This is a genomic window from Flavobacterium sp. HBTb2-11-1 (genome assembly GCF_009826975.1).
Taxonomy (GTDB): Bacteria; Bacteroidota; Bacteroidia; order Flavobacteriales; family Flavobacteriaceae; genus Flavobacterium.
Genome location: NZ_WUMO01000006.1, coordinates 1 through 384,370, shown reverse-complemented (window position 1 = coordinate 384,370; position 384,370 = coordinate 1). Strand labels below are relative to the sequence as shown.

The 384,370-nt window shown below is 33.0% G+C and carries 376 protein-coding genes, 8 tRNA genes, 1 pseudogene and 1 riboswitch; of the genes and pseudogenes, 177 read left to right on the top strand and 208 right to left on the bottom strand.

What is annotated here, in order from left to right; translation table 11 throughout:
• Nucleotides 1–319: 319 nt before the first annotated feature.
• The 12 genes from thrS to GR162_RS15810 all read left to right on the top strand — a co-directional run bounded on the left by thrS (nt 320) and on the right by GR162_RS15810 (nt 12,238).
• Nucleotides 320–2,266 carry a threonine--tRNA ligase gene (gene thrS / locus GR162_RS15865; RefSeq protein WP_160782930.1) on the top strand — a complete coding sequence of 649 codons (1,947 nt, stop codon included), beginning with the start codon at nt 320–322 and terminating at the stop codon, nt 2,264–2,266.
• Between the two features lie 16 nt (nt 2,267–2,282).
• Nucleotides 2,283–2,837: a translation initiation factor IF-3 gene (gene infC / locus GR162_RS15860; RefSeq protein ID WP_083219836.1), complete on the top strand. Its 555-nt coding sequence runs from the start codon at nt 2,283–2,285 to the stop codon at nt 2,835–2,837.
• 114 nt (nt 2,838–2,951) lie between these two features.
• Nucleotides 2,952–3,149: a 50S ribosomal protein L35 gene (gene rpmI, locus GR162_RS15855; protein ID WP_008464950.1), complete on the top strand. Its 198-nt coding sequence runs from the start codon at nt 2,952–2,954 to the stop codon at nt 3,147–3,149.
• A gap of 173 nt (nt 3,150–3,322) precedes the next feature.
• The gene (rplT, locus tag GR162_RS15850) at nt 3,323–3,667 is read left to right on the top strand and encodes a 50S ribosomal protein L20 (protein WP_008464948.1); all 345 of its coding nucleotides are present in this window, start codon (nt 3,323–3,325) and stop codon (nt 3,665–3,667) included.
• A gap of 142 nt (nt 3,668–3,809) precedes the next feature.
• A complete protein-coding gene (locus GR162_RS15845; RefSeq protein WP_160782929.1) occupies nt 3,810–4,382 on the top strand; it encodes a Crp/Fnr family transcriptional regulator in 573 nt (190 codons plus the stop codon).
• Between the two features lie 79 nt (nt 4,383–4,461).
• Nucleotides 4,462–4,896 (top strand): carboxymuconolactone decarboxylase family protein, encoded by a 435-nt coding sequence (locus GR162_RS15840; protein ID WP_160782928.1) that lies wholly within the window; start codon nt 4,462–4,464, stop codon nt 4,894–4,896.
• Nucleotides 4,897–5,064: 168 nt separating this feature from the next.
• Entirely contained in the window at nt 5,065–6,792 is a 1,728-nt protein-coding gene (locus GR162_RS15835) for an ATP-binding protein (RefSeq protein WP_202393952.1), read from the top strand.
• A 27-nt stretch (nt 6,793–6,819) separates the two neighbouring features.
• Nucleotides 6,820–8,571 carry a tetratricopeptide repeat protein gene (locus GR162_RS15830; protein WP_160782927.1) on the top strand — a complete coding sequence of 584 codons (1,752 nt, stop codon included), beginning with the start codon at nt 6,820–6,822 and terminating at the stop codon, nt 8,569–8,571.
• Complete coding sequence (locus GR162_RS15825) at nt 8,571–10,376, top strand: tetratricopeptide repeat-containing sensor histidine kinase (RefSeq protein WP_160782926.1); 1,806 nt, start codon at nt 8,571–8,573, stop codon at nt 10,374–10,376. The genes GR162_RS15830 and GR162_RS15825 overlap by 1 nt, the downstream gene beginning before the upstream one ends.
• A 9-nt stretch (nt 10,377–10,385) precedes the next feature.
• Entirely contained in the window at nt 10,386–11,054 is a 669-nt protein-coding gene (locus tag GR162_RS15820) for a response regulator (protein ID WP_008464938.1), read from the top strand.
• A gap of 145 nt (nt 11,055–11,199) precedes the next feature.
• Nucleotides 11,200–11,367 carry a hypothetical protein gene (locus GR162_RS15815; RefSeq protein ID WP_160782925.1) on the top strand — a complete coding sequence of 56 codons (168 nt, stop codon included), beginning with the start codon at nt 11,200–11,202 and terminating at the stop codon, nt 11,365–11,367.
• 67 nt (nt 11,368–11,434) lie between these two features.
• On the top strand, nt 11,435–12,238 hold the full coding sequence (locus GR162_RS15810; RefSeq protein WP_160782924.1) for an endonuclease/exonuclease/phosphatase family protein: 804 nt from the start codon (nt 11,435–11,437) through the stop codon (nt 12,236–12,238).
• A gap of 1 nt (nt 12,239) precedes the next feature.
• Here the strand turns inward: GR162_RS15810 and GR162_RS15805 are convergent, their stop codons facing one another.
• The 10 genes from GR162_RS15805 to tgt form a co-directional block, all read right to left on the bottom strand.
• Nucleotides 12,240–13,499, bottom strand: coding sequence for an asparagine synthetase B (locus GR162_RS15805; protein ID WP_160782923.1), 1,260 nt, complete (start codon nt 13,497–13,499; stop codon nt 12,240–12,242).
• A gap of 342 nt (nt 13,500–13,841) precedes the next feature.
• Complete coding sequence (locus GR162_RS15800) at nt 13,842–14,507, bottom strand: response regulator transcription factor (protein WP_160782922.1); 666 nt, start codon at nt 14,505–14,507, stop codon at nt 13,842–13,844.
• Nucleotides 14,508–14,622: 115 nt separating this feature from the next.
• Nucleotides 14,623–15,414, bottom strand: a complete 792-nt coding sequence (locus GR162_RS15795; RefSeq protein WP_160782921.1) for a sensor histidine kinase — start codon at nt 15,412–15,414, stop codon at nt 14,623–14,625.
• Between the two features lie 30 nt (nt 15,415–15,444).
• On the bottom strand, nt 15,445–16,077 hold the full coding sequence (locus GR162_RS15790; RefSeq protein WP_160782920.1) for a hypothetical protein: 633 nt from the start codon (nt 16,075–16,077) through the stop codon (nt 15,445–15,447).
• A gap of 17 nt (nt 16,078–16,094) precedes the next feature.
• Complete coding sequence (locus tag GR162_RS15785; RefSeq protein WP_160782919.1) at nt 16,095–16,445, bottom strand: hypothetical protein; 351 nt, start codon at nt 16,443–16,445, stop codon at nt 16,095–16,097.
• 130 nt (nt 16,446–16,575) lie between these two features.
• Nucleotides 16,576–18,120 carry a replicative DNA helicase gene (dnaB, locus tag GR162_RS15780; RefSeq protein ID WP_008464924.1) on the bottom strand — a complete coding sequence of 515 codons (1,545 nt, stop codon included), beginning with the start codon at nt 18,118–18,120 and terminating at the stop codon, nt 16,576–16,578.
• A 141-nt stretch (nt 18,121–18,261) separates the two neighbouring features.
• On the bottom strand, nt 18,262–19,215 hold the full coding sequence (locus tag GR162_RS15775) for an acetyl-CoA carboxylase carboxyltransferase subunit alpha (RefSeq protein ID WP_008464922.1): 954 nt from the start codon (nt 19,213–19,215) through the stop codon (nt 18,262–18,264).
• Between the two features lie 112 nt (nt 19,216–19,327).
• Nucleotides 19,328–20,218 carry a DMT family transporter gene (locus GR162_RS15770; protein ID WP_160782918.1) on the bottom strand — a complete coding sequence of 297 codons (891 nt, stop codon included), beginning with the start codon at nt 20,216–20,218 and terminating at the stop codon, nt 19,328–19,330.
• Nucleotides 20,205–21,293 (bottom strand): LptF/LptG family permease, encoded by a 1,089-nt coding sequence (locus GR162_RS15765; protein ID WP_160782917.1) that lies wholly within the window; start codon nt 21,291–21,293, stop codon nt 20,205–20,207. The genes GR162_RS15770 and GR162_RS15765 overlap by 14 nt, the downstream gene beginning before the upstream one ends.
• Nucleotides 21,294–21,378: 85 nt before the next feature.
• Nucleotides 21,379–22,509, bottom strand: coding sequence for a tRNA guanosine(34) transglycosylase Tgt (gene tgt / locus GR162_RS15760; RefSeq protein WP_091134862.1), 1,131 nt, complete (start codon nt 22,507–22,509; stop codon nt 21,379–21,381).
• A 348-nt stretch (nt 22,510–22,857) separates the two neighbouring features.
• Between tgt and GR162_RS15755 the strand changes: the two genes are divergently transcribed.
• From GR162_RS15755 to GR162_RS15745, 3 genes are all read left to right on the top strand, one after another.
• The gene (locus GR162_RS15755) at nt 22,858–23,160 is read left to right on the top strand and encodes a hypothetical protein (RefSeq protein WP_160782916.1); all 303 of its coding nucleotides are present in this window, start codon (nt 22,858–22,860) and stop codon (nt 23,158–23,160) included.
• A 246-nt stretch (nt 23,161–23,406) separates the two neighbouring features.
• The gene (locus tag GR162_RS15750) at nt 23,407–24,258 is read left to right on the top strand and encodes a transketolase (RefSeq protein WP_008464913.1); all 852 of its coding nucleotides are present in this window, start codon (nt 23,407–23,409) and stop codon (nt 24,256–24,258) included.
• Between the two features lie 72 nt (nt 24,259–24,330).
• Nucleotides 24,331–25,284 carry a transketolase family protein gene (locus GR162_RS15745; protein ID WP_160782915.1) on the top strand — a complete coding sequence of 318 codons (954 nt, stop codon included), beginning with the start codon at nt 24,331–24,333 and terminating at the stop codon, nt 25,282–25,284.
• Between the two features lie 198 nt (nt 25,285–25,482).
• Here the strand turns inward: GR162_RS15745 and GR162_RS15740 are convergent, their stop codons facing one another.
• A complete protein-coding gene (locus tag GR162_RS15740; protein WP_237421377.1) occupies nt 25,483–26,664 on the bottom strand; it encodes an FKBP-type peptidyl-prolyl cis-trans isomerase in 1,182 nt (393 codons plus the stop codon).
• Between the two features lie 70 nt (nt 26,665–26,734).
• Here GR162_RS15740 and GR162_RS15735 point away from each other — a divergent pair, with 70 nt between their 5' ends.
• On the top strand, nt 26,735–27,133 hold the full coding sequence (locus tag GR162_RS15735) for an RNA-binding S4 domain-containing protein (RefSeq protein WP_160782914.1): 399 nt from the start codon (nt 26,735–26,737) through the stop codon (nt 27,131–27,133).
• A 134-nt stretch (nt 27,134–27,267) separates the two neighbouring features.
• Nucleotides 27,268–27,768, top strand: coding sequence for a phosphoribosyltransferase domain-containing protein (locus tag GR162_RS15730; RefSeq protein ID WP_091134903.1), 501 nt, complete (start codon nt 27,268–27,270; stop codon nt 27,766–27,768).
• Here the strand turns inward: GR162_RS15730 and GR162_RS15725 are convergent.
• Nucleotides 27,760–28,278 (bottom strand): shikimate kinase, encoded by a 519-nt coding sequence (locus tag GR162_RS15725; RefSeq protein ID WP_160782913.1) that lies wholly within the window; start codon nt 28,276–28,278, stop codon nt 27,760–27,762. The two genes, GR162_RS15730 and GR162_RS15725, sit on opposite strands and share 9 nt — an antisense overlap.
• A 126-nt stretch (nt 28,279–28,404) precedes the next feature.
• On the opposite strand from GR162_RS15725, the gene GR162_RS15720 reads away from it, so the two are divergent.
• The 11 genes from GR162_RS15720 (at nt 28,405) to GR162_RS15670 (ending at nt 35,662) form a co-directional block, all read left to right on the top strand.
• A tRNA-Lys gene (locus GR162_RS15720) sits at nt 28,405–28,477 on the top strand.
• Between the two features lie 40 nt (nt 28,478–28,517).
• Nucleotides 28,518–28,590: transfer RNA gene (locus GR162_RS15715), tRNA-Lys, on the top strand.
• Between the two features lie 43 nt (nt 28,591–28,633).
• Nucleotides 28,634–28,716: transfer RNA gene (locus tag GR162_RS15710), tRNA-Leu, on the top strand.
• Nucleotides 28,717–28,847: 131 nt separating this feature from the next.
• Nucleotides 28,848–28,920: transfer RNA gene (locus tag GR162_RS15705), tRNA-Lys, on the top strand.
• Between the two features lie 199 nt (nt 28,921–29,119).
• On the top strand, nt 29,120–29,620 hold the full coding sequence (locus GR162_RS15700; protein ID WP_119792711.1) for a tetratricopeptide repeat protein: 501 nt from the start codon (nt 29,120–29,122) through the stop codon (nt 29,618–29,620).
• Nucleotides 29,621–29,829: 209 nt separating this feature from the next.
• On the top strand, nt 29,830–30,729 hold the full coding sequence (locus tag GR162_RS15695) for a MerR family transcriptional regulator (RefSeq protein WP_160782912.1): 900 nt from the start codon (nt 29,830–29,832) through the stop codon (nt 30,727–30,729).
• 39 nt (nt 30,730–30,768) lie between these two features.
• The gene (locus GR162_RS15690; protein WP_160782911.1) at nt 30,769–32,235 is read left to right on the top strand and encodes an NAD(P)/FAD-dependent oxidoreductase; all 1,467 of its coding nucleotides are present in this window, start codon (nt 30,769–30,771) and stop codon (nt 32,233–32,235) included.
• A 3-nt stretch (nt 32,236–32,238) separates the two neighbouring features.
• Complete coding sequence (locus GR162_RS15685; RefSeq protein ID WP_008464902.1) at nt 32,239–33,078, top strand: phytoene/squalene synthase family protein; 840 nt, start codon at nt 32,239–32,241, stop codon at nt 33,076–33,078.
• A 188-nt stretch (nt 33,079–33,266) separates the two neighbouring features.
• Nucleotides 33,267–33,707, top strand: a complete 441-nt coding sequence (locus GR162_RS15680) for a sterol desaturase family protein (protein WP_008464900.1) — start codon at nt 33,267–33,269, stop codon at nt 33,705–33,707.
• Between the two features lie 42 nt (nt 33,708–33,749).
• Nucleotides 33,750–34,217 carry an SRPBCC family protein gene (locus GR162_RS15675; protein ID WP_160782910.1) on the top strand — a complete coding sequence of 156 codons (468 nt, stop codon included), beginning with the start codon at nt 33,750–33,752 and terminating at the stop codon, nt 34,215–34,217.
• A 149-nt stretch (nt 34,218–34,366) separates the two neighbouring features.
• Nucleotides 34,367–35,662: a deoxyribodipyrimidine photo-lyase gene (locus GR162_RS15670; protein WP_160782909.1), complete on the top strand. Its 1,296-nt coding sequence runs from the start codon at nt 34,367–34,369 to the stop codon at nt 35,660–35,662.
• A 215-nt stretch (nt 35,663–35,877) separates the two neighbouring features.
• Here GR162_RS15670 and GR162_RS15665 read toward each other — a convergent pair whose 3' ends face one another.
• A complete protein-coding gene (locus GR162_RS15665; protein ID WP_160782908.1) occupies nt 35,878–37,182 on the bottom strand; it encodes an AarF/ABC1/UbiB kinase family protein in 1,305 nt (434 codons plus the stop codon).
• On the bottom strand, nt 37,182–37,841 hold the full coding sequence (locus GR162_RS15660; protein WP_160782907.1) for a TetR family transcriptional regulator C-terminal domain-containing protein: 660 nt from the start codon (nt 37,839–37,841) through the stop codon (nt 37,182–37,184). The genes GR162_RS15665 and GR162_RS15660 overlap by 1 nt, the downstream gene beginning before the upstream one ends.
• 98 nt (nt 37,842–37,939) lie before the next feature.
• Here GR162_RS15660 and GR162_RS15655 point away from each other — a divergent pair, with 98 nt between their 5' ends.
• Nucleotides 37,940–38,851, top strand: coding sequence for a TIGR01777 family oxidoreductase (locus tag GR162_RS15655; protein WP_160782906.1), 912 nt, complete (start codon nt 37,940–37,942; stop codon nt 38,849–38,851).
• A gap of 2 nt (nt 38,852–38,853) precedes the next feature.
• Here the strand turns inward: GR162_RS15655 and GR162_RS15650 are convergent, their stop codons facing one another.
• The 4 genes from GR162_RS15650 to rmuC all read right to left on the bottom strand — a co-directional run bounded on the left by GR162_RS15650 (nt 38,854) and on the right by rmuC (nt 42,107).
• Complete coding sequence (locus tag GR162_RS15650; RefSeq protein WP_202393951.1) at nt 38,854–39,420, bottom strand: YceI family protein; 567 nt, start codon at nt 39,418–39,420, stop codon at nt 38,854–38,856.
• A gap of 238 nt (nt 39,421–39,658) precedes the next feature.
• Nucleotides 39,659–40,054 carry a VOC family protein gene (locus GR162_RS15645; protein WP_160782904.1) on the bottom strand — a complete coding sequence of 132 codons (396 nt, stop codon included), beginning with the start codon at nt 40,052–40,054 and terminating at the stop codon, nt 39,659–39,661.
• A 42-nt stretch (nt 40,055–40,096) separates the two neighbouring features.
• A complete protein-coding gene (locus tag GR162_RS15640; protein ID WP_129748084.1) occupies nt 40,097–40,645 on the bottom strand; it encodes an acyl-CoA thioesterase in 549 nt (182 codons plus the stop codon).
• Between the two features lie 88 nt (nt 40,646–40,733).
• Nucleotides 40,734–42,107 carry a DNA recombination protein RmuC gene (gene rmuC / locus GR162_RS15635; RefSeq protein ID WP_160782903.1) on the bottom strand — a complete coding sequence of 458 codons (1,374 nt, stop codon included), beginning with the start codon at nt 42,105–42,107 and terminating at the stop codon, nt 40,734–40,736.
• 186 nt (nt 42,108–42,293) lie between these two features.
• Here rmuC and GR162_RS15630 point away from each other — a divergent pair, with 186 nt between their 5' ends.
• The 5 genes from GR162_RS15630 to GR162_RS15610 are packed head-to-tail and all read left to right on the top strand — an operon-like array spanning nt 42,294 to nt 46,467.
• A complete protein-coding gene (locus GR162_RS15630; RefSeq protein WP_160782902.1) occupies nt 42,294–43,169 on the top strand; it encodes a protease complex subunit PrcB family protein in 876 nt (291 codons plus the stop codon).
• 7 nt (nt 43,170–43,176) lie between these two features.
• Nucleotides 43,177–43,575 carry a hypothetical protein gene (locus GR162_RS15625; RefSeq protein WP_160782901.1) on the top strand — a complete coding sequence of 133 codons (399 nt, stop codon included), beginning with the start codon at nt 43,177–43,179 and terminating at the stop codon, nt 43,573–43,575.
• A 51-nt stretch (nt 43,576–43,626) separates the two neighbouring features.
• Nucleotides 43,627–44,178: an RNA polymerase sigma factor gene (locus tag GR162_RS15620; RefSeq protein WP_008464886.1), complete on the top strand. Its 552-nt coding sequence runs from the start codon at nt 43,627–43,629 to the stop codon at nt 44,176–44,178.
• On the top strand, nt 44,175–45,932 hold the full coding sequence (locus GR162_RS15615) for a hypothetical protein (protein ID WP_160782900.1): 1,758 nt from the start codon (nt 44,175–44,177) through the stop codon (nt 45,930–45,932). The genes GR162_RS15620 and GR162_RS15615 overlap by 4 nt, the downstream gene beginning before the upstream one ends.
• A gap of 25 nt (nt 45,933–45,957) precedes the next feature.
• Nucleotides 45,958–46,467, top strand: a complete 510-nt coding sequence (locus GR162_RS15610) for a MepB family protein (protein WP_160782899.1) — start codon at nt 45,958–45,960, stop codon at nt 46,465–46,467.
• A gap of 148 nt (nt 46,468–46,615) precedes the next feature.
• On the opposite strand, the gene GR162_RS15605 is transcribed toward GR162_RS15610, so the two are convergent.
• The 3 genes from GR162_RS15605 to GR162_RS15595 all read right to left on the bottom strand — a co-directional run bounded on the left by GR162_RS15605 (nt 46,616) and on the right by GR162_RS15595 (nt 51,663).
• Nucleotides 46,616–50,068, bottom strand: a complete 3,453-nt coding sequence (locus GR162_RS15605) for a T9SS-dependent choice-of-anchor J family protein (protein ID WP_160782898.1) — start codon at nt 50,066–50,068, stop codon at nt 46,616–46,618.
• Between the two features lie 309 nt (nt 50,069–50,377).
• Nucleotides 50,378–51,130, bottom strand: a complete 753-nt coding sequence (locus GR162_RS15600; RefSeq protein ID WP_160782897.1) for an SDR family NAD(P)-dependent oxidoreductase — start codon at nt 51,128–51,130, stop codon at nt 50,378–50,380.
• A 155-nt stretch (nt 51,131–51,285) separates the two neighbouring features.
• Entirely contained in the window at nt 51,286–51,663 is a 378-nt protein-coding gene (locus GR162_RS15595) for a hypothetical protein (RefSeq protein ID WP_160782896.1), read from the bottom strand.
• Between the two features lie 148 nt (nt 51,664–51,811).
• Between GR162_RS15595 and GR162_RS15590 the strand changes: the two genes are divergently transcribed.
• Genes GR162_RS15590 through GR162_RS15580 form a run of 3 tightly spaced genes read left to right on the top strand, consistent with a single transcriptional unit; the run spans nt 51,812 to nt 53,154 of the window.
• On the top strand, nt 51,812–52,021 hold the full coding sequence (locus tag GR162_RS15590; protein ID WP_160782895.1) for a hypothetical protein: 210 nt from the start codon (nt 51,812–51,814) through the stop codon (nt 52,019–52,021).
• 42 nt (nt 52,022–52,063) lie between these two features.
• On the top strand, nt 52,064–52,636 hold the full coding sequence (locus GR162_RS15585) for a pseudouridine synthase (RefSeq protein WP_160782894.1): 573 nt from the start codon (nt 52,064–52,066) through the stop codon (nt 52,634–52,636).
• Nucleotides 52,637–52,695: 59 nt separating this feature from the next.
• On the top strand, nt 52,696–53,154 hold the full coding sequence (locus GR162_RS15580; protein ID WP_119792744.1) for a tRNA (cytidine(34)-2'-O)-methyltransferase: 459 nt from the start codon (nt 52,696–52,698) through the stop codon (nt 53,152–53,154).
• A 133-nt stretch (nt 53,155–53,287) separates the two neighbouring features.
• On the opposite strand, the gene GR162_RS15575 is transcribed toward GR162_RS15580, so the two are convergent.
• Genes GR162_RS15575 through GR162_RS15565 form a run of 3 tightly spaced genes read right to left on the bottom strand, consistent with a single transcriptional unit; the run spans nt 53,288 to nt 56,280 of the window.
• Nucleotides 53,288–54,064, bottom strand: a complete 777-nt coding sequence (locus tag GR162_RS15575; protein ID WP_160782893.1) for an ABC transporter ATP-binding protein — start codon at nt 54,062–54,064, stop codon at nt 53,288–53,290.
• A 43-nt stretch (nt 54,065–54,107) separates the two neighbouring features.
• Nucleotides 54,108–55,136 (bottom strand): FecCD family ABC transporter permease, encoded by a 1,029-nt coding sequence (locus GR162_RS15570; protein WP_370516254.1) that lies wholly within the window; start codon nt 55,134–55,136, stop codon nt 54,108–54,110.
• Nucleotide 55,137: 1 nt separating this feature from the next.
• Nucleotides 55,138–56,280 (bottom strand): ABC transporter substrate-binding protein, encoded by a 1,143-nt coding sequence (locus GR162_RS15565; protein ID WP_160782892.1) that lies wholly within the window; start codon nt 56,278–56,280, stop codon nt 55,138–55,140.
• Nucleotides 56,281–56,374: 94 nt separating this feature from the next.
• Between GR162_RS15565 and GR162_RS15560 the strand changes: the two genes are divergently transcribed.
• The 7 genes from GR162_RS15560 (at nt 56,375) to GR162_RS15530 (ending at nt 63,751) form a co-directional block, all read left to right on the top strand.
• Entirely contained in the window at nt 56,375–56,737 is a 363-nt protein-coding gene (locus tag GR162_RS15560; protein WP_008464871.1) for a DUF5522 domain-containing protein, read from the top strand.
• A 96-nt stretch (nt 56,738–56,833) separates the two neighbouring features.
• Nucleotides 56,834–57,343 carry a bifunctional adenosylcobinamide kinase/adenosylcobinamide-phosphate guanylyltransferase gene (cobU, locus tag GR162_RS15555; RefSeq protein ID WP_119792755.1) on the top strand — a complete coding sequence of 170 codons (510 nt, stop codon included), beginning with the start codon at nt 56,834–56,836 and terminating at the stop codon, nt 57,341–57,343.
• 169 nt (nt 57,344–57,512) lie between these two features.
• Nucleotides 57,513–59,192, top strand: coding sequence for a nicotinate-nucleotide--dimethylbenzimidazole phosphoribosyltransferase (gene cobT / locus GR162_RS15550; protein WP_160782891.1), 1,680 nt, complete (start codon nt 57,513–57,515; stop codon nt 59,190–59,192).
• Between the two features lie 55 nt (nt 59,193–59,247).
• Nucleotides 59,248–60,045 (top strand): adenosylcobinamide-GDP ribazoletransferase, encoded by a 798-nt coding sequence (locus GR162_RS15545; protein ID WP_160782890.1) that lies wholly within the window; start codon nt 59,248–59,250, stop codon nt 60,043–60,045.
• Nucleotides 60,030–60,563, top strand: a complete 534-nt coding sequence (gene cobC, locus GR162_RS15540) for an alpha-ribazole phosphatase (RefSeq protein WP_160782889.1) — start codon at nt 60,030–60,032, stop codon at nt 60,561–60,563. Before GR162_RS15545 ends, cobC begins: the two co-directional genes overlap by 16 nt.
• A gap of 65 nt (nt 60,564–60,628) precedes the next feature.
• Nucleotides 60,629–60,833, top strand: a riboswitch (cobalamin riboswitch).
• 26 nt (nt 60,834–60,859) lie between these two features.
• Nucleotides 60,860–62,713 (top strand): TonB-dependent siderophore receptor, encoded by a 1,854-nt coding sequence (locus tag GR162_RS15535; protein WP_160782888.1) that lies wholly within the window; start codon nt 60,860–60,862, stop codon nt 62,711–62,713.
• Between the two features lie 3 nt (nt 62,714–62,716).
• A complete protein-coding gene (locus GR162_RS15530) occupies nt 62,717–63,751 on the top strand; it encodes a YncE family protein (RefSeq protein ID WP_008464860.1) in 1,035 nt (344 codons plus the stop codon).
• An 84-nt stretch (nt 63,752–63,835) separates the two neighbouring features.
• On the opposite strand, the gene GR162_RS15525 is transcribed toward GR162_RS15530, so the two are convergent.
• Nucleotides 63,836–65,296 carry a S41 family peptidase gene (locus tag GR162_RS15525; RefSeq protein WP_160782887.1) on the bottom strand — a complete coding sequence of 487 codons (1,461 nt, stop codon included), beginning with the start codon at nt 65,294–65,296 and terminating at the stop codon, nt 63,836–63,838.
• Between the two features lie 169 nt (nt 65,297–65,465).
• Here GR162_RS15525 and GR162_RS15520 point away from each other — a divergent pair, with 169 nt between their 5' ends.
• From GR162_RS15520 to GR162_RS22170, 7 genes are all read left to right on the top strand, one after another.
• Entirely contained in the window at nt 65,466–65,975 is a 510-nt protein-coding gene (locus GR162_RS15520; protein WP_008464858.1) for an RNA polymerase sigma factor, read from the top strand.
• A complete protein-coding gene (locus tag GR162_RS15515) occupies nt 65,962–66,423 on the top strand; it encodes a hypothetical protein (protein WP_160782886.1) in 462 nt (153 codons plus the stop codon). Before GR162_RS15520 ends, GR162_RS15515 begins: the two co-directional genes overlap by 14 nt.
• A 16-nt stretch (nt 66,424–66,439) precedes the next feature.
• Complete coding sequence (locus tag GR162_RS15510) at nt 66,440–66,967, top strand: DUF4252 domain-containing protein (RefSeq protein ID WP_008464855.1); 528 nt, start codon at nt 66,440–66,442, stop codon at nt 66,965–66,967.
• 2 nt (nt 66,968–66,969) lie between these two features.
• Nucleotides 66,970–67,509 (top strand): DUF4252 domain-containing protein, encoded by a 540-nt coding sequence (locus GR162_RS15505; RefSeq protein ID WP_066033706.1) that lies wholly within the window; start codon nt 66,970–66,972, stop codon nt 67,507–67,509.
• Between the two features lie 149 nt (nt 67,510–67,658).
• Nucleotides 67,659–68,057: an inner membrane protein YiaA gene (gene yiaA, locus GR162_RS15500; RefSeq protein WP_066033705.1), complete on the top strand. Its 399-nt coding sequence runs from the start codon at nt 67,659–67,661 to the stop codon at nt 68,055–68,057.
• 192 nt (nt 68,058–68,249) lie between these two features.
• The gene (locus tag GR162_RS15495) at nt 68,250–68,834 is read left to right on the top strand and encodes a zeta toxin family protein (protein WP_160782885.1); all 585 of its coding nucleotides are present in this window, start codon (nt 68,250–68,252) and stop codon (nt 68,832–68,834) included.
• Entirely contained in the window at nt 68,821–68,967 is a 147-nt protein-coding gene (locus tag GR162_RS22170) for a hypothetical protein (RefSeq protein ID WP_202393950.1), read from the top strand. The genes GR162_RS15495 and GR162_RS22170 overlap by 14 nt, the downstream gene beginning before the upstream one ends.
• Nucleotides 68,968–69,019: 52 nt before the next feature.
• On the opposite strand, the gene carB is transcribed toward GR162_RS22170, so the two are convergent.
• A complete protein-coding gene (gene carB / locus GR162_RS15490) occupies nt 69,020–71,875 on the bottom strand; it encodes a carbamoyl-phosphate synthase large subunit (protein ID WP_160782884.1) in 2,856 nt (951 codons plus the stop codon).
• Nucleotides 71,876–72,018: 143 nt separating this feature from the next.
• Nucleotides 72,019–72,180 (bottom strand): 50S ribosomal protein L34, encoded by a 162-nt coding sequence (rpmH, locus tag GR162_RS15485; RefSeq protein WP_008464848.1) that lies wholly within the window; start codon nt 72,178–72,180, stop codon nt 72,019–72,021.
• A gap of 168 nt (nt 72,181–72,348) precedes the next feature.
• On the opposite strand from rpmH, the gene GR162_RS15480 reads away from it, so the two are divergent.
• Nucleotides 72,349–72,864, top strand: a complete 516-nt coding sequence (locus GR162_RS15480) for a hypothetical protein (protein WP_011921618.1) — start codon at nt 72,349–72,351, stop codon at nt 72,862–72,864.
• Nucleotides 72,865–73,121: 257 nt separating this feature from the next.
• Here the strand turns inward: GR162_RS15480 and GR162_RS15475 are convergent, their stop codons facing one another.
• A complete protein-coding gene (locus GR162_RS15475) occupies nt 73,122–73,778 on the bottom strand; it encodes a YqiA/YcfP family alpha/beta fold hydrolase (protein WP_160782883.1) in 657 nt (218 codons plus the stop codon).
• Nucleotides 73,779–74,069: 291 nt separating this feature from the next.
• Between GR162_RS15475 and GR162_RS15470 the strand changes: the two genes are divergently transcribed.
• A complete protein-coding gene (locus GR162_RS15470; RefSeq protein ID WP_237421376.1) occupies nt 74,070–74,372 on the top strand; it encodes a GNAT family N-acetyltransferase in 303 nt (100 codons plus the stop codon).
• Here the strand turns inward: GR162_RS15470 and GR162_RS15465 are convergent.
• The 3 genes from GR162_RS15465 to GR162_RS15455 all read right to left on the bottom strand — a co-directional run bounded on the left by GR162_RS15465 (nt 74,369) and on the right by GR162_RS15455 (nt 78,844).
• Entirely contained in the window at nt 74,369–75,799 is a 1,431-nt protein-coding gene (locus tag GR162_RS15465) for an anion permease (RefSeq protein WP_160782882.1), read from the bottom strand. The two genes, GR162_RS15470 and GR162_RS15465, sit on opposite strands and share 4 nt — an antisense overlap.
• Before the next feature lie 20 nt (nt 75,800–75,819).
• A complete protein-coding gene (locus tag GR162_RS15460; protein WP_160782881.1) occupies nt 75,820–76,965 on the bottom strand; it encodes a porin in 1,146 nt (381 codons plus the stop codon).
• A 244-nt stretch (nt 76,966–77,209) separates the two neighbouring features.
• Nucleotides 77,210–78,844, bottom strand: coding sequence for an ABC-F family ATP-binding cassette domain-containing protein (locus GR162_RS15455; RefSeq protein ID WP_066033702.1), 1,635 nt, complete (start codon nt 78,842–78,844; stop codon nt 77,210–77,212).
• 278 nt (nt 78,845–79,122) lie between these two features.
• Between GR162_RS15455 and GR162_RS15450 the strand changes: the two genes are divergently transcribed.
• Nucleotides 79,123–79,566, top strand: a complete 444-nt coding sequence (locus tag GR162_RS15450) for a PepSY-like domain-containing protein (RefSeq protein ID WP_160782880.1) — start codon at nt 79,123–79,125, stop codon at nt 79,564–79,566.
• Nucleotides 79,567–79,698: 132 nt separating this feature from the next.
• Here the strand turns inward: GR162_RS15450 and GR162_RS15445 are convergent, their stop codons facing one another.
• A complete protein-coding gene (locus tag GR162_RS15445; protein ID WP_160782879.1) occupies nt 79,699–80,874 on the bottom strand; it encodes a GlmU family protein in 1,176 nt (391 codons plus the stop codon).
• Nucleotides 80,875–81,034: 160 nt separating this feature from the next.
• Complete coding sequence (locus tag GR162_RS15440; RefSeq protein WP_008464817.1) at nt 81,035–81,289, bottom strand: type B 50S ribosomal protein L31; 255 nt, start codon at nt 81,287–81,289, stop codon at nt 81,035–81,037.
• A gap of 248 nt (nt 81,290–81,537) precedes the next feature.
• Between GR162_RS15440 and GR162_RS15435 the strand changes: the two genes are divergently transcribed.
• The 5 genes from GR162_RS15435 to GR162_RS15415 all read left to right on the top strand — a co-directional run bounded on the left by GR162_RS15435 (nt 81,538) and on the right by GR162_RS15415 (nt 87,805).
• Entirely contained in the window at nt 81,538–82,068 is a 531-nt protein-coding gene (locus tag GR162_RS15435; protein ID WP_008464815.1) for a DUF4199 domain-containing protein, read from the top strand.
• Between the two features lie 8 nt (nt 82,069–82,076).
• Nucleotides 82,077–83,033 carry a glycosyltransferase family 2 protein gene (locus GR162_RS15430; RefSeq protein ID WP_066033699.1) on the top strand — a complete coding sequence of 319 codons (957 nt, stop codon included), beginning with the start codon at nt 82,077–82,079 and terminating at the stop codon, nt 83,031–83,033.
• Between the two features lie 122 nt (nt 83,034–83,155).
• Complete coding sequence (locus tag GR162_RS15425) at nt 83,156–84,883, top strand: phospho-sugar mutase (RefSeq protein ID WP_008464813.1); 1,728 nt, start codon at nt 83,156–83,158, stop codon at nt 84,881–84,883.
• Between the two features lie 264 nt (nt 84,884–85,147).
• On the top strand, nt 85,148–86,977 hold the full coding sequence (locus GR162_RS15420; protein WP_160782878.1) for an ABC transporter ATP-binding protein: 1,830 nt from the start codon (nt 85,148–85,150) through the stop codon (nt 86,975–86,977).
• Between the two features lie 126 nt (nt 86,978–87,103).
• Nucleotides 87,104–87,805, top strand: a complete 702-nt coding sequence (locus GR162_RS15415; protein WP_160782877.1) for a DUF2971 domain-containing protein — start codon at nt 87,104–87,106, stop codon at nt 87,803–87,805.
• A gap of 199 nt (nt 87,806–88,004) precedes the next feature.
• Here the strand turns inward: GR162_RS15415 and GR162_RS15410 are convergent, their stop codons facing one another.
• Genes GR162_RS15410 through GR162_RS15395 form a run of 4 tightly spaced genes read right to left on the bottom strand, consistent with a single transcriptional unit; the run spans nt 88,005 to nt 93,578 of the window.
• Nucleotides 88,005–88,724: a hypothetical protein gene (locus tag GR162_RS15410; protein ID WP_160782876.1), complete on the bottom strand. Its 720-nt coding sequence runs from the start codon at nt 88,722–88,724 to the stop codon at nt 88,005–88,007.
• A gap of 31 nt (nt 88,725–88,755) precedes the next feature.
• Nucleotides 88,756–89,421, bottom strand: a complete 666-nt coding sequence (locus GR162_RS15405) for a hypothetical protein (RefSeq protein ID WP_160782875.1) — start codon at nt 89,419–89,421, stop codon at nt 88,756–88,758.
• Nucleotides 89,418–91,883 carry a carboxypeptidase-like regulatory domain-containing protein gene (locus GR162_RS15400; RefSeq protein ID WP_160782874.1) on the bottom strand — a complete coding sequence of 822 codons (2,466 nt, stop codon included), beginning with the start codon at nt 91,881–91,883 and terminating at the stop codon, nt 89,418–89,420. The genes GR162_RS15405 and GR162_RS15400 overlap by 4 nt, the downstream gene beginning before the upstream one ends.
• Nucleotides 91,884–91,895: 12 nt before the next feature.
• Entirely contained in the window at nt 91,896–93,578 is a 1,683-nt protein-coding gene (locus GR162_RS15395) for a M23 family metallopeptidase (protein WP_160782873.1), read from the bottom strand.
• A gap of 181 nt (nt 93,579–93,759) precedes the next feature.
• Here GR162_RS15395 and GR162_RS15390 point away from each other — a divergent pair, with 181 nt between their 5' ends.
• The 3 genes from GR162_RS15390 (at nt 93,760) to rny (ending at nt 96,117) form a co-directional block, all read left to right on the top strand.
• Nucleotides 93,760–94,050 (top strand): hypothetical protein, encoded by a 291-nt coding sequence (locus GR162_RS15390; protein WP_160782872.1) that lies wholly within the window; start codon nt 93,760–93,762, stop codon nt 94,048–94,050.
• A gap of 4 nt (nt 94,051–94,054) precedes the next feature.
• Nucleotides 94,055–94,348, top strand: coding sequence for a cell division protein ZapA (locus tag GR162_RS15385; RefSeq protein WP_160782871.1), 294 nt, complete (start codon nt 94,055–94,057; stop codon nt 94,346–94,348).
• A gap of 209 nt (nt 94,349–94,557) precedes the next feature.
• A complete protein-coding gene (gene rny / locus GR162_RS15380) occupies nt 94,558–96,117 on the top strand; it encodes a ribonuclease Y (protein ID WP_008464800.1) in 1,560 nt (519 codons plus the stop codon).
• Between the two features lie 73 nt (nt 96,118–96,190).
• Here rny and GR162_RS15375 read toward each other — a convergent pair whose 3' ends face one another.
• From GR162_RS15375 to GR162_RS15360, 4 genes are all read right to left on the bottom strand, one after another.
• Nucleotides 96,191–97,711 carry a PAS domain-containing protein gene (locus tag GR162_RS15375; RefSeq protein ID WP_160782870.1) on the bottom strand — a complete coding sequence of 507 codons (1,521 nt, stop codon included), beginning with the start codon at nt 97,709–97,711 and terminating at the stop codon, nt 96,191–96,193.
• A 151-nt stretch (nt 97,712–97,862) separates the two neighbouring features.
• A complete protein-coding gene (gene xerD, locus GR162_RS15370) occupies nt 97,863–98,759 on the bottom strand; it encodes a site-specific tyrosine recombinase XerD (protein WP_160782869.1) in 897 nt (298 codons plus the stop codon).
• A 76-nt stretch (nt 98,760–98,835) separates the two neighbouring features.
• A complete protein-coding gene (locus GR162_RS15365) occupies nt 98,836–99,420 on the bottom strand; it encodes a porin family protein (protein ID WP_160782868.1) in 585 nt (194 codons plus the stop codon).
• Between the two features lie 207 nt (nt 99,421–99,627).
• Nucleotides 99,628–100,188 (bottom strand): outer membrane beta-barrel protein, encoded by a 561-nt coding sequence (locus GR162_RS15360; RefSeq protein ID WP_160782867.1) that lies wholly within the window; start codon nt 100,186–100,188, stop codon nt 99,628–99,630.
• A 290-nt stretch (nt 100,189–100,478) separates the two neighbouring features.
• Between GR162_RS15360 and GR162_RS15355 the strand changes: the two genes are divergently transcribed.
• The 3 genes from GR162_RS15355 (at nt 100,479) to GR162_RS15345 (ending at nt 104,197) form a co-directional block, all read left to right on the top strand.
• Nucleotides 100,479–101,036: a porin family protein gene (locus GR162_RS15355; protein WP_160782866.1), complete on the top strand. Its 558-nt coding sequence runs from the start codon at nt 100,479–100,481 to the stop codon at nt 101,034–101,036.
• Between the two features lie 133 nt (nt 101,037–101,169).
• The gene (gene aroQ / locus GR162_RS15350) at nt 101,170–101,583 is read left to right on the top strand and encodes a type II 3-dehydroquinate dehydratase (RefSeq protein ID WP_066035150.1); all 414 of its coding nucleotides are present in this window, start codon (nt 101,170–101,172) and stop codon (nt 101,581–101,583) included.
• Nucleotides 101,584–101,707: 124 nt separating this feature from the next.
• Complete coding sequence (locus GR162_RS15345) at nt 101,708–104,197, top strand: DUF5686 and carboxypeptidase regulatory-like domain-containing protein (RefSeq protein ID WP_160782865.1); 2,490 nt, start codon at nt 101,708–101,710, stop codon at nt 104,195–104,197.
• Nucleotides 104,198–104,425: 228 nt separating this feature from the next.
• Here GR162_RS15345 and GR162_RS15340 read toward each other — a convergent pair whose 3' ends face one another.
• From GR162_RS15340 to GR162_RS15325, 4 genes are all read right to left on the bottom strand, one after another.
• Nucleotides 104,426–105,301: a cation diffusion facilitator family transporter gene (locus GR162_RS15340; RefSeq protein WP_160782864.1), complete on the bottom strand. Its 876-nt coding sequence runs from the start codon at nt 105,299–105,301 to the stop codon at nt 104,426–104,428.
• Between the two features lie 86 nt (nt 105,302–105,387).
• Entirely contained in the window at nt 105,388–106,701 is a 1,314-nt protein-coding gene (murA, locus tag GR162_RS15335) for a UDP-N-acetylglucosamine 1-carboxyvinyltransferase (protein WP_160782863.1), read from the bottom strand.
• 187 nt (nt 106,702–106,888) lie between these two features.
• A complete protein-coding gene (locus tag GR162_RS15330) occupies nt 106,889–107,608 on the bottom strand; it encodes a DUF4290 domain-containing protein (protein WP_066033684.1) in 720 nt (239 codons plus the stop codon).
• A gap of 4 nt (nt 107,609–107,612) precedes the next feature.
• On the bottom strand, nt 107,613–107,909 hold the full coding sequence (locus GR162_RS15325; RefSeq protein WP_066033683.1) for a DUF493 family protein: 297 nt from the start codon (nt 107,907–107,909) through the stop codon (nt 107,613–107,615).
• A gap of 218 nt (nt 107,910–108,127) precedes the next feature.
• Here GR162_RS15325 and GR162_RS15320 point away from each other — a divergent pair, with 218 nt between their 5' ends.
• The 6 genes from GR162_RS15320 to GR162_RS15295 all read left to right on the top strand — a co-directional run bounded on the left by GR162_RS15320 (nt 108,128) and on the right by GR162_RS15295 (nt 114,079).
• Nucleotides 108,128–109,042 (top strand): S9 family peptidase, encoded by a 915-nt coding sequence (locus tag GR162_RS15320; protein WP_160782862.1) that lies wholly within the window; start codon nt 108,128–108,130, stop codon nt 109,040–109,042.
• Between the two features lie 452 nt (nt 109,043–109,494).
• Nucleotides 109,495–110,028 carry an ATP-binding protein gene (locus tag GR162_RS15315; protein ID WP_160782861.1) on the top strand — a complete coding sequence of 178 codons (534 nt, stop codon included), beginning with the start codon at nt 109,495–109,497 and terminating at the stop codon, nt 110,026–110,028.
• A gap of 66 nt (nt 110,029–110,094) precedes the next feature.
• Complete coding sequence (locus GR162_RS15310) at nt 110,095–111,990, top strand: ATP-dependent DNA helicase RecQ (protein ID WP_160782860.1); 1,896 nt, start codon at nt 110,095–110,097, stop codon at nt 111,988–111,990.
• Nucleotides 111,990–112,937, top strand: a complete 948-nt coding sequence (gene fmt / locus GR162_RS15305) for a methionyl-tRNA formyltransferase (RefSeq protein WP_160782859.1) — start codon at nt 111,990–111,992, stop codon at nt 112,935–112,937. The genes GR162_RS15310 and fmt overlap by 1 nt, the downstream gene beginning before the upstream one ends.
• A gap of 180 nt (nt 112,938–113,117) precedes the next feature.
• Nucleotides 113,118–113,390 (top strand): HU family DNA-binding protein, encoded by a 273-nt coding sequence (locus GR162_RS15300; protein ID WP_008464760.1) that lies wholly within the window; start codon nt 113,118–113,120, stop codon nt 113,388–113,390.
• A 128-nt stretch (nt 113,391–113,518) separates the two neighbouring features.
• Entirely contained in the window at nt 113,519–114,079 is a 561-nt protein-coding gene (locus tag GR162_RS15295; protein WP_008464759.1) for a YqgE/AlgH family protein, read from the top strand.
• Here GR162_RS15295 and GR162_RS15290 read toward each other — a convergent pair.
• Both GR162_RS15290 and GR162_RS15285 read right to left on the bottom strand, forming a co-directional pair.
• Entirely contained in the window at nt 114,076–114,912 is an 837-nt protein-coding gene (locus tag GR162_RS15290; protein ID WP_160782858.1) for an aminotransferase class IV, read from the bottom strand. The two genes, GR162_RS15295 and GR162_RS15290, sit on opposite strands and share 4 nt — an antisense overlap.
• A gap of 54 nt (nt 114,913–114,966) precedes the next feature.
• Nucleotides 114,967–115,359, bottom strand: a complete 393-nt coding sequence (locus GR162_RS15285; protein WP_111363668.1) for an START-like domain-containing protein — start codon at nt 115,357–115,359, stop codon at nt 114,967–114,969.
• A 150-nt stretch (nt 115,360–115,509) separates the two neighbouring features.
• On the opposite strand from GR162_RS15285, the gene GR162_RS15280 reads away from it, so the two are divergent.
• The 4 genes from GR162_RS15280 (at nt 115,510) to GR162_RS15265 (ending at nt 118,760) form a co-directional block, all read left to right on the top strand.
• Nucleotides 115,510–115,583: transfer RNA gene (locus GR162_RS15280), tRNA-Met, on the top strand.
• An 852-nt stretch (nt 115,584–116,435) separates the two neighbouring features.
• Entirely contained in the window at nt 116,436–117,281 is an 846-nt protein-coding gene (locus GR162_RS15275) for a hypothetical protein (RefSeq protein ID WP_160782857.1), read from the top strand.
• A gap of 18 nt (nt 117,282–117,299) precedes the next feature.
• Entirely contained in the window at nt 117,300–117,704 is a 405-nt protein-coding gene (locus GR162_RS15270) for a hypothetical protein (RefSeq protein ID WP_160782856.1), read from the top strand.
• Between the two features lie 18 nt (nt 117,705–117,722).
• A complete protein-coding gene (locus GR162_RS15265) occupies nt 117,723–118,760 on the top strand; it encodes a hypothetical protein (protein ID WP_160782855.1) in 1,038 nt (345 codons plus the stop codon).
• Between the two features lie 527 nt (nt 118,761–119,287).
• Here the strand turns inward: GR162_RS15265 and GR162_RS15260 are convergent.
• The 4 genes from GR162_RS15260 to GR162_RS15245 all read right to left on the bottom strand — a co-directional run bounded on the left by GR162_RS15260 (nt 119,288) and on the right by GR162_RS15245 (nt 123,222).
• Nucleotides 119,288–120,220 (bottom strand): hypothetical protein, encoded by a 933-nt coding sequence (locus GR162_RS15260; RefSeq protein ID WP_160782854.1) that lies wholly within the window; start codon nt 120,218–120,220, stop codon nt 119,288–119,290.
• Between the two features lie 124 nt (nt 120,221–120,344).
• On the bottom strand, nt 120,345–120,644 hold the full coding sequence (locus GR162_RS15255) for an AlpA family transcriptional regulator (protein ID WP_160782853.1): 300 nt from the start codon (nt 120,642–120,644) through the stop codon (nt 120,345–120,347).
• Nucleotides 120,645–120,817: 173 nt separating this feature from the next.
• A complete protein-coding gene (locus tag GR162_RS15250) occupies nt 120,818–121,807 on the bottom strand; it encodes a hypothetical protein (RefSeq protein WP_160782852.1) in 990 nt (329 codons plus the stop codon).
• 131 nt (nt 121,808–121,938) lie between these two features.
• Nucleotides 121,939–123,222: a phage integrase SAM-like domain-containing protein gene (locus GR162_RS15245; RefSeq protein WP_160782851.1), complete on the bottom strand. Its 1,284-nt coding sequence runs from the start codon at nt 123,220–123,222 to the stop codon at nt 121,939–121,941.
• A gap of 310 nt (nt 123,223–123,532) precedes the next feature.
• Here GR162_RS15245 and GR162_RS15240 point away from each other — a divergent pair, with 310 nt between their 5' ends.
• The 7 genes from GR162_RS15240 (at nt 123,533) to GR162_RS15210 (ending at nt 129,791) form a co-directional block, all read left to right on the top strand.
• Nucleotides 123,533–123,790 carry a hypothetical protein gene (locus GR162_RS15240; protein WP_160782850.1) on the top strand — a complete coding sequence of 86 codons (258 nt, stop codon included), beginning with the start codon at nt 123,533–123,535 and terminating at the stop codon, nt 123,788–123,790.
• Between the two features lie 174 nt (nt 123,791–123,964).
• Complete coding sequence (locus GR162_RS15235; protein ID WP_237421375.1) at nt 123,965–124,369, top strand: GNAT family N-acetyltransferase; 405 nt, start codon at nt 123,965–123,967, stop codon at nt 124,367–124,369.
• 226 nt (nt 124,370–124,595) lie between these two features.
• On the top strand, nt 124,596–125,117 hold the full coding sequence (locus tag GR162_RS15230) for an RNA polymerase sigma factor (RefSeq protein ID WP_160782849.1): 522 nt from the start codon (nt 124,596–124,598) through the stop codon (nt 125,115–125,117).
• A gap of 46 nt (nt 125,118–125,163) precedes the next feature.
• Nucleotides 125,164–125,373 (top strand): hypothetical protein, encoded by a 210-nt coding sequence (locus GR162_RS15225; protein WP_008464748.1) that lies wholly within the window; start codon nt 125,164–125,166, stop codon nt 125,371–125,373.
• A 12-nt stretch (nt 125,374–125,385) separates the two neighbouring features.
• The gene (locus GR162_RS15220) at nt 125,386–126,228 is read left to right on the top strand and encodes a FecR family protein (protein WP_160782848.1); all 843 of its coding nucleotides are present in this window, start codon (nt 125,386–125,388) and stop codon (nt 126,226–126,228) included.
• A gap of 100 nt (nt 126,229–126,328) precedes the next feature.
• Nucleotides 126,329–128,947, top strand: coding sequence for a TonB-dependent receptor (locus GR162_RS15215; protein WP_160782847.1), 2,619 nt, complete (start codon nt 126,329–126,331; stop codon nt 128,945–128,947).
• A gap of 4 nt (nt 128,948–128,951) precedes the next feature.
• Entirely contained in the window at nt 128,952–129,791 is an 840-nt protein-coding gene (locus GR162_RS15210; RefSeq protein WP_202393948.1) for a DUF4249 domain-containing protein, read from the top strand.
• Between the two features lie 41 nt (nt 129,792–129,832).
• Here GR162_RS15210 and GR162_RS15205 read toward each other — a convergent pair whose 3' ends face one another.
• From GR162_RS15205 to GR162_RS15195, 3 genes are all read right to left on the bottom strand, one after another.
• Complete coding sequence (locus GR162_RS15205; RefSeq protein ID WP_160782845.1) at nt 129,833–130,372, bottom strand: GNAT family N-acetyltransferase; 540 nt, start codon at nt 130,370–130,372, stop codon at nt 129,833–129,835.
• Nucleotides 130,373–130,383: 11 nt separating this feature from the next.
• The gene (locus tag GR162_RS15200; protein WP_160782844.1) at nt 130,384–131,013 is read right to left on the bottom strand and encodes an MgtC/SapB family protein; all 630 of its coding nucleotides are present in this window, start codon (nt 131,011–131,013) and stop codon (nt 130,384–130,386) included.
• A gap of 92 nt (nt 131,014–131,105) precedes the next feature.
• Nucleotides 131,106–132,908: a glycoside hydrolase family 2 protein gene (locus GR162_RS15195; protein WP_160782843.1), complete on the bottom strand. Its 1,803-nt coding sequence runs from the start codon at nt 132,906–132,908 to the stop codon at nt 131,106–131,108.
• A gap of 356 nt (nt 132,909–133,264) precedes the next feature.
• Here GR162_RS15195 and GR162_RS15190 point away from each other — a divergent pair, with 356 nt between their 5' ends.
• Nucleotides 133,265–134,092, top strand: coding sequence for a Sir2 family NAD-dependent protein deacetylase (locus GR162_RS15190; RefSeq protein ID WP_160782842.1), 828 nt, complete (start codon nt 133,265–133,267; stop codon nt 134,090–134,092).
• A gap of 31 nt (nt 134,093–134,123) precedes the next feature.
• On the opposite strand, the gene GR162_RS15185 is transcribed toward GR162_RS15190, so the two are convergent.
• Nucleotides 134,124–134,726 (bottom strand): 5'-methylthioadenosine/S-adenosylhomocysteine nucleosidase, encoded by a 603-nt coding sequence (locus GR162_RS15185; RefSeq protein ID WP_160782841.1) that lies wholly within the window; start codon nt 134,724–134,726, stop codon nt 134,124–134,126.
• A gap of 169 nt (nt 134,727–134,895) precedes the next feature.
• Between GR162_RS15185 and GR162_RS15180 the strand changes: the two genes are divergently transcribed.
• The 3 genes from GR162_RS15180 (at nt 134,896) to GR162_RS15170 (ending at nt 136,652) form a co-directional block, all read left to right on the top strand.
• Complete coding sequence (locus GR162_RS15180) at nt 134,896–135,459, top strand: DUF6642 family protein (RefSeq protein ID WP_008464718.1); 564 nt, start codon at nt 134,896–134,898, stop codon at nt 135,457–135,459.
• A gap of 1 nt (nt 135,460) precedes the next feature.
• A complete protein-coding gene (locus GR162_RS15175; RefSeq protein WP_237421374.1) occupies nt 135,461–136,381 on the top strand; it encodes an AraC family transcriptional regulator in 921 nt (306 codons plus the stop codon).
• 70 nt (nt 136,382–136,451) lie between these two features.
• The gene (locus GR162_RS15170) at nt 136,452–136,652 is read left to right on the top strand and encodes a hypothetical protein (RefSeq protein WP_160782839.1); all 201 of its coding nucleotides are present in this window, start codon (nt 136,452–136,454) and stop codon (nt 136,650–136,652) included.
• Nucleotides 136,653–136,775: 123 nt separating this feature from the next.
• Here the strand turns inward: GR162_RS15170 and GR162_RS15165 are convergent, their stop codons facing one another.
• The 4 genes from GR162_RS15165 to GR162_RS15150 all read right to left on the bottom strand — a co-directional run bounded on the left by GR162_RS15165 (nt 136,776) and on the right by GR162_RS15150 (nt 145,254).
• Nucleotides 136,776–138,353 carry a DUF5123 domain-containing protein gene (locus tag GR162_RS15165; protein WP_160782838.1) on the bottom strand — a complete coding sequence of 526 codons (1,578 nt, stop codon included), beginning with the start codon at nt 138,351–138,353 and terminating at the stop codon, nt 136,776–136,778.
• Between the two features lie 26 nt (nt 138,354–138,379).
• Nucleotides 138,380–140,194 carry a RagB/SusD family nutrient uptake outer membrane protein gene (locus tag GR162_RS15160; RefSeq protein WP_160782837.1) on the bottom strand — a complete coding sequence of 605 codons (1,815 nt, stop codon included), beginning with the start codon at nt 140,192–140,194 and terminating at the stop codon, nt 138,380–138,382.
• 17 nt (nt 140,195–140,211) lie between these two features.
• The gene (locus GR162_RS15155) at nt 140,212–143,457 is read right to left on the bottom strand and encodes a TonB-dependent receptor (protein WP_160782836.1); all 3,246 of its coding nucleotides are present in this window, start codon (nt 143,455–143,457) and stop codon (nt 140,212–140,214) included.
• 630 nt (nt 143,458–144,087) lie between these two features.
• Nucleotides 144,088–145,254, bottom strand: coding sequence for an MFS transporter (locus GR162_RS15150; RefSeq protein ID WP_160782835.1), 1,167 nt, complete (start codon nt 145,252–145,254; stop codon nt 144,088–144,090).
• A gap of 104 nt (nt 145,255–145,358) precedes the next feature.
• Between GR162_RS15150 and GR162_RS15145 the strand changes: the two genes are divergently transcribed.
• The 7 genes from GR162_RS15145 (at nt 145,359) to GR162_RS15115 (ending at nt 153,599) form a co-directional block, all read left to right on the top strand.
• Entirely contained in the window at nt 145,359–146,192 is an 834-nt protein-coding gene (locus GR162_RS15145; protein ID WP_160782834.1) for an AraC family transcriptional regulator, read from the top strand.
• A gap of 70 nt (nt 146,193–146,262) precedes the next feature.
• Nucleotides 146,263–146,619 (top strand): hypothetical protein, encoded by a 357-nt coding sequence (locus GR162_RS15140; protein ID WP_237421373.1) that lies wholly within the window; start codon nt 146,263–146,265, stop codon nt 146,617–146,619.
• Nucleotides 146,620–146,717: 98 nt separating this feature from the next.
• Nucleotides 146,718–147,245: a DUF3347 domain-containing protein gene (locus GR162_RS15135; RefSeq protein ID WP_160782833.1), complete on the top strand. Its 528-nt coding sequence runs from the start codon at nt 146,718–146,720 to the stop codon at nt 147,243–147,245.
• 44 nt (nt 147,246–147,289) lie between these two features.
• Nucleotides 147,290–147,808: an AraC family transcriptional regulator gene (locus tag GR162_RS15130; protein WP_237421372.1), complete on the top strand. Its 519-nt coding sequence runs from the start codon at nt 147,290–147,292 to the stop codon at nt 147,806–147,808.
• A gap of 515 nt (nt 147,809–148,323) precedes the next feature.
• Nucleotides 148,324–150,870: a heavy metal translocating P-type ATPase gene (locus GR162_RS15125; protein WP_160782831.1), complete on the top strand. Its 2,547-nt coding sequence runs from the start codon at nt 148,324–148,326 to the stop codon at nt 150,868–150,870.
• Nucleotides 150,871–151,060: 190 nt separating this feature from the next.
• Complete coding sequence (locus GR162_RS15120) at nt 151,061–153,304, top strand: multicopper oxidase family protein (protein ID WP_202393947.1); 2,244 nt, start codon at nt 151,061–151,063, stop codon at nt 153,302–153,304.
• A 133-nt stretch (nt 153,305–153,437) separates the two neighbouring features.
• Complete coding sequence (locus GR162_RS15115; protein WP_160782830.1) at nt 153,438–153,599, top strand: hypothetical protein; 162 nt, start codon at nt 153,438–153,440, stop codon at nt 153,597–153,599.
• Between the two features lie 135 nt (nt 153,600–153,734).
• Here the strand turns inward: GR162_RS15115 and GR162_RS15110 are convergent, their stop codons facing one another.
• Entirely contained in the window at nt 153,735–154,187 is a 453-nt protein-coding gene (locus tag GR162_RS15110; RefSeq protein ID WP_160782829.1) for a DUF4442 domain-containing protein, read from the bottom strand.
• A gap of 255 nt (nt 154,188–154,442) precedes the next feature.
• Here GR162_RS15110 and GR162_RS15105 point away from each other — a divergent pair, with 255 nt between their 5' ends.
• From GR162_RS15105 to GR162_RS15085, 5 genes are all read left to right on the top strand, one after another.
• The gene (locus GR162_RS15105; RefSeq protein ID WP_160782828.1) at nt 154,443–154,898 is read left to right on the top strand and encodes a DUF4870 domain-containing protein; all 456 of its coding nucleotides are present in this window, start codon (nt 154,443–154,445) and stop codon (nt 154,896–154,898) included.
• A 126-nt stretch (nt 154,899–155,024) separates the two neighbouring features.
• Complete coding sequence (locus tag GR162_RS15100) at nt 155,025–155,357, top strand: PadR family transcriptional regulator (protein WP_008464689.1); 333 nt, start codon at nt 155,025–155,027, stop codon at nt 155,355–155,357.
• A gap of 3 nt (nt 155,358–155,360) precedes the next feature.
• Entirely contained in the window at nt 155,361–157,109 is a 1,749-nt protein-coding gene (locus GR162_RS15095; RefSeq protein ID WP_160782827.1) for a PspC domain-containing protein, read from the top strand.
• Between the two features lie 3 nt (nt 157,110–157,112).
• Nucleotides 157,113–157,847, top strand: coding sequence for a head GIN domain-containing protein (locus GR162_RS15090; RefSeq protein ID WP_160782826.1), 735 nt, complete (start codon nt 157,113–157,115; stop codon nt 157,845–157,847).
• 83 nt (nt 157,848–157,930) lie between these two features.
• A complete protein-coding gene (locus tag GR162_RS15085; RefSeq protein ID WP_237421371.1) occupies nt 157,931–158,791 on the top strand; it encodes a GIN domain-containing protein in 861 nt (286 codons plus the stop codon).
• 109 nt (nt 158,792–158,900) lie between these two features.
• On the opposite strand, the gene trxB is transcribed toward GR162_RS15085, so the two are convergent.
• Complete coding sequence (gene trxB, locus GR162_RS15080) at nt 158,901–159,848, bottom strand: thioredoxin-disulfide reductase (protein ID WP_160782824.1); 948 nt, start codon at nt 159,846–159,848, stop codon at nt 158,901–158,903.
• 177 nt (nt 159,849–160,025) lie between these two features.
• Between trxB and GR162_RS15075 the strand changes: the two genes are divergently transcribed.
• Nucleotides 160,026–160,100: transfer RNA gene (locus GR162_RS15075), tRNA-Pro, on the top strand.
• A 364-nt stretch (nt 160,101–160,464) separates the two neighbouring features.
• Here the strand turns inward: GR162_RS15075 and GR162_RS15070 are convergent.
• Nucleotides 160,465–162,636 (bottom strand): hypothetical protein, encoded by a 2,172-nt coding sequence (locus GR162_RS15070; protein ID WP_160782823.1) that lies wholly within the window; start codon nt 162,634–162,636, stop codon nt 160,465–160,467.
• A gap of 229 nt (nt 162,637–162,865) precedes the next feature.
• Here GR162_RS15070 and GR162_RS15065 point away from each other — a divergent pair, with 229 nt between their 5' ends.
• From GR162_RS15065 to GR162_RS15035, 7 genes are all read left to right on the top strand, one after another.
• The gene (locus GR162_RS15065) at nt 162,866–163,270 is read left to right on the top strand and encodes a septal ring lytic transglycosylase RlpA family protein (protein WP_160782822.1); all 405 of its coding nucleotides are present in this window, start codon (nt 162,866–162,868) and stop codon (nt 163,268–163,270) included.
• Between the two features lie 220 nt (nt 163,271–163,490).
• Entirely contained in the window at nt 163,491–164,258 is a 768-nt protein-coding gene (locus tag GR162_RS15060) for a ParA family protein (protein ID WP_008464569.1), read from the top strand.
• Between the two features lie 5 nt (nt 164,259–164,263).
• Nucleotides 164,264–165,166, top strand: coding sequence for a ParB/RepB/Spo0J family partition protein (locus GR162_RS15055; RefSeq protein ID WP_008464568.1), 903 nt, complete (start codon nt 164,264–164,266; stop codon nt 165,164–165,166).
• Nucleotides 165,166–165,726 (top strand): DUF5683 domain-containing protein, encoded by a 561-nt coding sequence (locus GR162_RS15050; RefSeq protein ID WP_160782821.1) that lies wholly within the window; start codon nt 165,166–165,168, stop codon nt 165,724–165,726. Before GR162_RS15055 ends, GR162_RS15050 begins: the two co-directional genes overlap by 1 nt.
• A 39-nt stretch (nt 165,727–165,765) precedes the next feature.
• A complete protein-coding gene (gene dapB / locus GR162_RS15045) occupies nt 165,766–166,467 on the top strand; it encodes a 4-hydroxy-tetrahydrodipicolinate reductase (RefSeq protein ID WP_160782820.1) in 702 nt (233 codons plus the stop codon).
• Nucleotides 166,468–166,522: 55 nt separating this feature from the next.
• Nucleotides 166,523–168,076 (top strand): signal peptidase I, encoded by a 1,554-nt coding sequence (gene lepB, locus GR162_RS15040; RefSeq protein ID WP_160782819.1) that lies wholly within the window; start codon nt 166,523–166,525, stop codon nt 168,074–168,076.
• A gap of 91 nt (nt 168,077–168,167) precedes the next feature.
• On the top strand, nt 168,168–168,782 hold the full coding sequence (locus tag GR162_RS15035) for a WbqC family protein (RefSeq protein ID WP_129748907.1): 615 nt from the start codon (nt 168,168–168,170) through the stop codon (nt 168,780–168,782).
• A gap of 56 nt (nt 168,783–168,838) precedes the next feature.
• Here the strand turns inward: GR162_RS15035 and GR162_RS15030 are convergent, their stop codons facing one another.
• The 6 genes from GR162_RS15030 to GR162_RS15005 all read right to left on the bottom strand — a co-directional run bounded on the left by GR162_RS15030 (nt 168,839) and on the right by GR162_RS15005 (nt 175,158).
• Nucleotides 168,839–169,885, bottom strand: a complete 1,047-nt coding sequence (locus GR162_RS15030; RefSeq protein ID WP_160782818.1) for an endonuclease/exonuclease/phosphatase family protein — start codon at nt 169,883–169,885, stop codon at nt 168,839–168,841.
• A 17-nt stretch (nt 169,886–169,902) separates the two neighbouring features.
• On the bottom strand, nt 169,903–170,766 hold the full coding sequence (locus GR162_RS15025; protein ID WP_160782817.1) for a rhomboid family intramembrane serine protease: 864 nt from the start codon (nt 170,764–170,766) through the stop codon (nt 169,903–169,905).
• Nucleotides 170,767–170,808: 42 nt separating this feature from the next.
• Nucleotides 170,809–171,621, bottom strand: coding sequence for a rhomboid family intramembrane serine protease (locus GR162_RS15020; protein ID WP_083219832.1), 813 nt, complete (start codon nt 171,619–171,621; stop codon nt 170,809–170,811).
• Entirely contained in the window at nt 171,618–173,555 is a 1,938-nt protein-coding gene (mutL, locus tag GR162_RS15015; protein ID WP_119792894.1) for a DNA mismatch repair endonuclease MutL, read from the bottom strand. The genes GR162_RS15020 and mutL overlap by 4 nt, the downstream gene beginning before the upstream one ends.
• A 166-nt stretch (nt 173,556–173,721) precedes the next feature.
• On the bottom strand, nt 173,722–174,294 hold the full coding sequence (gene ribH, locus GR162_RS15010; RefSeq protein WP_008464553.1) for a 6,7-dimethyl-8-ribityllumazine synthase: 573 nt from the start codon (nt 174,292–174,294) through the stop codon (nt 173,722–173,724).
• Nucleotides 174,295–174,375: 81 nt separating this feature from the next.
• Nucleotides 174,376–175,158: a tetratricopeptide repeat protein gene (locus tag GR162_RS15005; RefSeq protein WP_160782816.1), complete on the bottom strand. Its 783-nt coding sequence runs from the start codon at nt 175,156–175,158 to the stop codon at nt 174,376–174,378.
• A gap of 243 nt (nt 175,159–175,401) precedes the next feature.
• Here GR162_RS15005 and GR162_RS15000 point away from each other — a divergent pair, with 243 nt between their 5' ends.
• From GR162_RS15000 to GR162_RS14990, 3 genes are all read left to right on the top strand, one after another.
• A complete protein-coding gene (locus GR162_RS15000; protein WP_160782815.1) occupies nt 175,402–176,481 on the top strand; it encodes a DNA replication/repair protein RecF in 1,080 nt (359 codons plus the stop codon).
• Between the two features lie 114 nt (nt 176,482–176,595).
• The gene (locus tag GR162_RS14995; protein WP_008464550.1) at nt 176,596–177,273 is read left to right on the top strand and encodes a DUF2461 domain-containing protein; all 678 of its coding nucleotides are present in this window, start codon (nt 176,596–176,598) and stop codon (nt 177,271–177,273) included.
• 74 nt (nt 177,274–177,347) lie between these two features.
• The gene (locus tag GR162_RS14990; protein WP_160782814.1) at nt 177,348–178,397 is read left to right on the top strand and encodes a glycosyltransferase; all 1,050 of its coding nucleotides are present in this window, start codon (nt 177,348–177,350) and stop codon (nt 178,395–178,397) included.
• Between the two features lie 59 nt (nt 178,398–178,456).
• On the opposite strand, the gene GR162_RS14985 is transcribed toward GR162_RS14990, so the two are convergent.
• On the bottom strand, nt 178,457–178,930 hold the full coding sequence (locus GR162_RS14985; RefSeq protein ID WP_119792901.1) for a hypothetical protein: 474 nt from the start codon (nt 178,928–178,930) through the stop codon (nt 178,457–178,459).
• A gap of 133 nt (nt 178,931–179,063) precedes the next feature.
• Between GR162_RS14985 and murB the strand changes: the two genes are divergently transcribed.
• The 7 genes and pseudogenes from murB to GR162_RS14950 all read left to right on the top strand — a co-directional run bounded on the left by murB (nt 179,064) and on the right by GR162_RS14950 (nt 184,800).
• Entirely contained in the window at nt 179,064–180,077 is a 1,014-nt protein-coding gene (gene murB / locus GR162_RS14980) for a UDP-N-acetylmuramate dehydrogenase (RefSeq protein WP_160782813.1), read from the top strand.
• A gap of 119 nt (nt 180,078–180,196) precedes the next feature.
• A complete protein-coding gene (locus GR162_RS14975; RefSeq protein WP_160782812.1) occupies nt 180,197–180,811 on the top strand; it encodes an FMN-binding negative transcriptional regulator in 615 nt (204 codons plus the stop codon).
• An 84-nt stretch (nt 180,812–180,895) separates the two neighbouring features.
• Nucleotides 180,896–182,002: a glycosyltransferase gene (locus GR162_RS14970; protein WP_160782811.1), complete on the top strand. Its 1,107-nt coding sequence runs from the start codon at nt 180,896–180,898 to the stop codon at nt 182,000–182,002.
• The gene (locus tag GR162_RS14965; RefSeq protein ID WP_160782810.1) at nt 181,993–182,544 is read left to right on the top strand and encodes an RNA polymerase sigma factor; all 552 of its coding nucleotides are present in this window, start codon (nt 181,993–181,995) and stop codon (nt 182,542–182,544) included. Before GR162_RS14970 ends, GR162_RS14965 begins: the two co-directional genes overlap by 10 nt.
• Before the next feature lie 156 nt (nt 182,545–182,700).
• Nucleotides 182,701–183,531 carry an energy transducer TonB gene (locus GR162_RS14960; protein WP_160782809.1) on the top strand — a complete coding sequence of 277 codons (831 nt, stop codon included), beginning with the start codon at nt 182,701–182,703 and terminating at the stop codon, nt 183,529–183,531.
• Nucleotides 183,532–183,620: 89 nt separating this feature from the next.
• A pseudogene (locus GR162_RS14955) lies at nt 183,621–184,357 on the top strand (DUF4184 family protein).
• Nucleotides 184,358–184,419: 62 nt separating this feature from the next.
• Nucleotides 184,420–184,800, top strand: coding sequence for a PH domain-containing protein (locus GR162_RS14950; protein WP_160782808.1), 381 nt, complete (start codon nt 184,420–184,422; stop codon nt 184,798–184,800).
• 54 nt (nt 184,801–184,854) lie between these two features.
• Here the strand turns inward: GR162_RS14950 and GR162_RS14945 are convergent, their stop codons facing one another.
• Nucleotides 184,855–185,718 (bottom strand): M48 family metalloprotease, encoded by an 864-nt coding sequence (locus GR162_RS14945; RefSeq protein WP_160782807.1) that lies wholly within the window; start codon nt 185,716–185,718, stop codon nt 184,855–184,857.
• Between the two features lie 197 nt (nt 185,719–185,915).
• On the bottom strand, nt 185,916–186,788 hold the full coding sequence (locus tag GR162_RS14940) for a M48 family metalloprotease (protein WP_160782806.1): 873 nt from the start codon (nt 186,786–186,788) through the stop codon (nt 185,916–185,918).
• Between the two features lie 299 nt (nt 186,789–187,087).
• Here GR162_RS14940 and lipA point away from each other — a divergent pair, with 299 nt between their 5' ends.
• From lipA to GR162_RS14925, 3 genes are all read left to right on the top strand, one after another.
• The gene (gene lipA, locus GR162_RS14935) at nt 187,088–187,954 is read left to right on the top strand and encodes a lipoyl synthase (RefSeq protein WP_008464530.1); all 867 of its coding nucleotides are present in this window, start codon (nt 187,088–187,090) and stop codon (nt 187,952–187,954) included.
• Nucleotides 187,955–188,029: 75 nt separating this feature from the next.
• Complete coding sequence (gene gap / locus GR162_RS14930; protein WP_160782805.1) at nt 188,030–189,025, top strand: type I glyceraldehyde-3-phosphate dehydrogenase; 996 nt, start codon at nt 188,030–188,032, stop codon at nt 189,023–189,025.
• Nucleotides 189,026–189,054: 29 nt separating this feature from the next.
• Nucleotides 189,055–191,226, top strand: coding sequence for an ATP-binding protein (locus GR162_RS14925; RefSeq protein WP_160782804.1), 2,172 nt, complete (start codon nt 189,055–189,057; stop codon nt 191,224–191,226).
• Here the strand turns inward: GR162_RS14925 and lpxK are convergent.
• The 3 genes from lpxK to GR162_RS14910 are packed head-to-tail and all read right to left on the bottom strand — an operon-like array spanning nt 191,219 to nt 192,766.
• Entirely contained in the window at nt 191,219–192,253 is a 1,035-nt protein-coding gene (gene lpxK / locus GR162_RS14920) for a tetraacyldisaccharide 4'-kinase (RefSeq protein WP_160782803.1), read from the bottom strand. The two genes, GR162_RS14925 and lpxK, sit on opposite strands and share 8 nt — an antisense overlap.
• Nucleotides 192,254–192,257: 4 nt before the next feature.
• A complete protein-coding gene (locus tag GR162_RS14915; RefSeq protein ID WP_160782802.1) occupies nt 192,258–192,539 on the bottom strand; it encodes a Txe/YoeB family addiction module toxin in 282 nt (93 codons plus the stop codon).
• A complete protein-coding gene (locus tag GR162_RS14910; protein ID WP_160782801.1) occupies nt 192,515–192,766 on the bottom strand; it encodes a DUF2683 family protein in 252 nt (83 codons plus the stop codon). Before GR162_RS14910 ends, GR162_RS14915 begins: the two co-directional genes overlap by 25 nt.
• Nucleotides 192,767–192,874: 108 nt before the next feature.
• On the opposite strand from GR162_RS14910, the gene GR162_RS14905 reads away from it, so the two are divergent.
• The 3 genes from GR162_RS14905 to GR162_RS14895 all read left to right on the top strand — a co-directional run bounded on the left by GR162_RS14905 (nt 192,875) and on the right by GR162_RS14895 (nt 195,776).
• Complete coding sequence (locus GR162_RS14905; RefSeq protein ID WP_160782800.1) at nt 192,875–193,969, top strand: Nif3-like dinuclear metal center hexameric protein; 1,095 nt, start codon at nt 192,875–192,877, stop codon at nt 193,967–193,969.
• 3 nt (nt 193,970–193,972) lie between these two features.
• On the top strand, nt 193,973–194,752 hold the full coding sequence (locus GR162_RS14900) for a zinc ribbon domain-containing protein (protein WP_160782799.1): 780 nt from the start codon (nt 193,973–193,975) through the stop codon (nt 194,750–194,752).
• Between the two features lie 166 nt (nt 194,753–194,918).
• Nucleotides 194,919–195,776: an alpha/beta fold hydrolase gene (locus GR162_RS14895; protein WP_160782798.1), complete on the top strand. Its 858-nt coding sequence runs from the start codon at nt 194,919–194,921 to the stop codon at nt 195,774–195,776.
• Nucleotides 195,777–195,841: 65 nt separating this feature from the next.
• Here GR162_RS14895 and GR162_RS14890 read toward each other — a convergent pair whose 3' ends face one another.
• The gene (locus GR162_RS14890; RefSeq protein ID WP_160782797.1) at nt 195,842–196,522 is read right to left on the bottom strand and encodes a helix-turn-helix transcriptional regulator; all 681 of its coding nucleotides are present in this window, start codon (nt 196,520–196,522) and stop codon (nt 195,842–195,844) included.
• Nucleotides 196,523–196,596: 74 nt separating this feature from the next.
• On the opposite strand from GR162_RS14890, the gene GR162_RS14885 reads away from it, so the two are divergent.
• The 3 genes from GR162_RS14885 to rluF all read left to right on the top strand — a co-directional run bounded on the left by GR162_RS14885 (nt 196,597) and on the right by rluF (nt 199,049).
• Nucleotides 196,597–197,748, top strand: coding sequence for a cytochrome P450 (locus tag GR162_RS14885; protein WP_160782796.1), 1,152 nt, complete (start codon nt 196,597–196,599; stop codon nt 197,746–197,748).
• A gap of 12 nt (nt 197,749–197,760) precedes the next feature.
• Nucleotides 197,761–198,108 (top strand): antibiotic biosynthesis monooxygenase, encoded by a 348-nt coding sequence (locus GR162_RS14880; RefSeq protein WP_160782795.1) that lies wholly within the window; start codon nt 197,761–197,763, stop codon nt 198,106–198,108.
• A gap of 107 nt (nt 198,109–198,215) precedes the next feature.
• Complete coding sequence (rluF, locus tag GR162_RS14875; RefSeq protein ID WP_160782794.1) at nt 198,216–199,049, top strand: 23S rRNA pseudouridine(2604) synthase RluF; 834 nt, start codon at nt 198,216–198,218, stop codon at nt 199,047–199,049.
• A 40-nt stretch (nt 199,050–199,089) separates the two neighbouring features.
• On the opposite strand, the gene GR162_RS14870 is transcribed toward rluF, so the two are convergent.
• The 11 genes from GR162_RS14870 to GR162_RS14820 form a co-directional block, all read right to left on the bottom strand.
• Nucleotides 199,090–200,481, bottom strand: coding sequence for a DUF4173 domain-containing protein (locus tag GR162_RS14870; protein WP_160782793.1), 1,392 nt, complete (start codon nt 200,479–200,481; stop codon nt 199,090–199,092).
• A 59-nt stretch (nt 200,482–200,540) separates the two neighbouring features.
• Complete coding sequence (locus GR162_RS14865; protein WP_008464519.1) at nt 200,541–200,831, bottom strand: transcriptional regulator; 291 nt, start codon at nt 200,829–200,831, stop codon at nt 200,541–200,543.
• A 4-nt stretch (nt 200,832–200,835) separates the two neighbouring features.
• Entirely contained in the window at nt 200,836–201,450 is a 615-nt protein-coding gene (locus tag GR162_RS14860; RefSeq protein ID WP_066033633.1) for a hypothetical protein, read from the bottom strand.
• A 593-nt stretch (nt 201,451–202,043) separates the two neighbouring features.
• A complete protein-coding gene (locus tag GR162_RS14855) occupies nt 202,044–202,970 on the bottom strand; it encodes a magnesium transporter CorA family protein (protein ID WP_160782792.1) in 927 nt (308 codons plus the stop codon).
• Nucleotides 202,971–203,192: 222 nt separating this feature from the next.
• Nucleotides 203,193–204,080 (bottom strand): bifunctional 5,10-methylenetetrahydrofolate dehydrogenase/5,10-methenyltetrahydrofolate cyclohydrolase, encoded by an 888-nt coding sequence (locus GR162_RS14850; RefSeq protein ID WP_119792934.1) that lies wholly within the window; start codon nt 204,078–204,080, stop codon nt 203,193–203,195.
• A gap of 128 nt (nt 204,081–204,208) precedes the next feature.
• On the bottom strand, nt 204,209–205,573 hold the full coding sequence (gene ffh / locus GR162_RS14845) for a signal recognition particle protein (RefSeq protein ID WP_066033631.1): 1,365 nt from the start codon (nt 205,571–205,573) through the stop codon (nt 204,209–204,211).
• A gap of 238 nt (nt 205,574–205,811) precedes the next feature.
• Nucleotides 205,812–207,494 (bottom strand): MBOAT family protein, encoded by a 1,683-nt coding sequence (locus tag GR162_RS14840; RefSeq protein ID WP_160782791.1) that lies wholly within the window; start codon nt 207,492–207,494, stop codon nt 205,812–205,814.
• A 1-nt stretch (nt 207,495) separates the two neighbouring features.
• On the bottom strand, nt 207,496–208,917 hold the full coding sequence (locus GR162_RS14835) for a GDSL-type esterase/lipase family protein (protein ID WP_160782790.1): 1,422 nt from the start codon (nt 208,915–208,917) through the stop codon (nt 207,496–207,498).
• Nucleotides 208,914–210,392, bottom strand: coding sequence for an SGNH/GDSL hydrolase family protein (locus GR162_RS14830; protein ID WP_160782789.1), 1,479 nt, complete (start codon nt 210,390–210,392; stop codon nt 208,914–208,916). The genes GR162_RS14835 and GR162_RS14830 overlap by 4 nt, the downstream gene beginning before the upstream one ends.
• A 272-nt stretch (nt 210,393–210,664) precedes the next feature.
• Entirely contained in the window at nt 210,665–211,285 is a 621-nt protein-coding gene (locus tag GR162_RS14825) for an HmuY family protein (protein ID WP_160782788.1), read from the bottom strand.
• Between the two features lie 27 nt (nt 211,286–211,312).
• The gene (locus GR162_RS14820) at nt 211,313–213,379 is read right to left on the bottom strand and encodes a TonB-dependent siderophore receptor (RefSeq protein WP_160782787.1); all 2,067 of its coding nucleotides are present in this window, start codon (nt 213,377–213,379) and stop codon (nt 211,313–211,315) included.
• A gap of 102 nt (nt 213,380–213,481) precedes the next feature.
• Here GR162_RS14820 and GR162_RS14815 point away from each other — a divergent pair, with 102 nt between their 5' ends.
• Nucleotides 213,482–214,384: a DUF6607 family protein gene (locus GR162_RS14815; protein WP_008464503.1), complete on the top strand. Its 903-nt coding sequence runs from the start codon at nt 213,482–213,484 to the stop codon at nt 214,382–214,384.
• A 67-nt stretch (nt 214,385–214,451) separates the two neighbouring features.
• Here GR162_RS14815 and GR162_RS14810 read toward each other — a convergent pair whose 3' ends face one another.
• From GR162_RS14810 to argS, 3 genes are all read right to left on the bottom strand, one after another.
• Nucleotides 214,452–215,894, bottom strand: coding sequence for a RagB/SusD family nutrient uptake outer membrane protein (locus GR162_RS14810; protein ID WP_160782786.1), 1,443 nt, complete (start codon nt 215,892–215,894; stop codon nt 214,452–214,454).
• 3 nt (nt 215,895–215,897) lie between these two features.
• Nucleotides 215,898–219,089: a SusC/RagA family TonB-linked outer membrane protein gene (locus GR162_RS14805; RefSeq protein ID WP_160782785.1), complete on the bottom strand. Its 3,192-nt coding sequence runs from the start codon at nt 219,087–219,089 to the stop codon at nt 215,898–215,900.
• Between the two features lie 457 nt (nt 219,090–219,546).
• Nucleotides 219,547–221,325: an arginine--tRNA ligase gene (gene argS, locus GR162_RS14800; protein WP_008464497.1), complete on the bottom strand. Its 1,779-nt coding sequence runs from the start codon at nt 221,323–221,325 to the stop codon at nt 219,547–219,549.
• Nucleotides 221,326–221,656: 331 nt separating this feature from the next.
• On the opposite strand from argS, the gene GR162_RS14795 reads away from it, so the two are divergent.
• Complete coding sequence (locus GR162_RS14795; protein WP_160782784.1) at nt 221,657–224,077, top strand: TonB-dependent receptor domain-containing protein; 2,421 nt, start codon at nt 221,657–221,659, stop codon at nt 224,075–224,077.
• A 207-nt stretch (nt 224,078–224,284) separates the two neighbouring features.
• On the opposite strand, the gene GR162_RS14790 is transcribed toward GR162_RS14795, so the two are convergent.
• Together GR162_RS14790 and GR162_RS14785 are read right to left on the bottom strand one after the other, a co-directional pair.
• Entirely contained in the window at nt 224,285–224,956 is a 672-nt protein-coding gene (locus GR162_RS14790; RefSeq protein ID WP_008464494.1) for a copper homeostasis protein CutC, read from the bottom strand.
• A 136-nt stretch (nt 224,957–225,092) separates the two neighbouring features.
• Nucleotides 225,093–226,100 (bottom strand): 3-oxoacyl-ACP synthase III family protein, encoded by a 1,008-nt coding sequence (locus tag GR162_RS14785; RefSeq protein WP_008464493.1) that lies wholly within the window; start codon nt 226,098–226,100, stop codon nt 225,093–225,095.
• Nucleotides 226,101–226,361: 261 nt separating this feature from the next.
• Here GR162_RS14785 and GR162_RS14780 point away from each other — a divergent pair, with 261 nt between their 5' ends.
• The gene (locus GR162_RS14780; protein ID WP_160782783.1) at nt 226,362–228,773 is read left to right on the top strand and encodes a S9 family peptidase; all 2,412 of its coding nucleotides are present in this window, start codon (nt 226,362–226,364) and stop codon (nt 228,771–228,773) included.
• Nucleotides 228,774–228,880: 107 nt separating this feature from the next.
• Here GR162_RS14780 and GR162_RS14775 read toward each other — a convergent pair whose 3' ends face one another.
• Complete coding sequence (locus tag GR162_RS14775) at nt 228,881–229,831, bottom strand: ABC transporter ATP-binding protein (protein ID WP_008464491.1); 951 nt, start codon at nt 229,829–229,831, stop codon at nt 228,881–228,883.
• Nucleotides 229,832–230,010: 179 nt separating this feature from the next.
• Between GR162_RS14775 and GR162_RS14770 the strand changes: the two genes are divergently transcribed.
• The 5 genes from GR162_RS14770 to GR162_RS14750 all read left to right on the top strand — a co-directional run bounded on the left by GR162_RS14770 (nt 230,011) and on the right by GR162_RS14750 (nt 234,127).
• The gene (locus GR162_RS14770; RefSeq protein WP_160782782.1) at nt 230,011–230,856 is read left to right on the top strand and encodes a thioredoxin family protein; all 846 of its coding nucleotides are present in this window, start codon (nt 230,011–230,013) and stop codon (nt 230,854–230,856) included.
• Nucleotides 230,857–230,894: 38 nt separating this feature from the next.
• Nucleotides 230,895–231,041: a hypothetical protein gene (locus GR162_RS14765; protein ID WP_160782781.1), complete on the top strand. Its 147-nt coding sequence runs from the start codon at nt 230,895–230,897 to the stop codon at nt 231,039–231,041.
• Between the two features lie 17 nt (nt 231,042–231,058).
• The gene (locus GR162_RS14760; RefSeq protein ID WP_160782780.1) at nt 231,059–232,552 is read left to right on the top strand and encodes a hypothetical protein; all 1,494 of its coding nucleotides are present in this window, start codon (nt 231,059–231,061) and stop codon (nt 232,550–232,552) included.
• Between the two features lie 2 nt (nt 232,553–232,554).
• Nucleotides 232,555–233,028, top strand: a complete 474-nt coding sequence (locus GR162_RS14755) for a hypothetical protein (RefSeq protein WP_160782779.1) — start codon at nt 232,555–232,557, stop codon at nt 233,026–233,028.
• A 67-nt stretch (nt 233,029–233,095) separates the two neighbouring features.
• On the top strand, nt 233,096–234,127 hold the full coding sequence (locus tag GR162_RS14750) for a hypothetical protein (protein ID WP_160782778.1): 1,032 nt from the start codon (nt 233,096–233,098) through the stop codon (nt 234,125–234,127).
• A gap of 118 nt (nt 234,128–234,245) precedes the next feature.
• Here the strand turns inward: GR162_RS14750 and GR162_RS14745 are convergent, their stop codons facing one another.
• The gene (locus GR162_RS14745) at nt 234,246–234,941 is read right to left on the bottom strand and encodes an OmpA family protein (protein WP_008464490.1); all 696 of its coding nucleotides are present in this window, start codon (nt 234,939–234,941) and stop codon (nt 234,246–234,248) included.
• 18 nt (nt 234,942–234,959) lie between these two features.
• On the bottom strand, nt 234,960–235,466 hold the full coding sequence (locus GR162_RS14740) for a lipocalin family protein (protein WP_035691207.1): 507 nt from the start codon (nt 235,464–235,466) through the stop codon (nt 234,960–234,962).
• A 203-nt stretch (nt 235,467–235,669) separates the two neighbouring features.
• On the opposite strand from GR162_RS14740, the gene htpG reads away from it, so the two are divergent.
• From htpG to GR162_RS14715, 5 genes are all read left to right on the top strand, one after another.
• On the top strand, nt 235,670–237,550 hold the full coding sequence (htpG, locus tag GR162_RS14735; protein ID WP_160782777.1) for a molecular chaperone HtpG: 1,881 nt from the start codon (nt 235,670–235,672) through the stop codon (nt 237,548–237,550).
• 169 nt (nt 237,551–237,719) lie between these two features.
• Nucleotides 237,720–238,985, top strand: coding sequence for a patatin-like phospholipase family protein (locus GR162_RS14730; protein ID WP_160782776.1), 1,266 nt, complete (start codon nt 237,720–237,722; stop codon nt 238,983–238,985).
• Between the two features lie 151 nt (nt 238,986–239,136).
• Nucleotides 239,137–239,967, top strand: coding sequence for a hypothetical protein (locus GR162_RS14725; protein ID WP_160782775.1), 831 nt, complete (start codon nt 239,137–239,139; stop codon nt 239,965–239,967).
• 132 nt (nt 239,968–240,099) lie between these two features.
• The gene (locus GR162_RS14720; RefSeq protein ID WP_160782774.1) at nt 240,100–240,864 is read left to right on the top strand and encodes a DUF4369 domain-containing protein; all 765 of its coding nucleotides are present in this window, start codon (nt 240,100–240,102) and stop codon (nt 240,862–240,864) included.
• Between the two features lie 415 nt (nt 240,865–241,279).
• Nucleotides 241,280–242,536: a hydroxymethylglutaryl-CoA reductase gene (locus GR162_RS14715; RefSeq protein WP_160782773.1), complete on the top strand. Its 1,257-nt coding sequence runs from the start codon at nt 241,280–241,282 to the stop codon at nt 242,534–242,536.
• 371 nt (nt 242,537–242,907) lie between these two features.
• On the opposite strand, the gene GR162_RS14710 is transcribed toward GR162_RS14715, so the two are convergent.
• The 7 genes from GR162_RS14710 to idi form a co-directional block, all read right to left on the bottom strand.
• Nucleotides 242,908–242,981: transfer RNA gene (locus GR162_RS14710), tRNA-Thr, on the bottom strand.
• Nucleotides 242,982–243,092: 111 nt separating this feature from the next.
• Nucleotides 243,093–243,166, bottom strand: a tRNA-Thr gene (locus tag GR162_RS14705).
• Nucleotides 243,167–243,242: 76 nt separating this feature from the next.
• Complete coding sequence (locus GR162_RS14700) at nt 243,243–243,509, bottom strand: hypothetical protein (protein ID WP_008464481.1); 267 nt, start codon at nt 243,507–243,509, stop codon at nt 243,243–243,245.
• 57 nt (nt 243,510–243,566) lie between these two features.
• Nucleotides 243,567–244,535, bottom strand: coding sequence for a type I phosphomannose isomerase catalytic subunit (locus GR162_RS14695; RefSeq protein ID WP_160782772.1), 969 nt, complete (start codon nt 244,533–244,535; stop codon nt 243,567–243,569).
• A gap of 57 nt (nt 244,536–244,592) precedes the next feature.
• On the bottom strand, nt 244,593–245,051 hold the full coding sequence (locus GR162_RS14690) for a peroxiredoxin (RefSeq protein ID WP_066033611.1): 459 nt from the start codon (nt 245,049–245,051) through the stop codon (nt 244,593–244,595).
• Between the two features lie 4 nt (nt 245,052–245,055).
• Nucleotides 245,056–245,466: a 6-carboxytetrahydropterin synthase gene (locus GR162_RS14685; RefSeq protein WP_160782771.1), complete on the bottom strand. Its 411-nt coding sequence runs from the start codon at nt 245,464–245,466 to the stop codon at nt 245,056–245,058.
• Between the two features lie 20 nt (nt 245,467–245,486).
• On the bottom strand, nt 245,487–246,014 hold the full coding sequence (idi, locus tag GR162_RS14680; protein WP_008464471.1) for an isopentenyl-diphosphate Delta-isomerase: 528 nt from the start codon (nt 246,012–246,014) through the stop codon (nt 245,487–245,489).
• A 293-nt stretch (nt 246,015–246,307) separates the two neighbouring features.
• Between idi and msrB the strand changes: the two genes are divergently transcribed.
• The 5 genes from msrB to GR162_RS14655 all read left to right on the top strand — a co-directional run bounded on the left by msrB (nt 246,308) and on the right by GR162_RS14655 (nt 249,826).
• Nucleotides 246,308–246,862: a peptide-methionine (R)-S-oxide reductase MsrB gene (msrB, locus tag GR162_RS14675; RefSeq protein WP_160782770.1), complete on the top strand. Its 555-nt coding sequence runs from the start codon at nt 246,308–246,310 to the stop codon at nt 246,860–246,862.
• Nucleotides 246,863–246,870: 8 nt separating this feature from the next.
• Complete coding sequence (gene msrA / locus GR162_RS14670; protein WP_202393946.1) at nt 246,871–247,476, top strand: peptide-methionine (S)-S-oxide reductase MsrA; 606 nt, start codon at nt 246,871–246,873, stop codon at nt 247,474–247,476.
• Nucleotides 247,477–247,658: 182 nt separating this feature from the next.
• Complete coding sequence (locus tag GR162_RS14665) at nt 247,659–248,111, top strand: carboxymuconolactone decarboxylase family protein (protein WP_095929380.1); 453 nt, start codon at nt 247,659–247,661, stop codon at nt 248,109–248,111.
• Nucleotides 248,112–248,192: 81 nt separating this feature from the next.
• On the top strand, nt 248,193–248,531 hold the full coding sequence (locus GR162_RS14660; RefSeq protein WP_129749013.1) for a YciI family protein: 339 nt from the start codon (nt 248,193–248,195) through the stop codon (nt 248,529–248,531).
• A 62-nt stretch (nt 248,532–248,593) separates the two neighbouring features.
• Nucleotides 248,594–249,826, top strand: a complete 1,233-nt coding sequence (locus GR162_RS14655; RefSeq protein ID WP_160782769.1) for an RNA polymerase sigma factor — start codon at nt 248,594–248,596, stop codon at nt 249,824–249,826.
• A gap of 71 nt (nt 249,827–249,897) precedes the next feature.
• On the opposite strand, the gene GR162_RS14650 is transcribed toward GR162_RS14655, so the two are convergent.
• Nucleotides 249,898–250,335: an META domain-containing protein gene (locus tag GR162_RS14650; protein WP_160782768.1), complete on the bottom strand. Its 438-nt coding sequence runs from the start codon at nt 250,333–250,335 to the stop codon at nt 249,898–249,900.
• A gap of 259 nt (nt 250,336–250,594) precedes the next feature.
• On the opposite strand from GR162_RS14650, the gene GR162_RS14645 reads away from it, so the two are divergent.
• The 3 genes from GR162_RS14645 to GR162_RS14635 all read left to right on the top strand — a co-directional run bounded on the left by GR162_RS14645 (nt 250,595) and on the right by GR162_RS14635 (nt 254,012).
• Nucleotides 250,595–251,998, top strand: coding sequence for an aminopeptidase P N-terminal domain-containing protein (locus tag GR162_RS14645; RefSeq protein WP_160782767.1), 1,404 nt, complete (start codon nt 250,595–250,597; stop codon nt 251,996–251,998).
• Between the two features lie 530 nt (nt 251,999–252,528).
• Nucleotides 252,529–252,912, top strand: a complete 384-nt coding sequence (locus GR162_RS14640) for a cupin domain-containing protein (protein WP_160782766.1) — start codon at nt 252,529–252,531, stop codon at nt 252,910–252,912.
• A gap of 140 nt (nt 252,913–253,052) precedes the next feature.
• Complete coding sequence (locus GR162_RS14635; protein ID WP_160782765.1) at nt 253,053–254,012, top strand: quinone oxidoreductase; 960 nt, start codon at nt 253,053–253,055, stop codon at nt 254,010–254,012.
• An 86-nt stretch (nt 254,013–254,098) separates the two neighbouring features.
• On the opposite strand, the gene GR162_RS14630 is transcribed toward GR162_RS14635, so the two are convergent.
• The 3 genes from GR162_RS14630 to GR162_RS14620 all read right to left on the bottom strand — a co-directional run bounded on the left by GR162_RS14630 (nt 254,099) and on the right by GR162_RS14620 (nt 257,543).
• A complete protein-coding gene (locus GR162_RS14630) occupies nt 254,099–255,184 on the bottom strand; it encodes a hypothetical protein (protein WP_160782764.1) in 1,086 nt (361 codons plus the stop codon).
• Nucleotides 255,185–255,206: 22 nt separating this feature from the next.
• Nucleotides 255,207–255,908, bottom strand: coding sequence for an SMI1/KNR4 family protein (locus tag GR162_RS14625; protein ID WP_160782763.1), 702 nt, complete (start codon nt 255,906–255,908; stop codon nt 255,207–255,209).
• Nucleotides 255,909–255,983: 75 nt separating this feature from the next.
• Nucleotides 255,984–257,543 (bottom strand): NAD(P)/FAD-dependent oxidoreductase, encoded by a 1,560-nt coding sequence (locus GR162_RS14620; RefSeq protein ID WP_160782762.1) that lies wholly within the window; start codon nt 257,541–257,543, stop codon nt 255,984–255,986.
• Nucleotides 257,544–257,800: 257 nt separating this feature from the next.
• On the opposite strand from GR162_RS14620, the gene GR162_RS14615 reads away from it, so the two are divergent.
• Nucleotides 257,801–258,040, top strand: coding sequence for a hypothetical protein (locus GR162_RS14615; protein ID WP_160782761.1), 240 nt, complete (start codon nt 257,801–257,803; stop codon nt 258,038–258,040).
• A gap of 115 nt (nt 258,041–258,155) precedes the next feature.
• Here the strand turns inward: GR162_RS14615 and recQ are convergent, their stop codons facing one another.
• Nucleotides 258,156–260,351, bottom strand: a complete 2,196-nt coding sequence (gene recQ, locus GR162_RS14610) for a DNA helicase RecQ (RefSeq protein WP_160782760.1) — start codon at nt 260,349–260,351, stop codon at nt 258,156–258,158.
• Between the two features lie 86 nt (nt 260,352–260,437).
• Between recQ and GR162_RS14605 the strand changes: the two genes are divergently transcribed.
• From GR162_RS14605 to GR162_RS14585, 5 genes are all read left to right on the top strand, one after another.
• On the top strand, nt 260,438–261,403 hold the full coding sequence (locus GR162_RS14605) for an SIS domain-containing protein (RefSeq protein ID WP_160782759.1): 966 nt from the start codon (nt 260,438–260,440) through the stop codon (nt 261,401–261,403).
• Nucleotides 261,403–262,218, top strand: coding sequence for a twin-arginine translocase subunit TatC (gene tatC / locus GR162_RS14600; protein ID WP_160782758.1), 816 nt, complete (start codon nt 261,403–261,405; stop codon nt 262,216–262,218). The genes GR162_RS14605 and tatC overlap by 1 nt, the downstream gene beginning before the upstream one ends.
• Entirely contained in the window at nt 262,211–262,561 is a 351-nt protein-coding gene (locus tag GR162_RS14595) for a carboxymuconolactone decarboxylase family protein (protein ID WP_008464444.1), read from the top strand. Before tatC ends, GR162_RS14595 begins: the two co-directional genes overlap by 8 nt.
• 199 nt (nt 262,562–262,760) lie before the next feature.
• The gene (lptB, locus tag GR162_RS14590) at nt 262,761–263,501 is read left to right on the top strand and encodes an LPS export ABC transporter ATP-binding protein (protein WP_008464443.1); all 741 of its coding nucleotides are present in this window, start codon (nt 262,761–262,763) and stop codon (nt 263,499–263,501) included.
• 80 nt (nt 263,502–263,581) lie between these two features.
• Nucleotides 263,582–263,809 carry a DUF5808 domain-containing protein gene (locus GR162_RS14585; protein WP_008464442.1) on the top strand — a complete coding sequence of 76 codons (228 nt, stop codon included), beginning with the start codon at nt 263,582–263,584 and terminating at the stop codon, nt 263,807–263,809.
• Between the two features lie 13 nt (nt 263,810–263,822).
• Here the strand turns inward: GR162_RS14585 and GR162_RS14580 are convergent, their stop codons facing one another.
• Together GR162_RS14580 and GR162_RS14575 are read right to left on the bottom strand one after the other, a co-directional pair.
• A complete protein-coding gene (locus GR162_RS14580) occupies nt 263,823–264,677 on the bottom strand; it encodes a glycoside hydrolase family 25 protein (RefSeq protein WP_160782757.1) in 855 nt (284 codons plus the stop codon).
• 9 nt (nt 264,678–264,686) lie between these two features.
• Nucleotides 264,687–265,397, bottom strand: a complete 711-nt coding sequence (locus GR162_RS14575; protein WP_160782756.1) for a phosphatidylcholine/phosphatidylserine synthase — start codon at nt 265,395–265,397, stop codon at nt 264,687–264,689.
• Between the two features lie 275 nt (nt 265,398–265,672).
• Between GR162_RS14575 and GR162_RS14570 the strand changes: the two genes are divergently transcribed.
• Together GR162_RS14570 and GR162_RS14565 are read left to right on the top strand one after the other, a co-directional pair.
• Complete coding sequence (locus GR162_RS14570) at nt 265,673–266,656, top strand: PorV/PorQ family protein (protein WP_160782934.1); 984 nt, start codon at nt 265,673–265,675, stop codon at nt 266,654–266,656.
• A 34-nt stretch (nt 266,657–266,690) separates the two neighbouring features.
• Nucleotides 266,691–267,827, top strand: coding sequence for a DUF4105 domain-containing protein (locus tag GR162_RS14565; RefSeq protein ID WP_160782755.1), 1,137 nt, complete (start codon nt 266,691–266,693; stop codon nt 267,825–267,827).
• 6 nt (nt 267,828–267,833) lie between these two features.
• Here GR162_RS14565 and GR162_RS14560 read toward each other — a convergent pair whose 3' ends face one another.
• The 50 genes from GR162_RS14560 to GR162_RS14315 form a co-directional block, all read right to left on the bottom strand.
• Nucleotides 267,834–269,228, bottom strand: a complete 1,395-nt coding sequence (locus GR162_RS14560; RefSeq protein ID WP_160782754.1) for a sugar transferase — start codon at nt 269,226–269,228, stop codon at nt 267,834–267,836.
• 64 nt (nt 269,229–269,292) lie between these two features.
• Nucleotides 269,293–270,633 (bottom strand): O-antigen ligase, encoded by a 1,341-nt coding sequence (locus GR162_RS14555; RefSeq protein WP_160782753.1) that lies wholly within the window; start codon nt 270,631–270,633, stop codon nt 269,293–269,295.
• A complete protein-coding gene (locus GR162_RS14550; protein ID WP_160782752.1) occupies nt 270,630–271,700 on the bottom strand; it encodes a glycosyltransferase in 1,071 nt (356 codons plus the stop codon). The genes GR162_RS14555 and GR162_RS14550 overlap by 4 nt, the downstream gene beginning before the upstream one ends.
• Nucleotides 271,697–272,815 (bottom strand): glycosyltransferase family 4 protein, encoded by a 1,119-nt coding sequence (locus GR162_RS14545; protein WP_160782751.1) that lies wholly within the window; start codon nt 272,813–272,815, stop codon nt 271,697–271,699. Before GR162_RS14545 ends, GR162_RS14550 begins: the two co-directional genes overlap by 4 nt.
• Nucleotides 272,815–273,369 carry a serine O-acetyltransferase gene (locus GR162_RS14540; RefSeq protein ID WP_160782750.1) on the bottom strand — a complete coding sequence of 185 codons (555 nt, stop codon included), beginning with the start codon at nt 273,367–273,369 and terminating at the stop codon, nt 272,815–272,817. Before GR162_RS14540 ends, GR162_RS14545 begins: the two co-directional genes overlap by 1 nt.
• A 16-nt stretch (nt 273,370–273,385) precedes the next feature.
• Entirely contained in the window at nt 273,386–274,546 is a 1,161-nt protein-coding gene (locus GR162_RS14535) for a glycosyltransferase family 4 protein (RefSeq protein WP_160782749.1), read from the bottom strand.
• Nucleotides 274,528–275,928 (bottom strand): UDP-glycosyltransferase, encoded by a 1,401-nt coding sequence (locus GR162_RS14530; RefSeq protein WP_160782748.1) that lies wholly within the window; start codon nt 275,926–275,928, stop codon nt 274,528–274,530. Before GR162_RS14530 ends, GR162_RS14535 begins: the two co-directional genes overlap by 19 nt.
• 1 nt (nt 275,929) lies before the next feature.
• On the bottom strand, nt 275,930–276,814 hold the full coding sequence (locus GR162_RS14525) for a hypothetical protein (protein WP_160782747.1): 885 nt from the start codon (nt 276,812–276,814) through the stop codon (nt 275,930–275,932).
• On the bottom strand, nt 276,814–278,247 hold the full coding sequence (locus GR162_RS14520) for an MBOAT family protein (RefSeq protein ID WP_160782746.1): 1,434 nt from the start codon (nt 278,245–278,247) through the stop codon (nt 276,814–276,816). Before GR162_RS14520 ends, GR162_RS14525 begins: the two co-directional genes overlap by 1 nt.
• Nucleotides 278,248–278,348: 101 nt before the next feature.
• Nucleotides 278,349–279,317 carry a D-isomer specific 2-hydroxyacid dehydrogenase family protein gene (locus GR162_RS14515; protein WP_160782745.1) on the bottom strand — a complete coding sequence of 323 codons (969 nt, stop codon included), beginning with the start codon at nt 279,315–279,317 and terminating at the stop codon, nt 278,349–278,351.
• Nucleotides 279,283–279,981 (bottom strand): cytidylyltransferase domain-containing protein, encoded by a 699-nt coding sequence (locus tag GR162_RS14510; RefSeq protein ID WP_160782744.1) that lies wholly within the window; start codon nt 279,979–279,981, stop codon nt 279,283–279,285. Before GR162_RS14510 ends, GR162_RS14515 begins: the two co-directional genes overlap by 35 nt.
• Nucleotide 279,982: 1 nt before the next feature.
• Entirely contained in the window at nt 279,983–281,140 is a 1,158-nt protein-coding gene (gene neuC / locus GR162_RS14505; protein ID WP_160782743.1) for a UDP-N-acetylglucosamine 2-epimerase, read from the bottom strand.
• 47 nt (nt 281,141–281,187) lie between these two features.
• Nucleotides 281,188–282,201, bottom strand: a complete 1,014-nt coding sequence (locus GR162_RS14500) for an N-acetylneuraminate synthase family protein (protein ID WP_160782742.1) — start codon at nt 282,199–282,201, stop codon at nt 281,188–281,190.
• Nucleotides 282,202–282,361: 160 nt separating this feature from the next.
• Nucleotides 282,362–283,387 (bottom strand): glycosyltransferase family 2 protein, encoded by a 1,026-nt coding sequence (locus GR162_RS14495; protein WP_160782741.1) that lies wholly within the window; start codon nt 283,385–283,387, stop codon nt 282,362–282,364.
• Nucleotides 283,371–284,300: an NAD-dependent epimerase/dehydratase family protein gene (locus GR162_RS14490; protein WP_160782740.1), complete on the bottom strand. Its 930-nt coding sequence runs from the start codon at nt 284,298–284,300 to the stop codon at nt 283,371–283,373. Before GR162_RS14490 ends, GR162_RS14495 begins: the two co-directional genes overlap by 17 nt.
• A gap of 130 nt (nt 284,301–284,430) precedes the next feature.
• Nucleotides 284,431–285,573, bottom strand: coding sequence for a glycosyltransferase (locus GR162_RS14485; protein ID WP_160782739.1), 1,143 nt, complete (start codon nt 285,571–285,573; stop codon nt 284,431–284,433).
• Between the two features lie 124 nt (nt 285,574–285,697).
• Complete coding sequence (locus GR162_RS14480) at nt 285,698–286,543, bottom strand: glycosyltransferase family 2 protein (protein WP_160782738.1); 846 nt, start codon at nt 286,541–286,543, stop codon at nt 285,698–285,700.
• Nucleotides 286,544–286,594: 51 nt separating this feature from the next.
• Complete coding sequence (locus GR162_RS14475) at nt 286,595–287,566, bottom strand: glycosyltransferase family 2 protein (RefSeq protein WP_160782737.1); 972 nt, start codon at nt 287,564–287,566, stop codon at nt 286,595–286,597.
• Between the two features lie 4 nt (nt 287,567–287,570).
• Nucleotides 287,571–288,497, bottom strand: a complete 927-nt coding sequence (locus GR162_RS14470; RefSeq protein ID WP_160782736.1) for a glycosyltransferase family 2 protein — start codon at nt 288,495–288,497, stop codon at nt 287,571–287,573.
• Complete coding sequence (locus GR162_RS14465; protein ID WP_160782735.1) at nt 288,494–289,381, bottom strand: GT-D fold domain-containing glycosyltransferase; 888 nt, start codon at nt 289,379–289,381, stop codon at nt 288,494–288,496. The genes GR162_RS14470 and GR162_RS14465 overlap by 4 nt, the downstream gene beginning before the upstream one ends.
• Nucleotides 289,382–289,387: 6 nt before the next feature.
• Nucleotides 289,388–290,668, bottom strand: coding sequence for an ABC transporter ATP-binding protein (locus tag GR162_RS14460; RefSeq protein ID WP_160782734.1), 1,281 nt, complete (start codon nt 290,666–290,668; stop codon nt 289,388–289,390).
• Nucleotides 290,669–291,532 (bottom strand): ABC transporter permease, encoded by an 864-nt coding sequence (locus tag GR162_RS14455; RefSeq protein WP_160782733.1) that lies wholly within the window; start codon nt 291,530–291,532, stop codon nt 290,669–290,671.
• A gap of 137 nt (nt 291,533–291,669) precedes the next feature.
• The gene (locus tag GR162_RS14450) at nt 291,670–293,637 is read right to left on the bottom strand and encodes a nucleoside-diphosphate sugar epimerase/dehydratase (protein WP_160782732.1); all 1,968 of its coding nucleotides are present in this window, start codon (nt 293,635–293,637) and stop codon (nt 291,670–291,672) included.
• Nucleotides 293,638–293,721: 84 nt separating this feature from the next.
• Complete coding sequence (gene rfbA / locus GR162_RS14445; protein ID WP_160782731.1) at nt 293,722–294,606, bottom strand: glucose-1-phosphate thymidylyltransferase RfbA; 885 nt, start codon at nt 294,604–294,606, stop codon at nt 293,722–293,724.
• 64 nt (nt 294,607–294,670) lie between these two features.
• The gene (gene rfbD / locus GR162_RS14440; protein ID WP_160782730.1) at nt 294,671–295,516 is read right to left on the bottom strand and encodes a dTDP-4-dehydrorhamnose reductase; all 846 of its coding nucleotides are present in this window, start codon (nt 295,514–295,516) and stop codon (nt 294,671–294,673) included.
• Nucleotides 295,516–296,064 (bottom strand): dTDP-4-dehydrorhamnose 3,5-epimerase, encoded by a 549-nt coding sequence (gene rfbC, locus GR162_RS14435; RefSeq protein ID WP_160782729.1) that lies wholly within the window; start codon nt 296,062–296,064, stop codon nt 295,516–295,518. The genes rfbD and rfbC overlap by 1 nt, the downstream gene beginning before the upstream one ends.
• A 15-nt stretch (nt 296,065–296,079) precedes the next feature.
• Nucleotides 296,080–297,207, bottom strand: coding sequence for a DegT/DnrJ/EryC1/StrS aminotransferase family protein (locus GR162_RS14430; protein WP_160782728.1), 1,128 nt, complete (start codon nt 297,205–297,207; stop codon nt 296,080–296,082).
• On the bottom strand, nt 297,207–297,629 hold the full coding sequence (locus tag GR162_RS14425; RefSeq protein ID WP_160782727.1) for a WxcM-like domain-containing protein: 423 nt from the start codon (nt 297,627–297,629) through the stop codon (nt 297,207–297,209). The genes GR162_RS14430 and GR162_RS14425 overlap by 1 nt, the downstream gene beginning before the upstream one ends.
• Complete coding sequence (locus tag GR162_RS14420; protein WP_160782726.1) at nt 297,619–298,590, bottom strand: glycosyltransferase family 4 protein; 972 nt, start codon at nt 298,588–298,590, stop codon at nt 297,619–297,621. The genes GR162_RS14425 and GR162_RS14420 overlap by 11 nt, the downstream gene beginning before the upstream one ends.
• Entirely contained in the window at nt 298,590–299,489 is a 900-nt protein-coding gene (locus GR162_RS14415; RefSeq protein ID WP_160782725.1) for an NAD-dependent epimerase/dehydratase family protein, read from the bottom strand. Before GR162_RS14415 ends, GR162_RS14420 begins: the two co-directional genes overlap by 1 nt.
• Nucleotides 299,486–300,307, bottom strand: coding sequence for a glycosyltransferase (locus GR162_RS14410; RefSeq protein WP_160782724.1), 822 nt, complete (start codon nt 300,305–300,307; stop codon nt 299,486–299,488). Before GR162_RS14410 ends, GR162_RS14415 begins: the two co-directional genes overlap by 4 nt.
• A gap of 95 nt (nt 300,308–300,402) precedes the next feature.
• Entirely contained in the window at nt 300,403–301,302 is a 900-nt protein-coding gene (locus GR162_RS14405; protein ID WP_160782723.1) for a hypothetical protein, read from the bottom strand.
• A gap of 44 nt (nt 301,303–301,346) precedes the next feature.
• The gene (locus tag GR162_RS14400) at nt 301,347–302,396 is read right to left on the bottom strand and encodes a glycosyltransferase family 4 protein (RefSeq protein WP_160782722.1); all 1,050 of its coding nucleotides are present in this window, start codon (nt 302,394–302,396) and stop codon (nt 301,347–301,349) included.
• Between the two features lie 8 nt (nt 302,397–302,404).
• Nucleotides 302,405–303,295, bottom strand: coding sequence for a glycosyltransferase family 2 protein (locus GR162_RS14395; RefSeq protein WP_202393945.1), 891 nt, complete (start codon nt 303,293–303,295; stop codon nt 302,405–302,407).
• Nucleotides 303,296–304,111: a glycosyltransferase family 2 protein gene (locus GR162_RS14390; protein ID WP_160782721.1), complete on the bottom strand. Its 816-nt coding sequence runs from the start codon at nt 304,109–304,111 to the stop codon at nt 303,296–303,298.
• Between the two features lie 8 nt (nt 304,112–304,119).
• Nucleotides 304,120–305,253 (bottom strand): EpsG family protein, encoded by a 1,134-nt coding sequence (locus GR162_RS14385; RefSeq protein WP_160782720.1) that lies wholly within the window; start codon nt 305,251–305,253, stop codon nt 304,120–304,122.
• A complete protein-coding gene (locus tag GR162_RS14380) occupies nt 305,247–306,242 on the bottom strand; it encodes a glycosyltransferase family 92 protein (RefSeq protein ID WP_160782719.1) in 996 nt (331 codons plus the stop codon). Before GR162_RS14380 ends, GR162_RS14385 begins: the two co-directional genes overlap by 7 nt.
• 4 nt (nt 306,243–306,246) lie before the next feature.
• Nucleotides 306,247–307,788, bottom strand: coding sequence for a lipopolysaccharide biosynthesis protein (locus tag GR162_RS14375; RefSeq protein ID WP_160782718.1), 1,542 nt, complete (start codon nt 307,786–307,788; stop codon nt 306,247–306,249).
• 112 nt (nt 307,789–307,900) lie between these two features.
• The gene (locus GR162_RS14370; RefSeq protein ID WP_160782717.1) at nt 307,901–308,965 is read right to left on the bottom strand and encodes a Wzz/FepE/Etk N-terminal domain-containing protein; all 1,065 of its coding nucleotides are present in this window, start codon (nt 308,963–308,965) and stop codon (nt 307,901–307,903) included.
• A 7-nt stretch (nt 308,966–308,972) separates the two neighbouring features.
• Nucleotides 308,973–311,468: an SLBB domain-containing protein gene (locus GR162_RS14365; RefSeq protein ID WP_160782716.1), complete on the bottom strand. Its 2,496-nt coding sequence runs from the start codon at nt 311,466–311,468 to the stop codon at nt 308,973–308,975.
• Nucleotides 311,469–311,499: 31 nt separating this feature from the next.
• Nucleotides 311,500–312,546 (bottom strand): dTDP-glucose 4,6-dehydratase, encoded by a 1,047-nt coding sequence (gene rfbB / locus GR162_RS14360; RefSeq protein WP_160782715.1) that lies wholly within the window; start codon nt 312,544–312,546, stop codon nt 311,500–311,502.
• 15 nt (nt 312,547–312,561) lie between these two features.
• On the bottom strand, nt 312,562–313,569 hold the full coding sequence (locus GR162_RS14355; RefSeq protein WP_160782714.1) for a mannose-1-phosphate guanylyltransferase: 1,008 nt from the start codon (nt 313,567–313,569) through the stop codon (nt 312,562–312,564).
• A 30-nt stretch (nt 313,570–313,599) separates the two neighbouring features.
• Nucleotides 313,600–314,889, bottom strand: a complete 1,290-nt coding sequence (locus GR162_RS14350) for a nucleotide sugar dehydrogenase (RefSeq protein WP_160782713.1) — start codon at nt 314,887–314,889, stop codon at nt 313,600–313,602.
• Between the two features lie 282 nt (nt 314,890–315,171).
• The gene (locus GR162_RS14345) at nt 315,172–315,636 is read right to left on the bottom strand and encodes a UpxY family transcription antiterminator (RefSeq protein WP_160782712.1); all 465 of its coding nucleotides are present in this window, start codon (nt 315,634–315,636) and stop codon (nt 315,172–315,174) included.
• A 74-nt stretch (nt 315,637–315,710) separates the two neighbouring features.
• Nucleotides 315,711–317,102, bottom strand: coding sequence for a UDP-glucose 6-dehydrogenase (locus GR162_RS14340; RefSeq protein ID WP_160782711.1), 1,392 nt, complete (start codon nt 317,100–317,102; stop codon nt 315,711–315,713).
• 27 nt (nt 317,103–317,129) lie between these two features.
• Nucleotides 317,130–318,113: an SDR family oxidoreductase gene (locus GR162_RS14335; RefSeq protein WP_160782710.1), complete on the bottom strand. Its 984-nt coding sequence runs from the start codon at nt 318,111–318,113 to the stop codon at nt 317,130–317,132.
• An 11-nt stretch (nt 318,114–318,124) separates the two neighbouring features.
• Nucleotides 318,125–320,572, bottom strand: coding sequence for a polysaccharide biosynthesis tyrosine autokinase (locus GR162_RS14330; protein ID WP_160782709.1), 2,448 nt, complete (start codon nt 320,570–320,572; stop codon nt 318,125–318,127).
• 15 nt (nt 320,573–320,587) lie between these two features.
• Nucleotides 320,588–321,379 (bottom strand): polysaccharide biosynthesis/export family protein, encoded by a 792-nt coding sequence (locus GR162_RS14325; RefSeq protein ID WP_160782708.1) that lies wholly within the window; start codon nt 321,377–321,379, stop codon nt 320,588–320,590.
• 65 nt (nt 321,380–321,444) lie between these two features.
• Nucleotides 321,445–322,065: a recombination mediator RecR gene (gene recR / locus GR162_RS14320; protein ID WP_160782707.1), complete on the bottom strand. Its 621-nt coding sequence runs from the start codon at nt 322,063–322,065 to the stop codon at nt 321,445–321,447.
• A gap of 178 nt (nt 322,066–322,243) precedes the next feature.
• Complete coding sequence (locus GR162_RS14315; protein WP_160782706.1) at nt 322,244–322,609, bottom strand: CoA-binding protein; 366 nt, start codon at nt 322,607–322,609, stop codon at nt 322,244–322,246.
• A gap of 152 nt (nt 322,610–322,761) precedes the next feature.
• On the opposite strand from GR162_RS14315, the gene GR162_RS14310 reads away from it, so the two are divergent.
• Nucleotides 322,762–323,388, top strand: coding sequence for a MarC family NAAT transporter (locus GR162_RS14310; protein WP_008464345.1), 627 nt, complete (start codon nt 322,762–322,764; stop codon nt 323,386–323,388).
• Nucleotides 323,389–323,460: 72 nt separating this feature from the next.
• On the opposite strand, the gene ctlX is transcribed toward GR162_RS14310, so the two are convergent.
• From ctlX to rpsL, 37 genes are all read right to left on the bottom strand, one after another.
• Nucleotides 323,461–324,396 carry a citrulline utilization hydrolase CtlX gene (gene ctlX / locus GR162_RS14305; RefSeq protein WP_160782705.1) on the bottom strand — a complete coding sequence of 312 codons (936 nt, stop codon included), beginning with the start codon at nt 324,394–324,396 and terminating at the stop codon, nt 323,461–323,463.
• 86 nt (nt 324,397–324,482) lie between these two features.
• Nucleotides 324,483–325,397 (bottom strand): dimethylarginine dimethylaminohydrolase family protein, encoded by a 915-nt coding sequence (locus tag GR162_RS14300; RefSeq protein ID WP_160782704.1) that lies wholly within the window; start codon nt 325,395–325,397, stop codon nt 324,483–324,485.
• Between the two features lie 62 nt (nt 325,398–325,459).
• The gene (locus GR162_RS14295) at nt 325,460–326,737 is read right to left on the bottom strand and encodes a citrate synthase (RefSeq protein ID WP_160782703.1); all 1,278 of its coding nucleotides are present in this window, start codon (nt 326,735–326,737) and stop codon (nt 325,460–325,462) included.
• 153 nt (nt 326,738–326,890) lie between these two features.
• Nucleotides 326,891–328,183 (bottom strand): phosphopyruvate hydratase, encoded by a 1,293-nt coding sequence (gene eno / locus GR162_RS14290; RefSeq protein WP_008464336.1) that lies wholly within the window; start codon nt 328,181–328,183, stop codon nt 326,891–326,893.
• Nucleotides 328,184–328,294: 111 nt separating this feature from the next.
• Complete coding sequence (carA, locus tag GR162_RS14285; RefSeq protein ID WP_091134514.1) at nt 328,295–329,404, bottom strand: glutamine-hydrolyzing carbamoyl-phosphate synthase small subunit; 1,110 nt, start codon at nt 329,402–329,404, stop codon at nt 328,295–328,297.
• Between the two features lie 245 nt (nt 329,405–329,649).
• Nucleotides 329,650–330,141, bottom strand: coding sequence for a 50S ribosomal protein L17 (rplQ, locus tag GR162_RS14280; RefSeq protein WP_008464331.1), 492 nt, complete (start codon nt 330,139–330,141; stop codon nt 329,650–329,652).
• 62 nt (nt 330,142–330,203) lie between these two features.
• Nucleotides 330,204–331,196: a DNA-directed RNA polymerase subunit alpha gene (locus tag GR162_RS14275; protein WP_008464329.1), complete on the bottom strand. Its 993-nt coding sequence runs from the start codon at nt 331,194–331,196 to the stop codon at nt 330,204–330,206.
• 21 nt (nt 331,197–331,217) lie between these two features.
• Nucleotides 331,218–331,823 carry a 30S ribosomal protein S4 gene (gene rpsD, locus GR162_RS14270; RefSeq protein ID WP_008464326.1) on the bottom strand — a complete coding sequence of 202 codons (606 nt, stop codon included), beginning with the start codon at nt 331,821–331,823 and terminating at the stop codon, nt 331,218–331,220.
• Nucleotides 331,824–331,915: 92 nt separating this feature from the next.
• Entirely contained in the window at nt 331,916–332,299 is a 384-nt protein-coding gene (rpsK, locus tag GR162_RS14265; protein ID WP_008464324.1) for a 30S ribosomal protein S11, read from the bottom strand.
• Nucleotides 332,300–332,307: 8 nt separating this feature from the next.
• The gene (rpsM, locus tag GR162_RS14260; protein WP_008464322.1) at nt 332,308–332,682 is read right to left on the bottom strand and encodes a 30S ribosomal protein S13; all 375 of its coding nucleotides are present in this window, start codon (nt 332,680–332,682) and stop codon (nt 332,308–332,310) included.
• 2 nt (nt 332,683–332,684) lie between these two features.
• Nucleotides 332,685–332,801, bottom strand: coding sequence for a type B 50S ribosomal protein L36 (gene ykgO, locus GR162_RS14255; protein WP_002987490.1), 117 nt, complete (start codon nt 332,799–332,801; stop codon nt 332,685–332,687).
• A gap of 12 nt (nt 332,802–332,813) precedes the next feature.
• Nucleotides 332,814–333,029, bottom strand: coding sequence for a translation initiation factor IF-1 (gene infA, locus GR162_RS14250; RefSeq protein WP_007136545.1), 216 nt, complete (start codon nt 333,027–333,029; stop codon nt 332,814–332,816).
• Nucleotides 333,030–333,036: 7 nt separating this feature from the next.
• Nucleotides 333,037–334,383, bottom strand: coding sequence for a preprotein translocase subunit SecY (gene secY, locus GR162_RS14245; protein ID WP_008464318.1), 1,347 nt, complete (start codon nt 334,381–334,383; stop codon nt 333,037–333,039).
• A gap of 13 nt (nt 334,384–334,396) precedes the next feature.
• Nucleotides 334,397–334,849, bottom strand: a complete 453-nt coding sequence (gene rplO, locus GR162_RS14240) for a 50S ribosomal protein L15 (RefSeq protein ID WP_008464317.1) — start codon at nt 334,847–334,849, stop codon at nt 334,397–334,399.
• Nucleotides 334,850–334,860: 11 nt separating this feature from the next.
• Nucleotides 334,861–335,043, bottom strand: a complete 183-nt coding sequence (rpmD, locus tag GR162_RS14235) for a 50S ribosomal protein L30 (RefSeq protein ID WP_008464315.1) — start codon at nt 335,041–335,043, stop codon at nt 334,861–334,863.
• A 12-nt stretch (nt 335,044–335,055) separates the two neighbouring features.
• Complete coding sequence (gene rpsE / locus GR162_RS14230; protein WP_085949269.1) at nt 335,056–335,580, bottom strand: 30S ribosomal protein S5; 525 nt, start codon at nt 335,578–335,580, stop codon at nt 335,056–335,058.
• A 3-nt stretch (nt 335,581–335,583) separates the two neighbouring features.
• Entirely contained in the window at nt 335,584–335,934 is a 351-nt protein-coding gene (gene rplR / locus GR162_RS14225) for a 50S ribosomal protein L18 (RefSeq protein ID WP_008464310.1), read from the bottom strand.
• A gap of 11 nt (nt 335,935–335,945) precedes the next feature.
• Complete coding sequence (gene rplF, locus GR162_RS14220) at nt 335,946–336,488, bottom strand: 50S ribosomal protein L6 (protein WP_129747959.1); 543 nt, start codon at nt 336,486–336,488, stop codon at nt 335,946–335,948.
• Nucleotides 336,489–336,507: 19 nt separating this feature from the next.
• Nucleotides 336,508–336,906 (bottom strand): 30S ribosomal protein S8, encoded by a 399-nt coding sequence (gene rpsH, locus GR162_RS14215; protein ID WP_008464306.1) that lies wholly within the window; start codon nt 336,904–336,906, stop codon nt 336,508–336,510.
• Nucleotides 336,907–336,984: 78 nt separating this feature from the next.
• Complete coding sequence (gene rpsN / locus GR162_RS14210; protein WP_008464305.1) at nt 336,985–337,254, bottom strand: 30S ribosomal protein S14; 270 nt, start codon at nt 337,252–337,254, stop codon at nt 336,985–336,987.
• A 3-nt stretch (nt 337,255–337,257) separates the two neighbouring features.
• Nucleotides 337,258–337,809: a 50S ribosomal protein L5 gene (rplE, locus tag GR162_RS14205; RefSeq protein WP_008464302.1), complete on the bottom strand. Its 552-nt coding sequence runs from the start codon at nt 337,807–337,809 to the stop codon at nt 337,258–337,260.
• A gap of 2 nt (nt 337,810–337,811) precedes the next feature.
• On the bottom strand, nt 337,812–338,126 hold the full coding sequence (gene rplX / locus GR162_RS14200; protein ID WP_008464300.1) for a 50S ribosomal protein L24: 315 nt from the start codon (nt 338,124–338,126) through the stop codon (nt 337,812–337,814).
• A gap of 11 nt (nt 338,127–338,137) precedes the next feature.
• The gene (gene rplN / locus GR162_RS14195; protein ID WP_007803649.1) at nt 338,138–338,506 is read right to left on the bottom strand and encodes a 50S ribosomal protein L14; all 369 of its coding nucleotides are present in this window, start codon (nt 338,504–338,506) and stop codon (nt 338,138–338,140) included.
• 2 nt (nt 338,507–338,508) lie between these two features.
• Complete coding sequence (gene rpsQ, locus GR162_RS14190; protein ID WP_008464298.1) at nt 338,509–338,769, bottom strand: 30S ribosomal protein S17; 261 nt, start codon at nt 338,767–338,769, stop codon at nt 338,509–338,511.
• A 17-nt stretch (nt 338,770–338,786) separates the two neighbouring features.
• Entirely contained in the window at nt 338,787–338,978 is a 192-nt protein-coding gene (rpmC, locus tag GR162_RS14185; RefSeq protein ID WP_008464297.1) for a 50S ribosomal protein L29, read from the bottom strand.
• A 12-nt stretch (nt 338,979–338,990) separates the two neighbouring features.
• Nucleotides 338,991–339,416, bottom strand: coding sequence for a 50S ribosomal protein L16 (rplP, locus tag GR162_RS14180; protein ID WP_008464295.1), 426 nt, complete (start codon nt 339,414–339,416; stop codon nt 338,991–338,993).
• Between the two features lie 18 nt (nt 339,417–339,434).
• Nucleotides 339,435–340,193 carry a 30S ribosomal protein S3 gene (rpsC, locus tag GR162_RS14175; protein WP_008464292.1) on the bottom strand — a complete coding sequence of 253 codons (759 nt, stop codon included), beginning with the start codon at nt 340,191–340,193 and terminating at the stop codon, nt 339,435–339,437.
• A 5-nt stretch (nt 340,194–340,198) separates the two neighbouring features.
• Entirely contained in the window at nt 340,199–340,612 is a 414-nt protein-coding gene (gene rplV / locus GR162_RS14170; RefSeq protein ID WP_007803631.1) for a 50S ribosomal protein L22, read from the bottom strand.
• Nucleotides 340,613–340,620: 8 nt separating this feature from the next.
• The gene (rpsS, locus tag GR162_RS14165; RefSeq protein WP_008464288.1) at nt 340,621–340,899 is read right to left on the bottom strand and encodes a 30S ribosomal protein S19; all 279 of its coding nucleotides are present in this window, start codon (nt 340,897–340,899) and stop codon (nt 340,621–340,623) included.
• A 6-nt stretch (nt 340,900–340,905) separates the two neighbouring features.
• Nucleotides 340,906–341,730, bottom strand: coding sequence for a 50S ribosomal protein L2 (gene rplB, locus GR162_RS14160; protein ID WP_008464287.1), 825 nt, complete (start codon nt 341,728–341,730; stop codon nt 340,906–340,908).
• Nucleotides 341,731–341,739: 9 nt separating this feature from the next.
• A complete protein-coding gene (gene rplW / locus GR162_RS14155) occupies nt 341,740–342,030 on the bottom strand; it encodes a 50S ribosomal protein L23 (RefSeq protein ID WP_008464286.1) in 291 nt (96 codons plus the stop codon).
• Between the two features lie 7 nt (nt 342,031–342,037).
• On the bottom strand, nt 342,038–342,667 hold the full coding sequence (gene rplD, locus GR162_RS14150; RefSeq protein ID WP_008464285.1) for a 50S ribosomal protein L4: 630 nt from the start codon (nt 342,665–342,667) through the stop codon (nt 342,038–342,040).
• Nucleotides 342,667–343,284 carry a 50S ribosomal protein L3 gene (gene rplC, locus GR162_RS14145; protein ID WP_008464284.1) on the bottom strand — a complete coding sequence of 206 codons (618 nt, stop codon included), beginning with the start codon at nt 343,282–343,284 and terminating at the stop codon, nt 342,667–342,669. The genes rplD and rplC overlap by 1 nt, the downstream gene beginning before the upstream one ends.
• A 404-nt stretch (nt 343,285–343,688) precedes the next feature.
• Entirely contained in the window at nt 343,689–343,994 is a 306-nt protein-coding gene (gene rpsJ / locus GR162_RS14140) for a 30S ribosomal protein S10 (RefSeq protein WP_007803605.1), read from the bottom strand.
• Between the two features lie 10 nt (nt 343,995–344,004).
• Nucleotides 344,005–346,161 (bottom strand): elongation factor G, encoded by a 2,157-nt coding sequence (fusA, locus tag GR162_RS14135; protein ID WP_160782702.1) that lies wholly within the window; start codon nt 346,159–346,161, stop codon nt 344,005–344,007.
• An 11-nt stretch (nt 346,162–346,172) separates the two neighbouring features.
• Complete coding sequence (gene rpsG / locus GR162_RS14130) at nt 346,173–346,649, bottom strand: 30S ribosomal protein S7 (protein ID WP_008464282.1); 477 nt, start codon at nt 346,647–346,649, stop codon at nt 346,173–346,175.
• Between the two features lie 24 nt (nt 346,650–346,673).
• Nucleotides 346,674–347,057, bottom strand: a complete 384-nt coding sequence (gene rpsL / locus GR162_RS14125; protein WP_007136570.1) for a 30S ribosomal protein S12 — start codon at nt 347,055–347,057, stop codon at nt 346,674–346,676.
• 182 nt (nt 347,058–347,239) lie between these two features.
• Between rpsL and GR162_RS14120 the strand changes: the two genes are divergently transcribed.
• The 7 genes from GR162_RS14120 to GR162_RS14090 all read left to right on the top strand — a co-directional run bounded on the left by GR162_RS14120 (nt 347,240) and on the right by GR162_RS14090 (nt 356,620).
• Complete coding sequence (locus GR162_RS14120; RefSeq protein ID WP_202393944.1) at nt 347,240–348,940, top strand: hypothetical protein; 1,701 nt, start codon at nt 347,240–347,242, stop codon at nt 348,938–348,940.
• Nucleotides 348,941–349,024: 84 nt separating this feature from the next.
• On the top strand, nt 349,025–352,207 hold the full coding sequence (locus GR162_RS14115) for a SusC/RagA family TonB-linked outer membrane protein (protein WP_160782701.1): 3,183 nt from the start codon (nt 349,025–349,027) through the stop codon (nt 352,205–352,207).
• A 16-nt stretch (nt 352,208–352,223) separates the two neighbouring features.
• A complete protein-coding gene (locus tag GR162_RS14110; RefSeq protein ID WP_160782700.1) occupies nt 352,224–353,651 on the top strand; it encodes a SusD/RagB family nutrient-binding outer membrane lipoprotein in 1,428 nt (475 codons plus the stop codon).
• Between the two features lie 13 nt (nt 353,652–353,664).
• The gene (locus GR162_RS14105; RefSeq protein WP_160782699.1) at nt 353,665–354,426 is read left to right on the top strand and encodes an immunoglobulin-like domain-containing protein; all 762 of its coding nucleotides are present in this window, start codon (nt 353,665–353,667) and stop codon (nt 354,424–354,426) included.
• 10 nt (nt 354,427–354,436) lie between these two features.
• Complete coding sequence (locus GR162_RS14100; protein WP_160782698.1) at nt 354,437–354,943, top strand: lipid-binding protein; 507 nt, start codon at nt 354,437–354,439, stop codon at nt 354,941–354,943.
• 86 nt (nt 354,944–355,029) lie between these two features.
• A complete protein-coding gene (rlmB, locus tag GR162_RS14095) occupies nt 355,030–355,764 on the top strand; it encodes a 23S rRNA (guanosine(2251)-2'-O)-methyltransferase RlmB (RefSeq protein WP_160782697.1) in 735 nt (244 codons plus the stop codon).
• Nucleotides 355,765–355,816: 52 nt separating this feature from the next.
• Entirely contained in the window at nt 355,817–356,620 is an 804-nt protein-coding gene (locus GR162_RS14090; RefSeq protein WP_160782696.1) for a DUF2490 domain-containing protein, read from the top strand.
• A 1-nt stretch (nt 356,621) separates the two neighbouring features.
• Here GR162_RS14090 and GR162_RS14085 read toward each other — a convergent pair whose 3' ends face one another.
• Together GR162_RS14085 and GR162_RS14080 are read right to left on the bottom strand one after the other, a co-directional pair.
• On the bottom strand, nt 356,622–357,128 hold the full coding sequence (locus GR162_RS14085; protein ID WP_237421367.1) for a hypothetical protein: 507 nt from the start codon (nt 357,126–357,128) through the stop codon (nt 356,622–356,624).
• 77 nt (nt 357,129–357,205) lie between these two features.
• A complete protein-coding gene (locus GR162_RS14080) occupies nt 357,206–357,958 on the bottom strand; it encodes a rhomboid family intramembrane serine protease (RefSeq protein ID WP_160782695.1) in 753 nt (250 codons plus the stop codon).
• 173 nt (nt 357,959–358,131) lie between these two features.
• On the opposite strand from GR162_RS14080, the gene GR162_RS14075 reads away from it, so the two are divergent.
• Nucleotides 358,132–359,409, top strand: a complete 1,278-nt coding sequence (locus tag GR162_RS14075) for a replication-associated recombination protein A (RefSeq protein WP_160782694.1) — start codon at nt 358,132–358,134, stop codon at nt 359,407–359,409.
• Between the two features lie 15 nt (nt 359,410–359,424).
• Here GR162_RS14075 and GR162_RS14070 read toward each other — a convergent pair whose 3' ends face one another.
• From GR162_RS14070 to hpt, 10 genes are all read right to left on the bottom strand, one after another.
• Nucleotides 359,425–360,207, bottom strand: a complete 783-nt coding sequence (locus tag GR162_RS14070; RefSeq protein ID WP_160782693.1) for a hypothetical protein — start codon at nt 360,205–360,207, stop codon at nt 359,425–359,427.
• Nucleotides 360,207–360,893, bottom strand: coding sequence for a YjjG family noncanonical pyrimidine nucleotidase (locus tag GR162_RS14065; protein ID WP_160782692.1), 687 nt, complete (start codon nt 360,891–360,893; stop codon nt 360,207–360,209). Before GR162_RS14065 ends, GR162_RS14070 begins: the two co-directional genes overlap by 1 nt.
• 3 nt (nt 360,894–360,896) lie before the next feature.
• Nucleotides 360,897–361,586, bottom strand: coding sequence for a DNA repair protein RadC (radC, locus tag GR162_RS14060; RefSeq protein WP_160782691.1), 690 nt, complete (start codon nt 361,584–361,586; stop codon nt 360,897–360,899).
• A gap of 156 nt (nt 361,587–361,742) precedes the next feature.
• Nucleotides 361,743–363,098: a UDP-N-acetylmuramate--L-alanine ligase gene (gene murC, locus GR162_RS14055; RefSeq protein WP_160782690.1), complete on the bottom strand. Its 1,356-nt coding sequence runs from the start codon at nt 363,096–363,098 to the stop codon at nt 361,743–361,745.
• Between the two features lie 55 nt (nt 363,099–363,153).
• A complete protein-coding gene (locus tag GR162_RS14050; protein WP_160782689.1) occupies nt 363,154–363,840 on the bottom strand; it encodes a lipopolysaccharide assembly protein LapB in 687 nt (228 codons plus the stop codon).
• 83 nt (nt 363,841–363,923) lie between these two features.
• Nucleotides 363,924–366,068 carry a S46 family peptidase gene (locus tag GR162_RS14045; protein WP_160782688.1) on the bottom strand — a complete coding sequence of 715 codons (2,145 nt, stop codon included), beginning with the start codon at nt 366,066–366,068 and terminating at the stop codon, nt 363,924–363,926.
• Nucleotides 366,069–366,392: 324 nt separating this feature from the next.
• Nucleotides 366,393–367,394: a GTPase ObgE gene (obgE, locus tag GR162_RS14040; RefSeq protein WP_008464249.1), complete on the bottom strand. Its 1,002-nt coding sequence runs from the start codon at nt 367,392–367,394 to the stop codon at nt 366,393–366,395.
• Between the two features lie 149 nt (nt 367,395–367,543).
• Nucleotides 367,544–368,818, bottom strand: a complete 1,275-nt coding sequence (locus GR162_RS14035) for a hemolysin family protein (RefSeq protein ID WP_160782687.1) — start codon at nt 368,816–368,818, stop codon at nt 367,544–367,546.
• A gap of 204 nt (nt 368,819–369,022) precedes the next feature.
• Nucleotides 369,023–369,595 carry an adenylate kinase gene (locus tag GR162_RS14030; protein ID WP_008464247.1) on the bottom strand — a complete coding sequence of 191 codons (573 nt, stop codon included), beginning with the start codon at nt 369,593–369,595 and terminating at the stop codon, nt 369,023–369,025.
• 66 nt (nt 369,596–369,661) lie between these two features.
• Nucleotides 369,662–370,192: a hypoxanthine phosphoribosyltransferase gene (gene hpt / locus GR162_RS14025; RefSeq protein ID WP_160782686.1), complete on the bottom strand. Its 531-nt coding sequence runs from the start codon at nt 370,190–370,192 to the stop codon at nt 369,662–369,664.
• Nucleotides 370,193–370,378: 186 nt separating this feature from the next.
• On the opposite strand from hpt, the gene GR162_RS14020 reads away from it, so the two are divergent.
• The 9 genes from GR162_RS14020 (at nt 370,379) to GR162_RS13980 (ending at nt 380,125) form a co-directional block, all read left to right on the top strand.
• Entirely contained in the window at nt 370,379–371,650 is a 1,272-nt protein-coding gene (locus GR162_RS14020; RefSeq protein WP_160782685.1) for a sorbosone dehydrogenase family protein, read from the top strand.
• Nucleotides 371,651–371,920: 270 nt separating this feature from the next.
• Nucleotides 371,921–374,023 carry a TonB-dependent receptor gene (locus GR162_RS14015; protein WP_160782684.1) on the top strand — a complete coding sequence of 701 codons (2,103 nt, stop codon included), beginning with the start codon at nt 371,921–371,923 and terminating at the stop codon, nt 374,021–374,023.
• 23 nt (nt 374,024–374,046) lie between these two features.
• Entirely contained in the window at nt 374,047–374,598 is a 552-nt protein-coding gene (locus tag GR162_RS14010; protein WP_008464243.1) for a hypothetical protein, read from the top strand.
• 152 nt (nt 374,599–374,750) lie between these two features.
• On the top strand, nt 374,751–374,999 hold the full coding sequence (locus GR162_RS14005; protein WP_008464242.1) for a DUF6364 family protein: 249 nt from the start codon (nt 374,751–374,753) through the stop codon (nt 374,997–374,999).
• Complete coding sequence (locus tag GR162_RS14000; protein ID WP_160782683.1) at nt 374,989–375,408, top strand: PIN domain-containing protein; 420 nt, start codon at nt 374,989–374,991, stop codon at nt 375,406–375,408. The genes GR162_RS14005 and GR162_RS14000 overlap by 11 nt, the downstream gene beginning before the upstream one ends.
• Before the next feature lie 4 nt (nt 375,409–375,412).
• The gene (locus tag GR162_RS13995) at nt 375,413–376,567 is read left to right on the top strand and encodes a 5-(carboxyamino)imidazole ribonucleotide synthase (protein WP_160782682.1); all 1,155 of its coding nucleotides are present in this window, start codon (nt 375,413–375,415) and stop codon (nt 376,565–376,567) included.
• Between the two features lie 115 nt (nt 376,568–376,682).
• Nucleotides 376,683–377,165: a 5-(carboxyamino)imidazole ribonucleotide mutase gene (purE, locus tag GR162_RS13990; protein WP_008464237.1), complete on the top strand. Its 483-nt coding sequence runs from the start codon at nt 376,683–376,685 to the stop codon at nt 377,163–377,165.
• A 126-nt stretch (nt 377,166–377,291) separates the two neighbouring features.
• On the top strand, nt 377,292–379,319 hold the full coding sequence (locus tag GR162_RS13985) for a M3 family metallopeptidase (RefSeq protein WP_160782681.1): 2,028 nt from the start codon (nt 377,292–377,294) through the stop codon (nt 379,317–379,319).
• Between the two features lie 146 nt (nt 379,320–379,465).
• Nucleotides 379,466–380,125 (top strand): ElyC/SanA/YdcF family protein, encoded by a 660-nt coding sequence (locus tag GR162_RS13980; RefSeq protein WP_160782680.1) that lies wholly within the window; start codon nt 379,466–379,468, stop codon nt 380,123–380,125.
• Between the two features lie 152 nt (nt 380,126–380,277).
• On the opposite strand, the gene GR162_RS13975 is transcribed toward GR162_RS13980, so the two are convergent.
• The gene (locus GR162_RS13975; protein ID WP_160782679.1) at nt 380,278–381,540 is read right to left on the bottom strand and encodes a sodium:proton antiporter; all 1,263 of its coding nucleotides are present in this window, start codon (nt 381,538–381,540) and stop codon (nt 380,278–380,280) included.
• A 138-nt stretch (nt 381,541–381,678) separates the two neighbouring features.
• Between GR162_RS13975 and GR162_RS13970 the strand changes: the two genes are divergently transcribed.
• The 5 genes from GR162_RS13970 to GR162_RS13950 all read left to right on the top strand — a co-directional run bounded on the left by GR162_RS13970 (nt 381,679) and on the right by GR162_RS13950 (nt 384,341).
• Nucleotides 381,679–382,182 (top strand): GbsR/MarR family transcriptional regulator, encoded by a 504-nt coding sequence (locus tag GR162_RS13970; protein ID WP_160782678.1) that lies wholly within the window; start codon nt 381,679–381,681, stop codon nt 382,180–382,182.
• 55 nt (nt 382,183–382,237) lie between these two features.
• Complete coding sequence (locus GR162_RS13965; protein ID WP_160782677.1) at nt 382,238–382,585, top strand: hypothetical protein; 348 nt, start codon at nt 382,238–382,240, stop codon at nt 382,583–382,585.
• On the top strand, nt 382,582–382,941 hold the full coding sequence (locus GR162_RS13960) for a hypothetical protein (RefSeq protein WP_160782676.1): 360 nt from the start codon (nt 382,582–382,584) through the stop codon (nt 382,939–382,941). Before GR162_RS13965 ends, GR162_RS13960 begins: the two co-directional genes overlap by 4 nt.
• A 5-nt stretch (nt 382,942–382,946) precedes the next feature.
• Nucleotides 382,947–383,333 (top strand): hypothetical protein, encoded by a 387-nt coding sequence (locus tag GR162_RS13955; protein WP_160782675.1) that lies wholly within the window; start codon nt 382,947–382,949, stop codon nt 383,331–383,333.
• Nucleotides 383,334–383,435: 102 nt separating this feature from the next.
• On the top strand, nt 383,436–384,341 hold the full coding sequence (locus GR162_RS13950) for a TIGR01777 family oxidoreductase (RefSeq protein WP_160782674.1): 906 nt from the start codon (nt 383,436–383,438) through the stop codon (nt 384,339–384,341).
• Nucleotides 384,342–384,370 lie beyond the last annotated feature (29 nt).

Here is a 384,370-nt window from a genome sequence, read left to right as displayed (position 1 = left end):
GGGTTCGCCATAAAAAGACTGCAGCGGATAGCGGGATTAAGCTCCTAAAAAAAAAAAAAAAAAAATCCCAATCTTTTAAATTCCAAATTCCAAAACTTTAAAGGGCTTCGGCTAAACTAAGCATGACTGTCGAGGGTTTCTCCTTATATATATGCATAAAAACAAAACTGGCAGGTTTAAAAAACCGACGGTTCGGAAATAAGAGATAGTCGTATGTAACACAATAAAACTATACTTATATATAATAGAGTAAACTTCTACATATATATTGTATGTATTTTTGTAATCATGTATATTTGCATTCACAAAATTATAAACAATGATCAAGATTACTTTACCCGATGGGTCAATTAGAGAGTTCGCTCAAGGCGTAACTCCAATGGAGGTCGCTAAAAACATTAGCGAAGGTTTTGCAAGAAATGTTATTTCTGCATCTTTTAATGGTACAACTATTGAAACCGAGACTCCATTAACGACCGACGGTAATCTTATTTTATATACCTGGAATGATGCTGAGGGAAAAAAAGCTTTCTGGCACTCAACTTCGCACGTAATGGCTCAAGCTCTTGAGGAATTGTATCCTGGAATAAAACTAACTCTAGGACCTGCAATTGCTAATGGTTTTTATTATGATGTGGATTTTGAAGACCAAAAAATCTCTGAGGCTGATTTTAAAAAGATTGAAGATCGTATTCTTGAAATCGCAAGAGGAAAGTTTGATTTTAAAATGCGTCCGGTAAGTAAAGCGGAAGCATTAGAAATGTATAAAGACAACGTTTACAAGACCGAATTGATTTCAAACCTTGAAGATGGAACCATTACTTTTTGCGACCACTCTACTTTTACTGATTTATGCCGTGGTGGACATATTCCGAATACCGGAATTATCAAAGCTGTAAAAATCATGAGCGTTGCCGGCGCATACTGGAGAGGTGATGAGAAAAACAAACAGTTGACTCGTGTATATGGAACTTCTTTCCCAAAACAAAAAGATTTAACTGAATATCTTGAACTTCTTGAGGAAGCAAAACGTCGTGACCACCGTAAATTAGGAAAAGAACTAGAATTGTTTGCTTTCTCTCAAAAAGTAGGTCAAGGTTTGCCTTTATGGCTACCAAAAGGAGCTGCTTTAAGAGACCGTTTGGAACAGTTCTTAAAAAGAGCTCAGAAGAAAGCCGGATACGAGCAAGTAGTTAGTCCACATATTGGACAGAAAGAACTTTATGTTACTTCTGGTCACTATGCAAAATATGGAGCTGACAGCTTCCAACCGATTCATACTCCAGCTGAAGGCGAAGAGTTCTTATTGAAACCAATGAACTGTCCTCACCACTGTGAAATTTACAATGTAAGACCTTGGTCATATAAAGATTTGCCAAAGCGTTATGCTGAATTTGGTACTGTTTACAGATACGAGCAATCTGGAGAATTACACGGTTTAACTCGCGTAAGAGGATTTACTCAAGACGATGCACATATCTTCTGTACCCCAGAGCAATTGGACGAGGAGTTTAAAAAAGTAATTGACCTTGTATTATATGTATTCGGTTCTTTAGGTTTTGAAAACTTTACCGCTCAGATTTCACTTAGAGATCAGGAGGACAAGGAAAAATACATTGGTACAGATGAAAACTGGGAAAAGGCTGAAAATGCAATCATTAATGCAGCAAAAGACAAAGGCCTAAATACTGTTGTAGAATATGGCGAAGCAGCATTTTACGGTCCGAAACTGGATTTCATGGTAAAAGACGCTTTAGGAAGACAATGGCAGTTAGGAACTATTCAAGTAGATTATAATTTACCTGAGCGTTTTGAATTAACCTATAAAGGTGCTGATAATGAATTACATCGCCCTGTCATGATTCATAGAGCTCCTTTTGGATCTATGGAGCGTTTTATAGCAATTTTACTTGAGCATACAGCAGGAAATTTCCCACTTTGGCTAATGCCTGAACAAGCTATTATCTTGTCTTTGAGCGAGAAATACGAAAATTATGCTAAAAAAGTTTTAGATTTGCTAGAAAATCACGAAATTCGCGCCCTAATTGACAACCGAAATGAAACTATCGGTAAGAAAATTAGAGATGCAGAAATGCAAAAAATTCCATTTATGCTTATCGTTGGTGAGGAAGAAGAGAAAAACGGAACGATTTCTATTCGTCGTCATGGACAAGAAGGAAAAGGTAACATCACAGTTTCAATCGACGAATTTGCTTCGATTGTTGACGAAGAAATAAAAAAGACATTAAAAGTATTTACAGTTTAACTTAAATTAGAAAGTCATAGCAATAAAAAGTAACAGAGGTTTTCAACCTCGAGTAGAAAAAAAAGACACACACAGAATAAACAATCTTATTCGTGTTCCAGAAGTACGTCTTGTAGGTGAGAACATCGAACCTGGCGTTTTTAAAATAGCTGATGCATTGCGTTTAGCAGATCAGCTTGAGTTGGATTTGGTTGAAATTTCTCCAAATGCTGAGCCGCCAGTTTGTAAAATCATGGACTACAAGAAATTTGTTTATGAACAAAAGAAACGTGATAAAGCATTAAAGGCTAAATCTTCTCAGGTTGTTGTAAAAGAAATTCGTTTTGGTCCTCAGACAGATGAGCACGATTATGAGTTTAAAAGAAAGAATGCTGAAAAATTCTTAAAAGAAGGAGCTAAATTAAAAGCTTTCGTTTTCTTTAAAGGACGTTCAATCATTTACAAAGATCAGGGTCAGATTCTATTATTACGTCTTGCTCAAGACTTAGAGGAACACGGAAAAGTTGAGGCAATGCCTGTTCTGGAAGGAAAGAGAATGATTATGTTCATTGCTCCGAAGAAAAAGAAATAAGTCGAAAGCTTAAAGTCTTAAAGTCGAAAGTCATAAACTGACTTTTGACTTTTGACTTTTGAACTTTTTACTAAAGATATAAGTAAGTAAGAATAAATTAAAACACTAGGAAAAATGCCTAAAATGAAAACAAAATCTAGCGCTAAGAAACGTTTCAAAGTTACTGGCTCTGGAAAGATTAAAAGAAAGCATGCTTTTAAAAGTCACATCTTGACTAAAAAATCTAAAAAACGTAAATTAGCTTTGACTCACTCAGCGCTAGTTCACCAAACAGATATGAGAAGCATTAAACAACAGTTAAGAATTATCTAATAAGTCTAAAGTTAGAAAGTCTTAAAGTCAAAAGTAATTTTCTTTTGACGTTTGACATTCGACATTTGACTAAGATTTCTTTAGGTTAAAAAATTATTTATATAACCTTGGAGTATGGCTTTAAGTTCCTTTGATTCAATTCAGGACGCCTGCTACAAAAAAACATTAAAATTATGCCAAGATCGGTAAATTCAGTTGCTAAAAGAGCAAGAAGAAAAAAAATAATGAAGCAAGCCAAAGGTTTCTTTGGTAGACGTAAAAACGTTTGGACAGTTGCTAAGAACGCGGTAGAGAAAGCGATGAGCTACGCTTACCGTGACAGAAAACAGAATAAAAGAAATTTCCGTTCATTATGGATTCAACGTATTAACGCTGGAGCTAGATTAGAAGGAATGTCTTATTCTCAATTCATGGGGAAAGTTAAAGCTAACGGAATCGAATTGAACAGAAAAGTTCTTGCAGATTTAGCTATGAACCACCCAGAAGCTTTCAAAGCTATTCTTAATAAAGTAAAATAAAACGTTTTATAAACTCAATTTAAGATTACTTACTTATTATATAAAAACCATTCGTTAACGCGAATGGTTTTTTGTTTTTTGACCACTTATTATAATATGACTAAATAATAAATTAAATTTACTTAAAGTAATTTTCTACAAAATGCAAGACGCACTTATCCATCATATTCAAAAGTTTGTACAACTTGAATCTCATGAGATCGATATACTCGAGAGTTGTCTTGGTCTCTGGCAGATTAAGAAAAAAGAACATGTTCTACAAGAAGGACAAATATGCAATACAATGTATTTTGTTGTAAAAGGCTGTATGCGTCAATACATAATTAACTCTAAAGGTACTGAACAGACTCTTCAATTTGGAATAGAAAATTGGTGGATTACCGACTATTTAAGTTATCATAACCATGTTCCGTCTCATTTTTATATACAAGCTGTTGAAACTACTGATGTAATTGCTATTGAAAAATCTGTTTTAGATTCTTTATTAATTCAAATCCCTAAACTCGAAAAATACTTTAGAATAGTAGCACAAAAAGCTTTTGGGGCTGCACAAATGCGTATTAAATTCTTGTTTACCATGTCTGCCGAAGAACGTTATAATCATTTTAAAAATCTGCAACCAGACTTCGTTCAACGTGTTCCTCAATACATGCTTGCCTCCTACTTAGATTTTTCGGCCGAATTTATGAGTAAAATAAGAGGCGGAAAAGTGTGATTTGAATTTCTTGAAGTAGTTCAAGTTTTTACGAGTATACATTACTGACCTTTGTAATGAACTTTTAAAACACATAAAAATGAAACCAAGAATTGTTATTCCGAATGTAGCTCCAGAGGCTTATCAAGCATTGATGAATTTAGAAAAATATATTTCATCAACTTCATTAACACCTGTACACAAAGAATTAATTAAAATCCGTGCTTCGCAAATTAATGGCTGTGCATTTTGTATTAACATGCATACTGCAGACGCTAGAAAGCATGGTATTTCTGAACAAAGAATTTATCTAATTAGCGCTTGGCGCGAAGCCGATTTTTATACTGAAGATGAAAAAGCAATCTTAGCATTAACAGAACAGGTCACATTAATTGGCAATCATGTTTCAGATGAAGTTTACGAAAATGCCGCTAAATTATTTGACGAAAAATATCTTGCAGAGATACTTTTAGCCATCATTACAATTAACTCTTGGAATAGATTAGCCATTACAACTGGAATGCGTGCATCATAATTTTATAAGGATAATATTTACATCATTTTCAAACTTTAACAACCCTCTCTGTGAGGGTTTGTTTGTATATAATTGTAAATGAACAGGCAAAAAATAGCGAATTCATCTTTTTACAAAAACAGGTATTTATACTCTTTCACAGGAACTGAGATTTTTTATTTTTGGCGCATGATACCAAAAAGAATACAATTAGTTACCCCAATTATCGCTCTTTTATTAGTTCTTTTTTCTTGTCATAAAGACATTAACGATAATTTAAAAGAACTAAATAACAAGTTAGAAATTCAAAAAAACATAGACAAAGCTGCGGTTTTTTATCATAACTATAATGATACTGATAGCTCCTTTTTTTACTACAACAAGGCAAAGTTGCTTTGCGATCCAAAAAAAGATCCAGATAGTTATGTAAGTATTCTAAACTGCATGGCAGATATCCAACTCAACCATGGAGACCATATTGGGAGTGAAACTACAATAACCGATGCAATTCCTTATTTAAAGTCAATAAAAGACCAAACAAATGTTTGGAATACCTACACAACTTTAGGCACAAACTATCTTCGCACTTATAATCTTAATGATGCTTTGCTATATTATAATAAAGCATTGGGTCTTAAAGTAGATGAATCTAGAAAATCATTAACTAAAAGTGATATTGCATCTGTTTTGTTAGAACAGCAAAAATATAATGAGGCATTACAAATCTTTTTACGTCTTTCTACTAAAAAAGAACTACAGCAGAAACCGGAATACAATGCAAAAAACATAGACAACATTGGTATCTGCTATAACAAAATGAGTGACCCAAGAGGAATTCAATATCTAAACCAGGCTTTACAAATTAGAGAAGAAATTAAAAATAAATCAGGGGTTGGAATTAGCAACTTGCATATTGCTTCGTATTATGATGAGAACAAGGCTCGTACTTTAGCAAAAAAACATGCCTTAGAAGCTTACAAGAAATTCAGCGAAATTGACAACATTGACAATAAACTAAGTTCTTTAAAATTATTAATTAAGAACAATTCAGATCAAGAGCTTAAAAAATATTCTATATTATACATTGATTTAGTAGACAGTATTTTTGAAGTAAGACAAAAAGCCAAAAATCAGTTTGCAAGAATTAAATATGATTCTAAAAGAGAAAAAGAAGAGAACTTAAAATTAAAAACTCATAAAGCTGAAAACGAACTAAAACTGGAGCGCCAAAAAAGCAGAAATATTATATCTTATATTATCATTATTCTGAGTTTATGCCTTATTCTGATTCTGTATTATTATCTAACGTCTAAAGCGAATCGAGAAAAAATAGAAGCTGCTTACAATAGTGAAACCAGAATTTCGAAAAAATTACATGACGAGTTAGCTAACGACATTTATCATACTATGGCATTTGCTGAGAACAGAAACTTATCTTTAGCTGAAAATAGGGAACAATTACTGCATAATCTCGATACCATTTATGCCCGTACAAGAGATATCTCAAAAGAAAATGCTATCATATTAACTGATGAAAATTATATTTCTTCTTTAAAAGAAATGATTTCCAGATTTAATACTCCCAACATAAATCTTTTGATAAATGGACTAGATACAATTTCTTGGGATGAAGTTGATAAAGTAAAAAAAACAGCTATTTACAGGGCAATACAAGAACTTCTGGTAAACATGAAGAAACATAGCGATGCCAGTCTAGTAGCTATTATTTTTAAAGAATCTAAGAGAGATATCATTATCAATTATACTGATAATGGAAAAGGAATTGATTTAAATAAAATGATCCTGAAAAATGGCCTGCATAATATTGAAAATAGAATTCTTGCTATAAAAGGTGCAATTGACATTGATTCTGGTTTAGGAAAAGGCTTTAAGCTATTTATCAAACTGCCAATCTAAATCGAATCTTAACTCCAAAGTCTCCAAATGAAAACCTTCACTCTAGTTAAAGTTTTAATCTCCACTTTATTTCTACTTGTTGTTCCGATTTCTTGTGAAAAGGGAAAACAAGTTATTGAAAAAAAGACTGATAATACGGCGGAGGTTAGAAGGCTAACCATAATTGGTGATGCTTATTTTGATAAATCCGAATTTTCAAATGCCTTACAAGTTTATGAAAAAGTAATAACCATATCCGATTCTGTAAAAGATAGAGTTGATTATGTTGATGCATTAATATCGATAGCGCTCATAAAAGAATTCGAAGGCAATTATTTAGAAAGTGAAGCTACAGCTACAAAAGTATTACCACATCTTAAATACCTTAAAAAACCAAGATTTGCTTGGGAGACATATAAAATTTTTGTTGAGAATTATTTAGCAGCAAACGACTATGACAATGCACTAATATATGCTAAAAAAGCTTATAATCTAAAAACAAGTGCGAGAAGAAAAACAAATGCATTAGCTAATATAGCACTAGTTTATATGCGTCAAAAGCATTATAAAAAAGCCATCAAAGTCTATAAAAAATTAACCACTTATGGATATTATGGAAATAAGAAAAAAACAAATACATTCAAAGATTTTGAATTGCAAGATTATGCAATAATGAAAAACAATATTGGTATTTGTTATGCTGATTTAGGAGATTCTAGAGCACTACTATACTACCAAGAAGCTCTTAAAATTAGACTAAAATTAAATGATCTATCAAATTTATCGCACAGCTATTCAGGTCTTTCTCAATTTTATTTAAAATCTAATCTTTCTTTGGCAAAAAAATATGCTAAAATAGCTTACAAATACTCTTGTAAAATAAATGCTTATTCGCAAAAAAAAAATGCTTTAAAAATTTTAATAAAGAGTAGTAGAGGAAATGAGTTGAAGAAATATTCTGAGATTTATATTCAATTTACAGATAGCGTTAATAAAAGTCAATTAACACAGAAAGAGCAATCTGCTAACATAAAATATAATTTCAAAAAAGATCGAGAAGAAAACTTAGAGCTAAAAGCTCAAAAAGCAGAAGATGAACTGGAGATGCAAAGACAAAAAAACAGAAGTATTGTATCCTATATTATAATCACTGTTAGTGCTTTAAGTTTATTGTTTGTAGTTTTTTATATAACTAAAAAAGGAAAAAGAGACAGAGCCAATGAAATCTTTAAGAATGAAATGCGGATTTCTGAAAAATTGCAGTTTGAGCTTGAAAAGGATATTGACAAAATTTTATTGTTTACAGAAAAGAGCGATTTGGAGAAAGAAGAAAACAAAGAACAGTTTTTATCCCATTTAAATAATATTTATTCAAAAACCAGAAATATATCTCGAGAAAATAGTGAAATACTTACCGATGAAAACTTTGAAAAGGTTTTAAAAGAAATGATTTCTGGTTATGCAACTCCAAATTTGAACATCTTAATAAATGGTTTAAATGCGTTTTCTTGGTCAAAAATTGATCGAGTAAAAAAAATTACTGTTTTTCGTGTTGTACAGGAAATTTTCAATCAAGTAAAAAATCACAAAAATTCCTCTCTTGCAAGTATAACATTTAAAATGGATCAAGAAGAAATTATAATAACGTACGCAGATAATAGCAGCGTAACACACGATCAAAATAATTTAAACGAAAGATTTGCTAATATTGAAAACCGTCTAAAATTGATAAAAGGCACTTTTAATGTTTTTTTAAACCAAAATCAAGGTTTTAAGGTTTCAATTAAATTTCCAATATAATGATTAGAGACTTACTTTATTTTTTTCAAAAAAAACACATTCTTTTTTGTTTGCTAATCTGTTGCGCAATTTTAATTGCCCTTTTTTCTATGCAATTTTCGGACACTAAAAAACTACCTTTAAGTAATATCAAAACCGACCGTTTGCCAGAAATAAAACAAACATTGGAAAAGGCACATGCTTTTTGGGATAATGGAAAAGGTGACAGTGCTTATTTTTATTTTAATAAAACTCGATTGCTATGTGAACCAAAAAAGAATTACGCCGATTATTATGTGGAATCTATAAACTATATGGCAGAAATCTTGCAAAGACATGGTGATTATTATGAAGTAGAAAATACACTCGTAAAAGCTTTTCCATACTTAGACAAGACAACTAATGTAAAGTATGCCGTTAATGCTTATACATTTATGGCTTATAATTATCATTCTACTTATGACTATGAAAAAGCATTATATTATCATAAAAAAGCATTAAAAAAAGCCTTCTCTACATTTAGAAGATCACGTATAATATCTGAAATTGCGTTTGTTTACATGCAACAAGGAAAATATCAGGAGGCTGTAGATCTATTAGGACCGATAGCGTGGCTGAATATCGAGGATAAAATTACTCCTTCAAATACTGGTTATCAACGTACCGCCAAATTATACAATTTGGGACTTTCCTATCTCTATCTTGGAGGCCATAAGCAGGAAGCTTTTGACTGCTTTACTGAAAGTCTAAAAGTCGCTCTTACTTTAAATGACGACTACGAACTAATTACCTGCTATTATGGACTTTATAAATATTACAAAATATACAATAATCCTGAACTCAAAAAAATAAATATTGAGAAAGCTTATTATTATGCTAAAAAGTCAAATTCTAAACCCTACGAAATTAGCATGTTAGGCTGTTTGATCAAAGCAGAAAATGATGAAAATATTGACAATACGGAAAGTTTAAAAAAACATTTGAAAATTTATATAAGAAAAACGGATAGTCTAATGACTGCCAGAGAAAAAGCAAAAAATCAATTTGCTGATATTATTTACAATTCAAAGAAAGATAAAGAAGAAAACTTAGAGCTTAAAAATCAAAAAGCAGAACATGAATTACAGCTCCAAAGACAGAAAAATAGAAGTTTTATCTCCTATATTGTAATTTCTATTTGCGGCATAAGTGTAGTCTTTATAGTTTTTTATATAACTAAAAAAGGAAAAAGAGACAGAATAAATGAAGTCTTTAAAAATGAAAAGCGCATTTCCGAAAAATTAGAGCTTGAACTGGAAAAAGACATCGATAAGATTTTACTTTTTACGGCAAAGAGCGATTTAGAAAAAGAAGAAAACAAAGAAAAACTGCTATCCCATTTAAACAACATTTATTTAACAACAAGAAATATATCTAGAGAAAATAGTGAAATACTTACTGATGAAAATTTTGAAAAGGCTTTAAAAGAAATGATTTCAGAATATATTTCTCCAAATTTAAACATTATAGTAAATGGTTTAAATACTTTCTCATGGACTAAATCTGATCGAGCAAAAAAAATTGTTGTTTTTCGTGCTATCCAGGAAATTCTCAATCAAATGAAAACATTGAACGATGCTTCGCTAATAAGTCTAATATTTAAAAAAGAAGAAGAAAATATTGTAGTACTGTACGCTGATAACGGACATAAAATCAGGCAAAAATACGGTATTTTACAAAAAAGACTACAAAATGTGGAAAACCGTATTGAAACAATAAAAGGAACAATTAATTTTGATGCAAATTCAGAAAGTGGTTTTAAAATAAGTATCAAATTTCCTATATAATACAATTATATGTTTAAAAAAGTTTTAGTTGCCGAAGATTTAGATAGTATCAGCCTTGCAGTAGTTCAAGTACTTGAAGAGTTACAAGTTCCTGTAATCCATCATGTGAAATATTGTGACGAAGGTTTGCTTAAAATAAAAAAAGCATTGGCTGATAACGAACCTTACGATTTGCTGATTACTGATTTATCATTTAAATCTGATCATAGAAAAGTAACTTTAAATAGTGGCGATGAACTTATTGATGCCATAAACAAGGTACAGCCTAATATAAAAAAGATTGTTTTTTCTATAGAAGATAAAAGCTATAGAATTAAAACTCTTTTTAACGAATTAGGTATCAATGCATACGTTTCTAAAGGAAGGAATAGTATTGCTGAATTAAGAAATGCTATTGAAAGCACCTTTAATAATGAAGAAAAAATACTTTCTTCTGATTTGTCTTTTAATTTTAATGACAAAGCCTTAATCGAAATTGAATCTTATGATATTTCTATTTTGAAGCTTTTATCGCAAGGGTACATCTTGGAAAGCATTTCTAAAGAATTTAAAGATCTATCTATAACACCTAACGGAACAAGCAGTATTGAAAAAAGAATCAATAAACTCAAGATCTACTTTAAGGCTAACAATAATGTGCATTTAATTGCAATCGCAAAAGATTTCGGACTGGTGTAATTTTTTATGGCGCTTTACGGGTTTCCGTAAGGATTACACTTTTCATACCGTTAAATTTGTAATAACCTATTAACCTACCATGAAACCGAAAAGTAAAGCGAGTATTATATTCTCCAAAATTAATACTACACAAAATAAAATTATTATGAAAACAATGTTACTCTGCCTTTTTTTATCAATTAGTTTTGCCTTTGTTTCTGAAAAAACGGGCTGGCTAGAAATTGATTGGAAAATAATATTTATTCCAGCATTATTAGTTTTGCAAATTATAATTATCGGAACTGCGCTAAAAAACCGATACAAAAAACATTAATTAATTTTAAGAAAGGCTTGATTATTGCTGAAAAAGAAGGTTCATATCTTTTTCTATAAATTTTTACATGAAAAAAACTCTCAGCCTCGTCTTATTATTTTTTACCTTTTTATCTTTAGCGCAGACCAAAGTGGTATCTTGGAATTTAGAAAATTTTGGAAAATCTAAATCTGACATCCATTTAAATTATATTGCCAAAACGATTTCTAATTACGATATTATTGCAATTCAAGAAGTTGTTGCTGGAAATGGTGGGGCCCAAACTGTTGCAAAATTGGCATCATTACTTAATGAAAAAGGAAATAAATGGGATTATAAAATAAGCGATCCTACTTCTAGCAGCAGTTACAAAACTGAACGCTATGCTTTCATTTGGAAAACCAACAAAGCCAAATTAAAAAGCAGACCTTGGCTTGAGAAAAAATTTAGTGTAGAAATTGATCGGGAGCCCTATTTCGCCACATTCGAAATCAACAAAAAGACAATTACACTAGTTAATTTTCATGCCATAACGAAAAAAAAGCAACCCGAAACCGAAATCAAATATTTCAAATTTTTACCAAACGAATACCCCGATTTAAACCTTGTTTTCTTAGGCGATTTCAATTGCCCTGAAAAACATTCTGTTTTTAACCCATTAAAGAAAATGGGATATACATCTGTATTAAAAAATCAAAAAACGACTCTTAAGCATCAATGCAAAAGCAATATCTGTCTGGCTTCTGAGTTTGACAATATCTTTTATAAGACATCTAGTTTAAAAGTTATTAATTCTGGAATCATTAAATTTTACGAAGATTTTGATTCACTTCAGAATGCAAGAAAAGTGTCTGATCATATTCCGATTTGGTTGGAATTTTCTTTAAACTAATTTATGTTTTAAGCTTCTTTTTTCTAGCAGCTGGAAACAAAACGTTGTTCAAAATCAATCTATAACCTGGAGAATTAGGATGCAAATCTAAAACCGTCGGCGGATCTCCAACCTGATGTTGGAAATCTTCTGGGTCATGTCCTCCAAAAAAAGTAAACATCCCCTTGCCTTTTTCTCCATGAATATATCTTGACTCACCGTTTAATTCGCAGGTCCCCATGATCAAGATATTCGATTTTATCAATGAAGTGTCAAATGAAGTGGTCTGTCCCATGAAACCTTTTACCAATTGTGTGTGATTTTGACATAGCATACTTGGAATTGGATCCCATTTAGCTGAAAATTCCATTAAAGTAAAATAATCTTTCTCCATCAATATTCTCCTTTTCGTTGTCATATCGATATCTGAAAATTCATAAACTTCTGGCCTTCTTTCAAGAGTAAAATTCTTGAAAGCAAACGAATTATCATAATTTAGTTTTGATTGATAATTAGATTCACTCGGATCTCCGTCAAACATAGTTTCGCAAATATCCACACCATCAGCTGCAAGTGCGATATCAAAACTATCTGTCGCAGAACACATAGCAAACATAAAACCTCCGCCAATTACAAAATCTCTAATCTTTTTAGCAACTGCTCCTTTTTCCTGAGACACTTTTGTATATCCTAGTTTTGCTGCCAAGGCTTCTGCATCCTTTTTTTGATCAATATACCAAGGCGTATTTTTGTAAGCTGCATAAAATTTTCCGTATTGCCCAGTAAAATCTTCATGATGCAAATGCAGCCAATCATACATTAATAATTGGTCACTTAAAACTTCTTCATCATAAATTGGAGTAAACGGAATTTCTGCATAAGTCAAAACCAAAGTCACCGCATCATCCCATGGCTGCTTTCCTTTTGGTGTATAAACCGCTATTTTAGGAGCTTTTTCTAAAATCACCGATTCCATGTTTTGTGAAGGACTTGAAATTTCATTCAGAATAGAAGCTTGTTCACTATCTGAAATCACCTCAAAACTAACTCCTCTTATTTTACATTCTTTTCTAATTTCATCAGCATCAGGAAGTAAAAAAGAACCTCCGCGGTAATTTAAAAGCCAACTTGCTTTATAATCCCTGCTCAAACACCAATAAGTAATTCCGTATGCCTTTAGATGATTTTGCTGCGTTGTCTCGTCCATCGGAAGCAAAATAAATGAAGCTCTTGCATTAAATGTCGCTAATAGTATAAAAATATAGAGTAAACTCTTATTCATCAGAAAATTATTTTAGTAAAGATATAAAAGGCTGCAACAAAAAAAGAATGCTTACTGCTTTTTATGCCATAATGGAATGTTAAAAAAAAGATTGTGAAGAAAATTTTAAACAACTTAAAAACAGGTAAAAACACCTATACTTAGGCAGAATATTCTTTCTACATTTGCTATCCCAGGTTCATCAAACTAATCGCCGTAAAAATAACCACATTATGAAGCTTAATGATAGTAAAAACCAACAAAAGGGCCTGAATATAATTCAGAAAATAGGATTGTGTGTTCTTGTGATAACAATCATATTATATTATGTACTGTCTATACAGTTTTTGACAGCATAATTTTCTAAATTGTCAAAACTGCCAATTCATTTTGGATAGCATAAACAACCAAACCAGCAATATTTCGCGATTCTGTTTTAAGCAACAAATTATTTCTATGTCCTTCTATTGTTCTCGGACTTAAAAAAAGACGTTCTGCAATTTCTGCAGTAGTTTTCTGCTGACAGATTAATTGCAGAATTTCGATTTCACGCGGAGAAAGGAAATTCGTTTCTAAACCGCCTCTTGCATTTTTAGGAGAAACTATGGTTTCTTGAATTGTTTTTAAAACATTTTCGTTGTAATAGAAGCCTTTTTTTGCTACTTCGTTGATTGTATGAATTAAATCTTTTGGAGTGGTATTTTTTATTAAGTAAGCTACTGCACCAACTTGAATCATATTTGCAATAAAAGATTTGGTATCATAACTGGTCAATGCGATAATCTTAATATCGGGGAAGAGTTTTCTAATAATTTTAGTGGCTTCGACACCGTTCAAGACCGGCATTTTTAAATCCATTATTATTATATCAGGTTTTATTTCCCTTTCATTTAAATGCGAAATAAGCTCATCGCCGTTTGAAGCTTCAAAAATAACATCTATATTTTCTTCTCTCTGTAATAAAAAAGAAATTCCTTTTCGAAACAAAATTTCATCATCGACTAGGGCAATTTTTATAGCAGCATTCATCTTATTTGTTTTTGGTCGTTTAATTTGGTTTATCGAAATTACAAAATATGATTTAGAAAAAGTCTAAATACCCCACTTTATTGACTAAAAACCTTAATAAAACACATAATTTCAGCTAAAAAGTAAAATTTACAACAATACCATTATTAATTTCAGAGTTAATTTCTATTGTTCCCTCTAAAAATGATATTCGGCTGTCAATGTTTTTCATTCCTAGACCTTTCTGGTTTTCAGCATTTGAACTATCAAAACCAACACCATTATCTTTGTAGTTGCAAGTATTTATTCCGTTTACATTAGCAAACGAAATCCATATTTCTGAAGCTTTTCCGTGACGTATAGAATTATTCATAAGCTCCTGTAGAATTCTAAAAACATGCAGATGCCTGTCTATGTCTTTCTCATCAAAATCAATTTCGTTTTTATAATGTATTTTGACCGATTTACTGCTTTCAAACTCTTCACATAACTCTTCTATGCCTGCATGTAAACCAAATTTTTCAAAAACAGGCGGCAACAAATTATGCGCAATTTTTCTAGAATTATCTAATGCTTTTGTTGTCAAAGCGATTATGTTTTCTGTAATTTCTGCAGTTTCCGCTTCAGTCAGATTTGGCGCTGTAAGCAAATGGCTGTTTAGGGAAACAATATTTAATTTGGAACTAATATCGTCATGAAGATCCTGTGCAATCCTTTTACGTTCTTCCTCTTGGGTTACAATAACAGCGTGTAATTGTTCTTTTTGATATCGAAGTATTAAATCTATTTTTTCTAGTTCTTTCTGAATGATCTTTTTTCTAGAAAAGTAAAAGAATATAATCAATGCCACTGCAACAATTATAAAAAACAAAGAGATGTATAATATTATGGCTACGAGTTCTTTCTCAGGAATATGACCTGCATTCATATCTGTTCATTTTATATTATACAATAGAATCTAGTTCTGTAAACTTTTTTTCGAAAAACTTTTTAACCATTCAAATAAAATAATCAAATAATAAACTATTAATAAAAAAGCGTTTAATTGCCAGCTCAAATATTTTAAGTCGGCACTTAATCCTGTTGAAAGATTGCCAATTAAAAATAAGACCGTGCTAGCCAACAAATAAAAAACTATGCCCATGCTTATATAATAATACTTTTTGTTTTCTGTAAGCATATTATAAAAATGAAGTAATGCAAAAACAACTATAAGCAGGGAAGTTAAAGTAATTTCGAATAAATTAAACTTTAAGAATTGACTTGAATCTATTACAAATTGTATTAATAAGATTAATAAAGCAATTATTAACGAAGTCTTGACGAATATTTTTTGAGCTTTATTATAAAATAGCGAATTATAAAAAAGCCCCAGAATAATCATTTGCCCTATAAAAAAAATATTTACAAGAAATAAATTACTCATCCCTAAATGGTATACCAATTCCATTGAAAACTGCAACACAGTTGAAAACGCCAAATAAGAGACAAAAAAAACATTAGCTTTTTCCTTTTGGAAAAAGCTAAATGTATATAGAACAAGATTAATCAATAAAATCAAATAACTTGAATATATTAAAAAATCATCCATTCTTGAAATTCAATTAATTAATATGGAGGACTTGGTCTTGCACCATCATATACCACCTCTTCGGCTCCTTCACCACCTTCTACACCATCTCCAGTACCGTATACATTAACCCATTTACCAGTTTCTTTATCGTATTGGGCACCAACAAAAAGCAATGTTTTTTCTTCTTGGTCGTTTATGCCTAGATAAGCCCAAACTGCTTCTGTTTCAAGCTTTAAAACTTTTTCTAAACTCTCTCTTGGTATCAAGAAAGCTTTTACTTTGTTTTTAGAGTCTTCGATTGTGGTATCATTCTGGTATCTTCTTTCCCACTCATTTGCAGTTGCTAACGGAATCTGGATAGGTCCCGGAAAAGTTTCTTCATTCATAATTTAAATTTGTTAATTGGTTAATAAAAAACTTGATAGTTTATAATTGGTTTCGCTAAACTACTGATTTTTATTAAAAAATTAACATCAAAGCATAAAAAAAGCCTTAGAAACAAGGCTTTTTTGTTTTTTAAAACGGAACGTCGCTATCGTCATCGTCATCATTTAAATTGCTTCCGAAAGCTTCATTAGCAGATGGTAAATTTTTTGTTAGGAAAGGATTATCATCATGATTCATTTTAGAAGGTAAATCATCGTAACCTCCTGTAAATTCTTCTAAGTTGTCAAATTTACCCAAATGTCCTAAGAATTTTAGACGAATATTTTCCAATCCACCGTTACGGTGCTTGGCTATAATAAACTCAGCCTGCCCTTGCGTAGAAGATGCCTCATCATCATCCCATTCTTCAATTTTATAATATTCAGGACGATAAATAAACGATACGATATCGGCATCCTGCTCAATTGCTCCAGATTCACGAAGATCCGAAAGTAAAGGTCGTTTACTAGATCCACGGGTTTCAACGGCACGAGATAACTGAGAAAGTGCAATTACAGGAACGTTTAGCTCTTTTGCCAAGGCCTTTAAGTTTCGAGAAATTGTTGAGATCTCCTGCTCACGGTTTCCGCCTCCTTTACCGCTTCCACCTGCAGTCATCAGCTGCAAGTAGTCGATAATAATTAATTTAATTCCGTGCTGAGAGGCCAAACGACGACATTTTGCACGTAAATCGAATATTGAAAGCGAAGGTGTATCATCAATAAACAACGGTGCTTTTTCTAAATCTTTTACCTTAGTACTCAGCTGTTCCCATTCGTGTTTTTCTAATTTACCGGTTCTTAGTTTTTCTGAAGAAAGTCCTGTTTCAGAAGAAATAAGCCTTGTAATTAACTGAACTGAAGCCATCTCCAGAGAGAAAATAGCAACCGCATGTCCGAATTGGATACTTACGTTTCTCGCCATTGAAAGGACAAAAGCTGTTTTACCCATACCAGGACGAGCCGCAATAATAATCAAATCTGAAGGTTGCCATCCAGAAGTCACTTCATCTAGTTTCTCAAATCCAGTCGCCACACCACTCAAACCTTCTTTACCAGCAATTTCTTCAATACGTTTTTTCGCCTGAAGAACTAAACTCTGAGCCGTTTCAGAACTACGCTTAATATTTCCTTGCGTTACTTCATACAATTTAGATTCTGCTTTGTCCAGCAAATCAAAAACGTCTGTGGTTTCGTCATAAGATTCTTCGATAATCTCAGATGAAATTCGAATCAAACTTCTTTGAATAAATTTTTGAAGAATAATACGCGAGTGAAACTCGATGTGCGCAGAAGAGGCAATTTTTTGCGTAAGCTGAATCAGATAGAAATCTCCACCAGCCAATTCAAGCTTGCCATTTTTCTTCAATTGCGTAGAAACTGTCAGCAAATCGATAGGCTGAGTTTCTGTAAAAAGCTGCAAAATTGCTTCAAAAATATGTTTGTGCGCGTCTTTATAAAAAGCGTCTGGCTGTAAAATATCAATTACATCATCTACCCCTTTTTTGTCGATCATCATCGCACCAAGCACAGCCTCTTCCAAGTCAATTACTTGTGGAGGAAGCTTACCTTTTTCTAGATTGATAATAGTGGTTTTGTCGACCTTAACTGGGTTTACATTTTTGAAATTTTCCATATAGCGAAAGTAGCAAAATTTAAAAAAAATCTGCTATCGAGTTATAACAATTCTGTTGTTTATAAATATGTTTTTTGTGTTGATAACCAAAAAAAAATCCGAAACCGCAGGGCTTCGGATTTTTAATTCTATTTTATGAATTTACTCTTTGAACTCGCCCATATTGCTGTATTTGTCCATTCTCTGGGCAATTAAATCAGCTGTTGATAAGTCTTTCAATTCGTTATATCCTTTTGTAATATATTCCGCAACTGTTTTAAAAGTAGTTTCTCTGTCATAATGTGCTCCGCCAAGTGGTTCTGGAATCACATCATCAACAAGTTTTTGTTTTTTCATATCAGAAGAAGTCAGTTTTAAAGCTTCTGCTGCACGTTCTTTATACTCCCAGCTTTTCCATAAAATAGAAGAGCAAGATTCTGGAGAAATTACAGAGTACCAAGTATTTTCTAACATATAAACGCGGTCTCCAACACCAATTCCTAAAGCTCCACCAGAAGCACCTTCACCAACAATAATCGTGATGATTGGTACTTGTAGACGAACCATTTCAAAGATATTTCTAGCAATAGCTTCTCCTTGTCCTCTTTCTTCAGCTTCAAGTCCTGGATATGCACCTGGAGTATCTACTAAAGTTAACACCGGAATTCCAAATTTCTCCGCCATTTTCATCAAACGCAAAGCTTTACGGTATCCTTCTGGGTTAGCCATACCAAAATTACGGTATTGACGTGTTTTGGTATTAAAACCTTTTTGCTGACCGATAATCATAAACGATTGTCCGTTTATTTTACCAAGACCACCAACCATAGCTTTATCATCTTTAAAACCTCTGTCTCCATGAAGTTCCAAGAAAGTATCTCCGCAAATTGCTTTGATATAGTCTAAAGTATAAGGTCTATTTGGGTGTCTTGACAATTGTACCCTCTGCCAAGCCGTAAGGTTTTTGTATATATCTTTCTTAGTCTGCTCTAATTTCTTGTTGATTTCCTTGCACGTTGGCGTTACGTCAACGTCAGATTCTTTCCCAATAATAACGCACTTTTCTAACTGTTCTTCAAGTTCTTTAATTGGAAGCTCAAAATCTAAATATTCCATGGATTTTTGAATTTTGTTTGTAAATCGAACCGCAAATATAAAAATATTATATCATTGGCGAAGTTAATTGTTATTTAAAGTATAAAAATGCATTTTAAAAATAAGGAAACTATTACAAGTTTTCTTTCTTGTTCTGATAATGCTTAAAAACACCGTTTAGAATAACTGTTATAATAATTATTACCGCTCCTATGTAAAACTCAACACTCATTTTTTCTTTTCCTCCTAATATGAAATAAGCCAAAACTATTCCGTAAACTGGCTCTAAATTAGTCGTTAACATTACAGTATAAGGCGTCAATCTTTGCATTACTTTTACAGAAGCTGTAAAGGCGTAAGCTGTACAGATGGAAGCCAAAATCAATAATAAAACCCAGTTATTCAAAGACATTTCGAAGAAATCTGCTTTAAATTTTCCTTGAAACAAAAAATAAATCGTAATAAAGAAAACTCCTGCACCAAACTCATAAAAAGTAATTACAGAAGGTTCATGATCTGAAATCAATTTTCCATTCATTAAAGTAAATAAAACACCTAAAATAATTGCGGCCAAGGCATAATAAACGCCTTCAAGGTACTTTATCTCAACTTGAAGAATCAATCCTAGACCAGCAATTATGATAAGTCCGAAAAGAACTTCATACCAAAGCACCTTTCTTCCATAAAATAATGGTTCCAATAAAGAAGCAAAAAATGCTCCTAATGAAAATATAGAAAGCGTAATAGAAACGTTTGAAACGTGAATTGCCCTAAAAAAGAAAATCCAATGAAGAGCAATCAGTAATCCGACAAAAATCAATTTAAAAAATTCCTTCACAGGAACCTGAAAAGACTGTTTTTTGAAGGCAATAAATCCACCCAAAAAAATCATCGCAATCAGCATTCTGTACCAAACCAGATTTTCGGCATCAATAGTAATTAAAGCACCCAAAATGGCGGTAAAACCCCAGATAAAAACAATTAAATGAAGATTTAAATAACTTTTTAAATTATCGTTTCGCATTACGTAACAGGTAAACTGCTAAGATTCCAAAAACAATATTCGGAAACCAGACAGCCAATAAAGGTGAGAATGTAGATTTTTCGGCAAGTGTACCAAAGATTTTATCAAAGAATACAAATGAAAACGCGATTGCAATTCCGATGGCAAGGTTCATTCCCATTCCACCGCGACGTTTCATAGAAGAAACCGAAACTGCAATAATAGTTAAAATGAATGCTGAAACTGGGATACTGTATTTTTTATAAAGAACAACCAAATAGGTATTAATATTTCCAGAACCTCTTTTTCTTTCTTTTTCAATAAAATCAATTAATTTACCCAAAGTCAGCGTTTCAGCAATATAGACTACGGGCGTTAAATCTGATAATTCAAATTTGAATGCAACATTTTTTTCGGGAGATTTTTCAATTACATCATTTAAATCTCCAACCGTCCTTTTTGTATAATCGTATAAAACATAAATCTTCTTTTTAGGATCCCATTTAATACGGCTTGCAGTAATTTTATATGTTAGTTTCTCTTTTTCGAAATGTTCTAACGAAAAATTGAAAGCTGTTTTTGATTCTTCATTAAAGCTATTTACAAATATAAAATCATGATCGTTAATCTGTCTGAAAACATTGGTGTTTTCACCACGCATGAGTTCTTTTCCGTTTCCTTTAAGATATGTATACCTAAAATTATTGTAACCTTCACTGGCTGCAGGAACAATAAAAAATCCCATTAGCAATACGAAAATCGACACAATTGTTGCCCCTATAATATAAGGACGCAGGAAACGTGTAAATGAAATTCCAGAACTCAAAATAGCAATAATCTCTGTATTATTCGCCAATTTGGATGTGAACCAAATTACCGATAAGAACAAGAATATCGGAAATAGTGAGTTAATAAAGTAAATCGTAAAATTGTAATAATAGAAAGCAATATCTCCAAACGGAATCTTGTTTTCAAGCATTTTATTTACCTTTTCCGAAACGTCAATTACGATTCCGATTGGCGCAAATAAAAGAAGCATCACAGAAAAAGTTCCGAGGTATCTTTTTAAAATGTATTTATCTATTATTGAAAGCATATATATATTGTTTGTTTGGTTCCAAGTTTCAAGTTTCACGCTCTGTAGAGAACTTGAAACTTGAGATCTGAAACTTAAAACTCTTTTAAAGTCTTTGGCTCATATTTTTAACCATCATTTCTTTCCATGGTCTAAAATCGCCTGCTAAGATATGTTTTCTAGCTTCACGAACCAACCACATGTAGAAACCAAGATTATGAATCGTTGCAATTTGCTTTCCTAAATATTCATTAGCAGCAAACAAGTGTCTCAAATAGGCTTTTGTATATTCTGTATCAACAAAAGTGTGCCCCATTTCATCAATTGGAGAAAAATCAGCTTCCCATTTTTTGTTTTTGATATTGATTGTTCCGTTTGCTGTAAACAACATTCCGTTTCTTGCGTTACGCGTTGGCATAACGCAGTCGAACATATCAATTCCTAATGCAATATTTTCCAAAATATTAATTGGAGTTCCAACCCCCATTAAGTAACGGGGTTTATCTTCTGGAAGAATTTCGCAAACTACTTCAGTCATAGCGTACATTTCTTCAGCTGGTTCACCAACAGAAAGTCCGCCAATTGCATTTCCTTGCTGACCAGCATTTGCAATATATTCAGCCGACTGGCGACGAAGATCTTTATAAGTACTTCCTTGAACAATCGGGAAAAACGTTTGTTCATAACCATATTTATAAGGCACTTTTTCCAAATGTGCTATACAGCGGTCTAACCAGCGATGCGTCATATGCATAGAACGTTGCGCATAACGATAATCGCACGGGTAAGGTGTACACTCATCAAAGGCCATGATAATATCTGCACCAATTGTACGCTGAATTTCCATTACATTCTCTGGCGTAAAAAAGTGGTAAGAACCATCAATATGCGATTTAAACTTTACCCCTTCCTCTTTAATTTTTCTATTTGAAGAAAGAGAATATACCTGATATCCTCCAGAATCAGTCAAAATATTACGATCCCAGTTCATGAACTTATGCAATCCGCCAGCTTTTTCAAGAATTTCTGTCTGAGGACGCAGATATAAATGATAGGTGTTTCCAAGAATAATATCCGGATTAATCTCTTCTTTAAGCTCGCGCTGATGCACTCCTTTTACAGAAGCAACAGTTCCAACAGGCATAAAAATAGGCGTTTCAATTACGCCATGATCAGTAGTAATACTTCCCGCTCTCGCTTTAGACTGCGGATCTTTTTGTAATAAATCAAACTTCATCTGTTTCTTTTTTCAGAGCGCAAAGATAGTTTAATTTCAGGGAAAATTTATGAATTGGAAATTTTGTCAATTAGAAAATTAGCTAATATTTTCTTAATTTCAGATTCTACGTTTTGGAATTTGGATTTTCTCATTTTGAAATTTGATTCATTTGGGCGTTTCCTAAGTCGGACTATCCGCTACAGGTAAGCATTTTTTTTCTAAATCGGGGAGACACTGCTACTATCCCTAATGCAAACAGGTTTTCAAAGAGAAATGCAAAAACTATAACGCTAACATTATTAAAGTATAACAGTTTCAACGATTCTTTTTTGTAATTTTAATATTCAACTAAAAAACTTTAGAATCATGATAAGCGCAGATGAGAAATTAGACCAAATCAAGGATGACCAAATTGAAAAAAACCTTGAAAACATGAATTATGATGCAAATGAAGATATCTACAATCAGGAAGAAAGACTAGAAGACATCGACCCGCAAGATATCTCTGGAGAAAGAATAATTAATAATGACATTCACGAATGGAAACAAAATAGTGATAAAATCGGAAATGATCTTGATGTTCCAGGCTCTGAACTTGATGACAAGCAAGAAGACCTTGGTTCAGAAGACGAAGAAAATAATTATTACAGCGAAGGAGATACTGAATAACTACATCTTTTTTATTATACCCATTACAAAAGTCTTGCAGAAATGCAAGGCTTTTTTATTGTTTCTCTTTTAAAAATGTGGACACACTCTTATAAAGAATTAAAAGCAAAACATTCGTTACATTTATTTTCATAATGTAAAAAAAATAGTAAAATTTAACAATTGCTATACAACTAAAGCAAAAAATCATTTGTCTCCCCGCAAAATAACGATTACTTTTGCTCCAGTTTAACTTTTACATATAAAATGAAGCCTAACACACAACAATTAAGCGATTTAACGATCCAAGTAAGAAGAGATATTCTTAGAATGGTACATGCTGTAAACTCTGGACACCCAGGTGGTTCTTTAGGTTGTACTGAATTTTTGGTAACATTATATCAAAATATAATGGACCGCAAAGAAGGTTTTGATATGGACGGAATTGGAGAAGACATCTTTTTCCTTTCAAATGGTCATATTTCCCCAGTATTCTATAGCGTTTTAGCGCGCAGCGGTTACTTTCCAATTTCAGAGCTTGCTACTTTTAGATTATTAAACTCTCGTTTACAAGGACATCCAACAACTCATGAAGGTTTACCTGGAGTTCGTATGGCTTCTGGTTCATTAGGACAAGGTTTATCTGTAGCTTTGGGAGCAGCTCAAGCTAAAAAATTAAACAAAGACAATCATTTAGTTTACACTTTACACGGAGACGGAGAATTGCAAGAAGGTCAAAACTGGGAAGCTATCATGTATGCTTCTGCTAAAAAAGTAGACAACATTATTGCTACAATTGACGTTAACGGAAAACAAATTGACGGAACAACTGACGAAGTTTTAGCAATGGGAAGCCTTCGCGCAAAATTTGAAGCTTTTGACTGGGATGTTTTAGAAATCACAGAAGGAAACAATATTGATGCTATCATCGCTGGTTTAACTGATGCTAAATCAAGAACAGGAAAAGGAAAACCAGTTTGTATTTTATTGCATACAGAAATGGGTAATGGTGTTGATTTCATGATGCACACGCACGCTTGGCACGGTAAAGCTCCAAATGACGAGCAATTAAAAAATGCATTAGCTCAAAACTACTCTAAAGATCAAGTTGATTACTAAAACAGCTTTAAGCTTTAAGCCATAAGCTTCACGCTTATTGCCTACTGCCTATTGCATACAGCAAAAAATAAAATGAAAAAATACGAAAATACAGGAAGCAAAGATACTCGTTCTGGTTTTGGAGCGGGAATGACTGAATTAGGTCAAAAAAACGAGAATGTTGTAGCATTATGTGCTGACTTAATTGGATCATTAAAATTTGATGAATTCAAAAAAAATCACCCAGAGCGCTTTTTCCAAATCGGAATCGCAGAAGCAAATATGATTGGAATCGCTGCAGGCTTAACGATTGGAGGAAAAATTCCATTCACAGGAACTTTTGCTAACTTCTCTACAGGAAGAGTTTACGATCAAATTCGTCAATCTGTGGCTTACTCAGACAAAAATGTAAAAATCTGCGCTTCTCACGCAGGTTTAACTTTAGGAGAAGACGGAGCTACACACCAAATCTTAGAAGATATCGGTTTAATGAAAATGTTGCCTGGCATGACTGTAATAAACACTTGCGATTACAACCAAACTAAAGCAGCAACTATTGCACTAGCAGACCACCACGGCCCTGCATACCTACGTTTCGGACGTCCAGTTGTACCTAACTTTACTCCTGCTGACGAACCATTCGTAATCGGAAAAGCTATTCTTTTAAACGAAGGAACTGATGTAACAATTATCGCAACAGGACACCTAGTTTGGGAAGCCCTTATCGCAGCTGAAAAATTAGAAGAAAAAGGAATTTCTGCTGAAGTAATCAACATCCACACTATCAAGCCTCTTGACAAAGAAGCAATTCTTAAATCAGTTGCTAAAACGAGATGCGTAGTTACTGCAGAAGAGCACAACTACCTTGGAGGTCTTGGAGAAAGCGTTTCAGGAGTATTAGCATTAAACAATCCAACTCCACAAGAATTTGTAGCAGTACAAGATAGTTTTGGAGAATCTGGAACTCCAGAGCAATTAATGGAAAAATACAAATTAAACAATCAAGCCATTGTTGAAGCTGCAGAAAGAGTAATCAAAAGAAAGTAATTTTAAACTTTTTTAATTTCATAAAAAAACCTCGGAATGCAAATTCCGAGGTTTTTTATTGCCTTTTCTTAAAACAAGTTTTACAAACTATTGCCTTGCATTTTTTCCACTGAGGAAATTCATACAGGGCAAATTATTTATTTTATAAAAAAAGCCTCGAAATGTAAATTCCGAGGCCTCAATATTTGGTATAATTTTTTAATTCTTTTGATAAGGATATGTTTTATCAACATGAATTCTTAATCGTCCTGGTGCTGTATAATCTTCTGGAACAAATTTACGAGGATTTGTTATTGATTCCGATTTAGTAGGATCAGTAAGTTCTCCTGTTGGTCTTCTTGGAATTCCTCTCGGTTCCGTTTCATCAACATTTGGTGTACTAGTATCATCAGTCATTGGATCCCAAGGATAATAGTTTCTTATTCCAAAATAAAAAGGTCCCCCATCTAATGTTCCCCAACCTACCTGATCACTAGGCTTTGTAAGTTCAAATCTGGTCGTATATCCATCCCCATCATCATCCAAATCTAAAAAGTCAGGAATTCCATCTTTATCAGTATCATCTATTAACTCATCTGGCAATTTAGGATATCTTGCGGCATCTCCTTGATTATACACATACCCATCACCATTAACATCCTCTAAATAGGTTGGCACACCATCACCTACAATTGCTTGCGCTGAAGCGCTATATTCAAGATCAGAACGCTTTAAAGCAAATAATTTAAAACTAAACACTAAAGGTGAATATGCTGGTATATCCGATGTAGAACTGCCATAATACCCTAATCCTGAAGGTAAAAACATGACTCCAGCACCATAATCGTTATAAGTAATAGTCCCATCATCACCTGTAGGGTTACGAGTGCCTACTTTAAATTGTGGCATAATCTCTCCCCAACCCTCAATTACACCATTTGAAGCATAAATATTCAAATTGAAGTCACGCGCCAATCCATAAGAGGTATCAAACTGAGTGCCATTTAAAAGCGTTCCTGTATAAGAAACCGTAACCTCATCGAAATTACATGGTGCGTCACCAACACCTTTATTTAAAATTAAATAATAAACTTTATAATTTACATCACGGCTATAAACAGGCCTAACTTTCAAAGGATACTCTTGCTGATCCCAAATAGAAACTTGAGTTCCTCCGGCAGGAATTTTTTCTATTTTAACATCAAAAGTCGTGTTATCTACAACAATATAATTAGTCTTTAAAAATTTTTCAATAGAATCATTATCTGCTTTATACTGCTCTGCATAATCCCTTACCGGAACTACCACTGAATCATCATCATCACTTTTATTACAAGAAACGATAGCGAAACCAGCAAGTAATAAAACAAAATAATATTTAAATTTATTCATTATTATCATTTTTTTAGGTGCGCAAGATACAATATTGATTTATTTTTGTAAAGAATTTAACTTGGATTTTAGAAAAATTATGAGAATAGATAAATACTTGTGGTGCGTTCGTTATTACAAGACCAGAAACATGGTTACTGAAGCTTGCAAAAAGAATCAGATCACTGTAAATGGGCAGATTGCAAAACCTTCAAAAGAAGTTTTTCCTACAGACCGAATTACGTTTAGAAAAGATCAAATTACACAGATTATAACAGTTTTAGATATTCCGCAAAATCGTGTCGGCGCAAAATTGGTTGATTTATATCAAAAAAACGAAACTCCGCCAGAAGCGTATGCGCATTTAGAGTTATTAAAACTATCCAAAGAACACTATAGAAGGAGTGGCACGGGGCGTCCAACCAAAAAAGACAGAAGAGACATCGATGATTACGGTGACGAAATTTACGATGATGAAGAAGATCATGATGAAAATTAATACCGAAAGTTAAATCCCAGATTCCAAATACAGCAACTTTAAAATTCACAATTCTATCCTTGCCTACAAAGCTTGGAATTTGGAATTTTTAAAATTGGATTTTAAATTAATTATCTTAGCAAAAAAAATAGACCATGAGCAGCAATATTATCCTAACCCATCAGGAAATCGAACATAAAATAAAACGTATCGCTTATCAAATTTACGAGACTTTTGTTGACGAAGAAGAAGTTGTTATTGCAGGAATTGCTTCTAACGGATTTGTTTTTGCCGAAAAAATTGCTTCGGCACTTAGCAGCATTTCTACCTTAAAGGTTTCTATCTGCGAAGTAAAAGTAAACAAACAAAATCCGCAAGAAGCTATACAAACTTCATTAAGCCCTGAGGAATACAAAAACAAAGGACTTGTTTTGGTTGACGATGTATTAAATTCAGGCACTACATTAATATATGCTGTTCGTCATTTCTTAGACGTTCCGCTTAAAAAATTCAAAACAGCAGTACTTGTTGACCGAAACCACAAAAAATATCCCGTAAAGGCCGATTTTAAAGGAATTTCACTTTCAACATCTTTATTAGAGCATGTTCAAGTAGTTTTCAATTCAGAAAACGGCGATTATGCTTCCCTAAGCTAAGATTTCTAAAATATCTTGAACCGTTTCTTCGACAGATTTATTATCTACCGAAACCTTATGTTTTGCCTGATTGTAGTAGAAACTTCTGTCGAATAAATGTTTCGCGATGAACTCTTTCATTTCTTCTTCATTCATATTAGCAATTAAAGGACGTTTGCTTTTATTATGCACCAATCTATTATATAAGGTATCAATTGATGCCTTTAAATATATAGAGGTAACACCTTCCCCTTTTAACAATTCATGATTATTGGCATAACATGGAGTTCCTCCTCCTAGTCCTATAATATTATTTTCAGAAGATTGCAGCAATTCAACAAACATTTCATGTTCAAGTTTTCGAAAATAGACTTCACCATGCTTCTCAAAAATCTCATTTATGGATAAATTTGCTCTTTCTTCGATGCATTTATCCAAATCCAAGAACGGAATATTTGTAATTTTTGACAAATTTTGGGCGATTGTTGACTTTCCGCAACCCATGTAACCTAACAGTACAATTTTTTTCATATTAATAAAACCTTATAAACTAAGCAATTGGAGATTTTTCCAAAAAAAAGACAAATTTATGATAAAATAGCTTGGAAACTTCAAAAAAAACTCCTTATATTTGCACCCGCATTCAAGAAATTAAATGACTCGATAGCTCAGTCGGTAGAGCACATCACTTTTAATGATGGGGTCCTGGGTTCGAGCCCCAGTCGGGTCACAAATTTTGTGATTAACAAATTAAATTTCTTGAAAGTAATGACTCGATAGCTCAGTCGGTAGAGCACATCACTTTTAATGATGGGGTCCTGGGTTCGAGCCCCAGTCGGGTCACAAAGGTCGGGTAATTTATTTTACTCGACCTTTTTTCTTTTTAGGCCATGTGGAGAAACGGTAGACTCGCCATCTTGAGGGGGTGGTGCTCGCAAGGGCGTGAGGGTTCAAATCCCTCCATGGTCACAACAGAAAACCTATTTTACTGTAAAATAATGATTTACATTTTTTATTGAAATTAATTTAAAATTCGTTTCAAAAAACAGCTAATAAGCTAAAATAAGTCCTTATATTTGCACCCTCATTGAAGAAATGAAGACTCGATAGCTCAGTCGGTAGAGCACATCACTTTTAATGATGGGGTCCTGGGTTCGAGCCCCAGTCGGGTCACAAAAGGTCAAGTAATTATTTTACTTGGCTTTTTTTTGTTTTAGGGATAATCAACCAAAACACATCTTCGTAATTCCTCACCTCTCCTTAAATACCTCTTCATTTACACAAATATTATTTAAAAAGAAATTCCTTTCAGAATAAAAACTTTCCTAAATTCGTTGACAAATAATTAAATCACTAATCCCAAATTAGTATTATGAAAAACCTACTATTAGCATCATTTATAATGATGACTTGCTCTATCTGGGCACAATCTGCAACGGGCTATTTTGACAAAGCCATGAAAAAAGCTGAAGCTGGCAACACCAAAGGCGCAATCGCCGATTACACAAAAGCCATCAGCATGAATTCTAAATTCGTTGAAGCCTATCAGAATCGCGGTGTCGCAAAATTCAAGCTAAACGACTTAAAAGGAGCTCAAGCCGACTTTAGCAAAACAATCGAGCTGGACAGCATGAATGCTGATGCTTTTACAGGCAGAGCCAATGTCAACTACAAACTACAGAATTATCAAGGCACAATTGAGGACTGCACCTCTTCCTTAGGCTTAAATCCAAAAGATTATATAGCTTACAACTTAAGAGGTTTGGCTTACAACAAAATTGGAGACAAGAAAAACTCTTGCAAAGATTTCACTAAAGCAATTGAGCTTGGAAGCCAGAGCGCTATAAAAAATAAAGCTACTTTTTGCAAATAGCAAAACTAGAAACCCAAAAAAGGCCTGCATACTAAAAATATGCAAGCCTTCTTTTTTACCAAAGTAATATATTTCTTAAGAATTATATACCTGATTTTAGGTAAAAAATATATTTTAAATACGTAAACCTCTAATCCTCTATCTTTTTAATGTAGTTTTAAGGCCGAATCTAAGATTTTATTTTACATTTGTTGACTTAATCTCGAAAAATGATAAACAATATAAAAACTGTTTTCAGCATTAAAGATCTTGAGAACTTATCTGGAATAAAAGCGCATACCATACGCATCTGGGAAAAGAGATACAACATCCTTGAACCTATGCGAACTGATACTAATATCAGATTTTACAATCTTCACAATTTGCAGAAACTTTTAAACATTACGTTACTGCACGAATACGGGTACAAGATTTCCAAAATCGCTACATATCCTGAAGAAAAGATACCGCAACTGGTACGCGAAATAATTTCAAAGAAAAATTCTCAAAACTATGCCATTACTTCTTTTAAAATGGCGATGATGAACTTTGACCAAGAATTATTCTTTAATACATTCGATTGGCTTATTACTGAAAAAACGTTTAAAGAAGTTTTTAAAGAACATTTTTTACCTCTTCTAAAAGAGTTAGGATTATTGTGGCAATCTGAAACCATTACTCCTGCTAATGAACATTTTATGAGTCATTTAATTAAGCAGAAAATATTGATTTACACAGAAAGCCTTCAGATTAGAAAACCAACCAAAACTGATCGAATCTTTGTTTTATCACTTCCGCTAAACGAAATCCATCAAATTGGATTATTATATCTGCAATATGAAATCCTTGACAAAGGCTACAAAACCATTTATCTTGGAGAAAGTATGCCCATCGAAAACTTACAGGACTTAACAAAGCATTTTGAGAATATCACATTTGTTTCTTTCATGACTGTTCAGCCAGATCGAAGCGTAATCAATCAATATGTGAAATCTATGGGACAGAAATTGCTGCAGGAAAACAACGAAATCTGGCTTATGGGCAAAATGGTGGAACACATCGATCAGAAGGTCCTTACTGACAGAATTCGAGTTTTTGATTCAATGGAAGAAACTATTAACATGCTTTAATTTATTTTTGTTTAAGTTTTTCTTATATTTGTTAAACAAATGAGAAAAACAATTCAAATAATAGGTTCAGGCTTCTCTTCTTTAGCAGCCGCTTGTTACCTTGCCCAGCAAGGAAATAAGGTTACTGTTTACGAAAAAAACAGTACAATTGGCGGGCGCGCAAGACAGTTTAAGGCAAACGGTTTCACTTTTGATATGGGACCAAGCTGGTATTGGATGCCAGATGTCTTTGAACGCTTTTTTCAGGATTTCAATAAAAGACCTTCTGATTATTACGAACTGATAAAATTAAATCCAGCCTATAGGGTTTATTTCGGAATCAATGATTTTATCAGCATCTATGATAATTTGGAAGAAATAAAATATACTTTTGAAACCATAGAAAAAGGAAGCGGCGAAAAGCTGCAAAATTTTATTGATCAAGCCAAAAGCAATTATGACATTGCTATAAAGGATTTAGTTTATCGTCCAGGAATTTCTCCGCTTGAATTAATTACAAAAGAAACCGCATTAAAACTGAATCAGTTTTTCAAGAATGTAAGCGCCGATATTCGAAAAACTTTCAAAAATGAAAGATTAATTCAGATTCTCGAATTTCCCGTTTTATTTCTTGGAGCAAAACCGAGTAAAACGCCTTCGTTTTACAATTTTATGAATTATGCCGATTTCGGCTTAGGGACGTGGCACCCCAAAACGGGAATGTTTGATGTTATTCGAGGAATCGAAAAACTCGCTTTGGAACTTGGCGTTACCATTCAAACCAATTCATCAATTGAAAAAATAATCGTTGAGAATAAAACAGCGACTGGAATCGTCATTGATGGTAAAGTCATAAAATCTGATGTTGTTCTTAGCGGAGCTGATTATCATCATTCTGAAACATTACTCGAAAAGGAACACAGAATGTATTCCGAAAAATATTGGGAAAACAGAGTTTTTGCTCCATCCTCACTCCTATTTTTTGTAGGTTTCGATAAAAAAATAGAAAACATTTCGCATCATGCTTTATTTTTTGATGTAGATTTCAATCAGCATGCAGCAGATATTTACGATCAGCCAAAGTGGCCAGAACAACCTTTATTCTACGCTAACTTTCCATCAAAAACAGATAAAACTGCAGCGCCAGATGGAATGGAATCTGGATTTTTTTTAATTCCGCTTGCACCTGGAATTGAAGATAACGAAGCACTACGGGAAGAATATTTTGAGAGAATAATTACTCGTTTTGAGGAACTTACCCAGCAAAAAATTAAAAATAACATTATCTTTAAGAAATCATTCTGCAAAAATGACTTTGTAAACGACTATAACGCTTATAAAGGAAATGCTTACGGAATGGCCAATACTCTATTACAAACTGCTTTTCTAAGACCAAAATTAAAAAGCAAAAAAGTCAAGAATCTATATTTTACAGGACAGTTAACTGTTCCTGGTCCAGGTGTTCCGCCTGCTTTAATTTCAGGAAAACTAGCAGCTGAATTAATTCAAAAATCTTTTAGATCTTAAAAAATGAAATCACTATTTGACGCCGTTTCTTTCAAATGCAGCAAATTGGTTACCAAAAATTACAGCACCTCCTTTTCGCTTGCTGTTAAAATGCTTTCGCCAAGCATTCGTGATGCTATTTACAGTATTTACGGATTTGTTCGTTTTGCTGACGAAATTGTAGATTCTTTTCATGATTATGAAAAAGAATATCTCATTGAAGATTTTGAAAAAGAATATTATAAAGCAATGCAATTAGGCATCAGTTTAAATCCTATTTTAAATTCGTTTCAGCAGACTGTAAAAGAATATAATATTACTGATGATTTGGTTCAGGCGTTTTTAAAAAGCATGAAAATGGATTTAATCAAATCCAATTATCAAACACAAGCTGAATATATAGATTATATTTACGGCTCTGCAGATGTCGTTGGACTCATGTGCTTGAAAGTTTTTGTTTCTGGAAAAGAGCACAAATACGAACAATTGAAAAATGAAGCTATGCGTTTAGGTTCGGCTTTTCAGAAAGTAAATTTCCTGAGAGATTTAAAAGATGACAATACCATCCTGAATAGAACTTATTTCCCAGGCGTAAATCTGAATAATTTCACAGAAGACTCTAAAACACAAATCATTAAAGAAATTGAAGAAGATTTCAGAATTGCTTATCAGGGAATTGTAAAACTGCCTATTGAAGCAAAATTCGGTGTTTATACGGCTTATGTTTATTATAAAAAATTATTGAAAAAGCTAAAAAATACACCTTATTACGAAATTGGAAATTCTAGAATTCGAGTTTCTAATTATACAAAAGCAGGACTTTTAGCGCAGTCTTTTGTGACGTATAAATTGAAACTTGTGTAATCTTATTCAGTTATCGAGTTCTCAATAAAAGCCAACAGTTTGTCATTTCGACTAGGAGAAATGACAAGATTGAGAGAATCGCAGACTTAAAACCAAAATAGTCAATCTTTTTGAGTCAATCTTTTATAATTCAAAGCTAAACTCAAAAACAATAAAACGATAATTTTAAAACATCAACATTAATAAAAATGATTTCTTTTTTAATCTTTTTAAGCGTTTTTCTGTTCATGGAATGTGTTACTTGGCTAACTCATAAATATGTGATGCATGGTTTTATGTGGTATTTTCATGCCGATCATCATCAGCCGAAATATGAAGATACTTTTGAACGCAACGATATTTTCTTTGTCATATTTGCCATTCCGAGCATTGTCTTATTTTATTTTGGAGTTCAGGGCGGATTCAATTATTTGTTTTTTATCGCCTGCGGAATCACACTTTATGGAGTCTGTTATTTTCTAATTCATGATGTATTAATCCATCAACGTTTTAAATGGTTTAAAAACACTAAAAACAAATATCTCATCGGACTTAGAAAAGCGCATAAAATACACCACAAACATTTAGGCAAAGAAAAAGGAGAATGTTTTGGAATGCTATTCGTTCCCTTTAAATATTATAAAATGTAGCATTATTTGAACACGTTAGTGTTTCAACAAAGATTTGTGATTATGAAATTACACAAGATAGTAACCGTACAGCATATCAATACAAGTGTAGAAAACTGTTGGGATTTTTTTTCCGATCCAAAAAACTTGCAAACCATTACGCTTGATAATATGAATTTCCAAATTCAGGATTATGACGGCAAACGCATGTATCATGGACAAATTATCACTTACACCTTAAAACCCCTTTTCGGAATCACAATGTCTTGGGTTACCGAAATTACGGCTTGCAAAGAAAACGAGTATTTCGTAGACATTCAGCAATTTGGGCCTTACAAATTGTGGCATCATAAACATTTCTTTGAACCAACACCAGATGGCGGAACAAAAATGACTGACATAGTACATTATGCTCTCCCACTTGGAATTCTAGGCAGAATCATGAATCAATTAGTTGTAAAAAACAAACTGAAAAGGATTTTCGATTATAGATTTAATAAAATCGAAGAATTATTTAATTCTAAAAAATAAATCGCATTTTTTTTAGTCTCGCAAAGACGCTAAGTCGCAATTTTTTTTCACAAAGGCTTAAGAGAAAAATTGCTTTGTGACTTAGCGCCTTTCGGAGCTATTTGATTCGAAATAAAAACCTTTAAAATTATTTTTATTAAGACAAACCAATGACAAAACAAAAAGTTACTTTATTTTGGTTTAGACGTGATTTGCGTTTAGAAGACAACACAGGATTATTTCATGCTTTACAGTCTAATTTTCCTGTCGTTCCTCTTTTTATCTTTGACGATGATATTTTGGACCGTCTGCCGAAAAATGACGCTCGAGTGACTTTTATTTATGATTCACTCCAAAAAGTAAATTCAGAATTAAATAAACTCGATTCTTCTATCTTAATAAAAAAAGGGAAAACAAAAGACATTTGGAAATCACTTATGGAAGAATTTGATATTCAATCGGTTTTCTTTAACAAAGATTACGAACCTTTTGCCATCAAACGCGACACAGCGATAACTGCTTTATTAAAAGAAAACAACATTAAAACTTTCTTTTATAAAGATCATGTTATTTTTGAGGAAAAAGAAATCACAAAAGCAGATGGAAAACCATATACGGTTTACACTCCATATAAGAATAAATGGCTAGAGAAATACCATTTTTTAGGATCGGCTACGGAATATGACTCTGTTCCGTTTCACAGCAATTTCGCGAAAAATAAATTTACTTTTCCTGATTTAGCCGAAATTGGTTTTGAAAGAAGCGATATAAAAGTCAAGCCGCACAACTTAACACAAATTGCCCAGTATAAAGAAACAAGAGATTTTCCCGCTTTAGACAGCACTTCTTATCTTTCTCCGCATTTACGTTTTGGAACTGTGAGTATTCGCAAATTGGTAAACTGGGCAAACCGAAAAAATCAGACTTTTTTAAGCGAACTCATCTGGAGAGAATTCTTTATTCAGATTTTGTTTAGCTTTCCGAATTGCGTAAATCATAATTTCAAATCCAATTACGACGGAATTCAATGGCGAAATAACGAAGATGATTTCAAACGTTGGTGTGCTGGAGAAACAGGTTATCCAATGGTTGATGCTGGAATGCGTCAGTTAAACGAAACGGGCTATATGCATAATCGCGTTCGAATGGTTGTAGCGAGCTTTTTATGCAAACATTTGCTTATCGATTGGCGATGGGGAGAAGCTTATTTTGCCGAAAAACTTTTAGATTTTGAACTGGCTTCAAACGTAGGAAACTGGCAATGGGCTGCAGGAACTGGTTGTGATGCTGCTCCTTATTTCCGAGTTTTTAATCCCGAAATTCAGCAGCAAAAATTTGACCCAAAAGGAGAATATATCCGTAAATGGATTCCAGAATTTGATTTCGGATATAATGAACCAATGATTGATCATGCCTTTGCTAGAGATCGTGCGATTGAGACTTACAAGGCTGGGATTTTGAAGTAAAGTTTTTGTTTTAGGTTTTAGATTTATACTCATTTTTGTCATCCTGAGGAACGAAGGATCACACTAGAAACTCCGCACAGAATGTCGCCAACTTTTGTCGATTTGCAAGTGTGATCCTTCGTTCCTCAGGATGACAAACTAAACTAAAAAAACCTTTGTCAAAGCTTGAAACTTTAACAAAGGCCTATGCATATAAAATTGGAATTTCTAAACTTCTAGTATTTCAAATAGTTATCAACCACAATCTTGGCTTTCAAATCAAACATTAAATTGTACAAACCAAAGAAAGTACGGTTCATGTAAATAAAGTGTTTTGAGCCTCGATTCCCATTCATTTTTTTCAAGTTTGTATCTTCTGAGAAACGTTTTCCTAATTGGGCAATCGCGTAGAAGAATTCCTCATCGGCAAAATCGAAAGTTTCGTTTTGAAAAGGCTTTGTAAAAAGCGACAGCAAATCATGAAACATTTCGGTGAAATATTCAATTTCTGCTGGTGTATCATCTGGTCGAAGAATCTCTAATTCGAATAATTTTTGATTGAAAAGCTTTTCGTCTGTAATTACATTTTTATTAATCAATTCAAAATACGGCGTATAGAAATCTTCTGGAATCTGTTTCATACAACCAAAATCCAAAGCAATCAATTTATTTTGATCATCTACCAAAAAATTTCCCGGATGTGGATCTGCATGCACTTTCCTCAAAACATGAATCTGATACATATAGAAATCCCAAAGTGCTTGACCTAATTTGTCGCCAGCTTCTTGATCTTTATTTATAGCTGTAAATTCAGAAAGATGAATTCCCGTCATCCAATCCATTGTGATGATTTTCTCTGACGAAAACTCAGGATAGTAATTCGGAAAAAGAATATTTTCAATTTTACTGCAGGCGTCGACTACTTCTTGGCTTTGTTTTAACTCCAACAAATAGTTAGTTTCTTCAATCAGTTTATCTTCAACTTCTTTAAAATATTTGTCAGAATCTTTTCCCTGTAGATTAAACATTCTGATAGCAATTGGTTTTACCAAAGCCAAATCTGACGAAATGCTATTGGCAACACCTGGATATTGAATTTTAACGGCTAGCTTTTTATCTCCTTTCTTTGCCAAATGCACCTGACCAATACTTGCTGCGTTTACAGAATTTGGATTGAACTCGTCAAAAATCTCATATGGCGTTTTTCCAAAATTGCATTTGAAAGTTTTTAAAACTAACGGAGCAGAAAGTGGCGGAACAGAAAACTGAGATAGAGAGAACTTTTCTACATAAGCTTGCGGAAGAAAGTTTTTATCCATGCTTAACATCTGTGCTACTTTTAGTGCACTTCCTTTTAAGCTTTTTAGTCCGTCATAAATATCTTCTGCATTATTTTCGTTTAGTTTATCTCTGGTCAAATCGGGATTTACTATTTTTTCGGCATAATGTTTTACGTAGTTTACACCAATTTTAGCCCCAGTTTGAACCAATTTTCCTGCTCTCTCTATTTTTGAGGTCGGAATATAATCGATTGTTTTCATTATCTGCTATATACTTTTTCTTTGAACAAAAATTTTCCGAAATCTATCAGATGGTTCATTGGCGCCACATTCATCAACTCAAATGAGGCATTAACTGACTTCTCGATAAAAATATCGGTTTTCTCAAACGCAGGAGATTCGTCTTCCATCCAGAATTTAATCGTCAGCATTAATTGCAGCCAAGACGATTCTTGAATGGCTTTTTCCTGAAACTTCTGAAACTTTTCCTGTTCTAATCTGTAATCATCTGTCAAGATTTCAGAAACATATTCTTTAAAACTATTTCGTAGCGTAGTTAACTGCACTAAATTTTTAAGCGGATTTCTGTCAATCTTAAGCGATTGCAAAACATAACTTCTATTGGCAGTGAGGATTTCAAAGAAAGTAAAATAAAAACTCAGCATTTTATTCTTCATATCATATCCCTGATATTCTTCATTCTTGTGAAGAAGATTGACTGTATTTTCAAAAAACAGTCTGAATATTTCTTTTTCTAAACCTTCTAATGTTCCAAAAAAAGCATAAAATTCAGCTTCAGTAAAATCATTTTCTTTGGCAAAATGATAAACCGATTTAGGCTTTTGTCCTTTTTCCAGAACTTCTTCCATATATTTTGAAACGATATCATCTTTGGTAATTACCTTTTTTTTAGTCGCCATCTTATTAAAATTTAGAATTTGCCATAAAGGTAAACATTGTTTAATTATCTTTACTAATCCTTAAACAAGTTAGACTGTTAAATATATTATAAACTATTATGGCTCAAAATGTTCTATTAACAGGTGGAAGTGGTTTCATTGGAAAACATTTGACAGATGTCCTGATCGAAGCAGGTTTTTCTGTGTCTGTCCTGAGCCGATCTGATAGAGAAGATACTCCAAGAGTTACGTATTACAAATGGGACATCAAAAAAAACTATATTGACAAAAATGCAATTCTAAATGCCGATTACATTATTCATCTTGCCGGCGAAGGAATCGTCGAAAAGAGGTGGACTAAAAGACGTAAAAGAGCCATTATCGAGAGTCGTGTTAGACCTGTTGAAATGATTTATTCAATTTTAGAGAAAAACAATAAAAAACTAGAAGCCTTTGTTTCTGCTTCAGGAATCGGAATTTATGGCGCTATAACCAGTCATAATATTTGTACTGAAACCACTGCCCCAGCCGATGATTTTTTAGGCATTACTTGCCAAAAATGGGAAAATGCCGCAGATAAAATCGCTTCTTTAAATATTCGAACAGTCAAAATTAGAACTGGTATCGTTTTAGGCAAAAACGAAGGTTTTCTAAAAAAGATGATTCCCACATTTAAATCTGGTTTTGGCGCCGTTTTGGGTTCTGGCAAACAATATCTCCCTTGGATTCATATTGAAGATTTATGCCAGATTTATTTAAAAAGCATTGAAGATACCAAACTGGAAGGCCCATACAACGCCTGCATAACAGACAATACAACAAATGCCCGATTTTCTAAAACTCTGGCCAAGCTGTACGATTATAGCATATGGTTGCCCAAAGTTCCGCCTTTTGTATTAAAGATTATGTTGGGAGAAATGAGCATAGCGGTATTAACCGGACAGCGAGTTTCATCAGAAAAAATTCAAAAAACTGGTTTCGAGTTTCAATTTACGGATTTAGAAAAGACGCTTATCAATTGCATAAAATAACTTTATTTCAAAGTCAGCATAGTCTCATCGCTGCGAATAATGCCCGTTAGTTCTGTATTGGCCGTTTGTGCAATTTTCGAAGCTATAGGAGTTGGAATATGAATATTAAAATCGGATACTGCAATAGGGAAATCTGAAATAATCTGGATTCCTTCTGGAACTCTTTTAATCAAGGCGTTCACCACAATCTCTTTTGATTTTCCGCGTAAATTAAGTTTTCCTTTAATCTCATATTGTTTTGCGACTTCAGTAATATCTTTTAACTCAAATTTCTGAATTTTCCCTTTGAATATGGCTTTAGGATAGCGATTGCTTTCCATGTAGTTTTCATTGAAATGCTCTTGCATGAGATTCAATTTAAAGCGAAAATCTTTGATGACAACAGTACAGATAAGAGTACTTGTTTTAGGTTCTAAAAGTATGGCAACTTGTCTATTTACTGCTTTCACTTCCTCGTACAAAGGAACAGAGGCTTCAAAATTTATAGTGCCTGTATTAGTGAAAAATTTGTCTTGGGCAATGACAGAAAAGGCGGTAAAAAGTAAAAATAATAAAGTAGTTGTTTTCATAATCGTCTGCATTTAAACAATTATGTCATTCAATTTATTCTGATTAAGAGAAAATGAAAAATCAGATTTTAATAATCTGAAAATTGAACGGCAATACTCAGTGAAAAAATTCCGTAACCCAATAATTACACTTAAAGTTACGAAATTTCCCTATTAAAAGTTCTGAGAGTAATGCTAAAAATTTGTGAATATTTTTAATGTAAGATTAACATTGTGAGATATCAAATGTTAGTAAAAATTATATTTTAACCTCTGTACAAATCTCAATTAAAAAACCGTTCAAGTCTCTTGCATAAGCTACAATTTGCCCCCAAGGTTTTTCTACAGGTTCTGAAACTATAACAGCGCCAAAAGAAGTTACTTTCTGCAAAACTTCGGGAACATTCTCTGTTATAAATCCAATTTCTATAGCAAAAGGTTTGTCTTCCAAACTGCTTTCAATAAACCCGTCAGGCAAACTTTTTGAAGCTAATTTCTTCGAAGCAAACGAAAGTGTTGTTTCTCCTGTAATTAATTCGCCATAATCGCCTTCTGGCGTGACGAATTTTCTCGAAAAACCAAAAGCATTTTCATAAAACGCGATAGATTCTTCGACATTTTCTACGTATAAAATTGTATATCCAAACTTGATCATAATTTCTAATATTTAATATGTAATAACTAAATATAAGAAAATTTAGCTGATTTCTAGAAGCACATTATATTTTTCTAGACTTGCTAAATCTTCAATAGAATTTATATTGGCCAATTTTTCGTGTTCTTCTACTTCTTTTCTAACTTCGATATGTTTTATTGCTTTTCTAAAACGGCGCACTTCTTCTAAATTCGACAAAATTAATCCTGGAACCTGAACGCTTTTGCCTTCTTTATCTTTGGCAACCATTGTAAAATAAGACGAATTGCAATGTTTGACAACTCCTGTCTGAATATTTTCTGCTTCTACACGAATGCCGACAATCATAGAGCTTCTTCCAACATAATTTACAGAAGCCTTCATAGTTACCAATTCTCCAACTTCAATTGGCTTAAGAAAGTTTACAGTATCTACAGAAGCCGTTACGCAATAATTGCCGCTGAATTTTGATGCCGAAGCAAAAGCAATCTGATCTAGTAATTGTAAAATATATCCTCCGTGAATCTTTCCGCTAAAGTTAGTATGCGATGGCAGCATTAATTCTGATATACTAACTTTTGATGATGAAACGGGCTTAAAATCTGTACTCATGTTTTTGTTTTTGGTATTTTTTTGATTAGTTGTATTCTATATTAGGTTGGTCTTTTTTCTTGTGTCTTTTCTCTATTTACTTTCTCTTCTAATTCAATATTTCATTTTCATCTGAACTCGCTGCTCTTGCAATAATATTTTCTGGAAGCGATTTTTTTGCCTTTGCTCCCATTTTCTTTAATCTTTCTACGCTCGAAATCAGGTTTCCTTTTCCATCAACCAATTTATTCATCGCGCTTTCATATTCTGTTTTGGTATCTTTTATTTTGTTTCCAATTCGCACTAAATCGGTTACAAAGCCTTCAAATTTGTCATACAAAGCTCCTGCTTGTCTGGCAATTTCCAAAGCATTTTCCTGCTGTTTCTGATTGGTCCACATACTGTCAATAGTTCGCAGAGTAGCCAAGAGCGTGCTTGGCGTTACAATAACAATATTTCGGTCAAAAGCTTTGGTATATAATGTTGGATCTTCGTTTAAGGCAATGGCAAAAGCAGGTTCCATTGGAATAAAGAGCAGAACAAAATCTGGACTTTCCATTTGATATAAATCGTGATAATTTTTACTGCCCAACTGCTCGACATGTCTCTTTATAGAAATAACGTGTTCTTTAAGAAACTCTATTTTCAAAAGTTCCGATTCTTCGTTTACCCATTTTTCGTAAGCGGCAAGTGAAACTTTAGAATCGACAATCATTTTTTTACCGTCAGGAAGATTGATTACCACGTCTGGAAAAACGCGATTTCCTTCACTATTGGTAAAACTCTGCTGCACTTCGTATTCTCTTCCTTTTTCTAATCCAGACTTTTCTAAAACACGTTCCAGCACCAATTCGCCCCAATTTCCTTGCATTTTGCTGTCTCCTTTTAATGCTTTAGTAAGATTTAAGGTTTCTTTGCTCATTTGCGCGTTCATTTCGCTCAAACCAATAATCTGCTGACGAAGCGCCGCGTGATAATCGATGCTTTCTTTATGAGTCTGCTCTACTTTCTGCTCGAAAACTTGAATTTTATCCTGCAAAGGCGTCAGGATATTTTTCATGTTTACAGTATTTTGTTCGGTAAACTTTGCCGATTTTTCTTCAAGAATTTTATTGGCCAGGTTTTCAAATTCTTTTGTAAATTTTTCCTGAAGCTCATTAATTTCGCTTTTTTGTTCTTTATGGCGTTCCCATAAATTTTCAAAATCCACTTCTTTTTTAGAAAGCTGAATTGCTAAACTGTCTTTTTCTGTACGAATGTTTTCTTTTTCAGAAATACTGAACTGCAATTGTTTCTGAAAATTATTTTTTTCATTTTCAAATTGCTCTTTTAGCATTTGCAATTGGCCATTTAATGCATTTAATCGCTCCTCAGAAATAGCTTTTTCTGACTGAAACTTTGATGCAGAAAGCATTTTGCCTACGTAAATGCCCACAAAAAGTGCCACAACGAATCCTAATAAAAACGGTAAATAATCGGACATAACTAAGTTTGTTTTACGTAAAAGTACGCAATAATACGTAGTACTTAATTTTTAAAATGGAAATTTCACTAATTCATTTTCAAAACCAACTAAACCAACATTTTATTTTTCAAAAAAAAAATCAAACCTCAACGCAACCTTTTTTTAAATGGGCTATCTACAAGATATAAACCTATTAAAATAATTATGAAAAAATTAATACTTGGCTTATTTGTAGCCTTTGGATTCAGTGCCTGTTCTCTTAATGATGGAAATAACTATGTAGATTGTGGAGCCAATACAGTTCTAAATTTTACTGGTTTTCCTTTCTTATGCAATTATAGTGTAAAATCTCAGCCTAATAATCCTGCCGCAGTTATTATTGCTTCTCAAGAAAAAATGGATGAGTATTTTACAAAACACGCGAACAGCTGTCCAGTTGCCAGTGATCCAAATATTGATTTTACAAAAGAATATTTAGTTGGACTTTTCGCCGGCGCTAAACCTACAAGCGGTTACGACATCGTGATTAGCTCTATTGTAGAAAACAATTGCGAAATTGTTGTCAACTACTACGAAAAAGCTCCTGCAACAGGTGAAAATGTAACTCAAACTCCTACTTATCCTTCAGAATTTATTTTGATTCCGAAGACAACAAAAGGAATGATTTTTAATAAAACAGTTGAAAGTGCAGACAATATGATTATTGGAAGCTTCTACAATCAATGTACTGGTGCAGACTGCCAAAAATTCTATCAGATTAACGATTACAATACTTTAAAATTCTTAAACGTTGGTGCCGGCCAATATGATTTTGGACAATACAAATATACCCCAACCATTAAAAGAGGCGAATATACATTATTCTTAAAAAGTGTTCCTGCTGAAATCTTGGCTTTAAAAGGACAGACGAAAACCTACGGTTCTCCAGATGCTGCTGATCAAGGCGGAATTTATTTTGAACTTCGTCAAGGTGCAAGCGTTACAAAAGTTTATATTGACAATAATGATACTGCAGATCAAAGTGCAGAAATAAAACTGTTCAAAAAAGCGATTCAGGAAAAAATTGCAAGTTTAAAATAATATGATTATGAAGAAACTCTTTTTATCTTTTATTATCTGCTTTCTTTTTACATCAATGATTTCTGTAAATGATTCTAAAGACGCTGCAGGATCAATAGTAAACACTTGGATATGGGAAAAATCTATCGGTGGTTCTGATAATCCTTATGTTGCAACACCAAAAACAATCGGATTTACTAAGAAAATTATCTTTACCGAAAACGGAAGGGTTATTACTTATAAAAACAATGTGGAGATTAGAAATAGTGCTTATCAGATAGAAAAAGGAAAGGGATATTTTGATCAGTCAGAACATGATCTAATTACGTTTGAAGGCAAAACTTACATCATAGAAAACCTTGACAATCAAAACCTAACCATTATAAGCAATAGTCAAGACGGCACTCGAACTATTTTTAAAAGATAGTTTTGTAAGCTATTTAGAACTATTTTTGCAAAATCAAATTTAAACCATTTCTTGAAAGACGAGTTAGAAAAATATATCAAACTGTGCATTAAAAATGACAGGGAGGGACAACTGAAAATTTATCAGTTGTTCTCTCCTGTTTTATATGGTATTTGTTTGAAATATATGAAGAACGAAGATGACGCGAAAGACGTTTTTCAGGAAGCATTTGTAATTGCCTTTCAGAAAATAAGCCAGTATAAATTTGAAGGAAGTTTTGAAGGCTGGCTCAAACGGATTTTTATTAATAAACTCATCGAAACTTTAAACAAAAAGAAAAAAGAGAGTTTCTTTTTAGATGTTTTTGATCCCGATACCGATTTTATAGAAGAAGAGGAACTTGAAGCTATTCCGATAGAACAGGAAAAACTGCTAGAATATATTCGAGATTTACCCGATCAATACCGGACGGTTTTTAACTTGTATGTTTTCGAAAAAATGAAACACAAAGAAATCGCCGAACTATTAAAAATCTCCGAAGGAACATCAAAATCAAATTTAAATCGCGCCAAACACATATTACAAAAGCGAATTTTGAGCATAAAAAATTTTAAGATAGCATGAAGAAGCAAAAAATAGAAGATATTTTTTCATCAATGGAAGACTTTTCGAGTGTTCCGCCTCCAGAATTATGGAGTCAGATTGAAGAAAAATTAGACAAACCTAAAAAGAAAAAAAGAGTTGTTCTTTGGTGGTCGGCTGCTGCATGCTTATTATTAGGGTTGCTTCTGCCTTCAATTTTACATTTTACCGATTCATCTGAAAATACAAACCTAAACAATGTCAATTTAGAAAACAGCAGAAATAGTGTTGTTATTGGCAAAGAAAAAAATCATAACTCTGACAACAAAAATTTAGATCAAAATAAAAATATTGGTAAAGCAATAGATTCTTTAAATGGAAATGCTACAGAGAATCAATTCAATAATGAATCAGGAATTCAAGTTCAAGAGACTTCTGTCGCAGAAACAGACTCTAAGAACAAAACCAGCAAAAAAGATTCTAAATACAGTGTGCCAAAATCGGTAAACACTCCGAACCAATCTGTTGCGTTTCAGAATTATAATTCATCAGCAGAGAAATCGAATCTCAAATCTTCGAAAAAATCTAGTAAAGGTTCTCCGGCAAATGTTCCGAACCAGTCTCTCGCTTATCAAAACTCTGGTTCATCTGAAGAAAAATCAGTTTCAAAATCTTCTGATAAATCTATTTTAGGAAATAATTCAAAAACTTCTAATAAAGGAATTTCTGAAGAAAGAGTTGCATTTGGCAAACAAAGCAAGTTTAATTCGACAGCAAAAAAACAGCTTTCAAATTCTATTTTTGAAGAACAGCTTACAGCCAAAAACAATAAAAGCTATGCATTCAATAATCAGAATTCTTCTGTAAATAACAGATCTTTTATAAATAGCAATCCATATAATTCAAACAATGCCATTTCGGGTAAAAATGAGACTAAGCGAACTGACAAAGCAGTTATTATAAAAGACGATTTAAAAATTACTAACAGTCTGAGCAAAACAGACTCTATGCAGCTGGCAGAACTTCAGAATTTAGAAAAAGGAATTTTATCTCCTGAAAAGGAAAAAGAAGAAAAAGAGAAAAAAGACAATCTGATCAATAAAAAAGAAAAATGGGCCGTTGCGGTTTTTGCAGGTGTTGCAAGTTCTGAAAATACTAAAAACGAGAAAACTTTAGGCAACGTCAACGATTCTAAACAATCTAATTCTTACGGTGTCAAAACGAAATATAGCATTAATAAAAAATGGGCTGTAGGCTCTGGGTTAAAAATCAGTGAATTGGGACAAAGCGTTGCTAATGTATCTTACGTGAGTGCCAAAAACAATGCTTTTTTTGCTCCTGCCGCTTCCTATGCCGACAGCAGTCCAGTTGCATCATCAGATCCAGCAAAACAAGAATATTTTTTTGTTTCAAATAGCACAAAAGAAGCTATGAAAAATGAAAACGTTCAGACAGGTAAATTGGATCAAAATTTAAGATATGTAGAGATGCCACTTGAAGTCTCTTATTCTGTTTTTAATAAAAATAAAGCCAGCATAAACTTAAATACTGGAGGTTTTGTAGGTAAATTAATTTCAAACAATGTGGCTCTTGACGGGCATTCCATTGGAGAAAACGTGAATGCCAATGATTACGTTTATGGTTCTACTTTTAGCAGTACAGTCCAATATCGAGTGTATAAAAAGACCAATGTTTTTGTTGAACCCGCTGTAAATTATTACATCAATCCGCTAAACAGCCAGTCTTTCAACCAGTTCCAATGGGGATTAAATTTTGGATTGAATGTTTCTTTCTAAATCGAATTTGCAGTAATTTTCGCAAATGAATTTTAGCATTGCATCTCCTGATTTAGTATTCTGCAAAGAAAGCATTTTTGACAAAGCTGATTTGCAAATAGCCTCTTTACAAAAGGAAAACGAAAGCGAAGAATATAGCGCATTTCGTTTTCAATTAAATAATAGAAACATTTGCTATAGAGAAGCAAAAATTACCCCAACCAAAACGGGGCAGTTTGTTACTTTATGGAAACGAAATCAATCAGGAATAATTGAACCTTTTGATTATTCGGACGATATTGATTTTGTAATTGTCACGGTTCGAAAAGATCAGAATTGGGGACAGTTTATTTTTCCGAAAAAGACATTATTGGAAAAAGGCATTTTTTCTACCCAAAATAAAGAAGGAATTAGAGCTACAAGAGTTTATCCGCCTTGGGATGAAACCACAAGCAAACAGGCACAGAAAACACAAAAATGGCAATTGGATTATTTTTTTAACTTTACCAATCAAAATAATGTCGATTTAAACGAGCTTAGAAAAATTTTTAAATAACAAAACCCGTGTCCTTACAGGACACAATTCTAAAAATCAATTTATTTTTTTCTACCGATCAAATATTCCTACGGAATATCAAATGTTTGATAAAAAACAATGGGCTATCTCTTTCGAGACAGCCCGTTTTCTTTTTCTAAAAAAACCTTTATTTCTTAATGACTTTATCTTTAAAAATCACTTTATTGTTTTCTGTAACGGTATAGAAATAAACCCCTGAAACTAGATTGCCAACCGCAACAACTGCTGTGCTAACTTCAGATTCATTTTTAACGCTAATTGGATTTCCAATAGCGCGACCATTAAAATCGTACAATCTGATTTTTAGATCTCTTCCTTGCGTTGTTTTCACATCAAAATTCAACACGTCTGCTGCAGGATTTGGATACGCTTTTACGAAATATTGGTTCTTTCCAAAATCTGGTGTAGAAAGCACATCTTGCTTTAATTCGAAACGAGCAATTACTGGTCCATGATCTGATGTTGTTGTCGTGTAATTTGCGATATCATTTCTTGGATCGTAAACTGCAATCGACTTATCGATATAATCATCATTCAATTCATTTGAAATTAAGATGTGATCTAAAAATCCTTGTGAACTTAAAAAACTATAAGCTCCAGCTTGACTAATATCCCATGTTAAAGCGTTATAATTAGTAGTATCATCTACAAATTTCTTATAAGACGAAGCTGTACTAGCATTTCCAACCCAAGCTTTTACATCATCATTAAAATCTCCTAAAAGAATTAAATTTGCATCTGGATACTCAGCATCTAACGCATCTTTCAGATAATCAATATCATATTTGCGCTGATTGTATTTTGAAATATCAGTTCCGCTGTTTGCACGTGCGTGAAGATCAATTAAGTTAATTTCTTTTTTAATTCCGCCAATATTAGCCTCAACTTGCACCAGATAAGGAAGACGTCCTGATGAGAAAAAACTATCATCATTGATTTCTGGCGTTTCTGAACCTGGATAACCTGGCAACACCACTGTGTTAAAACGAATTTGATCATACAAATCTTTGAATAATACTTTTGTACTTTTTACCGTAGTCGTTTGAGTATTATAAAGCACCACTAATTTTTGAGGCGGAAAATTGGGATCTAAATCCTTAAATGAGTAAGACCAAGAAGTTGAGATTGTCTTATCGAATGTTTTTCCATTAATGCTAATTTTTTGAATCAACGCATCTAATGCTTGCTCATCAGAAACTTCTTGAACTACATAAACATCTGCGTTTAATTTGTTCATTACTTTGGCTACATTTTCGATTTGCAACACATCATTTGTTGGTCCAAATTCTTTACCTGTTTTATCTTTAACATCCGTTCCAAAAAACTCTAGATTATATGTCACGACATCATAAGTATCAGCTTTTAATATAGAAGTCCCTGTAAATGATCCAATTTCTTTGTTTAAAGATGTTCCTGTAACCTTTAAAACACCAGAAACTGTTGGTTCTTTTGTTGTTGGTGCAAATCTTGCATAAATTGTTTTTCCTGTTAATGCATCTGCAGAAGAAACAACAATATTTGATGCAAATGAAATATTATCCAATGAGAGTTCGTAAGAAGCTGGAGCTTCAATAGTGATATCGCCGTAACCCGCTGCTGCAAAAACAAAAGTTTGACTAGCAGAAACCGAATTTGGGCTTACATCCGCAAAATCTAAACGTGGGTTAGAATCCACATATTTTGATTCATCAATAATAGCAAAATCATCAAAAGACCATTCCGCAGCATTACCATTTCCACCAGAAGTGGTTTCGTAAACCCAAGCCAAATACGTATGATCTGTCTTATAAGCTGATAAATTTATATATTCAGATTTTACATAACTTCCTGTCTCTTGCGGAAATCTTCCGTTTATCGGTGTCCAAGTTGCAGTATTTGGGTCACTGACTCCATCATAATTGGTTGAAACCATTAATTTTAAAGATGGACCATCGTAAAATTGACGAGAATAAAAAGATAATAATGGAATTTGAGTAAAACCATCTAAACGTAATCTTGGAGAAATTAACCAATCTTTACTAGCGCCGCTGTCTGAAAATCCGTTCATTAAAACAGCTCCAGTTCCGGAGTTAACATTACGCGGCTGATTCGTGTAAGCCCATTTGTTTATTGGACCTGCTTCATTATATTGAGACCATTTGCTATTTGCAAAAACATTTGCATCGTCAAAATTCTGTACAAAAGGATTTACTCCAAGAGCTGTTAAATTAACTGTTTTGGTTGTACCTCCAGTTGTTTCATGAGTTATTGTACCTGTAAAGCTTCCAACAGAAGTTGGGGTGAATTTTACATAAACTGTTGGCGTTGCATTAGAATCAAAATCAGCTGGAACAAATGATAAAATTGATGAGAATGAAGTATTATCTTTTGAAATAGTAAAATTTCCCGACGCTGTAACTACTACATTTGCAGTAAGATCTGAAGCTCCAATCTGGTAGCTTTTTATTAAAGGATCATAATTAGGTTCAGTACCGCCCAAATTCAATATAGCAACAGATGGCGATATGGCAGGTGGCATTACATTTAATGTAGTAACATCTGTTTTACTAACTGAGGTTTGTAAATTATTATAAGGATCTTCAGAAATCGAGAAAACAGAATAAGTAGTATTTAAAGTTAATCCCGCAAAACTTTTTATATATTCCTGAGTCGGGTTTGTTACATCAAAAACTCCTGATTGCAAAGCTAAAGTACCATTTGAATCTTGGCCTGCTTTTATTTGTGCAACTGTTGGTTCTGCGCTACCACCTGGCAGTAATACATAATATGTTTTTCCAACTTCATCTATTTTATTAATAAAATCAAAGCTTACTCCTAAAACATTAGCTGTTTTTGGGTAACCTAAAACATTAGCTGGAGCATAAATATCTTTTTCGATTTCTATATTATCAATTGCAAAAGAAGGGCGAGATCCACTACCTGATAACTGTCTAGAGATCCATCTTATTTGAACGACAGGCTGGTTATCACATTCTGCAGGCAATGTTACTTTTATTATTTTATTATCTTGAGAAGAAACATCGCCTGCATCGATTTTTTGTTGCGCTAATGTATTTTCGTAAGCAGTAGATGATAATGTGTTAAAAGCTCCACTCGTCCCTACTCTATACTGTAAAGCAAATTGATTAATACGGCTAGAAGGCGGGCTTCCAATACCAACGGGATTACGTATAACCATTGCATCATATTTAACCTGTATATTAGTATTACCTGTTGTATTTAAAGCTAGTACGATTGCTTGGTCTAGAAATGACCCTGCATTTAGAAATCCAATCTTTCCGCTAAAGTTATAAACATTCCCTCCCGTGGAGCCAGCAGAACCACCTGCTGTTAATGCTTTGTCAGATGTAACAGTAGTAGTGAAATTTGAAGGAGTTCCTAAGCTAGAGCTAGAAGGTGTACTTGCGTTCCAACCCTGAAAACCAGCTGGGTAAGTAGTAGAATTTGCCGCTAATCCGCTAAAGTTCTGAAAATAAGGTATACTTTGTGGCGTTGGATTTGTCTGGGCAAAAAGATCTCCAGAAATGCAACTAAAAAAACATAAAAGAGCCAAGAGGCGCGAAAAGTAGAGTTTTTTCATACGTTAAAAAATAGAGTTTTTAGAGTTCAAATTTATAGTGTTTAAAGTTAAGGGAATATTACAAAACCATAAACTTAATGTTTATATTTTTATAAATATTTTTCATCAAAACCTAACACAACTCTAAATATAATAAAATAAAACCAACAAAAAAGCCTCAAAACAAAACATTATTCAAATCACACAATATTTTAAAAAGCCCTGAAAACGCTACGTTTCTTACAAATAATACGGGGTTTAAAACAAAAAAAGCAGTAAACTTTCGCTTACTGCTTTTACTAATTCAAAATAGTATTCTCTAAAAAATTATTAAACCGCGGTATAACCTCCATCGGCAATAATATAACTTCCTGTTGTGAATGATGATTTATCAGAATTTAGAAAAACCACCAGTTCAGCCACTTCTTCTGCGGTTCCTAATCGGTTCATTGCAGATTTTGCTGCAACGGCCTGCATCATTTCTTTATTAAGATTATCTTTTAAAAGTGCTGTTTCAATATACCCTGGTCCAACAGCGTTGCATCGAATATTTTTTTGTGCATATTCTACTGCAATATTTTTAGTCAGACCAACCACACCGTGTTTACTTGCAGTATATGCAACACTATTTGGCGCAGCAACTTGTCCGTGGATTGAGGCAATATTTACAATGCTTCCTCCGCCATTTTTCTCCATTTGCTCCAATTGGTAACGGCAGGCATAAAAAACACCGCTTAAATTCAGTGCAATAACTTTATCCCAAGCTTCTGGCTCGTATTCGCCAGTTGGTTTTGCCGGTCCTCCCATTCCCGCATTGTTGCAGGCAATGTCCAATCGGCCATATTTAGAAACTGTCACCTCAACCATATGTTTATTGTCAGCTGCACTCGACGAATCTCCTTTTATGAAAAAAGCTTCTCCACCCTTTTCCTTTATCATTTTTACGGTTTCTTCACCGTGTTCTACATTTATATCAGCTACAACTACTTTTGCTCCTTCTCGAGCGTAGGCTTCTGCCACTGCGCGTCCAATCCCTGAACCACCGCCAGATACAAAAGCTACTTTGTTTTCTAAAAGTGCCATTTTATATATGTTTTTAAATTGATTCCTCTAATTTACGAAGATATCAACCGACATAAAAGCTTTGAAAAGAGTTTAAAATAACATTAACGCGAACCGCTAATGTTATGTTATTTGACATTAAATTGTCTCAATTTTGTTGAAAATTTCGTATTGTCTTATTCTTCCTCGTCCAATTTCATGTTCCCGCGGTCCCTATGATTGTCTGGGTGTGAGTTCGAATATCGATTTGGCGTTATATCAGAATTACGATCTTTGTTCTCAACCGTTTTATTTGCCTCTTCTTCCGTTTCAACTCCGCGGTTTGCATTTGGGTTATCTGGATTTATTTGATGAAGAGCTTTATTAATATCTTCATTCTCGTTTCTAGCTCTTTCAACGATTTTTTTATCGCCATCTTTATCTGTTACCAATTCTTTATTCAATTTGGCATCTTTTAAATTATCATCGTGAGAAACGTTTTTCCCTTTAGATTCATCTATATTCTTTTGCATTCCGTTTATCTTTTTTGTTCCTAGATTATCATTTGTTTCCATGGCATTATTATTTTTTACATTCAACTTTATAATATTACAAATTCTAAGCGCGAAAAAATTATTACTTCATATTGCTTTTCTTTTATAATTGCCATCTTTTTTTTATTTATTACCTTTATTCAAAGCAACTTAACAACCTTAAACAATTATGAATTTCTTCAAAATTAAAACCAGCTGGTCCAATTCTGAATTTATCTTGATCAAACTTTGCATGGCTTCTGCTTATATTTTAATTGGCAGTTATTTTCATGAATTCTTCAAAAACTACTATACCATTTTAATTGTCGTTTTTACAATTACTGTAATTTGGTTTGTCTACCAATGGCTAAAAAAAATGAAATCGCAAAAACAGCAGTAGGATTTAATTTTAGGAAAGAACTATCTTTGCAAAAAATTAAAAATGCACCGACACTTCATTCTTTTTAAACCTTACGGCTACTTAAGCCAATTTATTTATGAATTAAAAAGAAAGAAAAAGCTCTTGGGGGAATTGCATGATTTTCCCGAAGGAACAATGGCAATTGGAAGACTCGACGAAGATTCTGAAGGTCTGCTTCTTTTGACTACTGATGGAAATATGAGCGAACTCGTTCGAAGCAGAAAGGTTGAAAAAGAATATTATGTTCAGGTTGACGGATTAATTACGCCAGAAGCAATTGAACAATTGCAAAATGGGGTAGAAATTGGGCTTGATGGTGGAAAATATAAAACGAAACGCTGCAAAGCATCTATCGTTACAGAAATTCCAGATTTTGGAGCGAGAGCCAAAAAAATAAGAGACGAGCGTCATGGTCCAACTTCTTGGGCATCGATCACGGTAAGAGAAGGAAAATTTCGTCAAGTTAGAAAAATGACTGCTGCAGTTGGTTTTCCAACGTTGCGCCTTGTTCGCGTTCGAATAGGAAATGTATATTTGCAAAACCTAAAAGCAGGTGAAGTTTTAGAAGTTTCCGATTTTCAATTAGATAATTAGAAAATGTGTCAATTAGATAATTTTAGAAACTCATAATTTATAATTCATAACTCAAAAAGATGTTAAACGTTGTTCTTGTAGAACCAGAAATACCTAATAATACTGGAAATATTGGAAGATTGTGCGTAGGCACAGAAAGCCGTCTTCATTTAATTCATCCTTTTGGATTTGTGATTAATGACAAAAATCTGAAACGTTCCGGATTGGATTATTGGGTTCATCTTGATGTAACAGAATATCAAAACGTAGAAGAATGGATTGCACAGATTCCAGATCATTCTCGTGTATTTTTAATGAGTTCGCATTCTGAAAAATCCTATTTAGAAAATGAATTTCAAGATGGTGACTGGCTGGTTTTCGGAAAAGAAAGCGTTGGTTTGAGCGCAGCATTTATGGCAAGATTCGAAAATCATTTGACGATTCCGATGTCACCCCTTATTCGCAGTTTTAATATTGCTAATTCGGTTGCTTTTGTGGTTGGAGAAGCGAAGAGACAAATTGGATTGAAGAAAGTTTAATCGTTTAACTGTTTAATAGAAAAAGCTTCTTCTGAAAACGATACTTCTAGCCCTGATGGAAGCGGCATCCTTTTGTGGCGGGGTTCGCCACAAAAGATATAGCGAACAGCAGGATTAGCTCCTGAAAAAAAAACTAACTCACGATAAACTTCCCTTTTTCAGCATCAAAAATAATATGTTCATCTTTGAACAAATTGCTGAAACTTCCATTCGAAATTAAATTACACGGCTGATCTTGCACTATACTTTCTGGCATCATCATGATCATTTCGTCGCTTAATTGAATGGCAAGATCGATATCGTGTGTGGAAAACAAAATGCTTTTTTGAGTTTCTTGCGTCAATTTCTTTAATAATTTGAATAATGAAACTTTATGTAATAAATCAAGATGCGTTGTTGGTTCGTCTAGAATGATTAATGGCGTATCTTGTGCCAAAGCTCGTGCAATTAAGACTTTCTGTAATTGTCCATCGCTAATCTGAAAATGTTTTTTTGAAGCTAAATGTTCGATTTGCGTCAAATTCATTGCTTCATGAACTTTTAGAACATCTTCGTCAGATAATTTATCAACCCAATCGGTATAAGGCTGGCGACCCAAAGCGACTAACTCAAAAACAGAAAGATTACTTGGCGGCAGTTTTTCGGTTAAAACTAAACTTAGATTTTGCGCCAATTCTAAAGGCTGATAGTCTGAAATATTCCTTTCGTTCAAATAAACATTTCCCGATAAAGGTTTCTGAATTCCAGTAAGCGTTCGTAATAAGGTAGATTTTCCAATTCCGTTTGCTCCTATTAAAGTGATTAATTTACCAGTTTCAAGATTTAAATTAAGATTCTCAGCAATGGTCGTAACTCCTTTCTTGGATTTGTATCCAATATTTAAGTTTATGGTTGATAGAATAGTTCTCATTTTTAAAGGTTCTAAGATGCTAAGTTTTTTCTAGGGCTAAATATTACTGAAAATTCCTTTTTCTAACTAAAAGCCAAATAACAACCGGCGCTCCAATAATAGAAGTTACGGCATTTATTGGAAGCGTGACATCAAAACCTGGCATTTGCGAAACAATATCGCAAAACAGCATTATTATGGATCCAAAAAATAAAGTGCTCCAAAACAAAATAGTATGATTACTCGTCTGAAAAGTCAATTTTGCAATATGAGGAACTGCTAAGCCGACGAATGCAATGGGTCCGGCAAAAGCTGTAATAGCTCCTGATAATATACTAGTTGCAAAAATGATGACTAATCTTGCTTGTTTAAAATTCAGCCCCATACTTTTTGCATAGTTTTCTCCAAGAAGCAAGGCGTTTAATGGTTTGATGCTTTTGGCGCTCAAAAGCAATCCTATTCCAATACAGAATATTAATATTACAATAGTTGTCCAAGAAAGATTTCCAAGATTTCCCATTGACCAGAAAGTAAATTTCTGAAGCTGTTCTGCCGTGCTAAAATAAGTTAAAACACTTACAATTGCTGTGGTGAAACTTCCAAACATTAAACCCACAATCAAGATGGCCATGGTATCTCGCAATCGCTGCGAAACTACTAAAACTAGAAATAAAACCAACGTGCTTCCTAAAGTAGATGCCAAAACAATTCCGTAAGAAGACAATGCAATTACACTCAGAAAAGAAGGCAGAAATCCTGCGCCCAAAATAACAAATGCAACGCCAAGACTTGCTCCGGAGCTTAATCCTAAAACATAAGGTCCAGCAAGCGGATTTCTAAATAAAGTCTGCATCAAAAGTCCGCTCATAGAGAGTCCTGTTCCGACTAAAACTGCCGTAATCGCTTTTGGCAAACGATAATTAATGATAATATATTCCCAAGTCGATTTTGCTGCCTCGCCACCAGTTAAACTCGCAAAAACATCTTTTAACGGAATTGTAACCGATCCTAAACTAATGCTCGCAAAAAACATTAGAAAAAGTCCTAAAGTCAATACGACAAATAAAATGGTATTTCGTTTTTTATTCGCCAATTTAATTCAGTTTTGATGCAAAAGTAAATTCGTAGCCCGCCAATAAATCGGGATGAAAAATCTTGATATAATCTTTCAACACCAAATCAGGACGGCTTGGCGCCAATTCGTAGTAAACTGTTCCGCCTGTTGCCCCTAGCTTTCCTTCAAAATTGTATATTGTTTTATTTTTAAAAGCGTCAAATTCTGCGTAATGTGGATTTGCTTTTTGCAATTCATCCAAAGTTTTAAAAGATCCAGAAGCAATCCAAACATTAGCCGTTTTCGCTTTATCTAAAACTTTTTCAAAAGACAAACCTTCACTTCCAGTTCCTTCTAAATCGGCCCACAAATAATTAGATTTCGCATCTTGCATGAACTGTGCCACCCAGCTGTTTCCTTTGGCAACGTACCAAACATCTTCGTACATAGATCCATATAAAACTTTTGAAGTTGCAGGTTTATCGACAACGAGTTTTTTTGCCTGATTATAGCTTTCAACAATTTTATCAAAAAGTTCTTTTGCTTTATCTTCTTTTCCAAACAGAGCGCCGTAAAGCTTAATCCATTCTGCTTTTCCAAGCGGAGACTGTTCCATCCAATCGCCTTGAATAAGCACTTTCAAACCGCTTTTTTTCAAATTATCCAACATCGGATTATTATTATCAACACCAAAAGTAACAATCAAATCTGGTGACAATTCTATTAATTGTTCGATGTTCAGTTTTTCATTTTGTCCAACGTTTTTCACAGAACCTTTATCAATTAATGCTCGTGTTTTTTCTGAAGAAATGTAATCGGTATGTGGAAATCCGACCAATTTATTCTCAACTTCGAGCATTTCTAGAAAAGGAATATTTGTTGTTGAAGTCACCACAACACTTTCTAAAGGAACTTTTATCGCAGGATATTTTTTTAAACTGTCTGGAATTTGTACTCCTTTTTCTTCCAAAATGTAAGTAAATTTTTCCTTAGCATTTGGCCACGGATTCATCACATTTACAATTGAATAGCCTTCTTTTTTAACAATTGAAAGTCCAGATGCAAATTCGATGCTTTCTTTGGCAACGATAGATTTTACTGCCTCTTGCGCTTCATTCTTTTTACAACTAATTACTACAAAAAGTAAAAAAACGACTGGTAATTTATGGAAAAAATATTTCATATTTTGTGTTTTGTGTGGGCGCAAAGGTAAATCAATTTCTATTTTTTTTGTTTACCTTTATTCGTACAAATTTAAACAAATAGCCTTTTATTTGATGAATGTACCAAAAACAAAAATCTGCTCCAGCTGTGAAACCGCTTTTTCTTGCGGCGACGTTTCACCTGAAAATAAGTGCTGGTGTAATGACTACCCTCCTATTTTTAATCTTGCCGACGGAGGTGATTGCCTTTGTCCTGAGTGTTTTAAGGAAGCTTGCGAAGATAAAATTGATGCTTATATTGAAACCATAACTCCAGAAAAGGCGCTTAAGAATAAAGCTATGCTATTGCCAAAAACCAATCATTTGATTGAAGGCATCGATTATTATATCGAAAATGGCAATTATGTTTTTAAAGCTTGGTTTCACCTAAAAAGAGGAACCTGTTGTGGAAATAACTGCCGACATTGCCCGTATTAGGAGTTATGAGTGATAAATTATGAGTTAGTCTTCATAATTATTTTATAACTTGCCCAAACTCATAATTCATAATTCAAAACTCATAATTAATAAAAAATGATTTACTTGATAACTGGCGGCGAGCGCTCTGGAAAAAGCGGTTATGCACAGAAATTGGCTTTAGAACTTTCCAACTCTCCTTTGTATGTAGCAACTGCCAGAAAATGGGATGATGATTTCCAAAATCGAATTGACCGTCATCAAAAGGAAAGAGACGAACATTGGACGAATATTGAAAAGGAAAAATATTTAAGTGAAATTGATTTTTCTGGAAAAACTGCTTTAATTGATTGTGTAACGCTCTGGCTAACTAATTTTTTTATTGATACTAAAAATGACGTAGAGTTAAGTTTGGAAGAAGCAAAAAAAGAATTTCTTGCTATCGCTAAACACAAAAATGCGAATATCATTATTGTGACAAATGAAATTGGCATGGGAGTCCATGCAGAAACTCATATCGGAAGAAAATTCGTTGAACTCCAAGGTTGGATGAATCAGTTTCTTGCTACAAACGCAGATCAAGTTGTATTGATGGTTTCTGGAATTCCAGTTAAAATAAAAGGATAGCAAACTTCAATATCAATAACAATTTCAAAAATCAATATTCTCATTGATTTTAAAATAAATTCTAAATATTACGTCCTAATTGCAAAACGAATATTTTAACTTTACAAAAAATAAAGATTTCAGGATTCACATTGCCATTGATTTTTGAAATTGTCATTGATTTTTAAAAATGAGCAATTTAGACGATATATTAAAATCACGCCGCGACACACGACATTTTACAGCCGATGAAGTTCCAGATGAAGTAATTCAGAAAGCTTTACAGGCTGGACATTGGGCACCATCTGTTGGACTAACCGATGCGACAAGATATTATATCATTAAATCAGATGAAGTTAAAACGTCTATTAAAAAGCTTTTTTTAGACTACAATAAAAAAGCCGAGGAACTAACCGACAATCCCAAACAGAAAGAACTTTACAGATCACTTAAACTAGAAGCTATCGAAGAAGCGCCAATCGGACTAATCATTGCTTATGACCGTTCTGTTTTAAATCAGTTTACGATTGGAACTATTGGCAGTAATGAAGCGGTGAAATTCAGCACAGTTTGTGCGGCGCAAAATATCTGGCTTTCACTAACAGAACAAGGTTTCGGAATGGGCTGGGTTTCGATTCTCAATTATTATCAGTTTAAAAAAATCCTTGATTTACCCGAAAATATAGAACCGCTTGGTTATTTCTGCATTGGAAAACCAGCTACCAATTATAACAATCAGCCAATGCTGCAGCAATTGCATTGGAAACAAAAACTGGAAGCTCCTATTTGCACAGAAATCAATGAAATTCATCAAATAAATGTTCCTGCTTTTGATTTGAAATCGGAAAACAAATTCCAAAACAATTCTGACTTCTACACTCTTTTACAAGACAAAATAGATTCTAAAACAAAACCTGTCGGTTCTTTGGGAACTTTGGAAGCATTGGCTTTTCAAATGGCAACCGTTTTCGAAACTTTGAATCCAAAAATCTTAAAACCTAATATTGTAGTTTTTGCAGCCGATCACGGAATCGCAAATCATGGTGTAAGTGACTATCCACAAGATGTTACGCGACAAATGGTCAATAATTTTCTCGATGGTGGCGCAGCAATAAACGTGTTTTGCAATCAGAATAATATCGAATTATCAATTGTAGATTCGGGCGTTAATTATGATTTCCCAACCAATGCAAAGTTAATAGATGCAAAAATTGCCAAAGGAACTCAGTCATTTCTTCATGTTCCGGCAATGAGCGAATCTGAAGTTCAGTTATGTTTTGAGAAAGGAAAATCGATTGTTGAAAATATCGCAAAATCTGGTTCAAATTGTATTGGTTTTGGTGAAATGGGAATTGGAAATACCTCGACAGCTTCTGTTTTAATGAGTCTTTTAACCGATTTTCCTATTGAAGATTGTGTTGGAAAGGGGACTGGAGTTGAAAAAGAGAAACTACTTTTAAAACAAAATCTACTCAAAAAAGCAATTGAAAGTTATTCCGGTCAAGCCGAAATACTATCGCAACTCTCCTATTTTGGAGGTTTTGAAATTATTCAAATGGCAGGCGGAATGCTGAGTGCTTTTGAAAATAAAATGCTAATTCTGGTGGACGGTTTTATTTGTACTGTTGCCTATTTGATTGCTTTTAAAATAAATCCGAATATCAAACAAAATGCTGTTTTCTGCCATTGTTCTGCCGAAAAAGCACATTCAGAATTATTGAATTATCTGGAAGCAAAACCTATTTTAAATCTCGATTTACGTTTGGGAGAAGGAACGGGCTGTGCTGTTGCGTTTCCTATTTTAAAATCGGCTGAGGCTTTTTTGAATGAAATGGCTAGTTTTGAAAGTGCGGGAGTGAGTAGGAAATAGTTTTCAGTCTCGGTCTCAGTTTACAGTCATAAAATTACAATTACCAATTTTATAAATGAAAAAAGAACTACACATTTTCTTCACGTGCTTAATGTTTTACACCAGAATTCCATGTCCAAAAAACATTACGCATCATCCAGATTATTTAAATAAAGCGACGAGATATTTTCCTTTTATCGGATGGATTGTTGGGACTATTTCATTTTTGGCCTATTCTATATTTGCCCAATTTCTTTCATCAGAAATTGCTGTTATACTAGCGATTATTGCTTCTATTTTAACTACCGGTGCATTTCATGAAGACGGATTCGCTGATGTCTGTGATGGATTTGGTGGAGGCTGGACCAAAGAAAAAATCTTGATGATTATGAAAGATAGTGCGATTGGCGCCTATGGAGCAATTGGATTGGTTTTGCTATTTTTATTAAAATTCAGATTGCTTTCAGAATCTATTATAATATTTCAAGTTTATGATGACATGGCAGTTTTTAAAATTTTTCTCTTATTTATTTCTGCGCATTCTATAAGTCGCTTGGCAGCAATCAGCATTATTTTCACGCATGAATATTCTCGTGATGATGCTTCGAGCAAAAGCAAACCGATTGCAAAACAATATACTTGGAAAGAAGTTTTTGGCTCTTTCTTTTTTGGATTAATTCCGTTAATTGTATTTTCTCGTTTCGATTTAAAACTTCTTCTTGCCATAATTCCTGTTTTTATAACGCGATATTTTTTAGCTCGCTATTTCCAGAAATGGATTGATGGCTATACTGGAGATTGTCTCGGAGCAACACAACAGGTATGCGAAGTGGTCTTTTATTTAAGCATTTTATTTTTATGGAAATTTATCTAGTTCGTCATACCGAAACCATCTGCGAAAAAGGAATCTGTTACGGACAATCAGACGTTGATATTGCAGTTCCGTTTGATGAAATTTTCGGCAGAATTATTTCTGAACTTCCTTCGAAGGCAATTATTTTCTCTAGTCCGTTAAAGCGTTGCGTTATTTTAGCCAAACACATTCAAGAAAATATTAAAACCGTTTCTTATAAGGAAGACGAGCGTTTAAAAGAAATGAATTTTGGCGATTGGGAATTAAAAAGCTGGAACGAAATTCCGTCAGAAGAACTTAATCCGTGGATGGAGGATTTTGTAAATATTAAAGTTTTAAACGGAGAATCTTTTGCAGAACTCCATGAAAGAGTTGGTCAATTTTTATCTGAAGCCATTTCTACAACAAATCAGCCAATTATAATTGTTGCTCACGCCGGAATCATCAGAAGCATTTTATGCCATCAGAGTTCACTGCCTTTAAGGGATGCTTTCAGCAACAAAGTTGATTTCGGGCAAGTTATAAAAATCGATTTTTAATAAAAATTGTTTATATTTTTTAATGAAACGTAAAACAAATTTGAATATTCAATATTTTTAACTTTATCTTTGCAGCAAATTAAGGTTGTGTTTTTATTTTAAAAAACACATTAAAAGGGAATCAAGTAAATTCTTGAGCTGTACCCGCAACTGTAAGCTAAGTTCAAATGAATGCTTGCTGTTAACTACAAACCACTGTTCGTCACGGCGAATGGGAAGGTAAACAGCAAGACGCGAGCCAGGAGACCTGCCTTTGTAACAATTATCGAGCTCTCGGGAAAAAGAGTGAAGAAATTATGACTATAAAACGATTTTTTACTTTTTGCTTATTTGTGATGTGTCAGATTATTTTGGCGCAAAACGATTCTATTACCAGTCTTAAAGAAGTTTTTGTTTCAGACAAAAATTTAAGGACTTACTCGGCTTCACAATCCGTTTTAAAACTGAATGATTCTATAATCAATAAAAACGAAGCGCTCTTAACCGATTTATTAAACTTCAATTCGACTCTATATTTTAAAGAATACGGACGCGGAATGCTTTCTACAGTTTCGTTCAGAGGGACAACTTCTTCTCAAACGGCAGTAATTTGGAATGGAATAAACATCAATTCTCAAATGAATGGAAGCACGGATTTTAATACTATTTCAGGTTCCGATTATAATTCTGTAAGCGTAAAGGCTGGTGGCGGAAGCGTTATTTACGGAAGCGGTGCTGTTGGAGGAACCGTACACTTAAATAACGATCTGTTATTTTATAATCGTTTTGAGAATAATTTAAGACTAGATTACGGCAGTTTTAATACGATTGGAATTAATTATAAAACTGCTATTTCCAACAAAAAGTGGAGTACTCAAATCGGATTTTCTAAAAACAGCTCGACAAACGATTATAAATATTTAAATCGATATACCTGGAGAGGCGAACAGCGATGGAATCAAAATGGCCAATACGATATTATTACACTTAGTGCCAATGTTGGCTATAAATTCAACAAAAACCATATTTTAAAACTGTACAGCCAGACTTCAAATACTGATCGAAACACCTCGTTGATTACAGAAACTGAAACAAAAAGCAAATATATAAACGGTTTCAATAGAAATCTTTTGGAATATGATGGAACTTATGGTAAACTAAAAACCAATTTCAAAACGGCTTATATTTTCGAAAACTATCAGTATTTTGCCAATAACGCTTTAAAAAATTATACATACGGAAAAACCGAGAACTTAATTACAAAGCTTGATGTCGATTATCATTTATTTAAATCAACTCACATAAACGGAATTGCAGACTATAGCAGAACAAACGGTTACGGAACAAGTTTTGGAAGCCATATTCGCGAAATCAGTTCTGCCGCTTTATTAGTCAGACAAGATTTTGGCGCAAATTGGAAAAACGAATTGGGCATTAGAAAAGAATTTACAAATAATTACAAATCGCCTGTTTTATTCAATTTAGGATCTTCTTATAAATTTAATGATTGGTATAATCTGAAATTGAATGTTTCTCGAAACTTCAGAATTCCAACCTATAATGATTTGTATTGGGATGAAGGAGGAAATCCAAACTTAAAGCCTGAAAGCTCTTATCAGGGAGAAATTGGCAATGTGTTTACATTCAAAAATCTGACTTGGACGCAGAATTTTTATTATATGAAAATTACCGATATGTTGCAATGGGTTCCAGGTACAAACGGAATTTGGACTCCCCAAAACCAAGATAAGGTAATTAGTTATGGAACCGAAACCCTATTGGGCTGGAAGAAAAGCTATGGCAAAAATATTTTTGCTGTAAACGCTACCTATGCTTATACGGTTTCGCAAGATGAAAAAACTAAAAATCAGATCTTTTTTGTTCCATTCAATAAAGCTACAGGAGCTGTTTCGTATTCTCGAGATAAAATAAGCGCATATTACCAAATCCTTTATAACGGATTTGTTTACACGAGAGCCGATAACGATCCTGATGAAATCATTAACGATTATACGGTTTCAAATATCGGAATCGATTACGATCTAAAATTTTTAGATTCTTTCAAAGTAGGTTTTCAAGTTTTAAATCTTTTCAATAAAGATTACGAAAGTCTAGAAAACAGACCAATGCCTGGTCGCAATTTCAATATGTATTTAACCTTAAAATTTTAATATATGAAGTTTAGTAAATTACTTTTAATAGCGTTAAGCATTTCATTATTCGCTTCTTGTTCAAGTGATGACAACGATGATCCTAAAGGTGCTTACGACAATGGTTTTTTTATTTTAAATGAAGGAAGTTCAGATGTCGGAAGCGTTTCTTTCTCAAGCGATGATTTCACCTCTTTTACCAAAGATGTTTATGCTTCTGCCAACGGTTCTGATTTAATTGGCGGATATCTGCAAAATATCTTTTTTGATGGAGATCGCGCATACATCATTTCAGGAGGATCAAATGTAATCAATGTTGTAAACCGTTATACTTTTAAATTGATCGCAAAGATTGATTCTGGTCTTGCAAACCCAAGATACGGAGTTGTGAAAGACGGAAAAGCGTATGTAACAAATGCAAATACATATTCTTATATCAATCCAGCAACTGGAGACACTGACGATTATGTTGCTGTAATTAATCTGGCTACTAATACCGTCGAATCAAAAATCGAATTAAATGCCACTGCAAACAGATTAATTTTAGAAAATGGCAAATTATACATTACAGAACCTAACAGCAGCACTAAATTATTAATTGTAAATATTGCAACAAAGGCCATAGAAACAGTAGAAATTGGCTCTAGCGGAGATTCTATTGAAGAAGAAAACGGAACTTTATTTATTTTGAGAGCTCCTTATTCTGGATCAGGTGAAATTGTAAAAGTAAAACTGTCTGATAAATCTATATCTAGAATTGCATTTCCAGAGAGCTTAGCTGGTCTAGGTTTTATGGATATTGAAGACAACAAAATCTATTATACTGCTGGAAGCTCTGTTTATGCTATGGATATCAATGCAACAACACCTTCTACTACGGCAATTGTAAACTCGCCAGCGAGCTACGTTTACGGTTTTGCTGTAGAAAACAACCGCATTTATATTGCCGATGCAAAATTTGATAAAGATAGTAAAGCTTTTATCTATAATTTATCTGGAGTTTTACAAAAAGAATTAGCTGTTGGTGTAGGTTCAAACGGATTCTACTTTAATAATTAATATTATACTTTAAAATTAGTTTTTGTTTTTTATGGAAAAGGCTTTCATTTCTGAAAGCCTTTTCTATTTTTATATCCTATTAGATTAATGTCCTTTCGGAATATCTTGAAAATACATTCCGTGTCTTAATCCGTTTATGATTTTTGAATCTGTCAGATAAGGGGTATTTGGTGCAGAATCATCAAAAATTCTTTTGGCTGTTGTTCCTGTAATTTTTGAAATCGCCAAATTAAGCAGAGGTTCAGAAGGATCTCCTAAAACTCCATAGGTACTTACTCTTTCGTACTGCTGATACGTTGGCTGCAAACCTTGCGTGTAATCTCCAAAACCGGCAGAATTAGAAATTTTAAAAACTAGAGGCTGCATCGCATATTTATGATTTGGATTAATTCCTTTTTTAGTAAATAAAGTTTCGGAATCATAAATCGTATACGAACCAACATTTTTACCCGTTGTAGTTTCTCCAAGCTGAACTACGTTGATATAAGGCTTTAAACCATTTATAACCAATTCGCTGGCAGATGCTGTACTTGCAGTTGTAATAATATAGACTGTAGTTAAATTTAAGCTGTTTAATGCTTTTCCGTCAATATTATTCACAAATCTATAATTCAAACTTTCCAAATCTTCAGCAGTCATATCTTTCATCCACTTACTGTTAAATTGCGTTTTTGCAAAAATCTGAGTATCGAACTGTCCTGTAAGCATACTAGAAAGTCTTATTGAAGAGGTAACAGATCCTCCTCCATTGTATCGAAGATCTAAAACTAAATCTGTAATCCCTTGCGATTTCAATTCGCCAAAAGCCTGATTCAATTTATCATCATATCCAGGATAAAAACCATTATACATTAAATAACCAATTTTATGGCTTCCAGAAGTAATTACTTTATTGATTAAAATAGGATTCTCTTCTAAAACAGTTTTAGTCAAGGAAACTGACTTTCCATTCAAAACATAACTCGATCCATTGTAATCTGCCAGATTTAAAGTGTAACTATCCTGATTTAATAATAATTCCTGATAATTAGAAACCGTAAGTTTTGTTCCGTTCACACTCGTAAATAAATCACCGCGTTTAATAGCTTTTGTAGAAGCGTCAGAGTTTGGAATAATATATCGCACAAAACCTACTACATCATTAGACCCTGAAGCCACACGGCTCAATCTAAAATCGACACCGTTATTTTTTGTAACACCGCTTAATTCCTGCTCTAGAACAGTATAATCGTCAACAATCCAGCTGAAACGATCAATGGCATCTCCGTTTGGATATTTGCTTACAGGTTTGTTCAATAAATCTTCGAACAAATCTTCTGGTTTAGAATATCCTCTTAAAAACTGATCGAAATCTGGTTGCAAATTACGGCCATCAGCTAGATTTGGAACATCCTGTTGCCACAAATAAACCTCATTTAATCCTCTCCATATAAAATTATTAATCTGCAAGTCTGCCGGAGCAGCTACATCATCCTGATCTTCACAAGACTGTAAAGAAAAAGCGAATAAAAAGAGAAAAAGTATACTCTTTAAAGTTGTTTTCATATCGTGTAGTTATCTATATTCTGAATAAACGTAAAAGTAGTATCTTTAGTTTTAGCTTCGTCACAAAAGCAGTATTTTTTTACATAAAAAAATATTTTATTTTTTGTTGTAACAAATATAATTGTGCCTCGTCTTGAATATATAAGCTAACGATTAACCATCATTATTAATGAACCAAGTTGTATTTATAGAATTAATAAATCCTTTCAAAGACAAAGTTTTTCGTCTGGCAAAAAGATTGCTTACCAGCACTGAAGAAGCAGAAGATGCCACTCAGGAAGTAATGGTAAAATTATGGAACAAAAAAGATAATCTGCAAAGCTACAATAGCGTCGAAGCATTGGCGATGACCATGACCAAAAATTATTGTCTCGATCAGCTGAAATCTAAAAGAGCCAGCAATCTGCAGATTGTGCATAATAATTTTACCGATCGGCAACCTCAATTGGATAAGAAATTAGAAGACCAAGATAGTTTAGAATGGGTCGAAAAAATTATAAACGAAATGCCCGAACAAATGCAGCTATTAATTCAGCTTCGGGATGTTGAACAATATGAATTTGAAGAAATAGCCAAAATCGTAAATATGAACGAAACAGCAATACGAGTGGCACTTTCTAGAGCGAGAAAAAAAATTAGAGAATCAATGACAAATACACACCTTTATGGAACTAAATAAAATAGAAGATATATTAGAAAAATACTTTCAGGGAGAAACTTCTATTGCTGAAGAAAATCAATTAAAAGAATATTTTTCTTCATCAAATGTTGCGCAGCATTTGGAGCAATACAAACCTATGTTTGGCTATTTCTCTCAAGCAAGAGAACAGAAATCGACGTATGAGATTCCACTACAAACTAAGAAACGAAACGTGGCGTGGTTATCGATTGCAGCTTCTGCTGTTGTTTTGCTCGGAATCGGAACTTACTTTTTTGTTAGCAAAAAAAATGAAACTACTGCAGTAGCTTCGCAAGCAGAATTAGGAACTTACGATGATCCCGAAGAAGCCTTAAAAGCAACTCAAAAAGCTTTGGCTTTATTATCAAACAATGTTAATGTAGGTATTGAAAGTGTACACTACATTAAGGAATATGAACAATCAAAAAACAAAATTTTTAAACAGTAATTAAACAAAAATAATCATGAGAAATTTCATTATAACTTTAGTCTTCGCATTCGTTTCAACCACATTTTATGCACAAAGTGCTTTTGACAAATTTGATGGTCAGGATGATGTAACCTCAGTAATTGTAAACAAAAAAATGTTTGATTTAATGAGCAAAGTAAAAACTGATGCTTCTGATAAAGAGACTCAGCAATATATTGCTCTAATCAAAAAACTAGATTACTTAAAAGTATTTACTACTAAAAATCCAAAAATCGAAGCCGACATGAAAGCTACTGCCGATAAATATGTAAAAACTGCCGGTTTAGAAGAATTAATGCGAGTAAATGATGGCGGAAAAAACGTTAGAATAATGGTAAAATCTGGCGCTACAGACACGCAGATAAGAGAACTTTTAATGTATGTTGACGGTGCAAAAAATGATGAAACTGTTTTACTATCTTTAACTGGTAATTTTGACTTAAACGAGATTTCGGTATTAACAGATAAAATGCAACTTCCTGGCGGTACAGACCTAAAGAAAGCTTCTAAAGGCAAAAAATAAAAATGAAAAACAACATCTTCATACTAGCACTTACAGCTCTTCTAACTTTGGGGAGCTGTAATTCTGAACCATCTCTGCAAAAATATTTCGTTGAGAATTCAGAGAAAAAAGATTTTATTGCTTTAGATATTTCACCAAACATTTTGAATGTTGATAAAACCAAATTATCAGCTGAGCAAAACGAGGCTTTGAATTCGTTTGACAAAATGAATATTCTGGCTTTTAAAGCAGATCAAAACAATCAAACAGAATTTGAGGCAGAAAGAAACAAAGTAAAAGCCATATTAAAAGATCCTAAATATCAAGAATTAATGAAGTTCGGCTCTGGTAAAGAAGGCGCTTCTATAAGCTACGTCGGAAGTGACGACAACATTAAAGAGTTTGTCATTTTTGCCAACAGAAAAGAAAATGGTTTTGCAGTAGTTCGTGTGTTAGGCGAAGATATGAATCCGAATAATATTATGACCTTAATGTCTGTTTTACAAAACTCTAAAATAGACATGGAGCAATTAAAACCTTTAGAACAATTGCTTAAAAAATAAAAAAACATCTTACTTTTTAAAACAAGAAAAGCTCCAATTACGGAGCTTTTCCTTTTACATTTGAAAGATTTTACTGAATAAAAAATCGTGTTTTTATTTTGGCATGAATCTAATTTAATTATATTTGTGGCTTACCAAAATAATAAATTATGATACAAAAAACATCAAATGCCTTTATCGCTGCATCTTGGGTTGCACTTGGAGCCGGGACAATCGGTTTTATTGTTGGACTTGCCAGAGCCGAAATGCTTTTAAACGAAAAAGGATATTATTTCACCGTTCTAATGTTCGGACTTTTTGCTGTTGTTTCGCTGCAAAAAAGCGTAAGAGACCGATTAGAAAAACTTCCTGTTACTGATATTTACTACGGAATCTGCTGGTTTGGAACATTATTATCAATCGTTCTTTTAGTTGTTGGACTTTGGAATGCAACGATTCTTCCAAGCGAAAAAGGATTCTATGCTTTTGCTTTTCTATTGGCATTGTTTGGTGCTATTTCAGTTCAAAAAAACACTAGAGATAATATGAACTTTAATCAAGGCGAATAAAGTTTCAAACAATTTCAGAAATAAAAAGCTCCAATTTTCATTGGAGCTTTTCTTTTATAATAGAACCTGAGATTATTTAATTATTTACTCAAATACATTTTTCTTCTAGAGTACAATTCGAAGAATTGGTCGTCATTTGAGCGGGCAAATAAAAATTGATAATTATAATAGGTATTTCTTACCTTTGTATTAATGAGCAAAAATCTTTATATTATTTCAGGATGCAATGGAGCGGGGAAAACAACTGCTTCCTTTACCATTTTGCCAGAAATTTTAAATTGTAAAGAATTTGTAAATGCTGATGAAATAGCAAAAGGACTATCTCCTTTTCAGCCTGAAAAAGTATCTTTTGAAGCAGGAAGAATAATGCTTAATCGAATTAATGAACTCTTGGACGGAAATATAACCTTTGCTTTTGAAACCACATTAGCAACTAAAAGCTATAAATCTAAAATTATTCAAGCAAAAAAAGAAAAATACAATACTACTCTTTTATTTTTTTGGCTAGAAACAGTTGATTTAGCAATTGAAAGAGTTAAAACTAGAGTTCTTGAAGGAGGACATAACATTGAAATAGATGTTATAAAACGTAGATACGTAAACGGAATTAAAAATCTCTTCGAAATTTATCTCGAAATTGTTGACGAAGTACTTATTTTTGATAATTCATTTGGAATACCTGAATTAATAGCAGAAAAGTCTTTTGAAACTGAAATGAAAATTTTAAATGAAACTAAATTCTATAATTTAAAAAAATATTGGAATGAAAGAATATAAAAGATCTGTAAATCAGCAAAAAATAGTCGATGGAATGAACAAAGTTTACGAAAAGCTGATCGAATTCAAAAAAAAATCTAATAGTGAATTAGTCATCATTAAAGACAATAAAATAGTAAAAATCAAACCCTAATAAAAAAGCTCCAATTTTCATTGGAGCTTTTCTTTTATAATAGAACCTGAGATTATTTACTCAAATACATTTTTCTTCTAGAGTACAATTCGTAGAATTGGTCGTCTTTTAAGTCATCAATAAACAAGATACTTTCTCCTGTTGACTTCATTTCTGGTCCTAGCGCTTTGTTAACGTTCGGGAATTTGCTGAAAGAGAAAACAGGTTGTTTGATTGCAAAACCGTTTAATTGTGGGTTGAAATCAAAATCAGTTACTTTATTGTGGCCTAACATTACTTTAGTAGCGTAATTTACGTAAGGCTCTCCATAAGCTTTTGCAATGAACGGAACTGTTCTTGAAGCTCTTGGGTTTGCCTCGATAATATAAACTGTATCGTCTTTAATCGCAAACTGGATGTTGATTAATCCAACTGTTTTTAAAGCTCTAGCAATTTTATGTGTGTGATCTTTAATTTGCTGCATTACGAATTCTCCTAAGTTGAAAGGAGGCAATGTTGCGTTACTATCTCCAGAGTGAACACCGCAAGGCTCAATGTGCTCCATAATTCCGATGATGTACACATTTCCATCAGCATCGCAGATGGCATCAGCTTCAGCTTCGATTGCTCCAGCTAAATAATGATCTAAAAGCAATTTGTTTCCTGGAATTGCTTTCAGCAAATCAATTACGTGCTCTTCAAGCTCTTTTTTGTTGATTACAATCTTCATTCCCTGACCTCCTAATACATAAGAAGGACGGATTAAAAGTGGGAAATCTAAAGTATCAGCTAATTTCGAAGCTTCATCAGCCGTTTCAGCGATTCCGAATCTTGGGAAAGGAATGTTTAACTCAGTCAATAAGTCTGAGAAACGTCCTCTATCTTCTGCCAAGTCAAGTGCATCAAAACTAGTTCCGATGATTTTTACACCATATTTAGAAAGTTTGTCAGCCAATTTAAGAGCTGTCTGACCTCCAAGCTGAACGATCACACCTTCTGGTTTTTCGTGCTGGATAATGTCATAAATGTGCTCCCAGAAAACTGGCTCGAAGTATAACTTATCAGCCGTATCAAAGTCTGTAGAAACTGTTTCAGGATTACAGTTAATCATGATCGTTTCGTAACCGCATTCTTTAGCCGCTAAAACTCCGTGTACACAAGAGTAATCAAATTCAATTCCTTGTCCAATTCTGTTTGGTCCAGAACCTAAAACGATCACTTTCTTTCTATCTGTTACGATGCTTTCGTTATCAACAAAACGCTCACCATTTGGTTTTTCGATTTCTGCCTCAAAAGTTGAGTAGTAATAAGGCGTCTGCGCTTTAAACTCAGCCGCGCAAGTATCAACCAATTTAAACACACGGTTGATTTTCTGTTCCATACGTAAAGTATGCACTTCACTTTCGAGACAACTCATCATGTGCGCTAATTGTCTGTCTGCAAAACCTTTTTGTTTCGCTTCAAGCAATAATTCTTTTGGAAGATTCGAAACTTTGTAGTTTGAGATTTCTTTTTCTAAAGTATAAAGCTCTTCGTATTGTTTCAAGAACCACATATCGATTCTTGTAATTTCGTGGATTGTGCTCAACGGAATTCCCATTGCGATTGCATCATAAATTACGAATACACGATCCCAGCTTGCATAAGTTAGTTTCTCGATAATTTGTTCGTAATTTTTATATCCTTTTCCGTCAGCACCTAAACCGTTTCTCTTAATTTCTAGAGATTGAGTTGCTTTGTGAAGCGCTTCTTGGAAAGAACGTCCGATTCCCATAACCTCACCTACAGATTTCATCTGAAGACCTAAAGTTCTGTCTGAACCTTCAAATTTATCAAAGTTCCAACGTGGTATTTTTACGATTACATAATCTAAAGTTGGTTCGAAAAGAGCCGAAGTAGATTTTGTAATTTGGTTTTGCAATTCATCTAAGTTGTATCCTAAAGCTAGTTTAGAAGCGATTTTGGCAATTGGATATCCAGTTGCTTTTGATGCTAAAGCAGAAGAACGAGATACACGAGGGTTGATTTCAATCGCTACGATATCTTCTTTTTCGTCTGGCGAAACTGCGAATTGTACATTACATCCTCCCGCAAAATTTCCGATACTTCTCATCATTAAGATAGCGTAGTCACGTAATTTTTGGAAAGTGGTATCCGATAAAGTCATCGCTGGCGCTACTGTAATCGAATCTCCAGTGTGGATTCCCATTGGGTCCATGTTTTCGATAGAACAGATAATTACAACGTTGTCATTTTTATCTCTTAAAAGCTCTAGCTCGTACTCTTTCCATCCCATTAAAGCTTTGTCGATCAAAACTTCGTGGATTGGAGAAGCTTCAAGTCCGCGAGTTAAAAGCTCATCAAAATCTTCTTTTTTGTACACCACAGCTGCTCCTGTTCCTCCAAGTGTGAACGAAGGACGGATTACAAGCGGGAAACCAAACTCCTGAGCAATTTCTTTTCCTTCTAAGTAAGATGTAGCTGTTTTTGCTGGCGCTGTTGGTACATTGATTTTTTCTAAAAGCTGTTTAAACTGCTCTCTGTCTTCAGTAATATTAATTGCGTTTACATCAACACCGATTAATCTTACTCCGAAATCCTGCCAGATTCCTTTTTCTTCAGCCTCCAAACACAAGTTCAAAGCAGTTTGTCCTCCCATTGTTGGAAGAACTGCATCAATTTGCGGATGTTCCTTAAGAATCTCAATAATCGATTTTGTCGTTAAAGGTTTCAAATAAATATGATCAGCCATAGATGGGTCGGTCATAATTGTCGCTGGATTCGAGTTAATCAAGATAACCTCAATTCCTTCTTCACGAATCGAACGTGCAGATTGAGATCCCGCATAATCGAATTCGCAAGCTTGGCCAATAACAATAGGTCCTGAACCTATTATTAAAACTGATTTTATTGATGTGTCTTTAGGCATTTTGTATGTATTGTGTAGTTATTTACGATTTAAAAACCTCTCTAGTGCGTTATAAACTAGAAAGTTGAAAAAATTTGTACCGAAAAGGTATAAAAAAAGGCGATACTAAAAAAGTAATCGCCTTATGTATGTTTATACAAACATTATTTTTTGTGTCTAGGCTCGCTAGAAACAGTTAATTTATGTCTTCCTTTTGCTCTTCTACGCGCTAGAACTTTTCTTCCATTCGCAGAAGCCATTCTGTCCATAAATCCGTGCTTATTTCTTCTTTTTCTTTTCGATGGTTGAAATGTTCTTTTGCTCATTGCTTTGTATCTTTAAAAATGGTATCTATTAACTTATTAATTTGTTTTTGATATCGTTATTCAAAAACCGAGTGCAAATATACAAAGACTTTTTTTTCTAGCAAGTACTTTTATAAAAATATTTTTAATTCCTTTTACTATCTTTGCAATCACAAATTTACATTAATTATGTTTCACAAGAATATTAAACTTATTTTGGCCGGACTTCTTGTAGTGGCGGGCATTTGGCAATTTACAGAAAGTAATATCGGGAACGGAATATTCCTTATCTTATTGACTGCAATTCCGATTTTTCTTTATTTCAAAAACGAATTTATCCTTTTAGCCTTCCTTAAATTAAGAAAACAAGACTTTGAAGGGGCTAATAAATGGTTATCATATATCAAAAACCCTGAAGGAGCATTAGTAAGAAAACAACAAGGATACTTAAACTATTTGCAAGGTATCATGCTGTCTCAAACCAATATCAACCAAGCAGAGAAACACTTCAAAAAAGCAATCGAACTTGGACTATCAATGGATATGGATTTGGCTGTAGCTAAATTAAACCTTGCAGGAGTTGCCATGTCACGCAGAAGAAAGTTGGAAGCGACTAATTTATTAAATGAAGCTAAAAAATTAGACAAACAAGGAATGCTGAAAGAGCAAATCTCTATGATGAAAGAACAAATGAAGAAAATTTAAATTTTCTTTAAATTCCAATATTGAAATCCTAAATTCCAAAAGAGTTTGGGATTTTTTATTTTAGATTGTTGAGTTTAGATTTTTCTTAACTGCTATTTTACGCATAGTTTGTCATCCTGAGGAACGAAGGATCACACTAGAAATTCCACACAGGATATCGCCAATCTTTATCGAGCTACGAGTGTGATCCTTCGTTCCTCAGGATGACAAAATTGCATGCATAAAGATTTGTAATTTGGAATTTTAAAATTGAAGTTTTACTCCAGTATTATCGAAGGCAAATTCTCATTTAGCCATTTATACTTATTGAGAATCATAATATGAGTTCCTCCTTTAACTAAAATGCATTTATTGATATACTTAATCGGAAAAACTTCGTCTTGATCTCCGTGAATATGAACCACATTTTCATCAATTTGATCGCGATCCCAAAGAATTACACTTTCTACAGCCCATTGCAGATAACCTAAATCGCGCACAGATAAAAACTTCTCATATAATTTTATTCTTTTATTGACTTTTTCGCCAAAAGAAAACTTAGCCAATTTCTCAATATTGAGAATCAACTGCATGGGGATTAGCTTATAAGCTTTTGTTCGCTTTCCTATTTTCATCCGTCTAGGAAATTCATGATTGCTTCTTACGCTTGATATAATAATGACTTTTCGCGCTTTAATATGCTTTGAGATTTCCTGCACTAAGATTCCGCCGAAAGAAACTCCGATTAAAACCGGATTTTCTTCTTTAATATTTTTACTTATTCGAAGCGCATAATCTGATAAAGATTCTTTTGGATTTGGAATTTCCCACTCGAGAAGATGCGTTTCAAAAATATCTTCATCCAATTTTATTCTTTCAAAAATAGACGAACTCGCTGCCAGACCGGGCATAAAATAAACTGGAATTTTACTCATAACATTAAAATGAAATTACCATTAAGATATTTATTCTAAAGAATAAAGTTACTTTTTTTAATATCATGACAATCAAATTTCAGACCTATTTTAAAACGATTTAAAAAAAATTGAGCTTCGAAACAATTACTTAAAGTTTATAGCCGCAAAAAATAATTTAATATTGAAAATCAAATGATTACCTTTGCATTTCGAAATATTTTTTGAAATCAAAACTTATAAAGAATTTTCTTTCAATAAAATTTCGAGTCCCAAATTCACTATTTACCAATAACCTAACAAGAAATTACTATGGAAACTTCTGTAACTATGGAAATCAAAGACAACACTTTTGCACGCCAATTCGAAACTGTCATCCCTGAAGGTATGTTAGCAGTTGAGTATCAATTTCAAGAAAAAAAAATCTTCTTAACTAAAATCAACAAACCTGATTCATACGAGAACGAAGAAACAATCAACACTTTACTTAAAAATATATTAGATTTAAGTGCTGAAAAAAATTACAGAGTAGTTCCTATTCATCCAAAAATTGTTTCTTTTTTCAAAAAAAATCCAAGATATAAAGAACTACTTCCTCCTGGAATTAGAATCTAAAAATATCCAATTACTCGGAGCCATAATCCTCCAATTACCATATAAATCAAGAGCATAACCAAACCGGTTATAAGTCCTTTAACCCACCAGCTCTTTAGGTCAACGTAACCGCTCCCGAAAAATACGGGTGCCGGACCATGACCATAGTGCGTTAAAGTTCCGTAAAGAGATCCGACAAAGCCAAGCATAAAAGCTAGCAATAATCCCGGAATTCCAAGCGAAACACCAACACCAAGTAAAGCCGCATACATTGCCGCAACGTGTGCGGTTGCACTTGCAAAAAGATAATGGCTAAAGAAATACACCAAAACAATTATCGGAAAAGCCATTTGCCAGCTTAATCCGCCAATTTCTGCTTTTACGAGATCACTAAACCATGCAATAAAACCTAATTCATTAAGCGAACTGGCCATCATCACCAAAACAGAGAACCAAACAATGGTATCCCAAGCTCCTTTTTCGGCTTTTACATCATCCCAAGTCAAAACTGAAGTTAAAAGCAAAATCACCAATCCGATAAAGGCGGTTGTTGTTGCATCGATAGAGAACAAATCTCCTGTCATCCAAAGAAAAAGCAGAATGAAAAATGTTAGCAGCATCATCCATTCATCTCTTGTAATGGCGCCCATTTCTTTTAATTTCTGCGTAGCAATCTGCGGAGCATCACCAGTTTTTTTTAATTCTGGAGGATAAATTTTATACAACACAAACGGAATTACAAGAAAAGCACATAAACCAGGAACAATCGCTGCAGCAGCCCAAGACATCCAACTTATTTTTATTCCCAAATTAAGCGCAAACTTCTGACACATGGGATTACTAGCCGTCCCTGTTAAAAACATAGAAGAAGCAATCAAATTCATGTTATAACTATTCAAAGTCAAATAAGCACCTAATTTTCTATGCGTTTCGGGTTTGTCTGGCATTGAGCCAAAACTCATCGACATTGATTTCATTATCGGATAAACAATTCCCCCTCCTCTAGCGGTATTACTTGGAACGGCTGGCGCCAAAACCAAATCTGCCAATCCTAAACCATAAGCTAGCCCTAAAGAACTTTTTCCGAATATTTTTATGAATAGGAAAGCAATTCTATTTCCTAAACCTGTTTTTATAAATCCTCTCGCGATGAAAAACGAAATTCCGATCAGCCAAATTACTTTATCGCCAAATCCTTTTAATGCTAATGTGATCGATTTTCCAGGATCTCCTGGGGCCAATACCTGAGACATTGCCGTGAGCGCAATCGCAATCATACACATTGTGCCCATAGGAGCTGCTTTTAAGATGATTCCTAAAATGGTAGCTACGAAAATGGCAAATAAATGCCATGCTTCTGACACAACGCCCTCTGGAGCTGGAATAAACCAAATGGCAACTAAAACTGCCAGCGTAATTAGGGTCTGTGGAATTTTTACTTCTTTCATAAAAACAAAAATTAAGTGAATTAAATCCTGAGCTGCAATTGAATTAAAAATAAATTATTGTCATAGGTTGTCGTATCTGGAATGCTTTTGTCGAACCTGTCGATTTCAAACCCCATCTCTATACGGCCTGTATATGATTTTCCGAATTCTAAACTTATCATTGGCGTGTAAGTAGTCCGCACGTTTGAATTGATTTTATAACTAGGGTCGAAAGTTTCGTAACGACACGATAATTCAAGCGCTGTGAGTTTTTGATAATTTACGGTATATCTAAAGTTCGGCAAGAAATAAATTCCTCGCATTTGATAATCGGCAACATTGTCTGTTCGGCTTTCAACTGGCAAGGAATAATATAAATTATGGTTTGTTCCCTGTTTATATTCGACCTGCAGATCAAAACTAAGTTTATCGGTTAGTTTAAAATCGCCTGTAATATCTGCTCCTAGCGCAAATACATCTTCTTTAAAAACCTTTCCGAAACCTCCGTTTAAACCTAAATTAATTTTATGGTCTTTTGACAATCCTAAAACCCATCTCGAAGAAAATTGCTTTCCGTTGTCTTTATCCATTTCCTGATTTTTGCCGTTTCCATTTAAAACCGAAACCGCATAATTGATTGGAATTTTCCCAACATCAAAAGCTCCCGTTGCCGATGCTCCAATCTGGAAACTTGTCCATCCGTTTTTTCCGAATTCATAATACTGGTTCGAAAAGTCAAAAGACTTAATAATATCCACCGGAACAAGCTCTTCAATACCAAAAGCTGGACGAAACTGACCTCCTGTTAAAGCTATATATTTATTAAAAGCATATTTCCCGTAAGCATTTTCAAGAACTTTACCTTTTGGATCTGATTTAAAATCGGCTAAATTGACCAGAATTACAATTTCTGTATTTTCGCTCAATTTGGTATTCAAGCCTACACGCATTCTTTTGATATCGAAAGAACTTTGAACTGCATCTCCTGTCGAATGATGAGTTCCCAAAACATCTACATTATCCCCAAAACTTTCTAAATATCTCGCCTGAATGAGTCCTTTTAATTTAAACTGCGGATATTTTACTTCGCCATTCTCTTTTTGATCGGTTTTATCAGCTCCTTGATTCAAATCGCCTTGGGCATGTAAAAAAGTTGGCGTAATAAAAAAAAGAAAAAAAATTGGCATTAATAGACTTTTACTCATAGGCTTAAAATAAATTGAAACATTAATGCTTGTATAGCGATTTAAAAATCAGCTCTTTATTTTTGAGTTCAAAAGTTAACTGCATATAGTCAACAGGAAAATGGAAGTACTAAAATAACAAAAAAAGATATTTTATGTAAAAAAAATTGCATTAAAATACTGTTATAAAAACAAAAAAAGGCATAAGATTAAAACTTATGCCCTTTTTGAAGTTATAATGAAAATATTATTTCTCGATCTCTCTCATAGAATCCATTTTCTTATGTGCTAAGAAACCTGCCACATCTTCAAAATGTTCTTTTACTCGTTTATTTCCAAATTCAAAAACCTTAGTTGCCAATCCGTCAAGGAAATCACGATCGTGAGAAACTAGGATCAAAGTTCCGTCAAAATCACGCAAAGCATCTTTAATAATATCTTTGGTTTTCATATCAAGGTGGTTTGAAGGCTCATCTAGAATTAATAAGTTTACTGGCTCCAACAATAATTTAATCATTGCCAAACGCGTTTTTTCTCCTCCAGAAAGTACTTTAACTTTTTTAGTGATATCATCACCTTGAAACATGAAAGCTCCTAAAATATTTTTAATCTGTGTTCTAATATCTCCAACAGCAATATTATCTATGGTTTCAAAAATAGTTGCATTTTCATCCAACAGAGAAGCTTGGTTTTGTGCAAAATATCCAATTTGCGCATTATGTCCGATTTCAACACTTCCAGAATCAACGCCGATTTCCTTCATGATCGCTTTAATCATTGTCGATTTACCTTCACCGTTTTTTCCAACAAAAGCCACTTTCTGTCCGCGTTCGATAACAATATTGGCATCTTTAAAAACAACATGATCTCCATACGATTTAGACATTTCCTTTACAATAACTGGATATTGTCCTGAACGTGGTGCTGGCGGGAATTTTAATCGCAATGCCGAAGTATCTACTTCATCAACCTGAACGATTTCTAATTTTTCCAACATTTTTACACGAGACTGAACAGCATCTGTTTTAGAAAACGTTCCTTTAAAACGCTCAATAAAAGCACGATTTTCAGCAATCATTTTTTGCTGCTCATCGTAAGCTTTCTGCTGGTGAATTCTACGATCTTTTCTTAATTCTAAGTAATGAGAATATTTTGCTTTGTAATCGTAAATTCTTCCCATTGTAACTTCGATAGTTCTGTTGGTGATATTATCTACGAATGCTCTATCGTGCGAAATTACCACAACTGCTTTTGCCTGAGTCAACAAGAAGTCTTCTAACCATTGAATGCTCTCAATATCCATGTGGTTGGTAGGCTCATCCAGCAAAATCAAATCTGGTTTTCTTAGAAGGATTTTAGCCAATTCGATACGCATTCTCCATCCTCCAGAAAATTCAGAAGTCTGACGTGTAAAATCTTCGCGTTCGAATCCAAGACCTGATAATACTTTTTCAACTTCAGCTTCATAATTTACTTCTTCGATAGCATAAAATTTCTCACTTAAGTCAGAAACTCTTTCGATCAATTTCATGTATTCGTCACTTTCATAATCGGTACGAACGGTCAATTGCTCATTGATATCGTCGATTTCAGCTTTCATTTTAAAAACCTCACTGAAAGCTTTTGACGCTTCTTCCATAACAGTTGCGCCATCTTCAGTAAGCAAATGCTGAGGCAAATAGGCAATTACAGCTTCTTTTGGAGCAGAAATATTTCCTGTAGAAGGTTTATTTACACCTGCAATTATCTTTAAAAGTGTCGATTTTCCCGCACCATTTTTACCCATAAGGGCAATTTTATCATTTTCATTAATAGCAAAAGAAACGTCGCTAAAAAGTGTAGTTCCGCCAAACTGAACCGAAATATCGTTAACTGTAATCATTTGTGTTTGTGAATTTTGTTTAATCGGTTAATCGTTTATTTGACTACCCATTTTTTTCGTGCTGCAAAGATAGATTTAATTAGATAATGTCCCAATTTGATAATTAGATAATTTTGAAAATGTGATAATTAGATAATTTGCCAATGAGACAATTTGATAATGCAAAAATTTAAAGAATTAAACAAAGCCTAAATTGCAAAGAATCAAACCAAATCGATTTGTTTCTATTTTTAAAATTTAAATCTTACCTTGTATAAGAATTTAAAAATCAGCAAAATATGAGAACGAAATTAAAACTGGCTGTTTACGTAATTGCAGGACTGATGCTTGGTTTTTCTGCAAATGCACAAAAAACCGTAATTAAAAAAGAAGCTTTACCAGCAAATGCCCAAACATTCTTAAAAACACATTTTGGATCTAAAAAACCGAGCTATATCCTAGAAGACAAAGAAATTCTTTCTACAGAATACAAAGTTCAGTTTGACAATAAAATTGAAATTGAATTTGACAAGAAAGGAAATTGGAAAGAAGTGGACGCCAAAACTGGCAAAGTCCCAAAATCTATCATCCCGAAAAAAATTGCTTCTTATATAAAAGCTAATTTCCCTAAAGAAGATGTAACCAAAATAGAAATTGAGACTTCTGGTTATGAAACAAAACTTACCAACGGTTTAGAATTAAAATTCAATATGAAAGGAGATTTTATTAAAATTGACAAATAAGTAAAATTAGAAAATGTGTCAATTAGAAAATTAGAAAATTCTCTAAAACCCTAAAATAACAAAACCCGACAGGTTATTAAAACCTGTCGGGTTTGCAAAAAATTATCTAATTGACTAATTATCTCATTAAAATCAGTCTTTTCTCCATTTTTTAGTTTCCTCGAAAATATGTTCCATAATTGCAGCTTCAGTTGCATCAAATTCTATATTTCTTCTACTCATCACTAATCTTGCTGTTTCAAAAGCTTTTTTAGTTAAATAAGTCGTAAATCCGGCAGCACCGCCCCAAGAAAAACTTGGAACAAAGTTGCGAGGAAATCCGCTTCCGAAAATATTAGCGCTTACCCCAACCACAGTTCCTGTATTAAACATCGTGTTGATTCCGCATTTACTGTGATCTCCCATCATTAAACCGCAAAACTGAAGTCCTGTCTTAGCAAAACCTTCTGTTTCATAGCTCCATAATTTCACTTCTTCATAATTGTTCTTTAGGTTCGAGTTATTAGAATCTGCTCCGATATTGCACCATTCTCCTAAAACTGAATCTCCTAAAAATCCTTCATGCCCTTTATTTGAATTAGCAAAAAGAACCGAGTTTTTAACCTCGCCTCCTATTCGGCTTCCAGGCCCAACAGTTGTTGCTCCATAAACCTTAGCCGACATTTTTACCATTGCATTTTCGCATAAAGCGAATGGTCCTCGAATTACGGTTCCTTCCATAATTTCGGTATTCTTACCTATATATATAGGACCAGTCGATGCATTTAAAGTTACAAACTCTAGTTTTGCTCCTTCTTCAATAAAAATATTCTCTGGCGAAATTACATTTACACTTTTAGGAATTGGCTGAGAAGTGCGGTCTTCTGTCAGATATTTAAAATCCTGACGAATCGCCGCGTCATTTTTAGAAAAAATATCCCAAGTATGTTCAATGGTGATACAATCTTCATTGTACTGAATGATTTCGTAAGAATCAAAATCGACTTCTTCCTGATTTTCGTTCGCAAAAAATGCAATTACATCTTCACCTTTAAAGATTGCCTGATTTTCTGTCAAATTAGAAACCATCTCCGCAAGAGTATCATTTGGCAAATACGCTGCGTTGATCATTACATTTTCCTCCATTTCAACCATTGGAAATTTTTCAGACAAATATTCTTCGGTTATCGTAGTGATTGTCGAACCAAGATATTTTTCCCATTTCTGGCGAATCGTCATAATTCCTACCAAAATATCAGCTACCGGCCGTGTAAAAGTAAAGGGTAATAAAGCATTCCGAACGGGACCGTCGAAAAGAATGTAGTTCATAAATAATTGAGTGTTTGTTAAAATTTGATTTGGTTACCTGGCTTCAAAGTTACGAATATTTTACCGGTTTACTAAAAAACCATTTTAACGAAAAGTAATATTTAACGCATAAAAAAAGCCTCCCAGAATTGGAAGGCTTTTGTATAATTTAAAACAGCTATTATTTTTTAGCGTGTTTAGCATATTTAGTTTTGAATTTATCAATACGTCCTGCAGTATCGATAAGTTTAGATTTACCAGTATAGAAAGGGTGAGATGTTCTAGAAATCTCCATTTTTACAACTGGATACTCAACTCCGTCAACTTCAATTGTTTCTTTTGTATCTGCAGTAGATTTAGTGATAAAAACCTCATCATTCGACATGTCTTTAAATGCAACTAATCTGTAATTTTCTGGGTGAATTCCTTTTTTCATCTTTTCTTTTATTTATTGTTTGGAGCACCTTTATTTTGAAGCTTTTTCATGGTTAGAAAAAGGTGTAAACAAATAATACTCTTTTTTGTTTAAAAATTTAATTATTTTTGAGTGTGCAAATTTACAATTCTTTTTTAATAAACAAACAGTTAGCTTACTTTTTTTTAGTTTATTTCGAAAAGCTTTTTTTATATCCGATTATAGTGGGAATTACTATATTTGTGGATTAATTTTAAACATATCGAAATATGATTAATGAAGTTATAAAAAAGAATGGAGTTACGTATGGTGTAATGATCGGAATTGCATCTGCTTTGGTTACAGCTACAATCTATGCTATTGATTTAAATCTGTTTACAGCTTGGTGGATGGGAATACTAGGAATCGTAATAAGCCTTACAATTAGTATCATTTTACTTTCTAAAACTAAGAAAGATTTAAACGGTGTTTTTCCTTTTAAAGATGCTTTTACTACTTATTTTATAGCTGCAGTAATTGGTATTTTAATATCAACAACTTTCAACATCGTATTATTTAATGTAATTGATCCAGGCGCAAAAGACACTTTGAGCGAAATTATGATCAAATATACTATTGGTATGATGCAGAAATTTGGCACGCCAGCTTCAGCAATTAATGAAGCTGTTGCTAAAATGAAAGAAAGCAATCCGTATTCTACTTTTGAATTATTAAAAGGATCTGTTTTTGCTATGGTTATAAGCGCAATTTTCGGATTAATTTTCGCAGCATTTTTTAAAAGCAAATCTACACAAGAATAAAAATATAAATGAATTTATCTATACTTATACCGCTTCTAAACGAGGAGGAATCACTTAAAGAACTCTACACTTGGATCATTAAAGTGATGCAGTCTAACAATTACTCTTATGAAATCATTTTTGTAGATGATGGTAGTACAGATAATTCTTGGCAGATTATTGAAGGTTTTTCTAACGAAAATCCTAATGTAAAAGGAATTCGTTTCATGAAAAACTTCGGAAAATCTCAGGCTTTACATGCTGGTTTTGCAAAAGCAAAAGGCGATGTTATTATTACAATGGATGCTGACTTGCAAGATAGTCCAGATGAAATTCCTGAATTGTACGAAATGATTGTGAATCAGAAATACGATTTGGTTTCAGGTTGGAAAAAGAAACGTTACGATTCTGTTGTGGCAAAAAATCTTCCGTCAAAATTATTCAACTGGGCCGCTAGAAAAACTTCTGGCGTTGATCTGAATGATTTTAATTGCGGATTGAAAGCTTATAAAAATGTTGTGGTAAAAAACATTGAAGTTTCTGGCGAAATGCACCGCTACATTCCTGTTTTGGCTAAAAATGCCGGATTCGGAAAAATTGGCGAAAAAGTGGTAATTCACCAAGCTAGAAAGTATGGTGAAACTAAATTTGGAATGGAACGTTTTATAAACGGATTCCTAGATTTGATTACCATTTGGTTTTTATCTAGATTCGGAAAAAGACCCATGCACTTATTTGGCGCAATAGGTTCTTTAATGTTTATTATCGGATTTTTAGCAGCTGGGTACATCGGAATTTCCAAACTATATCACATGTATACTGGAATGAAATATAGCTTAGTTACCAACAATCCATGGTTTTATATTGCTTTAACTACCATGATTTTAGGAACTCAGTTATTTTTAGCAGGATTCTTGGGCGAAATTATTTTAAGAACAAAAAATAACGAGGCAAGATATAAAGTAGCACGAGAGGTTAATTTTTAAAAAACTTTTTTAAGGTATATTTTTAAATCTATGTTTAATTAAGATATAAAAATATTTCATAAAGCACCTTAAACTCTCAATAACAAACTATTTTTAAACAAACATAAAAACGAAATCATATAATGAATATAGCACCAAATATATTAAATGCTGTAAACGAATGGCTGACGCCAACATTCGATCAAGAAACTCAGGCTGCAGTTAAGGAATTAATGACCACTTCACCAAAAGAACTTGAAGAGAGTTTTTACAAAAACCTAGAGTTTGGAACTGGAGGAATGCGCGGTGTAATGGGTATTGGAAATAACAGAATCAACAAATACACACTTGGAAAAAATACTCAAGGATTATCTGATTATCTGCATAAAGTTTTTCCAAACGAACCTTTAAAAGTAGTTATTGCTTACGATTGTCGTCACAATAGCAACACGTTGGCTAAAGTGGTAGCTGATGTTTTCTCGGCAAACGGAATTCAGGTTTATTTGTTTTCTGATTTGAGACCAACTCCAGAATTATCTTTTGCTCTTAAATATTTAAAATGCCAATGCGGAATTGTTTTAACAGCTTCTCACAATCCACCGGAGTACAACGGATATAAAGTATATTGGCAAGATGGAGGGCAAATTGTTCCTCCTCAGGACAAAGAAATTGTAAATGTGATTGAAAGCTTAGGTTATGACAAAATCAAATTTAACGCAAACGAAAGTTTGATTCAGTACATTGATACCGAAATAGACAAAGCATTTATAAAATCATCTATCGAAAACGCAAGTTTTAATACGCCTGCCGAAGCCAAAGACAATCTTCATATTGTTTTTACTTCATTGCACGGAACTTCTATAAAATCAATTCCAGATGTTTTATCGCAAGCTGGATATAAGAATGTTCATATCGTTCCGGAACAAGCTATTCCAGATGGAGATTTCCCAACGGTAAAATCTCCAAACCCAGAAGAACCAGAAGCTTTAACTATGGCTTTGGCTCTAGCAGATAAAACAAATTCTGACATTGTAGTGGGAACAGATCCTGACTGCGACCGTTTAGGAGTTGCTGTTCGTAACAATGACGGTAAAATGATTTTATTAAACGGAAACCAAACGATGGTTTTGATGACTTCTTTCTTACTGAAACAATGGAAAAAAGCAGGTAAACTTAACGGAAAACAATTCGTTGGCTCAACAATCGTTTCAACTCCAATGATGATGGAATTGGCAACAAGCTATGGCGTTGAGTGTAAAGTTGGCTTGACTGGATTTAAGTGGATCGCAAAAATGATCAAAGATTTTCCTGAACTAGAATTTATCGGAGGTGGTGAAGAAAGTTTCGGATTTATGGTTGGCGATGCTGTTAGAGATAAAGATGCAGTTGCCGCTACTTTATTGATATGCGAAGTTGCCGCTCAGGCAAAAGCTGCGGGAAGCTCTGTTTATAAAGAACTTTTACAGCTTTATGTTGAAAATGGTTTTTATAAAGAATTCTTAGTTTCTTTAACCAAAAAAGGAATGGAAGGCTTACAGGAAATCAATCAAATGATGATCGATTTACGTGAAAATCCTTTGAAAGAAATTAACGGACAAAGAGTTATTATGGTTGAAGATTATCAATCGTCTATCGCTTTAAATTTATTAGACGGTTCAGAATCAACAATGGATATTCCGAAATCGAATGTATTGATTTATTATACTGAGGATGGCTCTAAAATTTGCGCAAGACCAAGCGGAACTGAACCTAAAATTAAATTCTACATTAGTGTGAATGCTGAAATCGAATCGGTTTCTGATTTTGATGAAGCAGAAAGTTTCTTAGATCAAAAGATTCAAAACATTATAGCAGATATGCAGTTGAATTAAATAATTCTTTTTTTTTGAAAATATTGCCATTTGCAAATAGTCTTTAAAAACAAGGAGTCCAATATTTAAAACTCTGATTTGCATTCTTAAAGATGCAAATCAGAGTTTTTTTTATAAAAAAAACCTAAAAGAAATTGAAAACAATCCAATTGGATTAATTTTGTGCAGTAAAAATTCGTTAACGCGAATTCTTTCAACAAAAAACATAATGCTAGAACTCAAGCAAGCATAACCAAGCAAAAAAAAAATAACATCCAAAAATAAATGAGTAATTTTAAAAAAATAGTTCCTTTTATATACCCATATAAAAAATACGCTTTCTTAAATATTTTCTTTAATGTACTGTATGCGCTATTTAGCACTTTATCTTTTGTATCATTAATTCCAATGATTCAAGTCTTATTTGACCAAACCAAAAGAAACACTATAAAACCAGTATATACAGAAATAAGCAAAATCAAGGAATACGCCCAAGACTCTTTGAGCTATTTCATAACAACAACAACAGATACATACGGAGCTGGCCATACTTTAGCCATAATGGTGGCTGTTATTATTGCCATTTTCTTATTAAAAAACTTATGTGATTATCTTGCAATGTTTTTTATCAATTTCTTACGCAACGGAATACTAAGAGATATGCGTAATGCAATGTATAAAAAAACACTTGAACTGCCTTTGGCTTTTTATTCTGAAAAAAGAAAAGGAGATGTAATTTCAAGAATATCTGGTGATGTCAATGAAGTACAAACCTCGTTTCTGGCTATTCTTGAACTTATTGTAAAAGAGCCATTAACCATAATTTTCACCATTTTTGCAATGCTATACATTAGTGTTAAACTAACTGTATTTGTTTTTGTTTTCATCCCAATTTCAGGATACTTAATTTCTTTAATTGGAAAACAGCTTAAAAAACAATCAACAAAAGCTCAGCAGGAACAAGGCACATTTTTATCTACAATTGAAGAAACAATTGGCGGTTTAAAAGTTGTAAAAGGATACAACGCTGAAAATTATTTTAATACAGTATTCCAAAATTCTACTGACCGATTTTTTAAATTATCTAACAGTATTGGAAATCGACAAAACCTTGCCTCTCCTGCGAGTGAATTCATGGGAATTTTAGTTATTACAATATTATTATGGTTTGGAGGCCAAATGGTTTTAATCGATAAAACATTAGACGCCGCATCTTTTATTGGATACATGAGCTTAGCTTACAACATTTTGACACCTGCAAAAGCAATTTCTAAAGCCTCTTATGGAGTAAAAAGAGGAAATGCTGCCGCAGAACGTGTTCTTGAAGTTCTAAATCAGGAAAATATTATTGTTTCCAAAGAAAACGCAATCGAAAAAACAACGTTTGACAACAACATCAGCGTTCAGAATATCAACTTTAAATATGAAAATGAAAATGTTTTAAAAGACTTTTCTCTTGAAATTAAAAAAGGACAAACTGTTGCACTTGTTGGACAATCTGGAAGCGGGAAAAGTACTATTGCAAACCTGCTTACTCGTTTTTATGATGTAAACGAAGGTTCTATAGCTATAGACGGAATCAACATTAAAGACATGAATCTGCATTCACTTCGCAGTTTGATGGGATTGGTAACGCAAGACAGCATTTTGTTTAATGATACGATAAAAGCCAATATTTCTTTAGGGAAATTAGACGCTACTGATGATGAAATTATCGAAGCTTTAAAAATCGCAAATGCTTACGAGTTCGTTAAAGATCTTCCAAAAGGCATTTACACCAATATCGGAGACAGCGGAAATAAACTTTCAGGAGGTCAAAAACAGCGTCTATCTATTGCTCGTGCTGTATTGAAAAATCCACCGATTATGATTTTGGACGAAGCAACATCTGCATTGGATACAGAAAGCGAAAAATTTGTTCAGGTTGCACTAGAAAACATGATGCAAAACAGAACATCGATTGTAATTGCACACCGTCTTTCTACAATTCAAAAAGCAGATGTGATAGTGGTAATGCAAAAAGGAAAAATCGTTGAGCAAGGAACACACGATGAATTAATTGCAAAAAATGGAACTTACAATAAGCTGGTAACAATGCAGTCTTTCGAATCGTAAGTTTTTCACATAAAAATAATCTAACACAGATTAAGGAAATATTAAAACTCAGTTTAATTTCTTTAATCTGTGTTTATTTTTATAACTTTAGGATAGTTAAAGATTGAAATTTAATTCTTTCAGAAAATGTATCTTAACAACCCCAACATAAAACTTCCTGACGATCCCGATACTATTGTTTGGAAATATCTGGACTTATCTAAATTTCTTGACTTACTGCTTTCGAAAAAACTATTCATGTCACGGTCGGATAAATTTGAAGACCAATACGAAGGCACTTTTAGCGAACCAACTTACGAGGAAATTAAAAAACTTGCAGTAGATAATCCTGAATTTTTAAATTACTACAAAACGCATCGCGAAAAAGTAGCGATTAGCAGTTGGCATATTAACGAATATGAATCTTTTGCCATGTGGCAGATTTTCACCAAAAACAATGAAGGTTTAGCTATTCAATCTACTATCGGCAGACTTCAAAAAGCAGTAAAGCCTGAAAACAATTTTGATCAGTATATTGGCGAAGTAAACTACATTGACTACAAAAAAGAATACATTCCGTTTGAAGATTTATTCTTCCCGTTTTTGTTTAAAAGAAAAAGTTTTCAATACGAAAGAGAAGTCCGTATCCTGAGCGACACTTCAAAAAGCGGCATCAAATTAAATGACGGATTAAAAATAAATGTCGACATCAATCAATTGATCGAAAAAATATACATTCATCCAAAATCTGAAAATTGGTACAAAAAGCTCGTAATTGAATTGGTAGAACGCTTAGGTTTTGGTTTCGAAATTGAAAAATCTGATCTGGAGAGTGATATTTTAATTTAAGATGCTAAGATACTGAGGCGCTGATTTTTTTCTCTTGCCACAGATTAAAAAGATTAAATTGATTTCTTTCTGCACCTAAATAAGAAAGGCGTAAAGAAAAATTAAATTTTTCTATACGCCTTCTATATTTTATAAAAGAATTTAAAAAATCTTTATAATCCTTTTAATCTGTGGCAAAACCTTAGAACCTTAGCACCTTTTAAATAGGCTTATAAGACTTCACTTCCCATTTTTTAGAAGCCAAATCTATATAATTGTAATGCAAAACATCATTTTTATCAAACTGGCCATTTTGGTTGGTATCTTCAATTGTTCTAAAATACAGACGGTTTTTAGACTCAATTAAACTCCAATCTACCAACTCTTGCAAATCAGCTGAAACTTTGGTGAAGTTTTCTCCGCTTATATCGCTTAAGTATAACGTTTTAATATCACTAGTATCAATTTTCCCATCTTTGTTGGTATCTGAATCTGTCAGCGTGTAAACCATAACATTATTATGCGTTTTATCGGCAACCGTTTTCAAATACGTAGCCGTTAAAATCAAAATTGGTTTATCAGATAAAGGTCGGATAGAATCTGAATCTACTTTTTGGAATTTTAAATTCTGCAGATACCCTGTAATTTCATATTCGCCTAAATTAGAAATTGTAAAGCTCACGTCATTTACGCTCGAAGTACCAAATCTTGCTTTAGATCCTCTTTCAAAAACCCTTAAATCTCCAACTGGATGTATTAAATAACTAGTTCCTTCCAGTTGAATTGGCAAATCTGCAATTTCAATTTGAGTTGTATCGGCTTTAGTAACACTTACTTTGTTTGAAGCGCCATAACTTACTTTTGGTTTCTGAACTTCCTCTCGACAGCTTATGACTGTTCCGACAAGTATTAGCGCGATATATTTAAAATACTTTTTCATCTACAATGATTATATACGATTATCAAATATACTATTTTTGATTGTATTTTTGAGTTTTATTGAATTTTACTAGTGCAAAGATATTGAGAAGAACAAGAGGAAAATATCCACAAAAGATTAATTGCCATTTTTGAGCAAAAAAAGAAATTTGAAAAGTTCGCGCTTCTTCTTCTTTTTTATTTTTTTGCTCAAAGTAAGCCTGCTGCCTCATTAATTCCCCTGTACCACAATTCATGACATGATGCTCAATGGTATCTTTAACTTTTTTATAAGTATTACTACTCCCTAAAACATAAATATCATCTTTATTTGTTATCCAAGTAGGAGCTTCTTCTTCAAACAAAATATCCAAAGTGGTAATAAATGTTTGATATTGAGATCCTGAACCAAAATGCATTCTAATCCCATTTATAGTATCTTTTTCAGTTCGTAACTTCCTAAGATAAAGCCTCATTTCTTCCAATTTCTTATTCTCCAATTGGCCTCCATCAAAATTAAATACTTTATACTTACGTAGAGTAGCAAATTTGTACTCTTCGAATTCATTACCATGGGGAATATACAATTCTATCCCATGACAAACCTTAAAAGCATCAACTTTGTAAAAATGATACAAACAAAACAACGGAATCAAAACCAAAGAAATCATTCCTGGAACGTAAAAAATCTTTTTTCTTTTTTCACGTTGTTTTATCATAACCTCGCATTTATCTTAACGTTAAAAACCCTCGAAGTCATATAAGTTGGAATCGCATATTGATTTTTTGAATATACATCACGAACCCAAGTATTTGTAATCGCATTTTGATTATTGAAAAGATTGAAAATTTCCAATCCAACAGCCAATTCTTTAAAGTTTTTCAGCCAGCCTTTTTTTGTATTCTGCGTACTAGCGTCTACAAAAACCTTTGCAAAACCAATATCCGCTCTTCTGTAATCGTTCAATCTATTTTGATATAAATACGGATCTGAATAGGCTGGCGCACCGCCTGGCAAACCGGTATTATAAACCAAATTCAAATACACTTTTATACTTGGAATATTCGGCATATAATCTTGAAACAGCATCGCAAATTTCAAACGCTGATCTGTCGGACGAGCAATATAACCTTTGTTTTCGTAATTCTCCTCCGTTTTCATATACCCAAAACTTACCCAAGATTCTGTTCCTGGCACAAATTCTCCATTTAATCTAAAATCAAGACCTTGTGCATAAGCTTTTGCATTGTTATTGGCAACATAACGAATTCGGACATTGTCAATTGAATACACATTTACATCAGAAAGCGATTTATAATACAGTTCGGTCACCCATTTAAAAGGACGATTCCACATTCTAAAATTATAATCATTTCCTAAAACTATATGAATTGCTTCTTGAGCTTTCACATTCGGATTTACGACTCCTCCTAAATCTCGCAATTCCCTATAAAACGGCGGCTGATGATACAATCCGCCCGAAATTCTAAAAACCATATCGCGATCCCAATCTGGCTTTATGGCAAATTGCGCGCGCGGACTTACTACAAATTGTGTTTTTCCTTCTTCTATAGCTCCAGAAACATTCCATCCTTGAAAACGTGCTCCCAAATGATACCAAATCTGGCTTGAACCAATTTCCGATTGTTTGTTCCATTGCGCATAACCCGAAAATCTATTTATGGTATTAAAGTTTGTTGCACGGATATTTTGGTATGGCAAAAGCGGACCTGTATAAGGCGAATATGGTTCGTTGTTTTTAGGCAGAATTACCAAAGGCGGATTGATAGAAAACCCAGCAGAATCGATTACTTCCCACTCCACTACTCGATCTCGGATAGATTCTCTGGTATATTTTATACCAAATTCCAACTGGCTTTCTTTCCAGTTTTTAATTCCTTTCAATTCAATATTGGCAATTAAGGCATCAAGATCATTCCGGGCATGGTTTAACTGAGAGCCTATTCCGCGAGTAAAATCAACTGCAGATGCATTTTCTGGATCTTCAGCGTCTACATTTCCTAAACGATATTGCGCCAAAATATCAAAATGTTCTTGTTCCGTCGTATGAAATAAAGAGCCAATTAATTTTAGAGTAAGCGTATGTGATGCTTTATAAGTCGTTTTTAAAGCTCCAAAATAAGTATCATATTGATCTTTTTCCTGCCCGTCGTAATAAACTGCGAGTGCCATTGGCTGATCTGCAGTTCCAAAATTAGTTTGACGCACTAACGGTTCATACGAATATTTATTCTGAGAAATGTTTCCTAAAAAACTCATTTGCCACTTTTCAGAAATATCATAATTCACATTGGTTTGAATATCGGCAAAAGTGGGTTTGTAATTAGTTTCTGTGTCTTGACTATTTACTAAAAGGCTATTATTTCTGTAACGGACTCCAGTTACGGCAGACCATTTTTTATTTTTAGAAACCAAATCGACCGCAGCGCTTCCTCCTAAAAAACTGGCTTCAAAAGCAGCTCCAAATTCTTTTGGCTTGCGGTATGTGATATCTAAAACAGAAGACAATTTATCTCCAAACTTGGCTTGAAATCCGCCTGCAGAAAATTCAACGTTTTGAACCAAGTCCGTATTTGTAAAACTTAAACCTTCCTGTTGTCCTGAACGGATTAAAAACGGACGATACACTTCTACTTCATTTACATAAACAAGATTTTCATCGTAATTTCCTCCACGAACCATATATTGCGAACTCAATTCGTTATTTGAATTAACGCCAGGAAGTGTTTTTAGAATATTTTCGATTCCGGCATTTGCACCTGGAATCTTTTTTATAGTTTCAGTATCAACCGACATAATCCCTTGAACGCGCTTTCTGTTTCCAGAAGAAACAAAGACTTCCCCCATTTGTTCCTCAGAATTACTCATAATCGGATTAAAAACAAAAACTTCATTTGTTTTCAAATTCACTGTCAAGCTCATCATTTTTAAAGAAACATGAGTAAAAATCAAAGAGACTTTTTTGTTTGATGGAATTACAATTTCATAAAAACCATTTGAATCAGACTGCGCAGTATTATCTTGCGAAGAAATATTTACACCCGAAACTGGATTTTTTTCTGCATCTAAAATCAGCCCTTTAATACGAGCGTTTTGAGCCAATGCGATACAGCTGATAAATAAAAAAAGAAAAACGAATGTAAACCTGTTGTAACTCAAAGATTTTGGGTTTTATTTTTGTTGACTTCTAAAAAAACGAGTTTCAAAGATAGTAGTATTTCCTACATTATCAACAACTTCAACTTTTAATACGTTTTCACCTTCTGCCAAATATTGATCATCAAAAACATGGGTAATTCTTCTGGCCTTATTTTCATATTCAAATAAAACCCAACTTCCGTTCAAATAACCGTTATAAGATTTTATTCCAGATAAGGAATCGCTTATTGTAAAATCTATTTTCTTTTGATCGCTAATCCATTTTCCTTCAATTGGTTTAGCAATTTTAACCACTGGCGGTATCGTATCCAGAACTAAACCATAAGTTCCCAATATTTTTGCCTTCGCAGTAAAAACATCACCTTTTCTGATTGTTCCATTATAGCTTGTTCCCTTTCCGATATAAAGTTTATCTCGCAAGGATTCTTGATAAGTATCGTCTTTTATCGTGATGGTAAAATTAGAATGCACTGGAACGGTATCGTCATGAATAAAAATTTTATTATTTCTGACATCAAAATCCATATTGAAATCATCATAAAAAGTTCCAGCTGGAAAGAAAACCGACATATTATCTTTTTCAAAATTAGCATCTCTATTATATTTTATAAAATACTGTCCGTTTGCTGGTCCCGCTTCTACAAGCGGTGTTGCACCATCAAACTCAATTGGGACTGTAACCGAGTTCATGTTTCCAAAATAATCCGAAACCTCAATCTTGTAATTTGTAGTTACATTAGGTTCTGCTTTTAAAATACCTCGTAAAGAATCTGTTTTGATAATACTTAAAGCAAAAGGCGTTTTCATAAAAAGTTTCTGTACGCGCTGCCCTGTTTTTTTATATCGAGCATAATCAATAAAAGCATTGATATAGCGCATCTCGTCAAACGAATAGGTATTAAATTGATAGTTATAATTTGGATCGCCATTTACGAAAGATGTAACATTAAAAACACCATTTCTATTGTGTGAAACATCATCAGTATCAATAGCATTTATCCCAAATCCGATTTTTCCATTTGCTTTAATTTTAGACGCTAAATAAGTCCCATCTTTTTGGAGCGCCATGCTTACCAGCAAAGGCTGTTTTGACTGATTGACCGTAGCATTATCTAACGGATAAACATACAAACTAGACAAAGTTGGCTTCTTGGTGTCTTTTAAATTTTGGTCAAAGCCAAAGAAAATCGGATTGATAACAAACTCCGTTTTTGTGTCTCTTATTTCAAAATGAAGATGCGGTCCTTCTGATGAACCCGTATTCCCCGAAAGCCCAATTATATCTCCTTTTTTTACGGGAAGCTCGTCTGGCTTTGGAAACATTTCAATCTCATAGGCTTTTTCTTTGTAATGCGTTTTTTTTACGTAATCTAAAATTGCCCCAGTTGGCGTTTGCAAATGTCCGTAGACAGAAGTATATCCATTTGGATGTGTAATGTAAATGCATTTTCCGTTTCCAAAAGTCGAAATTTTTATTCTCGAAACATAGCCATCTGCGATCGCATGTACAGTCAAACCTTCTCTCTGGTTGGTTTTTAAATCAAAACCCGCATGAAAGTGATTAGGTCTTAATTCTCCAAAATTGCCAGAAAGCTGCATTGGAATATCTAATGGGGGACGGAAATAATCTTTAGGATATTGTGTTTGAGCAAACACAGAATTACAAATTAAAAGGGCAAGTACATATAATCTCATAAACAACATTTTTGCTAAGATAAGCAAAAATAAGCCAATAAAAGCAAGAAAAAAGCTTCAAAAACCCAATTGATTGAATTACAATATATTTATCTAAAATAATGCAAAAAAATCGATAAAAAATTGCATTAATAAAAAGGAATATTAACTTTGTAGGATTAAGTAATGAATAGGATGTATAATGAGTGTAATTGCAGAAATAATTGATACTCTTGAATATAAAGTTGAAAAGCTTTTTGAGAAATCAAAAGTTTTGGAACAAAACAATCAAGTATTACGATTAGAATTAGCCAAAGCTGCGCAAATTATCCAGAAACAATCTGAGGAAATGGAAGCTTTGAAAAAGCAAAATGAAACACTTAAGATAGCCAATTCGTTGCTCGGCAGCGACAATAACAAGAGAGAGACAAAGCTTAAAATAAATTCATTAATTCGCGAAATCGATTACTGCATAGCGCAACTATCAGATTAATAACATGGACGGAAAGCTTAGAATTAAAATATCAATTGCCGACCGCGTTTACCCACTTACGGTTGAACCCACTCAGGAAGAAGGACTTAGAAGTGCTTCTAAAAAAATTGATGCCATGATTAAGCAGTTCGAAGAAAATTACGCGGTTCGTGACAAACAAGATGTTCTAGCTATGTGTGCATTGCAATTTGCATCACAGGTAGAACAAAAACAGATTGATAATGCAATCGATGGAGAAGAGACTATCGAAAGAATTAAAAGATTAAATACGCTTTTAGATCAATATCTCGAAAATTAAACGTTCTTTACAGAAACTAAGATACTGCCTACATTAGTTCACATTTGGTAAACTCAACACTAACAATTTAGAATGAGCAAATCGTCGCTACTATAGTATGCCCTCCTTTTGGCTGGGAAACTTGAACAGTGAGTTAGCTCAAAACTTGTCTTTACGAGTTTATACAAGCAATTAATGTAGGCTTTTTTTATATATAAACCCTAACAAACATGGACATCATAACGATCATTATTGGTATTGTAGGTATTGCGGCAGGATTTGCAATAGCTAAAATTATCGAGAAAAGTAATATTTCAAACCTAATTAAAAACGCTAAAAAAGAAGCTGCTTCTATCTTAAAAGACGCTAATTTAGAAGCAGAAAATATCAAAAAAGATAAAATTCTTCAGGCAAAAGAGCGTTTTATCGAACTTAAATCAGAACACGAACAAGTTATTTTAGCACGCGATAAAAAAGTTGCTGAAGTAGAAAAACGCGTTCGCGATAAAGAATCTCAAGTTTCTAATGAACTTTCTAAAGCTAAAAAAATAAACGAAGATTTTGAAGCTAAAACAGCTGAATACAACAATAAAATCGAGCTTCTAGACAAAAAACAAGCTGAAGTTGACAAACTTCACAAAAGCCAGCTACAGCAGCTAGAGGTAATTTCTGGCCTTTCTGCTGAAGAAGCTAAAGAACAATTGGTAGAAGGCTTAAAAGCTGAAGCTAAAACCAAAGCAATGTCTCATATTCAAGAAACGATTGAAGAGGCAAAATTGACTGCACAGCAAGAAGCTAAAAAAATCATCATTAATACTATTCAAAGAGTTGGAACGGAAGAAGCAGTTGAAAACTGTGTATCTGTTTTCAATATTGAATCTGATGATGTTAAAGGTAGAATTATTGGACGTGAAGGACGTAACATTAGAGCGCTTGAAGCTGCAACTGGAGTGGAAATCATTGTTGACGATACGCCAGAAGCAATTATCCTTTCTTGTTTTGATCCTGTTCGTAGAGAAATTGCTCGTTTATCTTTACACAAATTAGTAACTGACGGACGTATTCACCCAGCAAGAATTGAAGAAGTTGTGGCTAAAACTGCCAAACAAATCGATGACGAAATTATCGAAGTTGGAAAACGTACTGTAATCGACTTAGGAATTCACGGTTTACACCCAGAATTAATTAAAGTTGTGGGTAGAATGAAATATCGTTCTTCTTACGGACAAAACTTATTACAGCACTCAAGAGAAGTTTCTAAACTTTGCGGTATCATGGCGGCAGAATTAGGACTGAACGTAAAACTCGCAAAAAGAGCTGGTTTATTACACGATATTGGAAAAGTGCCAGATACAGAAAGCGATTTGCCACACGCACTTTTAGGTATGCAATGGGCTGAGAAATATGGTGAAAAAGAAGAAGTATGCAATGCGATTGGAGCTCACCACGACGAGATTGAAATGAAGTCTTTATTATCTCCAATTATTCAGGTTTGTGATGCTATTTCTGGAGCTAGACCAGGCGCTAGACGTCAGGTTCTTGACTCTTACATCCAGCGACTAAAAGATCTTGAAGACGTGGCATACGGATTCAGTGGAGTTAAAAATGCTTATGCGATCCAAGCTGGTAGAGAGCTTCGTGTAATTGTAGAAAGCGAAAAAGTTTCTGATGATAACGCAGCAAATCTATCTTTCGAAATTTCACAAAAAATCCAAACAGAGATGACTTATCCTGGACAGGTAAAAGTTACAGTTATTAGAGAAACTAGAGCTGTAAACATTGCTAAATAATCTTGGAAAAAATAATAGAAAAAATAAAGGCTGTCAATTGACAGCCTTTATTTTTATTTAGCTCTTTGCAAGCTTACATATCATTAAAAATGATTTTAAAACTTGTCCCTACTCCCACTTCACTTTCTACTTCAACAGTTCCTTTCATTGCTTCAATTTGATTTCTTGTAATGTATAATCCAATACCTCGCGCTTCTTCATGTTTATGAAAGGTTTTATACATACCAAACAGCAAATCGCCATAGACTTTCAAATCGATTCCGAGACCATTATCTGTTATTTTAAGGGATTTAAAACCTTCAGGCTCAATAGCAAAATCAAAAGTAATTACAGGATCACGATCTGGATGCGCATATTTAATTGCGTTTGTCGTAAAATTCAGCAAAACGCTTTCCATGTAAGCCGGATTAAAATTAACCGTCAAATACTTCGGTACGTTATTGATGATCGTAACTTTTCGTTCTTTATGATACCCTTTAATCGTTGAAATAGTTTTCTCGATATATTCGCAAAGTTTTAGCGGCACTACCGCAATATTAATATTACTCTGCGTTTTTACAATTTGGGTGAGATTCGAAATAGTTTCATTCAGATCGTTAGAAACAGTGCGTAAATATTCCAGCATTTCTGTCACGGTCTGTTTACTGACATCTGCATCAATAAGATCTAAAATCGATTTTATATTTCCAGCCTGAGTATTTAGGTTATGAGAAACAATATGTGAGAAGTTCAATAAACGGCTATTTTGATCGCTATACAACTTCATTGTTTTCATAAGCTCCAGCTCTTTTTCTTTCTGAGCCGAAACATCGGTATGCGTCCCAATTACGCGCAAAGGTTTTCCGTTTTCATCGCGTTTAATTACTTTGCCGCGGTCTAAAATCCATTTGTAATTACCGCTGGAAGTCATTACACGATGATAATTTTCATAAAACGGAATCTTATTGTCAAAATGTTCATGAATATCCGAATAATATTTTGGAAGATCATCTGGATGCACAATTTTATCCCATCGTTCAGGATCATCAAAAATATCAGTCGATTCTAATTCTAAAATTTTAAGAGACAAAGAAGAGTAAAAAACCCTGTTAGTAACCATATCCCAATCCCAAATTCCGGCAGTAGAAGCATCTAAAGCAAATTGAAAACGTTCTTCTGAAATCCTAAGCTTTTCTTCTTTATCTTTCAAGTCGGTAATATCCGAAACATGGCCATAAAAAATCACATTTCCGTTTGTCGCAGATTCTGTTTTTGCCACAATTTTAAACCAGCGAATTCCTTTTTTAGGAAGAGTAGCTCTAAATTCTATTTCCCAAGGTTTTATTTCTTTTCTGGCTTTGATTAAAGACTGAAAAAAAAGTTCACGATCCTGAGGTAAGATTCGATCGTAAACTATAAACTTTATATCATTATTAAAATCAATCGCAGAAAGTTCAAATATTTCATCTGCCGATTTGCTCACAAGCGGGAATGAGTAATTATTATCAGTATCAATAACAAACTGAAAAAGCAGGTCGGGCATTTCGGCCAACAATTTTTTATAAAAATTATTTACCTCTAAGCAATCTTCGTTTCCATATAAATCAAAAACCATATGTTACTCTTTTATGTAAATAAGATATTCAAACTTATTCAGAAAAGCAAAAAACGAAACTCACCTGTCAATGCTTTTACTTTAATTAAAATAATATTTTAACACAATATATGAATTTTCCCAACAAAAACACAGACTATTATAAAAATAATTATTTTCTAGGATGAAAGCTATGCATCACTTCCTTTAAAAAACTGCGATCCAAATGCACATAGATTTCAGTTGTTGTAATAGATTCGTGCCCCAGCATTAATTGAATTGATCTCAAGTCAGCGCCGTTTTCAAGCAAATGAGTCGCAAAAGAATGCCTCAGGGTATGCGGACTAATACTTTTTTTAAGCCCCATTTTCTGAGCAAGATCTTTGATAATAGTAAACACCATGGCACGCGTTAACTGATTTCCACGTCTATTTAAAAATAAAGTATCTTCGGCACCTTTTTTTATATTGAGATTTGAACGAACTGCATTTTTGTAAATGTCTATATATTTCTGAGTTAAGGATCCAATTGGAACAAATCTTTCCTTATTTCCTTTACCAGTAATTTTAATAAAACCTTCATCAAAAAAAAGATCCGAAATTTTAAGTGTAATCAATTCAGAAACACGTAACCCGCAACCGTACAAAGTTTCGAGCATAGCTCTGTTTCTCTCGCCTTCATTTGTACTTAAATCAATTGTTTCGATCAATGCATCAATTTCCTGAAGCGATAAAGTATCAGGCAATTTACGGCCTGTTTTAGGCGCTTCAATTAATTCTAAAGGATTGTCGTTTCGATAATCTTCAAAAACCAGATAATTAAAAAAACTTTTAAGGCCGGAAATAATTCTTGCCTGCGATCTTGGATTCACCTCCTTAGCTACTGAATAAATAAACTGCTGTAAAGTTTCATCGGAAATTTTTTTTGGTGAAACATCAATTTGATTGCTTTCCAAAAAAAGACACAAACGTTCAATGTCAAAACCATAATTTTCGATCGTATTTTTAGACAAACCTCTCTCTATCCTCAAATACGACTGATAATCTTTTATATATCTGCTCCAATTCATACTCACAAAGTAAGTGATTTTTTGGCATAAAAAAACCTTCCTCAAAAAGGAAGGTTCTTAAAATATTTTAATTTCTTTAATTAAATTTATAAGCTGCAGAAATCTGGAAATTACCATTTTTTGCACTGTCATACAAATCTCCTGAGTCATCAATATTATCATCCCAAATAGGAGATAATCCCACAGTATAACGAAGACCGACTGAAAAATTATCAGTAAAACTATAACCTGCTCCAAAGTTAAAACCAAAATCTACTGATTTCGCATCACCATCAAAATCAGAATTATCCCATTTTTCTGACAACAAAAAACCAAGTTGCGGACCAGCTTCTACGCTAAATTTTTTGTCAACGATATAATATTTTGCCAGAACAGGAATATTTAAATAGTTTAATTTTATATCTAAATCATTTCCAAAACCATTATCAAATTTCGCTCCTTGTGTGGAAAACAAAAGCTCTGGTTGAATATAAAACTTTTCTACTAAGTGGATTTCAGCTAAACCACCAATGTGAAATCCTACTAATGCATTAGCATCTCTCACATCGCCACCAACGATACTTGAAATATTAAGACCTCCTTTTACTCCAAATCTTGTTTCCTGAGCATTTGTGAATGCAAAAGCCATAATAGCAATGGCAGATAAGATAATTTTTTTCATTCTAATTTGTTTTGGGTTAAATTAATCGAGTCAAATATAAAAATATTCTTCATAATTCTACATTAGGAATTTAACAAATAAAATAGTAACTATTACGCTAATTGTTAATTTTAGATTAACTCAAGTTAAAATTAGAATTCTCCAACAACAAAAAAGCCTTCCCTAAAATGAGAAGGCCTTTTAAAATTAACTAACTGTTTCTTTAACTTAGAATTTATAAACAACTCCGAAGCTTACATCTCTTAAGTCTGTTCCAAAACCAAACTTATTAGTTTTGTCAGCTCCATGTCCTCCATTGTTGTTTACGCTGTATCCTAAACCAAGCCAAGTTGCTTCGATTGCAAAATGGTTAGATAAGAAATAACTTAAACCTAAACCAAGGTTAGCTCCAATTTCATTCGATTTAAAATCTCCTGGCTTATGTTTGTAATTTGTAAAATCTAGACCTGCTTGTCCGTAGATTGAAAATTGTGAAGCAGGTGTAAAATAGTATCTACCAAAAGCCCCAGCAGTAAATGAATTTGTTTTATCATCCCCTACTTTATCTGAACCAAATCCTAATTTTGCTCCGATTGCAATATTTTCAGTGACAAAGTACCCAACCTTTGGCTCAATTGTAAAACCGCTGCTTTTTGCATCTCCCGTTTTCTCAGAATTTACATTCAAAGCTCCAGAAATAAATGTATCTCCTTTTGCAAATCCTCCCGTTTGTGCATTAGCAAATGTAAAGCCTAATACTGCAATAGCAGCCAAAACAATTTTTTTCATAATTTTTAAAATATTATTTGATTAATATTCGACAAAACTAAGATTAGACTTACAAAACACACTCCGCAATAAGTTTAAAAAGTATTAAAATAAGACAAAAATAAAATCAATATGTACTAATTGAAAATCAAAGAATTGAGTGCAGAAAAGGTGATTTTTAGATAAGAAAAAGCAATTTGAATGGGAATTTTAGTAATTATTTAATCCAAATTATAAGGCAATAAAATGCTAAATATGTAGTTTTGATCTATAAATAACATTTTAAAACACCAATTTTTAAAAACCTTTTTATGAAGAAAATACTTTTAGCAGCTGTCATGTTCATTGCAACATCAGCGGCAGTAAACGCACAATTACTAAAGCTCGGGGTAAAAGCAGGGGTTAACTTTGCTAGCCAAACTGGAGACTTTCCAGACCAAATTAATAAAGATGGAATTACTAGTTACCATGCAGGTTTGGTAGCTGAAGTAAAATTATTAGACAAATTCTCTATTCAGCCAGAGCTTTTATACTCTACTGTTGGTGCATCTTATAAATTTAGTGATGTAAGTGAAGATATCAAAAATGAACTAGGATATATCTCTATACCAGTAATGGCTAAATTCTATTTAAATAATACTTTCAGCTTAGAAGTTGGCCCACAGGCTTCTTTCTTAGTAAGTGAAAGAAATGATTTTGACGTTAAGAATGGTGAAACTTTTGAATTTGGTCTTAACGCAGGGTTAGGAGTTAAACTTACTGAAAATATCTTTTTACAAGGTCGTTATGGCTTAGGTTTAACAGAAGCATCTAAAAATGCAGATATTAAAAACTCAGTATTCCAGATTTCAGCTGGGTTCATGTTCTAAAAGAATATCACATACTTTTATAAAAACCGCTCTAATTATTAGTGCGGTTTTTTTATTTTTACACTTATGTGTGAAATGTTTATTGTGAAAAGTAAAATGCATCACATCAACCTAATTAAAACAAAATTACTTTATGAAAATCTGCATTATCAACGGACCGAATTTGAATCTTTTAGGAAAACGCGAACCAGAAGTTTATGGAAGCCAGACTTTTGAAGATTATTTTGAAACGTTGAAACAAAAATTCCCAAACATCGAACTTTCATATTACCAAAGCAATATTGAAGGCGAATTGATTGGCAAAATTCAAGAAGTTGGTTTTTCATTTGATGGCATTATTCTAAATGCTGGAGCTTACACACACACTTCTATCGGTTTGGGCGATGCTATGAAAGCCGTTACCACACCAGTAATTGAGGTTCATATTTCAAATACATATGCGCGCGAAAGCTTTAGACATCAATCGTATTTATCTGGAAATGCAAAAGGTGTTATTTTAGGCTTCGGACTAAAAAGTTACGAATTGGCTATTCAATCCTTTTTATAGCACAATATCATTCTGAGCGAAAATTTCGACTTCTCTCAGGATGATATATTCTCATTCAATTTAACAAATTATTAATAAGCTCAGATTTAACTTATTATATTTTTGTAAGATATACCACATTTGCATGAGAAACTATACTTTATTTGCCTTTCTATTTTTTTCACTTTCCAATTTTGCTCAAATAAGAGGAACTGTAACTGATGACAAAGGAAATCCGTTGCCTTTTGTATCGGTTTTTGAAGAAAACACCTATGCTGGAACCACTACAAATGAACAGGGAAAATATCAGCTGAATGTAAAAAAAATTGGCGGAAACATCATTACCTTCCAATATTTAGGTTATAAAACTAAAAAAGTAACTATTCTTGCCGCAACAAGAATGGTCAATGTAGATGTTAGCCTTCAAGAAGAAAGCTTTGCTTTAAACGAAGTAATCATTGATCCTAAAAACAATCCTGCAAACGCAATTATAAAAAGCGCCATAGCAAATAAAAAAGAAAACTCAGATAAAACAGGAAGATATACAGCCGATTTTTATTCGAAAGGAATGTTTAAAGTTAAAGATCTTCCTAAAAAAATTCTAGGCAAAAAAGTAGAATTGGGCGATGACATGGCTTCGAATCTCGATTCTACTGGAACGGGAATTTTGTATTTATCTGAAACCATTTCGAAAGTGACTTTTGAAAAACCAGATAAACTAAAAGAAAAAATTATTGCTTCAAAAATTTCAGGAAACAATCGCGGATATAGCTATAACACAGCCGCCTTATCGACTTATGATTTTTACGACAACACTTTAGATTTTGATGTAAAACTCATCTCTCCTATTGCCGACAATGCTTTCAACTATTACAAATACAAGCTGGAAAGCACTTTTTATGACGACAATAACCAGCAAATTAATAAAATCAAAGTTATTCCAAAACGAGATAAAGAACCAGTTTTTGAAGGTTACATTTATATTGTAGATGACAGTTTTGCGATTTATGCCATTGATCTCGACATCAAAGGGTATCGAATGAAAAATGAATTTACAGAAATCATGACCTTAAAACAGAGTTTTAGCTACAATACTAAAAATAAAATCTGGTCTAAGAATGCTCAGACTCTTTCTTTTAATGCGGGTATTTTTGGTGTGAAATTTTCTGGAAACTTCAATTACGTCTATTCAAATTATGAATTTCCTGATTCTTTTGACAAGAAAACATTTGGAAACGAAATCGTGGCGTTTGAGCTTAATGCCAACAAAAAAGATAATGATTTCTGGAATGAAATTCGCCCAATACCGCTAACTCTTGAAGAAAGTTCAGATTATGCCAAGAAAGACAGTCTGCAGACCATTAGAAAATCAAAAAAATATACCGATTCTATTGATGCCAGAAACAACAAATTTAAGGTTTGGGATATTTTAATGGGCTATGACTACAAAAACACATTCAAAAAATATTCTTTTGATTATAAAGGCTTACTGAATATAGCTTCTTTGAGTTTCAATACTGTTCAGGGTTTTAATCTGGATTCTGGCTTTTCTTTTACAAAATGGGATGAAGAAAAAGGAACAAACACTTCAATAAGCACGACTTTCAATTATGGCTTTTCTGACGAACGTTTTCGTGCTATAGGTCAATTTAGCCATCGTTTCAATACTATAAATTATGCCACAATATGGGGTTCTGGAGGTGTAAAAACCGCTCAGTTCAATAGTGCTGAGCCCATCAGTAAGTTTATCAATTCTATCAGCTCTTTGTTTTTTAAAGACAATTATATGAAGCTGTACAACTTGGAATTTGTTGAAATCAATTACGGACAAGATATTGCAAATGGGATAAATCTTACTGGAAAAATAGGTTACGAACAGCGTAAACCGCTTTTCAACACTACTGATTATTCTTTCTTTAAAAAAGATGATATTTATTCTTCAAATAACCCTTTAGCGCCAAACGATTTTACCACTCCTGCATTCGATCAGCATCATTTGTTTAAATCTCTAGTGACAACGAGAATCAACTTTGGCAATAAATACATATCAAGACCTGACGGAAGATTTAATTTTAAAAACGATAAATATCCTACAGTTTATCTGGCTTTTGAAAAAGCATTCGCGGCAAGCGAAAAAAAGTACGAATATGAACGAATTGGAGCTTCTGTACAATATGATTTATCGCTTGGAAACAAAGGCCTTTTAGGAACCAATTTTAGAGCTGGCAAATTCTTTAATGCCGAGAATATTTCGTTTATCGATTATAGACATTTTAATGGAAACCAGACTCATATCGGAACAAGTGATCGCTATTTGAATGTCTTTAACATGATGCCATATTATGCGAACAGCACAAACGATAGTTATTTTGAAATGCACACTGAATATAATGACACTGGCTTCATCATGAATAAAATTCCGTTGTTAAATCTTTTAAAGTCAACAATGAATATTGGTTTTCATGCTTTAGCTATTCCCGACCGAAAACCATACTCTGAATTTACTGTTGGTTTAGACAATCTAGGTTTTGGAAAATTCAAATTATTCCGAATCGATTATGTGCATTCTTACCAAGGCGGAATCCAACAAAACGGTGTTGTGTTTGGATTGAAGATTTTGAATGTGTTGGATTAAGGTGCAGAGGAACAAAGGCTCAAAGGGACAAAGTTATCTTACGATCTTATAAAAAATCCGCTTAAATCTTTATGTCTGGTTTCACGCAGATTTTACAGATTTATGCGGATTTTTTTATTTTGATTCTCTTTACGTGGGCTTCGACTTCGCTCAGCCTGACAAAAAAATATTGATTCTAATAAAAAAACCTTTGTCCCTTTGTCCCTTTGAGCCTTTACAACTTAAAAACTAACTATAATCATCTGGTTCAACATGAATCAATACATGTCCTAATTCGGGATTTTTTTCTCTGAGTGTATCTTTCAGTTTATGTGCCAAATCGTGCCCTTCTTTAACCGAAATTTTTGCCGAAACAATAGCATGCAGATCAACATGGTATTTCATTCCAGCTTTACGGATAAAACATTTTTCAGTCCCTAAAATACCGGGAACTGTAAGCGCTACAACACGGATTTCTTCAACCAAATCTTCATTTAGATTTTCGTCCATAATTTCGCCAAGCGCAGGTCTGAAAATTTTATAACTATTGTAAAGAATAAAAAACGCTGCAAAAAGTGCTGCCCAGTCATCTGCAGATTCGTAGCCTTTTCCCATAATTAAAGCAATCGAAATTCCGATAAAAGCCGCTACAGAAGTTATAGCATCGCTTCTATGGTGCCAGGCGTCGGCTGCTAAAGACGTGCTATTGGTTTGTTTGCTTCTTTTCATAACCAAACGGAAAGAGTATTCTTTCCAAATAATAATGGCGCCTAAAACATACAAAGTCCAAGATTTAGGCAAATCGTGCGAAGTGCCAATATTAGCAATACTTTCGTAACCAATGACAGTTGCCGAAGTAATCAAAAAACCTACAACCAAAAACGTAATCAGAGGTTCTGCACGACCATGCCCGTAAGGATGGTTTTCATCTGCAGGCTTATTCGAATATTTGATTCCAAACAACACCAAAAAAGACGCAAATATATCCGTCGTTGATTCAATAGCGTCTGCAATTAAGGCATAAGAATTGCCAAAAAAACCTGCTAAGCCTTTTATAAGGGCCAAGCAGGTGTTTCCTATTATACTAAAAATAGTAGCTTTAACAGCTTTTTGTTCGTTTGTCATTTAGACTATTTTTTTCGCCACGAATTCGCGAATTATTTTTTATAATCTTTGAAAATAAAAATTCGTTAATTCGTGGCTATAACTTTTTAAGCTCTCACAATTTTTGCGCCAATTGCTCTTAAACGCTCATCGATACGCTCATATCCACGGTCGATTTGCTCGATATTTTGGATTGTGCTTGTTCCTTTTGCAGAAAGCGCCGCAATTAATAATGAAATTCCCGCACGAATATCAGGAGAAGACATTGTAGTTGCTTTCAATTGAGATTCGAAATTATGCCCCATAACCACAGCTCTGTGCGGATCACACAACATAATTTTTGCTCCCATATCGATCAATTTATCCACGAAGAATAAACGGCTTTCGAACATTTTTTGGTGAATTAAAACATCTCCTTTTGCTTGAGTTGCGACAACTAAAACAATACTTAACAAGTCAGGCGTAAATCCTGGCCATGGTGCATCGGCAATAGTCAAGATAGAACCGTCGATATCTGTTTTTACTTCGTACCCATTTGTGTGAGCAGGAATATAAATATCATCATTGCGTTTTTCAACTGTAATTCCAAGTTTTCTAAAAGTATTTGGAATCAACCCTAAGTTTTCCCAACTTACATTTTTGATTGTGATTTCGCTTTTTGTCATAGCTGCAAGACCAATCCAAGAACCAATTTCAATCATATCAGGAAGAATTGTATGCTCGCATCCTCCAAGGCTTTCAACACCTTCAATAGTCAATAAGTTAGATCCAACTCCAGTGATTTTAGCTCCCATAGAGTTTAGCATTTTACACAATTGCTGCAAGTAAGGTTCACAAGCAGCGTTGTAAACTGTAGTTCTTCCTTTTGCTAAAACAGCAGCCATTACAATGTTTGCAGTTCCAGTTACAGAAGCTTCATCAAGAAGCATATCTGTTCCTTTTAGACCTTCTTCAGGAGTTTCTACTCCGTAAAAATGATCTTCTCTATTGTATCTGAATTTTGCTCCAAGGTTAATGAAACCTTCAAAGTGTGTATCTAATCTACGGCGACCAATTTTATCTCCTCCTGGTTTTGGAATATATCCTTTTCCGAAACGAGCCAAAAGCGGACCAACAATCATAATAGAACCACGAAGCGCTCCACCTTCTTTCTTGAAAGCTTCAGTTTCTAAGTATCCAACATTAACTTCATCAGCTTGAAAAGTAATTGAACCTGGTTCGTTACGTTGAATTTTCACCCCTAAATTCCCCAACAAAGTGATTAATTTATTGATGTCTATAATATCAGGAATGTTATTAATTTTTACTTTCTCTCCTGTTAGAAGCACGGCACATAAAATTTGTAATGCCTCATTCTTTGCTCCTTGCGGAGTGATTTCTCCTTTTAAAGGAGTTCCTCCTTCGATTTTAAAAATTCCCATAGATTTCTTTTAGGTTCTTTCAAAGTTTCTAAGATTCTGAGATTCTAAGATTCTAAGTAAAAAAACTCAGCAACTTAGTAGCTTAGCAGCTTAGCAGCTTTTTTTATTTTTGTTTTTGTTTGTTTTTTTAAAGTGTCAAAGTAAAAAAACTTAGCAACTTAGAAGCTTAGCCTCTTAGCACCTTTTTTTACTTCTGATTATTATTTTTTTGAAAATTCTTTTTTTGACCGCCTTTGTTGTTTTTGTTATTCTGGATTTTTGGCTGTGTTCCAGAAGCTGTTTTATTAGACATGCGTTTATTGGTACGCATTAAATCTGTTGTGTTTAAAAGCTCTTCTGTACTGTGCAATAAATTGATTTTACCGCCAGATAATTCATATAAATGCTCAAAAATAACGTCGTCTTTTACGGTGTCTTTGTTCCAGCTTAAGAAAGATTTTTTCATGTGATTGGCAATTACCATTACCAAAGCATTTTTCATCTCTCCTTCTTCCCATTTATTGGCAACTTCTATCATGTATTTGATATTATTGCCATAAAATCTGTATTTCGGGAAATTTTGCGGATACTGCAATATCTCTGGCTTAAGCTGCAAAACATCTCTTGACGGAATCGGGTAAGGAGACTCAACATTCAATTTAAAATCAGACATTATAAAAAGCTGATCCCAAAGTTTATGCTGAAAATCGGGCACATCACGCAAATGCGGATTTAGACTTCCCATAACCTGAATGATGTATTTTGCGGCTTTATTGCGCGTTTCATCATCTTCAATAGCCGTTGCCTGATCAATCAGTTTTTGTAAATGGCGGCCATATTCCGGAATAATCAAACGCTGTCTCTCAGAATTGTATTCCAAATTGTAGACAACATCTTTTGCGGCTTCTCTTTTATATTTTTCGATCATAAGTTTATAATGAAACTATACCTTCTATTGTAGAAACTTCTTTGTATTTACTAATCACATCATCTGAGCTGTGCATCGTAACATCTACAGAAACACTGGTAAATTTACCTGTTTTAGATTTTGTTGTTTTGATAACTGCTCCCATTCGATCAAAAGCTTTTTCAACACGCTCTACATTGTCTGCTACAGAAGGCACAATAAATTTGTATAAATATTCTGCTGGCCAAGTATTTGCGTTATCTAGCTCAACTTTTAATCTTTCGTAAAATTCGGCTGTATTTTTTTCTTTATCGTTCTCCATTCGTAATTAAAAATAAACGCAAATATACGCTTTTTGAATTTAGATTTCTGAGTTTAGATTTTAGATTTTTTTTGAGCTTGAAACTTTGTTTTAAAGGAACAAAGTTATAAAGGCGCAAAGGTGCAGAGAAAAATGCAATCGAAGATTATTTCTTTGTAAATTTTACGCTTATATTTGAGAAAATAATCTGCCGAAATCTTTCGCAAAGTTACATTACAATGAAAAAAATCATCTTCTTACTTTTTACATTTTTCACTTTTTACAACAGCAACGCACAAGAAGTTAAAACTCTTACTTATTTCCAAAACGACACTTTAAAACTCGATTTAGACTTATATCTGCCAAAGAAAAAATCTAATGAAAAAATTCCCTTGATCATGTTTGCTTTTGGTGGAGGCTTTTCTGGCGGAGAGCGCACGAGCGAAAAAGAATTTGCAATGTTCATGTCACAAAATGGCTATGCCGTTGCGAGCATTTCGTATAGTTTATACATGAAGGGAAAAGATTTTGGCTGTAAAGGAACTTTAACCGAAAAAATAAAAGCGATTCAAATTGGCGTGAGCGATATGTGGCAAGCAACAGCTTTCATGATTGAGAATGCAGACAAATACAATCTTGATACTTCAAAAATTTTTATTTCTGGAATTAGTGCCGGAGCCGAAATTGGTTTCCATGCTTCGTTTTGGGATTATAAATTGATGAATTTATATAAAAGGAATCTGCCTGAAAACTTCAAATACAAAGGATTCATTGGAGGTTCGGGAGCAATTCAGGACATTAATTTGATTACAAAAGAAAAAGCGATTCCTATGTTACTGGCGCATGGAAGTAATGATGACACCGTTCCATACGCGGCTGGTTCGCATCGTTCTTGCCCAACAAATGCTTCTGGCTGGCTGATTCTTTTTGGTTCTTATGCGGTTTACAATCAAATAAACGACCTACATAAAGACATCGAACTGATTACTTTTTGCGGTGGCGGACATGAATTTTCGGGCTATCTTTTTCACCAAGGACAGCAATATGTTTTAGATTTTGTGAATGATGTTTTGAATGGTAAAAAATTCCAATCGCATTTGATTATTCCTTCTAAAAATGGAAAAAGTTCTGGGAAGTATTTGTTTTGTGAATAGTTTATTAGGCTAAAGCCGAGATTTAAAAGAAATCATTTAGCCTATTGGTTAAAACCAAGGCAATTCAAATAAAAACTGCTCCAACGGATCAAAACATTTATATTAAGTCGATTTCCTGCAAGGTTTTCAAAACCTTGTAGGTATTATTTTTTTCTCTTTTACTACTAATAATTCACGTTTAGAGACCTACAAGGTTTTGAAAACCTTGCAGGACAAAAAAAATACAAAATAATTCCAAAAACAAAACCATCTCTTCCTCTTAATTCTGATAATCCCGAAATTTCGGAAGGAAATTCTTTTGCTTTTTTCTTTAAAAAGCAAAAGATTGAAGCGGACAGCAGTCCCAAATTTTCGGGACACAATTACTAAAAATGCCAAATCTTTCGTTTCTGATAAATATTCTTTTTAATTATAAATAAGTTTAGGTAAATTTGCGCTTTATTTTTAGAATAGTGCAAAAAGAAATTATTGTCTTGCTTGGCGGACCTGGTACTGGAAAATCAACACTTATTAACGAATTGGTAGCTCGTGGCTTTTGCTGCTATCCTGAGATTTCAAGACAGGTTACCATGAAAGCACAGCAGGAAGGCATTGAACAGTTGTTTTTAGAACAGCCGCTTTTGTTTAGCGAAATGTTATTGGAAGGACGTATTGAACAATATAAAAGTGCTCTTGAAGAACCTGATAATGTGGTTTTTATTGACCGCGGAATTCCAGATGTGGTAGCTTATATGGATTATATTGGCGACGAATATCCAGAGCATTTTACAAAAGCTTGCGAAGATTTCAAATATTCTAAAACTTTTATTTTACCGCCTTGGGAAGAAATTTACCAAAGTGATTCTGAGCGTTACGAAAATTTTGATCAGGCAGTAAAAATTCAAGATCATCTTGTTGAAACTTATAAAAAATATGGTTACGAACTGATTGAAGTTCCTAAAGATACAGTTGAAAACAGAATTCTTTATATCTTAGACAAAATTTAGCGGCATAGTTTAAAGTTGCAAAACTAGAAACTGTTTTTCTAAATTTTTAACTTTAAAACAAACGCAATGCTCGGAGCGCAGGATATTCTTCTAAAATACTGGAAACACGACAGTTTTAGACCGTTGCAAAAAGAAATTATTGATTCTGTTCTTGAAGGACAGGATACTTTTGCGGTACTTCCGACAGGCGGAGGAAAATCGATTTGTTTTCAGGTCCCCGCGATGATGCAGGAAGGAATCTGCCTTGTTATTTCTCCTTTGATTGCCTTAATGAAAGATCAGGTGATGAATCTGCAGAAAAGAGACATTAAAGCGATTGCTCTTACTGGCGGAATTCACACGGAAGAACTGATTGATCTTTTGGACAATTGCCAATATGGAAATTACAAATTCTTATACCTTTCGCCAGAAAGATTACAGTCGGACTGGATTTTAGAGCGCATTAAAAACTTACCCATAAATTTAATTGCTATCGATGAAGCGCATTGCGTTTCGCAATGGGGCCATGATTTTAGACCAGCTTATCTTAAAATTTCAGAACTGAGAAAGTTCTTTCCAAAAGTTCCATTTTTGGCTTTGACTGCGACGGCAACTCCGAGAGTAATTGAAGATATCAGAACCCAATTAGAATTAAAAAATCCGAACCATTTTCAGCAGTCGTTTGAGCGAAAAAATATCGCTTATATGGTTTTTGAAGTTGAAGACAAATTATACAGAACTGAACAAATTCTAAAAAAAAATCCGCAGCCTTCTATTATATATGTACGAAATCGCAAAGCGTGTTTGAACATGTCTTCGCAATTGCAGTCACTGGGTTTTACGGCAACGTATTATCACGGAGGACTTTCAGCAAAAGAAAAAGATAAAAATATGCAGTTGTGGATGTCAGAACAGGCACAGGTTATCGTAGCCACGAATGCTTTCGGAATGGGAATTGACAAAGACAATGTAAAAACTGTCATTCACACACAGCTTCCAGAAAACTTAGAAAATTATTATCAGGAATCTGGACGTGCGGGACGAAATGGCGCTAAGGCTTTTTCGATTTTGCTATATAACAATTCAGATTCTATCCAGACAGAACAGCAGTTTTTGAGTATTCTTCCTGATAAAAAGTTTCTCAAAACCATGTACAACAAACTCTGCAATTACTTTCAGATTGCTTACGGCGAAGGCCTAGATGAATCTTTTTCGTTCAAACTGAATCATTTCTGCAACAAATACGAATTCCCTACTCTTAAAACATACAATGCCTTACAGTTTTTAAATCAGCAGGGAATTATTACGATGTCTCAGGAATTCTCAGAAAAAATTAGTATTCAATTTTTGCTTGAATCTAAAGAAGTGATTCGATACATGAGCCTGAACCCAAATGACGAAGAAATCATTTTGGCAATTTTAAGAACTTATCCCGGCGTCTATGAAGTAAAATCTAATTTAAATCTGGGATTAATTGCCAAAAAATCAAATCGATCTGAGGAACAGGTTATCGCGCTTTTAGAAAAATTAAAAGAAAAGGAAATCATCGAATATAAGTCTAAAAATAATGATGCTACTATCTTATTTAATGAAGTCCGCGAAGACGATCTTACTATAAATAGGATTTCTAAATATTTAGATAAACAAAACGAAGTTAAAAAAGAACAGCTTTTATCGGTCCTTCACTATATAAAAGACAACAAAACTTGCAAAAACAGATTGGTTTTGGATTATTTCGGCGAAGAAACAACTGAAAATTGCGGCATTTGTTCGTATTGCATTACACAAAAAGGAAAAATTACAGAAGCTGACTCGATTGCAGATAAGATTTTGTCTCTACTTAGAACAGCATCTCTGACTTCGAGAGAAATTGAAAATCAGATCAAAATGGATGCAAAAGATATTTTATCGGTTCTTCAGGAATTGCTCGAAAACAATCATATCACTATACAAGCGAATAATAAATACACTTTAAAATCATAATGGAGAAATTGAGAATTATATTTATGGGAACTCCAGAATTTGCCGTTGGCATTTTGGACACCATTATTAAACATAACTACGAAGTTGTTGGAGTAATTACTGCTGCAGATAAACCAGCGGGACGCGGACAAAAAATAAAATATTCGGCTGTAAAAGAATATGCGCTTGCTAACAATCTTACTTTATTGCAGCCTACCAATTTAAAAGACGAAAATTTCTTAGCAGAATTAAAAGCTTTAAATGCCAATTTACAAATCGTAGTTGCTTTTAGAATGCTTCCGAAAGTGGTTTGGGAAATGCCAAGTTTAGGAACTTTTAATCTTCATGCGTCTTTATTACCTAATTATCGTGGTGCGGCTCCAATTAACTGGGCCATTATCAACGGAGAAACTAAAACGGGAGTTACCACTTTCTTTATTGATGACAAAATTGATACTGGTGCGATGATTTTAAATTCTGAAATCAATATTGAACCAGAAGAAACCGCAGGACAATTGCACGATCGTTTGATGCATTTAGGAAGCACAACTGTTCTCGACACTTTGAAAGTTATTGAAAACGGAAATGTCGTAACAACCATTCAAGAAGATAACGACGATATAAAAACGGCTTATAAATTAAATAAAGAAAACTGTAAAATTGACTGGACAAAATCTGGAGCAGAAATCAATAATTTAATTCGCGGTTTAAGTCCGTATCCAGCTTCTTGGTGTTATTTAAAAGACCAAAACGAAGAACTTAATATCAAGATTTATGAGTCAAAACTAATCTCAGAATCACATTCTTACGAGGTTGGAAAGTTAATCAGCAGTAAAAAAGAAATCAAGATTGCAATAAAAGACGGCTTTATTCAGTTATTAAGTCTACAATTTCCAGGAAAAAAGAGAATGCTTGCTTCAGAATTGTTAAATGGAGTAAGTTTTTCAGAAGCGGCAAAAGTGTATTAAGGTCAGTAAAACAGGGGTTTGTACCTGTTTTTTATCGATAAACAACACTCTTTATGAACAAAAAAAGCAAGTTATCAACAATTTTTGCTAAAAATAAAGAAAACACTTGCACGCAACGGATTTCCTACTAAATTTGTGTATTAACAATTTTTTTTAACCAACAATTAATAACTAATTATTATGAACAAATCAGAATTAATCGATGCTATCGCTGCTGATGCAGGAATTACAAAAGCTGCGGCGAAATTAGCTTTAGAGTCTTTTTTAGGTAATGTAGGAACTACTTTGAAAAAAGGTGGAAGAGTTTCATTAGTAGGTTTTGGATCATGGTCAGTTTCTTCAAGAGCTGCTAGAGACGGTAGAAACCCTCAAACAGGAAAAACTATCAAAATCGCAGCTAAAAACGTTGTAAAATTCAAAGCAGGAGCTGAATTAGAAGGTGCAGTGAACTAAGTAAGAAAGTTCTCTAAACTTATAATATAATTAAAACCTTCCATCTGGAAGGTTTTTTTATGCGGTTTAACGATTTTTTTTGTGATTTTAATTTTTTTATGACTAAATTTAATAAAAATTGTAACCGTATGATTTCAGAAAAATTAAAAAAAGGACACCTGCTTATTGCCGAGCCTTCAATAATTGGAGATTTATCTTTTAACAGATCGGTAATTTTATTAGCAGACCATAACAAGGAAGGATCAATAGGTTTTATAATTAATAAGCCATTAAAATATACTATTAATGACTTAATACCTGAGATTGATGCTAACTTTAAGATATATAACGGAGGCCCTGTAGAACAAGACAACCTTTATTTTATTCACAATATTCCAGAGTTAATCCCAAATAGTGTTGAGATTTCAAATGGAATTTATTGGGGAGGCGATTTTGAGTCCACCAAAGACCTAATAAACAACGGATCTATCAGTAAAAATAACATTCGTTTTTTCTTAGGCTACACCGGCTGGGAAGAAAATCAGCTTGAGAATGAAATGCAAGGCAACTCTTGGATTATTGCTGATAATAATTATAAAAATAAAATTATCGGAAAATCCACTACTCACTTTTGGAAAGAGCAGATTATTGAGCTTGGCGGTGATTATCTTATTTGGTCTAATGCACCTGAAAATCCATATCTGAATTAATTTTCAGAAATGGATTCATTTAGCCGCTGCACTAATAAATGAGCCAGATTTGTTGTAAACTCCTTTTTTCGATACTTAGTTATAGGCTGTATCCCCGTGATTACATTAGTCAGAAATAATTCATCTGCTTTTTGAAGATCAAAAGGCGAAATTACTTCTTCTAAAACCTCTATGCCTTCTACTTTTTTAGCTAGAGCTAAAATCTGTTTACGCATAATACCGTTTAATGCACCTTCTGAAATTGGAGGTGTAATAAGCTTTTTATCCGTTACCATAAAAATATTTCCCTGAAGTGCCTCTACAACATTTTTGCTGTCATTCAGCAAAATGCAATTGGCAAGGCCATTTTCATTCGCATAAATACTTCCCGTAATATTAATCATCTTATTAGTCGTTTTAAGAGACGACAATAATTGTTTTGTCACGTAGAAGTCTTTATACAAATCTACTTCGTATTCGCTTGTATTTATAGTGTAAGCTTTATTTCCAAGAGAAATGGCATTGATTAAGAATGAAATATCATTGCTTTTTGGAAGATATAAACCGCCATCATTTCTAAAAACGGTAATTCTTGCACGTGCCGAAACTGCGATTCCTTGTTCGTTTACCAGATTAAGGATCTGCTCCTCAAAATATTCCATTGTAAAATCCATCGGAATCATCATTCTCACCACACGCATCGAAGCCATTAGTCTAAAATAATGATCCTCAAGAAACAAGATTTTTCCGTTGACAATTTTTACTGTTTCAAATATTCCATCACCATACAAAAAAGCGCGGTTTAGAGTTAGTATATTATCTTCCTGCCCAATGTTTCCGTTAAAATTAATCATAAAAAAACCCTGAATTTTGTTCAGGGCAAATATAAGGTATAAAATAGACTTTTACTAAACAGATCCTATAAGATGTTTTAGATCTGAGATCTGATTCTCCCACAATTGTTTAGCTTCGCCTAATTCTTCTTTTTCAGCAAAATCTACCACCATAAGCGATACATCTTTAGTTAATTCATCAACTAAAATATGGAGTTCGAAAAAATACTCAGTATCCTTACTGCTGTCGTCAACCCATTTGAATTTTACTTTTTCGCCAGATTTTTTTGAAGCTAGACGAGCTCTTTCTTGTGAATCATTCCAGATAAAAGTAAAAAATTCACCTCTCGAATTAACATTGTCGGCAAACCATTCTTGTAAACCTGACGGAGTTGATATATATTGATACAATAATTGCGGCGAAGAATTGATCGGAAACTCTATTTCGTAACGTATTTTTGAATCCATGTGCTACTTTAATTTTTTTCGAAATATAAGAATATATGTCCAAAAACAATGCATTTTTAAAAATATTTTTTTTTCTTCATTTTATGCTTGTATGCTTTAATATTATTTCTATCTTTGCACCCGCAATCAGGAATTCATGATAGCAGTCCAGGCGAGGTAGCTCAGTTGGTTAGAGCGCAGGATTCATAACCCTGAGGTCACGGGTTCAACTCCCGTCCTCGCTACAAAAAAACACCCTAATTACTTCAAAAACAAGTGGTTAGGGTTTTTTATTCACGGATAATTCACGGATATTTTTCATCCCCCTTTTTTTAATCTGTTGGAATATGATGAAATCCAAACTAATTGTAATTATTACCAAATTTTTAAAAGAGGGTTCAATTTCAAAAAAGCCAAATTTATTCTGCCTATATTATATATCAAAACAACTGTTACACGACATATAATCAAATCTCTTTAATTGCAGTATTTTTATCTAACATCTTTCAGAAACTTATAATCCTTTTATTTTTTATTCTGTCCTGCCATTACCTTCTTTCCTTAAACTAATATAAATATTCTAATTTCACTTATCCAATTACCCCATAACTGATTTCACTTTTTAAAGGACATCCCGCGTATGGGGATAAAAGACCATTTCAAGCTAACCCTGACAAGGAAGGACATTAGTAAAATATATCCATAAGCAGTTTTAAACCATACAATATAAAAGTACAGAACTAAACACTCTTAATCCCATTATGTCAATTCTATTTTTAATTTACTTGTAAAATTTAAAATTCCACTAATCTTTTAAATAACGTGACATACATTCCTTTTATGTCGATTTTTTTTGCAATATTTGTGCCTTAACATATCGAAAATAATATAGCGTTAGCTTATATCGTGGTATTCGGAATCTGGACAATTCATTTATACGCCACAAGATTTAAGACTATGCTCATGCTATGGCGTGGGCGTAACTTATCTTGGCGTAGGGTTTGTCCAGAACCTCGAAAACAGGTATGGTTACTAACCCGCGCTTGTTTTTTTACAATAACTTCACTTTGGGTTTGGGTGAAAATAATACCATCCTTATGAAAAACATTTTCCTTTACGCACTTTTATTCTGCTCTGTTTTTTGCTTTTCACAGAATTACACTGAACGTTACAATGAGGGTTTGGAAAGATATGAATATTTCAATAATGGCGTTATGATTGGTTATAAAACATATCAATCTTACAATCAAACTTGGAAGTATACTGACTTAACAGCACAGCCTAATCCTTATACAAATAAATCATTAGATTACGGAAAAACAATAAATACTCAGGATGTTGATTTGCAAGGCAGGACAGCAACACTTAAACAGCAGAAATATAATACAAATAAAGAAAAAATCCAGAATTATATGGATCATATATATGATGGCTTACAGGATAAATTGCCTCGCGAAACATTAAATACAATGAAATCTCGTTTGTATAATGAAGTATGTCTAAAGCTTCCGAGATTAGATTTTTCTATTGATTCGAATACAAACTATGCCTGCCAAATGATATTAGACGGCGCTTATAAAATTAGAAATGAAGAAATTGACAAACTAGCTTCTTTAATAAACGATCCAAAAGAAACCATAGCAATAGATTATATTGTAGAATACAGTTTTATAAATAATGATTGGAAAACAGTGAATTATGACACGACTGGCGGTGAAGTAACTTTTGAAGATAATCATATTCTTTTCAAAAGAGGTTCTGCATGGAAAGATAGAAAGTTAACTTTAAAATACTTCAATACAAAAGAAAAAATGTACATTTATGACTCAGAATTTGGCGAAGTCCATACAGATGAGACGGTAATTTCAGGCAGTAACATCTCAAAAATCATTTTCTACGATAAAGATAAAAGCAATAAATACTGCTATTTTTTAAAACATTAATCTTCAAACAAATATATTATGAGAAAAATCACTTGTATTTTAGCTGTTTTTTTTGTTCTAATTTCTTGCTCTAGCACTGAGGATTCTCAAACAGCGCAGAATCAAATAAGCCCCCCGTCTTGGATTCAAGGAACTTGGATGCAAACTTCTGGCAATGCGTCTTCAGGGATAGGCTACAAATTTTCCTCAGACAATATTTGTAGTATCCTTTTGACAACTCAAAATTGTTATAAAGAGATGATGGAAACTTATAAAAATACGGGAGCGAAAACAAGTACAAGCGAAAGTGTTAAAACAGATACTGAATATAAATTTTCACTTACTGTTCAAGGAACCACAACCGAACTTCATTTTAAAAAAGTTGACAGCAAAACGATATATTTGGTAGCTGGCAATATAAATACTCCATTAACAAAACAGTAATTAAAAAAAATAATTTTTATGACAATAGTAATAATTATAGTAGTGATAATTATAATCCTCTATTTTACTCATCAAAAAGAAAAAAATATAACTGCGAATTACAATATCAACAAAGGGGGATATAGAAAATCATTTGAAACGTTAACACATATTTTAGAAAACTATTATGAGATGACTTTTATAAACGATACAGGAACAAGTTTTAATTATGGTAAAGATGTTATTAACAAAAACGGTTTTAAAGGGAGATTAATAATTGGAGTGAAAATATCATTTGACAAACCTCTTTTATATTCAAAGTATGTTGATAATACAAATATGGAGTATTTTGGTACAAATATTTCAATCCTCAATTACAGCAATGCGGAACAAATAAAAGAGTGTGTAGAAATTTCATTAAAACAAATTAAAAACCTAATAGCTACGGTTGAAAACAATCCTATAAGTAAACAAACAATAGGTGATTTTGTGTTTGGCAGTAAATTTGAAATCGAAAACAATCAAGTAAAAATAATCAAATGTGAACCATCCAAAACAACTTTGACACATAAAAAATTCGCAGATAAAGAAGAAATAGAAATACACTATCATAAGACAGATACTAAATCTGAATATTTGCTTTTGAAGCCCTTAAAAATGACAATCGGAAATGATGAAGACTATATAGTCGAATTATTTGATAAAGTTCACAAGATAAATATGACAATTATTATCAATAGTAATTATTCTGCATTCGATTTGCGAACTTCATTGAACAGTAAAGAAGGATGGACTTTTAGCAATATGGATATGAGATATTTTATAAATAAAAACAATTTAGAAGATATTGTTGCAAGGCATTTTATCGAATATACCAAACATAAAAATAGAATTGGATATTATCCACAAGGATTAAATTGGGAGTCCCTTACGTCAATAGAAATAAATAGTTGGGCGCGTTGTGCAAATCTAGAAATAAAAAAACTGTTAATAGCTAAACAATACCCTTTACAACAGATAAGAGAAGTTGTAGGGAATCACCGCAACAAACTTCTTGAAAAATATAATAACAGATAAAAAACACAATGGAAAAAACTGAAAGAAATTTATAAAGCCGAACAAGAAAATAATGAAAAAGCAAAACAGAAAAGATTAAACCAAGTAAAAGATGTGATCTAACCCTATTTTTATGGAAAATTAAGATTTATTATATCAAAAATTCCATTTAAAGTACCACGTGTTTTTAACTGAACTGGACATTACAGATTATTCCCCAAACATCTCTAAATACACATTGCCATCTCAATTACTTGTCGAAAAAGGAAAACAAAGCAAATATTTAGAATCCCTTTTAAGCCAAATTGGGATAAAATTAAATCCAAATTATTTTTGAGATTTTCTTAGATATATTTTCCAACAATCTGATCTTATTAAAAAGCTTCTACGTTACGATTAATCGATAATATATTAAAGAGTCGAGGGGAAAAAGAAAATTTTCAATTAAGAATCTTTTCAAAATCCCCCTTTTAGGATGTCACTATACACTTTTTTAGATAAATAAAAGGGTTGGATTGTTACAACTATAATATCTTACATTCATTCCCTTAATCAGATTTAGACTTAAATAATTCTGATTCATTTTGATTTATTAATTCCCAAAACTTGGAAGATAATTTGTTTTCTAAATTTACTTTTAGATTATCTAATTGATGTTTTTTAAGAAATAAATTAAAATCTTTTTTTAGTCTAGCTTGAACCTTATACGATTTATTTTGAGTTTTTAATGCATTCCAATAATTAGGGTTAGTATATTTATTCAGTTTGTCTAAATCTTTTTGTGGAAATTTTTCAAAATCAACATTATCAACTATCGTCAGTTTTTGAAATTCCTTTTGTAAAAACTGGAACACTTTGTAAATTCTATCTTTATCCAATAAATCCTCCAAACAGTTGATACCAAAACTTTGTATTTTCCGTTTGCTGGTTAGTTTTAATTCTATCCTTAAAATATGATCTTTAACATCAAATTTCTTTTTGTACTGCCTTGATTTATTGTAAATTTTCAGACTGTAATCACTTTTGAAAAATTCTTTAAAATCTCCATTAAGAACCTTATTTCTATTGTGGTTTTTGTAGTCGTACATTAGGAGATTGTTGTCTATAATTTTTTGCGGGTCAAAATCAACTTTAATATTGAATCCCAATTCTAATTTTGTCAGGTGATTATTGTTTTCTAAATCGAACTTATCAATAAAATATGGCAATAAAGAAGACAGTTCTTCATAAGTGAAATCATTGTAGTTTTGGTCTTCATTACGAAACATTATATTGTTTAGTTTATGCAAACTGCCTACTAGTTTTGAAAACAGTTTGTTAATTCTGATATTGATATTGTGAAATGAACCTTTTTTTGGGTATTCTAGTATTTCTCCAGTAATTGTATTGATACTATTTGTTAAATCTATGAAAGTGCTATTTTCAAGATAATTTTCAAATTTTTTACGATCTTTTACATTTGTATTTATCAAATCAAACATATTATTTCTTTTTTAATTATTAATTATTTTTTTGGATAATAGAAGTTCAGGCGAGGTTTTTTCATCGCAATAAGATTTCGGTATTGATTATTGGAATTTGCGTGTTAGAACGCCTAGAATTGCTTTAAGAAGCTTGGTTTAGTTTACTCATCACATCGCTTTTAAGATAATAAACACGACTGCCTATTTTCTTAGCTTTAAGGATTCCTTTTTTGTTCCAATGGTATAAAGAACAGTAAGAAATTTTAAGAAGCTTGGAAACTTCTTCTCTACTGATAATATTAGATTCGTTTTCAGAATCTTTAGATATTGGCTTAATTAGATTTTTAAGATTTTCTAATTCGTTTTTAACAGCTTCTTGGATTAACTGTTGTAAATCGTTTACATTTAATTGTACTAGCAGACTTGTTTTATTTTCTATCATATAATTTAGAAAGTGGTTTTAATTTTATTTTGTTTAACTTTCTGCGAAGATTTGGCTTTTTTTTCGATTCATAATAAAAAAAGGACTTCGAAGACTTTTAAAAATCTCTGAAATCCTTATCATAATTGGCGAAAAAAAATGAAAAAAAAATTAAGTCTCGGACTAAAAAAAGACTAATCGAAGTCTAAAAAGTCAAATTCATTTCTTTCTTTTTTTGTTAATTGTTTTTCTCTTTTTGCTTTTGAATCTATACTTCTCCCTTTTTCAAAACCATACAATTGTCTTAACAAATCCATCCCCCTAGTCCCTTCAATAAAATGAGAAGGAATAACTTTCTCATTTGTGCAATGAATAAAAAATCGGGCTAGGTTAGCAGCTCCTTTTTTCCATTCGTAGTCAATTGATAAATAATTGTTTTTTTTTAGTTTTTGCTCATATTTTTCAAAAAGAGTAAGTTTTTTATTGTCCCCAATAAGTTTTTTTAAAATTTCTTCTCTAGTTAGTTTCGTGTTGATAGTTTTAACATTCGCAAATTCTTGTTCTATCTCGGGATATATGAATTTGTAAATGTTGATTATTTTATTTTGTGTATTTAAGTAACTTTCAGAATAATGGTTAATTACAACTTCTTGAATCTTATTAATCCCCACTGAATAGACAGTGTTTTTATTTTTTAATAAATAATTTAATTCAGTATATAATTCATTTAATCCATCAATCACATTCTTTAAAAACATTTTTGCCTGCCCTTCAAATTTCAATTCAAAAAAAGTATCCTTTACGCAAGAAATGAAATCTAATTGTTCGTTTGGTTCTGCATATCCGAATAAAGCTTCTTCAAATGTGTCAAACCAAAATTTATCTAAAAAATCACTGTAATTTAATTCTGTTCTATAATCAATTTCAGTATTATCATCGTCTTTGTGTGCCTCAAATTCTTCCTTAGTTGTGTCTAATATTTCAAACTGTTCTTCTCCACCGATAAATTCAATACAATAATATCGTCTTATTATTTTATAATCTTCATTATTTGGACAGCCTCCTAGTCGTCTGACTATTTCATCTACATCAAACAAATCTTGAACTAAATAGTTTTTTACGGCTTCTTTTTTCCAAAACTCTCTCATACCTTTTGAATAAGTTGTTGTTTTTGTAATTCCCACAATGCTTTTAGTTTTTCAGCATATTCTTTTGATGTGTTTTAATACAAGAAAGAATCTGTTTTTACACGGGGTATTCAGTTATTATCGTTATGCTAAGATGTCTAATTTGCATATAGATTTTTCAAAAATCCTCAAACGATTTTCAGATTACTCTTCAAACCTTCCTTTGTTGTCCAATACTCTTCTAATTTACTTGCATGTTCTTTTAAGGTAGTTTTAACGTATCGTAGAAATTGTGAATGGCTTTTATGGGTAGAAATAGCCATAATCGTTTTATCGTCTAACTTTCCATAATGATTGGAAACGAAGCTCCTTCTACATGTATGGGTTGAAATTAATTTATACTTTTCATAGAAGTCTACTTTTTTTCTATTTGTTTTTGGGTCTTTTATATTACCTAAAATTACCTCATTAATTTTAGCCTCTTCACAAACTTTTTTGATATTTTTATTAAAATTTTGCTCCGTCAATTCAGGCAAAATATTATTTCTTTTTTCTAGAACGTATTTTAACTGCGGATGAATTGGTATCTCAACTATGGCATTATTCTTTTCCGTACCTGCAATGCTAATTCTATTTTCAGAAATATTAAAACTATTAATCCTTTTTAAATCTGAAACCCGTAGCCCTGTCCAAACCCCTACGATCAATAAATCTCTAGCATCATCTAAACTCTTATTCTTTGATAAATCTAAATTAAATATTATATCAATTTCGTTTTCATTCAAATAAGTATCGATTGGTTCATCCCTAACGAAAGTAAATTTAGAACTTTCAATTTCTGCACTTGTTTCGTACCCTTCTATTTTAGCTTCTTTTACAAAATACTTAATTTGACTAATATACTTCTCGATTAAAGTGTTGGAGTATTTTTTATCAAGCTTCAGATAACTTGTAAAACCAGCATGAAATTTTAAATCAATCTCTTTTGTCTTTAACTTCATTCCTTTCAAAACTTCATATTCTTTTAGCCTTGTCAAAGTAGTCGTATAGTTCTGAATTGTTTTATCAGATATTTGCTTTCCGTTCTGAGGATTCAATCTTGTTTTTGATTCTTCTATGAATTTTTTGACAAATGGCGCAAAATAATACCGATAGTCATCAAAATCATTCGGCTTTCCATGAAACAAATCAACTTGTCTAACCAACCAATCCGAATCTATTTGCTCACCCTTGGGAAAATCTAATTTAAAACTATTCAATACAAACTTAGAAAGTGAATCTATGGTTTCATTGACATATTTTTTAGTATCGTCAGGAGCTGTTTGCTTTACTTTATAAGTCTTATTACTCCAATCCTTATTATCTACAAATACATTAGACTTTGCATAACAGTTAATTTTATTATGAAAAAACCTCATATTTAAATTTACAGGATCTTTTTTAGCTAATGATTTAAATTGAATAGTCGCCATAGATACTAATTTTATTGATGACAAAAATATAAATTTATTCACGGATAATTCACGAATATTTAGTTTTTTTAATAAAATTTATTGAAATTAAAAGAAATTAAATTTTGCAATAAACTCAACTAATTCAGTACTTAATAAATAAAATACTATTCAATAAATTAAGATAAGTTAACTTTGTTACTCCCGTCCTCGCTACTAGAAGGTAAAACCCTTAAACAGAAATGTTTAAGGGTTTTTTATTTAAATTAGCCCTTCTTTAAGTACAGATTTTATTAAATTAGTATCTTGCAACAAGTAATTTACACACAACATGGACATAGTAAAATTTAAGATCACATCTAAAACAATCAAAGTAGAAGTACGTAATTCAAATAATTATGTTTTTAATTTTAATTCTGCTTTAGATATTAAAAAAGAAGACAAAGATGTTTTATTAAAGCTTTACAATGCACTAGACCTTCTTTTTAAGAAAGAACAGGTTGCTGAAAACAAAAATTACATTTCACCAAATCAGACCAATATATTAGACCAGATTTCTGCTGCGAACTTGGAGCAAGAAAATCAATAATAGAACTTTACAGTCTTTAAAATAAATGTCCTTGAATAAAATGTTCAAGGATTTTCTTTTTTAAGACGGCGTAATAAAACAGTATTTAAAATGTGTTATGAAAAATAAAGAGCTAGTAGAAATAGTAACTTATAATACGAAGTATCAAAAAAGTTTTAAGGATTTAAATATCGAATGGATTCAAATTATTTTGTAGTTGAACCTAATGATGTGAAAGCGCTAGATCATGCCGAAGAATATATAATAAATAAAGGCGGAGAAATTTTTGCCGCAGTTTTAAACGATGAAGTTTTAGGAGTTTGTGCTTTAATTAAAAGTGACGGGGAAGAGTATGATTATGAATTGGCAAAAATGGCCGTGAGTCCCAAAGCACAAGGAAAAGGCATTGGATTGTTATTGGCAGAATCGGCAATACAATGGGCAACGGAAAAAGGCGCTTCTAAAATTTACCTAGAAAGCAACACTAAGCTAAAACCTGCTATTAAACTGTATGAGAAATTAGGCTTTAAAGAAATAACTGGCATCTCTTCTTCTTATGACAGAGTAGACATTCAAATGATGCTAAACATTAATTTTTAGATTAATAGAATCAAAAACAAAAAAAGTAAAACCCTTAACATTTCTGTTTAAGGGTTTTTATTTGAAATAAATTGTAACATTTAATCTACAAAAGCGTCAAATCTTGGATTAAATTACGGTTCTTTGTAACTTATTACATTCCTGATTTAGATTACTCAATTTCTGAATACAATAATATTGAAACCAAAGAGTTTAGAACTAGGAAGCTAGTCGCTATATTTTCGTTATGGACAATAAAAAATTTATTTTAAGTTTAAAAAAAGGTAATGAAGTAGCTTTCAAAGAAGTTTACTTCAGCTATTACGATAAACTTATAAATATTGCCAAACGATTCAATTCTTCTGTATTTACTCCCGAAGATTTTGTTCAGGAAACTTTCATAAGATTATATAATAAAAAAGAATTGCTAAACGAAGAGGTGCTGTTTGACAAACAGATTTTTGTTATCTGCAAGAACATTATTATCAATCACATTAACAGAGAAAACAAAATAGTACAACTTGATCCTTCTCAAGTTGAGACGCCAGATGAAGAAGCTTATTCAGGAATTTTTGAAGAAAGGCAAGAAAAACTTCAAAATTTCATTAATCAGCTTCCAGAACAGCAGCAAAAAATATTCACTTTACACAAACTGGAAAACCTTAGCTATAAGGAGATTGCAGAAATAACCGATCTTTCAGAAAAGACGATAGCCAATCATATTTATCTCGCCAGTAAATTTATTCGAAAAAAAATCGAAAACCATTAGGAACTTTTTAGTTCTCGTTTGTTATACTAAAAAACAAGAACTAAAAATGCATATCGAAGCGTATAAAACTAATGTAAAATCAAAAAAAGATGCAAGTTTACTTGTAGCTCATTTACAGTTTATCATTTCTGACTGTATCATAAATTTTGATCGCCAAGGACGCGAAAACATCCTTAAAATTAAAACCAACCGTGATATTAAAGAAATGGTTTACGGTGTTTTTAATAAACAGGGATTTCATTGTCAAATTATTTAATATCTAGAAAAAATGGATAAGGAGAAATTTGACGAGCAGTTTAAAAAGTTATGGGAACAATCTCCCCTTTCTCATTCTGACAGCGAAAAAGAAGCTTCATGGGAAGAATTTCATGCTAAAACATTTTCTGAGAAAAAAAGAAATTTTAAGCCTTGGCAACTTTATGCTGCAGCTTCGGTTTTACTTTTTACGCTTATTGGAGTTGGATTTTATTTTAACCAAAACCCTACTGCTGAAAATATAGTTTTGGCTGAAAATGTAATTGAAAACACAACCTCAGCCATAAAATATGTAGTCTTGCCAGACAGTTCAAAAGTTGAATTGGGTCCAAATTCTAAAATTTCTTTTGGGAACAATTTTGCTTTAAACAGAAAAATTGAAATTGACGGCGAAGCTTATTTTAATGTAAAAAAAGACAAACAGCATCCTTTTCAAGTTTTTTGCGACGAAACTACAACTACTGTTTTAGGAACTTCTTTTACAGTTAAAGAATCTGAAAACAAACAAGTAACCGTTGAGCTTTTTGAAGGAAGTGTTCAAATGAATGTAAAAGGCCAAAACCAAAAATGGATTTTGAAACCGGGAGAAAAATTTACATACGGAAACCAAACTGCTTCAGTATCAGAGTTCAGCCGTTTTATAGATTTTGATAACGAAAAACTATCAGTTATCAGTCAATATATCCAGGAAAACTATGGTTACAAAGTCAATATTCCTAAAGAAAATCACAATCAGAAAATTACAATCCGAATCAATAAAAGAGAAGATTTAAAAACAATTGTACAATTACTATCCGAAATGTATAACCTAAACTTTGAAATAAATGAAGATTTAAAACAGATCACTTTTCAATAAAAAACAAGAAAGGATGTAAGCCGCGAAACTACACATCCTCCTAATTTTCAGGATAACACGAGGTTATTCCATTTAATAATATTCAAAAATACAAAATTTCATGAAGCATATAATTTCAGCGTGCTTTTTTTTATTCAGTTTATGTATGTCTGCCCAGAGTGTTACAGTGACTGTAGATCAAAATGTAACTTTAAAAGAATTCTTCAAACAGATTGAAAGTCAAACCGATTTTAAATTTGCTTTTACAGATCAGATTGATACCAATAAAAAGTATTTTACACAGAAAAACACTTATAAAAATATCGAAATCAGCAAGTTTATTACGGAATTAAACCAAACTTCGATTGTACAATTTTCTATAGTGGGGAGCAATATTTTTGTCAAACAGAAATCTCAGACTCCGAAACCAGCCAAAAAAAAAAGCAAGCTGACCGGCCACGTTTATGATGACGAAAGACAGCCTGTCATTGGCGCCAATATTTTTATTAAAGAACTGGAAACTGGCGTTGTAACAGATGCTAACGGAAAATACAGTATTGATGTCCCAAACGGAAATTATACCGTACAGGTGAGCTATGTTGGATTTAAAAATGAAGAAAAACGTGTTTCTGTTTCAGACGATACAAAAGTGAACTTCAACGTAGATTCAGACAGCCAGCAATTGGGAGAAGTTATTGTGATGAACAATAAAGCGGTTGATGTTAAAAATACTCAAATGAGTGTCAACAAGCTTTCAATGCAGGAAATCAAAAAAATTCCTGTTGCAATGGGAGAACCAGATCCGTTAAAATCAATTTTGACTCTGCCTGGAGTTACCAATGCAGGAGAAGCTTCTTCGGGCTTTAACGTTCGTGGTGGTGCTGCAGACCAGAATCTGATTCTTTTGGATGGCGCTCCAGTTTACGCCGATTCGCACATGTTTGGGTTCTTTTCTATTTTTAATGCCGATATCGTTAATGGTTTAGATTTGTATAAAGGAGGAATCCCGTCAAAATTTGGAGGACGTGTTTCCTCTGTTTTAGATGTTACGCAACAAACGGGAGATTTTGAAGAATATAAAGTAAACGGAGGAATCGGGATTATCTCAAGCCGACTTTTAGTTCAAGGTCCGTTACAAAAAGAAAAAGGTTCGTTTATCCTTTCCGGACGAGCTTCGTACGCGCATTTGTTCATGAAACTGGCAGATAATAACAACTCTGCCATGTTTTATGATTTGAATGCTAAATTAAATTATCGTTTTAATGCCAAAAATTCATTGTCTTTTTCTGGTTATTTCGGAAATGACGTATTTGATATTAACGATCGTTTTGCAAGTACTTACGGAAGCACAATGGGTATCTTGAGCTGGAAACATAAATTTTCTGATCGCTTAAACAGCAATTTATCTACTTTCTACAGCGATTATAGATTTAATCTAGAAATCCCGATTGAAAGTTTTAAATGGGATAGCAATATTGCGAGTTATGGATTGAAATACAATTGGAATTTCCAGCAGTCTGAGAAGTTTAAAATCAATTATGGGATTGATGGTTTGTATTACAATTTTAATCCTGGCGTTGTAAAGCCTACTTCGCCAGATTCGCAGTTTAATTACATGCAACTGGATAAAAAATACGCTTTAGAAACTTCTGCTTTTGTCGATTTTGAAAATCAGATTACAGAGAAACTTACTTTTCGTTATGGACTTCGTTACAGCATGTTCTATCGTTTAGGTGACGAGACCATCAGCACTTACGAAAACGGTCAAGCGGTGGTATATAATCCGCTGTATAAAATTTATGAAGAAGGAACGCCAAACGGAAGCATTTCGTATGGAAAAGGAAAAACCATCAGCAAGTTTAATAATTTTGAACCTCGAGCTGCATTGTCTTATGCTTTTAACGACGAAACTTCTATAAAAGCAAGTTACAACAGAATGGCGCAATACATTCATATTTTATCAAACACTCAATCTCCTCTGCCAATGAGCATCTGGACGCCAAGCGGACCTTTTACAAAACCTCAGCTTTTGGATCAGTATGCGATGGGGTATTTCAGAAACTTTAAAGACGGTGATTACTCTTTAGAAACCGAATTATTTTATAAAAATGTTCAAAATCGTATTGATTATATTGACGGTGCTGATGTTTTGGCTAACAACAACATTGAGCAGGTTATTTTAAACGGAAAAGCCAGATCTTACGGAATGGAATTGTTATTCAGAAAGAACACTGGCGTTTTTACTGGATGGATTTCGTATACTTTATCTAGAGCCGAACAAAAAACTCCTGGAAGAACTCCCGAAGAACCTGGAATTGCCAACGGCGACTGGTATTTATCTGGTTATGACAAACTGCATAATCTAAGCATTGTAGGAAGTTATGAACTGAATCCGAAATGGTCTTTTAATGGTAATTTTACTTTACAATCTGGTCAGCCGGTAACGTACGCAAATGGCTATTATGAAATGGGAGGCATTCATGTGCCAAATTATTCTTTGCGAAATGAAAACCGTTTACCGCTTTTCCACCACTTAGATGTGGCGGCAACGTACACGCCAAAACCAGACAAAAAGAAAGGTTGGCAAAGCTATTGGGTATTTAGCCTTTACAACATTTACAACAGAAAAAATGCGGCTTCAATGAGCTTTACAACCAATGAAGATACAGGTGCAAATGAAACCAGAAGACTTTCTATTTTCGGAATTGTTCCTGGGGTTTCTTATAATTTTAAATTTTAATGCTATGAATAAATTGAAAAAATATACGATAATGAATAGAGCACTGGCATTAATAAGTCTTCTTTTTGTTTTTTCTTTTGCGTCATGCGAAGATGTGGTCAATCTGGATCTGGAAGCTGGCGAAACCAAGTTGGTTATCGATGCCGAAATTATCTGGAAAAAAGGAACTGACGGAAAGGAACAAACCATAAAAATTAGTAAAACTGCTCCTTATTACAGCGGTACAACTCCAAAAGTTTCAGGCGCGCAAGTACGAGTTGAAAACAGTAACGGAGATGTTTTTACCTTTAATGAAACCGAAGCAGGAGTTTATAAATGCACCAATTTTCTCCCTGTAGTTGACATGGAATACAAGTTATTTATTACTGCCGAGGGACAAAGTTATACTGCGGTTGAAAAACTGAGTTCTGCCACTCCAATCAATAAAATTGAACAAAAAATAGTTCCTGATTTTGGTGGAGAAGATGTTATTGAATTGACATTCTATTACAATGATCCTGCAGATCAAGTTAATTTTTACGTAACCGATTACCAAAGTGAATTCTTGATTTATCCGGAATACGAAATTACCAATGACGAATTTTTCAATGGAAACGAAATCAGTACCAGATATTCTCATGAAGACATGAAATCTGGAAACACTGTCAAAATAACGCACAGAGGCGTTTCTAAAAATTTCTACAACTACTGGAAATTAATCTTGGAAGCTTCAAGCGCAAATCCGTTTCTTGTTCCTCCAGGAAACATTAGAGGAAACATTGTAAACACTTCTGACACCAATAATTTCGCATTTGGCTATTTTAGACTTTGCGAAGCAGATCAGGTTGATTATTTGGTGAAATAGAAAATCAATTTTATAAAAGACAAAAGCCTTAAACGAAATGTTTAAGGCTTTTGTCTTTTCCACTCTTCTTTATTTATTTGATACACAAAATTCAATTTTGGCTTTTCTCCGAAGTAAGCCACTTCTTCTTCAGCAACTTTTTTGGCTCCTACTCTCGAAATTGCAATTTGCGATCGAATATTTTCTGAACCAATATGAAATTTCACTTTCGAAACATATTGAAAAAGATAATCCAGCATGGTCTTTTTTACACTTTGGTTCACGCCTTTTCCCCAGCACGAAACCGCATAAAAAGTATATCCAATAAAAATACTATCATCTTCTTGATTAAAATCATAAAAACGTGTACTTCCGATAACTTCTCCTGTTTCTTTACTTATAATTTTAAAGGCGCCTTTACTTTTCATGGCTCCTTCAAAAAAGTTTTCGAAAACTTCTTTTTTCCATCGGTCTTTGTTTGGATGCTGTTCCCAAATTTTAGGATCGGAAGCTACTTTGTACAGTGCTTCAAAATCGTTTTCTTCTAAAGGAGACAAAATGCAAAGATCATTTTCTAAAATGGGTTGTAAACTAAAATTCATATTTTTTGCTATTATAATACTAATTCTTCAAAAACAGATTCTTGCAAAAGTGTTGCATACAAAGATTCTATATTTTTTTTAGGTCCGTGTATCTGCCATTCTAAAACTACATGATCCAAATTACGGCGCTGCGTAATCAGTTTTGATTTTACGCCACTAGCAGAAAAAAGTTCTTTGCATTTTTCGAGACCATTGTCTGAACGTTTAAAAGTTATTCGAAGCGTTTTATGTTCGTTGATGAGGTCAATTTTATCCTGAAGAAATGTAAGCACCGTAAGAATAGAAAGAATCATTAAGGCCGCGCAAGCCGATGCAAAATAATATCCTGCTCCTACTCCCATGCTTACAGCTGCAACCGACCAGATTGTTGCTGCTGTTGTAATACCGGTAACATGGCTATCGGATCTAAAAATAACTCCTGCACAAAGAAATCCTAAACCGGTTACAATATTAGAAGCTATTCTATCTGGATTTCCTGCTCCGCCAATCCATTCGGACATAAAAGTGAAGAAACAAGCTCCGACTGAAATCATTATTGTGGTGCGAAGACCTGCCGCTTTTCCGCTATATTCTCTTTCGGCACCAATTAAAGCTCCCCAAAATGCTGCTAAAAGCAATCTTATGACAATTTCTAGTTCCATTAAAAGTCTTCTGTTTTTTCAAATAAAATTAAGGAAAAAACATAAAAAACTCCAAAATCAAAATGACTTTGGAGGTTTTCTACTTGCTTTACTTACTTATACTCTTCTTCTTTTTGCTTGTACCAATCTTTCATCACATAAAAAGCTTTCTTTTTAATTCCTTGATCTGAAATTAATCCTTTACGGTTGAAGAAATCCTGAATATTTGGCAACTGCCTTCTTGGAGATCTGAAGTCAACCAAAATCCAAGGAGAAACTCCTGCCAAGCCTTCAATGCGATTGAACATATGTGTGTTTTGAATGTATAATTCTTCTTGATATTCTTCGTTCCATCGTTCTTTTTTATCTCCATGACGACCTTGTAAGGCTTCGCCTCCGAATTCGCTAATGATAACCGGTTTGTTATACGGAATTACCCATTGCATGTCTTTGCAAGATTCGTTAGTTCCTCTGTACCAGCCCAAATATTGGTTGAAACTTACAATGTCGACATATTCATTCATATTGTCATGAAGCGTATTGATGTTATTTGAACTCGAGGTAACTTCCATCGCCATACTAATCAGACGAGAATTATCCTGTGTGCGTGCATATTTTGCCAATTTGCTCAAGAAAGCATCTCGGTCATCGCCGTGTGGTGTTTCATTGGCAATGGACCAAATCACGATTCCGCAACGGTTTTTATCTCTATAAATCATATCGTGCAATTGACGTTCGGCATTGGCATACGTATCTGGATTTGTCCAAGAAATGGTCCAATACACCGGAACTTCAGACCAAATCATTAATCCCATTTTTTCGGCTTGTTTTACCATATTTTCATTGTGCGGATAATGCGCCAGACGAACATAATTACAACCTAATTCCTTTGCCCAAGTCAATAACGTAATCGCGTCTTCCTGAGACCAAGCTCTTCCAGATCTAAAAGGCGCTTCTTCGTGAATGCTGATACCGCGTAAAAAGACTTTTTTTCCGTTTAATAGAATTTCTTTGCCTTTGGTTTCAATAATTCTAAAACCAATTTGATCGACAATGTTTTCATCTGCTTTGCTAATGGTTACATCATACAATTTCGGTTTTTCAGGCGTCCATAAGATTGGATTGGCTTTTATTTCAAAATATGCCATTCCTTTAGCATCGGTCGTAACGTTCTTTTTGATTTTTAATTCCGGAATTGAAACTGAAACAGACTGATTTTCGGATTCGCTATTTAGCTTTATCCAACCAGAAATTTTTCCTTTTTCTTTTTTATCCAATTGAACCAGATAATCTTCGATATACGTATTCGGAACTTGAGCTAAAGTCACATCTCTGGTGATTCCGCCATAATTCCACCAATCCATGTTTACCGTTGGCACATTGTCTTTATGGCGTTTATTGTCGACTTTTACTACTACGAAATTATTTCCATCGGCTAATAAATCGGTTACATCAAAATTGAAAGGTGTATAACCGCCAATATGTGTTCCCGCCAGTTTTCCGTTTACATAAACTTTTGCGTCATAATTGACCGCTCCGAAATGAAGAATTCCTTTCGTTTTGGAATCTTTTTTATAATTGAAATCTTTCTGAAACCAAACTGTTCCTTCATAAAAAAACAATCTTTGATCTTTCGAATTCCAATCTGACGGAATATCCATAACCGCTGAGGTGGCAAAATTATATTCGCTGAGTTCTGTGGTGTTCCATTTTTTATTTTCGAAAAATCCGTTGTTTTTAAAAGGCTCTAAACGATAATTGTAATATCCGTTTTCGAGAGGATCTACAATATATCTCCATTTTCCGTTTAATGTAATATTGTTTCTGGCTGAAATATTAGTAACTAATGGGATTTCCTGCGCTATTGTTTTTCCAATTATCAGAAAAGTACAGCACAGCATTATTATTCTTTTCATAGCTAAAATCATTTTGGTTTTTGAAGGTCTTTAGTTAGTAAAATATGAAGGTTATAAAGTTAAAAAGTTTCTCAAATTCAGTAGTAAGCAAATGTTCCATATAAGTTAAAAATAACCCATCAAATACTTATCAGTTTTGTGTTATGAGGCTTATTTAGTCGTTTTTCATTCTTTATTTATACTAAAATCAGATATTCTCAATATGTCGCTCCGCTGGAGCTTTTTGACTTTGAGGGTCTAAATTATGCTACAAATATTTTGCTCCGCTGGAGCAATTCATAAAAAACTTAGAACTTCTAGATATTAATTTTTAGCTTATATTTAACAAAAAAATTCTATCCCTTTTTTCATTAAACATGGAGCAATTAGAAAATATAATTAAACAAGTTTCAACTAAAAATAAAAGAAACCTTTTTACTTTTTTAACGGGTGCCGGAATTTCTTCTGAAAGTGGAATTCCGACCTATAGAGGTGTAGATGGTATTTGGATTAAGGGAACAAAATTTCATAAACCAGAAGAGTTTGGAACTTTTAAATACTTCAAAGAAAATCCCGAGGAAGTTTGGCAATATTCATTGTTTAGAAAAAAAATGTTTGAAGATGCAAAGCCAAATGCAAGCCATTACGAATTGGTCGAAATTGAAAATATTTTAAAAGATAGATTTCATCTGATTACTCAAAATATAGACAACTTACACCGATTAAGCGGAACAGAAAGGATTTTTGAAATTCATGGAAATAATAGACAAATAAAGTGCTCAAATGGTTGCAAAGAAATTATAAATCTGCCCGAAGAAATAAAAGGAAAAGAGATTGATGAAGATTTAACCGAAAAAGAGATTGAACTTTTAAAATGCAAAAGTTGCGGAAGTTGGATGAGACCAAATATTTTATGGTTTGACGAATATTATGATGAACAAACCAATAAAAAATTCAGTTCCTTGAAAATTGCTAAAAACTCTGGAATACTTTTTATTCTAGGAACTTCTGGTGCAACAAATTTACCAGTTGCAATTGCAGAAACCACTTTAAAATATGGCGGAACTATAGTTGACATCAATATAGAAGACAATCAGTTTACGGCTTTGATAAAAGATAAAAAGAATAAAATCATTATTCGAAAAACATCAACTGAAGCTTTAAAATTGATTAAAGAAATGATTAGAAGCATTTATTTGACTTAATAAAATTATCAACAAATAAAAGCCATTTCAATTAAGAAATGGCTTCTGATTCTTTTATCAATCCTAAAATTTTACCGTAAGCAATCGCCGCTTTATGAACCTGAACTGTCCAATCTTCTGCTGCATTATCATCGGCTCCGTCAGAAATATATTTTAAGCTTAAAAACGGAATATTTTCTTTCATGGCAATCATGGCTAGAGCATACGCTTCCATATCGACCACATTATAAACATCCGATTTATGTTCCATTTCGAAGTTATCGCCTGTTCCGCAGATTCCTTCTTGAAGATTATCCATTAACAAACCATATTCTAAAACTGGCGGTAAACCAGAAAGCGGTGTTTCGTATAATGCAAAACCTAAACCGCGAACGTCCATATCTCTTTGAACAAATTTGGTACAGCAGATTACGTCGCCCTTTTGAAAACAGCTGCCTGCCGAACCCAGATTAATAATTACAGAGGGCTTTTTCTTTTGAATGGCTTTTGTCAGTTCATAAGCTGCATTTACTTTTCCTATTCCTGTAAATAAGACATTGTGTCCTTTAAAAACTTCTGCTGCTTCAGATTCGAGAGCAAAACAGAATAATATATCTTCAACAGCAAAAGATGCTGTTTGGTTAATTTGTATCATGCGTAATTTATTTTCGGTTTACAAAAATACGCTTAAAAATTTACGCAGCTCTAACTTAAATTTAAAATCCAAAAAAGACGTTAAAGTCTGTTTTCTCTATTGTATTTTATGATATAAAAAATACATTTGCTAAAACCACTAAAAAAGTTTAAATCCAAAGTATAACTGCATGGATAATGAAAAATTTATTTTCTGCCTAGAAGGCGTTCGAGATATAGACGATCATAGCCCAACCCATGTGGTAAAATGTCTGGAAGAACTGGCAATTGACCAGGGCATTTCTAGCATTCATAAAACTTGCGATACGATTGAAGGTTTAGAAGAAAGTTTGAATATTTTACTTTACGAAGATCATAATTTCAAAGATTACGAAATTATTTATTTGGCAATGCCAGGTCAGGAAAACAACATCTGCCTTCACGATTATTATTACAGCATAGAAGAAATTGCCGAATTGTTTGAAGGAAAAATGAAAGGGAAAATCATTCATTTTGCCAATCTTAAAGTTTTAGATTTAAACGAAGAAGAAGCGCAATATTTCCTAGATATTACTGGCGCTAGAGCTATTTCTGGCTATGGTTCTACGTATAATAAAATTGCCAGTTGCAGTACTATTGACAAAGCATTTTTTAGTCTGTATCAAGAAAACGACAATTTGTTTGAGGTTGTTGAGGATCTTTATACGAAACATTACAATTTATGCAAACTGCTTGATTTTAGATTATATTATTAAAATGAAAAAAAAGCAGGCTGAAAAAATCAAAACGTACAATCCAAAAGGCTTTCGGGAGAAATTTCTGGGAGAAGACAATCCTATTCATTTGCTTTTCAAGTCAAATTCGGATCATTTTTTCTGTCTTGAAATCGAAGAAATGATGCAAATGCAGCATCCTGTTCCGCCTTCTAAACATTCTTGCCATACTCTAATTTTTATTTCTTCTGGTCAGCATGTTATGAAATTAGGCTATCAGGAATATGTCACAACAGACAACGAAATGATAATGGTTCCGGCTGGTCAGATTTTTTCCCTCGATAATGTCAACAATATTCATAAAGGTTATATCTGCCAATTTCATCCCGACATTTTAATTAGAAAATACGGCAGCCGTGAATTGCTGAATGATTTTGATTTTTTAAAGATTTCAGGAAATCCAAAGATCAAACTAACTGCTGAAGATATAGCCCCAATTACAAACATTTTAGAAAGATTGAAAAAGGAATATTCTGAGACTACAATTACAGATCTAAATATCGTTCAATCATACCTGATTACTTTGTTTTATGAAATGAATAAAAATGCTGTGAAAACCGTCAAAAATATTTCGGCGGCAGAAGTGTTAACAGCAAAATTTAAAGAACTGATTCACGATCATATAAAAACCCAGCATCAGGTCAATTACTATTCTTCTTTATTAAATGTTACTCCAAACCACTTGAATAAGTGTGTAAAGAATGTTACAGGAAAATCTGCTGTAAAATGGATTGACGAAAACATATTGCTTGAGGCAAAATATTTACTCTTTCAAACTACTCTTTCTGTAGGTGAAGTGGCAACGCAAGTAGGCTTTGAAGACCAATCTTACTTTAGCCGTTTCTTTAAAAAAACAGAAGGAATTTCTCCTATTCGATATCGAAAATTGATTGATAAGTCCTAATCATTGATTAAAGAATCCTAACAAATATGTAGACTTTTTTCAGAAATTTGCTTCCTCAAAAATGCAAATTATGATTTATGTTTTTAAAACTTCCGTTGATAGTGAAGCCAAATTTGAATCGGCTTCTGTACTCTTAAATGAATTACTGCCTAATTCGCTGTGGAATTTTGATCTCGAAGATTGTGACAATATCTTGAGAGTTGACAGTGAATTGAATGTTGTAACATTACTGCAAGACAATCCTGTTTTTGATTGCATCGAATTGGAATAAAATTTATAGGTCTTTATTTGTAATCAAATTATATCAAAGCAGATAAAGATCAAATTAAAAACTAAAAAGCGGGATTACAAAAAAAATTGTATCCCGCTTTTTCTATTTAATCAACCACGATTTTTATTTTAACCAACGAGGATCTCCAATATTATTATCAATCATTGTTTGGTTTTGAACTTTAAAGTTACCTGTTGCAGCATCAACAAACTGTGGATTTGCTGTTACTCCAGTTGCGTCTACTTTATTCAAAGCAATACTAGCATCCATAAAACTTGCCGCTGTGTAGTAATAATTTTTACTAAATGTAGGAGCTTCTGTCGCTGCCTGATTCGTATAAATAGCCGATGTTGCTACAATCAAAGTATTCATTACTGTCGAACTATTATCTAAAAATCTTACGTACAAAATTCTTTTTGGCGCTACCGTATTTGAAACATTATACAACGTACAGTTTTGTATTAAAGTTGTAGTTTTTAATCCTGTACCTGAATAACCTCCTCCAGTTGGAAGAACCGCATCTACTCTAACAAAATCACGTCCTGTAGAACAAGAATCAAATGTGCTATTTTTAAGTACTATACTTCCAACATATGTATTTCTAAAGTCAATAAAATCAGCTCCTGCATTTGTATTTACTAACTTAACAATACTGTTATCAACTGTAAATGAAGCTACTTTTGAATTTGACACACTCGCCGCAATTAATGCACGTGTATAATCATGTATGTAACATTTATTAATTAAAATATTTCCATAACCAGTAGAAGCTCCAGAAACAGTTAAGACTGCACCATTAGTCAATCCAGCTCCAGTTAATTCTAAATCAACCAATGACAGGTTAACAAGAGCTGCGTTTATAGTAAATTTCACATTCAGTTTTGGTTTATTTTCTGGCCTTACACCTCTAATGATAAGTGTTTTATTTAAAATAACCTCGCCCGTTGTCTGATAAACACCTGGCATAAGCAATAATCTAGATCCTGCTGTTACCTGACCTATTTTAGCATTTAAATCATCTCCCGGATTTACCACAATACCATTTGTAAGATCAACACCGCTTGTGAAATTTAGTACACCTCTTGTTTTAGTTCCATTTTTTAAAGTAGCTGTATAGCTTGTTTCAGGGGTTAAACCTGTAACAATTGCCACTCCAGCCGTTTTTTCTTCTGCTGTTATGGTGTGAGTTAGATCACCTGGTTGCAACGAAATATGAGTTACATTACTGTTAGGTGGCCATCTCAGAGTAATAGATGTAGCTTGAATTTCTTCATCCTTAATTGGATAGAAAATTTGTTCAGATAATGTTGTTGCTGTTGTAACAGACCATTTAGAATCCTCAAGACCAGCTGCACTAACCGATTTTACTCTAATAGAATAAGTAGTTTCTCCTTCTAAAGCTACTTGTATTGGTAGTTGGCTAGCTGAAACATTCATTGTCTTAAAAATAGTCTTGAATTCTGGATCATCTGGGCTAAATTCTACCACGTAATGATCTGGATTTTCATCTGCTTTAACGCCCCAATTTAATTCAACTGTAGTTGAATTTCTAATTTTGGCTGTGAGCCCGATAGGCGAAAATTCTCTTGTGTTTCCTATGCCGTCTAACAACTCTTCATTATAACTCTCGCAACCCGAAATAGTAATTGCAAGCAATAATATGGTTATTAGTCCTCTAAATATATTTTTTGTGTTCATCATAATAACTTATTAATTTATTAAAGAATTTAATAACCAAAATCATTTTTTAACTGGCCATTACTTCCATCAAGGAATACTTGCCATATTGGCCAAAATTGTCTGTTATCAGGGTTCACTCCTACTTTATACAACGAGGCTATCTTAGCATCAGCAGCTGTTCCTGTCCAAGTCCATGCAAAAGACATATATGCAGCTCCCGGATTTGTAGTTTCTCCTCTATTTAATCCATAAATATCTAAGCTTACATTATCAGATTTATATTTATAGTATAAAGTTGCAGGCACATCAGCATATTCACCAGTACGAGCTGATAAGTCTGCCATTTTTTGTTTTGCTTTGTCTAAATTGGTTTTAAGCAAATTCCAACGAATAAGCGCTTGTTTACGCTCCATTTCTCCCGTAAATTCAAATTTATTTTCTTCAACAAGAGCATTAAACATTGCTTCTTTACTAGTTAAATTATTTACATAGTTCTCAACTTTCACAGCCTGATCAGCTGAAGAAAATGATCTTCTTCTAATTTCTTTTAAATAAGGCATAGCTGCACCAGGGCCTTCTAATTCATTTGCTGTTTCAGCTGCAATAAGAAGGACTTCAGCATAACGCATGTACATTTTATTAACACCATCATCATTATCAGAAGTAACCCTACGTGTCATCCACTCATAACGATATTTACCAAAACACCAAGTATCTAATCCTGTTAACTCTTGCTTAGCAATTGGATAAGGAGTTGCAGCTACAGCAGTACCCCATTTGTAAGGCACGCAGGTAACATCTCTACGCAAATCTGTCTGATCATAATCATAGAACACAAATGGCAAGGGACCTGCTACACCTCCACGGTTTGCTCCGTTTTGCTGAAATTGATCACTTGGAGAGGTATGTTTTACTGCAAACGTAAACAACATACGGCCGCGACCATCTGCAAAAGGAAGCTCCCAAAGTGATTCACCCCCTGCAGTAGTAATTTCTTGATTATATTTTCTCCATAACCCTTCAAAAGTAGATTCTAAATGAGCAGAACCACTTTGGATTACTTCACGAGATTCTTTTAATGCCAATGCATACATGTTAGCAACTGAAAGTTCTGGATCATTACTCCTTCTTACTCCATCAGGATATTGCTGATAGCCACTTGCTACCAAAGCCAAACGCGCTCTAAATGCTTTTACAAAAGCTTTATTTACATGTTCTACTGTACTTGTATAAGAAGTTTCATTAGGCCATGCCACCAATGTCGCTGCCTCTCCTAAATCTGCAAGTAATTGTTTGTAAATAACATCTCTACTTGTTTTAGGCAAATATAAAGTTGCGGTAGTAATAGGTTCAAAACGAGCAGGGACATCTCCCCATGCTTTTAGCAAATCAGCATAGTAAATTGCTCTTAGCGTTAAAGCTTCTCCTAATAGCTGTCCCATTTGTGTCCCTGGTTTAGGATCTCCATATTGACGCATTCCTGTAATACAAACATTTGCACGTTCAATACCAGAAAACATCATTGAATAAGCATTATTTGTTGTATTCATCTCTGTATTACTTGGCTTAGCATCATAAACACACAAATCTGCTTTATCTCCTGCGGTCTGAGAAGTATTATACCATTCTGTATCTGTATTTAATCCATAATATGGTAAAAATCTTCCTCTATAAGAGTTAGTCTCAGCGAAAGGCACTTTTATTCCGTCAACAGCTCCTTTGGCAAGGTCTGGTTCAGAAAAAATTAAGGCTGGATCTAATGTCGATGGCGCATCTGTATCTAAATAGTCATCTTCAAACTGTTGGCAAGAACTAAATAAACTCGAAATAATCAGTCCCGCTATTATTAATTTATGTTTCATTTTGTGATAATTTAAAATTAGAAATTAAGATTCATTCCAAAAATCATTTGTCTGCTTCTTGGATAAGGACTTGAATCAACCCCTGGTGTAAGTGGGTTTTTTCTTCTTGTTGAAACTTCAGGATCTGAGCCTGAGTAGTTAGTCCAAACAAAAACATTGCTTGCCGTCAAGTAGAATCTTAATTTAGAAATTCCAAGTTTAGATGTAAACATTTCTGGAGTTGTATATCCTAATGTTAAAGTATTTAATCTTAAAAATGATGCATCTTCAACTGCCCAATCTGTAAAAATTGCAGATCTCATATATGGTGACCACATAGTAGTATTAGCATTAAGGGCGGCTAAAGCTTCAGGATTATCGGTTACTAATTGGCCAGTTGCTGGATCTAGATTAGTCCATCTTTTTCCATCGGCCATAGTAGAATTTAAGTTTTTATATTTTCCTGAAGCAGTTGCTGTAGAAAATTCAATTTTATCAGCATTATATATTTCATTACCTATGCTCCAGTTAAACGCTGCCATTAAATCAAATCCATAAGCATTTCCGTTGATTATAAAACCTCCTGAACTTTTTGGATTAACATTTCCAATAACTGTTTTATCATTTATATCTACTTTACCATCTCCATTAACATCTTTTAATTTCATGTCTCCAGGTTTAAGAGAACTTCCGTCTCCCACTAAAGTAGTAGCAGTAGCAATTACGTCACTTTTTAAAACGTATTTCCCTCCAACATAATCAAAATCAGAAACTTCGTATCTTCCGTCATTTTTATAACCATACATAGCACCTAAAGAAGAGCCAACTGCTATTAGATAATCATCTCCAATTTGTGAAGAAGCCCAACCAGTAGCTTGTCCAAAATTATTCATAACACCCAATGAGTTTATACGATTTTTGTTTACTGACATATTGAAAGAAAAATTCAAACCATATTTAGCTTTTTCAATTGCCACAACATTTAAAGTAGCTTCGAAACCTGTATTTTGTGTTTCTCCCATGTTGCGGTATTGATAATCATATCCAGATCCTGGAACTGGGAAATTGATTAACAAATCGCTTGTAATATTTTTATAGATATCAAAATTCCCGCTTAAACGGTTTTTAAAAAATCCAAAATCTAAACCAAAGTTCTGAGTCACTGTTGTTTCCCATTTCAAATCTGGATTAGGCATTGTTTTTGAAGGTGCCCAAACACTAGTAACACCGTTTATCCATGTTGTTGGTGTAGATTGGAAAATTTGAATTTGCTGTCCAACAGGGATATTATTATTTCCTGCTTCACCATAACTTGCTCTAACCTTTAAAAGACTAAGCCAGTTTTTATTTTTCAAGAAATTCTCTTCTGAGATTTTCCATCCTGCTGCAAAAGCTGGGAAATATCCCCAACGATTTCCTTCTAAGAATTTACTTGAACCATCTGCACGAAAAGTAGCTGAGAATATGTAACGATTTTTGTAATCATAATTAGCACGTCCAAAGAATGACAATAATTTATCATCTGGATTATAGTAGTTATCTACTGCTTGCGGCGTTCCTTGACTTGTAAGTGTCTTTGCTTTCTCAAAATCAAAAAACGTAGGGTATCCATGAATTGTAGTCGTTACAGTATTTGAAGTGTATGTAATACTTTCTTCTCCAACAAGAGCAGTCAAATGATGATCTTCTCCCATTATTTTTTTGAAATCGTAATTCAGTGTATTAGCATTTCTGAAACGCTTATCTTTAGTATCAGCCATGATCATTGCAGGCATATCTTGAAGAGTTGCCGCTGGAGAATTGGCTACGTAATAAGTAGTTAGTCCATAAAAACGATAGTCTTGGTTATAAAAATTATCTAAACCTAAATCTACGTTCAACTTTAAATTATCTACAATCTGCCATCCAAAACTTCCTAGCATATTAAAATTTTTACGAAGCTGCTGACGATCATTATCAGAAACAGATTTAAAAGGATTTATTAGCATATCTGACCCGTCCCCATTTACATCTTCTGATGTTAGACCTGCTACTGGAAGCGGTGCATACCCAACAATAGTACGCATACGAGAATCTGATGAAGATTTTTCATTTTGTTCATTTACACCACCACCGTCAATCTCTGTATCTGAATAACGCATTGTAAAACCAACATCAATCTTATCATTTAATTTACTTTTTAAAGCTAATGACAAGTTGTTTCTTTTATAGTTTGAACCTATCATAATTGCTTTTTCATCATAATGAGCATAATTAAAATTGTAGTTCAACTTTTCTGTACCACCTCTAATTCCTAAATCACGGCTTTGAACCTCACCTGTACGCCCAAAAATCTGTTTTTGCCAATCATCTCCCTTTAAGCCATTGTACATATCATGATCTTCCCAATTTCCAAAATATTTAGTATAAGAATCTGGATTAGAAGGTACTTTTGTTCCAGTTTGAGAAAGCAAAGCATATTCGTATTGCCATTTAGTATAATCTTCAGGCGACAAAACATCAATCTCTTTTGCCATCGTTTTCATACCATAGAACATATTGAAGTTCACTGCCATTTTTCCATCTTTACCTTTTTTTGTTGTAATAAGAATTACCCCATTTGCACCACGTGATCCGTAGATAGCAGTTGAGGCGGCATCTTTTAAAACAGTCATCGTATCAATGTCAGATGAAGAAATATCATTCATGTTATTGACTGGAAAACCATCCACAATAATTAAGGGCGAAGCATCTTGTGTAAGCGAACCACCACCACGAACTCTAATTCTAATATCTGCATCTGGAGAACCTTCGGCAGCAGTTACTTGCACACCCGCAATTCTACCAGTTAAAGCTTCGGCAACATTTGCTACCGGCACTTTTTTCAAGTCAGCTCCTGAGATAGTAGAAACTGCACCAGTCAAATCAGATTTCTTAGAAGTTCCATATCCAATTACAACAACTTCATTTAAGTTATTAGCATCTTCAATCAAAGTTGCATTTACTTTAGTTTTTCCTTCTGTAGAAACATTAATGCTTTGAAACCCTATAAAAGAAAAAATTAATACAGCTTTCGGATTGGTTAGTTTTATTTTGTAATGCCCATCAAAATCAGTAGAAGTTCCGTTCTTAGTTCCTTTTTCTAAGACGTTTACCCCAGGAAGAGAAAGTCCCGCGGCATCCTTCACGGTTCCCTCTATCGTTGTGCCTTGCGCGTGTACTTGACTACCGATCAATAAGCACAGTAAGAAAACAAGTTTAAAGCAAAAGTTTGCTCCTTTGTTTAATAGTTCTTTAAAGTTCATGGTTGATTGTTTAAGTTATTAATGTTTTTCTTGTTGGTTTAAGTGGTTTTTTGTGGTTACTTTCAATTCATTTTTTACTTAATATTTGTGGTTTTTTATTTAACAGCAATTTATTTATCTCTTCACTAAATCTTTATTCTAACTTCCTTTTTCATCATCTAACTTAATCGATTGCGAATATTGTCAAAAAAAAAATTTGTAATCGATTACACAAACATAAATATTTTTTTTAAACGAAAAATAAAATTTCCCAAAAAAATCCTAAAATAAATTATATAATAAAATTTTTACCGTCTTTTTATATGACATATATAATTTATCTCACTTTTAAATATTAAAAATATTATTATCAATCGTTCATTTGATTCTATTATTTCAAAAAAAACAATCGATTACATGAATATTAATTACGAAATTATCAGGTGTTATTTTTACACTTAAAAAGTTAAAATCTAGCTAAAAAAAGATGGGAAACTTCACTAATATTTTAAAATTTACAATGATTTTACTTATAAATGGAATCAATAGAATGAGTGAAAAAGTAGTTTTGACCATAAGTTTACATCTTTACTAGCACAAAAAAAGCCCTTAATCAAAAGTTAAGGGCTTAAAATTTTATTATTTCTAGAGTTATATTGGCTGAACTTGAACCTGTTTTTGATGTAATCTCATTAATATGAATGTAATGATCATTCCGATAATCGACATCACTACTCCAATAAGATTGGGAGAAGAATAGCTAAATCCTGCTGCTAAAGGCAATCCGCCTAGAAAAGCGCCTAGAGCATTCCCAATATTGAAACTTCCTTGAAGAGAAGCTGAAGCAATCATCTCTGCTCCTTTTGCAGTACGAATCATCAGCATTTGAATTGGAGCAATTACAGAGAACGAAATAGCCCCCGTTAAGAAAGTCAGAAATAAGGACATATATTGATTGAAAGAGAAAAAGTAAACTAAGACTAAATCGGTAGACATTACTAATAATAAAGCCAAAGTCGTTGGTGCAGGTGAAAAACGATCCGCCAACTTTCCTCCTACGAAATTCCCCACCACCATTCCTAATCCAGCAAGAATTAAGATGGATGAAACATCTTCTGGTGAAAATTTCGATACATTAATTAATAATGGCGCAATATAACTGATCCAAGCAAAAAGACCACCAAAACCAATTGCTGTGATCCCGATAATTAACCATGCTTCTGTTTTCTTAAAAAATTGAAGTTGTACTTTCATATTGACACTTTCACCTTTTTCAAGATTTGGCATCCATAAATAAATTGCCAAAAAAGTCAACAGACCAACAATTGCAATTAATACAAAGGTATAACGCCAAATAAAATGATGCCCAATATAAGTTCCAATTGGCACACCTATTAAGTTTGCGATGGTTAAACCAGCAAACATAATTGAGATTGCCTGCGCTTCTTTTCCTTTATCTGCCAAACGGCTTGCAACTACCGCTCCCACTCCAAAGAATGCTCCGTGAGGCAGTCCAGAAAGAAAACGAGATGCAAATAAAACATTATAATCTGGAGCAATAATTGACAAAGCGTTAAAAACAGCCAGCATTAAAGCTAAAATTAAAAGCATTTTTTTAGGCGCATAATTTCTTCCTGCGATTACTAATAAAGGTGCTCCAATAACAACTCCAAGTGCATAAGCCGAAATTAAATATCCTGCAACCGGAATTGTAACTTTCATATCTGAAGCAATATCTGGGAGTAATCCCATCATTACAAATTCTGTAATTCCAATAGTTAACCCTCCTAAAGAGAGTGCAATAAGACTTTTTTTCATTTTGATTCAATGTAAATAAGGAATAGATTTCTACGACGCAAAATTAACACTGTTAGCCCAGAAATAAATTGTAAATTTGTGACATAAAATTGTATATTTAAGTTATGCCGAAATTAAATCAATTCAAAACGCTTGTCCTTGACGAATTTGAAGAAGAAAAATTTCACCTTCCTCCACATACACATACGTATTACGAAATCATATACATTAAGAAAGGAAGCGGGATTCATCATCTAAATAATAATCTTCTGCCTTACAAAGCGGGCGACTTATTTGTCATTTCGCCAGACGATGAACATTATTTTGACATAAAAAAAAGCACAAGATTCATTTTCATCAAATTCACTGATAATTATTTCAACTCCAAACAAAATCTTACCTGCGATGAGTTTCTAGTTAATACTCCTGAAAGTTTCATGCGGGATAAAATCTTAAAAGAAACGGTTTTGAAGTTTGATGAACCTTGCAGAACAATTTTAAAAAATACAGTCGAAAATATTGTAACCTATGATAAGTATATCGATGTTACTTCTTCACCAATTGTATTTTATCAGATTCTTTCCATTTTTGGTTTAATTAAAGAAACCATACGCTGTATGAATTTGCAAATGCAATCGACACATTTGGATACAGAACAAATAGCCAATTATATTCATCAGAATATTTATCAGCCAAAATTGGTTCAGGTAAAGGTAATCGCAGAACATTTTAATATTGCCCAAACTTATTTTAGCGCTTATTTCAAAAGAACATTCAGCATCAGCTATCGCGAATACATTCATAATTTAAGATTGACTTTAATCGAAAAAAGATTTCACAACAATCAGCTTCCAATTAAACAGATTGCATACGAATTTGGTTTTAGCGATGAAAGTCATTTGACCAATTATTTCAAGAAACGTAAAAACATGAAACCGACAGATTTTAAAAAACTCTAGTTATCGAAATCTTAAAAAGTTATTTCCTCAAACATTTTTAGCTAAATTTGTGCTACTAAAAACAATTTCTTTGAGCAAGAAAATCCACATAATAATGCTTTTTATAACACTTAGCTTCTTTTTGAACCCGAGTTATACTTACGCATGCCATACTGGAAACTCTAAAGAAATTACCGCTAAAGAAGAAAACAGCTGTTCTAAAAAATGCTGCGAAAATAAAACTTCAAAACAAGAAAAACATAATTGTGATGGAAAATGCCGTCATGCCGGCTGTAATACCTCAACATTAAACATCTTTCTCACTTCAAATGATTTTGATTTACAGAATGATGTTTTCAATTTTTCTTTAAAAAACAATATTTCATCTTATAGTAATTCTACCATTTCTTCTGGATTTACTTCTATTTGGCTGAAGCCGAAAATATAATTATTGTATTTGTGACAGCCCATATTGGGTCTTTTTGAAATCAAATTTTTTTAATTAATTTTAAAGGATATTAAATCCTTTACCAAATATAATATACAATGAAAAAATCAATTATAGCTTTAGCAACAGCGCTTACAGTAGTATTTAGTGCAAATACAGTTCAAGCAAAAACAAATAATACCGAATTAGCAGCAATAGAAACTGCAGATTCTCAACTGCAATCTGTTTACGATGCTTATTTTACTGTAAAAGATGCACTTATTAAAAGTGACAGCAAATTGACTTCGGCGAAAGCCAAAGATTTATTGACAGCGATTACTGCAGTAAAAATGGACAAACTAAAAAACAACGAACATACTGTGTGGATGAAAGTGGTAAAAAAATTAACTGCCGATGCTAAAAGTATTTCAGCTACAACAGATCTTAAAAAACAGCGTGAGACTTTTAAATCGTTGTCTAAAAGCACTTACGATCTTATAAAAGTTTCAAGTCCAGAACAACCAATCTATAAACAATATTGTCCAATGGCAGACGCTGATTGGTTAAGCAAAGAAAAAGCAGTTAAGAATCCGTACTACGGTTCATCTATGCTGACTTGCGGAAATGTGGTAGAAACGATCAAATAAATATGAAGCTTTACATCAAAAATATGGTGTGTAGCCGATGCAAAATGGCAGTGAAGTCTGAGTTCGAAAAACTCGGACTTCAACCTACTGCTGTAGAATTAGGAGAAGTTGAACTGAATGAAGAAATCAGCGATTCGCAAAAAGAAGTTTTATTAGAAAATCTTCTAGCTTTAGGTTTTGATCTAATTGACGATAAAAAAACAAAAACGGTTGAAAGAATAAAAAACCTGATTGTAGATTTGGTGCATCATAAAAACAATGATCTTAAAATCAACTTATCTGAATATCTAGCCGAAAATCTGAATCAGGATTATAATTCGCTCAGCAATTTGTTTTCGGAAATTGAAAACACCACGATTGAAAAGTATTTCATTAGTCAGAAAATTGAAAAAGTAAAAGAATTATTGGTGTATAATGAACTTTCGTTAAGCGAAATTGCTGATATTTTAAACTATAGCAATGTGGCTCATTTGAGTAATCAATTCAAGAAAATCACAGGCTTTACTCCAACTTCTTTCAAACAATCAAAAGATAAAAAGCGTATTCAGATCGAGAATATATAATTTCTTGTAAAAACGAAGAATTATTCTCTCGCAGATTTAAACAGATTTGGCAGATATTTTTTTAAGATTTCTAAAAATTAAATCTGCTCAATCTGCAGAATCTGCGACAGACTTAACCACAAAGATTGTAAGATTATATTTAGCCACAGGTTATAAGGATTAAAAAGGATTTTAAAATCTGTGTTAATCTTTTTAATCTGTGGCTAACTTTTTTACATAATCATTCGTAATTTATTCAGAACATAGCCCAAGGTTTCAACTGTGGGTACAAAATTGAAATGCGATACGTCCCAAGGTTGAAACCTTAAGCTATGTTTTATATAGGATTCGCAAAGATACTTTACGACAATGCTTTGCGAACTTTGCGTTTTTACAAAGTCTGGCAAATCAAAAAAACCTTGCGTCCTTTGCGGTTAAATAAAATTTCGTAAATCTTACAAATCATTCCCAAAATTCTACAAACCGAACTCGCAGATACTTCGGAAATTTGCATTGTAACATTAAAAACCAATACAATGACTCATCAATATATAATTTCAGGAATGTCATGCAACGGATGCCGAACCAAAGTCGAAAAAACTTTAAATGAAGTAGAAGGTGTTCAGGCAGAAGTAACTTTGGATCCGCCAATGGCTACGATTACAATGGAAAAACATGTTCCGACAGAAAAATTTCAGGAAGTTTTATCTGCTACGGGAAATTATACTATTGAAATGGATTCTCCTAAAAATCATGGAGAAACTACCTTTAAATCTTGCTGTTCTAGTCATAAAAAAGATCATCACAGCCACAATCACAATCATCATAAAACAGAAACTAAAAAAGTGCACCAGCACAGTGCAAATGGCGTTTATTATTGCCCAATGCATTGCGAAGGCGACAAAACATACAATAAACCTGGAGATTGCCCAGTTTGCGGAATGGATTTAGTACCGCAAGTTGCCGTAACTGCAACACAATTTACTTGTCCAATGCATCCAGAAATCGTTTCAAACGAACCGGGCGATTGTCCAATCTGCGGAATGGATTTGGTTCCTATGCAGGCTTCAGAAAGTGAAGAAAACAAAACTTATACGGATTTGCTGAAGAAAATGAAAATTGCGATTTTATTTACGCTCCCTATTTTCATTATTTCAATGTCTGAAATGATTCCGAATAATCCATTATATAATGTAATGTCGATTGAAAAGTGGAATTGGGTTCAGCTTTTATTTTCAATTCCCGTTTTGTTTTATGCTGGATGGATGTTTTTCGTTCGTGCATACAAATCAATTGTGACTTGGAATTTAAACATGTTTACACTAATCGGAATTGGAACTAGTGTTGCTTTCCTATTTAGCATTATCGGAATGTTTTTTCCAGATATTTTCCCATCTGAATTCAAATCACATCACGGAACGATTCATTTGTATTTTGAAGCGGCAACGGTAATTATCACCTTAGTTTTATTGGGACAATTATTAGAAGCTAAAGCACACGGGCAAACCAACGGAGCAATAAAAGAGTTATTGAAATTAGCTCCAACAGAAGCGACTTTGGTTGAAAACGGTGTAGATAAAGTAATCTCTATTCACAATATCAAAAAAGGCGATTTGCTTCGTGTGAAGCCAGGAGAAAAAATTCCTGTAGACGGAAAAATAACTACTGGAGAAAGCAGTATCGACGAATCTATGATTACTGGCGAACCAATTCCTGTAGACAAAAAAACTGGTGATGCTGTAATTTCAGGAACTATAAACGGTACAAAATCATTTGTGATGATTGCCGAAAAAGTAGGTTCAGAAACCATGCTTTCGCAGATTATCCAAATGGTAAATGACGCCAGCAGATCACGCGCTCCAATTCAGAAATTAGCCGATCGCGTTTCTAAATATTTCGTTCCAACGGTTGTAATCATTTCGGTTTTAACCTTTTTTGCTTGGGCGAAATTCGGTCCAGAACCTGCTTATGTCTACGGATTGATTAATGCAATTGCTGTCTTGATTATTGCTTGCCCTTGCGCACTTGGACTCGCAACTCCAATGTCGGTTATGGTTGGCGTTGGAAAAGGCGCTCAGCATGGAATTTTAATCAAAAATGCCGAAGCTCTGGAAAACATGAATAAAATTGATGTTTTAATTACCGATAAAACTGGAACCATTACGGAAGGAAAACCATCTGTAGAAAAAATTTATGCGGTTAATAATGATGAAGATTTTCTGCTTCAAAACATTGCTTCTTTGAATCAGCATAGCGAACATCCTTTGGCGCAAGCCGTAGTCAATTTCGCGAAAGCTAAAAATAGTTTGCTGAAAGAAGTTCAAGGTTTTGAAACCATTGCAGGAAAAGGTGTCTTTGGAAGTATCGAAGGCAAAAAAGTCGCTTTAGGAAATAAAAAATTAATGGATGAAATTGGAGTTTCTGTTTCTTCAGATTTAGAAAGTAAAGTAACTGCCGAACAAAATCTTGGAAAAACTATTTCGTATATTTCTATTGAGAAAGAAGTTTTAGGTTTTGTAGCGATTACCGATGCCATCAAAGAAAACAGCGCAAAAGCCATTAAAGAACTAATCGCTCAAGGTGTTGAGGTAATCATGATGACGGGCGATAATCATAATACTGCAAAAGCGGTTGCCGATCATTTACATTTGAGTTCTTTCAAAGCAGATTGTCTTCCGGAAGATAAATTAAAAGAAATCGAACGTCTTCAAGCGCAAGGAAAAATCGTTGCCATGGCTGGAGACGGAATCAACGATGCGCCTGCTTTGGCTCAATCCAACATTGGAATCGCAATGGGAACAGGAACTGATGTTGCCATCGAAAGTGCTAAAATAACTTTGGTAAAAGGTGATTTAAACGGAATTGTAAAAGCAAAAAACCTCAGCCATGCTGTAATGTCAAATATCAAGCAGAATTTATTCTTTGCTTTTATATATAACACTTTAGGAGTGCCAATTGCAGCAGGAATTTTATATCCGTTTTTAGGAATATTGCTTTCGCCGATGTTGGCTGCGGTTGCAATGAGTTTGAGTTCTGTCTCAGTAATTGTAAATGCTTTACGATTGAGAAATTTAAAATTGTAATTTGTAGTGTAATTATTTTAAACACATAGAAACATAGTTCTGCTTTGCGGTTAGAGGCGTTTCACTTATTTCAATACACATAGCTATGTGTGGAAACTAGTTTCTTCTCTTCTCTTTTTATAGACACAAAAATCTATGTTTCTATGTGTTAAAATTCAATTATGTTCAATTGATTTAAAATTATAAGCTAATGATTAAAATTAAATATATCCTGATCCTTTTTTTAATTGCTTTTCAACTAAAAGCTCAGAAAGTCGTGCGTTACGATTTGCATGTTCGCGATACGATTGTCAATTTTTCGGGTAAAGAAAAACGTGCTATTTCGGTTAATGGACAAATTCCGATGCCAACTCTAACTTTTACCGAAGGAGATATTGCAGAAATTTATGTGCACAACGAATTAAAAAAGGAAACCACTTCCATGCACTGGCACGGATTGTTTCTGCCAAATAAAGAAGACGGCGTTCCGTATTTAACCCAAATGCCAATTGAACCTGGAACGACTCATAAATATACATTTCCAATCATTCAAAACGGAACGTATTGGTATCACAGTCATTCGGGTTTGCAGGAACAAATTGGTTTATATGGACTTTTTATCATCAATAAGAAAAAAGACGATTCAACGATTAGAAAAGGTATTGACGATTTGCCGACAATTCCAGTTATTTTAAGCGAATGGTCAGATTTGAAACCAGAGAACATTCAGCGCATGCTGCACAATGCCAACGATTGGTTTGCCATAAAAAAAGGAACAACACAAAGCTATTTTGAAGCTTTAAAACAAGGACATTTTTCGACCAAAGTGACCAACGAATGGAAACGAATGAATGCAATGGATGTCAGCGATGTGTATTATGAAAAGTTCCTGATTAATGGTAAAAACGAACAGCAATTTTCAGATCTTAAACCTGGCTCAAAAGTAAGATTGCGAATTGCAAATGGCGGCGCTTCGAGTTATTTCTGGCTTACTTACGGCGGAGGAAAAATTACCGTTGTAGCCAGCGACGGAAACGATGTTGAACCAGTAGAGGTTGATCGTTTGATTATTGCCGTTTCTGAAACGTATGATGTTGTGGTTACGATTCCAGAGGATAATAAATCTTTTGCCTTTTTGGCTACAGCCGAAGACAGAACGGGATCTGCGTCTTTGTTTTTAGGAAGTGGAGAAAAACAGCCGGCTCACCATCTTTCGAAATTAAAATATTTTGAAGGGATGAAAATGATGAACGACATGATGAAAATGAACGGCGAAATGAACGATATGGACATGAATATGTCTCTGAATAAAATGGACATGAATGCTGTAATGTATCCTGAAATTTCAGGTGAAGATGAAAATGCAAAACCTGCGATGGATCATTCGAATCATAATATGGAAGAAATGAAAATGGAAAGCGACAGCGCCGAAACTTCAGAAATTGTGACTTTAAATTATGGCATGCTGAAATCTCCTTTTAAAACTAATCTTCCGAAAGATGCACCTGTAAAAGAATTGCGCTTTACGCTTTCTGGAAATATGAACCGTTACGTTTGGAGTTTGGATAATAAAGTGGTTTCTGAGACGGATAAAATTTTAATCAAAAAAGGAGAAAATGTTCGTATCGTTTTATACAACGGTTCGATGATGCGTCATCCAATGCATTTGCACGGACATGATTTTAGAATTCTAAACGAACACGGCGATTATTCTCCGTTAAAAAATGTGATTGATATTATGCCAATGGAAACCGATACAATCGAGTTTCAGGCAAATGCTGATGGCGACTGGTTTTTTCATTGTCATATTTTATACCACATGATGGCTGGAATGGGACGTATTTTTAGTTATGAAAATTCCGCTCCAAATCCGTTGATTCATCATCCTGAAATGGCTTTTAAAATGCTAAAAATGGACGATAGAATGTTTCATTTTATGGCCGAAAATGATTTTGCTACCAACGGAAATGATGGTGAAGCGATGTTCAGCAACACACGTTGGAGCATCGGAACGGAATGGAGATTGGGTTACAACGACAAACATGGTTATGAAACTGAAACTCATATTGGTCGCTACATTGGAAAAAATCAATGGTTAATGCCTTTTATTGGTTTTGACTGGCGTTACCGCAAAATGGGAATGGACGAACAGGAACAAAATCTTTGGGGACAAAAAAATACCAAAGACAATCGTTCGGTTTTCAGTTTAGGAGCCGAATATACTTTACCAATGCTCATAAAAGCGCAAGTTGAAGTTTATACCGATGGAAATGTAAGAGTACAATTTGAGCGAAAAGATATTCCGCTTTCGCAAAGACTTCGTATGAATTTAATGTGGAATACCGATAAAGAATATATGGCGGGATTGAAATATATTGTTGCCCGAAACTTCGGAATCACAACACATTATGACAGCGATATGGGAATTGGTTTTGGGGTTAATCTTAACTACTAAATACAATGGTGGAGTTTACAACTCATTAACAGATTTTACAAAAACATTAACAATTTGTAAGAATCAGCTATAAGAATTCGAATTATATTTGATTCACCAATTATAACTCTAACACAAAAAACATTTAATGAAAATGACAAAAGTAATCACGATAGCAACAGCTGCTTTATTTTCGATCGGTGTAATGGCTCAGGAAACAAAACCGGTAACAAAAGATAAAGAGAAAAAAGAATCTTGCTGTAAAAAAACATCAACTGATAAAAAAGATAAAAAATCTTGTTGCGTTAAAAAATAATTGAAACTTGGATTTCAACAAAAAAAGACCTCGCCAAAAACGAGGTCTTTTTTATATACTGTTTCGAAGCTTTGTCAAAGTTTTAAACTTTGACAAAGCTCTAAAAATTTAATTCGTGAATTCGTGGCTAAAAAACTATTTCACACGGATACTCCATTCAAAATCCATTTCAGAAACCTGAACACCTTCTTCATTTGTTCCAATAGATTTCATCCAGAACGTCTGCCCTTCTCCCGTTTCTATTGTTTTCTTTATGGCATCGGCAATCAAATGCCCATCGTTGCAGACAAAAGTAATTCGTCCTGTTGCTTTTTTAGTGAAGTTTCCTTTGTTATTGGCTACTAACATAGAAATTTTCTTTCCGCTTTGCTGTATCTGAGAAATCACCAAAGCCCCTGTTGTCAATTCTGCCGCCATAGCCTGAACAGCAAAATACATCGAGTTAAATGGATTCTGATTGATCCATCTGTGTTTTACTGTAACTGTACAACTGCTATCGTTAATGTCTTTTACACGCACTCCGCAAAAGTATGCAGAAGGGAGTTTGAACAAGACGAATTTATTAAGTTTTGATACCGAAAGTGCCATAGGATTATTTTTTTTATGTAAAAATACAAAAAAACTATGCGCGCACAATAAATTATTGACATATCAGAAAGAAGTCAACAAACACAAGGGTTCCAAATGATTTTCAACAATTTAAAGCTAATTTCATAATTTTAAATTTGTTAAATTTTTGTTAATAATTAGTACTATGCAAAACAAGATACTGTTTTTTAGACATATATTTGCATAAGAAATTACTATATACTTTTAATCATGGAAACAACAACACCACTCATCATGGAAAAAACATCAGAAAAGAATACAGCAACATTTACTCATTTAAGTACTTTAAGCCAATACATCATTCCGTTTGGGAACTATATTTTTCCGCTAATCATTTGGACAAATTATAAAGACAAGTCTGAATTTGCAGATCATCATGGAAAACAGGCTTTGAACTTTCAATTAAGCATTTTGCTTTATTCTTTGATTTTAGCGCTTATTGCGATACCGATTTTCGTTACTGTTTTCTTGCAGAATCTTCCATTAGAAGCCGTTTTTAATGACGATGATTTTGTAATTAGAAACTTTAACATTCAGGCAAACATTGGAATTTTAAGTGTGGGCATAACAGCTGTTATACTTTTCGGGTTATTAAAGTTTGTTGAATTCTTTTTAGTAATCTACGCTTCGATAAAAGCTTCAAACGGAGAGTTATACAAATATCCGCTTACGATTCCTTTTATAAAGTGACATTAAAAAATTAAAAGTTATAGTCGAAACATCAATCAAATCATATAAGTTTCGAAATCAATCATCAATCAAATCACCATCAATCAAAAAACGAATTGTTCAATCAAAAAAAAACAAAATGAAATTATGAACATTGAAAACACAAAAGCACAGATGCGCAAAGGTGTTCTTGAGTTTTGCATCTTATCAGTTCTAAAAGAAAAAGATGCCTATACCTCTGAGATATTAGACACTTTAAAAAACGCAAAATTACTAGTTGTAGAAGGAACCGTTTACCCGTTGTTAACTAGATTGAAAAATGACGGTTTACTAAATTATCGCTGGGAAGAATCGACCTCTGGGCCACCGCGAAAATATTATGGATTAACTGAGATAGGACAAACATTTTTAAACGAACTTAGCGGCACTTGGACAGAATTATCCGATGCTGTAAATCTAATCACCAATCAAAATCAATAAGTCATGAACAAAACAGTAAATATTAACTTAGGCGGGATGTTTTTTCACATCGATGAAGATGCATACTTAAAATTGACACGCTACTTTGACGCTATAAAACGATCACTTAACAACTCATCTGGTCAGGATGAAATCATTAAAGACATCGAAATGCGTGTTTCTGAATTATTGACAGAAAAACAAAAAAGCGAAAAACATGTTGTTGGACTGAAAGATGTTGATGAAGTGATTGCGGTAATGGGACAACCAGAAGACTACCGAATTGAAGACGAAGAAAATCCGAATCAGTCTTATAATAATTATGGTCCTAGAAAACACAAAAAATTATATCGCGATAAAGAAAAAGGTATGATCGGAGGTGTGGCTACAGGTTTAGGACATTACTTTGGAATTGATGCTGTATGGATTAAAATCATATTCTTAATCTTCGTTTTCGCAGGTTTTGGAACTGGAATTTTAGCTTATTTCGTTCTTTGGATCGTAACTCCTGAAGCAGTTACCACTTCAGAAAAATTGGAAATGACTGGAGAACCTGTAACAATTTCGAACATCGAAAAAAAAGTTCGCGAAGAAATTGATTCACTTTCTGAGAAATTCAAAAATGCAGATTATGACAAAATGGGAAACCAAGTAAAGTCGGGAGCTGAGAGAATAAGTAGTTCATTTGGAGACTTTATCATGACGATTTTTAAAATCTTTGCAAAATTCTTAGGAGTAATTTTAATTATATCAGGGATTTCAACCTTAATCATGTTATTGATTGGCGTTTTTACTTTGGGAACTAACATTTTTATCGATTTCCCTTGGCAGAATTTTATCGAAGCTGGAAACTTTACAGAATATCCGCTTTGGTCATTCGGATTGTTGATGTTCTTTGCTGTTGGAATTCCGTTTTTCTTCTTAACACTTTTAGGATTTAAACTGTTATCTCCAAACTTAAAATCAATCGGAAATATTACAAAATATACGCTTTTAGCTCTTTGGATTATTTCTATTGCCATTCTAACTAGTATCGGAATCAAACAGGCAACTGAAATTTCATACGATAACAAAGTAGTCGAGAAAAAAGTTTTGGCAATCAAACCAACAGATACTTTATATATTAAGTTCAAATACAATGATTATTATACAAAAAGTTTGAACCACTATAGAGAGTTTGAATTTGTACAGGATTCTGCAAACAATGATTTGATTTATTCTAATGATGTACGTTTACATGTATTACACACAGACGAATCGGCTCCGTTTATGCAGATAGAAAAAAGCGCAAGAGGAAACTCATTTACAAATGCTAAAAAAAGAGCAGAAAAAATTACCTATAAGTTTCAAGTTAGCGGAAATCATTTAATTTTGGATAATTATTTTCTGACAGATGTAAAAAACAAATTCAGAGGACAAGAAGTTGATATTTACCTGTATGTACCAGAAGGGCAATTAATCAAACCTGATTCTTCTGTAAGAGATTATTATAATTCAGACGACAATTTCTTCGAATTGAATTATAACGGAGATTACAATTACAAAGTTATCGGGACTAAAGTAAAATGTTTAAACTGCCCTGCTGATGAGGACAATGACAACAATTACGAAAGTGATTATGAGAATGATCAAAATGATTCTGATGCAAATACCACTAACGACACTATAAAAGAAGTTTCGGTTAAAATTAATGGAAAAGAAGTTTTAAACGGAAAAACAACTAAGGGAAAACTAACTACTGATAAAAACGGAGTGATAATCAAAATTAACTAAACCATGATAAAAATAATCATTCATATTACGAAATTTATAATTGCAACTGTTACTGCTTTATTGTTTGCTTCATGTAATTTTAACATGAATGCAATTGAAGGAAGCGGGAATGTTACCACAGAAAAAAGAACTGTTCAAGGAGAGTTTAAAAATATCTCTGTAAGCAATGCCATCGATGTGGTTATTGTACAGTCAGATGCTACAGAAATTACGGTTGAGGCTGATGACAATCTGCAAAAAGAAATTGTTACGAAAGTAGAAAACGGAACACTTATTATTGAGTGCAAGTACAATTCTTTCCGCAACATTACATCAAAAAAAGTAACCGTAAAAATGCCAGTTGTTCATAAAATAGAAGCTTCAAGTGCTTCAACGGTTGAAACTGATGGACTTGTTCAAGGTGAAGATATTACTTTAGAAGCTTCGAGCGCAGCATCAATGGATGTTAAAATCGAATCGGACAGAATCGCAGTAGATGCAGGAAGCGGAAGTTCTGTAGAAATTGAAGGTAAAGCATTAAGTCTTACTACTTCGGTTTCTAGTGGAGGAAGTATTGATGCCGAAAAATTAATGGCAAATGATGTTCGTGCAGATGCTTCTAGCGGAGGAACCGTTTCTGTACGTCCAATCTTAAGTCTAAAAGCAGATGCTTCTAGCGGAGGAAATATTAACTACAGCGGTAATCCAAAAACAGTTGAAAAATCTGCAAGCTCTGGAGGAAACGTAAACAAAAGCTAAAAAAACAACTGTTAAATATAAACGAAATCATTCACCAAAAGTGGATGATTTTTTTATATTTGTCAAAATCAAATCTAGAATTAATGAAAAAAAGTACCGCCCTACTCCTATTATTACTTGTTACAACTCTGACTTTCGCTCAAAAAAGAGAAAAAATTAAAGGTTCTAAAATTGTAACTACCTCAATAAAAGAAGTTGGAAGTTTTGATGCCCTTGAAGTTGATGATAATCTGGAAGTTTATCTAGAACAAGGAGAAAAAAACGAAATTAAAATTGAAGCCGATGACAACCTGCACGATATTGTAGGTATGGATTTAAGAGAAAAAACACTTCGCTTATACACCAATAAAGAATCTACTATTTTCAAGAAACTATCTGTTAAGGTTACTTATACTAAATCATTGAATAAAGTAATCACAAAAAATGAGGCAATAGTTTACGCTATTCAAGAACTGCAATTGGATGACATCACAATGAATTGTCTTGATTTTTCCAAATTGTATTTGAATGTAAACTCAAAAAAATTCACTTTAATCGCTGATGATAAATCCAGAACAGAATTAAACTTAAAAGCTGAAGACGGAAGTTTACAATTGAGCAAATATGCTGGCGTAAAAACATTGGTTTCTGCCATAAAATTCAAATGCGATTTGTACCAAAAAGCAACCGCTGCAATTGAAGGTATTGCAGAAAAAGCTACTATTCGATTAGACAACAATTCAGTTTTTACAGGAACAAAATTTACTTTGAAAGATGCAAATGTTACAGCTGAAGGTTCTGCCGTTGCTACCATTTTAGCAGAAAACACTGTCGCAATTGCAGCTGGAGACAAGTCTGAAATTTCATTATATGGCGATCCAAAAATAGACCTTACACGCTTTAGCGAAGAAGCTAAGCTGATAAAAAAACCAGGTGCACCAAAACCAAAAGCAACGACATTGTAAAACTTTCAAAACTTTTTAGGGTTTAAGATATAATGAAAAAGTCCCAATCATACGATTGGGACTTTTATTTTATAGTCCGTAAACTGTGACTGAGACCGTAAACTAAAAATTACTCTTTTGAAGCCAAATATCTTTCAGCATCCAATGCAGCCATACATCCTGTACCTGCAGCAGTAATTGCCTGACGGTATACATGATCTGCAGCATCTCCCGCTACAAAAACACCTTCAACATTTGTTTTAGAAGTTCCTGGTGTATTTACTATATATCCTGTTTCGTCAAGAGTAATGTAATCTTTAAAAATATCTGTGTTTGGTTTGTGACCAATTGCTACGAAGAAACCAGTTGCAGGAATTTCGATTGTTTCGCCAGTTGTTTTGTTTAAAGCTTTAATGGCATGAACAACATTACTATCTCCTAAAACTTCAACAGTATCGTGATTCATTAAAATCTCGATGTTTTCAGTTTTACGAACACGCTCTTCCATAATTTTAGAAGCTCTGAATTTATCGCTTCTTACTAACATGGTTACTTTTTTACAAAGTTTAGACAAATAATGTGCTTCTTCACAAGCAGAATCTCCTGCTCCAACAATAACAACGTCTTGGTTTCTATAGAAGAATCCGTCGCAAACAGCACACGCAGAAACCCCACCACCCATATTCAAATAGTGTTGTTCTGATGGTAATCCTAAATATTTAGCTGAAGCACCTGTAGAAATAATTACAGTTTCACAGTGCAATTCGATTGTATCGTTAATCCAAACTTTATGAATATCTCCAGAAAAATCAACTTTTGTAGCCCAACCGTCACGAATATCTGCACCAAAGCGTTTTGCTTGTTCTTGTAGCTGAATCATCATTTCTGGTCCTGTAACTCCATCAACATAACCCGGAAAGTTTTCAACCTCGTTAGTAGTAGTCAATTGACCACCAGGTTGCATTCCTTGATATAGTACCGGATTCATATTAGCTCTGGCTGCATAAATCGCCGCAGTATAACCTGCAGGGCCAGAACCTATAATAAGGCATTTAATTTTTTCGATTGTATTTGACATAGTAATAGTTTTTTTGAGTTGCAAATGTAAACTTTATTATAAAAAATATCGCCGAAAATAAATCTGAAATAGCTATGTCCAAATAAGTTTTATTTATTTTCATTTTTTCCTTTTGTAAACGAAATTTATTTATATCTTTGCATCCGCTTTCGGGCACTACAACAAAAATTACATCTTCGGGGTGTAGCGTAGCCCGGTTATCGCGCCTGCTTTGGGAGCAGGAGGCCGCAGGTTCGAATCCTGCCACCCCGACAAAAGTCTTTTCATTTATTTGGAAAGACTTTTTTTTTGCAATAAACTCAAAATAAAAATGTTGGAAAGTGGTTATCGCGTCCGATTCTGATCGGAAAAGCCAAAGGTTCTCCCGAAAGCTTTCGGGACTGCCACGCCGACAAAGCCGAACAGAAATGTTCTGCTTTTTTATTTTCATACATTGTGTTTCAATAGTTGAAACCATTGGCTATTTACCTCAAACAAGCCGAAAAATAAATAGCCACAAATTCACGAATTTTCTTTTTAAATATTTCATCTAATATTATTCGAATTAATTCGAAAAAATAACAGTAAAGATTTGAGAAAAATAATTCGTGAATTCGTGGCAAAAAAAACTCCCTAGTTATTTCTCCATACTTATGTAAGCAGGATAAGATTCACGATTTGGCAATGTAAATTCTTCATCAAAAGGCTGTGTACCTTCTCCATTACTATATACTGCTACACGTTTTACACCAGTTGCTGTGCTTCCACCTGTACCATTTATAACGTTTTGAATATTTCCAGAACCTGCAAAACGGGTAATGCACATTTTTTCGAGTTTCACATTCGGATTGTTTGGAATTTCAAAACCATTCTTTTTATTTACATTCCCATCTGTTCCTGTAAAAACGGCATAAGACCCCATTCCTATTGTATGATGTTCTTTTACGGAATTGGCTACTTTAAAAGCCGCATACCCATCAACCCTTCCCCCTTGACTACTCCAACTTGCTTGGTTTGGTGCGTCATAAGGCGGTTCATTTTGAAAGAAAAATGTTCTGCCACGTTCTCCCAACCACAACACTTCATATTCCTGAAAGTGCTCTACAAATAAAGCGTAAAGCGTAACATCATTTCCTGCCACAATAAGTCCGTTCTTACACCTGTCTCTTGTCCAGCGCGCGTCGCCGCCTTTTTGCGAACCGTGATCCGCACGCCACAACCAAAAATGATCGCCCACAACATTATTACTATTTATTTGCATAGAAGCTTGAATCTGAATATTTTTTGATTGAACTCCGCCTACTCTACAAGTAATATCGCTAAGCAAAATAGGATCTGCGATGTGATCTGCATTTGCTCTTTCATTGCCAATTCTAACTTGATACGTCGTACTATTAAATGAATCCATTAAAAGGCCAGCAATGATAATTCCGTCTTTATCATCAGCATAAATACATCCCCAAGTATTTTTTTCTGTAGGCTCTAGCGTTACAGAAGCAATACCAGCCCCCAGAAGTATAGCGTCTTTTCTATTTACCTGAATGGGAGCGTTCAAAGCATAATGTCCAGGAGTAAAAAATATGTTTTTGCCAGCTTTCAATGCAGCGTTAACCTCTACATCGGTATCTCCTTCTTTAGCCACGTACCATTTTGTATCCAAATCTTGAATTTCACCTTTCCCCATATCTGTTGCAGACCAAGAAACTCCTACTCTATCTTTTTGCCAAGCAGGAACAAACACTTTATACTCTCCATCGTTATCGATAAAAAGAAAAGGTTTTTCTCTAATAATTGGCGTTGTAGAAATTGGGGAATTAGCTTCATCTGCTTGTGGAGAATTTACACATCCCTGCCAAACCATATTGTACGAACCTCCCATCGCTCCAGAACCTGACGGAAAAACTGTATTTCTAGTATACCATTGCTGCTGTCCGCCCCAATTTGGCCTAGATGTTGTATAATGAGCATCAGCAATGAAACCGCCACTGCCCCAGAAATTTGTATTTCCAATATCTGAAATATATTTAGAAGTGCTTTCAATCAATAATCTTCGTGCGCTTGTTGACTGAGAAACAGTCCACGAAAAATCACGCATTACTTCTACATTTTCTACAGAACGCCAAAATGTACAAGTCGCATTTGCTCCTCCCGAAAGATGAGGTTTTGTAAAAATCGCACCTAATTTAACATCAGAAGGCACCTTTCCCAAACCTCCAATATGAGAGTAAAACCCTAACTCTATAGCGTTTGCCTCTGCTGAAGATGCAGAACCTGATCCGCCAACATCATAAGTTTGTCCATTTACATTAGGCTTAAAATAGTATGCTTGACGTTTTGTTGTCCACTCGCCATTTGCACCGCCTAAACCTATCCTGCTAAACTGCGAATTAATTTCATTTCGCGCCGTTTCAGCTTTTTCATATTTTCTGTCGTAGAAATACATATTGTCTCCAAAAATCTGATTTTCAAGCGAAATGATAATCGTGATATCATTTCGGCTTACTTTATAATAGTTCTCATATTTGCTAGTATTAGGCTTATTATCGATAAATGTCAATTTAGAAGTTGATCCTACCGACACAAAATCAGATGCCAGACGACTGCCTCCTCTTGTAATGGCATAATTTCCAGAAGTACCAAAAGCCGACCATGTTAAGGTGAGACTGTGTTTCTTTTTGTTGTAAACAATTTTGCGGTGGATTTTTTTATTTCCTTCTATTTTCTCGCTAGCAGAATAAGGCGAAACAAAACTGCATAAAAGCATCATAAACGTAAATACTGCAAATAATGAGATTATTTTTTTACTCATAACAATTTTCATTTTGTGGTTTGATAGATTGTAATACTTGTAGTTTTAAGAACGCCCAAAATAGCAATAATCTCTAATCTTTCTGTCCGTTTCTGAGCTCAATTTTCTCATCAAAAACACTACAAAATCTGAAAATTTTGTCTTTTTCTAACATAAATAAAGCTTATCGAATACATCTGTTTTTCTTTAATAATCTTTTTTTGCCCATAAAATAGAAAGAGAAAATAATATGAGAAGGATTATACTATTTATTGCCTTATTTTTTTCTGCCGTTGCAATCGCACAACAAAAAAACATCACTCGTATTGATTCATGTGCTTCAGTCAGAGAAAGTATACCATACAAGAAAAACGCCCATGCTTCTTATTATCATGACAAATTTAACGGACGAAAAACAGCAAGCGGGAGAAGATTTAACAACAATGATCTTACTGCAGCACACAAAAAATTCCCTTTTGGCACCCTATTAAAAGTAACGAACGAAGCAAATAAGAAATTTGTTATTGTAGAAATTACAGATCGCGGACCTTTTGTAAAAGGACGAGAAATTGATCTCAGCAAAAGGGCTTTTATGGAAATTGCTTCTAACAAAAAAAGCGGGGTAGCTTATGTCACTATCGAAGTTTTAAAATAGATCTTTTGATCTAATCAAAATTTAGGCCTTCGTCATTTTGCAGCAAGAATATCGCCTAAATTATTCAAAAAACTTATTAATAATTTTATTCATAACTAAAATTATTTTCTGTCAAACTCCTATAAAACCCCGATTAGACACACTTTCACAAATGTTAACAAAATAGATTTTCAGAAACCATAAATAATTGTATTTTTACGGTTCAAAATTCAGAAAATAAATGGGCAAAATCATTGCTATTGCTAATCAAAAAGGAGGCGTTGGAAAGACTACTACATCAGTAAATCTTGCTGCCTCATTAGGTGTTTTAGAAAAAAAAGTATTGTTGATCGACGCTGATCCACAGGCCAATGCTACATCTGGTCTTGGAATTGACGTAGAAACAGTTGAAACTGGAACTTACCAAATACTTGAGCATACTGTAACACCAAAAGAAGCCGTTTTAAAATGTACAGCTCCAAACGTTGACGTGATACCAGCTCACATTGACCTTGTTGCTATCGAAATTGAATTGGTTGACAAAGAAAACCGTGAATACATGCTTAAAAAAGCATTAGAAGAAGCAAAAGAAGAATATGATTATATCATTATCGATTGCGCACCTTCTCTAGGTTTGTTAACCTTGAATGCTTTAACAGCTGCAGATTCTGTAGTTATTCCTATTCAGTGTGAATATTTTGCACTTGAAGGATTAGGTAAACTATTGAACACTATTAAGAGTATTCAAAAAATACACAACCCAGATCTTGACATTGAAGGATTATTGCTTACAATGTATGATTCAAGATTACGTTTATCTAATCAGGTTGTAGAAGAAGTTCAAAAACACTTTAACGATATGGTTTTTGATACTGTAATTCAGCGAAATGTAAAATTAAGTGAGGCTCCGAGTTTTGGAGAAAGTATCATCAACTATGATGCTACAAGTAAAGGTGCCGTAAACTATATTCATTTAGCACAAGAAATTATAAAGAAAAACAGTAAATAGTTTTTATGACAAAAGTAATTAAAAAACAAGCCTTAGGAAGAGGATTATCTGCCTTATTAAAAGATCCGGAAAACGACATTAAATCAGTAGAAGACAAAAATGCTGATAAGGTTGTTGGAAATATCATTGAACTTGAAATAAGCGCGATTGAAATAAATCCGTTTCAGCCTAGAAGCAATTTTAATGAAGAATCATTACGCGAATTAGCCACTTCTATCAAAGAACTTGGTGTAATTCAACCTATTACTGTTCGTAAATTAGATTTTAATAAATACCAGTTAATCTCTGGAGAGCGTCGTCTTCGTGCGTCTAAATTAGTAGGGCTTACTCATGTTCCTGCATATATTCGTATTGCAAATGACAACGAATCATTGGTTATGGCTTTGGTTGAAAATATCCAACGACATGACTTAGACCCAATCGAGATTGCTTTATCATACCAGCGTTTGATTGACGAAATTCAATTAACTCAAGAACAAATGAGTGAAAGAGTGGGTAAAAAACGTTCGACAATTGCCAATTACTTGCGTCTTTTAAAATTAGATCCGATTATCCAAACCGGTATTCGCGATGGTTTTATCAGCATGGGACACGGTAGAGCCATTATCAACATTGAAGATTTAGACGTTCAGACTGATATTTATCAAAAAATCGTTAGTCAAAATTTATCTGTACGTGAGACAGAAGCTTTAGTTAAAAATTACCACGAAGGTCAACAGCCTAAAGCTGATGGAAAACCTAAAGCTGATGCCGCTTTTATAGTCAGAGAAACACAAAAAAACACTTTCAACGATTATTTTGGCTCAAAAGTTGATATAAAAGTCGCTGGTAACGGAAAAGGAAAAATTACAATTCCATTTAATTCTGAAGCTGACTTTAACAGAATTATAAAATTAATAAACGGATAGTGAATAAAATTGTCCCCATTGGTCTATTGTTCTTTCTAACAGGAACCGTTTCTCTTTTTGCCCAGGTAAAAAAAGACACGGTTTTGGTCGTAAAAGACACTACTGCATTACAAGAAATAGACCCGCTTACACCAGCAAAAGCAGCTTTTTATTCTGCTATTTTACCAGGTTTAGGCCAAGCATACAACAAAAAATATTGGAAAATTCCATTGGTCTACGGAGCAATCGGAACTAGTTTATATTTTTATATAGACAACAATAAAAAATACCACGATTATCGTGACGCCTACAAACGAAGATTAGAAGGCTACAACGATGATAAATATCAATTTTTGGATGACAGCCGTCTTGTTGATGGACAAAAATTCTACCAAAGAAACAGAGATCTCTCTGCATTGTTTGTTGTCGGATTCTATGTCTTAAACATTATCGATGCCAATGTTGATGCCGCGTTGATACAGTTTAACGTAAACGAAAGGCTTTCAATGCGTCCAGAAATTTATCCCGACGATGTAACATTTAGACCAAATGTCGGACTAACCTTTAATTATAAGTTTTAATAGATCATATTCTATTTAAAAAATCAAAAACAAATCATAATGAAAATTGCGCTTTTAGGATACGGAAAAATGGGTAAAGTAATTGAAAGAATTGCTTTAGAAAGAGGTCATGAAATAGTTTTAAAGAAAGACGAATTTAACACCTATGACGGACTTTCAACAGCCGATGTTGCCATTGATTTTAGCGTGCCATCAGCAGCAGTTAGCAATATCTCAGCATCTTTTAATGCTAATGTGCCTGTAGTATCAGGAACAACAGGATGGCTTGAACATTATGATGAAATGATTGCGCTTTGCAACGAGAAAAAAGGAGGATTTATTTCTAGCTCAAATTTTAGTTTAGGAGTAAATATTTTCTTCGGACTAAATGAATATTTAGCTAAAATCATGAATCAATTTGATTCTTACAAAGTTTCGATGGAAGAAATCCACCACATCCACAAACTTGACGCTCCAAGCGGAACAGCTATTTCTTTAGCACAAGGTGTTATCCAAAACAGCAATTATGCCAATTGGACTTTAGAAGAAGCAAAAGCAAATGAAATTCATATTGAAGCAAAAAGAATTGGAGAAGTGCCTGGAACACACACCGTAACTTACGATTCGCCAATAGACAGCATCGAGATTAAACACACCGCTCATAATCGTGAAGGTTTTGCATTAGGCGCTGTTATTGCAGCCGAATGGCTAGCAGGAAAACAGGGAATTTTCTCTATGAAAGATGTACTAAACTTAAAATAATTGAATAAAATTTGGACTTAATTTAATCTGGATTTAAATTTTAAAATACAATATTATGACATTTTACTCTTGGTTCGTATTTTTCCTAGGTGTTCAAATTATTCACTTTCTTGGAACATGGAAATTATATCAGGCGGCAGGAAGAAAAAGCTGGGAAGCTGCAATTCCGGTATACAATTCTATCGTTTTAATGAAGATTATCGGACGCCCAACATGGTGGACATTACTACTTTTCATCCCAATCATCAACTTGATTATGTTTCCAGTTGTGTGGGTAGAAACATTAAGAACATTTGGTAAAAAATCAACTTTAGATACTATTTTAGGCCTTGTTACTTTAGGTTTTTATATCTATGTAGTCAATTATACTCAAAAATTAGAGTATCATAAAGATCGCAAACTAACTCCTGACAACAAAGCAGCAGATACCGTTAGCTCTTTATTATTTGCCATTATTGTAGCAACATTAGTACACACTTATGTTGTACAGCCTTATACGATTCCAACATCGTCTTTAGAAAAATCTTTATTGATTGGCGATTTCTTATTTGTAAGCAAATTAAACTACGGTCCTAGAGTTCCCATGACAACGGTAGCCTTGCCAATGGTTCACGACTCTATTCCTATGACAAAAAGCAAATCATATTTAAGCTGGCCACAATTACCATATTTAAGACTACCAGCTATCCAGAAAATAAACCGATGCGATATTGTCGTCTTTAACTGGCCTGTCGATACGGTTCATTATTTCTTCGAACCAAAAGGAAGACCTGGTGTAATTAAGCCAATTGACAAAAAATCAAACTACGTAAAAAGATGTGTTGGTATTCCTGGGGACAGTTTATCAATAAAAGATGGCTATGTTTTTATTAATGGAAAAAAATTAGTTTTACCAGAAAGAGCTAAACCACAATACTCATACGCTGTAGCATTAGACGGGAAAACACCTATTGATTTTGAAACCATTTTCAAAGAATTGGACATTACAGATCCTGCAGGCTTTAGAACAGAAAAAAGAGATACACTTTATTTAGGAGCCTTAACAGAAGCTGGAGCAGAAAGATTTAAAAACACTCCTGGCGTTACTGCCGTTATCCGAAAAGTTGATCATGGAGATGACAATGCTATTTTTCCTCATATCAACAAATGGAACCAAGACAACATGGGACCAATTTACATCCCTGAGGCAGGAAAAACGGTTGCTCTAACAAATGAATCTCTTCCTTTCTATAAAGAGATTATCACAAATTACGAAGGAAACACATTAGAATTGCAAGGTTCAAAATTCTTAATTAACGGAAAACCTGCGACAACGTACACTTTCAAACAGAACTACTACTGGATGATGGGAGACAACCGTCATAACTCTGAAGACAGCCGCTATTGGGGTTACGTACCTGAAAATCATATCGTAGGAAAACCAGTATTCATTTGGATGAGCTGGGATACCAACGGAAAAGGCATCAATAAAATTCGTTGGAACAGAGTATTTACAACTGTAGACGGCGAAGGTCAGCCTCATTCTTACTTTAAATATTTCTTAATAGTTCTTGCCATCTACTTCGTTGGAGATTTTATCTGGAAAAAAAGAAGAGAGAATAAAGCATAATTAAAAAATAAGTTATTTTTGTGTCAGGTTTCAAGTTTTGCGTTTTTAACGTCAGCTTGAAACCTGAAACATTTAAACAAGAATTAAAACCATGAATTCCTTAATACTTCCAACTTATTTCCCATCTATCAGTCATTTTGCCGTAATAGCACAATCAGACAGCATTACTTTTGAAATGGAAGACAATTTTCAGAAACAGACCAATAGAAATAGAACTTATATCTATAGTCCGAACGGAATTCAATTATTAAACATTCCTGTTAAGCACTCTAAAGCAACGCATCAGAAGACAAAAGATATTTTGATCGAAAACGAATTTGATTGGCAGAAACAGCATTTTAAATCGCTTGAGGCCGCATATAGAAGCTCTCCTTTCTTCGAATATTTCGAAGATGATATCACACCTATTTTCGAGAAAAAACACCAATTTTTGATGGATTTAAACTTCGAAGTATTAGACGTTGTGACAAAATGCCTTCGAATGAAACTGGAATTCGGAAAAACTACAGAATACTTTCATGAAGTTGCTGATTTTGCCGATTTCAGATATCTAGCGAATGGTAAAAAGGATGCTAATTCTTTTGAAAAATACACTCAGGTATTTGATGACAAACATGGTTTCATCAACAATTTAAGTGTTCTGGATTTGCTTTTTAACGAAGGTAAATTTGCAATGGATTATTTAAAAACACAAAAGATCATATAAGTTATGAGTTATGAATTTTCATATCACCTTAACTTTTGACTTTCGACTAAAAAAAATCATTCCATAGAAAGTCTTGTCATAATCGGATAATGGTCTGAATTTTCGAAGTCAGAAAAGCTTTCAAATTGTTTTACTTTCATTTTATTATCTGTAAAAATATAATCAATTCTAGCAGGATAATATTTGAATTTATAGGTAGCTCCAAAACCTTCGCCAGCTTCTTCAAAAGCATCTTTTAATTTCCCTTTTATATTTCGGTACACATAAGAAAACGGACTATTATTCATATCTCCACAGATAATAATTGGGTAGTTGCATTTTTTAATATGCTCTTTAAAAATTTCTGCCTGCTCTTGCTGTTGCGTAAATCCTTTACTGATTCTAGCATAAATGCGTTGTGATTTTTTCTGATTCACATTATCAATATCATCCGAAATCTCGCTTACATCGGGAGAAATTTTAATAGATTGCAAATGCATATTGTAAACACGAATAATATCTTTTCCGCGCTTAATATCGGCATAAACTACATTGTTATCTGACTTTGGAAAAATGATATTTCCTTCGTCAATAATAGGAAACTTAGAAAAAATAGCCTGACCGGTCTTGATTTTTTTGCCATCGATAAAAATATAACGGTGCGGATACACCTTTAAATCCAAATGTGCCGAATTTGAATATTCCTGAATGCATAAAATATCAGGATCTTTTTCATCTATAAAAGCTTTAATATTTGACGGAATATCATCACGATCCAGCCATTTAAAAACATTAAAAAGACGAACGTTATAACTCATTACAGAAAAATCCTTTTCATCTTTCACATACTCTTTTCCAGAAAACTTATAAAATTTACTGATGAATGTAATTCCGGTCAGCAAAACCAAACCCGATAAAATAAGGCGTTTTTTAAACTGAATTCCCCAATAGATAAAGAACAATCCATTGGCCACAAAAAAAGCAGGCATAAACAAAGTAAGCACCGATAAAAGCGGAAAACTTTTAGGTGCTAAAAAAGGCAAAACATAGATGCTAAATGTAAGCACAGTCAGCACTATGTTCAAAAAGAACATTATTTTATTAAACCAAGAAAGGTTTTTCATATTTATCTCCTACAAGTTTATTTTCCAGCTTTAAATAAAAACTCTTTTTCTTCCTTTGTCAGACAATCGTATCCTGACTGGCTAATTTTGTCTAAAATTTCATCAATCTGCTGTTGCGTTTTATCTTTCGTAACAATTCTTGATGTCGTTTTTTCTGTAGGTCTTTTGTAATTTTTATGAACTTTTGTAAATGGGGTCGTAGGAGATTTTCTAAAAAGATCTGCAAAGAAATCTAAAGTTTTAGAAACAACGATACTTAAATCAGTACCGTTTTGAAGCAATTTAATATAAGCAAATCCGAAGAAAGCACCAGCAAGATGCGAAATATGTCCGCCCATATTCCCTAAACGGAACTGCATTAAATCTAAAATTAGAATAACAGCCGTAATATGCCAAAGTTTCACATTTCCGAATAGAAACAAACGAACATTCATTAAAGGAGAATAGGTCGTTGCGGCCACCAAAATAGCCATAATTGCCGCAGAAGCACCAACAATAGAGCCGCTGATATTAGAAAAATAAAAACTCAGTGCAAAAGCCACTCCTGCAAAAAGAGCGCTTAAAAGATACAATCCTAAATATTGTTTTTGAGTAAAATAAGTCAAAAACAAAGTGCTCGCAAAATTAAGCACCATCATATTGAACAACAGATGAAAAAATCCATCGTGAAAAAAAGCATAGGTTAAAAAAGTCCAAGGCTTAAACATAAAAACCTGAGGATCTGACGATAAAGCCAACCAACTTGGAAAAGCAAATTGACCTATTGAAAATTGATAGAAGAAGATAAGTGATACAATAAAACATGCTATATTCCAATACATAACACGCATAGCAATACCACCCAATCTATATTGTAATTTTAAATCGTCTAGAATATTCATAGAAACTCTTTTGTTTTAGAATTTGTACTTTAAAGTTAAAAATTAATTCCAACGGTTGTTATTAAACTGATTTTTTTTCCAGTACAACATCATTAAAAAACCAGCAATTGCACCGCCAACGTGAGCAAAATGCGCAATACCAGTTCCTCCGCTTCCAAATAAAGAACTTCCTTTAAAACCTAAAAATAAGTCAATTGCTAAAATTCCAGGCACAAAATATTTTGCTTTGATAGGAACAGGAATAAAGATCAATGCCAGCTGAGCATTTGGAAACATAAATGCAAAGGCAGTTAATAAACCGTAAATTGCTCCAGAAGCGCCCAAAACTGGCGACTGAACTATACCGCTAGCCTGTGCCAAAGCATTAAATTGTTCTTGCGTGCAATGTGCTTTATTTAAAATTGTAGCGATTTCTCCTTGTACCATTCGGCCACTGGCATCGAATAAAGAAGAATAATTTGCATTCAAAATCAAGTGTAATTCTGATTTAGATAAATTCAATTCAGAAACAGAACTTAAAAGAGATTGCAGCTGAAGGTAGTTTACTCCAGTATGAAGCAATGCCGCACCTAATCCGCAAGAAATGTAGAAAAACAAAAACTTTTTTCCTCCCCAGAAATGTTCCAACGCAGACCCGAAGCTGTATAAGGCAAACATATTAAATAAAATATGCGCAAAATTTGGCCATGGTGCATGCATAAACATGTGCGTAATGATTTGCCAAGCTCTGAAACTTTCGCTTTCTGGATAGAACAATGACAAATATTCATAAGAAACTGGCACTAATTGAGCACCAATAAAGAATATTATATTAATAATTAGCAGTTGTTTAACTACTGGCGTGATATTCATCATAAAGCAAACTTTTTATCTATATCTTCTACACGCATAGTGATGAAGGTAGGTTTTTGAAAAGGTGAAATATTTGGATCTTTACAGGCAAACAAACCATTTACCAAATTATCTTGTTCTTTTTCGGTCAAATAAGATCCTGTTTTAACCGCTAAACTTTTGGCCATCGACTTGGCAATTGTATCATTTTGACTGTAACTGTTTGCTGGAATTCCGTCTTGCAAGTCGCTCAATAATTGTTCTATTACCTGCGAAACTTCGCTTTCTGTAATATTTACAGGAATTCCGGAAATTACAATGTGATCTGTCTTACTTTCATCAAAAACAAATCCGGTAGTTTCCAAAGAAGGTTTCAATTCTTCGATCAACTTCATTTCTGAAGCCGAATAAAACAAATCTAAAGGAAAAAGCAATTGTTGGCTCGCCGCTTGATTGACAGTCATGTTCAGCAAAAACTGCTCATACAAAATTCGCTGATGTGCACGCTGTTGGTCAACAATAATCATTCCTGATTTTATTGGAGATACAATATATTTTTTATGAATTTGATACGTTTTCTGCGTTGCCTGTTCCACTTCTTCATCATCAAACAAAGAAGAGGTTACTTCTTCATTTTCAAATGTAAAAGGCGAACTTTCTATACTTTCAGGATTTTCGACATCCAAACCAACATACAAACTTTCCCAGCTTGCCGTTGGCTCAACTCTTTTAGAATAACCTGAATACGATGACCCAGAATATGACGATCCTGACGATGATGATGATGAACCTGAACTATATCCAGAAGATCCTGAGGCAGCTTTACTATAATGCTGATTGGTTTTATCATCAGTAAAAGGATTAAAAGTGCCATCAACCTGAATTGTCGGAATTTCTGCTTCTACATCTTTATAATGATATGGTGTATCTAAATTGGCATCTCGATCAAAATCTAAAACTGGAGCGACATTAAACTGTCCTAAACTGTGTTTGATGGACGCTCTTAAAATAGCATATAATGCTTGCTCGTCATCAAACTTAATTTCTGTTTTAGTCGGATGAATATTGATATCAATTGTGTTTGGCGGAACCTGTAGATACAAGAAATAACTAGGTTGAGAACCATCTTTCAGCAATCCGTCGTATGCAGACATAACCGCATGGTGTAGGTAACTGCTTTTTATAAATCGATCATTTACAAAAAAGAACTGTTCTCCTCTATTTTTCTTTGCAAACTCCGGTTTACAAACAAATCCTTGAATGCTTATAATATCAGTTTCTTCATTTACTGGAACCAACTTTTCATTTGTTTTACCAGACATGATACCCACAATTCTCTGGCGATATCCCGCTGCTGGAAGATTGTACATTTCGCTTCCGTTATGATAAAAGCTAAAATGAATATTTGGATGCGCCAGTGCCACACGCTGGAATTCATCCATGACGTGACGAAACTCAACTGTATCTGACTTTAAGAAATTACGGCGAGCAGGAATATTAAAAAACAAGTTTTTAACCGCAAACGAAGTTCCCTTTGGCAAAACGGCCACTTCCTGCGAAATAAATTTACTTCCTTCAATTATGATATGCGTTCCCAATTCGTCTTGATCTTGCTTGGTTTTCATTTCCATATGCGCAATCGCTGCAATAGAAGCCAAAGCTTCTCCACGGAAACCTTTTGTCCCAAGCGAAAACAAATCTTCTGCCTGACGGATTTTGGATGTTGCATGACGGGCAAAACACAAGCGTGCATCGGTAACGGTCATTCCGACTCCATTATCGATAACTTGCACCAGCGATTTACCGGCATCTTTTATAATTAATTTAATATCAGTTGCTTTGGCATCAACAGCATTTTCTAACAACTCTTTTACGACTGAAGCAGGTCTTTGAACCACTTCTCCGGCAGCAATTTGGTTAGCAACGTGATCAGGAAGCAATTGAATAATACTCGACATTAAGCAAAAATAGGTTTTAAAGTTAGATTAGGTTTTTACAAACCAAGAAGTACAAATTTAATGAATTTTGGTTGGCTTTTAGAATAAGAATAATCATAAAAAAAACAAAAAAACCTATACCGTTATTACACAGTATAGGTTTTAATATTTTTAAAACAAATGTGCTTTATTCGTTCTCAATTTTTTTCGGAGAATCTTCAATTTGAAGTGCTCCCGAAGTCAATAAAGGCTGATTGTAAGCATGAGCTATTGAAGCTTGCTGACGTATGTAAGCCATTTTTATGGCCGCGATTGCAGCTTCGGTTCCTTTGTTTCCGTGCACTCCTCCGCTTCTATCAATTGACTGTTGCATATTATTATCTGTTAAAACGCAGAAAATAACTGGAATATCAGTCTGAACATTCAAGTCTTTAATTCCTTGTGTAACACCTTCACAAACAAAATCAAAATGTTTTGTTTCTCCTTGAATTACGCATCCAATTACGATAACCGCATCAACATTTTGAGTCTGAAGCATTTTTTTTGCTCCGTAAATCAACTCAAAACTTCCTGGAACATTCCAACGGATAATTTGCTGAGCCGGAACATCGCAATCAACTAGAGCGTCAAAAGCACCATTATAAAGTCCTTCAGTTATAGTATCATTCCATTCAGAAACAACAATCCCAAACCGAAAGTCTTTCGCGTTTGGGATTGTGTTTTTATCGTATTCTGATAGATTTTTATTTTGAGTAGCCATCTTATATATTTTAGATTTTTTATTTTAGAATTTAGATTCTTAATTACAAATCTACAATCTAAAATCTAAAGTCTAAAATTTTTATTGCGCTAATCCGATCAAAGCATCAACAGACGCTGCTTCTGGAGTACTATCGTAATTATCTTTAATGTCATTAAAATATTTCAACGCATCCTCTTTCTGTCCTAAAGCTAAAGCCGTTTTTCCAGCTTTTAACAAGAAACGAGGCGTTGTAAAATCGTTTTTATTAGACTCAGCAGCTTTTACATAAAAATCTAAAGCTTCTTTTTGCTGATTTTTTTGAGAATAAGCATCTCCTGTAGCACCTTTTGCCAAAGCACTTAAGATTGCATCTTCTGATTTGAATTCACCTAAATATTTAATTGCCTCATCAAATTTGCCAGTGTTTAAGTAAGCGATACCAGCATAGTAATTTGCTAGGTTCCCTGCATCTGTTCCAGAATATTCTTCAGCGATTTTGACAAATCCGAATTTACCTTCTGAACCGTTTAATGATAATTTGAATAATGAATCGCTAGAAACACCATTTACAGCTTTTTCAAAGTTTTGCTGCGCAACAAACATTTCACTTGCAGCTTCTTCTTGCTTAGGAGTTGCAATAAATTTTTGATAAGCCAAATATCCAATTGTAGCAACTGCAATACCAGCAACTAAACCAATAATGATTTTTTGATTTTTAGCCACCCAATCCTCAGTTTTTGAAGCAGTTTCATCTAATTTTGAGAAAACTCCAGCTGTAGTACTGTCTTTTTCGTCAATAATTACTTGTTGCTCTTCAGTAACCACCTCTTTTACTTCCTTTTCTTTTGGTGTCTTATATCCTCTTTTATTGTAAGTTGCCATTTAAAATTTATTTAGTGAACGGCAAAAATAAAATTTTTCTTGAAACTGAGGTAAAAAATTTCAATTTTATCACTATTTTAAAAAAAATATTTTCCTTATTCGCTTATCCTTTCGCGGAAGCGGCAAAATAAATCTGTCCACAAAAGCGCCAAAGCCAATTATATCAATAATTTTCGGTAATTTGCAGCCTCAAATTTTTACTGTTCAAAAAGGGTAAATTTTACACGTGGAAGTCCCGAAAAAATGCATTTAAACAAAATCTCATTATTTAATTATAAAAACTTTTCAGAAGCAAGTTTTGATTTTGACATCAAAATCAACTGTTTTGTTGGAAAAAATGGCATTGGAAAAACCAATGTGCTCGATGCTATTTATCATTTGGCTTACGGAAAAAGTTATTTTAATCCGTTGGCGGTTCAAAATATCAAACACGGCGAAGAATTTTTTGTTATTGATGCCGAACTGGATAAGAACGAAAGAACCGAACAGATTGTCTGCAGTTTAAAAAAAGGGCAGAAAAAGGTTTTAAAACGAAATGGAAAACCTTACGATAAATTTTCAGATCATATCGGGTTTATTCCGCTAGTAATTATTTCGCCAGCAGATCGTGATTTAATTATTGAAGGAAGCGAAACGCGCCGCAAATTTATGGACAGTGTGATTTCGCAGTTGGATGCCACATATCTCCACGAATTAATACAATATCAAAAAGTAATTACACAGCGAAATGCCCTTTTAAAGTATTTTGCCCTGAATCATGTTTTTGATAACGATACCTTATCTATATATAATGAGCAATTGCAAGGTTACGGAAAATCGATTTTTGAAAAGCGAAAAGATTTTCTTGAACAATTTATACCTATATTTAATAAACACCATCAGGTAATAACGGGATCTGAGGAAAGTGTACAACTGGTTTATGAAAGCCATTTATTTGAAAAAGATCTTTTAACGCTTTTACAGGAAAATATAAATAAAGACCGTGCACTTCAATACACAAGTGTAGGAATTCATAAAGATGATTTGTCTTTTGAAATCGACTCACATCCGATAAAAAAATTCGGATCGCAAGGACAACAGAAATCTTTTCTAATTGCTTTGAAATTGGCTCAGTTTGAATTTCTAAAAAAACAAAGCGGCGTAAAACCCATTCTTTTGTTTGATGATATTTTTGACAAACTGGACGAAACCCGCGTTGCCAAAATCGTTGAAATGGTAAACAGCGAAACGTTTGGACAGCTTTTTATTTCAGACACACATCCCGAAAGAACCGAAGCAATTGTAAAATCCACACATCAGACATATAAGATATTCAATTTGTGACTTGTGAAATTTGGTATAATTTGTATCAGTTTTTAGAAGTAATCACAAAATAGAAATCAGTAAATTTGCCTGAGTAAAAAACTTAAAAACAACTGCAATAAAATATAAAGGACCATGCTAACGAAAGAATCATTGCAATTTTTAGACGATTTAAAAAAGAACAATAACAGAGAATGGTTTCAAGACAATAAAAAACGATACGAAGTTTTTAAGAAAGACTACCATCAGTTGGTTAGTGATTTTCTAGATATAATGAAACCACTTGATCCGTCGTTGGAACTTCTTGAGATAAAAGACTGCACTTTTAGAATCAATCGTGACATACGATTTTCTAAAGACAAATCTCCTTACAAATCTCATTTGGGCGTTTGGATGTCAGCAGGAGCAAAAGGTGCAAATCGTTCTGGCTATTACGTTCATATTGAAAAAGGAGGAAGTTTTATTGCAGGCGGATTTTATTCTCCTGATGCAGAAGAACTAAAGAAAGTCCGTAAAGAAATCGCTTTTTTCTATGATGATTTACAGGAAATCTTAAATGATAAAAACTTTAAAAAAGAATTTGGAAGTTTGGACGTAAACGAAAACAATTCATTAAAAAGCATGCCACGCGGTTACGAAAAAGACCATCCTGCAATTGAGTTTTTAAAATTAAAAAGTTTTACAGCAAGCCAAACCTACGATATTTCTGAGGTTACAAAAAAGGATTTTGTAAAAAAAATGAGCGAAAAACTCATTGCTTTAAAACCGCTAAACGATTTTATAAATCGCGCTTTAGATACTGAAGAATTTTAGACAAAAAAAAATCGCCACGAATTCACGAATTATTCAAAATTAATTCGTGAATTCGTGGCGAAAAAACTTTTATAATGCAAAGGAAAATACTTTTTCTTGGAGAATCTTATCGCGCTGATGCCATCACTTGGATGAAAGGCCTTAAAGAATTTGGCGATTTTGAAATCATTACTTGGGAACTTCAAACATCAAACAATCGCAGATCTAAACGCATTTTAGAATATTTCTTCGCTCCAATTTCTATTCGAAAAATAATTAAAAAAGAAAAGCCAGACATGGTAATTGCAGAAAGAACTACCAGTTATGGTTTTCTTGCAGCATTATCTGGATCCAAAACCATTGCGATCGCACAACAAGGCCGAACTGATTTATGGCCGGAAGAGTCTAAATTATATCCTTTTAAAAAATTCATTCAGAAATATGCTTTCAAAAAAGCGCATTTAATTCATGCTTGGGGTCCTGTAATGGCAATTCACATGAAAGCAACTGGAGTTGACATGAACAAAGTTTTGGTTCTCCCAAAAGGAATTGACCTATCACTTTTTACACCTTCAACCAATAATTCAAATAAAATTGAAGCGATTGTTACACGTTCGCTACAGCCAGAATACCGACATGATTTCATTTTAAAAGCTTTCGGAATTTTAAACCAAAAAGGAATTGATTTTTCTTTGACCATTGTTGGCGACGGAAACAGATTGCAATTTTTAAAAGATCTTGCAAAAGAACTCCAAATAGAAAACAAAGTAATTTTTACAGGAAGAATCCCGAATACAGAACTTCCAAAATTACTGCAGCATTCTAATATTTACATTAGTATGCCAACCACCGAAGGCGTTTCTGCCTCTTTATTTGAAGCAATGGCTTGCAATTGTTATCCTATTGTTTCTGATATTCCCGGAAATCAAAGCTGGATTACGCATCGAGAAAACGGGCAATTGATTGAAGTTGACAATATCGAAATGCTGGCCAATGAGTTAATTTGGTCTTTTGAAAATGCTGAATTACGAAACGAGACGATTATTCGAAATAGAAAATTTGTGGAAGAAAATGCGAATTACGATATTAATATGATGATTATTTCAAAGAAATATCATGAGTTGTTGAATTCTATAAATATTTAACCGCAAAGTTCGCAAGAGTTTACGCTATGAACGTGAAGCTTGGGTCTTTGCAATAAAAATTATTGGGGATAAACCATAGAAAGCTTTTCAGCATCCTTCAAAACCTTATTATTTGGAATCAATCGAATTGTTTCTCCTTCTTTATTAATGTAAAAAAAACCTAAATCTCTAATAATATCTTCTTTATTTAGATTTTTCATCTTGCAAGTTAAACCAATAAAATGAGCATCTTTTACAATCAATTGTATATGATCACTATCAACTTGCTTATAAGTTCCAGAAGTTAAAACGAAGCAATCATTAAGACATTTCACTGGCGCATCACAAAAAAATGTGCCATCTTGCTTGAATGTTACACTTCGTCCATTATTCTGTTGTTTGTCTTTTACTAAAGAATATTCAAGAACATCAGAATACCCAATTATATCTCTAGTCTCCCATTTCCCAACAATATCTGATTGAGCAAAAGAAGACACTGAAATAAACAGACCTAAAAAGAGTAAAATCTTATTCTTAAGAAAAAAAAGCTTCATAATTATAATATTACAATTCTTTCAAATTTACAAAAGAAATTGATTTAGTTTTCGAAACCTGATATTTATTTAAAACCCCTTCCGAATAAATTATAATCCTTACTTTTGACTCAGATTAAAAAGCCTTTTATTTATGGAAATCCAATCCAATTTTTCTTTAAAAAAATATAACACTTTCGGCATTGAAGCTAGTGCTAAACAATTTGTTGCCGTTCATTCTATTACTGAATTGAAAACCATTTTGTCAGCAAACAAAAACGAGAAAAAATTCATTCTTGGCGGCGGAAGCAATATGCTTTTAACCAAAGATATTGACGCATTGGTTATTCATATTGATTTAAAAGGCAAAAAAATCAAAAAAGAAGACGACGATTTTGTTTGGGTTGAAAGTCAGGCAGGCGAAACTTGGCACGATTTCGTTCTTTGGACCATCGACAACAATTTTGGCGGATTAGAAAATATGTCTCTGATTCCTGGAAATGTTGGTACAACTCCAGTTCAAAATATCGGTGCTTATGGAACCGAAATTAAAGACACTTTTGTTTCTTGCGAAGCGATGAATATTGCAACTCAGGAAATGAAAACTTTCAATAACGCTGAATGCAACTTTGGCTATCGCGAAAGCATCTTCAAAAATGAAGTAAAAGACCAATATATTATTACTTCGGTTATTTTTAAACTGACTAAACGCAATCATAAAATTAATACGTCTTACGGAGATATTTTAGCTGAATTGGCTAAAAACAATATTACTGAACCCACTTTAAAAGATGTGAGTAATGCTGTAATTGCCATAAGACAAAGCAAACTTCCAGATCCAAAAGAATTAGGAAATAGCGGAAGCTTCTTCAAAAATCCGATTTTATTGAAATCTGATTTTGAGAAAATCCATCAGAAATTCCCAGAAATGAAATTCTACGAAGTTTCAGAAACCGAAGTAAAAGTTCCAGCGGGATGGCTGATTGAACAAGCAGGTTTTAAAGGAAAGCGTTTTGGCGATGCGGGAGTTCACAAAAATCAAGCTTTAGTTTTGGTAAATTACGGAAACGCAACAGGACAGGAAATTTTAGCTGTTTCGAAAGAAGTTCAGAAAACTGTTTTTGAAAAATTCGGCATTCAGATTGAAGCGGAAGTAAATGTGATTTAAAACACAAATTTCACTAATTGTCACGAATTTAACCTATTGTCAGCTGAGCGGAGTCGAAGTCTTTGCTATAAAGCATTTCGACTCCGCTCAATGTGACAAATTGTATAAACAACAAGATCATGTATACACCAGATTTATACAAAAACGAAAATCAGGAAGAAATAAGAGCTTTTTTGAAAGAAAACAGTTTTGGAATCCTGATTAATCAGACTAACGGAAAATTATGTGCAACACATATTCCGATTGAATTGGAATTGAATGCTGATGGAAAAGAGATTCTTCAAGGTCATATTTCAAAACTAAATCCGCAAGCTGAAGGTTTTAGAGAAAATGATCAAGTTTTGGCTGTATTTACGGGTCCGCATAGTTATATTTCTTCTTCTTGGTATGATCACGAAAATGTTCCGACTTGGAATTATATAGCCGTACATGTTTACGGAAGAATCAAAATTGTAGATTATGAAACTTCGGTAGGGCAATTGAAAAAACTTGTAGACAAATACGAAGCTAATTCTGAAAACCCTATTAGAGTTGAAGATTTGTCTGAAAAAACAATGCGCGAAGCAAGAGGAATCTTTGGTTTTGAAATCGAAATTGAAGAAATTCAAGCTACAAAAAAACTCTCCCAAAATCGTGACGATCACAATTATAAAAACATAATTTCGGAATTAGAAAAAACCGAAAACCCTCAGTCTATTGCTGTTGCAAAAGAAATGTCAAAATGCCGAAAGTAAATCGGCTTTGGCTATTGAATTTAGCGAATTGATAAGTACATTTGCAGTCGCAGAACGTGAAATTAATAGAACCTAATAAATCAGATGCTTATATACATATTTTACTTTTTTATTGCTATTGTCGTAGTTCAATTATTTTATTATTTAGGAGTTTTTGGCAAATTTGCTTTTGCCAAACCACAGCATGTGAAACCTAAAAATCTTCCGGTTTCTGTAATTGTATGTGCTAAAAATGAGGAAGAGAATGTAAAAAAATACGTTCCGCTTTTGGCACAGCAAGATTATCCAGATTTTGAAATTGTATTAATTGACGACGCATCTAGCGATGAAACTCTTGAAGTTTTTGAAGAATTTGAAAAAGAATTCTCTAATATCCGTCTAGTAAAAGTTGAAAACAATGAAGCTTTTTGGGGAAATAAAAAATACGCTTTAACGCTTGGGATAAAAGCGGCAAAGAAAGATTATTTACTTTTTACAGATGCAGATTGTTTTCCAAACTCTAAAGATTGGATCACTTCTATGACTTCGCAGTTTACGATGAACAAAACAATCGTTTTAGGTTACGGAGGTTATGAAAAAGTAGAGCGTTCGTTTTTAAACAAAATTATTCGTTTTGAAACTGTTCTAACAGCAATTCAATATTTTTCATGGGCAAAAATAGGGCTTCCTTATATGGGAGTCGGAAGAAATCTTGCCTATAAAAAAGAAGAGTTTTTTAATGTAAATGGTTTTATCGATCATATTCAGATTCGCTCTGGCGATGATGATTTATTCATTAATCAGGCAGCAAATAAAACTAACACTACGATTTCTTATACACCTGAAAGTTTTACCTATTCAGAACCTAAGAAAACCTATAAAGAATGGTTTACTCAGAAAAGAAGGCATATTTCTACTGCAGAACATTACAAGTTTTTTGATAAAATGCAGTTAGGATTATTCTTCCTCTCACAATTATTTTTCTTTATTTTAGTTATTACACTGTTAGCATTTCAATTCCAATGGATCGCCGTACTAGCAATTTTAGCTACACGCTATACTATTGTATGGACAGTCGTTGGATGTTCAGCAGGAAAATTAAAAGAAAAAGATATTAAAATTTGGTTTCCGGTTGTTGAGATAGCGCTTATATTAACGCAAATTAATATCTTTATAACTAATATCTTTTCAAAACCGGTATATTGGAAATAAATTCTAAAATAGAAAAAGCAAAAAAAGGCGATCAGATCGCCTTTACTTTTTTATTAGATCATTATTGGAATGAGGTATATTCGTTTATGCTCAAACGTACCGAAAATGAAACCACCGCAGAAGATATTACGATAGAAACTTTCTCCAAAGCTTTTGACAAAATTGCGTCTTATAATCCAGAATTTAAATTTAATACCTGGCTTATCGCAATTGCAAAAAACGTCTATATTGATTTGCTGCGAAAAAAGAAAACCAATCTTTTTATAGAAATCACAGACAACGAAGACCAACAGGCATACAATATTGCCGACCCTACTCCATCTGCAGAAGACGCATTAATTAAAGAACAGAATCTTTCCCGTCTGCTCTTATGCATCAAAGAACTCAAACCGCACTATCAAGAAGTAATTCAGCTTCGTTATTTTCAAGAAATGTCTTATCAGGAAATTGCTGCTAAGATTGATGAACCATTAAGCAGTGTTAAGGTAAAACTTTTACGCGCTAAAAAATTATTGGCTGAAATTATCGAACGTAATAGATAATTTATTATCTTTAATCAAAGAATAAATTATTCTCATATTTATTCTTAAAATAAAAACATTTCTACAACATTAAAACTACAACTTTTCGTTGCTAGCTCAAACCTAAACCTTTTCTGCGTATGATTTAAAGTTACTTAACCTTAAAACCCAAAAATTATGTCTAAATTAAGCATTTATGAAAACAAGTGGACCGATCTTGTTTTCGAGAACAAAAACAAAGAATACGGCGCGTACCAATTACGCCAGGAGAACTCCAAAAATTCTGTTACAGCTCTCTTTATGGGTTTATTGTTATTAACGGCTTTAGGGAGTGCATCTGCACTTATTAGCAAATTTAATTCTTCAGTAGTTCCAACTGAACCAGAACCAATGATTTACGACCCGATAACGCCCGTAAACATTGATCCTACTGTTGTGCCACCGCCGCCAGCACCACCTGCACCAATTGTAGAACAAACTGCAGTAAGTCAAACAGATGCGGTTCAATTAACCAATCCTATTGTTACAAGGACTCAAGACGCTGTACAGGAAATTGCGTCTAATACAGAAAATGTACCAGTTGTTGAAAACACTACCGGAACAGGAACTGCTGTAAATGTAATGCCAACAACGGGAAGCGGAGGAGGAAATGGTGACGCTGCTTCAGTTGCACCACCAAGCAATGAACCTGTTTCAACAGCTATATTGGATAAACTTCCTGAATTTCCGGGCGGAATTGCTCAGTTCTACAAGTATGTTGGAAACAATTTCCGCAGACCAGAACTTGACGTAGAAAAAACACTAAGAGTGTATGTTTCTTTTGTGGTTGAAAAAGATGGATCACTTACAGACATTATTGTAAAGAATGATCCTGGTTATGGAATGGGGAAAGAAGCCATTAGAGTTTTAAAATCATTAAAAACAAAATGGGCTCCTGGAATTCTAGACGGAAAACCAGTTAGAACTGCATACAATCTTCCTATCACAATAAAAACAGAAGTCGAATAATATAAATATTTTGAAAAGTGAGAAAAGCAGAACTTAGGTTCTGCTTTTTTGTTACATTTAATTCCTAAATCAAAACTAAAACCAACATAATGCCTTTCACTTTTTCGCATCCTGCAATAATTCTTCCTTTGAGATATTTACCAAAGTCGTGGTTCTCTATAACTGCTTTAACAATTGGAAGCTTAACACCAGATTTTGAATATTTTCTGCGAATGAAAGTCAAAAGCGATTACAGTCACACTTTAGACGGTATTTTTTGGTTCGATTTACCTCTTGCTCTTTTATTGACTTTTCTTTTCACAATCTTACTAGAAATCTATTATTTCAAAATCTTCCTTCATTTATCAGAAGTCGAATTTTGATTTTTACAGATTTCAACTGGAATGTTTATTTTAAAAGAAATTGGCTTATCATATTAATGTCTTTGCTTATCGGAATATTTTCTCATATTTTGTGGGATGCCTTTACGCATAAACGCGGCTATTTTGTCAATCAAATTGTTGCTTTACAAAATACAACAGCAATCTTCGGAACAGAAATTCCGCTGTGGAAAACAACACAGCATTTAAGCACAGCTATTGGAGCTATAATCATATTAATAGCTTTCTTTAAACTTCCGATAAATTTTACTTCTCCAATTCCGATTAACAAATTCTATTGGGTTTCTGTAATTTTATTTACAACTGCAATTTTATTGATGAGATTTATAATAAATCCAAAAGCTTTAAACATTGGAAATTTAATTGTGACTTTTATAGCATCTCTTTTAATTTCAATAACAATAGTCCCATTAATAATTAAATTCAAGTCAGCCCAAAAAAAATAACAAAATCCACTACATTTACTCCTTCAAAACGGAAATCATTTTAACTAAATTAAAACAGAGTAATGGGAATATTTTCAGCTATTCTTGGCAATGCAGGTTCTGTAAGTCAAGAAGATTTAATTAAAAAATACGGGCAGCTTTTAACAGCAAATGAAGAAATCGAAATGGGTTTTAAACTTATTCGCGACACTTTCATTTTTACGAACAAAAGATTAATCTTAGTAGATGTGCAAGGAATTACGGGAAGTAAAACTGAATACAAATCTATTGCTTACAAAAACATCACAAGATTCAGTGTTGAAACTGCAGGAACATTTGATCTAGATGCAGAATTAAAAATCTGGATTTCTAGCGAACAGCAGCCAAGCATTGTAAAACAATTCAATAAATCGGTTAATGTTTATGAAGTGCAAAAGGTTCTTGCCTTTCACGTACTAGGATAAAAAAACAAACCCAGCAATTTTTATTTGCTGGGTTTTATTTTTAAGAAACAACTCTTACTTCTTTTTTGTCGTAGTTGTTTTCTTTGTGGTTGTCTTTTTAGCAACTGGAGCTGTATTTACAATTTTTTGCTGTACATACGGTTTGTACAAACCATCTTTTTCTGCTCTTTTCTTAGCATCATCAGCTCTTTTCTTAGAATCTGGATGCGAACTCATCATTTGGTCAATAAATGAAGCTTCAGATCCTTCACTCATTTTCGCTAAAATTCTAAACGCAGATTCTTCAGCATTTACGTTATAACCGTTTTTCTTCATGAAGTTGTAAGCAAATAAATCTGCTTCCGATTCTTGTTTACGGCTGTATTTGCTGTCAATAATTGCGCTCCCTATTTTTCCAAGCTGGCTGTCAGTAACCGTTGCCACTGTTGCCGACTGAGAAGCGGCACCATCCATTAATGCCTCTTTTTGGTAAGCTGCACGAATTGCATCTCTAGAATCATTATTAGCAACGTGTCCAATTTCATGTCCGATTACAGCAATTAATTCATTATCGTCCATGATATCCATTAATCCTGAATACACACGAACACTCCCGTCTGCAGTTGCAAAAGCATTTACTTCTTTTAGCTTATATACTTTATAGTTTAAAGTAAATCCTTCGCCAGAAGTATGTTTTCCAAAAACGCGATTCAACCTTAAAGTATATCCATCAGTTGGTCCAGCAATTTCATGCTCTGCATCCAATTTATCGACAGCTTCTTTAGATAATTTTGCCGCATCGGCATTACTAAAAGTAAAACCAGTAACTCCTTTCTGAACTGCCCCAATTGCTTTATCTCCAAAATTAATCTGTGCAGTCATTTTAGTTAAACCAAATGCTGTAAATAAAAGTCCTACTATTATAAATTTCTTTTTCATATTTATTATAATTACAATTTAACAACAAATGTAGCATAACAAAATGCTATTTTAAATTCACACAAAACTTGTTTTTCAACAAATAAAGATATAACATTTTTATGAGCTGATAATCAACCACAACCGATTTTGATTCTATACTAAAAAAGAAAAAACCGGCAAATTATTAGATTTACTGGTTTTGTATTATGTATCGCTTATTTCTTCTTTGCCGTACTTGTTTTCTTTGTCGTTGTTGTTGTTTTCTTCGCTGCTGTTACAGGAGCCGTATTTACAATTTTCTGTTGCTCATACTCATGATACAATCCATCTTTTGTTGCTCTTTTTTTGGCCGCGTCAGCTCTTTTTCCAGAATCAGGATGAGAACTCATCATCTTAGTCATAAAAGATGCCTCCGCTCCTTCGCTTAAATTTTGAAGAATTCGAAAAGCAGATTCTACTGCATTCACATCATAACCATTTCTTTTCATGAAATCATAAGAGAAATTATCTGCCTCAGATTCTTGTTTACGGCTGTGCTTACTATCAACCATGGCACTTCCTAATTGTCCCAATTGAGATTTGGTAAGAGTTTCTACTTTTCCTGATTGTGACGAAGCCGCATCCAATAAAGCTTCTTTTTTATAAGCTGCTTTTATGGCGTCTCTAGTATCATGATTAACAACATGTCCGATTTCGTGACCAATAACAGCAAGCAGTTGGTTATCATCCATAATATCCATTAAACCTGCAAACACGCGAACACTTCCGTCTGCACAAGCAAAAGCATTAATATCTTTCACTAAATACACTTTATAATTTAAAGTAATTCCTTCGCTTGTAGTATGTTTTCCAAATAAACGGTCTAAACGAATTGAATATCCATTTTTCGGATCTGCAACGGGATTGTTTGCATCCAATTCTGCTATAGATTGTTTTGCTAAAGCCGCGGCGTCTGCATCACTAAAAGTAAATCCTGAAACGCCTTTTCCTAAAGCTCCCATAGTTTTATCTGAAAGTATTTGCGCATTTGTTTTGGTAAGGCTTAAAATTGCAAATAAAGCTCCTAATACAATAATTCTCTTTTTCATGGTTTTAAAACTGTTAAATTAACAGCAAAATTAGTATTGCATGAATTTTACGAGATCTCGAGAAGCCAAATTTGTAATAGATTAAGACCGAACTTTTATATTCCACAAAAACCAAACGAAACATCAAAATATCAGACAGAAATCAAAAAAAGCAACCTCAAAATATGCTTACAACAATTTATTAACATTTGTTTTCAGTTATCCTCAATATCTTCTACAAATATGATATGTAAAGGAAAAGCAAATAAACGTCTCAAAATAAACTACATTCCGTATCTTTGTACTTTGAACATTGATATATGGAAACAGTCGCTGAAAATACACAAACCACAAAACCAAAGTGGTTAAAAGTAAAATTACCTATCGGACAAAAATATACTGAACTTAGAGGTTTAGTTGATAAATATAGTTTAAATACCATTTGTACTTCTGGAAGCTGCCCAAATATGGGAGAATGCTGGGGTGAAGGAACAGCGACTTTTATGATTTTAGGAAATGTCTGCACGCGTTCTTGCGGTTTCTGCGGGGTAAAAACCGGAAGACCTGAAACGGTAGATTGGGACGAACCTGAAAAAGTAGCACGTTCTATTAAAATTATGAACATTAAACATGCTGTAATTACTAGCGTTGACAGAGATGATTTGAAAGATGGAGGTTCTATCATCTGGATGGAAACCGTTAGAGCAATCCGCAGAATGAATCCTCAAACTACGCTTGAAACTTTAATCCCAGATTTTCAAGGAATTGAAAGAAACATAGACCGTATTGTAGAAGCAAACCCTGAAGTGGTTTCTCATAACATGGAAACAGTACGACGTTTAACTCGCGAAGTTCGTATTCAGGCAAAATATGACAGAAGTTTAGAAGTGCTTCGTTATCTGAAAGAAAAAGGAATCAACAGAACAAAATCTGGAATTATGCTTGGTCTTGGAGAAACTGAAGAAGAAGTCTTCCAGACGATGAGAGATTTAAAAAATGCAAATGTTGATGTGGTAACCATTGGACAGTATTTACAGCCAAGTAAAAAACATCTTCCTGTAAAAGAATTTATTACGCCTGAACAATTTGCCAGATATGAACAATTTGGTCTTGAATTAGGTTTCAGACATGTCGAAAGCGGCCCTCTTGTTCGTTCTTCATACAAAGCACAAAAACATATTTTATAAAAAAAGTTAAATCGTTTAATCGTTTAATTGTAAAATCGATTAAACGATTAAACAGTTAAACGAATAAACAAAAAATTGAAAACAAGAATTGCTATTAATGGATTTGGAAGAATTGGGAGAAATTTATTCCGATTGCTTTTAAATAACCCTGAAATTGAAGTCGTTGCTATAAATGACATTGCTGACAACAAAACCATGTCGCATTTAATTAAATATGACAGTATTCATGGAGTTTTGCCTTATGAAGTAAGTCATGACGAAAATAGCATTATTGTAGACGGAAGGCATTTTTTCTTTTTTCACGAAAAAAGCATTTCAAATTTAGATTGGAAATCGCACTCGATTGATATTGTTATCGAATCGACTGGAAAGTATAAAACGCATGAAGAACTAAATGCGCATCTTGAAGCTGGAGCAAAAAAAGTGATTCTTTCTGCTCCATCAGAAGTGGATACTATAAAAACCGTAGTTCTTGGAGTAAACGAACATATTTTGGATGGAAGCGAAAATATAGTTTCAAATGCAAGCTGCACTACAAACAATGCTGCTCCAATGATTAAAATCATTGAAGAATTGTGCGGAATTGAGCAAGCTTACATTACCACTATACACTCTTTCACGACAGATCAAAGCCTTCACGACCAGCCACATAAGGATTTACGCCGTGCGAGAGGTGCTAGCCAATCGATTGTTCCAACAACTACAGGTGCAGCTAAGGCATTAACAAAAATTTTTCCTAAATTGCATAATAAAATGGGTGGCTGCGGTATTAGGGTCCCAGTTCCAGATGGTTCATTAACAGACATAACCTTCAATGTAAAACGCGCTGTTAGCATTGAAGAAATAAATAAAGCATTTAAACAAGCCTCAAAAACAAATTTAAAAGGAATATTAGATTACACCGAAGACCCAATTGTTTCGGTTGATGTAATTGGCAACACACATTCTTGTTTATTTGATGCTCAGCTAACTTCGGTTATCGACAAAATGGTAAAAGTTGTAGGCTGGTACGATAATGAGATTGGCTATTCATCAAGATTGATTGATTTAATTTTACTGATAAGAAAATAATAAGATTCATTGTAAAAGCATTGCCATACATGAAATACTGTCTTTTTATTGCTGTTTGTTTTTTTAACTCGCTTTTGTATTCTCAAGCCAAAAAGAATACGGATAGCTTGACCTATTATAACAAGCTGGCCAATTCTAATCTGAACAATAAAAAGTATAATCAGGCTATTTTTTACACAGAAAAGTCAATTAATTTTTGTGAAGAAAATGGCAAAAAAGAAAATCTTGCCAATCAGACTTTTAAGCTTGGAAAAATTTACTACAATCAGGGAAAATTTGAAGATGCGTTAAAAAATTTCCATAAAACAGTTTCTTTATTTGATACCATAAAACCTAGCTGTACAAAAGTTTTAGCTCTACATTATATTGGTTTCGCCAATACTGCCAAAGGCGATTATAAAACAGCTGCTGAATATTATACAAAAGCTACAGATCTACTAAAAGAACTGAATATCAATGACAATGCCGAGGTTTTAAATTACCAGAAAGCTTTGGCATTTAAGACCAATAACGATCTTAAATCGGCAGCAAAAACTCTTGAGGCTATCGTTAAAAAGCTAGACAATAATGCCAATATAAAAACCAAAGTAGATGCGTACTATCAGCTTGGCTTAATTGAAAGCCAGCTTAAAAGAAATGATTTGGCTATAATATATTTCAACAAAGCCTTAGATTATAACGCTAAAATCAATGATCTTCCGAAAAAAGCGAAAATAGTTTTAGCGATAAGCCAATATTACAAACAGAATAAAAATTATGATTTGGCGTATTCTTATCTAGAGGAACACTATCAGCTGGAAAATTATCTTTTAAAACTAAAAAATGCCAAAATTGATTTGGACGAATATGAAAAGTTCAAAAAAAATCAATCTTTAAACAATACCATCAAAAAAGAAAGCGAAGAAAAATTTCAGCTTAAAACCTATCGCTATTCTAAGTTAGTGAGCATCTTGGCAATTGCTTTGATTTCGATTTTATCTCTATTGAGTTTAGCTTTGTACAAAAACAATATCATACGAAATCAGAACAATTTACTGCTTCGCGAGAAAAACAAAGAATTGATTTTAGCCAAAAATAAAGCAGAAAAAGCATCAAAAGCCAGATCTGAGTTTTTGTCTACAGTAAGCCACGAACTCCGGACACCGTTGAATGCCATTAACGGAATTACGCATATACTTCTTGAAGACAAGCCAAAGAAAAGACAATTAAAATACTTAGAATCTTTAAAGTTCTCTGGCCACTATTTGACCACTTTTATCAATGAAATTTTAGAAATTAATAAAATTGATTCAACTAAAGCTGAAGTTGAAAATATCAGCTTTAACTTGAAAGAATTGCTTTTCAATATCCAAAGTTCGCTGAAAGAACTGGCGACAGCAAACAAAAACTACTTCAACTTAGAAATAGACAAAGCGATTCCTGATAATTTAATTGGAGACCCTACAAAACTATCTCAGATTATACTTAACTTAATCAACAATGCTTTAAAATTTACCCAAAACGGACATGTAAATGTAATTGCTAAATTATATTCGCAAGAAGATGATAATGCAACAGTCTATTTCGAAATTGTTGATACTGGGATTGGAATTCCTGAAGACAAGCTTCAATCTGTCTTTGAAAGCTTTTCTCAAGGTTCTATAGAAGTAAACAGAAAATACGGAGGAACAGGTCTTGGCCTTACTATCGTAAAAAAATTAATAGAACTTTTAGGAGGTGAGATAAAACTAAAAAGTGAAGTGGGCAAAGGCTCTACATTTACCTTCAAATTAAATTTCAAAATTAACAACGAACCATTGGAAGTAATCGAAGAAGTAAAACCTTATAACGATAAACAATTGAAAAACAAATCTATTTTATTGATTGAGGACAACAAAATCAATCAGATGATCACTCGTAAAATGCTCGAAAACAAAAACATTACCTGTGAAATTGTTGACAATGGAGAAGATGCTGTCGAGCTTTTAAAAATTAAGCGTTTTGATATGATTTTAATGGATGTCCATCTTCCAGGCATTAACGGAACCACAGCAACCAAATTGATTCGTGAGTTTGACAAAACGACTCCAATTATAGCTTTAACTGCAATTTCGCTTGACGAAAACCGCGATATGCTTCTTTCTTTTGGAATGGATGATGTAATTACAAAACCTTTTGTCCCAGACGATTTCTATAGCACTATTGCTAAGTTTTTCAACTAATTCTCTGAGATTCTGAATGCTTTTTGATATACTCTAAAATTGCAGCATCAAAATCTTGCTGATGATTTATAAATGAGCTTTTTATTGGTAAGTAATACAACTGATCAACAAGCTCTGAATCTTTCAAACGCACATAATCTTTCTCGGTTGTGATTATTTTTCTTCCGCTTGCTTTGATTTGAATTGATCCTAAATCTGCGTCAGAAAAATGATGGTGATCTGGAAAAGTGAGACATTCGTCATTCTCATTTTTTAAATAATCAAAAAATGGTTTTGGTTTTGCGATTCCTGCCAGCAGCAATTTTGATTCTGATTTAATTTCGCTGACGGCAATTTTTTCATTTTTACTATAAATGACCATATCATAATCTATAAAAGTAAAAAAGACTTGCTGACTGCTTTTCAACTTCAACTTTAATCTAATCTCAGCTTGCTCTTCTTTACTTAAAATTTTAGGGCATTTTGTAACAACCACTATACTGGCTCTTTCTGCTCCACTTCTACTCTCTCTCAAATTTCCAGTTGGAAGCATAAAATCATCTGAGTATAAATCTCCATAAGAAGTCAGCAGAATATAAAAACCAGCCTTTACTTTTCTATGCTGATAGGCGTCGTCCAACAAAATAATTTCAGGTTTTTCATCTTGCGAAAGCAATTGCTGAATTCCGTTTGTACGATTAGCATCAACAGCCACCATTACATTTGAAAATTTTTGATGAAACTGAAAAGGTTCATCACCCAGAATTTCAGCATTCGAATTTTCGTCAGCCAAAACAAAACCTTCCGATTTTCTTTTATAGCCACGGCTCAAAGTTGCAACTTTATATTTATCCGACAATAATCGAATTAAGTATTCGATCTGTGGTGTTTTTCCAGTTCCACCAACGCTCAAATTTCCAACAGCAATAATAGGAAGATCAAAAGAAGTCGATTTTAAAACCCCTTTATCAAAAAGGAAATTACGGATTGAAGTGATGAACCCGTATAAAATGGCAAATGGAAAAAGTAATTTTCGAAGTAAGTTCATAGAGTTATTTATCTGAATAATGACCCATTGCAGAGATTACAAACACAGTAACTATATCTTCTTGTACTCTGTATATCAATCTATCTTTTTGATTAATTCTTCTTGGCCAAAATCCTGAATATTCATATTTTAAAGGTTCAGGGTTTCCAAAACCCTCATAAGGATTTTCAGTAAGATCGATTAAAATTTTAGCAATGTTTTTAATAGAGATTTTATTACCTGATTTTTTATGTTTTTCAATGTCTTGAGCCGCTACTTTGGTTACTTCAACCCTAAACTTCCCCATATATCGTCTGGATTTAGTGTTGTGGTTTCTCCTTTTTTAATATTCTCTTCCGCTTTTTTTACTTTCTCAACAAATTCAGCACTATAAATACTTGGCTCTTCATTTACCTGTCCATAACTATCAGTTTCGACAATTTCAATACCATCAAGACCTTTAAAAAAAGCTTCGAACATTTCCATAAATGCTTTGCCTGTCTTTGTGTGTTCGTTAATTTTTATAGTTGTCATGACTTATAAATTTTATACTACAAATGTACTAAATTTGTACTTTTAGTGTAAATTATTTATATCATTAGTAGAAATAGTTTACACTCATAAAAATTTGAAAAACTCAAAATGAAAATCAAAAATATTATATCGGTTCTCGAAGAAATGACCCCTTTGGCTTATGCTGAAGATTTTGACAATGTCGGTCTTTTAGTGGGAGATTCCGAAACTGAATGCACGGGCGTTTTAGTCTGTCACGATGCGCTAGAAAATGTAATTGATGAAGCTGTTGCCAAAAACTGTAATCTTGTGGTTTGTTTTCATCCGATTCTATTTTCTGGAATTAAAAAAATTACGGGCAAAAATTATGTAGAACGTGCCATTTTAAAAGCGATCAAAAATGATATTGCCATTTTTGCCGTTCACACCGCTCTTGACAATCATTCGCAAGGAGTAAATAAAATTTTCTGCGATGCTTTAGGATTGACAAATACTAAAATATTAGTTCCAAAAAATAATTTCATTCAAAAACTAGTCACTTATACCGTTCCAGAAAATGCAGATAAGGTTAGAAATGCAATGTTTGAAGCCGGGGCAGGAACAATTGGCAATTACGACAACTGCAGTTTTAATACGCGAGGTTTTTTTACCTTTCAAGGAAACGAAGAAAGCAATCCTGTAATTGGAGAAAAAGGAAAATTGCACACAGGAGAAGAAATTAAAATTGAAGTTATTTTTGAAAAACATATGCAATCCCGCATTTTAAAAGCACTTTTTGCCAATCATATTTACGAAGAAGTAGCTTATGAAATTTATAATCTCGAAAATTCACACCAAAATATTGGTTTGGGAATGGTTGGAGAATTTGAAAATGAAATGGACGAGAAAGACTTTCTTCATTTTGTTAAAGATAAAATGATTGCCGACGGAATTCGTCATTCTACTTTTTTAGGCAAAAAAATCAAAAAAGTTGCTGTTTTAGGGGGTTCGGGAAGTTTTGCCATAAGAAATGCTATTCAAGCCGGAGCCGATGCTTTTCTAACTGCCGATTTGAAATATCACCAATTTTATGAAGCCGAAAACCAGTTGCTTTTAGCAGATATTGGTCATTTTGAGAGCGAACGCTATACAAAAAATTATATTGTTGATTATCTTCGAAAAAAAATTCTTAATTTTGCAATCATTTTATCGGAAGAAAATACAAATCCAGTTAAGTACTTATAAAATATGACGAATACGAAAGAATTAAGTGTTGAGGACAAGTTAAGAGCAATATACGATTTACAGCTTATTGACTCTAGAATTGACGAAATCAGAAACGTTAGAGGAGAACTTCCTTTAGAGGTTGAAGATTTAGAAGATGAAGTTGCAGGTTTGAGCACTCGTTCAGAGAAACTGAAAGGTGAACTTGAAGTGATTGAGGAGCAAATCAAAGCAAAGAAAATTGCTATTGAGGAGCATAAAGAGGTTATTAAAAAGTACACTAAACAACAAGAATCAGTACGTAACAACAGAGAATTTAATTCTTTGACAAAAGAAGTTGAATTTCAAGAATTAGAAATTCAATTGGCCGAAAAGCAAATCAAAGAAATGAAAGCTTCTATCGAGCACAAAAAAGAAGTTATTTCTAACTTAAAAGAAAAACTTGATGCTAAGAGCTCTCATTTAAAACATAAAAAATCTGAATTAGATGCCATCATGGCTGAAACTCAGAAAGAAGAAGCTTTCTTAACAGAGAAATCTGCTGAGTTTGCTGCACAAATCGAAGACAGATTATTAGCAGCTTATAACAGAATCAGAAGCAGTGTTCGTAACGGATTGGCTGTAGTTTCTATCGAAAGAGGAGCTTCTGCTGGATCTTTCTTTACAATTCCACCTCAAACTCAGGTTGAAATTGCTTCAAGAAAGAAAATCATCACTGATGAGCACTCTGGAAGAATCTTAGTTGATACGCAATTAGCTGAAGAAGAAAAAGAAAAAATGGAACAATTGTTCGCAAAATTCTAAATATCAGGTCCCGATTTAATCGGGACTTTTTTTGTCTTTTTTTTGCCACCAATTTCACGAATTTCCACTAATTATTTTTTTGTCTATAATAATGAGAATAAAAAATTCGTGTTAATTCGTGTAATTCGTGGCAGACCTTTTTTTACCTTTAGAAAAAATTTAAGTTTTGGGAATTAAAAAGGGAATTCGTTTTATCACATTAAAATCAGTTGGATCTTATATTAACTTTTTGAGTTATGTGCGTCCGCAAAAGGCTATGGAACTTTCTTATGCTCTTTTTAGCCAGCCTCGAATTGGACGATTAAAAAAAGAAGAGCTTCCAAAAGTTTTGAGAAATACTGAAACTGAAATATTTCATCATAACGAACATCATTTTCAAACTTATGTTTGGAAAGGAAATGAAACTAAGATTCTTTTAGTCCACGGTTGGGAAAGCAATGCTGCACGTTGGAAAAAAACTTTGCCACATCTACAAAAATCAGGAAGTACAATAATTGCCATTGATGCTCCTGCACACGGACAAAGTAGTGGAAAAGAATTTAACGTTCCGCTTTATGCTGAGTTCATTAATAAAGCTGTAGAAAAATATCAGCCAGAAATTATTATTGGACATTCTATTGGTGGCGCGGCTTGCGTTTACCATCAATATTTGTTTCCTAATACAAGCATTAACAAAATGGTTATTCTTGGTGCTCCTTCAGATTTAAAAACTTTGATCGACAATTATATTTCAATGCTTAGTTTGAATAGAAGAATGCTGCCGCTTCTGGAAAGCAAATTCATAAATCGATTCAATTTTAAGCTCGAAGATTTTTCGGGACAAAAATTCGCATCAGAAATTACTATTCCTGGTTTCATTGCTCATGATACTTCAGACAAAATTGTTGCTTTCGCAGAAGGAAAAAAAATAGCGCAAGGTTGGAAAAATAGTCAATTTATTGAAACCAGTGGTTTAGGTCACGGTATGCATGATGATGAATTGTATGATAAAGTGATTGAGTTTTTGTTTGAAGGTACAAAGTAACAGAGTCACAAAGTGACTGAGGTTTTTCTAATATTTTGATCTTCTTACTTTTGACTTTTGACAAATTAAACAACGATCTTAAAATACTTCAACAGCTCTTTTTCTCCTTTGCTGGTGACTGTAATCGCGCGTGAGTTTTTATTTTTTCTCAACCAGTCTTCGGCAATCATTTTATTTAATAATAATGCTCCTATGGAGCCAGCAATATGATTTCTTCGTTCGCTCCAATCTAAACATGGTTTTAAGAAAATTCGTTTTTGTTTCTGAGCTTCTTCTAAATTAATTCCAAAATCAGAAAACCATTTTTCCCCTTCTGAACTTATTTCAAAAGAGTTATTCTTATCTACAATTATTTTTTGTTCCAATAAACTATCCGTCAACGCAACACCAATTTTTCCAGCTAAATGATCATAGCAAGTTCGGCAGAATTTTATTGGCGGATAATTTTCTGTTTTACTTTTTGAAAAAACTTTTGGTTTCGGAACTAAACTTGCCATCGCTTCAAGTGCATATGCGACTTCTTTATTTGAAAATCGGTAATATTTATGACGGCCTTGTTTTTCTACACAAAGCAAATCGGCATCAAGAAGTTTTCCTAAATGCATGCTTATGTTTTGTGGCGAAGTATTGGCAGAAACCGCTAATTCTGTAGCTGTAAAAGCTCTTCCGTCAAGCAAAGTCCACAAAATTGAGGCGCGTGTTGGATCGCCAATTAAAGAGGCCATTTTTATAAATTGATCTTCCATTTAGGTATTCATAGTTAAGTGCAGAATGAAGTATCGCCTTGTAAAGTTAAATAACTTTGCTAAAAACATTCCAAATGACTTCGACTTTATTCCTTCAATCTGATATCCAAAACCCTTATTTGACTTATAAGACCATGTTGCAAAACAATCCCGTTTATTGGGATGAAACAAATAAAATCTGGGCAATATATTCTTATGAAGATTGTGTTTCTATTTTGAAAAATCCTAAAGCAGAGATTCCAGCAGTAAATCCAAACAACGAACAAAAACTGAATAAACATGCTCTAGAAATTCTAACCAATTTAACCCGATTGTCAAACGGAATACAGCATGAAATTTCAAAAGAAATTGCAATATTGCTGTTTTCAAAAATGAAATCTGTCGATATTAATTCTATTATTTCTCAATTAATAAAAGATGATTTGACTGAATATAAAATGGATTGGGTAAATTCGGTTTGTAAAAAATTGCCGGTTTTGGTTGTTTTGAAAAGCTTTGGTTTTGATGAAAAAGATTGTGAGTTTATTGCAAACCAAATAGGATCTTTGGTTAAAATAATGCTTCCGCAGAAAACAGAAGAACAAGTAAAATCTATCAATGAAATTTCAGAACAAATCTTTTCAATCGTAGAAAAACAGCTTTTTCAATTAAACTTTTACGAGTCTTTACCATCAAAATTTTCGGGAACAAATTCGTTTTCGTTTGACGAAATCAAAACAATAAGCATTAGCAATTTAATTGGATTATTTATTCAGAGTTTTGATGCTGGAAGAGGAATTTTGAGTAATTCGCTTTTGCACATTCTAAAAAATAAAACTTTTTCCAGTAAAACAGAAATAGAAAAATCGGTTATCGAAACTTTACGCTTTGATCCGTCCATTCATAATACAAGACGAATTGCAACCGAAGACATTTCTATTGGCGAAAGCCTAATTAGAAAAAATGATTCAATTTTAGTTGTGCTTGCATCGGCAAATCGAGATCCGAAGAAATTTGAAAATGAATCAAAATTTGATATTGAAAGAAATACTAATGCTAAAAATCTAACTTTCGGAATTGGCGGCCATATGTGTCTCGCCAAACATTTCTCAATTCATTTGGCGACTGAAGCTTTATGGTTTCTATTTAATAAATTTAAAACCGCTACAATTTTAGAAAATAATATTCAACACGAACCCATGATCAACGCCAGATTGCCCAAAACAATCTGGATTTCATTACAATAAAAAAATAAAAATATGATAGCTGTAATTTTTGAAGTGATTCCTAATGAAGGAAAAAAAGAAGAATATCTGGATATCGCCGCGAATCTGCGTCCGGAATTAGATAATATTGAAGGATTTATTTCGATAGAACGATTTCAAAGTTTTTCCGATCCTTCAAAAGTTTTGTCTTTGTCTTTTTGGCGAGATGAAGAAAGTATTCAGCAATGGCGAAATATTGAAATGCATCGTGCCGCACAAGTAAAAGGCAGAAATGAAGTCTTTAAAGACTATCATTTAAGAATTGCAACTGTAATTCGCGATTATGGAATGTTTGAAAGAAAAGAAACTCCAGAGGATAGTTCCATTTTTCATGATTCGTAAAAAAGATGCTGAGATTCTAAGTTGCTATCCTGATAGCTATCGGGACTAAGTTTTTTTTCTGAAATCTAAAATTCTAAGAAGTCTAAACTTTTAGCTACTTTTGCAGTATGGAAGAAAATTTAAAACGTCTTAATAAATTTATTGCCGAAACGGGCTTTTGTTCTCGTCGTGAAGCTGATAAATTAATTGAAGAAGGACGCGTTACAATAAATGGTACTGTACCGGAAATGGGAACGAAAGTTTCGCCAGAGGATGAAGTGCGCGTAGATGGAAAATTAATCGTTGAGAAAAACGAAAAAATGATTTATTTGGCGTTCAATAAACCTGTCGGAATTGAATGCACAACCAATCTTGAAGTAAAAAACAATATTGTTGATTATATTAATTATCCAAAAAGAATTTTCCCTATTGGAAGATTGGATAAAGCCAGTGAAGGTTTGATTTTTATGACCAATGACGGTGATATTGTAAACAAGATTCTTCGCGCGAGAAATAATCACGAAAAAGAATATACGGTTACAGTAAACAAACCGATTACTGAACGTTTTATTCAGAGAATGGGAAATGGCGTTCCGATTTTAGATACGGTTACTAAAAAGTGTAAAGTCGAGCAAATCAGCAAATATACTTTTAAGATTATTTTGACTCAGGGATTAAACCGCCAAATTAGAAGAATGTCTGAATATTTGGGTTACGAGGTTACTGCTCTTAAACGTATTAGAATTATCAATATTTCATTGGATGTCCCTGTAGGAAGATATAGAGAGCTAACTGATGACGAAATCAAAGAATTAAATCAGTTAATTGAACCTTCTAGCAAAACCGAAGAAGCCAGTTTTCCTAAAGTTGAAAGTTTGGCTTCAAGTGCAACTCCAACTAGAAGAAAAGCATTTATTTCAAAACATGATCCTCGATTTAAAAAAAGAGGGGATAATAAATAAAAAGAAATCCCACTCGTTTAAAATGAATGGGATTTTTTCATTACTTCTTTTCTTTATCTAAAAACTCGTAATACAACGCCTTAGACAAAAAGTTTGCATTCTGATAATTCAAAATCAATTCTTCTCTTACAGCTTCTGTATATTGCCCATCTAAATTATTCTTTTGCAAATATTCGCGACGAGCGTCATCGTTGAAATTCAAACCACTTAAAAAAACAGGTTCCACTCCTTTGTTTACAGAGATATTGTAATTTGTAATAAGACTTCCCCAATTGATATAACTGCACAAAAGAATTGTTCCGTAGAAATACCAAACCATCTGATTGAAAAGATACGCATTAGTTTTTTGTTTTCTGATTTTCTGAAATGAAACCACCAATCCGATAATAGCCAGAATTAAAAAAGCGTATACTCCTAGCCTTTTATATGTAAGTCCGTAAAAAGAAACGTATTCTGTATTCTTAATCATAGCACTTACAATTAAAACCGCATTCAAAACAAGCCAGATTTTTGCAAGATTTTTTAAAGTTTTGGCTTTTTTATCAAAATTGAATCCGCCTTTAAAGTAAAACAAGATTACTCCAACTGCCATAAGAATTGAAAAAATTACAGCATTTACACGTTCGTGTGTATCTGCACTTAAATTTGTTTTTTCTACTGCTTCAAAAAACTGTTCATAGTTATAAGTTCCAATAAAAACCAAAAGCATGATATTTAGGAAAAACAATGTAATTTCTCCACTTTTCCTTTCGAAGTCCAAATCAAGAAATGAAAATGTGTTTTGGTTTGTAACTTCAGAAACATTTGTGAAATCATTATTCAATTTTGGATTGAATTCATAACAAGCATCTGGAACCCAATAATTCCAAAAACTGAAAGAGATATAAAACCCTAAAATACACATTGCAATTAATTGCGGCAGATTGATATCTAATTCATAGTCCGTAAATAGTGAAGAGAAATGATCACTTCCGAAAGAGTAAACGATAAAAAACAATCCAAGAAAAATGATTGGAATAACAACAAAAGCCACTAATTTTTTAGCAAAATCGTTATGAATTTTTCTTTCTGGAAGCCATTGCTTAAAAATAAAAATGCGTCCTAGTGATGTCATCCCATTTAAAATTATCAATGGAAAGATTTGTATGATTTTGAGCTCGTCATCCTGTGTTTTAAACTGTAAAAATAGAATTGACAATGCTAAAGCAAAAAAGGATGCCGCATCTCCATACCAAGCAAAGGCAAAACAAGACAAAATAGAAGTCATTACCAAAACAAGGTGTGATCTGTCTACAAGCTTTTCCTGAAAGAAATAACTAATTAGAAGCTTCAGCAAAACGCCAAAAATAGAAATATTGATACCGACAGATTCATTGTAAAAAAGCAGTATGAAAACCGCTGTACATGCGAAGATAATTTGATGTTTTTTCATGATTTTAGTTTTTAAAAGTACTTTGCGATTCAAAGTTTTTAGATAAAAAATTTTAGTTTCTAAGATTTCATTAGTTTTTCGAGGTAAGAAAGGTGCTCTTTGAACGCCGCGCGGCCAAGCGGTGTTACCTGATAAGATGTCTTTGGCTTTTTGCCCACAAATTCTTTCTTAATCTCAATATATTCAGATTTCTCCAATGCAGAAGAATGACTCGCTAAATTACCATCGGTGATATTCAAAAGCGTTTTCATCTCGGTAAAATCTACCCAGTCATTGACCATCAGAACGGACATTATACCCAGTCTGACACGGCTTTCGAAATCTTTATTTAGTTTGTCAATAATTCCCATTCAATTATTTATATTTTTTGAACATTACCAATCCGTATAAGATATGAAGAATTCCGAATCCAAGAATCCAGAAAATCAATCCATAACCAATATAGAAAAGAGCAATTAATCCTAAACAAAGTTCGCAGAAACCTAAATATTTTACATCAGAAAAAGTATATTTTTCTGCATTAATAAGTGCCAAACCATAAAACAGCAAAGTAGATGGCGCAACCAATCCGAAGTATCCGTGATACATCAAAGCCAGGCAGAAAACCCCTCCTGCAAAAAGTGGAACCGTTAAATTGAACAGCATTTTCTTCGTTGCAGATGTCCAAATCGGCAGATTGTATTTTCGGCTTTTTCTAATGGTGAAAAAGATTCCGAATGCAAATGCGCAAACTAAAATTCCAATTCCGATCCAGAATAATTCTGAAACTAAATTGGCAGAATACAATCTATGCTCGTCGGTTAAATAATCCATTCCATTTGCTTTGAACAACTGGTATACATAGATTCCACCAATTAAAGCCGAAAGACCTGCGAAAACTCCTGAAAGTCCGCTTAATGATATAAATCTTGAAGAGCGCTCCATCATGGAACGAATATGTGCTAAATCTTCTTGGTGCTTTTGATTCATAATTAAAGTACTTTGCACTACAAAGTTATTATTTATTTTGAATTGGCAAGTAAAAAATGTGAAAAAATAATTGTTTTATATCTTAATTTATCTTCTGCTCCTTTAAATGTATAATCCCTACGGGATATTTTATACGGGTTTTAATAATTTTGGGCTACCGATATTTAACTCCTAGCGGAGTTATCTCGAATAGATTAAATATTGGTTTAGAAATTAATTTAACTTTTGCTTTTCTATCTGCCAAAGCTACCGATATTTAACTTCTAGCAGAGTTATCTCGAATAGATTTAAATATTGGCTTGGAAATTAATTTAACTTTTGCTTTTCTGTCTGCCAAAGCCACCGATATTTAACTCCTAGCAGAGTTATCTCGGAGAGATTAAATTTTGGTAGAAGAAATAATTTACCTACCGGTTTTTGTCCCGTAGGGACTAAATTTTTTAAAAGATATTCAATAAGATCTAACAGGTTTTGAAAACCTGTTAGATCTCTTCCTGATCGTACGATGGATAGAAGCTGTGCGCCGCCGCGGCTTAAATTATAAAACGAAAAAACCCATTCTTAACGAATAGGCTTTGTATTATTTTTAAGTTTTAGAACCATCTTCTGCGTTTGAACAAAAAGACTCCAAAAGTGGATAGAATTATCGAAATTAAAAGTAAAATCCAAATGCCATATTTGCTTTCTTCTAATCCGTTTGGGACGTTCATTCCATACAAACTGGCAATGAGAGTTGGAATCATAAGAATGATTGAAATTGACGTCATTTGCTTCATGATATTGTTCATGTTGTTGGAAATTACCGAGGCGTAAGCATCCATCATTCCGGTTAGGATGTTATTATAAATATTGGCTGTGTCTTGCGCCTGATTCAACTCGATTTCGACATCTTCTAACAATTCCGGATCGTAACTAGCTTTGTGTGCTTTCAGATTTTTGATTCTTTGGAATAAAACGTCATTTGCTTTTAGAGAAGTAATGAAGAATACAAAACATTTTTCGATTTGAAGCAGAGCTTGCAATTCTTCGTTTTTGATTGATTTCTCTAAATTATCTTCTGCAAGTTTTATTTTCTGATTGATTTGTTTTAGGTATTTCAAATACCAAACGCTTGATGACAAAAGCAATCTTAAAACTAAATTGAAGTTATCTTCTATTTCGATGTTTTTGCGCTGTGAATAAGCCACAAAGTCTTTTATGATTTCTGTTTTATAAAAACTGATAGTAACGCAGATATCGTCTTTGAAAATGATTCCAAGCGGAACGGTGTGAAAAGGAATTTTGACATCTCCGCTTTTTATCGGAATACGCATAATGATCAGTGTCCAACCGTCTTCGATTTCTATACGAGGTCTTTCGTCAATATCCTCAATATCATTGTAAAAAGCTTCGGGAATTTGAAGTTCTTCTAATAAATAGTTTTTATCTGATTCTGTTGGAGATTCGATGTGAATCCAGCAATTTGAAGTCCATTTTTGGATTTCTACTAATCCGTTGTTGTTTGTGTAAAAGGCTTTCATTTCAAAATACAGGTTTTTAGCGCAGCATTTTGAAATTTCAAAAGCTGCTTAATTTAATACTAACGAATAATAATAATCGTCCATTTGGAGAAGTGTTATTTTTTAAAGTGCTGCAAAAGTATCCTTTATTTTTAAGAACCGAAATTTTAAACTATTAATTATATATTAAAAACAACAAAACCCGTTCGTTTGAACGGGTTTTGAATATTATTCGGGAAGAAATTATTGATTTCTTGCGCTTCTCATTTTTCTTGCTAAAAGCGTATTTTTAAGTAACATTGCAATTGTCATTGGTCCTACTCCACCTGGAACTGGTGTAATGAACGATGCTTTTTTGCTTACGCCGTCAAAATCAACGTCACCTTTAATAACGTATCCTTTTGGGTTTGAAGCGTCGTCTACGCGAGTAATTCCAACGTCAATAACGGTTACTCCTTCTTTTACCATATCTGCTTTTAAAAATTCTGGAACTCCTAAAGCTGTAATGATAATATCTGCGTTTTTAGTGAATTCTGCCAAGTCTTTAGTACGACTGTGCGTTAATGTAACTGTAGAATCACCAGGATTTCCTTTACGGCTCATCAAAATACTCATCGGACGTCCTACGATGTGGCTTCTTCCAATTACAACTGTATGTTTTCCCGAAGTTTCTACTTTGTAACGCTCTAACAATTCCATAATCCCGAATGGTGTAGCCGGAATAAAGCTCTCCATTTCAAGCGCCATTCTTCCAAAGTTTGTTGGGTGGAATCCATCAACATCTTTATCTGGATCGATTGCTAATAAGATTTTTTGCTCGTCGATATGTTTTGGCAAAGGCAACTGAACAATATATCCGTCAAGATTATCATCTTCGTTTAATTCTTTAATTTTTGCTAAAAGTTCGTCTTCTGTAATGGTTTCTGGTAAAGCAACTAAAGTTGAATCAAAACCGATTTCTTGGCATGATTTTACTTTACTTCCTACGTAAGTTAAACTTGCTCCATTGTTTCCCACTAAAACTGCCGCTAAATGAGGCACTTTTCCTCCCGCTGCTTTTATAGATTGAACTTCGATTGCAATTTCGTTTTTAATGTCGTTAGATGTTTTTTTACCGTCTAGTAGCTGCATGTGTTGTGTTTATTTTGTTTCAAGTTTAAAGTTTCACGTTACTGGCGAAACTAATAGTTATGTAATTAAAAAAGTTTCAAGTTTTGGCCCCTTAATTTGAAACCTTAAACTTGAAACTTTTTCTTATTTTATCTCGGCATTCCTCCTGGCATACCACCCGGCATCCCTTTCATACCTCCCATCATTTTCATCAGATTTTTTCCGCCTGGCCCTTGCATCATCTTCATCATTTTGCTCATTTGGTCAAACTGCTTCATCAGCTGATTTACTTGCTCGACTTTAGTTCCCGAACCTTTTGCGATTCTGGCTTTTCTTTTCACATCGATAATCGCTGGCTTGCTTCTTTCAGCTGGAGTCATCGAATAAATAATCGCTTCGATATGTTTGAAGGCGTCATCTTCGATTTCAACATCTTTCATGGCTTTTGAAGCTCCTGGTATCATTCCAACCAAGTCTTTCATGTTACCCATTTTCTTCACTTGCTGAATCTGCGTTAAGAAATCATCAAAACCAAATTCGTTTTTAGCGATTTTCTTTTGAAGTTTTCTTGCTTCTTCTTCGTCAAATTGTTCTTGAGCTCTTTCAACAAGAGATACAACGTCTCCCATTCCTAAGATACGCTCAGCCATACGATCTGGGTAGAAAATGTCAATTGCTTCCATTTTCTCTCCTGTACCTACAAACTTGATTGGTTTGTTTACAACCGATTTGATTGAAAGTGCCGCTCCACCTCGAGTATCACCATCTAATTTCGTTAAGATAACTCCATCAAAATTCAAGATATCGTTGAAAGCTTTTGCTGTATTTACAGCGTCTTGTCCTGTCATAGAATCGACAACGAACAATGTTTCTTGAGGCTGAATTGCTTTGTGTACGCGAGCAATTTCGTCCATCATTTCCTGATCTACCGCTAAACGACCTGCTGTATCGACGATAACAACATTAAATCCGTTTGCTTTAGCATGTTTAATTGCATTTTGAGCAATTTCTACAGGATTTTTATTCTCTGGTTCTGAGTAAACCTCAACACCTATTTGATCTCCCACAACATGCAACTGATTGATCGCCGCAGGACGGTAGATATCACACGCTACAAGAAGTGGCTTCTTGTTTTTCTTTGTTTTTAAGAAATTAGCTAATTTTCCTGAGAAAGTAGTTTTACCAGAACCTTGAAGTCCTGACATTAAAATAACAGTTGGATTTCCTGATAAGTTTACACCAGCAACATCTCCACCCATCAATTCTGTCAACTCATCTTTTACCAGTTTTACTAATAATTGTCCTGGCTGTAATGTTGTCAATACATCTTGACCAATTGCTTTATCTTTTACTCTTGCTGTAAAATCTTTAGCAATTTTAAAGTTAACATCGGCATCAAGTAATGCACGACGAACTTCTTTTAAGGTATCAGCAACGTTTACTTCTGTAATTTTACCGTGCCCTTTTAATATATGGAACGCTTTATCTAACTTATCACTTAAATTATCAAACATATCATTTTCTTTATATGAAGTGCAAAGATAATCTAATTAGATATTTCAGGCAATTTTTATTTATACGCAATTTTTTGCCACAAAGGCTCAAAGGCTCAAAGTTTTTGTTTCTCGCAGATTTAAAAAGATTTTAGCAGATTTTAAAAAATCTTTTCAATCCTTTTAATCTGTGGCTATAAATATAAAAGACGCAAAGAATAAAACCTTTGCGCCTTTGTGCCTTTGCGGCTATATCTTTTTAGAATTGGAAGTAAATAAACGGTTGCGAACCTGCTACCGCAGTTGCGTATACAATCCAATAAACAAATCCTAAGATTATAGCTTTTACTAATAATGGCGTTTTGTCGAAAACAGATTTCATTCCGTTTGTGAAAGTTTCTGGCAAGAAATGCCAAACATAACCAAACAGCATTAATCCGAAAACATTTTTATATCCAAGAACAATTGTTTTCCAAAGTTCTGGTTCGAAAGTCAATTGTCCGATATTATTAATTACTTGTAATGCTGTTTCAAAATCTCTTGCTCTGAAGAAAATCCAACAGAAAACTACAAAATGAAATGTAATTACGATTGAGAAAAATCTCCATAAGAAATTCGGGCTTTTATCTTTTTTAGAAGGAAAGAATTCCATGAAAATTTTATGAACCGCTAAAGCTAATCCGTGAAGTGCTCCCCAAACAATAAACTGCGCTCCCGCTCCGTGCCACAATCCTCCTAAAAGCATTGTAGTAAACAAGTTGAAATTGGTTACTAAAGTCTGTTTTATTTTGCTTGACAGTAAAAACGACAAAGCGAAAATCAAAATACTGATTCCTGCAATGACAAGTGGAATTACACTTTCATTATAACAAGACATTCCCCAAAGCAATAATCCGAAGAAGAATAAACTTGGAAATAAATATCCTGCAAAAGATCCATTACGATTTCCTCCAATAGAAATATATAAAAAGTCTTTTAACCAAGTCGAAAGCGAAATATGCCATCTTCTCCAGAAATCGGTAATCGAAGTTGATTTATACGGTGTTCTAAAGTTGACTGGCAATTTAAATCCAAGCAATAATGCAATACCAATTGCCATATCTGAATATCCTGAGAAATCGCAGTAAATCTGAATCGCATATCCATACGATGCCATTAAGTTTTCGAAAGAAGTATAACTCATTGGCGTATCAAAAACACGATCAACAAAGTTTACCGATATGTAATTTGATATTACCGTTTTCTTGATTAAACCTCCAATAATCAAAAATAAAGCATTGTTTACATCTTGTTTTGTCAAATTTAATTTTTGATAAATCTGTGGAAGAAAATCTTTTGCGCGCACAATTGGCCCGGCAACTAACTGCGGAAAAAACGAAACGAAAAATAAATATTCGATGTAGTTTTTTGTAGGTTTGATTTCTTCTCTATAAATCTCAATAATATAACTCATCGATTGGAACGTATAAAACGAAATTCCAACAGGAAGAAAAACATTATGCAGTTCAAAATTACCATGAAACATATCGTTGTATGTCACAATCAAAAAGTTCATATATTTGAAATAGCCCAAAAGCGCCAAATTCAGAATAACACTTATCACCAAGTAAAATTTCTTAACGCTGTCTCTGCTTTCTCTGTAAATAATTTGGCTCAAACCATAATCTACAACCGATGAAAGCAATAAAAGAAGGAAGTAAATTCCACTTGATTTATAGTAAAAGAATAATGAGAAGAGGATAACATACGTTAATCTCAAATAAAATGTTTTGCGTAAAAAACCATACACAAAATAGAAAACCAGAAATAAACCTAAGAATAAACCGGTATTGAATAAAAGTTTTTCGTCTTCATTATAAACGAACCAACTTTTAACTTGTTCTATTGTAATTGCACCAAAATTTTGAATGAACCAATTATTAATGCTCTCTATTGTCGTCAACTTACTTCTTTAATTTAAAATTATCGTATGATCTTAAAATCGCTTGAGTAAACAAATCTCCTTGTTTCTCGTATCCTTTTTTTGAATAATGAACCCAATCTGGCCCAATTAATCCTTGCACTTTTAATTGTCTGATTCCGCTCATGCCTCCAAATTCGTCGTACAAATCCCAAACCGCAAGACCATCTTTCTGAGCTATATCTATAATTTGTCTCGCATAATTATCAATATAAGTATTGGGCTTTCTTCTTAGCAATGATGGCGGAGGTGTCATTACAATTATCGGTGCATCTATTTTTTGTGCTCTGATATTATTAATAAATTCTCGTAATTCTTTAATATAATTTTCCGAATCCAGATGATCATAGCTTTCATTTGTTCCCAGTGAAAAAACCAGCAGATCGGGATGCAACGATTTCAATTGTTCAAAGAATAATGGATATTTATTGTAATCTGAATATTTAGCTCCGTTTACTCCAATTCCGCTATAAATAATCCCTGGTGCATCTTTTTCCAAAACGATTCCGTTTAACTCATAATCCTTTGCTTCTTTGTTCGGAATCAAGAATATTCGGCTTAAAGCATTTTCCGAGTTGTAATAATGCGAAAAAGAATCTGATTCGATTGCTAACGGAACAAACTCTGACATTGAAATGGTCTTTGCTCTTGTTTCGTTGGTTGCAATTTTTAATGTTCTTCCTGCACGAATATTATTCCCTTTTAAACGATTGTCTCTTTTAATTTCAGCAATTGAAACATTGTATTTGTCTGCAATGGTCCCAAGTACTTCGCCTTTTTTAATCTTATGGGTAATAACTCTTCGCTCGGTTGTCTGAATAGAATTGATTTTAGACGAAATTGCCAAATCGAACATATTCTGATTCTGGGGCGTAATAATTTTTATTGTATTGAATTTATACGCTGGATCTTTAACATTCATTTCCAGAACAAATCCGCCGGAATCTCTCCAAAGTCCAATTCCGCTTATTCCAATCGGGCATTGTTTAAATGGGTGAATATTTCTATAGCTTTCCCAAGTTCTGTTAGATCGAAAACGTTCGTTATAAGATCCGTTTGTTTTGGCCAATTGATATGGAAATACTAAACCACGCCCAGCATTACCAAACCTCTGCTGCAATTTTTTTCTGATTTCATTGGTCATCAAATCGCCTTGAATATGCGAATCGCCAATATGCACAATATTGATTTTTTGATTCTTCTGATCTTCGTTTTTTTCTAGTTTTTCAAAAAAATCGCTTATCACTTTTGCGTTATAAATCTGGCCATCAGAAGGAGCATCAATTGCTGCTGTATCCACTTTTTGAATCATACTTTTGGGTGTTGGCTGTACGTCTGTTTTAGGAGTTTTATCATTTGTTGTAAAAAAAAGACAACAAAAGAAAACCATAAGTTTATTTATCATACACTATCTTTTGTTACTGAAATAGAATCGGGTCTGGCTCTTTTTACTGGTTTTGGCTTAGTCCCTTCAGCATCTCTTTTTTGTCTGAGTACTTTATATTCTTCGTATCCTTTATTCAATTGTCCGTAAAGCAAATTACCAATTGCTTTTGCGCCACGCTGGTTAAAGTGCGTATAATCTTTATTTGCTTTTGCCGGAGTTTCGTCAACCCACTTTATCATAGAGCCGTCTCCACCCATCAAAGTATATAAGTTTACAAACCCTGCATGAGTTTCTAAAGCATAATGTTTTTGTGCTTTCATTAAAGGAACTACCGCTGAATCGGTTTTCATCTCCAAATCATATTTTGTCGATTTATCAGCAGTTGAAACGATTAAAATTGAAACACCGGGGAAAGATTCTTTAATTTTATTAACGGTCTTTGTCATTCCTCTTTCATACCAAGAATAATTTTTGGTTCCGTAATTTAAAACGTTGGTTCCGTAATGAAGGATAACCAAATCATATTTCAAACTATTGTTAAAAGCTCTCATTACATCGGCATTAAACATCGAAATCGGAAGTCCTGAATTTCCTCTCTGAGAGAAATTATCTACGTGAACTCCGCTTCCGTTATCAAAATTAAATCCGTAAATCGGAATTGAATCTGCTTGAATAAAGTTTGCCTTGAAAGCTTTTAGACTTCCTGATGAAACTTTTAATGTGTTTACTAAACTATTTGGAGAAAGGCTTTTCTTGATTGTATCTTTTCCGATAATGAAATTCACTTTTCCTGTTTTAGACGAACGTCCATAAAATAATGTTGCATTATCCAAAGAAGTACAATACTTGTTCAATCCTGCTTCGTACTGAACCCAAGTCGGATTAGATTTATCATTTGCAAAAAACACATGTCCGTTAACTCCGAAAGGGCTTGTAGGCCTTTTTACATTTAAATAAGACTGTGTTTTCCAGTTTTTAGAATAACTTGATTTTACAGAACCTCTCGAAGCGGCAGATTCTGAAGTAATAGGAACAAAACCAACACCATTTCCTCCAAAACGTTCCTGATAATTGGCACGAACGTCCTGAACGATCAAATCGCCATCGGTCATAGAATCTCCGTAATAAGCAATTCGAACATGGTTCTGAGGATTTTTCTCTAGCTGATACAATTTCTCATAAAAAGAAATCAGGTATTGATATCCTTTATAATTTTCGAATGTTTCAGCAGGAAATTCAATTCCTTCGGTTTCATCAAAAACAATTTTCTGCTGGTTCAGTTCTTTTTCACTTTCAGCTATACTGTCTTTGTCTAGAGAAAGAGAATCTTCAGCAACAGATTCTAAAAGCAGACTGTCTATTAATATATTTTTAGAATCTAACTTACTCTCAGAAAATATCTTGTCTGGAAGGATTTGTTTGAATCCAATAAAAGCAACCAATGCCAAAGCAACAATCGCAAAAGACTGAAAAAAATAAGATTTTGTGTTCACTTAATAATTATAAAAAATATGAAGAACTGCATTCAAAAATTAAACCAATTCAATAATGTTTAATCTACGGCAGAAAAAATTTGTGCAAAGATAGAATAACATTTTGTTTCTATTTCATTTTAACAAGAAAGTAGAGCAAAAAAAAGAGGTTAGAAAATTCTAACCTCCTTATCAAAAAAAAATAAAAAAAACAAAGCTAATGATTGACTAGATTTTTGATGTTTTTAAAAGTACCCTATATAAAATAATCTATTCGAGATTATTAGTTTTTATTAGAATGTAGTAGTGCTGTTTGCCTGGTAAGCGAAATTAAAAGTGTAGTATGGCGACTCAGAAGTTAATGTTGGACTTGCAGGCGCATCTTTATAATAACTTAATATTTCAAACTTTGCATATTTACCATCGTGTGTTTTTACTACAAATACTTTTCCTGCAATAGGAGAAATAATATGAGTTTCTGCATTATAAGAATACCAACCTTTTCCGCTTCCTGTCGGAATTGAATAAACTGTTGATGCATCTTGAGCAAAAGTACTAGCCGCAGGAAATGTAGTAATACTAGCAAATGTTCCAGATACAATACTTACTGCGCCAGACCCTGTTCTTTCTGGTTCATCTGTAAGACCAATTTTAGCTCCTCCATTTACAATGATTGTAGTCCCACGGAAAGCAATATCCCAGCTATTATCTGTTACCAACTTATTTTGAGAAAAACTAAATTTTGCAAATGCGCCACCTGCTGGTTGTCCCTGCCCGCCTGTCTGCGGCGCAGCAATATTAGAAACTTTTGTAGTTACTACTGGTACTACTTCATTTTTATCGTCATCGCTACTACAAGATGCTGTAAAAATAAATAATGCTAAAAGCGAAAGCTGTAAGAATTTTGTTTTCATTTTGAAAAGGTGTTAAATAAATATTGATTAAAAATTATATTGAATTCGTGCAAAAAACTGTCGACCTGCCAAATTGCTAATTTGGCTAGGATCTGTAAAATCAAATAAATTATTAGCTCCCGCTTGAAGCATAAATTTATCTCCGATATATTTTGAAATTGATAAGTTTGTCAAAAAGTAACCATCTACAAATGTGTCATATTTGTCCAGTATCTGATTACCATTGGTGTCAAACATCCCATATTTGCTTCTGTAAAAAACGCGTAAGTTGATGTCGGTCTTAATTTTAGGAATAGTGTAAGCAAACTTAACATTGGCCGTATGTTTTGACCTGTTAAACAATCCAAAATAATCAGATTTTTTAATTTGAATAGTTTGTAAATCTGAGTTACGGATATATTGGTAATCTTCGAAATTATCCAGAACCGATTTGTCTTTTGCTGTTAAAAACTGATAACCAAATGATACTGATAATTGTTTTGTAAAATCATACGTTGAATTAAACTCTAAACCGTAGGTGAAAATTTTACTGATATTAAAATAACTGAAGACATTCTGACCATTATTTTTTTGAGCAACAACACGAGTATCAATTAAATTCTCTATTGAATTATAGAAAGCATTGACGTCCAATCTTAATTTATTTTTCTTATAAAAAGTTCCAAAATTGACATTAATTGAGCTTTCTGGCTTCAACGGCTCACCAAAACTTACCCCGTCAACTCTTGACAAAAGCTGTCCTTGTTCTTCAAGTTGATCTAAGCGATCTTCAGCAACGTTGTATCCTAAAACCGTATATCCAACTGATGGATTTGTAAAGTCAAAATACAATTGGCGAAAATCTGGCGCTTTATATCCATAGCCTACGGAAGACTTAAGAGAAAAGTTTTCATTAACCTTATAGTTGACTGCTAGTTTCGGGCTAAACTGTGAAGCATATTCACTATGATTATCATATCTAAATCCAGCAAGAACATTCCATTTTTCTGTCGGATTGTAATCGTATTGAATATAAACATATTGCGAATTAAAATTGACTTGTTTCTCAAAATAAGTCCTGTCTAGCGTCTCATAATTTAATCCAACTCCACCAGTTAGTTTATCATTTTTCAGAGAAATTGTTGTTCGAAGTTCTGGTCGAATTAACCATTGATTGTAATAGGCACTTTCAAAAACGATATTATTCTGGTCTTTTAAAAATGAATCATTTTGATAGTTTGTAGCATAAAATTCATATTCAGAATATACTTTCGAACTCCATTTATGTTCAAATTTTAATTGCGAATTCCATTCTTTCTCTTTGGCGTCCCCCTTATAGTTTTCAGAATCTATAATTGCTCTATTATCCATTTTCATATCATAAAAACGGTTATTCACAATTAATTTTAGATTCTCCGAAAAGTCGTAATATATCTTAGGCTGAATAGTAAAATTGTAAAATGGTTCTAGATTCTTTAACGGTGTACTTTTATCTAAATCATAACCTTCTGTAGAATAAAAATTAGCAAAAAGATTAGCTGAGAATTTCTTCTTTTTCCACAGCAAATTTGTATTGGCATCACTGGTGTTAAAAGTTGCATATCGATAAGAAAGACTACCTGTAAACATATCTTTTTTTGGTCTTTTTGTAATTACATTTATCACTCCTCCCATTGCTTCAGAACCATATAATGCAGAAGAAGCGCCTTTAACAATTTCGATTCTTTCTATATTCCCTACTGAAACCCTTGATAAATCTAAAACACCAGAACTTCTCCCTACTAATGGTACACCGTCAATTAAAATCATGGTATAAGCGGCATCCAATCCCTGCATTTGAATTCCTTCAAAACCACTTTCGTCTGGAATTAAAATAATACCGGTCTGTTCGCTTAAAATTTCATTTAATCTTGTAACGCCTGACTTCATGATAGCTTCAGATGTAATAATTGTCATTGGTAAAGGCAATGACGAAAGCACTCTTTCCGTTCTAGTTGCAGTAGTAACTTTAACTTCTGATAATTCATTTGTTTCGACACTATCTTTTTGAACCTCTTGAGAAACAGAAATTTGACAAAAAAGCACAACAGTAAAAAGAGTTATTTTAAAATTCATTATTTTTATTCAGTCTTAATAATCGATGCAAATATATAACTATTTTTAATTGTTCTAAATAAAATTTATATATTTGCGAAAATTTAAACAAAACAATAAGTTATGATTTCAAAAAGCCTTTTTTTGTCAGCCGCTATGGCTTTAACATGTGGTCTTGGTTTTAGTCAGGACAAAAAACAACAAGACATAAAATCTATTAAATCAATGTGTGGTTGTTATGAGGTAAAGTTTAACTTCACAGAAACTTTCTCATATCCAAAAGATTCTCTTACTTATAAACCTTCTGAAACGAAACACGAATCTGCCTTAGAATGGGTAGAGTTATTAGAAGACACTCCTAACAAAATTGTAATGCAGCACTTATTGATTGTAAGCGACGATATGATTATCAAACACTGGAGACAAGATTGGCTATACGAAAACACAGACTTATATACTTTTGATAAAGGCAATTCTTGGAAATACAAGAAATTAGACAAAAAAGCCGTTAAAGGTCAGTGGACTCAAAAAGTATATCAGGTAGATGATAGCCCAAGATATGAGGGATCTTCAACTTGGGTACATGTTGACGGACAAGATTATTGGGCAAACGTTGCTGATGCTCCACTTCCAAGAAGAGAGCAAACAAAACGTAACGATTATAATGTTTTGAAAAGAAGAAACATACACGAAATCACTGCTACGGGATGGAATCACGAACAAGACAATGATAAATTAGTTCGCGACGATACTGGGAAAGATGTTTTACTAGCTCAAGAAAAAGGATTTGATGTTTACACTAAAGTTCCAGATGTAAAATGCATTGCTGCTCAAAAATGGTGGAAAGAAAATAATGCATTATGGAAAAACGTTCGCGATAAATGGCAAACTCTTTTTGACAGACATCAAGACTTAAACTTAGAAGCTAAAGTGGACAGAAAAGCTCTTTATTCTCTTCTATTTGATTTAAAGCCAGATACTGCAAAAGCGGAAACCGATAAAATCATTGACAAATTTGTTAAGTAATTAGAATTAGTTGTTGTAAAAAAGCCTGAAGTTTTGAAACTTCAGGCTTTTTTTACTTTCAATTTTATTATAATGGGTTTTGAACTATTAGTGGGTTTGCATCTATTTCTGCTTGAGGAATTTGAAAAATAAATTTATTATCACCAACTGGAATGTTAAACTTACCAAAAGCAGGATGATTGGAACCTATATAATCTCTTGTAAGACCAACACCCAAACGTTTCATATCATACCAGGCGTAACCTTCTCCCCATAATTCTATTCTTTTCTGAACTATTATTTCTTGAATTAAAGCCGATCCTGAATTTGTAGATAATACATATGAAGGATCTCGAGTTATAGTTATTTCATATAAAACTTCTTTTGCAGACGCTTCTTTCCCAGATCTCGCAAGTGCTTCTGCCTCTATGTAATACAACTGGGAAGATCTCAAGTAAATATAACTTCCCGCATCAATGGTCGGATCTCTAAATTTGATATTTGCATAAGCTGGCAGAGATGGATAAATTGAATTGCCAGATGGAGGAACAAAAGCTTTTTTTCTAAAATCAGTATCCGAAATACTGTTATACAAATTCTTGTCTATATTTTTATAAACACCCATTCCTCCAGCATAACCCGACGGATTTGTATTATCAAAATGTCCAAAGAAATTCGCAACAAAAGTACTGATAGAAGAATTTAATGTTGCTCCCCACATGGTTTCATTAGATTTTGTTATGTAAAATCCATTCATCCATTCCGCCTCATTTAGTAAAGTATAATTCTGTCTTGCATCGTGAGCCATATTTGCAGCTTCTGGATACTTGCCCATTTCTAAGTAAACATCTGCTAAAAAAGCTTCAGCAACACTTTTATCCACAGAATCATTATTTTGACGTTTATAAGTAGACAAAAGCTCGATAGCTTCCTTTAAATCGGCTTCAATTAAGGCATAAACTTCACTCACGGTAGATCTTGCTTTTCCTTCCAATGTCAGTTCCTGATAAATCGGAACACAGAGTTTCGTTTCATTTCCTACATAAGTCGGTCCATAAGTTCGTGCTAGCATAAAATAAAAATAGCCTCGGAGCGCTAATGCCTGTCCTCTAATTGCTTTCAACTCTTGATCTGTTGTCGTTGACGGAATTCCGCCTAAAACAATATTTGTAGATTTAATTTGAGGGTAATAAGTATTCCAAACTAATCTAGATCTTGAATTGGTTTGCTGTCTGCCTACATAGGTATAAAAAGATTGGTACCAACTTGATTTTGTCATTAACATATCATTAGACATCATATCCATTGCAGCAAGAACAGACTTATGCCCATAATCTTCGTGGTTACTTCCAATTGCCAGTCCGTAAGATCTTAAGGCAGAATAAATTCCACTCACAATAGCTTGATTAGCAGATGCCGATGTTGCTAATTGGTCTTTATTAATTGTTGATTCAGGAACTGTGTCTAGAAAGTCTTTATCACAACTTGTAAGAGCCAGTAAAAATGCAAATGCTATTACTGTTTTTTTCATATTTTAAAAATTAACTGTTAAACCAAATGAAATACTTTTCATCACTCCATAGACATTTAAAGATTGTCCATTATTAGTTCTAGAGCCTAAGTTATTCAACCTCGGATCCATTCCTTTTCTTTTAGACCATAAAGCTAAATTTGACCCCATTAAGGTAAATTTTGTAGATTGTATGCCTAAATTTTTAAGCCATAGTTCATCATAATCATATCCAATTGAGATATCTTGTAAGCTTATATAATCAGATTTTATTAAGAAATAATCCGACGTTGACATTTGAAAAGTAGAAACATGGTCAATTCTTGGTATATCTGAATTAGGATTATCAACTGTCCATGCTTTTGTTACATCTTTATGATAATTTTGACCTATGTTATCAGATCCAGAGTACATCGCTGATTGATAAACACCGTCATACATGTAACCGCCAAATTGATAAGCAAAACTCGCTTGGAATGTAATATCTTTAAATCTAAACATTGTTCCAAAACCTCCATATACATCTGGATTAGCATTCTTTTTACTTAAATATGTTGTAGCATCTCCATACACACTTGTTGTTACTTTGCTTCCGGTTAAATTTCCTGCCGAATCCTTTTCATCTTTATACCACAATGCATTTCCATTTGTTTTATCAACTCCAGCAAATTGTCTTAAAAAATAAGAATAAGCAGGTGCACCTACCTCAAAACGATAAATACCGTCTGTGAATGCTTTTGGCAGCGATGTAATTTTATTTTTATAACTTGTTGCATTACCCCAAATATTAAAATCAATATTTTTATTTTTAACAATATCAATTCCCAAGTTAACCTCAATACCCTTATTCCCCATATCTCCAATGTTTTTTGAAACAAATGAAGTTCCTGTAGATAATGCAATAGGAAAATTATATATCAAATCGCTTACATTTCTTTCGAAATACTCTGCTTCTAAAGAAATTCGATCAAATAATGTAATATCAAATCCAACATTTAAATTCTTGGACTTCTCCCACTTAACACTATTGTCTGCTTCAAAAACATTTAAAACACTTGCATTACCGTCTGAATCGGGAACAATTTCGTACTGCGTTTCATAAGCGTAATAATTTCTTAAACTGCCAAAATAATTGCGGTGACTAATTTGTGAGGTAACAGGATAAAGTATATTATCATTTCCTTGTTCACCATAACTGCCTTTTACTCGAAGATCTGTAATCCATTTTGTTTTAGGGAAGAATGATTCTTTCATTACAGACCATGCCCCTCCAAAACCATAAAAATTACCCCATCTATTGTTTGGAGCAAATACTGATGATCCATCTCTTCTAAAACTTCCGTTAACAAAATATTTGTTTTTGTAATTATAATTTATTCTAGAAAAATAACCTTCTACTTTGTATAAATCATTATAGCCATCTAAATAACCATATTTAGTTGCATTACTAATAATTGGCAAATTTGGTATTACAACATTACTTTTTTGTCCAGCCAACATTTTAGATTTAAAATCTGAAGACTCATGACCTAACAATACATCAATTGAATGTTCCCCAAACACCTTTTTCCAAGACAACAGTTGTTGATTTGTTAAGGTATATTCATTTTTTGTAGCTGTTCCAATTCTTCCGTTAACTCCCATATCATCTCCACCTTCGCCTGTTGTGGTAGTTAGATAGTAACCAGACAATAAATCATAGCCAATATTATATCTAAAATTAAAATCTTTTAAGAAGTCAATGGATACATAGGCTCTGGCTCCAAATTTATTTTCCTCGTTTGTCTTTTTATTTAATAATGTCGTAGCATAAGGATTCAAATTTGAACCATATGGTCTATTTCCAGACTGATTAAAATCGTACGATTTTGATCCATCTTCATTATAAATTGTATTACCATTTTGATCTCTTTTCCAAATAGTATAGATTGGCGCTATATTTCTAGCCCAGCTAAATAAATTACTGTATGTTGAAGATGATACTTTTGAGATTGGAGCATTTTGATTTGAATGAGCATAATTTACATTTGTTCCTATTTTAACTTTGCTAGAAACATTGTAATCTACATTTGCTCTTAAAGATACGCGCTCAAAGTTTGAATTAATTGTATATCCTCCATCAGATAAATACCCAAGAGACAAATAGGAACTAAGATTATCTGAACTACTAGACAAACTTAAATACTGTTCTTGTCTTATTGCATCCCTAAACAAAGCTTTTGACCAATTATCATGATATAATAATTTCGCATCCGAATTCACTTCTCCGGTTGCTGGATTGATAACTTGATTATTGGGCACATTGTAATTGTTGTATCCCAGAGAATAAGTATCTCCACTAATTAAATTTTGAGCAGCTATATTGGATGCGTTCGCAACTGTTTGCCCTTGAAAAATTAAACCATTTTTAATTCTATTATATACAGCCTTATAGTAGTCTGCTGGACTAGTAAACACATCATATTCAGGTACCGCTCTTGAATTCACTCCAATTTTAGTTTCATAAATAATGGTAAGCTGTCCCTTCTTTCCTTTTTTTGTGGTCACAATAATTACCCCGTTAGCACCTCTGCTTCCGTACAATGCATTTGATGATGCATCTTTTAAAAAGCTAATTGATTCAATATCTTGAGTCGCTATCGAATTAATATCGCCGTTAAATGGTATGCCATCCACAACATATAATGGAGCATTTGAAGATGAAATAGAACCAATACCTCTAAATCTAACTTGAGGCGGATCTCCTGGCTGTCCTGAGTTTGCACTAATTTGAACACCAGCAACTTTCCCTGTTAAGGATTGAACTGCATTAGATGCCTGCGAAGTTTCTAACATTTTTGCGTCAATTTTAGATACAGCTCCTGTAATTTCTTGTTTCTTTTGGGTTCCAAATGCAACTACTACAACCTCATCCAACTCTTTTCCGTCTTCTTGCATCTTAGCATTTAGAACAGAACCAGATCCAACAGTCAAATTAACATCTTTGAATCCCATGTATGAAAAAGTCAAAATATCTCCAGTTTTAGCATTTATTACATACTTCCCATCAAAATCTGATTGTACTCCAGTTTTTGTGCCTTTGACCATTACATTTACTCCTGGAATTGGACCATTTGCATCCGAAACCACTCCTGTAATTTTTTTCTCCTGAGCAATGCTTGACTGCAGAATCAGAATGAAAAAAAGCATCATAAGTCCTTTTAATTTTTGTTTCATTATTTTGTTTTTTTAATTAGAGAGGGCGAACTTAAAAAATTAAAATAATTTTAACAAGAATCAATTTACTTTTAACATTATAATTTGAAATATTAATACTACAAATTACGTACTAAATAGCTTATGCGATATTAAAAAAGTTTTTTATGATAGCTTATTGGAGGAGGAAATTAATTACTGAACTTTAATTAAGAATAAAAACCATCCAGTATATAGATGGTTTTTTCATTCTTTTCATCTCAACTAAAAGCGTACTAATTCAAAATAGCTAAAAATGAATATTTGAAGAATATAAATTGACTTGGAATTTATCACTTGCATTGTAACACTTACAAAGCCAGTGCAAAATTATCTAAGAATGAAACTACAGAAATGCCGGTAAAGCCAAAAAAGCAATAAAAAAAGCCAATAGTTTAAAACTATTGGCTTTTCTTCCTTAACTAGGTCTATATTTTTTTTACATTCTCTCTGGAACTTCAATTCCTAGCAAATGAAATGCCGATTTAATTACTTCGGCTACTTTTTGAGACAGCTGTACTCTGAATATTTTTTTCGTTAAATCTACTTCTCCTAATATATGCACTGATTGATAAAAAGAATTGTATTCTTTTACTAAATCGTAAGTATAATTCGCAATTAATGCCGGACTATGATTTTGAGCCGCATTCTGAATTACTTCTGGGAAAAGCTCGATTTGTTTTACCAATTCTTTTTCCTTCTCGTGCAATTCTTCAATTTCAATTTTATTAGAAAAATCAAAATCGGCTTTACGGATTATGGACTGAATTCTCGCGTATGTGTATTGGATAAATGGACCTGTATTTCCAGCAAAATCTACAGATTCTTCTGGGTTGAACAAAATACGTTTTTTAGGGTCTACTTTTAAAATGTAATATTTCAAAGCTCCTAAACCAATTGTTTTATATAGTTTAGCTTTTTCCTCATCAGAATAGCTGTCTAGTTTTCCTAAATCTTCTGAAATCTGTTTTGCTGTATCGGTCATATCTTGCATCAAATCATCAGCATCTACAACAGTTCCTTCACGGCTTTTCATTTTTCCAGAAGGCAAATCTACCATTCCGTATGATAAGTGATATAAACTGGAAGCCCAGTCAAATCCTAATTTTTTAAGAATTAAGAATAACACTTTAAAGTGATAATCCTGCTCATTTCCAACAGTGTAAACCATTCCTCCAACATCTGGCATATCTTTTACACGCTGAATTGCTGTTCCGATATCTTGCGTCATGTAAACCGCTGTTCCGTCAGAACGCAAAACAATTTTACGGTCAAGTCCTTCATCTGTCAGATCAATCCAAACAGAGCCATCTGGATCTTTTTCAAAAACTCCTTTATCTAAACCTACCTGAACAACATCTTTCCCTAATAGATATGTATTGCTTTCGTAGTAATATTTATCAAAATCAACTCCAAGATTCGTATAAGTTGTAGCAAAACCATCATAAACCCATTCGTTCATTTTTTTCCAAAGTGCAATCACTTTTTCGTCGCCAGCTTCCCATTTCTTAAGCATATCTTGCGCTTCGATAATAATTGGAGCTTGCTTTTTGGCTTCCTCTTCTGTTTTTCCAGTTTCGATTAAACCGTTAATTTCGTTTTTGTATGCTTTATCAAACTCTACATAATATTTACCAACCAATTTATCTCCTTTTAAACCAGAAGTCTCAGGAGTTTCTCCGTTTCCGAATTTCTCCCAAGCCAACATCGATTTACAGATATGGATTCCTCTATCGTTGATAATTTGCGTTTTGTATACTTTTTTACCTGAGGCTTTTAAAATCTCTGCAACAGAATATCCTAACAAATTGTTACGAACGTGTCCTAAGTGCAAAGGTTTGTTAGTGTTTGGAGAAGAATATTCTACCATAACTGCTTTTTCATCTGGATTTGGAGCCACAAATCCGAATTGTTTTTGGTCTTTTATTCCGTTAAAGAAATTCACATAATAACTGTCTGAAATCACAATATTCAAAAAACCAGAAACTACATTAAAACGGGCAACTTCAGAAACATTTTCAACTAGATAATTTCCAATTTTATTTCCCAATTCAGCTGGATTGCTTTTAATCACTTTCAGTAAAGGAAAAATTACCATTGTAATATCTCCTTCAAACTCTTTTCTAGTCGTTTGAAATTCGATTTTATCAACAGTAACATCAAATAATGCTTGTATTGCTTTTTGTATAGAAGGTGTAAGAATTTGTTGTAATGACATGTAAACTTATTTTAAAGTGAGCAAAGATACTGCTTATTCATCAATTAGAGAAAATCAAAAACATATTAAATTAAAGAAAAGAGTTGCAATTTGACAAAAAAGAGCATTTTTTAATTGTTAAAATTATCAAAAAACCAAAACCCTAATCTCTTACAAAACAGCCAATGAGAAAAAAAATATATTTTTTTCTAGAATTTCTTGTAACATATCAACCGCAAAAGAGTCTTAATAGAGACTTTAATTTTTTGAAGTCAGGAGAAAACAAAAAAAAGAAAAACTAACAAAACGAAATCATCATCAATCAAATCAAAAAATAATCAGTAAAAAAATCATGAAATTAAAATTCTTTCTGTTTGCGTTATTAGGAATAATCGCAACTGCACAGGCCCAGAATACTGGAAGTGTTTCTGGAAAAATTACAGAAAAGTCAAACAACGCACCCATTTCTTATGCAACAGTTTCACTAAAAGAAAATGGAAAAGTAGTTTCTGGCGTAAACACAGACGATAACGGGGACTTTTCATTTAAAAATATTGCTTTAAAAAGTTATACGATCGAAATTCAATATATAGGATTTAGAAAATATATCGGTTCTGTGCTTTTGAGCGAAAACAAAAAAACGGCAACTATAAATGTTGCTCTTGAAGAAGAAGCAACACAACTTAAAGGTGTAAATATCGTTGCTGAACGTTCGACTATTGAACAAAAAATCGATAGAAAAGTGGTGAATGTTGGTAAAGATCTAACTACCGCTGGAGCTTCCGCATCAGATATTATGAATAATATTCCTTCTGTGAATGTAGATCAGGATGGAAAACTTTCGCTTCGCGGAAATGATAATGTTCGTGTATTAATTGACGGACGTCCAACGAATATTGATCCTGCTCAATTATTGAAACAAATTCCTTCAACTTCTATCAAGAAAATTGAATTAATCACTAACCCAAGCGCCAAGTATAATCCAGAAGGAATGTCTGGAATCATTAATATTATTTTGCATAAAAATGCAAACACTGGTTTTAACGGAAGCTACAGTGGCGGTATTACTTTTGGTGAAACGGCAAAATACAATCAGTCTTTAGATTTAAACTATAAAACTGGAAAAGTAAACTTCTTCGGAAACGTGGGACAAAACTTTGGAAAATATCATAATAAAGGTTTTATCCAAAGATTTGATCAAGATATTACTCAAAATATAGATGTACTAAATGATAATGATTCCTACTTATACAAAATTGGAATGGATTATTTAATCGATGATCACAATACTTTATCTATCTATACTAATCAGAATAAATCTACAGGAAAAGGTTATGTAGATACTGATATTGATTACAATAATGTAACTGGTTCTGATATTTCGAATATCTTTCAAAAATCAAGATATTGGGGGCCAGATCAGGTTGGGACATACAATTTAGCATACAAACACATTTTCAAAAAAGAAGGTCACACTTTAGATTTTGAAGCCAACTACAGTGACAATAAAGAAACTCAAAATGCTTCTTTTGATACTGAAACGACAAAAACAGACAATACTGCAGGGAATGTCTTCTATGAAGATTATTTGAAAGGAACCAGAAAATTAAGCACAATAAACGTAGATTATGTTAATCCGTTAAACGAAAAAACAACGCTTGAAGCTGGTGCGGAAGCAAGAATTACAAGAACAGAAAATGATTATATTACTGGAAATCCTTTGCTACCTGTTGCAAATCAAATGTCTCACTATACTTATGACACAGATATTTATTCTGCTTATGTAACATTTGGGCAAAAATTCAAAAAACTAAGCTATCAAGTAGGTGCACGTTTTGAAAGCTATAAAGTTCAAGCCAATTTAAATTATGGTAAAGACAAATTTGATGATGATTACATCACTTTGTATCCATCAGCTTATTTAACATACAATATCACTGAGAAAAACACTTTGCAGTTAAGCTACAGCCGTCGTGTTGACCGTCCGAGTTTAGAGCAGACAAAACCTATTCGTGAATTTGCTACTCCGTTAGTAACTTCATTAGGAAATCCAGAATTAAGACCTCAGTTTACCAATTCTGTAGAAGTAAATTACACTAAAACTCTTGAAAAAGGAAGTTTTACAGCGGGTGTTTTTGTGAGAAGCATTAATGATCAAATTAGCAGAATTTTATATCCAGACCCTGCAGATCCAAGCAATGAAAAGCAAATTATGTCTTTTACTAACTATGATCATAATACTGCTTACGGATTTGAAATGTCATTCAATTATAAAATCACAAAATGGTGGGACATTCAGCCATCTATTGATTTCTCAAGCATCAACCAACAAGGTATTGTATTCCAATATGATCCAGCAACTAATACAAGTAACCCAATTGATAGAAAAATTACAGTTGCCGCTTTCAACGGACGTATGAACTCTAACTTTAAAGTAAACAAGCGTTTAAGCTTCTTAGCTTTCGGATTCTACAGAGGTGCTACTGACGGACTTCAGAATAACAGCCACGAAATGTACAAAATGGATATTGGTACGCGCTACACATTGTTAGACAACAAAATGAATTTAAGTGTTCGTTTCAATGACGTGTTCAATACTATGAAATATGCTTTTGACACCATGTATCCTTATCCTCAAGCGGGGCAGTTTAAATGGGAAAGCCAAACGGTTTACTTTGGTCTGACTTACAACTTTGGTGGTGGAAAAATCAAAAATTTACAGCGTAAACAAAGAGATGACAATACTAACAAAGGCGGGGGCGGAATGTTCTAACCTTGTCTGAGAAGATTTTTTAAATAATTTTTGAATAATTTCTTGTAGAAAAAAAGTCTGGAGCTTGCCAACTCCAGACTTTTTTTGTTTTTTAATTCTGCTAAAAATACTTTTGAAAATAATTTTTCACGCAGATTTAAAAAGATTAAAGCAGATTTACACAGAGTAAATTAAGTATCTTGGTAATATCACCCAACAAATTTTAATCTATAAAAAATTGCGTAATTCTTTTATTTCTTCGGGATTGGCAATTTCAGAATTATCTGTGATCGCAGAAGAATGATAAAAAGTTAAATCTAATTTTTCTTGGAGTAATTTTATATTTGAAGATCGCAAGCCGCCACCAGGCATAATTTCTATTCTATCTCCTGCCAATTCCTGAAGTCTAGCCAAAGCCTGAATGCCTTCTTCGACATTTACACCTTGCCCAGAAGTTAAAATTGTTTTGAAACCACAGTCAATGATAGATTCAAGCGATTTTTCGGGATTTTTTACCACATCAAAAGCACGGTGAAAAGTACAAGATAATGGGTGCGCCAAATGCACTAATTCTTTATTTTGCTTTTTATTTATTTTTCCGTTTTCTTTTAAGATTCCAAAAACAAAACCGTCAACCCCCAGCTTTTTATAGTGCTTAATATCTTGCTTCATTTCGGTAAGCTCTTCATCCGAATAAACGAAATCTCCTCCGCGAGGTCTTATAATGACATGCATTTTTATATTTAAACTTTCACGGACTTTCACTACCAAAATAGAATTTGGAGTAGTTCCGCCCAGTTTCATGTTTTCACATAGCTCAATTCTGTCCGCGCCATTTGCTTGAGCAATTAATGCTGATTCATAATTAAAACAAGCTATTTCCAGTTGATTTTTTTTCATTTTGATTTAAATAGTTTTTCTCCAAATGAAACCTAACAGGTTTTTAAAACCTGTTAGGTTTGAGTACGCAATTTATAAAAAAACCTGCTCCCAATAAGAAGCAGGTTTTAAAAAATATAAATGTAAGATGATTATTTTACCATTTAATAATAGCACTAGCCCAAGTAAATCCACTACCGAAAGCTGCTAAAACTACAGTATCTCCAGATTTGATTTTTCCTTGTTCCCAAGCTTCTGTCAGAGCAATCGGAATAGATGCTGCTGTTGTATTTCCGTATTTCTGAATGTTGTTGTGAACTTGGTCGTCTGTTAATTTAAATTTGTTTTGAATGAATTGTGAAATTCTCAAATTTGCTTGATGTGGAATCAGCATATCAATGTCTGAAACTTGCAGCCCATTTGCTTCTAATCCTTCATTGATTACTTCTGCAAAACGAACTACTGCATTTTTGAACACAAACTGTCCATTCATATATGGATAATAACTTTCGTCATTTGGATCATTGTCTGCAATAATATCTGTTACCCAACGCGCACCCATTCCTGGCGCTTGCAAAGCTAACTCTTCAGCATGTTCTCCTTCTGAATGTAAATGAGTTGATAAAATTCCTTTTGTTAAGTCTTCTTCACGGCTCAAAACTGCCGCTCCTGCTCCATCTCCAAAAATTACCGAAACACCGCGTCCGCGAGTAGTCATGTCTAATCCTGTAGAGTGAACCTCAGAACCAATTACCAAAATATTTTTATACATTCCGGTTTTAATATATTGGTCTGCAACAGAAAGTGCATAAACAAAACCAGAACATTGGTTTCTAACATCTAATGCTCCAACTGTTCTTAAACCTAAATCTCTTTGAACCAAAACACCTGGTCCTGGAAAATAATAATCTGGACTTAATGTAGCAAAAACTACAAAATCAATATCTTCTTTGGCAACACCAGAACGCTCTATTGCAATTTTAGCTGCTTTTACTCCCATTGAAGTCGTGGTGTCTTCTCCACGAATGATGTGTCTTCTTTCTTGAATTCCAGTTCTTTCCTGAATCCATTCATCATTGGTATCCATTATCTTAGACAAATCATCGTTAGTCACCACATTGGAAGGAACATAATATCCTAAACCAGCTATTTTTGAATGATACATAATCAATTATTATTTATTAAAAATTTGGATTGCAAATTTACGCATACTTTAAAATATACGTATACAAAATACTATTTTTTTCGTTATTAGCAATTTAATATATTCTAATTATACAACCACTTATAATCATTTACTTCTTGAAAAGACAGCATTCAGACGCAAACATTGAAAAAAATTAAAAATCACGCATTAGATGTAACAACATAAAAGTATTTTAGACAAACATTTTGAATACTATTACAAACTCCTAAAATTTAAACTATGAAATTAAAGATTACGCTGTTTTTATTTCTAAATATAAGTTTTTTCTCTTTTGCTCAAGAGAATCTAACTTATCAAAAACCTTCTAAATCTATTTTAGATTTGGCAGATTACCAAAGAGCGCCTTCTGTATCTATGGATACCAAAAAAGAAAACATGCTTTTAATGTATCGCAGTACCTATAAAACACTAGACGACCTCAATCAAGATGAAGTTCGTTTAGCAGGCTTAAGAATTAATCCCGTTACTAATATCTCAAGTACTGTAACTTATCTAAATAACTTAAAACTAAGAAAAATAAGCGGTAAGGAAGAAATTCAGGTAAAAGGCCTGCCTGAAAATCCAAAAATAACAAACATTCTTTGGTCGCCAAACGACAAAAAAATCCTATTCTCCCATACTACAAATTCTGGGGTTGAACTTTGGGTTTTGGATGTGGCAACAGCACAAGCTACAAAACTTACAGAGGCTAGAGTAAATGCAAATCTTGGAAATCCGTTTAGCTGGTTTTTGGATAGTGAAACTATATTAGTAAAAATGCTTCCTAAAAATAGACAGCCACTTTTGGATTCTAAAAAAGATCTCCCAACAGGTCCGATTATTTCTAACACTTCAGGAGAAAAATCACAAAACAGAACCTATCCTGATATGTTGAAAAACAAAAATGACGAGGCTAATTTTGAAAACTGCATCACTTCTGAATTATATAAAATAAAACTAAATGGCGACGCTGTTTTATATAAAGAAGCGGCTATGTTTGCCGGAGAAAGAATCTCGCCAGATGGCAATTACATCATGCTGACAACCATTCAAAAACCATTTTCTTATGTAGTTCCATTAAATAGATTTCCATCCAAAACCATTGTTTATGATTTAAGCGGAAGAGAAATTAAAACGGTAAATGAGGTTTCTTTAAATGAAATTATGCCTAAAGGTTTTATGGCTGTCCGAAAAGGAAAAAGAGAAATGGCTTGGAGAAACGACAAACCTGCAACTTTATCTTATGTTGTGGCTCTAGATGAAGGTGATCCAGCAAATAAAGTTGATTTTAGAGATGAAGTTTTTCTTTGGGATGCACCTTTCGACAAAGAAGCTTATTCATTAGCAAAAACACCGCAGCGTTTTAGCGACATTATTTGGGGAGATGATAATCTAGCCGTTCTTTCAGAAGAATGGTACGACACGAGAAACACCAAAACATTTTTGATAAATCCATCAAATCCAAGTCAGCAGCCAAAATTGATTACCGATAGAAATTCTCAGGATGTTTATTCAGATCCAGGAGTTTTCGAAACAAGAAAAAATGCCTACAATAAATATGTTTTAGCTATCGAAAAAAATAATCTGTACAGAATTGGTGAAGGTTATACTAAAGACGGACAATTCCCTTTTGTTGACGAATTCAATCTGGAAACTTTAAAATCAAAACGTATTTATACTTCTCCATACAAAGACAAAAAAGAAGATATTTTAGAAATTGAAGATTTTAAATCTGGAAAAATATTAGTTCAAATTCAGTCAAAGACAGAATATCCTAATTATTATTTCAGAAATATTAAAAAACAAAACAGCTTAACACAAGTTACTGATTTCAAAAATCCGTTTGAAAGCATTAAAAATGTTAGCAAAGAAGTAATTAAGTACAAACGTAAAGACGGTTTGGAACTTTCAGGAACCTTATATCTTCCTGCTGGTTACGATAAAGCTAAAAAAGAAAAATTGCCGCTACTGATTTGGGCTTATCCTGCAGAATATAAAGATCGAAACAGCGCTTCGCAATCGACTCAAAATTCTAACGAATTCACATTCCCTTATTATGGATCGTTTGTATACTGGGTTACAAAAGGATATGTTGTTTTAGACGATGCCGCTTTCCCAATTATTGGCGAAGGAACAACAGAACCAAACGACAACTTTATTTCGCAATTGGTAGATAATGCAGCGGCGGCTATTGACGCGGTTGACGCTTTGGGTTATATTAATCGTAAAAAAGTAGCTGTTGGCGGACACTCTTACGGAGCATTTATGACAGCAAATTTATTGACGCATTCCAATCTTTTTGCCTGCGGAATTGCGAGAAGTGGGGCTTACAATAGAACTTTAACCCCATTCGGATTCCAATCTGAGCAAAGAAACTACTGGGAGGCTCCAGAAGTTTACAATGCAATGTCTCCATTTATGAATGCAGAAAAAATGAAAACTCCAATTTTATTGGTGCACGGAGAAGCTGATAATAACCCTGGAACTTTTACTTTGCAGACGGAACGTTATTTTCAAGCATTAAAAGGTTTAGGAGCGCCTGCAAGAATGGTTATTCTTCCAAAAGAATCTCATGGCTATGTTGCTAAAGAAAATATTCTTCATTTGCTTTGGGAGCAAGATCAGTTTTTAGAAAAGTATCTGAAAAACTAAATTCCTAATTAATTCCAAAAGTAAACCCGACAGGTTTCAGAAAGCTGTCGGGTTTATTATTTTAACAATTAGAAATTATCTAATTTTCTAATTGAGACATTCCCAAGTTATAAATAATTTAAAGCTAAAAACACTTCTTGTTCGAGCGGTAAATCTATTTCGCTTTCAAAGAAAATCAATTGCCTCTTATAAACCGTTTCAATCAAATAATGGCTTCCTCTAAAATAAGTTCTCCTAATTTTCACCATCAATTTTGACTCTGAAACCATTTTAAATTGGTGTGGATAAACTAATGTTTTATGAGTTTCGTCTTCATATGACAATAATAAATGAGTCGGAATTTCATTCACTTCACCAAACAAAGAAGCGACATATTTAATTTTCGGGTCTTCATATATTTTTGCGGGATCATCCTTAACTAGCACTTCTCCGTTTCGCATCACTATGGCCTGATCTGCAAAAGACAAAGCATCGGTACTGTCATGCGTTGCAATAATGCAGGTAATTCCTTTTTGCTTTAAGTAACGAAATAAGTTACGGCGTAAAGCATTTTTTCTAAAAGCATCAATCTGACTGAATGGTTCATCCAGTAAAATCACTTCTGGTTCTAAAGCCAAAACTCTTACCAAAGCCACTCTTTGCTGCTGTCCTCCACTCAAGAATTTTGTTTTCACATTGGAAAACTGCTCCATTTCTACCATTTCCAATAATTCTTGAACACGAAGTTTTTTCATGTTTGCAAAACCATTTGATAGAAACTTACCGACGTTTTCTGCAACAGTCTCGTATGGAGACAAATCAAAATCCTGAGCCAGATATTTCATGTAAGGCATTCCCGGAATCAAATTAAACTTTGGTCCCAAAACTGGTTTATCCCCATAAAAAATCTTTCCCTCGTCTAGATCATAAAGTCCATATATAAGCTTGAGCAGCGTACTTTTTCCGCAGCCACTCTCACCAATAATGGCAATATTCTGGCCTTTTTCAATAGAAAAAGAAATGTTTTTTATAACGGGACTTTCGGTGTACGAAAAAGATATATTTTGTATGTCGAGCATGAGTTGTAATATGAGACGTCAAATTTACAATGTTTAATTTCTAAAGTCAAAAAAAAGCTGCTTCAATTATGAAACTGCACTTAAGATAGTTTATTGTGAGAAAATAAATCAAAAATTAACGCTATTCTTTTGCTTGTAATCCTTTTTTTACTTTATTTACTTTAAATTAATAATTGCAAATGCGAAATTTTTTACTCATAATATTACTTGTTTTTACCTCAAATTCCATTAAAGCAACTTGGCTTACTTCTTTCACAGAAGCTCAGCAGGAGGCTTTAGCAACAAATAAATTAATTATTGTTGATTTTACTGCAAGATGGTGTGGTCCATGTAGAGAAATGGATTTGACATCTTGGAATGATACTCAGGTTCAAAATGTGATTCAAAATTATGTTCAACTTAAAATTGATGTCGATCGAAATAATGATTTTGCGCTCAAATATCAAATTAGAGAGCTTCCTAGTATGATGGTTATAGATGCAAACGGCAAAGTCTTACATCGATTTTCAGGTTATCAAACACCTGCTAAACTCAAAATAGAGTTGATACAGTTTAGCTTATCTACAGAATATCTTTCAACAGAACTTTCTAATTACTATACATCAAAAAAATATACTACGGCCATACGCGCTGCTCAAAAATATTACACTTACTCTTTATTGGTTGATAAAAATATAAAAGGGAAAATAATTCAAGTTGGATCCGATTATTTAAAAGAAGCAAAAGATGAATTAAAAAAAAACGAAGAGGATTATAATGAAAAAAAACAAAAACTGGAGCTTATTTCATTATACGAACTTGCCTATCATTTTGATTTTGACAAACTGAACAAAAAGATTTCAAAAATAAACCCAGAATTCATCGCACAATCTAATACTTATCAATATTGGTTCTTAAAATACCTATCCGTTAAAAGCAATTTAGAAGATGCAGCCATTGTAGAACAATTTTTAAGAGAAAATGATTTAGAAAATGTTATTGAAAACTGCAATCAGCTTTATGCTTTTTATGAAAAATCAAAATAAAACCTAATATATATTTACTACTAAAGCCAAACAAAAAAATGAAACGCCTAAAAATTTATTTCTTAATCACCATTACATTGATAATTAATTCTTGCGGAATTAATGAAGAAATAGGAAACCAGTCCAATCCTAAAAGCTCAACTTATTCTGAAAAAGTAACCTTAAATGAATTACTTGAAAATTAAAAAATAGAGATCCAGAATTGGCTCTGTTTATAGAAAACAATCCTGTTTCTAATCTTAAGACAAACTCTGGAAGTACAGATTATTATTTTGATCATAAAAATATAACCGCTATCAAAAATGACAAAAATGAAGCCGCTTATAGTATTCCGTTATACATAACTTCTGAAAAGCGCTCTAATATTTTAAATAATTTATCTGTAGAAATAACTGATACAAATGTTGATATAAAATTAGTAACGATTGAAGGAATGGATAATGGGACTATAAGATATTCTGCCTCTCCATTTCATGGACATCAAGCTAATTACACTCCAAGCAAAACAGCTAGAATTGACTGTTACTGCGTAACTGTATATAGTGATTGCAGTTGTCATTCTACACATGCTACTGGTGGTTGTGATTACCCAAATGTTTTTACAAGTTGCGGCTGCTCTGGAGATGGATATAGTGATCCTGAGCCTAGCCCAACAACACCTGCAACTAAATCTAGCTGGACAGGAGGTTCCGGTGGCGGAACATCTTATGGTAATACAGGCGAAGGAATCTATATTGCACTGCAAAAAATGTTTAAGCCTGATTATCAATTTTCAGCTTTAGAAAAATATACTATAATAAACAATTATCAATATAGCAAAGCATTGATAGATTTTTTGAACAATGAAGGTTTTACACCTGCAAATAAAGCTTTTACATTACAAATGTTGTACAACATTGAGGACGGACAATTTACTATAGTAAAACAGCTTAATAATTCTATACAAAATTTTATATATTCACAGAAGTCTCCAGTGAATGTAGATTTGACAGCTATTTATGACAATATCAATTTACCAGAGAATCAAAAATTTAAAGAAATTTATGATGGTTTATCAAAATCTAATGAATTTCAAAAATTATTTATTGATCTATTTGGAAATAACTCTAGGTTTAATGTGAAATTTGAGCTTGTTGACGCAGTTTATGACTCTAAAGATCCAACTAAAGAAATAAACGCCAATACAATTTATGATCCAAATTTGCCATATACTTTAATTCAAATTAACAAAAAGAAATTAAACGATAGTAGTATAAAACAAACTAGAATTGAAAATGCTCGAACTATTATTCATGAATTTATTCATGCTTATTTATTTACTATCTCTAACAATCCTATTGTAGGAGAGAAAGATATCGTAAGTTTACTAAACAAAAAATATCCTACTGCGGAAGAACAACATGATTTTATGTACAATAATATGATTCCAACTATAACAAAGATATTAACCGAATCTAGGGATTTTTTAACTTTTCCGATAGGAAGAAGTGAGGTAGAATCTTTAACTGTTTATACGACGAAAGACCAATCATCATCTGAAATTTGGAATTGGAAAAATTATTTTGAATCCATAAGTTTACAAGGATTAGACGAGACTATCTCTTATAAAAAAGATTTTCCTAAAGATTCAGATGCCTTGTTCAAAATGCAATTATACATTCAACATGGTCGTACATGGCTTGATAAAAAAAATTAGAAATGAAAAACATTTTTTATTTAATTATGGCATTCATTATTTCACTAAATGTGTTTAGCCAGAATTTAGAGTATTTAAAAAAATTAGACACAATATATATCCCTTATTACGGAAAAGAAAATGAAAAAAAACACAATATTCAAACAAGAATAAATCCAACTGATTTTAAAGAAAAATCTTTTAATTTTCAACTCAAAAATATTTTTTTATCATTTTTTCATGTAGAATTTAAAGGATGGGAAAAGAAAGATACCAACATTAAATCTCAAAGAAAAATATTAAATAAAGCATTCTTGAAAAGGATTAGAAATAAAATAATCATGCCTGAGTTAATAAACCAATATAATAATGAAGAGATAAACTGCGAAATTTTAGCACAAAACAAAGTATTTTACATTCTTGATTTTACAGAAAAAAAAAGAAAGATAATACTGTATGAAGTAGTTTATATGGGACATTGCCCTGAAATCGAATAATCGTTTTTACTAATTAATAAGTAACCCGATTTGACAAATATCTGCCAAGATTAAAAACTAAAACGTTATGAAAAAACTATTCTATCTTTTCTTTCTGTTATATACTGAGTTACTTTTATCTCAAATCAACACAATAAATAAACTAGAAATAATTCCTAAAGAAATTGATTTTAAAGGCTCTGTGAAAAAAATTACAATCAAAAATTTTTATTTAAATGACAAAGATACCGTCAAAGCTATTTCAGAAATTGATTTTTCTAAAAAAGGAAAAATAAAATCATTAAAGAAGAATAATGATTTACATTATAATTACTGGCAAATAATTGAATTTGATAATTTGGAAAGGATAAAAAGCATTTCCAAGAATGACGGTTCAAAAATAGTTGATATTACCAATCAATATTTTAGTAAAAAAAGAGAACTTCCTGATTCCACAATCATAAATCCTAATAAAAAGTACAGAGAAAAATTTATCAATATATTCAGTAATGATCAAGTTGTCAAACATGAACATTATATAAATGACACTTTACAAGAATATAGACTTTATAAATACAACAATGACAATAAAATCAGTGAAGACTTATATTTTGCTCAAAACAACGATTCTGCCGAAACTATGACGTCCGATAAATCAAATAATTCTTTTCAATTATCTTTTTACCCAGAAGGAAAAACTTTGTACGAGTATAAAACTATTCTAGACACTACTATCATCATAAAAATTCTAAGTGAATATTCACGTAAAGAAGTTTTAAAACAAATAAAAAATAAGTTTTCCGACGTGAAAATCACTGAAATATATAATAACAATAAATTAGATCAATTAGAAATACTAAGTATTGTAAAAGATTCCATATCAAAATTACATTATAGATATAATGATAAAAAAGAGATTGAAAGTTATTATAATACGTTCACAAACCCTAAAACCATTATCACAAAATGGACAACTCATAAAAATGAAAAGGAAAGTATACTCACCACAAATATCGAAACTACAAATGATAGGTTTAATAATTGGATAAGAAAAACATACAGTATGCACAATATTATAAATCACATAATAGAGCGAAAAATTGAATACTATGATGATTAAAAGAATATATTTCGATATTAAAAAATAGTTTATTCTGATTGTTATACGATCAATTATTAAAAAAAAAGCTGCTTCAATTATTTGAAACAGCTTTTCTGATAATTTATTTTATTAGAAACTATTTTCCAGCTTCTGCTTTAGCATCGTTAACCATTTTGTCATTTGCTGTAATGGCAAATTCAACACGACGGTTTTGAGCTCTTCCTTCTGGAGTATCGTTTGTTGCAATCGGATCAGCGATTCCTAAACCTGAAGTTTTGAAACGGCTTGCTTTTAATCCTTTAGAAACTAAATAAGCCTGAACAGAAGCTGCTCTTTGACCTGAAAGCGTTAAGTTATATTCTGGTTTTCCTGTATTATCAGTATATCCAAAAATTTCAATATTAGTATCTCCGTAATCAGTAAATACTGGAACTAATTTGTCTAAGTTAGCTTTTGCTTGAGCTGTCAAAGTTGATTTGTTAGTATCAAAACGAACCGCATTTTCATTTAATGTCAAGTGGATTCCCTCACCAACTCTTTCAACATTAGCACCTGGTAAAGCTTGATCAATTTCACGGGCTTGTTTATCCATTTTGTTTCCGATCAAAGCTCCAGTTCCACCCCCTACAGCAGCTCCAATTGCAGCTCCTAAAGCAGCGTTTCCGCCTTTACCTAAATTATTTCCTAAAATACCACCAATAACACCACCTGCTACGGCACCAATTCCAGCTCCTTTTTGTGTATTATTTGCATTTTTTACTGAATCGCAGCTTGTAAAAAAGCTAGCTAATACTAGTAAACTACTTAATCCTAAAACCGTTATCTTTCTCATTTTTTATACTTTAAAATATTAATTAGCTCTTTGAAATTGGTAAGTCACATCTTTTACTTGACCTCCAACATTAATGTTATCGATTAACTGAAAAGAGTTATCAGTCACACCAGCTACTTTTAGCAGATATCCTTCTTTAACGTTTTTAGATTTTGTTCCTGGATTTACAATTTTAAGAACAAAAAGCCCTTGATTGTTGATACTCCAAACAATTGGCGAATTAAAAGCTGTACAACTAGGAGAATTTAAAGCCATTGTACCTTTATTGTTGTTAGAAATAAAACTCCAAGAACTTCCGATAAAACACTTAGAATCAGCCAAATCAAAAGAAGTTACTTTGATATAATCTGAACCAGGATAAGACACATTGGTAAGCACCCAATTTCCTTTTAACGCTACTTGAGTTGGTCTGTCTAGTTTTGTTGAAAGTGTAGTAGCCTCAGAGGACGAAGCTGTTGTCGACGAAGATGATTTACACGCAAAAAACAAAGCGGCAATCATACATATAAAAATACTCTTCTTCATTTTGTACAATTTTTTTAGATTAATAACTTGCCTTTTTAACAATTATTGTACCACAAATATACGATTCGTTGAGATAATTTTCGTTTTAGAATCTATTTATTTTCTTTCAAAATTAACATTTCCGACATTTTGTCACCCAAAAAACAATTGGTATCCTATTTGAATAAATGAAAATCATCAAATTAAATCAAAAAATAAAAAATATGGCAACAGGTAAAATTAATGTTTCAGTAGAAAACATTTTTCCTTTAATTAAAAAGTTCTTGTACAGCGACCATGAAATTTTCTTGCGCGAGCTTGTTTCTAATGGTACTGATGCTACTTTAAAATTAAAACACCTTATCAGCATTGGCGAAGCTAAAGTTGAATATGGAAACCCGATTATCGAAGTAAAAGTGGATAAAGAAGGCAAAAAAATCCACATTATCGATCAAGGTTTAGGTATGACTGCTGATGAAGTTGAAAAATACATTAATCAAGTAGCGTTTTCTGGTGCTGAGGAATTTTTGGACAAATACAAAGATTCTGCTAAAGATTCTGGAATTATCGGACATTTTGGTCTTGGTTTCTATTCAGCGTTTATGGTGGCTGAAAAAGTTGAAATCATTACAAAATCGTACAAAGATGAGCCAGCTGCACACTGGACATGTGACGGAAGTCCTGAGTTTACTTTAGGGCCTGCTGACAAAACTTCACGCGGAACTGAAATCATTCTTCACATTGCTGAAGATTCTCTTGAGTTCTTAGACGATTCTAAAATCAGCGGTTTATTAAACAAATACAACAAATTCATGCCTATTCCGATTAAATTCGGAACAAGAACTGAAACGCTTCCAAAACCAGAAGATGCTCCAGAAGATTACATTAATGAAACTGTTGAAACTGACAACATCATTAACAACCCTAATCCAGCTTGGACAAAACAGCCTTCTGAATTATCTGATGAAGATTACAAAAACTTCTACAGAGAATTGTATCCAATGCAGTTTGAAGAGCCGTTATTCAACATTCACTTAAATGTAGATTATCCGTTTAACTTAACTGGTATTTTGTATTTCCCTAAATTGGGTACAGATATGCAGATCCAGAAAGATAAAATTCAGTTATACCAAAACCAAGTTTACGTTACAGATAACGTAGAAGGAATTGTTCCTGAATTCTTGACAATGTTAAAAGGTGTAATCGATTCTCCAGATATCCCACTAAACGTTTCTCGTTCTGGCTTACAGGCAGATGGAGCAGTTAAGAAAATCTCTAACTACATCACTCGTAAAGTTGCAGATAAATTAAAGGCCTTATTTAACGAAAACCGTGCTGATTTCGAGCAAAAATGGAATGACATTAAAATCGTTTTAGAATACGGAATGCTTTCTGAAGAGAAATTCTACGAAAAAGCAGGCGCATTTGTTTTGTACCCAACAGTAGATGACACTTACTTTACTTTGGATGAATTAAAAGAAAAACTAAAAGAAAACCAAACTGACAAGGAAGGCAAATTGGTTATCCTTTATGCAGGAAACAAAGATGCACAGCATTCTTATATTCAGGCAGCAAAAGATAAAGGTTACGAAGTATTGCTTTTAGATTCTCCGATTATCTCACACTTAATTCAGAAAATCGAAAACGATAACAAAGACCTGACTTTTGTTCGTGTTGACTCTGACCACATCGATAACTTGATCAAAAAAGAAGAAAATGCTATTTCTAAGTTATCTGATGACGAAAAAGCAGCTTTAAAAACTTCTTTAGAAGCATACATTCCAAAAGCATACAGTGTGCAATTGGAAGCTATGGATTCTCAAGCTGCTCCGTTTATCATCACGCAGCCCGAATTTATGCGAAGAATGAAAGAAATGAGCCAAACTGGCGGCGGAATGTTCGGAATGGGTAATATGCCAGAAATGTACAATTTGGTTGTAAATACAAATTCTGACTTGGCTTCAAGTATCTTAAATACAGAAGACAAAACACACCAAGAACATTTAGTCAAACAAGCTTTAGATTTAGCTAAATTATCTCAAAACCTTTTAAAAGGTGAAGCGCTTACTGCGTTCGTTAAGAGAAGTTTTGAAATGATTAAATAATCATTAGAAAAATAATATTTAGAAATCCTGCAAAAACTAATTTGCAGGATTTTTTTTGTTTTAAAATTACTCTTTTAAAAAGGGTCATTTTCCCCTTTTCTTAAAAAACAATATCACATATATTTGATAACCAGAATATTAAATTCAAAAATCTAAAATTCTAGAAATCATGGACAAGAGAAAGTTTACAGAAAACGGAGAAGTTCTAGCAATTATAAAAGATTTAAAAGAACAGATTAAAGGCAAAAAATTCTCTGATATTATAGATGATAATAACTGCCAATATGTTGATCTTGTACAAGAAGGAGGAGGCGTCCTCGGGATCGCATTGGTCGGCTATGTATATGTTTTGGAACAAATGGGAATTCGGTTCTTAAGTTTGGCAGGGACCTCGGCAGGAAGCATCAATACCATGCTGATGGCTGCAGCAGGAACATGTGACATTGCAAAATCAGAATGGATTCTGGAATGTTTATGCAACAAAAATTTATATGATTTTGTTGATGGCGATCATGATGCTCGAGAATTTATTGATGCTTTACTAAGTGATGCCGGAAATCTGAAATTGATAATGAAAGGCTGTGAGGTTGTGGATAATTTTAAAGATGATTTAGGATTAAATCCCGGAAAAAATTTTCATCAATGGATGACCAATCTTCTTTCGCAAAAAGGAATAAAAAAATATGCCGATTTGAGAGCATTAAGAGAAAAAGGAGTTTCAGACAAAAACAAATTATACCGAATAAATCTGCCAAATCACGGAGATAAAATAGAATATACCCGAGTGGACCATTGGAGCCAAATGGCAATAATAACTGCTGACATTACCACTGAAAGCAAAATTATTTTCCCAAAAATGATTGATTTATTTTATTCGAATCCAGATGTTCAGAATCCAGCCGATTTCGTCCGCGCTTCTATGTCTATTCCTTTATTTTTCACTCCTTTTAAAATTACAAATATTCCAAGCGGAATCGATGCGTGGAACAAGTGGAACGATGCAACATGCCTCAGAACATCGGTTCCCTCAGAAGTTATGTTTATGGATGGCGGTATTATTTCAAATTTCCCAATTGACATTTTTCACGAAAATATGAATGTGCCCGCTTCTCCAACTTTTGGAATTAAATTGGGTTACGACAAAAATGAAATCAATAAAAATGAAAAATTTTCCAGCTTAATAAGCTCAATGTTTGACACTGCACGCTATGGTTATGATTATGAGTTCCTGCAAAAAAATCCAGATTTTAAAAACCTAATCGGATACATTGACACCGGAAGCCACAATTGGCTAAACTTCAATCTGACTGACGATGCAAAAATCGACCTTTTTATAAGAGGAGCTCAAAATGCGGCCGTTTTTCTAAACCGCTTTAATTGGGAGGAATACAAAAAAATCAGAAAGGCCAAAAGCAATTACTATAGATCCGTTTAAAATTACTTCCAACCACACCCCAAACATAATTTTTTCTTCAAAAAGACGTTGTAAAGTCCTGTAAATAACCATTACAGGATTTTTTAATTGTAATTTATTTTTTTGTTACATTTGAGTGCCTTATTAATCTAATCCAAAAACAAATACCACTATGAAAAAAACTATCATTTTACTAACAGCTCTTTGTGCTACAGCATTCTTATATGTTTCTTGTTCTAGCGATAATAACGAACAAACATCTTCAACAGACCTAGTACCTATTGGAGCTTCCGTTGCAGTAGACACTTCAAACGAAATGGATGTTAACACTGGTCTTTTAATTACCACAAGCACTTCAACAACTGGAAAGACTGCCGAAACAACTCCTGGAATTTGCGCAACAATTACGGTTACAACAAATGGAGGAAATTATCCTAAAGTTTTTTTAGCTGATTTCGGAACAGCTGGATGCGAAGACGGAAACAAATTTACAAGAAAAGGAAAACTAAGAGTAACGCTCTCTGGTCCAATCACTGAAACTGGAAGCAAAATGACCATTGAAAGAATTGATTATTCTATAAACGGAATCAAATTAGAAGGAACTATTGAATATACCAATACTACAACTACTCCTACCGTACCACAATGGACAAGAAAAGTAACAAACGGTAAATTGACAGATAAACAAGGAGCCGTTTACACCAATTCTGGAACTTATACTACCAAACAAACTGCAGGTGTAGATACGCCTTTAGTTCTGTCTGACAATGTTTACGAAATCACGGAAGGCACGCATACCGTAACATCATCAAATGGCGTAACACTTACTTTGACTGTAAAAGAACCGCTTATTAAAAAATACTCATGCTTATTTATCTCTAAAGGACAACTAAAAGTTCAAGGAGGTATTTTAAACGGTGTTATTGATTATGGAAATAATGACTGTGATGCGCTTTACACTTATACGCACGAGAATGGCTCTTCATTCAACCTTTCGATGTAAGACCTTTCCCTACACGACTTTAAAATCCCAATTTAGAAATAGATTGGGATTTATTTTTTTTATAAAAATAAAACGGCTGCCTCTTTACATTTAAACTATTTTCTTTATTTTGCACCAAAATCTCAAAAACCAATGAAAAAAACATTAATTGCTTTTGTTACTCTTGCAGTATTAGCATCTTGCAGCAAAAAAGAAACTGCTGCCGATAACCTACACATTACAGGAAACATTAAAGGTTTAAAAACCGGAACTTTATATATCCAAAGAATTGTTGACACTTCTCTTGTTGCCATTGACAGCATCAAAATTGACGGAAACTCGGCTTTTGAAAGAGACATTAAATTAGAATCTCCAGAAATGTTATACCTATATTTAGATCGTGGTGTAACAAACTCATTAGACAACAACATTTTATTCTTTGCTGAACCAGGAAATATCAATATTGACACCAACTTAGATAATTTCATCGCTGGCGCAAAAATTACTGGATCTAAAAACCAAGAATTATACGAAGAATATCAAAAAATAAATTCTCGTTTTAGAGATGAGAATTTATCTATGGTTGAAGCAAAGTTCAAAGCTTTAAAAAGAAAAGACCAAAAAGCTCTTGACAGTCTTGACGCAAAACAGCAATCAAATATCAAAAGAAAATATTTGTATGCTACAAACTTTGCCATCAACAATAAAGATCACGAAGTAGCTCCATATATTGCTTTGGCAGAGATTTACGATATCAACCTTAAGTTTCTTGATACGATTCAAAAATCGATGACTCCAAAAGTTGCCCAATCGCTTTATGGAAAGAAACTGACAAAATATGTAGCTGATATTAAAAAAGAAGAACAAAAAACTCCAGCCGCTAACACTGAAGCTGCAACAACCGAAACACAAAAGTAATTCGTTGTATAACAACAAAAATGCCCTGAAAAATTCAGGGTATTTTTTGTTTATCATATACAGTAGGTTTACTTACTTTAAAGTTCAAAATGCAATTCAAAATGCAATTCAAAATTAATGACTCCAAAACAACATCGCCTACAAAAAAACGCACTGCCGAAATTATAAAAATGACAAACACAATAACTTAATAAAATAAAAATCAACAAATTACACACTAAAATCAACACTTTTTGATCTTCTCAAAAATCCTGTTTTTTAAAAGAACAGGATTTTTTTATGCCTTTTTTTTTGGCATCCATTTTTATTTTTATAAATAATTGACAATCAAACAATTAAAATCTAAATTGTCAGAATTTACATAGATATAAATTTAATTTGTAATAACTTAGCTTCAAATTAAAAAACTACATTTATGGAAAATTTAACCAGCAACATCAGTCGACCTAAGTATGATTACATAGATTCGTCCGTTTTTCACAAATTAGAATCTTATAATCCAAAACATTCTCAAGCAGAAAAAATCCCTGATCAAGATCCTTACACATTAAATGGTCAAAAATTGCGTCTCAATTTTATTCGCAGCCAATTAAATTTAGATTTAGATTTTCTGTCTGGAGAAAAAGTTTTCACCAACAATGAAAGCTTAAAAGGCAATATCGAAAATTACATCGGAATGAGCCAGATTCCTACCGGAATTATTGGCCCATTGGTAATAAACGGAAGCGTTGCCCAAGGACCTTTCTATGTTCCTCTCGCTACAACCGAAGGCGCATTGCTTGCCTCTTACAATAGAGGGGCAAAAGCCTGTAGAGAATCTGGACCAATAACCGTAATTACGCTTCAAGAAGGCGTACAAAGAACCCCAACTTTTAAATTTAAAACCGTAATCGAATTAGGCAAATTTGTCTCATGGGTTTTAGACCATACTGAAACCTTTTCTATACTAACAAGACAAAGTAGCAATTATGCCATCTTAAATGATATCGGCATCAACATAGAAGGAAATATTCTGATCTTAAAATTTGAATTTTCTACTGGTGATGCGTCAGGACAAAATATGGTTACTATTTGCTCAGATAGAATATGTCAGTACATTATAGAAAACTGCCCCATAAAACCTGTGTTTTGGACTATTGAAGGTAATTTTTCGGGAGATAAAAAAATAAGCCCCTTAAACACTCGAGTTCGCGGAAAAAAACTTACTGCAGAAATCGAAATAAAAAAAGAGGTCGTTAAATCGGTTTTAAAGACCACTCCGGAGTTATTGTTCGAACAATGGAAAGCATGTGTTACCGGAGCCCAAAAAGCAGGCGTAGTAGGCAGCGGAATGCACCCATCGAATGCGCTTGCCGCGTTGTTTATTGCTTGCGGGCAAGATGTAGCCTGTACAGGTGAAGCTGCTCTTTCATTTACCAGAATGGAAATTACAGAAGACGGTGATATTTATTATGCCATCACAATGCCCAACATGATCGTGGGAACTGTTGGTGGAGGAACATCATTTCCAACCCAAAGAGAATGCCTTGAGCTTTTAGGCTGTTACGGAGTAGGAAAGAGTGGTAAATTTGCTGAAATAGCAATTGCATTATGCCTAACAGGCGAACTTTCTATTTTGGCCGCAATGTCTTCAGGACAATTTACATCAGCACACCAAAAATGGGGGAGATAATTTTTTTTAAATTCAAATTATTTAAAATTCAAATTCCAATAACTAAGTTTTAAATTGCTTCGCCCGCTCGCTATCGCTCGGGACCAAGTTTTAAATTCCAAATTCCAATTCTTAACACGAACTGGAATTTGGATTTTTTATTTTACCTAGCAAGCCTTTATCAAAGTTTAAAACTTTGACAAAGGTATTAGTTTAGAACTTGCACACCAGCGATAGCTAACAGCGAAGCAATTTGCAATTTGGAATTTTAGATTTGGAATTTTAAATATTGGAATTTTAAATATTGGAATTTTAAATATTGGAATTTTAAATATTGGAATTTATTTTTTTTGGAACAAAAAAAAACCACCACATTTCTGTGATGGTTTTTGAGCCGATAGAGGGACTCGAACCCACGACCTGCTGATTACAAATCAGCTGCTCTAGCCAGCTGAGCTACATCGGCCTATTTTGCGAGTGCAAAGATAGAAATGTTTTTTAATATTCCAAAAAAATTTCACACCTCTCTCTATAATTAAAAAAACCACCACATTTCTGTGATGGTTTCCGTTTTTTGAGCCGATAGAGGGACTCGAACCCACGACCTGCTGATTACAAATCAGCTGCTCTAGCCAGCTGAGCTACATCGGCGTCATTACGGGTGCAAATATAAAGCGGTTTTTCAATTTCCCAAAATAAATTTGCACTTTTTTACACTTTTTTTTGCTTATAATGCGTTGATTTTTTCAATCAATTGATTAGCAGCTTGTTCTAATTCAACATTAATTTGTTTGAAGTGTGCTTTTTTATTTTCAACGTTCTTAGCGTTCACTTTTGTAATCAAAGTATCAAATACAGCAATAGCTTCATCAACCAAAGCATTCGTTTCTGGAGTAGGATTTCCTGTTGTTGACATCTCAAACAAGTAAACCGCCTCAATAATATCTCCTAATACGAAGTTGATGTCTTTCTTTAAATTCTTAACGTTTGCCATTTTTCTTTTTATTTTAATTTGCGTCTGCAAAAGTACATATTATCTTTAAATTTAATACTAAGAAATGTAAATTTCTAAAATTGAAGCTTTTCCGCTCAAATTAAATGCATTTATAGCAGCTGGAATCAAAACAGTATCTCCTTTTTTGTAAGCCTGCTTAAATCCGTCATATTCAATTTCGAAATTACCATCGATACACATATATACCGTAAATGTTTCGCCATTTTTAGCAACTTCCAATTTATTTTCTAACGGAAGAAAATTGGTTGTAAAATAAGGACAGTCTACAACCGTATTCGAAGTATTAACTTTTGTCTCGTATTTTTTCTGTGTGTCAACTTTTTTATAGTTAATGGCATCTAAAGCAAGATCTACGTGCAGTTCTCTTTTGTTTCCTTGCGCATCAACACGATCAAAATCGTATAATCTATATGTAATATCAGATGTCTGCTGAATTTCTGCAACAACCAATCCTGCACCAATTGCATGAACTGTTCCTGTTTCTAAGAAGAAAACATCTCCCGATTTCGCTTTCACATCATCTAGAATAGAAACTAGAGTATTATCGTGCAAATGTTTTAAATATTCTTCTTTGCTAGAATCTTCTTTAAAACCAACAATAATTCTAGCGTCTTGATCGGCTTGCATTACGTACCACATTTCTGTTTTTCCGAATGAATTGTGACGCTCTTTTGCCAATTTATCGTTTGGATGCACTTGGATAGAAAGATCTTCTCTTGCATCTAGGTATTTAAAAAGAAGCGGAAATTGTTTTCCAAATCTTTCATAAACTTTAGTTCCTAAGATAGCGTCTGGTGTTTCATCGATCAAATCCATTAAAGATTTTCCTTTTAAAACTCCATTTGCAACCACACTTACATCTCCTTGCACAGTAGATAATTCCCAGCTTTCACCTGTAATTTTAGAAACGATTGGTTTGTTTAAAATTGTTTTTAGCTTTTCTCCTCCCCAGATTCTTTCTTTCAAAATCGGTTCAAATTGCAAAGGGTATAAATTTTGGCTCATGTTTTTTAGGCTAATATATTTGTTTAATTAATTTTATTCTGATACTATTTTGGTATTCTATGATACTAATTCCTGTACGGCTTCTAAAGCTTTAGGTATATGTTTGGCTGCGTTTGCGCTATCAAATATCGAAATTACCAAACCATTTTTATCAATGATATAGGTAACACGTCCTGGCAGAAGTCCGAACAGATTATTGCGGACACCAAAAAGTTTTCTTAATCTCTTATCTTGATCTGAAAGCAAAATAAAAGGCAATTTATGTTTAGCGGCAAATTTATGGTGAGATTTTACACTATCGCTGCTAATACCAATTACCTCAGCACCCAAATCTTTAAAATCTTCATATTGATCCCGAAAACTGCAGGCTTCAGTAGTACATCCTGGTGTATTATCTTTTGGATAAAAATAAATTACCAGCGGCTTTCTTCCTAAAACGCTTTGGCTTTCAAAAAGGTCACCATTGTTGTCTTTCGCAGTAAAATTCGGAACTATATCTCCTATTTTTAATGACATTTTTTTATTCTCCTTTATAAGTTACAAAATTGCGTTCCGTTTCGTTCAGCACAACTTCAAGATCAAAGTCGTGATGAATTCGTTGTCTAATTTTATTCCATATCACAACAGCTATATTCTCTGCGGTCGGATTCAAATCTGCAAACTCTGGGACATCCAGATTGAGATTTTTGTGATCAAACGGAATTTCTACTTCTTCTCGTATAATATCCGCTAATACTTTCACATCGAGAACAAAACCAGTTTCCGGGTCAATTTTTCCTGTAACACTTACTGTTAAACCATAATTATGACCATGAAAGTTAGGATTGTTGCATTTTCCAAAAACAGCATCGTTTTTTTCAAATGACCAATCCTTTCGATGCAGTCGATGTGCAGCATTAAAATGTGCTTTTCTTGATATGGTTACTCTCATTTATGTTTCTGGTTAGTTGGCTATAATTTATGGTCTTCAAGATAATGATCAAATTCATCAAAAATTATCTTAAACCATACGGTATAAATTTCGGGCTGTTTTTCAATATCTGCTTTCACATCTTCAATACTCATCCATTTCCAGTCTTCCACTTCATCTGGATTTATGTTTGGTTCTTCATTATAATAACCAATCATAACATGATCCAGTTCGTGTTCTGTCAAACCATTGTCAAAAGGTGCTTTGTAGATAAAATGAAATAATTCTTTCAATTCAGCTTTAAACCCCATTTCTTCAAACAATCTTCGGCTTCCCGCTTCAATATTGGTTTCGCCTTCTCTCTGATGACTGCAGCAAGTGTTTGTCCACAGCAAAGGAGAATGGTATTTATGATGAGCACGCTGTTGCAGCATAATTTCGTTTTTACTATTCAAAATAAAAACCGAAAAGGCACGGTGCAAAAGCGCTTTTTCATGTGCTTCTAATTTTGGCATTAAGCCAATCTGTTCATCGTTCTGATTAACTAGTATTACGTTTTCTTCTATCATAAGGCTTCTTAAGCAAACAAAAATACGAAAAAAGAAATGGCTTAAAAATGCTAATTCAGCTTGGCAAAAATTAAGGTTTTGACTCAATTCCTATTTCATTGATTTACAACGCTGTAATTTACACTAAATTTTAAAAGCAGTTAAAATTAAGACATAAAAACTACATTGCGTTGTTTTACGTAACTAATAAAAAGTTAAAACACACTTAAAAAAATCTCAATAATAACACTCCTTGTATTTTAAAGCTAATTCCCAACGTATCTTTGATGTACAGATTAATTCACCCAAGAACTATGAAATCTAAAAATCTAATTTTCAGCCTCTGTTTTTTACTCCCGCTCTTTGTTTTACAAGCCTGTGGACAAAACACAAAAAAACAATCAGCAAACCCAGCTGTCATGGAAAATAAAATCAGCAAACCCGGAAATCCTTATTATTCTAATACCGACACGAAGAAATTAAACGTGAGCAATGCCGAATGGAAAAAGGTTTTGCCTGAAGATGTTTATGCCGTAATGCGCGAAGCTGACACCGAAAGACCTTTTACCGGAAAATATTGGAATACCGATGAAAAAGGAACGTATTATTGCGCTTCTTGTGGCAACTTGCTTTTTAGATCTACAGCAAAATTCTCAAGCAGTTGCGGATGGCCAAGTTTTTTTGAACAAGAAAACAAAAAAAGCATTGTTTTTAAAGAAGATAATTCGCTCGGAATGGAAAGAATTGAAGCGCTTTGCGGACGCTGTGGCGGACATTTAGGCCACATATTTGATGATGGTCCTCCTCCTACAGGAAAACGCTACTGCATGAACTCAATTGCTCTTGATTTTATTCCCGACAACAAATAATCTACAAAATGAAAAATATACTTTTAATATGTCTTTTTGCGCTTTCGCTAAATGGCATTTCTCAAAATAAAAAAGCGAATCTAGAAACCATCACACTTGGTGGAGGCTGTTACTGGTGTGTTGAAGCCGTTTACGAAAATCTCGACGGCGTAAAATCTGTTGTTTCTGGATTTTCTGGCGGAAAAACCGTAAACCCAACTTACGAAGAAGTTTGCACGGGAGAAACTGGCCATGCCGAAGTGGTTCAGATCACTTACGACAAAACAGTAACTGATATTAACGAAATCTTTAAAGTGTTTTTTACCGTTCACGATCCCACAACTTTAAACCGCCAGGGAGCAGATGTCGGAACACAATATCGCTCTGTTATTTTCTATAAAAATGAAGAACAGAAAAAAGCGGCACAAAGCATTATTGCCGAACTAAACAAAGCGAAAGTTTACGACAGTCCGATAGTAACAAAAGTGGAACCTTTCAAAGTTTTTTATAAAGCCGAAGATTATCATCAAAACTATTATGCAAACAACAAAAATCAGCCGTATTGCAAAATGGTAATTCAGCCTAAAATAGAAAAGTTTGAAAAGGTTTTTAAAGACAAACTAAAAAAGAAATAACGATTATATAGATATTATTCTAAAACCGTCCACCTAAATGGACGGTTTTTTTATTTTGAAAACCCTTATAAATACTGGGGTTTTCTGTTAATTGAAAAAATATTTTACTTTTTTTCTATTTTTTTGTCCAATACTAAAAGTTCGATTGTTATTAGGATATAAACAATTAAAAATTATACATCATGGAAACTAGACTTAATTTATTCGAACAAGGTCAAAAAGCAGTTAGCACATTATTTGGAATTAGCGGTTACTTAAAAAAAGGAGCAATTGAAGCTTCTCTAATGGAGTTAATAAATTTCAGAATCTCTCAAATCAACAACTGCGGTTATTGTTTAGATATGCATTCAAAAGAAGCTTTAGCTGCTGGAGAAACAACACAACGACTATTTGGATTAAGTGTTTGGAGAGAAGCTCCTTATTACACAAAAAGAGAAAGAGTCGCCCTTGCTTTGGCAGAAGCAGTAAATGCTTGCGATGTTCCAGACGAAATCTACGAAATTGCAAAAGCTGAATTTACAGAACAAGAATTAATAGATCTTACCCTTGCCGTTGCAGCAATTAATGCTTGGAATCGTCTGAATATTACTTTTGCTAATACACCAGGAACTTACAGAGTGGGACAGTTTGGATAAACAATAATTGATTTTATTTTCTAAAAACAATTAACTTTATACAACTTAAAGCAGATTATTCAATTGTAAAAACATAAAAAAATGAACGAGTTTTTATTGATTTTCAGAAGAGATTTTAAAACAAAAGAAGCACAGCCTTCACCAGAAGAATTGCAACAGCATTTACAGCAATGGCAAAACTGGTTTGGAAGTCTTGCGGCTCAAGATAAACTGGCAAGACCATTGCAACGTTGGGATGGTCAAGGAAAACTTGTAAATTCGAATAAAGGAATTACCGACGGACCTTTTGTTGAAATCAAAGAATCTATTGGCGGATTAATAATCATAAAAGCCAAAGATTATGATGAAGCAGCCGAAATTGCGCAAGGATGCCCAGTTTTAAATTTTGGCGGAAATGTCGAAATTAGAATGGCGGTTTAAATTTTGAACTAACTTATATAAAAATGCCTTTGTATCTTTACTTAGGCATTTTTCTTTAAAATATGGAGCACAAAGAACTTTTACCCAATTTATTCAGAACCGAATATCAAAAAATAGTTTCAGTTCTCTGCAGCTTATTTGGAATTCAGCATATCGAAATCGCCGAAGATATTGTAAGTGATACTTTTTTGACCGCTTCAGAAACTTGGGCTATTAAAGGAATTCCCGAAAACCCTTCAGCTTGGCTTTATACCGTTGCAAAAAATAAAACCAAAAACCACCTGAAAAGAAATAACGTTTTTGAAACCAAAATTGTTACCGAAATAAAACACAACACTCCATTAAACAATCCTGAAATCGACATTGATTTATCAGATCAGAATATTGCAGATAGTCAGCTGGCGATGATATTTACGGTTTGTAATCCTTGTAATTCTGAAGAAGCACAAATTGCCCTTGCTTTAAATTTATTGTGCGGTTTTGGAGTAAATGAAATCTCAGATGCATTTTTATCCAACAGAGAAGTTATTTACAAAAGGATTAATCGCGCAAAAGAAAAACTCAAAGAAGAAAATATAAAAATTCAGCATCCCAGCAATTCTGAAATAAAAGACAGAATTCAAACCGTTCTAAAAACGATTTATCTGCTTTATTCTGAAGGCTACTACTCTATTTCGCAAAATACCACTTTGCGAAAAGACCTTTGTACTGAAGCCATGCGTCTGACTTATTTATTAATTCAAAACGAAAGCACAAATCTGCCTCAGACTAATGCTTTAATGGCTTTAATGTGTTTTCATTCTTCAAGGTTTGATGCTCGAACTGGCTTAAATGGTGAAATTATCTTATATGAAGATCAGGACCAATCGCTTTGGAATCAAGAATTGATTGATAGAGGAACTTACTTTTTAAGCCAATCTTCAACAGGAAATACACTTTCGAAATACCACTTGGAAGCTGGAATTGCTTATTGGCATACTATAAAAAAAGAAACCATCGAAAAATGGGAAAATATCCTAGAACTCTACAATAATCTGATTATTTTAGAATATTCGCCAATTGTGGCTTTAAACAGAACTTACGCTTTGTCTAAAGTAAAAGGTAAAGAAGAAGCAATCAAAGAAGCTGAAAAACTAAATTTAACCGATAATCACTTTTATTATTCATTACTCGGAAATCTCTATTCTGAAATTGATACAAAAAAGGCTTTAAACCATTTTGAAACCGCAATGAATCTAGCCAAAACTTCTACCGACAAAGCTATCATCAGTAAAAATATGAAGCAGTTAAACTAAACTGTTTTGCCATAAAAACAAAAAAGTGAAATGATTGATTTCATTTCACTTTCTTCTGTATTTATTTTAGACTATTGTTTAGCCACCTTTTTAAATCTCATTACTGGAATGTCGCCCTGAATTAAATTTAGCTTGCCGTCTTTATCAATAGAATAACTTGTAATTTGTTTAATTTGCTTTAAAAACGTTTGTTCTCCCCCGCCTTCACAAAACATCATTGTTGTTGGTCCAGGTTCTCCAAAAGTCAAAGACTTTCCTTTTAAAGTATAAGATGCACTATAACCGTTGCATCCGTTATTGCCATAAACTTTTGTTTCTTTTTGATCAAAAGTAAGCTGTGGTTTTTTATTTGGGTATAACCCTTCAAAAGCAATTCTTGGTCCCGAGATATATTCTAATTCCCAAGTTGTACCAAATAAATCGCCTGTATTAGAAGCAGATTTTGATGCTGAACATGAAGCAAATAATAAAGTTAAAACTGAAAGGACTGCAAATGTGTATTTTTTCATAAAAGTGGATTTTAAAGATTTATAATTTGTTTTTTGAAGTCTAAAATAATTCTATAAAAATTCTTTTCTCAATATTCATGCCCAGTTACAGGTTTATAGAAGTTTTATTTTGAGGATAACCCGTAATTTTCTGTCTCTAAGTTACTACAATTTATTTAAAGTTTTATCGCTCAAATGTTTAAAATAAAACAAGTGACACTATTTTTTTTGTAATTTGCATTGATCAAAAAACGAAAAATCATCAATAAAAAACCAAAAAATGAAACAATTTCTATTCTTGTTTGTATTCGCCTTGACTGCGCCATTTGCTCATTCGCAAGAAAACCTTCCAACAGATTACCTCACAAAAGAATTTCATCAAGGACGCCGTGAAGCTTTTAGAGCTTTAATGCCTGCTAATTCAGTTGCTGTTGTTTTTTCTTATCCTGAAAGAGTTTTTTCAAAAGATATTAATTACAACTATCACGGAAATCCTGATTTATATTATCTGGCGGGATATAAAGAACCTGACGCCATTTTATTGCTTTTTAAAGAACCACAAGGAACAGAAAAATATACTGAAGTGCTTTTTGTACGAGAAAGAAATGCTGCGCGAGAAATGTGGACAGGAAGACGTTTAGGAATTGAAGGCGCAAAATCTAAATTAGGTTTTACAACCGTTTACAACGGAAAAGATTTCAATGCGTTTGCAATTGACTTCTCAAAATTTGACAAAATCATTTATGATAAATTCCCAACAGATGTTAAAGAAAGCAGTCAACCAGACAATTTATTTGCATTGCTGAAATCATTTAAATCTAAAGCTGGAATTACAATAGAAAATGAAGCTTCGATAGATTTGTTTAACAATATCACAAATTCTCTTCGCGAAATTAAAACACCAGAAGAACTTGTCTTGATGCGCAAAACAGTAAAACTTTCCTGCGTTGCCCACAACGAAGTGATGAAAGCTGTAGGTCCTGACATGAGCGAAAATGAAGCTGATGGAATTCATGCTTACATTCACAGACACTATGGCGCCGAAGGCGAAGGTTATCCTCCAATTGTTGGTGCTGGTGCAAACGGATGTATTTTGCACTATGGAGAAAACAATGCTACAAAAATTGACAATCAATTATTATTAATGGATGTTGGCTCTGAATATCATGGTTATTCTGCAGACGTTACAAGAACAATTCCTGCTAACGGGAAATTTACTGAAGAACAAAAAGCGATTTATCAAATTGTTTATGATGCTCAAGAAGAAGTTTTTAAACTTTGTAAAGAAGGAACTCCAATTCAGGATTTGAACAAAAAAGCAAAAGAAGTTATTGCCGCTGGATTAATTAAATTAGGAATTATTACAGATCCAAAAGATGCCCGAATATATTATCCGCACGGCTGCTCACACTTTCTTGGTTTAGATGTTCATGATAAAGGAAACTATATGGGAACTCTAAAAGAAAACATGATTCTTACTGTTGAACCTGGAATTTATATTCCTGCAAACAGCAAGTGTGATAAAAAATGGTGGAATATTGGCGTTCGTATCGAAGATGATATTTTAATGCTTAAAGATTCGTATGAAAAACTTTCTGCAGATTCTCCAAGAAAATGGCAAGACATTGAAGCTTTAGCCAAACAAAAAAGCACTTTTAACGAAATGAAATTCCCGAAAATATAAAACCGAAAAGTTTTAAAAAGTAACCCAAAAATAAAACCATTAGTAAATAAAAAGTATTTGCTAATGGTTTTGTTTTATAATTTCATGAATATTCGGATTAAAACAAACACAAACAACTAAATACAAGTGTGTTACAAGCAATAAAATGGCTAATAATTTAATTTTAAAACATTCCACATCTCTTTTTTTTGTAAATTAGTAGTCCCAAAATAGACATTATTTATCGCACTTCAATTTCCCAAACCAGTGAAGATAAGCCGAAAAAAAACGACGGATTCAAACAGACGACATGGAGATCTGCATTACCTAAATCCGAGGATCTCACATCTGCAAAATGAAATCCAATTTTCTAGCTAAATATCCTAAACGTAATTTTTCGAATTAGGAAAAAATCTGCCTCTTCGCATTACTTAAAAAAATGCACTGCAAGAGAACTTTGTCTTTTTCATAAAACGCAACCCTGACAAGTTCTCAAAAAGAACACGCAATAAACAATTCTGGGAAAATTTAACCAATAAAAAAGAAATGAAATGAAAGCAATTGAAAAGAATTTAATGTCTCTGTTCATACTATTACTTTTGGTATTTAGTGTGAATATCTATGCGCAAGACCCCTTAAAAGTAGCGCCTAACGCGTACAAAAAAGTACTTCTTGACAATGAAAGAGTAAGAATTATGCAAGTTGAAATTAATCCGGGAGAAACAATTCCATGGCATCAGCATCCTGACCACACCATCTATGCATTGGCTGATGGGAAAATTGAAATAACCGATAAAGGCAAAGCTCCCATTATTATGGATATTAAAGCCGGAGATGCCATGTACATACCTGCTGTTACACATATGGCAAAAAATTTAGGAGATACAACTGTGAATTTGATCGTAACAGAAATAAAACCTAAAGCTAAAAAATAAACCATTACCGGTATCCCAACCTTTTTAATTTAACTCAAAGTAACAACCTGAATTCAAGTTGTTACTTTTTTTATTTTCAAGATTATCTTTAGAAGGGAGCCAATATATTTTCCGTTCTTTGTAAACTAAAAAAACTAAAAATGAAAGCACTTACCTTTTCTTCTTTTGGAGAATCAGATGTTTTAGAATATATAGAAATCCCTAATCCACAATTAAACCAAGACGAAATTTTAGTCGAGATGAAAGCCATCGGATTAAATTTTGCTGATGTTTACCGTCGAAAAGGAAATTATCATTTAAAAGGAAATCCGCCATTTATCGCTGGTTATGAAGGCGCCGGAATTGTGGTTGATGCCAACAATCATCCAGAATACAAAGTTGGCGATCGCGTAGCTTTTGCCGACGCACCATTTGCCAATGCAGAGTTAGTTGCCGTAAATGTAAATCACATTATCCCATTATCTGAAAATATTTCTTTTGAAACTGCAGCTTCTGTTTTGCTTCAGGGTTTAACAGCACATTATCTTGCAACAGACAGCCATAAAACCATTCAAGGAGAAACAGTTTTAATACATGCCGTTGCAGGCGGAGTTGGGCAGATTTTGACACAAATCAGCAAACTTTTGGGCGCTACTGTTATTGGTTTGACCTCATCTCCCGAAAAAGCAAAAGTTGGCTTTGAACAAGGTGCAGATCATGTTTTTCTTTATAATGAAGATTGGAAATCGCAAGTTTTTAAAGTGGTTCCAAACGGTGTCGATGCTGTTTATGACAGCATAGGGAGCACTTTAATGGAAAGTTTTGAAGTCACCAAAGAATGTGGACAAGTCGTTTTCTTCGGAATGGCAGGCGGCGACCCAGCACCAGTAGACCCGAGAATACTTATGGACGGTTCTAAAACTTTAACAGGAGGCGATTTGTGGAGTTATTTAAATTCTAAAGAAGAACGAATTAAAAGAGCTACCCAATTATTCAGCTGGATTACCGAAGGAAAAATCAAACTTTCTGAACCAACATCATTTAAATTATCTGAAGGAAAACTGGCGCATGATTTCTTAGAAAGCAGAAAAAGCACAGGAAAAATTATATTGATTCCGTAAAAAAGTTTCCGCCACGAATTCACGAATTTATCTAAAACTTTACACATAGATTTTAAAAATAAAATTTGTGAATTCTTGGCGATTAATTACAACTGATCAATCTCAATTTTAGTAATTTCAGATAATTCTAAAATTCTATCTACATCTTCTTTATTGGCAACAAAAAACAAATAATTATCACCATAAGTATTGTAACTCATTAATTCATAACCGCGTTTTTCTAAAGCTGTCTGTATGTACGGAAACAAGTCATGGCTATAGGTTTCTTCAGGATATTCAAAGTTCAAATCTTCGCCAATCATTTCAGAAATAAAATATTCAGCATCTTCAGGGTCAAATTTCCAGTCGCTGTTCCAGGCATTAATGCTTTCAAAAAAATCAAAATGGCCAAAAACAATTGCATGATATTCACTATCATCTTTTTGGTAATTTTCGAAAAGTATTTTTGAATGATTTTTTAGTTCGTCCTCCTCAATATTTCCTCGAGTAACTAATCTTATGAATTCTTCAAAATCTTCCACAGCTGCTTTGTCATCTAACAGCAGATTTTCTGAAGATGGAAGCTCAACATCCGAAGGAATTTCGATATTAGAATACTGACAGATGGCTTGTAAAACTTTTTTTAAATCATTAGTTCCTATTTCCTGAGTTTCGTTCTGAGGATTCTTAAAATCAAGATATTCTGAATCTAGCAAACCTTTTACATAATCAGAAAAATGACTGCTAGAATATAACATCCTAAAATCGTTTATTTCTAAACTATTGGTACAGCAAAAGAATATCATGAAATTATTAATAACACTTGTAAAATGTTTTTTCATTTCCTGACTCGGTCGAGAATAAAACTGAATATGAATAAAATCATATTGCAAATCATCCTGCATCGCTTCTTCTGACAAACCTCCAATATTCAGTTTTTTATAAAGTTCGTTCAGAACTTCATAAGCATTATTAAATCCCGCTTTTTTAATTTCTGCCCTTCCTTCTTCGTGATCCAATGAAGAAGGAACAGAATATAAATTTACAGTAACCGTGTCATGAATTCCTTTTACTTTGAATTCAAGACTAGGTTCTTGATTATATAAATAGGAATAAATAGAATTAATAACATCAAAAGAAATTATCGATTTTGGATCATCATTTCTATTAAACAAATTGGAGAAAAAGCCCATGGAAAATATTTTATATTAAAAATTAATCGTTTGAATACCTAAAACTCTGATTCATTTTATCAAAAGGAATTACTTCGTTCACAATAGATTCCAATTCGAAATCAGTCAGTAATCCTCTTGCCGATTCTACTATTTTTGGTGAAACATGTATTTCATAGTCGATAATGTCTCGTTTTAAAATGGATGACAGAATATCGTTTTGCTCCTCAGTAAGATATTTTTTGTGCGATTTAAATACTGATTCTATATCTTCTCTAAATTCCTTGTCAGTAAGTCCATTATAAACATCTTGTTTTGACATATCGATCAATAAAACTTTGAAGATGAAATCCTGAAGGTTTTTTGCCAGGTAATTGACTTCGTTAGAATCATGCCAGACAAAAACTATAGGGACATCGCCATTGTTTTCTTCGTTTAAAAAGAAACAATAATGATCTCCTCCGCCACTTTTGGCAAACGGAATAAATTTAAATTCTGGATTGATATTTCGATAATCCTCTGGATCTCTAAGTTCTTCTATTTCTTCTGCAACCGATTTCAAATTCAGCGATTCAAAATCATAAGAATGCAAAAGCAGAGGCGGATTATCTTTTAAGGTTGGATAAATTTCTGTATACCAATTTGGACCATATTCTCCGACGTCCAACATTCCGTCGGCGTCTAATTGCTTGTATAAAAGCGGAAAATTAAATCCGTATTTTTTTTCTATTTCTTGTATTGTCATCTTTGGGGCAAATTCTATTACAATCAAACCACTAAGATAACAATCTTTTTACTACACCAAAAAACCTGAAGTCAATTATTTCAAGGATTCTGCAATCATCAAGGCACATTTTTCCCCATCAATTGCTGCAGAAATGATTCCTCCAGCGTAACCCGCACCTTCTCCGCACGGATATAATCCTTTGATTTGCAAATGCTCTAAAGTCATAGGATCTCTCGGAATTCTTACTGGCGATGAAGTTCTACTTTCTGGTGCATGCAAAATAGCTTCATTAGTTAAATATCCGCGCATTGATTTTCCGAACTCCTGAAATCCCTGACGCATAATCTGAGTCAAAAATCCTGGAAAAACCTGCCCCAGTTCTACCGAAGTAGTTCCTGGCACATAAGAAGTTTTCGGAATATCTGCAGAAACTTTACTTTTTGTAAAATCAATCATTCTTTGCGCCGGAACTTTTTGAGTCTCACCAGCCAAATGCCAAGCTCTTTGTTCGATGCTTTTTTGAAATTCCATTCCCGCCAAAGCTCCGAATTTTGCAAAAGGCTTGAAATCTTCCAATTTCAATTCGACCACAATTCCAGAATTTGCTGTTGCCTGATCACGTTTAGATGGCGACCAACCATTTGTAACAACCTCACCTGGACTTGTAGCGCATGGCGCAATTACACCACCTGGACACATACAGAATGAGTACATTCCGCGTCCGTTAACTTGTTTTACGATCGAATACGGCGCTGGTGGCAAATGCTTTCCACGGAAATCACAGCTGTATTGAATACTGTCAATTAATTCCTGTGAATGTTCTGCACGAACTCCCAAAGCAAAAGGTTTTGCTTCAATTAAAATTTTCTTTTTATCTAATAATTCAAAAATATCACGGGCTGAATGCCCTGTTGCCAAGATTAATTTATTAGCGTGAATTTTATCTCCGTTATGCGTTACGATCCCTTCAACTTCATTATTCTTCACCAAAATATCATCGACACGAGTTTCAAACAAAACTTGTCCACCGAATTCTCTGATTTTATTTCTTATATCTTCAATAATTTTAGGAAGCTTATTGGTTCCAATGTGCGGATGCGCTTCTACCAAAATATCTTCAGAAGCGCCAAAAGCCACTAAAAGTTCTAGTATTCGGGTTACATCTCCACGCTTTTTAGAACGGGTATATAATTTTCCATCAGAATATGTTCCTGCTCCACCTTCTCCAAAACAGTAATTAGAATCTTCGTTTACGATATGCTCGCGGTTTATCGCTTTTAAGTCACGACGACGGCCTCGAACATCTTTTCCGCGTTCCAACACGATTGGTTTTAAACCTAATTCAATTAATTGCAAAGCAGCAAAAAGTCCGGCTGGGCCTGCTCCAACTACAATAACTTCTTGTGCATTGGAAACATCTTTATATATAGGAAGTTCAATTTTCGTTTCCTGAAAAGGTTCGCCTTTTAAATAAATAAGAACTTTCAAATTGATTTTAATCGCTTTCTGACGTGCATCAATAGAGCGTTTTAAAATGGAAATGTGCTGAATTTCTTGAGCAGAAACTTTAATCTGCTTAGACAAATAGTCTTTTAGCAATGATTCGTTTGCAGCAATTTCGGGTGTAACTTGAAGTAAAAGTTCTTTAGGCATTTTGTCTTATTTATTCTATTAGCTTTTCTTTCTATGAAAAGAACATGCAAAAGTACTATTTTGAAATGAGATTTTATCTGTACTATAAAATTTGCACGCAGATTTTCAACACAAGGAATATCGTAGAGACGCACTGCAGTGCGTCTAACATATTACGAACACACGTTGCGTAGACGCACTGCAGTGCGTCTCTACAATGAACCTTAAAAAAAACCTTTGTACCTTTGTTCCTCAGAACCTTTGCACCTTATAAAAAAATGTCTAGAAAAATAAAACTAATCTGGGATTTCCGAGGGCCTGCATCAGCTAAGACTGCTGAACACCACGAAATTCATTTAAAAGAATATATTGCAATCGAAAAATTACCTTTAAATATTACAGGATACAAAATCATAGACGAAATGTATGCCATAGCTTTTATGGTAGTAACTGACGAAAATATGATTCAAGTAAGAGATGCTTTGAAACCACATCGAGGGGAATTATATACTGAATAAAATTCCAATATTTTAAATTCCAAATTCCAAAACTTTGGAAATTTCAATAAAAAAATTCCAAATTCCAAGTTGATGAAACAACTGGAATTTGGAATTTATATTTTGGAATTTAACTTTAGTTCGCGACCTCGCTAATAAACTTAATACGCATTAAACGCAATTCGTCAATATCGTAATCGCCGTCAAATTCTTTTAGTGCGTCTTCGATTTTATCAGATTCCGATTCCATGAAATAATCGTGAATTTCTTCCTGCTGATCGTCATCTAAAATATCGTCTAACCAATATTTGATGTTCAGTTTTGTTCCAGAATAAACAATCTGTTCCATTTCTTTGATCAAAGCATCCATCGTTAAACCTTTCGCGGAAGCAATATCACTTAATGGAAGTTTTCTATCAATATTCTGTATGATGTATAATTTGTTGGCAGAATTTACCCCTGTAGATTTTACGACTAAATCGTCTGGGCGAATAATATCGTTGTCCTCAACATAACGACTGATTAGGGCAACAAATTCGCTTCCGTATTTTTTTGCTTTTCCTTCACCAACACCATGAATGTTGTATAATTCCTGAATTGTTATCGGATATTTTAAAGCCATATCTTCGATCGAAGGATCTTGGAAAACTACGAATGGAGGAACTCCCAATTTCTTAGCCACTTTTTTACGAAGCTCACGAAGCATTCCTGTTAAAACTTCATCTGCTGTTCCAGAAGATTTACCTCCTGTTACAATAGTTTCATCATCGGCTTCGGTGTATTCATGATCTTCAGACATCATAAACGAAACTGGCTTTTTAATAAAATCTAAACCTTCCTTTGTAATTTTTATTACGCCATAAGTCTCAATGTCTTTTGATAAAAGTCCTGTTACCAAAACTTGTCTCAACAATGCCATCCAATATTTTTCGTCGTGGTCTGAACCAGAACCAAAATAAGGCTGTGTATCTGTTTTATGCGCTTTAATAACCGCATTGATACGGCCAATTAGAGTAAATACAATTTCTTTTGATTTATAAATATGCTTGGTATCGCGAACAATTTCCAACAATTTAACCACTTGATCTTTGGCCTCGACTTTATGTTTCGGATTACGAACGTTATCATCCATGTCAGCTCCCTCACCTGTTTCGCTGTCAAATTCTTCACCGAAATAATGAAGAAGGAATTTTCTGCGCGACATCGAAGTTTCGGCGTAAGCCACAACTTCCTGTAAAAGTGCAAAACCAATTTCTTGTTCGGCAACTGGTTTTCCAGACATAAATTTCTCGAGCTTTTCTACATCCTTATAAGAGTAGTACGCTAAACAATGTCCTTCTCCACCGTCACGTCCTGCGCGACCGGTTTCTTGGTAATAACTTTCAAGAGATTTCGGAATATCATGGTGAATTACAAAACGAACGTCTGGTTTATCGATTCCCATTCCGAAAGCTATTGTTGCTACAACGACATCAACATCTTCCATCAAAAACATATCTTGATGTTTGGCCCGCGTTTTGGCATCTAAACCTGCATGATAAGGAACAGCACTGATTCCGTTTACTTGTAAAACTTCGGCAATCGATTCTACTTTTTTACGGCTTAAGCAGTAAATAATCCCAGATTTGCCTTTATGCTGTTTGATAAATCGAATAATATCCGACTCAATATTTTTTGTTTTGGTACGAACTTCATAATACAAGTTCGGTCTGTTGAACGATGCTTTAAAAGTATTGGCATCGGCCATGTCAAGGTTTTTCAGAATATCTTCCTGAACCTTTGGTGTTGCGGTTGCGGTAAGTCCAATAATTGGCACTTTACCCAGCTGCTTAATTATATTTCGCAGATTTCTATACTCTGGTCTAAAATCATGCCCCCATTCTGAGATACAGTGTGCCTCATCAATGGCTACAAAAGAAATAGGCACGCTTTGCAAAAAGGCAACATATTCTTCTTTTGTTAGTGATTCTGGGGCTACATACAAAAGTTTGGTCAATCCAGATGTAATGTCTTTTTTGACTTGAGCAATTTCTGTTTTGGTTAGAGAGGAGTTTAATACATGTGCAATTCCATTTTCAGACGAAAGACTTCGAATTGCGTCAACCTGATTTTTCATCAAAGCAATTAAAGGAGAAACAACAATTGCTGTTCCTTCTTGAATTAAAGCTGGCAGTTGATAACAAAGAGATTTCCCTCCACCAGTCGGCATTATTACGAACGTATTCTTCTCGTCTAAAATACTCGTAATGACTTGCTCCTGCAAGCCTTTAAATTGGCTAAAGCCGAAATACTTCTTTAATTCTTTATGTATTTCAATTTCATTTGAATTCATTCTCTATATTAATGGTATTTTGTATAAATTTGCAACACATAAAGATACAACTTTCTTTTATACATACAAATTTTAAATATTCTGTTTTGATCACAAAAGAAAATATATTGGCGATAGCCAAGAAAACAATACTCTCTGAAAGTGAAGCAATTACAAAACTAATTGATTTTTTGGACGAAAATTTTTACGAAGCTGTCCAACGCATATACGAATCTAAAGGCCGTCTAATCGTTACAGGAATTGGAAAAAGCGCAATCATTGCTCAAAAAATGGTGGCTACTTTTAACTCAACTGGAACTCCTTCTATGTTTTTGCATGCAGCAGAAGCTATTCACGGTGATTTAGGAATGATCCAAAATGACGATGTCATTATCTGCATTTCTAAAAGCGGAAATAGTCCTGAAATTAAAGTCCTTGTTCCTTTATTAAAAAGATTTGGAAATACTTTAATTGCCATTACAGGAAACACAACTTCATTTTTAGCAAAAGGCTCTGATCTAGTTTTAAATACAACTGTCGACACAGAAGCCTGTCCTATCAATTTAGCTCCTACAAATAGTACAACAGCACAGCTTGTAATGGGTGACGCTTTAGCTGTTTGCCTAATGGAAATGCGTGATTTTAAACCAGAAGATTTTGCGGTTTATCATCCAGGAGGCGCTTTAGGGAAAAAATTACTACTTCGTGTAAAAGACATGATCGAGCATTCATTAAAACCAGCTGTCACTCCTGATACTTCTATCAAAAAAGCGATTTTTGAAATCTCTGAAAAAAGATTAGGTGTTACTGCAGTAATTGAAGACAATAAAATTGTTGGAATTATTACCGATGGAGACATCCGAAGAATGCTAAACGACGTAGATACTATAGCAGATTTAACAGCAAAAGATATTATGTCTAGAAATCCTAAAGTAGTTTCGTCTGAAACTATGGCAGTTGATGCTTTAAATATTTTAGAAGACTTTTCGATCACACAATTGATCGTTGCGGATAACGGAGAATATAAAGGAGTTTTACATTTACATGACATTTTAAAAGAAGGAATCGTATAATGGCAAAGAAAAATCTTGGCGAAATGTCATTTTTAGATCATCTTGAAGAACTAAGATGGTTATTGGTTAGAAGTACACTTGCAACAATCATAATGGCAATTGTAACTTATTTTATTAGTGATTATTTATTTGATCAAATTATTTTAGGTCCGATTAGACCAACATTTTTTACGTATGTTTGGTTTTGCGATTTATCTCATTCATTAGGATTTGCAGATAGTATTTGTATTACCGAACTGAATTTCATTATTCAGAATACCGAAATGGAAGGCCAAGTCAATATTTTTGTATGGATGTGTCTTCTGGCAGGTTTTATTTTGAGTTTCCCTTATATATTGTGGGAAATTTGGAAGTTTATCAGCCCGGCACTTTATGAAAAAGAAAGAAAAAACGCGAAATTGTTCATCTTCGTTTCTTCTTTACTTTTCTTTTTGGGAGTTTTGTTCGGCTATTTTGTCGTAATTCCGATGTCGGTAAACTTCGTTGCAACATTCTCTATCAGTGATATCGTAAAAAACCAATTCACGCTGGAATCTTATATGGGAATGGTAAAAACAAGTATTTTGGGAAGTGCCATCTTTTTTGAACTCCCAATTGCCATTTATTTCTTAACCAAACTAGGATTAGTTACTCCTGAATTCTTAAGAAAATATTGGAAATACGCTGTAATATTGATTTTGATCATCGCTGCTATTGTAACACCACCTGATGTTGTGAGCCAGACTATTGTTGCAATTCCAATGTTAATTATTTACGAGGTTAGTATCCTAATTTCGAAGATTGTCTATAAAAATAAATTAAAAGAAAATGTCTGATATAGTTCAAGAATTTAACGACTACCGTTCTAGAATGAACGAAAAACTGCTTGCTGACAACAACAAAATTGTAAAGCGAATTTTTAATCTTGACACTAATGCATATGCAGAAGGTGCTCTTGATGTAAAAACAAAAGAACTTTTAGGTTTGGTAGCCTCTACAGTTTTAAGATGTGACGACTGTGTAAAATACCATTTGGAAACCAGCTATAAAGAAGGCGTTTCTAAAGAAGAAATGATGGAAGCTATGGGAATTGCCACTCTTGTTGGAGGAACAATTGTTATTCCTCATTTAAGAAGAGCTTACGAATTCTGGGAAGCACTTGAAGAACAGGGAAAATAATTAGAAATGTGTCAATTAGAAAATTAGATAATTACCTTGAAAACGTAAATATCTAATTTTGAAAATGCAATAATTTGTTAATTCATTTATCTGATTGATTATTTTACTTTTAATTTGCCTCTTCGAATAAATTTTAAAATTGAATTTGAGCTAGTACAATTATCTCATTTTCAAATTATCTAATTATCTAATTGAACAAATGAAGCTAAGAGCCGATAATTTAATCAAAACCTATAAAGGGCGAAGTGTTGTAAAAGGAATTTCTGTTGAAGTAAATCAAGGAGAAATTGTAGGGCTTTTGGGGCCAAATGGAGCTGGAAAAACAACATCATTCTATATGATTGTAGGATTGGTAAAACCAAATCAAGGGAATATTTTTCTTGATGATTTAAATATTACCGACTATCCGATGTACAAACGTGCTCAGCAGGGAATTGGTTATTTGGCACAAGAAGCTTCTGTTTTTAGAAAATTAAGTATTGAAGACAATATCTTGAGCGTTTTACAATTGACAAAACTTTCTAAAGAAGCTCAAATTGCTAAAATGGAAAGTCTAATTGAAGAATTCAGTTTAGAACATATTCGCACCAACCGAGGCGATTTACTTTCTGGAGGTGAGCGTCGTCGTACCGAAATTGCCCGCGCATTAGCAACCGATCCTAAATTTATTTTATTAGACGAACCTTTTGCCGGAGTTGACCCAGTTGCGGTTGAAGATATTCAGCGAATTGTGGCGCAATTGAAAAACAAAAACATCGGAATCTTAATTACCGATCACAACGTTCAAGAAACTTTAGCGATTACCGATAAAACATACTTAATGTTTGAAGGAGGAATTCTAAAAGCTGGAGTTCCAGAAGAGCTTGTAGAAGACGAAATGGTTCGTAGAGTATATCTGGGACAAAACTTCGAGCTTCGTAAAAAGAAACTTGAATTTTAAGAAAGTTATACATGAATGGTAAAAAGTAAATTGCTTTTTACCATTTTTTTTTAATCTAAGATTCTTAAAAAAAGCTGCAAATGAAATCAGAAAAACCAACTCAGGAAGATTACGACAATTGGCATAAAGATCCAAAGAATTGGTATTTCTTCAATACCTGTTATTATAACCCTAAAGACAAAAGATTGCTTCCTCCTAAAAAGATTCAATGGATGGGTTATACTATAAATTTTGCCAATCCGTATTCTGTAATGCTTCTTTTGCCTTTTATAATAATTGTTATTTTGGTTTTATCAAATACTCTCTGAAAACTGAAGGCTTTTATTCCACTGTAATAAAATGCAATTGCTCTAAATCGCCATTGTAGATATTAACATCAACTCGATGTTTGATTCCTGGCAAAGAAGCTTTTTCTGTAAACTGCCAAAACAGCCAATCATCTTCGATTTTTTCTCTGTAGAAATTATAATTGGCAATCCAAAACAAATAATCTCCGAATTCTTCTTTTAAAAAATCAGAATAATATCGTTCTCCTGAATAAATTATTGGACGAACTTGGTAATGTTTCTCCACTTTATTCAACCAACGTTTCAAACCTTTTTTTAAACTGTCTAAAGGCTGATTTTTTGGCAATTTTTCGATATCTAAAACTGGAGGAAGATCTCCTTTCTGCAATTTTACTGTTTTAATGAAAAGATCTGCCTGTTCAATAGAATTTTCGTTGGGGCGATAATAATGATAAGCGCCACGCATGATTTTGTTTTCTTTTGCACCTTCCCAATTTCTTTTAAATTGTCTATCAACACGGTCATTTCCTGCTGTTGCACGGATAAAAACAAACTGAACGGGATATTTTTCATCTAAGATTTCAACTTCTTCCCAGTCTACTTTTCCTTGAAATTCAGAAACGTCAATCCCAATTACTTTTCCTTTATGATTTTCTAGAACTCGAATATTTCGAACATCAGAAAGATGCTTGTCAACCTCATCTTCTTCTAAAACTTTTTCAGTTTTAAAACCTAAATAATAAGCAAGCCCTTGGCGATAATGATAAACTATCCCAATGAATAAAAGTCCGAAAAAAATCAATAAAAGTCCTCGAAAAAGTCTGCTCAGAAAAGATCTTCCAGCTGGTTTTCTTGAATATGTTTTACGATAAGTCGTTTTTCTTGCCATTAAACAGAATTACTTTTTCAAAAAAAGATTATTAATGATCGACAGCAATACATAAAAAGCAATAATCAATGGAATTGCGATATATTGAAGGAAAACAATCATTAATACAGAAATAATCAAAAATACGATTTGAAGTGCATTTTCTTTCAAACTGAATTTTTTAATTTTTAAAGCAAACAACGGAATTTCAGCATTTAAAATATAAGCGCTACACAATGTTATCACTAATAAAACCCATTGATTAGTTAAGATTTCTAAAATCATCAAAGAATCTGAAAATGAAATTACCAAAGGAAGACTTAAAATAAACAAAGCATTTGCAGGTGTTGGTAACCCGATAAAAGAATCCGTCTGGCGTGTATCGATATTAAAATTAGCCAAACGATTGCAAGATCCTAAAGTAATGATAAATCCTAAAAACGAAATTGCAGGATGCGTACCTAACTCGTGCGCGCTGTTAGTAAACATGCTATACATCACATATCCTGGCGTTACTCCGCTTGTTACCATATCTGCAAGAGAATCCAACTGTAATCCAAGCGGACTTGAAACTTTAAATAATCTGGCAAAAAAACCATCGAAGAAATCAAAAAAGATTCCTAAGCAAACTATATAAAAAGCCATTAAATAATTGTTCTGAGAAACATAAACAATTGCGATACAGCCGCAGAAAAGATTAATTAATGTAATTAGATTTGGGATATGCTTTTTAATATTCATAGCTTAAAAATTTGATAATGGCAGAGAACAAATTTAGCATAATAACTGGATGCAAAACGAGTTTTTTCGAGAGTTTTTTATTTCGAAATGCGACTTTGGGAATATTTAAGCAAAGGAACTTATTAGATGAGTAAAATATTATATTTTTGATAAAAATTTAAAACAGGCCTCGATCTGCAAAAACATATACGTTGAAGAAATATTTAGTGTTTTTATTCTTTTGGAGTTGTACTTTTCAGTATGCGCAAACCGTTCGAAAATATTCGAATGAATTTATGAATATTGGGGTCGATGCCGCAGCTCTTGGAATGGCAAGTGCCGTAACGGCCTCTTCAAATGATGTAAATGCCGTTTACTGGAATCCAGCAGGTTTGATACATCTTAAAGACCACCAGATTTCTTTAATGCACGCCAGCTACTTTGCCAATATCGCGCAATACGATTACATTGGTTACGCAAGTCCAATTGACGACAGAAGCGCGTGGGGAATTTCGATGATTCGTTTTGGAGTAGACGATATTATGGATACCACGCAATTAATCGACAATCAAGGAAATATCGATTATAACAGAATTAGCCTTTTCTCTACGGCAGATTACGGTTTTACTTTTTCTTATGCCCGGAAACTGCCTGTAGACGGATTTCAATATGGCGTAAATGCAAAAGTAATTCGAAGAGTGATTGGAAAATTTGCCAATTCTTGGGGTTTTGGATTTGATATTGGACTTCAATTTGAAAGAAATGATTGGAAGTTTGGTTTAATGCTTCGCGACATCACCACAACTTACAATGTGTGGAATATTGACGAACAAGAATATGAAAAAATCGCCAATGCTATTCCGGGAGAAAATAACACTTTGCCAGAAAGCACCGAAATTACATTGCCAAAGGCGCAATTGGGCGTTTCTAAAAGATTTGATTTTCATAACGAATGCAGTCTCGTTACCTCAGCAAATTTAAATATGCGATTTGAACAGACAAACGATATTATCTCTTCAAAACCTATAAGTATAGACCCAGCTCTAGGGTTTGAGTTTGGCTATACCGACTTAGTATTTGTACGAGCTGGCGTAGGAAACTTTCAGAATGTAACGCAGCTGGATAATACAGAAAAAGTAAATTTTCAGCCTAATATTGGTTTAGGATTTAGGTATAAAGGCATACAAATTGATTACGCTTTGACCGATTTAGGAAACCAAAGCACCGCATTATATTCTAATATTTTTTCGCTAAAAGTAGATTTGGGTATCTTTAGATAATTAGAAACCATAAAACATTTAAAATTTTAAAATCATGAAAACTGTCCTATCCAAAAAAGCATTTTTTATTGTATTATTCTTATCCAGTTTTATTGGTTTCAGCCAAAGTTTAACTTTATCTAAAGACGCTAAGATAAGTGTTCTGACTTGTGGACTTGGAAACGAAACGTATTCTTATTTTGGACATACAGCCGTTCGTGTCGCCGATCCTGCAAATAATATTGATATTGTTTACAATTATGGCGCTTTTGATTTTAGAACACCAAATTTCGTAGCCAAATTTGCAAAAGGCGATTTACAATATTTTATTATTACTCATCCTTTTTCTGATTTTATAAACGAATATAGTAATGACAAACGAAGTGTTTATGAACAGGAACTTCTAGTTTCTCTTCCTTTAAAACAAAAAATATTTGACAATCTGAATCATTCTTTATTTTCTGAAGAAAGATATTATACTTATAAGTTTATTGATAAAAATTGCACCTCGATGGTTGTTGATGTTATTAATAAATCACTAAATCAAAATGCAATAACTAAAAAAGAGGACACAGATAAAACCTACCGTTCTATCCTATTTCCTTATTTTGACGGGCATTTTTATGATCAATTAGGAACTAGCATTATTTTCGGAACTAAAGTGGACCAAATGGGAACCAGAATTTTTCTTCCTTTCGAATTAAAAAACAGTTTAGATAAAACCACTTTCCAGAATAAACCTCTTTCTGCCAAAAGCAAAACGCTACTAGAGTTTACAAAAGAAACACCAAGCTCTTGGTGGAATAATATTTATACTTATCTGTTTATCTTACTTTTCGTAATATTCGCCAGAAACAAAACGGTTGATAAAATCTATTTTTTGATTTTATCTTTAATGGGAATATTTTTTGTCGCGATGGGATTTTATTCTTTTCACCAAGAACTGGCTATGAATTACAACGTATTGCTTTTTAGCCCGCTTTTATTGCTTTTAGTTTTGTTTTCAATTTTCAAAAACAAACTATGGACGTATAGATTTTCGTTAATCAACTTTGTGCTTTTAGTGATTTACTTTTTGTTTTTAATAAACAAAGCACATTTCTTTATCACTTTACCATTGATCATTACAAACGGAGTGGTTTTAGTGCGAACCGCAATTCGCAACAAAAAACCAATTCCGATTATAATCTAAAAACTTTTATTGACCTCTATAGAATAAAACCGTCGTAATGGTTTTAAAAGTAATACTTAGGTCGAGAAATATACTTCTGTGTTTGATATAATACAAATCATACTGAAGTTTAACCAAACTTTCGTCAATTGATTCTCCATAAGAATAATTAACCTGTGCCCATCCAGTAAGTCCAGGTTTAATTACATGACGCGTTTCATAAAAAGGCATTACAGCGGCAATTTCTTCAACAAAAAAAGGACGTTCAGGCCTCGGGCCAATTACGCCCATATCACCTTTTAAGACATTAATAAATTGAGGAAGTTCATCAATTCTAGACTTTCTCATAAATTTACCAAATGGAGTAACTCTTTTGTCATTATGGGTTGCAAAAACAGCTCCATTTGCCTCTGAATTCTCGGTCATTGTTCTAAACTTGTAAATCTCGAAGACTACTCCATTTTTCCCTACTCTTTCTTGAGTGTAAAAAAGGCTTCCTTTATTGGCAAATAGATTGCAGAGGAAAATTATCGGAATAAAAAACAGACTGATTAAAAGCCCCAGAATAGAAAACATGAGTTCGATAAGACGAACCAAAGACAAGTACAGTTTATTACTATTACTTCTGCTAAAGGGGAAAAATCTATAAAAATCTCTTTCTATGTGATGAACAGGAATTCGCTGTGTTTTGCTTTCGTAAACTTGTGTGTATTCGCGTATGATATATCCTTTTTCTAATAAATGAAGGAGCTGCTGATATAGATCGGAAGTTATACCATCTGTTTTCTGAGAAGCAATTACAATTTCTGAGACATAATGTGTAGAGACGAAACGTTCTAAATCTTCTTTCTTTATTTCGTTTACATAATGAAAATCTAAATTTTCATCTGCAACAGAATCGGAATTAACGAAACCAATAATTTTGTAATGCGGATCAACGCTTTCCAATCCTAAGACTAATTTTTCAACTTCACTTTGATCACAAATCAAAACAACATTTTGCGAAAAACGATGAGAGGCTAGAAAATAGCAATAGAACAAACGCCAAAGCAATAATGTAATTAGTATTGTAAAATAAAATATTACAATTACTAATCTTTGTTTGGGCAGTACCGGAGAAAGAACAGGCGTAAACAAATAAGCTAAAACAGTGGCTGTTGCGGTAAAAACGACATTTTGCAGAATCTGCAGATGATTGCTTGCTACCTGTAGATTATAGATTTCAAATATTACACCAAAGACAAAAAGATAGCTGACTATTAAAAGTATGCTAAGCGAGCTACTTAAATCAAAGGCGAAATAATGATAATCAAAGATTGCGCTTAATAAATATAAAGCAAATAGAATAAAAACAGCATCGAAAGAAAGGAGTAAGATCTTCCTCTCCGAGATTTCGAAATGCATTTTCTTTTTTGATAACATCTCTTGTAGGTTTTAATTTGGTTAGGGCAAAGCAAATGTATCGCAAAAAAATATAACTAATCTATTAATTTTCTGTTTCTTCGGGAATTTTTATTTGCACTGAAAGTAGGCATAGTGCGTATACGAATGCTGGTGCGGCTATTCTTAAAGCCGCATGATTTATAGTTAGGAGCCAAAAGAGAAAAAAAGAGAAAAAATAGATATGTTGCCTATTATTTATGTAAAGAGCAAAAGGAACAAAAAGTAAAATAAGAAAACTAAAAATACCGAACAAACCATGTTCGCTAAGCAAACGCGAAATTTCATTATGAGCAGCTACAGCTTGCCCTAAAGATTCTTTTCTCTCTTCTTTTCCTATTCCTACTCCAGCACCCAAAATAGGATTATCAAGAAACAATTTTAAATCTGTATCAATAACAGCCTCTCTTCCTCCTAATCTATCTTTTTTTATTCTTCCTTTAGCATCTTGATTAGCATATCTTTTTTCAATAAGCCCATAAGTTTGTAACGAGGTATATGACCATATTCCAACTCCTAAAATTCCTGCTAATAGAAAAACTAAAGCAATTTTTCTTCTTCCTCTTTCATTTGAAAAAGAAAAAAAAACTAGTAGTATGCAAAGAATCATAACAACCCCTGTAATTACTCCGCCTCTAGAAAAGGTTGCAATTGCTCGGTAGCTGATAAATATTAATAAAACAATATTTAAAATGATTTCCCTCTTTGATTTTGAAAATAAAACTAATTGTGAAAAAAAAATAAACATTCCCAATCCTAAAATTGTTGATACTTGGTTAGGACCAAATCCCCCTGAGGTTTCAAAATTAGATTGAGTTCCTCTTACTACGTCTTTTACACTAGGATTGTATAAAAACAAATAAACAACAGTTGAGATAATCGGTAATCCTAGAGTAATTAATATGTTCTGTAGCTCTGAAAATAACAACCTTTTTTTAAACATATACATGGAGGCAATTGCCAAACAAAACAAACCTGACAAGTTAAAAATTATCGCTTTTTTCACATCAAAATTAAGGTCCTCAACAGAAGCTGCCATGAGAATTCCTGGAATTAATAAAAGCAGAAAAACAATATATAAAAATGATCTTATGGAGAAGTTACTATAAAACATTCCAATTATCATAAAAAAAATGACGAGAAATTTTATATATTCATTATTAAAATTCCCTCCTGTCATTCTCAAAAAAACCTCAACACCAACAAGATATGCTGCCACATAAATCACTTCGTTATTTTGATTCTGATTTCGAATAACAATCGAAAGTCCTACGATTGGGATTACGAGTGCGTAAATTTTAGATAAAAACGGCAATATAAAAATAACCAATCCTATGATTATATGAATCAAAACAAAAAATGTATATGATAATGATTTCTTTTTCATATTTTATATTCTGCCAACAGATTTTCGATGACTTTTTCTTTTGAATAATTTTTAACGACAGTTTGTCTAAAATTTTCAGCGAGTTTGTTTCTAAAAGATTCGCTGTCAATAATTTTTTCTAACTTATTTTTCACTTGCAATTCATTCAATGGATCGAATAGCAGTCCATTTACTTCGTCATCAATAATTTCTGAGCAATAACCTACATTTGTTGAAATAACAGGTAGACTTGCCAAAGCATATTCTAATAGAGTTACTGGAAATCCTTCATCTGTAGAGGCTAAAACTCCAACTGAAGCTTGAGATAATATATATTGAATATCACTCTTTGTTCCGTACAAATGTATATGATTTTCCAAAGAATTTGATTTTATGAAATCTTTCAAAACTTGTGAATAAGTATCTTCGTAGTCTTTCCCTATCAAATGCAAGGTCCAATTTAAATCTTTTAATCTCAAATCATGAAAAGCTTTTAAAATAACAATATGATTTTTAGGGTTTTTAAGATTGGCCAAAAAAATAATACGTTTATTTTCTATTCCTTTTAAGTTTGTAATTTTCTGAGATTCACCTTGCATTAATGCAAAATTAGGAATGAAAGTTATTTTTTTACAAAACAAATTGTTTTTACTCCATTCTTTCAATTGTAAATTGACAACTAAAATTGAAGAAAAGAAGAATGAACAAAAAATTAAAACTTGATTTTTCTGTCTTGATTCCTTAAATCTGGCTCCGTAATGGTCATGCCAAATAATCTTAATTTTCGGCAAAATCAATTTTGTTAAAACTGCAGTAAAAAAAGAAGATCCATGAGCATGAACAATAGACACTTGATTTTTTACTATAAATTTTCTTAATCTAAAAATAGCACCAAAATCAATTTTCTTTTTTTTATTTAAAAATGAATAAGAAACATTCTTATTCAATTGACCAAACAACTGACCTTCTTTTCTGGTTGCTATCAAACCAGAAAACTCTATTTTATCTGTTAGAGCATTTGCATAATTTACTGCAATTCTTTCAGCTCCCCCAGCATCTAAAGAATCTATTAATTGTAAAACTCTCATTTTACAAGCAATTTTTCAATTTCGCTTTCAAATCTTTCAACTGTATAATTTTGAGACCAATTAAAGGCTAATGTACTCATTTCTTCAAACCTATCTTGATCGGATATAATTGCTTGTACTTGGGTAATATCTTCTTCTATGTTCATCTCTAATAAAACTCCTCTTTTCCCGTAATCAATCATAAAAGGTACACAAGAGACATTTGTTGCTAGTGGTACGCAACCCCAAAACATTCCTTCAGCAATTGCTTTTGGCCAGCCTTCACTTTTAGAAGGTAATATCATAAAATGACTTTTTTTATAAAAATGCTTAAGAGTTTCCTTATTTTGATTTCCATGCAAAAAAACAAATTTTTCAAGCTGATTCTTTTTTATATAATTTTCTAAACGAGCTCTTTCGATTCCTTCTCCAAAAATATGGAGTATCGCCCTGTTATCATTTTTAATTAATTCCTCAATTAGTTTCACAGCATACATTGGATTTTTGCCATGAGCAAGAGTCCCAACAAAAATAAAAGTCTTTTCTGCACTTTTCTTATCTTTCAATACAACTTCTTTTTCCAAATCAGAATAAGTAGCGGTAAAAAAGGACTTAATATTTTTTGACTGATTTTCCCATTCTCCATAAACTAAAACCTGCATATTTCTAGTTAAAAATGTATTGTTTAAAATCCATTTTTGCATTCTGTAGGTTAAAGGTTGTTTGCTCTTGGGATCCCAATTTCCAGCATATTTTGCTGTCTTTTTTTTCGAAGGAAAAAGTATTTGAATGATACAGCCAAGCAATCCCATATTTCCTGGACATCTTAAATGAATGTGATCGGCATCATTCATGGCTTTCATAATAATCAACATATTAAAAAAAGCTGAAAAAAAACTTTTAACAATATTCAGAAAGCTACTTAAATTAAAATCAATTAATTTATAATGTTTTCGAAATTGAAATGGAATTTCTTCTATTAGAAGTCCATTTTCATTTTTCCAAACTGGACAACAAAAAGAAATATCTTTAACGTGTTTTTCCCAAACGACTAATTCTTTTACATAAGGACTGTAGGCAAAGCTTTTTTCTCCCTTAAAGATAAACGGAGCCCCAGAAATAACTAATAGCTTCATTAAATATAACCTTTAGAACCATTTTTAGATATGACTATAGCTGGAACACCCAGCACTACGGAGTTTTCTTCTAACGAAGTATTTACAAGTGAACAAGCTCCTATTACTACCTGATTTCCTACAATAATACTTCCAGAGATAACCGCATTTACGCCAATATATACTTCGTCACCAATTACAGGTACTCCTCTATTCGATCCTCGTCCCGAAACTCCTATTGTAACACCTTGTGAAATATTACAATTATTCCCAATTATTGCGTTGGCATTAATAATAATTCCACCAAAATGTCCTATATAAAAAGAATGTCCAATTTTTGCAGAAGCTGGAATAGAGATTCCCGTTACAATTTCAATTATTTTTTGACTTGCTAATCCCATAAAAATGAGTAAAAATCTAAATGGTTGCCATTTTACATTTGAAAAAATACAATGAGCAATTCTATATTGAAAAACAGCCCAAAAACCTTGTGTGAAAAATACAATCGTAAAAAAATTACCTCCGTATTTTTTATGTTTTTTATAATCTGAAGCGATTAATTCAAATAGATTCATTGTATTATTCGTTTTTCTAATTACGACTGTTATTTAAAATTATTCTTTTATAGAAATCTATATTTTGAAGCACAATACTTTTTAATGAATATTTTTGAAGTACAAATTCTCTTGCCTTTTTCCCAATCGTTTCAGATTCTTTTTTGTTTGAGAAAACCCAAATAATTTTTTCTGCAATATTTTCAGGATTGTGAGGATCACATAATAATCCTGTTTGATAATCCGTAATTGCTTCTGGACCTGGACCTAGTTTTGTAAAAACAACTGTTTTTTCCATTGCCATTGCCTCTGGAGCAACAAGACCTTGGGTTTCCATATGAGAAGGAAAAACGCAGACCTCAGCCTGTGAGTAAGCAATAGGAATATCCAAATAGGAGACAGCACCTTTAAAATGTATATCTTTTTTAATAGCTCCCAATTGAGGCAGTTCTTTATCTTTTAACATTTGCATATAAGAACTCCCATCTGAAAAAAACCACTCCCTACCATAAATTTCCAGAATAGCATTAGGAAATTCATTTTTAACAAAAGGAAAAGCTTGTATTAATTGTCGTATTCCTTTTTTCTCGCATACAGTTCCAGCAAAAACAATTTTATTTTCTACTTTATTTTCTTGAATTGGCTTAAAAAAATCGGTATTGATTGGATTACTAATGTAACCAACGGGTTTATTATCTAAACTCAAGTATTTTTCTGTATGTAATTTTACATATTTAGAAACAGTAATAAACGCATCACATTTTTTAAACGATTTTTTTTCCTGAAATCCTTTCCATTTATTAATGCCCCTATTTTCGCTTTCAGCAAAAAAATGATGTCCGCCGTGAAGTCTAATAATATATTTTACAGATTTTATTTTGTAAATAAATGCAAGGCCAAGTTCAGAAGATTCAACAACCTGAATAGGACTCTCTGTATGAATTTCTCGCAGTTTTGAATTGATTGCTTTAGAATTGAAGTACCAAGACAATCCTTTTGTTTTATTTGGTTTTAACCTATAAACGTCAACTCCATCAATATTTTGAGTTTCAGTTTTTAAAGTATAATTGGTTCCAACAACAGAAACTTTAATTCCTTTTTTTACCAATGCAATAGCTAAAGTCTTAACAAAACTACCAATTCCACCATGAGGAAATCCTTCTTTAGGATATTCGTTAGTTAAGAAACAGATGTGCATTGTGGACTCGTTTTAATTATCTTTTGTAGTTTATCAGAAGAATTATTATAATCTTCTAGAACAATATCTTTCCATCTTAGCATACTTTCAGTGCATCTTTTAGGAAATGTAAGCTTATCAACTATTTCCTCTTTGCTGTTTAACCAAATAACTGCATCAGAATCTGGCATACTTCTGAAATGTTGATAGTTGTAAATTGTTTTTACGGACCAATCATTTACGATTTTATTATCTTGATCGTAATTAATAAATACACAAGGTTTATTAAACATAGCAAAATCAAAACCCATTGTCGAACCAACATTAACAACTATATCTGAATAAAAAGCTGTACTTACTAATAATTTTACATCTTCGACTGAAGGATACACTACATTCCATTCTTTTGATTTGGTAAAATACCATAAAGGAGCAGCTTCCTTAATTAAATCTTTGTACTGATCTAAAATTTTATCAAATCTACCCGACAAATCTACAGGACATCTCCTTAACAATATCTGATATTCATTTTGCAGATTAGCTTTAGTAATTTCTTCTGCAACATCATTTAAGTAAGATGGATCATCTGGGGATGTTTTTGTGTCATCGCCCGAGAAACAAATAATTTTCTTATTAGGATCTAGATTATACTTTTCATAAAAGACTTCTTTATCAATTATATTGTCTGAATCACGATAAAATTCAAATTGAGGAGTTCCTGTGACATGAGTTTGCTCTGGTTTTATTTCTGGATAATACAAATTCAGTTCTTTTTTCATGTAATCTGACCAAACTAAATAATTATCAGCTCGTAATGCCAAACGTGCCTTTGGTAAATTATCCCAAGAATATATAACTGTTGCTGTGGGAATATTTAAGTCTGCCGCCGCACTAAATATTGTAGCCGCTTTTAATGCTCTTTGATGAGAGCAAAAAACAACTGAAGGTTTGGCTTCTTCTAAAATATCTTTAACCTCTTTATAAAACTTATTTTTGCGGATAGCTTGCTGATATTTTTTTTCAAGCTTTAAAATTCTATGGTAATTTTTACAATATGGAGCTATAACCTGAATTAATTTGTAAAAAATCTTTTTAGAAAATGTTTTTTGGTTCCACTTCCAGTTTGCTAACAATGTTGAATTATTAACCTTTGATTGATTATAATATAATCTTGAAAGACATATCAATTCGCGAAGAAACTTTTCTTTGACAGACTCCTTATAATTTGGGATTACAATATCTTCATTTATTGAAGTGTTTTTTTCAATTGCTTTTATAGTTTCTGAATCGAAGTTATGGAAGAGGACTAAATCTCCTTGAAAATCTTTAAATACATTCGAATAAAGATAATTCCTTACTCCAACACCGTCTGGAAACAATAATAAAACCTTATCTTTTTTCATTTTATTTTTTTTTGAAAAAATCTTTTAATATCCTTGCTGTAAAAATCTGCGCCCCTGCATCGTTCATGTGTCCACAAGTTGAAAAATATTTATCTTCTACAACTACATTTTCATAGTTATGAATCTCTGGATAGACTCTTTTTACCTTTTCAAAATAATTCATCCCAGCAGTATTTTCACAAATAGGAGTCATTACTGGAATAAATTTTATATGATGTTCTTTGCAAATTTTTCTAATCTCTTCATAATATTTGTTCCGATTTAACGGGTTCAAATTGACAATATTATTTTTCATATTGCCATTTTTATGTTTTTCAAGAGGATAATAACCTAAATTATCTTGTGCATTTGTTTTTTTACCAATAGAAATGAAAAAAAATTCTCTAAATCCGATCTTACTGTCGTATTTGATATATCTATAAAAAGGAAGATAATATAGCTCATTAAAATCTGATTCTTTAGAGAAATGATCTTTTATGATTTCTGAGTTATGAATGTATGGCAAGAATCTCGCTGAAATTCCTTCAGCTTGATGATCGTTAGAAAGATTTAAGTCAGCCTCAAGGATAACATTCTTGATTTCATATTTTCTTTCAATCATTAATTTTAGCATTAAAGAGGCTTCAAATAAATGTCCTCCACTCATTCCGTAATTAAATGTTTCTAGCCCTTTATCTTTAAACATTTGAGCTACAAAATGATTGTTTGCTCTTGAAGAGCCTAGAATCACAACATCGTACTTTTTAGCGTCAGAATTGAAAACTTTCTCAATTTTTCCTCTTTTATTAGATTGCATAAAGGCATAGGTATAGATTCCGTCTAATAGAAATGCTATTAACACAGTCATTAAAACAATTGTAGCTGTATAAATTAAAAATTTCTTCATTAAAACTGAAAATATATAAATTCTTTATAATCTGAGAAAGTTCCAAAAGCCATTATCGCTAAAATGGCTAAAGCTGTTTTTAAGAGGCTCATTTTTCCTGAAAGCGGTTCTATTTTTGAACGATTATTCCATTCGATTAAAACAAACACCCCAATCATCAATAACAGTTCATAACTATAACGTTCATTATCGAGATACTGAAAACTAAAATCTTTACTAGTTATAATGCGTTTTAGATATGAAACCGCATCTGTTATCGTTCTTGCCCTAAAAAAGACCCATGCTATACAAGTTAATATGAATGTATAAAATATGCTGGCAAATACCTTTACAGAATCAAAATTGAATTTCAATTGAATTGTATCCATATTGTTTCGATTGCTGTTTGATAAAAGTAAGAGTAGAAAGTAGACTGCATTTATAAATCCCCAAGCAATGTATGTCCAATTTGCTCCATGCCAAAAGCCACTGACTACAAAAATTATAAAAGTGTTTCTAATTTTCATCCAGAGCCCACCTTTGCTCCCTCCCAATGGTATATATAAATAATCTCGAAACCATGATGAAAGTGAAATATGCCAGCGGCGCCAAAATTCTGCAATGTCTCTCGAAAAATAGGGATAATTAAAATTCCTTAACAGATCTAAACCGAATAATTTCGAAACTCCTAAAGCAATATCTGAATATCCTGAGAAATCTCCATAAATCTGAAAAGCGAAATAAATAGCTCCAACTATAAGTGAGAAAGAATTCATTGAAGTATAATTATCAAAAATGGCATTTGCATAAGGTGCACATGTATCTGCAATAACTACTTTTTTAACTAGTCCCCAAATGATTTGATAAACACCTTCTTTAGCTATCTGAAAATCGAATTCTCTTTTTACTTTAACCTGAGGCAATAAATGAGTTGCTCTTTCTATAGGCCCAGCAACGAGAAGTGGAAAGTAACTTACAAACAAAGAATAATCCACAAAATTGTATTCAGCTTTTATTCTTTTAAAATAAATATCTATTACATACGAAAGTCCGTGAAATGTATAAAATGAAATTCCAACAGGAAGAATAACATTCAGCAAAAGAGGGTTTGCTTTAAATCCAGCTAAAGTCAGTAATTCTGCGAAAGAAGAAGCGAAGAAATTATAATATTTAAATAACCCTAAAAAACCAAGATTTACTGTGATGCTGAGCCAAAACCAAAAATTTCGGCTTTTCTGAGATCTTCCTTTTTCAATTTGAATTCCAGTATAATAATCTAGAAAAGTTGAAAAAACTAATAAGAATAAAAATCTCCAATCCCAGCAAGAGTAGAAGTAATAGCTCGCAACAATTAACAATGCATTTTGCGTGCTTTTGTTTTTATTAAAAACAAACCAATATAAGAAGAAAACAATTGGCAGAAAAAGAGCAAAAGCTATAGAGTTAAAAAACATAAATATTCTTAAAATTGGATTGTATTTTTAATGTGCTAAAATATCTATAAATGCGCGCAAAGCTAATGATTAATTTTTTATAATTTTATTAGCTATAAAAACTATAAATCAGAAAAAATATTCTCTTTTAAAAGGAGCTTTTTTACGACAAACTCTTCTGTCATTTCCATAGATTCTTTAGTTGCTCCCGCTATGTGAGGCGTAATAAGAACATTAAAATTTTGTTTGGCTAAATCAACCAACGGATTCACTATTAATTTTTCTCCTTTTAATTCATCTTCCAAAACGTCTGATGCGACACCACCAATATTACCATGCTCAATTAATCTTGCAATTTCGTTTTCATCCCAAATGCCTCCTCTAGAAGTATTGATTAATAATGCTTCTTTTTTTACAAAAGACAATAATTCTTTATTAATAAATTTTTCGTTTTCTACAGAAAATGGAATGTGTATCGAAATAATATCAGCCCAACTAAACAGTTCTTTAGGTGTAGTAAATTTCAGAAATTCACTCTCTACATTTTTAACATCAAAATAGCCAATCTTCATTCCAAAAGCTTTAGCAAAATCAGCAACTTGTACGCCAACTCGCCCTAGGCCTAAAATCCCTATTTTTTTCTCTTTTAGATTCGTATTAATAAACAAATTTCTATTCCATCCTCCATTTTTCACATGTTCAAAAGAACTTGGGATTTTTTTTATTAATGCAAGTAGTAATGCCCATGTATGTTCTGCTGTCGATGGTATACTTTTTAAGAAATCTATTTCACCTTTTAGTGAAATTACCACACCTCCCAAATTTTCAAAATAATCTACATCTACGTGATCGAGCCCCGTTGTGGCAGTTAATATATATTTTAAGTTACCTGCTTTATCTAAAATTTCTTTATCAATTACAAATCCAAGCCTTATAAAAACAGCATCAACACTAGAAATCTCAAGTTTCAATTCCGCTCGATCCTTTATTTTTATAGATCTTACTTCAAAGACTTGGTTTAAAATTGCTAATGCCTTTTTACTAAAGTTATCAGGTTCAGTTATTAATAGTTTCTTTTTTCCAGTCTTCATATAAAAGTGTTGCTAATTTGAAATCTCTCATTGTATCTATATTAACTAACCAATCTGGGTTCATTGCATAAGCTAATTTTTTTTCGACCATAAAAGTTTTTTGTGACACAAAAGCTTTAGTTCTTACTGCATAAAAACACCCATTCCTATAGAATACAGGTTTCAAATCTTGTCTTCTCATATTTTCTCCAATGCCAATTAATGGAGTTAATTCATCATTCTCCATTAGATTGTACATTCTTGCCGGATGTATATCATTCATTGGTACTACGCTAATTATACCGTCAATTTCTGTTCTATCAATTAACAGATTAACAATATTATTCAAATCTGAATAGGTTCGTAATGGTGATGTTGGCTGTAATAAAACTATAAGATCAAAATCTTCATCATATTCTTGAAGCATGTATTCTACAGTTTCTACAACATTACTATTATCTTCAGCTAAATAAGCTGGTCTTTTCATTACATCAATATCATATTGCCTCCCTATAGCAGCAATTTTTTCATCATCAGTTGATAATACAATTTTAGACACACAGTTAGACTGAATAGCACATTCTATTGCGTGTGCAACTAATGGTTTTCCTCCAAGTTCTTTAATATTTTTTCCTGGTACTCCCTTCGAACCTCCTCGGGCTGGAATCACTGCTAGAACCTTCATATTAATACATTATTGTTTTGTGAAATTGCAGAGGAACTTTTGTTAATAATTCTGCTATTTTGATGCCTGCTTTTCCATCTCCATATATAGATGATGAAACAATTTTTCCTTTCTCGACAGAATCTACAATTGCTTTTTCTATCTCTTCCTGCGAATAATCAACATCTACACTATTTCCTCCTCGATCTCTTCTATTCTGACGAGAACCAATATTTACTACCGGAACTCCTAAATAAGCGCATTCACGTATTCCCACGCTAGAATTTCCTATCAGACAATCGCTATGCATTAACAACTGCAAAAAATCTTTACCTTCCATATTCTTAAAAAAATGAACATTTGGCAAGTGACGCTGTTCCCTAAAAGCACGAATTCCTGTTGATGTCCCATCTGCTCCTGCATCTACATTTGGCCAAAACCATAATGTAGGTTTATTTAATTTATACACTGCTTCAAGTGTAGCTTCTACATGTTTTCTAGAATCCTTATATTCGGTTGTTACAGGATGCTGCATGACCACCAAATAACCTTCAGATAAATCAGGCTTTGCTCCGACACCACCATATTTTTCATAAGGATCAAATGGGAGTTTTTTGCTATTTATTATTTCTGAGGCTAAGTCAATTGAAGGACACCCTGTATTGAAAACCATTTCAGAATCTTCACCCAATTTTATAACTCTTTCTCTAGCACTTTCAGAAGCTACAAAATGATAATCAGCTAATTTTGTAATAGCATGACGTACTTTTTCATCAATATTCCCTGTGACTTCTCCTCCTTGAATATGTGCTAAAGGAATATTCATATAAGAAGCTGCAACAGCAGTTGCCATAGTTTCAAATCTATCAGCAACAGTTACAACAATATCCGGTTTTAGATTATCAAAAACAGTAGAAAGCTCCAAAATTCCGATTCCTGTAGTCTTAGCCGCCGCGGTTAGATTTTCTCCTTCTAAAACATTAAAAACTTTAGCCGCAATCACAAAACCATCCTTTTCGATATAATTTACTGCGCTACCATAACGATCTAATAGGGCCGATGCGGCGATGATTAATTGCAATTCTAAATTTGGATGTTCTTGAATTGCAGACAATACTGTTTTTACTCGACTGTAAGATGGACGTGCCGTAATCACAACAGCTATTTTTCTTTTTTGCATTTTGAATAATTATATTTTAACAAACCGAGATAAAAAAGAATCTAATTTTAGAAAAGATCCGTTTCATTTAAGAAATCCCATTGTTTCAAATCTTTGTTTAAAGTTTTTCCTACTACATCTTGAAAACGTAAAGCATCTATTCCAAAACCTTTTGGTTTTTTTGACTCTAAATCATCAAAAGTCAAAACATGATTTTTAGGGAGATTTTTATTTATGGCCAATGATTTCTCAAAAATTTGTTTTAATGAAGAAAAATTTTGATTATCGTTTTTATCAATAGGACTAGACAATGCACTCGCAATATTTCTTACTGCCGACACTAATTCTTTTGTTTCTGAAATAGTTAATGACGATTTTGAATCTGGCCCGAAGATTGCCCGATCAAAAACAACATGAAATTCCAAAATACTTGCTCCTAAAGAAGTCGCCGCTATACATGTTTCTATTTTTGCTGAATGATCAGAAAAACCAATGGGCACATTATAACGATTTTTCAATTCTTCGATTACGTTTAACCCATATTCTTCAGGTTTGGTTGGATATGAGGTAGTGCATTGGAGAATGGAAAACTCAACATTTCTTTCTTTTAAAAATTCAACTGTTTTATCTAGTTCTTCATAAGAACTCATACCTGATGATAAAATTAGAGGTTTTCCTGTACGGGCAATTTTTTCTAAAATCAGAAAATTATTAACCTCGCCAGAACCAATTTTGTATTGTTCCACTCGTAGTTTTTCCAACCAATCAACTGCCAAATTACTAAAAGGTGAACAAATAAATTGTAAACCTACCTCATCACAATGTTTTTTTATTCCCTTCCATTGTTCTAAGGAAAACCCCATTCGTTTCCAATAATCGAATCTTGATTGATCCTCTAATGAAAATTTTACACGAAAAGGTTCATGTTCACTACTTTCAGCTTCCGCAATATGCATTTGAAATTTCACAGCATCAATACCTGTCTGAGCTAGAACATCTATATATGAATGCAGAATTCCAAGACTACCTTCATGTGCCTGACCTATTTCTGCAATAATAAATGGTTTCGAATTTGATTTCACCTTATTGTTTTCTGTTTTTTATGGATGGATTCATTATCTACAATCTACTTTTGGGTTACTCACAAACAATATAATCAATTTGGTTATATGTGAATCAAAAAGGAGGCTGTGAGATATTAGAGTTACTCTACGACCAAGAAAAATATTTTTCACTTTTGCGTTAATAATTTAAAGGATTTGGCAAGCCTAATCTTTTTAAAATAAAAGGTCTTGTTTTTTTATTATAAGCTAAACGCAAAATAAACAAACCAATTTTTCTTGAAAAAAAGCCAATTTTTCTATCTTTAATTTCATTAATATCAATTCCATTAGAAGTTTCTTCAGTTAAATTAGAAAAAAGATCACTCATCCACTGTTCTTTTTTATTACCCATATGGAAAGCATAATTTTTTCTTGTCGCAAGCCTTAAATAACCAAGATTATCATTTGGTGCATCTATAAATTTTGATTCGACACCGCCTACTATTTTTATGAAAGCTGGTTCATTTGTGCCTTTATCAAAAACATCTCTTTTGATAGTGGCTACAAAATGTCCGCATCCAACAACTGCTTCTCCAGATTTTTTTTTATTGTTCAGAACTAAATATTTCTCCAAATGAACAGATTTATATATCAATTCTTTATTACCTAAACTCACATCGAATTTATGCATTGCTTCTGGGTCAAGTACTTTTTGAAATCTTAATTTTCCATTAAACATCCCATAAAACCATGTGCTTGAAGTAAAATTTGTTAGTGCCCTGCTATTTGGCACAGGACCAACCATACCTGCTTCTGGAAAATGAACAAACACATCTTCGACGGCAGCCTGCCAACCCTGTTCAAATAAAACATCTGCATCTGTGATCGTAATCAATGGCTCCAAATTACCTTTAGAGCCTGCCAAAATAGCGTTAATTTTCCCTAAATTTTCTTTCGAATGAAAAACTTGGTCAATGTAAATTGACCTTTCAAATTCTGCATCAATAAAATCCTTTACAGCTGGATGACAATTATTATTATAAATTGTAATTCGTGTTTTTGTATGCACTGTTTTTAAGAGAGATTGCAAACATAGCTTGAAGATCTCAAATGCTTCTTCAAAATATCCTTCGAAATGAGGAATGTAAACAGGAATTATTATTCTATGATAATTTTCAATCGTAAGATTCTTGTTCTCTTTTTCAGGATTAATTCCTATTCTCATAATACTCTACTAATTTTTTAATTCCATTTTCTAAAGAAATTAATTCTCTTCCTAAAAGAGCTTTCATTTTTGTCGTATCAGGACATCTTCTTAGCATATCTCCCTCTTCTAGAGCAGGTAAGTAAATAATTTCTGATTTAGAATTTGTGATAGTAATAATTTTTTGCGCTAAATCTAAAATAGCTATTTCAATGTCACTTCCAACATTCAAAACATCATTTACACATTTATCTTCCATCAATGCTTTTATGCATGTATCAATATTATCTTCTACATAACAAAAAGATCGTGTTTGCAAACCGTCACCGTATAAATAAATAGGTTCATTTTTAAGAGCGGCTTTAACAAAACGAGGCACTACAAAATCCTCACTTTGATTTGGTCCATATGTGTTAAAAAAACGAAAAATAGTATATTCCAAACCATATTCTTGATAATAAGATCTAAAAAAAGCTTCTCCAATATTTTTTACGATTGCATATGGCAAACGAGAGTTTAAAGGAGTGGTTTTTTCATTTTGAGGAATTTCGAACGGTTCACCATAAACTTCTGATGAACTCGAATAAAAAACTCTTTTTACTCCAGAGTTTTTTGAAAGAGAAAGTATATTTTTTATCCCTTCTATATCATTTAAAACTAAAATAGGATTTTCTAAAGTTCTTTTAACGCCAACAACAGCTGCATAATGAAAAACAAAATCAAAATTGTATCTTCCAAAAATTGGCACAATATCATTATAATTATTAGCATCAGCCTTAATAAAAACAATATTTTCTCGTTTGGGAATTTTATTGACATTACCTGTCGACAGGTTATCTATTATTACAATTTGACAGCTTGCATCTTCCGCTAATTTGCTTGCCATTGCACTTCCTACATTTCCGGCACCGCCAGTTATAAGTATTGTTTTCATTATTTTTATTCGATATAAAAAGTTTAGATTTGAGTATTGATTTTTCTGTAAGAATAGATAATACTAATGATTAATAAAATATTTTGCTAGCAATAGAAGGATCTCAAATTTGGATTAATCTAACTCGCATTTATAAACTCGCTTGAAGATTTCGATACATATTTATTACTTTCTGTTGATTATCCCTATATTCTAATTTTTCTTGAGCTATTTTTTCATTTATCGTATATGCATTCCTCAACATTTCTTTATTCACAATGGCCTGATTTATTAGTCCAGAAATTAAATCAACATTTTCAGGGTCTTCGATCAAAAGTCCATTAATGCCATTTTCTATAATTTCAGCCGAAACATTTCCTGGATTTGATTGAATAGGAAAAGCCCCCATTGCGATTGCTTCTAATAAGGTGTTTGCCATTCCATCTGAAATGCTATTCCCAATATACAAAAGTGATTTGCCCATTAATTGCATTACTTGATTTTGCGACAAATCATTCCTACCAAATGTTACGAATGGAAGATTATTTTGCTTTACATAGTCTACAACCTGTTGGTGTGCTCCGAAAAGAACCACTTCACATTCTGATAACACAGGAAGACATTGCTGTAAAGCTTTTACGACATTAATTGATCTTCCAAATCGATGCTGATAGCCTTTTACAAGAATTATTTTCCTTTTTGAAAAATCAAGTTTCAAATTTTCCAGATCTTTTAATTTATAACCTGTTCCTCCTGGGATTATTCCTACATGTTTTCCCTTAAAACCTAAATCTTTAGCGATTTGATAATCTCTTAAACAATCTGTGTGAATAAAATTTATTCTTGAGAGAGCTTTTTTAATTTTTATATTATGTCTTTTTATATTTTGATAATAAAACAAATCACTACCCCAGCAAGAGTATATCCACTTGATTTCTGGAAACTTATACATTGTTTTAATTATTGGATAAGAACAAGACTGCATTTCAAAACTATGAATAATATCTGGATTAATTTCTTTTATAATCTTTTCTAAAACTTCATTTTCTGTAGTTGCGAGATAAGGATAAATTAAGCGATAAAAATTGGGCAGTTTTTTTGACATCCAAAATTCTCCCTTAATGTATGGTAATTTTCTTTTTGAAGTGTTCAAAATCTGGTTAACTGTGCCTTTTGTCTCAATCTGTCCTCTCCCTAATATATCATACCAATAAAGGTCGTGTTCAGATTCTTCTAAATTTTCTATCCAGCGCGCAGCATGAATTGAGTTTAGTGAGATAAGTAAGATTTTCATACAAAATTGTTTTTCTATTTTTTTTAACACATCCATTTTCAAATCGAGAAATAGCGCATACATTATTGTCTTCTGTGAGTGCAACACATTACAAGGCATTAATTTATTTGTATTGCTCTAAATTTCACTTTGTTTTCTTAATGAATATATGTTTAATAAATCGGAACGGAGCTAAGATTAATTTTCCAATTTTATAATTAATGGATTTTCGAAGATTGTGTGTTGCCTTCTCTAAAATTTCTATTTTCAGAAAAGTTTCATTTATCATTAACTCATGATTCGCAATCCATAAATCTTGATGCTTTAAATAAATATATTTCCATAATTCATATCTATGAAATTTATTTGCTTCAGAATTTCTTGACACCTTTTTTATTCTGTAATTAAACAGAAATTCTTCTATAACAATAATTTCCCAGCCAGCTTTAGCAACAGACAAATTAAATTCCCAGTCTTCATATCCCGTTCTCATTTGTACATCATATCCCCCTGTATCCTGCCAGCATTTTTTTCTAAAAAGTGTATTTCCTGACACATTATTTTGCACCAAAAAATCTTCAACACGACCACCTTTCGGCCTATATGTTTCTACAACTTTTTTATCAATAAAAGCTTTAATCCAGCAACCAACCAAACCAACTTTCTCACTTTTCTCAAGTAATTTTAAAGCTTTAGCAATAAATACAGACTCAAAATAATCATCAGCATCTAGAGTTAAAATAAAATCTCCTTTAGCGCGCTCTATGCCATTATTTCTTGCAACACTAGGACCTGCATTTTCTTGATAAATTATAGTTACATTTTCCTGAATAATGTTTTTTAGAACTTCTTTCGTTTGTATATCAGATCCATCATCAATAATAATAATCTCAACATTTTTATATGTTTGATTATTAATTGACCTTATAGCTTCATTTATATATTTGTAATCATTGTAACATGGTATAATTACTGAAACAAGTACGTCCATATTATTGAGCTAAATATTTTTTGTCTACTTCGCTGCTTTGCAAAGAACTTATCATAATGCTTTTTTTATCGATTTTTTAAAATATTTTTCAACTTTATAACTACCTCTATTAATTAAAATAAAGAGACATGAGCTTAAAAAAAATTCAATTCCTATTTTTTTGTTTATTATAAAGAATGACATACTAGCTTTTCGTAAAATAAAAAAACTTTTTTTTAAATGTTTTTGCTCTAACCCTCTATAAAATGAATGTACTATAATCAAACAATATTGGCCAATTAACTCTAAATCATTCAATTGAATACTTTTTTTCAAATTCTCAACTGCAATTATCGTTCTAGATTCCTCAAATAGTTTTACATAACTAAAGTTTGCAGCACTTTTTGTTTTAATGTGCTGGCGATACAAAAACAATGGTTTATTTAAGATTTTAAACTTTTCTGGGCTCAAATTATAGAATAATCTTGAAAAAAGTTCTGTTTCTTGGCCTCTTGTAATAGTAACGTTAAACAATTCTTTATTATTTAAGAAGCTTCTTCTAAAAAGAATCGACGGAGTAAGTATTTGAAGTTTCCATAAAACATAGTCTTTAAATAAGTAAGATTTTATTTTTAAATCTATATTTTCCAATGCGTTCAGGTTTTGATCGGTATAAATTCCTGAGCAGATAACTAGATCAATCTCTTCAGAAAACAGTTCGAGCTTTTCGCTAAGAAAAGTATCGATCATTATGTCATCATCATCAAACCAGTTAACAAACTCACCTTTGCCTAATTCAAATCCATAATTTCTAGAAGCGTTCCCACCAGGTTTTCTATCGGAGGGGCGATCATGAAATTGAAAACGACTATCTTTTTTTACATATCTATTAACTACTTCTACAGTACTATCCGTTGAACCATCATCAACAATAATGCATTCCCAATTTTGATAATTTTGTTTTAGTACACTATCTAGTGTCTCACCTATTAAATGTGCACGGTTGAAAGTTGGGATTATTATTGAGATTAATGGATTATTCATTTAACTATAGAAAAGATGGTTTTATTTTTTTACTTTCATTTTTGTTTTTTAAGATATTCTCCTTATCTAATTGGTTTAAAATCCTGATTTTCAAAATATTCTTTTTAATAGCTCTTGTATTCAAAAAAACAATAGACCTTGCAAATGCAAGAAAATTTATTTTATATTCACTTTGAAAACCATAATTATTAGATGGATCAGAAAATTTTAAAACTAATGATCTTTGATAAAGTACCTCTTCATCTTGAAAATATATATTGCTATGTAAAGCAGTATCTCTATCATGAAAAATAGTAGAAGTAGGTAATACACCTAACTTAAAAGAATGGAATTTAATTCTTTGTATGTAGTTATCGTCTTCTCCGTAATGGAAAAAAGAAGGATTAAACCCGCCAACTTTTTCTATACATTCTCTTGAAATCAGCCAAGCAGCGGCATTAACAAAATCAGCTTCGTAAATAGTCGTTTTTATACTCTTTAAATAAATGTCCGAGTATATATTTTTACACCTTGAAGGGTTTATATATAATGAAAATTTATAGTCTAAAGCATCTCCTCTACCATTTAAATGCATTGGGCTAACAATTCCATATTGCGGTTCTTTCTGATACGCAACAATAAGATTTAGTATAGTATCTCGCTCGATCCAAGCATCTTGATTTAATAAAAAAACAAAATCAACATTCTGTCTTAGCGCGTAACTTATCCCTAGGTTATTTGCTTTTCCAAATCCTAGATTTTTAGTTTGTTCGAATAGAAGTACATTATTGAAATTATTTTTTATAAATGAAACAGTATCATCAGTACTATTATTGTCTACTACAATTATGGATAGCGGAATAGTACTATCCATTAAGCTAGCCAGACATTTCTCAATCCATTTCATTCCATTGAATGTAACTATTACAACTCCAACTCTTTTATCTTTCATTCGATTGCGTCTAATCCTCGTAATAATAAATTAAGATCTAGATTATTTATTTCTAGCCATTTCCTAGAATTTTTCCCTGAGATTCCATCTAATAAACTACCAAAATCAAATAAAAAAACATTTTGATTTTGGTCCCAAATTCTTTTCATCAATGGCCTACCTGAGCACCCCATTGCAATAGTTATTACAAAAAAGCCATCATTTGCTGAAATTAAGTTCAGTACCTCATTTTCAATTCTATCAATTTCTGCATAAGCATCTTTTTCAGGAGTTCTTACATGCACTGTTTTACATCCAAAAAGCAATTCTTTTAGATCCATATCCACTGATTGATTTCCAACAAATATTTTAGTATATTTTTTTAAAGTTTTTAAAAATGAATTTGCTCTTAAAACATTATTCGTAGAACTAAAATGTAAAGCGACTGGACTATATATTCTACAACCTACAAAATATATAAAGCAATCAGTAAATAATTTTAATGCAAGTTTATCTTCATTTTTGTGATTTCCCTTTGACATTCCTTTTTCGTACCCAAATCTATCCGAATGTATTGCTAGACATTTGTAAATATGCGAACCTTGCATCAAAAAGACTTCTTTCATTTCTTCTGAAAGCTTTTTATTATTTGTTTGATAAGAGTCCTTTCCTCCGTTCATCAGAAAAACATCTCCGTCTCCAAATCTTAAATAAGCGCCTCTTTGATTATTTATTATTGAGGATTCAACTTCATCCAAAGTCTCTTTTGTAGATACAATTGAGATAGTATGAGATAAAGACTGTGAAATATCTTGTACAAATAAAGAATAAAATGGAGCTCTAATTATTTCAAAAACTAAAAAACGGAAAGAACTTAAACTTCTTAAAAAAAATCTCTTAATCATCTTTAGTTATTCAGATATGTGCCAATTAGAATGCAAATACATTTTTGCATGTTGTGGTAAAGCTTTGGTTCTTTTTGAATAATTACTTTGTTCCAACACGAAAGAAAAAAAATTCTTAATTTCATACAAACCTTGTGTTTGAGCTATTCCTACCCAAAGATTTATAGAATAATACCCCGGTATAAATAGTAATTCTGCTGTTTCAATTTCAATGTTTAAAAAATCACCAGTTCCTAATTTATAAATATAGAACCCATCGTCTTCATTTGTTAAGTGGGAAACCAATTCTCCATTTCTGTTAATCACATCAAAAGCAATCGATACATCGTCTAAATTATCTTTTATTAGAAACTGTAATTTCATTTTAATTTTTTGTCCTAAAAATAATGCAGCTCCACTATTGATAAGCTTGCCATTAACTTCAAAGTTTGAAGCTCTAACTTCAATTTTATTTGCATAATCTTTATGGGCAGCCTCATCTTTAAATGTTTCTGAGAAAACTTCAGAATAATAATTTATGCTATCTTCAATACCACCCTCAAAGATTACTTTTCCAAATTGCATCACTATGCCTTTAGTACACAAGCTTTTAACTGCAGCCATATTATGACTAACAAATAAAACAGTTCTACCCTGTCCTTTAGAGATATCTTGCATTTTCCCAATTGCCTTTTTCTGAAATTCAGCGTCACCAACCGCCAAAACCTCATCTACTACCAAAATTTCAGGTTCAAGAAAAGCAGCAACAGCAAATGCCAAACGAACAGTCATTCCAGAGCTATATCTTTTTACAGGAGTATCAATATAACGTTCACATCCTGAGAATTCAATAATCTCGTCTAGTTTTGAGGTAATTTCTTTTTTGGTCATCCCTAAAATGGCTCCATTGAGAAAAACATTTTCTCTTCCAGTCATTTCACCATTAAAACCTGTACCTACTTCTAACAAAGATGCTATTCTTCCGCGGGATTTTATACTACCAGTAGTTGGAGCGGTTACTTTTGAAAGAATTTTTAAAAGTGTAGATTTTCCTGCTCCATTTTTTCCTATAATTCCTATGACCTCACCTCTTTGAACTTCAAAATTAATATCTTGTAGAGCCCAAACATAATCTGAAGTTCCTTTTGTAGAGCGATCGTTAGTATCGCCAATTTTTAAATATGGATTTTCTTTTCCGCGAATTTTATGCCACCATCTATTCAAATCGTGACTTAAAGTTCCAGTTCCAACTTCTCCCAAACGATATTGTTTCGAAATATTTTCGGCCTTTAAAATAATATCTTTCATTTATACGGTATCAATAAAGCTTTTTTCTGTTCTATTAAAAACTAACAATCCAGCAAAAAAGACAACTAACGTAACTGCCATTGTATATACTAACCCTAAAATTGATATCCTCCCAATGTTTAAAAGCATATATCGCGACGTTTCTATTACATAAGCCAATGGGTTATATTCTACAATCCAACCAAATTTTGGAAGCTTTTCTTTTATTAATTCCATTGGATACATTACAGCAGATATATACATTAGTAATTGCACGCCAAAACTAACTAAATTATTTAAATCCCTATATTTTGTAACCATTGAAGAGATCATCATTCCCAAACCTAATCCTAAAATTCCCATAAATGAAATTAAAATTGGGAAAAATAATATTGATATATTAAGGCTTAGGTCAGCTCCTCGAAAATAAAACAAAATGTAAAAGAAAATAAATATTCCAAATTGAATTCCAAATTTGATCAAGTTTGAGATAACTATTGATAAGGGTGTTATAATTCTTGGGAAATATACTTTTCCAAATATACTAGCATTAGATTTAAATGTATCTGAAGTCCCATTCAAACAGGCAGTAAAATAATTCCAAACCATGATTCCTCCCAGATTAAATAAAAATGGCGGAATGGATCCTGTCTTAATTCCAGCAACATTATTAAATATTATCGTAAAAGTTATAGAAGTAAACAAAGGCTGGATAAGATACCAAAGTGGTCCTAAAACCGTCTGCTTATAAACTGTAATTATGTCTCTTTTTACAAAGAGCATTAATAAATCTCGGTATTGCCAAATCTCTTTAAAATTTAGCGAAAAGAATTTATTTTTGGGTGTTATTTCAAACAGCCAATCATTTGTGTTTTTAGAATCCATTTAAAAGAACAGAAGATCTTATTTTTAAAAAATTAACAAGATTTTTAACATTTTAAAATTTGTTTAAAAATGTCAAAAGGCGTTTTAAAAAAAAACACCTTTTGCTTATATTGAAATTATTATTTTGCTTTAATATATTATTTGTCTAAAACTTCAAAAGTAGAATTCATACTTTTAAATTCTGGAACAATTTTTTTCATCTTTGCTACTATATCATCATTTTCGTAAAAATCAGCAATGCCAATTAATTCATCAACATCATTATGAAGGGTTTCGTACTCATCTTGAATCTCTTGTGCAATCATGATCTTATTGTGATATGTTGGAAGAGTTTTAGAAGTATCATTCAATAATTCTTCATAAAGTTTTTCTCCAGGTCTTAGACCAACAATTTTAATTTTAATTTCTTTATCTGGTATAAAACCGGCCAATTTAATCATTTTTCGTGCTAAATCAATAATTCTAACGGGTTTACCCATATCAAAAATATAGATTTCTCCACCATTACCCATCGCACCTGCTTCTAATACCAATTGGCAAGCTTCTGGGATTGTCATGAAATAACGAATAATATCTTGATGCGTAATAGTTACAGGCCCTCCTTCTGCAATTTGTTTCGTAAATAAAGGAACAACGGATCCATTTGATCCTAGAACATTTCCAAAACGAGTCGTAATAAATTTAGTACCTCCTTCAACATTTTCTCTTTGATTTTTTAAGAACAAAGATTGAACATATTTTTCAGCGATACGCTTACTTGCGCCCATTACGTTACTTGGATTTACAGCTTTATCTGTAGAAACCATTACAAATTTCTTCACTCGATATTTACAAGCTAAATCCGCAAGGTTTTTAGTTCCTTTTATGTTAGTCTGAATTGCCTGAGCAGGGTTTTCTTCCATCAAAGGAACGTGCTTATATGCTGCAGCATGAAAAACAACATGGGGATTATAGTTTTTAAAAACTTTATCCAATGCTTTTTTGCTTCTAACGTCTGCAATTACAGCAACAATTTTAGTGGTAAAATTCATGGCTTGCGTTTCTAAACATAAATTATGTAAAGGCGTCTCAGCATGATCTAAAACAATAACATTTTTCGGATTGAAATTCAGAACCTGTCTTACAATCTCGCTTCCAATTGAACCAGCAGCTCCAGTAATTAAAATTGTTTTATCTTTTAATTGTTTAGAGATTGATTTGCTATCTAAAACTATAGGTTTTCTTTCTAATAGATCTTCGATCTGTATATTTTTTACTTTCTGAGAAATCTCTTTTTGGTTTTCCCAATCAGATATTAGTGGAACGGTATATACTCTGTAGTTAAACTCTAAACACTGATCAACAATAATTAACTGTTCATCTTTTGTTAAACTTTTGTCAGCAATAATAACTCCCTCAGCTGCAACGGAACGCATAAGGGCTGGAAGTTTTTTTCTTAAAATTAAAATAGGAAGATCCAGCATACGTTTAGACGCATTCTGATTATTCTTATCTACAAATCCAACAATTTTAAATCGTGAAGGAGTTTCAAATTTTAAAGCATTAGCTACTGAAATTGCATTTGCATCTGTACCATAAATAACTGTTCGCACGAGCTTTGTTGTAGCTTTTTCCGAAAAATACATTTCAAAAGTCTGCTTTACAATTACACGATATAAAAACAAACCACAAAAAGACAAAACTAAATTAATAAAAAGAGCAGTATTTAGAAAAGCTTTATGCCCTGTGTATAATTCAAATACTAAATTCACAAATAAGAAAAACACTAAAACTGACATTTGAGAAAAAAGCAGTTTTATGGCGTCAATATATGATGAATGCCTAATAATACCAGAGTAGGTTCTAAAAAGCCAAAAGAAAAATATATTTACTGTTATTAAACTAGCTACAAAATAAAAATCATGGGATGTTATAATATATCCAATCGCCGTTCCATCAAAGAGCAAATAAGTGAATGAAAATGAAAAGAACAAAACCATTACGTCAATTGCAACAATAATCCATCTCGGCAAATAACTCAAATTATTGATATTTGCCCTAAGATTTCTTGGGGAAAAGGTTTTATACAATAAAGACGTTATACTATGTGGTTTTTCTGTATTCAATTTAGCTTTTTTTAAGTCAGTAAAATTTGAACTTTATACAAAAATACAAATTAAAGGTTTTAAATAATTACTTATTTATGCAAATTAAACTTTAACACCTTTTTTCTTTTGTCTTAAAAACTCTAAAAGATACGTTCCGTAACCTGATTTAAGTAGTGGTTGAGCCAGTTCTTCAAGTCTTGCATCATCAATAAAACCTTGTCTCCAAGCAATTTCTTCAATGCATCCTACTTTTAGGCCTTGTCTTTCTTCTAAAACTTGCACAAATTGTCCTGCTTGCATTAAACTATTAAAAGTTCCTGTATCTAACCAAGCAGTCCCTCTGCTTAAAATTCCAACTTTTAATTTTCCTTTTTCAAGATATACTTTATTCACATCTGTAATTTCATATTCACCACGAGCACTTGGCTTAATATTTTTTGCTATCTCTACAACAGAATTATCATAAAAATACAGCCCTGGAACAGCATAATTTGATTTTGGCTCTAAAGGTTTTTCTTCTATCGAAATGGCATTTTTATTTTCGTCAAATTCAACTACTCCGTATCGTTCTGGGTCTGAAACATGGTATGCAAAAACAACTCCTCCTTCTGGATCAGCATTATCTTTTAAAAGTTGTTGCATATTAGTTCCAAAGAAGATATTGTCACCAAGTACTAAAGCCACCTTATCTTTCCCGATAAATTCTTCGCCTATTACAAAGGCTTGAGCTAAACCGTTAGGATTAGGCTGTTCTGCATAACTAAATTTACAGCCAATTGTGCTACCGTCTCCCAGCAATTTTTTAAAATGTGGTAAATCATGTGGTGTGGATATAATTAAAATCTCATTGATTCCAGCCATCATCAAAGTTGACAATGGATAGTAGATCATTGGTTTGTCATAAACGGGCATTAGTTGTTTACTTACCGCTAATGTTAAAGGGTGCAATCTTGTGCCAGAACCTCCAGCTAATATAATACCTTTCATAAAATTAATTTTAGATTTTAGATTTTAGATTTCTCAAGTTTTCTAAAATTCTGATTTTAGGTTTTTAAACAAATATCTTTTTTAAACTTTCTATGTAGTGCGGAACATTAACATTATAAACTTTTTTTATTTTTTCCTTATTTAATAATGAATAACTTGGTCTTTTTGCTGGAGTTGGGTAAGATGAAGATGGAATCCCTCCAACTTTACAATTATACCCTCCAAGCTCTTTAATGCTTAACGCAAATTCATACCAGCTGATTTCTCCTTCATTCGAATAATTATAAATTCCTGGAATCCATTTTGCAGATCCGATAATATCAATCATTGCTTGCGCAAGATCGGCAGCATAAGTTGGAGAACCAATCTGGTCATTTACCACATTAATTTCATCTCTTTCCTGCATTAATCTTTGCATGGTTTTAACAAAGTTATTTCCAAACTTACTGTAAACCCATGAAGTTCTAATTATAATCGATTCAGGATTTTCTTTTAAGCAAGTTATTTCACCAGCCAATTTACTTTCTCCGTAAACATTTATAGGACTAGTCTTAGCTTCTTCAGTTAAAGCAATGGACGAAGAACCATCAAATACATAATCTGTCGAAACATGAATTAATCTAGCATTATTTTCTCTAGCATATTTTGCAATTAACGCTACTGCTAAATGATTTACTTTAAAAGCTAAGTCTTTTTCTGATTCAGCTTTGTCAACAGCTGTATAAGCACCGCAATTTAATATAATATTTGGGTTAATTACTTCTAATTGAGATTGAAGTATTTCTAAATTATCTAATGTAATTTGAGTTCTATCTGCAAATACCCATTCATATTGAGTATGCAAAGGCGCTAAAACTGAAAGTTCAGATCCTAATTGTCCTGTTGCACCAGTTACTAGAATTTTTTTCATTAAAATAAACTATTACAGTTTTCAATAAATGGCAAAATTTGATCTTTTTCCGAAACAATAGCCTCCTCAAGATTCATTCCCCAATCAATCCTTAAAGATGGGTCATCATATTTAATTCCTCCTTCAGAAGCTTTATTATAAAATTGATCACATTTATACATTACTGATGCTGTTTCACTAATCACAGAAAATCCATGTGCAAACCCTTGAGGAACTAACAATTGTTTTTTATTCTCTGCTGATAGTAAAATGCTAAATGATTTTCCATAAGTTGGAGAATCTTTTCGTAGATCTACTGCAACATCAATAATTTCTCCTTCTAAAACACGAACTAATTTTGTCTGTGCAAAAGGAGGATTTTGGTAATGCATTCCTCTTAAAGTTCCTTTCTTTGAAAATGACTGATTATCTTGAACAAATTCAATATCAATGCCTAAATCTTCAAATTTGGTTTTACTATAAGATTCAAAAAAGTAGCCTCTTTCGTCTCCAAATACTGTTGGTTCTACAATTACCAAGTCTTTTATAAATGTTTCTTCGATTTTCATTTTCTAATTTTATTTTCATTTAAAGAAATCAATAATCACTTCTTTTATTCTACTTTTATCTGTAATAGTTAAATTTGATCCTGATGGCAAACATAATCCTTTTTTGAATAACTCTTCAGAAATCTTATTGCCATAATATGGATATCCTCTAAAAATTGGTTGCAGATGCATTGGTTTCCATAATGGGCGACTCTCAATATTAACTTTTTCAAAAGCTAGTCTTAACCTTTCTTTTACTTCTTCTGTTTCAAGTAATATTGCATTTAGCCAATAATTGGAGAAAAAATCATCTCTTATGTTATCAAATAGCTTTACATTTTTTACCTCTTTAAAAATATTTTTATAAAACATATGATTCTCTTGTCTTAAACTAATATTCTTTTCTAAGATTTTCATTTGTCCAAGACCAATCCCAGCGCAAATATTACTCATTCTATAATTGTAACCTATTTCACTATGCTGATAATGTACAGCTTTATCTTTTGATTGGGTAGCATAAAAAATTGCTTTCTCCTTGATCTCTTTAGACTTAGTTATTAATGCTCCCCCGCTAGAAGTGGTGATAATTTTATTCCCATTAAACGACAAAACACCAAATGTTCCAAAACTACCACATTTTTTTCCTTTATAACTACTTCCAAGCGCTTCAGCGCTATCCTCAATAATTGGTATTTCATATTTATCAGCAATTGAATGTATTTCATCCACTTTATAAGGCATACCGTATAAATGAACCGCTATAATTGCTTTCGGTTTTTTTCCTTTCTCGATTCTATCTTTTATAGCGCTCTCAAGATTTTCGGGACAAATATTCCAAGTGTCTATTTCACTATCTACAAATATCGGAATTGCATTTTGATATAAAATTGGATTTACCGAAGCTGCAAAAGTCATACTCTGACAAATTACTTCGTCTCTATTTTTAACACCTAAGAGAATTAATGCTAAATGTATGGCAGACGTTCCTGAATTTGATGCTGCTACAAAATTTCCATTATTAAAATAATTCTGAAGTTCATCCTCAAATTCGTCAACATTTGGTCCTCCAGAAGTAATCCAATTCGATTTTAGAGCTCTATCTATATATTCTTGCTCATAACCGCTTTCTTGAGATAATGACAAGTAAATTCTATTATCTTCCATTATTTGAATAACCAATAATCTAGCGGAAAGCGAACATCATCATCACTTACATTTGCTAAAGGCAATGTAGAAAAGGATATTAATTTTGAATTTTCTTCTAGAGATTCTACTGCATTTGCATAACCGGCTGGTATGTGAACAATTTTGCTATCAGATTCTGTAACTAAAACAGTCTCAATAGCCAAATCTTTTGAAGGATTCTCCCAATTGTCAATTTTTATAAAATGAATTTTAAAAGAACCTGAAAGACAATAAAAATTTTTAGTATCTAATTTATGACCTTGCCAAGCCCGAATCGGATTTTCCTTAGAATTACTTATAATATAAAACCTTTCAATATTTGTAAAGCTAAAATCATTCACATATAAGATACTTCCCCGATGATCTGAAAATTTTCCTCCCTCAATTATTTTAGGCTCCATGATTCAATCGTAAATTACTTTTGTTTAATAAATAAAATTTTGAGGAGTACAGAAAAATTAATGGTAAAATTACAATTAAAAATATAATTGCATCTTGAACTTTTTGATAAAGAAAAATCACTAAAAAAGAAATTCCTGTCTGAACTAACGCATAAAAAAGAGATACTAATCGATGTTGGATTTTATATTCATTACTTAACACTTGATACAAGTGCAATCTATGCGCTTCAAAAATATTTTGTTTAAGATAAAGTCTATGCAAGATTGTGCAAACTGCATCAACTCCATAAACTGCTAAAAACAATAACCAAATAAGTGATTCTGTTACTAGAATAAGTTTTGCAACCAAATAAATTATCCAAAAAGCTATAGCAATACTTCCAACATCACCAGCAAAACATTTTGCTTTCTTTCTATAATTAAAAAAAAGAAAAACCAAACTCGCTAACATTGCATATTTTATTAACGCACCATCAATAAAAAGTTGTTTTTTTGTATTGATATACAACAAAGATCCCATTACTACTAAAGTATAAAACCCAGTAATACCATTAATACCATCCATAAAATTATAGGCATTAATGAGTCCGATAGCTAAAACATATGCAATTACAACAACCCAAATTGGCATTAAATGAAACAAGTCTAGATCATAAAAAATTAATGTGATTGCTAGAAAATGAATAGAGATTCGGATTTTATTCGATAAACTTTGAACGTCGTCCCAAAAACTGACTAAACTAACTAAAGTTATACCTGTAAAGAAAAAATAATTATTTTGAATATGTTGCGCAAAATAAAGCAGAGCTGAAAACCAAAAAATTATTCCGCCACCACGTAAAGTAATTTCTGTATGAGAACTTCTTTGATTTGGTTTGTCAATGATATTAAAATGATCTGCTACTTTAAAATAAAGTAGCATAATAATCATTAAAACAATTCCTAAAATTGTGTATTCCATTATTTTTCTATGAAGCTTTTGATAGTTTTTTCTAATCCTTGTTTGGCTGTATATGGAAGTTTTTCAATTCCAATAGCTGATTTTATCTTTCTGTTAGAAACACGATAATTTTCTGTTAGTTTTTGAATGGTTTCAGAATTTAAGGGAAATTTTATAAAATCTCCTATTTTAGCCATTCCAATTATAAGCCCTTTTGGAATTTTAATCAATCTGTCTTTTTTATTCAAAACAGAAGATATTATTCTTACGACATCATTTGTGGATAAAAATTCGTCGTCCGAAAAATTATAAATCCCAGAAGGAATTTCTTTGTTTTCAAGAATTTCTTTAATCAAAAAATTAAGATTATCAATACCTAAAAATGATCTTTCATTATGAAAAGCTGCCAAAGGATAAGGCATTCCTTTCTTCACTACATTAAAAAGTAAATTTAGATTTCCTTTGTTTCCGGGACCATGTATCATACAAGGTCTTATAATAAAAACTCTCTTTCCTTGTGAGATTTTTTTTGATAAAATATAATTTTCAGCATTTAATTTAGATTGACCATAAGGTGATTTTGGATCAGGATTCTCGTCTTCAAACAAAACATCTTGAACACTATCTGCAACAGATTTTACGCTACTAAAGTAAATAAAATCAAAACTTTCACTATCTAAAAAGGCATCAAACAATTGTTTCGTTAACTCATAATTAGCATCAAAATACTCTTTCGGTTCTGATACTTTTTTCAAATCATGAGCTTTGCCGGCTAGATGGATTAATGCATCTGCACTAATTTCAAATTTCTGATCTAATTCATAACGTGCACTGATAGAAACTATTTTGTAGGTTGTTTCTAAATATTTTTGCAGATTTTTACCAACGAAACCTCTTATTCCTGTTATCGCTATTTTCATTGATTGAATTGTGACAGTGCTTCATTATTTATTTTTTTTCTTTCAGCATCAAAAAACCAACCCCACTTATTGAAGTATTTAAAAGCCGAAGTAACAAATATCTTAAACAGTCTTTTATTTTTATTTGCTCCAGATTCATACTCATGCACTACCGACACTTTCGGGAAGTAAATTGTTTTATAATGCTGATGTATTCTTCTCGAAAGATCCCAATCTTCAAAGTACATAAAAAAAGCATCATCATACATTCCTAATTTTTTAATAGCTTCTATTTTCAACAGCGTAAAACAACCTGAAAGTATAGGTGTATTATAAATAAAATCCTTTGGAACTTCTCTAAGTTCATATTTATTTATAAATTTTTGATATGCTTTTACAGGTTTTTTAAACTTTCTCCAAAATATACTAAAAGGTGTAGGCAACAATTTAGGTAAATTCTGAATACTTCCATCCACATTTAAAACCTGAGGCATCATCATTCCTATTTTTGAATCACTATCTATATATTTAATCATTGGCGTAATTATATCATTTTTTATGTAAATATCAGGATTAACAATAAAATGATATTGTGCTCCCAATTCTATCGCTTTTTTTATTGCAACATTATGAGAAGCTCCAAATCCAGGATTCGAAGGATTATGTATGTAATCTATTCTTAAGTCTGAAGACAAAACTCTTAATGCATCATTTGGAGAATTATCTATTAAATATATTTTTAGATTCAAATCTGTATCTAAAAAAGATTTTATTATACCTTCTAACAGCGTGGCATCACTGTTATACAAAACAATAGAAGCAGTTATTTTTTTATTCATTTTAAAAAAATTTACGAATCAAAAATATAAAGACTTTAAAAACATAAGTTAGCTTTAATTATTTTGAAATAAATTATGCAAATTGCAATTAGAAATTAAGCTTTCTTTATATTTAATTGATGTATCGAATTAGGTTCCTCCAAATATAATCGATAATCTCCAAAGAAATTTCTCCATGAATTTCTTCCATTATCACGAAAACAACTTTTGTTGAAAAAATAAGGAGTTCCGTCTTTTAAGACACAGACCAATTCATACCCAAGATCCATCACAATCCTTGACAATTTTATCTCTCCTTCTCTTATCAATGCTAATTTAAAATCAACACCCTTTCCCGGAAAACTCTTGTTTTTTTCCACTAGCTCTTTTAACACTTCTGTTGTAGTTAGTAAAAAAAAACTTTGCAAATGCGGATTAAAATTATTCCTAATAAGACTTTGATACATTTTCGAATTAAAAGAAACCCCCATCATTCCAACTGATCTGTTGGCCTTAAAAAAGTCCAAATAGTCATCGATAAATTCAACCTGCTTCTTATTAACTGATGTATTTGTCAATAAAACATACTTATTTTTAGCATTTTTTATGTTTTCAAAAAATGTTTCATATCCAGAGAAATCCATTCCCACATTAGGAACGTTAATTATTTTAACATCCTCGATTTTTCTTTCAAACAGATGTGAATCAGAAATTGTAACTGTAAGATCGACATCATATTTACCATTATAATTTTGAAACCTTAATAATTGATAATCAAGACCACAATCAAACCCTGCTATGTTTTTAATTTTTTTAGATCTTTTTCCTTTATAACCACCCCATTCATGAATGCATACAGATAACTTATCTTCATCCACGGGAACTCTTGTTCTGCTTTTTTCAACGCTTAATTCTGGTTTCTGAATGCTCCACTTTATAAAGTTCTTAGTGTATAAATATGGGCTTAGAATTAATTCAAATAATAGATTTAAAAAAAATTTATTTCTGCTTGACATTAATATTTTTTTTAATTTGCTAACTGCAAATATATATTATTAGATCATTTCTTATTAACAATTTCTTCATAATGAGCAAAATGATTCTCAGCCATTATCTCTGATGTGAAAAATTTATTTGCTCTTAGACTTGCATTTTTACTTTTTTCTACTTTTTCTGAATATGCCTGATTAATAGCTTGAAGTAAAGACTTTTTATTATCTAATTCAAAAAAGGACACTTCATTTTCAGAAAATATTTCATGGAAGGATGGAATATTAGAACATACTATCGACTTATTTGCTAACGCAGCTTCAACCATTGCTAAACCAAAACCTTCAGAATATGATGGCATCATATATATATCTATAAACTTCAAATATGAATATGGAGCTTTAACATATGGTAAGAAAAGAACTCTTTCTTTTACTTTATACTTGACAACTTCACTTTTAAGTGTATTTAAATATGGGCCTTCGCCAAAAATAACATAAATATAATCCGGAAGCTGTTCAAGAACTTCAATTACCTGAGAAATGCCTTTCCTTTTACTAATATAGGCATACGTCCCAAGAATTCTATATCCTTTTTCTTTATAACTTAATATAGCTTTCGCTATCACTTCGTCAACATTTTCATTGTCATTAATATTACATCCATTATATATTGTTTTTATATTTGGAAATATTTTACTATACTGATTTTTTAACTGATCTGATATAGCTATTACAGAATTAAAATGTCGTTGAATATAACACCAAATATTACCTAAGAAGAAGGAAGCAAATCTATTAAATTGAATTGTAAAACTCATAAAAGTATCTTGGTGTATTGTACTGATTATTTTTGCCTTTTTAATTTTTTTTCGATTTTTATATACATAAACATCTGCCCACAAAGTATGACTATGAATTACGTCATATTTATCAAAATCAATTACATCAGACTTAGTAATATGGATTACGTTACAGTCAAAATTCAAAGTCTCGCGTGTTTCATTAAAATAATAAACGTCAATTAAATCAACCTTATATTTTAAATGTTTTATTACATTATTAACCACAACAATAGGACCTGTATTTACCAAGGAAGGCAAAATATAAGCAATTTTCATAAATTATATTATTTAAAAATTTCTTTAATTAAAGTTAAGTTTTGATTTATTGTATAGTTGACTTTTAATAAATCCTTTAATAATATCAAAAATGAAAGAGCTACAATTTGAGACTTTAGAATTCCTTTAAAATGTTTATTAATGTATAATTTTAAACTTTTTGTCATTAGAATTTTTCTTCTGAAAGGCACACTATCATCAAAACTTCCACCTTCTAAGTGAATAATATCCCTAACATTGATTATATATCTTTTAAAACCTGCATCTGCCATTCGTTTTTCTAGATCTGTTTCTTCATAGTACATAAAAAAATCTGGGTCGAAGCTATTAATTTTACTAAATACAGATTTTGGAATAAACAAATCCGCTCCAGAAATAAAATCGACTTCAACGAACCCTTTTACATTAAGTTCTTGGTAAACTTTTTCTTCGAATGTATTTTTATGCAATTTTAAATTTTCCAACAATCTATGATAAATTCTTTTGGAAGTAATAAATTGTCCGAAAGAGAGCAAATCCTGTTTTTCATAATTTATTAGACATGTCCCAACGGCTCCTAAGCTATTGTCGTTATTTTTTTCTGCAAAATTAAAAAGCTTACTAACAACATCGTCCAAAATAATAGTATCTGAATTTAACATGAAAATGTATTTTCCCAATGCAGATTCAATACCTATATTATTTGCTCTTCCAAAACCTAAATTTTCTTCCGAATATATATACTTTATGCGCTTATCATTTTCATATAAATCCTTACTTCCATCGGTTGATGCATTATCAACTAATATAATTTCAATCTTGTTACATTTTGTGCAATTTATGAGACTTTCAATACAATCATTGGTCATCTGTTTTGTATTGTAATTAACAATAATTACGGACACGTCTATTTTTTCCATCTATAAACTTTTTAAATAGAATCTAATTCTAAGCATTAAGTATTGAAAAAAATTCATACTATATTTATGTTTAATCATATTATACAAATCTATAGAGTATCTGAAATCTGGTACGTGAAAATATCTGACTAAAGTAGGAAATCTATGGCTTTTAGATGCGCCGATTACATTATTACTATGTTGTCTATAATATATAGTTGGTATAGGTAATGTAATAATGATACCTTTCACTGAATCAACGCAGACACCGACCCAAAAATCATGCATAATAATATTTTTGCTATCTAAAATTGCTAGATCTCTCGTAATACGATTAAATAACATTGTACAACCTGTAATATAATTTACAAATTTTAAATATTTTCGAGTTATTATATAAGGGTTTGTATTATTGTTTTTCCATAAAGATTTAGAAATAACATTCAAATTATTATCGGTAACGATCAAATCAGTATGTACAAGAATTGGCATATCTTTAGACCTTAGTTCTTCCGCCTGTATAGCATTTAAACTGGTTTGAATCTTAGAAGAAAACCAAATATCATCTTGATCACAAAACATATAATAATCTGCCTCAACTTTTTCAAGCAAACACATAAAACTACCAGATGCGCCCTTTCTTTTTTGATTATCATTAATTATTGCAAAATTAGCATGTTCTTTTTCGTACTCATAAAGAATATTCACCGTATTATCAAGTGATCCGTCATCTCGAACATAAAGAATAAAATCTTTAAATGTTTGAGAAAATATACTGTCTAATTGTTCTCTTAAATAATTTTCTCCATTGTAGGTAGATAGTAATATCGCAAGCATAGATTGAATTAGTAGTTTCTATCAATAAATTTATCATTTTCAGCTTCATAACTAAAAATAGAATAATAGGGTACCCATTTCACATAATATCTTTCAGGCCAATAGAATGAAGCGTAGCCATATGTAAATAGCATAATTACAAAAGTTACTGTCGTAATTAATTTACCTGGTGTAAAGATTTTTAATCTAAAAAAAGGAATTAAAATATCCGCTAATACAATACAATAAAAAGGCATTATATAATTTGTAAACCTAGTAAATATTATAGTATTGAAAATTGAACATATACCTAATATGCCAAAAACACATATTAAAAATTCATACTTAATTGCTATATTGAACTTAGTTTTCGCCCATAGAAGTAACCCCACAGGAATTAATGTTCTGGTAACAAAAAATAAGACTGTAGACTTCCATCCATACGAAGCTTCAGAATAATCATTAACTTTTTTATTAATTTTCTCAACATTCTCAAAAAAAACAAAAAGATAATTTAGTTGATTTAATGCAAGTAGAGCGATAAATAACACAATAATGTAAGTTATATTCAATTTTAAAAACTTTAAAAAAGGTAAAAAAATTAAAAATATTGCAGACAAATGAAACATCACAGCTATAAAAACACCAATATAGTATTTTAACCATTTATTATTTTCTAGATTTTTATAATTAAATAAAAAAACCATTACAGCTAAAGATTCTCTTAAAATCTCTACTGTAAAATTTATATAAAACATTAATAAAAACAGAAACAAAACACTAAAACGATATTCTGACCTTTGACTAATAAAATAGAATAGACAAGTATTAATAATTAGTATATGTAATATTTGAAAAAAAATAAAGCTTGGATAAATCGTCTTAGCAAATGAGAATAAAAAAGCGAAAAAAGGCTGAAATCCACCATCACCGTCACCGTCCCAAGAAATATCAAACATTCCGTTATTGGATATACTATTAAAGTAAGACATATAAACAAAACTATCCCCCCCAACCATGTATCTAAACCCTATTAAACATGTTAGATACAAGTATAATCCTATAAATATTAAGATTTCTGCACTCTTATCATTGTGCTTGCAAACGTCGTAGACGATAGATGATAAAAAAGTGACAAAAAATGGAATAATATAAACTAACATTTATTATTATTGATCATTAGTTTAGTATACAATAAAAAACGCTGTATCGAATTATTACGAACAGTACACATTGACTCATGTGATTTCAAAAGTTTTTTACGTGATTGTGCCATTTCATCATCATTTTGATGATAAACATCACTTCTATTTATTTTACTTTCCAAAAAAGAATCATAAGCTTTGCCCCAGTAGTGATTTATTTGAATGGCTGAATTAGATGAGTTGGACAATCTATTTATACCAAAACTTATAATTTTTTTGTATTGGTTAATTGCTGGTATCTTAAAGCCAAATATTCTCGAACCTAAGTGATGCGGATTTGTAAATTCGGCAATTGGAAAATTCATATTGCAAAACATTTTTGTAAATACACTAGGCTTAGGCCAGCACTGATCATATTGCTCAATAACCAATTGACTATAATCATGATTTAACTTACCATTTGACCCAAACTGCTTCCAATAAACAGCAACACCAGGATAATCTTGAAAAGGAATCAACCAAGATGTAATACTAGTGTGAGATAGTGGACATAAGAATTCATCCACATCAATAAATGCTAACCAGTTTGTATCACTTCTATGTTTATTATAACAATCTTCGTAGGCTTTCATTTGGGAGTGATTAAAGGGCCAGTCAATTAATTCTACAATTCCCTTATCAATAAACGGGCTAAGAACTTTTAAATAATTGTCATCAGAATTATTATTGTAAAAATAAAAATGATCAACACCAACTACGAGATGATAATTAATCCATTCTTCGAGATATTTTTCTTCATTTTTAAAAATACAACAAATGCTAAATTTATACTTATAGTGCTTTGTATCTTTAAAAAAAACTTTTTTTAACATTAGTAACAATTTAACCCAAAATGTCAATAAGAAATATGCTAGATAACGAGTAAAGTCGTTTTTAATTACCCCCTGTTTTAAACGTTCTCGGGTGATAAAATCACCATCTACATAATAGTCTTGAATCTCCTCCATAAAATTATTTTGTCAAGTATAATTTACATCTTAAGTACAATTGGCGCATACCATTATCAATACTCAGGAAGCCAATTAGAAGTAATATAAAAAAAATAAAAATGATAATAAAACTATAAATAATAAAGTTGTACAATGAAAGATAAGGGTCTATTTTAATTTTCGAAATTAAATATTCCGTCAAGCAAAAAGTAAAAGCAGTAGTAGTTAAAAGTTTTGAATACATTATAAAATACTGTATAAAGTCAAACTTAAATCCGCTTTTAAATAAGAAAAAAGGCTTCCAAAATAGTACAATTAAACATAAACTACATAATACTCCCACCAAAATTCCATTTATACCAAAAAAATATCCTAAAAGAATCGATAATCCAATATTTAAAAAAGTTTCGATTATAGGTGCAGCAATATCATTGAATAGTCCATATGCATTAATAAATGAGTCAACCGTTAATCTTGTTACGTTAATAAACATAATTAAGACGAGTAAAATCAAATTAGATTTTTCTAATAAATATTGCTTACCAACCCAATGCACTACAAAGACAGGCGTCAATTTATAAACGCCATAACAAGCAATACAAGATAAAAAAAATCTTAATGCAAATAGCTCCTTAAAAACAGAAATTATTTTGTCGAGATTACCTTCAGACACGAGATTACCAACTCCAGCATTTGTGCTATTAAAAACGGCACCTAAAAGAGCTGTAATTCCAAGGATAATAAGTAAATAATTTCCATAACTGGCAACAAATGACAGACTGGTAAATGCAAATATGATTAAAGGACTGCTTTCATTTAAGGCAAATCCAGCAATTTTGTGAGTAATCAGTTGCTTCGTTTTATGTGTAATATCAGGGTATTTGATCATCAACTTTTTACCAAGGTGAATATTTGTATCTAGCCATGGATATTCAATATCTAATATATATTTTATTCCAAAAACAGTCACAAAAATCGCCATAAGTTCCCAAAAAAGCCACCAAATGTATCCATTATCTAAAAAATAGATTGTAAGAATTTGCAATACCACCTTTATAATTTTAGTTCCCTGAATGGCATAATTCAATTTATATTCTTTTTGATCAGAAACAAGAACTATCTGTTGATAATTAAGAAAGTATCCTATTAGTGCAGATACTAATAATACACCGAAAGTGGTGTATGCATACCATAAAGAAATTTTAATATCAGAAAAAAAAAATGGAAAAAAAAGCATTAGAATAATTGCTGCAATTAAAACAACCATTCCAATTCTACTATATAAATAACCTTGAATAGAAACAATCTCATTTACCTGTTTTTGATTATTATTGTTTAAAGGCTTATACAATGAATAACTAACAGCTGCGCCTACACCGAGTTCTGCTAAATTTAGAAATTGTAATAAATTCATCGCTGTAGTATTCAATCCAAGAATGTCTGAACCTAAAACATCGAGAAATACCTTTCTGTAAAAAAACTGAAGTACTATATTTATAACAAAAAAAGTCAAAGCAAACTTTACATTTACGACACTTTTTTTTATTCTGGAATAATTTTTCATTAAATTGATTTGAATTATAATCTACCCTAATTAGAAAGAACAAAATCTAGAAATCAAAGTTAAAATTTAAAAATAGTATTAAAATTAGAACTAAATTTATTATAAACAGTAATTAATTAAGTTGATCTAAAAAACGTTTAAAAAGTAAGAAAATAATTCCTAAAAAAGCACATAAGCTTCCCCCAAAAATGAACCCTTTTAATTTCCCTAATCGCTCTTTTGCCAATGGTAATATTGGCCTATCAATAACTTGTATCAATGGAGTTTCTTTTCTTAAAGTAACTTTTGCTAACTCAGATTGCTTAATCAATTCTGTTAAAATAGCTGTATTTGCCTGTACATCTACTTGTCTTCTTGCTGAAGGCGCTCTTCGAACATTAAGTGCTGGATTCAAATTAAACGTATTATCATTTGCAATAGCTACGCCAGTAATTGCACCGTTTAACTCTCTTCGTATTGAATCCACCTGATGCTCCAAAATATCCATATTCAGTCTAGCCTTCTTACTTTTGGTCTCTACATAAAATTTCCCTACTTGTCTTGCTAAAGCTTCGCAGAAAAATTTTGCAAATAATTCATTAGTAGAACTAACATCAATAGTAATAATAGAAACTTTTTTATCTTTTTGTAAAACAGACAAACCAGTTTTAGATAAATTATAATACATTACACCCAAAATACTATCTTGAATTCTTGTAAATTTCTCGCGATTTTCATTAGGTAAAAATTGAATATTACTTAAAAATGGCTTTTCAATCCAATCTTTACGCCATTCATTATTCTGAATATACATTTCAGCCAAGGAAATTTCTTTTCCATTCAACTTAACAGGCGACAATAACGTTTTCTCAACCATTCTCCGCGACTTAAACAGCTCTGTTAAATTTGAACCAGTAAATATTCCGCCACCACTTCCTCCCAAATCTAAACCGAAAGAACTAGCTAAGCCTAAAGCACCTCCCAAACCTCCTCCTGACTTATCATCCTCTAAGGCAAAAGATAATGTCGCAGTATAAACTGGTTTTTTAAATATTGAATATGTTAGGCCAATAATTGCTCCAATCATTCCAGCAAACATAATAATTTTCCACTTGGAAAGTAAATAACTAAACCATTCTTTTCCCTTTAATAACAAATCTTTTAACGATATTTCGTCTTTTTCAATTTCTGTTCCCATTAAAAAATTATTTGAAAGCGGTAACAATTAATAATGCTAAACTAGCAAATGCAGTTCCAAGACCAGCCCATTCTCCAGCACTCATTTTCTTTTTCTCAGGTTTTTCAGGCACAACAATTTGTGAATCAGGCTCTACCTTAGGATAAGATCTAAAGAACAAAAATGAGGTTGTTACAGCTGCTTTTCCATTAGGGTAGATAATATAAGCTTTTCTTTTCCAACCTTTATTATCCACACCTCCTACAGAATTAATATAATACTTAAATCCTTTTCCGCTTCTGTACGGTATCTCGGATGTCAATAACACATTACCCGTAACTTTTACGCCTTCGTTATATACGGCAACTTCAATTTCATCACCTGGAAATAAGGTAACATTTGAATAGTGATTTTTATCTTTCACAATTTTCTCCCAATTAACTGGAATAGTTGTATATTTTAATTCGTCTCTTAATTTTTTTGATAATTTGGATTTAAGAGTATCATTAGTTTTAAGATTTGACTCATCTAAAGTTCCTTCCTTTTTTTCTAATGTTTCCTTTTTCTCCAAGTTAAGATTTATACTTTCCAATTGCTCAATCTGCTCTTCCTTGATTGGTCGTTTAATTTTCATCCCATCTAAATTCGCAATAGAGGTTAACCCGCCTGCTCTCATTACAATATTATAAACTCTTTCTTTCTTATTTGCTAATACATATTTGCCCGGATAAGTTACAGCTCCACTTACTTTAACCATTTCTGGTTTCTCATAAACTGCCATTCTACGTATATTTACAACATCAAAAGGTTTTAAAACAAAATTTTTAATTTGTTCATTATTGTCTGCGGTAATTTCTAGCTCGACTAATTCAATGCGTTTAGGATCAGCATCATCAATAGCATCAGATTTTATCATTCTAGCAATTTCGACCCTTTTAGAAGCAGAACCTGTTAACCCACCAACTTGAATAACTAAATCATTTAAAGTTAAATTTTCAAAATATTCATATTCACCTGGATTTTTTACTTCACCATCAATTGTAACTTTATATTCTTCTCTGAAATCTAGAATAGAATATACTGTAACTATATCTTCTCTTTTTAGTTCAATATCTGCATTCAGATCTCCTGATAAAGCAGCACCTAAGTCTACATTAACAATTTCTGTTGTCAAATCTGTCTTTAAACGAATAATTCGTGCTCTTTTACTATATGCATCTTCTTTTAATCCTTCTGCTCTTGTTACAAGATCAGAAATTTTCATTCCTTCTGTAAAAGAATAATAATCTGGTCTAAAAACAGCTCCTTCAATCTTAATACGATTTTCGAATCTATTTAAAATTTTCGTAACTCTAAAAACATCTCCTGACTGAGGTTGATAAGAATTATATTCACCTTCATTAATATCGTGAACTTTAAATTCTTTTCCAGTCTTTTGCAAGACGTTTACAGATGCTGTATAAGCAAACTCATTAAAACCTGAAGCAAAACTCAATAAATCTGAAAACTTTTCTCCTTTTTTCATTTCAAAAATACCTGGTCTTTTCACTTCTCCTTCAACAGTAACTCTTTGGCTGTAAGCTGGGATCCGAATTACGTCATTTTCTTTTAAAGCAACATTGTCAGATTGATCTCCTTTAACTAAGAATCTATAAATATCAATATTCTTGTAAACTTTATTGTTTCTTATCAATTCGATGTTTCTATAACTCCCATTTTTTCCAGGTCCACCTGCTAAATGCAAAGCATTATAAACAGTGGCTAACGAAGAGATTGAATAGTTACCTGGTTGTTTACCCCCAACTATTGTTACTTTTATAGTACGTATTTTTCCTAAACTAATGCTAACTTGAGATTGGCCAGAACGAACTGTACTGTAAACTCTAGCAATTGCCGCTTTTATTTTTTGTGTTGCGGCCTCAATAGACATTCCAGAAACAGAGATTTGCCCTACATAGTCTATACTTACCTTTCCTTCTACACTTACGGGTATATTAGCATTATATTCTTGAACACCATAAACGCTTACTTGTAATTCATCACCAGGGCCAAGAATATAATTCATTGGAGTAGCCAAGTTTAAATCTGGTTCAAAATTTAAAGTAGGATTATCAAATAGCTCTGATCCAAAAATTAATGCATTTAAAGAATCTTTTACTTTCTCATTTTTTATTTCTCCTTGTTTCCTCCCAAACTCTGAAGTTTTTTCTCCCGTTTTTGATTTACTATCCTTGTTTTTATCTTTAGCACCATCCTTAACATTCTTCTTTTCATACTCGTTAAGTTTGACTCTAAGTTTATTAAACTCTGTTTGACTCATACCTTTTGATAAAGCCATAGATTCAACTTGATCGATAGTTGCATTGTTGCTTTTTAACTGAGTACTAATTTTTGCTAAATCATCATCAGATAAATAATCTACTTTTACGGTACTTAGATCTTTAGATCTCATTATATCCTGTGCAGTTGCATTAAAAGTAATCAATACAAAAAATAATGTAAGAACGTATAATATTTTTTTCATGTTAAAGGAAAAATTATTTTAAAGATATTTTTTATGAGTATTGTTTTTGATAATAATCTTTGTAAGCTCCCGAAGTAACATTTTTAAGCCACTCTTGATTATTTAAATACCAATTGATAGTTTTTTCTAATCCTTCTTCAAAAGTAACTGAAGGCTTCCAGCCTAGCTCTTTATTAATTTTTGAAGCATCTATGGCATAACGCAAATCATGGCCTGGTCTATCTTTAACATAGGTAATTAGTTCTTCAGAAGTACCTTCTGCTCGTCCTAATTTTCCATCCATTATTTTACATAGCAACTTAACCAGATCTATGTTTTTCCATTCATTAAATCCACCAATATTATAGGTTTCATGATTCTTTCCTTCATGAAAAACCAAATCTATTGCAATTGCATGATCTTCAACAAAAAGCCAATCACGCGTATAATTTCCATCACCATACACTGGTAAAGGCTTGTTGTTTATAATATTATTTATAAAAAGTGGAATTAGTTTTTCTGGGAAATGGTATGATCCATAATTGTTAGAACAATTAGTTAAGATATATGGCAATCCATAAGTCTCACCATAAGCTCTCACAAAATGATCTGAACTGGCTTTTGACGCAGAATAAGGAGAGTTAGGATCATATGGTGTTTCTTCAGTAAATAATCCAGTAGAGCTTAGTGAACCATAAACTTCATCTGTACTAATATGATAGAACCTTTTTCCTTCAAAATTTCCTTTCCATTGATTCTTAGCCGCATTTAGCAAATTCATAGTACCAATAACATTGGTCTTAACAAAAGCAAGAGGATCTTCAATTGAACGATCCACATGAGATTCTGCTGCTAAATGTAGAACTCCATCAAAATTATGAAGTTCAAAAAGTTCATTAATAAAATTTTCATCAACAATATCTCCTTTAACGAAAGTGTAATTTGGTTTATCTTCAATATCTTTTATATTTTCAAGATTTCCAGCATAAGTTAACGCATCTAAATTAAAAATCTGATATTTTGGATATTTATTTACAAAACGTCTTACTACATGAGACCCAATAAAACCAGCACCGCCAGTTATTAGAATTTTTTCCATTCTTAAATGCTTTTATTAATTTAATAAATCTGATTTTTGTCTTTCTAATTCGTTATATATATCTTTTACATCCTGCGAATTCTCTTTTTGTAAAATCAAATTGGCAGTGTCAGTATGCACAAAAATAGTATTTCGTAAGCCTAAAAAAGTTGTGTGGCTTTCACATCCTATTACCATATTTCCATTAGAATCTACAGGATGTCCTTTTGAAACTAAATATTCGTAAACTGATTCAAAAGAACCAAGATCTGACCATGAAAAAGATGCGGGGACTACTTTGATTTTTTTACTTCTTTCCATCACAGCATAATCAATACTAATTGATGGAATTTGCATTGATAATTCTAAATCTAAAAACCCTTGTTCAGAAGATTCCCAAACTGCTTTAGATTTTTCATAAATATCTGGCTGAAATTGCTTTAATTCATCCAATAAAACACCAGCTTTAAAGCAAAACATACCACTATTCCATAAAAAGTTTCCTCTTGCAATAAACTCTTTAGCTGTAGTTTCGTTAGGTTTTTCTCTAAATGACAAGACTTTGTCACCCTTAGATTCGATATATCCATAACCAGTTTCTGGTTTAGTTGGAATAATTCCAAAAGTAACTATAAAACCATCTTTTGCTTTAGAGATTGCTTCGTGAATTGCCTTATTGTAATCTTCTATTTTATCAATTATATGATCAGAAGGTGTAATTATTAGTATATCTTCTGGCTTTGAAGCAAAAGCAGCAAAGGCAATTGCTGCTGCAGTATTCCTAGGTGTTGCTTCTACAATATTCACGTAAACAGTATTGGTTTTATCCATAACTAATCCACTCAAATGATGATTGTCAACATTTCCTACCACCATAACTTTATCGGCCAAATAACTATTACGTTCTACCGTCATTTCGAATAATGATTTCCCTTCAAATATCTCTAAATATTGTTTTGGTCTACTTTTGCGAGAAAGAGGCCATAATCTACTACCTACTCCGCCAGTTAAAATAACATGTATTATTGATTGTTTTGTTTCCATTTTTCTCTAAATAAAAAAAGGATTTTTAGTCTATAATCTATTATCAGCTATAGCACCTAAAACTCCTTTTACGTCATACAATAAACTATTTGATTTTTGCAATTCAGCAAAGTTTAATTCTAAAAACTCCGCATGCGAAACTCCTAGAACTATTGCATCAAATTTATTATTGGGAATAGAATTTAATGTTACTAAATTATACTCTTTTTTTACATCCTGCACATCTGCAAGTGGATCGAATATCATCACAACAATTCCATAATCTTTTAATGCTTTAACAACATCGACTATCTTAGTATTTCGTACATCTGGACAATTTTCTTTGAAAGTAATTCCAAGCATTAGTAACTCGGCTCCATTTACAGAAATTCCTTTTTTAATCATTAGTTTCACTATTTGTGAAGCTACGTATTCTCCCATGCTATCGTTCAAACGTCTACCAGCTAAAATTATTTCAGGATGATAACCGAACTCTTGGGCTCTTTGTGCTAAATAATAGGGATCAACACCGATACAATGTCCACCGACAAGGCCTGGCTTAAATGGCAAAAAATTCCATTTTGTTGCCGCTGCCGTTAGTACTTCTTGTGTATCAATATTCATTAGATTGAAAATCTTCGCCAATTCATTAACAAAAGCGATATTAATATCTCTTTGAGAATTTTCAATAACCTTAGCCGCTTCGGCAACTTTTATAGTTGGTGCTAAATGTGTTCCAGCAGTAATTACAGACTTATATAAAGCATCAACTTTTAACCCAATTTCCGGCGTTGACCCAGAAGTAACTTTCAGAATTTTTTCAACTGTATGTTCCTTATCTCCTGGATTTATTCTTTCTGGCGAATATCCTGCAAAAAAGTCTTCATTAAATTTTAATCCAGAAACCTGCTCTAGAACTGGCACACATTGCTCTTCTGTTACTCCAGGATAAACAGTTGATTCGTAAATAACGATATCTCCTTTTTTTAGAACTTTACCAACGGTTTCGCTAGACTTATAAAGAGGTGTTAAATCTGGTCTATTATTTCTATCAACTGGAGTAGGAACTGTAACTATATAATAATTGCAATTCTTAATATCATCTATCGAAGTAGTACAATACAGACCTGCATCTTCATCAGGATTGGTAATTAATACTTTTTGTAAAACATCATCTTCAACTTCTAAAGTTGTATCAGTTCCCGATTTCAAAGAATTGACTCTAGACTCATTTATATCAAAACCAACAACAGAATATTTTGTTGCAAATAATCGAGCTAATGGTAATCCTACATACCCTAAACCAATAACTGCAATTTTAATATTTTTATCTAATTCCATTTTCTTAATTTCTTTAGGCTATCAAAAATTCACGGCTTCGCCATTCCAAGTCACAATATCTGACTCAGATGCCTAAATTAATCATTTTCGCGCAAATATAGTATAATAAGTCTAGTTATTCAATACGGTTTCACGTAATACTCGAAAACAAATTGTTAATTTAAAAACACTTAATGACAACACATTATTAATCAGGCCGTAAATAATTCCTTCATAAAAAAAACAGAAGAAAAAATCTAAAAAAAAGACTTCTCTTCTGTTAATTTTTATTTGATAACGTCGTTATTTATATTTTATTTTTAGAATACATCCTAAAGTTTCCAAGATTAAAGTATAATAATTATTAGAAACTTCTTGAACAATTGCATTTTGATTAATAAATGCTCCCGATTCTAATTTAATTTTATCTCCCACTTGAAGCGCGGAAACAGTAACTTCACTAATATTTGTTGCTTTAAGACTGTTTTTTATCGCTTCGATTTCCCAGTCTTTTACGATTGCGGGTTTCCCTAACCAAAACAAATATCTAACAACTCCGGCAACCTGAAAAACTAAATTCCTGTCTGAATCTTCCAATTGAACAAAAACATAAGAATTAAAAAGTGGCACTTCTATCCTTTTCTTTCTGTCTGACCATTGCTTAACTTGAGTAATAAGGGGACAATAGCATTCAATCCCTAATTGATTAAGCTTATCGGCAACTTTTTTCTCCCATTTAGGTTTTGTATAAACTACGAACCAATTCATCTTTATATTTATATCGAAGCAAACTTATTACACTTCATATTTCTGCATCATTTTCACTTCGCGACAAAAGTTCTTTAGGAACCTATTCCATTATAAACAAATCCAATTGACTCTAATTCTTTAGCATTCAAAATATTTCTTCCATCAAAAACAAAAGCGGGCTTATGCATAGAATCGTATATTTTTTTCCAGTCATAAGTAGTAAATTCATCCCATTCGGTTAAGATTGCAATTGCATGAGCGTCCTTGCAAGCTTCATAAGCATTGTCAAACACATTCAACGCTTTTACATTTTCTTCACTTGATCTTGTTTCTAAATAGTTAAGATCGCTTAACATCTTATTTTCTGAAACTTTCGGATCATAAACTGAAATTTTAGCTTGTTCATTTACTAAATCATCAGCTACATAAATTGCGGCAGATTCTCTTGTATCGTTTGTATCTTTTTTGAAAGCCCATCCCAAAAAAGTAATTTTCTTATCGGCTACTGTATTGTATAATGTTTGAACAATTTTATTTGAGAATCTTCTTTTTTGATGATCGTTCATAATAATGACTTGTTCCCAGTAATCGGCAACTTCATTTAATCCGTATGACTTTGCTATATAAACTAAATTCAGAATATCTTTTTGAAAACAAGAACCTCCAAATCCAACAGAAGCTTTTAAGAATTTAGGACCGATTCTGCTATCCATTCCAATTGCCCTCGCCACCTCGTTGACATCTGCACCTGTTTTTTCACACAATTCAGACATCGCATTAATAGATGAAATTCGTTGAGCTAAAAATGCATTTGCAGTCAATTTAGACAACTCTGATGACCAAACATTTGTTGTTAAAATCTTTTCTTTGCTTATCCAATTTGCATAAACGTCTACTAAAGCGTTAATCGCTTCCTCGCCTTCAGGAGTTGTATCCCCACCGATCAAAATTCGATCTGGATTTAACAAATCTGTAACCGCAGTTCCTTCCGCCAAAAATTCTGGATTAGACAAAATTTGAAACTGAACACCGTTTCCAGTATTATCTAATATGCTTTTAATAGCTTCAGCAGTTCTAACTGGCAAAGTTGATTTCTCTACAACTATTTTATTTTGTTTTGCTACTCTTGCTATTTGTCTTGCACATAACTCAATATATTTTAAATCGGCTGCCATTCCTTTGCCTTTACCATAAGTTTTGGTTGGCGTATTTACCGAGATAAATATCATTTGTGCCTCATCTATTGCCTTATCAACATCTGTAGAAAAAAATAGATTTCTACCTCTAGCTTCTGCTACAATTTCAGAAAGACCTGGCTCATATATTGGAATATTTTCAGGATTTGGATCGTTCCAATCTGCTATTCTTTGTTCGTTTAAATCAACAACCGTAACTTGAATGTGTGGGCATTTTTGCGCTATAACTGCCATTGTTGGCCCTCCAACATATCCTGCACCAATGCAGCAAATTTTTGTAATTTTCATTTGATCTATTTTATCTTGATCGTAAATTTATTTTAAATTATTCCAATACCATCCTACAGCTTCTTTCAATCCGTCTTGCAAAGAATATTTCGGATTATATCCCAGTATTTTTTTTGCTTTTTCAATACTCGCCAAAGAATGCGGAATATCTCCTGCTCTATTTTCTCCATAAACGACTGGGACATCTTTTATTTTTGGATCAAACTCGGATAAATATTCTTTTAAATATTTAACCAAATCATTTAATGTATTTCTATCTCCAAATGCAGTATTGTAAACAGTATTAATGGCTTCCGGATTTTTAGAAGTCATTGCCAGTTCATTCATCTGAATAACATTATCGATGTAGGTAAAATCACGAGAGTAATTCCCATCTCCGTTAATCACAGGACTTTCATGATTCATAAATTGTTTTACAAATTTTGGAATTACTGCTGCATAAGCACCGTTAGGATCTTGCTTTCTTCCAAAAACATTAAAATACCTAAGTCCGATTGTTTGTAAGCCATAAGTTTTACTAAAGATTTCCGCATATAACTCATTTACATACTTAGTAATGGCATAAGGAGACAATGGTTTTCCGATAACATCTTCTACTTTTGGCAATCCTTGAGAATCTCCATAGGTTGATGAACTCGCTGCAAATACAAATCGTTTTACTTTAGCATCACGAGCTGCTGTAAGCATATTTAAAAATCCAGAAACATTTACTTCATTGGTCGTAATTGGGTCCTTTATTGACCTTGGAACAGAACCTAAAGCAGCTTGATGTAAAATATAATCTGCTCCTTCAACTGCTAAATTACAATCTGCTAAATTTCGAATATCACCTTCGATTAATTTAAAATCAGGATTGCTTAAAAAATCTTTCAAATTATGACGATGTCCTGTGGAAAAATTATCCAAACAGACAACTTTATAGCCTAAACCTAAAAAATACTCGGTCAAATTTGAGCCTATAAATCCAGCCCCTCCTGTAATTAAAATTGTATCTTTTGTTTTACTTTCCATTTATCAAAAGTTTAGCTTTTTCTAATTCGATTCATGAATGCTTTCCAAAATCCAACTTTTGCTTCTTCTTCGTGATAACCATTTGAATAAGCTCCGTAACCATAGCCATAACCGTAACCAGTCCCATATTTAGCTTTATTTTCATAGCCATTCAACACAATACTAACATTACTTAACTCACCACGTTTAAGTCTGGTATTTAACAACGTTATCATATCTTTCTTAGTATAATTTTGCCTTACGATATACAATGTTACATCTGCAAACTGAACTAATTCTAATGAATCTGCTACTAAACCAACTGGCGGAGTATCCAAAACTATATAATCATATTTTTGCTTCAATTCATCAATCAATTCCTTCATAGCATCGCTTAAAATTAGCTCTGAAGGATTTGGCGGAATTGGTCCAGACAAAATTACATCTAAATTTGGAATTGACGTTGAATTAGTAATTTCCTCTAAATTATTTTGTTTTATCAAATAATTGACAACACCTAAAGATGATTTTATTTGAAATTCATCTGCTAATCTAGGCTTTCGTAAATCTAGACCAACAATTACGGTTTTCTTTTCGCTTAAAGCAAAAACTGTAGCAATATTTATAGAACAAAATGTCTTTCCTTCACCACTAATTGAAGAAGTAATCATTAATGTTTTTGATCCTTTGACTTGCTGTTTTTTATACAAGAACTGAAGGGAAGAACGAATGCCTCTAAAAGCTTCTGAAAGTGCTGATTTTGGCTTATCAAAAACTGCTAAAGTACCTGAATCCTTATTTAGCCCGATAATCCCAAGTAACGGAATCTGTGTTAGTCTAGTAATATCTTCACTATTCTGGATTGAATTATTAATGAAAAAAATCACTAAAACAAATAATAAAGGAATCAAAGCCCCTAAAAACAAAGCCATTACATAATTTACAGAAGTTTTAGGCCCTATTAGCCCTTCTCCGATATCTTTTGCTGGATCAATAAAATGAATGTCAGATAAATTAGATGCCCTTACAATCTCTGCCTCATTTCTTTTTTGAAGAAATTCTGTATAAATATTATCATTTAAATCATATTTCCTTTTGATCTTCAATAATTCTTGTTGTTCAGCAGGAAGCCTTCTCACAGTACTTTCTGCTTGACCAATTTTCGCATTTACCAGAGACAAATCAGATAATAAAGATGCTTTTGCAGTAGCAATATTCTCTTGAAGAACATTCTTCACTGCCTGCATTTGATTATCAAAATCTTTAAATATTTTTTCGCTCTTCACAGCATAAGCCATTTCAGATCTTTGCGTAGAAAGCGCTATAAGTTTGGAAACATTTGCAACAATATTAGGATCTTCAATTCCTGCAACAGAAGGTGCTGGTAATCTAGAATAATCATCGCTACTATTTAAATATGATTTTAACGAATTATAATACGCTATTTTTCTAGTAACTTGATCTTTTTCTACATCAAAATCCATTATTTTCTCTGAAACTTTAGAGCCACCTCCTTCAATTTCATAAATATTCTTATCTTTTTGGAAAGTTTTTAATTCATTGCCCGTTTGTTTCAGTTGAGATTCCATTGCCACCAAAGTACTATCAATAAAACGAATAGTGTTTGTAGCAAATTGATTTTTTCCATCCAACTGCATTTTTATAAGCATTTTTACAGTAGAATTCAAATAATCTACCATTCGTGCCTTATTTGTCCCCTGCATTGACAACGTTAATATAGACCCGCCGCTTTTCCCAGCATCTACATTTATCCCTTTATATCGAGATACCGTTCCGTCAAAATCATTAAATCTTAAAAAGTATTCTTTACCTTTATAAAAACCCGGATTATCTGTTATTTGAAGTTTCCAATTTAAGAATGGAAGATTAACTCGTTCTCCAACTTTATACTTTTTAATAAAAGTTACAGGTTGTACTGACGTACTACTATAAGAGTTATTGCTATAAGTAATTAGTGAAACCGAGTTATTTTCAAATGGAACCTGGATTTGGTATTCGTTTTCACTCAAAAATTTTACACCAATTAACGTATTTACAAGCTGTCCTTTTGTCTTATCAATATCGATATAAAATGGAACAGCGCCGTAAGAGTCTATTAAATTGTATTTTCCTTGCTCTAAATAGTCAATATAAAACTGAAGCTTATCTACAACCAATTCATTATGGGATCTTGACTGAAGAATTGTAGAAATCCCATTTACCTGATCTGAAATTCCTCCCCAATTGAACACCAAACTTGTATTAGCGGTAAAAAAAGGATTATTCTCTTCTTTTATGGAAACTAATGTCTGCATTTCGTAAATTTTCTCTTTACGAATGTTTATCTGATAAGCAATTGTAAAAGTAATAATCAAACTGGCAAGAAACCATTTCCAGTAACTGGCAATTTTCAACAGAAACCCTTTAAAATCAAAATGAGAATGATTTTCAAAAATGGCAAAGTCTTTAATGTCTAACATTTTAAAAATCTATTTTTATTTTATAATTAGGTAAACTGTTGTAGCTAAAGATAACAATGTAATTATTGTTCCAATAGACTGTATTCCTGTTTGACCTGTTCCCCAAGTTTTTTGCCTCAATGGTTTTACGTAGATATAATCATTTGGCTGTAAATAATAATAAGGTGATTTCATTACATTCACATCTGTAAGGTCAATATCATGCATTTGAACACCTGTTGGAGTCTGACGAATTACTGTTACTTCTTTTCTATTACCCACTGTTGTTATATCTCCTGCATTTGCAACAGCTTCCAAAATAGTCACATTATCTTTAAACAAGGTTTTTGTTCCTGTGCTTCCCACTTCTCCGTTAATCGTATATCTAAAGCCTGCCAATTTAACTGTAACAAATATATTAGCTTCACTTTTAAAATACTCCTCTAGTAATTTCTTTTCAATTTTTACGCGAACTTCTTCAAGAGTATAACCAATCACATTTATTTCTCCGAGAATTGGCATTCTAATATTTCCATGATCATCAACTGTAAAACCGTCAAAATATAAACCGGATTCACTTTTTCCTGCTTGTCCACTTTGATCTTCCGTTGTATTAAAAATAGAAACCAATTTAGGATCAATAGCTTTTATATTGATTTTTAAAATATCATTTACCTGCAATCTATACGGTTTTGACTCTACTTCTGCAATCGCTCTCTGTTCGTCTGAACCATTTTTATCTTGAAGATAAACCAGATCTTTAATCGGAATACATGAAGTGAATAATGTGGAAATTAATAAGAATAGAAAAAAACTTTTTTTTGTCATTCGTTCAGTTTATTGCAACTATAATTTCCCTTCATCATTCAGGAAACATAGCTAGTATTTGGGGGTTAATTATTTTTAAATGTTTTTTCAAAAGGGACTCTGTGCAAAATACTTCGTCCTAATGTTATTTCGTCTGCATATTCCAATTCATCTCCAACCGATATTCCTCTTGCAATTGTTGAAATTATAATATCGGAATCTGCAATTTGTTTATAGATATAGAAATTTGTTGTGTCACCTTCCATTGTTGAGCTTAATGCAAAAATAATCTCTTTTACATTTCCAGATTTCACTTTTGTCACCAAACTAACAATATTCAACTGATTAGGCCCGACTCCTTCAATCGGAGAAATTTTCCCGCCAAGCACATGATATATTCCTTTAAATTGTCCCGTATTTTCTATCGCCATTACGTCTCTGATATCTTCTACAACACATATTGTCTCATGATTTCTAATTGGATTAGAACAGATTTCACAAACTTTAGTATCAGAAATATTATAGCAACTTTCACAAAATTTAATATCCTCGCGCATATTTAACAATGCCTGAGACAAAAAAGCAGTCTGTTCTTTAGGCTGTTTTAGCAAATGAAGAACTAATCGAAGTGCTGTGCGTTTGCCAATACCTGGCAATTGCGACATTTCGTTTACTGCTTTTTCAATTAATTTTGATGAAAATTCCATGACGACAAAAGTAATACTTTTAATGGTTTTGCCTACACTACAGCCATTAAATTCAAAAGCTCAACAATATTGGAAAATTAGAATAAAAAAGTTTATTCTCAACACTTAATCAGCTTGCATTTAATGTTTTAATAAATTATCATTAAAATTTATTTCTAAAGGTATTTATGCAATCTTCCTAATATTGATTTGTAGCCAATAAAACTAATGTACAAGCAACTTCAACTTGAATATCATTTAGCTCTAACAATTGATATAATTCTGGGTTTTCGGTTCCTGGATTAAATATTACTCGTTTTGGATGAGCTTCAATAATATAATTATAATAATCTCTCTGGCGAACAGGATTTAAATACAAAGTAATGGTGTCAATGTTTTTTACTGGTAATGTTTTCGTTTGAATTTTTACTCCAGCCACTTCACCTGTTTTTTGGCCAATTGCCAATACTGAATGGCCTTTTCCAACCAACATATTTACAGCTCTGAACGAATAACGTTCTGGATTTGTTGATGCTCCTATAACTAATGTTTTTTTACTTTTCATCGCATTTATTTAGACTGCAAAAGTAATCAAAAAGAACGATTAAACTTTATGTCTTTGATTTAGAATAGATAACAATAAAAAACATTATCATAACATAATTTCATGCAAAAGCATCAAAAAATAACTACATTTACTTCACTAACCAATATAATATGGAATTATTTATTTACTTATTTGCCGCTTTATTTTCAGTATTAAACCCAATAGGAACTGTGCCCATTTTTGTTGGATTAACCCAACACGACTCTCAAAAAGAAAGATCTAGAATCTCTCTCTGGACCGCAATTAATGTTTTTATTATATTATTGGTTTCTTACTTCATTGGCCAATATGTTCTAACTTTCTTCGGAATTAGCATAGATGCTTTAAGAATTGCTGGTGGAATCGTAATTGTAAATTCTGGTTTTTCTCTACTTTCGGGCAAATTCAACAAGAAACGAGGAATCAATAAAAAAATTGAAAATGAGGCACAGCACAGAAATGATATTGCACTTACACCATTAGCAATACCAATGCTTGCGGGTCCTGGATCAATGTCTCTTTTAATTGCTTTTTATCAGGAACATCACCAAATAAATGAAATCATAATTTCTTCATTAGCCATTTTTGCTATTGCCGTAGCTATTTTTGCCATTTTAAAGAGTGCGCATTATTTAGCCAGGATTTTAGGAGCTTCTGGAATTGTCGCCATTTCAAGAATTGTTGGTTTTATTGTAATTTCAATAGGAATCCAATATATCGTTAGCGCAATTGTTAATATTATTAAAGGAAATTTTTAATCAAGAGTATTCAAAAGAAAAAGGGATGAGATTTTATTGAAAATCTCATCCCTTTTTCTTTGATGCCATATTTTAATTTCTTGGTAAAAAGACTTCTGCCATCATACATCTGGCACTTCCTCCCCCACAAGCTTCGATTGTATCTAAACTTGAGCTTAAAATTTCTGCATGATTTTCTAATTGAGCAATTTGTTTCGGAGTCAAGCTTTGATGTGCAGAAGCACTCATTACAATATATCTCTTATCATCTTTCCCGCGAACTTCAAGCATATTTCCAGCAAAATTATTTACTTGATCTTCTGTGATTAAAATAATCTCTTTCTTATCTTCTTTCAGATTATCCAAAACCATTTTGCGCTCTTTTTTATCATCAATAGAATCTGCACAAATAACCGCAAAAGTTTCTCCCAAGCACATCATCACATTGGTATGATAAATTAATTTACGCTCACCATCAACAGTTTGAAAAGCCTCAAAAATCACAGGAGCATAATCAAAATCTTCACAGAATTCTATAAACAATTCTTCATCTGCTCTTGGTGATAAAGCGCAATATGCTTTTCCATTAGCTCTATCCAAAAGCAAACTTCCTGTTCCTTCTAAGAAAATACCATCTTCTTCTGCAGAAGTATAATCCATAACATTAGCAATTTCGAATCCTTTTTCTTCCAAAGTATCTAAGATATCTTCTCGACGTTCTTGACGACGATTTTCTGCAAACATAGGATAAAGCGCAACATCTCCATTTTCATGAAATGAAACCCAATTGTTTGGAAAAATACTATCTGGAGTATCGGTTTCTATAGTATCATCGACAACAGTTACATCAACACCAATAGCTCTTAGCTTTTCTACAAAAGCATCAAATTCCTGTTGCGCTTTAGCATTAACCGTACTAGGCAAAAGCCCATCCAATACTTTTTGATAATAGTTATTTACAGCCGTTTGCTCATTCATTCTGAACGCAACTGGCCTAATCATCACGATAGCATTAGTAGTTTGTTTCATTTTTATATTTTTTTTGTTCAGGTTTCAAGTTTCAGATTTCATGTCTTATAAAAACTTGAAACCTGAAACTTAAAACAAAACTATTTTTAGTCTCTAATTAATGGCAAAGTTGAACATCTCAACAGACCTTCTTGCTTTGAAATTTCAGCATACGGAATTTCCTCAACCGTAAAACCATTTTCGCGAAGCCAGTTATTCAATCTCGTAAAATTCTTTTCAGAAACCACTACATTTTCATCAATTGAAAATACGTTTGAAAACATATTATACATTTCTTCCCTTTCGATATGAAATAAGTTTTCTTTTCCGAAAAGTTTCACTAAATAAAGATAATCTGCTTCTTCGCGAAAGCCTCTTTTATAGATAATACCTTTATTTTTACCAACAGGTTGAAAACAGCAGTCTAAATGCAAAGCATTGTCTCTCGCTTCTAACTTAGATTTTACTAAATCAAACTCTTTTACAATCTTGTTAGGAAACAGAGATTTGATATAATTTACACCCTGCATATTGGTTCTTGCCGTAATGTAATCTTTATAATCGCTTCCTTTATAAGTTCCTATAAAAATATGGTCATTCCAAAGCATAACATCTCCACCTTCTATATGAACTTCTTCTGGAGGACGAACTACTTTTAAGGGATCAATTTGATTAATTACATATTGAATCGCATCCAATTCGCGTTCTCTATCCGGCAGAATGTTAGATTTTACAAAAACATCGTCAATTACAAATCCAATATCACGAGCAAAAATCTGATTGTAATTTTCAATCATTTCTGGACGATAAACAGTTACATCATATTTCTGAAAAACAGCAATAAAAGCTTCCATTTCAGCAACCATATCTTTTTCCACAGGATAAGTTCCTGCTTTAATATGTTCCAATGATTTAGGGTCATAAGCCTCTTCTATAGTTGGAGTTGGACCATTATGAACAGCAGAACCCAGAACTACAACACGAAGCCGAGACGTTTCGTTCTTTACATTTAATTGCAACATAACCTTATTATATTTTGAGCAAATATAAAAAAAGCTTCACAGTAAAGTGAAGCTTTCGTTTTTTATTTATTAGACTTAAATTCTCTTAAAGGATGTCCTGTATAAATTTGTCTTGGTCTTCCAATTGGCTCTTTATTTTCACGCATTTCTTTCCATTGCGCAATCCAACCTGGCAATCTTCCAATAGCAAACATTACAGTAAACATATCAGTTGGAATTCCTAAAGCTCTGTAAATAATTCCAGAATAGAAGTCAACATTTGGATATAAGTTTCTTGATTTGAAGTACTCGTCTTCAAGAGCGGCTTTTTCTAATTTTCTTGCAATATCTAAAATTGGATCTTCCACACCTAAAGTTTCTAATACTTCTGTTGCTGCTTTTTTGATGATTTTAGCTCTCGGATCAAAGTTTTTATAAACTCTATGTCCGAATCCCATTAAACGGAATGGATCATTTTTATCTTTCGCTTTCGCTAAAAACTTATCTGTATCTCCACCGTCTTTGTTAATTTCTTCAAGCATTTCAAGTACCGCTTGGTTTGCTCCACCGTGAAGTGGTCCCCAAAGTGCAGAAACTCCTGCCGAAACTGAAGCAAATAAACCAGCATGAGAAGAACCCACCATTCTAACTGTAGATGTAGAACAGTTTTGCTCGTGATCTGCGTGAAGAATAAATAATTTATCTAAAGCGTTTACGATTACTGGATTTGCAGCATAAGGTCCTGTAGGCAATTTAAACATTAATTGCATAAAACTTTCTACATAACCTTTTGTATTATCATAGTAATTTAAAGGATAACCCATAGATTTTCTGTAAGTCCATGTAGCAATCACTAAAAATTTTGCCATTGTTTTACAAATAGCCTCGTACATTTCTTTTTCGTTATCAACATTAACCGCTTTCGGGTTAAAAGCTGTTAAAGCGCTTGTTAAAGCAGATAACACTCCCATTGGATGAGCTGTTTTAGGGAAACCGTCAATAATATTTTTCATTTCTTCGTTTACCAAAGAATGTTTTTTAATACCATTTTCAAAATCTTCTAATTGTGCAGCCGTAGGTAATTCACCAAAAATCAAAAGATATGAAACCTCTAGGAAGCTTGCTTTTTCAGCAAGATCTTCGATAGAATATCCTCTGTAACGTAAAATTCCTTCTTCTCCATCTAGGAAAGTGATTTCACTTGTACAAGATCCCGAATTCTTATAACCTGGATCTAGTGTAATATAACCTGTTAAATCACGTAATTTGTTAATATCGATAGCTGATTCGTTTTCACTCCCTGTGATTACTGGAAGCTCAATCTTTTTACCATCTATTTCTAATGTAGCTATTTTTGACATAATATACTGGAAATAATTCTTTAAATAATAATTTATCAAATCTAATGAATTTAAGACTAATTAAAAAAAGAATACTGCTATGAATTTGTTAAAAGTCCAAAAAAAAACCATCCGCTGCGGCGGATGGTTTTTTCCAATATATAATTTGTAGAATTATTTGATTTTAAAAGCATTTAAACCAGGGAAGTAGGCTGTACTTCCTAGTTCTTCTTCAATTCTCAATAATTGGTTGTATTTAGCCATACGATCTGAACGAGAAGCAGAACCTGTTTTAATTTGACCACAGTTTAAAGCTACCGCTAAGTCTGCAATTGTATTATCTTCAGTTTCTCCAGAACGGTGAGACATTACAGATGTATATCCAGCGTTTTTCGCCATGTTTACAGCAGCAATTGTTTCAGTTAAAGTACCAATTTGGTTTACTTTTACTAAAATTGAATTTGCAATTCCTTTTTCAATACCAGTTGATAAACGAGCAACATTAGTAACAAATAAATCATCACCTACTAACTGTACTTTATCTCCAATCTTTTCAGTTAAAGCTTTCCATCCATCCCAGTCATCTTCGTACATACCGTCTTCGATAGAGATAATTGGATATTTAGCAGCAAGTTCAGCTAAGTATTCAGCTTGTTCAGCAGAAGTTCTGATTTTTCCAGTTTCACCTTCAAATTTAGTGTAATCGTATTTACCATTTACATAAAACTCAGAAGCAGCACAGTCAAGAGCAATCATAATTTCGTCACCGAAAGAATATCCTGCTTTTTCAACTGCAAGTTTAATAGTATCTAAAGCATCTTCAGTTCCTCCAGCCAAATTTGGAGCAAAACCTCCTTCGTCACCTACTGCAGTACTTAAACCTCTGTCGTGTAGTACTTTTTTCAAGTTGTGGAAAATTTCAGTTCCCATTTGCATAGCATGTGTAAAAGAAGTTGCTTTTACTGGGAAAATCATAAATTCTTGGAATGCGATCGGCGCATCAGAGTGAGAACCTCCGTTGATGATGTTCATCATTGGAACTGGTAATGTATTAGCAGAAACACCACCTACGTATCTGTATAACGGCAATCCAAGCTCGTTAGCAGCAGCTTTTGCAGCAGCTAAAGAAACACCTAAAATAGCGTTTGCACCTAATTTAGATTTGTTTGGAGTACCATCTAAATCAATCATTAATTGGTCAATTGTGTTTTGTTCGAAAACAGAAGTTCCAACTAATTCTTCAGCAATAATAGTATTTACATTATTCACTGCATTCAAAACACCTTTACCCAGATAAGCTTTACCTCCATCACGTAATTCAACAGCTTCGTGCTCTCCAGTTGATGCTCCAGATGGAACAGCAGCTCTACCTAAAACTCCATTTTCAGTTACTACATCAACTTCAATAGTAGGATTACCTCTAGAATCAAGAATTTGTCTTGCGTGAACTTTAATTATAATACTCATTATTTTTGTTTTTTATTAATAAATTATATTTTTTTTTCGAAATTATAAAAATATTTAATACTATAAACGAGCTTTAGTCATTAAACCCGTTTATTTATTAACTACATCGTTTTAGACTTTGCTAGTTTTGATATTCTCCACAAATTGATCAAATAAATAAGAAGAATCATGTGGTCCTGGACTTGCTTCTGGGTGATATTGAACTGAAAAACAATTCTTATTTTTCATTCTCATTCCAGCAACAGTATCATCATTTAGGTGTATATGTGTAAGCTCCAATTCCGGGTGACCTTCTAAAGCTTCTCTTTTTACAGCAAATCCATGATTTTGAGAAGTAATCTCTCCTTTACCAGTAAGAAGATTTTTTACAGGATGATTAATACCTCGGTGCCCACCAAACATTTTGTAAGTCTGAACTCCATTTGCTAAGGCAATAATCTGATGTCCTAAGCAAATTCCAAACAAAGGCTTATCATCTGCAATAATTTTTTTAGCAACATCTATTACTCCATGTAACGGATCTGGGTCACCAGGTCCATTTGATAAGAAATAGCCATCTGGATTAAATGCGCTCAATTCTTCATAAGTTGTGTCATACGGAAAAACCTTAATATAACAATCTCTCTTTGCAAAGTTTCTTAGAATATTCTTTTTAATTCCCAAATCAAGCGCTGAGATTTTATATGTCGCATTTTCATCTCCAACAAAATAAGGCTCTTTCGTAGACACTTTTGATGCCAACTCAAGACCTTCCATATTTGGAACATTTGCTAATTCTTTTTTAAGATCTTCAATTGAAGTTCCATCTGTACAAATAACAGCATTCATTGCACCATTATCGCGAATGTAACTTACAAGAGCTCGAGTATCAACATCAGAAATACAAATAAGATTTTGTTTTGTAAAATAATCCTCCAGACTTCCTGAAGCACCTTCCCTAGAATAATTAAAACTAAAGTTTTTACAAACTAAACCAGCAATTTTCACGCTGTCTGATTCAACTTCTAAATCATTTATACCGTAATTCCCGATATGCGGATTAGTAGTAACCATAATTTGACCAAAATACGAAGGATCTGTAAAAATCTCTTGATATCCTGTCATTCCAGTATTAAAACAAACTTCACCAAAAGTTTTACCGCTAATACCGATAGACTTTCCGTGAAAAATTGTTCCATCACTTAGTAATAAAATGGCGCTTTGTCGTGTTGTGTATTTCATTATTTAATTTGTATTGTTTTTTTAATCAAGTTATAAAACCTAATCAAGATTTTAAGTGTAATTAGAATTTTGCAAATTTACTTCTTTAAAATAGCCCTTCCAAGATTTTTTAAAACTTTCACTCATAAAAATAAAACCTATCATTTTAAATAAGTTAGATTTTTGCAGTTTCAAAAAAATCAAAAAAAAAGGATAAACTAAAAATTAGTTTATCCTTTATCTTTATAGAATGATTACTTTCATAATTATTCAGAAGCTTCAGTAGTCGTTTCTGATTCAGCAGCAGGGGCTTCAGGAGCAGCAGTTTCAGCTTTTTTAGCTTTACCACCACGACGGCTTTTCGCTTTTTTAACTTCTTTTTTACCTCCGTTGTAAAGTTCATTGAAGTCAACAAGTTCGATCATCGCCATATCAGCGTTATCTCCCAAACGATTTCCAACTTTAATGATACGTGTGTATCCACCTGGACGGTCACCTACTTTAGCAGCAACATCTCTGAACAAATCAGTTACAGCGTATTTGTTACGTAAGTAAGCAAAAACAATACGACGATTGTGAGTCGTATCCTCTTTTGATTTTGTGATTAAAGGCTCAACAAATTGTTTAAGCGCTTTAGCTTTAGCAACAGTAGTGTTAATACGTTTGTGCTCAATAAGAGAACAAGCCATATTAGCTAACATAGCTTTTCTATGTCCAGTCTGTCTGCTTAAGTGGTTGAATTTTTTTCCGTGTCTCATGACGTGTTTTTTTTATCTTCATCTTGCTACAATCCACCATGGAGAGCAAAATATGAAGTAAATTATTCTTTATCTAATTTGTATTTAGCTAAATCCATTCCGAAAGTTAAATTCTTCACTGCAACAAGTTCATCAAGTTCAGTTAAAGATTTTTTACCAAAATTACGGAATTTCATTAGGTCATTTTTATTGAACGATACTAAATCACCAAGTGTATCAACTTCAGCCGCTTTCAAGCAATTTAATGCTCTCACAGATAAATCCATATCAACAAGCTTAGTTTTAAGCAATTGTCTCATATGCAATGACTCTTCATCATACGATTCTGTTTGTGCAATTTCGTCAGCCTCAAGTGTAATTCTTTCGTCAGAGAATAACATGAAATGGTGAATTAAAACTTTAGCAGCTTCAGTAAGAGCATCTTTAGGATTAATAGATCCATCAGTTTTGATTTCAAAAACTAATTTTTCGTAATCTGTTTTTTGCTCTACACGGAAATTTTCGATTGCATATTTTACATTTTTTACCGGAGTAAAAATAGAATCTGTAAAAATCGTTCCAATTGCAGCATTCTGTTTTTTGTTCTCTTCAGCAGGCACGTATCCTCTACCTTTTTCGATAGTTAAATCGAAATTCAATTTGATTTTAGAATCTAAGTTACAGATAACAAGGTCTGGATTTAGAACTTGGAAACCTGAAATAAATTTCTGAAAATCACCTGCTGTTAATTGATCTTTACCAGAAACAGAAATAGTAACTGATTCATTATCGATATCTTCGATCTGACGTTTGAAACGTACTTGTTTTAGATTAAGGATAATTTCGGTAACATCTTCAACAACACCTGAAATAGTAGAAAACTCATGATCTACACCTTCGATACGAACAGATGTAATTGCATAACCTTCTAATGCTGAAAGCAAAACTCTTCTAAGTGCATTACCAACTGTCAATCCGTAACCAGGTTCCAAAGGTCTAAATTCAAATTTACCTTCAAAATCGGTTGAATCGATCATGATAACTTTATCGGGCTTTTGAAAATTAAATATTGCCATAAATTTCGACTAAGTCAATTATTATTTGTTGTACAACTCTACGATTAATTGTTCTTTAATGTTTTCTGGAATTTGAAGTCTCGCAGGTACAGAAACGAAAGTTCCTTCTTTAAGATCATTGTTCCAAGTAATCCATTCATAAACATGACTTGAATTTGATAAAGAACGCTCGATAGCTTCTAAAGATTTAGATTTTTCACGAACTGCAACTTTATCACCAGGCTTAAGGTGGTAAGAAGGAATATTAACAACCTCTCCATTTACAGTAATGTGTCTGTGAGAAACGATTTGACGCGCACCTCTTCTAGATGGAGCAATTCCCATTCTAAAAACAACATTATCTAATCTTGCTTCGCATAATTGTAATAGAACTTCACCAGTTACTCCTTTAGTCGCTGATGCTTTTTCGAATAAATTTCTGAATTGTTTTTCTAAAATTCCATAAGAATATTTAGCTTTTTGCTTTTCCATTAACTGAACAGCGTACTCAGATTTTTTTCCTCTTTTTTTAGCCATCCCGTGTTGTCCAGGTGGGTAATTTCTTTTTTCGAAAGATTTATCATCTCCGAAGATTGCCTCGCCAAATTTACGAGCGATTTTGGTTTTAGGACCAGTATATCTTGCCATTTTAAAAAAAATTTTAAGGTAGAAATTATGAATTCAGGTCTAATCCTTCGATAATTTATGTTCTACCTTGATTATACTATAAAAATAAAAAATTAAACTCTACGTCTTTTTGGAGGACGACATCCGTTGTGTGGCATTGGAGTAACATCAATAATTTCAGTAACTTCGATTCCACCGTTATGAATAGAACGGATAGCAGACTCACGTCCGTTACCTGGTCCTTTTACATAAACTTTCACTTTTTTAAGTCCTGCCTCAAGTGCTACTTTAGTGCAATCTTCTGCTGCCATTTGAGCTGCATAAGGAGTGTTCTTTTTAGAACCTCTGAAACCCATTTTACCAGCTGAAGACCAAGAGATAACTTCACCTTTCTTATTAGTCAAAGAAATAATAATGTTATTAAAAGTGGCAGAAATATGAGCCTCACCCGTTGATTCAACGATAACTTTACGTTTTTTTGCAGTTGCTTTAGCCATATTACTTATTATTTAGTTGCTTTTTTCTTGTTAGCAACAGTTTTTCTTTTACCTTTTCTTGTTCTTGAGTTGTTTTTAGTTCTTTGTCCTCTTAATGGAAGACCAGATCTGTGACGAATTCCTCTGTAACATCCAATATCCATTAAACGTTTAATGTTTAAAGAAATTTCAGAACGTAATTCTCCTTCAATTTTGTAAAATGAAACAGCTTCACGAATTGCTCCGATTTCATCATCATTCCAATCTTGAACTTTTTTATCTTGGCTAACTTGAGCTTTTTCTAAAATCTCAATAGCTCTACTTTTTCCTAATCCGAAGATATAGGTAAGTGCAATAACACCTCTTTTGTTTTTTGGGATATCTACCCCTGCTATTCTTGCCATAATTATCCTTGTCTTTGTTTAAATCTAGGATTCTTTTTGTTTATTACGTACAGTCTCCCTTTTCTACGCACGATAATGCACTCGGCACTTCTCTTTTTTACTGATGCTCTAACTTTCATAGTGAATATCCTTTAATATCGATAAGTAATTCTTGCTTTTGACAAATCGTAAGGACTCATTTCTAGTTTCACTTTATCACCAGGTAATAATTTGATGTAATGCATTCGCATTTTACCAGAAATATGAGCAATTACAATATGTCCATTTTCTAACTCTACACGGAACATAGCATTTGACAATGCTTCTATAATTGATCCGTCTTGTTCTATTGCTGATTGTTTTGCCATAAATATATTAAGCTACCGCTTTTCTATTTTTACCAGTCTTCATTAAACCATCATAATGTTTGTTTAACAAGTATGAATTGATCTGTTGAATAGTATCTATTGCAACACCAACCATAATTATTAATGAGGTACCTCCAAAAAACATTGCCCAAGATTGTTGTACATCCATAATACTTACAACAATAGCTGGGAACACAGCAATCAAAGCAAGGAATAAAGATCCTGGGAAAGTTATTAAAGACATCACTTTATCAAGGAAATCAGAAGTTTCTGCTCCTGGACGTACGCCTGGGATAAAACCACCGCTTCTTTTTAAATCATCAGCCATTTTGTTAGTAGGAACGGTGATTGCAGTATAAAAGAATGTAAATACAATAATTAAAGTTGCAAAAACAAAATTATACCAGAAACCAAACATATTACTAAATGCACCAACAATAGATTGTGATGTATCTGATTTAGACAATCCAGCCACAGCTGCAGGGATAAACATAATTGCCTGAGCAAAAATGATTGGCATAACTCCAGAAGCATTAAGCTTTAGAGGAATCCACTGTCTATTACCTCCTGCCAAATCTTGTTCGTAATCTCCAGTTGTAGTACGACGAGCATACTGTACTGGGATTTTACGTACTGCCATTGTAAGCAATACACAAGAAATGATAACTAACAGCCACACAATAATTTCAATAACTAATAACATTGGACCTCCATTGTTATTGGTAACACGAGTTGTAAACTCTTGGATAAAAGCTTGTGGTAAACGAGCTAAAATACCAACCATAATTAACAATGAAATACCATTTCCAATACCTTTGTCTGTAATTTTTTCTCCAAGCCACATAGCAAAAATTGTACCAGTAACTAAGATAATAACAGACGAGAACAAAAATTCAGGTGAATTAAAGCCTAGCAAAAATGCATTACTAGGCAATGTTCTGTATAAATTATAGATATAAGTTGGACCTTGAACCAATGTGATAGCGATTGTCAACCAACGAGTGATTTGATTAATCTTTTTTCTACCACTTTCCCCATCATTTTGAAGTTTTTGTAAATATGGAATCGCAATTCCCATCAACTGAACAACAATAGACGCAGAAATATAAGGCATGATACCTAAAGCAAAAACTGAAGCTTTAGAGAAAGCACCCCCGGTGAACATGTCTAGAATAGATCCTAGACCATTTTTAGTTTGTCCCGCTAAACCAGTCAATTGCGTTGCGTCAATTCCAGGAAGCGTAACGTGTGCTCCAAAACGATATACTAAAAGTAATCCTAAAGTAATTAAGATTCTATTCTTTAGTTCTTCGATTTTCCAAACATTACTTATTGATTCAATAAATTTCTTCATCTTAATAGATAAGTTATATAGTTACAGCTTCTCCACCAGCAGCTTCAATAGCAGCTTTTGCAGTAGCAGTAAATTTGTGGGCAGTTACTTTTAATTTTGCTTTCAATTCTCCTCTACCTAAAATCTTAACGATTTCATTTTTAGAAGCCAGACGATTTGCTACGAAATCTGCCATTGAAACAGAATCAGTAATTACACCGTTATCAACTAATAATTGAAGAGTATCTAAATTAACACCTTCGTATTCTTTACGATTGATGTTTTTGAAACCAAACTTAGGTACACGTCTTTGAAGTGGCATTTGACCTCCTTCGAAACCAATCTTTTTAGAATAACCAGAACGAGATTTTGCTCCTTTGTGTCCACGTGCAGCAGTACCACCTTTTCCAGAACCTTCTCCTCTACCTAATCTTTTATTTTGATTGTGTGTAGATCCTTCAGCAGGTTGTAAGTTACTTAAATTCATAACAGTATTTGTTATTTAGCTTCTTCAACAGAAACTAAGTGTTTAACTTTGTTTATCATCCCAAGGATAGCAGGATTTGACTCATGCTCCACAACTTGTCCAATTTTTCGTAGACCTAAAGCCTCCAACCCTCTCTTCTGAGAAAGAGGACAGTTGATTTTGCTTCTTACTTGTTTTACTAATAATTTAGCCATAATTTCCTTGAATTAACCTTTAAAAACTTTCTCTAAAGAAACCCCTCTTTGTTTTGCAACAGTGTGAGCGCTTCTCATTTGCAATAAAGCATCAAAAGTTGCTTTTACTACGTTATGTGGATTTGACGATCCTTGAGATTTAGACAATACATCGTGAATACCTACTGACTCAAGAACTGAACGAACAGCTCCACCAGCAATAACTCCAGTACCATGAGACGCTGGAATTAAGAATACACGTGCACCACCAAATTTACCTTTTTGTTCGTGAGGAACAGATTGACCATTCAAAGGAATTCTCACTAAGTTTTTCTTAGCATCTTCTACTGCTTTCGCAATTGCTTCAGAAACGTCTTTAGATTTTCCTAATCCGTGACCAACCACTCCATTTTCATCACCTACAACTACAATAGCAGAAAAACCAAAAGCTCTACCACCTTTTGTAACTTTAGTAACACGATTAACACTAACTAGACGATCTTTTAATTCAAGACCACTAGGTTTTACCAATTCTACATTTTTGTATTTAGACATAATATATTAGAATTTAAGTCCAGCGGCTCTTGCGCCTTCTGCTAATGATTTAATACGACCGTGATATAAATACCCACCTCTATCGAAAGTGATAGTATCAATCCCAGCTTTTAACGCTTTTTCTGCAACTAGTTTTCCAACAGCAGCAGCTACTTCAACGTTAGTACCTTTTCCTATTTCTTTTTCTCTAGAAGATGCAGCTAAGATAGTAACTCCATTTACATCATCAATGATTTGAGCGTAAATTTCTTTATTACTTCTAAAAACAGAAAGTCTAGGTCTTGCAGCAGTACCACTAACCGATTTTCTAATTCTGAATTTAATTCTCTGTCTTCTTTCAGATTTTGTTAATGACATAATCTTATATTTTAAGCTGATTTACCTGCTTTTCTTCTTAATACTTCACCCACAAATTTAACACCTTTTCCTTTGTATGGCTCAGGCTTACGGAAACTTCTGATTTTCGCAGCAACTTGACCTAAAAGTTGTTTATCAAATGACGTTAATTTTACGATAGGGTTCTTACCTTTTTCAGATATTGTTTCTAAAGATACTTCTGGAGCAATTTCTAAAACAATATTGTGAGAATATCCAAGAGCTAAATCTAATTTTTGACCTTGGTTTGAAGCTCTATAACCAACTCCAACTAATTCAAGTTCTTTTGTAAAACCTTCAGATACACCTAAAATCATGTTATTGATTAAAGCTCTGTATAATCCGTGTTTTGCTCTTTGGTCTTTATAATCAGACGATCTTTCAACTGAAATCTGATCGCCTTCAACTTTTACAGTTACGTCCGAGAACTCCTGAGTTAGTTGACCTTTCTTTCCTTTTACTGTAACAACACCTTCGTTAACTTCAACAGTTACACCAGCAGGGATTACAATTGGACTTTTACCTATTCTTGACATCTTATTTAGTCTTTAAAAATTAGTATACGTAACAAATTACTTCACCACCTACATTTAATTGCTTCGCTTGTTTTCCAGTCATCAAACCTTTTGATGTAGAAACGATAGCAATTCCTAATCCGTTAAGGATTCTTGGTAATTTGGCAGCACCTGCATATTTACGTAAACCAGGTTTACTAATTCTTTGGATATCTTTAATTACAGGCTCTTTAGTATCTTTATCATACTTTAAAGCAATTTTGATAGAACCTTGAACTGTGTTCTGCTCAAATTTGTAACTTAAGATGTAACCTTGATCAAATAAGATCTTAGTTATCTCTTTTTTAAGATTAGAAGCTGGAATTTCAACAACTTTGTGGTTTGCAGCCACAGCGTTACGAACTCTAGTCAAATAATCTGCAATAGGATCTGTATACATATGTATTTGATTGCGATTACGGTTTTCAGGAAGCACCCCGCTTCCTGAACCTTTAATCAATTTATAAACTTTTTTAAATTACCAGCTTGCTTTTTTCACACCTGGAATTAATCCATTGTTAGCCATTTCACGGAAAGTTACACGTGAAATACCGAATTGACGGATGTAACCTCTTGGTCTTCCAGTCAATTTACAACGGTTATGCAAACGAACAGGTGAAGCGTTTTTTGGCAATCTTTGTAAACCTTCATAGTCTCCAGCTTCTAATAAAGCTTTTCTCTTTTCAGCATACTTAGCTACCGTTTTCTCTCTTTTCACCTCGCGGGCTTTCATTGATTCTTTAGCCATGTCTTAATTCTTTTTAAAAGGTAATCCTAATTCAGCCAATAATGACTTCGCTTCCTTGTCTGTTTTTGCAGTAGTAACAAATGTAATATCCATTCCTGAAATTTTGTTTACTTTGTCAATATCAATTTCTGGGAAAATGATTTGCTCTAAAACTCCAAGATTGTAGTTACCTCTTCCGTCAAAACCAGTAGCTTTAATACCATTGAAATCTCTTACACGTGGTAAAGCAGAAGTAATAAGTCTATCTAAAAACTCATACATTCTTTCTCCACGTAAAGTTACTTTTGCTCCAATAGGCATCCCTTTTCTTAATTTGAAAGACGCAACGTCTTTCTTAGAAATTGTAGATACTGCTTTTTGTCCAGTGATCTTTGTTAACTCATCAACTGCATAGTCAATAAGTTTTTTATCAGATACAGCTGCACCAACTCCACGGCTCAAAACGATTTTTTCAAGTTTAGGAACTTGCATTACGTTTGTATATCCGAACTCTTCTTTAAGAGCAGAGATTACTCTACTCTTATATTCTTCTTTTAGTCTAGGTGTATATGCCATTACTATAGTACTTGATTAGATTTTTTTGAAAATCTTACTTTCTTATCTCCTTCTACTCTAATACCTACTCTAGTTGTTTCCTTAGTTTTAGGATCAATTAAAGCAATGTTAGAAATTTGAATAGAAGCCTCTTTCTTAACGATACCACCTTGAGGGTTTTTAGCACTTGGTTTAGTGTGTTTTGAAACCAAGTTCACACCTTCAACTATCGCTTTGTTTTTTTCACGGTAAACACGTAAAACTTTACCTTCAGCACCTTTATGGTCTCCAGCAATAACTCTTACGATGTCTCCTGATTTTATTTTTAGCTTTATCATCTTAAAACGAATTAAAGCACTTCTGGTGCTAATGATACAATTTTCATGAATTGTTTTTCACGAAGTTCTCTTGCTACCGGACCAAAAACACGAGTTCCTCTCATTTCCCCTGCAGCATTCAAAAGAACACATGCATTGTCATCGAAACGGATATAAGAACCATCAGCTCTTCTCACTTCTTTTTTAGTACGCACAACAACTGCAGTTGAAACAGCTCCTTTTTTCACGTTTCCGTTTGGAGTTGCATCTTTGATAGAAACTACAATTTTGTCACCAACAGAGGCATATCTTCTTTTAGTACCTCCTAAAACACGAATAGTTAAAACTTCTTTAGCTCCCGTGTTATCTGCTACTTTTAGTCTTGATTCTTGTTGTACCATAATTATTTAGCTCTTTCTAAGATTTCAACTAATCTCCAACATTTTGTCTTACTTAAAGGACGCGTTTCGCTAATTCTTACAGTATCACCAATGTTACAGTCGTTTTTTTCGTCGTGTGCAACGTATTTTTTAGTTTTCAACACGAACTTACCGTATAATGGGTGTTTTACTTTTCTTACTTCAGAAATAACGATAGATTTATCCATCTTATTTGAAGTAACAACACCTATTCTTTCTTTTCTTAAATTTCTTTTTTCTTCCATCTTTCAGCAGAATACAATTATTGTAACTCTCTTTTAGTTAACTCTGTAGCTAGTCTTGCAACTGTTCTTCTAACGCTTCTGATTTGAAGTGGGTTAGCAATTGGAGAAATAGCGTGAGCCATTTTTAGGTCAGCATATACTTTCTTAGTTTGACTAAGCTTTTCTTGCAACTCCGCTGCAGAAAGATCTTTTATTTCTGATTGTTTCATAATAAATATAAATTATGCTTCGAAATCTCTAGCAACGACGAACTTAGTTTTTACTGGAAGTTTTTGAGCTGCAAGACGTAAAGCCTCTTTTGCAACTGACAATGGAACCCCTCCAACTTCAAACATAATTCTTCCTGGTTTAACAACAGCAGCCCAATACTCAACTGCTCCTTTACCTTTACCCATACGTACTTCAAGAGGTTTCTTAGTGATAGGTTTGTCTGGGAAAATTTTAATCCATAATTGTCCTTCTCTCTTCATGTAACGAGTTGCAGCGATACGCGCAGCTTCGATTTGACGAGATGTTAAGAACATTCCATCTTCATGTACAGATTTAATACCAAACATTCCATTTGAAAGTTCATGCCCTCTTTGAGAGTTACCCTTCATTCTACCTTTTTGTACCTTACGGTATTTTGTTCTTTTAGGCTGTAACATTTTTCTTTAGTTTAAAAATTACTTTCTTTTACGAGCGTCTGGTTTTCCACCTTTGTTAAAGTTAGATTTGCCTCTAGGAGCATCTCCACCTTTTCCACCACCTGTACCAGATTGTTTTTTGTCCATTCCAGCAAGTGGAGAAAGTTCTCTCTTACCGTAAACTTCACCTTTCATGATCCATACTTTGATACCCATTCTACCATAAGTAGTGTGAGCTTCAGCCAAAGCATAATCAATGTCAGCTCTGAAAGTTGATAGAGGAATTCTACCTTCTTTGAAACCTTCTGAACGCGCCATCTCAGCACCATTTAAACGACCAGAAATCAAAACTTTGATACCTTCAGCGTTCATACGCATAGAAGCAGCAATAGCCATTTTGATTGCACGTCTGTAAGAAATACGGCTCTCGATTTGACGAGCGATGCTTGTAGCCACAAGATAAGCATCTAACTCAGGTCTTTTAATTTCAAAGATGTTAATTTGAACCTCTTTGTCAGTAACTTTCTTAAGTTCTTCTTTTAACTTGTCTACCTCTTGTCCGCCTTTTCCGATAATAATACCAGGTCGAGCAGTAGTGATAGTAACGGTTACAAGTTTCAAAGTTCTCTCGATGATTACTTTTGATACACTAGCTTTTGATAAACGAGCGTGGATATACTTTCTGATTTTGTGATCTTCAGCTAATTTATCGCCGTAATCATTTCCACCATACCAGTTTGAGTCCCATCCTCTGATGATACCAAGTCTATTTCCAATTGGATTTGTCTTTTGTCCCATGCTGCTTAAGAATTGCTTTGTGTGTTATTGATAGCTCCAAGCACGATTGTTACGTGATTAGAACGTTTTCTTATTCTGTGTGCACGACCTTGTGGAGCTGGACGAAGTCTTTTTAACATCATTCCACCATCTACTCTGATCTCTTTAACAAATAATCCAGCCTCTTCTAAATTACCTTCACTATTTTTTTGCTCCCAGTTATTGATTGCAGATAATAATAGTTTTTCTAATTTTCTTGAAGCTTCTTTAGAACTGAATCTTAAAATGTTAAGTGCTCTTTCTACCTTCTGACCTCTTACCAAGTCCGCTACTAAGCGCATTTTTCTAGGTGAAGTAGGGCAGTTATTCAATTTTGCGAAAGCGATAGACTTATTAGCCTCTTTTCTCGCATCTGCTGTTTCTCTTTTACGAACTCCCATTGCTTCTTTTATTTTTTACCTTTATTTTTTGCTCCAGCATGACCTCTAAAAGATCTAGTTGGTGAAAACTCTCCTAATTTGTGACCTACCATGTTTTCTGTTACGTAAACTGGTACAAATTGACGACCGTTATGAACTGCGATAGTTTGTCCAACGAAATCTGGTGTAATCATTGAAGCTCTAGACCAAGTCTTAACAACTGCATTTTTACCACTTTCTACGTTTTCTTGAACTTTCTTGTCTAATTTATAATGAACGAAAGGTCCTTTTTTTAATGAACGTGCCATATCTTATTATTTCTTTCTACGTTCTACGATATACTTGTTACTCGGGTTTTTCTTAGAACGAGTTCTGTAACCTTTAGCTGGCAATCCGTTTCTTGAACGTGGGTGCCCTCCAGAAGAACGTCCTTCACCACCTCCCATAGGGTGATCAACAGGGTTCATCGCTACTGGTCTAGTTCTAGGTCTTCTTCCTAACCATCTTGTTCTACCTGCTTTACCAGATACAACTAATTGGTGGTCAGAGTTAGAAACAGCTCCAATTGTAGCTGAACAAGTTAACAAGATTAATCTTGTCTCACCTGATGGCATTTTAATTGTTGCATATTTCCCGTCTCTTGCCATTAACTGAGCAAAAGTTCCAGCTGAACGAGCGATAACGGCCCCTTGTCCTGGACGTAACTCAATACAAGATATAACAGTTCCAAGAGGAATTCTGCTTAAAGGTAAAGTATTACCAATCTCTGGTTGAGATTCTGGTCCAGAAACTAATTTCTGACCAACTTTCAATCCATTTTGAGCGATAATATAAGTTTTCTCTCCATCAGCATAAGCTAATAAAGCAATAAATGCAGTACGATTTGGATCGTATTCGATTGATTTCACTGTAGCTGGAATTCCATCTTTAGTTCTTTTGAAATCGATGATACGATATCTCTGCTTGTGACCACCACCCGTATAACGCATGGTCATCTTTCCTTGACTATTTCTACCTCCTGAGTTTTTTATCGGTGCTATCAAAGAGCGTTCCGGCTTATCAGTTGTAATAGCGTCATAACCATTCACAACTCTAAATCGCTGACCCGGGGTAATAGGTTTTAATTTTCTTACTGACATTTTTCTATCTTAGATATTGTTGTAAAAATCAATTGTTTCTCCTTCTTGTACTTGAACAATTGCTTTTTTGTATGCATTTGTCTTTCCACTGATTAAACCACTTTTAGTGTATTTAGTAGATCTATCTGGTCTCACATTCATTGTGTTAACAGAAACGATAGTCACTCCATAAGCAGCCTCTACAGCTTTCTTAATCTCAACTTTGTTTGCTTTTTTGTTAACAACGAATCCGAAGCGGTTTAGAACTTCACTTTCTTTGGTTACTTTTTCCGTTACTATAGGTCTAATTATGATGCTCATATTCCTATTATTTACTTAAATTTTCTTCAATTAACTCTAAAGAACCTTCCAAAAGCACTAAATTATTAGCGTTTAATATTGCGTAAGTGCTTAATTCTGAGCTAGTTACGACATTTGAAGCCTTTAAATTACGTGACGACAAATATACGTTTTTATTTGACTCACCCAACACAAATAAAGATTTTTTATTCTCTAACCCTAAAGCTTTCAAAACGTTAATGAAATTTTTAGTGTTTGGCGCTTCAAAATTAAAGTCTTCTACAACTACGATATTTGACTCTTTTGCTTTGATTGAGAAAGCAGATTTTCTAGCCAATCTTTTCAAACCTTTATTCAATTTGAATGAATAACTTCTTGGTCTTGGTCCGAAAACTGTTCCACCACCTTTAAACAAAGGACTCTTAACACTTCCTGCACGAGCAGTACCAGTTCCTTTTTGTTTTTTAATCTTACGCGTACTTCCAGTTACTTCAGCTCTTTCTTTAGCCTTGTGAGTACCCTGTCTCTGATTAGCAAGATATTGCTTAACATCAAGATATACTGCGTGATTGTTTGGTTCAATTGCGAATACTGAATCAGAAAGTTGAACTTTTCTTCCAGTATCTTTTCCGTTGAAATCTAATACTTTTACTTCCATTACTTCTGAATGATTACATAAGAGTTTTTGTGTCCAGGAACACATCCTTTAACAACAAGTAGATTCTTCTCAGCAACTACTTTTAAAACTCTAAGGTTTTGAACTTTTACATTTTCTCCTCCCATTCTTCCAGCCATACGCATTCCTTTGAATACTCTAGATGGATAAGAAGAAGCTCCTACAGAACCTGGCGCTCTTAAACGGTTGTGTTGACCATGAGTAGCTTGTCCAACCCCACCAAAACCGTGACGTTTAACAACACCTTGGAAACCTTTACCTTTTGAGACACCTTGTACATCTACAAATTCTCCTTCTTCAAAAATAGTAACATCAATAAGATCTCCTAATTTTTGTTCAGTTGCAAAATCTTGGAATTCAACGACTTTTTTCTTAGCAACAGTTCCAGCTTTTTTAAAGTGACCTAAAGCCGCTTTAGTAGAATGTTTCTCGTTTTTGTCATCGAAACCAAGTTGTAACGCTTCATACCCGTCAACCTCATTGGTTCTGACTTGGGTAACAACGCATGGTCCAGCTTCGATTACTGTACAAGGAATATTTTTCCCGTTTTCGTCGAAGATACTAGTCATGCCGATTTTCTTACCAATTAACCCAGACATAAATATTAATTATTAATTACTAAAATTCCCTTCAATTTGAAAATAACAGAAATTTCCAAACAGGGAGTGCAAAAGTAGATATTAAAATTGAATAAACCAAACAGTTACAAAAATTAAATCGCTCATTATCAAAATCCAAGCACTAAAACAACAAAAAAACAAGCCTCATTAATACCAAAATTCAAGCACTTCTTTTTATAGCAGTAACATTTTCCAATTAAAAATTAAACAATAAAATCACAACTAAAAAAACTCGCACTACCCTAAAACAAAGGGATTTAGAATATTTAGAACATTAAAAAAATATTTAATTTTATTCTTTTTCAAATTAAAAACAACTTTTAAAAACAAAAAAAAGCGAGACAAAAAATGTCTCGCTTTTTATATAAAAAAATATAAAAAAATTATACTTTAATCTCAACTTCAACTCCACTTGGCAATTCAAGTTTCATTAAAGCATCAATAGTTTTAGATGAAGATGAATAAATATCAATCAATCTCTTGTATGACATTACTTCAAATTGCTCTCTCGCTTTTTTGTTAACGTGCGGAGAACGCAATACAGTGAAAAGTTTTTTGTGAGTTGGCAACGGAATTGGACCTGTTACAACTGCCCCAGTAGTTTTTACTGTTTTCACGATCTTTTCAGCAGATTTATCCACTAACATATGATCGTAAGATTTTAGTTTTATTCTGATTTTTTGACTCATTTTCTTAAAATTAAGCGTTACCTTTTGCTTTTTTGATTACCTCTTCTGAAATGTTAGAAGGTGTTTCTGCATAATGAGAAAACTCCATTGTAGATGTCGCTCTACCAGATGATAATGTTCTTAATGTAGTAACATAACCAAACATCTCAGCTAACGGCACATCTGCCTTAATAGTTTTCGCTCCGTTTCTATCACCCATATCATTAACTTGACCTCTACGACGGTTCAAGTCACCTACGATATCACCCATGTTTTCTTCCGGAGTGATAACTTCGATTTTCATGATAGGCTCTAAGATAACAGCTCCAGCAGCTTTACCAGACTCTTTATAACCCATTCTTGCAGCTAATTCAAAAGAAAGAGCATCAGAATCCACAGGGTGGAAAGATCCATCTAATAAAGTCACTTTTAAACTATCAACAGCATATCCAGCCAAAGGTCCAGTTTTCATAGCTTCACGGAAACCTTTTTCAACTGCTGGAATATACTCTTTAGGAACGTTACCTCCTTTTACTTCATTCACAAATTGTAATCCAACAGGTACTTTTCCATCAACTTCATCAGCAGGCTCGATTCTAAATACGATATCACCGAATTTACCACGACCTCCAGATTGTTTTTTGTAAGTTTCTCTGTGTTGAGCAGATCTTGTAAACGCCTCTTTGTACTCTACTTGTGGCTCACCTTGATTAACCTCTACTTTAAACTCACGTTTCATACGGTCAACTAAGATATCTAAGTGAAGCTCACCCATACCTGAAATAATAGTTTGACCAGAAGCCTCGTCAGTTCTAACCGTAAATGTCGGATCTTCTTCAGCCAATTTAGCCAAAGCCATACCCATTTTATCAACGTCAGCTTTAGTTTTTGGCTCGATAGCGATACCAATTACAGGGTCTGGGAATTTCATTGATTCCAAGATAATTGGATGCTTCTCATCAGAAAGAGTATCCCCTGTTTTAATATCTTTAAATCCTACAGCAGCTCCAATATCTCCAGCCTCAATAAATTCGATTGGATTTTGTTTGTTAGCGTGCATTTGGTAGATACGAGAAATCCTCTCTTTATTACCAGAACGAGTATTTAAAACATAAGAACCTGCATCTAAACGTCCAGAATACGCACGGAAGAAAGCTAAACGACCTACGAATGGATCAGTAGCAATCTTAAAAGCTAAAGCAGCGAACGGCTCTTTAACATCTGGTCTACGTAAAATTTTCTTTTGATCTTCTTCTAACAAATCAGCATCATCAGGATGAATCCCCTCAATACCTTCTTTATCCAATGGAGATGGTAAATATTTACAAACAGCATCCAACATAAATTGAACCCCTTTGTTTTTGAAAGAAGAACCAGCAAGCATAGGAATGATTGCCATATCAATAGTAGCAGCTCTTAATGCATTGTTGATTTCTTCCTCTGTGATAGAATTCTCATCCTCCATGTATTTATCCAAAAGATTCTCATCATAAGTAGCAATCTCTTCGATAAGGATAGAACGGTAATGCTTCACATCATCAACCATGTCTGCAGGAATATCAACGATATCAAAAGTAGCACCTTGAGTCTCATCATGCCATACAATAGCTTGATTTTTAACTAAGTCAACGATACCTTTAAAATCAGCTTCATCTCCAATAGGCAAAGTAATTGCAACCGCATTCGATTTCAACATATCTTTAACCTGTCCGCATACATTTAAAAAGTTTGCACCTTGACGATCCATTTTGTTTACGAATCCCATACGAGGAACTCTATATTGATCTGCAAGTCTCCAGTTAGTCTCTGATTGAGGCTCAACACCATCAACAGCACTAAATAAGAATACTAAACCATCTAATACACGTAAAGAACGGTTTACCTCTACAGTAAAGTCAACGTGTCCAGGAGTATCAATAATATTAAAGTGGTACGCTTTTGAATCAGGCAAAACTTTACCTTGCTCAGTTGGAAAGTTCCATGTACAAGTTGTAGCAGCAGAAGTAATTGTAATACCTCTTTCTTGCTCTTGCGCCATCCAATCCATTGTAGCAGCACCGTCATGAACCTCACCAATTTTATGTGATTTTCCAGTATAAAAAAGAATACGCTCAGTTGTTGTTGTTTTACCAGCATCAATGTGAGCAGCGATCCCGATATTTCTTGTATATTTTAAATCTCTAGCCATTTCTTTACGAATTAAAATCTAAAGTGAGAGAATGCTTTATTAGCTTCTGCCATTTTGTGAGTATCCATTCTTTTCTTAACTGCAGCACCTTCTTCTTTAGCAGCAGCTAAACACTCTGCAGCCAAACGTTGCGCCATAGATTTTTCATTTCTTCTTCTTGAATAAAGTATTAACCACTTCATTGCCATAGAAATTTTTCTGTCTGGACGAATCTGCATTGGGATTTGGAATGTAGCTCCACCAACTCTACGGCTACGTACTTCTACGTGAGGCATAACGTTAGTTAAAGCGTCTTTCCAAATCTCTAATGAAGTTTTCTCATCATTTTGCTTTTTAGTTTCAATGATATCGATAGCATCATAAAATACTTTAAAAGCTGTAGATTTCTTACCATCCCACATTAAGTTATTCACAAAACGCGTTACTAATTGGTCATTAAACCTTGGATCCGGTAAAAGTGGTCTTTTCTTTGCCGCTCTTTTTCTCATGTCTTTTTCTTAAAAGTTTTTAAATTACTTTTTTGCTTCTTTTGGGCGTTTAGCACCGTACTTAGATCTTCTTTGCGTTCTTCCTGCAACACCTGACGTATCAAGCGCTCCACGAACGATGTGATATCTAACACCTGGTAAATCTTTTACCCTTCCACCTCGCACTAATACTATCGAGTGCTCTTGTAGATTATGTCCTTCTCCAGGGATGTAAGCATTCACCTCATTACCATTTGTCAAACGCACACGCGCAACTTTACGCATTGCAGAGTTTGGTTTTTTTGGTGTAGTAGTGTAAACACGCGTACAAACCCCTCTTCTTTGAGGACAAGAATCTAAAGCAACCGATTTACTCTTCTTAGTGATCTGAGTTCTTCCTGTTCTTACTAATTGTTGAATTGTTGGCATAATTAATACTAAAAATTATTATGTTTATTAAATTCCCGCTTTTTACGGGGTTGCAAATGTATAAAATAATTTTCACTATACAAACGTTAAACCATTAATTTTCAATAACATTATTTATATCTATGATTTCACAAAGAAACATTAGATATTTGCTTTACAATTAACTAACAAAACAATTGCATTTGAAACAATTATATTACATACTCATTTTACTATTATCCGCAAATTGTTTCGCACAGTCATTTTATTTGAATATAAATGGAATTAATAAAAAACAAAGCCTAACAATCGATTCTATTCCATATGCAAAAAAACACGTAAACTTAAAATCATTAAACAACGAACTTTTTTCAGTAACAAACAAACTCTCAAAACAAGGCTATTTAGATTCTAAAATACTAGAAAACAAAAAGATAAACGACAGTACTTATACGGCATTTATAGACTTAAAAACCAAAATTAAAGAAGTACATATATATATAGGTATAAATAGTTTTTTTAATGACTATAAAAAAAACACAAAAGACAGCATAATTATCCCTTTTACAGAACTTGAAAACTTCCTTAATCAAGAAATTTCAAACAATGAAAAAGAAGGTTTTGCATTTTCAAAAATCAAACTAGCAAATATCAAAAAAAAGAATTCCATAATTTATGCCGCCTTAAATCTTAATTCCGAAAAAAAAAGAACACTAAATTCTATTATTGTAAATTACACAGATCCCACTTTAAAAGATTACTTCCCAAAAGGAGCATTAAAACAATTAAATAAAAAATACACCAATAGAACATTCAACCAAGAAACCGTTAAAAGACTTCATGAAGACATAAACAGTTTTGAATTCGTTTCCCAACCCAAATACCCCGAAATCTTATTCACTCAAGACTCCACAAAAGTCTACACTTATATTGGAAAAAGAAAAGCAAACAACTTTGATGGATATATTGGATTCTCAAACAATGAGAACAAAAAATTGATTCTAAATGGCTATTTAGACATTTCGCTAACCAATATACTTCAAGCTGGGGAGAAGTTTTCGCTTTACTGGAAGAGCGACGGCAATCAACAAAAGACTTTTAATACAAAACTAGAAATCCCCTATTTATTTCAATCCCCCCTTGGAATAAAAGCGCAATTAAACATTTTCAAACAGGACAGCACATTTCAAAACACAAAAACAGCAATAGATTTCGGCTATTTTCTAAACTACAATTCTACAATATATGTTGGATATCAATCAACAGAATCAAGCGACATTCAAAACATTAATAATACTTTTATCAGCGATTTTAATAATTCCTATTTCACATCTACGTATGAATATAAAAAAACAGACTCCCATAATAGCCTAATGCCTGCAAAAGCATTTTTAAGCTCAATTCTAGGCTTTGGACAAAGAAAAACAAACAACGATCCTGACACGGCAGAACCTAGCAAGCAATTCTATACAAACCTAAATGCGTCTTATAATTTTGAACTAAATAACAAGAATTTCATTAATCTAAATTCACAAAATTTCTATTTAGACAGTAAAAATTACATTTCAAATGAATTATTCAGATTTGGCGGAATGAATTCTATTAGAGGGTTTTCAGAAAATAGCCTTCAAGCAAACTTTTATTCTGCAATTCTTACAGAATACAGATATATGTTTTCAAAAAGCGCTTATATTCATTCTATTGCGGATTATGCTATATATCAAGACTTAACGAATATTTCAAATCCTAAAAAAATTATGAATTTAATAGGAATTGGAATAGGTGCAGGAATACAAACAAAAAACGGAATTTTACGAATTATTCTCACGAATGGCCAGCAAAATCAGCAAGAAATACAATTATATAACACTATCGTAAACATATGTTATAATGTTAAATTTTAAAGTTTACCAAAAAAAGATTTTTATTTATTAGGAAAGTTAACAAATTATTAAGAGTTTTGCGATACTAATTCAAAATATTTAAAAATGAAACTAAAGTTCAATGGATTCTTAGTACTTTTATTAGTACTAGTTGCGCAACTTTCTTTTGCGCAAGAAAGAGCTGTTTCGGGAACAGTTTCTGACAATGCAGGAATGCCTTTACCAGGCGTTAGTGTATTAGTTAAAGGAACTAAGACAGGAACGCAAACAGACTTTGATGGTAAATTTTCGATCAAAGCTTCTTCAAGCCAAATTTTGGTATTTAGCTACATTGGAATGAAAACCCAAGAAGTAGCTGCAAGTTCATCTACTGTAAACGTTAAAATGGCGGATGCAGGGGCACAAGAACTTGAAGGTGTAGTTGTTACTGCTTTTGGTATTAAAAGAGAGAAAAAAGCTCTTGGTTACGCTACTACGACTTTAAAAGCAGAAGCTCTTACTCAAGTAGTTAACACAAACCCTTTTGAGACCCTTTCTGGTAAAATTGCTGGGGTTGATATTACTGCTCCATCTCAACCAGGAGCTTCTACAAAAGTTGTAATTCGTGGTTTCAACACAATTACTCAACCAGGCGGTCCCCTTTATGTTGTTGATGGAACACCAATCAATAACAGCTACAGTGGATCAACATCTTCTACTAGATCTTATGATTCTGGAAACGGTATTACAGACCTTGACCCAAATAACATCGAAAGCATGACGGTTCTTAAAGGAGCTGCTGCATCTGCTTTATATGGATCTAGAGCTGGGGGTGGTGTAATCATCATTACAACCAAAAAAGGAAAAGCAAACACTGGAATCAAAGTTGATATGCTAGCTTCAACAGAGTTTAGCGAAGTTGCGAGAGTTCCACACTTACAAAACCAATTCGGACAAGGATGGAACGGAGCTGGGTATACTGGATCTGCCCCTAGTAACGAAAACGGTTCTTGGGGACCTGCGTTTAATGGAGAAATTAGACCATGGGGAACTGTATACAACGGAACTCAACAAATCAAACCATACGTTGGGTTAGATGATAACATTAGAGATTTCTATAACACTGGTATATTGTCTACACAATCTGTAAACTTAAGTGGAGGTGGAGATACATCTGATTTCTCTTTAGTATTTTCCAACGTAAATAGTGATGGAGTTGTTCCTACTGATGTTGACTTATACAAGAAACAATCTATAGGCTTCAATGGAGGAATAAAAGGGAAAAGATTAACTCTAAGAACTGCATTAAACTACGTATATAAAAATCAAGGTGTTGTAAACACTGGACAAGGTGATGATGCAGGACAAGGATCTACATTACAGCAAGATTTATTGCAAATCCCTAGAGATGTTAGCGTTGTAGATCTAAAAGATTACAAAAACAACATCTTTAATACTCCTGATTATTACTTCACTCCATACGCTACAAATCCATATTTTTCTATTAATGAGAACAGCACAAAAATCTATGGACACAATATTTTTGGAAATGTTAATTTAAGCTATAAAATCACTGATAAATTAACAGCTACTTGGCAAATTGGTGGTAACGTTAGAACTGAAAGACAAAAAAGCTATGGTGCAGTTGTAAATTACCTTCCAGGCACGCCACAAGCTGTAGCTGGAGCGAATAAAGTCGTTGGAGGGGTTACAGAAGGGAGATCTGAATTCAGTGAATTTGACACATTCTTCAACTTGAACTACAATACAAATTTAAGCGAAGACTGGACATTAAACCTTTTAGGTGGTTTTAACTACAACAAAAGAGAAGCAGATGAATTGTTTAACACAATTACCAACCTAGCTATCCCTGGATACTATGAACTTTCTAACTCTGCTATTAGGCCAACGATTAGACAAGATAACTCTGTGAGAAAAACAGGAGCTGTTTATGCTTCTGCTGAGTTCGCTTTCAAAAACAGATATTTTGCTACTATTACAGGTAGAGAAGACATTACTTCAACTTTACCTATTGGAAACAATGCATATTTTTACCCAGCATTATCTCTTGGTGCAATCGTAATTGACAGCGGAGACACTTTCTTAAAATTAAGAGCTGCAGGTTCTAAAATTGCAAATGATACACAACCTTATGTTACTGCAAACTCTTATGTTCCTGGATCGGCTGCTGCTAATTTCGGTATAATTGCATCTCCAATTGGAGGAGTTACTTTTTACGAGGCTGCTGGAAGACTTGGAAATGCTGATTTAAAACCAGAAACTACAGTCGAGTATGAAGTAGGTGCTGAAGGATCTTTCTTTAAAAATAGACTTAGCTACGATATCGCTTTATATCATAAAACTACTTCTGACTTAATAGTTGAATTACCATTAGACCCATCAACAGGTTATACATTTAAATACATTAACGCTGCTGAATTAGTTAATAAAGGTATTGAACTTTCTATTAGTGGTAGTCCAATTAAAAACAATAACTTTACTTGGAATTTAACTTATACTTTTACCAAAAATATGAGTGAAGTTACAGATTTAGCTAATGGATTTGATAGAGTTGATGTGAATTCTGCATATGGAGTTACATATTCTGCCGCAAAAGGAGAGCCACTTGGAACATTCTTTTCTCAAGTGCCAAAAACAAATGCTGCTGGCCAATATATCGTAAATCCAACAACAGGAATGTATGAAGTTAGTGATGACATCCAAAAAATTGGAAATTCACAACGTGATTTCGTAATGGGATTACAAAACAACTTCAAATACAAAAACTTCAACTTAGGATTATCTATGGATTGGAAACAAGGAGGGGAATTCTATTCTTACACTAAGAGACTTTCTCATTTCGTAGGTAATGGTATTGAAACTACTTACAATGACAGAAATCCTTTCATTGTTCCAAACTCTGTTAATGAGCACGTAGATGCAACAACTGGTGCTGTAACATATACAGAAAACACTACTCCAATTGCTTGGGATAAAGTAACAACGTTCTACAATACTTCTAACAACCCTGGTATTGAAAGAACTCACGTAATTGACAAAACATTTGTAAGATTAAGAGAGATAAATTTAAACTACGATTTCCCTTCTGCACTTAGCAAAAATATGGGATTAAACAAAATCACTTTAGGAGTTTACGCAAGAAACTTATTCATGTGGACTCCGGGAGAGAACCCTTATACAGATCCTGAAACTGGTACTTATGGAACTGGAGTAGCATCTGATTTTGGAGAGTTCGGTACTAACCCATCACAAAGATCAGTTGGTGGAGTTTTAAAATTATCATTCTAAAAAAAATATAGAAAAAATGAAAAAGATAGTAACATTAATTACAGCTCTTTTCTTATTAGTGTCATGTGATGAAACATTTGACATTAATAGAGATCCAGATTTATTGCCTCCTGGACAAGCAAACAGCACTATCTTGCCTGCTGGTATTGCAGGTCTAGCTGGTGCACAAGGATCATACTACGCCATAATTGGTGGATTTTGGTCTCAGTTTTGGACACAAAATAACACTTCAAACCAATACAAGGATGTAGACTCATACAGTATCGGAACGAATGATTACCAAACAGGTTATACAGCAATGTATGATGCTTTAAACGACATTAGAGTTGTAAAAGCACAATCTGCTGCTGAAGGAAACTGGAACTACTACTTAATAGCAACTGTACTTGAAGTTCAAGGATCTCAAGTTTTGACAGATTTGTATGATGCAATTCCTTATACTGAAGCAAATAACATAAACATTTTGCAACCTAAATTTAATACTGGGAAAGAAGTTTACGACTTAATGATTGCTGATTTGAAATTAGCTTTATCTAAAGACCTAAGCTCTTCTGTAGGTAGTGCACCAGCTGCTGATGATTTTATTTTTGCTGGTAACATGAATAATTGGACTAAATACGGTAATACTTTATTATTGAAATTATATTTAAGACAAACTGAGGTTAATCCAACTTTAGCGCAATCAGGAATTACAACTTTAATTAATTCTGGTGCTCAATTCTTAGATGTTGATGCTGCTATGACTCAATTTGAAGACGCTGCTGATAGAAGTAACCCTTTATATGAGTCTGACAGAAGACAATTAAACACTACTCTTAACTTAAGAGCTAGTAAAACTTTATACTCTTACTTATCAACTAATGCTGACCCACGTTTAGGCAAGTACTATGGTGCTGGAAATCCTAATAACCAAGGAGATTTCGAAAATACAGCAACTAATCTTTCATTAGTTACATTAAGCCCAACTACCCCAGTATTCTTTATTAGTAAAGAAGAAAGTAACTTCTTGCAAGCTGAAGCGCTTTCAAGATACTACGGAGGTGCTGGTGCAAAAGCTAAATATGACGCAGGTGTTACTGCTTCATTCACAAGATGGGGAGGAACAGCTACAGCATTCTTAGCAGCAGGAGGAAAATATGAATTCCCTGCAACAGGAACTGCAGCTCAAGTTGAAGCAATTATTACTCAAAAATGGATTGCAAGTTTCCCTGGAAACGGTTACGAATCATTCTTTGAGCAAAGCAGAACAGGATTCCCTAGAGTTTCTAATGTACCTCAATCAAATGAAGCTTATGTACCTGGACAATTTGCTGTATCTGTAGAAAATGTTACAGGTGGTAAATTCCCAAAAAGAGTTGTTTTACCAAACAACGTGAAATCAAGAAATCCAAATGCTCCCGCTTTAAAACCAATAACGGAGCCAGTTTGGTGGGATGTTAACTAATAAAAAATAAACAATGAAAAATATATTCATAAAACTAACAATGGTAGTAATTGGCGGTTTGCTATTTACTTCTTGCGATGCCGATTCAACAGGAGGAGTATCAAAAGTTACAATATATCCTACTATTGAAGTAAACGGTGCAAGTACAGTATTTGTACCAGCTGGCGGAACTTACACAGATCCAGGAGCTGTAGCAAAAGAAGGAGAAACTGTAATCTCAACTGAAGTAAGTTTTAACGGAAACTTCAGAGGAGCCAAAACATTAGATGTTAATCAACCTGATGAATACACAGAAACTTATACTGCAACAAACAAAGACGGTTTTAAAGCAACTGCAACAAGAAGAGTAATTGTATACAAAACTGGAGATTTAGTAAATAGTATCGAAGGTGTTTATCTTTCTACAACTAAAAGAAATGGTACATTATTACCTACATCACAAGGAAGTTCTGTAGATATGAAATATATCTATATCTGGAAAAACTCTGATGGTACTTATGGTGTATCTGACGCATTCGGAGGATGGTATAGTATAGGAAGAAATATTGGTATAACTTCTGCTACAAGAGGAGGAACAATTGCTGGTAACATCCCTACCAACACATTTACTTTCCCTGGAAACCCTTTAACAAATCAATATTTTGGAGGAGTTGCAAATATTACAGCTTTAAACGTTAATGCAGCTACTAAGACGGTTGTGCTAACTTGTGCGTGGGTTGCGCCACCTGCTACAAACTATAATTTTGTTTCAACATTAACTCAATTGCAAATCTAAAACTATTAAAATGAAAAAATTAAAATTAAATATAACACGTGTACTAGTTGCAATGCTTGTACTTACTTCATTTGTAGCTTGCGACGAAGTTGGTGATACTGATTCAGGAGGAACTTCTGTTGAAGCTATGGCTGGGGACTGGTATGTTCAAACACTAGTTAACGGACAAGTAGTAGCTGACTACGCCCTTATTTCTACTTACAATACAGCAGTAAATAATGGGCAAGAAATGTGGATTGATGACCACGGCCACGTTTGGGATTTTAAAGTTAAAGCACCGGTAACCGTAAGTTCATTATCATTTGCAGGAAATAATTTAGCAAGTAGCGTTGATGGATACGATGTTAATGTGACTATCACAGAAGGTAAAATCACTAAAAATGGTGCTACATCTTCTGGAGGACATAAAGTTGACGGTATCTCTTTTAAAGCTGTATTCTCAGATGACACTAACGCAGGAACCATTTATGAAATAAAAGGTTACAGAAGAACAGGTTTCTTAGAGGACGAACATTAAAAAAAGCTTAGTATAGCATTTTATTTAAACCATCCCATTAATTTGGGGTGGTTTTTTTATATAAACATATTACCTATATTTGTCCAATGGAAAAAGAACATCAAATATTTGGCATTAGAGCCATCATAGAAGCAATTCAGGCAGGAAAAGAAGTAGACAAAGTTTTCATTCAGAAAGACATTTCTGGTGAGCTTATGAAAGATTTAATGAAGGTAATGAAACGTGAAAACATTAACTTCTCTTATGTGCCTGTAGAAAAACTAAACCGCCTTACTCCAAATAATCACCAAGGTGCCGTAGCGACCATCTCTCCTATTGGTTTTATAGATTTAGAACATCTAGTTGAGTCTACAATGGAGTCAGGTAAAAAACCTCTTTTTCTTATCTTGGACCAAATATCAGATGCTAGAAATTTTGGCGCAATTATTAGAACAGCCGAATGTACTGGCGTAAACGGAATCATTGTACAAAAAGCAGGTTCAGCTCCAGTAAATGGCGACACCGTTAAAACTTCTGCTGGCGCTGTGTTCAATGTGCCGATTTGTAAAGTTGAGCATATAAAAGATGCTATATTCTACCTGCAAGGTTCTGGAATAAAAACAGTAGCTGCAACTGAAAAAACTGATCAGAATATTTACGATATATCACTGGCAGAACCATTAGCCATTATTATGGGATCTGAAGATCGAGGAATAAATCCTTCTGTTTTAAAAATAGTAGACGAAAAAGCTAAGCTGCCAATGTTTGGATCTATCGGATCTTTAAATGTGTCTGTTGCCTGTGGCGCTTTTCTATACGAAGCTGTTAGACAAAGAACCTAAAAAATACTTTAGAGATTAAGATGCGAATGAAATAATTAAATACCTTTAATTAATGCTTTCAAAATCTAATTCAAAATCAAAAGTTATCATATTCCGATGCCTGTTTGTGATTTTAGTGATTGCAAACAGCTACGGACAAAATACTACGTATAATCAGTTTTGGAATGAAATTCAGTTTAACCAGACTTTAAGTAAAAAATGGGCAACTGAGATAGATTTTGCCGCAACTTATAGCAGTACTGAATCGTCACCAAATTTATTCGAAAATACCATTCAGAGATCTATTAGAGGCTGGGGACATTATTACTTTTCTCCAAGATGGAAATTTTCTGCTTTTATCGCTTATTTCAATAATAGAGATGTTCCCGAAATTGGCCAATTCGAATCTCCAGAAACACGATTTGCTCTTCAAGGAATTTATTATTTTCATAAAACCGGATATACTTTAAGCACAAGAATGCGCACTGAATTCCGTCATATGAAAAATAAAGATGATGATTATGAAAATGTTTTTCGGTATCGCCAACAAATTAAATACATACAGCCTATTAACAGTAAGTTCTTAAGAAGCGGCGTAATATATGGAATTGCTTCAGATGAAATTTACTTTAAATCTGGAGCGAAAGTTACAGGTGAAAGTTTCTTCGATAGGAATCGATTCAATGTGGGGGCTGGTTATTTATTTACCGATGATTTTCAGGTCGAATTAACTTATTGCAACGAGTACCTCCCACGAAACAACGGAAATCAAACCACTAACGCTGCATCCCTAACTATAACTTTCAATAATCTTATTCTAAATCTTCACAAGAAATTTAAAGAAAGAAAAACTCCAGAGGCAAAAGATGAGGAGTAATCTAATTTTCTTCTTTCTTTAAAAAGCATTTAAGCTGTTCAACAATTGCATTTTTGTGAAGCTTAAAGTTATAGCTTCGCATAAATTCAGTACCCTGCATATTGATTTCTGCACTAACAGCCTCATAATTAGAAAATGCTTCAAGATCTTTATCATCAATCAAATAAAGAACCTGCATTATCGAATCGTTGCGTCTATATTGGGTATCATAATGCGCCAACTTGTACGTTTTACTATCTGCAAGATGAATTATTAAATCATCTTTGATTTTTTTTCCTTCTTTTTTTTCAGGAAATGGCGTCGGCTGTAAGGCAACAAAATAGTGTTCTTTATCTGTAACAATATTAATTTTTAACGATTTTGATTTTGTAGTATAAAATACGGCAGGTTCAAAATAGTAAATCATACTTCCGTCTGCCTGTACCCTATTTTTTACTTCACATTGAGCATTGCCTTTTGCATGAACAAAAAAACACAAGAACAAAACCAAAAATTTCATTTTTTTCATAATGCTCAAAAGATTAAATCGTTATCTAACAAATTTAATCTTTTTATTTTAAAGACAGTTACTCATTATCTTTCTTCTTACTCCTTCTGTTCTTCTTTTTTGATTACAATATAATTTACCGAATGACTAGAAAAAAAATATTCAAAACCTTCTTCTTCATCATGAGAACGAGGTACAAAATTTCCATTTTCGTCAAAATGCTTCATAAAAGGATCACTGCTTGGATCAAAATCAGGACGTTGCCAATCGTAAACAATATGTTTTGCATATTCTGGTGCTTTATAGAATAGAGTGAGAACAAAACCTGTAATAAGTCCCGCCAAATGCCCTTCCCAAGAAATAGAATGATCGACATCTGGAAAAACATACCATATCATTCCGCCATACAATAGAATTACTGTCAAGGACAAAGCTACCAATCGGTAATATTTAGTTTGAATACCTTTAAAAAAAATAAAACTAACAAGAACATAAATCAATCCGCTTGCTCCAATATGGAAATTTTCTCGTCCAACAATCCAAGTAATTAATCCTGAAAATAAAATACCGTAACCAATAACTCCTAATGTCTGCTTTGGATAAAAAAATTGCATTGCGGCCAATAGTATTAAAAGCGGAATGCTATTATTGTATAAATGATCTAAATTTTCATGAATAAATGGACTAAACAAAACACCTCGCAGTCCTATAAAGTCTCGAGGATAAATTCCGTATCGATAAAAATCAAAATCAAAACGAATCTGAAGCCAATATATTATCCATAAAAAAAGGACAAAAAACAATGGAAGTCCAATAACCGAATTTGAAAACTTAAAATTAGTGTCGCTCATATTTTTAGAAAATAACATCTAACAGAACTCAAAAAACTATCCAAAAATAATTTACTGATATTTTGTCATACCAAGATAAAGAATTGTCTCAAATCAGAACAATCGATCTCTCTGTGAACTGTTTTAACTTTTGAATGAATGAAATTTAAATCTTAAAATAGTAATTTTGTAATATGGAAGCACCTTTAGCAGAGCGTATTCGTCCGCAAAAATTAGAAGATTATATAAGCCAACAACATTTGGTTGGTCCGACCGGTTCTTTAACACAACAAATTTCAAAAGGGATAATTCCTTCATTGATTTTCTGGGGACCTCCAGGAACAGGAAAAACAACTTTGGCACAAATTATTGCGCAAGAATCAAAGAGACCATTTTATATTTTAAGTGCCATAAATTCTGGCGTAAAAGATATTCGCGATGTTATTGAAAAAGCAAAACAAAGTGGCGGACTTTTTACGGCTAAAAATCCGATTCTATTTATAGACGAGATCCACAGGTTTAGTAAGTCACAACAAGATTCACTTTTAGCAGCTGTCGAGAAAGGGTGGATAACATTGGTCGGTGCTACAACCGAAAACCCTAGTTTTGAAGTAATTCCTGCATTATTGTCACGTTGTCAAGTTTATATACTAAATGCTTTTACAAAAGCCGATTTAGAAGCTCTTTTGCAGCGTGCAATGAAAACTGATGCTTATTTATTGACAAAAAATATAAATTTAAAAGAAACAGAAGCCTTATTACGCATTTCTGGCGGTGACGGAAGAAAACTCTTAAATGTATTTGAACTCGTCATTAATGCTTCTGCTGGTGATGAAATTATAATTACCAACGATCGTGTTTTAGAACTCGTACAGCAAAATACCGTTCTTTACGATAAAACTGGCGAACAGCATTATGATATTGTTTCTGCATTTATAAAATCAATTCGTGGCAGCGACCCGAATGGAGCTGTTTACTGGCTAGCCAGAATGATTGAAGGTGGTGAAGATGTAAAATTTATTGCAAGACGAATGCTGATTCTAGCAAGTGAGGATATTGGCAATGCAAATCCGACAGCACTTATAATGGCTAACAATACTTTTCAAGCCGTTACAACAATTGGATATCCTGAAAGTCGTATTATATTAAGCCAATGCGCTGTTTATTTGGCCACTTCCCCAAAAAGCAATGCTTCTTATATGGCAATTGGAAATGCTCAACAATTAGTAAAACAAACTGGCGATTTACCTGTTCCCCTACATTTGCGAAATGCACCTACTAAATTAATGAAAGAACTAGGATATGGAGATGAATATAAATATTCGCATGATTATGCCAACAATTTTGCCGAACAAGAATTCTTGCCAGATGCCATAAAAGAAACGGTTCTTTACAATCCCGGAAACAATTCTAGAGAGAACAGTACCCGCGAATTTTTAAAGAACCATTGGAAAGATAAATACGGTTATTAAACCGTATTTTGTATTTTAGAATTTCACTACAATTTTTTCTGAAACTAATTTATCATTCTGATAAGATTCAAAATACCATTGCCCATCTTCTTTTAAAATCAAAGAACCTTGAACATTATCTTTGGTTGCGATATAAACATTTGGTTGCGATGTTTTAAAAAGCTTCATAACCACTTTTGGTGTTTTATCAATCAATTGGTAACCTGATTCTGTAGGTTGAGCATACAATAAATTTGGATCTTTTAAATCTGGCGAGGGAGCTGCCGGAGTTGCTGCCACTTTTACTGCCACTGCCGCAGGAGCAACAGAGGCTGTTGCTGCCAAACTTTCTGCAGTAATTTTCTGTGCAACTTTAGCCGAAGCAACAGATTTACCGCTATATTTATAATGCAAAGCATAAACTGATGTAAAAGCATTGTCTAACGCTTCTTTATAGGCAACTTCATATTCTTTTTCTCTACTTTTACCTACCTCCGATGTATAAACCACCTGTCCGTAACAATCCTTAAATTCAACAAAAAGTTTAGTTACCAAAAAAGCATTATCTTTTTTCACGTCAATATACAAAACTTGACAACGATCAGTATAACCATCAGGAAGCTGTTCATTTGAATAAAAAGCCTCAAAACCAGCTTTAACTAAATTTGCCTTGCTTAATGTAGCCAAGCGGTATTGATTATCGGTTTTAATAAAATCATATCTCAAAGGTACAATTACAGCTTTGTAATCATTAATAGATTGCGCAAATCCAACAACTGAACATAAAATTGCTGCAAGTAAAAATTTAATTTTCATCATTATAAATATTTTTTTAGTTCTAATAAATGGTTAATTTGTTTATATTCTCCCGAAACATCAACTTTTTTCTCATTAAAGAAAATTGCATCTAGACCTGCATTCAAAGCTCCATTCACATCAGCTTCAAAGTCGTCTCCGATCATAATACTTTTTTCTTTTGAAGTTTTTGCCAAATTTAAAGCATAGTCAAATATAATGCTATTTGGCTTTTTAACTCCTGCTAATTCCGAATTTGTAATCGTGCTGAAATAACTTCCAAGCGATGCATTATTGATTTTCTTTTCCTGCACATGTGCAAATCCGTTTGTAATAATATGCAGTTTATATTTCGGTTTTAAATATTCCAAAACTTCAATTGCTCCATCAAAAAGATAATTATTATCAGTAAGAAACTCAATATAGTCGTTGGCAATTTCCAAAATATTCTCTTCTGAAATTACATAATTTAAAGCATCAAAAGAATATTTTAAACGGTTATAACGCAACTCTTGATGTGTAATTTTATCATTCTGATACAATCTCCAGCATTCTTGATTGATGGGAATATATTCTTTAATAAAATCTTGAGTAGCGATTTCTTGATATTTACTTTTAAAAATGCGATCAAAAGCCATTTCTGAGTTTTTATCAAAATCCCAAAGCGTGTGGTCTAAATCAAAAAAGATGTCTGTAATATTGGTGTTCATGTATTAAAAAATTCCTTCATCTACAAAACTATAATATTTTGATTCAGTTATAATAACATGGTCTAAAACTTTAACATCTAAAATTTCTCCTGCAGTTTTAATTTTCTTGGTAATTTGCTTATCGGCACTACTTGGAACTAAACTGCCTGAAGGATGATTATGGCACAAAATCAAGCCTGTAGCCCCATTTTCTAAGGCTAATTTAAAAACCAATCTTATATCTACAATTGTTCCCGCGATACCTCCTTTGCTTAATTGTGATTTATAAATTACTTTATTAGAATTATTAAGAAAAAGCACCCAAAATTCTTCATGCGGAAGTTCTCCGATAATGGGCTGCATGATATCAAAAACACCTTTACTTGAAGTTATTTTTTTGGCTTTTAAAACATCTTCTACTCTTTGTCTCCTCCCCAATTCTAAAGCCGAAACTATTGAAACCGCTTTTGCTTCTCCTATACCTTTAAATTGCATCAATTGAGAAATAGACATTTTACCTAAAGCAGTTAGATTTTTTGTAGAGGCTAAAATACGCTGACTTAATGCAACCGCAGATTCATTACGACTTCCTGAGCCAATTAAAATTGCCAATAATTCAGCATCACTCAAAGCGTCTTTTCCTTTGAGCATTAGTTTTTCGCGTGGTTTGTCATCATCAGACCAATTTTTAATAGCGAAATGTCCCCTTTCCATAATAACCATTTTAAGACGCGAAGATATTAAAAAAGAAGAAAATTCTTTCAATTAATTAAAATTAGAAAATCTTCCAATCTGATAATTATTTTTTAAAAAAAAGTGCCAACTGCAAAGCAATTGACACATTATCAAATTTCCCAATTATCTAATTTTCTAATTAATCAGATCTTTTACCTCATCAAAATTCAAACCTCCGTAATTTCCTGAGCTCATTAATAAAAGTGCAGAATTATCTAAATTTAAATTGAACAAATATTCTTTAAACTCAGTTGGATTAGTATAAATAATTAAATCTTTTCTATTAAATGCTGTAGCAATCTGCTCATAAGTAACCTCTTCCAATTGCTTAATTTTTACTGCATCTGGTGAGTAGAATACAACTGCAACATCAGCATATTCTAAAGCGCCTTCATATTCTTTCAAAAATGCGGCATTCAAACTGCTGTAAGTATGCAACTCTAAACAAGCCACCAAAGTTCTGTTCGGATATTGTTCTTTCACTGCTTTTGTTGTCGCAGCCACTTTACTTGGAGAATGCGCAAAATCTTTGTAAGCTACTTTACCTTTTCCTTCAGCAATTTTTTCTAAGCGTTTAGAAGCGCCTTTGAAACTTGCAATTGCCTCATAGAAATCAGCTTCGTCAACACCCATATTTTGGCAAATCCATTTTGCTCCCGCCAAGTTATTTAAATTGTGAGCTCCAAAAACCTCAATCGGCATATCGCCTTCTGGAGTTTTCAATAAAGTCACACCATCACTTACAGAATATTCTGGAGTTGAATAAGCAATTTTTCTAATCGGATTTGTCGCTGCCTCAGCAACGCGTTTTACTTCAGGATCATTCTGGTTGTAAACTAAAATTCCGCCATTTGTAATTTTTTCGATAAAAATTTCAAACTGCTCCACATAGTTTTCATATGTTGGGAAAACATTAATATGATCCCACGCGATTCCAGAAATCAAAGCAATATTTGGCTGATATAAATGAAATTTAGGGCGTCTATCAATTGGTGAAGACAAATATTCATCTCCTTCTAAAACCATAAAATCATTTTCTTCGGTCAAATGCACCATCGTATCGAAACCTTCCAACTGTGCTCCCACCATGTAATCAACTGCAATATTATGGTAATGCATTACATGAAGAATCATAGAAGTGATGGTAGTTTTCCCGTGAGAACCACCAATAACAACACGAGTTTTATTTTTAGATTGTTCGTACAAAAATTCAGGATACGAATAGATTTTCAGACCTAATTCCTGCGCTTTTAACAGTTCAGGATTATCTGCTTTTGCGTGCATTCCTAAAATAATCGCATCAATATCTGAAGTTATTTTTTCTGGAAACCACCCTAGTTCGGCAGGAAGAATCCCTTTCTTTTCCAACCTTGACTTTGACGGCTCAAAAATAGCATCGTCACTTCCTGTTACCTGATATCCTTTATTGTGTAATGCTAATGCCAGATTATGCATAGCGCTTCCGCCAATGGCGATGAAATGTGTTTTCATTTAAATATCAATTTTTAAATTCCAAATCTCATTTTTTGAAATCTGCCTTTTTATATTATTCTTCGAATTTTTGTTTTAAATCCTTAGCTTTTTTAGGATCCTTTAACTTATTCAAATATAGATTATATAATTTTTGAAATGTCACTTTTGAACCGCCAATTTCATGGGCTTTCTTATAATTTTTCTCTGCCAGATTATATCTTTTGAAATACTCTTCAATTCTTCCCCGTGATAAATAACCATCAACAGGAGAAAATTGAGCCAGTTCATTTGAATAAGCGATTGCTTTCGACTCACTTCCGCCCAAAATCCCTGGCAGTTGCAAATATATTTCAATTAAAGCCCATCTCGCCTGCACATGTTTCGGATTCAATTCGATAGCTTTTTCAAAAGCTTCTTTCATGTCTCCCACCATTGTAAAAGCTTTAAATCGATTTACCTCAACAGCTCTCATAGCTAGACATCCACCATACTTAAAAAAATAATCAGCCACATTAGGACGCAATTCTTTAAGTTTTTTGAAATACGCAGCTCCTTTTATCCACATTTTTTGATGTCCTGCTATTTCTCCTAAATATTCTAATGCCTTTATATCGGATGGATTGTTTTTTAGAATTCCTTCAAAAATGGGCTCCGCTTCGTTATATTTTTTAGCCTGAAATAATTTTTCTCCTTTCTCAAAATTAGATTGTGCCCAACCAAAAACAGGCAAAATAAAAAGAAACAAAAGGAGATTTTTCATGCTTCAAAAATAACGAAATATAAAATAAAAAACCCGACAGGTCATAGAAACCTATCGGGTTGTTTTTTAAAATGAAAATGAGATTATTTAGTAATCGTCAATTCGTCGATAATATTTTTAGCTCCTGCGTATTTGTCAATAATCCAAAGTACATAACGAATATCTACGTTGATAGTTCTTTGCAATTTAGAATCGAAAATTACGTCTCCAGCCATTGCTTCGATGTTTCCGTCAAAAGCGATTCCGATCAATTCTCCTTTTCCGTTAAGAACTGGCGAACCTGAGTTTCCTCCTGTAATATCATTATCTGTCAAGAAGTTTACTGGCATATAACCTGCTTTATCAGCATATTGTCCGTAATCTTTTTTCTTGTTTAATTCTAATAAACGAGATGGCAAGTCAAATTCCTGATCTCCTGCTTTGTATTTTTTAACCATACTTTCCATTGTAGTATAGTTGTTGATTTTAGCATCATTGCGAGGATCTGCAGGTAAAGCGCGAACTTTTCCGTAAGTCAACCTCAACGTCGAGTTTGCATCTGGATATTTAATTGCGTTTAATTTAGATTCTCTTAAACCTTCAACCAATTTACGGTAAGCAGTTGCAAAACCATCATCCGCTTTTGCCTGATCGTCTGTTTTAGCACGGTATTTTGTCATTAAATCATTCGAAATAATATACAACGGATCGTGTACAATTGCCAATGGTTTTGGATCAGCTAAAAAGGCTAATACTTTTTCCTTACTAGTAAAATAACTAATTTCAGTTGCTTTTGCTACATCAGCAGTAAAGTCACCATTGTTAGCCGTTTTCATTTTTGCAATTTCTGGCGCAAGTCCGTACTCAGCAGCTTTAGAAGCATATAAATTCAATTGTGCCGTTAAAATATCTTTTTCTAAAGGAGCATAGAAATCACCATAAATGTTTTCTACCATTGCATTAATTTTAGGAAGCATTTCTGCTTTTTTAGCATCATTTTCTTTGTAATAAGCGATTAATGCGTTTCCTAAATTAGCTGGTGCAGTTGCATAGCTAGAAGTACGTAAAAGCTGCATCAAATAATTATCGTGACGTGCTTTTAAGTTTGTCTCTCTATAGTAATCGTTGATAGTCGGAATTACATTCTCGTACTTTTCTTTATTAGCAGGTTTGCTTGCCCACTCATAAAATTTATCTTCTTGCTCTGCTTTTGTATCAACCGTTCCTGCTTTTGTTAAAGCATCGATCATACCTTGACGGTTTTTCCAGTAGTTTGCAGTCGAAGCATATTTAGAAGCGTACTGTAAACGAACAGTTGCATCTTTATCCATATACTTTTTCATTACATCCATTCCTGTTTTTGCACCTTCAACCCAAGCAGGATAAGCATATTTAATGTTTTGCTCAATTCCTCCAGCTGGCATCCAACGGTTTGTTCTTCCTGGATAACCTAAGATCATCGCAAAATCATTTTCTTTTACACCTTTTAAACTAACAGGTAAATAATGTTTTGGTTTTAAAGGCACATTGTCTTTTGAGTAAGCAGCTGGATTTCCATCTTTGTCAGCATAAACTCTAAACATAGAAAAATCTCCCGTTTGACGAGGCCACTCCCAGTTGTCTGTATCTCCACCAAATTTACCAACACTTTCAGGAGGAGTACCCACTAAACGAACGTCTGTATAATCTTGGTAAACAAAATAGTAATATTCATTTCCTTGAAAGAAAGGACGAACAGATACTGTGTACTTTCCATTTTCGCTGTTTTCTTTTTCGATCAAAGCGATTTCTTGCTGAATGATTTTGTTTCTTTCCGTTTCTGTCATAGTACCATTTACTTTTGACAAAATTCTTTTCGAAACATCATCCATACGAACGAAGAAACGAACGAACAAAGATTTAGGTTTTAGTTCCTCAGAACGGCTTTTTGCCCAAAAACCATCTTTTAAATGATTTTGTTCTGCAGTTGAAAGTTCTGCAATTGCACTATATCCACAGTGGTGATTAGTCAATACCAACCCGCTGTTTGAAACGATTTCTGCAGTACAACCTCCATTGAATTGTACAATCGCATCTTTTAAGCTATGGTGATTAATGCTGTAAATTTCTTCGGCTGTCAATTGCAAACCCATTTTTTCCATATCTCTATGGTTCAATCTTTCGATAAACATCAAAAACCACATTCCTTCATCAGCTCTCATTGGGAAAGCCATAAGGCACATGGTCAAGAATAAAATTACTTTTTTCATGTTATTTTGTTTAAGTGATGCGAATATAAGCCTTTTTAGCAATTATTCCATTCAAAACAAATTCAAAATTGAACATGTTTTCGCTTTTTTAGCCTTTTATTAAGAATTTAACATTAATCCATTCAAAAGCAGGACGCGGATTATACGGATTCGCTATTGCGAAGACGCAGATTAAAACTGATTTTTTTTTTAAATCTGAATTGATCCACGACTTTACGAAGTAAATCTGTTTCATCTGCGTTCTTAATGCCATTATTATCACAAACAAAAAAAGGCATTCTGAGAAAACAGAATACCTTTTCAAAGTAGTATAAAAATCCAATTTTATTCATTAAGCATTTTCCAAAGCCTGTCTTTCAAATCTGTCAAACCTTGTTGTGCAACAGACGAAATAAACATATACGGAACATCTTTGAAAGAAACATCTAATTCGGCTTTCAATTCAGCTTTCAATTCATCATCCAGCATATCGCATTTTGAAATTACGACAAGACGTTCTTTGTCTAACATTTCAGGATTGTATTTAGTCAATTCGTTCACCAAAATATCATACTCGGCTTTAATATCAGCAGTATCCACTGGAATTAAAAACAACAAAGTCGAATTACGCTCAATATGACGCAAGAAATAATGACCTAAACCTTTTCCTTCCGCAGCACCTTCAATAATTCCAGGAATATCAGCAATTACAAAAGATTGAAAATCTCTGTAGGCCACAATTCCAAGATTTGGTTTTAAAGTCGTAAACGGATAATCGGCAATCTTTGGTTTAGCTGAAGTTAATACAGATAATAACGTAGATTTTCCAGCATTTGGGAAACCAACCAAACCAACATCTGCCAAAACTTTTAATTCCAAAATCACATCCATTTCTACACCAAGCAAACCTGGCTGTGCATAACGAGGAGTTTGGTTTGTAGAACTTCTAAAGTGCCAGTTTCCTAAACCACCTTTTCCTCCTCTTGCAAGAATCTGTTTTTCTCCGTGTTCTGTAATTTCAAAAAGTGTCTCTCCAGTTTCTTTGTCTTTTACAACAGTTCCCAATGGCACTTCAATGATTTTATCTTCTCCATCTGCACCTGTGCTTCTGTCAGAACCTCCATCTCCACCATGACCTGCTTTAATGTGACGTGCAAATTTTAAATGAAATAATGTCCAGAGCCCTTTATTTCCAACTAAATACACATGTCCTCCACGACCGCCATCTCCACCGTCCGGACCTCCTTTTTCAATAAATTTCTCTCTATGTAAATGCGTAGAACCTTTTCCTCCTTTTCCGGAAGAAACATATATCTTAACGTAATCTACAAAATTTCCTTCTGTCATTTTTCTAAGTGTTCAGTCGCAGTCGCAGTTTTCAGCACCAAACAAGACCGAAAACTTTAACCGAAAACTATAATTTATCTTTTATTCAACCTCAGTCTAAGTTACCAGTGCAAACTGCGACTGTAAACTGTGACTGTAAACTTTAATTTTTACTCTTTTAATGCTTTCACAAGCACTTTATCAATCTTAACGCCATCCATATCGACAACTTCCAAGACAAATTTCTGCCAAACTAATTTTTCACCTTCTTTCGGAATATGCGAAAGCTCAGTCATAATCATTCCGCTTACGGTGTTTACTTCGTAATCGTTTGTCAGTTCGTCCAATTCGAAATACGTTAAGAAATCGTGTAATGAATAATGTCCGTCAACCAGCCATGAACCGTCTTCTCTTTCGATAAGCTGGAATTCATCTTTATAAAATTCTGATGCATCACCAACTAAAGCTTCCAGAATATCATTCAACGTAATCATACCTTGAAAAACTCCATACTCGTCTGAAACCAAAGCGTAGTGAATTCCTGTTTTCTTGAAGTTTTCTAAAGCTTTATAAGCTGTAGTCTGCTCCATTAAATAAGGCGCTTCAGTTATTATAGATGAAAAATCAAAATTATCATTTTCAATATTGGCAAAAATATTTTTTAGAGTTGCAACTCCAACTATATCATCATAATTATCGTTGTATACCGGATAAACTGCATGAAGATCCTGAACAACCAGCTCTTTAATTTTTTCTTTATCGGCTTTTAATGGCAGCATGTCAACCGACTTGCGGTGCGTCATTAAAGAATTTACTTTTCTATCACCGATATGAAAAACACGCTCCACAATATCTTGTTCAATTTCTTGAACTTCTCCAACTTCGGTTCCTTCTTTAATGATGGCTTTAATTTCTTCTTCTGTAACTTTTCCATCAGCAGTTGGCTTTATTTGAAAGACATTCAATAAAAAATCTGTTGAGGAAGTTAAAAGCCAAATAAATGGAGCCGTTATAATCGAAATGACTTTCATTGGCATTGCAACCATTTTTGCAATTGCTTCTGGATAATTTAATCCGATTCGTTTTGGAAGTAATTCTCCTAAAACCAAAGAAAAGAAAGTTAAAACTACAACTACAATTCCCACTGCGATTGAATGCGCGTAAGGTTTTAGAACTGCAATTCCTGCCACAAAAAGTTCAACATCTGCTGTGATTTTGTCACCAGAATAAATACCCGTCAAAATTCCGATTAAGGTAATTCCGATTTGTACTGTAGATAAAAACTTATTTGGGGAATTGGCTAAATCGAGTGCTGTTTTAGCACTTTTGTTGCCTTTTTTCGCTGCTGTTTCCAACCTGTTTTTACGGGCCGAAATCAATGCGATTTCAGACATGGAGAAAACTCCGTTTAATAGAATTAGAAAAAATATAATTAGTATTTCCAATTGATAGTGGATTCGTTATAAAATGGTCTCGTTAAATGTAATTTGTAATCTTAAATATAAATGGCTGTCAATTAAAAAACTAATTTTTCTAACCCAAAAACATTGATTGTCAAAAACATTTGAAAAGCCCGTTTTAGAGTTAGAAAAATAGTTCTTTTGCGTCCCGATAACTATCGGGCTGTAACGTACAGCTGGAAAAAGCTTCTACAAATTATCTATAACTGACGTTAAGCGCTCTGTAATTTGTTCGATAGTTCCGATACCGTCTACAGCATGAAACTTACCTTGTTCTTTATAATATCCAATTAGAGGAGCTGTTTTCTCATTATATTCCTGATATCTCACACGAATTTTTTCTTCGTCCTGATCATCAACTCTTCCGCTTGTTTTTCCTCTTTCTAATAGACGTTTTACCAAAATTTCGTCATCAGCTTCTAAAGCGATTGTTGCTGTTACGCTTGATCCGATTGTTGGCAAAAATTTATCTAAAGCTTCTGCCTGATTGATTGTTCTTGGGTAACCGTCGAACAAAAATCCTGCTGTATCTGGATGTTTTTTCACCTCATCAATTAACATGGCAGTTGTCACTTCACAAGGAACCAATTCTCCATTGTCCATAAAAACTCTTGCTTGTTTTCCTAGTTCAGTATCATTTTTTAAATTGAAACGAAAAATATCTCCTGTCGAAAGGTGTGTTAAATTGTATTTCTCTTTTAAAAATTCTGCCTGAGTTCCTTTTCCTGCACCAGGCTTTCCAAATAAAACGATGTTAATCATAATTGAAATGAGTGTTGTTACTTCTGTCTTTCAGAAGTCTTTAAATGAATATTTAGTTGTGTTTTGTTATTCTGCTAATTTGTAAATTTCGGTTAGGTTTCTTCCTAAACCATCGTAATCTAAACCGTAACCAACAATAAATTTATTCGGAATTCGAATTCCGATATAATCTATTTTGATGTCTTTTTTGTATGCTTCCGGCTTAAAGAACAAAGTCGCGATTTTAAAATGCTTTACGTTTTGTGCTTTAAACAAATGCTTTAATTCTTCAATAGTATTTCCAGTATCAATAATATCTTCAATGATAATTACTGTTCTTCCTGAAAGATCCTGATTGATTCCAATTAATTCTTTAACGGTATTTGTCGTTTCAGTTCCTTCGTACGAAGCCATTTTTATAAACGAAACTTCACAAGGCTTTTTATATTTTTTCAGAAAATCTGACACTACCATAAAAGCGCCATTAAGAACCCCAATAAAAATTGGTGTGTCATCACCAAAATCGTCTTCTACCTGTGCCACCATTTTAGTTAAAGCAAAATCAATTTCTTTAGCCGAAATAAACGGAACAAATTGTTTATCGTGAAGTTGTATCATTATTTTTCTTTTTAAAATAATGGACAAAGATAAAGAATTAGAACTTAACAGCTTCTATCAAAATAAACTGTATCGAGATATTTTTTATGAATGTTAAATATCAGTTAATGTTTACAAATTATTCCTTTACAATATTTTAAATTTCAGTAAATTGTTGTGTAATAATCATTTAACTCCAGAAAAAAGATGAAAAACCCCCTAAATCTATTATTTATATCACTATTAGCCTTAGCAACTGGTTGTAATGGACAAGTAAAAAAAGAAAAAGAAACCTTAGCTAAACAGCCTGGCAATGTTGTGAAAACTGCTGTCGGAGATATTACACTTCCGCCTCCCTATGCAACCGAATCCAAAACCAACAATAGCAAAGTAATTGGATGGCCAGCTGGCAAAACACCTCAAGCTCCCGAAGGTTTTACCGTTACCAAATTTGCTGACGGATTCGAAAATCCGCGTTGGACTTATATTGCACCAAACCAAGATATTTTTGTGGTTGAAAGCGGAACAAGATCGAGTAAAAACCAAATTACGGTTTTAAGAGATAAAGACAAAGACGGGAAATTTGAAACTCGTCAGGTTTTTATTTCGGGATTAAACAAACCCTTTGGAATGTTAGTTTTAAAAGACTTTTTCTACATTGCCAATACCGACGGATTATACCGCTATCCTTATAAAAATAATCCGCTGAAACTGGAAACAAAAGGAGAAAAAATACTTGAACTTCCCGCGGGCGGCTACAACAATCACTGGACAAGAAATCTATTGGCAAGTCCTGATGGAAGCAAAATCTATGTTTCTGTAGGTTCTGGAAGTAATAATGGAGAAAACGGAATGGATAAGGAAATTCGTCGTGCAGCAATTCTTGAAATTAATCCAGATGGAACTGGCGAAAAAATCTACGCTTCGGGACTGAGAAATCCTGTCGGTATGGATTGGAATCCTGTGAATAAAGAACTTTGGACAGCCGTAAACGAACGTGACGAATTAGGAGACGAACTGGTTCCTGATTATATTACCAGCGTAAAAAGAGACGGTTTTTACGGATGGCCTTATTCTTATTTCGGAAGTATTCCTGATCCAAGAATGAAAGGTGAAAGAAAAGATCTAGTCGAAAAAGCAATTGTTCCAGATGTTGCAGTTGGTTCTCACACTGCTTCATTAGGATTGGCTTTTTATACTAAAGATAAATTTCCGGCAAAGTATAAAAACGGCGCTTTTGTTGGTCAGCATGGTTCTTGGAATCGTTCTAAAATTTCAGGTTATAAAGTTTTATTCGTTCCTTTTAAAGACGGAAAACCTTCCGGAAAACCAGAAGATTTTTTAACCGGATTTATTTCTGACGAAAACAAAGCAGAAGTTTATGGTCGCCCTGTTGCGGTAACCGTGATGAATGACGGATCGCTTTTGGTAAATGATGATAGCAGTAATACTATTTGGAAAGTGACAGCTAACAAGTAAATTACAATATTTAAAACCCAAATCCTAAAAATTAGATGCCCCAAAAACAATCGTTAAAAAGTAACTCCAATTATAAAAAAGAAAATTTTAAACACATAGAGACATAGTCCCGACGTTTCGGGATTGTTTAAAAAGATGTTATTAAGAAAACTCGTTTTTCACACATAGTTTTTCTATGTGGCTTTTGACAAGTAAAACGCCTTTTTTGCCTCAATCCATACTATGTTTCTATGTGTTAAATAAACCGCATTTTAATCCATCCCCTTTTTTATGCCTTTCAAAAAATATTTTCTTCTCCTTTTTGTCTTTTTTGTTTCTAAAAATAGTTCCGCACAAGAAAAAGAAGTTCAAAATATTGATTCGGTCAAAACTCAAAAACTGAACGAAGTTTTAATAAGCCCGCTTCACATTAATAGCGATTTGCAAAATAATCCAGCTTCAATTGGTATTTTATCCGAAAAAGAATTGCTTCGAAACAACACTACAGACATCAGCAATATTATCAATACCATTCCTGGCGTTTTTATGCAATCGTCCAATATTACTACAACGCGAATTTCGATTCGCGGAATTGGCGCTAGAACTCCATACGGAACCAATAAAATCAGAGCTTTTTACGGAAGTATTCCATTAACTTCTGGAAACAGTGAAACGGTAATTGACGATATTGATCTTCAAAACATCAGTCAGGTTGAAGTTATAAAAGGGCCTCTTTCAAGTATTTATGGTGCTGGTTTGGGAGGAGCGATTTTGATTTCGCCAGAAACATTCAATAAAGGAAATTATCAAGCTGAAGTTAATTCTGTTTTTGGCTCTTTTGGATTATTGAAAAACAGAGTTGGTTTTAATCTGAATGAAAAAAGTTCTTTTTTAAACCTGAGTTATCATAATTTAAAAACAGATGGCTGGCGCAAAAACAGTGCTTACAATCGTGAAGGAATTACACTTGGCGGCCAATTATTCAGGAAGAAAAACAGCAAACTGACGTATTTCTCCAATTACACTTATTTAAAGGCATATATTCCGAGTTCTATTAATAAAACGACTTTCGAAAATAATCCGCAGGCAGGCGCACCCACTTGGGTTGCTTCACAAGGTTTTAAAGAATACAAATCGACTATGGGCGGATTGGCTTACGATTTTTCAATTAATGAAAGCTTAAAAAATTCCACTTCCGTTTTCATCAATTATAAAGACAGCAACGAACCGCGCCCTTTTGATATTTTGCGTCAATATACTTTTTCTTCGGGCGCAAGAATGCAGTTTTCGGGAAATTTTAAAATCGGAAAAATTAAAAATCAATTTATTGCTGGACTGGAATATTTCAGAGATAATTATAGCGGAAATACTTTCGAAAATTTATATCAGCAAAATAATGGAAACGGAAGTTTACAAGGCGACCAACTCTCGACAACCGATCAGAAAAGGCATTTTTACAATATTTTTTCGCAAATTAGAACCTTACTTTCTGATCAATTTGAGATTCAGGCAGGTTTAAATTACAACAAAACCAAATTTGAATTGCAGAATGATTTTCCCGCTTCCGCGAATAATCCGAAGGAAGAATATAGTTATGATGGTATTTTTTCACCTAAACTTTCTTTCTTATTCAAACCAAATGAAGTTCAAACTTTTTACTTTTCTGCAAGCAAAGGATTTTCTCTTCCTGCAACCGAAGAAACGTTAACTTCGGCGGGAAATATCAATCAGAACATTAAACCCGAAACAGGTTACAATTTTGAATTAGGAAGCAAACTTCATCTTTTTAGCAAAAAACTATATGCTGAAATTGCAGTCTATCGAATGGAAATTAAAGATTTATTAGTCGCCAAAAGAATCGGAGACGATCAATACGAAGGTGTAAATGCGGGAAAAACTTTTCATGAAGGGATCGAAATCACATTAAATCACAATTGGTCAATTAATAAAGTTTTCAATTTAAACTCCTATATAGGAACTTCAATCGGAAATTATGAATTTAAAGAATTTGTTGATAACGGAAATGATTATTCTGGAAACAAATTAACTGGGGTTCCAGCCAATACCGCAAGTGCAGGTTTTAATTTCAATACCAATTCAGGATTTTATTTTTCAGCCGATTTTCAGTTTACAGATAAAATTCCGATGAATGATTCAAATGCCGATTTTTCAGATTCATATTCTTTATTAAATTTAAAAACAGGATATCAATTTGAAATTTTATCGGGATTAAAAGCACATTTAGACGCAGGAATAAATAATGTTACGAACGAAAAATACGCTTCGATGATTTTAACTAATGCAACTGCTATCGGAAATGCGCAACTAAGATTTTACTATCCAGGATTACCTATAAACTATTACGGAATTATCTCATTAAATTATTTATTTTAGTAGCGTACTAAATTTCAAAGACAATGCTTTCCGAACTGCAGAAAAAACTGGATTATGTTAATGCTTATAGAGAAAACCGCCTCAAAACCGCGCAAGATGTTTTAGAAAACCCTTCACTTTTCAGCGCATTAGTTTCGATTTGTTTTTCACCCGAAGACAAAAACAACCACAAAGCCTGCTGGATTTTAGAATTTGTTTCTTACGAAGAATTGCTTTGGCTCCAGCCTCACCTCGATTTTTTCTGTTCCAATCTAAAAGTTTTAAAGGACGAAAGTGCCATGCGCCCGATTGCAAAAATCGTTCAGCTTTTAGTAAAATCACATTATAAGAAAAGCGAAAACAGCATCAAACTCTCCGAAGAAAATCTTCAAGACTGCATTGAAGCTTCTTTCGATTGGCTGATTAACGATACAAAAGTCGCTACAAAAGCCTATTCGATTAGAACTTTATACATTTTAGGGAATTACTATGACTGGATTCACCCCGAGCTAAAAGTGATTCTTGATAAAGATTTCGGTGATCATTCAGCCGCGTATAAAGCCGTCGCCAAAGAAGTTTTGAAGAAAATAAAATAAGTTTTTGATAGCCACTAATTCACAAATTATTTTTATGCACAAAGCAAAAGTAAATTTGTGGCTCGAGCGACAGCGAACAGGCGAAGCAAATTCGGGACGGAAAAAAAATGCAAAATAATTATTTTACGTATATTTGCAAAAACATTACGTATATGAATACTAAACTCACATTATCTTTAGAGAAAGAAGTTATCGAGCAGGCAAAATCGTATGCAAAAAAAACAGGCAGAAGTTTATCTGAGCTGGTAGAAAGTTATTTTAAAAATCTAACAGAAAAAGAACAAACCTACGATGACATTCATCCTAAAGTTAAAAAACTGATTGGAAGAATTACATTACCACCAGATTTTGATGAAGAAAAAGTAAAAGAGGAACACTATAGAGAGAAATATGGCCTTTAAAAACATTTTTCTTGATACTAATATTCTGGTTGATATTGTTGCGAATAGATTCCCATTTTCAAAAAATGCTATTTCAATTTTCGACTATTGCCAACGTCATAAAATTAAAATGTATTCTACATCGCACTCTCTTGCAACTGTACATTATATTGCAAAAAAAGTGGTTGATGAAAAAGAGTTGCGTTCCATTATTGAAGATTTGCTAGACACAATTTCAATAATAGCAGTAACTGAATCGATTTTGAAAAAAAGTTTAAAATCCAACCATAAAGATTTTGAAGATGCAATTCAGATTACATCAGCACAATCAATAAATTCAATGGATTGTATTATTACTAGGGATTTGAAAGACTTTAAATTTTCTGAAATCAATGTTTACACTCCAGATGAATTTCTTAACACACTATAAAACAATGAATTATTTTTCTTCTGATTTTAAATTAGGAATATTAGGTGGCGGACAATTAGGTAAAATGCTTTTGTTCGACACTAGAAAATTTGATATACAAACTTACGTTCTAGATCCGAGTGATGAAGCGCCAAGTAAAATTGCCTGCAACAAGTTTTTTCAAGGCGATTTAATGGATTATGATACTGTTTACAATTTCGGAAAACAAGTCGATGTTTTGACTTTCGAAATCGAATTGGTAAACCTTGAAGCTTTAACGCAATTGGAAAATGAAGGTTTAAAAGTATATCCGTCTCCAAAAACCTTAAAAGGAATTCAGAATAAAGGCGTTCAAAAAGATTTTTACGCTAAAAATAATATCCCAACCGCACCTTTCGAAAGATTTGAAAATTTAGATAAATTAAAAACTGCTGTCACATCGAGCGGAGTCGAGATGCCTTTTGTTTGGAAATGCACCGAATTTGGTTATGACGGAAACGGAGTGAAAATAGTTCGCCAAGCATCAGATTTAGATACATTGCCAAATGTAGAATGCATTGCAGAAACTATGGTTCCGTTCAAAAACGAATTGGCGGTAATTGTGGTTAGAAATCCATCAGGAGAAATGAAAACGTATCCGGTTGTCGAAATGGAATTTCATCCAGAAGCAAACCAAGTTGAATACGTAATCTGCCCGGCAAGAATCGACGATAAAGTAGCTGAAAAAGCAAGAGCAGTTGCCTTAAAAGTTTCAGAAAACTTCAATCACGTTGGTCTTTTAGCAGTTGAAATGTTCCAGACTCAAGATGACGAAATTTTGGTAAACGAAGTTGCGCCACGTCCGCACAATTCTGGACATTATTCTATCGAAGCAAGTTATACTTCACAATTCGAAAATCATTTACGCGCTATTTTAGATCTTCCGTTAGGAAATACAGACAGCAAAGTTGCCGGAATTATGGTAAATTTAGTCGGTGCCGAAGGTCATTCTGGAAATGTTGTTTATGAAAACATTGAAACCATTTTAGGATGGAACGGCGTTACACCACATATTTACGGAAAAAAACAAACTCGCCCTTTCAGAAAAATGGGACACGTGACAATCGTAAATGAAAATATGGCTGAAGCAAGAAGAATTGCACAGGAAGTGAAGAATACTATTCGAGTAATTAGCGCTTAAGTTAGTTTTCAGTCGCAGTCGCAGTCACAGTTTACAGTAAATAATAAAATATATTTTTTAAGTCTCAGTAACAACTTGAAACCTGAAACTTAAAACTTGAAACAAATTAAAAACAATGAGCAAAGTAGCTATTATCATGGGAAGCATCTCAGACATGCCAGTTATGCAGGATGCAATCGACATATTAAAACAATTTAATGTTGAAGTTGAAGTAGATATCGTTTCGGCACACAGAACGCCGGAAAAATTATTCGATTTCAGCAAAAACGCACACAATCGCGGGATTTCAGTAATAATTGCCGGAGCGGGCGGTGCAGCGCATTTACCTGGAATGGTAGCTTCAATGTCTCCGCTTCCTGTAATTGGAGTTCCAGTAAAATCAAGCAATTCTATTGATGGCTGGGATTCTGTATTATCAATTCTGCAAATGCCAGGCGGAGTTCCTGTTGCAACAGTAGCTTTAAACGGAGCAAAAAATGCTGGGATTTTAGCAGCACAAATCATCGGAAGCCATGACAAAAAAGTTTTAGATACTATTATTTCTTATAAAGAAGAATTGAAAGCGGCGGTTAATAAAGCGGCTGAAAGCTTAAAATAGTATTCAGTCTCAGTTTTCAGTCACAGTGAACACTGAAAACTGAGACTGAGACTGAAAACTCAAAAAATAAACTCTTTAGTCTCAATTTCATACTGAAAACTGAGACTGAGACTGAAAACTAAAAATATGAGCGTATTAACACAATATTTCAACACCAAGCATAACACAGCGCCTTTTTCGCAAATTAAAATCGAAGATTACGTTCCTGCTTTTCAGGAAGGAATTGCTTTGGCTAAAGCCGAAATTGATGCAATTGTAAATAATCCAGATGAGCCGACTTTTGAAAATACCATTGTCGCAATGGATTTTTCAGGCGACATTTTAGATCGTCTTTCTAGTATTTTCTTCAATTTGAATTCGGCTGAAACGAATGATGAAATGCAGAAAATTGCTCAGGAAGTTTCGCCTTGGCTTTCTGAATTTGGAAATGACATTCGCTTGAATGCTGATTTATTTGCACGAGTAAAAACCGTTTACGATCAAAAAGAAAATTTGAACCTCAACCCTGAACAAACAACTTTATTAGATAAAAAATACAAAAGCTTCTCAAGAAACGGAGCAAACTTGCCAGAAGACAAGAAAAATCAACTAAGAGAAATCGACAAAGAATTATCGAAATTGAGTTTGCAGTTTGGCGAAAATGTTTTGGCAGAAACCAATAACTTCGAAATGCATTTAACGGATGAAAAAGATTTGTCAGGTTTGCCGGAAGGAACAATCGAAGCGGCAAGATTATTAGCCAAAAATCAGGAAAAAGAAGGCTGGATCTTTACTTTAGATCATCCAAGTTACGTTCCGTTTTTGACTTATGCCGATAATCGCGAATTACGTAAAAAAATGGCAATTGCTTTTGGAGCAAAAGGTTTCCAGAAGAACGAATTCAACAACGAAGAAATTGTTTTAAAGATTGCTAAACTTCGTCATGAAAGAGCCAATTTATTAGGCTATAAAACACACGCTCATTTTGTTCTGGAAGAAAGAATGGCAGAAAGTCCGGAGAAAGTTTTTTCTTTTTTAAATGATTTATTAGCAAAAGCAAAACCAGCAGCTCAAAAAGAATTTGCTGAATTAACCGCTTTCGCGAAAGAATTAGACGGAATTGAACAATTAGAGAAATGGGACGGCGCATATTATTCTGAAAAATTAAAACAGCAGCTTTTCAATTTAGATGATGAAAAACTGAAACCCTATTTTCAATTAGAAAAAGTTTTAGATGGCGCGTTTACCGTTGCTAAAAAATTATACGGATTAACTTTTACCGAGGTCTTTGATATTGATAAATACCACGAAGAAGTTACGACTTACGAAGTAAAAGATGCTGATGGCAATTTAGTTTCGATTTTCTACGCTGATTTCTTTCCAAGAAAAGGAAAAAGAAATGGTGCATGGATGACTTCATTCAAATCTCAATATGTGAAAGATGGCGTAAACGAAAGACCGCACATCTCTAATGTTTGCAACTTCACAAAACCAACCGAAACAAAACCTTCATTATTGACTTTTAATGAAGTTACCACTTTATTTCACGAATTCGGTCACGGTTTACACGGAATGTTAGCTGATACGGTTTACCCAAGTTTATCTGGAACTTCTGTTTATTGGGATTTCGTAGAATTACCAAGTCAGATTATGGAAAACTGGTGTTACGAGCCGGAAGCTTTAGCTTTGTTTGCAAACCATTACGAAACGGGAGAAATCATTCCGATTGAATATGTTCAGAAAATTAAAGAAAGTGCAAGTTTCCAAGAAGGTTTAGCGACTTTACGCCAATTAAGTTTCGGATTATTAGATATGGCTTGGCACGGACAAAATCCAACCAACATCACAGATTTGAAAACTTTCGAGACAGAACAATTTGCCAACACACAATTGTATCCTGATGTAAAAGAAAATGCAATGAGTACGGCATTTTCACACATTTTCCAAGGCGGATATTCTTCTGGATACTATAGCTACAAATGGGCGGAAGTTCTGGATGCAGATGCTTTTGAATATTTCCATGAAAATGGAATTTTCAACGAAGATATTGCTAAGAAATTTAAAGATAATGTTCTTTCAAAAGGAGGAACAGAACACCCGATGACTTTGTACAAACGTTTCAGAGGTCAAGAACCTAAACCTGAAGCTTTGTTGAAGAGAGCAGGATTACTTTAGACTTTCTAGATTTTTAGACTTCTTGGACTATTAGATATTTTTGAAACCGAAGCTTTCTTTTCTGCTTCGGTTTTTTTATTTGATTTTTCTTAGAAATAAATTTAGCTATCTTCGTATTTTAAATCATAATCTTACAAATCCAAGCCGTGAAAAAATATTTTAAAATAGCGCTTTATCTTGCCATTATCGGATTGATTGCCGTTGTTTCTGTAAACTATTATGTAAAATCTTCAACAAAAACTAAGATTTATTATTCAGCTAAAAAGTTCCCAAAGAATGATGTCGGAATTATTTTTGGCGCAGGAATTAACGGAAATCAGCCAAGCAAATATTTAAAAGATCGTTTGGATGCTGGGATTATGCTTTGGAAAGCCAAACGCATCAATAAAATTTTACTTTCCGGAGATAATGGTCGTGATGAATATGATGAATTAACGGTGATGAAAAATTATTGTTATAATCATGGCGTTGACACTACCAAGATATTTATTGATTATGCGGGTTTTGATACTTACTCGACAATGTATCGTGCCAAACATATTTTCAAAATTAAAAGAGCAACCTTAATTTCTCAGAAATATCATTTAAATCGCGCTATTTATATCGGACAAAAACTAGGAATTAAATGTGTTGGATATTCCGCAAACAAGGGAGAATATTTAGGTTATAAATATGTTTGCTTTAGAGAATATGGTTCTATTTTCAAATCTTTTTTTGATGTTTTACGAAATCGCGAACCTCGCTTTTTAGGAACTCAAATTGATATAAATGGAGAATCCAACTTTTCTAAAGAAGATAAACGATAAAAGTATTGAAGAACATTTTGCTCCGCTGGAGCATTCTAATAAAAAAGGCTGTCTCGAAAGTAGACTGCACCCAAAAGTTTAGACAAATTTATAATTAAGTTTTAAAAATAAAGAACTTTCATCTTTACTCTTTGTTCTATTTTCTATTCTCTTTACTCTTTCTCCAAAACTCTATTTGCTAATTTTCCAACTGTCAATCCTTGAACAACAATAGAAAATAAGACTACAATATAAGTTACTTCCAATAAGAGGCTTTTGTATTCGCTCTCTGGCATAGAAAGCACTAATGCGATAGAAACTCCACCACGGATTCCACCCCAAACTAAAACCATTAAAGAGCCTTTGTTGTAAGCCGATTTGATTCCGAAAAATTTAAATATATCAAAGAATTTCCACGGTAAAACTATAGAAGTTAATCTTGAAAAGAGTACTATAAAAATAGCGACGAATCCTGTCAGCAATTGCTTATTTAAATCTGGCAACAATAACAATTCAAAACCAATAAATAAGAACAAAACAGCATTTAAAATTTCATCTATAAGTTCCCAGAATTTGCCTAAATAATCTTTAGTCACTTCACTCATGGCAACTTTTTTGCCATAGTTTCCAATAATCAATCCGGCAACAACCATCGCCAATGGACTAGAAACATGTAAACTTTGGGCAATTAAAAATCCTCCCATTACAATAGAAAGCGTTATAAGAACAGAAACTTTATAATCATCAATTTTCTTCATCACCTTAGACGCTGTAAATCCAAAAATTGCTCCTAATAAAAGTCCACCAATTCCTTCTTTAATAAATAACCAAGATATTGAACCGAAAGTAGCATCAAATTTCGGATCGGTCGCCATTTTTAGAACAACGGCAAACATTACTACTGCTACCCCGTCATTAAACAATGATTCACCAACGATTTTAGTTTCTATTCTTTTAGGAACTTTGGCTTCTTTTAAAACTCCCAAAACCACAATTGGATCGGTTGGAGAAATTAAGGTTCCAAAAACCAAACAAAATATATAAGGAATAGTTATACCTAAAAGTGGTGCTATATAATAAAGCAGAACAGAAATAATTAAGGCTGATAAAACGACACTTACTGTCGAATAAATCATGATCGGAACTTTTTGTTCTTTAAGATCAAACATGTTTACGTGTAAAGCTCCTGCGAATAAAAGAAAGTTCAACATCGCTCCCATCAGGATTTCGTTGAAATCAAATTCTTTTATCAAATCAAAAAAGTGCTTTGTCGTTGCAGGGAAATAAGAATCTCCCAAAAGGCGAATTCCGACTGAAACCAGCATAGCAATAATCATAATTCCGATGGTTCCTGGAAGTTTTAAAAATCTTAAATTTAAATAGGCGAAGAAAGATGCTAATACAATCAGCACCGAAAAAGTGTAGTATAATTCCATAAAAAGTGATTTTTACAAAAATAGCTGTATCATGATGCAATCAAAAGTTTCGAGAGGCAAATTAACACAATTTTACAATTCATTAAATAAGTTTCAATTATTTTTGAAAGTTTAAAAACTTTTACATACATTTGATCCATGGAATTCAAAGAAGCAAAAAATAAGTTTGTACAAACCTGGGGAGCATTAGGTTCTCAGTGGGGAATTAATAAAACGATGGCACAGATCCACGCTTTATTAATGGTCTCAAACGAACCTGTTTCTATGGAAGACATTATGGAAGAATTGCAAATTTCCCGCGGAAATGCTAGTATGAACCTAAGAGCTTTAATGGATTGGGGAATTGTTTACAAAGAATTTAAAGCCGGAGAAAGAAAAGAATTCTTTACAGCTGAAAAAGATCTAGATGAATTAGCTGTAAAAATTTCGAGAGAAAGAAGCAAAAGAGAAATCAAACCAGCTCTGAAAATCTTAAAAGAAGTTTCGACAATTGAAGCTAAAGATTCAGCTGAGGAAAAGCACTTCGTTGATCAGACCACTAAGCTCTATGATTTTGTTTTAAAAGCTGACAATATGTTGGACAAAATGACTGAATTTAATGATAACTGGCTTGGAAAATTGTTTATAAAAATGATGAAATAAAAAAATTTAATTAAAACTTTCAATTTTTTCTGAAAGTTTAAAAATAACAATAATTATGAAAATTTTAAACCTTGTAAATATCTTTTTAGTTGGAATCCCAATAATTCTTACTGCACTGGGTTTAATAACTCAGCAAAGTAATGGCAATTTGATTGGCTATGCTCTACTGTTTGTAATGTTAACCAGCTTATTTCAAGTTATTATTGGTATTCTATTACTGCTTAACCACCCAACAGACAAAATGCTGAGATTTTATAATTGTGGTGTTTTGCTTTTTGTGTTTTGCTGGATATGCAACGTAAACATTAAATATTTTCAAATTCTAGAATATCTTCAGTATGCTTTACCACCCATTCTAGCAATCTATTTTTCTGCAATAATTTATAAAAAAGCAAACAGATGAATTTCAACATTATTGGATATTTAATCTATCTCGGCATTACAACTTTCATCATTCTAAAAGTTGGAAAAATCTGCTACAAAAACGGAAATATTTACGTTGCAGATTTAATCCCAAATCACGTGGATATTTGTCAAAGAATAAATCACGTTTTGCTCTTGGCCTACTATCTTTTGAACATTGGCTATTGTGCAATGACTTTAATTTCCTGGCAAAAAATTATCTCTTCTACTCAAGTAATTGAAACGATTTGCATCAAAACAGCTGTCATAATTTTTATTATTTCAATTCTGCATTACCTCAACATTTTAATTATAACTAAATACATTCAAAAATTAATTAACAACAACAAAAATTAAATATTATGGAAACTACAAAAATCTTAATCGGATACGGAATTTATTTACCAGTTGCTTTATTTTTAACTTATTACGTTTCTAAAACACTTTTTAAAAACGGAAAAATCTTTATGCTTGATATATTTAAAGGCCGTGAAGAAATTGCTGAAGCAACCAACAAACTTTTTGAAACTGGATTTTATCTTTTAAATATTGGTTTTGCTTTAATGATTTTGGAACTGCAATTAAGCCAAGACAGCTATCAGGAATTAATTGAAAGATTGAGCTATAAAATTGGTGGATTTTCTATTTATCTTGGCATCATGTTATTCTTCAATTTATACTTCTTTTTTAGAGGAAAAAGAAAAGCAAAAGAAGCTCAAAGAGAAGAAAGATTGGTTTTTAAAGCTTAAAATTATTTGCTACGAATCGCACGAATTTTCACTAATTATTTTTAATGCAGACTGTACAAATTTTAAAAATTCGTGTAATTCGTGGCTAAAAAAATCAACACAATGAACAAACTCATTATAGCATCTGGAACTGGTTTTCTCGGACAAGTTTTAGTAAATCATTTCAAAAATAAATTTGAAGAAATTGTAATTCTGACTCGTGGAAAATCTCAGACAATTGACAGAATTAAATATGTAAACTGGAATGCCAGAACTTTTACCGGTTGGGAAAAGGAATTAGAAAACGCAACAATTTTAATTAATCTTGCCGGAAAATCTGTCGATTGCCGTTATACCAAAAAGAATAAAAAAGAAATTCTTTGGTCAAGAATTGAAAGCACGAAAATTCTAAACAAAGCAGTTTTAAAATGTCAAAATCCGCCGAAACATTGGTTGAATTCATCAACAGCAACTATTTATCGTTTTTCATTAGACAAACAAATGGATGAAGTTGATGGCGAAATTGGAAATGACTTTTCTATAAATGTTGCTCTTTCTTGGGAAAAAGCATTTTTTAAAACCGAAACTCCGCATACTTTAAAAACAGCTTTGCGAACTTCTATCGTTTTAGGTAAGAATGGCGGTGCTTTTGTTCCGTTAAAAGCTTTAGCTAAAATTGGTTTTGGAGGAAAACAAGGAAAAGGAAATCAGTTTGTAAGTTGGATTCATGAAGACGATTTTGCTAATGCAGTTGATTTTATTATTGAAAAAGAAATGACTGGTGTTATAAATGTTGTTTCTCCTACTCCAATTCGAAATATTGATTTTATGCAGAAACTTAGAAAAGCGGTTGGTTTTCCATTCGGAATTCCGCTAAATAAATTTTTCTTAGAAATTGGATCTTTTTTGATTCGAACTGAAACTGAATTGGTTTTAAAAAGTAGAAATGTGATTCCGAAACGACTTTTGGAAAATGGGTTTGAATTTAAGTTTGGGGAGATTGATAGAACTTTTCGAGATTTAATATAGACCTCAAATTCACACAGTTTTGTCATTTC

Coding starts and splice junctions, on each gene's coding strand:
- GR162_RS14480 (WP_160782738.1), bottom strand. CDS start 286,543: ATGGACGTACTTGTTTCAGTAATTATACCATGTTACAATGATTACAAA.
- GR162_RS14725 (WP_160782775.1), top strand. CDS start 239,137: ATGAAAAAAACTATCATTTTACTAACAGCTCTTTGTGCTACAGCATTC.
- GR162_RS14665 (WP_095929380.1), top strand. CDS start 247,659: ATGGAAACTAGACTTAATTTATTCGAACAAGGTCAAAAAGCAGTTAGC.
- GR162_RS15260 (WP_160782854.1), bottom strand. CDS start 120,220: ATGTTTGATTTGATAAATACAAATGTAAAAGATCGTAAAAAATTTGAA.
- GR162_RS15285 (WP_111363668.1), bottom strand. CDS start 115,359: ATGGATTCAAAAATACGTTACGAAATAGAGTTTCCGATCAATTCTTCG.
- GR162_RS14595 (WP_008464444.1), top strand. CDS start 262,211: ATGTCTGATATAGTTCAAGAATTTAACGACTACCGTTCTAGAATGAAC.
- rny (WP_008464800.1), top strand. CDS start 94,558: ATGGACATCATAACGATCATTATTGGTATTGTAGGTATTGCGGCAGGA.
- GR162_RS15440 (WP_008464817.1), bottom strand. CDS start 81,289: ATGAAAAAAGGAATTCACCCAGAAAATTACAGATTAGTTGCATTTAAA.
- GR162_RS15185 (WP_160782841.1), bottom strand. CDS start 134,726: ATGATACAAATTAACCAAACAGCATCTTTTGCTGTTGAAGATATATTA.
- GR162_RS15680 (WP_008464900.1), top strand. CDS start 33,267: ATGATTTCTTTTTTAATCTTTTTAAGCGTTTTTCTGTTCATGGAATGT.
- GR162_RS15495 (WP_160782885.1), top strand. CDS start 68,250: ATGAGCAAAAATCTTTATATTATTTCAGGATGCAATGGAGCGGGGAAA.
- GR162_RS15670 (WP_160782909.1), top strand. CDS start 34,367: ATGACAAAACAAAAAGTTACTTTATTTTGGTTTAGACGTGATTTGCGT.
- GR162_RS14860 (WP_066033633.1), bottom strand. CDS start 201,450: ATGAATCAAAAGCACCAAGAAGATTTAGCACATATTCGTTCCATGATG.
- GR162_RS14825 (WP_160782788.1), bottom strand. CDS start 211,285: ATGAAAACAAAATTCTTACAGCTTTCGCTTTTAGCATTATTTATTTTT.
- GR162_RS15480 (WP_011921618.1), top strand. CDS start 72,349: ATGTTTCACAAGAATATTAAACTTATTTTGGCCGGACTTCTTGTAGTG.
- GR162_RS15775 (WP_008464922.1), bottom strand. CDS start 19,215: ATGGAATATTTAGATTTTGAGCTTCCAATTAAAGAACTTGAAGAACAG.
- GR162_RS15215 (WP_160782847.1), top strand. CDS start 126,329: ATGAAGCATATAATTTCAGCGTGCTTTTTTTTATTCAGTTTATGTATG.
- GR162_RS14575 (WP_160782756.1), bottom strand. CDS start 265,397: ATGAATATTAAAAAGCATATCCCAAATCTAATTACATTAATTAATCTT.
- GR162_RS14560 (WP_160782754.1), bottom strand. CDS start 269,228: ATGTTATCAAAAAAGAAAATGCATTTCGAAATCTCGGAGAGGAAGATC.
- rfbD (WP_160782730.1), bottom strand. CDS start 295,516: ATGAAAAAAATTCTAGTAACTGGTGCAACAGGACAATTAGGATCTGAA.
- GR162_RS15095 (WP_160782827.1), top strand. CDS start 155,361: ATGAACAAAACAGTAAATATTAACTTAGGCGGGATGTTTTTTCACATC.
- GR162_RS14090 (WP_160782696.1), top strand. CDS start 355,817: ATGCTTTCAAAATCTAATTCAAAATCAAAAGTTATCATATTCCGATGC.
- GR162_RS14455 (WP_160782733.1), bottom strand. CDS start 291,532: ATGGATTCTAAAAACACAAATGATTGGCTGTTTGAAATAACACCCAAA.
- GR162_RS14550 (WP_160782752.1), bottom strand. CDS start 271,700: ATGAGAGTTTTACAATTAATAGATTCTTTAGATGCTGGGGGAGCTGAA.
- cobT (WP_160782891.1), top strand. CDS start 57,513: ATGAGCAATTTAGACGATATATTAAAATCACGCCGCGACACACGACAT.
- dnaB (WP_008464924.1), bottom strand. CDS start 18,120: ATGGAAAATTTCAAAAATGTAAACCCAGTTAAGGTCGACAAAACCACT.
- rfbC (WP_160782729.1), bottom strand. CDS start 296,064: ATGAAAATCGAAGAAACATTTATAAAAGACTTGGTAATTGTAGAACCA.
- htpG (WP_160782777.1), top strand. CDS start 235,670: ATGGCAACAGGTAAAATTAATGTTTCAGTAGAAAACATTTTTCCTTTA.
- recQ (WP_160782760.1), bottom strand. CDS start 260,351: ATGAATTCAAATGAAATTGAAATACATAAAGAATTAAAGAAGTATTTC.
- carB (WP_160782884.1), bottom strand. CDS start 71,875: ATGCCTAAAGACACATCAATAAAATCAGTTTTAATAATAGGTTCAGGA.
- GR162_RS15525 (WP_160782887.1), bottom strand. CDS start 65,296: ATGAAAACAACTTTAAAGAGTATACTTTTTCTCTTTTTATTCGCTTTT.
- GR162_RS14005 (WP_008464242.1), top strand. CDS start 374,751: ATGAATACTAAACTCACATTATCTTTAGAGAAAGAAGTTATCGAGCAG.
- GR162_RS14020 (WP_160782685.1), top strand. CDS start 370,379: ATGAAAAACCCCCTAAATCTATTATTTATATCACTATTAGCCTTAGCA.
- GR162_RS14910 (WP_160782801.1), bottom strand. CDS start 192,766: ATGACAACTATAAAAATTAACGAACACACAAAGACAGGCAAAGCATTT.
- mutL (WP_119792894.1), bottom strand. CDS start 173,555: ATGTCGAGTATTATTCAATTGCTTCCTGATCACGTTGCTAACCAAATT.
- GR162_RS14785 (WP_008464493.1), bottom strand. CDS start 226,100: ATGTATCATTCAAAAATAGCTGGTTTAGGATATTATGTTCCTTCCAAT.
- GR162_RS14565 (WP_160782755.1), top strand. CDS start 266,691: ATGAAAACTGTCCTATCCAAAAAAGCATTTTTTATTGTATTATTCTTA.
- xerD (WP_160782869.1), bottom strand. CDS start 98,759: ATGAATTGGAGCAGATATATAAAAGATTATCAGTCGTATTTGAGGATA.
- GR162_RS14425 (WP_160782727.1), bottom strand. CDS start 297,629: ATGGAGCCTAAAATAATTGAGGGAGGAAAATTTTCAGATCATCGGGGA.
- GR162_RS14085 (WP_237421367.1), bottom strand. CDS start 357,128: ATGAAAAAAATGAAATTTTTGGTTTTGTTCTTGTGTTTTTTTGTTCAT.
- GR162_RS14580 (WP_160782757.1), bottom strand. CDS start 264,677: ATGGCAAGAAAAACGACTTATCGTAAAACATATTCAAGAAAACCAGCT.
- fusA (WP_160782702.1), bottom strand. CDS start 346,161: ATGGCTAGAGATTTAAAATATACAAGAAATATCGGGATCGCTGCTCAC.
- GR162_RS14795 (WP_160782784.1), top strand. CDS start 221,657: ATGAAATTAAAATTCTTTCTGTTTGCGTTATTAGGAATAATCGCAACT.
- GR162_RS14080 (WP_160782695.1), bottom strand. CDS start 357,958: ATGAGCGACACTAATTTTAAGTTTTCAAATTCGGTTATTGGACTTCCA.
- GR162_RS15195 (WP_160782843.1), bottom strand. CDS start 132,908: ATGAAAAGAATAATAATGCTGTGCTGTACTTTTCTGATAATTGGAAAA.
- GR162_RS15695 (WP_160782912.1), top strand. CDS start 29,830: ATGATAAACAATATAAAAACTGTTTTCAGCATTAAAGATCTTGAGAAC.
- GR162_RS14625 (WP_160782763.1), bottom strand. CDS start 255,908: ATGACAATACAAGAAATAGAAAAAAAATACGGATTTAATTTTCCGCTT.
- GR162_RS15535 (WP_160782888.1), top strand. CDS start 60,860: ATGACTATAAAACGATTTTTTACTTTTTGCTTATTTGTGATGTGTCAG.
- GR162_RS14385 (WP_160782720.1), bottom strand. CDS start 305,253: ATGTTAGTTTATATTATTCCATTTTTTGTCACTTTTTTATCATCTATC.
- rpsD (WP_008464326.1), bottom strand. CDS start 331,823: ATGGCAAGATATACTGGTCCTAAAACCAAAATCGCTCGTAAATTTGGC.
- GR162_RS15225 (WP_008464748.1), top strand. CDS start 125,164: ATGCATATCGAAGCGTATAAAACTAATGTAAAATCAAAAAAAGATGCA.
- GR162_RS14115 (WP_160782701.1), top strand. CDS start 349,025: ATGAAACTAAAGTTCAATGGATTCTTAGTACTTTTATTAGTACTAGTT.
- GR162_RS14890 (WP_160782797.1), bottom strand. CDS start 196,522: ATGGAAGATCAATTTATAAAAATGGCCTCTTTAATTGGCGATCCAACA.
- GR162_RS14345 (WP_160782712.1), bottom strand. CDS start 315,636: ATGAATTGGTTCGTAGTTTATACAAAACCTAAATGGGAGAAAAAAGTT.
- GR162_RS15295 (WP_008464759.1), top strand. CDS start 113,519: ATGATTTCAGAAAAATTAAAAAAAGGACACCTGCTTATTGCCGAGCCT.
- lptB (WP_008464443.1), top strand. CDS start 262,761: ATGAAGCTAAGAGCCGATAATTTAATCAAAACCTATAAAGGGCGAAGT.
- GR162_RS15055 (WP_008464568.1), top strand. CDS start 164,264: ATGACAAAAGTAATTAAAAAACAAGCCTTAGGAAGAGGATTATCTGCC.
- GR162_RS15360 (WP_160782867.1), bottom strand. CDS start 100,188: ATGAAAAAAATTGTTTTGGCTGCTATTGCAGTATTAGGCTTTACATTT.
- GR162_RS14755 (WP_160782779.1), top strand. CDS start 232,555: ATGAAAAACATTTTTTATTTAATTATGGCATTCATTATTTCACTAAAT.
- GR162_RS15330 (WP_066033684.1), bottom strand. CDS start 107,608: ATGATCGAAAAATATAAAAGAGAAGCCGCAAAAGATGTTGTCTACAAT.
- GR162_RS15845 (WP_160782929.1), top strand. CDS start 3,810: ATGCAAGACGCACTTATCCATCATATTCAAAAGTTTGTACAACTTGAA.
- rpmD (WP_008464315.1), bottom strand. CDS start 335,043: ATGGCTAAATTATTAGTAAAACAAGTAAGAAGCAAAATCAACTGTCCT.
- GR162_RS15300 (WP_008464760.1), top strand. CDS start 113,118: ATGAACAAATCAGAATTAATCGATGCTATCGCTGCTGATGCAGGAATT.
- hpt (WP_160782686.1), bottom strand. CDS start 370,192: ATGATACAACTTCACGATAAACAATTTGTTCCGTTTATTTCGGCTAAA.
- dapB (WP_160782820.1), top strand. CDS start 165,766: ATGAAAATTGCGCTTTTAGGATACGGAAAAATGGGTAAAGTAATTGAA.
- GR162_RS14295 (WP_160782703.1), bottom strand. CDS start 326,737: ATGTCAAAAATAGCTACATTAGAAATAGATGGTAAAAAGATTGAGCTT.
- GR162_RS15085 (WP_237421371.1), top strand. CDS start 157,931: ATGAAAAAAAGTACCGCCCTACTCCTATTATTACTTGTTACAACTCTG.
- GR162_RS15660 (WP_160782907.1), bottom strand. CDS start 37,841: ATGGCGACTAAAAAAAAGGTAATTACCAAAGATGATATCGTTTCAAAA.
- ffh (WP_066033631.1), bottom strand. CDS start 205,573: ATGTTTGATAATTTAAGTGATAAGTTAGATAAAGCGTTCCATATATTA.
- GR162_RS15770 (WP_160782918.1), bottom strand. CDS start 20,218: ATGCGAAACGATAATTTAAAAAGTTATTTAAATCTTCATTTAATTGTT.
- rpsH (WP_008464306.1), bottom strand. CDS start 336,906: ATGTATACAGATCCTATTGCAGATTATTTGACTAGAGTTCGTAACGCT.
- rfbB (WP_160782715.1), bottom strand. CDS start 312,546: ATGGAAAAAATTCTAATAACTGGCGGTGCTGGTTTTATTGGGTCTCAT.
- GR162_RS15640 (WP_129748084.1), bottom strand. CDS start 40,645: ATGAGTACAGATTTTAAGCCCGTTTCATCATCAAAAGTTAGTATATCA.
- GR162_RS15235 (WP_237421375.1), top strand. CDS start 123,965: ATGGATTCAAATTATTTTGTAGTTGAACCTAATGATGTGAAAGCGCTA.
- rpsG (WP_008464282.1), bottom strand. CDS start 346,649: ATGAGAAAAAGAGCGGCAAAGAAAAGACCACTTTTACCGGATCCAAGG.
- GR162_RS15175 (WP_237421374.1), top strand. CDS start 135,461: ATGAAAAAAAAGCAGGCTGAAAAAATCAAAACGTACAATCCAAAAGGC.
- GR162_RS13985 (WP_160782681.1), top strand. CDS start 377,292: ATGAGCGTATTAACACAATATTTCAACACCAAGCATAACACAGCGCCT.
- GR162_RS14915 (WP_160782802.1), bottom strand. CDS start 192,539: ATGGGGAAGTTTAGGGTTGAAGTAACCAAAGTAGCGGCTCAAGACATT.
- GR162_RS15145 (WP_160782834.1), top strand. CDS start 145,359: ATGCCGAAATTAAATCAATTCAAAACGCTTGTCCTTGACGAATTTGAA.
- GR162_RS13975 (WP_160782679.1), bottom strand. CDS start 381,540: ATGGAATTATACTACACTTTTTCGGTGCTGATTGTATTAGCATCTTTC.
- GR162_RS22170 (WP_202393950.1), top strand. CDS start 68,821: ATGAAAGAATATAAAAGATCTGTAAATCAGCAAAAAATAGTCGATGGA.
- GR162_RS15645 (WP_160782904.1), bottom strand. CDS start 40,054: ATGATCAAGTTTGGATATACAATTTTATACGTAGAAAATGTCGAAGAA.
- GR162_RS15800 (WP_160782922.1), bottom strand. CDS start 14,507: ATGAATGCTGCTATAAAAATTGCCCTAGTCGATGATGAAATTTTGTTT.
- GR162_RS14315 (WP_160782706.1), bottom strand. CDS start 322,609: ATGAAAAGTAAAAAAACATTAGTTATAGGAGCATCAACAAATCCAGAA.
- GR162_RS15155 (WP_160782836.1), bottom strand. CDS start 143,457: ATGAACTTTAAAGAACTATTAAACAAAGGAGCAAACTTTTGCTTTAAA.
- GR162_RS14640 (WP_160782766.1), top strand. CDS start 252,529: ATGAAAGCAATTGAAAAGAATTTAATGTCTCTGTTCATACTATTACTT.
- secY (WP_008464318.1), bottom strand. CDS start 334,383: ATGAAGAAATTTATTGAATCAATAAGTAATGTTTGGAAAATCGAAGAA.
- GR162_RS15160 (WP_160782837.1), bottom strand. CDS start 140,194: ATGAAACATAAATTAATAATAGCGGGACTGATTATTTCGAGTTTATTT.
- GR162_RS14645 (WP_160782767.1), top strand. CDS start 250,595: ATGAAACAATTTCTATTCTTGTTTGTATTCGCCTTGACTGCGCCATTT.
- rplF (WP_129747959.1), bottom strand. CDS start 336,488: ATGTCAAGAATAGGTAAAAGTCCAATTGTAATCCCTGCTGGTGTAACT.
- GR162_RS14540 (WP_160782750.1), bottom strand. CDS start 273,369: ATGAATCTATTTGAATTAATCGCTTCAGATTATAAAAAACATAAAAAA.
- GR162_RS15170 (WP_160782839.1), top strand. CDS start 136,452: ATGATTTATGTTTTTAAAACTTCCGTTGATAGTGAAGCCAAATTTGAA.
- GR162_RS15730 (WP_091134903.1), top strand. CDS start 27,268: ATGAGCAGCAATATTATCCTAACCCATCAGGAAATCGAACATAAAATA.
- thrS (WP_160782930.1), top strand. CDS start 320: ATGATCAAGATTACTTTACCCGATGGGTCAATTAGAGAGTTCGCTCAA.
- GR162_RS15725 (WP_160782913.1), bottom strand. CDS start 28,278: ATGAAAAAAATTGTACTGTTAGGTTACATGGGTTGCGGAAAGTCAACA.
- GR162_RS15665 (WP_160782908.1), bottom strand. CDS start 37,182: ATGAAAACAATCGATTATATTCCGACCTCAAAAATAGAGAGAGCAGGA.
- GR162_RS15595 (WP_160782896.1), bottom strand. CDS start 51,663: ATGGAAACAAATGATAATCTAGGAACAAAAAAGATAAACGGAATGCAA.
- GR162_RS15205 (WP_160782845.1), bottom strand. CDS start 130,372: ATGAATTTTAGTTTACAACCCATTTTAGAAAATGATCTTTGCATTTTG.
- GR162_RS14805 (WP_160782785.1), bottom strand. CDS start 219,089: ATGAAACAAAAATTAAAAGGACTTATGATGCTTTTTTTCATTCTGATT.
- yiaA (WP_066033705.1), top strand. CDS start 67,659: ATGATACAAAAAACATCAAATGCCTTTATCGCTGCATCTTGGGTTGCA.
- GR162_RS15790 (WP_160782920.1), bottom strand. CDS start 16,077: ATGGATGATTTTTTAATATATTCAAGTTATTTGATTTTATTGATTAAT.
- GR162_RS14620 (WP_160782762.1), bottom strand. CDS start 257,543: ATGCCTAAAGAACTTTTACTTCAAGTTACACCCGAAATTGCTGCAAAC.
- GR162_RS15000 (WP_160782815.1), top strand. CDS start 175,402: ATGCATTTAAACAAAATCTCATTATTTAATTATAAAAACTTTTCAGAA.
- GR162_RS15655 (WP_160782906.1), top strand. CDS start 37,940: ATGGCTCAAAATGTTCTATTAACAGGTGGAAGTGGTTTCATTGGAAAA.
- GR162_RS15430 (WP_066033699.1), top strand. CDS start 82,077: ATGAATTTATCTATACTTATACCGCTTCTAAACGAGGAGGAATCACTT.
- GR162_RS14715 (WP_160782773.1), top strand. CDS start 241,280: ATGGAAAATTTAACCAGCAACATCAGTCGACCTAAGTATGATTACATA.
- GR162_RS15750 (WP_008464913.1), top strand. CDS start 23,407: ATGAAGCCTAACACACAACAATTAAGCGATTTAACGATCCAAGTAAGA.
- GR162_RS15690 (WP_160782911.1), top strand. CDS start 30,769: ATGAGAAAAACAATTCAAATAATAGGTTCAGGCTTCTCTTCTTTAGCA.
- GR162_RS14350 (WP_160782713.1), bottom strand. CDS start 314,889: ATGGAATTAGATAAAAATATTAAAATTGCAGTTATTGGTTTAGGGTAT.
- GR162_RS15110 (WP_160782829.1), bottom strand. CDS start 154,187: ATGGCACTTTCGGTATCAAAACTTAATAAATTCGTCTTGTTCAAACTC.
- GR162_RS13965 (WP_160782677.1), top strand. CDS start 382,238: ATGAAAATTTTAAACCTTGTAAATATCTTTTTAGTTGGAATCCCAATA.
- GR162_RS14780 (WP_160782783.1), top strand. CDS start 226,362: ATGAAATTAAAGATTACGCTGTTTTTATTTCTAAATATAAGTTTTTTC.
- GR162_RS15455 (WP_066033702.1), bottom strand. CDS start 78,844: ATGATTACAGTTAACGATATTTCGGTTCAGTTTGGCGGAACTACACTT.
- GR162_RS14110 (WP_160782700.1), top strand. CDS start 352,224: ATGAAAAAGATAGTAACATTAATTACAGCTCTTTTCTTATTAGTGTCA.
- recR (WP_160782707.1), bottom strand. CDS start 322,065: ATGGAATTTTCATCAAAATTAATTGAAAAAGCAGTAAACGAAATGTCG.
- rplQ (WP_008464331.1), bottom strand. CDS start 330,141: ATGAGACACGGAAAAAAATTCAACCACTTAAGCAGACAGACTGGACAT.
- GR162_RS15150 (WP_160782835.1), bottom strand. CDS start 145,254: ATGAAAAAAAGTCTTATTGCACTCTCTTTAGGAGGGTTAACTATTGGA.
- msrA (WP_202393946.1), top strand. CDS start 246,871: ATGAAAAATATACTTTTAATATGTCTTTTTGCGCTTTCGCTAAATGGC.
- GR162_RS14660 (WP_129749013.1), top strand. CDS start 248,193: ATGAACGAGTTTTTATTGATTTTCAGAAGAGATTTTAAAACAAAAGAA.
- GR162_RS15560 (WP_008464871.1), top strand. CDS start 56,375: ATGAATGTACCAAAAACAAAAATCTGCTCCAGCTGTGAAACCGCTTTT.
- GR162_RS14945 (WP_160782807.1), bottom strand. CDS start 185,718: ATGAAAAAGAAATTTATAATAGTAGGACTTTTATTTACAGCATTTGGT.
- GR162_RS15795 (WP_160782921.1), bottom strand. CDS start 15,414: ATGAATGCAGGTCATATTCCTGAGAAAGAACTCGTAGCCATAATATTA.
- idi (WP_008464471.1), bottom strand. CDS start 246,014: ATGATAGAAGAAAACGTAATACTAGTTAATCAGAACGATGAACAGATT.
- rpsS (WP_008464288.1), bottom strand. CDS start 340,899: ATGGCACGTTCATTAAAAAAAGGACCTTTCGTTCATTATAAATTAGAC.
- GR162_RS15310 (WP_160782860.1), top strand. CDS start 110,095: ATGCTCGGAGCGCAGGATATTCTTCTAAAATACTGGAAACACGACAGT.
- GR162_RS14700 (WP_008464481.1), bottom strand. CDS start 243,509: ATGGCAAACGTTAAGAATTTAAAGAAAGACATCAACTTCGTATTAGGA.
- fmt (WP_160782859.1), top strand. CDS start 111,990: ATGGAGAAATTGAGAATTATATTTATGGGAACTCCAGAATTTGCCGTT.
- GR162_RS15410 (WP_160782876.1), bottom strand. CDS start 88,724: ATGAAAAAGTATTTTAAATATATCGCGCTAATACTTGTCGGAACAGTC.
- GR162_RS14420 (WP_160782726.1), bottom strand. CDS start 298,590: ATGGAATACACAATTTTAGGAATTGTTTTAATGATTATTATGCTACTT.
- GR162_RS13950 (WP_160782674.1), top strand. CDS start 383,436: ATGAACAAACTCATTATAGCATCTGGAACTGGTTTTCTCGGACAAGTT.
- GR162_RS14335 (WP_160782710.1), bottom strand. CDS start 318,113: ATGGAAAGTAAAACAAAAGATACAATTTTAATTACAGGAGGGGCTGGA.
- GR162_RS15545 (WP_160782890.1), top strand. CDS start 59,248: ATGAAAAAAGAACTACACATTTTCTTCACGTGCTTAATGTTTTACACC.
- GR162_RS15625 (WP_160782901.1), top strand. CDS start 43,177: ATGAAGAAACTCTTTTTATCTTTTATTATCTGCTTTCTTTTTACATCA.
- rplW (WP_008464286.1), bottom strand. CDS start 342,030: ATGAGCATCATAATTAGACCTATAGTAACGGAAAAAGTAACCAAAGAA.
- GR162_RS14740 (WP_035691207.1), bottom strand. CDS start 235,466: ATGAAGAAGAGTATTTTTATATGTATGATTGCCGCTTTGTTTTTTGCG.
- GR162_RS14765 (WP_160782781.1), top strand. CDS start 230,895: ATGAAACGCCTAAAAATTTATTTCTTAATCACCATTACATTGATAATT.
- rplT (WP_008464948.1), top strand. CDS start 3,323: ATGCCAAGATCGGTAAATTCAGTTGCTAAAAGAGCAAGAAGAAAAAAA.
- rfbA (WP_160782731.1), bottom strand. CDS start 294,606: ATGAAAGGTATTATATTAGCTGGAGGTTCTGGCACAAGATTGCACCCT.
- murA (WP_160782863.1), bottom strand. CDS start 106,701: ATGGGAATTTTTAAAATCGAAGGAGGAACTCCTTTAAAAGGAGAAATC.
- GR162_RS14460 (WP_160782734.1), bottom strand. CDS start 290,668: ATGAAAGATATTATTTTAAAGGCCGAAAATATTTCGAAACAATATCGT.
- GR162_RS14690 (WP_066033611.1), bottom strand. CDS start 245,051: ATGTCATTAAAAATAGGAGATATAGTTCCGAATTTTACTGCGAAAGAC.
- GR162_RS14995 (WP_008464550.1), top strand. CDS start 176,596: ATGCTAACGAAAGAATCATTGCAATTTTTAGACGATTTAAAAAAGAAC.
- GR162_RS14010 (WP_008464243.1), top strand. CDS start 374,047: ATGCTTTCCGAACTGCAGAAAAAACTGGATTATGTTAATGCTTATAGA.
- GR162_RS14045 (WP_160782688.1), bottom strand. CDS start 366,068: ATGAAAAAAGTAATTTTATTCTTGACCATGTGCCTTATGGCTTTCCCA.
- GR162_RS15520 (WP_008464858.1), top strand. CDS start 65,466: ATGAACCAAGTTGTATTTATAGAATTAATAAATCCTTTCAAAGACAAA.
- GR162_RS14545 (WP_160782751.1), bottom strand. CDS start 272,815: ATGAAGCTATTAGTTATTTCTGGGGCTCCGTTTATCTTTAAGGGAGAA.
- GR162_RS14490 (WP_160782740.1), bottom strand. CDS start 284,300: ATGAAAACAATACTTATAACTGGCGGTGCCGGAAATGTAGGAAGTGCA.
- GR162_RS15530 (WP_008464860.1), top strand. CDS start 62,717: ATGAAGTTTAGTAAATTACTTTTAATAGCGTTAAGCATTTCATTATTC.
- GR162_RS14340 (WP_160782711.1), bottom strand. CDS start 317,102: ATGAAAATTACAAAAATTTGCTGCATTGGTGCAGGATATGTTGGAGGG.
- GR162_RS15060 (WP_008464569.1), top strand. CDS start 163,491: ATGGGCAAAATCATTGCTATTGCTAATCAAAAAGGAGGCGTTGGAAAG.
- GR162_RS15035 (WP_129748907.1), top strand. CDS start 168,168: ATGAATTCCTTAATACTTCCAACTTATTTCCCATCTATCAGTCATTTT.
- GR162_RS15765 (WP_160782917.1), bottom strand. CDS start 21,293: ATGCTTTCAATAATAGATAAATACATTTTAAAAAGATACCTCGGAACT.
- cobU (WP_119792755.1), top strand. CDS start 56,834: ATGATTTACTTGATAACTGGCGGCGAGCGCTCTGGAAAAAGCGGTTAT.
- GR162_RS15825 (WP_160782926.1), top strand. CDS start 8,571: ATGATTAGAGACTTACTTTATTTTTTTCAAAAAAAACACATTCTTTTT.
- GR162_RS15735 (WP_160782914.1), top strand. CDS start 26,735: ATGAGAATAGATAAATACTTGTGGTGCGTTCGTTATTACAAGACCAGA.
- GR162_RS15510 (WP_008464855.1), top strand. CDS start 66,440: ATGAGAAATTTCATTATAACTTTAGTCTTCGCATTCGTTTCAACCACA.
- GR162_RS14925 (WP_160782804.1), top strand. CDS start 189,055: ATGAAATACTGTCTTTTTATTGCTGTTTGTTTTTTTAACTCGCTTTTG.
- GR162_RS14475 (WP_160782737.1), bottom strand. CDS start 287,566: ATGAATAATCCATTAATCTCAATAATAATCCCAACTTTCAACCGTGCA.
- neuC (WP_160782743.1), bottom strand. CDS start 281,140: ATGCAAAAAAGAAAAATAGCTGTTGTGATTACGGCACGTCCATCTTAC.
- GR162_RS15745 (WP_160782915.1), top strand. CDS start 24,331: ATGAAAAAATACGAAAATACAGGAAGCAAAGATACTCGTTCTGGTTTT.
- rluF (WP_160782794.1), top strand. CDS start 198,216: ATGGAAGAAAATTTAAAACGTCTTAATAAATTTATTGCCGAAACGGGC.
- rplO (WP_008464317.1), bottom strand. CDS start 334,849: ATGAATTTAAGTAACTTACAACCTGCTGAAGGATCTACACACAATCAA.
- GR162_RS14410 (WP_160782724.1), bottom strand. CDS start 300,307: ATGAATAAAAAAATAACTGCTTCTATTGTTTTGTATAACAGTGATGCC.
- GR162_RS15220 (WP_160782848.1), top strand. CDS start 125,386: ATGGATAAGGAGAAATTTGACGAGCAGTTTAAAAAGTTATGGGAACAA.
- GR162_RS14510 (WP_160782744.1), bottom strand. CDS start 279,981: ATGAAGGTTCTAGCAGTGATTCCAGCCCGAGGAGGTTCGAAGGGAGTA.
- GR162_RS14380 (WP_160782719.1), bottom strand. CDS start 306,242: ATGGAGGAGATTCAAGACTATTATGTAGATGGTGATTTTATCACCCGA.
- GR162_RS14745 (WP_008464490.1), bottom strand. CDS start 234,941: ATGAGAAAGATAACGGTTTTAGGATTAAGTAGTTTACTAGTATTAGCT.
- GR162_RS15810 (WP_160782924.1), top strand. CDS start 11,435: ATGAAAAAAACTCTCAGCCTCGTCTTATTATTTTTTACCTTTTTATCT.
- GR162_RS15355 (WP_160782866.1), top strand. CDS start 100,479: ATGAAGAAAATACTTTTAGCAGCTGTCATGTTCATTGCAACATCAGCG.
- GR162_RS15020 (WP_083219832.1), bottom strand. CDS start 171,621: ATGATGAATATCACGCCAGTAGTTAAACAACTGCTAATTATTAATATA.
- GR162_RS14975 (WP_160782812.1), top strand. CDS start 180,197: ATGTATACACCAGATTTATACAAAAACGAAAATCAGGAAGAAATAAGA.
- GR162_RS14810 (WP_160782786.1), bottom strand. CDS start 215,894: ATGAAAAAAACAGTAATAGCATTTGCATTTTTACTGGCTCTTACAAGT.
- GR162_RS14070 (WP_160782693.1), bottom strand. CDS start 360,207: ATGATGAAAATTAAATTTTTACTTGCAGCAATTTTATGTTCAGTTGTT.
- GR162_RS14880 (WP_160782795.1), top strand. CDS start 197,761: ATGATAGCTGTAATTTTTGAAGTGATTCCTAATGAAGGAAAAAAAGAA.
- lpxK (WP_160782803.1), bottom strand. CDS start 192,253: ATGAACTTACTTCGAAAATTACTTTTTCCATTTGCCATTTTATACGGG.
- rlmB (WP_160782697.1), top strand. CDS start 355,030: ATGGAAAAAGAACATCAAATATTTGGCATTAGAGCCATCATAGAAGCA.
- GR162_RS14650 (WP_160782768.1), bottom strand. CDS start 250,335: ATGAAAAAATACACATTTGCAGTCCTTTCAGTTTTAACTTTATTATTT.
- GR162_RS15685 (WP_008464902.1), top strand. CDS start 32,239: ATGAAATCACTATTTGACGCCGTTTCTTTCAAATGCAGCAAATTGGTT.
- GR162_RS14635 (WP_160782765.1), top strand. CDS start 253,053: ATGAAAGCACTTACCTTTTCTTCTTTTGGAGAATCAGATGTTTTAGAA.
- GR162_RS15420 (WP_160782878.1), top strand. CDS start 85,148: ATGAGTAATTTTAAAAAAATAGTTCCTTTTATATACCCATATAAAAAA.
- GR162_RS15345 (WP_160782865.1), top strand. CDS start 101,708: ATGAGAAACTATACTTTATTTGCCTTTCTATTTTTTTCACTTTCCAAT.
- GR162_RS15835 (WP_202393952.1), top strand. CDS start 5,065: ATGATACCAAAAAGAATACAATTAGTTACCCCAATTATCGCTCTTTTA.
- GR162_RS15590 (WP_160782895.1), top strand. CDS start 51,812: ATGAATTTCTTCAAAATTAAAACCAGCTGGTCCAATTCTGAATTTATC.
- GR162_RS15325 (WP_066033683.1), bottom strand. CDS start 107,909: ATGGAGAACGATAAAGAAAAAAATACAGCCGAATTTTACGAAAGATTA.
- GR162_RS14275 (WP_008464329.1), bottom strand. CDS start 331,196: ATGGCAATATTTAATTTTCAAAAGCCCGATAAAGTTATCATGATCGAT.
- radC (WP_160782691.1), bottom strand. CDS start 361,586: ATGGAAAGGGGACATTTCGCTATTAAAAATTGGTCTGATGATGACAAA.
- GR162_RS15585 (WP_160782894.1), top strand. CDS start 52,064: ATGCACCGACACTTCATTCTTTTTAAACCTTACGGCTACTTAAGCCAA.
- GR162_RS14885 (WP_160782796.1), top strand. CDS start 196,597: ATGACTTCGACTTTATTCCTTCAATCTGATATCCAAAACCCTTATTTG.
- GR162_RS14905 (WP_160782800.1), top strand. CDS start 192,875: ATGAAAATCAAAAATATTATATCGGTTCTCGAAGAAATGACCCCTTTG.
- GR162_RS14685 (WP_160782771.1), bottom strand. CDS start 245,466: ATGAGAGTAACCATATCAAGAAAAGCACATTTTAATGCTGCACATCGA.
- obgE (WP_008464249.1), bottom strand. CDS start 367,394: ATGACAGAAGGAAATTTTGTAGATTACGTTAAGATATATGTTTCTTCC.
- GR162_RS14770 (WP_160782782.1), top strand. CDS start 230,011: ATGCGAAATTTTTTACTCATAATATTACTTGTTTTTACCTCAAATTCC.
- GR162_RS15395 (WP_160782873.1), bottom strand. CDS start 93,578: ATGAGATTATATGTACTTGCCCTTTTAATTTGTAATTCTGTGTTTGCT.
- rpsM (WP_008464322.1), bottom strand. CDS start 332,682: ATGGCAAGAATAGCAGGGGTAGATATCCCAAAAAACAAAAGAGGTGTT.
- GR162_RS14075 (WP_160782694.1), top strand. CDS start 358,132: ATGGAAGCACCTTTAGCAGAGCGTATTCGTCCGCAAAAATTAGAAGAT.
- GR162_RS13970 (WP_160782678.1), top strand. CDS start 381,679: ATGGAATTCAAAGAAGCAAAAAATAAGTTTGTACAAACCTGGGGAGCA.
- GR162_RS14520 (WP_160782746.1), bottom strand. CDS start 278,247: ATGTTTTTTAACTCTATAGCTTTTGCTCTTTTTCTGCCAATTGTTTTC.
- GR162_RS14465 (WP_160782735.1), bottom strand. CDS start 289,381: ATGATTAAGAGATTTTTTTTAAGAAGTTTAAGTTCTTTCCGTTTTTTA.
- GR162_RS15470 (WP_237421376.1), top strand. CDS start 74,070: ATGGAAACTTCTGTAACTATGGAAATCAAAGACAACACTTTTGCACGC.
- eno (WP_008464336.1), bottom strand. CDS start 328,183: ATGAGTATTATAATTAAAGTTCACGCAAGACAAATTCTTGATTCTAGA.
- GR162_RS15290 (WP_160782858.1), bottom strand. CDS start 114,912: ATGATTAATTTTAACGGAAACATTGGGCAGGAAGATAATATACTAACT.
- GR162_RS15065 (WP_160782822.1), top strand. CDS start 162,866: ATGAGAAGGATTATACTATTTATTGCCTTATTTTTTTCTGCCGTTGCA.
- GR162_RS15675 (WP_160782910.1), top strand. CDS start 33,750: ATGAAATTACACAAGATAGTAACCGTACAGCATATCAATACAAGTGTA.
- GR162_RS14015 (WP_160782684.1), top strand. CDS start 371,921: ATGCCTTTCAAAAAATATTTTCTTCTCCTTTTTGTCTTTTTTGTTTCT.
- GR162_RS15340 (WP_160782864.1), bottom strand. CDS start 105,301: ATGACAAACGAACAAAAAGCTGTTAAAGCTACTATTTTTAGTATAATA.
- GR162_RS14985 (WP_119792901.1), bottom strand. CDS start 178,930: ATGAAGCTTTTTTTTCTTAAGAATAAGATTTTACTCTTTTTAGGTCTG.
- lepB (WP_160782819.1), top strand. CDS start 166,523: ATGACATTTTACTCTTGGTTCGTATTTTTCCTAGGTGTTCAAATTATT.
- GR162_RS15475 (WP_160782883.1), bottom strand. CDS start 73,778: ATGAGTAAAATTCCAGTTTATTTTATGCCCGGTCTGGCAGCGAGTTCG.
- GR162_RS14865 (WP_008464519.1), bottom strand. CDS start 200,831: ATGGGAATTATTGACAAACTAAATAAAGATTTCGAAAGCCGTGTCAGA.
- rpsC (WP_008464292.1), bottom strand. CDS start 340,193: ATGGGACAAAAGACAAATCCAATTGGAAATAGACTTGGTATCATCAGA.
- GR162_RS15450 (WP_160782880.1), top strand. CDS start 79,123: ATGAGAACGAAATTAAAACTGGCTGTTTACGTAATTGCAGGACTGATG.
- aroQ (WP_066035150.1), top strand. CDS start 101,170: ATGAAAATCTGCATTATCAACGGACCGAATTTGAATCTTTTAGGAAAA.
- GR162_RS14730 (WP_160782776.1), top strand. CDS start 237,720: ATGGACAAGAGAAAGTTTACAGAAAACGGAGAAGTTCTAGCAATTATA.
- GR162_RS14835 (WP_160782790.1), bottom strand. CDS start 208,917: ATGATAAATAAACTTATGGTTTTCTTTTGTTGTCTTTTTTTTACAACA.
- rpsJ (WP_007803605.1), bottom strand. CDS start 343,994: ATGAGTCAAAAAATCAGAATAAAACTAAAATCTTACGATCATATGTTA.
- GR162_RS14570 (WP_160782934.1), top strand. CDS start 265,673: ATGAATATTGGGGTCGATGCCGCAGCTCTTGGAATGGCAAGTGCCGTA.
- GR162_RS14375 (WP_160782718.1), bottom strand. CDS start 307,788: ATGAAAAATTATTCCAGAATAAAAAAAAGTGTCGTAAATGTAAAGTTT.
- GR162_RS14370 (WP_160782717.1), bottom strand. CDS start 308,965: ATGGGAACAGAAATTGAAAAAGACGAAATATCGTTAAAAGATTTGTTA.
- GR162_RS15180 (WP_008464718.1), top strand. CDS start 134,896: ATGGATAATGAAAAATTTATTTTCTGCCTAGAAGGCGTTCGAGATATA.
- GR162_RS15365 (WP_160782868.1), bottom strand. CDS start 99,420: ATGAAAAAAATTATCTTATCTGCCATTGCTATTATGGCTTTTGCATTC.
- GR162_RS15120 (WP_202393947.1), top strand. CDS start 151,061: ATGATTAAAATTAAATATATCCTGATCCTTTTTTTAATTGCTTTTCAA.
- GR162_RS14100 (WP_160782698.1), top strand. CDS start 354,437: ATGAAAAAATTAAAATTAAATATAACACGTGTACTAGTTGCAATGCTT.
- GR162_RS15255 (WP_160782853.1), bottom strand. CDS start 120,644: ATGATAGAAAATAAAACAAGTCTGCTAGTACAATTAAATGTAAACGAT.
- GR162_RS14870 (WP_160782793.1), bottom strand. CDS start 200,481: ATGAAAAAACATCAAATTATCTTCGCATGTACAGCGGTTTTCATACTG.
- rplR (WP_008464310.1), bottom strand. CDS start 335,934: ATGTCATTAACAAAATCTGAAAGAAGACAGAGAATTAAATTCAGAATT.
- GR162_RS15820 (WP_008464938.1), top strand. CDS start 10,386: ATGTTTAAAAAAGTTTTAGTTGCCGAAGATTTAGATAGTATCAGCCTT.
- rplN (WP_007803649.1), bottom strand. CDS start 338,506: ATGGTACAACAAGAATCAAGACTAAAAGTAGCAGATAACACGGGAGCT.
- GR162_RS14555 (WP_160782753.1), bottom strand. CDS start 270,633: ATGAAAAAGAAATCATTATCATATACATTTTTTGTTTTGATTCATATA.
- GR162_RS14820 (WP_160782787.1), bottom strand. CDS start 213,379: ATGAATTTTAAAATAACTCTTTTTACTGTTGTGCTTTTTTGTCAAATT.
- GR162_RS15130 (WP_237421372.1), top strand. CDS start 147,290: ATGGCAGTGAAGTCTGAGTTCGAAAAACTCGGACTTCAACCTACTGCT.
- GR162_RS15435 (WP_008464815.1), top strand. CDS start 81,538: ATGATTAATGAAGTTATAAAAAAGAATGGAGTTACGTATGGTGTAATG.
- rpsN (WP_008464305.1), bottom strand. CDS start 337,254: ATGGCTAAAGAATCAATGAAAGCCCGCGAGGTGAAAAGAGAGAAAACG.
- infA (WP_007136545.1), bottom strand. CDS start 333,029: ATGGCAAAACAATCAGCAATAGAACAAGACGGATCAATTATAGAAGCA.
- GR162_RS15115 (WP_160782830.1), top strand. CDS start 153,438: ATGACAAAAGTAATCACGATAGCAACAGCTGCTTTATTTTCGATCGGT.
- GR162_RS15465 (WP_160782882.1), bottom strand. CDS start 75,799: ATGAAAGAAGTAAAAATTCCACAGACCCTAATTACGCTGGCAGTTTTA.
- rplE (WP_008464302.1), bottom strand. CDS start 337,809: ATGGCATATACACCTAGACTAAAAGAAGAATATAAGAGTAGAGTAATC.
- GR162_RS14390 (WP_160782721.1), bottom strand. CDS start 304,111: ATGCTTGCGATATTACTATCTACCTACAATGGAGAAAATTATTTAAGA.
- GR162_RS14790 (WP_008464494.1), bottom strand. CDS start 224,956: ATGAAAAAAAATCAACTGGAAATAGCTTGTTTTAATTATGAATCAGCA.
- GR162_RS15190 (WP_160782842.1), top strand. CDS start 133,265: ATGGAGCAATTAGAAAATATAATTAAACAAGTTTCAACTAAAAATAAA.
- rpmC (WP_008464297.1), bottom strand. CDS start 338,978: ATGAAACAATCAGAAATAAAAGATCTTTCTGCAGCGGAGTTGCAAGAA.
- GR162_RS14695 (WP_160782772.1), bottom strand. CDS start 244,535: ATGAGCCAAAATTTATACCCTTTGCAATTTGAACCGATTTTGAAAGAA.
- GR162_RS14430 (WP_160782728.1), bottom strand. CDS start 297,207: ATGGAAGATAATAGAATTTACTTGTCATTATCTCAAGAAAGCGGTTAT.
- GR162_RS14470 (WP_160782736.1), bottom strand. CDS start 288,497: ATGAAAGATAAAAGAGTTGGAGTTGTAATAGTTACATTCAATGGAATG.
- GR162_RS14030 (WP_008464247.1), bottom strand. CDS start 369,595: ATGATTAACATCGTTTTATTTGGAAAGCCTGGTGCAGGAAAAGGAACT.
- msrB (WP_160782770.1), top strand. CDS start 246,308: ATGAAATCTAAAAATCTAATTTTCAGCCTCTGTTTTTTACTCCCGCTC.
- murC (WP_160782690.1), bottom strand. CDS start 363,098: ATGAAAACACATTTCATCGCCATTGGCGGAAGCGCTATGCATAATCTG.
- lipA (WP_008464530.1), top strand. CDS start 187,088: ATGGAAACAGTCGCTGAAAATACACAAACCACAAAACCAAAGTGGTTA.
- purE (WP_008464237.1), top strand. CDS start 376,683: ATGAGCAAAGTAGCTATTATCATGGGAAGCATCTCAGACATGCCAGTT.
- carA (WP_091134514.1), bottom strand. CDS start 329,404: ATGAAATACACAACACGACAAAGCGCCATTTTATTACTAAGTGATGGA.
- GR162_RS15830 (WP_160782927.1), top strand. CDS start 6,820: ATGAAAACCTTCACTCTAGTTAAAGTTTTAATCTCCACTTTATTTCTA.
- GR162_RS13995 (WP_160782682.1), top strand. CDS start 375,413: ATGAATTATTTTTCTTCTGATTTTAAATTAGGAATATTAGGTGGCGGA.
- GR162_RS15385 (WP_160782871.1), top strand. CDS start 94,055: ATGGACGGAAAGCTTAGAATTAAAATATCAATTGCCGACCGCGTTTAC.
- rplD (WP_008464285.1), bottom strand. CDS start 342,667: ATGGAAGTAAAAGTATTAGATTTCAACGGAAAAGATACTGGAAGAAAA.
- rmuC (WP_160782903.1), bottom strand. CDS start 42,107: ATGTCCGATTATTTACCGTTTTTATTAGGATTCGTTGTGGCACTTTTT.
- GR162_RS14065 (WP_160782692.1), bottom strand. CDS start 360,893: ATGAACACCAATATTACAGACATCTTTTTTGATTTAGACCACACGCTT.
- argS (WP_008464497.1), bottom strand. CDS start 221,325: ATGTCATTACAACAAATTCTTACACCTTCTATACAAAAAGCAATACAA.
- GR162_RS14330 (WP_160782709.1), bottom strand. CDS start 320,572: ATGTTAGACATTAAAGACTTTGCCATTTTTGAAAATCATTCTCATTTT.
- GR162_RS15025 (WP_160782817.1), bottom strand. CDS start 170,766: ATGAATATTCTAGACGATTTAAAATTACAATATAGATTGGGTGGTATT.
- GR162_RS15200 (WP_160782844.1), bottom strand. CDS start 131,013: ATGGAACTAGAAATTGTCATAAGATTGCTTTTAGCAGCATTTTGGGGA.
- GR162_RS15575 (WP_160782893.1), bottom strand. CDS start 54,064: ATGAGAACTATTCTATCAACCATAAACTTAAATATTGGATACAAATCC.
- GR162_RS14855 (WP_160782792.1), bottom strand. CDS start 202,970: ATGAAAGCCTTTTACACAAACAACAACGGATTAGTAGAAATCCAAAAA.
- GR162_RS15805 (WP_160782923.1), bottom strand. CDS start 13,499: ATGAATAAGAGTTTACTCTATATTTTTATACTATTAGCGACATTTAAT.
- GR162_RS15005 (WP_160782816.1), bottom strand. CDS start 175,158: ATGGCAACTTACAATAAAAGAGGATATAAGACACCAAAAGAAAAGGAA.
- GR162_RS14775 (WP_008464491.1), bottom strand. CDS start 229,831: ATGCTCGACATACAAAATATATCTTTTTCGTACACCGAAAGTCCCGTT.
- GR162_RS14585 (WP_008464442.1), top strand. CDS start 263,582: ATGAAATCAGAAAAACCAACTCAGGAAGATTACGACAATTGGCATAAA.
- GR162_RS15415 (WP_160782877.1), top strand. CDS start 87,104: ATGTATCTTAACAACCCCAACATAAAACTTCCTGACGATCCCGATACT.
- GR162_RS15445 (WP_160782879.1), bottom strand. CDS start 80,874: ATGAACTACATTCTTTTCGACGGTCCCGTTCGGAATGCTTTATTACCC.
- rplP (WP_008464295.1), bottom strand. CDS start 339,416: ATGTTACAGCCTAAAAGAACAAAATACCGTAAGGTACAAAAAGGTAGA.
- GR162_RS15165 (WP_160782838.1), bottom strand. CDS start 138,353: ATGATGAACACAAAAAATATATTTAGAGGACTAATAACCATATTATTG.
- rpmI (WP_008464950.1), top strand. CDS start 2,952: ATGCCTAAAATGAAAACAAAATCTAGCGCTAAGAAACGTTTCAAAGTT.
- GR162_RS15210 (WP_202393948.1), top strand. CDS start 128,952: ATGAATAAATTGAAAAAATATACGATAATGAATAGAGCACTGGCATTA.
- tatC (WP_160782758.1), top strand. CDS start 261,403: ATGGCAAAGAAAAATCTTGGCGAAATGTCATTTTTAGATCATCTTGAA.
- GR162_RS14535 (WP_160782749.1), bottom strand. CDS start 274,546: ATGCACATCTGTTTCTTAACTAACGAATATCCTAAAGAAGGATTTCCT.
- GR162_RS15460 (WP_160782881.1), bottom strand. CDS start 76,965: ATGCCAATTTTTTTTCTTTTTTTTATTACGCCAACTTTTTTACATGCC.
- GR162_RS15700 (WP_119792711.1), top strand. CDS start 29,120: ATGAAAAACCTACTATTAGCATCATTTATAATGATGACTTGCTCTATC.
- GR162_RS15090 (WP_160782826.1), top strand. CDS start 157,113: ATGATAAAAATAATCATTCATATTACGAAATTTATAATTGCAACTGTT.
- GR162_RS14300 (WP_160782704.1), bottom strand. CDS start 325,397: ATGTTGCAATTAAATGTAAAGAACGAAACGTCTCGGCTTCGTGTTGTA.
- GR162_RS14970 (WP_160782811.1), top strand. CDS start 180,896: ATGCTTATATACATATTTTACTTTTTTATTGCTATTGTCGTAGTTCAA.
- GR162_RS15740 (WP_237421377.1), bottom strand. CDS start 26,664: ATGATAATAATGAATAAATTTAAATATTATTTTGTTTTATTACTTGCT.
- GR162_RS15125 (WP_160782831.1), top strand. CDS start 148,324: ATGACTCATCAATATATAATTTCAGGAATGTCATGCAACGGATGCCGA.
- ykgO (WP_002987490.1), bottom strand. CDS start 332,801: ATGAAAGTTAGAGCATCAGTAAAAAAGAGAAGTGCCGAGTGCATTATC.
- GR162_RS15755 (WP_160782916.1), top strand. CDS start 22,858: ATGATAAGCGCAGATGAGAAATTAGACCAAATCAAGGATGACCAAATT.
- tgt (WP_091134862.1), bottom strand. CDS start 22,509: ATGAAGTTTGATTTATTACAAAAAGATCCGCAGTCTAAAGCGAGAGCG.
- cobC (WP_160782889.1), top strand. CDS start 60,030: ATGGAAATTTATCTAGTTCGTCATACCGAAACCATCTGCGAAAAAGGA.
- GR162_RS14495 (WP_160782741.1), bottom strand. CDS start 283,387: ATGAGAATAGGAATTAATCCTGAAAAAGAGAACAAGAATCTTACGATT.
- GR162_RS15265 (WP_160782855.1), top strand. CDS start 117,723: ATGACAATAGTAATAATTATAGTAGTGATAATTATAATCCTCTATTTT.
- GR162_RS14720 (WP_160782774.1), top strand. CDS start 240,100: ATGAAAAAAACATTAATTGCTTTTGTTACTCTTGCAGTATTAGCATCT.
- GR162_RS15105 (WP_160782828.1), top strand. CDS start 154,443: ATGGAAAAAACATCAGAAAAGAATACAGCAACATTTACTCATTTAAGT.
- GR162_RS14815 (WP_008464503.1), top strand. CDS start 213,482: ATGATTTCAAAAAGCCTTTTTTTGTCAGCCGCTATGGCTTTAACATGT.
- rplB (WP_008464287.1), bottom strand. CDS start 341,730: ATGTCAGTAAGAAAATTAAAACCTATTACCCCGGGTCAGCGATTTAGA.
- GR162_RS15375 (WP_160782870.1), bottom strand. CDS start 97,711: ATGGTTTTTGATTTATATGGAAACGAAGATTGCTTAGAGGTAAATAAT.
- GR162_RS14405 (WP_160782723.1), bottom strand. CDS start 301,302: ATGTCAAGCAGAAATAAATTTTTTTTAAATCTATTATTTGAATTAATT.
- ctlX (WP_160782705.1), bottom strand. CDS start 324,396: ATGAAACAAACTACTAATGCTATCGTGATGATTAGGCCAGTTGCGTTC.
- GR162_RS14365 (WP_160782716.1), bottom strand. CDS start 311,468: ATGAAAAAAATATTATACGTTCTTACATTATTTTTTGTATTGATTACT.
- GR162_RS14900 (WP_160782799.1), top strand. CDS start 193,973: ATGACGAATACGAAAGAATTAAGTGTTGAGGACAAGTTAAGAGCAATA.
- GR162_RS14355 (WP_160782714.1), bottom strand. CDS start 313,569: ATGGAAACAAAACAATCAATAATACATGTTATTTTAACTGGCGGAGTA.
- GR162_RS14990 (WP_160782814.1), top strand. CDS start 177,348: ATGCAAAGGAAAATACTTTTTCTTGGAGAATCTTATCGCGCTGATGCC.
- rplV (WP_007803631.1), bottom strand. CDS start 340,612: ATGGGAGTTCGTAAAAGAGAAACAGCAGATGCGAGAAAAGAGGCTAAT.
- GR162_RS14325 (WP_160782708.1), bottom strand. CDS start 321,379: ATGACAAAAAAAAGTTTTTTTCTATTCTTATTAATTTCCACATTATTC.
- GR162_RS14630 (WP_160782764.1), bottom strand. CDS start 255,184: ATGGGCTTTTTCTCCAATTTGTTTAATAGAAATGATGATCCAAAATCG.
- GR162_RS14940 (WP_160782806.1), bottom strand. CDS start 186,788: ATGAAAAAGAGAATTATTGTATTAGGAGCTTTATTTGCAATTTTAAGC.
- GR162_RS14750 (WP_160782778.1), top strand. CDS start 233,096: ATGAAAAAACTATTCTATCTTTTCTTTCTGTTATATACTGAGTTACTT.
- GR162_RS15650 (WP_202393951.1), bottom strand. CDS start 39,420: ATGAAAACAACTACTTTATTATTTTTACTTTTTACCGCCTTTTCTGTC.
- GR162_RS15245 (WP_160782851.1), bottom strand. CDS start 123,222: ATGGCGACTATTCAATTTAAATCATTAGCTAAAAAAGATCCTGTAAAT.
- GR162_RS15425 (WP_008464813.1), top strand. CDS start 83,156: ATGAATATAGCACCAAATATATTAAATGCTGTAAACGAATGGCTGACG.
- rpsQ (WP_008464298.1), bottom strand. CDS start 338,769: ATGGAAGAAAAAAGAAATTTAAGAAAAGAAAGAATAGGTGTTGTTACT.
- GR162_RS15240 (WP_160782850.1), top strand. CDS start 123,533: ATGGACATAGTAAAATTTAAGATCACATCTAAAACAATCAAAGTAGAA.
- GR162_RS15610 (WP_160782899.1), top strand. CDS start 45,958: ATGAATTTTAGCATTGCATCTCCTGATTTAGTATTCTGCAAAGAAAGC.
- GR162_RS15630 (WP_160782902.1), top strand. CDS start 42,294: ATGAAAAAATTAATACTTGGCTTATTTGTAGCCTTTGGATTCAGTGCC.
- GR162_RS15230 (WP_160782849.1), top strand. CDS start 124,596: ATGGACAATAAAAAATTTATTTTAAGTTTAAAAAAAGGTAATGAAGTA.
- GR162_RS15515 (WP_160782886.1), top strand. CDS start 65,962: ATGGAACTAAATAAAATAGAAGATATATTAGAAAAATACTTTCAGGGA.
- GR162_RS14000 (WP_160782683.1), top strand. CDS start 374,989: ATGGCCTTTAAAAACATTTTTCTTGATACTAATATTCTGGTTGATATT.
- GR162_RS14485 (WP_160782739.1), bottom strand. CDS start 285,573: ATGAAAATCTTACTTATCTCACTAAACTCAATTCATGCTGCGCGCTGG.
- GR162_RS15600 (WP_160782897.1), bottom strand. CDS start 51,130: ATGGCACTTTTAGAAAACAAAGTAGCTTTTGTATCTGGCGGTGGTTCA.
- GR162_RS15785 (WP_160782919.1), bottom strand. CDS start 16,445: ATGAATGAAGAAACTTTTCCGGGACCTATCCAGATTCCGTTAGCAACT.
- GR162_RS14530 (WP_160782748.1), bottom strand. CDS start 275,928: ATGAAAAAAGATAAGGTTTTATTATTGTTTCCAGACGGTGTTGGAGTA.
- GR162_RS14515 (WP_160782745.1), bottom strand. CDS start 279,317: ATGAAGACTGGAAAAAAGAAACTATTAATAACTGAACCTGATAACTTT.
- GR162_RS14950 (WP_160782808.1), top strand. CDS start 184,420: ATGGGAATATTTTCAGCTATTCTTGGCAATGCAGGTTCTGTAAGTCAA.
- GR162_RS14310 (WP_008464345.1), top strand. CDS start 322,762: ATGGAATTATTTATTTACTTATTTGCCGCTTTATTTTCAGTATTAAAC.
- rpmH (WP_008464848.1), bottom strand. CDS start 72,180: ATGAGCAAAAGAACATTTCAACCATCGAAAAGAAAAAGAAGAAATAAG.
- GR162_RS15275 (WP_160782857.1), top strand. CDS start 116,436: ATGAAAAACATTTTCCTTTACGCACTTTTATTCTGCTCTGTTTTTTGC.
- GR162_RS13960 (WP_160782676.1), top strand. CDS start 382,582: ATGAATTTCAACATTATTGGATATTTAATCTATCTCGGCATTACAACT.
- rplX (WP_008464300.1), bottom strand. CDS start 338,126: ATGATAAAGCTAAAAATAAAATCAGGAGACATCGTAAGAGTTATTGCT.
- GR162_RS15605 (WP_160782898.1), bottom strand. CDS start 50,068: ATGAAAAAACTCTACTTTTCGCGCCTCTTGGCTCTTTTATGTTTTTTT.
- GR162_RS15815 (WP_160782925.1), top strand. CDS start 11,200: ATGAAAACAATGTTACTCTGCCTTTTTTTATCAATTAGTTTTGCCTTT.
- GR162_RS15070 (WP_160782823.1), bottom strand. CDS start 162,636: ATGAGTAAAAAAATAATCTCATTATTTGCAGTATTTACGTTTATGATG.
- rpsL (WP_007136570.1), bottom strand. CDS start 347,057: ATGCCAACAATTCAACAATTAGTAAGAACAGGAAGAACTCAGATCACT.
- GR162_RS15320 (WP_160782862.1), top strand. CDS start 108,128: ATGAAAAAAATCATCTTCTTACTTTTTACATTTTTCACTTTTTACAAC.
- GR162_RS14850 (WP_119792934.1), bottom strand. CDS start 204,080: ATGCAGCTACTAGACGGTAAAAAAACATCTAACGACATTAAAAACGAA.
- GR162_RS15580 (WP_119792744.1), top strand. CDS start 52,696: ATGTTAAACGTTGTTCTTGTAGAACCAGAAATACCTAATAATACTGGA.
- GR162_RS13955 (WP_160782675.1), top strand. CDS start 382,947: ATGGAAACTACAAAAATCTTAATCGGATACGGAATTTATTTACCAGTT.
- GR162_RS14615 (WP_160782761.1), top strand. CDS start 257,801: ATGTCTAGAAAAATAAAACTAATCTGGGATTTCCGAGGGCCTGCATCA.
- GR162_RS15615 (WP_160782900.1), top strand. CDS start 44,175: ATGAAGAAGCAAAAAATAGAAGATATTTTTTCATCAATGGAAGACTTT.
- GR162_RS15565 (WP_160782892.1), bottom strand. CDS start 56,280: ATGAAATATTTTTTCCATAAATTACCAGTCGTTTTTTTACTTTTTGTA.
- GR162_RS14960 (WP_160782809.1), top strand. CDS start 182,701: ATGTCTAAATTAAGCATTTATGAAAACAAGTGGACCGATCTTGTTTTC.
- GR162_RS15505 (WP_066033706.1), top strand. CDS start 66,970: ATGAAAAACAACATCTTCATACTAGCACTTACAGCTCTTCTAACTTTG.
- GR162_RS14655 (WP_160782769.1), top strand. CDS start 248,594: ATGGAGCACAAAGAACTTTTACCCAATTTATTCAGAACCGAATATCAA.
- trxB (WP_160782824.1), bottom strand. CDS start 159,848: ATGTCAAATACAATCGAAAAAATTAAATGCCTTATTATAGGTTCTGGC.
- GR162_RS14105 (WP_160782699.1), top strand. CDS start 353,665: ATGAAAAATATATTCATAAAACTAACAATGGTAGTAATTGGCGGTTTG.
- rpsK (WP_008464324.1), bottom strand. CDS start 332,299: ATGGCTAAAGCAACTGCAAAAAAACGTAAAGTTATCGTTGAATCAACG.
- GR162_RS15840 (WP_160782928.1), top strand. CDS start 4,462: ATGAAACCAAGAATTGTTATTCCGAATGTAGCTCCAGAGGCTTATCAA.
- GR162_RS15100 (WP_008464689.1), top strand. CDS start 155,025: ATGAACATTGAAAACACAAAAGCACAGATGCGCAAAGGTGTTCTTGAG.
- GR162_RS15390 (WP_160782872.1), top strand. CDS start 93,760: ATGAGTGTAATTGCAGAAATAATTGATACTCTTGAATATAAAGTTGAA.
- rplC (WP_008464284.1), bottom strand. CDS start 343,284: ATGTCTGGGTTAATTGGTAAGAAAATCGGCATGACTAGTATCTTCGAC.
- GR162_RS14050 (WP_160782689.1), bottom strand. CDS start 363,840: ATGAAAAATCTCCTTTTGTTTCTTTTTATTTTGCCTGTTTTTGGTTGG.
- GR162_RS14525 (WP_160782747.1), bottom strand. CDS start 276,814: ATGAAGAAATTTTTAATTTATACAGCTACAATTGTTTTAATGACTGTG.
- GR162_RS14415 (WP_160782725.1), bottom strand. CDS start 299,489: ATGAAAATAGCGATAACAGGAATAAGAGGTTTCGTTGGTAAAAATCTG.
- GR162_RS15135 (WP_160782833.1), top strand. CDS start 146,718: ATGAAAAAATCAATTATAGCTTTAGCAACAGCGCTTACAGTAGTATTT.
- ribH (WP_008464553.1), bottom strand. CDS start 174,294: ATGGCTACTCAAAATAAAAATCTATCAGAATACGATAAAAACACAATC.
- GR162_RS14400 (WP_160782722.1), bottom strand. CDS start 302,396: ATGAAAATTGCTTATATTTTGCCTTCCTTGGTAAATACAGGTCCTATT.
- GR162_RS15405 (WP_160782875.1), bottom strand. CDS start 89,421: ATGATAAAACAACGTGAAAAAAGAAAAAAGATTTTTTACGTTCCAGGA.
- GR162_RS15270 (WP_160782856.1), top strand. CDS start 117,300: ATGAGAAAAATCACTTGTATTTTAGCTGTTTTTTTTGTTCTAATTTCT.
- GR162_RS14395 (WP_202393945.1), bottom strand. CDS start 303,295: ATGGAAAAAATAGACGTGTCCGTAATTATTGTTAATTACAATACAAAA.
- GR162_RS15030 (WP_160782818.1), bottom strand. CDS start 169,885: ATGAAAAACCTTTCTTGGTTTAATAAAATAATGTTCTTTTTGAACATA.
- murB (WP_160782813.1), top strand. CDS start 179,064: ATGGAAATCCAATCCAATTTTTCTTTAAAAAAATATAACACTTTCGGC.